The organism is Diaphorobacter nitroreducens, from assembly GCF_002214645.1.
Taxonomy (GTDB): Bacteria; Pseudomonadota; Gammaproteobacteria; order Burkholderiales; family Burkholderiaceae_C; genus Diaphorobacter; species Diaphorobacter nitroreducens.
On the sequence record NZ_CP016278.1, the window covers coordinates 899,349 to 1,352,154 of the forward strand.

A 452,806-nucleotide genomic window follows, 5' to 3' on the forward strand; every position below is an offset into this window, starting at 1 on the left:
CGCAAACAGCGTGGACTTGCCAGCGCCGTTACGCCCGACCAGGCCGACATGCTCCCCGGGGTTGATGGTGACGGAAACGCCGTCGAGCAATACCTTGGCGCTGCGGCGCAGCGTGACGTTCTTCAGGGTGATCATGGGTCAAACCAATGGACGGGGCGGGGGCCGGACGGGCCGGCACCGTCACTTTGCGGGAGCGAGTGGGAGCAGGGCCTGGCGCGTGAGCAGCAGCACCTGGTCGCTGCCGGCGCTGGTCTCCAGCCAGAACACGGGCAGGTCGGGAAAGGCGGCCTCGAAGTGTTCGCGTTCGTTGCCGATCTCCAGCACCAGCACGGCGTCTTCGCTCATGCGCGCCGGGGCGTCGGCCAACAGCTGGCGAATGAAGTCCATGCCGTCGCTGCCGCCCCGCATATTGCCGGACAGGGCCAGCTCGGGCTCGGCCCGGTATTCGGGCGGCAGCTGGGCCATGCTGGTGGCGTTGACGTAGGGCGGGTTGCACAGGATCAGGTCCCAGGGGCCGGGCAGGGCGGCCAGGCCGTCGGACTCGACCAGCGTGATGCGCTCCTGCAGCCCGTGCCGATCGACGTTGATGCGGGCCACGGCCAGCGCGTCGGGCGAGAGGTCGGCGCCCGTCACCTGCACGTCGGGATACGCCATGGCCGCGAGCACGGCCAGGCTGCCGTTGCCGGTGCACAGGTCGAGCACGTGGCGCGTCTGGTCGCTGAGCCAGTCGTCGATGCTGCCGTCGGCCAGCAGTTCGGCAATGAAGCTGCGCGGCACGATGGCGCGCTCGTCCACGTAGAACGGCACGCCCTGCAACCAGGCCTCGCGCGTGAGGTAGGCAGCCGGCTTGCGCGTGGCGATGCGTTCTTCAAAAAGCGTAGCTACCAGCGCTTGATGGGCGGGCGTTACGGGCCGATTTACCACTGAACCTTCGACCCCCTCGTCGAGCACGCTGTCCAGCGGCAGCCCCAGGCGCCACAGCACCAGCCAGGCGGCCTCGTCCTGTGCGTTGGCGGTGCCGTGGCCGAAGGCCACGCCGGCCTGTGAGAGGCGCGCGGCGCCGCTGGCGACCAGCGCCCCGACGGTGTCACCGTGCACTTTCGCGGTCATGCGCCCGCCAGTGCGTTGAGGTGCTCGAGCGTGCGGCGGTAGATGTTCTTGAGCGGCTCGATGTCGACCAAGCGCACGTTCTCGTCGATCTTGTGGATGCTGGCGTTGGGCGGGCCCAGCTCGATCACCTGGGGGCAAATCTGTGCAATGAAGCGCCCGTCGCTGGTGCCGCCGGTGGTGGACAGCTCGGTTTCCAGACCGGTCTCGGCGCGGATGGCTTGCTGCACCGCCTGCACCAGTTCGCCCGGCGTGGTCAGGAAGGGCTGGCCGCCCAGCGTCCAGGTCAGGTCGTATTCCAGTCCGTGGCGGTCCAGTACCGCATGCACGCGCTGCTGCAGCCCTTCGGCGGTCGATTCGGTGCTGAAGCGGAAGTTGAAGTCGATCACCACCTGGCCGGGGATCACGTTGGTCGCGCCGGTGCCGCCGTGGATGTTGCTCATCTGCCAACTGGTGGGCGGAAAGAAGGCGTTGCCCTCATCCCACACGGTGGCGGCGAGCTCGGTGAGCGCGGGCACGGCCTGGTGGATGGGGTTGCGCGCCAGCTGCGGGTAGGCGATGTGGCCCTGCACCCCCCGCACGGTGAGCCGCCCGGACAGCGTGCCGCGGCGGCCGTTCTTGATCATGTCGCCGGTCTGCTCGACCGAGGTAGGCTCGCCCACGATGCACCAGTCCAGCCGCTCCCCGCGCGCGCGCAACTGCTCAATGACCACCTTGGTGCCGTCCACCGAGGGGCCTTCCTCGTCGCTGGTCAGCAGCAGCGCGATGTCCAGGCGCGGGTCGGGCGTGGCGGCCAGGAACTCCTCGACCGCGACGACGAATGCGGCGATCGAGGCCTTCATGTCACTCGCGCCGCGGCCGTACAGGCGGCCGTCCCGGTGTGTGGGGGTGAACGGTGGGCTGCTCCACTGCTCCACGGGGCCCGTGGGTACCACGTCGGTGTGGCCGGCGAATACTACTGTTTTGGTAGCTGTTTGCGCTTGTCCAGAGCGCGTTGCAGCGCGTTTTGACCATAAATTGCTGACGCGGAAGTTCTCGGGCCCGCTGTCCAGTCGTTCGCAGGCAAAGCCCAAGGGAGCGAGGCGCCGGGCCAGCAGGTCCAGGCAGCCCGCGTCGTCGGGCGTGACGGAGGGGCGGGCGATGAGCTGTTCGGTCAGTAGCAGGGTGGAGGACATGGGGGTACAGGCGGCGCACTGCCGTGCAGCGGCCGCGAAACGGGCTCAGGCGGGCTTGACGTCCAGCACGATCTCGGTGAACGAGGGGGCATCGTCCTCGGACTGTTGGCCGGCGTCGTTGACGGCGCGCGCCGACTTCGCGGCAGCCGAGAAGTCGTTTTGCAGGCGCCACATGAGGTTGGTGGGGGAGTCGGCGTAGGCCAGGCCTTCCTTGCGGTCGATCTTGCCCTCCAGGATCAGGTGGGCCAGCGCTTCCTCGAAGGTCTGCGAGCCTTCGGCCATGGATTTTTCCATGGCCTCGCGGATCCCCGAGAAGTCGCCCTTTTCCACCAGCTCGGCCACCAGCTTGGTGTTGAGCATGACCTCCGCCGCGGGCACGCGATCGCCGGTCGTAGTGCGTACCAGGCGCTGCGAGATGATGGCCTTGAGGGCGGACGCCAGGTCGCCCAGCATTGTGGGGCGCACCTCCACGGGGTAGAACGACAGGATGCGGTTGAGGGCGTGGTAACTGTTGTTGCCGTGCAGCGTGGCCAGGCACAGGTGGCCCGACTGGGCGTAGGCGATGGCGGCGGACATGGTCTCGCGGTCGCGGATTTCGCCGATCAGGATCACGTCGGGCGCCTGTCGCAGCGCGTTCTTGAGCGCGGTCTGCAGCGACTGGGTATCGCTGCCGATCTCCCGCTGGTTGACGATGGACTTCTTGTTCTTGAACTGGTATTCGACCGGGTCCTCCACCGTGAGGATGTGCCCGGTCATGGACTCGTTGCGCGCGTCCAGCATCGCCGCCAGCGTCGTGCTCTTGCCCGAGCCCGTGGCGCCCACGAGCAGGATCAGGCCGCGCTTTTCCATGATCAGCTCGCTGAGCACGGGCGGCAGGTGCAGCGTGGACAACTGCGGGATGTTCTGCGTGATGAAGCGGATCACCACCGCATAGGTGCCGCGCTGGCGCATCGCGCTGACGCGAAAGCGGCCTACGCCGGTGAGCGGCACACCCATGTTGAGCTCACCGGTCTCTTCCAGCTCTTCGATGCGGTCGGGAGGGACGATCTCGGACAGCAGGTTCTTGGGCGCGTCGGGCGGCAGAATCTGGCTGTTGATCGGCACGCATTCGCCGTTGATCTTGATCAGCGCCGGTGCGTTGGCCGACAGGTAGACATCGGATGCCTTCTTGTCGGCCATCAGGCGCAGAATCCGCTCCATCGTGCTCATGCTGGTTCCCTCTCAGTGCTGGTTATGTATGCGTGCAGTGCCGGTGCGGCGTGGCTTCAGTCGCGCAGCAGGTCGTTCAGGCTGGTGGTGGAGCGGGTCTTGGCGTCCACCTTCTTGACGATGATGGCCGCGTACATGCTGTAGCGGCCGCCGTCCTTGGGCAGGTTGCCGCTGACCACCACCGAGCCAGCGGGCACGCGACCGTAGGTGATCTCGCCCGTGGTGCGGTCGTAGATCGGCGTGCTCTGACCGATGTACACGCCCATGCTGATGACCGAGTTCTCTTCGACGATCACGCCCTCGACGACTTCGGAGCGCGCGCCGATGAAGCAGTTGTCCTCGATGATGGTCGGGTTGGCCTGCAGGGGCTCGAGCACGCCGCCCAGCCCCACGCCGCCGGACAGGTGCACGTTCTTTCCGACCTGCGCGCACGAGCCCACGGTGGCCCAGGTGTCCACCATGGTGCCTTCGTCCACATAGGCGCCGATGTTCACGTAGCTGGGCATCAGGATCGCGCCCTTGGCGATGAAGCTGCCGCGGCGCGCCACGGCCGGCGGCACCACGCGCACTCCGGTGGCGGCCATCTCATCGGCGGACAGGTGGGCGAACTTGGTGGGCACCTTGTCGAAGAAGCCCAGGTCCCCGGCCTTCATGAGCTCGTTGTCCTTCAGGCGGAACGACAGCAGCACGGCCTTCTTGATCCACTGATGCACGGTCCACTGGCCCACGCCCTCGCGCGTGGCCACGCGCAGCCTGCCGTTGTTGAGCTCGGCGATCACATGCTCGACGGCGTCCACCACTTCCTTGGGCGCGGCGGAGGGCGAGAGGCTGGCGCGGTTGTCCCAGGCGTTGTCGATCAGGGTCTGCAATTGTTGGGTCATGGATGGAATCACGTACGGGATTGGATGAATTGCACGATGCGCGAGGCCGCTTCGGCGCATTCCGCGGTCTCGGCCACAAGGGCCATGCGCACGCGCTGGGCGCCGGGGTTGGCGCCACCGGAATCGCGGGCGAGATAGCTGCCCGGCAATACCGTGACATTGTATTGAGCCAGCAGGGCCTGGGCGAACTCCGCATCGCTCATGCCCAGGGCGTCAGGCACCTTGGCCCAGAGGTAGAAACCCGCGTCGGGCAGGCGCACGTCCATCACCTCGGCGAGCATGGGCGTGACCTGGGCGAACTTCTGGCGGTAGAGGGCGCGGTTTTCTTCCACGTGCACCTCATCGTTCCAGGCAGCCACGCTGGCGGCCTGCACCGCGGGCCCCATGGCACTGCCGTGGTAGGTGCGGTATAGCAAAAACGCCTTGATGAGTGCCGCGTCGCCCGCCACGAAGCCGCTGCGCAGGCCCGGCACGTTGCTGCGCTTGGACAGGCTGGTGAAGGCGATCAGGTTGCGGTAGTCGCTGCGTCCGAGCTTGGCTGCAGCCTCCAGGCCGCCCAGTGGTGGCTCGTCGCGGAAGTAGATTTCGCTGTAGCACTCATCCGAGGCGATCACGAAACCGTAACGGTCGCTCAGCGCGAAGAGCTTCTCCCACTCGGGCAGGGGCATCACGGCGCCCGTGGGGTTGCCGGGCGAGCACACGAAGAGCAGTTGCGTGCGCTGCCATACGTCCTCGGGCACGCTGTCCCAGTCCACGGCAAAGTTGCGGGCTGGATCGCTCGGGGCGTAGTACGGCGTGGCGCCGGCCAGCAGCGTGGCGCCTTCATAGATTTGGTAGAACGGGTTGGGGCACACCACGGTGGCGCCCGCGCGGGTGGGGTCCACCACGGTTTGCGCGAATGCGAACAACGCCTCGCGCGAACCGTTCACCGGCAGCACCTGCGTGGCGGGGTTGACGGGAATACGGTAGCGCCGCTGCATCCAGCCGGCACAGGCTTCTCGCAGGCTGGGGTCACCGGCGGTGGAGGGGTAGCTGGCCAGGCCTGCCAGGTTGGCGGCCAGGGCCTCCTGGATGAACGGCGGCGTTGCATGGCGTGGCTCGCCGATGCCCAGGCTGATGGCGCGGTGAGCGGCCGAGGGCGTCACCCCCGCAAAAAGCTGTCGCAGCCGCTCGAACGGGTAGGGCTGCAGTAGGGAGAGCAGGGGATTCATAGGGGGGCGATTATCAGGGATGCGGCCGGGCGCCATAGGGCGCGGCCCCGCCACCCGTTCCCAAAAACAACTACAGGGTTTGATCGCTCTACACAGCCGTCGAATTTGGTTACAAATGGCATCAATTCATCAGTGCGACGCGCCAGGGCGCGCATTTCAGCCAGCGAGGGGACAAAAGCGATGACGGTTTCATTCATTCTGCGGCCGGGCGTGGGACTCATGCGGCGCCTGCGTTTCTCGGCCAAGCTGGCCCTGTTGGGAGGCGTGGCCGTGTTGGCACTGCTGGCCGTCGCGGGGGTGCAGGGATGGGGGCCGCGCGCCACGTGGGGCGTGTGTGGCGTGGCGGTGCTGGCCACCGCCTATCTGGCCACGGCTTTCCAGGCCAGTGTGGCGGGCGACCTGCGGCGGCTGAGCGGCGTAATGGAACGTACGGCGCAGGGCGACCTGTGCAGCCGGGCCGAAGTGCGCGGCCGCGATGAACTGGCGCACATGGGCGAGCAACTCAACCGCATGGTGTACACGCTCTCGTCGATGGTGGCCGACATCCGCAGCAACGCGGCGCTGGTGGCGCACGCGGGTCAAAGCCTTGCGGCGGACAACCGCGAACTGGCCGACCGGACCGAGCAACAGGCCGCCAGCCTGGAGCAGACCGCGGCCAGCGTGGAGGAGCTGTCTTCCGCCGTGAACAACAACGCGCAGGCGGCAAGCGTGGCCGATCAGCGCGCCGGAGAGGTGCGCCAAGCCGCTGAGGCGGGCACCCAGGCGATGGCGCGGGCGGTGGAGGCGGTGCAGGGCATCCAGAACGATGCCCGTCGCATGGGCGAGATCATCCAGGTGATCGACGGCATTGCCTTCCAAACCAACATCCTGGCGCTGAATGCCGCCGTGGAAGCGGCACGCGCGGGCGAGCAGGGCCGGGGTTTTGCCGTGGTGGCGGCCGAGGTGCGCACGCTGGCGGGCCGCTCGGCCGAGGCGGCGCGCGAGATCCGCGACCTCATTGGCACGTCCGTGCGGCAGGTGGAGGGCAGCGCGGGGCTGATCCGCACCGCCGGTGAGGGCATTGCGGCCATGGCGCAAGGCATCCGTGGCGTGGCCGGGCATGTGAGCGAAATCTCCCACTCGGTCAATGAACAGGGCACGGGTCTGCGCGAGATCAGCACCGCGGTGCAGCAACTGGACCAGATCACGCAGCGCAATGCCCAGATGGTGAGCGATGCCCTGCGCGAGGCGCAGGCGCTGGAGAGCCGGGCGTCCACCCTGTCCCGGGCGGTGCTGGCGTTTCGCCTGCAGCAGGGTACGGCCGAGGAGGCCGTGGCCCTGGTGCAGCGCGCCGCCGCCGTGCAGCGCGGCCTGCCGCGCGAGTCCTTTCTGCGCACGTTGACCGACCCAGCACAGCCCTACCACGACCGCGACATGTACGTGTTCGCGCTCGATGCGGGCGGCACCTACCTGGCCTTTGGCGGCAATCCCGCCAAAGTGGGAACGCGGGTGCAGGACATTCCCGGTATTGCCGGGGATGCGCTGGTCAGCGCCATCGTGGCCCAGGCCGAACGCGCGCCGGGCTGGGTGGAATACGACATCACCAATCCGGCCACGGGCGCGGTGCAAACCAAGATGTCCTACGTGCAGCGCGCGGGAGATGTCTATCTGGGCTGCGGCGTCTACAAGTCGCTTGCGGCCTGATGCGGCAGGCCTGTCGCCGGTTCGCTCCGTATTGCCATAGCCCGCTGCGGTCGTGAGCGGTAGGGCTGCCGGCGCAGCGGCGTCAGCCCCGGTCGGCGCGCTGCGCGCGGGCGCGCGCCAGTGCCGCGGCAATGGCTGCGCGCTTGGGATCGGGCGCGTTGTCCGGCGCCGGAGGGGCGGGTTCGGGGGCGGTGGCCTGCGCCTCCTCGCGCTGCAGCCGCTCTTGCCGCGCCTGGTAGCGCACGCGCGCCTGCTCGGCCTGCGGGGCGGACCATGCGGCCCAGCCAGTGGCCTGGCCGCTGGCATTTTCCATGCGGATGCAATCCACCGGGCAGGCGGGCAGGCACAGTTCGCAGCCCGTGCAGTGCGGCGCGATCACGGTGTGCATGCGCTTGTTGATGCCCAGGATGGCGTCCGTGGGGCAGGCCTTGAGGCACAGCGTGCAGCCGATGCACCAGTTTTCGTCGATCACCGCCACGGCGCGCGGGACCTCCGTTCCATGGGCCGCGCTCAGCGGCAGCTCGGGCCGGCCAGTGATGGCGGCCAGGCGTGCAATGCCCTGGGCCCCGCCGGGCGGGCACTGGTTGATCTCGGCCTCGCCCCGTACGATGGCACGGGCATAGGACTGGCAGTCAGGGTAGCCGCAGCGCGTGCACTGGGTCTGGGGCAGGGCCGCGTCAATGCGCTCGACGAGCGCCTGCTGCGCTGCGGGGGAGGTCATGGCCGGCGTCAGGCGGCGCTGCGTGCGCGGCGGGGGCGTGACGTGGGCTGGGCGGACTGGTTGGCACGGATGAAGTCGCGCACCTGCGGGTAGACCAGCTCGCGCCAGCGGCGGCCGCTGAAAATGCCGTAGTGGCCCGCGCCCTTCACCTCGAGGTGGTTGCGCCGGTCCGCGGCGATGCCGGTGCACAGATCCTGCGCCGCCTCGGTCTGGCCGGAGCCGGAGATGTCGTCGAGCTCGCCTTCGATGGTCAGCAGCGCGGTCTGGGTGATGTCCTGGGGACGCACGCGCTCCACCGCGCCGTCCGGCGAGCGCACGTCCCAGGTGCCGTTGACCAGGCTGTAGTCCTGGAAGACTGTCTTGATGGTCTCCAGGTAATAGTCGGCATCCATGTCGAGCACGGCGTTGTATTCGTCGTAGAACTTGCGGTGGGCCTCGGCGCTGGCGTCATCGCCCTTGATGAGGTTCTTGAAGTAGTCGTAGTGGCTGCTGGCGTGCCGGTCCGGGTTCATGGCCACGAAGCCCGTGTGCTGCAGAAAGCCCGGGTACACGCGGCGGCCGGCGCCGGGGAAGTTGCTGGGTACGCGGTAGATGACGTTGTTCTCGAACCACTCGAAGCTGCGTTGGGTGGCCAGGTTGTTCACCGCCGTGGGTGAGCGGCGCGCATCGATGGGGCCGCCCATCATGGTCATGGACAGTGGCGTGGTCTCACCGCGGCTGGCCATCAGCGAGACGGCGGCCAGTACCGGCACGGTGGGCTGGCAGACGCTCATCACATGGCAGTTGCCGTATTGGCCCTGCAGGTAGCGGATGAACTCCTGCACGTAGTTCACATAGTCGTCCAGGTGGAACTCGCCCTCCTGCAGCGGCACCATGCGCGCGTTCTTCCAGTCGGTGATGTAGACCTTGTGGCTCTCCAGCATGGAGCGTACGGTGTCGCGCAGCAGCGTGGCGTAGTGGCCCGACAACGGCGCCACGATCAGCACCACGGGCTGGCCCTTGAGCTTGAGCAAGGTGGCCGGGTCGTCCGAAAACCGCTTGAAGCGGCGCAGTTCGCAGAAAGGCTTGTCGACGTCCACTCGCTCATGGATGGCCACGCTCACGCCGTCCACGTCCACGGTGCTGATGCCGAACTCGGGTTTCTCGTAGTCCTTGCCCAGGCGGTACAGCAGTTCATAGCCCGCCGAGATGCGATGGGCCAGTTGCGTCTCGCTGAACGGCGACAGCGGGTTGCTGTAGAACTTGGCGGCGGCCTGCGCCAGGTCGGCGAAGGGCTCCATGAGGGAGCGCTGAGTCTCGTAGAGGGTGTACAGCATGGGGCAGGACCAAGTTATGTTGCAGTGCAATATATCAGCAGTTGCATTTGCTTGCGTGTCGTGCAACTACGCATTCAGTGTCCCGCGCGCGACATTCACAGGCGGGCTTGATGCAATGCTTTTGATAGCTGCCAGCGCTTGATGGACAAGCGCTGGAGGTCGATTTGACTTATATCAGGGTGGGATTTTCCTGCAGCCACGCTTCGAAGGCTTCGCGCGAGCTGTTGCGCAGCGCGCGGCGAAACGCCTGCCGGTCGCCCAGGTACAGGCAGTGGCGGATCACGGTGAAGGGGTTGAAGCTGCCCTCGGGGTTCTGCACCTCGTAAAACTGCTTGTAGCGCTTGACGGTAGCAATCGTTTCGCGCATCAGCGTGTTGAAGCGGGCACGCGTGATGCCCGGTGACCATGCGCGCATGTCGTCCACGAAGAGGTCCACCTTCTGCGCGTCGAACTCCACGTCCTTGAAGAAATGGCGGGCAATCTTCAGGAACGTGAAGGCGTTGAGCTCGCTGCCGGGCGCCGGCGCTCGGCTGGCTTCGGTCTCGGCCTCGGCCTCGGTGGTCTCGTCGGGTGCGTAGAGCAGTTCGGCGTCGGTGGCATCGCGGATCTGGCGGAACTCGCGGTCCGCCAGTTCGAACAGGGCGGACAGCACGTTGATGCGGCGCTTGAGTTCGGCCGGAATCGACTTCTTGTACTTGATCTTGTGGTCCAGCACGCTCCACGCGTCCTGGATGATGGTGCGCACCTGCAGCTCGAACGGCTGCGCCGCGTAGGCGGCGTTCTCGGGCAGGGCGGCCTGCACGGCGTTGAGCCGCAGGTCCAGGTGCAGGCCCTTGTAGCCGAAAGAGGCCTCGGTGCCCTCCAGGGCGCTGACCTTGTCGGTCACGTCGATCACGTCGAAGTGCGACTGGACGATCTGCGCCACCTTTTCCAGCTCGTCCTCGTACAGGCAGACCACGCGCACGCCGATCAGGTCGGTGATGTAGGGGCGGATTTCATAGGGGGCCCCGCTTTCCTCCAGCGCCGCGCGGTACTTGCGCGAGAACTTGCGCAGGCATTCATCGCGGTCCTTCACGCGCCCTTCGATCTTGGCGATGTCGATGTGGCGCGCCTGCGACAGCAGCGACTGCAGCAGCGCCATGTAAAACGCGCAGGCGTGGTCCAGCGCCGGGCGCTCCTGCGCATAGAACGCGTGGAACGCGGACTCCTCAGGGGTGAGATGGGTCGTGGGTGAGGGGAGGGGCACGGCAGGCGCAGGGGTCAAGGGACAGCCACGGATGGTAGGGCAGGGAAGGGCCTGCGGTGGCCCTCGGCGGGGTAGGACAAGGCCGCGTCCCACAGACGGGCCGCGCGGTGCGCGGCAATCTGGCGCATCCCTATTGTGTTGCGGCGGTCGCTATGCGACGCTTGGAAACGCATGAATAAAAAGGTGGCTGCCCCGAGAGGGTTCGCACAGCACTGGGCCCCATGGCATCCGGGCATGATCGCAGCAGTGGTGCTCTCACTGCTGCTGCTCGCCGTCACCTATCTGGTCTGGCAGGGTGTGGAGCGCGCACGGGACGAGCGCCGGCTGCAGGCTTTCGCCTTGTCCGTGGACCGCGTGGTTTCCAACCTGTCGGACCGCATCGCCGCTTACGAAATGGTGTTGCGTGGCGCCAAGGGCTACTACGAAGGCTCCGACAGCATCGACCAGCAGGAATTCCAGGCCTATGTGGAGGCCTTGCACCTGCCGCAGACGCGCCCGGGCCTGCAGGGGGTGGCGTTGCTGTCGCGCGTGGCGGAATCCACGGGGGCGCGCACGGGGCAGGCGTTGATCACGCACATCGCACCCCAAACGCCGGAAAACCAGCAGGAACTGGGACAGGATGCCATGCTGCAGCCGGCGCGGCGCGAGGCGCTGCTGCGCGCGCGCGATTCCGGGACGCTGGCGCTGTCGGGCCCGCTGGGCAGCCGCGAAGGGGATGCCGGCAGCTCCCTGGTCATGTACCTGCCGCTGTATGCCAGACACGCTGCCGTGGACACTCTGGCCCAGCGCCGCCAGAACATTGCAGGCTGGGTGGCCGCGCCATTTCGCATGGACGACGTGATCCAGGGCCTGGCGCGCGAACTGGACAGCGACCTTGCGCTGGCCATCCATGACGGCCCCTCGGTGGCAGGGGGGGTGCTGGTGTTTGCGTCGCGCACGGACTATGCACCCCACGCGGTCAATGGCGGGCTGGAGGCCGTGCGCAGCTACGACGTAGGCGGCAGGCGCTGGACGCTGGTGCTGTACCCGCTGCCCTCATTCGAGCAGCGCTTCGAAGGATCCACACACCATCTGGTTGCCCTGCTGGGCGCCGCCTTCAGCCTGCTGGCGGGATGGTTCGTGGGGCAGCAGGTGAACGCGCGGCAGCGGGCCATGGCGCTGGCCCGCGAGATGACGCGCGAGTTGCGCCGCACGCGCGATGAGCTGGAAGGCACGCTCAATGCCGTGCCCGATCTGCTGTTCGAGGTGGACGCACAGGGAGGCATCCACCACTACCGGTCCGCCCGCGCGGACCTGATCGGCACGCGCGCCCAGGCGCTGGTGGGGCGCACGCTGGGGGATGTGTTGCCGCCCGCTGCCGCCGCCGAATGCATGGCTGCGCTGGACGAGGCGGCCGAGTACGGCTATTCCGAAGGGCGGCAGTACAGCCTGGACATCGGGGGCAGCCAGCATTGGTTCGAGCTGTCCGTGGCCTGCAAGCAGGGCGGTGCGCCGCAGACCGGGGCCGGCCCGGGCCAGCGGCACTTCATCGCGCTGTCGCGCGACGTCACGCGGCGCCACGAGGCCGAGGCCGCCATGTACCAGCTCGCGTATTTCGACTCGCTCACCGGCCTGCCCAACCGCCGCCTGCTGCTGCAGCGCCTGCAGGATGCACTGCTTACGGCCCAGCAGCAGGGGGGCATGGGCGCGCTGTTCTACATCGACCTGGACAACTTCAAGGAGATCAACGACGCGCGCGGCCACGGTGTGGGCGACGGGCTGCTGGTGCAGGTCGCCGCGCGCCTGCAGGACGTGGCCGGGCCGCAGGAGACCGTGGCACGGCTGGGGAGCGACGAATTCGTGATGCTGGTGCCGCGGCTGGGCGACGGCCCCTCTGTTGCGCGTGAGCAGGCCTGCCGGCGCGCCCAGCAGCTGCGCGAATGCCTGGATGCGCCCTATGACCTGGGCGGGGTGCACTACGGCAGTACCGGCAGCATCGGCGTGACGCTGTTTCCCAAGAACGGTGAGGCCGTGGAAGACCTGCTGCGCGAGGCCGACACGGCCATGTTCTGTGCCAAGGACCGGGGGCGCAACCAGGTGTGCTTCTTTGAGCAGGACATGCACGCCGCAGCGCAGGAGCGCCTGGCGCTGCTGCAGGACCTGAAGAGCGCGGTCGACAACGACGCGCTGCTGACCTATGCGCAGCCGCAGGTGGATGCCGCCGGCCAGCTCATCGGCGCGGAGCTGCTGCTGCGCTGGCCGCATCCGCAGCGCGGCTTCGTGCCGCCGGCGCAGTTCATCCCGGTGGCGGAACAGGCGGGGTTGATCGTGCGCATGGGTGCGCGTGTCATCCAGCAGGCCTGCGCCACGCTGGCCGAACTGCACCAGCAGGGCCGGGCGCTGTCGATCTCGGTCAATGTTAGCCCCCGCCAGTTCCGTCAGGCGGACTTCGTGGAGCAGGTGCGCGCGGCGCTGCACAGCACGGGCGCGCCCGCGGCGCTGCTCACGCTGGAGGTCACGGAAAGCCTGCTGGTGGAGAACTGGCAGGACACCGCCCGGCGCATGCACGAGCTGGTGGCGCTGGGCGTGCGCTTTTCCATCGATGACTTCGGCACCGGCTACTCCAGCCTGGCGTATCTGAAGCGCCTGCCGCTGTACGAACTCAAGATCGACCGCAGCTTCGTGCAGGACGCGCCCTCCGATGCGAACGACGCGGCGATCGTGCAGGCCATTCTTTCGGTCGCGCGCCACTTGCGCCTGCGCGTGGTGGCCGAGGGGGTAGAGACGCGGCAGCAGGCGGACTTCCTCATCGCCCACCACTGCCATGGCCTGCAGGGCTATCTGTTCGGGCTGCCGCAGCCACTGCGGGACTGGCTGGCGGGCCTCAAAGGCTGAGCGGCTCCGTTGGCAGGGCGCCGGCTTGCACGGCGCTTGCGCGCAGTGCATCGGGCGCGGTGGCGCCCGGCTTGGTGCGCGCCAGGGCCATCACTTCGCGCGCGGGCAGGTGTTTCAAGCGGTGGTCGCTCCACACTTGGCGCCAGCGTCGCGCGCCGGGCAGGCCGTTGCGCAGGCCCAACATGTGGCGCGCCACCGCATACCAGTGCGTGCCGTGCGCGGTGGCTTCGCGCTCCATGTAGGCCACCATGTCTTCCTCGACCTGCTCGCGCGTGGGCGCGGCGGGCGCGGCGCCAAAGAACTGCTCGTCCCAGCGCGCCAGCCACCAGGGGTTGTGGTAGGCCTCGCGGCCCACCATCACGCCATCCACCCGGGCCAGCTCCTCCAGCACCGCGGCGTCGGTCTGAAAGCCCCCGTTGATGGCGATGGTCAGTTGCGGGAAGTCGGCTTTCAGCCGGGCCGCGACGTCGTAGCGCAGCGGGGGAATCTCGCGGTTCTCCTTGGGCGACAGACCCTTCAGCCACGCATTGCGCGCATGCACGATGAACACGCGGCAGCCCGCGTCGGCCACCACGCCCACGAAGTCGCGCACGAAACCGTAGTCTTCGTTCTGGTCGATCCCGATGCGGTGCTTGACGGTGACCGGGACCTGAACCACGTCCACCATGGCTTTCACGCAGTCGGCGACCAGTTGCGGCTCGTTCATCAGGCAGGCGCCGAAAGCGCCGCGCTGCACACGCTCGCTGGGGCAGCCGCAGTTGAGGTTGATCTCGTCATAGCCCCACTGCTCGCCCAGACGGGCGCAGTGCGCCAGGTCGGCCGGCTCGCTGCCGCCCAACTGCAGCGCCACGGGGTGCTCGGCCGCGTCAAAGCGCAGATGGCGCTGCACGTCGCCGTGCACCAGCGCACCGGTGGTCACCATCTCGGTGTAGAGCAGCGTGTGGCGCGACAGCAGGCGGTGCAGGTAGCGGCAGTGCCTGTCGGTCCAGTCCATCATCGGCGCGACGGACATGCGCCAGGGACTGTGGGCGATGGAGGAGGGCGTAGCGTGCACGGTGAAGGACGGGGCGGTCTGACGAGATAAAGGAACTGGGCGGGGGCCGATATTGTCCCAGGTCCCGTTTTGCGCCGCGGTGGGAAGGGGTTTTGGGTATTTTTGGCCTCCAGCGCTTGTCCATCAAGCGCTGGCAGCTATTAATTCATGAGTGCAAGCGCGCCGCATCCCCAGGCCCTACACTTGCCGCCCGGCGCCGCGCCGGCACTTTGACCCTCTGCCCACCTTGCTGTCCTCGATCCTCGTTCCCCTGGTTCCCGTCATTCTGTGCATCGGCATCGGCTACCTCACCGCCCGCGTGGGCTGGGTGCGCGCCACGGCGGTGCCGGATCTGTCCAACATCGTGTTCCTGGTGCTCACGCCCGCGCTGCTGTTTCGCACCATGGGCAATGTGCGGCTCCAAGAGCTGGACTTTCAGCCTGTGCTGCTGTACTTCAGCGCGGCGGCGCTGCTGTTCGGGCTGACGCTGGCGTTCAGCCGGTTCTCCACGGCCGCGGCGGCGCGGGCGCTGGCGCACACCTTCAGCAACCTGGTGATGATCGGCGCGCCGCTCATGGGTCTGGTGTATGGGCCGCAGGGCCTGGTGACGCTGTTCACGCTGGTGTCCCTGCATTCGCTGGTGCTGCTGACGGCGGCCACCATGGTGTTCGAGCTGGCCGAGGCGCGCGAACAGCAGCGCACCGGCAGTGCAGCGCCGCGCCCCATGGCGCACACCGTGTGGCAGGCCGTGCGCAACAGCATCGTGCACCCGGTGCCGCTGCCCATCCTGGCGGGCCTGCTGTTCGCGCAGACGGGCTGGAAGCTGCCCGAGATGCTGGACCGCCCGCTGCAGGTGCTGGCGGCGGCGCTGGGGCCCGTGGCGCTGCTGCTGGTGGGTATTGCGCTGGCGCACACACGCATTGGCAACCACTGGCGCGGCGCGTTGCGGGTGGCGATGATCAAGAACCTGGCGCTGCCCGCCACGCTGGGGACGCTGGCGTGGGCGCTGGGGCTGTCAGGCCCGGCGATCGCGGTGATGTTCACCGCCGCGGCCATGCCGGTGGGCGCGAATGTGCTGCTTTTCACACAGCGCTATGGCGTGATGCAGGAGGAGGTGTCCTCGGCCATCGCGCTGTCCACCGCGCTGGCGCTGATCACGCTGCCGGTGGTGCTGGTGTTGGCGCAGTTCTTCATGCATTGAACATGCGTTGAAGACGCGCGTGGAGCAGGGCGTCTTCCGGGCGCTTACGGCGCCAGCCGCTCGCGCTCCCACGCGCCATCCTCCAGGCGGTAGCGCAACCGGTCGTGCAGGCGGCTCTTGCGGCCCTGCCAGAACTCCCACTGATCCGGCCGCAGGCGAAAGCCCCCCCAGTGCGGCGGGCGGGGCGGCTTGAGCAGGAACTGCGCGCCGTACTTGGCCGCGTTGGCCACCAGCACGCCGCGGCTGGGGATGACCTGGCTTTGCGGACTGGCCCAGGCGCCGATGCGCGAGTCCAGCGGGCGGCTGTGGAAGTAGGCGTCGCTCTCGGCCTCGCTCACCTTTTCCACCACGCCCTCGATGCGCACCACGCGCTCCAGTTCCACCCAATGGAACTGCAGCGCGGCATAGGGGTTGCCCGCGATCTGGCGGCCCTTGCGGCTGTCGTAGTTGGTGTACCAGACGATGCCCTGCGCGTCATAGCCCTTGATGAGCACCACCCGGGTGCTGGGACGCAGGTCGCTGCCCACGGTGGCCACGGTCATGGCGTTGGGCTCGGGCACCTGGGCAGCGATGGCTTCGCGCAGCCATTGGTCGAACTGCTGCAAGGGATCGGCGTGGGAGGCGTCCTCGCTGAGCTCGGCGCGCTCGTAGCTCTTGCGCAGGTCGGCGATGGAGGAGGAAAGAGGGCTGTGGCTCATGCGGGGATTGTGCCCGCAGGGCGCCGAGCCCTGCACGATCAGCGACCGGCGATCACCGCGCACGCCAGGCGCGCGCCCGCGTTGCCGGTGGGTTGGGTGACGTAGTCGTCGGGGTTGGCATGCACGATCAGGCCGCGACCCACGATGTCGGTGGCGCCGGAGCCCACGCGAATGCTGCGCGACTCGAAGTTGAAGGTGGCCACGCCGTTGCCGTCCGCGCGCAGGCTGGGCAGGTCGCCGGTGTGGTGCGGTCCCTTGCCGTGTTGGCCATGCGGTGTGCCCGTGGGATTGAAATGGCCGCCCGCGCTGTTGCCGTCCCCGCTGGAGCAGTCGCCTTTCTCATGAATGTGAAACCCGTGCTCCGCCCCCGGCTTGAGCCCGCTGACCGTGCCGCTGACGCGCACCGCATCACCGCTCTGCACGAAGCGCACCGTGCCCTGGGTGCTGTTGCCGCGCGTAGGCTCCAGCCGGGCGGTGGCCGAGGGCGCGCTGGACATGGATGCGCAGCCGGCGAGTGCGACAGCAGCCGCCAGGGCCGCGGCCGTGGGGAGGTAGCGAAGGGACATGCGATTTCTCCAAGAGGGTTGAAAACCGCCAAACTAACGCGGTTCGCGCGCCAACGCAATCAGACGCGAGAGCGCTCGGTCGTGGATGCCCATGCGTTGCAGCTCGGCGTGCGTGGCCTCGGCATAGTCGCGCGTGGTGCCGTAGATGCCGCTGGCCTGCGCGAAGATGCGGCGGTATTCCTCGTCCGCCAGCACGCCCGTATGGCTGGGGCTCTTGCGCGACAGCGTGAACGCCAGCGCGCGCACCGCACCCTGGGGCGTGCGGCAGTTGAGCCAGCGCGGGTCGTATACGCCCAGGACCATCTCGCGCTGCCATAGGTTGACCATGACCTGGCGCGCGTGGCTGTGGTCCACGCGGAACACCATGCCGCGGCAACTGCCGCCCGACAGCATGCCGAACACCAGACCCGGGCATTCGGGCGTGCCGCGATTCACGCGGCTCCACATCTTCAAAGCCCGGTGCCAGCCGTGCACCGTGGCCGCGCGCCGCTCGGCGTAGGCAAAGTCGGGCCGCCAGATCAGCGAGCCATAGCCAAAGATCCACAGGTCGTCGCGCCCGCCCCATTCATGCAGCGCGCGGTCGAGCATGGGGGCGGGGTCACGCAGGGGAGCGGCAAGCGGCGGCATGGCGAGACTCTACAATCGATGGGTTTTGTCCAACGCACCGATTATTCACGGGAGTTCTCAACATGTCCTTCAACAGCTCCGACGACGACAGCCAGCAACGCTTCGCACTCGGGTTCCTCTTCGCGCTGATCGCGCTGGTGGTCTCCACCGTCGTGGGCGTGGTGGTCTACAAGCGTGGCATTGCCCACGCCCCCAAGGCGCCGGCCGCCGCCGTGGCCCCTGCGGCTGAGGCAGCCGCGCCCGGCGTGGTGATCACCGAGGACGCCGCCAGCGTGGTGGTGGAGGGCGGTGTGGTGAAGTTCTTCTTCGCCACTGGCAAGGCCGAGCTGGCCCCGGGCGCCAACGAAGCGCTGGGCGACGTGGTCAAGGGCGTGGTGGACGGCGGCAAGACCGCGGTGGTGTCGGGCTTCCATGACGCCACGGGCGACGCGGCCGTGAACGCCGAGCTGGCCAAGCAGCGCGCGCTGGCCGTGCGCGACGCCCTGAAGGCCCTGGGTGTGGCCGAAGAGAAGGTGGAGCTGAAGAAGCCCGAAGCCACGCAGGGCAGCGGCAGCAATGCCGAGGCGCGCCGCGTGGAGGTGATTCTGGCTCCCTGAGCCTGGATGCGCCAAGCCTGCGAAAGCCCGGTAATGCCGGGCTTTTTTGTGACTGGCGTGCTACATATTCAATAGCTGGTCGCGCTTGTTTGAAGAAGGATTCAGGTACTTTTTTGCCTTGAGTGCTTGATTTGCAAGCGCGAACAGCTACCAAAGCTGTAGCGCACTGCGCTGCACTGCACCCTTGTTCACGTACTCTCGCGCACGATCAGCTCGTAGTCCAGCTGCACGCACTGTGGCTGCGCCAGCGTGCCGCGCATCAGGCCCAGCAGCATGTCGGCGCCGGCGCGGCCGACTTCGCTGCGCGGTGTGCGGATGGTGGTCAGCGGCGGCACCATCTGCGCGCTGCCGGCCAAGTCGTTGAATCCCGCGACGGCGATGCGCCCCGGCACGTCGATGCGCATGCGGTTGGCCGCCAGCAGCCCGCCCTGGGCAATGTCGTCGTTGCAAAAGAAGATGGCGTCCACGTCGGGCATGCGTTGCACCAGGTCCTCGAACAGCCGGGCGCCCAGGGCGATGGAAGAGCGCTCGGGGCTTAGCAACTCCAGGCGCGGATCGTACAGGCCCGCTTCGCGCAGGGTGCGCCGGTACCCTTCGGCGCGCTGCAGCACGCGCGGGTCCAGTTGCGCGGCGCAAAAGGCGATGCGCTTACGCCCGCGTTCCAGCAGGTGGCGCGTGATGGTGGCGCCCGCGTCCTGCTGCGAAAAGCCCACGCAGGCCACACCAGGCGCGGCGCTGGTCTCCATGAGGTGCACGCAGGGCACGCCGCTGTGCACAATGAGCTGGCGTGCGGCCTCGCTGCGATCGAACCCCGTCACCAGCAGGCCGGCGGGGCGGTGGGGCAGGTAGGTGCGCAGCAGCAACTCTTCCTCGGCGCTGTCGTAGTGGGTCACGCCGATGAGTGGCTGAAAGCCCTCGGGGAACAGCGTGCGGTGCACCGCCTCCAGCAAATCCACGAACAGCGCGTTGGACAGCAGCGGCACCAGCACCAGCACCTGCGTGCTGCGCTGCGACGCCAGCGCGCGCGCGGCCGGGTCGGGTACGTAGCCCAGCCGATCGGCCGCCTCGCGTACGCGTTCGGCCAACGCAGGGTCCACGGTGCGTTCGCCGCGCAGGGCACGCGACACGGTGATGGGACTCACGCCGGCGGCGCCTGCCACGTCGTTCAGGGTGATGCGGCCGCTGGAGCGGCGCGGTCGTCGGTTGGCGGTCAAGGGTTATTCCTAGGAATTCTGGCCAAAATTGTCCCTTAAGATAGCGCTATCTTTCATGGGGTTTTCGCGGGTTTGTGGGGAGGAGTAGCTTCTCCCCATGCGATGCAGCGAAATTTCCCCATGAGAAGCCGCGGCGTGAAGCCGTGAACTTCGGGTGAACGGCTTGCGTCCTGGGATGCAGCCGTTTTTTTGAATCTTTAGAGATAGCGCTATCTTGACCTGTGACATCGATGCCATCGTGGTGATGGGCGTTTCCGGCTGCGGCAAGTCCAGCGTGGGCGAGGCCTGCGCAAAAGCGCTGGGCTGGGTGCTGCATGAGGGCGATGCCCACCATGCTCCCGAGAGCATTGCCAAAATGCGCGCCGGCGTGCCCTTGACCGATGCCGACCGCGCGGGCTGGCTGGACCGGTTGGCCGCATTGCTGGCGGCGCCCTCCGGCTCGGCGGGCGTAGTGCTGACCTGCTCGGCGCTGCGCCGCAAATACCGCGATCGCCTGCGTGCGGGCAACCCGCGCGTGGGATTCGTGTTTCTGGCGCTGGACTATGAGCAGGCATTGCAGCGCGTGCAGACGCGCGCGGGGCATTTCTTTTCGCCCGCTCTGGTGGCCGATCAGTTCGCCACGCTGGAGTCGCCCGAGGGCGAGCCGCGCGTGTTGACGCTGGATGCCACACGCCCCGTGGACGAGCTGGCCCGGTCCGTCGTCCAATGGCTGCGCGGCAAAGCAGCTGCCTCCCTTTCGTCGTCTTCCGGAGACAGTGCATGAGCGCTTCTTCCCCTTCCCCGCAACAACGGCCGCGCAAGCCCCTGGTGCAGCGCCTGGCCGAGCATTTCATGGTGCTCGCACTGGCCGGCATGGTCGTGGCCGTGTTCGTCAACGTGGTATTGCGCTACGTGTTCTCCACGAGCATCGTCTCGTACGAGGAGATCTCGCGCCTGCTGTTCGTGTGGCTGGTGGCGGTGGGCACCATCGTCGCGGCCTTTGAGGGCAAGCATCTGGGCTTCGATATGCTCACTTCGCGCCTGAAGGGCCGCTCGCGCAAGCTGCTGTTCTGGGCCAGCCAGGCTCTGGTGGCGGGCGGCATGCTGCTGCTGCTCAAGGGTTCGTGGGAGCAGGTGATCGCCGGCATGGACAGCTACAGCACCGTGCTGGGTTATCCGCTGGCGCTGGGCGCCGCGGCGACGCTGGTACTGGCCGTGGGCCTGCTGGTGGGCGTGGTGGTGGATCTGCGCCGCGGCGAGCCGCTGCCGCATGGCAGCGACGCGGAAACGTCGGTGGAGTAGGGCGCACCATGATCGTTACCGCCATCTTTCTTCTGGTGCTCATCGGCGGCATGGTGATCGGCATGCCCATCGCCCACGCCCTGGTGCTGACGGGTGTCGCCCTGATGTGGCACCTGGACTTCTTCGATTCGCAGCTGCTGGCGCAAAACCTGCAGGCCGGCTTTGACAACTTTCCGCTGCTGGCCGTGCCGTTCTTCATCCTGGCGGGCGAGCTGATGAACGCGGGCGGCCTGTCGCGGCGCATCATCGACCTGGCGCGCGCCTTCGTGGGGCATATCCGCGGCGGGCTGGGCTTCGTGGTGATTGGCGCGGCCGTGCTGTTGGCGTCCATGAGCGGCTCGGCCATTGCCGACACGGCGGCGCTGGCCACCATCCTGCTGCCGATGATGCGCGAGCAGAAATACCCGATGAGCTACAGCGCGGGCCTGCTGGCGTCCGGCGGCATCATCGCGCCGATCATCCCGCCGTCCATGCCGTTCGTGATCTACGGGGTGACGACGAATACCTCGATCAGCAAGCTGTTCCTCTCGGGCGTGGCACCGGGCCTGATGATGGGCATCTTCCTGATTGGCGCCTGGGCCTGGATTGCGCGCCGCCACGACCTGCCCTCGATGGAGCGTGTGGCGTGGGGCCCGCGCATGAAGGCGCTGGCGAAGAGCTTCTGGGCCATGATGATGCCGGTCATCATCCTGGGCGGCCTGCGCGGCGGCATTTTCACGCCCACCGAGGCTGCCGTGGTGGCCGCCGTCTATGCGCTGCTGGTGTCCATGTTCGTGTACCGCGAACTGAACTGGTCGCAGCTGTACGACGTGTTCCTGGCCGCGGGCAAGACCACGGCTGTGGTCATGTTCCTGTGCGGCGCCGCCACCGTCACGGCCTACATGATCACCCTGGCCGACCTGCCCAACATGCTGGCCGACAGCTTCGCCGGCGTGATGGGCAACCCCGTGCTGTTCATGGCGCTGATGATGACCTTCCTGTTGGTGGTGGGCACGGCCATGGACCTCACGCCCACCATCCTGATCTTCGGCCCCGTCTGCGCGCCGCTGGCCGCCAAGGCGGGCATCGACCCCGTGTACTTCGGCTTCATGTTCATCTATGTGGGCTGCATCGGCCTGATCACGCCGCCCGTGGGCACGGTGCAGAACGTGGTGGCGGGCGTGGGCCGGCTGCGCATGGAGACCGTGATCCGCGGCACCACGCCGTTCCTGGCCGTGTATGTGCTGCTGGCGGTCCTGTTCACGCTGTTCCCGGCCCTCATCACCGCGCCGCTGCGCTGGATGCACTGAGCTTTTCATCCCTTTTCACCCTGACTGTCCAAAGGAGACTTCCCATGCGTATCCGCTTTGCTCTTGCCGGCCTCGTGGCCGCACTCGTTGCCACCGGCGCTGCACAGGCGCAGGACTTCAAGCCGCGCATCGTGCGTTTCGGCTATGGCCTGGTGGACAACTCCAACCAGGGCCGCGCGGCCCGCATGTTTGCGCAAGAAGTGGAAAAGGCCACCGGCGGCAAGATGAAGGTGCGCGCCATTGGCAACGCCTCGCTGGGTTCTGACACGCAGATGCAGCAGGCGCTGATCGGCGGCGCGCAGGAGATGATGGTGGGCTCCACCGCCACGCTGGTGGGCCTGGTGCCGGAGATGGCCGTGTGGGACACGCCGTTCCTCTTCAGCAACGCCAAGGAAGCCGATGTGGTGCTGGACGGCCCCGTGGGCGACAAGATCAAGGCCAAGCTGGAAGCCAAGGGCATGGTCGGCCTGGTGTACTGGGAGAACGGTTTCCGTAACCTCACCAACAGCAAGCGCCCCGTCGCCAAGCTGGAAGACCTGAACGACATCAAGCTGCGCGTGATGCAGAACAACGTGTTCCTCGACAGCTTCAAGGCCCTGGGCGCCAACGCCGTGCCGCTGCCGTTCTCCGAGTTGTTCACCGCGTTGGAAACGCGCGCCGTGGACGGCCAGGAGAACCCCTACAACACCATCGTCTCCAGCAAGTTTTACGAGGTGCAGAAGTACCTCACGGTGACCAACCACGTGTACAGCCCCTGGATCGTCACGGTGAGCAAGAAATGGTGGGACGGCCTGTCCGCCGCCGAGAAGAAGGTGCTGCAGGACGCCGCCATCAAGAGCCGCGATTTCGAGCGCAAGGACACGCGTGAAGAGGCCGCCAAGGCCCTGGCCGACCTGAAGGGCAAGGGCATGCAGGTCAACGAGCTGTCGGCCGCCGAGGCCAACCGCATGCGCGAAAAGCTGGTCAGCGTGAACGCGGGCATCGCCAAGTCGGTGGGCCAGCAGACCTGGGACGAGGTGAACGCCGCCGTCCAGCAGGCGCGCAACGCCAAGTAAGCGCAGGGTGGGGCAGGCGGCGGCGCCTGCCCTCGGTTCCCTGCCATGTGCCCTCGGCCTACACCTGTGTCGCCCACTGGCGCGTAGGATTCCGGGGGCAATGCTTGCCCGCAGTCGTTTTCTGCAACCTTCCCACAGCCGCCCTCGCGCCACCCAGCATGTCCCTGCACGACACCGTCCACACCGTCACCGAGCGCATCCGTCAGCGCAGCGCCCCTACGCGCGGCGCCTATCTGCAGCAGCTTGAGTTCCAGGCGCGCCGCGACCGCGGTGCAGACCGCCTGGGTTGCGCCAATGTGGCCCACGCCTTCGCCGGCATGCCTGGCAACGACAAGCTGCGTGTGGTGGTCCAGAAGGCACCCAACATCGGCATCGTCACGGCGTACAACGACATGTTGTCGGCCCATGCGCCGCTGCAGCATTACCCGGACCTGATCAAGGACGAGGTGCGCAAGCGCGGGGCCACGGCCCAGGTGGCCGGCGGCGTACCCGCCATGTGCGATGGCGTGACGCAGGGCACACCCGGCATGGAGTTGAGCCTGTTCAGCCGCGACGTGATCGCCATGGCCACGGCCGTGGCGCTGAGCCACGACGTGTTCGATGGCGCGCTCATGCTCGGTGTGTGCGACAAGATCGTGCCTGGTCTGCTGGTGGGTGCGCTGCAGTTCGGCCATCTGCCCACGGTGTTCGTGCCGGCGGGGCCGATGACTTCGGGCCTGTCCAACAGCGCCAAGGCCAAGGTGCGAGAGCAGGCCGCGCAAGGTCTGGTGGGCCGCGGTGAACTGCTGGAGGCCGAGATGGCCGCTTACCACTCGCCGGGCACCTGCACCTTCTACGGCACGGCCAACAGCAACCAGATGATGCTGGAGGCCATGGGCCTGCATGTGCCGGGCACGGCCTTCGTGAACCCGGGCCAGGCGCTGCGCCAGGAACTCACGCGCGAGGCCGCACGCACGGTGCTTGGCGACAAGGGGGCGTCATGCCCACCTATCGGGCGCGTGGTAGACGAGCGCGCTATCGTCAACGCCATGGTGACGCTGCTGGCCACGGGAGGATCCACCAACCACCTGATCCACTGGGTGGCTGTGGCGCGCGCGGCGGGCCTCGTGATCGACTGGGACGACTTTTCCGCCCTGTCCGCCGTCGTGCCGTTGCTGGCGCGCGTGTACCCCAACGGCAGCGCGGACGTGAACCAGTTCCAGGCCGCCGGCGGCCCCGGCTATGTGATCCGCGAGCTGCTCGATGCCGGGCTGATGCATGAGGACGTGCTCACCGTTCGCCCTGGAGGTATCCGCGAATACACGCGCGAGCCGCAGGGAACCGCCGATCAGCAGCTGCACTGGGCCGACATCGGCGCCTCGCGTGACGACAGCGTGCTGCGCCCTGCGGCCGACCCTTTCAGCGCCACGGGCGGCCTCAAGCTGCTGTCGGGCAACCTGGGGCGCAGCGTGATCAAGGTCTCCGCCGTGCCGCCCGACCGGCATGTGGTGCAGGCGCCTGCACGCGTGTTTGCCTCGCAGGGCGAACTGCAGCAGGCCTTCCAGGCCGGCGAACTGGACCGGGACGTGGTCTGCGTGGTGCGCTGGCAGGGTCCCCAGGCCAATGGCATGCCAGAACTGCACAAGCTCACCCCGCCGCTGGCCGTGCTGCAGGGCAAGGGCTACAAGGTGGCGCTGGTCACCGACGGCCGCATGAGCGGCGCCTCGGGCAAGGTGCCTGCGGCCATCCACGCATCGCCCGAGGCGCATGCCGGCGGCCCGCTGGCGCTGGTGCGCGACGGTGACGTCATCCGGCTGGATGCCGTGGCGGGCACGCTCGATGTGCTGGTCGATGCGGCCGAATGGCAGGCGCGCACGCCTGCCACCGTGCCGCCTGGCTTGCTGCAGGACAACGCACGCGGTTGGGGGCGCGAACTGTTCGCCGGCATGCGGCGCAATGCGCTCAGCGCGGAAGAGGGAGCCTGCACATGGCTGTGACGCAACCCACCCTCACGGCGCTCGATGTGATGCGCGATGCGCCCGTGATCCCGGTCATCGTTCTGCACGACGTGCGGCATGCCGTGCCGATGGCGCGCGCGCTGGTCGCCGGTGGTATCCGCATGCTGGAGGTGACGTTGCGCACGCCGCAAGCCCTCGAATGCATGCGGGCCATCGCCGCGGAAGTGCCCGATGCCGTGGTCGGCGCAGGCACCGTACGCACCAGTGCTGATGCAGCTGCTGCCGCGCGCGCCGGGGCGCGGTTTGCCGTCAGTCCGGGTTTTACGCCCGCCGTAGGCCGCGCCTGCCGCGATGCGGGCTTGCCGCTGCTGCCGGGCGTGGCCACGGGCAGCGAGATCATGACGGCGCAGGAAGAGGGCTTCTCTGCGCTCAAGTTCTTCCCTGCGGTGCAGGCGGGCGGTACGGCCATGCTGAAAGCGTGGCAGGGGCCGTTTGGCGACGTGGCGTTCTGTCCGACGGGTGGAATCCAGCCCGGCAATGCGGCGGAGTTTCTGGCGCTCAAGAACGTGGCCTGCGTGGGCGGGTCGTGGCTGGTGCCCGCGGATGCGCTGGAGCAGGGCGACTGGTCCCGCATCACCCGTCTAGCGCGCGAAGCCAGCGCGTTGCAGCGGGTTTGATGAATACAAGTAAAAATGGGCTGTAGCGCTTTGTGGATAAGCGCTAACAGCTATTAAAGAAAGAGCAAACTAGCGCAGACCGGTGCCTGCGCCGGCATCGCTCTTGCGCTCGATCAATTCAATCTTGTAGTCGATTGAGACAATCGCCATGATTTTAAAATACTTATAAATCAACAATTTATATAGATTACGGTGCCGCTGAAACGCCTCAAAATGCCCGAAAAATGACGGAAGACGCCACAAAATGGCGGCTGTAACTCAATCAGATCATGCGATGATTCATCTTATTCAGGTCATAAAGTCTAGAGGATCGCGTGGCAAAACCCCGACTGAAACCATCCGGGAAATGGGAAATAGGGCTGAGGCACCCATCGCTCCCGAACGGACGCAAGTACTTCACCTTTGACACCGAGGGTGAGGCCATTGCCTACGGGCAGCAGTGGAAGCTGATGAAGCACGCGGACATCCTCCCGCCGGCAGAGCTGACCACCCCGACATCTCCCGGCGAGGGCGTGCGCTTGTCCCGCATTCTTGGGGAGTGGTCGGACAGCGGCTTCGCAGCGCCTACGCAAATTCTCACCCTCAAGACGCTGACGCGCGAGGTGGGGGCGGTGCGGTTTTCAGAGGCTAGCTACAAGTGGTTGACCGGCTATCTCCGCACTCTGAAGGTGGAAAAAAATCTGTCGCCCACGTCCATCAAGCACCGAATTCAGGCGCTCAGCCGGGCCATCGATGAGTATCTGCGCCACAACCTGGACGTGAAGATCAGCAACCCGGTGAAGCTGCTGCCCAAGGGCTACTCGACCTATTCCGACGTCGATGCCCAGATGGTGAAAGCCAAGGGCGGCAAGGTGAAGGTGAGCGAGGTACGCGATAGGCGCCTGCTGCCTGGAGAGCACGAGAAGATTCTGACGGTGTTGTCGGGCTACGAGCGGCCGGATCGTGCGCGTGGTCTGGAACTCAAGGGCGGCGATGCATTGCTGACCCTGTACCTGTTGATCCTCAACACTGGACTGCGACTGAGGGAGGCCTACACGCTGACCAGGGTGCAGATTGACATGGAGAACAAGGTGATCCGCGTCAAGGAGACAAAGCAGTGGCGAGGGAAAATTTCCTTTCGGGATGTGCCGATGCGTCCCGAAGTGCATCAGGCGCTTTCCTCCTACTTTGCGAGCCGGCCGCCGTTTGAGCGTGGTGCGCTAGTTTTCCCGTTTCTCGAAGAGGAGGGCGTGGAGAAAGGCAAGAAGGGCTTGACGCGGGCCAGTTCGCGGCTGTCGTTCCGTTTCAGGATCGCTTTCGAGTACATGGACATTGTTGGACTCCACGAACACGACCTGAGGCACGAAGCGACATGCCGGTGGCTGGAGCTGAAAGACGCAGACGGACGCGACATGTTCCGTCTGGAGGAACTGAACAAGATCATGGGATGGAAGCCGGGGTCGGTGATGGCCCAGCGTTATGCCAGCTTTAGGGGCGTGGACCTTGCCCAACGGCTTTGGCCGGCACCGGAAGCGGCGGGGGCGTCTGCCGCCGCGGCCTGAAGGGCATATCCAGGCGCGGGACCGCCTTTCTTGCATTGAGGTCCTGGCGCCTTTCCTCTGCCTCCTTCCTGGCGCGGTCGGCAATGTAGGCCAGCAAGTCGGTCTTCACGTAAATCCAACCGCGCCCGAACTTCATCCCCGGCAGCTCGCCCGTCCGGGTCAGTTCTTCCACTCGCTGCTCGGTGCAGTGCAGGAGTTCGGCGCACTGTTCGGCATTGATCGTTTCGTCGGTCATGCCATACCGCCTTGCTGATCGGACTCGCGGATCTCACGCACATGGAGCGTGATGACGCTGTTGCTCATCCACGCGCCGTTCTTGGCCTTGCGACGCACCGCGTTTTCACTGTAGCCGGTGATCTCGGTCAAACGCTTGATCAGCACCCATTGACTGGCATTGCCCATGACGATGACCTCCGCTGAAGAAGGCCATCGATGCCGGGAAGGATCGAGGGCCTTGAGGAACAAATTGTCCGGTGCGACGCATGCAGACAAAACCCGCGTGGGCGTGCTTGGGCGCAGAAGGGCGCGCGCATCCTGGCATCAATGACGAATGTCCCCCGATCCCAATGCGAAATTTTCCGGAGCAAGGCCGACGGAATGCCAGAATGAAACAAATAGCGAACGTGTCTATCTAGGCGACAAGTCCAAGCGAGTTTGCCGGTACTGCGGCTTGGCCGAGCCACAGGTCAAGTTCAGAAAGGTGGCCCATGCCATTCCCGACCAGGTCGGTAACGACTGGCTCGTCGACCACGAGGAATGCGATGCCTTCAATGGGCACTTCGCCAAGTGGGTCGAAGACGACTTCGGCAAATGGACTTTGCCATGGAGAACCCTGGGGCGCGTCAAGGGTAAGGATGGTGTCCCTTCCATCAAGTCCAACGACAAGGAGTTCCGTATCGACGCCAGCGCGAAGCCTATGGATGGCGCCAAGGGAGCGGGCAGCGTGCGTCATGATTTCCAGATCTACATGGGCGTGAACGATGCCCGCCACGAACTTGACGAGGCGACCAACACCGTCAAGCTGACGCTCGACCGCCCATCCTACGCTCCCATGGGCGTCTTCAAATGCCTTGTGAAGAAGGCGATTGCGGTGATGCCGCCGGAAGAAGAGCAGCGGTGTGCCCATCTGAAGAAGTGGATTCTTCTACCTGCGCATACGTTTGAAAGCTACGGGACGGCAAACAAGTGGGGCAGCTTAACCGCGTCTGAGGATTGGGGAATAGCGTCAAAACTTGGATTTGTGCACCAGAGCCCTTTTGATTGGTTCAGGAATTCGAAGGGGCCGCAGCTCTTTTACCTGCTGCGCTTGTGCAAAGTGAAGGTTTTTTACTGATCCTTATCAGTCATCGGGAAGTAGATCAAAAGCGACTAGTCTCAGAAATGTATATTTGGCGCATTGCACTGATGCTGATGGCTATTCCAGCCACAGCTTTTTTTTCCTCTACCGCTATTCATATTTGGAATAGCGAAATGAACTCAAAAACACTCATCACTTTCCTGACATGACCAACGTGAGACTGCTCCTTAAACCACTCACATCCACGCTGGTGGCCTTAGGCTTGTGCGCTACGGCTGATCACGTAGCCGCTGCCGATGGCGTGTTCGAACTGGGAACTGTGACTGTGGTCGGCGAAACGGCATTTGGCGAGGCTTCCGCCGAGACACAGCTGACACAGGACGAGATAACGCGCAACAACGCCGACACCGTGGCCGATGCCGTGCGCCTGCTGCCTGGTGTGAGCCTGACGCGCAACAGCCGCAACGAGGAAATGCTCTATCTGCGCGGCTTCGATGCGCGCCAGGTGCCGGTCTATGTGGACGGCGTGCCGCTGTACGTGCCCTATGACGGTTATGTGGACTTCGGCCGCTTCACCACCTTCGACCTGGCCGAGATCCGTGTCGCCAAGGCAGGCGCGTCGCTGCTGTACGGCCCCAACACGCTGGGCGGGGCGATCAACCTCGTCACGCGCAAGCCGGTCAAGGCCTTCGAGGGCGATGCGCGCCTGGGGCTGGGTGCGGGCCAGACGCGCAAGGCGGCCGTCAACCTGGGCGGCAACCAGGGCCTCTGGTACTACCAACTGGGCGCCTCGTACCTGGACGCGGACGGCTTCCCGCTGCCCAAGGGGTTCAAGGACTACAAGCGCAATCCCACGGACACCGGCAGCCGCCGCGAGAACGCCTACCGCACCGACAAACGCCTGTCCTTCAAGCTGGGCCTCACTCCGAACGCCACCGATGAATACGCCCTGGGCTACGTGCGCCAGGAGGGCGAGAAGGGCAACCCGGTGTACACCGGCACCTCCGCGCAGAAGAATGCCGTACGCTACTGGCGCTGGCCGTACTGGGACAAGGACAGCGTCTACTTCCTGAGCACCACGCGCATCGGCAGCAACAACGTGCTCAAGACCCGCCTGTACCACGACACCTACAAAAACGGCCTGGACATGTACCGGGACGCGGGCTACACGCAGCACGACCCGACCAGCAGCTATAAGGACACGAGCAAGGGCGCCACCGTCGAGTGGGCCAACTACAGTCTCCAGGGGCATGAGCTGCGCTTTGCCGCGCACTACAAACGCGACGAGCATGACGACGAGGGCAAGTTCTACCGCGACGTGACCACCTCGCTGGTGGCCGAGGACACCATCACGCTGTCCGAGCGCTGGCAGCTGAGCCTGGGCATGAGCCACGAAAAACGCGATGCCAAGAAGGTCCACCAATGGCCCAAGGGCTCCGCCGACGCCACCAACGGCCTGGCCCGTTTGAGCTATGCGCTCACCCAGTCCGGCGACGAGGTGTATGCCATCGCCTCGCACAAGACGCGCTTTCCCACCATCAAGGACCGCTACTCGGCCCGCATGGGCCGGGCGCTGCCCAACCCCGACCTCCGGCCCGAGACGGCCAACCACCTGGAGCTGGGTGTGAGCGGCCAGCCCTGGCCGGGTGGCCGGGGGCAGGCGGCGGTGTTCTACAGTCGCATGAACGACCAGATCCAGACGGTGGTGGTGCCCTCCAGCGCCTGCGGCGGCAGCACCTGCAACCAGGCGCAGAACGTGGGCCGCACGCGCAACATGGGGCTGGAGCTGTCGCTGGCCCAGCAACTGTCGGCCCAGTGGAGCATGAACGCGAGCTACACCTATCTGGACCGCACCAACCTGAGCGACCGCCGCGTGACGCTGACCGAAACGCCGCGCCACCGCCTGTTCGCCGCGCTCAACTGGCTGCCCAGCGCGCAGTGGGAGCTGCGCGCCACGCTGGAGGCAGAGCAGGGCCGCCGCGTCAACTTCGACGGCGGCACCTACCGCCAACTGGGCGGCTTCGGCACCGCCGGGCTCAAGGCGGTCTACAAGCCCGTCAAGGACTTCGCGCTGGACTTCAGTGTGAACAACCTGGGCGACAAGTGGTACGAACTGGCCGACGGCTACCCCATGCCGGGCCGCTTCTGGTACATCAATGGCACCTATCGTTTCTGATCTGGCGGCCGTCGTCGTTCCCGGCGACATGGACCACGGCGACGCCGCCGACGCCCTGCTGGCCGACTTCTGCCAGGGCCTGCAGGGTCTGGGCTGGCGCGTGGGCGGCCTGGCGCAGCGGCGCCTGCCGGCCGAGGGCGGCGGCAAGCCGCGCATGCAGCTCGTGGACCTGCGCACGGGCCAGGTGTTCTCCATCTCGCAAGACCTCGGGCCGCTTTCGCGGGCCTGCAGCCTCGACCCTGGTGGGATGGCGCGGGCCAGCGGGGTGCTGCGCCAGGCGTTGGCCGACCGGGTGCAGCTGGTCGTCACCAACCGCTTCGGCGAACTGGAGTCCACCGGCGGGGGCTTTGCCGCCGAGATGGCGGCGCTGGCGGATGCGGGCATCCCTGTGCTCACCGTGGTGGCGCACCGGCACCTGGATGCCTGGCGCCGTTTCACGGGTGGCATGGGCGATGAACTGCCCGCGCGTCTGTCCGCGCTGCAGGCCTGGTTCACGCTGGCCGCGGGCCGCGCCGCGCATGCGGGGGGCGCCTGATGCGGCGGCGCTGGCTGCTGCAACTGCCGCTGGCCCTGGCGGCCGCGCGCGTGCAGGCGCGCGAGGAGACAACAGGGGAGCCGGGGAGTGCGGCGCGAGCCAGCGGCGGCGTGGTCGTGGCGCGCTTTGGTGCGCTGCCCGCGCCGCCGCAGGTGCGCAAGGTGTTCGCCGCGGGCCCGCCCGCGGGCATGCTGGTGGCGACGCTGGCGCCGGAGAAACTCTTGGGCTGGCCCACCCCGTTGGGCGACGCGGCGCGTGCGCTGCTAGGGCCCCGGCTGCGCGCGCTGCCGCACACGGGGCGTCTGTCGGGGCGTGGCAGCACGGTGCCGCTCGAGTCGCTGCTGCAGCTGGCGCCCGACCTGGTGATCGACGCGGGCACGGCCGATGCCACCTATGTCTCCGGCGTGCGCCGCGTGAGCGAGCAGACCGGCCTGCCCACGCTGCTGGTGCAGGGCCGCATCGCCGACCACGCCGCGCAGCTGCGCGAGGTGGGGCGCCTGCTGGGCGTGGCCGAGCGCGGCGAGCGGCTGGCCCGCGATGCCGAGGCGGCCCTCGCCCTGGCCGAGCGGGTGCGCGCCAGCGTGCCTCCCGCCGGGCGCCCGCGCGTCTACTACGGGCGCGGCGCGGACGGGCTGGAGACGGGGCTGGCCGGCTCCATCAACGTGGAGCTACTGGACTTCTGTGCGGGCCGCAACGTGGCGGCCGAGGCGGGCCAGGGCTCGCTCACGCGCGTGTCGCTGGAGCAGCTGCTGCGGTGGAACCCCGAGGTCATCGTCACGCAGGATGCCGCCTTCGCGCGCCGGGCGCTTACGGACCCGCTGTGGCGCGACCTTGCCGCCGTGCGCGCCGGCCGGGTGCACTGCGCGCCCGCGCTGCCCTTCGGCTGGCTGGACGGGCCGCCCGGCGTCAACCGGCTGATCGGCGTGCGCTGGCTGCTGGAGCGCCTGCACCCCGGACACCCGGCGCTGCGCGAGTTGGAGCCCCTGCCCGAGGCGGTGCGGCGCTTCTACCAGTCGTTCTACGGCGCCAGCCTGTCGGCGCAGGCCGTGCGGGGCTTGCTGGAGGGTGCGGGTGGGGTTTGAGTCAAATCGGGCTATAGCGCCCGTCCATAAAGCGCAAACTGCTGCTATTTTTATAGCATTGCCGATGCGCTGGTTGCTGGCCGTGGCGCTGCTCGCGGTTATGGTGCTGGTGGCCTTCGCCTTGGGCAAGTTTCCCGTTGCGCCGGGCGAGCTGTGGCGCGCCGTGGCCGCGCGCCTCACGGGGGGCGACTCGGGCCTGCCGCCGGCCGTGGAGACGGTGGTGTGGAACATCCGCCTGCCGCGCGTGGCCGCGGGGCTGCTGGTGGGCGCGGCGCTGGCGGCGGCCGGTGCGGCCTACCAGGGCATGTTCCGCAACCCGCTGGTCTCGCCCGACATCCTGGGCGTGTCGGCCGGTGCGGGGCTGGGCGCGGTCGTCGCCATCTACGCGGGCGTGCCCATCGTGGCGGTACAGGCGCTGGCCTTCGTGGGCGGGCTGCTGGCCGTCGGGGTGGTGTTGGCGGTGGCGGGCCTGGTGCGCCGGCACGACCCGGTGCTGGTGCTGGTGCTGGCCGGCGTGGCCGTGGGCGCGCTGCTGGGCGCGGGCATCTCGCTCATCAAGATCCTGGCCGATCCCACCACGCAACTGCCGTCCATCACCTTCTGGCTGCTGGGCGGGCTGAACGCCGTCACGCCAGCAGACCTGGCCGCCACCGCGCCCGCGCTGCTCGCCGGGCTGGTGCCGCTGGCGCTGCTGCGCTGGCGCATCAACCTGCTGTCCCTGCCCGACGAGGAGGCCCAGGCGCTGGGCGTGGCCGTGGGGCGCCTGCGCCTGGTGCTGGTGGCCGCGGCCACGCTGGCCACGGCGGCGGCCGTGTCGCTGGCGGGCATCGTGGGCTGGGTGGGGCTGGTGGTGCCGCATGTGGCGCGGCTGCTGGTGGGGCCGGAATTCTCGCGGCTGCTGCCCGCGTCGCTGCTGCTGGGCGGCGGCTTTCTGGTGGCGGCCGACACGCTGGCGCGCACCGCGGCGTCGATCGAGCTGCCGCTGGGCATCCTCACCGCGCTGGTGGGTGCGCCGTTCTTCCTGTTCTTGCTGGCCCGCTCCGGGGGGCGCGAATGAACGCCGTGCTGGAGGCGTGCGAACTGTCCGTGGGCCACGGCAGGCGCTGCGTGGCGCGGGGGCTTTCCTTCGCGCTGGCGCCTGGCGAGGTGCTGTGCCTGCTGGGCGCCAACGGCAGCGGCAAGACCACGCTCTTGCGCACGCTGCTGGGCATGCTGCCGCCGCTGGCGGGCGAGGTGCGTTGCAACGGGCAGAACGTGGCCGCCTGGCCGCGCGCCGCCTTTGCCCAGCATGTGGGCTATGTGCCGCAGGCGCACGCGGGGCTGTTCCCCTTCACCGTGGAAGACGTGGTGCTCATGGGCCGCGCCGCGCGCGTGGGGCGCTTTTCCGCGCCGGGCGCACATGACCGGCAGCTGGCGCGGCAGTGCCTGGAGATGCTGGGCATCGCCCGCCTGCGCACCAGCAGCTACACCGCCATCAGCGGCGGCGAGCGGCAGCTGGCGCTGATCGCCCGCGCGCTCGTGCAGCAGCCCGCGCTGCTGGTGATGGACGAGCCCACGGCCAGCCTGGACTTCGGCAACCAGATTCGCGTGCTGGAGCACATCGAGCGCCTGCGCGCAGGCGGCATGGCCGTGCTCATGACCACGCACCAGCCCGAACACGCACTGCGCATCGCCGACCGCATTGCGCTGCTGGGCGGCGGGCGCCTGGCGGCCATCGGCGCGCCGCACGCCACCGCCACCCCGGCGGCGCTGGCCGCGCTCTACGGCGTGAGCGAAAGCGCCGTTGCCACCACCTTGAACAGGATGACAGCATGACCATGGACACCATCGACTTCGGCCGCCTGTACCGCGACCATCTGGCCCTTGCCACAGGCGCGGCCCAGCGCACGCGCAAGACCGCCAGCGACTGGGACTCACGTGCCGCCGGCATGGCCGCCAGGGCGCAGCGCAGCGGCTACACGCAGGACTTCGTCGCGCGCATGGACCTGGCGGGCGCCGAATCGCTGCTCGACGTGGGCTGTGGCCCCGGCACCATCGCGCTGGCCGTGGCCCCAAGGCTGCGGCGCGTGGTGGGGCTGGACTACAGCGCCGCCATGCTGGAGGCCCTGCGCGCGCAGGCGGCCGCACAGGGCTTCACCCACGTCGAGACGCTGCACCGCGCCTGGGAAGATGACTGGAGCGACGTGCCCGTGTGCGACATCGCCGTCGCCTCGCGGGCCACGCTGGTGGACGACATCGCCGCGGCGCTGGCCCAGATCGACGCCAAGGCGCGGCGGCGCGTGTACCTCACGCACCCGGTGGGCGGGCATTTCATCGACCCGGCGATCCAGCGCGTGATCGGCCGCAGCCTCACCGCCATGCCGGACTACATCTACGTCGTGAACATCCTGCACCGCATCGGCATCCACCCCGGCCTGTCCTACATCACGCAGGAAAGCCGCCTGGCCGATGCGCCGGACTTCGACGAATACGCCCGCCGCGTGGCGTGGTCGCTGGGCCGGCTGGACGAGCAGGAAACCGCGCGCCTGCGCGCCTGGTACGGGCGCGCCACGCCCGCCGAGCGCGCGGGCCAGCCCATGCGCTGGGCCTTCATCTCCTGGGAGAAGGAGCCATGCTGAACGCCAGTCCCGACGGCCTGCTGGCCGAGTTGCATGCCGATGTGCGGGACGCGCTGGGCGTGCAGGCCCTGGAGCGTCTGCATATCGCGCGCGCCGTGCTGGGCATCTTCTTCACGGGCGTGCAGCTCGACAACGGGGTGGGCGGCCTGTGCGCCACCCCGGTCAAGAGCGTGCCCGACGCCGTGTGCTGCCCCAGCTCCGCCCAGGCCATGCCCGTGCCGGGCCGCATCGCAGGGCGCAGCGCGGCCGAGGTGCTGCAGGACCTGCACCGCCCGCAGGACCTGCGCCGGGCGCTGGCCATCGCAACGCTGAATGCGCTGGCCGAGACGCTGTGGCAGCGGGACGGCCCGCCGCCCGGCGTGCGCGTGGCGCAGGGCGATGCGTTCGACGCGTTGGCCATCGCGCCCGGCCAGCAAGTGGCCCTCGTTGGCGCTTTTCCGCCCTACCTGCGCGCCTTGCGGCGCGCCGGACAGCCCTTCCACGTGCTCGAACTCGACCCCGCGACCCTCAAGCCCGAGGAGCTGCCGTTCTACGTTCCCGCGCAGCGCGCGCCCGAGGTCGTGGCCCGGGCCGACGTGCTCATCACCACGGGCACGACCCTGGTCAACGGCACGCTGGACGGCCTGCTGCGCCACCTGTGCCCCGGCGCGCAGGCTGCGGTGGTGGGGCCCACGGCCACCCTGCGCGCGGCGCCGTTCGCGCGCCGGGGCGTCACCGTGGTGGGCGGCACGCGCGTGCGTGCGCCCGCCGAACTGCTCGACCTGCTGGCCGAAGGGGGCTCGGGCTACCACTTCTTCGGCAAGTCGGTGGAGCGCGTGTGCCTGTGTGTTTAGTGTTTTCAAAGGAGTCTTTTCTCATGCTGCAACGTTGTCTGCTGGCCTGCATGGCCTTCCTTCTGGCCGCCAATGCCTGGGCCGATACGCTGCTGGTCGCTGCCGGGGCGGGCTACCGCCGGCCAGTGATGCAGCTGCTGGAGGACTTCACGCAGTCCAGCGGCATCCGCGCCGAGGCAAGCTTCGGCAACATGAAGCAGGTGGAGACGCAGGCCAGGCAGAACCCGGGCATCGCGCTGCTGATCGGCGACCGCGCCTTCCTGGAGCCCATGGGGCTGGCCGAGCGCTTCCAGCACCTGGGCACGGGCCAGCTGGTACTGGTGGCGGCGCGCGGGCAGGCCATCGCTTCGCTGGGCGAGCTGCGCGAGCCGCGCTTCAAGCGCATCGCGCTGCCCGACCGCACGAAGGCCGTCTATGGCAAAGCGGCCGCCACCTGCCTGGAGCGCCTGGGCCTGGCGCAGCCGCTGCAGGGCCGCCTGCTGGAGGTCGCCACAGTGCCCCAGGTGGGCGCCTATGTCGCCACGGGCGAGGTGGACGCGGGCTTCGTCAACCGCACCGAGGCGCTGGCGCTGCAGGGCCGCGCGGGTGCCAGCATCGACGCGCCGCAGGACTGCTACGCGCCCATCGAGCTGAGCGTGGGCGTGCTCCAGGGCCGTGCCGACGGGGCCGCCGCGCGCGCCTTTCTCGACTATCTGGCTTCGCCCGCCGCGCGGCGCGTGCTCGAACGCCACGGCATGTGAGGCATGTGGGGAGCCTGCCCGGGAGCGCCGCTGCCGCTCACCTTCGCCGTGGTGGCTTGGAGCATGGGCCTGCAACTGGTGCTGGGCACGGCCCTGGCCTGGCTGCTGGCGCGCAGGCGCTTCGCGGGGCGCGGGCTGCTCGACGCGCTGGTCACGCTGCCGCTGGTGTTCCCGCCCATCGTGCTGGGCTATGGCTTGCTGCTGCTGCTCGGGCGGCAGGGTTGGCTCACGCAGTGGCTGCCGCCTCTGCTGCGGCCCGAGATAGTGTTCACGCAAACGGGGCTGGTGATAGCGGCCTTCGTCGCCGGGCTGCCGCTCATGGTCAAGCCCGCGCAGGCAGCGTTCGCGGGTGTACCGTCGCGCGTGCGCGAGGCGGCGGCGCTGCTCGGGCACCGGCCCTGGAGCGTGTTCTGGCGCATCGAGGTGCCGCTGGGCCGCCGGGGCGTGGCGGCCGGGCTCGTGCTGGCGGGCGGGCGCGGCCTGGGCGAGGTGGGGCTGTCGCTCATGTTGGGCGGCAACATCGCCGGGCGCACCGAGACGCTGTCGCTGGCCATCTACAACCATGTCATGGACGGCAACCTGGCCTGTGCCAACGCGTTGTCGCTGCTGCTGGCGGGCATGGCCCTGCTGGCCTTCTTCGTTTTGCGCCGATGGGGAGCGTTATGAATTCCGTATTTTTTGACCACGCCACGATAGACGCCTGGATTGCCGAGGACGCACCGCTCGTGGATCTGACCACCCACCTGCTCGCCGTGGGCGACGGGCAGGCGCGCATGCGCTTCACGGTGCGCGGTGAAGCCGTGGCCGCCTGCACCGAGGAGGCAGCGCGCATCGTGCACCATTGCGGCGGGCGGGTAGAGGCCCTGTTGCCGAGCGGCACGCATGTGGCTGCGGGCGATGTGCTGCTGGCCGCCACGGGCGATGCGGCCGGCCTGCTGCGCGCCTGGAAGGTGGCACAGAACCTGCTGGAATACGCCTGCGGCGTGGCCGGCGCCACCGCACGCATGGTGCGAGCGGTGCAGGCCGCCGCACCAGGCGTGGCCGTGCTCACCACGCGCAAACACGCGCCGGGGCTGCGCCGCATCGCGCTCAAGGCCACCCTGAGCGGCGGCGCGTTTCCGCACCGCCTGGGCGTAGGGGAGACGGTGCTGGTGTTTCCCCAGCACCGCGCGCTGCTGAGTGGCTGGGAAGCCCTGGCGGAACGCCTGGCGGCTGCGGCACCGGCGCTCACCGAGAAGAAATGCGTGGTGGAGGCCCATACGCTGGAGGAGGCGCTAAGCGCTGTGGCCGCGGGCGCAGACGCGGTGCAGTTCGACAAGGCCGCGCCCGAGGACCTGCGCGCCTGGTGCCCGCGCCTGCGGGCGCTGTACCCTCGGGTGCAGCTGCTGGCTGCGGGCGGCATCCATGCGGGCAATGCGGTCCAGTATGCGACCAGCGGCGTGCATGCGCTTGTCACGAGCAGCTTGCACTACGCCTCACCGGCCGACGTGGGTGTGGCTATGCAACCCTTGCAAAGGGAGGATCCGTCAAGCTATGCGGTTTTCGCTAAATGCAATCCGACGCTGAGCTGATATTGCCCCCGTATTCCCGGTGAGATATCCCCTTGACTTACAGGCCCCGTCCACCAGGCATCAGCGTGTCGCTGGCTGCTGGCCAGGAAGGCGTCTTGGCTGAACCGCTGTTCCAGTGGCGCGCCCTTGAGCGCCGGGGTGCTTTAACCACCGTCTCCGCAGGCGAGGCAGTCGTGCCGGCATCTGAGCAGGCGGCCGCCTGCGTGTCGATTTCCACGCGAATCTGCCCTTCCTGGGGATTTGTGGCTTCTGCGTGGAAATCAACAACCCTCCCGTTTGAAACAAGTAGAAGTGCTGCACCCCCTTCAGAACGCACCGAACGACGACAAGGAGCGCGCATCGGCTATAAATCGAGCTTTACTGCTCTACTAACCAAAGCACCATGAACCGCGCCGAACTCGTTGAAATCCTGGCTATCAAGAACGACCTGTCCAAAGCGGCTGCCAACGCCGTCCTCGAAACCCTGATCGAGACCGTCCAGACCGCCGTGAAAAAGGGCGATGCTGTGCAGCTGGTGGGCTTTGGCACGTTCAAGTCTGCCAAGCGGGCTGCTCGCACCGGCAAAAACCCCGCTACCGGAGCGGCACTGAAGATCCCTGCATCCACCGTGCCCAAGTTCATGCCAGGCTCCAAGTTCAAGGCCGTGGTTGATCCCAAGGCCGCCAAGCGCAAGGCGGAGAAGACTGGCAAGTAAGTCCGCCCTACCCATCCAGAAACCGCCCCGCGTGCTGCAGCCGCCGGGCGGTTTCTTGTTGGCGCCTGCTACGCTTGGCGCTACTGACAAAACCGAGTTGAATCAATGACAGCTTTCTCCGACGCATTCCGCTTCGAAGTCATGCGCATGGCGCGCAAAGAAATCAAAGGCGAACTGGGCACCTTGCGTAAAACGGTCACCGCACAGCGATCTGAAATTGCAGCGCTCAAGCGGGACCTTAAGGTGCTGACCTCGAAGGTACGCACGCTAACAAATGTCCAGGAGAAGACGGATGCCGCCGCGGAGCGTCCGCAGGCTGCGCAAAGACGATCCAAGACGCTCTCTGGCAGCCAGCCAACGCAAGTGGCGTCAGGGGGCCTGGAAGCCGCAGGAGGCAAAGCGCGGGGTGGACACAAATCCACCTTCAGCCATGAAGCGCTGATCGCCAAGCGGCATGCGCTGCACCTGACCCAAAAAGACATGGCCCGACTGCTCGGCGTTTCGGTGGTGAGTCTCTACAAGTGGGAAACGGGTGAGGTGATGCCTCGTGCGGCCCAACTGGAGCGGGTGCGCAAGGTGCTCAAGATGGGTGTGCGCGCTGCGCGCAAGCAGATTGCGGAGTAGGCGATCGTGCGATGTTAGGTCGCTATAGGCTGAACTGAGTCATTCGCGTTCGACGGCCTGAGCGACCGCTTCGGTCATGACCGGCCAATCGACGGGTAGCGGCAGTTGTGCGCGCTGGCCATTGACCGGTTCAATTTGGCGCTTTGTGTCAGCGAGGTTAGGGGGCAGTGGCTCATGGCACGAGCCTACCCACCTCATCAAGTCACGAGCTCTTGAAGGAAGTCTGTGAGCGCCTTTTTCGGATCGTCCTCTTCGGATACGATCATCTCGATGCCCCAGTGCCTAAGCACTTCTTCTGCCGCTGGGTTTGGGCGGTGCGTGAAGACGTAGGACTTTGGTCTGACGGATGCCAGCGGCGAACGCCCCCACATCTCCGTCAGTCGATAGAACAGAAGCCGGATGTTGAAGTCCGTCAGGCTGTAGCCGACAAAGAGGACGGAATTGCTCAGTACGTCGTTGCGCAGCTTGATGTCCAGTGGCGTATCGAAGTTCAGCCGTTGGTAGTAGCTGGTCTCGTCGAGGACGATCGACTCGTCGGCTGCGAAATCACCATGGAACTTGATGATCTGTCGGTGACCGTTCCTAACGGCGACCATGTCCGCCACACTGGCAATTCTGTCGTATTTCACGCCGAACTCAGAGTGCGCGATCTCAAGCCAACGGTCGTAGTTGGTGGTGTAGATCCGCGAGAAATTGCCCTGAGTGATCAACCGGTGAATATCGGAGGCCTTGATGTCTGTGGACGGCTTGTGCCACTCCCGGTCCATCCAGCTCCGCAACTCACCGAGTCCGCCTCTTTTCTTCTTGTAGAACTCAGCAAGAGTCTGGTAGTTTCCGTAGGTGGCAAACACTGCAGGGTCATAGCCCAACTCCTTTGCGATCTGCGCGATGAGCTGGCCCCAACTCGGCAAGCCAAGGTTCGCGGATACGCCGGCACCGACAAACAGCATCAGCTTGCCGCTGCGGTGCGCTTCAAGAAGCTCAACTCTCATTTCAAGCCTTTCGTGGCTGTGAGGTGGGCGGCGAACTTATCCAGCGCTTTGCGGCGCATGGAGATGTCGTCCTTGTCTGTGCCCATCTCGGCGAACGTCTTCGTGCTGCCGTTGGGGATGAAGACGCAGTCCCACTGGAAGTCCTCCGGGCCAGCAGGAACACGGGGAACAGTGCCTTCGATGGCACCCTCGAACAGGTGCATCTCCCGCCCGTCGCAGTACCCGAGAACCGTCTTTGCGGTGACCTTGTCATCACCCAGGCCGGCCACTAGGTCAACGAAGCGGTTGGCTTCCAGCCGGTCCCAAAAGATTTGGGTCAAGCCTGCTGGGAGCTCATTCAATCCGCCGAGGTATAGCCCAGTGTGCTCAACGAACAACGGGCGGCCGATCTCTTGGAACGCCTTGATCAGTTTGTCCCGCACGAGCGCGTGGACATCCTGCGTTTGCAGCTCCTCGATCTTTCTGGATACCGGCACGATGTCCACGCCGACCGGGGTGAGGATGCGTTGCACCTCCGCGATCTTGTGCTTGTTGCCGGACATAAATCGAATCTTCAAGTCAGCCCCTCCATGAATGAAAAGCGTTTGGCGACTTCGTACTGCTGCTGCATGTCGCAGATGGACAGGCCTTCGGCCATGGCTGCACCTTGGTCGTCAGCCAAGCCGCGTTGATGGATCGCGGGGTTGTCGGAGCAAATCACGAACGGTACGCCGTGACGCCGGAACTCCTGCAGAGGGTGGGCCTCATCGCGGGGAACCGCACCCGTGAGCCGGTTGCTGATCGGGCAGACCTCGACGCAAACCCCCTTGGCGGACAGCAGGTTCAGCAGATCCGGATCCTTGCCGGCGGCCGTACCGTGGCCGATCCGATCTGCCAGGAAGAGATCCACGGCCGCGCGCACGTTCTCCACGCGACCAGTCTCTCCGGCGTGGATCGTGATGCCGAAGCCGTACCGATCCTTGGCCTTACGGATCATCGCTGGCAGCTCAGCCGGATAGGGCATCTCTTCATCTCCGGCAAGGTCGAGCCCAACGACATCCTTCGGCCGTCCGAGGTCCTCGTAGGCCTGCAAGAGGGTAGCGAGATTGGAGGCGCCGTAGTCGCCCCGAGTCACGGTGAGGATCAAGCCACGCCGGATGCCGTGGTGCTGAGCCGCGCTGCCGGTCGATTCGATGAGGCGTTCCAATGCCTGTGCCGGCGTGCAGCTCTGAAGTCCGGTCAGGTACAGAACGCTGCTGCGAAGCTCGACGAAACGCACGGCGTTCTCTGCTAGGCTTGCAAGAACAGCATGTGCAAGGCGATCGAGGTTTGCGCGCTTCTTGGGAAAGAGACGCAGCACCTGCCAAGGCGTGAGGTATTCCGCCAGCGATTTGCACGCTGCTAGGCGGGTCATATCCCGCCCAAAATCAAAGCCAGCCGGAAGCGACGTTGCTTCGTCGGCCATGATCTCCCGAATGGTCGACACTGGGATGGCGCCGTTCATGTGCACGTGGAGCTCTCCCCGGTCATGCACGTGCGCTTGCGCTTCGCCGTCGTCTGCGTCGTTGGGCGCGGCCAAAAGCCCTGGCAGATCAAGTTGCCGCTGATTCAATATCCGTCCCTAGATCTTGTTGTGGGCTTCAGCCCGGTTTTTTTGATGCTACCGCTTTATCTGCTGGGCGTGAATTCTCATGGACCCGCTTTTGGCGCTAGCGGTCGGTTTGAAGCTCCGCCAGCCTGAACCGTTGCAAGCTTGCGGCGGGCGCGGCCATGCGCACCTCAGTCGAGGTCAGTTTCAAATTCGATGAGGCGATCCAGCACCCCATGCGCGGTACAGCAGTCTGGGTTGTTCGGGTAGCGTCCCGAACTAGCGAGCAGTTCTTCGGTCATGCTTCGGCTGGCACGCACCATGATTTGCCACTCAATCAGATAGCCTTTGTCTTCGACGTGTGTTCAGAACCCGCACCCCAGCTGATAAGACAGGCCTAATCGCGCCCACCCTCGATCACTTGCAGCACTGGCCGTCGCGGGCGGCTCTGCGCCTGCGCATCACCTACCAGCGCGGTCAGCGCTAAGCCGAAGACCAACTCGTCGAGTTCGTTGACGTGTACGGCAAGTTGATCGGCAATATCGGCGCGCGTCATGCCATCCTCCCGCAGTGCGGCGAACACCTTTTGGAAGACCTGTGACGTCTCCCGGGACGCACTATTTGGCTCTGACTTCTGGTAGCCACGTTGCGCCATCTCGATGCACAGCGATCTGTAGTGCCACTCGTTGACAAGCTTCAGATCTTTCAGCCTGTAGGCAAGCGCTGCGACAGAGACTGTCCAGAACACCTTGTGTGAGACCAGTTGGTCCACGGTGGCCATGACAGGCGCGTTGGCCAGAACGCTTCCTTCCGGCATGAGAAACGCCGATGCAAACTCGTTGGCCTGGCGCTCAGCGTCCTTGACCTTCGGGCCAGCATGACGATGAAGGACCAAGTGCCCGAGTTCATGGGCGGCATCGAAGCGGCTGCGTTCACAGGACTTTATCGTGTTGAGGAACACGAACGGCGTAGACGCATGCCACATGGAGTACGCGTCCACGTGGGCAGTGTCCAGCGACAGTGAGAACACCCGCACGCCACGCGCTTCCAGCAGATGCACCATGTTCTTGATCGGCAACTCGCCGAGACCCCAGATTCGGCGCAATGCGGCTGCAGCCGCAGCAGGGCTGGACTCGTGGCTGAGGTCAGGCAACTGCGCCGCCGGCAACTCGAAGCGCTGCTCGATCCACTCGTTCAGCATGAGCGCGACCGCGCCAGCGCCTAGCGCTGCATCCCGCTGGCCGGCGGTCATCTTCGACATGGACCGGAAGCTGACTACGTCGGGTGTCACCTCCTCTACGTCCGATCCAACAAAAAACTGCACCGGGAAGTGCAGTTGGTCAGCTAGAGCGAGGAGCCGTTCTCTTTCAGGCTTGTACTCTCCGCTCTCATACGCGGTAACCGCCCGCACATCTGCGCCGATGAGCTCAGCCAACTTCCTCTTTGTGAGCCCTCGACGTCGACGAGCAAGGCCTAGGCGGTTCGGGTTGAACTCTGCACCGTAGCTCATGCCTTCCGCCGAACCGCAACGTCGATGTCAGGCTGGACAGGGGGCGTGATCACCACCTGTTCGCCATCGAGCGGCTGAGCCCGCAAGATGATCCGTTCCTGCCATACGGAAACGCGGCCGTCGCTACCGACGTCCAGCGGCAACGACAGCTCCGCACGCAACTCGTTCTTCGCGTGGTGTGCCAGCAAGATCCAGGTGGTTACCTTCTCGTCTTCGTCTTGAAGCGGCACGGGCAGTTCCATGCCCGGCAGGTAGAGCTGCAAGCTCCGGTTGATCTCGATGGCGCCCGCGGTGTTCGGTCCCTTTGAAGAGGTCGTCGCAGGCTCAGCATGCGGAATGCCAGTTGCCTCATTGCCGGTGGAGACGATGATCGAGATCGAGCCGTCGGGGCTCACGGTCTTAGGCGAGTTCTGGTCGTTGAAGCGCGTCCAGCCCTCGGGCTTCAGCACGTCACGCAGCGTACGAACAGCTTCGCTCCACGCCGCAATGGGCGGGAACAGCGGGGGGTGGTTCTCGGTGCAGTTGGACTTGGCGATGTAGCCAGCCATAACCGCGCGCAACAACGCCGCTTCGCTTAAGCCGAGCTGCTGCAGGCGTGGGAGGACGGAGGTAGGTTCAGCGTGCAGGATCGCGGTCATCATTACTTCCGGAAGTTTAGCTGCCTGGAATCCTACCACGATTGAGTAAGAAAAACAGGAAGTTTGACTTCAGATTTTCCTGATATTTGCGAGGGGCTAAGCGACCGCTTGGTCCATGCTGAAGTACCGCTTTGAGTGGTGAGCTGCCACTCGCGCTGGAGCGCGGAGCGCCTGCAACCGCTGCAAAGCAGAAGTAGATGAGTGGAAGCCAGCTTTAGGCTGGTTGCTGCCGCTAAACCCGCGGTTGTTGAACGACTGCTGCGCGACCAAAGCAGACTCTGGACGAAACGGTGGTTCAGCGCCCAAAAGCAGCCGCTCACAACGGCGTACCGCCGAGTAGAGGCACATGCCGTCGCGCAACGTTTGTAAGACTCCATTACCGTTAGGATTGAGCCAATTCATTCGTGCTCAGTTGAGTTTCGTCCGCTCCGTCCGTCGCCGCGTTGAGGTGACGGCTTGGCGGTAGCTGGAATATCGTAGAGGTGACCTTGTCTCCATCGTCTGAACAAGCCTTTTCGCGCTCGCGCCCCAAGCTGATGGCCCTCGGCTATCGAATGCTTGGTTCCGTCGAAGAGGCTGAAGACTTGGTGCAGGATGTATGGCTGCGTTGGCATGATGAAGCCGAAAATCAGCGTGAAGTGGTGCTCGTTCCAGAGGCTTGGCTTGTCACGGTTACCACCCGCATGGCAATTGACCGCTTGCGTGCTGCCAAGCTTCGACGAGAAGCCTATCCTGGCCTCTGGCTTCCCGAGCCACTGATCAGCGAAGGTCCGGCCTCCCCGGAGCAAATCCACGAAGTTGCTGATGACGTTTCCATCGCATTCCTGGTGCTGCTCGATTGCCTGACGCCAGAGGCACGCGCGGCATTCTTGCTTCGGGAGGTCTTCGACGTCGACTACGAGCATATTGCCGCAGCCATAGACAAGAGTGAGGCGGCATCCCGTCAAATCGTGCACCGTGCGAAGCAACGGCTAACGGCAGCGCGCGGCTCAGAGCGACAGAGGTCGCGAACCCCGCCGAAGGAGCAGTACGCGCTTCTGCATCGTTTGATACAGGCCATCATGGACGGTGATTTCAGCGGGATTCGCGCCTTGCTGGCCGAAGAGGCAGCTCTGGTAGGCGACTTTGGCAATAAGGGGCCAAGCTTGCGCCATCCCTTGAGCGGCGCCCAGCGTATTGCCCAACTGTATTACGCGCACTACCTGCGGCATGGCAGAAACATGCGACTGGAACTGGCCTTCTTGAACGGTGAATGGGCTCTCTTGCGCTATCTACAAGACGAACTGGAGTCCATCCAGGCCTTTGAGTTCGAAGGTGGTCGCATCGCGCATGTGCGGATACAGCGCAATCCGGAGAAGTTAGCCAGCCTCAAACGCTACAGCGACTTGCTGACAGCGCCAAATCCTCACTGATCGAACCCGTCCGAGGAGCAAAACAACGCTCGCAGCGCGCGGTTGTTCGCCGCGATTTTCTTCAACAGGTGTCACAGAGCCCTCATGTCAAACGTCTTGTGAGCAGGAGGTCGCGGTCGGCCTCCGCCCCTCATTGACATTGAAGGAATCTGATCTATGAATCGCGCTGTATGGTTTCAAGCCTCCCCTGAAGGTGCCAAGGCTGTTGGAACGCTGCACCACTTCGTTACCAAGAGCACTGGCCTACCGAGTTTGCTGACTCACCTAGTCTTCCTGCGTGTGTCGCAGATCAATGGTTGCGCGCACTGCATCGACATTCATACGCGTGACCTACTTGCTGAAGGCATGTCGGTTGAAAAGATGGTACTCATCCCTGTCTGGCACGAGGCCCAATACCTATTCTCTGAACAGGAGCGCGCGGCGTTGGCGTGGAGCGAGGAAGTAACGCTGGTGAGCGAGACTCACGCTTCAGATGAGGCCTATTCGGCCGCATTGGCCGTGTTCGGAGAAAAGGATCTGGTGGATCTGACTCTCACGATTGCAGCCATGAATGCTATCAATCGCATGGGCATAAGCTTCCGTATGAAGCCTCGTGCCAAGTTGTAAGGCGGCGGACAGGCCGCGATTACGGGGCTGAGCGGCCCGCTCCAGGCGCGCGTTTTGGGTGCCAGCAAGCGACCGCTCCTGGCCCCAAAGCAACCGTCGCCGTCTCGTCCGGGATCGTCAGCAACCGCTGCAAACCGGCCTCTCCTAATCGACAGCTTCAGTCCAGCCGCCCCGGCAAAAAATCAATCTCCGTGCGTTCGACCAATTCTGCATAGCTGATCGGCCGCGACACGCGCTCCCCCTCGTGGTTGGCTTGCCAATGGGCCCAGGCGTGGCCCGTGACCGCGTCGTAGACCAGCTTGTAGAGGTAGGTAGGCACCCTCACGCCATGGGGGCCGATGCGCTCACTCTCGCGCGTAAAAACCGGCCCCGTGATGACGAATACATCGCCCTGGGCACGCAGCACATAACGCCGTGTGTCCTGCTCGATCTTGGCCCAGGCACCGCTGTTGTGCTGGATGTTCTGCGGCACCATGTTGGCCAGGGAGAAGCTTTGGGCCATGGCGGAAGGGGTGGGCATGTCGCCAGCTGGGGCCATGTGCCCGCGTGAGTACCCCGAGCCTTTGTAGTCTTCCAGTTCCGCGCGCTCATGTCGGGGCAGGCGCGCATCGGCGAAGAAGCGGTCGGCGCGCTTCTCGTCCGCGTCTTCAATCAGGCGTCGGTTGAGCCGCTGGGCCACATAGACCGGGGTGCGGGTGGCGCCACTGTGCAGAATCGCGAAAGCTTCGTAGCAAAGCTCGCGCAGCGCAGGCTGGCGCGGCACCTGGGGTGGCTGTCCATTCGCGAAGAACTGCGGGCATTGCGCGAAACGCGTGGGCAGTTCAACGCGCAGCGGTTCGCCCCGGCTGGAGCGGGCATCAGCGGTGGAAACCGCAAAAAGAGAAGCGGCAGCAGTGGAAAAGGCCAGTGCTGCGAAAGCGGGGCGCAGCATGTGCGCCCGAAAAGACATCCAACCCACGGCAAACAGGCAAAGCCGTGGATTGCATCACACCGCGCCAGTGTCTTGGTCCAAGCCCGGCAAAAACCTACTTGCGCCTACACGTGCAGTTGCTTTTGCTTCAGAACGGAGTATCTTGGTCCATGTCGTCAAAGACCGGCGAGGAGGACGGGTTGCTGCGTGGCCCGCGCCCGATGTCACCTGTGACAACCCTAATGAAAGCCACTAGACTGTCAAAGGTCTCTAAGTATTTAAAACCTTAAAGCCGCTGCACACATCGCCGTTGAAATGGTTCGGCCCCGCTTGCATTCACCCGTCCTGTGGATAGCTATTCTGGCTGTCCTCTGGGGTGTACTTGCGCCATCGCTGACCAATCTTCTGGTATTGTCTTCCGGCAAGACATGGGTCGAGGTGTGTACCTCTACCGGCACCAAGCTGGCTGCCATCGATGTTGGCGAGCCCGACGATCAGAAGAGCAGTATCCACACGAGCGGACATTGCCCGTACTGCCGTCTCCAGCAGGATCTGCCCGCCGTCGCCCATGCGCCCGGAGTGCTGGTGCTGGCCGATGGCTCCGTGCGCGGCGTGCCTATGCCGCCCGAACTCACGCCGCGGCTGCTGGCGGCCGTTTGGCCTGCGCACTACAGCCGCGCACCGCCTCGCTTCTCCTGACCTCTCGCTTCCACACGGCCCGCCACGCCTGAGTCTCTGCTGTTTTAGCGCGGAGTGATCGTGAACGCGTGCCGTTCCCCGCGATTCCTGTCTGGAGAGTCCTCATGTCCCGTTTCGAAGCGGCAGGCACACGTGCAGGCTTAACCCGCGATCGGCCAAAGACTGAGCCTCTTGGCGCGCCGCCCGGCAGCCGTGCGGGCGCGCTGATGGTTGCTGGTGCGTCGTTGCTATGGCTTGGTCAGGCCGCCGTGCTGGCTTGGGCCGTACAGCGTCTGGTCGAAGGCGGTGACTGGATCGATGTCATATGGCTGGCTACGGCGTACGCAGTATTGGGTTTTGTACGTGCAAGTGGCGAAGCGTGGGGAAACCGTCGGCTCTTCGTGGCAGCACGGCGCTACGTGAGCGAAGTGCGCGCACATGCCTGCACGGCGCTGGCATGCAGTTCGCCATTTAACCGGGAGCGACCAGCCTCAGGGGAAGCAGCAAGTGCCATTGGCGAGCAGGCCGATGCACTCCTGCCATGGCTGTTGCGCTACGAACCTGCACGATGGCGCGTTGCGCTCGTTCTGCCGGTGATTGTGCTTGCCATAGTCGGGTTGTCTTGGGCCGCCGCCTTAATCCTGATCGCTGCAGCTCCTCTGATTCCGCTGGCAATGATGCTCATTGGCTGGCGTGCGAAGGCGGCAAGCGAAGAACATCTGCGGGCGTTAGGCGGTATGAACGGCTTTCTACTGGACCGTTTGCGCGGGTTGAGTACGCTGCGCGCGCTGGGCGCCGTAGATGCCACCGCGCAGCGCCTGCGCGCCTGTGCCGAGGACCTGCGTCAGCGCACGATGCGCGTGCTGCGCATTGCTTTTCTTTCATCGGCAGCGTTGGAACTCTTCTCGGCACTCGCGGTTGCCTTCGTCGCGGTGTATGTCGGTTTCCATCTGTTGGGTCAGATCGACATCGGCGTTTGGGGGCGACGGCTCACTCTCGGCGAAGCGTTGTTCATTCTCTTGCTGGCTCCGGCCTTCTTCGAACCACTGCGTGACCTGTCAGCAGCCTGGCATGACAAGGCCGCAGGTCATGCCGCTCTGGAGGCGCTTGCCGAGCTGCACGGTGGTTCTAGGTCTCTGCCGGGCGCAATGGATGACCCTGTCGCACTACCGAGCACCCCAACGGCGGGCCCCCCGACGGTCGACATCAAAACACTGCGCTTTAAATATGACGGTGGGACACCAGTGTTCGAGGCAGCGGATCTGCACATAGAGGCAGGTGAGCATGTGGCGCTGGTTGGCGCCAGCGGAGCCGGAAAATCCACCTTGCTGTCCGTCATCGCTGGGTTGGCGCCCGTAATCAGCGGCACAGTGCGCATTGCCGGTGAACTGCTGGAGGAACGCAGTGCTGCGACCTTACGCAGCCGGATGGCCTGGGTCGGCCAGAAGCCGCATGTGTTCTCAGGTTCGGTGGGCGACAACGTCGCCCTGCATCGTCCGGGTGTCTCGCGCTGCGACGTGAGTGCGGCATTGCGGCTTGCAGGTCTCGGCACGGTCGCTCACCTGACCCCTGACGTTCCGTTGGGAGAAGGAGGCGTCGGCTTATCCGGTGGAGAAGCGGTGCGGTTGGCACTGGCCCGCATCGCAGCCATGCCGCATGCGGATCTGTGGCTGCTGGACGAGCCGACCGCACACTTGGACAGCGACACTGCGCGCGCTGTGATCGACTCGCTCCTGTGTATGGCTCGCGGCCGCACCCTTGTCGTTGCCACGCACGACAGAGCGCTCGCGGCACGAATCGGCCGCGTCATTGACGTCGGGCACATCAATGCCGCGCCAATGCAGCGGAGGGCCGCATGAGAGCACGTGCGAATTCACGCCGCCAATTGGCCAACATCCTGCGCCTATTCGTACGCACGAACGGACTGCGGATGTTGCTCGGGACGCTGCTGGCCACGCTCACCGTGCTTGCAGGCATGGCCCTGCTGGGCCTCTCGGGTTGGTTCATTACGGCAACGGCACTGGCAGGTCTGTCCGCCGGTGCAGGCCAGGCCTTCAACGTGTTCGTTCCCAGCGCAGGCATCCGCCTGCTGGCGTTGGGCCGCACGGCGGGCCGATACGCGGAGCGCGTCGTCACGCACGATGCCACTTTCGCCGTGCTGGCCGCTCTACGCGAGCGGTTGTTTCGCGGCTGGGCCCAGCCGCAGGCGGCACAAGCGCTGCTTCGACAGCCAGCGCGCTTGCTGTTCCGTCTCACGCAGGACATCGACGCTCTGGAGTCCGTCTACCTGCGCGTATTCGTCCCCAGCGTTACATCCATCTGCGCCTTGGTACTGACAGGTGCTGTGCTGGGAGTGCTGGATTGGCGGCTGGGCAGCGTTGTCTTTGGATGGCTGCTGCTCTGCGGCGGCGGTGTGACGATCATGGCCGCGCGCCGTGCGCGCGCAGCCTCGCTGCGCCGATCCTTGGAACTAGAGAGGCTACGCGCGCAATCCGTTGACCTCGTTGCCGGCCAAACCGAGTTGGCGATGAGTGGGCAGTTGCAGTGGCAATGCCGGGCTATTGCGCGAACCGACGCCTGGATGGCACAGGCCGACGACCGACTGCATCGCATCGAGACCGGCAGCAGCTGGCTCCTTGCAGTGTGCGGACATCTGGGGGTAAGCGCTGTCCTGCTGGCGGTGGGGGCGCTGGTCCGTGCCGAAGCGCTGAGCATGCCCCTCGCGGCGCTCGCCCTTCTGATGGTTTTGGCGGCTTTGGAGCCGTTCTCGTCTTTACGCCGGGGAGCGCTGGACGCCGGACGCAGTTGGCTCGCGGTCCGCCGCCTCGGTCCACGGCTTAACCAGGTCCAGCGCGCGCCGGAGTTCTCGACGTTGGCTCGACTCGGGGGACCTGGCGATGGTGCCGCTGTCGCGCGCCTGGTGGCGGCGGAGACGTACTACCGTAGATCTGATGGTCCCGCGTTGCGCGCTATCGACCTGCACATCAGTCCAGGTGAATGCGTGGCAGTAATCGGTCCGAGCGGTGCCGGTAAGTCCACGCTGCTGCAGTTGATCGCCGGCGAGATCTACGCGCATAGGGGCACAGTGCAAGCCCAGGGCTGTACCTGGCTCACACAGCGCACAGAACTGTTCCAAGACAGCCTGCGCGACAACTTGCGCTTGGCCGCGCCGGACGCAACCGACGATCAGCTCTGGGCTGCTCTACAGGCCAGCGGCTTGGTCGGCGACGTCCGGAAGTTCGCGCATGGACTCGATACACGGCTGGGCGAAGGGGGGCTTGGCTTGTCGGGCGGACAGTCGCGCCGACTCGCGCTGGCGCGGCTGCTGCTGCACCCGGCCGATTTCTGGCTGCTCGACGAGCCCAGCGAGAGTCTGGACGGCCCGACAGCCGAGGACGTACTCGCGCGGTTGGTCAGGAACGCTCGATCCAAGACCGTATTGATTGCCACCCACCTGCGCCGCGAGGCCCAGCTCGCCGACCGCCTCATCGTGATGAACCACGGACGTATGGTGGCCCAGCACCAGCGCGGCACTCCCGACTTTGAGGCGGCGCTGGCGGCGCTGCGTCAGCACTAATTTTCCGACCTTATCCATTCAAGAAAGGCTCTTCACCATGGATCTCGACGTCGTCGGCTTATCGCGGCTGCAGTTCGCGATGACCGCTCTCTACCATTTCCTGTTCGTGCCGCTCACGATCGGGCTTGCCGTGCTGCTGGCCATCATGGAAACCGTTTACGTCATGACCGGTCGCACCGTATGGCGTCAGATGACCAAATTCTGGGGCGTGCTGTTCGGTATCAACTTCGCGCTGGGCGTTTCCACAGGCATCGTGATGGAGTTTCAGTTCGGCATGAACTGGAGCTACTACAGCCACTACGTGGGGGATATCTTCGGCGCTCCGTTGGCCATTGAAGGCTTGATGGCTTTTTTCCTCGAAGCGACTTTCGTGGGCATGTTCTTCTTTGGCTGGGAGCGCATGTCCAAGGTGGCGCACTGCATCGTGACCTGGCTGGTAGCGCTGGGGACCAATTTTTCTGCGCTGTGGATCCTGATCGCCAACGGCTGGATGCAGAACCCGGTGGGCGCCAAGCTCAATCCGCAGACGATGCGAATGGAGGTGGACAGCTTCTACGACGTGCTGTTCAACCCGGTAGCTCAGGCCAAGTTCGTTCACACGGTATCAGCGGGCTACACCGTGGCGGCCATCTTTGTGCTGGGGGTGTCCGCTTGGTACCTGCTCAAAGGTCGCCATACTGAACTCGCAAAGCGTTCAATGACAGTTGCGGCCTCCTTCGGCCTGGCGGCTTCTCTGTCGGTCGTGGTCCTGGGTGATGAGAGCGGCTACGCGACAAGCGAGCATCAGAAGATGAAGTTGGCGGCGATCGAAGCCATGTGGGACACTGAACCAGCGCCAGCTTCGTTCACCGTCATCGGTTTTCCCGACCAGGAGACCCGCAAGACGCATTACGCGGTGCACATCCCCTGGGTGATGGGCCTGATCGGTACGCGTTCACTGAACACGGAAATCCCCGGCATCAACCAACTGGTGCAACAGGCTGAACGCCATATCCGTGAAGGCATCCAGGCCTATGACGCCTTGCAGAGAATCCGCGCCGCCCGCTCGGACGATGCTATCCCTGCCCAGGCGCGCTTGGCATTCGAGCTGCACGGGCACCGGTTGGGGTATGCGCTTTTGCTCAAAGCCTATGTAGACGATCCGCGTCAGGCCACAGAGGCACAAATTGCAAAGGCCGCTTGGGATACGGTGCCGCAGGTGGCACCGCTGTACTGGTCGTTCCGTGTGATGGTGGGCCTGGGACTTTTCTTCATTGCGCTTACGGCCACGTTCTTCTGGCTGTCGGCCCGGCGTCGGCTGGATGCTCACCCTCGGCTGCTGCTGCTCGCAGTGTGGTCCATTCCGTTGCCCTGGATTGCCGCCGAGTGCGGATGGATCGTGGCAGAAATGGGGCGCCAGCCCTGGGCCGTGGAAGGCGTACTGCCCACCGCTATGGCTGTGTCTGAACTCGGCGCTGGCACTGTGCTGTTTACGTTGCTAGGTTTCGCGGCCATCTACACGGCACTGATCGTCGTAGAGATGAAGCTGATGCTCAAGGCTATTCGCAAGGGACCAGAGGTGGAAACGCCGCAATCGAACGGAGCTGCGGCTCCACTGATCGGACCAGTCCGTGCGGGTCAATTCCAACCCGCCACTTTCGAAACATCCGGAGACGCAGCATGATCCTTCACACACTCCTCGACTACGACGTCCTGCGCGTCATCTGGTGGCTACTGCTGGGCGTGCTGCTCGTCGGCTTTGCCGTGACCGACGGCTTCGACCTGGGCGTGGGCAGCCTGCTGCCGTTCGTGGCCCGAAACGACGTGGAGCGCCGTGTCGTCATCAATACCGTGGGCCCTGTGTGGGAAGGCAACCAAGTCTGGCTGATCCTGGGAGGTGGCGCCATCTTTGCCGCTTGGCCGCATGTCTATGCGATGTCCTTTGCTGGCTTTTACCTGGCGATGTTCGCTACCCTGTTCGCACTCATCCTCAGACCTGTCGGCTTTAAATACCGCAGCAAACAGGAAAGCGCGAAATGGCGCAACACCTGGGACTGGGCGCTGTTCGTTGGCGGCTTTGTGCCCGCATTGATTTTCGGCGTGGCGCTGGGCAATGTGCTGCAGGGAGTGCCTTTCTACTACACCGGCGACATGCGCATGGTTTACCAGGGCAGCTTCCTCGGGCTGCTCAATCCCTTCGCGCTGCTCGCTGGCCTGGTGTCGGTCTCCATGCTGGTCATGCATGGTGGCGCCTGGCTTGCCTTGAAGACCGAAGGCACAGTGGCCGACCGGTCGCGCCGCTGCGCCAGCTTCGCCAGTGTCGCCACGGTCGTGCTCTACGCCTTGGCCGGGGTGTGGCTGTGGTCGTCCATGTCCGGCTACCAGTTGATCAGCCCCCATGTGCCCAATGGCCCTTCCAACCCTCTGCTCAAGAACGTGGCTTCGGGCGTGGCCGGTGCCTGGTTCGCCAACTACAGGAACCATTCCTGGACGATGCTGGCCCCGGCTCTGGGGTTCGCCGGCGCACTGCTGGCACTCGTTGGATTGCGCGCACGCTGGGAAGGCATCACGGTGATCTTCAGCGGCCTGTCGGTGGCCGGAATCGTACTGAGCGTGGGGGCTTCAATGTTCCCCTTCATCGTACCGTCGTCGATTGACCTGCGCTCGTCTCTGACCGTGTGGGACGCGTCTTCCAGCCATCTGACGCTGTTCGTCATGCTGGTGTGCAGCGTCGTCTTTGTTCCCCTGATCCTGGCCTACACCGCCTGGGTGTATCGCGTGATGTGGGGCAAGGTGCGTCCACGCGACGTCACCCATGGCGATCACGCCTACTGAAAAACTCTCCTTTGAAAGGAAACGACGATGTGGTATTTCGCCTGGATTCTCGGCCTGCCGCTCGCGGCTGCGTTCGCTGTGCTCAACGCGATGTGGTACGAGTTGATGGATGACGCAGCTGTGAAAAAGCAGATGCGGGAAGACGTATCTCACCGCAAGGGAGTGCCCCATGGTTCCATTTAATCCTGCGGTCATCGGCATGCCTGAAAGGGAACTCACGGCCGGCGAGCGATTATTTCGCGCAGGAGAAGCTGGACCCGTTTGGCAAGTGGCCAAAGGTATGGTGCGTTTGGAGCTTGATCCGCCTTCAGGTACCGGCCTGGTGCATTTGGCACTGCCTGGGGACTTACTTGGCGCTGAAGCGGTACTGTCTCTGCCCTATGCGTTCTGTGCAACCGCAGTAGTTCCCAGCCAAATAAAAACCGTTGAGCTGGATAACGAGGCCCATCGTGTACTGGTCTTGGCTGCTGCTTTCCGACAAGGACAAGCGCGTGCCGCCGGCATGATGCGCCTGCGTGAGGGTTCTATCGCGCAACGGCTGGACTATCTACTGGACTTGATGCAGAAAGCGACTGGTGAAGACATTTTTTCGACCCGCCAGCGAAAACTGCCGCAGCTACGAGAGATCGCAAATATCATCAATGCGGCCCCCGAAAGCGTGTGCCGCAACCTGACGCAACGGCTTGGCCGAAGAGCTGCGGCCGCGCCAGCCCCGTTGCGGCCGACCACCGTGTTTCCGCCAACGCTCGGTGAGCAACGATAGCTGTCCTTGTCGCCGTCGAACTGTACGAATGGTTCGGGAAAGAGACCTGAAGAAGCTTGCTTCCGGATGGGCCGTCTGCAAGGACGGCCTGGCCACAACAGCTGGGCGCGGAACCGTGCCTTTCGTGTCTCGTTCGTCTATCACGCGCCATGCATCATCGAAGGACAGATCCCCTGTATAAGTACGCGGCCGTGCGCTGCTGAATGGTGAGTGTGGATCTGTGCCTGCCCGACATCGACGGAACGGACATTCTGCGGAAATTCCGTCAATGCTCCCGTGCGCCGGTCATTGTTGTTACCGTCCGCAGCGGAGGGGAAGAGAAAGTTGCACTGTTGGATGCTGGCGCTGCTGTTGGGGCTCGCTGGAGCAGAAGTGCCTTCCTGAGCCGCCTGGACATCAAGCGCCCGCTCGGCTGACCACACCCGCCAGTCGGATAGCGTGTCAAACCGTTCCCCCAACATCTAGGCTTGTTGATTCAGAAATCCGAGGGATTGCATTGGCCAGACGAGATAGCTGCAGACACGGTGGTTCGGTTTAATGATTCAGGTGGTTTTGCGATTCAACGCACGCAAGACGCTCGACAACTTCTTTACTGCGACTTCCATCTCCCCTGGAGTGTGAGCGGCAAAACCCATCAGAAATCCAGCCTCATGTTTACAGGAGGCATACAAGGTTGTCAGCCCCAGCAGGTCGATGCCTGCTCTGCACGCGGACGCTACGGCCTCCGCTTCCGATATGTCTTTGGTGAGAAGACAGGGCATCTGCATGCCCCCGGTCGGCACCCGTGGCTCCAGGTAACCGGATAAGTATTTTTGAATCAGCCCTGCTAAGGCGTTTCGCCGCTGGGCATAGACAGTGCGCATGGTTCGCACATGAGCCCCGAAATGCCCTCCCTCAATGAAGCGAGCCAGCGTCAGTTGGGGAATCGGTGCGCTGTGTCCATCCAGCAGAGTGCGGGCCACCGTCATTGGCTGTACAAGGTGAGGCGGCAGAACCATGTAGCCGATGCGCAAGCCGGGAAACAGAGACTTTGTGAATGTGCCGATATATATCGTGCGCTCATGAGGGTCCAGCCCTTGCACACACGCCGTGGGTTTGCCCGCGTAGTGAAACTCGCTGTCGTAATCGTCTTCAATGATCCAGGCTTTCTCTCGCTGCGCCCACTCGATGACGGCTAAGCGTCGATCCAGCGCAAGCGTTGTACCCGTGGGAAACTGATGCGAGGGGGTCAGGAAAACAGCTCTGGCGGTCTGCTCTGCATGCAGCCGCTCGACCTGCATACCTTCGCCATCCACAGGTACGGGGACGCATGTGAGGCCGGCTGCATCGAACGCCTTGCGTGCGCCGTGGTAGACGGGGTCCTCGATAAAGATGCTCTCGCCAGCATCGAGCAGCACATTGGCGCACAAGGTCAGCGCCTGCTGAGAACTGGTAAGGACTAGCACGCGATCGGGAGTGGCGCGCGTGCCCCGCTCAAGACTGACGTAATCAGCAATGGCCCGGCGTAGCAGCTCCATGCCTTGAGGCGGGCTGTGTAGCAGTGCCTGAGTCCCGTACTCCTTGAACACCTGTCGTTGCAACCGCTCCCAGGTATGCAACGGGAAGTTGCGGGTCTCAGGTACCCCGGGTGCAAAGGCACGAGGTACCAGAAAGTCGTGTACTCCACCACCAGTCAGCATCGCATGTCCCCGCTGGCTCAGACGAAGCTGTGGTCTTCGTGTGGCAGTTCGGCGCACCAGGCCGCGACCGGGCAGGCGCTGCACTTGCGCAGACACGAAACTGCCGCTTCCTACGCGTCGATCGATGAATCCTTCGGCATGCAACTGGCTGTATGCCGCCTCTACTGTGTCGCGGGAGACACCCAGTGACTTGGCCAAGGTGCGCGATGGTGGCAGGGGACGGCCTACATCAAGTGCACCGTCGAGGATCAGTTGCCGCACTGCGCGTTGGATGCGTACCTGCAGCGACAAAGCGCCATGGGCAGGTTCTGCCATCCAGGCTTTGACGGTTTCGAGCTGGGCATGCTTGAACAATTGGTCGGTACACCTTATTGAAATTGGATGGGTGGATCAGTCCTTTCAAATCATATAAATCAGATGCCAACTCTGGTCAACCGCCTTTTTTCATGGGAGCTATACAAGAGTCATGTCATCCGATCATTCGCCGTCATCAGTTCATTGGGGAGACCTCACCCATCCCATCGTGGCAGGCCTTATTTCGGTCATCGTCAACTATGGTGGCACTTTCATCCTGGTGTTTCAAGCGGCCAAGGTGGCGGGGCTCAGCCCGGAGCTGACGGCGTCGTGGGTATGGTCGATTTCTATTGGCGTGGGGGTGACGGGACTGATACTGAGCTGGCTGACCCGGGAGCCGATCATCACGGCCTGGTCCACGCCGGCAGCAGCGTTCTTGGTGACGGCACTGGCGACTACGCCATACGCGGAGGCGGTCGGCGCCTACATTGTCTCAGCCGTGGCTTTCGTGGTGCTTGGGCTTTCGGGTTACTTCGAGCGCGTTATCCGTTTGATCCCTCCCGGTGTGGCTGCCGGGCTGCTCGCCGGCATCCTGTTGCACTTCGGTATCCAGGCCTTTGGCGGCATGAGCGTGGACCCCGTGCTGGCAGGGTTGCTGATCGTCACGTATGTGGTGCTCAAGCGGGTGATGGCGCGCTATGCCGTCGTTGGCATCCTTGTGGTCGGGCTGGTCTTCTTGCTGATCCAGCAACGCGTCGATATGACGGGGCTGGAGTTGAAGCTGGCTGCTCCCGTTTTCACCATGCCGGAGTTCTCGCTGAACGCCATGCTCAGTGTTGCACTGCCGTTGTTCCTGATCACGCTGACAGGGCAATACATGCCGGGCATGCTGGTGCTGCGCAACGATGGTTTCAAAACCAGCGCCAATCCCATCGTGACCGTTACAGGGCTGGGATCGTTGCTGATGGCACCGTTTGGTTCTCACGCCTTCAACATTGCTGCCATTACGGCAGCCATCGCTACTGGCAGGGAAGCGCACGAAGACCCGTCCAAGCGCTGGATCGCAGGCATCGCCGCAGGCGTTTGCTACATCCTGGTTGGCGTGTTCGGGGTAACGCTGGCCACTGTTTTCATGGCTTTCCCCGCCACGTTCATCACCACGCTGGCCGGCCTGGCGTTGCTGGGAACCATCGGCGGAAGCCTCGCCAGCGCCATGACTGACGCCAAGGCACGTGAAGCTTCATTGATCACATTTCTTGCCGCTGCATCCAACATCATGATGTTTGGCATCGGCGGTGCTTTCTGGGGATTGTTGATCGGCATGCTCTGCTATGCCGTACTCAACGGCGAGCTGCCCTGGCAACGTGCGCGCGGCAAGGCGATCGGCATCTCCGCTGTCGAACCCGCGATCAGGAAGGGGTAAGCCATGTCGGAGTCAATGGGCACCCCAACCAGACACGACCAGCATGGACGCTACCCACAGGCCATTTCTGTCGAAGACTTTCGTCACAACATAGCTGCCGTGCAGGCCCGCATCGCCGCCGCTTGCCAACGCTCCGGCCGCGATCCGGCCAGCGTTCGGCTGCTGCCCGTGAGCAAGACCAAGCCCGAATCCAGCCTGCGCCTGGCTTATGCGGCCGGCTGCCGCTTGCTCGGTGAAAACAAAGTGCAGGAGGCGCACTGCAAATGGGAGGCTATGCAGGATCTGAGCGATCTGAAATGGTCCGTCATCGGCCACCTGCAAACCAACAAGGCCAGGCTGGTGGCGCGCCTTGCCAGCGAGTTCCAGGCGCTGGACAGCCTGCGCGTGGCCGAGGTGCTGGACCGCCGCCTGCAGGCCGAGGGTCGCTCGCTGGACGTGTTCGTGCAGGTCAACACTTCCGGGGAGGTGAGCAAGTACGGCCTGGCCCCCGGGGGGTGCAGAGCTTCGTTGAACAACTACCCGCGTTTTCTGCACTGCGCGTGCGCGGGCTGATGACGCTGGCGCTGTTCTCTGCCGAAGCCGAGCGGGTGCGCCAGTGTTTCATCCTGCTGCGCGATCTGCGCGACAGGCTGCGGGAAAGCGCTCCTGCCGGCATCGAACTGGATGAGCTGTCCATGGGCATGTCAGGGGATTTCGAGATTGCCATCGAGGAAGGCGCCACCGTGGTGCGTGTAGGTCAGGCCATCTTCGGCGCCAGGCCCCATCCAGACCACTACTACTGGCCCACTGCTACCGATGCCGCAGCAGAGGAACCATCATGAAGACCGCCATCGCCATCCGTCACGTGCATTTCGAGGACCTGGGTACGCTGGAGCCCGTGTTGCAGGCACGCGGTTACACCGTGCGCTATGTCGATGCCGCGCATGACGACGTCGGCCGGCTGGACTGCCAGGGCGCCGATTTATTGGTGATGCTCGGAGGCCCCATCGGTGCATACGATGATGGGCAGTATCCCTGTGTCACCCAGGAGATGGCTTTGGTGTGTGCGCGGCTGCAATCGCGGCGTCCGCTGCTAGGCATCTGCCTCGGCGCGCAGCTGATCGCCCGCGCGCTGGGCGCCGAGGTCATACCCATGGGTGTGAAGGAGATTGGCTTTGCGCCGCTGGCGCTGACACCGGAAGGAGCGGCGTCGCCGCTCGCAGCGCTGGAGGGCGTGCCGGTGCTGCACTGGCACGGGGACCGTTTCGATATTCCACCTGGTGCGGCGCGCCTGGGGGGAACCGCGATCTGCGCCAATCAAGCGTTTGCCGTGGGCCGTTATGTGCTGGGGCTGCAATGTCACCTGGAGGCCGACCCGCGCCGGATTGAGTCCTGGCTGGTCGGCCATGCCTGCGAATTGGCCCAGGCGGGCGTGGACCCGCACGACCTGCGCGCCGAGGCACAGGCGCTGCAGGCGCGATTGTCCCAAGCGGCTTCGGAGGTGTTCAATCGCTGGCTTGATGGCTTTGAGGCTGATCCATGCGGAGAACAGCCGTGAATCCACTCTCCGTCGATGTGGTGTCCGTCCAATCTCAGGTGGTCTATGGCCGTGTGGGCAATAACGTCGCCGTTCCCACACTCGAAGGCCTCGGCCTGTCGGTGGCTGCAGTGCCTACCGTGGTGTTCAGCAATACCCCGCATTACCCGACGATGCACGGTGGCGTCGTGCCCGTCGAGTGGTTCGAAGGCTACTTGAAGGATCTGACGGCACGTGGGGCCACGCGTGCGCTGCGCGTCCTCCTGGTCGGCTATCTCGGCGATCCGGTACAAGCCGATGCCTTGGCGCGCTGGATAGGGCAGTTGTTGAAGGAGGACACCCATCTGCGCATCGTGATCGACCCGGTGTTGGGCGATCACGACCACGGCATCTATGTGGATGCCCGGCTGGTTGATGCCTATCGCAGGAGCTTGCTACCACTGGCCGATGGGCTGACACCGAACGGCTTCGAGCTGGCGCAACTGACCGGCCTGGCAGTCAATGACACGGAAAGCGTGGTCGCCGCTGCGCGTACCTTACTGACAGGACGTACCCGGTGGGTCGCTGTGACAAGCGCTGCTCCCGACACTTGGTCCCACGACGAAATGCAGGTGGTGTTTGTCACCCGCACGCAGGTCGAGGTCATCACGCATCCGCGCATCAATGTCGCGCCCAAGGGCACCGGCGATCTGTTCTGCGCCACCCTGGCTGGGCATTGGCTCAATGGCATTTCTCTGCCGGAAGCTACTGCCCTGGCATGCCGCCAGGTTGTCAGCGCGTTGCTCAGCACCCAACAGGCTAATTGCGCTGAATTGCTGCTCCCACCAACTGGCGGTCACGCCAATCAGCACGGTCTGTTAGCGCATCAGCGGACACGCCAGTTCACTTATCAAATCAAGCATTGAGGATATTGCCATGCACTCTGCACGCTCCCATTTGATGCGGGCCTACTCGCGCCAACCCATTTCTTTTGTGCGCGGCAGTGGTGCGCGTCTATGGGATGAACAAGGGGTGGAGTATCTGGATGCCATTGCCGGTGTCGCCGTCACCAGCCTGGGCCACGCCCATCCCGCGATCACGGCCGCCATCGCGGAACAGGCCGAGACACTGATGCATACCTCCAACGTCTTCCGCATTGACTGGCAGGAACGGCTGGGCGAGCGCCTCTGCAAACTGTGCAACATGGAGCGGGTCTTCTTCTGCAACTCGGGCGCTGAGGCCAATGAAACCGCCATCAAGCTCGCCCGGCTGCACGGCCACCGCAAACAGATCGCGCAGCCGCAGATTCTGGTAATGGAGAACGCCTTTCATGGCCGCACGCTCGCTACGCTCGCCGCTACCGACAGTGCAGCCGGCCAGCATGGCTTTGGGCCGCTGACGCCCGGCTTCGTGCGGGTTGCGTTCGATGACATTGAGGCGGTGCGGCATGCCGCGCAGGAGTTGCACGGCATCGTGGCCGTGCTGATTGAGCCAGTTCAGGGCGAAGGGGGTATCCGGGCCGCCAGCCCCGGGTACATGCAGGCATTGCGCTCGTTGTGCGATCAGCATGGATGGCTGTTGATGCTCGATGAGATTCAGGCGGGCCTTGGCCGCACGGGAGCCTGGTTTGGCCACCAGCACGCAGGCATCACACCTGACGTCATGACCCTGGCCAAAGCGCTGGGCAACGGATTCCCCATCGGCGCTTGCCTGGCGCGCGGCGCCGCAGCCGACCTGTTCTCGCCGGGGCAGCATGGCTCCACCTTCGGCGGCAACCCGTTAGCCTGCCGCGTGGCCTGCGCCGTCCTTGATGTCATGGAGAGGGAGCGCCTCCCTCATCGGGCCGCCGTGCTGGGAGATCGCCTACTGGCTGGCTTGCAAAATGCCTTGCACGGCCATCCGAACGTACGGGCTGTCCGAGGCGCGGGTCTGATGGCCGGGATCGAACTGGATAGGAACTGCCAGGAACTGGTTGGTCGGGCGCTGGCAGAGCAGCGCTTATTGATCACCGTGACCCGCGAGCGTACTGTCCGTCTGCTGCCGCCACTGGTGTGCAGCGAAAGCCAGATCGACGAGATCGTGACGCGCGTCAGCCGCCTGCTGTTCCGGGAAATGGCGGGCAGCGATGTGGCGGCGCATGGCGAGAGCCTCCCGGTGGAAGCGACGCCATGACGCAATCGCCAGAGAGGCAGAGCATCGGATCGGACGTTTTTTTAGGAGATTCGGCGGGAGCTGCTTCAGTGAGACTCTGGCTCGGGCGGCCGAGAAGCGGTGGCTAGCCTACGAACGCTATTGCGCCAGCCCCGCCTGTTATTCATCGCGTGGCCAAGAGTAGCTTGCTGCCGCTGACGTCTGCAGTCGCTTCCGCATGGGTTGCCATGTCGCACGTGGTGGTTCCCGGACTACCAGCGCATGCCCTGGTTGGTGCACACCTCCACCATCTCTGCGCCACTGGCACCGCGCCAGCACCAGCGTGGCGGTCAGGGCCGAGTGCGCAACTGGCCAGCGCCATGCAGGCGATCAGCCACCAGGTCAGTCGGCGCGCCAGCGGTTGGCAGGAGAGGTGGTTCATCAGAGCGCCAGAGAAGGCGGATCCGGCGTGCGGCACCAGTGCGCTCAGTTGCAGCAGGATCATGCGGCCCAGGCGGTGTGCGGGGCGCCCCGTGCTCCCGTGGGGTAGCCGCAGAATGACTGGTTCCCATGCTTAGCGTGGCCCTGGATGGGAGGGCGGTGCGATGAATGTACTGAGACTCGGTATGAATAGGGCATCAAAGGTTCGCTTTTATAGAAGAAAGATCACTTAAAGTGAGTTTTTTGCATTATTTCTGAACCTTTGGCATTGGCGAGCCGGATCGCGATACGGCCGTGGCACGGGCCGTCGCCCAGATGGTGCAGATTCTGCCGGGCACATCGCTGGTCCGGACGGATGCCGGGCTGCCCTGATGTGGGCTGCGCCGTGTCGCGGTCGTTCATCGGATCGGCCGGTACCGGCGCAGCCTGACATCGGGGGCGGCGGGCGCAGCGGACTTTGCAGCGCGCGAGGCCTGCTTGCGTTCCTCGATCCAGGCCTCGACCTCTTCCAGATCCCAGACGACGCAGCGGGCCGTGAGGCGGAAGCGCCTGGGAAATTCGCCGCGCTGTTCCATCTCATAGATTGTTGTCTCTGCCAGGGGGACGATCTGTCGCAGTTCGCCGCGGCGGATGGTACGCCGGAAGGGAAGGGGGCTACAGCTGAGTAACTGCGGAAGTGCCGCGTAAGCCTCCGTTCCTGGTTGAGGAAGTGATTGGCCTGTGTCGGTGCTGTCTGCGTTGGATGTTTGTCTTGACTGCTCCACCTCGGACTCCATGAACGTGCTGCATGGGAACATGGTGACGTTCACTGTCAATCGGGACAACTTGCTGCGGCGTAGGAGGGCGAACCCCATGCGCGCATCAACGCATCTGCACTGCGGACTGCCCCCGGCGTCTCGGCATGCCGCCGCCGAGCTGTCGTGCTTTCGCATCGCGCCGCCTGCGACGTCTCGCCCCTGTCGGGCTTCCATCCCTGACGCCTCCGGCCCATTCGGGCCTGCGCGCTGCGCTTGCCGCAGGAACCAAGTGTGTGGAGTGGGCGAGGTGTGGGCGGTCTTGCTGTTCCCTTCATGCTGCCACGGCGTGCTCGCCGTCAAGGGCTACGCGCCGATGGCGCTTGCGTCCTGGCGTCCGTCGTGGACCCCTGACTGCTTGTGCTGCGCCGTGCCCTGCAAGGGTCGGGCAATTCCGCCCGGCAACCTTTCAGGAGTTCACCATGAACAACGCACTCATCACCGACGAGCAACGCGTCGTGCTGCTGGCCAACGGCCGCGAATCCTTGGTGAACCCGGACTTCGATCCGGCGCCCGTGGTCAAGCTGTTCACGCCGGATGCCGGCGCAACCTGGCTGCTGACCGAGATCGACCCTGATGACCACGACCACGCCTTTGGGCTGTGCGATCTCGGCCTGGGGATACCCGAGCTGGGCTGGGTCAGTCTGCAGGAACTTGAAGCGGTTCGCGGGCGGCTGGGGTTGCCGGTCGAACGTGATCTGCACTTCCGTGCCGAGAAGCGGCTGAGCGCCTATGCGCAGGATGCGCGGCCGGCCGGGCGGATTGCTGTCTGACCTGATCATTGGGGCGCCGCAAGGCGCCTCAAGCTTGGCTGCTGGCTCAATGTGGATTTTCGCCGGGGCGCAACGTCAGAACGCTCACACCACTTTGGGTGACTGCCACGGTGTGCTCGAACTGCGCGGACAGTTGCCCATCGCGCGTGACGACGGTCCAGCCGTCGTCTTCGGTGCGCACGGCGTGCCGCCCCTGGTTCACCATCGGTTCAATGGTGAACACCATGCCCTCGCGCAGCACCAGCCCGGTGCGCGGGCGGCCCCAGTGCAGCACCTGGGGCTCCTCGTGCATCTCGCGGCCGATGCCGTGGCCGCAATACTCCCTGACCACCGAATAGCCATTGCGGCGGGCATGCCGCTCGATGGCATGGCCCACGTCGCCGAGCGTGGCGCCTGGCCGGACGGTCCGGATGCCTTTCCACATCGCCTCGTAGGCCGTCTGCACGAGCCGCCTGGCCGGTGGCGCTACCTCGCCCACGAGATAGGTCTTGCTGGAATCGGCGATGTACCCGTTCTTCTCCAGCGTGATATCGAAATTCACGATGTCTCCGTCCTGCAGGATTTCCGCCGTGGACGGGATGCCGTGGCAGACCACGTGGTTGCGCGAAGCGTTGAGTGCGTAGGCGTAGCCATATTGCCCCTTGCTGGCCGGGCGCGCGTTGAGCACGTGGACGATGAGGCCGTCGACCAGATCGTTGACCTGCATCGTGGACATGCCGATCAGGTTCAATCGATCAAGACGGTCGAACACCTGCGCCAATAGCCGGCCCGACTCTGCCAGCAGCGCGATTTCCTCGGGGCGCTTGGTCATGTCGCTCCTATCTTGACAGGCTGAGCGACTACGCCTGCCGCCCGCAGTTCGCGAGCAACGATCTCGTTGAAGCTTTGTGTCGGATGCATTTCGCACAGCATGCCGATCCTGATCCAGAACGCTGCCTGGGCGTTGATCGACCGGCACGACACTGCGCTTGCCTTGCGCAATTGGTCGTGCAGATCGTCGTCGATGTTCACGATACCCATGTGCTTTGATCTATATGAAACATATACAAATCATATGGTCTATCGAGCTAAGGCGCAAGTGAACTGCTGACGTGACCAAAGACGGAGCATGGATGTCCGGGCGTTGCCGGCCGAGAAACATGACCGGCCGCGCTGTCGTGCTGCGCATCGAGCCCCTGCGGCGTCTCTCCCCTGACGGGCTTCCATCGTTCCCTCGTTCCGCGCGGCTGACGCCTACGGCCCGGCTTCCAGCTTCGTGCCTGCGCGCTTGCGCTTGCCGTGCAGTCCGGCACACAGAGGCGGCCGTTGCCATGTCCAGCCGTCTTTCCTGACTCATCACCTTGTCCGCGACCGTAGCCCGCGGCCGGGTGCCGCCAAGGCGCGCAGGGCCGTGTCCTCGGCTGCGCCTGCGGGCCGCACCCACCCTGCGCTTGTTTCCTTGACGGCCCCCGGCCGCGCGCTCCTTTGGCCGCGGGCGATGAACTCAGGAAAGACGGTGGCAACAGGGCCAACCGGGTTCCTCGTGCCGACCGCACCGAACAGCCGAAAGGCTGGGCTCCGAATCTTGGAATCCGGTGTGCGGTTTTCTTCAACAGCCTTTTTGTTCAGGAGAAAGACCATGCAACTCGCATCCCGTTTCGCTTCCCGGTCCCCGTCGTTGCGCAGCGATTCCCCGCTGTCCGATGACCAAATCTTGCGCGTGGCGCCGTCCATCTTCGCGGATGCCCCGCATGCGAGCCGTTCCGAGCGGTACAGCTACATCCCCACGGCTGCCGTGTTGACCGAGCTTCGCAAGGAGGGGTTTCAACCCTTCATGGTGTGCCAGACCCGCGTGCGCGATGAAGGCAAGCGCGAGCACACGAAACACCTGCTGCGCCTGCGCCATGCCAGCCAGATCAACGGCGCGGAAGCTAACGAAATCGTGCTGCTGAACTCGCATGACGGCACCAGCAGCTATCAGATGCTGGCGGGGCAGTTCAGATTCGTTTGCAGCAATGGCCTTGTGTGTGGCGACACCGTGGCCGATGTGCGCGTGCCCCACAAAGGCGATGTGGCCGGGCTGGTGATCGAGGGCGCGTATCAGGTGCTGAGCGGCTTTGACCGCGTGCGCGACTCCCGCGATGCCATGCGCGCCGTTACCTTGGACGATGGCGAATCCGAAGTGTTCGCCCGCGCCGCGCTGTCCCTCAAGTACGACGACCCGGACAAGCCCGCACCCATCACGGAATCGCAAATCCTGATGCCGCGCCGGTTCGACGACCGCCGCCCCGACCTGTGGAGCGTGTTCAACCGCACGCAGGAGAACCTGACCAAGGGCGGATTGGCTGGCCGCGCCGCCAATGGCCGCAGGCAGCAGACCCGGCCCGTGCAGGGCATTGATTCGGACATTCGCCTGAACCGCGCCCTGTGGCTGCTGGCTGATGGTATGCGCGCCCTCAAGGCGTGACCCCCTCTGACGTTTTCCCCGCCGGAGGGGCGGTTCCCCTCCATTCCCTTGTTTCATTCGATTGGAGATTCACCATGAACGCCGTTACCACCACCGAACCCCAAGCCCTCGACACCCGAGCCAACGTGCTGCAAGCTGCCGACCCGAGCAAGCACATGATTTTGGTTCCGCTGTCGCGGTTGGTGCTGCGCCCCACGGGCCGCAACGTGCGCAAGACCGTCCCGCGCATGTCCATTCCCGAACTGGCCGCGAGCATTCAGCGCGTGGGCCTGCTGCAAAACCTGATCGTGATTCCCGCCGCCAATGGCGAGCATTACGAGGTGGTGGCCGGGGGCCGCAGGCTGGCTGCGTTGAAGTTGCTGGCGAAAAAGCACCGCATCGCCAAGGATTGGGACGTGCCTTGCCTGCAGGTGGCCGATGGCACGGCCCGCACGGCGAGCCTCACCGAGAACGTGCAGCGCGAAGCCATGCACCCGGCCGACCAGTTCGAGGCCTTCGCAGCATTGGTGGCTGAAGGCCGCCCCATTGAGGACATTGCGGCGGATTTCAGCGTCACGCCGCTGGTGGTGCAGCGGCGCTTGAAGCTGGCGAACGTGTCGCCGCGCCTGATGGGCGACTACCGGGCCGACGCCGTGAGCCTTGACCAGTTGATGGCGCTGTCCATCACCGACGACCACGCCGCGCAGGAAGCCGCGTTCTACGAAGCCCCGCAGTGGCAGCGCCAACCGTCCGCGCTCCGCGAACGCCTCACCGAGCGCGAGATTGACGCCTACCGGCACCCGCTGGTGCGCTTCGTCGGGCTGGATGCCTACGAGCAGGCAGGCGGCGGCATCCGCCACGACCTGTTCGCGGAAGGCGATGCGGGCGTGTACCTGACAGACGCCGCGCTGCTGGAACGGCTGGCGCAAGACAAGCTGGCAGGCATCGCCGCCGAAGTGAAGGCCGAAGGCTGGGCTTGGGCCGATGCCACGCCGGGCGTGACCCACGCCGACCTGCACGCCTTCCAGCGTGCTCCGAGAGAGCGGCGCGAACCCAACAAGCGCGAAGCGCAGCGCATCGAGAAGCTGCAAGCCAAGATGCAGGAGGTAGCCGAAGCCATTGATGCCGCGACGGACGCCGAGGACGAGGACAAGGCCGACGCGCTGCAAGAGGAAGGCGAACGGCTGAGCGAGCAGTTGCAGGCGCTGGAGGATGGCTTGCAGGGATATGCCGCGAACGTGAAGGCCGCAGCTGGGGCCATCGTCACCATTGACCGCAACGGCGAGGCCGTGATTCATCGCGGGCTGCTGCGCGAGGCCGAGGCCAAGGCGCTGCGCACGCTGGAGAAGCTGCGGCAAGGCTTCGGCAGTGTGGAGGGCGAAGCCGAGGACGGCGACGGCGAGAACGACGAAGCGCCCAAGGCCGCAGCGATCTCCGACCGGCTGGCCCAGCGCCTGAGCGCCCATCGCACCGCCGCGCTGCAAATCGAAGTGGCCCGGCATCCGCACGTCGCGCTGGCCGCACTGGTGCATGGCATGGTGCAGACCGCCTTGCAAGGCCGCTACTACGGCCATGATCTGCCGCTGGGCGTGCGCCTCACGGTGCAAGACCGGTTGGAAGGCATAGCCCCGGACTGGCCGGAATCGCCCGCCGGCGTGGCGCTGCGCGAACTCCAAGAAACCTGGGGCTGCAAGCTGCCCGAGGACAGCGCCGCACTGTTCGCCGAGCTGCTGGCGATGGAGCAAGGCGAACTGGTCAAGCTGCTGGCCGTCTGCGTGGCTTCCACGGTGGACGTGGTGACGTCTCGCGCCACGGTGCACCAGCCCGGCGCGGAACTGGCGCAGGCCGTGGGCCTCGACATGGCAGCATGGTGGCAACCCACAGCGGAAGGCTACTTCAAGCACGTTCCGAAGGCGGCGGTTTTGCAAGCCGTGGGCAAGTTCGCGCCCGAGAGCGTCCACCGGCTGGCGAAGCTCAAGAAGGCCTACATTGCCAGCGAGGCCGAGCGGCTGGTGAACCGCACGGGCTGGATGCCTGCCATCTTCAAGACGGCAGAGGCGCCCCAGGAATGCCCGCAGGATGCGGAGCAGGACGGTGTGGAAGAAGTCGCCACTGTGGCGGATGAACCCGCCGAGGCATTGGCCGCTTGACCCATGCCGAAGGCAAGCGCCCCGGCCGAGGCGCTTTGCCGCAGGGAGCCGAACCATGCCCACCATCAACACCACCAGCCGCCCGCGCATGGCGGCGATCTACGCCCCCGGCACGGTGCGCGCCCGCCGCTGGCATGGCGATGGCGACGTGCGCGGCTACCGTCCGCCTTGGGGCTGGACGGTCCGCGCCGACCTCACCGACATTCACCCCATCACGGGCCGCGCCTTGGCGCGCGCCGTGTGGTGGATCATCGAGACGAAGGAATAGCCATCGTCAGCACCGCGCCCAGGCCGTTCCGCCCTGGGCGCGGTGAACTTCAAAAAAATCCGGGCGCGGCGGTGGCCGCGCCCGGATTCAACGCCCTACAGCAAAGCGGCATCAAATACCGCTTGCTGCTGGCACCAGGGGTGGATTCAGTTGCGTCATCTTGAACGCAGGGTCGAGTACGTACTGGAACACAGCTGCAAGCGTGATGGTGTTGTCCAAGTTGTAGATCGGGCCATTGAGTACTGACGAGAAGCCCCAACGATTCGGGTGCACGTTACGACCACCTGGTGACGTCCAGTACTCCTGTGCTTGGTGGAGCAAACCATCGTCACCCGACTCCAGTTCTGACGAAAGCACTGCCCACCCGTTCTGACTCAGCAGCGCCGCGTATCGCTCTGCGGTGGCCATCACTGCCGATGGCATGACTTGGAAGCTGTTGCAAACCCTGATAAATGTCTCAAATTGCAGCGGACTTTTGCCCGATTCAACCTTCGTCCAGGCGCTCGGCGTTTTGCCGATCCAGTCGGCGACTTGCGCTTGGTGAATGCCACGTTCTGCGCGCAGTTCGCGGAGAACGATCATACAAATGCTGGTAATTGTCGTTATTTTTGCATCTCACTGATCATGGTGCGAATCCTAAAAATTTGCCACGAAAGCTAGATTATACCATTGATTAGAATATTCATGTTCCTGTTGGGAACATGAATATTCCAAATATTGACCATCTATCCTCGGCAGATGTATCAGCGCGCCGGTAGGCTGGTGGCGATCACGCTGGAGCTTGCTGCGACAGGTTGTGCGAATGCGTGCCGTCCTCAACGCTGACGGTTCTCGCCCATCACGTCACGAAGGACGGTTCACGGACATCCCGCCCGGCATCGCCATGGAGCTTCCACGCCACGCCTCAAGACTGGCGCCGCAAGGTGCGGTGGGGGCGTTCTCGCCTGTCGTCAGGTGGTTGACCTGGCCCGCGTCAGGGGGGGCGAGCCGGTGCAGCCTTCGTGCGGGGATGCCGAGCCGGCACTGTCTCCTTTCGGTGCGGTTCAGCCCAAGGCGTCCTTGTGTTGTTGTGAATCCTGGCGGTGGCGCGGCTGCGCCTCGGGCTTCCTGGCTGCAACCGTCCAGCGAAAACAATTTCCCCTCTGCTGCGCAGATTCCTCGCGGGACAAATTCTTTTCGCCTCCCGGCTCTCCACTGCGTTGCGACCGCAAGCGGTGCAGCCCGCCCGTCCCCCGCCGGCCGGATCACAACAAGGACGCGATGGGCGCGAACCTTGTTGCACCAAAAGGAGATCCATCATGGCCAACATCGGCACCTTCACCGCAGACAAAGACGGCTTTACCGGCACGCTTCGCACCCTGACGCTCAATGTCAAGGTCAAGCTGGTTCCCAACGACAAGGGCGACAACGAGAAGGCCCCCGACTACCGCCTGCAGGCCGCCAGCCACGACATCGGCGCGGCGTGGAAGAAGACCAGCGAGGCCGGGCGGGAGTACATCTCCGTGACCCTCGACGATCCTTCGTTTCCGGCCACGGTCTACGCCCGCCTGATCGAAGGCGAGGACGGCACGCACGATCTGATCTGGTCGCGCAGCAAGCCCCAGGCGGCCTGACGGCCGCCAGCGCCCCGCCCACAGCGGCGGGGCGCTGTACTGCTTGGATCGACAGACAGGAAGGCTTGGCTCTCCCAGCTTCGTGATGGTGGTGGTCGGGCAGCATCACAATGATCTCGGGTTGCCAGGGCGGATGCAGGGCGATTCGGCGCACTGCGCCGACCGGGCTTTGCGGGCTGCGCCCCATGCCGACTTCGCCGTCATGGCCATTCGGCTTCAATCCCTATCAAAGCTTCGCGCCGATGGCGCTGCGCGCTGCGCTTGCCTCCGGGGGAAAGCCCTGCGGCCTATCCCCGCCGCGCGATGCTTGGCGCCCCTGCAGTCACCGAACCGGCGGCGCCGGATCGGCCACGCCAGTGACGTCGCACGCTATGGCGTGTCACTCTTCTTCGCCACAGTCTCCAACTCCTGGCGCACCTGCAACAGCAGCTGATCAACCTGCTGCAGGTCGTCGCCGGCATAGGCCAGCGTCAGCAGCGTGAGCGGATGAATCTCCATGACCTCGCACAGCTCGGCCAGCTTGTTCAAGGTGGGGCTTTTGAGGTCGCGCTCCAGCGTGCTCATGTAGGTGCGGCTCGACACGTCCGAGAACGCTTCCTGGCTCAAACCACGTGCTTTCCTGATGGTCTTCAATGCCTCCGACAATGTATGTTTCGCTGCCAATCCTGGATCTTCCCAAAATCCAAGATGACAGCCGATTGCGCCCTATAGGACTACAATCTATAGTGTTCAACTATGCCCGCCTGCCGCTTTCGTGCTTTTACGGAAATCCGTATCTGTGGCTTCTCACAGAAGCGCAAAGCCGCATCCGTGCCTTTCCTCAAACCCGCCGATGCGGTTTTGCGCTTTCACGCTTCGGCGCTTTTGTGTGAATGAGGGGACGCCCATGAACCAGCTCATCACCGAGGACGAGCGCAGGCTGTTGCTGGAACACGGCCAGGCCCGCGCCGCTGGCCGGGCCATCGACCCGCTGCCCGTGGTGCGGCTGTTCACGCCGGACGCACACGCCACCTGGCTGCTGGTGTCGCTCGACCCGGCCGACGGCGACAAGGCCTATGGCCTGATCGACCTGGGGCTGGGGATGCCCGAGCTGGGCGAGATCAAGCTGTCCGATCTCGCTTCCATCGTCGGACCGCGCCAGCAGCCCGTGATGCGGGACCGGTATTTCCGGGCGGTGCGCCCGTTGTCGGAATACCTGCGGCTGGCCCAGGAAAACGGTTCCGTCCTTGATTGAGCCGTTCGCGCCGCGGCCAAGCCGGGCGCATTGAGATTATTTCGGTCTTGCTTCAGACCCGTCAGGTCTTAGTCGGCACTGTTGCACCAAACCGGTGCCATCCTGACGCAAACGGCAATGACGCCAGCCGTGTCATCGGGCACGGTGGATATCGCAGGAGGCCGCATTTCCTTGCGCGCCACCGTCGCATTCAGACGATCCGCGCAATCCATCGGATGCTTTTCGTCTTGACACGCAAGTTACTAATCTACCAGCTTATTCACGATTGGATGCTAGTTCGATGCGGTGACGTTGGCGTGTGAAACCGGTGACGGCGGTCCTGCTCTACGGGAGCTTGCGTTATGGCCGAACCGCACCACCTCGCGCACTGGTATCCGACTGCCGCCTACCTCTACGTCCTATGCCTGGACACGCTGGCACTGGCCTGGGAGTACCTGCGCCGCCATCCCGATTACCGGCTTGACTGGCTGCACCGCCATCGCCGAGTCCAAGCAGCGCATGAGGCTGCGCACCGCTGGGGCTTGCGTCTGCTGGAAGACCCGACCCTGGATGCGCGTGACGCGCATCCGGCCTGGCTCCCCGGCAATGGGGCCGTGGTGCAGCTCTACCCTGATGCCGACCCGCCACCGGATGTCGAGCCGTTCGCGTTTTGGCGCATCCCTGGCCACAAGCAACTGCTCCACGACGGCAAGGGCCTGGCGCTGGTCGCGCGCAGTCCCGGCCAGTGCCTGCGCTTCGCGCTGGCACCTGGCCTGGAGGACGGCATGGCCGTGGCCCATGCCTACCGCGGCCGTGGGGCCACGCATGTGCCTGACGCGCCTGCGCCGATGGCTCGCCCCCGGCCGCCCCCTGCAGCGCTGCTGGAACTGCACACCCTGCAGGCGCTCGACGCGACCCTGGCGGGCGCGTCCTTGCGCGACGTGGCCGAAGGCTTGTTCGGCGTGGACGCCGCGGCCGGGTGGTACAGCGATGGCGGCCTGCGCTCCAAGGTACGCCGCCTGGTGCGGCGCGGAGATGCGCTGATGCGCGGTGGCTATCGTCGCCTAGCACAACTGCCTCCGCTTGAGAAGGGTCGTTTTGAAGAGAGCGCAAAACGACCCTGAGCACGAGGGCTTCGTTTTCTGAGACTGCCTCCATCCGGTTGCGCTGTGTGGCCGGAGCCCTGCAACCGATGGAGGTTCTCACCATGCGTCCTGCTCCCTTGCGGCCTGCCGCCGCACCCGCAACCACCCCGGCCGCTGCCGCGCAACCGCAGCGTTATCTCACCAACGACGAGACTGCCGACTATCTGCGGCTGTCGCCACGCACGCTGGAAAAGCAGCGCGTGCTGGGAGGCGGTCCCAAGTTCCGCAAGTTCGGCCGCCGCGTCATGTACGCCGTGGCCGACCTCGACGCCTGGGCTGCGGATCGCAGCTTCGAGAGCACGTCCGATCCTGAGTACGCCGAGCACCATGCGGCGGACAGCCGTGCGCGCTGATCGCTGGCGCGCGGGTGGCCTTCGCTATGTCCAGCCCTGCGCTGCCGTCCCGGCAGCGGCCCGTGCCAGAGCGCGAACAGCTCGACCTGTTCCGCGCTCTGCCGGGCGACATGGCGCCGCGCGACAGCCAGGACTTGATGGCCTTTCCGTTCTTCTCGCTGGCGAAGTCGCGGCGCGTTGCGCCGATCGACTTCCAGGCCAGCGGCGTGACGATCCGGGTGGAGGGCACAGCCGAGCATGGCATCGCCACGATCTGGGATGCGGACATCCTGATCTGGGCGGCCAGCCAGATTGTGGAGGCGCGAGATGCGGGACTGCGCCCGTCGCGGCTGATGCAGGCCACGCCCTACGAGATCCTGCGCTTCATCGGGCGCGGTACGTCGCTGCGCGACTACCAGCGCCTCAAGGCCGCGCTGGATCGCCTGCAATCCACGACGGTGGCCACATCCATCCGGGAGACCACGGGAAGGCGGCTGCATCGCTTCTCGTGGATCAACGAGTGGAAGGAGCTGGCCGATGCCAAGGGCACGCCCTTGGGTATCGAATTGATCCTGCCGGACTGGTTCTATGCGGGCGTGCTCGATGCTGCGCTGGTGCTGACCATCGACCCGGCGTATTTTCAGCTCACGGGCGGGATCGAGCGCTGGCTGTACCGGCTGGTGCGCAAGCATGGCGGGCGCCAGCCGGGCGGCTGGCAATTCGACTTCCGGCACCTGCACCGCAAGTCGGGCAGCACGGCCAAGCCCTACGACTTCGCCTGCGACCTGCGCGCCCTGGTGGCGCGGCAGTCGCTACCGGGCTACGTCCTGGGCATCGAACGGCTGGATGGCGCCGAGCTGCTGACGTTTCGGCCAGGGCGTCCCGTGCCGCCCACGGCACGGGGATAAACGGTGCGTGTCCTGTGGACGGGCTCGTGCTATCAGACGTGCCAGGTATCGTGCTATCGGGCGTGGGACTATCGTGCTATCAGGCGTGTCCATCGGCCGCAAATCCAATGCTGGCGCGGGTTTCGGCCTTCCTTAACTTCCCTAACTTAAATACTCTAACTGGTAGTAGCAGCGCCGCGTTTCGGTGGACAACCACCCAACCAGCGAGCGAGAGCCACGAAAACCAGCGGCAACAGCCAGGTTCTCCGGCAGGGAGGTCCGGGCCATGATCGTCGCGCTGCTCAACCAGAAAGGCGGCGTGGGCAAGACCACGCTCGCTACCCACATCGCCGGCGAGCTGGCCATGCGCGGGCAGTCGGTCATCCTGCTGGATGCCGATCCGCAGGGCTCCGCGCTGGACTGGACGCAGCGTAGAAGCCAGCAAGGCTTGCCACGGCTGTTCAGCGCCGTGGGCCTAGCACGCGAAACCTTGCATCAGGAAGCGCCAGAACTCGCCAAGCGGGCCGATCACGTCGTCATCGACGGGCCGCCGCGTATCGCCGCCTTGGCGCGATCCGCGCTGCTGGCGGCCGAGCGTGTGCTGATTCCCGTGCAACCCAGTCCCTACGACCTGTGGGCCAGCGCCGAGATGGTGGCGCTGATCCGGGAGGCGCAGGTGTTTCGCCCCGCATTGCGCGCGGCCTTCGTCATCAACCGCCGCGTCAGTACCACGGTGATCGGACGCGAAGCACGCGGCGCCCTGGCTGAGCAGCCGCTGCCCGCGCTGCGTGCGGAAGTGCGTCAACGCATCGTGTTCGCCGACAGCGTGGCCGCTGGGCGGCTCGCACGCGAGACGGCGCCCGATAGCGCCGCCGCGCGCGAAATCACTGCACTGGTGGACGAACTGCTGCGGTGGCCGTCATGAGCAGTCCCGCCAGCAAACGCACGGGCAAGCGCGTGGGCATCGGCGCGCGTCCGCCCGCGAATCCGCACGCCGAGGCGTGGATTCGCCAGGGCAGCGCCGATGACCTCCAGAAGGGCGACCTCTACACAGCCCGCCTGACCCTCGACATCACGCCCGCCATGCGCTCGCGCATCAAGGTATCTGCCTTCACGCAAGGCGTGACGGTGGCCGACCTGTTGCGCGCGCTGCTGGAGCGGGAATTCCCGGAGAAGTCCTCATGAACACACCCGCCTCGACGGCTTCGACTGCATCGGCGCCGTCGTCCATCCCGCCTGTCGGCGTGGCCGATGGCGTGCCGCTGACGCGCGTTGCGCTCGCCTACATCGACCAGCGCTTCGACCTCTATCTGCGCTTCGGTGATCCCTCGCGCATCATCCGGTTCGACCGCTGGCGCCGCTGCGCGGTGTTCGCGCCGAACGCTGTTCTCTGCCGCATCCGCTGGCAGGCCAACGACTACGGCACGATCCGCTGGCAGCTCATGGTGATGCAGGCGTGCATGCCGATGGATGGCGCACAGCGCATCCCCGGCGTGCAACCGGGCGCGCGCATGTTGCTGCACGCCGAGGGTGAGCAATCGGTGCGTGCCGTGCTGGAACGCATCGACGGCATCGAAGCGCTGGGCATCGCGCCTGCTGGCGCCTCGCCCGCGTACTGGCGCACGCAGGGCAATCGGCTCGCGGCGCGCTTGCCGCTGCCTGAGTACAGCGCCGAGCGGCACGCCGCTTGGCTGGCCGGGAGGGCGTTGCCATGACGGCCCATCCTCGCTCCCGCCTGCGCGCTCGCCTCGTGCTGGCGGGCCTGTCCGCCTGCGGCCTCGCTGCGCTGGCCTGGGCCTCCTTCATGCATCCGCTGCCACGCCTGACCTACAACCCGTCGGACAGCGTAGCGGTCGGCTGGTATCGCGTCGATCCGCTCGACCATCGCACCAGTTCGCCACCACGTCCGCTACCGCCTTCATTGCGCGTGGACAGCATCGTGATGGTGCCGCTGCCTGCCGAGGCTGCCGCGCTCGCTGCGCAGCGCGGCTACCTACCGACGCGCATCCCGTTGCTCAAGCGCGTGGGAGCGGTCGCACCGCAGGAGGTGTGTATCGCCGACGGCAGCGTCCGCATCGACGGCGTGCCCTCGACCGCCGTGCTGCCTGCTGATCGCTGGGGCCGGCCGCTGCCATCCTGGCCGCAGTGCCGCCATCTTCGGCCTGGCGAGCTGTTCCTGCTCAGCGTCACTAATCCGGCGTCGTTCGACAGCCGGTATTTTGGGCCGGTCAGCGCCGCCTCTGTGATCGGCATAGCGCATCCGGTCTGGCTGGAGTCGCGCCCATGATGGCCGTCGATTCGCTGCACGTCGCCGTGCATCTCATCGTGCCATCGGGCGTGTCGTTCTGCTGTTGGTCGCCGTGTCGTCGCGCGTGCAGTGCAGGTGCCGATCCTGCGTATCCGGCACCGCATTTCGCGCTGCCTTCGGCGCAGCCGTCCCTCGTGCAGGCGTCTTGCCGCGAACGCGGCTGGCCTGCGGCCACCGCCGTGTTCGCCGGAGCGCTGGCTGCAGGTGCAGCAGCGCCGCCGGGCCGCAGTTACCGGGAGCGAGAACCTGGGGTGCCAGGGGAGGCAAATGCGGAAGGCAAGACAAAAGGGTGCGGCACCTGTCGGCCCGCAAAGCCAGTCTGCACGTGGGGGTGGCGCGGCACGGAGCGGCTTCGCCGCCGTGCCGCGTGGGGCGCGAGGCCCGCGCCAATGCAGGCATGTCCGCGTGCTTCGCACGACCGGACACGCCGCAGCTTTCGGAGAGCGCAACCATGACCGATCGCCGCGACGACGATTTCCGGGTGCGCCCGAGCGCCCCGAAAAACCGGGGCCAGGGCCAGAGCTTCGTTTCCAAGGTGCTCAAGCAGGCGGGCAAGGCCAGCGGCGGCAAGTCTTCGATGCGCCATTCCGCAGCCGGCGGCGGCGCACGCGCCGGCCTGCGCCCCGGTTCACGGCTTGGGCGCGGCCACACGGCGGCGCGTTTCGCGGGCGCGACGCTGACGCCCATGTCGCGGCGCGTGACCATCAAGACCCTGCTGGTCAACCAGCGCAACGCCAGCCCGCAGTCGCTCGCCAAGCACCTGCGCTACATCGAGCGCGACGGCGCCGGCCGCGATGGCGAACCTGGGCGGGCCTACGGGTCGCAGACCGACGAAGCCGACCTGGATGCCTTCAAGGAGCGGGCCGCCGATGACCGGCACCATTTCCGCTTCATCGTCTCCCCGGAAGACGGCGCCGAGCTGGACGACCTGCGCACCTATACCCGGCACCTGATGAACCGGATGGAAGCCGACCTGGGGACGCGGCTGGATTGGGTGGCGGTGGATCACTGGAACACCGACAACCCGCACACGCATCTGATCGTGCGCGGGCGCGACGACACCGGCAAGGACCTCATCATCGCGGGCGACTACATCGCCCACGGCTTCCGCCATCGCGCCGCCGAGCTGGCAACCGAATGGCTGGGGCCGCGTACCGAACTGGAGATCCAGCAGACCTTGCAGCGCGAGGTGGAACAGGAGCGGTGGACGAGCCTCGACCGCACGTTGCAGCGCGAGGCCGGCGAGGACGGCCGGGTGCAGATCGAGCGCTTCAACGAACCCCGGCTCCAACGCCAGCGCCTGCTGCTGATCGGCCGCCTGCAACGCTTGCAGCGCCTGGGCCTGGCCGACGAGACGCAGCCCGGCACCTGGGCCGTCCATGCGGACGCGGAGAAGACCTTGCGCGCCCTGGGCGAGCGTGGCGACATCATCCGCACCATGCTGCGCGCCATGAACGGCCAGCCGCGCGAGCTGGCGGTGTTCGAGCAGGGGGACGATGGCTGCACCATCGTCGGCCGCGTAGCGGCCAAGGGGCTGGCCGACGAGTTGCACGACCGCGGCTATCTGGTCATCGACGGCGTGGACGGCAAGGCCCACTACGTTGTGTTGAACGCACGCGACGAGCTGGCGAACTATCCCGCCGGCGCAGTGGTGGAGGTACGCGGTTCTACCGAGGTGCGGGCGGCCGACAAGAACATCGCCGCGCTGGCGAGCGATGGCCTGTACCGCGCCGATCATCACCTGGCAATCGAGCAAGGCCGGGCCAAGCCCGGCCGCGACCCGCAGGAAGTCGTCGCAGCCCACGTCCGCCGGCTGGAAGCCCTGCGCCGGGCCGGCATCGTGGAGCGTGTGGCCGAAGGGCTATGGAAGGTGCCGGACGACCTGGCCGAACGTGGCCGCCAGTACGACGCGCAGCGCCTCGGCGGTGTGGCCGTGGAGTTGAAATCGCACCTGCCCATCGAGCGGCAGGCCCGCGTGATCGGGGCCACTTGGCTCGACGAGCAACTGATCGGCGGTGGCCGAGGGCTGGGCGACCTGGGCTTTGGTGGCGACGCCAAGCAGGCCATGCAGCAGCGTGCCGACTTCCTGGCCGGACAGGGGCTGGCGGAGAAGCGCGGCCAGCGCGTGATCCTGGCCCGCAATCTGTTGGCGACGCTGCGCAATCGGGAACTGACGCAAGCCGCGAAGGACACTGCCGCCGAGACCGGCCTGGAGCATCGCCCGGTCACGGATGGGCGGCGTGTGGCCGGTATCTACCGGCGCTCGGTCATGCTCGCCAGCGGGCGCTATGCGATGCTCGATGACGGCAAAGGGTTCAGCCTCGTGCCGTGGAAGCCCATCATCGAACAGCGGCTTGGGCGGCAGCTCGCCGCGACGGTGCGCGGCGGCGGAGTGTCCTGGGAGATCGGACGGCAGCGTGGACCGACCCTGGGGTGAGCCGTACCCGCAACGCCACTTTGGACATCCCCGGCGCACGAGTCAGGCCGGCTGCTGTTCCTTCGAGACGAACCTCAACCCAACCCCAGGTTCGGTGACGATGTAGCGAGGAGCGGAGGCATCGTCCCCCAGCTTGTGGCGCAACTTGCCCACGAGAATGCGCAGGTAGTGGGTATCTTCCTCGTGCGTCGGCCCCCACATCTCCCGCAGTATCTGTGCCTGCGTCACCAGCCGTCCCGGTTGCCTGACCAGCAAGGCCAGCAGAGAGAACTCCTTGCGGCTCAGCGTGACGGCTTCTCCATGAACGGCCACTTCCCGTTGCGCCAGGTCGATTCGGAGAATCCCGTCGTCGTAGATCGGGCCATCTTCCGTCCCTGTCGCCACCGTGCGCAGGAATGCGCGAATGCGTGCTATCAGTTCCTCGACACCGAACGGCTTGGTCACGTAGTCATTGGCCCCTGCGTCCAGCAGGGCCACCTTTTCGTCCTCGCCGGAGCGTACCGTCAGCACGATGATGGGCACGCGCGACCATTGCCGCAGTTCCTTGAGCACGTCCTTCCCGTCCATATCCGGCAACCCCAGGTCCAGGACGACGAGGTCGGCCCCTTTGCTGGCCAGCAGCGTCAGGCCCTCTCGGCCTGTTCCCGCCAGCAGGGTTGCGTAGCCCTGCGACCGCAAGCTGATGTCGATGAACTTGCGGATCTGGGGTTCGTCATCGACGAGAAGAATCCGGGCGGCCGACGCACCCGGACTCGATTCATTGGGAAGTCCCATCATGCTCTTTCGTCTCCTGATTCGCGTATCCGCCCCAAGGCAGGGTCAGGCGGATGGTGGTTCCTTGGCCTTCCGGGCCAGGCAGCGCCTCGACGCTGCCCATGTGGGCACCTACGATACCTTGGACGATCGTCAACCCCAGGCCGGTTCCCTGCTTGCCTCGGTCGCCACGTTTGACGCTGTAGAACATATCGAAGATACGCCGTCGTTCTTCCTCTGGAATGCCCGGCCCGCGATCCGAGATGTCGATCTGCACTTGATCGTTCTCTGTCCGTCGAATCTGCACCTTGAGAGGCACCCCCGGAGGGGAGAACTTCGCCGCGTTCTCCATGACGTTGAACAAAGCCTGCTCGATGAGCGCGGGGTGGACATGGATCGGAGGCAGATCCGGTGGAATGTCGTGTTCGATCCGGACATCGGGCTCGTACCGTTGCAGGCGCCGCGACGCCGAGCCCACCAGTTCGTCGATGCCGATCCAGTCGCGTGTCAGCGTCAGTCCCTGCTGCCCGAGCCGGGTCATGTCGAGCAGGTTCTGGATGTACCGATCCAGGCGCTCGCCTTCCACATGGATGGTCTCCAGCAGGCTTTGCTGATCCTCCGGCCCCATATCCTTGCCGTAGCGAGCCAGGCTGTCCGCCGCTCCGATCATCGACGACAGGGGCGAACGCAGGTCGTGCGACACCGACGACAGCAGCGCAGACCGCAGGCGCTCCGTTTCTCCGGTGACGCGCGCTTCCTCCAGTTCCGATACCAGCCGCGTGCGCTGGGCGGCCTGGCCAATGTCCTCCACCATGCTTTCCGCCAGGCGGCGCTGCTCGAACGAAAGACGCCCCATGCCCGACGGGAACCTCAAGCCGGCCACGCCCAGCGTGTTTTTATCCGAGCGCACCGGCAGAAACAACCAGGACGAATGGGTCAGGGTGTCCGTGTAGCGCCCACTCGCCTGCCCGTGCTGCTGTGTCCAGTCTGCCGCGATCAGATCCTTTTCGGTCAGATGGCTTGCGGCCATAGACGGCCCGAACTCGCCGTTGATGCGTATCCACGCCTCGGCGTGCAAGGTCGATTGCAGAACCGATGAGCCTGCTGCGATGACCTGCCCGAGATCGGCTGCCTTGGCGAGATGGCGTCCCAGGTTCTGCATGGCCGTCGCGTGCGTGTTCGCCGCTCGCAACGCCACGACTTGCATGCGCAGTTGCGAAGCTAGTCGTCCGGCAATCAGAGCCGCCGCCAAGAACAGCAACACGGTGGCCACACCACGATGAGCACTGATCAGGAAGGTGTAGCGCGGTTCGATGAAGAAAAAGTTGTATGCCAAGAAACACAGCCCGGCAGTAATGACGGCCGAGAGCATGCGAGTCCGTGAGGCGACCAGCATGACCGCCACGAGAAAGATCAGGGACAGATCCTGCAAGCCCAGCGTGCGCTCGGCCAAGGCCGCCGCGCCGACGGCGCCGACGCTGGCCAGCAGGATCAGCAAGGCCTCCCGCTTCGTCAGGCCACCGCCAGCAAGACCTGGCAACTGCATCGCCCGCTGCCGGGCCTGCGGCGTGCTGACGATCGTCAGCTCGTAGCGTGCGCCGCGCTGCAACAGTTGCTGCGTCAGCGTGCGATTGAAGATGCGGGCGATGGGGCGCTCGCGCGAGCGGCCGATCACGATGGATCGTGCGCCGCGCGCCTCGGCGGCATCGAGCAAGGCTTGGGTGACGTCGGTGTTGTGTAGCACTTCCGTCTCGCCCCCCAGGTTGCGCGCCAGCGCGAATGCCTTGTCGATCTCGGTCAAGCGCTCCTGCTCCGCACGCGCAACCATGTTGAGCGTGGGGGCCGTCCGGTCAAGGTCGTCAGTGTGCAAGGCGGCATCGGCCGAGCGCCCGGTCTCCACCGTGACCACCGACCAGGGAGCGCCCCGGCGCTCGGCAATTCGGGCGCCCGCTCTCACGAGGTATTCCGACTGTCCCCGGCCGTCAATGGCGATCAGCACATGGCGCTGGATGGAAATGCCCTCCAGGCCGCGCGCCGCGCGTGTCTCGCGCAAGTCAGCATCGACGTGCTCGGCCACGGTCTGCATCGCCAGCTCGCGCAGCGCGGTGAGATTCGACGGAGAGAAGAACGCTTGCAGCGCCTGGGCGGCCTGCTCGGGCAGGTACACCTTGCCTTGGTTCAGGCGTTCGATCAGTTCGCGTGCAGGCAGATCGACCAGGCGGATGTCGCGCAGGCGCTCGAAGACGGCGTCTGGGACGGTCTCGCTCACCCGAACGCCGGTGATCTGATGCACCACGTCGTTCAGGCTTTCCAGATGCTGGATATTGACCGTGGTGTAAACGTCGATACCAGCGTTGAGCAATTCCTCCACGTCCTGCCAGCGTCGCTCATGGCGGCTTCCGGGGGCGTTGCGATGGGCCAGCTCATCGACCAGGGCAATGGCCGGCTTGCGTGCCAGCAGCCCATCCAGATCCATTTCCTCCAGTTGCCGCCCTTGGTAATCCACCTTCTTGCGAGGCAGCAACGGCAATCCCTCGACCATCGTCTGCGTCTCGCTGCGACCATGCGTCTCGACGATACCAATGACGACATCCACCCCCTGGCGGTGGAGTTCGCGTGCGCGTGCCAGCATGGCGTAGGTCTTGCCGACACCAGGGGCAGCGCCCAGGAACACCGTCAGGCGTCCCGCAGTCTGGCGCCGGAGTTCACCCAATAGGGCGTCGGCTTGTCCCGTATGTTCGGTTCCCATGACAGACCCAATCCTCTACGTGTTGTCATTGTCTGCATATCGTCTTCCCCTGCATTTCCGCTCCGCGATGGATCTCATCGCGCACGTGTCTCCGGCATCCATCCATCAAATAATGCTTCGATTTCAATAGGGTTCTGGCAGGCTTGCAAGGCCGCTCGAAATGTTCGATCCGAGAACAGTGAGGCCGTATGAGCCAAAAGCTCAAGATGCTCCTGATTTGCTGGACTGGGAACCAGCAGCACCAGGGCGTCAGATACGAGCCCCGCGTCCGGGGCATCGAAGTCAAGTCCTGGCACGAGACGCACGTACAGAGCGCGAACATGATTCAGGCCGCTCGCCCTTGCATGGGGAATGGCAACGCCTAGACCCAACGCCGTCGATCCCGCCATTTCTCTCCGCATCAGAGCGGAGGCGACGGCATCCGCAGGCAAATTGCCGATGCGCTCAGTATGCAGGCCGATGGCCTGGAACAACTGCCGCTTGTCAGCGACCTCCAAGCCGAGCAGCACATCTTCGGCCTGAACATAGCGACTCAGTGCAGTCATTGCTTGGCCGCAGGCGCCTTGGCAACCGCATCCAGCGCTAGGTTCAACTCCAGCACATTCACGCGAGGCTGGCCCAGCAAACCGAGTTGCTTGCCCTCCGTATGCTGGGCCACCAAGCCTTCGATGACATCGCGTGAGACACCGCGCGCATGTGCCACGCGATCAATCTGGATGGCGGCGGCTTGCGAACTGATGTGCGGGTCGATGCCGCTACCGGATTGAGTGACCAGATCGCTGGGTATAGCGGAAGGTTCGACACCATACCTTTGCGCCAGGGCAGCTCGCGTCTCATCGACACGCTTGCGCAAGTCTGGATTGGTACGGGCCTGGTTGCTCCCGGCCACCGCCATCACATCGTAGTTGGCCGCGGAGGGGCGCGACTGGAAGTAGCGATCGTCCGAGAACGGCTGCGCCACCAACGAGGAGCCGAGGACCTTGCCATCGCGCTCGATCAGGCTGCAATTGGCCGTGCTCGGGAACAGCGCCTGGCCGAGCCCGACGCCCGCCAGCGGATACAGCAGACCGAAACCGACCAGCGAAATGATCGCCAGGCCGATGGAGCCGCGGAGCAGGCCCTTGTCGGAGATGGTCGGGGACACATTGCCCGGCGTGCGGAGAGTCGTAATTGCGTTATGAGACATGATCGAATCCTCAGAGAGAGAACATGGCGGAGATCGCAACGTCGATCACCTTGATCGCGATGAAGGGCAGCAGGACGCCACCAACGCCATAGACCAGCATGTTGTTGCGCAGCAGTTGCGTCGCGCTCGCGGGCTTGAAGCGCACGCCACGCAGGGCCAGCGGAATCAGCAGCGGGATGATGATGGCGTTGAAGATCAGCGCCGACAGCACGGCGCTGTTCGGGCTCGACAGGTTCATGACATTGAGCGTCGCCATCTGCGGGATCGTTGCGGCGAACAGCGCCGGCAGGATGGCGAAATACTTGGACACGTCGTTGGCCAGCGAGAAGGTAGTCAGCGCGCCGCGCGTGATGAGCTGCTGCTTACCGATCTCCACCACGGCGAGCAACTTGGCCGGATCGGAGTCGAGATCGACCATGTTGCCGGCCTCTTTGGCCGCCTGCGTGCCCGAGTTCATCGCCAGACCCACGTCGGCTTGGGCCAGCGCCGGCGCATCGTTGGTGCCGTCGCCCACCATCGCCACCAGGCGACCGCCAGTCTGTTCAGCACGGATACGCGCGAGCTTGTCTTCCGGGCGTGCCTCGGCGATGTAGTCATCGACACCGGCCTCGGCCGCGATGTTCGCCGCCGTGAGCGGGTTGTCGCCCGTAATCATCACGGTCTTGACGCCCATCTCGCGCAGGCGGGCAAACCTCTCCTTGATGCCGTGCTTGATCACGTCGGACAGTTCGATGACGCCCAACACGTGCCGGCCATCGCTGACCACAAGCGGCGTGGCTCCCTTGCGGGCCACATCCGCGACACGCGCTTCGAGTTCTGCGGGGACGATGCCGCCCAGCATCTGCACATGCCGCGCGATCGCGTCCATCGCGCCCTTGCGGATGACGCGCTCGCCAGGCATGTCCACGCCCGACATGCGCGATTGCGCGGAGAACGGCACGAAATGCGCGCCTTCGGGTTCATCGAGCTTCTCGTTCTTGCCGCGTGCGAGCTTGACGATAGACTTGCCTTCCGGCGTCGGGTCCGCCAGCGAAGCCAGTAGCGCCGCCTGGCGCAGTTGCGCGGCATCCACTGCGGCCAGCGCGTGGAACGCGGTGGCCTGCCGATCGCCGTGGGTAATGGTGCCGGTCTTGTCCAGCAGCAGTACGTCCACGTCGCCCGCGACTTCTACGGCCTTGCCCGACTTGGCCAGCACGTTGGCCTGTAGCGCGCGGTTCATGCCGGCAATGCCGATGGCCGGCAGCAACCCCCCGATGGTGGTTGGAATCAGGCACACCAGCAGGGCGACCAGCAGCACGACATTGACGCTCACGCCAACGAAGCCACCGATGAAGGGGAGCGTCACGACGACGATCAGGAAGGTCAGCGTCATCACGCCGAGCAGGATGCCCAGGGCAATCTCATTGGGCGTCTTCTGCCGGTTGGAGCCTTCCACCAGCGCGATCATGCGGTCTAAGAAGCTGTTGCCCGGCTCGGCGGTGACGCGCACCACGATGCGGTCGGACAGCACCTTGGTGCCGCCGATCACGCCGGAACGGTCGGTGCCGGCCTCGCGCAGCACGGGCGCGGACTCGCCGGTCACGGCGGCCTCGTTGATCGTCGCCAGACCTTCGACGATCTCGCCGTCGGCAGGCACCAACTGGCCTTCTTCGATCACGACGAGATCGCCGGGGCACAGCTCGGCGGCCGGCACCGTCTTCTCGCCGCCGGCGGTGTCCAACCGCCGGGCCATCAAATCCTTGCGGGCTCTGCGCAGCGACGCCGCCTGTCCACGTCCGCGGGATTCGGCCACGGCTTCGGCGAAGTTGCCGAATAGCACGGTAATCAGCAGGATCGCGGTCACGGCCCAGCCGAAACCGGGTTGCGCCCAACCCGCGAGGGTGGCAACCGCCGTTACCAGCGTACCGAGCCAGACCACGGCCATCACGGGGTTCTTGATGATGTGCTGCGGCGCCAGCTTGATGAAGGAGTTGACCAGCGCAGGCGCAATGCCGCGTTCATCCAGACGCGAGCGGCGGCCCGCGTATTCTTTAGAGGTCGTATGGTTCATGGTGTTTTCCTCAACGCGCGACCAGGCTCAGGTGATCGGCCACGGGGCCTAGCACCAGCACGGGCATGAACTGAAGCAGTGTCAGGATGACGATCACCGCGATCAGCGTGAGCGCAAAAGTGGGGGTTTCGATGTGCAGGCTTCCCGTGCTTTCCGGGGCTTGGCGCTTGCGCGCGAGCATGGCCGCGATCACCAGCGGAATGATGAGGGCCGGATAGCGACCCGCGGCGAGCACGAAGCTGGCGGTGACGTTCCACCAGACGGTGGCGTCGCCCAACCCCTCGAAGCCCGAGCCGTTGTTGGCGAAGGACGACGTGTATTCGTAGAAGACCTGGCTGATGGCATGGAAGCCGGGGTTCGAGTTCCCCGTCAGACTTGGCACGGCCAGCGTGATGGCGGTCAGGCTCAGCAGGATCAGCGGTTGCAGCAACACGAGCACGGCGAGCAGGCGAACCTCGGGCGCTTCGATCTTGCGCCCGAACAGTTCCGGCGTGCGCCCCGTCATCAAGCCAGCCAGGAACACGCCCAGCAGGAGATAGGTCAGGAACTGCTGCAAGCCGCTACCGATACCGCCCCAGATGGCGTTGACCAGCATGTCGCTGATCGTGACCAGGCCTGTCAGCGGCGCCAGCGAGTCGTGCATGGCGTTGACCGAGCCGTTGGACGTCTGTGTCGTCAATGCGGCCCACAGCGCGGAAGGCTCGGCGCCGAAGCGGACTTCCTTGCCTTCCATCAACGCGATGTCCTGCGAGGTCGAGGAAAACCCTTCCGACCAGATGGCGAAGCCCGCCGATGCCACCGACATGGTCAACATCGTGCCGAACACCAGCCCGGCGAACTTGCGCCGGCCGGTCAGCCCCCCCACCATGAACACCACCGCAACTGGAACCAGAATAAGTGCCAAGGTTTCAAGCAGATTCGACAGTGGCGTGGGGTTCTCCAGCGGCACCGAGCTGTTGGGGCCGTACCATCCGCCGCCATTGGTGCCGAGCTGTTTGATGGCGACCATCGGCGACACCGGACCCAGCGGGATCTTCTGCTCCTTCATTTCCACCGTCGCATCGACGGGAGCGACCACGGGGCCGCCCTCCAGCGTGGCCGGCACGCCTTGGCTGGTCAGCAGCACTGACCACAGCAGGCACAGCGGCAACATGAAGCGCAGCGTGGGGCGGATCACGTCGGCCCAGTAGTTGCCGACGTCCACCGGGGCCTGCTCCTGCCCATCAGCTTTGCGCTCTTGCGCATTGCGTCCACCGAAGAACCCGCGCAACGTCGCCACGACCAGCGCCAGACCCATCATGGGCGTAATGACCTGCAAGGTCACAATGCCCGTCATGTGGGCCAGGTACGAGAGCTGGGCCTGCCCGGAGTAGTGCTGCTGGTTGGTGTTGGTCAGGAAGGAGACCATCGTGTGCAGCGCCAGGTCCCAACTCATGTTGGGCGCACCATTGGGGTTCAGCGGTAGCCACGCCTGGGTCATCAGGATCAGCCACACGATGACCGCCAGCATCAGGTTGCTCAGCAGGAAAGCGCCGGCGTACCCGCGCCAGCTCATGCCGCGCTCGGAATTGGTGCCGATCAGCGCATACAGGGGCCGCTCCAGCCACAGAAACAGCCTGTCGCCGCGCATCGGAGCGCCGCGCATCACCGCGGCCAGATAGCGACCGAGCGGCCATCCGAGACCGATCGCCAGGGCAAATACGAGAAGAAACTCAGTCATGATCGGACTCCATCAACGTGTTGCTTGGAGGGCTTGTGGTCATCAGGCCCCCGGTCAGAAAGACGCCTGGATGGCGAACTCGGCGCGCGAGCCGGCCATGCCGGGAAACAGTCGCTTGGCCGCCGAATCGGTGCCATGCAGCGTGAGCCGGGCCTCGAACGGCGCCCTGAAAGTCCAGACGACGCCGGCCGCGCCGTGCGTATAACTGTCGGCATAAGCGCTATCGAGGACGTAGCGGGCCACGCTGCCTTCGACGCGCCACTGGTCGTTGATCGGATAACGGGCACCGAGCAGCGCATACGTGCCGGTCGTGTCGGTGGCCATCGCGTTGTTCGAGTAACCCACCGCCAGCCAGTAGTTGTCGCGCCAGGTGATGCTCGCGTTGATCTCGTTCCAGTTCAGGTTGGTGTTGGCCGATGGGTACTGGTAGCGCAGGAGATAGACATCCAGCGCCCAATCCGCGGCGATCTCTCCGCTCCATCCCACGGCAAGGTCGAATTCGCTGCGTGCGCCGTTGTCCGGCTTGAACTTGACGTTCGAGCCCCAGACGGAGGCATACAGCCCCGACTCATGGACGTATTTGACCCCCGCCTGGATGGCGGGGTCTTCGCGCGTTTGAGAGGACCCGCGCCAGACGTAGTCCGACGTCAACGTGGCGCTGCCTGAAACCTGCGCTTGCGCGCTGCTCGCCATTCCCAGCAACAGCCCAGCGACGGCAACGACCTTGGCAGTCGGACGAATATTCTTGAGAGACATGTTTTGCTTCGCAAATCAATGGCGAAATAGCCAGACTCAAGTATTCGATAGAGGCCCGTAAATTCTCCATTCAGGGAAAGGGTTTGCGCATAAATTCTGCGTAAACTTTGAGCGTGGCTTTGAGCCTTCCAAGCACGATGAAGACACGCCGCAATGCAAGGGCGTGATGGGCCGATCCTCGAACGAGGAAGCCGGGCAGGAATTTACGGCGAATTTACGGCGAACCATCCGCCGCTCGGATATGGTTTCCCGATTTGCATGCTTGGAGATGTCGGTGCCCTCGGTATTGCAGGACATCATCTTCGTTGCTGTTGTCGTGATCGCCTTTATCGCACTCCTCCGCTTATCCGAAGGGGCCGGAAAGTGGTTCGAGGATCGCTTTAGAAAGCCATCGTCACACAGCAGGCGCCGAGAAGGCACACACGAAAAATAGTATTCCGTGAGGAGGCAACAGTCTCTCTGGCGGGGACGCGGTTTCGGCTGACAATGCAGCGTGATGAGATCAAGAGAATGGAGCTACGTCATCTTCGTTGTTTTCTTGCAGTCGCAGAAGAACTCCACTTCGCTCGCGCGGCCGAGCGGTTGCACATAGAGCAATCTCCGCTATCACGAACCATCAAAGAACTGGAAGACGAATTGGGCGCGCGACTGTTCGCGCGTACCACGCGCAGCACCCGACTGACCCGTGCGGGCAAGTTGTTTCTGGAGCATGTGCCGCGTGTCTTCGCCGCCTTGCAGCAGGCGCGGGACAGCGTGAAGGCGGCGGCCAACGGCTTTCACGCCCAAATACGCATCGCGCTGTCCGATGGCATTACACCGTCGCGCTTGCCAACCCTGCTGGCGTTGTGCCGCCAGGAGGAGCCCGAGATAGATATTCGCTTGTTCGAGGTTCCGCTGTCGCAGCAGATCAAGGGCTTGCAGGAGGACTTGTACGACGTAGGATTCGCTCAATCGGATGAAGTGGGTGAAGCGCTTGTCGCCGAGCCGGTGTGGAGCGATTCGCTGATGGTGGCCGTGCCGGCTCGGCATACGCTGCTCAAATACAAGCGCATCCCCTTGGACGAAGTCCTGCGTCATCCGCTGGTGCTGTGTGATCCGCAGGTGTGCGAGGGCCACGCAAAGCAGATCGAGCGGGTGTTGCGACGGGCGGAGACGGAGCCGTTGATTGCCGAACGAGTGGCATCCTGCGACCTGATGATGGCGCTGGTTTCGGCCGGCTTTGCCTTGGGCCTGACCGGGGCAGCACACATTGCGGCCAGCCGCGAGCCTGGCGTGGTCGCCCGTCCCCTCGAAGGCCGTTCGCCTGTGCTGACCACCTACCTGCTGCGCCCAGCCGGCGAGCCATCGAGAACCTTGGCGCGATTCATTGAGCGGGTGCATTCCATCGAATCGCCCGACGGCGCCAGGGCCAGGCCCCGGCCTCAATCTCATGTTTCGGAGGACAGTGAGCCATGAACAAGATCACACCGTTCCTGCTGACCGCAGTGCTGGCCGCTTGCGGTCAGTCCGAGACACCGACGTCGGCCGCTGTGCCGACGGTCGAGGAACTTGCAGCCAACCCCGAACGGCTCAAGGAGCTTCGCCAACAGTGCAAGCTCGATCGCGCCAAGCTGGGTGATGAGTTGTGCAACCACGTGGCCGAGGCCACGCGCAAGCGCTTCTATGGGGAAGGAACCGTGCCATACACGCCGCCCGAGAAGCCACCGAAGTTCTGATCGCAGCTTCCGCGCTACAAACTCAAAAGAGATTTCTCTACACGCCGCAATGCGCCCGCGCTTGCGGCGTTTTTTCTTCTTTCGCCACTGCGCGAACTCTTGTTTTTTGCTCGACCTTTCTCCCGATAAAGGTCTTTGACCGGCACCGAGCCTGGCTCTGATCCTCGCCTGTGCGGCACGAATGCGTGCCGTTTTCGAGCGAGGAATCAGCGCAGGAGAAATCGGGAGCCGGGCCATGCAAGGAACAAACGTGCTGCTCGGGCAGATCGCCGCCGTATTCGGCATCGTGATCGCCGGGGTGTGGAGCGCCACACAATGGACAGCAGCGGCCCTTGGCTATCAAGTACGCCTTGGCTCGCCCTGGTTCGACTTCCTTGGCACGTCGATCTACCACCCGTGGAAACTGTTTGAGTGGTGGTTCTTCTTCGGGGCCTATGCACCGGAGATCTTCGACACCGGCGGCGCCATTGCCGGCGCCAGCGGCATGGTCGCGGTGGTCGTCGCCATTGCCATGTCGGTATGGCGCTCGCGCCAAGCGCGCCTGGTTACGACCTACGGCTCTGCGCGCTGGGCGAACGCGCTGGACATTCGCAAGGCCGGCCTCACGCAACCTGCCGGTGTGTTCCTTGGCCAGCACGATCGCCAGTACCTGCGCCATGAAGGCCCGGAACACGTCCTGACCTTCGCGCCCACGCGCTCGGGTAAGGGCGTGGGTCTGGTAGTGCCCACCTTGTTGAGCTGGCCCGCGTCGGCTGTCATCCACGACATCAAAGGCGAGAACTGGCAGGTCACCGCCGGCTGGCGCTCGCGCCTCTCGCATTGCCTGCTGTTCAACCCCACCGATGCGAAGTCGGCTGCCTACAACCCATTGCTGGAGGTGCGGCGCGGCGCGCATGAAGTGCGCGACGTACAGAACATCGCTGACGTTTTGGTCGATCCCGAAGGCGCGTTGGAGCGCAGGAACCATTGGGAGAAGACCAGCCATGCGCTGTTGGTCGGCGCGATCCTGCATGTGCTCTACGCCGGCGAGGACAAGACGCTGCGGGGCGTTGCGAGCTTCCTCTCCGACCCGGCCAGTCCGTTCGAGCTGACCCTGCACAGGATGATGACCACGCCGCATCTCGGCGATGGACCACATCCCGTGGTGGCATCCGCCGCACGCGAAGTCCTCAACAAGAGCGACAACGAGCGTTCCGGCGTGTTGAGCACCGCCATGTCGTTCCTTGGCCTGTACCGCGATCCCACGGTGGCCGAAGTCACCTCGCGCTGCGACTGGCGCATCGCTGACCTGATCGCTGCCGAGCATCCGGTATCGCTGTACCTCGTGGTGCCGCCTTCGGACATTTCGCGGACGAAGCCGCTCATCCGTCTGATCCTCAACCAGATCGGCCGGCGCCTCACCGAATCGCTCGACGGCTCCGATGGCATCGAACGCCGCCACAAGCTGCTGCTGATGCTCGACGAGTTTCCAGCGCTCGGGCGGCTCGACTTCTTCGAGACGGCGCTCGCTTTCATGGCGGGCTACGACCTGCGGGCCTTCCTGATCGCTCAGAGTCTGAACCAGATAGACAAGGCTTACGGCCCGAACCACTCCATCCTCGACAACTGCCATGTGCGCGTGACGTTCGCCACGAACGACGAGCGCACCGCCAAACGGATCTCCGAGACGCTGGGCACGGCCACCGAGCTGCGCGCTCAGCGCAACTACGCGGGGCACCGGCTCGCGCCGTGGCTCGGGCACCTGATGGTGTCGCGCCAGGAAACCGCGCGCCCGCTGCTGACGCCGGGCGAAGTCATGCAGCTTCCGCCTGACGAGGCCGTGGTGATGGTGTCCAGCGTGGCGCCGATCAAGGCGAAGAAGCTGCGCTACTACGCGGACGGCAATTTCAAGCGTCGCGTGCTGTCGCCGCCCGTATTGGCGGGCGGGCAGTACGCAGACGCGCCGCCATCGCGGCCCGACGACTGGAGCGGGTTGGCGGTTCCCGACGTGCCCGCCGCACCGGCCACGGCATCCGCCGATGGCCTGGGTTCCACGGATGACGGCGGCCCGCGCCGCCAGCCCGAGCTTTCCGAAACCGTCGCTTTCGACCCCGAGCTGGCCGCGCCTGTGGCCGACCTGGCGCTGCTCGATGACGACGACGACCTGCCGCTTCCCCTTCCTCGCCAGCTTGATCCAGCCATGCAGCGCACGGCCCGGCTGGCTTCCCTCGACCCCACCGACGGAATCGAGCTATGAGCCACTACCGCCTCAATTTGTTCATCCAGCCGGAGCACGCCAAGCGGCTCGATGAGCTGGCCGCCAAGAAAGGCGTGTCCAAGTCGTCCATCGTCGCGGCGGCGCTCGCATCGTGGCTGTCGCCCGATGCCGCCGACCAGCGCGAGGCGGCCATCGCCAAGCGGCTGGATCGCCTGTCGCGCCAGGCCGAGCGCATGGAGCGCGACCAGAACATCGCCATCGAAACGCTGGCGCTGTTCATCCGCTACTACCTGACCGTGAGCACGCCGGTTCCCGAGGCGCACCAAGACGCGGCACGCGCGCAGGGCAAAGCGCGCTTCGAGCAGTTCACCGAGCAGCTTGGCCGCCACCTGCTGCGGGGCCGCAGCCTTGTGCGCGACGTGGTGGAGGAACTGCATCCCGACCCGATGCGGATGGAAGACGCCGCGGCAGCCGCGCAAGCGCAGGAGCGTGCGTCATGAGCGCCCGAATTCCCATTGAAGGGCAGTCCATGAGTGCCATGTCGCTCGACCGCCGCATCCAGATGTTGCGCACGGCGATGGGGCCGCTGATCGCCGCCGCGCTCGAAGACGCGGACGTGGTGGAAATCATGCTCAACCCCGATCGCACGCTTTGGGTGGATCGCCTGTCGTCGGGTCGCGCGCCAATGGGTGTGGAGATGCCCGAAGCCGATGGCGAGCGGATCATCCGCCTCGTCGCGGCCCATGTGGGTGCGGAAGTCCATCGCGGCCAGCCGCTGCTATCCGCCGAGCTGCCCGAAACCGGCGAACGCTTCGAGGGCATTCTGCCCCCGGCTGCGCCAGGGCCAGCCTTCGCGCTGCGCAAGCGCGCCATCGGTGTAATTCCGCTGGAGCGGTACGTCATCGACGGGATGATGACCAGCGCGCAAGCGGGCTTTCTCGTTCGCGCCGTGCGCGAGCGGCAGAACGTGCTGATCGCCGGCGCCACCAGCAGCGGCAAGACCACGCTCGCCAATGCTTTGCTCGCCGAAATCGCCGCCACCGGCGACCGCGTGCTGGTGCTCGAAGACACGGTGGAGCTGCAATGCGCGGCTCGCGACCATGTACCGCTGCGCACGCGCGCCGGCGTCGTGTCTATGACCGAGCTGGTGCGCTCGTCCATGCGCCTGCGCCCTGATCGCGTAGTGGTCGGCGAGGTGCGCGGCGCCGAGGCACTGGATCTCATCAAGGTGTGGGGCACAGGCCATCCGGGCGGCATCGCCACGATCCATGCCGGCTCCGCGCTGGGCGCGCTGCTGCGCCTGGAGCAACTGATTCTCGAAGTGGCGGTGAACCCACCGCGTGCGCTGATCGCCGAGGCGGTCAACGTAGTGATCCACATCGCCGGACGCGGGCGCAAGCGCCGCATCGAGAACATCGCCCGCGTCGTCGGCTTCGACGGCGTGGGCTACCAATTGGCGGACGCACTGGAAACGCCGTTTCCCGAGCTGCCGCCACGTCCCGATGCCGCCTCCGCTGCGGCGACTTCCCCATCCCCTCACTCACTTGGAGAACTGCCATGACGCAGATGACCATTCCTGCTTTCCGTTTTTCTGCAAATCCGGCTCTGCGTCTTGCGCGGCTGCGCTGCCTAGCCCGACCTGCGGGGCAAGGGTTGCTGCTGGCCGCGCTGCTGTTGTTCCTGGCCGGGGCCGCGCAGGCCGCCGGTTCCTCGATGCCGTGGGAAGGCCCACTGCAATCCATTCTCGAATCCATCCAGGGGCCGGTGGCGCGCATCGTCGCGGTCATCATCATCATCGCCACGGGCCTCGCACTCGCATTCGGCGACACGTCGGGCGGTTTTCGCAAGCTGATCCAGATCGTGTTCGGCCTGTCCATCGCCTTCGCGGCTTCGAGCTTCTTCCTGTCGTTCTTCAGCTTCTCCGGCGGGGCCGTCGTATGAGTGCCCCGGACACCTTCGCGGACGGCTTCGAGGTGCCGCTGCATCGCTCGCTGACCGAGCCGATTCTGCTTGGCGGTGCGCCGCGCACCGTGGCGATCGCCAACGGCACGCTGGCCGCCGCCGTCGGCCTGGGCCTGCAACTGTGGATTCCCGGTGTCGTGCTCTGGATCGCCGGCCATTCGCTGGCGGTATGGGGTGCGCGCGTCGATCCGCAGTTCATGCAGGTCTTCGCCCGGCACATCAAGCACCGTCCGCTGCTGGACGTTTGAAGGGAGGACGCCGCGATGCTGAACCTCGCCGAATACCGCCAGTGCCCGGCCTTGCTTGCCGACTGGCTGCCCTGGGCCGGGCTGGTCGCACCAGGCGTCGTTTTGAACAAGGACGGAAGTTTCCAGCGCACGGCCCGGTTTCGCGGGCCTGACCTCGACAGCGCGACGCAAGGCGAGCTGGTCGCCACGTCGGCGCGACTGAACAACGCGCTGCGCCGCATGGGATCGGGCTGGGCACTGTTTATCGAAGCCGAGCGCCGACCCGCCGCCGACTATCCGCACTCGGAGTTTCCCGAGCCGCTTTCGTGGCTCGTGGAGGAGGAACGACGAGCCACCTTCGAGGAATCGGGCAACGACTTCGAGAGCGGCTATCACCTGACGCTGGTGTACCTGCCGCCCGAGGAATCCCCCGCCCGTGCAGCCAAGATGCTCTACGAGAACACGCCGACGAATGGCGTGGACTGGCGCGAGCGGCTACAAGCCTTCGTCGCGGAAACGGATCGCGTCTTCGACCTGCTCGATGGTGTGATGCCCGAAATCGCTTGGCTCGATGACGGCCAGACGCTGACCTTTCTGCACGCGACCATCTCGACGCGACGCTATCGCGTCGACGTGCCCGAAGTGCCGTTCCACATCGACGCGCTGCTGACCGATTCCGCGCTTGTCGGCGGTCTGGCGCCGGCGCTGGGCGACCAGCACCTGCGCGTGGTGTCGGTGCGGGGCTTCCCGACCTCGACCTGGCCGGGGATTCTGGACGACCTCAACCGCCTCGGCTTTGCTTACCGCTGGAGTACGCGCTTTCTCTGCCTCGACAAAGCCGAGGCGGAAAAGGAACTTTCCCGCCTGCGCCGCCAGTGGTTCGCCAAACGCAAGAACGTCATCGCGCTGCTGCGCGAAACGATCTTCCAGCAGGAAAGCCCGCTGGTCGATACCGACGCCAACAACAAGGCTGCCGACGCCGACGCCGCCTTGCAGGAGCTGGGCAGCGATCAGGTCGCCTTCGGCTATCTCACCGCGACGGTGACGGTGCTCGATGCAGACCCGGCTGTGGCCGACGAGAAGCTGCGCATGGTAGAGCGCGTCATCCAGGGACGGGGCTTCGTGACCATCCCCGAAACGCTCAATGCCGTGGATGCGTGGCTGTCGTCTATTCCGGGAAACGCCTACGCCAACGTGCGCCAGCCCATCGTCTCGACGCTGAACTTGGCGCACATGATGCCGGTGTCGGCGGTATGGGCTGGCCCCGAGCGCAATGACCACCTCGACGGCCCACCGTTGATCGTCACGCGCACCGATGGCGCGACGCCGTTCCGGCTGGTGACACACATCGGCGACGTGGGCCACACGCTGGTAGCGGGGCCGACCGGCATGGGCAAGTCGGTTCTGCTCGCCACGCTGGCGATGCAATTTCGCCGCTATCGCGGCTCGCGCATCTTCGCGTTCGACATGGGCCGCTCGATGCGTGCCACGGTTCTCGGGTTGGGTGGTGAGCACTACGACCTCGGGACGGATGGCGAAATCGCCTTCCAGCCCTTGGCACGCATCGACCGCGAGGGCTACCGCACCTGGGCCGCCGAATGGATCGAAGGCCGCTTGCTGCACGAAGGCGTGGCGGTCGGCCCCGACGAGAAGGCGGCCATCTGGTCGGCGCTGGGAAGCCTCGCCGGTGCGCCGGTGGAGCAGCGCACGATGACGGGGCTTTCCGTGCTCCTGCAATCGAACACGCTGCGCCAGGCGCTGTCGCCTTATGTGCTCGGCGGTGCTCACGGCAAGCTGCTGGACGCCGACCACGACCGGCTGGGCATGGCCGACGTGCAGTGCTTCGAGATGGAGGAGCTGATGCACAGCAAGGCCGCCGTCATGGCCGTGCTGCATTACCTCTTTGCGCGTTTCGATGAACGCTTCGACGGGGCGCCCACGCTGCTGATCCTCGATGAAGCGTGGCTGTTCCTCGATGACCCAGTGTTTGCCGCGCGCATCCGCCAGTGGCTCAAGACGCTGCGCAAGAAGAACGTAGGCGTCATCTTCGCCACGCAGAGCCTCGCCGACATCAAGGATTCGAGTATCGCGCCCGCGATCATCGAGAGCTGCGCGAATCGGATTTTCTTGCCCAACCCGCAGGCTACCGAGCCGCAGATTCGCACGATCTACGAGGGCTTCGGCCTCAACAGGCGGCAGATAGAAATCGTCGCCACAGCGCAGCCCAAGCGCGACTACTACTACCAATCCCGCCTCGGCAACCGCCTGTTCGACCTCGACCTGGGGCCGGCGGCGCTGGCGTTTGCGGGCGCTTCCACGCCGCAAGACCAGCGCGACATGGATGCGGTGCTCGCTACATCCGGTTCCTCTCCCTTCGCGGCCGCCTGGCTGCGCCATCGCGGCCTGGACTGGGCCGCCGATCTGCTGCCTTCGTTTCCTTCTCCCCAACCACAGGAGATCTCGCCATGAAACCCCGCATCCTTTCCGCAGGCCTGGCCGCCATGCTGTCCGGCTCACTTATGTTCGCCCAGCCGGCCGCAGCCCTCATCGTGTTCGACCCGTCGAACTTCGTGCAGAACATGCTGACGGCCATCCAGACGCTGCGGCAGCTCTACAACCAGATCAAGCAGTTGCAGAACGAGGCCAAAATGCTGGAGAACCAGGCGCGCAACTTGGCGAGCCTGCCGTTCAATGTGACGAGCCGCCTGCGCGCCAATCTGGCGCTCACCCAGCGGCTGATCGACCAGGCCAGGGGCCTGGTCTACGACGTGGCCCGGATGGATCGGGACTTTGCCCGGCTGTACCCCGAGCAGTACGCGGCCGCCATCAGCGGCGACCAGATGTATCGGGACACGCAGGAGCGCTGGAAGAACACGCTCACCAGCTTGCAGACCGCGATGCAGGTGCAGGCCCAGGCCTCGCAGAACCTCAAGGACGACGAAGGCGTGCTGGCCGACCTGATGGATAAGAGCCAATCCGCCGTGGGCGCTTTGCAGGCGATGCAGTCCACCAACCAACTGCTGGCCTTGCAAGCCAAGCAGTCCATCCAGACGCAGCGCTTGCAGCTCACGCAGGACCGGGCGGCCTCGCTGGAGCTGGCACGGCAGGCGGCGGCTGCCGAGCGCGGAAGGGAGGTGCGCCGGCGCTTCTTGGGCAGCGGCACGCCCTACACGCCCTATCCGGTGAACTTCTACAACCAACAGTGAGGCGACCATGCGCAGCCATCTTGTTTTCATGGCCGGTGTCCTCGCACTGGCACAGGCGTTGTTGCTGACCGCCTGCGGCAAGTCCGCTCCGACGGAGTCTGCCGAGGCGCTGGCTGAGAACCCAGAGCGGCTGAAGGAACTGCAGGCCGAATGCCGCGTGGATCGCGCACGGGTCGGCGAGGCGCAGTGCATGGCGGTGGCTGATGCGATGCGCAAGCGCTTCATGCGTCCGACGCCTTCGCCGCATGGGAAGGATCCCGTCCAGCCGAGGAGCGCGCCATGAACGACGTTGCGGTTATCGACCGCTTCCTCGATACCTTCTCGCGCTACATCGACTCGGGCTTCGGGCTGCTGCACGGCGAGGTGGCATTCCTCACGGCCACGCTGATCGCCATCGACATGGCGCTCGCCGGGCTGTTTTGGGCGATGGGCCACGCCACCGGCCAGGGCGAGGACGTGATCGCCAAGCTGATCCGCAAGGTGCTGTATGTCGGTGCCTTCGCCTACATCATCGGCAACTTCAACAGCCTAGCGGGCATCCTGTTCCGCTCCTTTGCCGATCTGGGCTTGACCGCGTCCGGCTCGGGCCTGAGCCAGGCGCAACTGCTGCAGCCAGGACGGCTGGCGCAGGTGGGTATAGAGGCCGGGCGGCCGATCATGGAGCAGATCGGCCGGATGGCGGGCTTTCCCGAGGTGTTCGTCCACCTGGACACCATCGCGGTGCTGTTCCTGGCCTGGCTGGTGCTGATCCTGTGCTTCTTCGTGCTTGCCGTGCAGCTCTTCGTGACGCTGTTGGAGTTCAAGCTGACTACGCTGGCAGGCTTCGTGCTGGTGCCGTTCGCGCTGTGGAACAAGACGGCCTTCCTCGCGGAGAAGGTGCTGGGCAATGTGGTGTCCTCGGGCATCAAGGTGCTGGTGCTGGCGGTCATCGTCGGGATCGGGACGGGGCTGTTTGCCGAGTTCAAGGTACCGGCCGAGGCCGAGCCGTCCATTGACCATGCGCTGGTCATCATGCTGGCTTCGCTGGCCATGCTCGCTCTGGGGATCTTCGGACCGGGCATTGCGACCGGGCTGGTGTCCGGTGGGCCGCAGTTGGGCGCGGGTGCGATGGCCGGCGCGGCAGTGGGCGCGGCTGGCGCCGCCGTGGCTGTGGGAGCTGCGGCAGCGGGCGTGGGCAGTGCGGTGGCCGCTGGGGCGCGCATGGCCCCCGGTGCAGCCCGCTCCCTGACTGCAACCGCCAGCAGTGCCAAATCGGCATTTGACGCCGGCTCCGCCGCTGCGGGCGGCGGCCTCAAGGGTGCAGCCGCTGGCGTAGGCAACGTCACCAAGACCGGCGTGCGCTCGATGAAGGAGCGCGTGGCCGCCGCCTTCCGGCCCGATGGCGACGCGCAGGGCGCGAGCGGGGGCACTGCTTCGCCCGCATCCGCAGAGCAGCCCGCTTGGGCCAAGCGCCTGCACCGCAGGCAGCAACTCACCCATGCCGCGACCACTGCCGCCCACGCGCTGCGCGGCGGCGACGGCGGCAGCTCCAGCCAGGGGCCGAGCCTGCGCAGTCCGGACGACTGACGCGATTCCTGATCCTCAAGGAGAACTCCCATGCGTTTCAAAAGACCGCAGGTGCGCTACGCGGATACGCCGCAGCCTGCTACTCCGTACCAATCCGCCGCTCAGGTCTGGGACGAGCGCATCGGCTCGGCCCGCGTGCAGGCGAAGAACTGGCGTTTCATGGCCTTTGGCTGTCTGGCATTTGCCGTGCTGATGGCAGGCGGCCTGGTCTGGCGTTCGGCGCAGTCCATCGTGACGCCTTATGTCATCGAGGTGGACAACGCAGGCCAGGTGCGTGCCGTGGGCGAAGCGGCCACGCCGTACCAGCCCAGCGATGCCCAGGTGGCCTACCACCTGGGCCGCTTCATCGGCCTGGTGCGCTCACTGTCCATCGACCCCATCGTCGTGCGACAGAACTGGCTGGATGCCTATGACTACACGACCGACAAGGGGGCGGTGGTGCTCAACGAGTACGCACGGGTGGCCGATCCGTTCGCGCGCATCGGCAAGGAGTCGGTGACGGTGCAGATCACCAGCGTGACCCGCGCCAGCGACACGTCCTTCAACGTGCGCTGGACGGAGACGCGCTTCGTCAACGGCGCGCTGGATCGCACCGAGCGCTGGAACGCCGTGGTGTCCATCGTGCAGCAGACCCCGCGCACCGAGCAGCGACTGCGCAAGAACCCTTTGGGCATCTACGTCAACGGGCTGTCGTGGAGCCGTGAACTGGAAGGAAATGAAGGAGCAAACCATGAATGATCTTTTCCGTAATTCCGTCTTGCCGATCATGTTGCTTGCTCTCGCGGGCTGCGCCACGCAGGGTCAGCCGCCGCCGGCCATCTCGCTCGATGAGCCGGTGCAGGCCCAGCCGCTGCCCGAAGCGCCGAAGCCGGTGGAGGTCGTGACCGTCCCCGAGGCGTTGCCGATGCCGGCGCAGATGAAACCTGTACCGGATGCCAAGCCCGCGGCAGAACCCGCCGATGAAACCGTGCGCGTATCCCGCGCCAATGCCGAGGCGCGCATTGCGCCGACGCGCGAAGGCTACGTCAACGCCATCCAGGTTTGGCCCTTCACCGATGGCGCGTTGTACCAGGTCTATGCGGCCGTCGGCCGCGTGACCGTGATCGCGCTCCAGCCGGGCGAGGAACTGGTGACGGTGGCGGCGGGCGATACGGTGCGCTGGATCGTGGGCGACACGTCCAGCGGCAGCGGTGAGGCGCTGCGCGTCAATGTGATGGTCAAGCCGATTCGCTCGGGCTTGAAGACCAATCTGGTCATCACCACCAGCCGGCGCACCTATCTGCTGGAGCTGACCTCGACCGAGAAGACGTGGATGGCGTCGGTGTCCTGGGAATACCCGAAGGACAGGATGCTGGCCTTGCAGCGCCAGGCGCAGGCGGCCAGCGCCGCCGCGCCGATCGATACGGGCCTGTCTTTGGAGAAGATCCGTTTCCGCTACGCCGTCAGCGGCAGCAATCCGCCTTGGAAGCCGCTGCGCGCCTTCGATGACGGGGAAAAGGTCTACATCCAGTTCCCGCCGGGCATCGCGCAAGGCGAACTGCCGCCGCTGTTCGTGATCGGCGCGCAGGGGGACGGCCAACTCGTCAATTACCGCTTCCGCACGCCGTACTACATCGTCGATCGCCTGTTCGGCGTGGCCGAACTGCGTCTGGGCGGTGACAAGGTCGACGTGGTGCGGATCGAGCGCACGGACGGGGTCTCGGGCCGCACGCGGAGGAACTGAGCATGAGCCAGGACGATATCCCCGAGCATGCCCCCGATGCTTCACCTTTGGCCGGCAAGGTGGCGCCCGAGGCGATGGCCTTGCGCGCGCAGCCGCGTCCGGTGACTCGGCTGAACCGGCGCACGCTGGCCATCCTCACCGGCGGCTTGTCCGTCGTGGTGCTCGGGGCCACGATCTGGTCGCTGCAGCCTCACCGGCGTGGCGCTGGCGAGCAGACCGAGCTTTACAACGTGGATCGTGTGTCCAAGTCCGAAGGGCTGGATGGGCTGCCGTCGGACTATTCCAAGTTGCCGGCGAAGGTGCCGGAGCTGGGGCCACCGCTGCCCGGCGATCTTGGGCTGGCCATCGTGAAGTCCCAGCAGCCGGTGGCGCCGACCTATGCGTCACCTGGCCAAGATCCCGAGGATGCACGGCGCAAGGAAGCCGATGCCGCAGCGGCCTCGACGGTGTTCTTCCGCTCGGGCAACCAGGGCAGGGCAGCGGCGCCTGTCGCAGCCCAAGTCGCCGCGCCTTCGCCCGGCAGCGCCTTGGCGGGCTTCGATCCGCTGGCGGCCGGGCCGGCCTCGACGGCGGCCCAGCCGTCCGACCCCACCGCCGTGCAGAACCGGCAAGACCAGAAAGAGGCTTTCCTGAAAGGCGGTTCTACGGAAACCCGCAATTCCGGCCATCTGCAAATGCCGGCTTCGCCGTACCAGGTCATGGCGGGCACAGTGATCTCCGGCGCCTTGGTCACGGGTATCAAGTCCGACCTGCCGGGCGATGTGATCGGCACGGTGACGGAGCCGGTCTACGACACGGCCACGGGCAAGTTCCTGCTGATCCCACAGGGCTCGCGCATCCTGGGCAAGTACAACAGCCAAGTGAGCTATGGGCAGAGCAGGGTGCAGATGGTGTGGAACCGCATCATCCTGCCCGACACGTCTTCGCTGAAGCTCGACAACCTGGCGGGCACCGATCCGGCCGGCTATGCCGGCCTGGAGGATGGGGTCGATTGGCACTGGGATCGCGTGTTCGCCGGCGCGGCATTGACCACGCTGCTGGGCGTGGGCGCCGAACTGGCTGCACCGGAAAACCGTCAGGACGGCAACCGCATCGTGATTGCCGGGCGTGACAGCGCGCAGGACAGCATCAACCAGGTTGGCCAGGAGATGACCCGGCGCAACATGAACATTCAGCCGACGCTGACCGAGCGGCCCGGCCTGCCGGTGAGAATCATCGTCAACCGTGATTTGGTGCTTCGGCCGTATCAGCCGCTGTTCTTCAACCGGGGAGCGATGCGATGAGCACGACCAAAAAGCTACGGCTCGGGCCGCTACCCAAGACCGAGAGCACGAAGGTCACGTTCTCTTGTCCGACCAACCTGAAGGCTGATCTCGACCGCTACGCCGCGCTGCACGCACAGACCTATGGAGAGGCGGTCGATGCTGTGACACTGATCCCGCATATGCTGGAGGCGTTCATGGCGCGCGATCGGGTGTTTAAGAGCCCTCGCCGGCAATCCAGTAGTAGGTGTTAAAATGCATGAAATTTCAATGAGAAATCTGTCATGTCGACCGCTGTTCAGTCTTCTGCTGGCTCTTTGCGAGGAGGCGCTGCCCATCTCGCCGGCGAATTGCGGTCGGGGCGCGTATATCGGCGTGAAGACCTCGCGCGGCTGTCCACGGCGGTGGACCGGCATCTGCGTGAATTGGTGGCCAGCGGCAAGCTGAGAAAGCTCGCGCAAGGGCTCTACCACGCGCCCAAGCATTCCAGCTTCGGGCCGCTGCCTCCCGCCGACGAGCAGGTGGTGGGTGGGTTTCTTCGCGACAAGGATTTCCTAGTGTTCTCCCCCTCGGCATACAACGCCGTGGGCCTGGGTACGACCCAGCTCTACAACCGCACGCTGGTCTACAACCACAAGCGCCACGGCGTATTCAAGCTAGGAAACCGGCAGTTCGATTTTCGTGTGAAGCCACGCTTTCCAAGGAAGCTGACCCCTGAGTTCCTGTTCGTGGACCTGCTGAACAACCTGGATGAACTGGCAGAGGATCGCGATGCGGTGCTGAGCCAGGCGCGCAACAGGTTGTCGTCCTTCAATCCGAGCCGTCTGCAGCATGCAGCCGACAACTATGGCAGCGTGGCCACGCGCAAGCGTCTGCGGGAGTGGGTGGATGGTTGAGTTCCTGCACGAACGACGGGACTTCGATCAGTTGCTGGCAGTTGTCGCAGACGAGCGCGGCCTCGATCCCATGTTGGTCGAAAAGGACTACTGGATCATGCATTGCCTCTGGGGCCTGCAGGCTCAAGGCTATCAGTTCGAGCTGAAGGGCGGTACGTCCTTGTCAAAGGGGTTCGGTGTCATTCACCGCTTCTCCGAAGACATCGACCTCCGCATTGAACCGCCCGATGGCATGGACGTGAAGACGGGGCGCAACCAGGACAAGCCTGCGCATGTTGAATCGCGGCGTGCGTACTACGACGCGCTGGCTGCACGGATCCGTATTCCGGGCATCGACAGTGTGGAGCGCGACACGCAATTTGACGACGACAAGATGCGCAGCGCCGGCATCCGCTTGATCTACGCGTCGCGTGTCCCCGCGCTTGCCGGCGTCAAGGACGGCATCTTGCTGGAACTCGGATTCGACGACACCGCTCCAAATCGGCCGGTCACGATTTCGTCGTGGGCGCTGGATGTGGCCATGGAGCGCGGTGTGACGGGGGAAGACAACCGTGCGGTGGCCGTGCCGTGCTATGCGCCCACGCACACCTTCGTCGAGAAGTTGCAAACGATCTCCACCAAGTACCGCCGACTCGATGAAGCCCAGGCGTTTCCCGCCAACTTCCTGCGGCACTACTACGACGTGTATTGCCTTCTGGAGTTGGATGAGGTCCAGGCCTTCATGAGGACGCCGGCCTACCAGGAGCGCAAGGCGCAGCGGTTCCGGACCGGCGACGAGCAGGCCATTGCCCGCAATCCTGCCTTTTTGCTGGCCGACGCCGATCAGCGTCAGCGCTTTGCGCAGGAATATCGCAAGACAGCCGCGCTGTACTACCAGGGGCAGCCCGACTTCAAGGTACTGCTGGACAGGATCCATCAACACATCGACGTCATGTGAGGGGCGAGGACTTGACGCGGCAATTTCCGGCTTCGGTACTTTCCCATGACAGGGTGTTGATACTGTGTAAAAAACCAGTGCATTGTTACAATGCACCAAGAGAGTGAACAATGGGAAAAGACACCCGCATCGAGTGGACGCACCACACCTTCAATCCATGGTGGGGTTGCGTGCGCGTGTCCGATGCGTGTGACCATTGCTATGCCGAAACCTGGGCGAAGCGCCTCGGGGAAGACGTTTGGGGCGCGAAATCGGAGCGGCGCTTTTTTGGTGACGCCCATTGGAAGGAGCCCTTGAAGTGGGACCGGGAGGCAAAGGAGAGCAAGACCAGACGGCGCGTGTTTTGTGCGTCCATGGCGGATGTGTTCGAGAACCGCAAGGATCTGGATCCGCATCGGCTCCGCCTTCTGGACCTCATCGCGGCCACGCCCCATCTTGATTGGCTGCTCCTGACCAAGCGAATCCATCTCGTGCGCAAGCAACTGCCAAAGGGCTACGAATTGCCTTCCAACGTTTGGCTTGGTGCAACCGTCGAAAACCAGGATGCCGCAGGCAAGCGGCTGAAGTATCTTCTGGAGTTCGATACGCCGGCAGTCCGGTTCCTGTCGTGCGAGCCTCTGCTTGGGCCACTGGACTTGCGCCCCTGGTTGAAGGCGGGGGAGGGCGGCACGCGTGTGGATTGGGTCATCGCTGGCGGTGAGTCTGGACCGGGTGCGCGTCCGATGGATCCGCAATGGCCAGAAGATCTTCGCAAACAATGCAATGCGGCCGGCGTCGCGTTCCATTTCAAGCAATGGGGACACTGGGCTCCCATAGAGCAAGCTGCCGACGCCGTGACGGGCCGGACCCCGATCCACATCGTCAGGCGTGATGGCTCAGAGATCAAACTCGCCGCTGTCGGAAAAGGCAAGGCTGGCCGCTCTTTGGGCGGCCGGCATTGGGATCAGTTCCCGAGCCCGGGAAACACGGTGTAGCGTCGATCGACTTCAGTACCGCAGAAAGGCTTGCGCTTGGCACATAGTCACTACGATTGGAGGAACGGACCGGCAGAGATCGATCCGCATAGTGTGACGAAGCATGAGGTGCTGGTTGGCTACCTGATTCGGTACTTCGAGCGGCGAACGCTCAATGCCCGGGGGCGGGAGCGACTCCGAATCACGTTGGTTGACGGATTTTGCGGGGGCGGGCTCTACACGCTCAAAGGGCTGGGTACAGAGATCCTTGGCTCTCCGCTGCGCATGCTGGATGCGGTCCGGGAGGCCAGTGTCAGGGTCAACGCCCAGAGAACGAAACCCATCGATCTGGATGTGCGGTACATCTTCATCGACAAGGATGCTCGGGCGCTGTCGCACCTGAAGCAGGTTTTGCATGACAGAGGATACGGTGCACAAGTCGGCCAATCCATTCACGTCATTCATGACGACTTTGTCTCGGCATCGCCAACCGTGTTTCGGTTGATCGAGGCCCATACCCCCCGAGCGCACACGGCGCTTTTCTTTCTGGATCAGTATGGGTACAGCGACGTGCCGGCGCCGCTGATTCAAAAGATATTTGCTGAATCACCGAAGAGCGAGGTGGTCCTGACGTTCCATGTTTCGGCCTTTGCCACCTACACCAACGATGAGTTCACGGACAAGGTCTCTGGCAAGCTGGCCATCGACATCCGCTCGGCGTTGGGCGGTAGGACGATCGAGCAAATCAAGGAAGAGGACTCGGCGGATTGGCGGCGCTTCATTCAAGCAGCCCTGTACCAGGCCTTGGTGAAAGATTGCGGAGCTGAGTACTTCACGCCATTCTTCATTCGGGGAGAGGGGAGCGGTCAAGGCGAGTACTGGCTTGTCCATCTTTCGCGGCATCCGCGTGCGCAGGACGTGATGAAGCAGGTGCACTGGGAACACCAGAACGATTCCATCCACTACGGTGGTGCGGGCCTTGACATGCTTGCGACCCACATGATGGGCTTCCGTCAGCAGTTCAAAGGAGGATTCGTGTTCGACGACGTGGCACAGAACCTGTCCGCTGATGTGTTGCCCCAGCACTTGGCGGAGAATATTTTTGGGCGAGGACAGCCTGTGCAGATCGGTGAGCTTTATGCCTCGACCTGCAATACATCCCCGGGCACCTCGCTCATGTACAAGGACGCGCTTGAGCGGTTGTCCGGTGAGAAAGACATCGTCATTCGATCCGAGGATGGGACGGTTCGGCGGCTTGCGCGATACATGCGGGATACGGATTGGATCGAACGAAACCGGCAGGGCTCCCTGTTCTGCGTTCCGCAAAGGGGTGGGCAGTGAGTTTTTCCCTTGCTCACAACGATGACCCTTTGCCCCATCTGCCGGTGGAGTTCGGGCGGGCCGGCGAGGGTGTTGGCCGGTGGGTTCCAGAGATGAAGCACACCTTCCTGGCCAAGTATGTGGAAGGCACGAGGAGAGCGCGCGAGAAGTTTAAGCAGCGTGTCTATGTCGATCTGTTCTGTGGTCCTGGACGCATTCAGGTCAAGGGCGAAACGATGACCCGTCCTGGTGGCGCACAGGTCGCATGGCAGCACTCGCTACGGGACAACGTGGCCTTCACCTCGTGTTTCGTCGGTGATCTGGACGCGTCACGAGCATCGGCCTGCGCTGAGCGGCTGCAGGTAATGGGAGCGCCGGCCACAGCTTTGCCGGGGGCCGCCGAGTCCACGGTGGATCAAGTGCTTCGAATGATTCCGAAGGGCGCCCTGTGCCTTGCGTATCTCGATCCCTACAACCTTCAGTACCTGTCGTTTAGTGTGATCGAGAAGCTGGCGCGGCTGAAGTTTGTTGATTTTGCGGTCCATTTCAGCACCATGGATCTGCGGCGTAACGTGCTGATGGAATACAACCTGGAGCGGGCGCGCTTCGATGCAGCAGCACCTGGATGGCGGGACCATATTGATCCGATTGCATTTGTACGTGGTGATGCCGACGAGGCATTCTTTGATTACTGGTGTGGTCTGGTGCGTGGCCTTGGATTTTCGATCAGCCGGCGCATGCCGCTCGTGCGGGACGAAGGAAATCGACCGCTGTACCACTTGGTGTTCTTCAGCCGTCATGAACTGCCCAACAGGATCTGGGGCGACGTGGCTCAAGGTCCGAACCGCGAGTTCGATTTTTAGTTTAATGGCCACCTCGCATGCGTCGAGAAGCGTTCCCAGATCTGAGGCCTCTTTCTGATGAGGAGTGCCGACATTATCGTGATGAGCTTAGGGCAGGGCGATATGCGGCGCTGGCAGATGCCGAAGGTTTTGATCAAATATGTTTTGCTCTAGAGGCGCTGGGGCTGCGCCTGTTGGGCAAGCAAGGAGATCTGGGAAAGTATGAGGACGGGATTGGCTTCTATGCACGTCTGTCTCCCGTATTGAACGATCTTGCCAAGACGCATCCCTCGGGTTTCAAACCCTTCGAAGCGCTCTACGAAACAGTCCGCAAGGCCCGCAACGACAACATGCATCTGGGTGCCTATGCGCGCCATGCCACAGATGCTGCCATTGAGCTGTGCATAGGGTTGGAGGAGGCGTTGATGGTTGGAGTGAGGCCTCTTGTTGGGCATGTCATGGTCAAGTTGCCGATCACGGTGGAGCCTTGGCAGCCGATTGCTCATGCTCGGCAACTGATGCTCATGCACTCCTTTTCATTTCTTCCTATCCGGCATCAACAAGCGTGGTTCTTGCTATCTGAACTGGCGCTCGCACAGTTCCTCAACGGCACTCAGAAGGAGCGGGCGAAGCGACTCGGCCTGACGATCGAGGATGCCATGGGGCATACGCCAGATCTAGAGTTAATGCCAGTTGCACCGGATCGTCTGCTGACAGTGAAAACCGCAGTCGATGAAGTTCTCTGCGCCGCTCGGGTTGTCGATGGTCCGACCCTCTGGTTGGTTGTTGACGAGGTGCGAGAAGGGAATTTGGTGGGTGTGCTATCGCCCTTCGAACTGATGTAGAGGGGAGGAAGGCATGGATCGTTTTTCATCACGCCATGGTTACGAACGCCCAGATGCGGAAATCACGATTCGTCATGAGGCACCACCTGAACTTCGTGATGCCATCATCACGATCGCCTATCGGTGCCAGCTCAAACCTAGCAACCTGCGGGACATTTTGTGCTCCATCCTCTACCGCGCCCCGGACCGAAACAACTGGTCCGAGTTTCCCAACATTGACGGCGAGGTGCGTGAACTTGTCGAGGATCTGGAATGGTTCGAGGTCTATGATTTCGTGGAGGCGCTTGCGGCGGCCTGTCACCGGTCTGAGGTGTCCTTTGAAAACGAGGTGAATCGCGGCTTTCGGCGCATGGGTGTCGGCTGGCAACTGATTGATGGTCGGCTGGAGGTTCGCGGGGCCGAGACTTTCGAAGTCACTGTCCGGCAGGGCATAGAGCAGTTGCAGCAGCAAGGCAAGCGCACAGCATCCGGCGAATTGCGCGAGGCGTTGCGGGATCTGTCGCGGCGGCCTCAACCAGAGGTTACAGGCGCGATCCAGCATGCGCTGGCCGCGCTCGAATGCGTGGCCCGTGACGAGGGTTGCAGCAAGGACACGCTGGGCGACTTGGTGCGCCGCCATCCGGAACTCTTTCCCCGGCCCGTTGACGAGGTCGTCATCAAGGCCTGGGGCTATACCTCGAATTTCGGTCGCCATCTCCAGGAAGGGCAGCCGCCGCAATTTGAGGAGGCCGAGCTCATGGTGGGACTGAGCGGCGCATTGTGCCGCTACCTCTCCCGTCGTGGTACGCATGTGAACCGGTGACTTTGAAGCCGAGGGTTTCATAGACGAGGGAATGCCCGGCGAGAACTAGATGCCCGCCATCGCCGGCGGGCGCGTTGGCGGACAGGCTAGGTCGAAGTGCCCGGCGCTTCGGCGATCAGCGTTGCGTGGCGGCGGCTTCGTTGGAGTCAAAGGACGCGGCGCGACAATGGCAGTTTCGACTAAGAAGAGGTCTACGAAGGAGGGGGATGAGACATGGTTGTCGGAGACTCACTCTCCGCCGACGAATTCGTTGGTGGATCTGGCGGATACGCGTTTGCAGGCTATGACTACCAGATCGACGTATCGGTTTGGCTCGCCCTCGACTTGGTTCTCGCTAGCCGTCGAACCGGCGAGATCGTGCTTGAGCCTGCTTCCGAAGAAGATCTAGAGGCGGAACTTGAGCCTCATGAGCCAAGCCGACTCTCCAGCACAGTCCGAATCGATGGATATCGTCTGGTCGTACAGGTCAAGCGGCGCAGCGGTGATGCGTGGACCGTGCGCGATGTGAAGGCTCTTCTTGAACACGGTAAGGCACGTCCCTCTGCTAAACAACGTCTGGTCGATCCACAAGTTCGCTATCTACTCGTCACTAGTGCGGCACTCAATGGTGGTACACGCGGACTGCGAGTGAGAAAGCCGGGAGCATGGCCAGATGTGGCGAACATGCCTGCTTCGATCAGGAGCTCTCTTGTGCCAGGCGCCGCTGGGCGTGTGGCAATCATTGGAAACCTGGACGAGGAGCGCCTTGCAACGGAACTCAAGAGATTGTTGACGGACAGCTTTCGAGTGCCGAACGCACGTTGCGTCAAATGCATCGAGAAGTTGCGGCAAGAGGCCCGTGTGCGCATAAGAGGAGCCGGCGGGGGAAGGTGGTCCCGGGGGCAACTCGAGCAGGTCATCAAAGCCCATGATGGCTACGTCGCGAGTTCTCCTGAGCTTGAACACTACGTCCATCCGACCAACTGGCAGGAGCTGCGTTCCAAGATGCGCGGTCACTTCGCCGCGCTCATTATCGGCCAATCTGGCACCGGCAAGACCATGGCAACGCGCAAGCTCTTCGACGAGCTTTCCGCCGAGATCCCGGGGTTGTCTTGGGTATCGATCACAACTGGGCCCCAGCAACTGCAGGCCGACCGAACAGAGCTGCCTGTCATCTACGACATCGAGGATCCATGGGGACGATACGACTTTGATCCCCGAGGCAGGCCCTGGAACGATCAGCTTGCACAAATTTTTACCCATGCGAGGCATGACCGTATGGTCATTGCCACGACTCGCCTGGACGTGGCCCAGGAGGCCGGTGTGTTGGAGACGGTCAAACCATGGATAGTGAGCCTGGAGGCGGAGCACTATGGCCCGGATGAGCGCAGTCAGTTGTTTCGGCGTCGGATCGGCGCACTGCCTCGTGATATGCAGGTGATAGCGAAGGAAAGCGAGAGGACGGTTCTTGCGGAGTTAGGGACGCCACTGGAGATCCAGAAGTTCTTTGATGCGCTACCAACCATCGATGGTGACTTCAAGAAAAATCCATCGCACCTGATTGCCGAGGCGATCCGCCGCGCGCACCAGGATTCGATAGAGCGGACAGTCATCGATCAAATCGAGGGGCGTGATGATGTCCGGGCGGCAGCGGTGATGTGGGCGCTGCTGAAGGCGAACGATAAGCTTGCAACTGGAGTACTTCGACAGATTGAAGAGGCACTTGCGGACGTGGAGCCCAAACTTGAGAAGGGAGTATTACCTCTGGTCTCGTTCTTTGTAGCCGCCAGGAACTTTCGCCAAGTCGAAGAGATTGTCACGTACTACCACCCACGAGTCGAAGCGGGCATTGAAAAGGCACTTCGAAGGCAACCGCTGATCGTCCGACGCACTTTGCGGCATTTGCTCGAAGTTCTTGCTTCATTTGGTGGTCCGGGCGAAGTGTGGGGCACGGCCACCGCCGTGCGCATCCTTCGCGCAGTGCATGGGATTGCAGAGCTCAAGCCTACCGTGAGCACTGAGGTGCAATCCAAGATCGATGTCAGTTTGAGAGGCGAACTTGAGCTGCGAGGTAAAGCGCTTCAAGAGGGTCTCCAGTTGGCCGCCTCAGCGGGTTCTTCGGACAGCAATCTGGCTGAGGTGGCGCGCTTCCTGTTGCATCGGCCAGGCACCGGATTTCCAGGCTTCATGCAGTGGGGAGCGCCACCCCAAGAAGATTCTTGGTACGTGCGCATGCGGGCGGATCCAACAGTCAAATCCCTTGTCGAGCGCTTTGTCCGGGAGCTTCTGCCAGAGAGTCGAGACTACTTTGACAGCAACCTTGTGCCCGAACTTGAGCGTCTAGCCCCTGGCCTAACTCCCGCTTTTCTGGAAGCCGCCAGACGGGCAGTATCCTATGGATACATCAACACCAGCGACGTTATCGCACAAGGCGCACTCGCGGATATCGCTGGCTTCGAAGCGATTGTCGACGAAGCTGTCCAGATCCTAGCTCCGAGTGCGGACGACCTTCGGCGGGTTGCAGAGTCCCGTCTGGACCTCGATAACGAGGTGTACAGCGAAGACTACGCAGAGCACCTGGCAAACGACGACGATGGCCATACAGCCCATGTGTTCCTCGAGGCCTACGTGGACCATGTTCGCAGGAACCTCGGCTGGGAAGGCCTTCGGCCTCATCGACATGGAGCCAAACTGCTTTCCTACTGGCTGCGCTCCCTCGCAAAGGATGAGGCTCCCGATCCGGTTGAGGTGGCAGAGGCTATCGCCGCGGGTCTCGGAAGTGACGATGAGCACTTTCTCTGGCCCACGGTAACGAAGGCTGGGGCGTCGAGCTTTGAAGAGCCACTGATCCGTCGGGTGATCGACGGACATCCCGACTCGTCCGCACGGCTCGCGGCGTTGGAATGCTTGATGCGGTACAAGCCTATGGATGTCCCTCAGATTGTCGAAGGACTGGTGCAGCGAGGTCAGAGTTCCCGCATCGTTGAGATCACCAAGGAGATCGGCGAACTCAGGCGGCGACGGACGAAGCCTGAAAATACTGTGCTGAACGATGCGCTGCAGTTGGTCAGTGAGGCAATCCCGTCGAAGCTTCGGGAACTCTGTGATGCCGCTCAGGCGCTGGAGACGCGCGGGTCGCCTGCGCCTAGTTTGTCCCAGGAGGCAATCGACTTTCTAGTCTCGGTTCAGAGTCCGAGCGAAGAAGTGCGCTTGTTTCGCGTGCGGCTCGATCGTTACTTTGCCACTTTTGTTCCCGATGATGTCAACTGGCTGCTAGCTGAATCCAATGATGTAGACAGTTGCGTCGAAGCGATCGAATCGGCAATCCGACACGAAATGGCCGTTGAGATCGAGATGGCGTTGTCGCACAAGTTTGCCAAGGTCGTGGCCAAGGCGCTCCGACATGTCGCCATCCCGCTGGCGCCGCCGTTGCCAGAGTCGGTGCTTGCGTTGGTCACGGCCCGAGGCAGCCCGGTACGACTCACATTGGCTGATGTTCTTGGGGAAAAACCTCATGCTGCTCACATGTCGACCTTGTTGTTGCTGGCGGCAGATGAGTGGTCTCCACGCGCTTCCTACCATGGTGAGGCAGACGACTATCCCATTGCGCAGAGAGCGATCGTTGCTATAGCCAAGCTGGGCCACGTTGAGGGTGCAGCGGCCGAAGAGCTTTACCGTATTGCTGTGGACACGCGGGACCCGGACGTCCAGGTGGGAATATTCGAACTGCTCGTGTGCTCCGCGAGCGAGAGCTTTCAACGGCGCCTGTTTGACTTGGCCGTGAGCCCAGGGCGTCGAACCGTCAGGCTGGCGGCGGTTTCGGCGTTGCTTGGTGGCCATGAATCGGTGGTGGCCGAAATCGTTGCCATGATCACGCCTAGTCTTGTGCGAACGCGAATCGAGGGAGTGACATCGAGACTGCTGATGCTCTCCGCGGCCCAAGGGGATGTGGATCAGATCCTCGGAATCGCGGCGGATCTGGCGACTCATCCCAAGCGCAGGGTGCTCTTGCTTCTGGTGATCTGGGTACTGAGCGAGCGGGATGGGCCGACGGCTCAGCGAATCGCGGAAATGCTGCCCATGGATCACGTGGGCGTGAAGTGGGCCCTTGCAGGGGGACAGGGTGAGCTGATCGAGACGGCGCTCGACGATCTGGGCGACACCTTCAGTGTTGCCGAGGTGCGTCGCTTCTTGCGACCGCAGAAGTAGAGACGCAGCTGTTACGTCCGGCCGAAATCGCGGTCGTAGGACCTGCCGTCATTCGCGTCGCCGTGCCGGTGGGCCGTCACGCGCCAGCTCAACGTACTGTGAAAACATGCCGCTCGGCTTCGACGGACTGGTGACCCGTTGCGAAAAATTGCGGAAACACATCGGCTTCACGCTGGCGACTGTGCAGAGCCGTCGCTTTCGTTGTCGTCGAAATCGAGGTCCGTCATCGCTGGGTACAGTAGGCTGTTGCGGCGCGGGCTGTAGCGCGCGCCCTTGTGAACGCCGTTCTCCAGCGTTTCGCGCTCCCAGCCTCGCGCCACAAGGCGCTCGATCAGTTCGGGCGTCAGATCTTCCGCGCCTTCCTGACCGAAGATCATGTTGGCCCTCTTGTCGAACGACTGGGCTTTGTCGATGGCCTGTCGCAGCTCGCGGAGCGGATAGCCATAGATAACGCGGCTTCCGATTTCGGGGTGATTGGTGTCAACTGCGAAGGCATCGCCGTCGAGAGCGAAGCTGCCATCCCAATCGATTTCGATGTTCCGCCCGGCATCCTTGATGTTTCGCGGCAATGCCTTACCTTGCCAGATCAAGCACATGGCCATGTCCTCATTGGCGTCGAGCATCCACGCATCGCCTTGGCTGGTAAACAGCACCAGCGGCACCGTCAACATTTCCGGGCCGGTGATGATGATCTTCGTCTCGCTCGCGCGAGCGGCGCGGATGATGAGATCCAGCTCGGCGTTGAGCTTGCCGAAGCCGGCTCGCTCCTCGGTTTCCTTCAGGCAGAGCGTGACGTGGTGCCAATGGTCGTAGCCCGCGCTACGCGCGACGCGATTCAGCAGGTCGGCATGCTTTCCGCCGCCTTTGCGCTGGAGCTTCTTGGCTTGCTTCTTGAGATCGTCAACCGTCGCGGTGGACGTGGAGATATATCGCATGACAGATTCCTTATCTGTGACGCGAATCGACGGTGCCCACTGCCGGGATTCGCCACAGGGTTGGGAATCGGCCAAGGATAGGTTCAACGTTATCCCGTGAGGGTTCGCCATGGTGGACAGCGGGCGATAACGGTCGCCGGCACACATCTTACAGCAGCCTGGATTAGGTGCAAACCACGTGCCCTGTTTTGAGCTGCGGGGACTGTTCGGCTCTCCCACCTTGCGTTCGCGGGACACCTGGTGCTGTCCGGGAGCTTTGGACTTCTGTCGAGTGACTGACTGAGAAAATGCGAGCCTGGACATTCGATCAACTGGAGGAAATGTGCACCCGATTCAGATGCAGGAAAGGCGACCGAGGGTTCGGTATGGGCTACACCGCGTTCATCAATAGGTTCGAGGCGATCTGCCAAGAATATTTGCATGACGGACGGGCCAGGGCCTTTGCATTTGTCTTCTACGACATGACCAATGGCGTCGTACGCCGCGCCCTGACCGACGCTCACGGCTTTCGACTGCTGCATGAGAAGACCGGCAAGGACATCACGCTCTTCTATCTACATGATCGTGCGATCGAGGCCCACTGGTGCGATTTCAACAGGACGTTCATGCAGGCGCTCGGGGTTGAGGGTCAAGCGGCGCCGCCCTGCATGGTGTTCTTTCGCGTGCACGGCGAGGACATCGAGGACGTTTCGATCTACTGCATCGATGAGCAGACCACAGATCCAGTCCTTGTCGCTGCGGAGCTTGAGCGGTATGTGGACGATGCCATTAAGCGTTTGAACGACGAAGGCGACGTTTCCGCGTTGTCCGCTCTGGGCGGGCTGATCGCCCCGATCGGGGCTCTGGCAAAGGTGGGCGAATTCCTGCTCAAGCTCAAGGGGGCTGCCTAGATGCCGAATATTCGATCGCTGGACATGAAGTTTCTCGACGACTTGTTCGAGATGAACGGTGGCTACGTCCTCGACTTCTCCGACAACAGCATGGCACGGTTCTTCGCAGAAGAACTGAACGTCGACATTTACGATGACGCCTACCGCGAACATGGCACCTCGAAGGCCAAGCGACTTCGGTGCTACTTGAACAAGGTCGACCTGCTCACTTCGGTCAAGACGCTGCAGACCCTGTGGGACTACCGAGAGGGGATCCGGAGGCACCGTGAGCGTGAGGAGTGGGTCCCGAACGCAGAGGGCCGATTCTTCTCGCTCATGAATCGCATGCAAGGCAAGCCAGATTCGGTTCCGGCTGGTGAGCCGCCCAAGGCCGCCTTCGACCTGCCGAAGATTCTCGCGTTGAAGCAACGGCTGATTGATCTCTCCTCGATGGAGCCGCACCCGCGAGGCTATGCGTTCGAGATCTGGCTGCGCGACGCCTGTTGCCGCCGACTGAAATTTGACCCACCCGTGAGGGCCCTGCCGACCCAAATTTGACCCAGGTGTTCAACCTACCCTGCCCGAGATATCCACAGCTGGGCGGGGTTCGAGGAGTGATCACCATGGTGATGATTGGCAAGGTCTTGCGGATGCACCACCGCGAGAAGAAGTCGGTGCGGGAGATTGCCAAGGCGACGAGCCTGGCGAGGAACACGGTTCGCAAGTACCTGAGGCTGGGCAAGGCCGAGCCACCGCAGTACCGCCGGCCGGCGGTGCCGACCAAGCTGGCGCCCTACGTCGAGCAACTGGAGCAATGGCTGCGCGCCGATGCCCGTCGTCCGAAGAAGGAGCGGCGCAGCGCCAAGGCACTGCTGGAGCAGTTGAAGGCCGCGGGCTACTGCGGCGGCTACAGCCGGCTGACCGACTACATCCGCGCGTGGAGGTTGGCCCAGGGCAGTGCGGCGACGGGCGACGCCTACGTGCCGCTGAGCTTCGAACTCGGCGAGGCCTTCCAGTTCGACTGGAGCGAGGAGCCGCTGGTCATCGGCGGCGTCTACCAGCGGCTGCAGGTGGCGCACATGAAGCTGTGCGCCAGCCGGGCCTTCTGGCTGGTGGCCTACCCCAGCCAAGGCCACGAGATGCTGTTCGACGCCCACACGCGCAGCTTCGCGGCCCTGGGCGGCGTGGCGCGCCGGGGCATCTACGACAACATGAAGACCGCCGTGGACCGCGTCGGCCGCGGCAAGAGTCGCGACGTCAACAGCCGCTTCGCCGCGCTGTGCGCGCACTATCTCTTCGACCCGGACTTCTGCAACGTCGCCAGCGGCTGGGAGAAGGGTGTCGTCGAGAAGAACGTGCAGGACAGCCGGCGGCGCATCTGGCTGGCGGCACGCGAGCAGCGCTTCGGCAGCCTGGAGGAGCTCAACGCCTGGCTGGGCGAGCGCTGCAAGGCCCTGTGGGCCGAACTGCGCCACCCCGAGCACAAGGCCTTCAGCGTGGCGGAGATGCTGGAGCTGGAGCGCCGCCACCTGATGCCCAAGCCCGTGGACTTCGACGGCTATGTGCAGGACGTGGCGCGCGTGAGCAGCACCTGCCTGGTCACCGTGGCCCGCAACCGCTACTCGGTGCCGTGCGAACTGGCCCGGCAGACGGTCAGCACGCGGCTGTACCCCCAGCGCGTGGTGATCGTGGCCGACGAACGCGTGGTGGCCGAACACGCCCGGCTCAGCGGCAAGGGCCGCACGGCCTACGACTGGCAGCACTATGTGCCGCTGGTGCAGAGGAAGCCCGGCGCGCTGCGCAACGGCGCCCCCTTCGTGGACCTGCCGGAGCCGCTGGCCAAGCTGCGCCAGGCGCTGCTGCGTCATGCCGGCGGCGACCGGCTGATGGCGCAAGTGCTGGCGCTGAGCAGCACGGCCGGGCTGGACGAGGTGCTGGTGGCGGCCGAGCTGGCGTTGGAGCATGCTGGCCCCAGCGGTCGGATCAGCCCGGAGCACGTGGCCAACGTGCTGGCCCGGCTCACGGCACCGGAGCGACCGCCGAACGTCGCCACGCCACTGAGCACGACCACACCGGTGCAGGCTGCCCGGGCCGCTACGACCGTCTGCGCCGCCTGGCTGAGCAGGAGGTCGACCATGGCTGACGTCATCGCAGAACTGAAGGCCTTGCGCCTGCACGGCATGGCCGCCACCTGGGCTGAGCTTGGCGAGCAGCGCAACGCCGAGGTGGAGCGCTCGCGCTGGCTGCTGGAGCACATGCTGCAGGCCGAGGCCAGCGACCGCGCCACGCGCTCGGTGCAGCACCAGATGAGCAGTGCCAAGTTCCCGGTGCATCGCGACCTGGCCAGCTTCGACTTCGAGGTCTCGCCGGTGGACCGCAAGCTGGTCACGCAGTTGGCCACCTGCGAGTTCACGGCCGCGGCGCACAACGTGGTGCTGGTGGGCGGCCCGGGCACGGGCAAGACCCACCTGGCCACGGCCATCGGCGTGGCGGGCATCAGCGCGCACGGCAAACGGGTGCGGTTCTACAGCACGGTGGACCTGGTCAACGCGCTGGAGCGGGAGAAGGCCGAGGGCAAGGCCGGGCGCCTCGCGGCCAGCCTGCTGCGGCTGGACTTGGTGATCCTCGATGAGTTGGGCTACCTGCCGTTCAGCCAGGCCGGCGGCGCCTTGCTGTTCCATCTGATGTCCAAGCTCTACGAGCACACCAGCGTCGTCATCACGACCAACCTGGACTTCGCTGAATGGAGCACCGTGTTCGGCGACGCCAAGATGACCACGGCGCTGCTGGACCGGCTCACGCACCACTGCCACATCGTGGAGACCGGCAACGAGAGCTACCGCGTCACGCAGGCCACAGCGGCCACGCGCAAACGCATCAAGGCCAGGGAGCAGGAGCGGCGCAGCAAAGGCGACGAAGCGGGCTGAACAAGCTCCGCGCTACAGTTGTCCACAGCCGGCATCAGCTGATGCCGGCCCCAAGCCCTGGGTCAAAGTTCAATCGGCAGGGTGGGTCAGATTTAGATCGGCGCCAACAGCGTGACGTCACTCCTCGAAGTGCGTGAGCGGTCGCTAGGTGAGTGGCAGCGCGCGATCTTGGTCGGATTCGAGGTTTGGCGTCAAGTCCTGAGTGCTGGTGGCGGGAAGATATTGGTTGATCAGGACGCGAAGAGCCTGACCTTTCTTGGTCCACCGAAAAGCGCTCGGCGGAAGCCTGCTCACAAGCCTTGATGGCTATTCGATTGAGCTAGTGACAGGAGGCCCTGGAATGACCGACGAGACGCAGTTTTTGAACTTTCGGAACGTCGTTGCCCATGGCGTGGATGTTGTCGACACCGCAGATTTTGCTCGCCTCGTAAACAAACAGGCAAGCGACTTCTTGGATCGTTACTTCACGACTGCAGAATTGGCTACCGCGGATGAGGGGGGCGACAGAACAGAAAGACTTGCGTCGCGCTTTGCGGTCAAGGAGGCCGTACTGAAAGCACTGGGCACGGGTTGGGGCGATGGCATCGCTTTTACGGATGTCGAGGTTGTCTCTCAGCGGAGCGGCGCACCGGCTGTCGTGCTACACCGCCGACTGGTGAAAATTGCGAATGAGCGGGGGATCGCCCATTGGTTGGTGAGCGCCAGTCACACGAGCTCAATTGCGATAGCGAGTGTCATCGCTTTGACTGCTTGAGTTCTGCGGGTCATGTGCTGCACGGGCGCTTTCCGGCTGCGTAAATAGTCGAAAAATTCGCAGACGGGCTGGCATGGTTGAGCAGGTTATTACTGGGTCAACACAGCTACTCCCCCTTAGCAACAGGGGCGCGCTTGCTATCGTCGATCCAGGCATAGTGCACGTCTACGGTTCCCATCTACGTATCGGCGGGCGGCCAGTGCAGTTTTCCGCGGCCCACGCGCAGTGCTTCCACGAGCCTAGTATTGCCCAGCAGCCGCCCTGAGAAGAGGCTAGGTTTGGGATCGACCGCTGGCTTCTTAAACGCGGCGACCCGCTGGTAGTCGGGGGATGTCAGCCAAGTTCGTCCATCCCCCTCGTTGGTGACGATCCGATAGAGGCCGGCGGGTGGGGCGTCATCTATGTCGAGCAGACGCTTGTAGCGTTCAACGGACCACTTCTGAATGCCACTGCTCAGAGCTTCCGTTCGAAAGCGTGCCCATAGTGCAGCAGTGTCAGGCGTTGGCCAGTCGCCCGCGTCGGTGTTGGCTGTTACCTCGTCGGTTTCGAGCCAAGCCCGCATCTCTGCCGGGGTGACGAAGACGGGAAGGGCGTCTTCAATGGCCGCCATTGCGGCGCGTCGTGACGGCAGGCCCGCACGGATCAGCATTGCCATCATGAACTGCGGGACACCGGTCTCGACCGCTGCCGCTGCGCCGCCCGCCACCTTGTCCGGCGACCAGCCGAGGGACATGCGGCGGGTGCGAACGGCTTCCAGCGCCCAAACCAAGCGATAGGTGAAGGCCTCTTCGATCGCTCGCATGTTCTGCGGACCGATCTTGGAAACTTCTTCGCCGGACACCCAGCGTCGAAGGATGTCCTTCCAGTTCGCTGGTAGCGCGTTCGCCTTGTCAGGGATGAAGGGGCGCATGAAGAGCAGGCGCTCGCCTAGGCCGCCGAGAGCGCTAGCGAGCTCACTGAGATCGCCGCTCAGTGCTGCGTCGTCGGCTCGATCGAGCAGTTCGGCGAGTTCATCGGCCATGGCGTCGATGGCGAGGCCAGCTTCGAGCCCAACACCCATTGCAAAATGTCCGCGCCGAGCCTGTGTCGTTGTGGTCTTCCAGATGAGGTCGGCGCGTGCTTCGAACACCTTCTTGTGCACAGGCGCGACATCCTCTTCTTCGCGAGCGATCTGACGGGCCCAAAGCGAACCCTTAAGCGCTTCGTCCAGCAGCTTCGGGAGATCGGCGCGATCGGCATCCAGCGCTTCAACCAGGCCGAACACGGTCGCATCGAGGCGCTCTACAAGCTGCGACAGTGGCTCCTCGTCGATTGTTTCCTCTTCATCGTCTTCACCGCCTTCCTCTTCACTTTCATCACCGTTAGGGTCGTATTCCACGGCAGTGGCGAGGCGCTCGGCCACCTCGGCTTCTTCGCCGGGTGATCTCCAACCCTCTCGGGAGTTTGCGAGGTACTCCCATGCGTCGTCGCGATCAAGCACGCCCTCGCGCGACAAGCGCTCAAGGATCTCAGCAACGATCTGGATGAGTCCGCTCTTGAGGGTGCGTGCCTTAGCGGAGTCAACCAGCTTTCTCCATTCCCTCATTCGCCAGTTGGTCCTATCGAACATGACGTGGACGATTAGGCCCTCGACATCGACGAAGGCGCGCCCGGCGCGTCCGGCGACATTCGCGAATTCCTCGCCCTTGATCTTTTCTCCAGCCCGATAGAGCGCAGGCACGAGCAGAACAGCAGCGTTGAGATTGAGCCCCTGTGAGAGCGTCGGTGACGCGACGATGACCTTCAGTACGCCATCGGACAGGAGGATTTCAAGCTCACGTAGGAACGGACTCGGCAGGCGGCCATGGTGAATTGCGACACCGACCTTCAGGCTAGCGACGGCTGGATGATTCTCGCCCAGCCATTCTGTGCCGACCTCTAGCGCACGTGCGATTGGCGCCTCGTCCTCCAAAAGGGGTTCGAGATAGCCGCGCTTGCAGAGGTCAACGACCTGCTTGCCGTAGCTCTCCACCCAGTTGGCCTGGGTGGAGAAGATTAGGGTGCGTTTGCCCTGGCCGGCGAACTCCCATGCAGCAAAGAGCGCAAGGTGCGAGTTCTTGCGCGGATATGGATTCTTCTCCCTGCCCCGCGCGGGCCTCTCCTCGACGAACTTGTCAAGGAATGGACCGTCGTCGTCGAGGTCGAGTCGCAGCAGTGCATCCTTGCGGCGCCAGGTAAGCGCGCCGAAGCGCTGGCGCGTGGGACGCCAGTCTGAACGCACAGGTTCGCCAGGTTCGTCGGAGCGTATCCAGGCCGTGAGATCGTCAAGTTCGTCACCGCTCGGCAAGATCGCGGAGAGGCAGACGATCCGGCGTTCGGCCGCGTCTGCGCGTCGCAGCAGGCGTTGCACGAGCGTCTCATAGCGGATCTCGCGCTCGCTCGGCCCAATCATGTGGCCTTCATCGAGGACGATCAAGCCGACGTCATCGATCAAGGACGGGTCACTTCGCAGTGCGAAGTCGAGCTTTTCGGGCGTGGCGATGATGATCTCGCGGGAGCGGAGGGCGTCCTCATCGCCCGCTGACAGGCCGCTGGCCCCGTAGAGTGAGGAGACGCTGAACCCAAGTGGCGCGAAAGTCCTTCGGAAAGAACGCTCGGTCTGAGCCGACAACGCGCGCAGCGGCGTGACGATCAGGACCCGGCGTGCTGAGGACAGCGTCATCAGAGCTGCGATCTCGGCGACGCGTGTCTTGCCCGCGCTGGTTGGCAGGGCCACAACCAAGTCGTCCGTCATGTCCGTGGAACGTAGGGCGGCTTCGCGCTGCGAAGGCCATAGCTCCACTTCTGAGGTCTTCCGGGCGTAGAGCGATGAGATGAACAGCCGACGCAGATCGGGGTACTTTTCTTCCGTCCCCTCGGGTGGTTCGGTCGGCAGCCTTTGATGAAGCGAGTGCTGCCACAGGTCGTCGATGAGGTGGCTGCATAGCTTCGAAATCCACCACAAAGGGACGTTCTCGGCGTTGTCGGCCAGGCTGACAGCTGCTGCGAGCAGGTCCCGTGCACTTTCGATCGGCTCCTGTTCGCCCGTCTCAAGTGCAAAGTCGAAGAATGCCAACGCCCGGCAGATCGTCGTATTGAGGATGGTGGACAAAACCTCGTCAATGTCGGGATCGTCGCCGCCAAGGGCCTCGGCCATCTGCTTATCGCCGTGGGCCTCGTTGCCAAGCCAATCACGAACGAAACCGCGCAACTGGCCAAGGTCGCGCAAGATCAAGTGACGGATGGCCGTTTCGCCCGGCGTAGCGTTGAGCTCTTCTGCCGTCTCGTTGAAGAGGGAGTAGGCCACGGCCGAGAAGCCCGCTAAGTGATAGGCAGCGGCGGCGATGGTGCGGCGGAAACCTCGATCGGGCACCTCAGGATCACCATTTCGAACCAGAGCTTCGAAGGCGTTGGCGGCCCGCTCGAAAGCCTTGTTCGTCAGCTCAGACGCACCGGCCTGAGTGCGCAGAGCCATGGCGCCTCGAAGTAGAGCGAAGCCATGCTCAGCGAGATCGGTTTCGATGGTCGCGCCCAAGGCAGGCGCGTTTTGCGGTAGCACGCCTGCCTCCCGCATCAGCGACCATGCCGCGCCGCGATATAGGAGGCGACCGAGAACTCCGTCGACGGTCGCAGCGGAGAGGAAAGCGGTCAGTTCGTCAGGCGTCTCCAAGATCTTCCGCCTCCTGGTACATGGCCGCGATGAAGTCTTGGTGATCCTCGACGTGGATGTTCACAACGTAGTGGTCGCGGTTGGTACCAGCAGCGTCCAGATCGTCCTTCAAGGAAGCGTGAGGGCCGTTACCTGACACGGTGAAGATCATGTGGTCAATCCGATCGGCGTGAAGGGAATTGAGACCCACTTCGTCGCGGAGATCGCGACCCAGCGCGTTGTCGTCAGGGTCGTCGCTTTCCAGCAGGCGATTGGCAACGAACAGCAGAGAGTCCGGCGTGCAACGGCCACTGTCACGGTCGAGCACTTTGCGAGCACTGGCGACCGTGGATTTGCCAAGCTTCTTGTTGCTTTTGGCCTCACCCTTCAGGAGCCAGAGCTTCTCGCCGACGTAGCCGGCGCCGATGAAGTCATCGCCGCGCATGGCCATGTTGCGGCCGTCCTTGTAACGGAGCCGGCGCACAGGGACGCGAAGGCCGATCTCTTCCTCGACCAACTCCGTTGCAAGGATTTCGCCGAGATCGCCCGAACGGCCCTTGTCTGTCTGAGGCATTGCCGCGCTCAGAATCTTGGCGGCGACCTTGTATCCAAGTCGCTCTACGTCATCGGCAATGCGTTCGAGCCGGTCGTAGTGCGAGCGAATGGTCTCAGCGAGGTCATCGCGGATTTCGTCGCGGCCGCCATCTTTCTCGACATAGGTCCAGTAGTGCTTGCGCTTGTTCTTTTCTTTGGTGGACTCGCACCACCTCTCGTATAACCCCACGGTGTCCCTCCATTAGTGGCGCCTGATCCCTGATCGGCGGATACGGCTCGCCAACGGGATGGTCGTAACGATTTTGCTAAGTCAGTATGCGCGCCTTGCGCTGTTTCGAACATTATTGCAAGTTGAAGTGGCCGTATCCGGATAGTCCAACCTGGTGGAGGATAAGAAAAGGTTTGGCCGCTTCAAAGGGCGTGACGTCAAATCGAATGCCGCCGTCGGTCGGCCGATCAAGATCCCGAAATGAAAATGTCCTCCGTAGGGGAGGGCGTTGGAATTAGATCGGACCTCTCCACCAAACAGCTTCAAAGGTAATCACTCGCAGTGACCGCTTCTACATTGATCAGCCAGACGCGCTTCGTTGTCCTCGATACCTCGCACTTGGCGGGGCTGGCTTCCGACTGGGCTTATGCCGACCGCAGCCGGAGGCGCTCGGCCGAAGCGTTTGTGCCTGACCTTGTCGAGTGCGGATGGCTTCCACTGCTCTGCTGGCACCAAGTGGAGGAACTGCTGCAACATAAGGACGACGAATTGGTTGACCAGCGCCTGCGCTATCTCAGAAGCTGGCCGCTGGTGGCTTGGGTGCGCCCCTCAGACCCGGACTCTGGTCCTGGTTCGGTGCTGGAGGTGTTGAAGGCCGAGGTACGAGCAGCGTATGCGCACTCCGGCGCTGAATTGCTCCAGGTGCGCGACCTCGCGCGCAAGGGGCTGTTTTGGTTGGTCCAGGTTCCGAGGCCATTCCCGATGGTTTCCAGGATTGGCGGGTTCTTCGGGCGCCATTGATCAATCGGCAAGAGGGTTCGCGCAGAGTGGCTGCTATCGCGCGGTGGCGTGCGACGAACATCGACAACGTGCGCATCTCTGACTTGCTAGCGAAGCCCTTCCGAAAGGCCGAGGATGCGAATCGTGCGCTTCAGCACCTCCGCAACCAATTGGCCGACGAGATCGCCACGCGTGGAGACAAACGTATCGCTGATCCCGGCGCGATGGCAGACAATTTTTTTGCAGAGGTTGCCCGTGAAGGCCGTGCGATTGCTCCGGGCGGCGATCTGCCGCCTGTCATCCAACTCCTGCTGATGGCGGGCCTTGAACTGGACGACATCGACCTGTCTGCGACGGTCGGTCAGACTACCAATCTCTTGATCTTTCATGAGCGGTTGCGGATGGTGGCGGACGCGAGTGGGCTACCCTGGCAGGCACTCAAGCAAGTTGTGACGCAAGATCGTTTGCCTGTCACCGTCATCGAGGAATGCATGCGGGCTCATGCCCAAGACCAGCCCGAGCGCAAGGGCAGTGACCTGAACGACACCCATCTTCTTTGCTTGGCTCCCTATGCTGATGTCACGTACGTGGACAAGCGCACGCTGGAGAGCGTTCGTCGGGCAAGAGGGAAAGTGGCAGCTTTCGATCAACTCATTGGCGAGGTCCGTAAGGCAGGTGGTCATGGTGAGATATCCGCTGCACTGAGTCCCAGCGCGTGTTCCAGTCCTTGTGAACAGGATGTCCGGCGCTCTTGAACGCCCCGCCGTCCCTTGCCCGCGTATTCCGACAAGAGCACCTCAACTACTAGACGACGTCGGCCCTCGGTGTCTTCTCCCATCCGAGGGGCAGAGTTGACAGCGTTAGCTGCTTTTGCTTACGATTCGCGTGCGGTTCAAGCCGAATCGTGGGCAAGTTGGCGCCCGTCAGTGCACGCACCGGACCATGTCCGGCACGGCAAAGCCAGTTCGTTTGCGAGGCTTCTTTCCCCGGCTCAATGACCTCCACTTGGAGAGCCGGACAACGCGTGCCGTCCCTCGATGCTCTCTAGGAGTTCATCCATGGCAGCCGCTGCCGCGCCGCTGGCGCAACCCACTTCCCCTCAAGACCTGCAGGCCACGGCCGCAGCCCTTTGGACTTTCGTCCATCTCAAGATCCCACGCTTCACCTCAGCGGTCGCGCTCAAGGTGGTCGAAGACCTGCAGCCCAAGGTTGACGAAGACCCCAAGGCGCTGGCCAAGCGGCTCCGCAAGGCCTTGAGCAGCGTCGGCGTCTCGCTCAAGCACACGGCGGCGCTGGACGCCGCGTCCCGCATCCTTGGTCACTCGAGTTGGCATGCCTGCAATCGGGAACCCGCGGTGCCGAAGCTCAAACTCACCATGGTGGTCAAAGCGCCGGAGGAGCAGTTTTCGAGCTGGCACGAGCTCGCGCCGAGGCTGGCCGAATGGCTTGAGGCTTGGCACCAGGTCAAGCCCACCAAGGTGTTCGAAGTCCGCTTCGGGCACGACTTCATCTTGGTCTGCGTGCCGGAGCCGAAGAAGGACAGCCAGGCGGGCGAGACTGAGATGGTGCCCGCGCTGTCCATCAACCCTATCGGTGAGGTCAATGGCTGGCTGACCGAGGCACCGGCGACCTTCGAGATGGTCCGCCGGCGGCTGGAAGAAACCGAGAAGGCCATCTTGGACGGGGTGGCCACACTCCAGATTTGCGGGCGATACGGGCCTGAAGTTCTGGCGAAGCTGCCGGCCGTGCCCCAGCCGGTTACGCCGGACGACACCTGCAATTCCGAACTGGTTCTCCTTCGGGAGGACAACGAGCTGATGCCGGGCGATGGGTTTGAAATCGCCCGTGGAGATGAGATGACGTGCTGGGCCCAGCTCGAGCTGGCCGTCAAAGACGAGGCCAAGGGGCAGCCGCTGGAGATTTCGCTGGAGGAGGGGGCCTGGCGCGTGGGGAAGGGCCGCTATGTGTGGCAGATGACAACCCTGCATCCGGAGGACTATGTTCCCGGCCAAGTTCACACGACGCTCACCGAGGCAGAATCCGAGAAGCTTCTGCGGCGCTACCGCCTTGCCAAGCGCATCCTTGGCGGCAAGGTGAAGCACCACCACGTCACCAAGCAGCTGAAGTACCTGAGCGGCCCGGACGACACCTACCGCGTCGACCTGCATCGAGTCTTCCACGCCCTGAACGACGCCGGCCACGACTGGGACTCGTTCTGCGCGGAAACCGGCATCGAGCAGGACAAGGTGCCCGAGGTGAAGGTCGGCTTCGTCATGACGCTGGCCGAGCACCTCAAGCTCAAGGACCCCAACAGGCTCTTTGCCTCGCCGCCTCGGGCGAAGCTGGCCAAAGCTGCCGATGACACCCTCATTCGCTCGCTGATGCCGCGGGTGGACTTCGTGCGCTACCGGACGCCGCGGGACCTGGCGCCCGACCAGGTCGAAGGTATTCGCGATGCCATCGAGGACTTCAGCGCCTCCATCCGCGTCCAGAAGATGCAGCAGATGGGGCAGCTCATCGACCCCAACGACCCGCTGCCGTACCTCTGCTACGCGGGCGACGGCGAGGAGTTGCGGCTCAAGCTCGAGGAGCTGGGCCTGGAGATGTACGTCGGCGTGATGCCGCACCTCGTGTCGACCGAAGGTGTCATCGAGAAGCTACCCGGAATGTGGTCGTATGCCTTTGGACACGCCATCTATCTGGACATCGACCGCATCGAGGAGGGGGCATGAGCAAGAAGTCGAAGAAGAAGCCGCAGGCAACCTTCGGGGTCGCTGCTGCGGCCGACGCCGCTACCGTCGAGCTGGATGCCTTGCCACCACCACAGTTCCGCTTGGCCGAGATGCAGGCGTCCGCTCGAGCGCACTTCGAAAACAAGGCATGGGCCGAAATTCTTGCGTTGGGCCGGGTGCCGTTGACGGCCATCCACGAGGATGACCGGAAATCGGCAGAGGTGTGGCTGCTGCGGGCCAAGATTCTTGGCCTCTATCCGCCCAGCGTCCGGTCTCCCTACGAACTGGCAAGGGAGGTTCGCGAGGAGTACGAGGGCGCACTCGAGCAGTTGGCCGCCCGCGTCGACGCACTGCATACGCTGCAGCCCGAGTTCGACCTGTACCTCGACACTCTGGGCTGGTCGATTGACGATTGCGCACAAGCGCTTCGTCGCCTGTCGCGGGCCTGCATGGAGCTGACGAATGTCGAGTGGATACGGAAGCTTCGCGGGCGCGCCATGAGGCTGCTCAGGGCTCTCGATGGCCAGGACGAGGAGATTTCAGCCGCCGAGCAGCAGACGCTGGCCGCCCTTCCAGACCTCACCTTGGCGCTCAGCGAAGCCTATGCCGCGGCAGAGCAGGGCGGCGCACTCGATGAAGTGGGCCGCGCTCTCGTCAATGTGCTGCGGCTTGACCTCGACCTGATGATGGCGGACCCGTGGGACTACGCACGAGTTGGTGATGCGCTTCTCCGGCTTCCGAGCCCGAGCGAGAATGCCCTTGTCGCCTTGGCCAAGGACGAATCATCGGCAAGCGCCCAACTGCGGCTGACACCGCGAGCCTGGGCCTTCATGTGGATGCTCGAACACGACTCCGACGTGGGCTTCGCCGAACTGCTGCAGCGCTTCCCTGAGCCCTTCGCCTGCGACGCTTGTGAAGGGCTTCGCCGTGTGCTTTGTGCTCTGTCAGCCGCGCCCGCCGACGTGGACAAGCACTTGTCGCTTGCCGTGCATGCCTTGATGCGATTTGTTAACCAGGATGCGCATCGGTTCGGTGATCAACTGACGATGACACTGGGCGAGGAGGTGCGCGAAATTTACGTTGGGCCGGCAGGACTGCACATGGCGTCGGTCGGCGACCTGCTGCTGAGGCTGTACGAGCATTCGCCCGAGGACTTCCCCCGGCGAGCCGAGCTCAAAAGCCTTTATCGAATTTTCACCGCCAGTATTCAGTATTCCCCGTTGGAGGACGAGGACCACGGCGACCAGGACATGCCGGGCCTCGCCTGGTTGTGCGAGCAGAGCATCTCATTTCAGTTCGCGGTGGCATACGCCATCCAAGGCGTGGCGGGGCGGATGCGATTGCTGCTCGACGCCATGCGCCGCACGACAAGTGCTGGCATTCCACCGTCGCAGAACTACTACTCAGGCGACCTCGATGGCGAGGACCTCGATGAGCCGGAGGCCGGGCCGTTGCTCGATGCGCTGGAACAGCTGGCGGCGGTGCGCGGCCAGATGGATGAGAAGACCCAACGCATGTGGCGCGAGGTCGCGGGGGACATCTTCGACGCGTTGTCCAAGCTTGGCGACAAGGTGCGAGCCCATCTGCTGCCCCTTGCACGTGAGTTCAGCGATGACCTTCTTGAGAAGGGGCATGCGTTTCGGCTGGCCTACCTCGAGCAGGTCGTGGGCGACCCCGACGATGCACTGCACTACTACCTCATCGACCTCGACACTGCCGAGAACGTGCCCGAAGTCGGTGTGAAGAACGCCAAGCTGCTTTGGGCGCGATCCGACGATTTGGATCAAGTGCAGCAGTTCGTCGACAAGCTCCAAGACGTGAAGACCTCGAGCCGCGCCGACGTGGTTCAGCAGCTCCTGACGGATGCGAAGGCGCGACTTGCAAGCCTGAACAAGCGCGACCAGTTCGAGCGAACGGCGGTGAGTCGCTGGCCATCGCTGACCGCACCTGCACGCAAGCTGCTCAGCGTGTTCGCCAGCATCAAAAGCTATAACGGGCTGGCCGAGGTGGCCGAGTACGCCGGCATGGACCTGACATGGGCCGGACGACACTACGACAAGCTGGTCGAGCTCGGGATGCTCTTGGTCACGGACAAGACCTTCCGCATCAATCCGCACATCGCGCCACTGCTTGAACGCGAGTCTCAGCATGCGGTCATTGGCAGGATTGTTCGCGCGCAGGGCACCAGTGCGGTTAAGCAGGTGTTCAACAGCCAGCGCGAGTTCACCATCTACCAGCTGCTGGTGCAGCTGTGCCCCAACCACCTCGTGTTTCCGAACTGCTCGCTGCAGAGCGTCATGAGCTACGAGCGCATGAAGGAGCTAGTGAGCGAAGACGACTTCGGTTACTACCTGCGGGCGAGCGTCGATATCGTCGTCGTGTCATCGACGACCTACCTGCCCATGTTGGCCATCGAGGTCGACTCGGTCTGGCACGACACCGAACGCCAGCAGCGGAATGACGACAAGAAGGACCGGCTGTTCGCGTCGGCTGGCATTCCGTTCATGCGCCTTCGGCCAGTCGGCAGCCCATCCGAGAACACCATCCGAGCCCAGGTAGCTGAGCACGTTGACGAGTTGGTGCGGAGCTTGCGCGCCGACCTGCCAGGGTACGACCAGGCGCGCGGGCTGCTGGAAGGCCTGTCAGGTGTTCGAGCTTGAACCAGCTACAACAGAGGAGGAGGCTGAAGTCAGCCACGGCGCCCGTGATGCCCCTGTCGCTAGCGTTCCAATGGCTTTGGTCGGACGTGTTCGCACAGCTTCGTAGCCTTAGGTGTCAACCCTAGTCGCGTACCTGTCCAGGGCCTCCCGCCTCTCATCGCTGGTCATTGACTCCATCACCGGCCTCTTTACTCCGGCACGTGGAAAACCAGCACGGTCAGAATCAGCTCGCGGTTCTTGTCGCCGTTGCTGTGCAAGACGTACCGGAAGCCGCTTTCGTGTGACCAGTCGATGACGCGCTTGAAGTTTGTGTGCGCCTTGGCAACGCTGTCGATACCGCTCAGGAGTGCAAGCCAGGATAAAGCCAGTTTTAGCTCATAAGCCTTTTGGTTATTTGGAGTGGTTTTATATTCAGATTTGACACTCAATTGGTCGGCTGTAGTGTTTCCAGCGGTTCAATCAGCGTCACCCATCCCTGCAGCGTAGCTATCGTTTGTCGGATCTCAGAGGTTGCATCATAAGCAAGCTCGGGCAAACTCTCTTTTTTTGTGGATCCTGACAATCCGGCGCCGTTGACCACAACATGCGCCATCCCGTGAAGCCGCAGCAGGACATCTCGAAGGCCATCCGGGCCTCGCGCATGTCCAACAATGCTGTCCAGCTCGTCAACTACCCGCAACAATGCGGTAGTGTCGTAGCTGCCCTGTACGCGGGTTAGCGCGGCCCTGTCCAGCCGACCATAGGCAGTGAGGACCGTGGAGTCAAAATCGCTCATGTTCCTGCTCCCTTTTGGCCGACGCGCTGCGCCTCTGCCGCCACCGCGGCTGCCGCAGCGCGAGCGCGCTTGGCCGCCTCACGAAACTGTGATTCCTTGACCCAGGGCTCCGGTGGCCGCTTGAGGTCGAGGTGATAGTTGCCAAAGCGCTTGATACCCGAAGTCATATACGGACTCAAGAATTCGACATCTGCCGCAGAAACCGGCTCCCCATCTGCGTACATCTCCTGAAGCACCCGCATCATGTCCACTGTGTTCTGCAGGATCACCGACGAGGCGACCAGGTCGATGAAGCGCACCCGCTTTTGTTGCTCGTTCGGATCGTTCTCGTTGATCACGTCCCCGCCGAAGTCCAGCCATTTCGTGAAGGCATGGTATGACTCGATCTTGTTCGTCGTGGCACTCACCTCCTGACGCATCTCCTTGCTGGAAATCCAACGCAGCAAGTAGACCGTACGCAGCACGCGCCCGAGTTCGCGTGCTGCGGCAAAGAGCCGGTTGTGGCGCCCTTCCTGGCTAAGCTTGCGCAACAGCATCGGCGAGGCGATTTTTCCGGCCTGAATCGATATGGACACCTGCATCAGATCTCGCCAATGGTCGCGGATCAGCTTCCAGTCCACGACGTCGCTGAACAAACGGTCGATATGACGGAAACGCATGCCCTTCTCTGGGCGATAGAAGCGCAGGTCCTTCCAGTTTCGGATGCGCGGCATCAATTGAATGCCCGCCAGGTGCGTGAAGGCAAATACCGTTTCCGACTGGCCATGGGTATCCGAGTACACAGTGTCGGCCTGAACGCTCAAGCCCGCCTTCATCAGGCCCTCGATGACGTAGACTGCTTCCAGTACCCCTGGTGGTATGAAATGGCGAAACACCGCGATGTAGTTGTCGGCGACGTGCCGATACGCAACCGCTCCCATGCGCCGGTAGCGGAAATGCATGCCTACCAGCAGGTTTTGGTCGTAGAAATCATGCTGGGTGCCATCGGCCGCGACTTTCTTGCCCTCGCCCCACAGCTTGGGTAGCTCAAGCCGCAGGTACAGCTCGGTCAGATCCCGGCAGGCGTTGTCCAGCTGCTCCAGACTCATATGCCGCTGGTTGGCATAGGACAGTTGATGCGGTGTCACCCCGTTGGACAGATGGCGCGCTGCCTGGTTGGGCCCCAGGTTGCAGCCCATGGCAAACACGGTGAGCAAGTAGCGCTCGCGTGCGTTGCGAAGTTTGGGATCGTCGCCCGACTGCGGCCCAAAATTCCGGGTGAATCCTGTCCAGTGCTCGATGTTGGCGAGAACATCCAGCAGGTTGCGAGGGACTGTGCGGTTTTCAATGGCGGCGTGCAAGGCGATGGCGGATGCAGGCACTTCGCGCGCGGCGACACGCCGCAGCGTCGGTTCGCCAGTGCTGCCAATCACCACGTCGCCAGCATGCTGCGGAAACTCTTCGTCGATTTTTTTGACCGTCTCCGTGAGCAATTGCTTGAGGCCGTCCACAAATTCACTCGCCGTGGCCGGAATGCCGATTCGGTCGCAATAGGTTGGCAGCAACGCTTCGCACTCGTTCCAGGGCAAAAGCTGCAAACGATAGTCTGCAAAGGACTCCGAGCCTTCAATGCAGACATCGCCTGAACGTAGATCGCCACTCAAGTAGCTGAACACGCACACTTCGAGATAGCGACGGTTCGTGGGATGGCCCAGCCCATGCGAGCGGCGCACCAGCTTGCGCCAGCGCTCGGAGGCGAACGAAAGCGCCAGGTCGTCCTCGATCCACTCCACCTTGCGATGTTCGTTGGCGAGCACGACCTGGAGGGCATCCAGCAGACTGCGGTCCTGAGTGGCTGCCACGAAGCGCAACGCCTTGGCCATCCGGAACATCGCTGCGCGCCAACTGCTGAAGGCCTTCCAGACCAGCGGCAGATGGTTGCCACCACTCCACACACGGATTGCCTCACAGTCCGTCGTCAACTGATCAAGATTGCCGTGCGGAGCGAGTAGATCTCGAACGCGCTGACCGGTACTCGCGTCATCCAGGTTTTCGGCAAGGATCTCCAGCACCTGCTCAAGCGTGGCGACCAATTCTTCGCTCAGTTCGCGCTGGCGTGCCTGGATCACCTGCAGTTCTTCCCTGGCGCTTTTGTGGATGGCTCCGATGCGGCGAGTGAACATCTCGGCCACATCGTCGCGAGCTCTCACGCGCATTTGCCGAATCAATGCCAGGATCAGCGCGTAGCGCTTGGCCGGTAGCAAGTCCTTCATGTCACCCGCATCGAGCGCCGATGCCATGCCCGCCATATAGTTCAGCTTGGTTACAGGCACACCGTCGAGAAGCGCATCGCTGTCCGGCAATGACTCAAGCCAGGCCAACTGGTCGAGCAGCAAATCAAGATGCTTGCGTGAGGCTTTTTTTGCCGATTTCTTGATCTGGTTGTACAGGGTTCGCCGGGCGGGCAACTCGGACGCCAGCAGCCGATCAAGCCATGCGCGCTGGGCCGAACTAAGGCGCTCGATGATTCGATTGTGCAAGGCGGTCTCCGCCGCCGAATGGGCTTGCTCGGAGATTTCGTCGAGTGTGCGAAACGCCGGAAGCTCGAAACCCAATCGCACCAATTCCTCAATGGTGATGTTGATGATGTCAACACGGGTTTCCACGATATCTGCAGCCTGCTGGGCGATCTGGATAGCCTGCGTTCGTGTTTGCCCGTCGGTGTAGGGCCTCACACCGAGCAATTCCCGTATCGCCTTGTGGTGGCGGTACAGCGTGGCCAACGACGCAAACTCGATCTTGTCGGTCGATGCCATGCCCAGCGTGGCTGAAACATGCTCAACAACCGCGGCAGGAATGGTGTCGAGCGCCGGGAAGTGGCGTAGGAACTCAAAGCATTTGAGCAACACGAGGATCGCCAGGCGACGCTCGGCCGTGCGCGAGTGTTGTTGAGCCCACTCAATTTCCTCGGGCTTTGGCGTAAAAGACGTTTGTAGGTCCTTGAGCGTCAACGTTCGAGGAAATCGAGGATACGCAGTACGTTCGATGCTCGCCATGGCGCAAACTCCGACAAGGCAGGGTTAGTGTGAGCACACAGCGTAGCTGATGGCGTCGGGTGACCTCGACTGGATCGGGGTGATCTCAATTTCGGTGTTGAACACCGGGTTAGATGTCGAGGGTTAACCCTTAATCATCCATAAGCGGAACGGTACCGAGTTAGCTGCAAACAAGGCCGCGCTCGGCATGCAATGGGATGGGCGTCCCCAACCGCGGCCGGCGAGTCTGCCCAAGCGCGATTAGCCACGAGCCCGGGACCTGCATCTGCGGCTGCCAGATGATGCGCATCGTAGAGGACGTGGCCGAGAAGCTGCACTATCAGTGTCGTGCGCTAGACGTTCGCAGGACAAAACCGCTCGATGCTGCGCAAGATTTCTCATGGTCTGCAGGCTTTTTGATCTCATTTGCCGAACGGAGGATGAGTCGCAGCACAGAAACTAGACACACGGCTAGCCATTCAAAACATGTAGTTACCTTGTCCGGCGATCATCACCACTACTTGTTGGTTACATTCAATCTCAATAATCACAAAAGTGAGCGAGGGGGGTAGATGGCCGACGAACATGACGCCATGCACGCGATGGCGGGGGAACCGCTGCCATCGCTTGAGCAGGACGAATCAGGCTTACGGTGCCTGCTCATGATGGCGCAGTACCATGGTTTGCGCGCCGACCCCGCCAAGTTGCGCCACGAGTACGGCCAGGCTTCTTTCGACACCACCACGCTGCTGCACGCGGCCAAGACCCTGGGGTTCAGCGCCAAGCTCGTGCGACAGCCTGTCGAGAGGCTGCGCAAGGCGCCGCTGCCCTGCCTGGCCTTGGATACCGACGGGCGCTTCTTCATCCTGGCGAAGGTCGACTCCTCCTCCAATGAGGCCAGTCGGCAGCCCTCGACAAACACACCACCTTCGACCGCAGTCGAACCACCAACGCAGGCGAGCCGGCTTTTGATCCAGCGTCCGGGCGAGCCGCCGAGCGTGGTGACGGAGGCTGCCTTCACTGCGCTGTGGAGTGGTGAGTTGATCTTTCTCACCAGCAAGGCCAGCTTCGCCGGAGAGGTTTCGCGTTTCGACTTCAGCTGGTTCATTCCCGCGGTCGTCAAATACCGCAAGCTCTTGGGCGAAGTGCTGTTGGTGTCCTTCGTGCTGCAACTCGTAGGCCTCATCACGCCCCTGTTCTTCCAGGTCGTGATGGATAAGGTGCTGGTCAATCACGCCCTGCAGACGCTGAACGTCATCGCCATCGGCCTGCTTTGCGCCACCGTGTTCGAAGCCGTGCTGACCGGCATCCGGACCTATGTGTTCGCGCACACCAGCAGCAAGATCGACGCGGAACTCGGCGCCCGGCTCTTCCGCCACTTGCTGGCACTGCCCATGGCTTACTTCCAGTCGCGACGGGTTGGCGACTCGGTGGCCCGTATCCGGGAGCTGGAAAACATCCGTGCCTTTCTCACCGGCAACGCCATGACGCTGGTGCTGGATCTGGTGTTCTCGGTGGTGTTCATCGCCGTGATGCTGTGGTACAGCCGCCCGCTCACACTGATAGTCGTGGGATCGATTCCGGTGTATGTGATGCTCTCGCTGGTGTTCACGCCCATGCTGCGCGCACGGCTCGACGAAAAGTTCCATCGCGGCGCAGAGAACCAGGCCTTTCTGGTCGAGACCATCAGCGGTATCGACACCGTCAAGGCCATGGCCGTTGAGCCGCGCTGGCAGCAGCGCTGGGACAAGCAATTGGCCTCCTACGTGGCAGCCAGCCTGTCCACCACCAATATCGCCACCGTCGCGAGCAACGGCGTCATGCTGGTCAGCAAGCTGGTGACGCTGGGCATCATGTGGATGGGCGCCACGCTGGTCATCGATGGCCAGCTCACCGTGGGCGAACTGATCGCCTTCAACATGCTGGCCGGCCAGGTGTCCAGTCCCATCCTGCGCATGGCCCAGCTGTGGAACGATTTCCAGCAGGTGGGCATTTCCATGAGCCGCCTGGGCGACATCCTGAACGTACGCACCGAGATCGAAGGCAACAAGACGCGCATTCCCCGTCTGGCAGGTGCCATCGAATTCGACCAGGTGTCGTTCCGCTACCGGCCCGATGCGCCTGACGTCATTCGCGGTATACAGCTCAGGATTCGCCCGGGCGAGGTGATCGGAGTGGTGGGCCGCTCCGGCTCGGGCAAGAGCACCCTGGCCAAGTTGATCCAGCGCCTCTATGTGCCCGATCGCGGCCGTGTCTTGGTGGACGGGCAGGACATCTCCATCATCGATACCGCGTCGCTGCGGCACCAGATTGGCGTGGTGCTGCAGGAGAACGTGCTGTTCAACCGCTCCGTCCGTGACAACATCGCGCTGCTGAATCCCACCGCGCCGATCGAGAGAATCATCCAGGTGGCCAAGCTCGCCGGCGCGCACGATTTCATCTGCGAACTGCCCGAAGGCTACGACACGCTGGTCGGCGAGCACGGCAGCGGGCTGTCCGGCGGCCAGCGCCAGCGCATAGCCATCGCCAGAGCCCTAATCGATGATCCCCGCATCCTCATCTTCGACGAGGCCACCAGCGCGCTGGACTACGAATCCGAGAAGATCATCCAGGACAACATGCGCCTCATCTGCCGCGGGCGCACCGTCATCATCATTGCCCACCGCCTGTCGGCCGTGCGCGACGCGCACCGCATCGTCGTGCTGGAGCGCGGCCAGATCGCGGAAGTGGGGTCGCACGCTCAGCTGCTGGCCAACCTACGCGGCATCTACAGCCACCTGTATCGGTTGCAGCAGGGCAGCCACCAGCCAGCTCCCTGCGGCGTGCCGGAGTCAGCCAGCGTGGGAGCCGCCCAGCCATGAGCCTCAAGCATAGAATCCAGGCGCATGCCGAGCTGTGGAGCCGTTACAGCCGTACCTTTGGACATTTCTGGCGGCATCGCACCGAACTGGGCGGGGAGATGCTGCGCGAGGACGAGGCGGCGTTCCTGCCAGCCGCCCTGGCCGTGCAGGAAATGCCCCCTTCTCGCACTGCGCGCTGGATTGCACGGGTGCTCATCATGCTGGTGATCACCGCCTTCGCGTGGGCCGTGCTGGGGCGCATGGACATCATCGTCAATGCCGCCGGCAAGGTCATTCCCAGCGAACGCAGCAAGACCATCGCCGCCGTCGAGACGGGCAGCGTCGTCAGCCTGAGCGTCGCCGAGGGGCAGACCGTCAAGGCGGGCGACGTGCTGCTGCAACTCGACACAGCCGCCCTTGACGCCGAGCGCGACCGGGCGCTGGGAGAAAAGAGCGAAGCCGTGATGACCCTGACCCGCAACCAGGCCCTGTTGGAGGCCGTGCAGCGAGGCAGGCCGCCCGCCCTCGTACCGCGGGATCAACTCAATCATCAGTACGGCATTGATCTGGACGCCGGTCGTTGGCATGCCGCCAGCCATCACGTGCATGGGCAATGGCAAGACTACGCCGCCAAGCGCAAAAAAATCAGCGACGACGTCGCGCATTACGCCGAGGCCTTGCCCCTGGCCACGCAGCAGGCCGCCAGCTACAAGAAGCTCGCTGCCACCAACGATGTCTCCCGCGACGCGTGGCAGGACAAGGAGCAGGCCCGCCTTCAGTTGCAGGCGCAGCTGCAGGAGGCGCACAACCAGCGCGAGGCGCTGACCGCCGAAGTCTCCCGCCAGGCGCTGGACCAGATCGCCGAGGCGCGCCGCATCGCCTCGGCATCCACGCAGGAAGCCCGGCGCGCGGCCAGCACCAGCAGGCTGCTCACCCTCAGGGCGCCCGTCGATGGCACCGTTCAGCAGCTTGCCGTGCACACCCTGGGCGGCGTCGTGCAGGCCGCACAGCCCATCATGCAGATCGTGCCCAGCCAAGGTCCGCTGGAGGTGGAAGCTTTCATCGAAAACAAGGACAAGGGCTTCGTCCGTGCCGGGCAGTCTGCCGCCGTCAAGGTGGACACTTTCGAATACACCAAGTACGGCACCTTGCCGGGCAAGGTCACCCACGTTTCGCAGGACGCCATCCCCGACGAGAAGCGCGGCCTCATCTATGCCGTCAAGGTGCTGCTCGACGAGACCACGCTCGATGTCGAGGGCGAGCCGACCCCCATCACGCCGGGCATGGCCGTCAGCGTCGAAATCAAGACCGGTGACCGCCGTGTCATCGAATACGTGATGAGCCCCCTGATGCGCCACACCAGGGAGGCATTGCGTGAACGATAGATTCTGGTCTCCTTCGAGTGGCATCCTGCGCCGCGCTTGTGGCGCCCTGGCGCTATTGCCGGCACTGGCCCTCGGGCAGGGAGGCCATACCAGGCAAGGGCCAGAAGCGGCCCTGGCCACTGCCATGGCGAGCGACAAAGCCGACGTCAGCCGCCCTGGCACCTGGCGCGACCGCATCAACCCGTTTCAAGACCCGCTGCGCACGGAGCCCCGCCAACTGCGTCATCCGCTGGTCGTGCCACTGCCTCCTGACCTGCTGGCCGTCCCACCCGGCTCGGCCCGGCAGCAGCCGGCCGCCGGCGGCCTGCTGCCGACTGAGTGGCCCTGCGCAACGCGTGATGCGGCCGGCAGCGCGGGCAGCCCGCAGCAGGCCTTGCGTCTGCTACAGGACACACAGGCCGACTCTTCTGATCGGGCCGCACCATCGCCGCTACTGAACCTGCCCACCGCCATCCACCTAACGCTGTGCCACAACCCCCAGCTGCGCGCCAGCTGGAGCGCCGTGGCCCAGCAGGCGGCGCAGCTGGGGCAGGCCCGCAGTGCCTACCTGCCCCAGCTTTCTGCCGGCGTGGCGCGTCAGCGCAGCCGCGTCGGCTTTAGCGGGGTCTCCGTTCCGGCGCAGACCACCAGGGCCACCCGCCAACACGCCATCGTGAGCTGGCGTCTGTGGGACTTCGGCGCCCGCAGCGCGCGAGTCGATGCGGCACAGGCCCAGCTACAGGCGGCCCTGCGATCGCAAGACGCTACCGCGCGGCAGGTGCTGGGTGAGGTGTTGCAGGCCTACGGCGAGTTCCAGGCCGCCCATGCCCGCCTGGCCACGCAGCGCAGCTTGCTGCCCCTGGCCGAACGAGGCGTGCAGACCGCGGAGCGCCGTAAGGTCGGTGGCGCTGGCAGCGCCAACGACCTGCTCCAGGCCACAGCGGCATTGGCACGCACCGGTCTCGAACTCAGCCGCAGCCAGGGTGAACTCGACAAGGCCCAGGCCCGGCTCACCTACTTGATCGGCCTGCCGCCGGGCACCGCTTACCGCACCGAAGCGGCCGAACCCGTGCCTGGCGAGGAATCGCCAGCTGCCAGCGACGACCCGCACCAGCTTCTGGCCCGCTCGCTGGACGAGTGGCTGGCCCAGGCGTCGCAGAACCATCCCGCCATCCTGGTGGCCCGGGCGCAATGGCAGGCCGCCCAGGCCAGCCTCAGGGCCGTGCAATCCGAAGGGCTGCCAACCCTGGACTTCAATCTGGCGCACTACCGCAACGGCCGGCCCGAAGTGACCCTCACCGACAGCCGATCCCACGAAAACACGGTGGGACTGACCCTGAACATCCCGTTGTTCGACGGCTTTGCCCACAGCTACAAAGTGCGCGCCGCCCAGGCCCTGGTAGAACAAAAGGCAGTCGAGCTGCAGGCCACCGAGCAACAGGCGCTGCAAGACATCGTGCAATTGCATGCCGAGGCCCGCGCCGCGCTGAACAACCTGCAGGCCGCACGCAGCCTATTTGCCGTCTCCAGTGACGCGGCGGCCTCTTCCCAGCGGCAGTATGAAATGGGGGCCGCCGACATCGTCCAGCTCAACCAGAGCCTCGGCAACCTGCAGCAGGCCCAGATGGAACTGGCGCGCGGCCGCACCGACTGGAACAAGGCGCGGCTCAGGCTGTGGCTGCAGGAAACATCAGCGGAAGCGTTGGAATAAAGGGGCAAGCTCATGGCCGACCATTCTTTCTTTCGTAAAACCGCAGCGGCATGCCGGCAGTGTGGCAGGCCAAGACTAGGGCGAAGCCAACAATATCCCTGTATTAAATTTACCTCTCAAACATACGCAAGTGAGCTTTTCTAAATTTGAAAATCAAATCTGGCTTGAGATTCTGGTGCTTATTGTTTTTGCGATTTTCTATTTTATTTTAAGGTACTTAATAGTACGGAGGTCAATTACGTATGCAGAGTATGAAAAATGCTTCTTTACTTTTATTGCACTTGAAAGTTGTAGATGATTTTTTGCGTGAAACCTTACCGCTGAGCTGGCCATCAGTCATCTCCCCCACCATAGGCACCACCTCCGACCCCCTGGTCAAAAAGATCATCTACGTCGACCCCCTGATCCTGGACCTGGATGGCGACGGTCTGGAGATCACGCCGTACAGCGCGCTGGTGTTGCAGACGCGCTTGAAGCCGTATCTCGATACGGTGGAAGTGGCGATCGAATTGTCCGTTGATACCACTTCATCCAATGAGTCGAAATGGAGTATTTGCGCTTGACTGATCGCTTTCCCGAATTAGAGTGTCATGCAGGGAATTCCGCTGTGTGGCTTGAAGAGATTGCGCTGGCGCTCCATGGAATGCCATGGCTATTGACAAATTTGACGTCTGTAGGGTGGGAGAATTTATGAAACCAAGGGTATTCGAATCAAGGCTGGAGTTCTTGTCTATGTATACGGTCCTGGGAGTGTGGTGCATTGGGATTGGTGTTGCAGCTTTTGCACCTATCGATATCCTGGAGAAAGTGCCGGCACTCAAAATTTATGTTGAACAGATGCTTGGATTGATAAGCTCTGGGAGCAGATTGGGCTCACGGTCAAACTTTCCACAAGTCACGCAGCTTTACTACGCTCTATTAGCTTGGACTATTCCGTTTTTTGTCATCATTTCGCATTCGTGGATGATGACTCGTGTGGCAAAAGATAGAGATGGTCTTCTATTTAGGAGAAAGCTGAGCATTGCTAACAAAGTATGGTTCATTCTACTTATACCGATTTGGATCGCATTCATATATTTCGCGTCATTAAATCACGGAGGAGATACGCGACTAATCCCGTTCGGTGGATCAAGGTGGGCTCTCGGGATATTCGGCATCGCATTTCCGTTGGGAGTGGGGGCCATGATCGCGGTGATTAGCTTCAGTGTGCGTCGTGTGTTCTTTGAAAATGGAGGCAACTGTGAGTGATTCGATGACAAAAGAGCATTTTGCTCAAACCATGCAAGATGCGGTGACCAATCCTTGGCTTTATATCGGTGCCGAGACAAATTTGGCGACGGTGTTTGCGAACGACACCTTGAAGGTGTTTGACGACATTACGAAATTCGCTGATGAAATTCGAGATGGGCTGCTGTCCGAGGCGCAGAAATTCCAGAGGGCCGAGCTGTTCTGGCGACAGTTGTCCACCGAACTCAGTACCGAAATAGATGGCCTGAGGGGGCGACTCAGTACGACAGCACAGGTGTGGGCGGATAAGGCAACAGATGCTCTACAGAACACGCATGTTCTGGACGACATTCAACACACCAAATCGCCAACAACGCTGCTGACTGCCGTAAGCGAAATGTCCAGGATGCTGGGGGGGATGGTCGCAGCCGCGCAGTTGATCGCTGAGTTGAACAAGGAGACCACGCCAACTGGGCCTTCAGTGGAGGATGTCACCAAGGCCACATTGGGGATTGCTGCAGGGGTGTTGGTCACGCTGCTCGCGGGGACCACATTGCCAGCAATTGCGATCGGCGTAGTTGTCGGCATTTTTGTGGATGTTGCTTGGGACGCGTTCGCCGAAGATGGGCTTTCGACCGAATTCAGAACCGCCTCCTTCTGGGACGTGTTCTACGATTTCTATTCAGATCAGAATGTCAGCGGCGTTGCCAACACCTCCTTCTACAACGGCACGCGCTCGCGCCCAGTTGCGCGGGACCCGTTGGCTATTGATCTGGACGGCGACGGCGTCGAAACCGTGGGTATCGTTCAAGGTGGCAACCCGGTGTTGTTTGACCACGATGCGGATGGCACCCGCACGGGCACTGGCTGGCTGCAGGGCGACGATGCTTGGCTGGTGCTGGACCGCGATGGCAACGGCAGCATCGACAGTGGGCGCGAGCTTTTTGGCGTCGATACCCTGATCTCGGGCACGGCCGGCACAGCCAGCGCTGTATACGCGCGCAACGGCTTCGAAGCCCTGCGCACGCTGGACGCCAACGGCGACGGCGTGTTCAACGCAGCAGACGCCGCCTTCACGCAGGTGCGTCTGTGGCGCGACCTGAACCAGGACGGTGTGAGCCAGGCGGGCGAGCTCAGCACGCTGACCAGCCAGAACATCACCGGAATCGGCCTCACCCCGAGCAACACGGTGACCAATCTGGGCAACGGCAACAGCATAAACGGCACAGCCACCGTAACTCGCAGCAACGGCGCCACCACCACCGCTGCCGGCGTGGCTGTGAACACCACCGCGGCCAACCTCGATTTGGCCAACAACCCGTTCTACCGAGAGTTCAACACCCCTGTGACGCTCACCGAGGCTGCAGCAGCGCTGCCGCAGATGCAGGGCAGTGGGTGGGTGAGGGATCTGCGCGAGGCCATGAGCCAGGGCACGCCGGAGAGCGAAGCGCTGGTCGCCAAGATGCAGGAATTCGCCGCCGCTGCCACGCACAGCGCCCAGATGGCACTGCTCGATGGGGTGATCCGCGCCTGGGCTGCAAGCAACCAGACCCAGGCCCTCACCTCGGTAGACGACCCGGACCGGCGCTTCGTGCTCAACGGAGACGCGGCTACCTCGGCGCTGCTGCAAGCCTATGTTCCTGTGCTGGAAGCCTTCAATGGCGTGACCGTCGAGCAGGCCGGCATGCAGGCACCCACGGTTCAAGGCAGTGTGCGGACGTACAACATTTTCCCGTCCTCAACAGGCGCTCAACAGGTCGCGTTCTTTCTGAATGCCTACGCGGAACTGAGCGTTTCTGTCTACGAGGCGCTGGTGGTGCAGACGCGGCTGAAGCCCTACTTGGACTCGATCGAACTGGTGATTGATGAGTCAGGGGTGCGGTTTGAGACCATCGCGCTCGATGCGTTGCTGGAGTCAGCCTACACCGCCGACCGAAGCAAGGGCTTGGTTGATCTGGCGCAACTGATTCAGTTGAGCAAAGAAGCGCTGGCTGAAGTTGGCTTCGATGGCACAAGAAAGCTCAGCGACTGGATGGCTGCGCTACCCGCTGGCTCACCCCTAATCGCCGAGTTGCGTGCGGTCGGCGTGTTTCGTGGCGCCGAGCAAAGTGGAACGCTGGGGCACGATGTTTTTCTTGGCGATGCAAGCGCCAACAGTTTTTACGCTGGAACAGGCAACGACGCTCTCCGGGGCGATGCGGGCGCCGACATGCTCGATGGTGGCGCGGGCGCTGACATGCTCGACGGTGGAGACGGCAATGACACACTGTATGGCCAAGGCGGAGCCGACGTACTGATTGGAGGTGCGGGCAATGACAGCCTGTACGGAGCAGGCCAGTACGGAGGGGGTGGCCTGGGTGATGACGACACACTGGACGGAGGTACTGGCAACGACCGCTTGGTCGGTGGCATGGGCAGCGACGTTTACCTGTTTGGTCGAGGCGATGGCCAGGACTTGATCGACAACTGGGCTGATGCCTGGAGCGGCGCTGCCGATGTCAACCCGAACAAGCAGGATGTGCTGCGGTTCAAGGAAGGGGTGCTGAGCACGGACGTGACACTCAGCCGCAGCGGTGACAGCCTTATTGCGAAGATCAATGGCACGAGCGACCAGGTCACGGTGCAGAGCCACTTCGTCAATGATGGGGTGACCCCGCAGGGCTACGCCCTGCATGCCATCCGCTTTGCTGATGGCACGGAGTGGAGCTACGCGGATATCAAGGCCAAGGTGCTGGTGCCCACCGAGGGTGCAGACCAGATCACCGGCTACGCCGGTGATGATGTTCTGGGCGGATTGGGTGGGAACGACACGCTCAAAGGCGCTGGTGGCAACGACACGCTCGGCGGCGGTGATGGAGACGATTCGCTCCAGGGCGAAAACGGCAACGACACCCTCATGGGCGATGCGGGCGCCGACATGCTCGATGGTGGCGCGGGCGCTGACATGCTCGACGGTGGAGACGGCAATGACACACTGTATGGCCAAGGCGGAGCCGACGTACTGATTGGAGGTGCGGGCAATGACAGCCTGTACGGAGCAGGCCAGTACGGAGGGGGTGGCCTGGGTGATGACGACACACTGGACGGAGGTACTGGCAACGACCGCTTGGTCGGTGGCATGGGCAGCGACGTTTACCTGTTTGGTCGAGGCGATGGCCAGGACTTGATCGACAACTGGGCTGATGCCTGGAGCGGCGCTGCCGATGTCAACCCGAACAAGCAGGATGTGCTGCGGTTCAAGGAAGGGGTGCTGAGCACGGACGTGACACTCAGCCGCAGCGGTGACAGCCTTATTGCGAAGATCAATGGCACGAGCGACCAGGTCACGGTGCAGAGCCACTTCGTCAATGATGGGGTGACCCCGCAGGGCTACGCCCTGCATGCCATCCGCTTTGCTGATGGCACGGAGTGGAGCTACGCGGATATCAAGGCCAAGGTGCTGGTGCCCACCGAGGGTGCAGACCAGATCACCGGCTACGCCGGTGATGATGTTCTGGGCGGATTGGGTGGGAACGACACGCTCAAAGGCGCTGGTGGCAACGACACGCTCGGCGGCGGTGATGGAGACGATTCGCTCCAGGGCGAAAACGGCAACGACACCCTCATGGGCGATGCGGGCGCCGACATGCTCGATGGTGGCGCGGGCGCTGACATGCTCGACGGTGGAGACGGCAATGACACACTGTATGGCCAAGGCGGAGCCGACGTACTGATTGGAGGTGCGGGCAATGACAGCCTGTACGGAGCAGGCCAGTACGGAGGGGGTGGCCTGGGTGATGACGACACACTGGACGGAGGTACTGGCAACGACCGCTTGGTCGGTGGCATGGGCAGCGACGTTTACCTGTTTGGTCGAGGCGATGGCCAGGACTTGATCGACAACTGGGCTGATGCCTGGAGCGGCGCTGCCGATGTCAACCCGAACAAGCAGGATGTGCTGCGGTTCAAGGAAGGGGTGCTGAGCACGGACGTGACACTCAGCCGCAGCGGTGACAGCCTTATTGCGAAGATCAATGGCACGAGCGACCAGGTCACGGTGCAGAGCCACTTCGTCAATGATGGGGTGACCCCGCAGGGCTACGCCCTGCATGCCATCCGCTTTGCTGATGGCACGGAGTGGAGCTACGCGGATATCAAGGCCAAGGTGCTGGTGCCCACCGAGGGTGCAGACCAGATCACCGGCTACGCCGGTGATGATGTTCTGGGCGGATTGGGTGGGAACGACACGCTCAAAGGCGCTGGTGGCAACGACACGCTCGGCGGCGGTGATGGAGACGATTCGCTCCAGGGCGAAAACGGCAACGACACCCTCATGGGCGATGCGGGCGCCGACATGCTCGATGGTGGCGCGGGCGCTGACATGCTCGACGGTGGAGACGGCAATGACACACTGTATGGCCAAGGCGGAGCCGACGTACTGATTGGAGGTGCGGGCAATGACAGCCTGTACGGAGCAGGCCAGTACGGAGGGGGTGGCCTGGGTGATGACGACACACTGGACGGAGGTACTGGCAACGACCGCTTGGTCGGTGGCATGGGCAGCGACGTTTACCTGTTTGGTCGAGGCGATGGCCAGGACTTGATCGACAACTGGGCTGATGCCTGGAGCGGCGCTGCCGATGTCAACCCGAACAAGCAGGATGTGCTGCGGTTCAAGGAAGGGGTGCTGAGCACGGACGTGACACTCAGCCGCAGCGGTGACAGCCTTATTGCGAAGATCAATGGCACGAGCGACCAGGTCACGGTGCAGAGCCACTTCGTCAATGATGGGGTGACCCCGCAGGGCTACGCCCTGCATGCCATCCGCTTTGCTGATGGCACGGAGTGGAGCTACGCGGATATCAAGGCCAAGGTGTTGCAGGGAGGCGCTGGAAACGACGTTCTCAACGGCTATGCCTCGAACGATCTGCTGAGTGGGGGAGCAGGTGATGACGTGCTCAATGGACTGGCGGGCAATGACACCCTTGATGGAGGAGCCGGGTCCGACACTCTCGCTGGGGGCGCAGACAACGACACCTATGTGTTAGGCCTTGGGTACGGAGCTGAGACCGTGCAGGAGAACGACGCTACCAGCGGCAACACCGACTTGTTGCGCTTCCTCGAGGGCGTGACCACCGACCAGATCTGGTTCCGGCAGGTGTTCAACAACCTGGAGGTCAGCATCATCGGCACCAGCGACAAGGCCATCGTCAAGGACTGGTACCTGGGAGCCGGCCGCCACGTGGAGCAGATTTGGGCGGATGGCAAGGTGTTGACGGATAGCAAGGTACAGGCCTTGGTGGATGCCATGGCTGCGTTTGCTCCGCCGTCAGCGGGGCAGACAACCTTGCCAGCGGCCTATCAGGCGGCATTGACGCCGGTGATTGCTGCCAACTGGAGTTGACACCAGACTCCCGCACGTGCGTCCAGTCCAGGAGTCGCGGAAGAAAACTGAGCAAGCCCACACCGAGGTCATGGGCTTGCTTCACGATGGCCCCGGCCGCTACCTGCGCACGAACGGTCTTCAGTTCCAGGCCGAGGGCGTTGGCCACGGCCTGGTCTCAGGAGTCCGACCACCCAAGGCGATGGTTCCTGGAGGTCTGGTCGTGCCGAACGTCGTCCTCCGTATGCACATAGATGCTGGTGGTAGCAATGTTCGCGTGACCCAGGTTGTCACGGACCGCCTTGAGATCCATGCGGTCGCTTTGATGGGTACCGGCCGTATGGCGCAGCCAGTGCGCCGAAGCCTGCTCCACATGGGCGGCGGCGGCCTCATGCTCCGGCCCTCGGGCACGCAGGCGCGCTGCGGCCTCTCGAAAAACATCCTTGACCAACTCGTGCACGGCGCTGCGGGCCATGGGGCGTGCGGCGCCAATGACTGGAATTAACAGGGGAAGGTTTTCGTCCTCGCGCGGAAGCGGGGACAGATCATTGGCCTTTCGGTAGCGCATCAACTCCGACACCAGTTCGTCCGTTGCCGGGACTACCCGCGTTTTTTCTCCCTTGCCCCGGACCTCCAGCCACCAACGCTCGCGCCCATCGGCGCCCCGGCGCCAGTAGAAGTCGCCCATGGAGTTGTGGCAGACCTCGGAGATCCGAAGGCCTCCGATGTAGAGAAGGGAGAAGAGCCACCGGTATCGGGCCGCCTGCCGGGCAAGGCGTGGCGTATCGATTGGAAGGGACTCGATCGTCGCACGCACCTGCGCCCAGTGCTCATGGGGCAGGAATCGACTGGTTTTCGCCGGTCGCACTACGGCTTTGCGCCGGCGCAGGGCAAGGGGGTTGCCCGCCAGATAGCCTGCCTGGACCAGCCAGTTGAACAGACTGTTGAGGATGGACAGGGCCTGACGCTGGCTCTGCCGGTCTAACGGCTTGGCAAACGGTCGCCAGTGGGGTGAGCACCGGGGCGCTTTCTGCGCGACTTGCATGATCCACCGGTTGGCGGGTTGCGGGTCTGCGAGAAAGCGCTCGTACGCCAGGAAGTCCTCGTGGGTCAGATCGGACAGGGCCCGGCCGTGCTGATACACGCACCACAGCAGCAGCCTTTCCGCTTCCTTGCGGTAGCTGGCCAGTGTTGCAGGGGAGTCCTGGTAGCGCGCGAGCCAGGCAAGGACGGCCGAGCGGTCGTCAGCCGCTGCCACCTGGGGGAGAGCGGTGGCCCGGTTGCGGCCTCGCTCACCGGTCAAGTGCTCCGGCAGCTTCAACTCATCCAGCGGCATCAACTGCTCCGATTGCACCCCTGCGACGGCAATTTCACTCATAGTACAAATTTTATGGACATTAGAGTAATTATGTCCAAAGATTGAAAATAAATTCATTAAATCGTACGTTATACGTTGTACTATTTAATAATGAACCAAAAACTTGAGATCCAGGCCGAGGTTGAAGCCCTGCGGGAGCGATTCAGCGACACCAAAACGCTGTACCGCGAAGTCTGCGCACTGCTGTTTTTCCGGCATGGCATCACACCTACCGCAAGCAAGCTCTACCAGCATGTGCGCAAGGGCTCCATGAGCGCCCCGGCCGAGGCGTTGGCCAAGTTCTGGGAGGAGCTGCGCGACAAGGCGCGGGTGGAGATCGACCACCCGGATCTGCCCGATGCGCTGAAACAGGCCGCAGGTCAGGCCGTCAGCGTGCTGTGGGCCCAGGCTACGGAATTGGCGCGCGAGGAACTGAAAGTGCTGCGTGTAGAGGCCCGCACGGAAGTCCAGAGCGCCCAGGCAGTCGCGCAGGAGGCTCAGCAGCAAAACACCACACTGGAGGCCCAAATCCAGGCTACACAGGACAAAGTCATCGAACTGGAGAGCCGACTTCAGGGCTTAGCTGGTGAGTTGGACCAGGAGCGGCGCGCGCACGCTGCAAGCAATGCACGGGGGGACGCACTTTCGCGGCAGGTGGATGAGCTGAAGTTGGAGCAGTCCAAGAGCAGGCAGCATTTCAGTGCGGAACTGGAAAAAGGACGTGCGGCCATCGATGAAGCAGCCCAAAGGGCCACCGAGGCCGAACGCCGGGCTCTTCGCGAGATTGACCGAGAGCGCACCGCACGTGCGCAGGCGGACAAGCAGTTGGAGCAATTACGGGGCAAGCTCGCTGAGACTGAGCGGGATCATCACGCCAAATTCCTGGAAGCCAATGCTGCCCAGACCCGGTTGGCAGCAGAACTGGACAGCGCAAAGGCCTCAATGGGAGAAAGCGCTAGGGTGAACCAGGTGCAAGGCGTAAAGTTGCAGCAAGCCCTTCAGGCCGTGGCGCAGTACAAGGCTGAAGCCGACACTTTGCGCACATTGGTCGCGCAGTTCAAACCAGCACAGAAGTCCACGCGCAGAAAGCGTGAAAACGAGAGCCCAGACGGTCGGTGAGTGGCGCTTCTGGACCCTGACCCAAGCCAGCGGATCGGAATAAAAAATAGACTCCTAATAAAAAGAAGGCTTATGAGTCAAAACTGGCCGTATCCCGGCTTGCCCTCCTCAGGACTGTTGAGGTTTCGGTGCCCCGGTTGAAGACGAGGATCGCGGTCTTGCCATCGCGCCAGGTCGCGTATCCCAGGAGCTGGTCGATGGCCTCGCCGAACGCCTTCGGTCCCTTCCAGAACTTGCACTCGGCGATAAAGACATTGCGGTCGCCCTCACGTAGCAGGATGTCGGTTTTACCTCCCATGTTGAAGGTCTCGCCGGTCGCCTTGCCCTCGAACTGGCCGTTGAGCTGCACGAGGAAGTGCTGCCGGAGGGCTTCCTCGTTCATGGCCTTGAAGGCATCAGGGCTGCGCTCCATCACGAGCGCCATGTCCTGCACGATCTTGAGGACGTGCTCGTACAGGTCCGTGGCGAGCACCGGTTCTGGTTTGAACTGTGCCGTCGTTGCAGGCGGCAAAGTCGGGACAGCCTTGCGCTTCACGGTGGGGAGTGCATAGGTCTTGGGCGCATCGGCACGCCGCCGGATCGGGATGCCGAGCGATTCCGCGCGTTGCGATTGCGCCAGCAGCCGCTCGCGTCGCTGGCGGATCGCCTGTTCCGCAGCGCCAGGAAGGTTTCGATTGTGCGCGTCGATCATGTCGCGCTGCCACCCCAGATGCTGGTCGATGTCGCGCAGGGTCTGATCGACGAGGGCGCGGATATCGCGGGGCTGATCGGCGGGCGTGTAGTAGCGCAGGAGGATCTCGTTCTTCTCGATGACAGCGCGCGGCGGGTTCATGTTGAAGGTGTTGGCCTTCGTATAGAACAGCTCGGACTCGCCCTCGAAGGGGATGTGCACCTCGACGCGCTCGCCCGCCACCATGAAGGGGCGGCTTCTGTCTTCGATCCATCGCATGCTGTCGTGCCGTACATCAACCGGTGCGTCCTGATGGTCGGCGTACCACTGGTCCCGCAGCAGCGTGATCGGCGTGATGCAGTACTTTTCGACCAAATAGAATTTCAGGTCTTCGGGCGGCGTGTTGAGCAGCCGGTTCTCGTCCAGCCCCTCGACCTCCTTGTGCATATTCTGCATGGTCAGCCGAATGGAGTGGTCTAGATCGTGGGTGACGAACAGTAGGCCCTTGCTCTTGTCGATGCTGCCAAACATGGTTGCTCCTTTTGTTATTGTCGATGGTGTGTGCCAGTTCCACTCTAACTTAGCCCACAACGCAAACGCCGTGCCGATCGGCTTTGCGGCTTCGTGTTTTCCGCGCCGAAGCACATCGCATCCGCAGGGCGTCTGGTCTCGATACGAATGCGAGCCCGCTCGGAAGGCGTTGCCTCGGCGCGAGGAGGGTGGTGCAGCACTGGTCGAAGGTCTGGCGCAATTGGTTGCACGCCTCGAACCGTCAAGCGAGAGCAGTGACGTCACTAGAGGTGGGCGGCCAAAGTAGTGTCGATGCTAGACGCTCACTCCTTGGTCAGCGATCCGGAGTAGCACACCTCTTTGCACTCCATGATCTTGCCGTCATTGACCATTATCTCTAGCACATTCCTGCGCTTCTTCAGAGCTTCGACGTCGAAGAACATCTTCATGCCGAGAAGGTACCGCTCCTTGAAATCATCGAATGAGTACGTCAGAAGGTGGATGTTCTCTACGTAGGTACCTTCGTGGATGTTGAACGATCCAACAAGAATCTCCACACGGTCGGCGCTCATTCCACAGTAGAACTTCGCGTGAAAATCGGTCTTGAAGAAGGCCTTCTTTTCGTCGAGCGCCGCCACTGTGGGATTCAAGAGCCCCCAGCTCTTCAGGAATTCAACGTCTTGCTCGGTATCCTTGGAAGCATCTTTGAGCAGCTTGAAGGTGGCCTTGCGCGTGATGAGGGAGGTCTTGCCCGGGTCAGTGTACTTCAGCACCCAGTTCCAGAGTTCCGGTACTTTTTTGCGAGCGCCGGGGTAGTTGAAGCCGATGAATGGTGCAGCGAGCAAGACCGCGCTATGCAAGGCTCGCCAGCGTAAGAGGAGCTTCTCGAGAATGGTGATGCAGTCGTCTCGCGAGTAGATGCCGTCGATGTCTAAGGTCGGTCTGTCTCCCGCAACGTCCACCAGCCAGAATTCCGAAGCAGCCTGCGAAACATCTTCTGAGAACTCTCGATAAAAGCGGGCGCGATGCTCTGCGCTGCAGGCGCAACGCAAGTCTAGTTGCACGCAGATCCCCTCGGTTGCTCCACCGCTATGGGCGAGATACCAGTTCAGGTATCCCGCAAAGGAATGGTTCACTACGGCAAGGTGCGCCTCCAAGGCTGCATATGCGAGAACTTCCAAGCCCTTCTTGCAGGCGCCGCAACGATAGAGCGGCTTGGAGTGGAGGTCATAGAAGACCTCGGCCTCCCCGTGCTCCTGCAACATCAAGCGTTTGACCTGCTCTGAACCTTCAATGGCACCGTGCGCTGCAAGGATTTCGGCGCGATTCCCTATCTCGTTGTCCCAACTGTCGAGGATGGTCGCACCTGACTTCACGCTGGAAGCGTCGTCGGGGTTCTTCACGTTGAGCGGGAAGACTTGATCGCACTTGGCACACTTCAACACCCAGCCGCCGGAGTCATTCATTCCACCAGGCCAGCGCCCGACGGAAATATGGATGGGACTCTGACAAGTCGTCCTCGGACACTTCACGACTTCATTTTGATGCACTACGTCCATCTTGGCCTTCCCTCTAGTAGTTCTTGCCAATGCCCATACAGGTACCGTATGTCATGAGACTGAAAAATGCAGTCCAACTGAGGGCAAAGCCATGGCGGTTCTCCCGCTGGCGCGCTGACGACTGCAGCCGAATGCTCCAGCACAGCGTCGTAGTTCTTCCGTCACGGAGAAACAAAAGCCTGCTCTTGCAGGCTTTTTGTTGCTTATCTGCTACGCACTGCGCAGGGGATCGGTGCTTTTGGCGTCCGAATGGCGGCCATCACCATAAGTTGTTGATTTTGTTTGTATTAATTCGATCTTGTAACCGTCAGGGTCGGTCACAAAGGCGATCACCGTGGTGCCGCCCTTGACCGGCCCGGCCTCGCGCGTCACGGTGCCGCCGGCGGCCTTGATCTTCTCGCAGGCGGCGTAGGCGTCGGGCACGCCCAGGGCAATGTGGCCGTAGGCTGTGCCCATCTCATAGCTTTCCACCCCCCAGTTGTACGTCAGCTCGATCTCGGCCTGGCCGGGGTTGCCGCCCTCGAAGCCCAGGAAGGCCAGAGAGTATTTGTACTCAGGGTTTTCGGAGGTGCGCAGCAACTGCATGCCCAGCACCTGGGTGTAGAAATCGATGGAGCGCTGGAGATTGCCAACGCGCAGCATGGTGTGCAGAAGTCTCATGGCATGGATTGTGCCGTCAACCCAAAGACCCAGCGGCCTGTTGCGCTGAATGATGGGCTGGGCTAGACCGGCACGGTGTAGTTGAGCGTCATGCGGCCGCCGTCCACGGTGACGATCTCGCCGGTCACATAACTGGCGGCGTCGCTGGCGAGCCATGCCACCACATCAGCGACCTCCGAGGGCTCACCCAGGCGCTTCATCGGCGTGCGGCTCAGGATCTTGAGCCGGGCCTCGTCGCTCGTCAGCACGGCCTTCGCGGCGAGTTCCGTGGCGATGGTGCCGGGCGCCACCGCGTTCACGCGGATGCCACGGTCCGCCAGCGCCAGCGCCATCACGCGGGTGAGCTGATTGATGCCACCCTTGCTCACGTTGTAGCTGGCGATGTTCGGAATGGCCAAAACGCCGTTGACGGAACTCATGTTCACGATGCTGCCGCCGCCCGAGCGCACCATTTCGCGTGCCACAGCCTGGCCCATGAGAAAGGCACCCTTCAGGTTCACGCGCAGTACCGCGTCGAAGTCTTCCTCGGTCACCTCCAGAAAGTCCGCAGCGCGGAAGATGCCCGCGTTGTTGACCAATACATCGATGCGCCCGTGCAGCGCCATGGTGTGACCTACCAGGGCATCCACTTCGGACTTGTTGCCCACATCGCAATGAATGTAGGCGGCTTGCGGCACCGCATCGGCAAGCGCACGGCCGCGGGCATCATCCATGTCTGCGATCACCACCTTGGCACCGTCGCGCGCCAGCCTGCGCACGCAGGCCTCGCCAATGCCCTGGGCACCGCCCGTGACAATACACACGCGACCGTGATGGCCGAAGGAGATAGTTGACGTGGTGAGTGTTTGGGACTGGGACATGCCAGCCATCGTAGTCAATTGAAAAGGGCTGGTCACTGAACGTTTACGCGGAGGGTGGGATCGTTCCCTGAGCTGGGCGCGGGTTTCGGGATCGTGGTGCCTCAGGCCCAGCCGCTGGCGTACTAGATACGATGTATAGGTCATTTTCACCGCCCGCCTGAGTTAATAGTTTCACACAGGTTGTCCACATAATTCCGTCTTTGTTTTCCAGGGCGCGGAATGGCCATTGGAGTTAAGCCAGGCTGGGTGCCTCGCGGCGGGCCGTAGCCGGGCCATGGAGCGTCCGAGGCGGCAGGGGCAGGGGGGACTAGCTGGAGTAGGACTCGCAGGCGCGCTGGGGGCGTTGCGCCCTCAGTAGGAGGCACGCTGCGCTGCGGGATGAGGACATGGGGCGCTGCCCCATACCCCATAGTCATCAAATTTGATAGCGGCAGCGCCTGAGTTACCGCCGTTTTTTCCTTCCGTGTTCTAAAGTGTTTATGGGATAAATTTAGGGCCGGCGCTTCGCGCCGCCCCCCGGCTGGCGCCGTGGGGCCCGGCGCTGCGCCCCCGGCCGGGGAGACGCTACGCATCCCCCCAGCCGCTGTCGCACCGCCTCGCCCTCGCACCATCTCATCAAACATGGCTGCCCGGCGGACCAGAAGTGACCACCAGGACCCATCCTTGCCCGTCAGCGGGTAGCCCTCGGGCGTGTACAGCGTGCCCCCGGCGAAGTACCAACCAGCCCAGGACTCGCCGGGCAGCTCCATGCCATTGAGCAGCCGCAGCAGCCGGTAGGCCGTGTACGGGATGTCGTTCTTACCGGTTTCCCAGTTATGTAAAGTCCGCTCGGTGACGTGAAAGTTTTTCGCGCAGGTGGCCCGGTCCCATCCCAGGTTCAGGCGCATCGCCTTGAAGCGCTCCCCAAGCTGGGCGCGGGTTTCGGGATCGTGGTGCCTCAGGCCCAGCCGCTGGCGTACTAGATACGATGTATATGCTCATAATCGGCATGCCCTAGATAATAATCTTCATCTGATATTAAAAAAATAGGGGACGGGTCAATTTTTAGACTTGTCCACATAATCAGACTTTTGTTTATCAGGGCGCGCAAGAACGGTTGGCTGTGCCCTATCTGCCGCGCTACGCGGCGGCAGATAGGTGGAATGCACAGGTCCCGACAGGGCAGGGGATGGCGAGGCGCCCGCGCCTAACGGCTGCGGGCGCCCTGGTGGCGTTGCGCCCTTTGCCGTGGGGCACGTCGGGCGACAGAACATGGACATGGGGCTTCGCCCCATCGCATAGCCCTGCTGGCGCAACCACTGCCGATACAAGTCATCGGTGAAGCGCGTCATGACGAGGCATCCTCCCGCTCGGGCGCACGAGCATTGCCCTGTTGGCCCCACAGATTCAAGCGCTTCACCTCGGGCAAGAAGTCTCCAAAGCCATAACCGTAGGCCATGGCCTTGATGCGCATGGAGAAGCAATCGGCCAAGAGATCGGCAAAGGTTTCCCGGTTGCACCATGCGCACAGGTCGGCATCCAAGAACCGTTCGCCCTCGGGCGGGAAACACTCGCGGCGTGCCATTTCAAAGGCGGCGAGGGCATGGCGCGTGGCATCCTCGCGGGTGATCCAGTCCCAGCAATCGGACGGGATTTTTTCAGGGTGGAACTCATGGGGGGTATTCATCGGGCACCCCCAGCCATGGCATTTGCTGCCACGCAAAGCATAGAATTCGATACAGCCATTTCGATTACCTCAGCGGGTTTCAATTGGTCAGCACGGCCCGGGTGTTCCACCACCTGGGCTGTGCGCTTTATGGGTTTGCATCCCCGATGAAGGCGCGTCCTGCGCCCTAGCGTCCTCCGTCAATTTGTTGATACTGCGCGTCAGCCTCCACGCTTGCCTTTCGCCAGCTCGCGCCCTGGCTCTGCATAGGCGGGACGCTCCCGCGTGGCCCAGTACTCCCGCTCAAGCGCTTTCCGTGCGGTTTCGTGGGCGTCTCCATACTTGGCAAAAATCTCGTTTCTTCGCTTGTCCCATGCTGGGGCAGGGTCCTGCCAGGGCCACGTATCAGGGTCTGGATGCATGAGCTTCCAATCCCGCTGATAGCTTCCGTCGTCTTCAAAGGGTTGCCCGTTCTCGTCAAAGGCTTGTTCTGCAACGGCCTGGAACTCGCCTTCGTCACGCCTTGCGCGCCGCTGCTCGCTTTGGGTTGCGGCCCTGGGTGCTGGAGCATCGCTGGCGGGTTTGCTTGCGCCGTTGACGTAGGCATCGACACAGACACAGAGGAAGGCATTGAAGCTGATGCCGATGGCTGCGGCCCGCTCGCGGGCTGCTGCTTCAAGGTTGGGCGGGAGCCGTAGGGGGTAGGACATGATATCAATCTGTGATCAAACTGGTATGACGCAGAAATCATAGGCGCCGTCAAATCTGATGTCAACTTGATATCACGGCTGATATCAAATGGCTTCATATCACCGCTCTTGCAAGTTGTTGATACTGAGACAAGCCCAGGCGCTTCGCGCCCCTGGCCGTGGCGCTGCGCGTCCCGACCAGTGACGCACAGCGCCTGCCGAGCCCCAGCCATCAACTGACCGAACATCGCCGCTTGACGCACCAGCAGAGACCACCAAGAGCCGTCAGAACCCACGAATGAACGGCCCTCAGGAGACCACAGTTTCCCGCCATGAAAGCACCAGCCACGCCAGGACTCGCCGGGCAGCTCCATGCCGTTGAGCAGGCGCAGCAGCTTGAACGTGGCATAGGGAATGTCGTGCTTGCCGGACTCCCAGTTATGTAAAGTTCGCTCGGTCACATGAAGAAGCTTCGCGCAGCCGGACAGGTCCAGGCCCAGGTTACGGTACATGGCCCGGAACTTTTGCGCCTGTTGAAGGCGGGTGTCCCGATCATTGCGCCGCAGCCTCAGACCCAAGCCACTAGATACGATGTATATGCTCATAATCGGCATGCCCTAGATAATAATCTTCATCTGATATTAAAAAAATAGGGGACGGGTCAATTTTTAGACTTGTCCACATAATCAGACTTTTGTTTATCAGGGCGCGCAAGAACGGTTGGCTGTGCCCTATCTGCCGCGCTACGCGGCGGCAGATAGGTGGAATGCACAGGTCCCGACAGGGCAGGGGATGGCGAGGCGCCCGCGCCTAACGGCTGCGGGCGCCCTGGTGGCGTTGCGCCCTTTGCCGTGGGGCACGTCGGGCGACAGAACATGGACATGGGGCTTCGCCCCATCGCATAGCCCTGCTGGCGCAACCACTGCCGATACAAGTCATCGGTGAAGCGCGTCATGACGAGGCATCCTCCCGCTCGGGCGCACGAGCATTGCCCTGTTGGCCCCACAGATTCAAGCGCTTCACCTCGGGCAAGAAGTCTCCAAAGCCATAACCGTAGGCCATGGCCTTGATGCGCATGGAGAAGCAATCGGCCAAGAGATCGGCAAAGGTTTCCCGGTTGCACCATGCGCACAGGTCGGCATCCAAGAACCGTTCGCCCTCGGGCGGGAAACACTCGCGGCGTGCCATTTCAAAGGCGGCGAGGGCATGGCGCGTGGCATCCTCGCGGGTGATCCAGTCCCAGCAATCGGACGGGATTTTTTCAGGGTGGAACTCATGGGGGGTATTCATCGGGCACCCCCAGCCATGGCATTTGCTGCCACGCAAAGCATAGAATTCGATACAGCCATTTCGATTACCTCAGCGGGTTTCAATTGGTCAGCACGGCCCGGGTGTTCCACCACCTGGGCTGTGCGCTTTATGGGTTTGCATCCCCGATGAAGGCGCGTCCTGCGCCCTAGCGTCCTCCGTCAATTTGTTGATACTGCGCGTCAGCCTCCACGCTTGCCTTTCGCCAGCTCGCGCCCTGGCTCTGCATAGGCGGGACGCTCCCGCGTGGCCCAGTACTCCCGCTCAAGCGCTTTCCGTGCGGTTTCGTGGGCGTCTCCATACTTGGCAAAAATCTCGTTTCTTCGCTTGTCCCATGCTGGGGCAGGGTCCTGCCAGGGCCACGTATCAGGGTCTGGATGCATGAGCTTCCAATCCCGCTGATAGCTTCCGTCGTCTTCAAAGGGTTGCCCGTTCTCGTCAAAGGCTTGTTCTGCAACGGCCTGGAACTCGCCTTCGTCACGCCTTGCGCGCCGCTGCTCGCTTTGGGTTGCGGCCCTGGGTGCTGGAGCATCGCTGGCGGGTTTGCTTGCGCCGTTGACGTAGGCATCGACACAGACACAGAGGAAGGCATTGAAGCTGATGCCGATGGCTGCGGCCCGCTCGCGGGCTGCTGCTTCAAGGTTGGGCGGGAGCCGTAGGGGGTAGGACATGATATCAATCTGTGATCAAACTGGTATGACGCAGAAATCATAGGCGCCGTCAAATCTGATGTCAACTTGATATCACGGCTGATATCAAATGGCTTCATATCACCGCTCTTGCAAGTTGTTGATACTGAGACAAGCCCAGGCGCTTCGCGCCCCTGGCCGTGGCGCTGCGCGTCCCGACCAGTGACGCACAGCGCCTGCCGAGCCCCAGCCATCAACTGACCGAACATCGCCGCTTGACGCACCAGCAGAGACCACCAAGAGCCGTCAGAACCCACGAATGAACGGCCCTCAGGAGACCACAGTTTCCCGCCATGAAAGCACCAGCCACGCCAGGACTCGCCGGGCAGCTCCATGCCGTTGAGCAGGCGCAGCAGCTTGAACGTGGCATAGGGAATGTCGTGCTTGCCGGACTCCCAGTTATGTAAAGTTCGCTCGGTCACATGAAGAAGCTTCGCGCAGCCGGACAGGTCCAGGCCCAGGTTACGGTACATGGCCCGGAACTTTTGCGCCTGTTGAAGGCGGGTGTCCCGATCATTGCGCCGCAGCCTCAGACCCAAGCCACTAGATACGATGTATATTATGTTTAATCACACACCTGACTGAATGCGCTATCAAAGCTGTAGCACACCGAATAGCACGGAAGAAATTTCCCTTATTGACAGATCAAAGCAAATATGCATTGGTAGCGTGACGGCATGTTTCGCTCACCATCTCGCGCAGGACTGCCGCCACTGCGCCTCCTGATAGGCGACTTACCCGCGACACACCGCCAGATCGCCACGCACCTGGACATCGCACCGCGCACGCTGGAGCGATACATCACAGCCGATCAAGCGCCTAGGCCGGTGATGCTTTCACTGTTTTGGGAGACACGCTGGGGCCGATCCGCCGCCGACTGTGAAGCGGCAAACTACGGCGCAATGCAGGCAGGCCACGCGCATGCGCTGGCCCGAGAAAATGCGCAGCTACGCAAGCGCATCAATCAACTTGAACTAATGCTAGACACCCCGCACGCAGGCGCAGCAAACCGCCCGTTTTTTCAGGCTTGCTAACGCTATCGAAACAGCCTCAAGACAAGACCCACGGCAATAAAAACGAGCAGCGCAATGCAGAGCTTGAAAAGCCAGTGCAAGCGCGACCAGCTATTGCCCTGGCGATAAAAAAGAGCCACACAGAAGCCCAAAACCTCTGCCATTTATTAGGCCTCTTTCCACGATTGTTTCGGTCTTCCCAGTAGTAATTTCTATCTTGAATTCCCATAGCTGGCCCTCCTGGCGCGCAAGTCTAGCCGGGCAGCGCCCCATGGCATAGCGCAGGGATCGATTTACCGCAGTGCCGTCCATTTATCAAGCGGCAAGGGCTTCGCCGCCGTGCTCACCCGGTCCCTACGCTTCGCTTCGGGCTGCGGCTTCCGCGCGGCCCACTTGACAACTGGCCGTCCCCGCTGTCGAGGCGCTCTTCGCGAACATGGCCACCACGCGATGCGTGGCATCCATGTCCGACGAAGGAGATTAGCGTGATCGCCCAAAACTACCGCCGCCACCCCGAAGCCCTCGCGCTCCAGCTCGTGCTGCAATGGGGCCATCGCCTTGCGTGGGCACTGCCCCGCCCTACTACGCGCATCCTGCGCGCGATCCGGGCTGCACGCAGCGCGGCCTTCGCGGCTGCTGGGCGGATCGCGTACCCAGTGAAGCGCAGCACCCCGGCATGGGTGCGCGAGGCAACACAGCGGGCGCGGAAGCTGGGCAAGCTGGTACGCAAGGCTCAAAGGGCACTGGAGTTTGAAGCACCGCGCAAGCTCAACGGGTTTGCACAGCACCTGCGCGACATGCGGGAGACTTTCGACCGCTACGTGTTCACGGTGGCAGCATGACCAGGTCAGTGTTACAGCGGTCCAGGCCCGCAGTCTCCGTCCTGTTCGCCCGCGCGGATTCTTGTTACTTCGACCTGGTTGATGACGTATGGGACGCAGAGCGCGACGCACGCGGCTACACGGGCTCCAATCCTGTTGTGTGCCATCCGCCCTGCCGTGGGTGGGGCCGGCTGCGCCATCGGGCGAAGCCGCGTCCGGACGAAAAGGCCTTAGCCCTGTTCGCGGTTAAGCAGGTACGCCGCTGCGGAGGCGTGCTGGAGCATCCATGGGGCAGCACGCTGTGGCATGCAGCAGGGCTGCCGCACCCCGGCAAGGTCGATGCGTGGGGCGGCTGGACGCTACTCGTGGATCAGGGATGGTGGGGGCATGCCGCCCCGAAGCCAACGTATCTGTACATCGTCGGCATAACCCGCGACCAAATCGGAGAACTGCCAGTACAGTTACGCCGAGCTGCCGGCCGCACGCTGGACCTGTCACCGGCAGACCGAGAACGAACACCACCAAAATTCGCCCAGTTCCTAATTTCAATCGCGGCTCGGTGCACCAGCTCAGTGTTAAAGCCGCCGACCGCACACCAGGCAGAAGTAACAACGACCGCGGCCGCTGTAACAGCCGACGGCGCGCAGCTCGGAGTAACAGCGGCCCTGGACGGCTGTAACAACGAGCCGGCATCAGACAAACGCGCGCGGGCCGCCGCAAAGAGAGCCGCATTCAGGAAATGGGCAGAAAGCTAGCCAGGTGCATGTAACAGCGCCGACCAGACAAGAACGTTTCAACCAGCAGGCCCGGAATACAGCCGATTGCGCAGGCGCAACGCGGGCGTGATTTCAGCTTGCGTGATCTGCCCCGCTTGCGGCTCCGGAGCATGGGGCATCGGCACGGAGCGCACAGGGCCATGGCTTGAACCCGTAGGAGCGCCGCCGCCCTGCGGCACTTCATAGACAAGCGGCTTGTCCGCCGCACCGGTAGCGAGGGCCGGAGCATCGCAGGTGATCGCCTGGGCCTTTTTCCCCCACCGCAGGACGCCCGCACAATCAGTCAGCGGTTGCCACTTGTAGCCCATGGCGATCAAGTCTCGACTGTCCAGGGTAGCGATCCGCGCATTACTGGCCGACACGGCGAACGTGTAGACGATCTCAGAGCCGTAGGTGATGCGGCCCGTCAGATGAAGCCCTTTGCTTGCATAGGGCTCCGGCACTTCATCATCGGCAACCGGCTGCACGACCTGGGCGGGATCCTTCACCAGTTCGACGGGCTCAGCCTTCACCACCTTGACAGCACCACCCGATTGAGCCGACAAGGTGCCACCCGGGGGCAGCTGCTTCAATTCCTTGTACCACTCCATATCGGACGTTTTGACAACAGGCTTGGACTCAGGCCAAAAGGCCCAGGCAGTAACCCCAATTGCAAAAATCCACCAAATCCGCGTGAAGAGCTTGAGCTTCGGCAGCATGGGCTTCACGTCTGACGCGGACGATTCAGCAACGCTATTGCCCTGCGTGTGGCTGCGGTACAGACGGAAGTATTCAGGCTTGTATGCCCGTTCTTCAGTGCTGATGACTGCGCCGCGATAGCCAGCCTTGACCTTGCGGATATAGCTGCCCTCTTTGCCGAGGATGTCAGCCTTACGGCAGATGACGATCATCGCCATCAAGCGCGCGATGGCCTGGTTAATGTCCCGAAAACTTTGGGTTATCAGCAACACATCGGCATTGAAATGCCCGTGCAGCTTGAACCACTGAACCACCTGTTTATCGGTCCCCATGTCAGGGAGCGCTACGTGAGCCTCATCAATGATGAAGACAGGCCCACGCCCCGTTTTAGGATGCTTCCAGGTGCTGTAGTAATCCCACACGTGGCCGAACACCGCAACACCCTCAGCGGGATTTCGGGGTTCACCTTCACCCTCTTTGAACAGCTGGAATGCATTGCCGTTGCCCTTGTCGTCGATACGGTCAGGGTCCCAAGTACCAAGGACTTTTCCGGGCCTTGTGCGCAGTTCGATCAAGTCCCGGTAGCTGGGGTCTATGGCCGCGAACTGATCGACCAATAGGGGCAAATTTGTAATGACCTTGCGCCCTTGCTGGAGCATGGGCAGCACATGAAACGCCACTGCCTCGTAACTCTTGCCAGAACGAGGAATGCCCTCAAGACCGTTAATCATGATCCAAGCCGGGTAAAGGGAATCAACTGAAGGACCAGCCGAATACCGATAGCCATCACGATGATGGCGGACGCCTGCCCTATTCCGAGAAGGCCGAGGATATTGACCAGTTCAGCAGGCAGATCACCCCACACATGGGCGTACTGCGCAAAGCCCGACAGGTCCAGAGCCTGGACGGCAGAAACCACAACATCCATCAACTGTTCAAACGGCCAGCAGGCAGCATCGCGCACGAAGTCCCACAGCGCCTTGAAAACGGCAACGAGCAACTCGCCAAACCATGCAACGATGGCCGCAAGCTTCGCAAACAGGGATGTGAAAAGAGCGCCCATATCACCCCCCGAAGATCAATGATCGCGCAAGCATGAGCGCGCTAATGATGACCAACGTCTTTGCTACGCCCCACAGCCAGCAAGGCGGCTCAACGACGTGAACGCCCATATCGGCCCACTGCGCGATATTCAGATCAAAGGTCCAGCTGGGGCAAGTTCCTGCCACGAATCCCGTAGGCATGAGCGTGCTGACGAACGACGCGAGCTGGGTTTCTTTTAGCTGCTGACTCTTCGAATTCCAGATGCCGACAATGCCGTCTGGATATTTGCGCTCATAGAGCTTTGGAACAGAGGGAAGCGGAGTATCAACGGCAGCGTCATCTTGCTGCTGATCGTCCGGGGCGGCAGGGTCAGGAGCCGTAGTGCTGGTGACAGTGGAGCAAGCACCATCGCCGGTGCAAGTCTCAGTGTTAGTCACCGTTGACGTCTGAGTGACCCGATTACCGTCAGTGCTGAAATTCGTAGTGGTCTGACGCCGAGTCACTGAGCCGTCAGGATTGGTAGTCGTGGTCACAGGCCCCTTGATCTGTGACGGCCCAGTGATAGTCGGAGAACTGGGCAAAGGAATATCACCCCCACGATCCAAGATCTCAGGAATGATATTAGGTGAAGGGTCTTTCGTGAGATAGGGAGCAATATCATCAAGAGACTTCGGCAAAGGCTGCGTAGGGTCCAAGACCTGGCGCTTGATGAACGACATATAGTCAAAGAAAGAGCCACCCTTGGACCAACGAATGACACAGCGGTTATTCACCATGTCAACACCGTCAACAACCAAACTAGGGTGCATAACACCTTTGGCCTGTTCGGCAGATAGATACTCCTGGCAAGCAGAATCGGGGCGACTATGCCAAGACAAGCCACCCGATCGAAATTCATAACCCCAATACGGATCGTCCTGGATGAACTGACCCTGATCGTTCACGCGAATGCCATCGTGTGAATTGATCCACTGAACAAGGGCAGTAGCACCAAGAATCGCGGCACCGCCTACAGGACTGAACGCGGACGCAATACCGGCGAGAATCGCCAACTTGTCAACGGTGTACCCAGCCTGAAACGGATACTTCGTACCGGCGACAAACACATCGCCAGCATGCCCCATAAGCAGAGTCGCACCAGTACCGGAACCCGCAGGCGCGGTACCAACGTACCAACCCGAATTTCCAACCTGACTGCCAACATGGCCGGCAGGAATACTGCCGACTGGGGCAGCAGCACCAGCTACGCCAGCTTGATTGGGACCAATAGAGGCACTACGCGGAGAGCTGGCGACGCGGAAGCTACTCAGGTCAGGTTTCTTGATGGCATGAGCAGGTAGAGCCAAGGCGAGGCCAAGGCCAAGAACAGCAAAGATGGAGCGCATCACAGAGAAGCCCTCCATCCCGCGACGAAGGCAGCGCCGCCCAGGGCGCCAAGCATCACGAACAACGCAATGCAGAGACCGACCAGGGCAGCGGTTGCCATCGTCCCGCCCCTTAGATTTTGCGGATGATGCGCTTGGCGACGTCCGGACCCTTGAAGGCCAGGGCGACACCGACCACCAGCAGGCCCAGAGCGATGACCTTGGCAGACACGCCAGACAGGCCCACGGCGTCGAGCATGTCACCAATGGGGTCGCTGGCCGTCTGTGCCATGGCCATCGTGGACAGGCCCAGAGCCGTTGCACCAGCGCCGATCTTGGCACCGTACTTGCGGATGGTCTTGAAAGTTGCAGACATGATGTTTTCTCCTATGAAGGTTGATGAAAGGGTGCAATGCACCGGAAGACCCTGCGCGCAGGGCTATCCGCTGCACTCGCCTAAAGCTTGCGAATGACCCCCGTAGCCAGTGCAATGGCCCACCCGAGCAGGAAGGAGCCAAGCACGAAGGCAAAGCCCACGGCGATGGCCTTTGCGATGAAGTCATGCGTCAAGCCAACCAGGGCGGGGTTTGCGATTTCCGCGAGAGAAACCCAAACCTCAGACCCTGGCGGACAGGGGGTTTGATCGACGGAACAGGCGAGGACTTGCATCAATCGCCCATGTTTTCAAGGTAGGTTTCGTACGTGACAACGTCACTGCTACCGCACTCAGGACACTGCGCGGCCATGTCACCGTCTTGATCCTCTGCCCAGTCAGAACCGGCAGCAGGAAAAATCAGCCCGCAAGCGTGACAAACAAGTTCGTCTTCCACGATTACTCCCCTCACGTTTCAATAGGTTTATGAAGCTGGGTCAGATCAACCACGTAAGCCCGGTGGAAGGGCTCCGCGTGGTCCTCAATCAGCTGCGCGCAGCTTTCAAGGTCTTCGACCGGGCAGGCATCACGCAGCAACATCACCCACTCCGGCTGGCCGTCTTCCAGGCTGGGCGCGAGGAATGCGCCCGTTGTCGCGGACTGGATGACGTAGCGCATCACACGGCCCCGGCCTTGCTGGCGGGTTTCGCCATGTCCACCGGACGAATGTCGACAAGGACCATCTTTGTGCCGTCCTGCGCGGCTGCTGCCATCTCGAAAGTGGCGATGGCTTTCAGCGGCAGGGATTCGCCCAGGTGCGCCCACTTGTCGAACTCTTTCGCATCGCCGAGCTTGAATGGGCGCGTGGCGCGGCCAATACTGCGGCCCGCACTGTTTTCCGCGAGATCCACTTCGCAATGGAAAGTGGTGCTGGAGAAATCGCGGCCTTCAATAGAGCCCTTGGACTCTTTGACGCCGTGAACGATGACTTCGGACTTGAATTGCATGATGTTTCCTAGTGGCCTGGATTGAGGGTTTATGCAAAGGCGTGGCCAGCGCTTGCACCCTTGAGAACACGACCCGCAGCGGCGTTGAAGGCGCTTGCGATTTCGTGGTTGTTGAACTTGCGCAGACGCCCAGGCTTGCCCAGGCCATCAACGACTGCTGCGAACTGATCCAGCGTGGCGTACTTCACGAACAGGGCGAGGGATTGACCTGCGGTGGTGGCGACCCAGCGGATGACGCGCGTTACCTCGGCTTCGACGGTTTGAATGGCGAGCTTCTTTTCGCAAGGGACGGGCTGGGGGATGGCCAGGGCGTTTGCTTCAGCAAGCAATACGGCATGCCATTCGCTGGCACCTGCGAAGTGATCCGCAGGGCGGCGGAGCATGTCGGAGGGCAGCACGCGCAGCTTGTTGCCGTAGCGCAGCTCGGCGCGTATCCAGCCGCTGGAGTCTTTCTCCCCGAATAGCTGATAGTCTTTTTCGTAGAGGTTGGTTTGCTTGCCGGCTTCCTTGCTGCCGATGTAGAAGCTACGGCCCTTGCCTTGATCGCCATGAGTCCAATCGCCCACCATGTTGCATTTCGGGCGCTTGCCATTGACGTTGCACAGGCCGTTTTCATAGTCGGCTTTGACACGCTGCATGCCGCCGCGCAGGCCGTCGAAGAAGTCCAGGGCCAGATCGCAGCGGGTGATGACGCCGGCAACGTCATCAACGAGGTCCGCCATGTGATCGCGCCAGCCGTGGCGAGCGAAGGTGCAGGCACTGCCGTACAAGTTAACGTGCAGGGTTTTGGCTTGCGCTTGCTGGCGCGGGCTCTCGCCGCTGGCGAGGAAGCCGACCCATCCGACCTCTACGCCGTTGCGCTCAATGCTCCAGCGGTGTTTGTAGAAGTCATGACCCTTACGCAGTTCCACATCGACCACGAAGTCGTCACCGAGGATTTCGCATACGCGCTTGGCGAGCGTGAAGGCTTGTGCGCTGGGCGAATAGTCGGAGTCAGGCAGCTCTGTGAGCTTGCGCATGAGGCGCGCAAAACGCTGCTTTTCGTAGCTGCCGTTTTCCTCTTCGAAGCGGGAAAGCGGGTTTTCCAGCGTGCTTACGACGGGCTCAGGGAAAAGGACTTCGACGGGTGGCGTAGGAGCATTGCGCAGCAGGCAGGTGAAGCGGAGCCAGTCAACGTGGACAGGGGTTTTGGTTTCGATCCGTTCGGCAATCAAACGGGCCTTGACCTGGGAACCCTCAAGAACCAGGGAGCAGGTTTTGGAATGCTTGTTCAGCAAGCTACGTGCGGGACGGGTCATTACTTGTTCTCCCCGTGATTACCATCGGGGAGGGCTGACGCCCGGGCGCTGGGCGCGGACACCTCCCCCGCAAGCGGAGCCCCCTCCGCGCCCTGCGCCGTGCGGGCCGCAAGGACTGCGCGAAGGTTTTCAAGAGTCAGGAAGTCAGCGACGGAAAGCCATGCGGCTTTGTTGCGAGGTTCCGTTGCTTGGCGCTTTTCTGCTGCGCAGAAACCGGGCTCTATGGCTTCGCCACCAAGCCGCGATGCGTCTTGGCCCATACGGGTGACGATCCCTTGCGCGGGGGTAAACGAGTCAAGGCCACATTCAATACGGTACTCATTGCAATACGACGAAGGGCATGGATCAGGCTCGCCATCGACGGAACAACGATGGCAACGAGCAAGCACACTGGTGCCCGCCCCCTGCCCCACCTCAACAGGAGCCGCCAAGCCACAGCCGAGGTTTTCATGGGCAGGGGGCAGACGCTTTACGCTGGAGACGTGGACGACGCGAGCAAAGGAGCAGTCAGAGCCCTCCAACTCCAGCACGCGACCGTAAGCGGCGCGGACGCGGTAAACAACGCCCTGGTATTCGACGTCTGTTCCGGCTGGGATGGATTGGTAGTGCATGGCGGCTCCTATGTGTGGAGCCGAATGTAGTCAGATGACCTATTACCTAGTCAAATGCCCAATGACCGTTGAAGGTCATTGGACCTGCGACTACCATCCGCCGTAGCCGCCGAACAACGAAAAGGAACTAGAAATGAAAGCTTTTGAATGGATCGACCGCGTTAAAAATGCACGCGGAATCGAGAGCGACTACGCAGCAGCGAAGGCACTGGGAGTCACCAAACAGGCAATCAGCACCTATCGCGCCAAGGGATCGACCCTTGACGAAAATGCTGCGATTTCCGTAGCAAAGCTACTAGGAATCCCGCCAGCCGGAGTAGTTTTAGACCAAGCTGCGGAACGAACAAAATCGCCGGAGATACGCGCTACCCTGCTGGCGGAAGCAAACCGGCTCTGTATATTATGTTAAATACTAGTCTTGCCGCTTACTCGATGGCGTACCGAAAAACCGTACCCAGCTGTTGGCACCCTGATTCTTCAGGGCGCGCATCCTCTGTACAAAACAGCGCATGCAGATTAAACACCGCAAGCAGTTTCTGTGGTGGTTTGGTTGGGCGTACCCTTCAACCCCAGTTTGGCCAGCATTCGGGTGTCGGCCTCTACGTCCGGGTTGCCCGTCACGAGCAGCTTGTCGCCATAGAAGATGGAATTGGCACCCGCCAAGAAGCACAAAGCCTGCACCGCGTCGCCAAGCTGCTGGCGGCCGGCGGACAGGCGTACGCGAGCCTTGGGCATGGTGATGCGGGCCACCGCGATCACGCGCACGAAGTCCAGCGGGTCCACCGGCTCGCTGTCGGCCAACGGTGTTCCGGGAACGCGCACCAGGCTGTTGATGGGCACCGACTCCGGATACGGGTTTAGGTTGGCCAACTGCGCGATGAGACCCGCGCGGTGCACCGGCGCTTCGCCCATGCCAACGATGCCGCCGCAGCACACGTTGATGCCTGCGTCGCGCACATGGCGCAGCGTATCCAGCCGGTCCTGGTACTGGCGCGTGCTGACCACGTCGCTGTAGTACTCGGGGGCCGTGTCCAGGTTGTGGTTGTAGTAGTCCAGTCCGGCATCCTTCAGCGCCAGGGCCTGGTGCGACTGCAACATGCCCAGCGTGGCGCAGGTCTGCAGGCCTAGGTCCTTCACGGCGGTGATCAGCTCGCTCATCTTTTCGATGTCGCGGTCCTTCGGTGCTCGCCAGGCGGCGCCCATGCAAAAGCGCGTCGCGCCGGCGTCCTTGGCGGCTTGCGCTGCCTGGGTTACCTCCTGCACGCTCATGAGTTTTTCGGCCTTCACGCCGGTATCGAACTCCGCCGACTGGGGGCAGTAGCCGCAGTTTTCCGGACAGCCGCCTGTTTTCACGGACAGCAGCGTGGCCAATTCGATGTCGCCCTGGGGCCAATGTGCGCGGTGCGTGGCCTGCGCGCGCCAGAGCAGTTCCATGAATGGCAGATCGAGGAGCTCCTGTACCGCTTGAATGCTCCAGCCCTCCCCTCGCTGCGTCGCAACACTCTCGGCAACGCGAGGATGAAACTGCAGTGTCTGGGTTGTATGCGGGGCTGTCGTGGCTGAGGTCATCAAATTTCTCCGGTTCTGCGGTCGCCACTGCTGGGCGCTGCTCCTGATTGTGTAAAGGCTTGAGTGGTCTGTGAAGTCTTAGCGTTCAAAAATCAGGATGAAAAGAGATGCGTCCAAAAGTGGCCTATTTGCGTTATTTTTAATGTATCTTGAAAGCATATAAGTGAAAAATGGGGAATGAAGATGGAAGAAGTAAGTCGTGTTGTTCATCTGCCATCAAGTCTCCTGTAACTCCCCTTAATTGCCAGAAACATCCTGCTGTTTTTGCTGAAGATGCGGCATGGCCATAAAAAAAGCCCTGGTCGCATGGACCAGGGCTCTCTTGTTTTTCAGCAGTCAGGGGGTTGCGTCGAAGTTTGTCCTTTTCAACCCAACGCCGCGATCACCTCGGGCGGCGCCTGCACCAGTTCGATCAGGACACCCTCCCCGGCGATCGGGAACTCGTCATTGCTCTTGGGATGCAGGAAGGTGATGTCGTAGCCCGCCGCGCCTTTGCGGATACCCCCGGGCGCAAAGCGCACACCCTGTGCGGTCAGCCATTCCACCGCCTTGGGCAGGTCATCGATCCACAGGCCGATGTGGTTCAGCGGCGTGGCGTGCACGGCAGGCTTTTTCTCGATGTCCAGGGGCTGCATGATGTCCACCTCCACCTTGAAGGCGCCCTGCCCCATGGCAAGGATGTCCTCGTCCACGTTCTCTCGCTCGCTCTGGAAGGTACCCGTCTGCGTGAGGCCGAGCATGTCCACCCACAAGGTCTTCATGCGCTGCTTGTCGGTGCCGCCGATGGCCACCTGCTGGATGCCCAGCACTTTGAAGGGGCGCGTCATCCGTTTACTCCTTTATTGATAGCTGCTAGCGCTTGCAGGACAAGCGTTAGGTGCTGTTTTCACTGAAATTCCAGGATGACCTGATCCACCGCCAGCGATTCGCCCTTGCCCGCGACGATCTTGCCCACCACGCCGTCCTGCGCCGCGAAGAGGATGTTCTCCATCTTCATGGCCTCGATCACGGCCAGCTTCTCGCCTGCCTGTACCTTCTGGCCCGGCTGCACCGCGACGTCCACCAGCAGGCCCGGCATGGGCGACAGCAGGAACTTGGACAGGTCCGGTGGCGCCTTGAAGGGCATGAGCTGGTGCAACTTTGCGCCCAGCGGCGACAGCACCAGCGCGTCGATCTGCGTACCGTTGTGGCTGATGCGCAGCGCCAGCGGGTTCTTGGCCGTGCCGCGCTCCACCTGCGCCGTGAAGCCCTTGCCGTTGCACTGGCCCTGCACGCGGATGTCGCCCAGGCCGGCCGTACTGCTGATGCGGTAGGTGGTGTTGCCGATGGTCACGGCGCTGGAGCGGCTCTCTGGCTCATAGTCGGTGACCGTCACTTCATGGTGGATGTTGTTGCCCTGTGCGCCCAGCACCACCACGGTGAACTGCGCGCCCACCTGCACCTCATGACCCGTGAGCTGGCCGCTGATGCCCGATGCACGCGCGCGGTAGCGGCGGTTCATGTACGCCGCCAGCGCCACCAGGAACAGCGGGTCGTCGTGTGGCACGTCTTCGGCGGCGAAGCCCTTGCCGTAGTGCTCGGCAATGAAGCCGGTGTTGAATTGGCCGGCCACGAATTTCGGGTGCGCCAGCAGCGCCGCCTGGAAAGGGATGTTGCTGCTGATGCCGCGGATCACGAAGCCGTTGAGCGCGGCGCGCATCTTTTCGATGGCGTCGTTGCGGTCCTGGCCGTGCACGATGAGCTTGGCGATCATCGAGTCGTAGTACATCGGGATCTCACCGCCTTCGAACACACCCGTGTCCACGCGCACGCCATACTTCTTGGTCGTGTCGCCCTGGAACATGGACTCCTCCGGCGCCTGGAAACGCACCAGCCGTCCGGTGGAGGGCAGGAAGTTGCGGAACGGGTCCTCGGCGTTGATGCGGCACTCGATGGCCCAGCCGTCGCGCTTCACGTCTTCCTGGCGGATGGCGAGCTTTTCGCCGGCGGCCACGCGGATCATGAGTTCCACCAGATCCAGGCCGGTGATGCACTCGGTCACCGGGTGCTCCACCTGCAGGCGGGTGTTCATCTCCAGGAAGTAGAAGTCCTGGTCCTTGCCGACCACGAACTCCACCGTGCCGGCGCTTTGGTAGCCCACGGCCTTGGCCAGGGCCACGGCCTGCTCGCCCATGGCCTTGCGGGTGGCGTCGCTGATGAAGGGGGATGGCGCCTCCTCGATCACCTTCTGATGGCGGCGCTGGATGGAGCATTCGCGCTCGTTCAGGTAGATCACGTTGCCGTGGGCGTCGCCCAGCACCTGGATCTCGATGTGGCGCGGCTCCTGCACGAACTTCTCGATGAAGATGCGGTCGTCGCCAAAGCTGTTGCGCGCCTCGTTCTGGCAACTGGCAAAGCCTTCAAAGGCTTCCTTGTCATTGAACGCCACGCGCAGGCCCTTGCCGCCGCCACCGGCCGAGGCCTTGATCATCACCGGGTAGCCGATGCCCTTGGCGATCTCCACCGCGGCCTCGGGCCCGGCGATGGGGTCGTTGTATCCGGGGATGGTGTTCACGCCCGCCTGGTTGGCCAGCTTCTTGGAAGCGATCTTGTCGCCCATGGCGGCGATCGCCGCATGCTTGGGGCCAATGAAGACGATGCCCTCCTCCTCCACCCGCTTGGCGAAGGCTTCGTTCTCGGACAGGAAGCCGTAGCCTGGGTGCACGGCCTGCGCGCCGGTCTGCTTGCAGGCGGCAATGATCTTGTCGGCCAGCAGATACGACTCGCGGCTGGGCGCAGCGCCGATGTGCACGGCCTCGTCGGCCAGCTTGACATGGCGCGCGTCCTTGTCGGCGTCGGAGTAGACGGCCACGGTGGCAATGCCCATCTTCTTGGCCGTGGCTATCACGCGGCAGGCGATTTCGCCTCGGTTGGCAATCAGAATTTTGGTGAACATGACGAGTTCCTCAGGGGGGAATTCAAAAACCGGTAACTAAAACGTGGGGCACTGCTGACGCAACTGCTCCACAAACCGCTGCTTCTCGCGCGGCGATAGCAAAATGCTGCGCCCTCTTCCATAGCGGATGCGCAGGCGGTCCAGCGAAAGCGCGGGCGAAGACACCCAGCTGCGCGAGGGCGACACCTCGGTCACCTCGGCCAGTGCGATGCGCCAGCAAAATGGGCCGCACTGCACGCGCAGCGTGTCCGCCGTGAACGTGTAGTGGGTATCGAGCAGCAGCCAGATCGGCAGAATCAGCGTGGACGCGATTACGATCCCGAGCACGGCCACCTCGGCCGTAGCACCCGAGCGCAGGGCCGGCGGCAGCGCCATGCCGACCGCGGCAAGGCCGGTCACGGGGCCGATGGCCAGGATCCAGCCATCGACCCGGGAGAAAAATACGGGGCGGGTGTGCATCATTGCCGGCCTGGCCTGCTTACAGCGGAATGTTCCCGTGCTTGCGCCACGGGTTATCAAGCTGCTTGTTCTTGAGCATGGCCAGGCTGCGGCAGATGCGCTTGCGTGTCTCATGCGGCAGGATCACGTCGTCGATGAAGCCGCGTGCGCCGGCGACGAACGGGTTGGCAAAGCGCGCCTTGTACTCAGCCTCGCGGGCGGCCAGCTTGGCGGGGTCGTTCTTGTCCTCGCGGAAGATGATCTCCACCGCGCCCTTGGCGCCCATCACGGCGATCTCGGCGTTCGGCCAGGCCAGGTTCACGTCGCCGCGCAGGTGTTTGGAGCTCATCACGTCGTACGCGCCGCCGTAGGCCTTGCGCGTGATGACGGTGATCTTCGGCACCGTGCATTCGGCGTACGCGTAGAGCAGCTTGGCGCCGTGCTTGATGATGCCGCCGTATTCCTGGCTGGTGCCTGGCATGAAACCGGGCACGTCCACGAAGGTGATGACGGGGATGTTGAACGCATCGCAGAAGCGCACGAAGCGCGCGGCCTTAATGGAGCTCTTGATGTCCAGGCAACCCGCCAGCACCAGCGGCTGGTTGGCCACGATGCCCACGGTCTGCCCTTCCATGCGCGCGAAGCCAATGAGAATGTTCTTGGCGTAGTCGGGCTGCAGTTCGAAGAAATCACCGTCGTCCACCGTCTTGACGATCAGCTCCTTCATGTCATACGGCTTGTTGGGGTTGTCGGGCACCAGCGTGTCCAGCGACAGGTCGGCGCGGTCGGCCGGGTCGTTGCTCGGGCGCACGGGCGCCTTTTCCTTGTTGTTAAGCGGCAGGTAGTTGTACAGGCGGCGCAGCATCATCAGCGCCTCCACGTCGTTCTCGAAGGCCATGTCAGCCACGCCGCTCTTGGTGGTGTGCGTGATGGCGCCGCCCAATTCTTCGGCCGTGACCTCTTCGTGCGTGACGGTCTTCACGACCTCGGGGCCGGTCACGAACATGTACGAGCTGTCCTTGACCATGAAGATGAAGTCGGTCATGGCCGGGCTGTACACCGCACCGCCCGCGCAGGGGCCCATGATCATGCTGATCTGCGGGATCACGCCGGACGCCAGCACATTCTTCTGGAACACGTCGGCATAGCCACCCAGGGAAGCCACGCCCTCCTGGATGCGCGCGCCGCCCGAGTCGTTCAGGCCGATCACCGGCGCACCGACCTTCATGGCCTGGTCCATGACCTTGCAGATCTTCTCGGCGTGGGTCTCGGACAGCGCGCCGCCGAACACCGTGAAGTCCTGGCTGAACACGAACACCAGGCGGCCGTTGATCATGCCGTAGCCGGTGACCACGCCATCGCCGGGGATCTTGGTGTTCTCCATGCCGAAGTCCGTGCAGCGGTGCTCCACGAACATGTCCCATTCCTCGAAGGTGCCGTCGTCCAGCAGCAGCTCGATGCGCTCGCGCGCGGTGAGCTTGCCCTTCTTGTGCTGGGCGTCGATGCGCTTCTGGCCACCGCCCAGGCGGGCGAGTTCGCGCTTTTTCTCCAGTTGATCCAGGATGTCTTGCATGATCGCTCTTTCAGTGAAGTGCTATTTAAATAGTAGCTTGCAGCGCTTGTCCAGATTGCGCTGCAAGCAGATTTCGTGCTGCAGTGGAGGCCGCTACGCGTCCCGCGGCCACGTCCTGCTGCAGGCGGGGCAGCAACTCGCGCACCTGCGGGTGCTGGCGGAAGGCCTGCTTCAGGCCCGCGTCGATGCGCTCCCACATCCACGCCAGGGATTGCCGCTCGCGCCGCGCGGCCAGGCGGCCGTTGGCCGTCTGCAGGCGGCGGAACTCCTGCACCGCGGCCCAGAAGCCATCCACCCCCTCGCCTTTCAGCGCGCTGAGCGTGATGACCTTCGGCGTCCACAGGGATTCGTCGTGGTGCGCATGCTCGGGGTTGCCATGCATGGACAGCAGGCGCAGGCTGGAAGTGATCTGCGCCTGCGCGCGTGTGGCGGCGTGCGGGTCGATGTCGGCCTTGTTGATGACCACCAGGTCGGCCAGCTCCATCACCCCCTTCTTGATGGCCTGCAGGTCGTCGCCCGCGTTGGGCAACTGCAGCACGCAGAACATGTCGGTCATGCCCTGCACGGCGATCTCGCTCTGGCCCACGCCCACGGTCTCGATGATGACCACGTCATAGCCCGCAGCCTCGCACACCAGCATGGCCTCGCGCGTCTTCTCGGCCACGCCGCCCAGCGTGCCGCTGGACGGGCTGGGGCGGATGTAGGCATCGGGGTGGACCGACAGGTGCTCCATGCGCGTCTTGTCACCGAGGATGGAGCCGCCCGAGACGGTGGATGACGGGTCGATGGCCAGCACCGCCACCTTGAGGCCTTGTGCGATGAGGTGCAGGCCCAAGGCTTCGATGAAGGTGCTCTTGCCCACGCCAGGCACGCCGCTGATGCCGAGGCGAAACGCCCGGCCCGTGTGCGGCAGCAGCGCGGTGAGCAGTTCGTCGCCCTGCGTGCGATGGTCGGCCCGCGTGGATTCCAGCAGCGTGATGGCCTTGGCCATGGCGCGGCGCCGCACGGCGGGCGCGCCGTGCAGGATGCCTTCTTGCAGCTGCTGGGGGGTCACTGCGCCTGCGCCTTCTTGATTTGCTCCAGCACGTCCTTGGCGCTGGCCGGGATCGGCGTGCCGGGGCCATAGACGCCCTTGACGCCTGCACCGTAGAGGAAGTCGTAGTCCTGCGCGGGCACCACGCCGCCCACGAAGACGATGATGTCGTCGGCGCCCTGCTTTTTCAGTTCTTCGATGATGGCGGGCACCAGCGTCTTGTGGCCCGCGGCCAGGGTGGAGACGCCCACGGCGTGCACGTCGTTCTCGATGGCCTGGCGCGCGCACTCCTCGGGGGTCTGGAACAGCGGGCCCATGTCGACATCGAACCCCAGGTCGGCAAAGGCCGTGGCCACCACCTTGGCACCGCGGTCGTGGCCGTCCTGGCCCAGCTTTGCGATCATCACGCGCGGGCGGCGACCGAGCTGTTCGGCGGCCTGATCGATTTCACCCTTGAGCTTTTCCCAGCCTTCGGCCGAGTCGTAGGCAGCAGCGTACACACCGGTCACCTTTTGCGTATCGGCGCGGTGGCGCCCGAAGATTTTTTCCAGCGCGTCGGACACCTCGCCCACCGTGGCGCGTGCGCGAATCGCCTGGATCGACAGGTCGAGCAGGTTGCCCTGGCCGCTCTCTGCTGCAGAAGTAAGAGCATCCAGCGCTTGTTGGACCTGGGCTTGATCGCGTTTTGCCTTGATGGCGTTGAGGCGCGCGATCTGGTTCTCGCGCACCTTGACGTTGTCCACCTCAAGGATGTCCACCGGGTCTTCCTTGGCAAGCTTGTACTTGTTCACGCCGACGATGACTTCCTTGCCCGAGTCGATGCGCGCCTGCTTTTCCGCAGCCGCGGCCTCGATCTTGAGCTTGGCCCAGCCGGAGTCCACGGCGGCGGTCATGCCGCCCATCGCCTCGACCTCTTCGATGATCTTCCAGGCGGCGTCGGCCATGTCCTGGGTGAGCTTTTCCATCATGTAGGAGCCGGCCCAGGGGTCGATCACGTTGGTGATGTGGGTCTCTTCCTGGATGATGAGCTGCGTGTTGCGCGCGATGCGTGCGCTGAATTCGGTGGGCAGCGCGATGGCTTCGTCCAGCGCGTTGGTGTGCAGGCTTTGCGTGCCGCCGAACACGGCCGCCATGGCCTCGATGGTGGTGCGCACCACGTTGTTGTAGGGGTCCTGCTCGGTGAGCGACCACCCCGAAGTCTGGCAGTGGGTGCGCAGCATCAGGCTCTTGGGGTTTTTGGCGTTGAAACCCTTCATGATGCGGCACCACAGCAGGCGTGCGGCGCGCATCTTGGCGATCTCCAGGTAGAAGTTCATGCCGATCGCCCAGAAGAACGACAGGCGCCCGGCAAAATCGTCCACGTCCATGCCCTTGGCGATGGCCGTCTTCACGTATTCCTTGCCGTCGGCCAGGGTGAAGGCCAGTTCCAGCGCCTGGTTGGCGCCGGCTTCCTGCATGTGGTAGCCCGAGATCGAGATCGAGTTGAACTTGGGCATGTTCTTGCTCGTGTACTCGATGATGTCGCCGATGATGCGCATCGACGGCTTGGGCGGATAGATGTAGGTGTTGCGGACCATGAACTCCTTGAGGATGTCGTTCTGGATGGTCCCGGCCAGCTTGTCCTGGCTCACGCCCTGCTCCTCCGCGGCGACCACGTAGCCGGCCAGCACGGGCAGCACGGCGCCGTTCATGGTCATGGAGACAGACACCTTGTCCAGCGGGATGCCGTCGAACAGGATCTTCATGTCCTCCACGCTGTCGATGGCCACGCCGGCCTTGCCCACGTCGCCCGTGACGCGCGGGTGGTCGCTGTCGTAGCCGCGGTGCGTGGCCAGGTCAAAGGCCACCGACACGCCCTGCCCGCCCGCGGCCAGCGCTTTGCGGTAGAAGGCGTTGGATTCTTCGGCCGTGGAAAACCCCGCGTACTGGCGGATGGTCCAGGGGCGCACGGCGTACATGGTGGCCTGCGGGCCGCGCAGGTAGGGCTCGAAGCCCGGCAGCGTATTGGCGTAGGGCAGGTCCTGTGTATCTTGCGCCGTGTACAGGGGCTTCACGCTGATGCCGTCGGGCGTCACCCAGTTCAGGGCATTCACGTCGCCGCCGGGCGCGGACTTGGCCGCGGCCTTGGCCCAGGCGGCAAGGTCGGCGGACTGGAAGATGGGATCAGGATGGCTGCTCATGGCGGGGGCGCTTTCGCAAAGATGGCAAAGAGATGTGGTTATGCGTGCTGCGTTTTCGCAATTTTGCGGAGTTTACCTGATCTGTAATTATTAATTCTTAGTTTTTTTCAGGTACAGTCCGCCCATGTCAGCCGTCACCCTCACTCCCCGCGCACTCTATGAACAAGTGGCGGAGCAACTGCGCCAGCGCATCTTCCGGCGCGAGCTGGAGCCTGGCAGCTGGATCGACGAGCTGAAGATCGCCGAGGAGTTCGGCATCAGCCGCACGCCTTTGCGCGAAGCACTCAAAGTACTGGCGGCGGAAGGCCTGGTCACCATGAAGGTGCGCCGTGGCGCCTACGTGACCGAGATGTCCGACAAGGACCTGCACGATGTCTACCACCTGCTCAGCCTGCTGGAGAGCGACGCGGCAGGCGTGGTGGCCGCCCGTGCCACGCCGGAGCAACTGCGCGAACTGGAGCAGCTGCATGCCGACCTGGCCGCCGCCGTGCAGGACCGCGACCGCTTCTTCACCATCAATGAGCGCATCCACATGCGCCTGCTGGAGATGGCCGACAACCGCTGGCGCAGCCAGATGGTGGCCGACCTGCGCAAGGTCATGAAGCTCAACCGCCACAACTCGCTGCTCAAGCAGGGACGCATCGAGGATTCGCTGGCCGAGCACGAAACCATCCTGGCCGCGCTGCGCGCGCGCGACCCGCAGGCCACAGTGGCCGCCATGTCCGCGCATTTCGCGCATGGGCTGGAGGCAGCGGGCTGACCGGGCCCGCCCCCCATCCGCCTTTCTTTTTCCGTCGCGCGAGCGACAAGTTTGCGAACGATCGTGCGAAAACGCGCGTGCCCGGCCTATGATTCCGCTTTTTGCCCGGCGGCTTGGCTCCGCAATGGCGCCCCGCCCTGCCGGCACGCACTGCACGTATTGCACGCATGAAGTTCCCCACCCCCGACCTGCGCGGCGTGCAGACGCTGCCCGAACTGCTGGCGTTCCGCGCCGCCCTCACTCCCCACAGCGAGGCCTACCGTGCCTGCGACCCCGGCACCGGCCAGTGGATCAGCCTGACCTGGGCACAGACCCAGGAGCGCGTGCAGCAGTGGAGCCGCGCCATTGCCGCATCGGGCCTGCCGCAGGGGGCGCGCATCGCCATCCTGCTGCCCAACGGGCTGGAAGCCATGAGCATCGACCAGGCCGTGATGGCCACGGGCTGTGTGCCCGTGCCCCTGCATGCCATCGACAATCCGGGCAGCATTGCCTACATCCTGGCGGATGCCGAGGTGTCGCTGCTCGTCGTGGAAGAGCCAGAGCAATGGCGGCGCATCCGCGACGTGGGCATGCCGCTTCCGCACCTGATGGGCGTGGTGACGACCAACGCCAGCATCGGCCTGCCCACCGCCGCCGAGCAGGACGTACCGGTCGCACCGCTGGCTGCCTGGCTGCAGCATGCCGCGGCAGATACGCCGCTGCCCCCGCCGCCCGGCCCTGAGGATCTGGCGGCGATCGTCTACACCAGCGGCACCACCGGCAAGCCCAAGGGGGTGATGCTCAGCCATGCCAACGTGGTGGCCGACGTGAAGGCGGTGCTGGAGCGCATCGCCCCCACGCCACAGGATGTGTTCCTGTCCTTCCTGCCGCTGTCGCACACCTTCGAGCGCACGGGCGGCTACTACCTGCCCATGGCCTCGGGCAGTTGCGTGGTCTATGCGCGCTCGGTGGCGCAACTGGCGGAGGATTTGAAGAATGTGCGCCCCACGGTGCTGGTGTCGGTGCCGCGCATTTATGAACGCGTGCATGCAAAGCTCATCGAGACGCTGTCGCCCTCGCCCTTGAAGATGCAGCTGTTCCAGGCCGCGCAGGCCGTGGGCTGGAAGCGGTTTTGCGCCGCGCAGCGCCTGCCAGCACCCCAGGACGACGGCGCGGGCGGCTGGATGCGCGCCCTGCCCTGGCCGCTGTTGCGTGCCCTGGTGGCCAAGCCGCTGCTGGCGCAGTTCGGTGGCCGCGTGCGCGTGGCCGTGAGCGGGGGCGCGCCGCTGTCGCCCACCATCGCGCACTGCTTCCTGGGCCTGGGCCTGCAACTGGTGCAGGGCTACGGCATGACCGAAACCACGCCCGTGGTCAGCGTGAACACGCTGGAGGACAACGACCCATCCACCGTCGGCCGCGCCTTGCCGGGCGTGGAGGTGCGCATCGGCGAGAACCGCGAACTGCAGTTGCGCGGCCCTATCGTCATGAAGGGCTACTGGAAGCGCCCCGAGGACACGGCCCGCACCGTCTCCGCCGACGGCTGGCTGGGCACGGGCGACCAGGCCGAGATCGTCGGCGGCCGCATCCGCATCCTGGGGCGCATCAAGGAAATCATCGTCACCTCCACGGGCGAGAAGGTGCCGCCGGCCGACCTGGAGCTGGCCATCACCGCCGATGCGCTGTTCGAGCAGGCCTTTGTGGTGGGCGAGCAGCGCCCCTTCATCGCCTGCGTGGCCGTGGTGCATGCCGAAGAGTGGCGCCAACTGGCCGGGCAACTGGGGCTGGACGCCAACGACCCTGCCAGCCTTGCGCACCCCAGCGCCCAACGGGCGGCACTGGCGCGCATCGAGAAGCTGGCGGCCGGCTTCCCGCGTTATGCGGTGCCGCGCGCCGTGCATCTGGTGCGCGAGCCATGGACGATCGAGAACGCGTTCATGACACCCACGCTCAAGCTCAAGCGCACCAACCTCATGGCGCACTACGCGGCCGCCATCGAGGCCATGTACCAAAAGCGCTGATCAGGCCCCCACCGCTTGCAATGACCGCGCAAGCGGGGCCTGGGCCGACCCGGCGTCCCCCTCGCTTCCCGGCGCGCGGTAGATGCGCCCGAACCGATTGGCCAGGAAGTCCTCCAGCGCGATCTGCTCTTGCCCGATGAAACCGGCCTGCGGAAGCTGGCCCGCCATGACCAGGTCCAGCGCCGCGCAGATGCCCGCGGCCGTGGTGCGTTGGATGGCGCTGAGCATCTGCCCGCGCACCGATGCGCCCAGGATGTGGGCGGCATAGCTTTCCTGCACCAACCGGCCGTCCCGCTGGCCGCGCGCGCTGGCGAGGATCACGATCACGTCTTGCTGCGTGGTCGGGACGGCGCCGTCCAGCAGTTCCTTGAGCAGGTCGCGCCGGTCGCGCAGGCGCAGTTCGTGCAGCAGCAGCTGCAGGATGGCATGGTGGCCGGGGTAGCGCACCGACTTGTAGTCGAGCTGCTGCACGCGCCCCTCCCAGGTCTGGGGCAACGTGCCCAGGCCGCCCGAGGTATTGAAGGCCTCGTATTCCACGCCGTCGATCAGCAGCGTTTCCAACCCGTCGAGCGCAGGCACGCTGGTGCGCCGGCCCTGCACGATGGCGTCGCACGGGTTGCAGTATTCGTTGATCAGGCCCTCGGTGCTCCAGGTCATGGCGTAACGCAGGGCGCCCTGGGGGTAGCGCGGCAGCGCCCCCACGCGCAGTTGCAGCGCTTCCACGCGGTCCAGGCGCTGCGCCAGGGCGTTTCCCACCACGCCGATGAAGCCGGGCGCCAGCCCGCACTGCGGCATGAGCGCGCTGCGCGCGCCTTCAGCCAGCGCCTGGATGGCACGGGTGCTGGCCACGTCCTCCGTCAGGTCGAAGTAGTGCACGCCATGGCGCGCGCACAGCGTGGCCACCGGCATGGCCTGGTGGAACGGCAGCGCGTTGAGCACCGCATGGTGCCCGGAAATGGCAGCCTCCAGCATGGCGTCGTCCGTCACCTGCAAGGTGGCGGCGCTGTTGACTTGCAGGCGCTTCAGTGCGGCGGCGTCGCGGTCGGCCACGGTGAGCGTGTAGCTGCCCGCGTCCTCCAATAGCAGCGCAATGGCACGGCCGATATGGCCCGCGCCCAGGATCAGCACGCGGTGCGGGTGGGAAGCATTGACGGGATGCAGGCGGGTCATGGCGGTCTCCTTGCGTTGTCGTTCGGTAGAGACATGCTAGGCCGGATCGTTGTCAGTGTGTAGCATCACAACTGTCGATAAAAGCATCACCGACCGTCATATCGACGGCATTGCACGACGTATCGGCAGCATTGGAGATGCCCGTGGAACTGGACGCACTGGACCAACAACTGCTCAGCCTGCTGCAGGCCAACGCGCGCGAGGGCACGGCCGAGCTGGCGCGCCGCCTGGGCCTGGCGCGCACCACGGTGGTGGCGCGCATCGCGCGGCTGGAGCGTGAAGGGGTGGTCGCCGGCTACGGCGTGCGCCTGGGCCAGCGGCTGGCAGGCAGCGCCGTGCGCGCGTGGTGCGCACTGCGCGTGCTGCCCAAGGCCGGGCCGGCGGTGCTGCAAACGTTGCAGGCCCTGCCCCAGGTGGAAGAGGTTTCGGCGGTGAGCGGGCCGTTCGACTACCTGGTGTTCCTGCGCTGCACCAGCCACGAGCAGCTCGACGGCCTGCTGGACCGCATCGGCCAGCTGGACGGCGTGCAGAACACGCAGACCAGCATCGTGCTCAGCCGCAAGATCGACCGTCGCAGCGTGGGCGGTTGATGCTCTATTAATGAGAGCTGCTAGCGCTTGATGGATAAGCGCTGAGGCCGTTTTCCTTCTGTAATCAGCCCAGCAGCCAACCTGCTGCGCCGCACAACGGCACCACCAGCCACGGCGGCACGCGCGCCCATACCAGCGCGGCAAAGGCCGCCAGTGCCAACGCCAGGTCGGCTGGCGCATGGATGGCGCTGGTCCACACCGGGTGGTAGAGCGCCGCCAGCAGCAGGCCCACCACGGCGGCATTCACGCCCGCCAAGGCCGCCCGGGCACGTGCGTTGTGCCGCAGCCGATCCCAGAACGGTAGCGCGCCCGCCACCAGCAGGAATGCTGGCACGAAGATCGCCACCAGGCATACGGCCGCGTCCAGCCAGCCGCCCGCGCCGTGGCCTGCCGCCGCGCCCAGAAAGGCCGCAAAGGTGAACAGCGGCCCCGGCACCGCCTGCGCCAATCCATAGCCTGCCAGGAAATCGTCGGCCGCCACCCAGCCGGTGGCCACCACCTCGGCCTGCAGCAGCGGCAGCACGACGTGGCCGCCGCCGAACACCAGGGCGCCGGCGCGGTAGAACGCATCGGCCAGCACCAGCCATCCTTGAGGCCAGGCGCGCGCAGCCAGCGGCAGCAACACCAGCAGCGCCGCAAATGCGGCCAGCAGCAGCGCTCCGGTACGCGGTCGCAGCCCGGCCGCCAGCCCGCTCTGCGATGGTGGAGCCGGCATGGCGCTCGCGCGCCCCCACAGGGCCAAGCCGGCCAGCGCCGCCACCAGCATGGCGCCCACCTGCCCCACCACGCCCGGCCACAGCAGCGCAAGCGCACAGGCCAGCGCCATCAGCAGCAGCCGTGCGGGCCCGCGGCACAGGCTGCGCGCCATGCCCCAGACGGCTTGCGCCACCACGGCCACGGCCGCCACCTTCAGGCCGTGCAGCACGCCCGCGGGCATGAGGCCCTGCCCCGCCACCAAGCCCAGGCCCAGCAGCGCCATCACCAGCGCGGATGGCAGCGTGAAACCCAGCCAGGCCGCCAGTGCGCCGCCCCACCCCGCTTGGCGCAGGCCCAGCGCCAGGCCCACCTGGCTGCTGGCGGGGCCGGGCAGGAACTGGCACAGCGCCACCAGGTCGGCATAGGCGTCTTCCGTCAGCCAACCGCGGCGCGCGACGAATTCCTCGCGGAAGTAGCCCAGATGGGCCACCGGCCCGCCGAACGACGTCAGGCCCAGGCGCAAGAAGATGAGGAACACCCGCCAGGCGCTGGCGTGGTGGCGGGTGGCGGCGAAAGGAGAAATGGGTGGCATGCAGCGGGCGAGAAACCCCGAGTATCGCTATTGCGCGTGGCGCGCGGATGACTGGCGCCGCGTGCCAGCAGCGGAGCGCGACGCGTGCGCGCGCAAGCAGACCTCCTGATTTTGCAGCCGCAGCCGCTGTGGGGCATCAGATAGCGCAGGGCCCCATCCACACCCCGCTGCGCAGGCCGGCCGGCGGCTGCTGCGCCCAGACCTGGGCACACACCTCCCAGGCGGGCTCCTGCACGTTCAGGCCCGCGAAAATGCCGTAGCCTTCGCCCGCACGGATGTCCTCACCCGCGCTCAGGCTCTCGCCGGCCTTGATGGCGCCCTGCGTGTGGATGCACTCGCCCGCCTTGATGCCCCAGCCGGCCTCCAGATGCGTCAGGCCGCTGATGGCTCCGCCGACCACGATGCCCTGCCCTGCGCGCAGGCTGCCTTCGCCGCTCACATGCCCGCCCACGCGCAGGCTTTTGCCGCAGTCGATGCCGCCGTGCACCAGCAGGTCCTGCCCCACGAAGGCGCTGGCGCCCACGCTGAGCGCGCCGTGGCAGACCACGTCCCACGCCGCTCGCAGGTCGCCGCCGCAGTGCAGCGATTCCTGCACCTGCACGCCCCAGTCGGTGCGCAGGTGGCCGCCGCAGTGCAGCCGCCCATCGCTGTGGATGTGCGCGCCGGCGCGGATGTCCTCGCCCGCCACGATGGCGCTGCCGGCGCGGATGCCGCCCCCCGCATGGAGGGAGCGGCCGACGTGGATCACGCCGTCCACCTCGATGCCGCCGCGCACCTGCACGGTGCCCGCGAACACCAGGGCCTCGGCCTCCAGGCTGTCCAGGTGCAGCACTGCGTTCGAGGGGCCGAACTGGCCCAGCAGCCACAGCGCGTCGTCCACGCGGCCGGCGGCCACCAGCTGGTCCAGCGCCTGCTGGTAGCCCACACCGTCCTCGACATGGCGCACGAACCAGCGAAAGCCGTTGGCGCAGGGGCTCTTGGCCCGGAGAAACTGCTTGGTGAATTCCATGCGACGCTCCAATCCTTGCAAGGCGCCCGTGCGGTGCTGCTGCGGGGGCCCGGGGTGACCCGGCGAACGAAGGGCCCGCGCGAGCGGGCGTGGGAAGGCGTCGTCCACCGTTGCGCAGGGCGGGTGCCCGGCGATGGTGGTTCTGCGCGTTGGAAAGAGGAAGGGTGCTTTATCGCCGGGCGAAGGAATGTGCGACCGGCTGGTATGGCCAGAGCACACGCGCCACGACGCACACGCGGTTGCGCGCAAGGGTGCGGCGGACGGGTGTGGTCGGGAACATGGGTGCGCATGCTAGCAGTGCGCAGTCCGCGGGACAACCTTGTCGCACGGCGGCGCGCGGTCTTTGGTGCGCCGCCGTGCGTGCTGCGCGGCGGATGTGCATGCGCACCCGCCGCGGGCCGGGGATGGCGGTGTCAGAACGACACGCGCACGCCCACCGTCACGTTGCGCCCTGCCAGCGGGGCCGCGTCCTTGATGAACGAGGTGTGGGCGTAGGCCAGGCGGTCCGTGAGGTTGCGCGCCTTCAGGTACACCTGCCATGGCGTGCCACTGCCCGTGCGGCCGTTGTAGGCCAGGCCCAGGTTCAGCATGCCGTAGCCAGGCGTGGCGGTCTCGAACGCGGCCACGCGGTTCTGCCGCGCTACCTGCACCCATTCCACCGCGCCGTCCCAGTCGCGCCAGTTGGCATCCAGGCGCAGGCCCACGCGTGCGGGGGCGATGCGCGGCAGCCGCTCGCCACCGTCCAGGCGGGCACGCACGCTGTCCCCGAACAGGGTGACCCCCAGGCGCTGCGTGATGCGCTGGCGCACCCGGCCCTCCATGCCGGTAAAGGTGGCGCCCGCCTGGCTGTACTGCAGCAGCTGCAGGCCGTCCAGTTCGTCGAGCGTGCGGCCGTAGATGTAGTTGCGGATGCGGTTGTGGAACACGCTCACGTCAAACGTGGTGTCCCCGCTGGTCTTGCGCAGGCTCAGGTCAATGTTGCGCGAGGTTTCCGCACGCAGACTGGCGTCGCCACGCTCGTAGGTGGACGTGGCCATGTGCAGGCCGCGTGCGTACAGCTCCTCGGCGGTGGGCGCACGGTGGGCGCGGGTGATGCTCGCACCCGCGGCGTAGCCAGGCGCAAAGCGCCACACCGCGCCCAGCGATGCGGAGGTGCCGTGGTGGCGCCGCTCTACACCGCTGTCCTGCGCTTCGGCGCTTTGGCGGTCGTGACGCAGCGCGGTCTCGATGCGCCAGTCGCCATGCCAGTCGCCCAGGCGGTATTCCTCCAGCAGAAACACGCCCCACTGGCGCGTGAGGGTGGGTTGCACGTAGGCCTCTTCTCCCGCCGCGCTGAACTTGCGCTGCCCGGTCTGCAGGCCCAGCACGCCGCGCCAGCCGGCCACGGGCTCGTGCTGCAGTTCCACGCGCAGGTCGTGGGCCTTGTTCTTGAAGGTGGTGGCGACGGTGCCCTCCTCCACCTCGTCGTGTACGTAGTCGGTCACGCCCGCGCGCAGGCGCAGGGCGGAGAAGCCGGTGAACGGGTCGCGCAGCTCGCCGCGGATGTCCACGCGCTCGCTGCGCAGATCCACCACAGGAACGGCTTCGTGACCGTGGTCATGGTCGTGGTCATGCCCGTCGTCATCGTGGTCGTGCTCGTCATGGCTGCCGCAGTGCAGGTGGTTGCCATGGGTGTGGCAGCCTTCGAAACTGTGGCTGTGGCCCGGCAGGCCGTATTTGGCGTTCTGGCGTGTGAAGGCCAGGCCCAGGTAGCCGCGGCTGCCAACCCAGGACAGCCCCACGCTGCCGGTACCCGTGCGGTTGAAGCTGCCGGGCACGCGGCGCCCCTCGGCCCAGCCGCTGCCCACGCGGTAATCGTCGGCGTCCCGACCGGCGGCCTCCACGTGCACGGCCAGGTTGCCCGCGCCGCCGGTCAGCGCGACAGCGCCGGCCTTTTCGCGGGCCGCACTGCCGGCGCGCAGCTCGGCGCTGCCTTCGTAGCCCTTGTCAGGCACGGCCGTGGGCACCTTGCCGTCCAGCACGTTGACCACGCCGCCCACGGCGCCGCCGCCGTAGACCAGTGCCGACGGCCCGCGCAGCACTTCGACCTGCGTGGCCAGCAGCGGCTCGGCCGCCACGGCGTGGTCCGGGCTGACGGTGGAGGCGTCGTGCAGTTCGGACCCGTCAGAGAGCACGCGCACGCGCGGGCCGTCCATGCCGCGGATCACAGGGCGGCTGGCGCCCGCGCCGAAATGGCTGCCGGTGATGCCCGGCTCGCCGTCCAGGGTTTCGCCCAGCGTGGCTTCGCGCTGGCGCACAAGGGCGTCGCCCTCCAGCACAGACACGGGCTGCGTCATTTCGGACACGCCCAGCTGCAAACCGCTGGAGGACACGGTGACCTCGGGCAGGCGGGCATCCGCCTGCGCCCAGGCGGGTGCTGCGCTGGTCAGGCACAGCAGCGCGGCCCAGGCCAGCGGGTGCATTGCGCCCGGCATGCGGGCGAAAGGGGTGAAGGAGTTCATACAACGATTTCCGTCAAAAGGCGGCAGGCGCGCGCGAACGCTCGGGCCGCACGCGGCCGCGCTTGAAAATTTGATCCAAAACTGCCTCTAGCGCTTATGTATCAAGCGCGAGCAGCTATAAAAAGAGGAGTTTTTGCGACGCCGGCACGCAAAGGCGGCGGCGCGAGGCGGGGAGCCTCAGGCGCTCAGGGGCGGAGCGCGGGCATGGAAAGGCGCCGCCCGGCCCGCGCGCGGCACCGGCGCGGCGGACCTGACAGGGGGTAGCTGCGGCTGTGCCTGGACCTGCGCGGGGGCCTGGCCCAGCGCGGCGCCCACCAGCGTCTGCTCGTCCAGCACCTGGCAGTCCGCGGCGCCGTGCCCGGCAAACAGCGCATGCAGGGTGTCCAGGGCCTGTTGCCCGGCGCTTGCCGCATCCCGTGCATGCCCGTCGTCGTGCAAGGCATGCGCCAGCCCTTGCCCCGCGGGCAGGTGCAACACCTGGTGCATGCGCCCGAGCGCGGGCGCGAGCACCAGCGCGAGCAGCAGCCAGGCCAGGGCCAGGCGGCGGCGCAGGTGCAGCATGAGCGCGGGTGTCAGGGACATGCGGGCTGGGCGAAAGGTGCAGTCGTCAGTGGGCGTGCTTCATGCCGCAGTACTTGCCGATCGCCAGGTTCTTGCAGGCGGCCTGCAATTCCTTGCGGCAGGTTTCTTCGCCCTTGCCGGATTCCAAGCACTTGGCAGCGGCCTCGTGCGCCGCGGCCATGGCGCGGTGGCGCTCGATGTCGACCTTGGTCTGCTGCGCGGTGTGCTCCTGTGCGTGCGCGACGGCGGCGCAGCCCAGCAGCAGGGTGGCGAGCCAGGGTTTCATGGGTTGCTTCCTCCAAAGTAACACCGCGCCGCTGTTGCGGCGCGGGCCCGGGAGGATAGCGCAGGAACCCGCGGGGATTCACAAAAAGGCTGCGCGGATGCGCCGCTGTGGGAAGGCGGTGGACCCGCTGGCGGCGACCTGGGCCGCGCAGCGGTCAGGCGCCGGGCTTGAGGTGCCGTGCGAAGGTCTTGCGGAACTTCTCCACCTTCGGCCCCACGACGAAGGCGCAGTAGCCCTGGTTGGGGTGGTTGCGGTAGTAGTCCTGGTGGTAGTCCTCCGCGGGCCAGTAGTTCACCAGGGGTGCCACCTCGGTCACCACGGGCGCGCCAAAGAGCTTGTCCTGCCCCATCTGGCGCAACAGCTCTTCGGCCACGTCCTGGTGCGCGGGGTCGGTGAAGTAGATGGCGCTGCGGTACTGCGTGCCCACATCGTTGCCCTGGCGGTTGAGGGTGGTGGGGTCGTGCGTGGCGAAGAAGATCTCCAAGATCTCGCGCACGCCGATCTGCGCGGGGTCGAAGGTCACGCGCACCACTTCGGCGTGGCCGGTCGTGCCGCTGCACACCTGCTCGTAGGTGGGCTCGGCTACGTCGCCATTGGCATAGCCGCTTTGCACGTCGGTCACGCCGCGCACGCGGTCGAACACGGCTTCGGTGCACCAGAAGCACCCGCCGCCGAGGGTGATGGACTGCAGATCGGACATGGGATTGCGCCTCGTGAAGGGGATAAAAGCCTCATCATAGAAATGAAGCGAAGGCGCCGTCCCGCGTCTGCCCTTGCGTTGACGGGGGCAAGGCGGGTTGCTATATTACTAACCAGTCAGTCAGTAATTTATGGCCGCCCTCCCCCCAGTCCCCGAATCGTCCGAACCCCCGCGCCGTGGCCGCCGCAAGGAAGCCCGGCCCGGTGAATTGCTGGACGCTGCCCTGGACCTGTTCGTGGAAAAAGGGTTCGCCGCCACCCGGGTGGACGAGGTCGCCGCGCGCGCGGGCGTGTCCAAGGGCACGCTGTTCCTCTACTTCCCCAGCAAGGAAGACCTTTTCAAGGCCGTGGTGCGCAAGAACATCGCGGGCCGCTTCCCTGAATGGGACCTGGAGATGGAAACCTTCGAGGGCACGAGCAGCGAACTGGTGCAGTACTGCTTTCAGACGTGGTGGGAGCGCGTGGGCTCCACCAAGGCCTCGGGCCTGGGCAAGCTCATGCTGAGCGAGGCCAACAACTTCCCGGAGATCGCTGAGTTCTACCGCCGGGAGGTCGTGGAACCCGGCCACCGCCTGATCCGCCGCATCCTGCAGCGCGGCATGGACCGTGGCGAGTTCCGCCCGCTGGATCTGGACCATGCCGTCTACCTGGTGCTGGCGCCCTTGATGTTCCTGATGTTCTCGCAGCCTTCGCTGTCGCTGTGCATCCCGAACCCTGACACGTTCTCCGCGCAGGAGTACATCCGCCTGCAGGCCGAGAACGTCTTGCAGGGGCTGTGCGTGCGGCCGACCTAGAATCAGGGGTTTGTCTGAACCACAGTGACCCGCCTCCGGAGTACCCCATGAACATGCCTCTGAACACGTCCGCTGACATTTGCGATCCTACCGAGCAGGCCCGCTACAACATGGTCGAGCAGCAGATCCGCCCGTGGAACGTGCTGGACGAGGCGGTGCTGGAGCTGCTGGCCACCGTGCGCCGCGAGGAGTTCGTGCCTCCGGCCTATCAGGGTGCCGCCTTCATCGACACGCAGATCCCGCTGAACCCCTCGGTGGAAGAAGCCGAGCGCCTGGGCCAGGTGATGCTGGCGCCGCGCGTGGATGCGCGCATGCTGCAGGATCTGCAGGTGCAATCCACCGATCGCGTGCTGGAGATCGGCGCGGGCTCGGGCTACATGGCCGCGCTGCTGGCCGCGCGCGCCGAGCGCGTGGTGTCGCTGGAGATCGTCCCTGAGCTGGCCGAGTTCGCCCGCGAGAACCTGCGCAGTGCCGGTGTGGACAACGCCGAGGTGCGCCAGTCCGACGGCGCGCTGGACCCCATCCCCGATGGTCCGTTCGATGTGATCGTGCTCAGCGGCTCGGTGGCCGAGATTCCCCAGCGCCTGCTGGGCCTGCTGCGCGACGGCGGCCGCCTGGGCGCCTTCGTGGGCCACACGCCGATGATGCGCGCCACGTTCGTGCGCCGCCAAGGTGACCGGTACGAGACCACTCAACCCTGGGATGTGGTGGTGCCGCGACTGCGCCACTTCCCGGAGCCGACCCGCTTCAAGTTCTGACACCCCTTCAGCGTCCTTCAGGAACCTTTGCATGATCGACCACGTGCGCCCTGCCCAACTGGCCGACTGGCTGACCGCTAACGCTGGCAGCCGCCCGCTTGTGCTGGACGTGCGTGAGCCGTGGGAGCTGCAGACCGCCAGCGTGACGCCCCAGGGGTTTGAGCTCGTGGCCATCCCCATGGGGGAGCTGGCCGCGCGGCTGGATGAACTGGACCCCGCCCGCCCTGTGGCCTGCTTGTGCCACCACGGCATGCGCAGCCTGCGGGTGGCGGGCTTCCTGGCGCACCAGGGCTTCGACCAGGTGGCCAATATCACGGGCGGCATCGAGGCCTGGTCGCATGAGCGCGACCCGGCGGTGCCCCGGTATTGAGCCACCACGGACGTCGCCCGGCGTGCTGCAGCCTTCCCATTGATCACCGCAGACCTTCCTGAAGAACGCCATGACATCACTGCAACGGTTGCTCTCCGTTTCCCTGGCCGTGGGCGCCTGCGCGCTGGGCGCCCTGCCCGCGCAGGCGCAGAGCCTGTCCACGCTGGTGGAATGGGCGCGCAGCTATGACGCCCCGTGGCAGGCCGCGCAGGCACAGTTGCAGGCCGCCGACAGCCGCGCCGAGCAGGCGCGCGCAGGACTGTTGCCCAGCGCCGCGCTGAACGGGGGCGTGACCTACGCTCGCACCGACCTGACCCGTGGCCCCCTGCCCCCGCTGGACCTGCACGCCCCTACCCAGACCGTGGGCGTGGTCGCCTCGCAGCCGCTGTACCGGCCGGCCAACCGCATCGGCTTCGAGCAGGGGCAGCGCGGGATCGACATTGCCCGCGCGCAGCGTGACGGGGCCGAGCAGGACCTGCTGGTGCGCGTGAGCCAGGCGTATTTCGATGTGCTGGCCGCCCAGGACACCCTGACCTTCGTGCAGGCCCAAAAGGCTGCCGTGGCCGAACAACTGGCCGCGGCCAAGCGCAATTTCGAGGTCGGCACCGCCACGGTGACCGACGAGCGCGAGGCCCAGGCGCGGCACGACCTGGTGTCGGCCCAGGAGATTGCGGCCGAGAACGACCTGCACGTCAAGCGCCTGGCACTGGAGCAGACCGTGGGCCGCTCGGGCCTGACCCCGCTGCCCCTGGCCCAGCCGGTGCAGCTGCCCGCGGTGCAGCCGACCGATGTGAACAGCTGGGTGCACGTCGCGGAAGATCAGCAGCCCCAGGTGCGCCAGGCGGCCATTGCGCTGGACGTGGCGCGTCTGGAAACCGCCAAGGCCGAGACCGGCCACCTGCCCACGGTGGACCTGCAGGCGGGCTACAGCGTGCAGCGCACGCCCAACGGCACCGTCACCATGCCGGGCGTGCACTCCCGTGCCAACGTCGCCAGCGTGGGGGTGGCGCTCAACCTGCCGCTGTTCGCGGGCTTCGCGGTGCAAAACCGGGTGAAGGAAACCCTGTCGCTGGAAGACAAGGCGCGCGCCGACTTGGACAATGCGCGCCGCAACGTGGCCCAGGCCACGCGCGCCGCGTTCTTCGGCGTGCAGTCGGGCCAGAGCCAGGTGCGGGCGCTGCAGGCGGCCGAGGCGTCCACCCAGAGCGCGCTGGAAGCCAACCAGCTGGGCTACGAGGTGGGCGTGCGCATCAACATCGACGTGCTCAACGCCCAGAGCCAGCTCTACCAGACCAAGCGCGACCTGGCCGTGGCGCGCTACAACGTGCTCATGGGCACGCTGCGACTCAAGCAGGCCGCCGGCACCTTGTCCATGGACGACGTGGTGGCGGTGGACAGCCTGCTGAGTCGCTGACACCCTGCGATACCCACCGCTATTGCTATATAAACAATAGCTGCTTGCGCTTGACGGATAAGCGCTAGAGGCCTAAAAGACCATCATTCCCGGTCAAAGCCCGCCGCGTCACCCGTCCGGTTCACGGCATAACGTAGCTCCACCATGCCCGTCCCCAGGGGCTGTGCGTCAAGCAGGCGCAACGCGGTGCTGGGCAGCCGGCGCGGAAACAGCGGCTTGCCCCGTCCCAGCGTGATCGAGCCCACCTGCAGGATCAGCTCGTCCAGCAAGCCAGCGTCGTAGAACTGGCCGGCAAGGTCCCCGCCGCCTACTACCCAGAGGTTCTTCGTCCCCGCGGCCAAGCGCATGGCCGCGTGCACCGGCCGCACGTCGCCCTGCACGAAGCGGATGTCCGCCCCGTCGATGCCCGGCAGGCGGCGCGAGGAGAAAACCCAGGCAGGCTGCGTGTAGGGCCAGGCGGAGCCCGTTTCGGCGCGCACGGCGTCCGCGTTGCGCAGCATCCATTCGTAGGTGGATGACCCCATGGCCAGGGCACCCACCTGCGCGATGAAGGCGGGATAGCTGGATTCCTCCAGGCTGCCCAGGGTGAAAAGCCAATCCAGCGAGTCGTCTTCCGTGGCGAGGAAGCCGTCCAGGCTGGTGGCGGTGAAATACTGGGTCTTCATGGACGGTTTATAGCGCGTACTCTGCCCCGCAAAGCTCTGCAGGGTCAGGGCAGCAACTCGACGCCCAGCGGCCGCACGGCGAGCGCGAACAGGCCAAAGCAGACCACGGTGATGGCTGCGCTGGCCAGCAGGGTCAGGCCGAACCCGATGCGCGGCAGCAGCCAGGGGAAGGCCAGGAACATGGGCAGCGTGGGGACCACGTACCAGAACGTGTACCAGGCGTGGTTGGCGATCTTTTCCTGCGGCTGCTTTCCACGTACAGCCAGACCAGCGCGAGGAACGTCACCAGCGGCAGCGCCGCCAGCAATGCGCCCAGCTTGTCGCTGCGCTTGGCTGCTTCGGACACGGCGACCACCACCGCCGCGGTGATCAGGTATTTGGTGACGAGCCAACCCATCGGTTTTTACAGTTGGTGTACCACCAGGCGGAATTCTGGGTCGTCCTCGAAGGTGCGCACCTCGAAGCCCAGGCGCCGCATCAGCTTGAGCATGGTCGGGTTGTTGGCCAGCACCAGGCCCTGGATCTCGGCCAGGCCGCGATCGCGCGCCACGTCCATGATGCTGAGCATCAGGCGCGAGCCCAACCCTTTGCCGGCGAAGTCGTCGGCCACCAGCAACGCGAACTCGCAGCTCGTCTGGTCGGGGTTGGTCACGTAGCGCGACACGCCCACGATGCGTTCCTTGTGGCTCACCTCGCCCTCCTCGTCCACCACGCGCTCGCGGTGCACGGCCACCAGGGCCATTTCGCGGTCGTAGTCGATGAGGGTGAAGCGCGCCAGCATCGAAGGCGGCAGCTCGGCCAACTGCGACACGAAGCGGAAGTAGCGGCTCTCGGGCGACAGTTCCTTGACCAGGCGCTGCACCATCTGCGCATCGTCCGGACGGATCGGGCGCACCAGATACTCACCCCCGCCGCGCAGCGGCCAGACTGCTTCATAGCGCGCCGGGTACGGCAGGATGGAGAGGTGGCCGTAGTGCCCGTAGCCGGCCACCTCGCCGCGCGAGCCGCCCTGGGCGGTTTCATGGATGACGATGCGCGCGTCCACGGCCACGGCGCCCTGCTCGTCCACGATCAGGGGGTTGATGTCCATCTCGCGCAGCTGGGGCAGCGCGCAGACCATCTCGGACACGCGCAGCAGCACCTGCTCCAGCCCTTCCAGGTCCACGGCGGTGGCGCCGCGCCATTCGCCCAGCGTCTCGGCCACGCGCGAGCGGTCGATGAGCCGCCGCGCCAGGAACTGGTTGAGCGGCGGCAACTCCATCGCGCGGTCGTTGATGAGCTCGATCATCGTGCCACCGGCGCCAAAGGTGATCACCGGGCCGAAGGGCTCGTCGCTGACCAGGCCGATGCAGGTCTCGCGCCCGCGGCGCCCGCGCGCCATCTTCTGCACCGTTACGCCGTTGATGCGCGCGCCGGGCTGTACCCGCGCCACACGCTGCACCATGTCGGTGTAGGCATCGCGCGCGGCCGATCCGTTGTGCACATTCAGCGCCACGCCGCCTACGTCGGACTTGTGCGCGATGTCGGGCGAATCGATCTTGAGCGCCACGGGGAAGCCGAGCTGCGTGGCGATCATCATCGCCTCGTGGCTGCTGCGCGCCAGCAGCGTCTTGGTCACCGGGATGTGGAAGGCCGCCAGCAGCGTCTTGGACTCCATCTCGGTCAGCACGTTGCGCCGCTCGGCCAGCACGCTCTCGATCACCAGGCGCGCGCCCTCGATGTCGGGCTTGGACAGCGTCGTGAGCGGCGGCGGTGTCTGCTGCAAAAGCTGCTGGTTCTGGTAGAACGAGGCGATGTTGCCGAAGGCGCCCACCGCGGCCTCGGGCGTTCGGAAGGTGGGAATCTGCGCGGCCCGCAGGATGCGGCGCGCCGGCACCACCGAGGCGTCGCCCATCCAGCACGACAGCAAGGGCTTGGAGGCCAGGCGCTTGGCATCGGCCAGCACGGTGGCCACGGCTTCGGCGTCGGCGCCGGCCTTGGGCGAGAAGATGGCCAGCAGGCCATCGATCTGCTTGTCACGGAACGCCGCCTCCAGCGCCAGGCGATAGTGCTCCGGCCCCGCTTCTTCCGACAGATCGATCAGGTCGGCCAGCGAGGCCAGCGGCGGCAGCTTGGGTGCCAACGCAGCGCAGGTCTCGGACGAAAAGCGGCCCAGGTCCAGGCCGATCTCGTTCTCCCAGTCGGCCGCCAGCACGCCGGGGCCGCCACCGTTGGTGATGATGGCCAGGCGCTTGCCCACGGGCCGGTAGCGCGAGGCCAGGCACTTGGCCGCCGAAAACAGCTCCACGAACGAGCGCACGCGCACGGCGCCCGCGCGGCGCAGCGCGGCGTCGAACACATCGTCGCTGCCCACGATGGCGGCGCTGTGCGTCTGCGCCGCCTCGTTGCCTGCAGGCTTGCGCCCGGCCTTGAGCACCACCACCGGTTTGGCATAGGCCGCCGATCGCAGGGCGCTCATGAAGCGGCGCGCATTCTGGATGCCCTCCATGTAGACCACGATGCTCTGCGTGCGCGCATCGTTGGCCAGGAAGTCCAGCGCCTCGCTCAGCCCCACGTCGGTGTGCGGGCCCAGCGAAATCACGCTGGAAAAGCCCACCGCGTTGTTGCTGGCCCAATCCAGGATGGACGAGGTGAGCGCGCCCGACTGACACACCAGGGCCAGCGACCCCTCGCGCGCCAGTGGCCCCGCGGCGCTGGCATTCAATTGCAGCGACGGCCGCTGCATGCCCAGCGAATTGGGCCCCAGCAGGTGGATGCCCTCGCGACGCGCGATCTTGCGCAGCTGCTCGGCCAGTTGCGCATCCACGCCGTTGGACAGCACCAGTGCCGAGCGGCAGTTGATGCGCCCCGCCACCTCCAGCGCGGCGGGCAGGTCCTGCGGCGGCTGGGCGATGATGGCCAGGTCCGCACGCGTCTGCGCCAGGTCGGCCAGCGTGCCGCTGGTATGGATGTCCAGGTAGGTGAGCGTGCCCGTGAAGCGCTGGGCGGCCAGCGCCTCGCGCAGCACCTTGGCCTGGGGCGTGTGCGTGTCGGGCGCATCGGCGTTGCCGGCCAGCACGACGATGGAGCTGGGCGTGAACAGGGGCGTGAGGTAGTGCTTGTCCATCATGATGGAGCGATTCTCTGCCATCCCGGCATTGCTTGGCGAGACAGGCAACGCCAGCGGCTTGCGCTGTGTCAGCGCCCTCGCAGTCGCGGTTGCAGTCGTGATCGCAGGAAACGCGGGCGGACCGCTCAGTCGGGACGGTCGTCCACGGCCTCGCGCAGGCGCTGCAGGACGGCCAGGGCCGTGTCCAGGGCCGCGCCGCGGTGCTCCTCGGTGAACGCCACGCAGCGCTCGGACAGCGCCCTCCGCCGCTGCGGGTCCTGCGCCAGGGCGGCCGCGGCGGCCACGCCCTCGGCCATGTCGGCCACGCGCAGCGCGGCGCCGGCGTCGATGGCCAGGCGCGCGGCCTCGGCAAAGTTGAAGGTGTGCGGGCCCATGACCACGGGGCAGCCGCCCGCCGCGGCCTCGATGAGGTTCTGCCCGCCCAGCGGCGCAAAGCTGCCTCCCAGCAGCGCCACGTGGGCCAGGCCGTAATACAGCGCCATCTCGCCCAGCGAGTCGCCCAGCCACACATCGGCGCTGTCCGGCTGCGCGGTCCACTGGCTGCGCCGCGACACGCGCAGGCCGGCGGCCTCGCACAGGCGCTGCACCTCGTCAAAACGCTGGGGGTGGCGCGGGACCACCAACCACTGCACGGACTGATTTACTCCTGAATTAATAGCTGCTGGCGCTTGACTGGCGGGCGCTCTAGGCGTTTTTTGCTTCAAAACCTCCAGCCACATGGCCTCTTCGCCCTCGCGGCTGCTGGCCAGCAGCACCACCGGTCGGGCGCTGGCGGCCCGCCACGTGCGGCCCTGCGCCTGCAGGGCGGGTGACGGCACCACGTCGAACTTCAGGTTGCCGAAGACTCCTGCCACATGCGCGCCGACGTCGCGCAGGCGGGCGGCGTCGTCTTCGGTCTGCGCCCACACGGCCGACAGGCCGGCGTAGGCCGGGCGCGACAGCCAGCCCAGCCGGCGCGCGCCGGCGCGCGACTTTTCGTTGAGCCGCGCGTTGGCCAGCACCAGCGGGATGCGCCGCCTGCGGCAGGCCGCGACGAGGTTGGGCCAGATCTCCGTCTCCATGAGGATGCCGATGGACGGGCGGAACTGCCGCAGAAAGCGCCGCACGGCCCCGGGCGTGTCCCAGGGCTGCCACACCTGCACGTCGCCGGGCAGCAGCAGCTTTTCGCCCTCGGCCCGGCCCGTGGCCGTGCCGTGGGTGAGCAGCAGGCGCATGCCGGGCAGCAGCGGGCGCAGTTCCTTCAGCAGGATGGCCGCCGCGCGTGTCTCCCCCAGGGAGACGGCGTGGATCCAGATGAACTGCTCGTCGGCCTCGGTCTCCGATGACGGCGAGAGGCTGTCCATGGGCGGCGGGTAGTGGCCGAAGCGCTCGGGCACGGCCACGGCGTAGCCGGGCTCGGTGAGCGCGCGGCGGCGCAGCTTGCGCAGCAGCAGCGGCGTGGCCAGCCACACGGCCAGGCTGTAGAGCCACAGGATGAGCTGGTGCATGCCGCCCGCGCTGCCCTCAGTGCGCGGCGCCGCCCACCTGGGCGCCGGGCTTCACGCGTTCCAGCAGGGCCAGCATGGCGGCTTCGATGCGCTGCAGCGCGGCGTCGGTGTGGCCCTCGAAGCGCAGCACCAGCACCGGCGTGGTGTTGCTGGCGCGGATCAGGCCAAAGCCATCGGGCCAGTCCACGCGCAGGCCGTCGATGGTGCTGATGCGGGCCGGCGCCGCAAACGCGTCGGCCGCCAGCGCCTGCAACTCGGCCGTCAGGCGATGGGGCTCGCCCTCCTCGCAATGCACGTTGAGTTCGGGCGTGGAATGGCTCGTGGGCAGGGCGTTCAGCACGGCGCTGGGGTCGGCATGGTGGCTCAGGATCTCCAGCAGGCGGCAGCCTGCATACGTGCCGTCGTCAAAACCGAACCAGCGTTCCTTGAAGAAGATGTGGCCGCTCATCTCGCCGCCCAGGGGCGCGTCCAGCTCTTTCATGCGTGCCTTGATGAGCGAATGGCCGGTCTTGTACATCTGCGGCTGACCGCCCGCGGCCTCGATGGCGGGCGCCAGGCGCTGCGTGCACTTCACGTCGAACAGGATGGGTGCGCCCGGCACGCGCGAGAGCACATCCTGGGCGAACAGCATCATCTGCCGGTCGGGGAAGATGTTCTGGCCGTCCTTGGTCACGATGCCCAGGCGGTCGCCGTCGCCGTCGAAGGCCAGGCCCAGTTCGGCGTCGCTGCTCTTCAAGGCCTCGATCACGTCGCGCAGGTTGTCGGGCTTGCTGGGGTCGGGGTGGTGGTTGGGGAAGTTGCCGTCCACCTCGGAGAACAGCTCGATCACCTCGCAGCCCAATGCACGGAAGATGCCGGGTGCCGACGCGCCGGCGATGCCGTTGCCGCTGTCCACCACGATCTTCATGGGCCGCGCGAGCTTCACGTCGCCCACGATGCGTTGCACGTAGGCGGGCAGCACGTCCTCATGGCGCACGTGGCCGCCTTCGCGCAGCTGCCAGCTCTGCTGCTCCATGGTGCGGCGTAGCTGCTGGATTTCCTCGCCGTAGATCGCGCGGCCGGCCAGCACCATCTTGAAGCCGTTGTAGTCCTTGGGGTTGTGGCTGCCCGTGACCTGGATGCCGCTGGCGCACAGCGTGCAGGCCGCGAAGTACAGCAGGGGCGTGGTGCTCATGCCGATGTCGATGACCTCGATGCCCGCGTCCACCAGGCCCTGGATCAGCGCGGCCGAGAGCGCCGGGCCCGACAGGCGCCCGTCGCGTCCCACGGCCACCGTACGCTCGCCCTGCGCGAGTGCGGCGGTGCCAAAGGCCCGGCCGAGGGCACGGGCCACGTCGTCGTTGAGCGTGCTGGGCACGATGCCGCGGATGTCGTAGGCCTTGAAGATCGCGGGAGAAAGCTGCACAGGGGATTCCTTGGAGATAAGGGGCGGGACCGGGAGGTCCGCCGTCCAGGCAAGGCCGGCAGGAAGGCCGGCAGGAAGGCGGGAATTGTAGGCCCGGACCGGGCGCGCCCCTGTCAGCCGGGGACCCCCCTGAGGCAGGCCAGGCGCATGTCCGAAAACGGCCAGTAGAACGGCTGCGCGTGCCTATCATGGCCCCATGCCCGACGTTCTTCATTCCCCTGCTCCACCCGCCAGCGCCGCCTCTGCGGCCGACGACGACGAGGCCCGCTACCTGGCCCTGCGGGCCCGGGATGCGCGTTTTGACGGACGGTTCTTCACCGGCGTGACCTCCACCGGCATCTACTGCCGCCCCGTCTGTGCCGTACGCACGCCCCGGCGCGAAAACTGCCGTTTTTTTACGCTGGCGGCGCAGGCCGAGAGTGCCGGCTTTCGCCCCTGCCTGCGCTGCCGGCCCGAGCTGGCGCCGCAGGCGCTGGCCTGGTCGGTGCAGGACGCATCGGGCATCCTCGTGCGCCAGGCGCTGCGGATGCTGGATGCGCCGCAGTCCTGGGGCGCGTGCGAAGGCGGCGCCGTGGTCGCGCAGCTGGCTGCGCGCCTGGGCGTGAGCGACCGGCACCTGCGCCGCATCTTCGAGGCCGCGCTGGGCATCTCGCCGTTGCAGTACCTGCAGACGCGCCGGCTGCTGGCGGCCAAGCAGTTGCTGACCGATACCGATCTGCCCGTCACCCAGGTGGCGCTGGCCAGCGGCTTTGCCAGCGTGCGCCGCTTCAACGCGGCTTTCAATACCCACTACGGACTCAATCCCACCCAGTTGCGCCGGCAAGGCGCCGCACCCGATGGGGTACAGGCAGGCGCCCGTGCGGTGCGTCTGGGCCTGCGCCCGCCCTACGACACGGCCGCGCTGATGGGCTTTCTGGCGGCGCGGCAGATCCACGGCATGGAGAGCATCCGCACCGGGCCGGGGGCGCAGGTTCTGCGCAGAACGGTGCGGCTGGCGAGCGCGGGCACCGTTTTCACCGGCTGGCTGGAAGCCGGCTTCGATGACGGGCGCCCCCAGCTGTGGCTGCGCGTCAGCGACGGCCTGCAGCCCGTGCTGCCGCAGCTCATCGCGCGGGTGCGCGCATTGTTCGACCTGGACGCGGACCCGCAGGCCATCAACGCGGTGCTGCACCCCTCCTTCCCGGAGGGCGACGGCCTGCGTGTGCCGGGCGCGTTCGACGGCTTCGAGCTGGCGGTGCGCGCCGTGCTGGGCCAGCAGATCACGGTGGCCGCCGCGCGCACGCTGGCGCAGCGGCTGGTGGAACGCTTTGGCGAGCCCATCGCCACGCCGTGGCCGGACCTGCATCGGCTGTTTCCCACACCGGCCGCTCTTGCCGGGGCAGAAGGGGACGCACTGGGCAGCCTGGGCATCGTGCGCCAGCGGCAGGCCGCCATCGTGGCGCTTGGGCAGGCCGTGGACGCGGGAACGCTGCTGCTGGATGCCAGCGCCGACGTACCCGCCACGCTGGACGCGCTGCGTGCCCTGCCCGGTATTGGCGACTGGACGGCGCAGTACATCGCCATGCGTGCCCTGCGCTGGCCCGACGCCTTTCCGGCCGGGGACGTGGCGCTGCACAAGGCGCTGGGCGTGCAGGGCCAGCCGCAACCCGCGCGCGCCGCCACCGAAGCAGCGCGCGCCTGGCGCCCCTGGCGCAGCTATGGCGTGCTGCGCGCGTGGAGTGGTTTGGCTCTGGCGCTATCAGACCAATAGCTGCCGGCGCTGGGTGCGCCTGCGCAAAAGGCAAATTTCGCGTTTAATGAAGGATTCACCATGCAATACCCCCGCGACACCGCGCAAAGCCGCATCGCAACGGCCCTGGGCGACGTGCGCCTGGCCGCCAGCGCGAAAGGCCTGGTCGGGCTCTGGTTCGACGGCCAGCGCCACCAGCCCGCGCAACTGGATGCCGCGCCCGCGTGGCCCACAGACGATGCGCATCCCGTGCTGCGCGGGGCGGCCCAGCAACTGCAGCAGTTTCTGCGGGGCGAACGCACGCGGTTCGATCTGCCGCTGGACCTGTCGGGCGGCACACCCTTCCAGCAGGCCGTGTGGCAGGCGTTGCTGGCCATTCCGCACGGCGCCACCACCAGCTATGGCGCGCTGGCACGCCAGATCGGCCGGCCTACCGCGGTGCGTGCCGTAGGCGCGGCCGTGGGGCGCAACCCCCTCAGCGTCGTCGTGCCCTGCCACCGCGCCGTCGGCAGTGCGGGCGCCCTCACCGGCTACGCGGGGGGGCTGCCGCGCAAGAAGGCACTGCTGGCGCTGGAGTCGGGCCCGCAAGCCCGCGCCGTTCCCTTCACCCCTCTAGTGAATTTCGCATGACAGCACCACACACGAGCGCTGAAGCCCTCTCCCCCCACGCGCCCGCCTGGGTGGGCGAGTTCGTGCTGCTGTCCAGCTTGTGGGGGGCGTCGTTCCTCTTCATGCGCCTGGGCGCGGCCGAGTTCGGCCCGCTGCCCATGGCCGGGCTGCGCGTGCTGATGGCCGCCCTGTTCCTCTGGCCCTTCCTGCTGCACCGGGGCGAATGGCCCGCGCTGCGGCGCCACTGGCGGCCCGTGCTGTTCGCCGGGCTCATCAACTCGGCGATCCCGTTCGCGCTGTTCGCCTGGGCGGTGATGCACATCGCCACCGGGCTGACATCGATTCTCAATGCCACGGTGCCGCTGTTCGGCGCGCTGGTGGCCTGGCTGTGGCTGGGCGACCGCATCAGCCGGCTGCGCTGGGCGGGGCTGGCGCTGGGCTTCGTCGGCGTGGCGCTGCTGGCCTGGCGCGCACCGGCTGGCGTGGGCGCCAGCGGCAGTCAGGCGGGCTGGGCCATTGCGGCGTGCCTGCTGGCGTCCACCTGCTATGCGGTGGCCGCCAGTTACGCACGGCGCTACCTGGTGGGCATTCCGCCACTGGCCACGGCCACGGGCAGCCAGGTGGGCGCGGCGCTCGGGCTGGCCCTGCCCATGTGGTGGGCTTGGCCCGCGCAGACGCCGAGCCTGCGCGCCTGGGCGGCCATCGCCGCCATTGCCGTGCTGTGCACGGGCATTGCGTACATCCTCTACTTTCGCCTGATTGCCAATGCCGGCCCCAGCCGGGCGCTGGCCGTGACTTTCCTGGCGCCTGTGTTCGCAGTGTTCTACGGCGCGGTGTTTCTGGGCGAAGCGGTGACGCCGTGGATGCTGGGCTGCGGCGTGATCATTGCGTGCGGCACGGCGCTCTCCACGGGGTTGGTGGGCGGCGGGGTGCGGCCGGGTACAAAGGCGCCCTGACGCGCCGCGGCAGGGTTTCACCCGACGCCTGCGGGTCCGCTGCGCGACGCGCGGCACGCACATGGACCGCCGGGCGCAATACACTCTGAAACATGTCGCCTTGCGCCTTCGCCGTATTCCCTGCCGTTGCACGCATCCCCGGGCCGCGGCCCGCGGGCGCTGCGCCATTGCGCCAGGACGGCGGGGACCGCGGGGGCAACCAGCGCGCGGATGCACAGGAGGGATATGCCCACTGAGGTGTTCCTCTCCGGCATCGTGCACCTGCTGCTGATCGCCGGGGCGACCGCGCTGCCGCAACCCGTCCTGCTGCAACCCTCGCGCGGCGTGCGCATCGCGCTGGGCCTGGTGGCCGGGGCTGCGTCGACGCTGGTGGCCCTGCAGGGCATGCCGCTAGACGCGCCCGGGGTGGCGTACATCCACCCGCCCATCATCGTTTCCGCCGCGTTCCTGTTCGGGCCGTTGTGCGGTGGCGTGGCCGCAGTGGCTGCGCTGGCCAGCGGCTGGCTGGACGCGCCGGCCCACTGGGGCGCCATGATCAGCCTGTCCGCGGCCTGTTGGCTGATGGGCTGCCTGGCGTGGCAGCTGGGGCGCTCGACACGCTTGACGGCGATATCGCTGGTGGTCGCGCTCACCGTGCTGGTGCCGCCCGCGCTGCTGCCCTGGACCGAGACGGCCAGCGCCCTCGCCTCGCAGGGGGGATCGGCCCCGTGGCAGGGCATTCCCTGGCGCTACGCCTTCGGCGTGGTGGCGCTGTGCGGCGCCGTCGAGCTGTTGCGTGCGCGGGCCCGGTCGCTGCAGACGCTGGGACAGCACGAGGACGAGCTGCTGCGCGTGCTCAAGGCCTCGGGCGGCGGGCGCTGGGAATGGGATCTGCGCAACAGCCGCTTTACTTACCACGGGCGCTTTTACCGGGCTTTTGGCCTGGCCAACAGCCCCGACGACGAGGACTTCACACCGCTGCGCGCCTTCGATGTGCGCGAGTCATGGCAACGCTGGAACGCCCGGCGCCACCCCGACGACCGCGAGCGCCTGGGCGCGTACCTGCAGCGCGTGCAGGACGGACTGGAAGAGAGCTTCCATGCAGAGTCGCGCATGCGCGATGACGAGGGCCACTGGCGCTGGGTGGTCTCGCGCGGGCACGCGGTGGAGCGCGACTCCGCCGGACGCGTGCTGCGCATGGCCGGCATTGACCTGGACATCACCGAGCACCACGAGATGCGCGACGCGCTGCGCGTGTCCGAAGCCAAATACACCACCGTCTACCAGACGCTGCCCGACGCCGCGGGCATCACCCGCCTGTCCGACGGGTGCTACCTGGACGTGAACCCTGCGTTCGAGCGGTTGCTGGGCAAGCCGCGCGACCAGATTTTGGGACGTTCGTCCATGGAACTGGGCGTGTGGGGCGACACGCAGGAGCGCGCCCGCCTCACCGAGGCGCTGCGCAACCAGGGCGAGGTCCGCGGCCTGCCGATGACGGCGCTGCGCGACGGCGCCGAAGTGCCGGGCCTCATGTCGGGACGGGTGTCGCGCATTGAGGGCGAGGACTGCCTGGTCTTCGTGTTCCACGACATGACGCAGGAGCGCCGTGTGCGCGATGAATTACTCGCCGCCAACCGCCTGCTGCGCCAGGCGGGCTGGATGGCGCGGCTGGGCGTGTGGGAGGAAGAGCCGGGCAAGGGCATCACCTATTGGTCCGACGTGTGCTTCGACATCCACGGGCTGGACCCGGGCACGCCGCTGCCGCGCGACTATGTGCAGCAGTTCGTCGCACCCGTCTGGCGGGAAGCCATGCACGCAGCCCTGCGCGACTGCCTGCGCAAGCGCACTGTGTGGAGCCAGGAAATCGAGATCGTGCGCGCCGATGGGCGCCTGGTCTGGGTGCGCGTGCGCGGGGAACCCATCATCGAGGGCGACCGCGTGGTGCGCGTGCGCGGCATCCTGCAGGACATCGACGAGCCGCGCCGCGCGGCGCAGCGGCTGCGTTCTTCCGAAGAACGGCTGGCGCGCATCTTCCAGCTGCTGCCCTACCCGCTGGGGTTCTCGCGCCGCGAGGACGGCACCTACCTCGACGTGAATCCGGCGTGGGAGCAGGCCCTGGGCTACACCCGCCAGGAAGCCGTGGGGCGCACGGTGGTGGAACTGGGCATCTACTCCGCCCCCACCCGCGCGGCGCTGCTGGAGGCGGCGACGGCCGAAGGGCAGCTTGTGGGCTACGAGCTGGAACTGACCACGCGCGGCGGCGACAAGCGCACCGTGCTGCAGTCCATGAGCCCCATCGAAGTGAACGGCGAGGCCTGCTGGCTGTTCGGCCTGCACGACATCACCGAGCGCAAGCAGACCGAACAGCGCGTACGCGAACGCGAGGAACTGCTGTCGCTCACCATCGAGGCGGCGGCGCTGGGCCTGTGGGACTGGAACCTGCCCAGCGGCGAAGTCACGGGCGACGCGCGCTGGCGCGCCATGTACGGGCTGGCGCCCGTGGAGCCCGGGGCCAGCGCTGCCGTGCACTGGGCGTCGGGTATCACGCCGGAAGACATCGACGTGGTCACCCAGGAGCTGCAGCGCCACCTGCAGGAGCCGCACAAGCCGTTCGACGTGACCTGCGAGGTGCTTGCCCCCCAGGGCGACGGCCGCTGGATCCGCAGCGTGGGCAAGGTGGTGGCGTACGACGCCGCCGGGCAGCCCGCGCGCATGGTGGGCATGTCCATCGACGTGAGCAGCCAGCGCCAGCAGGAGCGGCAACTGGAGCGCATGGCCCATTACGACGCACTCACCGGCCTGCCCAACCGGGTGATGCTGGAGCGGCGGCTGCGCGCAGGCATGGAGCACAGCCGTGCGCGCGGCCAGCAATTGGGCGTGGCCTACCTGGACCTGGACGGCTTCAAGCCCGTCAACGACCGCCTGGGCCACGCGGCGGGCGACCGGCTGCTGGTGGTGGTGGCCGAGCGGCTCAAGCGCGCCCTGCGCCTGACCGACTCGGTGGCGCGGCTGGGCGGGGACGAGTTCGTGATCCTGCTGTCGGGCTTGGCCCATGCCGAGGAATGCGAGCGGCGCCTGCACACGGTGATGGAGAGCGTCGCGGCCCCGTACACGCTGGACGGCGAGCGCGTGCTGGTCACCGCCAGCATCGGCTACACCCTCTACCCCGACGATGAGGCCGACGCCGACACCCTGCTGCGCCATGCCGATCAGGCCATGTATGCGGCCAAGCAGGCGGGGCGCAACCGCTTCCATGGCTTTGACGCCGCCGAGGAGCGCGCCCGGCAACTGCGGCGCGAGCAGTGCGGCGAACTGCTGCGCGCGCTGCAGCGTGGCGAACTGACACTGTTCCTGCAGCCCAAAGTGGACATGCGGCTGGGCACCGTGGTGGGGGCCGAGGCCCTGGCCCGCTGGCAGCACCCCGAGCGCGGCCTGCTGTCGCCCGTGCATTTCCTGCACCTCATCGAAGGGCACACCGAGCTGCAGATGCGTTTTGGCGAATGGGTGGTGGACACCGCGCTGCAGCAGATCGCCCGCCTGATGGCACAGGGTCTGGAACTGCCCGTCAGCATCAACATCACGCCCGAGCACCTGCACCGCCGGGGCTTTGCGGACTGGATGGCATTGCGCCTGGCGCAGCACCCCGCAGTGCCGGCGCGGCTGCTGGCCATCGAGCTCACCGAAAGCGCCGCGCTCTACGACATCGACCACGTGGCGCGGGAGCTGACCAGACTGCGCGCGCTGGGGATGCAGATCTCGTTCGACGACTTCGGCACGGGCTACTCGTCGCTGGCGTACCTGCGCCGCCTGCCCATGGACCACCTCAAGCTGGACCGCAGCTTCGTCGCCGGCATGCTGGGCGATGCGGGCGACCGGGCCATCGTGCAGGGCGTGATCGGCCTGGCGCATTCCTTTGGCTGCGGCATCGTGGCCGAAGGGGTGGAAACGATGGAGCAAGGCCTGGCACTGCTGCAGATGGGCTGCCACCACGCGCAGGGCTACTGCATCGCCATGCCCATGCCCGTGGAGCAATTCATGGACTGGGCGAAGGCCTGGCAGGCCCCCGCACCATGGCGCGCCACAAGCCAGGCCGCCGCGCCCGTACCACCGGCGGCGGCGATAGCCGCCTGATGGCGTATCGAATCAAGCAATAAAAAAGCTTCCAGCGCCCGTCCATCAAGCGCTGGAAGCTATCAAATCAGGAGCAAATTGCCGCCCGTCAGCCCAGCAGTTCCTTGATCTGCTGCAGCGCGACGGGGTCTTCCATGGTGGTCAGGTCGCCCGTGTCGCGGCGCTCGGCCACGGCCTGCAGGGCGCGGCGCAGCAGCTTGCCGCTGCGGGTCTTGGGCAGCATCGTCACGAACAGCACGCGGGCCGGGCGGGCCACGGCGCCCAGTTGGGTATCGACCTGCTTCATCACCTCGCCTTCCAGCTTCAGGCGCGCGGCCTCGTCGGTGAGGCCCGAGGCATCGCGCGGCACCGCGAAGGCCATCGCGACCTGTCCTTTCAGCGCGTCGGCCACGCCCACCACGGCCACCTCGGCCACATTGGGGTGGCCGGCGATGCATTCCTCGATCTCGCGCGTGCCCAGGCGGTGGCCGGCCACGTTGATCACGTCGTCGGTGCGGCCCAGGATGAAGTAGTAGCCATCGGCATCGCGGATGCCCCAGTCAAACGTGCTGTAGACCAGCCGGCCGGGAATGCTCTTCCAGTAGGTGTTGACGAAGCGATCATCGTTGCGCCACACGGTCTGCAGGCAGCCAGGGGGCAGCGGCCCCTCGATGGCCACCACGCCCTTCTGGTTGGGCTGGGTCAGCTCCTCGCCCGTGGCCTCGTCGATCAGCTGGACGTTGTAGCCGTACACGGCCTTGCCCGGGCTGCCGAAGCGCGAGGTTTGCTTCTGCACGCCGTTGCACAGCGTGAGGATGGGCCAGCCGGTCTCGGTCTGCCAGTAGTTGTCGATGATGGGCACCTGCAGCGCGTCGCTGATCCACTGCGCCGTGGGCTCGTCCAGGGGCTCGCCCGCCAGCCACAGCGCCTTCAGGCTGCGGATGTCGTATTTCTTCAGGTAGGCCGGGTCCTGCTTCTTGAGCACGCGCACCGCCGTGGGGGCCGAGAACATGTGCGTGACCCGGTATTTCTCGACGATGCTCCACCAGATGCCCGCGTCGGGCCGCACCGGCAGGCCTTCGTACAGGATGGTGGTCATGCCGGCAATCAGCGGGCCGTAGATGATGTAGCTGTGGCCCACCACCCAGCCGATGTCGCTGGTACAGAAATAGGTGTCGCCCGGCTGTGCCTCGAAGATGTGGCGCATGCTGGACGCCAGCGCCACGGTGTAGCCGCCCGTGTCGCGCTGCACGCCCTTGGGCTTGCCGGTGGTGCCGCTGGTGTACAGGGTGTAGCTGGGCTGCGTGGCGTCCACCCAGATGCAGGGCACCTGTGCATCCATGTGCCGCGCGCGCAGTGCCGCCCAGTCGTGGTCGCGGCCCGCGCGCATGGCGGCGGGCGCGAGGCCCCGGTCCACCAGCAGCACGGCCGCGGGCTTGTGGGCCGACAGTTCGATGGCCTCGTCCAGCAGCGGCTTGTAGGGCACCACCTTGCCGCCGCGCGAGCCCGCATCGGCGCTCACGATCACCGTGGGCTCGGCGTCCTCGATGCGCGAAGCCAGCGACGACGACGCGAACCCACCGAACACCACCGAATGGATGGCCCCGATGCGCGCGCACGCCAGCATGGCGAACGCCGCCTCGGCAATCATGGGCATGTAGATCAGCACGCGGTCGCCCTGGCGCACGCCCAGCGTCTGCAGGCTGGCGGCCATGCGCTGCACTTCCTGGTGCAGCTCGGCGTAGGTGTAGGCGCGCTCGGTATTGGTTTCGGTGGAGATGGCCACCAGCGCGTTTTGCAGCGGGCGCTCGGCCAGGTGGCGGTCCACCGCGTTGTGGCACAGGTTGGTGGTGCCGCCCACGAACCACTTGGCGAACGGCGGGTTGCTCCAGTCGCAGATCTGTTGCGGCGGCTGCTGCCAGTCGATCAGGCGAGCCTGCTCGGCCCAGAAGGCGTCGCGCTCGTCGATGGAGCGGCGGTAGAAGTCGGCATAGTCGGCGGCCATGGTGCTGTCTCCTTGGAATCCTCCGCGCCGACGTGGCGCGGGTCGGTGGTTATCCAAAATTCATAATTATTCATGCCGCGCTTGCGGGAAGCTGACGCGGTCGCAGACGCGCTTGCTGACGCGGCGCTTGCCGCCCCTTCTACGCCCGGCCCACCTTCGTGCTCCACTATTAATAGCTGCTAGCGCTTGGTGGAGATGCCTGAGAGGCCTATTTGACCAAGGCCAGCATCTCCTTGAATGCCGGGTGCTCGCAGCTGCGCAGCCACTCGAAGGCCACCATCTCGGTGGTTACCAGCTCGGCGCCGGCGCCGGCCAGTCGGTCGAAGGCGGCGTCGCGGTTGCGCTCCGTGCGCGAGCTGCAGGCGTCCGTCACCACCCACACCTCGAATTCATCCTCCAGCAGATCGAGCGCCGTCTGCAGCAGGCAGACATGGGCCTCGCAGCCGGCCACCACGATGCTGGCGCGCTCCGGGGCCTGGGGCTCGCGGCCCTTTTGCAGGTGCTTGGGCAGGCTGCGCGCATTGCCGCCCTGGGGCTTGGCGGGCGGGCGCAGCCACTCGCCCAGGCCCTCCTCGGTGGCGCTGAAGTGCATCTTGGACAAGGTGCGCTGGCACAGCGCGCGCAACGCGGCGTCGTTGGGTCCCAGGCGCGAAGGGTTCTGCTCCGTGCCCCACACCGGCACGTCCATCAGCCTGGCAATCTGCGCCAGCCTGCGCGCGTTGGCCAGCACGGCTTCTGCCTCGAAGATGGCGGGCATCAGGCGTTCCTGGTAATCCACGAGAACGAGTTGGGATTCGGAGGCGTCAAGCAGCATGGCGGTCATCGTTGTTCAGTCGGGCAGTCATTGTCGCAGGCGCTACGGGTAGCAGCGGGGCTACAGCGCGCAAGTTCCCCGTGCGCCGCGTGTCCCGATTCGGGCAAGGGGATGCCCCTTGCTGCCGGTCCCGCACCGCGGCGCGTCCTCGCGCAGGCGTGTTCAACGTTGCCTCAGGCGCAGCAACTGCCCGTCCGGGCTGTCGGTGAGCAAGTACAACCAACCGTCCGGCCCCTGGCGCACGTCGCGGATGCGCGCGCCCAGGCCGTCCAGCAGGTACTCGTCGCGCACCACCTGCGCGCCCTGCAGCTCCAGCCGGTGCAGCCGTGCGAACTTGAGAGAACCCACGAACAGGCTCCCCTTCCAGGCCGTGCCGTACCGGTCGCTGGTGAGAAAGGCCATCCCCGACGGCGCGATCGACGGCACCCAGTAATGCAGCGGCTGCTCCATGCCGGCCTTGGCCGTGCCCTCGCCGATCTTGCCGCCGCCATAGTTTTCGCCATAGGTGATCACCGGCCAGCCGTAGTTGCGGCCTGCTTCGGGGCGGTTGATCTCGTCGCCCCCTTGCGCGCCGTGCTCATGGATCCACAGCCGGCCGTCCGGCCCCCAGGCCGCTCCCTGGGGGTTGCGGTGGCCCCAGCTCCAGATCTCCGGCAGCGCGCCCGCGCGGCCCGCCAGCGGGTTGCCGGGCGCCGCGCCGCCCGTGGGCGCTATGCGCACGACCTTGCCCAGGTGGTTGTCCAGGCGCTGGGCGTCCTCCTTACGGCTGTAGCGCTCGCCCAGCGTGAGAAACAGATGGCCGTCCGGCGCCTGCACGATGCGGCAGCCAAAGTGCAACTGGCTCGCCACCTTGGGACGCTGGCTGAAGAGCACTTTCACGTCCTGCAGCGCCGCCGCGTCCGGCGCCAGCGTAGCGCTGGCCAGGGCCGTGCTGTTGCCGCCGCCCTTCGGTGCGGGTTCGGAATAGCAAAAGAAGATGCGACGGTTGCGTGCGAAGTCCGCATCGGTGATCACATCCAGCAGGCCGCCCTGCCCGCCCGCCGCCACTTGTGGCAACCCGGCCAGCGGCGGCCCCAGGCGCCCGTCGGCCTCTACCACGCGCAGGCGGCCGGGCCGCTCGGTGACGAGGAAGCGCCCGCCCGGCAAGAAGGCCAGGCCCCACGGATGGCTCAGGCCCGAAGCCACTACCTCCGCCGACGCCTTACCGCGCGCGGGCACGGGGGGGACGGGTGCGACCTCCTGGGAAAGCGCCTCGCCGCCCGCCAGCATGGCGGCAGCGGTCAATGCTATGTTAATAATAGCTGCTAGCGCTCTTCCAGTGTGGCTTGCAGGCACTTTTGGCACAGAGTTCATGGGAAAGATTCCTGGGATCAACCGTGGGTGCTGCCATGGTGCTGCGCCAGCGGGCTCTGCATGCGGCACGCGGGGCTACGCGGAGGGCCATGGCGCCGCGTTGACACCATGGCACGTGCATTGTGCGCGGCCGGGCCGCACAGGCAACCCCATCCTTCAGCGAACCTTCACGCGGCCGCCCGCGCCGCCGGCGGCAAAGCGCCGGCCACTGTCCAGGCAAGAGCGGGGCCTTGGCCTACAGCCCGCTCGGCATGCTGCCTGACCACGCCATGCGCCGCCTGCCTAGCTGCGTGCGCCCCCAGCGCCCGCACGATGAGGCCACGCGATGCCCGCGTTGCCAACGAAAGGAAAAACCATGTCGATTTCCCTCCTGCTGCTCATCATCCTGGTGCTGATCCTGATCGGCGTGCTGCCGACCTGGGGGTACAGCCGTTCCTGGGGCTACGGTCCGGGCGGTGGTGTCGGGCTGGTGGTGGTGATCGTGCTCATCCTGCTGCTGATGGGGCGCATATAAAAAACGGGGCCTGCGCCCCGCTGTGGCGAGGGCCGCCGTGGGCGCGGCCGTTGTCACGAGGTCTGGCCGCCGCCTGCGGCGCCACTGGCGGCCGATTGGCTGCGCCGATCAGGCTCCGAAGGACTGGAGATGTCGCGGATCGCCGTGCCGGACTGCCGCTCGTCCACGTTGGTGGCCACGTCGCCCAGCGACACGATACCCACCAGCCGCTGATCACGGTCCACCACGGGCAGCCGCCGCACCTGCATGTCGCGCATGGACGCGATGGCTTCGTCCACGGGCTGGTCCTCGTAGCAGTAGTACACCTCGCGGGACATGACATCGTTCAGGCGCGAGTGGGTGCGCTCTTCGGCCAGGCCGCGCAGCACCATGTCGCGGTCCGTCACCATGCCCACCAGGCGCTCGCCATCGCACACCGGCAAGGCTCCCACATTCAATTCGCGCATGGCCTGCGCGGCGGTGGTCAGGGTGTCGTCGGGTGCCATGGTGCGGATCCCGCGGGTCATCACATCAGAAACGTTCTGCATAGCTCACTCCATTCATGAAAGACAAGGGTCAGGCGCGATCGCGCAAGACTTGGACACCCGTGGCCTCGGCGCAATGGTTGCAGCAGAAGATGCGCTCTCCCGCCTGCACGCCGTGGCCGATGATGGGCACCTCGCAGTGCCCGCACCGCGGCGCCAGGCGCGAAATAGCGCACTCAAAGCTGTCGAAGGTGTGCGGCTTGCCGTCCAGAATCACATCGAACGTGCGGTCGTAGGTATTGCCGCAGGTTTCGCACTGCTTGGCCATGGGAAGTCCTTTCTTGCAACGGATTGGCCTTCAGTGTGGAAAACGCGCAGGCGCCGGGCTGTAGGACCAGCCGCCGTACCGGGGAAGGCGCGCCTGCGCAATGCGTGGCTGGGCGGTACTGCCGACTTGGGCAGGATGCGACGCCCAAGCGATGAGGGGCCTGCCCTATTTCTGCCCTTGTCCTACAGCCGGGCATTTTTCCCAGGCGCAGAGTGGATCGATGCGGACCCTTCAAGGACGGCGCTCTACCGGACAGCCCTTGCTCCTGCTGAATACACCGCGGCGGCGCCGTCCACCGCGGATTCCGCGTGCCGGGGCGGGCCGTCCGCGCCCGCCGTCACACACCATGATCCCTGGATGAGGAGCCCCGTATGAGCAGTCCTCCCATCTTCGAACAACTACAAGCCAAAGCCTCGCAATGGTGCTCGGAATATGGGCGCTACAAGGAGGAATGCCGCGTGTTCGCGGAGCACATGCGCGTGGAGTACATCGAATACCTGGGCGCGCGGTCGGCGGACATTGAGTTCCACGTTCTGAATGAAAACCTGGAGCGCATGAAGGACGAGGGAACCACCCTCTCGCCCCGCTTGCAGCCGGGGGACGATGGCTTCATCTACTTCGGTCTCACGATCGTCTTCAAGATGAACCACGGATGTCTGGATGAGCATGTGCGCATCGGCGTGCAGCGCGTGCGCAACCAATGGCGTGTGCGCTGGAACCAGACGGAGATGGCGTATGGAGACCCGCCGCACCTCGCCTTCTTTCAGAAGGTGACCGCGCTCATCGAAGCCAAGTTCTCCACACCCTTTCACAAGCAGCGGGGTGCGCTGGGGTTCATTCCCGTGGTCAGCAACGACCACCTGGCGCTGCTGCCGCCCGCAGAGCTGCGCATTGCGGCGGAGGCCGACGCGCCCACCGCAGAAAGTGGCGGCCAGCCCGCCAAGGGGTAAGCGCCACCACGGCCCCAGCGCAACCGATTCCGACCTCTCCGTCGGAATCTTCTTACCTGTGCATGCAAATCCAGCGGCCTAGAGTGAATTGGCAGCGATTCACTGTCGCCGCTTGTTCATTTCCCCCTTCACGCAGGAGCTTACGCATGCCCAGCCATACCTCCCAACGTCCCGCCAGCCGAGATCAGCGCGCCGGCACCCCGCCCCAGGCCAGCAGCCAGGGCGGGCGGGGATTTGCCTGCATGGACCCCGAGCGCCAGCGCGAGACGGCCTCGCAAGGCGGGCGCGCGGCCCATGCCTCGGGCAATGCGCACGAATTCACCTCCGCCGAGGCACGCGCAGCAGGCGCCAAGAGCCACGGGGGCACCCACGCTTCCCGCGGCGCCGGCCAGAGCAGCCCTCGCCGCAGCAGCGACCGCTGACGCGCACTGGCCAGCAGGGCCGGGCCCGCCATGGCGCGTGCCCGGCCCTGTGGTTTTCAGCCCGTCATTTCAGCCACTTTTTATGCAGGAGCCAACGCCATGGAAACCGCCGCCCGTCATTGCCACATCGCGCCGCTTTGCCCCGATCCCGAACTTCCTCGCTGGAAATCCCTGGGCTGAGCAGCAGTCCTCTCTCTTTCTGAACCTTCCACGGAGCCTTCTCATGAATACACCGGCCAGCCAGACGCCCTCCTCGCCCACCGCCGACGAGACCCAGCAACAACAGCGGGACATACAGCAGCAGCAAGACCAAAAAGACGCCGCCAAGTCCTCAGGCGACACCCAGGAATCGCAGAAGGCGGCACCCGGCCCGGGCCGCGAGGAGCCCGCTCCGCCCATGCCGGACCAGCATCTGCAAAAGCCCGGGCACGAACATGCCATGGAGCTTCAGCCTCGTTTCGACGCGCCCCACTACAAGGGCAGCGGCAAACTGCAGGGCATGGCGGCCCTGATCACGGGGGGCGACTCCGGCATTGGCCGCGCGGTCGCGCTGCTGTTTGCCCGCGAGGGTGCCGACGTCGCCATCGTCTACCTGAGCGCCGACCAGGACGCACAGGAGACCGCCCGCCTGGTGCAGGCGGAGGGCCGTCAATGCTTGGTCATTCGGGGTGACGTGAAAGACGCGGCGTTTTGCCGCGACGCGGTGAAGCAGGCCGTGGCCCAGCTCGGCAAGCTGAACATCCTGGTGAACAACGCCGCATTCCAGGAACACGCGGAATCGCTGACGGACATCACCGAGGAACGGCTGGACGAAACCTTCCGCACGAATATCTACGGCTACTTCCACATGGCCACGGCCGCGCTGCCGCACTTGTCACGTGGCGACGCGATCATCAACACCGGCTCCGTCACCGGCCTGCGGGGCAGCAAGAAGCTGCTGGACTATTCGGCCACCAAGGGGGCCATCCATGCCTTCACCAAAGCCCTGGCACACAACCTGGCGGAAAAGGGCATCCGCGTGAATGCGGTGGCCCCGGGGCCGGTATGGACGCCGCTGAACCCGGCGGACCAATCGTCCAAGGACATCGTTCACTTCGGCGAGAAGACGCACCTGGGCCGGCCGGCACAGCCCGAGGAGATTTCTCCGGCCTACGTGTTCCTGGCAGCGCCATGCTGCTCCAGCTACATCACCGGGATCGTGCTGCCCATTACCGGCAATGCGGGAGACGGCGCCTGATGCGTCTGATGCGCATGCGCTGTGTTTCCAGTCAGCGCAGGGCACCTACCCGCCGATAGGACCGGTCCTACCGACCCGCGTGCACCGCAACCGAAGAATGAATCACGCACATCAGGTTTTGTGCGCCCTTCACACCACCACTTCAGGAGAAATCGATGCCCAACAACAACCCGCAAGGCCACAACCAGTACACGGAGAACTCGAACCAGCGCAAGAGCCAGAGCCGCCAGGGCGGCGCCACGGCCAGCGGCCAGAACTCCACGCGATCGCAAGGCGATTCGAATGCGAAAAGCGGTTCGTCCAACCGCAGTTCGAAGCAGCGCTGAGCGTTTTCAGCCCCCTCTTCCACCCCTTTTTTTTCAGGAGTACGCAATGGCATACCGAGACAACGACGAACGCAATTACCGCCAAGACCGCAGCCGTGACGATCATGACAATCGCATGGGCCGTGGCGGGCGCGAATCCCAGCAAGGCGGCGGCTACCGCAGCGGGGACGACCGGGAGCGCTATTCCTCCTATGACCGGGAAGGCGGCGGCTCCCAGCGCTCCCAGCGCGAGTGGGCCGGCGACTACCAGGGCATGCAACAGCAGCGCCCTTATGAGGAAAACTACCGCGACCGCTACGAGGCGGGTTATGACAGCGACTTCCGCGCAGGGTCGCGATCAGGCCAGGGCTATCAGGGCGGTGCCGGCTATGGCGGCGACTTTGGCGCAGGCGGGCAGCAGCAGGGTATGTATGGCGGCAACAACCCGATGCAGGGCTCGTACGGCCGCGGCTACCGCGGCGCTCAAGGCTATGGCGCCCAGGGGGGCATGGGTCAGAGCGGCTATGGGGGGTACGGTTCGCAGGGGTACGGCTCCCAAGGCCAAGGTTATGAAGGCCATCGCGACGCGGACTTTGGTTCGCAGTACTCCGGCACCGGCGGAGAGCAGCGCGGGCGCTTTCAGAACGACCCCGACTACCACCAGTGGCGCCAGGACCAATTGCGCCAATTGGATGACGACTACGACTCCTGGCGCAAGGAGCGCTATGAGAAGTTTGCCGATGACTTCAACACCTGGCGCACCTCGCGCGGCGGCACCGGGCAAAAGAGCAGCGGTAGCAATAGCGCTACCTCATCCAGCCAGGGCACGTCGGGCAAGAACAAAGAGCAGGGTTGATCCTCGCTGATCCCCTGGTCCGTAAGGCCCCCGCATGCGGGGGCCTTTTTCTGTATGCCGCAGCGTGCCCTAGCCTGCCGCTGGTTTACCTGGGACCAGCGATGCCACCTCGCGCTGGCCCACGTCTTTCAGGAAGGCCCACACTGCCTGCATGCGCGCCAGGTGCTTGGACTCGGCCGGCATGCTCATCCAGAAGGTGCGTGTGAACTCGGCCTCGTGGGGCAGCACGCGCGCAAGTACAGGGTCACGGTCGGCCAGGAACGCGGGCAGCACGGCCAGGCCCGCGCCGGCGCGCACGGCCTCGTACTGCGCGGTGATGCTGGTGCTGCGCAGCGCAAAACGCTCGGGCGGGTAGAGCTGGTCGATGAACTGCAGCTCTTTCGTGAACAGCAAGTCGTCCACGTAGCTGATGAAGGCGTGGTGGCGCAGGTCTTCACGCTTGGCCACCAGCGGTCTGCGCGCCAGGTACTCGCGCTGGCCGTAGAGACGCAGGGTGTAGTCGGCGAGTTTGGTGACGATCACCGAGCCGCGCTTGGGCCGCTCCAGGGAGATCACGATGTCCGCCTCGCGCCGGCTCAGGTGCAGCATGCGCGGCAGGGCCAGCAGGTCGATGGACAAGTGCGGGTGCTTCTGCGTGAGCCGCGCCAGATGCGGCGCCAGCACCACCGTGCCAAAACCCTCGGTGGCGCCCACGCGCACCAGTCCGGAGGGGCCCGCGCCCGGGGAGTTGGCGGGCGATGCGCGCTCCACCCCCAGCACGGCGGCCTCCATGGCCTCGACGGCGGGCAGCAGGTGGCGGCCGGTTTCCGTCAGCCGGTGTCCCGCTGCCTCGCGGGCGAACAGCGGCGCACCCATCTGTTTTTCCAGCGCCTGGATGCGCCGCGCCACTGTCGTGTGTTCCACGCCCGTGCGGCGCGCGGCCCCTGCCAGCGTGCCGGTGCGCGCCAGCTCCAGGAAGTAGCGCAAATTGTCCCAATCCATACGGCTCCTCTGCGGTGATGTGCAAATTTGCAAAGCCAAGGTGCGTGATTGTCTATTGCCTACGCAATTTCGCACAACTACGATGCAGCCCATGCCAAGTCGGCACTTGCCGTGCCGGCTTCATTGCAGACCACCCCAGGACCCCAGGAGACAACCATGGACGCATCCACCTCCCAGGCCGTGAAGGCCCCCACCGTCAAGCTGCTGATCGGCGGCCAGTTCGTCGAGTCCAAGACCACCCAGTGGCGTGACGTGGTCAATCCCGCCACGCAACAGGTGCTGGCGCGCGTGCCTTTCGCCACGCCCGACGAGATCAACGCCGCCGTGGCCTCTGCCAAGGACGCCTTCAAGACCTGGAAGAAGACCCCCATCGGCACGCGCGCGCGCATCTTCCTGAAGCTGCAGCAGCTCATCCGCGAGAACATGAAGGAACTGGCCGCCCTGCTGACGGCCGAGCAAGGCAAGACCTTGCCCGACGCCGAAGGCGACGTGTTCCGCGGCCTGGAAGTGGTGGAGCACGCGGCCAACATCGGCACGCTACAGCTGGGCGAGCTGGCCAACAACGTGGCCAACGGCGTGGACACCTATTCCATCATGCAGCCGCTGGGCGTGTGCGCCGGCATCACGCCGTTCAACTTCCCCGCGATGATCCCGCTGTGGATGTTCCCCATGGCCATCGCCACGGGCAACACCTTCGTGCTCAAGCCCTCCGAGCAGGACCCCATGGTCACCATGCGCCTGTGCGAACTGGCGCTGGAGGCCGGCATCCCCGCCGGCGTGCTGAACGTGGTGCATGGCGGCGAAGACGCCGTGAACGCCATCTGCGACCACCCCGACATCAAGGCCATCAGCTTCGTGGGCTCCACCAAGGTGGGCACCCATGTGTACAACCGCGCCAGCCTCAACGGCAAGCGCGTGCAATGCATGATGGGTGCGAAGAACCACGCCATCGTCATGCCTGACGCCAACAAGGAGCAGACGCTGAACGCCCTGGCCGGCGCCGCCTTCGGCGCAGCAGGACAGCGCTGCATGGCCCTGTCGGTCGCCGTGCTGGTGGGCGAGGCGCGCAACTGGATCCCCGAGCTGGTCGAGAAGGCCAAGACGCTGAAGGTGTCCGCCGGCACCGAGCCCGGCACCGACGTGGGCCCGCTGGTGAGCTGCGCCGCGCTGTCGCGCGTGGAGGGCCTGATCGAGCGCGGCATTGCCGACGGTGCCACGCTGGAACTGGACGGCCGCAAGCCCCAGGTGGCGGGCTACGACAAGGGCAACTTCGTCGGCCCCACGATCTTCAGCGGTGTGAAGCCCGGCATGAGCGTGTACGACCAGGAAATCTTCGGCCCCGTGCTGTGCCTGGCCGGCGCCGAGGACATCGACGAGGCCATCGAGTTCATCAACGCCAACCCCAACGGCAACGGCACGGCCATCTTCACGCAGTCCGGCGCGGCCGCGCGCAAGTTCCAGGAAGACATCGACGTGGGCCAGGTGGGCATCAACGTGCCGATCCCCGTGCCCGTGCCGCTGTTCTCGTTCACCGGCAGCCGCGCCTCCAAGCTGGGCGACCTGGGCCCCTACGGCAAGCAGGTGGTGCTGTTCTACACGCAGACCAAGACCGTCACGGCGCGCTGGTTTGACGACAGCACCACCAGCCACGGCGTGAACACCACCATCAGCCTGAAGTAAGCGGCGCCGCGCGGTGCGCGCATGGTGAAATCACAGGCATGACCCGATGCGTGAAACCCCATGCCGCCCGCCTGCGCACCTTGGCCGCTGCGTGCGCCCTGTTGGCTGCCACCCAGGTACAGGCGCAGGCCGGCGCTGCCTGCCGCCCCGGCGGCACGGTGGATGAGACCAACGCCTGCGCCGTGCAGCGCTACCAGGAGGCGGACACCGCCACTCAGATTCTGTATGGCGATGTGATGCGTGCCCTGTCGGCCCACGAGCGCCCTGCCCTGCGCCAGGACCACGCCGCCTGGCAGCGCACGCGCGCCGCGCAGTGCAAGCAGGCGCAGCGCGCGGCGGAGTCCCGCCCCGAATGGCCGCGGCTGTACCACGACTGCCTGACGGTCCATACCCAGGCGCGGCGCGACGCCCTGATGCACTGGCTGCACCATGGCGAGGCGCCGCAGCCCACGACGAACAAGCCATAAGACGCATAAGAGAAGGAGACACCCGCCATGGACTTTGAACTCAGCGAAGACCAGCGCGCTTTTGCCGACACCGCGCGCCAGTTCGCCCAGGCGGAGCTGGCGCCCCACGCCGCCGAGTGGGATGCGCAGGGCATCTTCCCCCGCGAGGCTATTTGCCGTGCGGGCGAACTGGGCTTTTGCGGCCTGTACGCGCCCGAGAGCGCCGGTGGCCTGGCCCTGCCGCGCCTGGACGCCACGCTGGTGTTCGAGGAACTGGCGGCCGTGGACCCCAGCACCACCGCCTTCATCACCATCCACAACATGGCCACCTGGATGCTGGGCACCTGGGCCACGGATGCCGTGCGCGCCGAATGGGGCGAGGCACTCACCAGCGGGCAAAAGCTCGCCAGCTACTGCCTGACCGAGCCCGGCGCGGGGTCCGACGCCGCCTCCATCAAGACGCGCGCGGAACTGGTCGGCAACGAGTACGTCATCAACGGCAGCAAGGCCTTCATCAGCGGTGCGGGCAGCACCGACGTGCTGGTGCTCATGGCACGCACCGGCGACGCGCAATCCGGCGCGGGCGGCATCAGCGCCTTTGCCGTGCCCGCGAACCTGCCCGGCATCCACTACGGCAAGAAGGAAGAAAAGATGGGCTGGAACAGCCAGCCCACGCGCCAGATCAGCTTTGACAACGTGCGCATCCCCGCCAACCACCTGCTGGGCCAGGAGGGCGAAGGCTTCAAGATCGCCATGAAGGGGCTGGACGGCGGGCGCATCAACATCGCCACCTGCTCGGTCGGCGCCGCGCAAGGCGCACTGCAGCACGCCCAGCGCTACATGCAAGACCGCAAGCAGTTCGGCAAGCCGATCGCCAGCTTCCAGGCGCTGCAGTTCAAGCTGGCCGACATGGCCACCGAGCTGGTGGCTGCGCGCCAGATGGTGCGGCTGGCCGCCAGCAAACTTGACGCAGGCGCGCGCGATGCCTCCACCTACTGCGCCATGGCCAAACGCTTTGCCACCGACGTGGGCTTCAACGTGGTGAACGAGGCGCTGCAGCTGCACGGCGGCTACGGCTACATCCGCGAATACCCGCTGGAGCGCCTGCTGCGCGACGCGCGCGTGCACCAGATCCTGGAAGGCACCAACGAGATCATGCGCGTCATCATCGGCCGGCGCATGCTGGACGGCGACGCGCCGGAGGTGATCCGTTGACATTCAAAAACCATAGCTGCTCGCGCTGGATGGACAAGCGCTAGAGGCCTATTTGACTCCAAACCCACCATGCCTGCCCGCCCCCTGTCCGACGAAGCGCTGCACCTGATCGCCGCCGTGCGCGACGCACTGGGCGAGCGGCTGAACGCGCAGGTGGAGGTAGAGGAGCGCACGCTCTTTGGCTGCCACGCCTTCATGGTGGACGGCAAACTTTGCCTGGGCGTGAAGGGCGAAGAGCTGTTGGTGCGCCTGCCGCCGCAGCAGCACGACGCAACCGCAGAAACCCCTGGCGTGCGTGAACTGGACCCGCGTGGCGGCATGGCCGGCTACTTCTGGCTGGAGCCTGCCGCCTACGCCACGCGCGCCCAGTGGGAGCACTGGATCGACACCGCCCTCGCCTTCAACCCGCTTGCCAAGGCCTCGCCCCGGCGGGCGAAGGCGGCCACAAACCGCAGCAAGGGCACGCGATCATGATTGAAGGCATTTTGGCCCGTAGAGCCCGTCCATCAAGCGCTAACAGCTATCAAAATAATAGTTCCCATCACACACCACAGGAGACAACCACCATGCAAATCGCATTCATTGGGCTGGGCAACATGGGCGCCCCCATGGCCATCAACCTGCACAAGGCCGGCCACAGCGTGAAGGCCTTCGACCTGAGCGCTGACGCGCTTGCCAAGGTCAAGGCCGAGGGCTTGCAGGTCGCCGCCAGCGCGCAGGACGCCGTGCAGGGCGCCGAGGCCGTCGTCACCATGCTGCCCGCCAGCCAGCACGTGGAAGGCCTGTTCCTGGGCAACGGCAACCTGCTGGCCAGCATCGCCAAGGGCACGCTGGTGATCGACAGCTCCACCATCGCCGCCGCCACCAGCCAGAAGGTGGCCAAGGCGGCCGAGGCCGCCGGCATCGACTTCATCGACGCCCCCGTCTCCGGTGGCACCGGCGGCGCCATCGCCGGCACCCTCACCTTCATGGTGGGCGGCACCGACGCGCAACTGCAGCGCGCACGTCCCCTGCTGGAAAAAATGGGCGCCAACATCTTCCACGCCGGCGCCGTGGGCGCGGGCCAGACGGCCAAGATCTGCAACAACATGCTGCTGGGCATCCTGATGGTGGGCACCAGCGAAGCCATCGCGCTGGGCGTCGCCAACGGCCTGGACCCCAAGGTGCTGAGCGAAATCATGCGCCGCAGCTCCGGCGGCAACTGGGCACTGGAAAAGTACAACCCCTTCCCCGGCGTGCACGAGAACGCCCCCGCCAGCAAGGGCTACGCGGGCGGCTTCGGCACCGATCTGATGTTGAAAGATTTGGGCCTGGCCCAGGAAAACGCCATCGCCACCAAGGCCAGCACCCCGCTGGGCGGCATGGCGCGCGCAATCTACGCGGCGCACAGCATTGCGGGGCACGGGGGGGATGATTTCTCCAGCGTGATCAAGATGGTGCAGAAGAAGGGCTGACGCAGGCTTTCCGGCATGCCTTCTGCAAACAGGCGCTGTGACTAGCGTTGCAGCGCCTTTTTTATTTTGAGCAGAGTGCCTTGCTGCGATCTCAAACTAGGCAGGTAGTAGGTAGGTGCTCATTCATCTATGGCCTCTTTCGACGCAACGCGGGCGAGTTGGACCGCTGACATCATCGACGGATCCTGAAAAATACCCGCTTCACCCGGAGCGGGCATCTTTCGATGCAGTTGGTCTTGGGTACGGTCTCGCGGGACCAGGGCGCGCGGCTTGGCGCGAGATCGTCGCAGCGTACCCCCGAAAACAGAGGTAGTGAGGAATTTCAGACACGACACAGCACCTCCTCCCGAAAAGCCCTGCCCGCTGGTCCAAGTACGCGATCGCGCCGATGCGCAACATAGGCCTGTTCACGGGCTTCCCCTGCGGGGCCGAGGTTGCTGGCAACGAGTCGCAGAAGTCGAGCGTCGCGCAGCGCGGTTTCGACTGTCCATAGGGGCAGGCGGCCCCAGCCCACGCCCGCCTCAATTAACGCCTGCTTCGCTTCCTGCGTACCGACGCGCCACGTCCGGGGAGACAGCACATTGAAGTCACGCCTCGCGGACAGCGGGGTGGGATCGATCAGGACGACCTGCAGGTGCTCGCCAATATCGTCCGCGCTCAGACGCTTGCGCGCGCGCAGCGACGCACCCAGCCGGTGGCTGGATGACACGACGGGCACGATCGGGACCGTCGTCAGCGGCTCCTTCTTGACCCGCGGATCGTGCAGATCGTTGCCGACCGTGATGGCCACGGAACAGCGGCCCTCGAGCAATGCGTCGAGTGGACCGCCAAGCGGGGCGACTTGCAGTTGGACACGGACGCTCGGATACCGCGCGTGCACGGCCTGCAATGCGGCACAGGCCAGGGGCAGCGGAAACAGCGTGTCGACGATGACGGATAACTCCAGCTCCAGCCCTTGGCTCACGCCCTGGGCGCGAGCGCGCATGGTGTCCACCTTTAGCAGCACCGCGCGTGCGTCCTCTAGCAGCGCGGTTCCGGCAGGCGTCAAAACCGGCCTGCGCCCGTCGCGGTCGAAGAGCGCAATACCCAACTCCTGCTCCAGGCTCGCCACCGCGTGGCTGACGGCCGACTGCGCTCGTCGCAAGCGGGCAGCGCCGGCGCGAAAGCCGCCCGCTTCGGCGATGGCCACAAAAGTTCGTAATTGACCCAGTGTGAGGGCGTCGATCATTGATCCACTCTTTAGATCACTTTGAGCGAAATTATGTGACTTTCATTGATCGGACGTTGGACCCATAGTCGCACAACCAACTCAAAAGAAAGGAATTCAGGATGCCTATCCGTCCACGTGTGCTGGTTCTGTACTACTCCTCGTACGGGCACGTCGAAACCCTGGCGCAGGCCGTGCGCGACGGTGCGCGCGAGGCGGGCGCGCAGGCCGACCTCAAACGCGTGCCGGAACTCGTGCCTCCATCGGTTGCGGAGCGGGCTGGCTATCGGCTCGAACAGGCCGCACCGGTCGCCCGGGTCGAAGAGCTGGCCGACTACGACGCGATCCTGTTCGGCACGCCGACGCGCTTTGGCACGATGGCCGCCCAGATGAAGAACTTCTTGGACCAGGCCGGTGGCCTCTGGGCACGCGACGCGCTCGTCGGCAAGGTAGGCAGCGTCTTCACATCCACGGGCTCGCAGCACGGCGGTCAGGAAGCCACGCTGCTCACGACGCACGTGGTGCTGCTGCACCTGGGCATGCTGCTGGTCGGCCTCCCCTATACCTTCAAGGGGCAGAACCGCATGGACGAAGTGACCGGAGGCAGCCCCTATGGCGCTTCGACGATCGCCGATGATGGCGAAGGTGGCAACCGCCTGCCGAGCCCGAACGAGCTGGAAGGCGCGCGCTTCCAGGGCGCGCACGTCGCTCGCGTCACCCATGATTTGTTGCTCGGCCGGCTCCACCGGGAAGCGGCATGACGCGTGCGCTCCCGACGTCGCCCTGGCCCGCTACTTTGTTGCTGGTCGGGGCTGGCATTGTCTCGGCCGTACAGGTGGGCAAGGCGCCCGCCGCGTTGCAGGCTGTGCAGACGGCGCTGGCCATGCCACTATCGCAAGCCGCGTGGCTGCTGTCCGCCTTCGGCATCGTCGGGGCGGTGTTCGGTATCACCATCGGTCTGGTGGCAGATCGGCTCGGCGCGCGCCGCGCACTGATCGCCGGCCTGCTCCTGCAAGGCGTCGCATCGGCGGCTGGCGCCATGGCCCAAGGCCCCGTGCTGCTGATCACAAGCCGCGTCGTGGAGGGCGTTGGCTTCCTGGGTGCGATCGTGGCGGCCCCCGCCCTCATTGCACACATCGCGCGGGGACGCGACGCCTCTGGCCCGCTGGGTGCCTGGAGCACCTTCATGCCGGTTGGCATGGCACTCATCCTCTTTGCGTCTCCCTGCTTGCTCTTGTACGGCTGGCGCGCGCTGTGGTGGGTGGGCAGCGCCGCCGCCCTGGTCTTCGCCTGCGCCGTGGCGTTGCACGCGCCCCACGTAGCGGCTTCGCGGGACAACGCAAGCACCGCGGCTTTGCTGCGCCAAACGCTGCTAGCGCGGGGGCCAATCTGCCTGCTGCTGCTGTTCATGCTCTATGCCGGGGCATGGTTTGCTCTGTTCGGGCTGCTGCCGGTCGTCCTGCAGGACGGGCTGGCGCCCTCGCCGGCTCGGGCGAACGCGCTCACTGCGCTTGCCATCGGCGCGGGTGCAGTGGGCAACCTGCTGGGCGGGGCGCTGGTTGCGCACGGGGCACGACCGTCTTCTGCCTTGGCCTGGGCATTCGGTGCCTGCGCAGTGCTTGCGTTGGTCGTGGCGACAGCACCGCTCGGCCCCGCATGGCGCTTCGGCCTGGTCGTAGTCTTTGCAGTGATTTCTGGAATCGTGCCTCCCGCGCTTTTCGCGGAGGCTCCGTCACAGGCACCGCATCCCACTGCAGTGGGTGCGACCCTGGGAATGATGATGCAGGGCAACAACCTGGGCCTGGTCGCGGGTCCACCCGCCGCAGCCGCCCTCACCGCAGCAGGCGGATGGCCCGCGTTGGGAGCTGGGGTCGCCGCCGCCGCCCTCGCGGCCGTCGCGGTGGCGTGGTGGTTGCTGCCGCGAACCGAACGCAGCTTGGAAGCACCTTGGAGTCGAATCTCGCATGACCACCGATAGACAAACCAGCCCCATCCTTCTTCGCAATACCCTGGCTTTTGACCGGCAACATGTGGCCGAATTCAAGCGCGCCATCGTCAACGCGGTCGAGTTTGCGAATCAGCACGCCCCCCAGTTGATGGTTCAGACTTACGTCGACGATGAGAACGGCCTCTGCTACAGCTTCCAGCTGTTTCAAGACTCCGAAGCGGTTCTCCGCCATTGGCAAGTGTCTGACCCCAGCATTGCCGAGGTGATGAAGTACTGCGTCATCCGCAGCTTGGAGGTTTATGGCGACGCCAGCAAAGCCGTGCGTGACGGGATTCTGAACGCAGTCGGTGACGCCAGCGTTTCCTTCACGCCGGCATTTGTCGGGTTCTCTCGCCTTGGTTGAAGCGGGCTAACAATGCCCTGGCTTTGCTCCTCTACCGAAACTCTTTATAAAACAATCGGTTAGATAGAAATTCAAGCCATCGCCATCCACTCTTGTACGCAATGGCGGGCCAGCGCCGTCACCCAGCAGGGCTCCTCCGGTACGAAGGCAATCCCGTACCGCGGGCTGACCAGAAACCCGGCGCGGTCGAATGCCCGGTCATCGCTCGATTGCACAAACACGGCCAGGTCACGGAACGGCACGGCCACGGTGCCCAGGTGCAGCGCTTCCGCGCGGGCGGTCACCTCTTCCAGGCGGCCACTGTCCTGAAAGCGGTAGACCACGTCGCCATAGTCCAGCGCGGTCAGGTCGACGTTGTTGCGCGACTCGCTGCGTGGCTGGCCGTGGGCGCGGATGATGTCGCCGCGCGTGGCGGTGAGGGGCACGCCGTTCACGCTTTCGTAGGGTTGCAGGTGCATGGTCGATTCTGTGGCGGCGCGGCGGCGCGCGGCAACCGGGGGCGTGTATCGAACCGTGAGGCGCAACACGCGCGTATATTGCCCCGTGTTGCCGTTGGCGGGCCGTAAGCACCCCGCAATGGTTCAGCATGAAAATGCCGCCCAGCACCCGTCTGAAAAGCGCGGGCAGCTATCAAAATCGAAGTTCTTTCAACCCCCCTCCTCCTTTGACTGCGATGACAGCCTCCACCGACTTCGCCCCCATGCCCGATGCCGCCGGCTTCTTTGGCCCCTACGGCGGGCAGCTTGTGCCGCCGCACCTGAAAGCCGCCATGGACGACATCGCCGCGGCCTATGCCGAGATCACGCAGCGCAAGGACTTCCAGGACGAGCTGGCACAGCTGTTTGCCGATTACGTGGGCCGGCCCAGCCCGATCTTTCATGCCAAGCGCCTGTCGGGCCTGCTGGGCGGCGCGCAGATCCACCTCAAGCGCGAGGACCTGAACCACACCGGCGCGCACAAGATCAACCACTGCCTGGGCGAGGCGCTGCTGGCCAAGTTCATGGGCAAGAAAAAGGTGATCGCCGAGACGGGCGCCGGCCAGCACGGCGTGGCGTTGGCCACGGCCTGTGCGCTGGTGGGCATCCCGTGCGAGATCCACATGGGCCAGGTGGACATCGAGAAGGAGCACCCCAACGTCACCAAGATGCGCATCCTGGGCTGCAAGCTGGTGGCGGTGACGCGCGGCGCGGCCACGCTGAAGGAGGCGGTGGACAGCGCCTTCGAGGAGTATTTGACCAACCCCACCGACTACCTGTACGCCATCGGCTCGGTGGTGGGGCCGCACCCGTTCCCGATGATGGTGCGCGACTTCCAGAGCATCATCGGCCGCGAGGCGCGCGAGCAGTTCCAGGCCAGGCACGGCCGCCTGCCCGACTACGTGACCGCCTGCGTGGGCGGCGGGAGCAATGCCATGGGCATGTTCACCGCCTTCCTGGGCGATACCGACGTGAAGCTGGTGGGCGTGGAACCCTCGGGCGAAGGCACCGACAAGCCCGGTCGGCACGCGGCCACGCTGAGCATGGGCCAGCCCGGTGAGATCCACGGCATGAAGTGCTATGTGCTGGAGGATGCGCCGGGCGTGCCCGCCGCCGTGCACAGCATTGCCTCGGGCCTGGACTACCCCGGCGTGGGCCCGCAGCACAGCTATCTGAAGGACATTGGCCGCGTGCAGTACGAAGCCGTGACCGACAAGGAATGTCTGGACGCGTTCATGCAGCTGTCGCGCGTGGAAGGGATCATCCCCGCGCTGGAGAGCGCCCATGCCGTGGCCTGGGCCATCCGCGTGGCGCCCACGCTGCCCCAGGACCAGCACATCCTGGTCAACCTGTCGGGCCGCGGCGACAAGGATGCGGATTACGTCGCCAAGGTGCTGGGGCTTTGACGGGCGGGCGCGGCGCGTGTTCTGCCATCATGCCGCCCTTGATTCACTGAACTGAGAGAACCTGACCATGGCACTGCCACCCAACAAGCAACGCAGCCGCCGCCTTCGCAAGAAGATGCGCGTGGCCGAGTTTCAGGAATTCGGCTTCGAGTACGAGCTGAAGGTCAAGCAGGAGCTGACGCCCGAGCAAGAGGAGGCGCTGATGGACCGCTTCGTGCGGGACCTGCTGGTGCCCCGCAATCTGGCGGCCGCCGGCTGGGTGCGCGAAGGCTTCGTGACGGCCTTCGTGCGCGGCTCCGCCACCGAGGACGACCGCCAAGCCACGCAGGCCTGGCTGGCTGCACAGCCCGAGGTGGCCGAGGCCACGGTGAGCGAGCTGAAGGACGCCTGGTACGTGCAAGACTGAGCCGCGCGCCACAGGGTAGCCGCGCAGCGCTGGGCTGGCTTCAGCCAGAAGGTTTTAAGCCTTTTTTGGCCTCTAGCCTTTGACCAACAAGCGCCAGCAGCTATCAGAACAGAAGCGAAACAGCCGCCAACCCCCACGGGGGTGGCGGCTGTTGCCGTTGATGCGGTGCGTTTGTGCGAACGGGGCGGTTGGCTCAGTACACCGTGATCCCTGCGGCCCTGATGACCTGGGCCTCATGGGGCGGCCCCTGCCCTGTGGCGGGCGCCCGCCACGGGGACCTTCGCACTCAGACAGCGCCGCGCGCCTCCACGTAAAGCGCGTAGATCGAATGGCTGCTGGCCATGAACAGGCGGTTGTTCTTGGAACCCCCAAAACACAGGTTGGCACAACGCTCAGGCAGCCGGATGTGGCCGATGGCTTTGCCTTCGGGGTTGAAGACCATCACGCCATCGAGGTCTGCCGGGTTGGCGCCCACGGCGCCGTTGCTGCCCCATCCGCACCAGAGGTTGCCGAACTCGTCGCACTTGATGCCGTCCAGGGCACCCGGGCCGCCCGCGTCGATGTGCAGACGCTTGCCGGACAGCCGCCCGCCCGGGCCCACGTCGTAGGCCCACACCACGCGATGCGGCTGGTGGCGGCCCTCGACGATGTAGAGCACCTTCTCATCGGGCGAAAAGCACAGGCCATTGGCACCCGCCAGGTCGCCCAGCACCTGGCTGACCTTTGCGCCGGCCGGGTCGATGCGGTAGACGCCGTGCGGCAGCTCTGGCGCGGCCTTTTCGCCCTCCCAATGACCGGCGATGCCGAACGGCGGGTCGGTGAACCACACCGCGCCGTCCTTGCTGCAAATGATGTCGTTGGGTGAGTTGAAGCGCTTGCCGTTGTAGCCATCGGCCAGCACGGTGATGCTTCCGTCGTACTCGGTGCGCGTGATACGGCGCGTCAGGTGCTCGCAGGTCAGCAGCCGGCCCTGGCGGTCGCGTGCGAGGCCGTTGGAAAAGTTGGAGGGCTGGCGGAATACGCCCCACGCACCGGTGGCCTCATCCCAGCGCATGATGCGGTTGTTCGGAATGTCGGATACCAGCAGGTAGCGCCCGTCCCCGAACCACACGGGCCCTTCGGCCCAACGCATGCCGGTGGCAATCTGCTCCACGCTGCTGCTGTAGATGCGGTACTTGGCGAACTGCGGGTCCAGCACCTGCACCGATGGGTCGGGGTAACGCTGCTGGGGCTTGAATTCAAAACTCTGCGCCGTAACAGCACCTGCGGCCGTGGCGGCCACCGCGCCGGCCAGGAAATGGCGCCGCGTGGCAGCGCCGGGCGCCGCATTCTTCTCGTGAGGCATTTCGGGATCTCCGTTGTGGGTTTTGCCGGGGGTGGGTCGAACAAGCAGGTCAAGTCACCGGCGCTGGGTTGAACAGCACGAGCTGGTTGGCCAGCTTCCAGTGCTCGGCCCAGGTCTTTTTGCGGCCGCTGGCCACGTCGAGCATGAGGTGGAACAACTCCCAGCCCACGTCTTCGATGGTGGCCTGCCCGTCTGCGATGCGGCCGGCGTTCACATCCATCAGGTCGTGCCAACGCCGAGCCAAATCGCTGCGCGTGGCTACCTTGATCACCGGCACCTGCGCAAGCCCATAAGGCGTGCCGCGCCCCGTGGTGAACACGTGCAGGTTCATGCCCGCCGCCAGTTGCAGCGTGCCGCAGATGAAGTCGCTGGCGGGGGTGGCCGCGTAGAGCAAACCTTTTTGCACCGCCTTTTCGCCCGGAGCCACTACGCCGGCGATGGGCGCGCTACCGCTCTTGACGATGGAGCCCATGGCCTTCTCGACGATGTTCGACAGCCCCCCTTCTTGTTGCCCGGCGTGGTGTTGGCACTGCGGTCCACGCGGCCGCGTGCCAGGTAGGCGTCGTACCAGGCCATCTGGTCGATCAGGGCCTGCGCCACCTCGGGCGTGGCCGCGCGCGCGGTGAGCTGGTCGATGCCGTCACGCACCTCGGTCACCTCGCTGAACATCACCGTGGCGCCGGCGCGCACCAGCAAATCGGTGCAAAAGCCCACGGCCGGGTTGGCGGTCACGCCGCTGAAGGCATCGCTGCCGCCGCATTGCACGCCCACCACCAGTTCGCTGGCAGGCACCGTCTCGCGCCGACGTGCGTTCAGGCGCTTCAGGTGCTCCTCGGCTTGGCGCAGGATGGAGTCGACCATGGACATAAAGCCCACATGGGCTTCGTCCTGCAGACACACCACGTCCAGCGGTGCCTCCTGCAGGGTACGCTGGTCCACCAGAGCAATGGCGCCGGGCGGCATGAGGCGCTCGGGCTGCAGCTTCTCGCAGCCCAGGCTGACCACCATCACCTCGCCGCCGAAGTTGGGGTTGAGGCTGATGTTACGCAGTGTGCGGATGGGTACCGCCGCGTCCGGCGCGTCGATGGCGACACCGCAGCCGTAGCCATGCTCCAGCGCCACCACGTCGTCCACGTTCGGGTACTTGGGCAGCAACTCGGCCTTGATGCGCTGCACGGCAAAGTCCGTCACCCCGGCCACGCACTGCACCGTCTGGGTGATTGCAAGGATGTTGCGCGTGCCCACGGAGCCATCGGCGTTGCGGTAGCCCTCGAAGGTGTAGCCCGCCAGCGGCTCCATCGGCGTCGGCCTGGCGGTGGCGATGGGCAGGCCGTCCAGCGCACGCGCATCGGGCATCTGCAACAGGCGCTCGTGCACCCAGCTACCAGCCGCTATGAACTTGAGGGCATAGCCGATGACCACGTTGTAGCGGCGCACGGCACCGCCCTCGGGGATGTCTTCCAGCGCCACCTTGTGCGCCTGCGGCACCTTGTCCACCAACACCTGGCCGCCGGGCAGCCGGGTGCCAGCAGGCAGGCCGCCATCGTTGGCCACGATGGCGACGTTGTCGGCCGGGTGCATGGCGATGCAAAGCGGGGCTTGTGTACTCATACCAATGTCTTTTCCAGTTTCCATGGCGCTACGGCCCGCCCGCGGGCTGCGGAGCTGACGCCTGCAACCGGGTTGCCGTGCAAGGGCTACCCGGCAACGGGGCGGCATCTCCGTTAGCGAAAGGCGTGTGGCCGCTCAGGGGTCATTCCGCCTTTATGCCTGCGGCCTTGATCACCTGCGCCCACTTGGCCACCTCGGCTTTCTGGAATGTGGCCAGTTCGGCGGGCGTCATGGTGGATGGCACCATGCCGAAGGCTTTGAGGCGCGCCTGGACTTCCGGGGTGGCGACGATCTTCATGATCTCGGCGTGCAGTCGGTCCACGATGGGCTTGGGTGTGCCGGCGGGCGCGAACACGGCCTGCCAGGAGCCCATGTCGAAGCCTTTTTCTCCGGCTTCGGCAATGGTGGGCACGTCGGGCAGCGACTCCACGCGTTTGGAGCTGGTCACGGCGATGGGGCGCAGCTTGCCCGACTGGATGTGTGGGCCTACGACCAGGGCGGTGTCGAACATCATGTCCACCTGGCCACCGATCACGTCCTGCACCGCCGGGCCGCTGCCCTTGTATGGCACATGCGTGAACTTCACGCCCGTCTGATAGGCCAGCAGCTCCAGCGCCATGTGGTTGGAGGTGCCGCTGCCGGGCGACGCCGAGGACAGGCCGCCCGCCGCGGCCTTGGCCTTGCTGGCGGCGAGCACTTCCGCAAGCGTCTTGTACGGGCTGGCGGCGGGCACCACCAGCACAAGAGGGCCTGAGCCCAACATGGCAATCGGTGTGAAGGACTTGACGGGGTCGTAGTCCAGCTTGGGGTACAGGCTCACGTTGATGGCGTGCGAGCTGATGGTGCCGCCAAGGATGGTGTAGCCGTCGGCGGGCGCGCGCGCGGCGATGGCCGATCCCACGCTGCCGCCCGCGCCGCCCTTGTTGTCGATGACCACGGGCGTGCCCAGGGCCTGGCCCAGAGGCTGGGCTACCACGCGAGCCAGCGTGTCGGTATTACCGCCGGGTGGAAAGGGCACCAGGTAGGTGATGGCCTTGCCCGCGGGCCAAGTGCCCTGCGCTGCCGCAGGCAAGGGGGTCAATGCGCTGCCCAGCAGCAAGGCGCTGGCGGCGGCGAGGGAGCTTTTGATCAAGGTGCGGCGTTGCATGGGGGATGTCTCCTGGTTGGATGGAAAGGACTCAGAAACGTGGCTGGCGGCCAGTGAAGTCGGGGTCGTACTTGCGCATCTGCCCGAGGTCGTCGCGGTTGCGGATGCCGCAGTGCAGGTAGTTGTCGTGCAGGCTGGCCAGCGCCTCGCGATCCAGCGTGACGCCCAGGCCCGCCGTCGTAGGCACGCGCAGGCTGCCCTGTTCGAATTGCAGGCGGCCGCCTTCGACGACCTCCTCGTCCTGCCACGGGTAGTGCGTGTCGCAGGCATAGGTGAGCTGCGGCACGCTGGCACACAGGTGCGTCATGGCGACGAGGCTGATGCCCAGGTGGGAGTTGCTGTGCATGGACAGACCCAGGTCGAAGGTCTTGCACAGCGTGGCCAGCCGTTGCGTGGCACGCAGACCGCCCCAGTAGTGGTGGTCGCTGAGCACGATCTTCACCGGGCAGCCGAGGTCGACGTTGCGGCGGAATTCGGCAAAGTCGGTGACCACCATGTTGGTGGCCAGCGGCACATCGCCTTCGCGCTCCATCGCGCGCGCCACGGCAGCCATGCCCTCCAGGCCAGGGGCCGGGTCTTCGTAATACTCCAGCACGCCACGCAGTTGCTGCACTACCTTCAGGCTGGTCTGTACCGTCCAGTTGGCGTTGGGGTCGATGCGCAACGGCATACCCGGAAAGGCCTGGGCCAGCGCCAGGATGCCGGCCGCCTCCTGGTCGGGCGGCAAGGCGCCGGCCTTGAGCTTGATGCTCTGGAAGCCGTACTGGGCGATCATGCGCCGCGCCTGGGCGACGAGTTGCGCGGGCGTGAGTGCCTCGCCCCAGGCATCCGGCGTATAGGGCTGGTCGATGTGTTCGGCGTATTTGTAGAACAGGTAGGCCGAGAAGGGAACGCTGTCGCGCGCCGCGCCGCCCAGCAGATCCACGACCGGGGCCTGGGCCAACTGGCCTTGCAGGTCCATCATCGCCACTTCAAACGCGCTGATGACCTTGGCCACGGTCTTGGATACATGCGTGCCCGGTGCCAGCGACACCTGCTGCCCCAGGAATTCCGAGGCCGTCTGTGCGGGCGGTGCGACCAGGGCCGCCACGCGCTGCTCCATTGCATTGAGCGCCCAGGGGGACAGACCCACCAGGGCGGGCGCCGCCTTGGCCAATGCGTCCAGCATGGGCTGGTCGCCATAGCTCTCGTTGATGCCCACCAGACCCGAGGCGGTCTCGATCTCGATGATGGAGCGCAGGGCCCAGGGCTCGTGGATGCCGGCCGCATTGAGCAGCGGCGGATCGCGGAAGGCAATGGGCGTGATGCGGATGTGGCGGATCGCGTGGGAGGTGCTCATCTTCGTGCGTTGAGAGGGGCATCCGTGCCGGCATTTCAGGGTGCGGCTCGAATAAGAGATATGTTGTCTGATAACGTGCAACGAATTATGATCACATCCATGAACACGCCCTCCACGGGATTACCCGAATCCATCGCGTCCGCAGCCCAGCACGCCTCTTCACTGCGCGGCAGAGCGGGCCGCAGCGCAGGGCGCAGCCTGGCAAAGGTGCTGTTCGATGAATTTGAAAGCAAGATTCGCCAAGGCCTGCTGCGCGAAGGCGACAAGCTGCCCACGGAATCGGAGCTGGTGCAGGGCTACGATGTGAGTCGCACGGTTGTGCGCGAGGCGCTGTCCAAGCTGCAGGCCGCCGGCATGGTGGAGACCCGACACGGCATCGGCACCTTCGTACTGCCACCCCGTAGCGGCGGCATGTTCTTCCTGGACCCCTCCGAGTTGGCCGAGTCCGTGGACGTGCTGGCCGTGCTGGAGCTGCGCATCAGCCTGGAGACCGAGTCGGCTGGGCTGGCCGCGCAACGCCGTACTGAGGGGCAATTGCAGGCCATGCGTGCCGCACTGGATGACTTTGCGCAGAGCACGCAACTGGGCGAAGACACGGTAGCCCACGACTTTCGCTTTCACCTGCAGATTGCCCAGGCCACCGGTAACCGCTATTTTGCGGACATCATGAACCACCTGGGCACCACGCTGATTCCGCGCACCCGCGTGGGCACCGCGCGCAGCTCCCCGCCGAATGACGGCTACCTGCAGCGCGTGAACCGAGAGCACGAAGAGATCTACATGGCGATTGCGCGCAAGGATGCTGAATCCGCCCGCGCGGCCATGCGCGTGCACCTGACCAACAGCCGCGAACGGCTGCGCCAGGCTCAGGAAGCGGCCGCCGCGGCGGCCGCCCTGCCCGCCTGAGCCCCTTTCACAAGCCATCCACTGAAAAATTTGCGCTGAAACGTTTGTTGTTCTTTTGTTGATGTTGTACGATGACGTATAACTTAACCCACACAACCACAGGAGACATCGCATGACTTTGACCCGCCGCCTTGCCCTCGCCTGCGCCGCGCTGGCCTGCAGCACCACCCTAGTTCACGCCGCAGACAACTGGCCCAGCCGTCCGCTCAAGATCGTCGTGCCCTACCCGCCGGGCGGCAGTTCGGACATCATTGCCCGCTCGATCAGCCAGCAGTTGTCCGAGTCGCTCAAGCAGCCGGTGATCGTCGAGAACAAGCCCGGTGCGAACGGCAATCTGGGCGCCGACATCGTGGCCAAGTCGTCGCCTGACGGCTACACGCTGCTGTTGTGCGATCTGGGCGCGCTGGCCATCAGTCCGTCAATCTATACCAAGCTGCCCTTCAATCCGTCCAAGGATCTGCGCGGCGCTGCCATGCTGGCGTATTCGCCCCACCTGTTGGTGGTGCACCCTTCCGTCAAGGCCAACAACCTGAAGGAACTGGTGGAGCTGTCCAAAACCAGCGACCTGAACTTCGCCGTCACGGCCACCGGCAGCGCACCGCACCTGGCGGGTGTGGAGTTGGCCCGCGCCACGGGCGCCAAGTGGGTCTACGTGCCCTACAAGGGCGGCGTGCAGTCGGTGCAGGACACGGTGGCCGGCCAGACGCAGGTGCTGATGAACGGCATGCTGGCCACCTATCCCCATGTGCAAAGCGGCAAGCTCAAGCTGCTGGGTGTGTCCAAGCGCGAGCGCATGCCGCTCATCGGCAGCTCTCCCACCATTGCCGAGCAGGGCGTGGCGGGCTTCGAAACCGGCTCGTGGCAAGGCGTGATGCTGCCCGCAGGAACACCGCCGGCCATCACCAAGCGCATTGGCGAGGCCCTGGTGGCCGCCATCCGTACGCCCGATGTGCGCTCACGCCTCACGGGCCAGGGCGCCGAAGTGGTGACCCTGTCCCCGTCGGAAGTGGACAGCTTCTTTGCCAGCGAACGCGCCCGTTGGGCCAAGGTCGTGCAGCAAGAGAAGCTGCAGCTGGACTGAATGCGCAGCGCTGACCGCGCCCCGATTTCCCTTCTTTAACCCCACGTCGCCAACCTGCCGCGCAGCGGCTTTGAAAGAAAGACTGAGATGACTCCCCAAGACCTGAAGAACGTGATGAGTTCCGGCCTGCTGTCGTTCCCCATCACCGACTTCCATGACAACGGCGACTTCAATGCCAAGGGCTATGCCGAGCGCCTGGAGTGGCTCGCTCCGTTCGGCGCCAGCGCATTGTTTGCTGCGGGCGGTACGGGCGAGTACTTCTCGCTCACGGCCAGCGAATATCCGCAGATCATCCAGACGGCGGTAAACACCTGCCGCGGCAAGGTGCCCATCATTGCCGGTGCGGGCGGCCCCACGCGCTTTGCCATCGAATGCGCGCAGGCCGCCGAGAAGGCCGGCGCGCACGGCATCCTGCTCATGCCCCACTACATGACAGAAGCCAGCCAGGAAGGCCTGGCAGCCCACGTGGAAGCCGTGTGCAAGAGCGTGAATTTCGGCGTGATCATCTACAACCGCGGCATCACCCGCTACACGCCGGAAACCGTTGCCCGCCTGTGCGAGCGCAACCCGAACCTGGTCGGCTTCAAGGATGGCGTGGGCGACATCGAGGGCATGGCCTCCATGTTCCTGGCCATGGGCGACCGCCTGGCCTACCTGGGCGGCCTGCCCACGGCCGAGGTCTATGCCGCCGCCTACAAGGCACTGGGCACGCCGGTGTATTCGTCCGCCGTGTTCAACTTCATCCCGAAGACGGCCATGCGTTTCTACGAAGCGGTGAAGAACGACGACCAGGCCACGCAACACCAGTTGCTCAAGGACTTCTTCATGCCTTACCTGAAGATCCGCAACCGCAGCGCCGGCTACGCGGTGAGCATCATCAAAGCCGGCGCCAAGATCGTCGGCCACCCCGCCGGCCCCGTGCGTGCGCCGCTGGCCGACTTGCAGGCTGAAGAGATCGAGATGCTGGCCGAACTGATCCGCAAGGTCGAGCCTGTCTGATGCCTTTTGGCCCCGCCCAGCGTTGGCGGGGCTGCTCATCCCGGCACATAAAGATCCAAGGAGCACCCCATGAAAAAAGTCCTCGTGGCCCTCGCGGCCAGCGTGGCCCTGTCTGCCGTGGCCGCCTGGCCGGAAAAGAGCGTGAACATCGTCGTACCGTTCCCGCCCGGCGGCTCCACCGACACGATTGCCCGCGCCATGGCCCAGCACATGGGCGAGAAACTGGGCCAGGCATTCGTGGTGGACAACCGCCCTGGCGCCACCGGCACCATTGGCGCCACGGCGGTCAAGCGCGCCGCGCCAGACGGCTACACGCTGCTCGTGGCCTCGCTCGGCCCCTACGTGATCGCGCCGCATCTGGTGAAGAACGTGCCCTATGACGCAGTCAAGGACTTCGACTACCTGTCCCTGCCCGTGCAAGCGCCCAATGTGCTCGTCGCATCGCCCGCGCAGAAGGCACGTACGCTGGCCGAGGTGGTGGCTGCGCTCAAGGCGCAACCAGGCAAGATCAGCTTTGCCAGCTCTGGCAATGGCTCGTCGGACCACCTCTCGGCCGAGCTGTTCTGGCAGCAAAGCGGCACCACGGGCGTGCACGTGCCCTACAAGGGTGGCGCACCGGCCATCAACGATCTGCTGGGTGGACAGGTGGATTTCTCGTTCCAGAACGTGAACGCGGTGCTGCCGCACATCCGTGCCGGTAAGTTGACGGCCATCGCCGTCACGGGCGACAAGCGCTCCCCCGTTCTGCCCGACGTGCCCACGCTGGCCGAGGCCGGTGTGAAGGGGGCCGAGATCTATTCCTGGCAAGGAATGGCCGCGCCCAAGGGCTTGCCCGCGGATGTGAAGAAGAAGCTGGCGGACGCCGCCATCCAGGCCATCAATGAGCCGACGCTGAAGAAGCGCCTAACGGACCAGGGCATGGAGATCGTTGCCAACACCCCCGAGGAGTTCACGGCCTTCCAGGCGCGCGAATATGCGCGCTGGAAGACGCTCATCGAAGCCCGCAAAATCAGCATCGACTGATTGCCACGCCCTCTCGACGTCCGCGCCGCAGTTGCCGGTGCGGGCGCCCTCTTGCCTCTGCCGCCCCCATGACACACCGCCCTCCCCGCATCCTCCAGTACGGCCGCATGCCATTGCCCGCACTGGACCACGAACTGGCCGCCCAGTTCGACGTGACCGTGCTCAGCGAGCAGCCAGACCGGGCCGGCTTCCTGGCCGCACACGGCGCAGATTTCGAATGCGTGGTGACTTCCGCCGCCATGGGGCTGCCGGGCGACGTGGTGCTCGCCCTGCCCCGCCTGCGGTTCGTCAGCAGCTTTGGCGTGGGCTTTGACGCACTGGACCAGGCTGCGCTGCTGGAGTGCGGCGCACGCGTGGGCTATACGCCCGGTGTGCTGGACGACTGCGTGGCCGACATGGCCTTCGCCCTGCTGCTGGACGCGGCGCGCAGCCTGTCCGCGGCCGACCGCTTCGTGCGCCGCGGTGACTGGAGCCGCCAGCGCTTTGGCGTGCACACGCGCGCCAGCGGCAAGCGCCTGGGCATCTTCGGCATGGGGCGCATCGGCGCTGCCGTGGCGCGCCGCGCCGCGGGCTTTGACATGCAGGTGGGTTACCACAACCGCCGGCCGGTGGAGGGCTCGCCCCATCAGTACCTGCCGTCGCTGATGGAGCTGGCGCGTTGGGCGGACTTCCTCGTCATCACCGCTGCGGGCGGAGACAGCACGCGCCACCTGGTGAATGCCGAGGTGCTGGACGCGTTGGGCCCGCAGGGGTTCCTGGTCAACGTAGCGCGCGGCAGCGTGGTGGATGAGGCCGCGCTGGCCGCCGCCCTGCAGCAGCGGCGGATTGCCGGCGCCGGTCTGGACGTGTTCGAGGACGAGCCCCACCCGCTGCCAGCACTGCTCACATTGGACAACGTTGTCCTGGCCCCCCACATCGCCAGCGGCACCCAGGAGACCCGCCGTGCCATGGCCGACCTGGTGCTGCAAAACCTGCACAGCTGCCTTGCCACGGGCGTGCCGGTGCAGGAAGTGCCCTGGTCGGCGGCTGCGGCCCGGCAGGCGCACTCCGCCTGACGTCCGGGCCGTTTTCATTTCCGTTTTTCTGCCCCCCTGAACCATGTCACAGACTCCCACCATCACCGAGATCGAAGTCATCCCCGTCGCCGGGCGCGACGGCATGTTGATGAACCTCAGCGGCGCGCACGCGCCCTTCTTCACACGCAACGTGGTGCTGATTCATGACAGCGCGGGTCGCACCGGCGTGGGGGAAGTCCCCGGTGGCGAAGGCATCCGCCGGGCGCTGGAGGACAGTCGTGGCGTGCTCATCGGCCGCTCCATTGGTGAGCGCCTGCAGTTGCTGCAGCAGGTGCAAAAGACGCTGGAAGGGCGTGACCCTGGTGGGCGCGGCCTGCAGACCTTCGACCTGCGCATTGGCGTGCACGCCGCGACGGCCATCGAATCCGCACTGCTGGACCTGCAGGGCCAGCACCTGGGCGTGCCCGTGGCGGCGCTCCTGGGTGAAGGCCAGCAGCGCGAGCGCGTGGAGATGCTGGGCTACCTGTTCTTCGTGGGGCCGTCGCACAAGACCGGTAAGCCCTACGTGCAGGCGGGAGAGGACCGTTCAGGCACCGACGATTGGCACCAGGTACGCCACATGGAGGCCATGACGCCGGACGCCATCGTGCGCCAGGCCGAAGCCGCGCACGCGCGCTACGGCTTCAACGACTTCAAGCTCAAGGGCGGCGTGCTGGCCGGCGAGCAGGAGATCGAAGCCGTCACTGCACTGGCTCAACGTTTTCCGCAGGCGCGCGTCACGCTGGACCCCAACGGCGGCTGGCTGCTCAAGGACGCCATCCGCCTGATGCGTGACATGCGCGGCGTGCTGGCCTATGCCGAAGACCCTTGCGGCGCCGAAGGGGGTTTCTCGGGCCGCGAGGTCATGGCCGAATTCCGCCGTGCCACCGGCCTGCCCACGGCCACCAACATGGTCGCCACCGACTGGCGACAGATGGTGCATGCCCTGTCGCTGCAGTCCGTGGACATCCCGCTGGCCGACCCGCACTTCTGGACCATGGCCGGCTCCGTGCGCGTGGGCCAGACCTGCCGCGACTGGGGCCTGACCTGGGGGTCGCACTCCAACAACCACTTCGACATCTCGCTGGCCATGTTCACCCACGTGGCGGCCGCCGTTCCGGGCAAGGTCACGGCCATCGACACGCACTGGATCTGGCAGGACGGGCAGTTCCTCACCCAGAACCCACTGCAGATCCGTGGCGGCTTCGTCGACGTGCCCAAGACCCCGGGCCTGGGCGTGACGGTGGACCGCGCCGCACTGCAGCGCGCGCATGCGCTGTACCAGGAACACGGCCTGGGCGCGCGCGACGACGCCATCGGCATGCAAAGCCTGATTCCGGGCTGGCAGTTCGACCCCAAGCGGCCCTGCATGGTGCGCTGAATGCCGTCATGCGCCCCTGCCTAGAATGGCCGGACGCACCGCGCGCTGGGTCGCGCGGTATTCCGCCACGACAGGAAAGGAGCGCCATGATGGAAGCACAGCAACTGCACCGCGGCCGCCTCATCGACCATATCCAGCTGGTGGTGCGCGACCTGCCCGCCAGCCTGCGGTTCTATGAGGCGGTGTTGGGCGCGCTGCAAATCCCCCTGGGGGGCCAGACCGACAGCTACTTCTGGGCCGACGAGCTGTTCGTATCCACGGCCAGCAGCCCCGCCGCCAATGGCCACCTCACGGGGCGGCACCACCTCGCCTTCCAGGCGAAAGACCGCGAGATGGTGGATGCCTTCCACCGCGCGGCGCTGGCGCATGGCGGGCGCGACAACGGCGCCCCGGGCGAGCGGTCCTACCACCCGGGCTACTACGCCGCCTTTGCGCTGGACCCGGACGGCAACAACATCGAGGCGGTATTCCATGGCGCACACCAGCGCAGCGCGTCCTCCGTCCTGATCACGTTCTGAGCACGCGGGCGGGCGACAATCGCGCTCCACGCGCGCCCTTGATTGCCTGCATGACCACATCGCTTCCCTGGCTGGAACCCGACGATCCTTTTCCACCCACCGACGGTGCCTGGGGCGCGGACTCTCCCGCGCCCGGCCTGCTGGCCGCGGGCGGCACGCTGGGGGTGCCCCGCCTGGTGCAGGCCTATGCCCAGGGTGTCTTTCCGTGGTTCAGCACCGGCCAGCCCATCCTGTGGTGGAGCCCGGACCCGCGCATGGTGCTGCATGTGCAGGAATTCCGTCTGCACCGCTCGCTGCGCCGCGTGCTGCAGCGCTTTCGCGCCACGCCCGGTCGCGAGGTGCGCATCGACAGCGACTTTTCCGCCGTGATCCACGCCTGCGCCAACAAGCCGCGGGCCGGGCAGTCCGGCACCTGGATCGTGCCCTCCATGGTTGCCGCGTATGAGGCGCTGCATGCTGCTGGCCATGCCCATAGCGTGGAAACCTGGGTGAATGGGCAACTGGTGGGGGGGCTTTATTGCGTGGCGCTAGGACGGGCCGTGTTTGGCGAATCGATGTTCGCGCACGCGACCGATGCTTCCAAGATCGCCCTGGCGGCGCTGGTATGCCTGTGCCGGCGCGAGGGGGTTCGGTTGATCGACTGCCAGCAGAACACGGGTCATCTGGCCTCGCTGGGCGCCCGGGAGATGGAACGTTCGCAGTTCCTGAATCACGTGGCGCGAGCGCGGCAAGACCCTGCCTGCACCTGGAAATTCGAGCCCGTATACTGGACCGAGCTTTTGCCCAACCCCTCAGCGGCGTGACCCAACTCAACGATCTTCCGCTGCAAAGCCTGCAGTTCTACGCCACGGCACCCTACCCGTGCAGCTACCTACCCGAGCGGCAGGCGCGCTCGCAGGTGGCGACGCCCAGTCACCTGATTCAGAACGATGTGTATTCGGGCCTCGTGGCGCGGGGCTTTCGGCGCAGCGGCATGTTCACCTACCGCCCCTACTGCGACGGCTGCCAGGCCTGCACGCCGCTGCGCGTGGTGGTTGATCCATTCAAGCCCGACCGCAGCCAGCGCCGTGCCTGGAAGCGCCACGCCGGCCTGCAGGCGCGGGTGCTGCGCCTGTGCTACCTGCCCGAGCATTACCAGCTCTACCTGCGCTACCAGAACGCACGCCACGCCGGGGGCGGCATGGACCAAGACAGCATCGACCAGTACACGCAGTTCCTGCTGCAAAGCCGGGTCAATTCGCGGCTGGTGGAGTTCCGTGAGACCGGGGCCGACGGCCAGCCGGGGACACTGAAGATGGTGTCCATCCTGGATGTGCTGGAGGACGGCCTCTCCGCCGTCTACACCTTTTACGAGCCCGAGCCGGGCGCAAGCTACGGCACCTACAACGTGCTGTGGCAGGTACAGCAGGCGCGCACGCTGGGCCTGCCGTATGTCTACCTGGGTTACTGGATCGAGCAGAGCCCGAAGATGAACTACAAGGCGCGCTTCATGCCGCATGAGCTGCGCATCGACGGCCGTTGGCAGCGTTCCAAAAGTTGATGGACCTTGCAGGTCATATCGACCTCCAAGGCCCATCCATCAAGCGCAAGCAGCTTCTTTTTTAATAGCGATCAGCGCCCGGACCGTGCGCCGTCCACGCTCCATGCCCCGGCACCGAAGGCGGCGAATGCCAGCAGGCCGCCCGTCACGGCAACGTTCTTGAAGAACAACAGCTGCTGCATCATCTGCTGGTCCGCCGGCAGAGCCCAGTAGGCGTGGAAGAAGAAACTGGCCGCCAGCGTGAACACGGCCAGCGCCAGCGCAGCGATGCGTGTTCCGAACCCGAAGAGCAGTGCCAGGCCGCCCAGTAGTTCAATCAACAGACCGACGGCAACGGCCACGGTGGGCATGGGCATGCCCACGGACGTGGCGTAGCCCACGGTGCCGGCAAAGCCGCTGATCTTGCCGAACCCCGCAGGGATGAACAACAGGGCGATGAGGATGCGGCCCACCAGGGCCAGAGGGTTTTGCAGGGTAGCAAACATGGCGGAACTCCTAGGGTTGAAGTGGATGGGCAGACTTCACGCGGCGAGATCAAAAACCAGAACTTCGGCATCGCTTCCCCCGGACAGGGTCACGCTGCTTTCGTTATCCAGCAGGGCCGCGTCGCCCCCGCTCAGATGCTGTCCGTTGACCTGCAGCGTACCGCGGATCAGGTGAACGTAGGCTTTGCGCCCTGCGGCAATGGGCAGCTCCGCCGCCTCAGCACCGTCGAACAGGCCCGCGTACAGCGTGGCGTCGGCATGGATCGTGACCGAGCCTTGCGCGCCGTCGGGCGAGGCCACGCGACGCAACTGGCCGCGCTTGTCGGCGTCGGGAAAGCGCTTTTGCTCATAGCTCGGCGCGATGCCGCGCACATTGGGCTCGATCCAGATCTGCAGAAAGTGCGTCTGCTGGCCCTCGGCGTGGTTGAACTCGCTGTGCATCACACCCGTGCCGGCGCTCATGCGCTGCACGTCGCCGGGCGGAATGCCCTTGACGTTGCCCATGCTGTCCTGGTGCGCCAGTTCGCCAGACAGCACGTAGCTGATGATCTCCATGTCGCGGTGGCCATGGGTGCCGAAGCCCGTGCCCGGCGCGATGCGGTCCTCGTTGATGACGCGCAGGTTGCCCCAGCCCATGTGGCGCGGGTCGTAGTAGCCCGCGAACGAGAAGCTGTGGTACGAATGGAGCCAGCCGTGGTCTGCGTGGCCGCGATCTTGCGATTTGCGAAGGGTCAGCATGGGGTCGCTCCTCGAAATGCGTTGCGTTGGAGAGAACTGTAGGTCGCGCAGCGCACTTGCAGGGACAGCGGGCTTGAAGGCATCATTCAAACTCATTGAACGAAGAGGCCGTCGATCATGCAAAACACCCGCGATGCCCTGACCCCTGAAAACTTGGCTATGCTGCAGAGCATTGCGGAGACGGGCAGCTTTGCCGCGGCGGCACGCCAGCTCGGCGTGGTGCCCAGCGCTCTGACCTACCGTGTGCGCCAGATCGAGGATGCGCTGGACGTGCTGCTGTTCGACCGCAGCGCCCGCCACGCACGGCCCACCGATGCCGGCATGGAGCTGCTGCGCGAAGGCAAGCGCTTGCTGGAGGACGTGGACGCCATCGCCAACCGCGTGCGCCGCGTGGCCACGGGCTGGGAGCCGCAGCTCACGCTGTCGGTGGACGGCGTCATCTCGCCCACCACCATGCTGGAGCTGGTGGAGGCGTTCTACGCCCTCGGTCCACCCACGCGCGTGAAGTGGCGCGACGGCATCCTCGGCGGCACGGCCGAAGCGCTGACGTCGGGCCAAGCAGACCTGGCCATCGGCGTGGCCGTGGGTGCCTCCAACGTCGCCGGGCTGCAATCCGCCCCGCTGGGCGAGGTGCGTTTCATCTTCGTCGTGGCGCCCCATCACCCACTGGCCAAGGTGACCGAGCCCATCAGCGACACCACGCTGCGCGAACACCGCGCGATCGCCGTGGCCGACTCGGCACGGCGCAGCAACGTGACCATGGGCATCCTCGCGGGGCAGGACGTCCTCACCGTGGACAACATGCGCGCCAAGATCCACGCACAGTTGCGCGGCCTGGGCGGGGGCTTTCTGCCCGAGCCCATGGTGCGTCCGTACCTCGAAGCCGGCCATCTGGTCGAGCGGCAGGTGGCGCGCCCCGCGCGCAACGTGCGCCTGAGCTACCAATGGGGTGGCCCCGGGCACGCTGCGCCAGGCCGCGCGCTGCAGTGGTGGCTGTCGCAACTGCAAAGTGACGCCACACGCCGTGCGCTGCTGGAAAACCACCACCAGTTCTGAATGCGTGGGCCGCGCGGCGCGTGTAGAGTCAACACTAGCGCTGCGCTAATTACCAGCACTGCACCAGCCCATTTCCGACGTCATCGAAGGCCTGCCATGACCCGCTTTTCCTCCCGCTCCAGCGATCGACTGAAACAAGGCCAGCAGGTCGCGCCCCTGGGCGCCGCGCGGCGCTTTGCCGTGGTGGGTGCCGGCATGGCCGGCGTGGCCTGCGCCCGCACCCTGGCCCAGGCGGGCCACATGGTCACCGTCTTCGAGAAGGCGCCGCAGCCCGGCGGGCGCACGGCGGCGCTGGCGTCGCCCTTTGGCAGTTTTGATTCGGGCGCGCAGTACTTCACGGTACGCGACGCACGCTTTCAGCGGGCGCTGGACACTGTTTCCGGCCTGTGCCGCGCCTGGAGCGCCACCACCATCCGCGTGCTGGACGCCGCCGGGCGCGTCGCCACCGCCGCGCCACCGCCCGGTGAAGCGCACTGGGTGGCGGCCCCCGCCATGGATGCGCTGGTCCAGGCCTGGGCGGCACCACTGGCGCGCGAAGGCCACCTGCACACGCGCACGGCCGTCACGCACATCGAGCGCGACGCGATGCGACCCACGGCCTGGCAGCTGCGCACCGAGACGCTGGATGGGGGATCGCAGGTGTATGCGGGTTTCGATGGCGTGGTACTGGCCCAGCCCGCACCGCTGTCGCGGGCGCTGCTGCAGCAGTCCGGCGTTTCCACGCCGTGGGACGATGCCCTGGCCGGCGTGGACATCGCGCCCTGCTGGACCTTGATGCTGGCCTTTGCGCAGGCCGTGCGCCCCGGGCTGACCACGCTTGGCCCGCAGTGGAACGCCGCACGCAGTACGCACCACCGCATTGCCTGGCTGGCCCGTGAGTCCAGCAAGCCCGGCCGGACACAGATCGAGCGCTGGACGGTGCAGGCCAGTCCCGCCTGGTCGCTGGAGCACCTGAACGACGAGGCCCCCCGCGTGCAGGCCAAGCTCATCAAGGCGTTTGCCGAAGTCACCGGCATACGCGCCACGCCCACGCATGCCGAGATGCGGCGCTGGCGCCACGCGCAGACGCAAAAGCCCTTGGGCCAGAGCTTTCTGTGGGACGCCTCCCTGGGCCTAGGCGTTTGCGGCGATTGGTGCCTGGGGCACCGGCTGGAAGACGCTTTCGTCTCGGGCCTGGAGCTCGCGCTCACCGCTGCATGACGGCGGCCGCGGGCTACGTCGGCCGCTTTGCCCCCTCCCCGACCGGCCCGCTGCACGCGGGCTCGCTCGTCGCCGCCCTGGCCAGCTGGCTGGACGCGCGCGCGGCCCTTGGAGGACGCGGCGGGCGCTGGTTGGTGCGCATCGAAGACGTGGACCCGCCGCGCTGCGTGCCCGGCGCCGACGAGCGCATTCTGGCGCAGCTGGCCCGCTGCGGCCTGCTGCCCGACGAGCAGCCGCTGCACCAATCCACCCGTGGCCCCCGCTACCAGCAGGCGCTGGATGGGCTGCTCCACGCCGGCCTGGCCTACCCATGCGCATGCACGCGCCGCGACATCGAAGCCGCCTTGCAGGCGCAAGGCCTAGTGCATGAACGCCATGTGGAACGCCCCTACCCTGGCACCTGCCGCGACGGCCTGGGTGGACGCACGCCGCGTGCCTGGCGCTTCCATACCCAGAGGTATCAATCAAAAATGCCTCCAGCGCCCATCCAGCAAGCGCAAACAGCTATTTATTCAATAGCAAGTTCCGGGGTCTCCTGGACCGATCGGCGCCTGGGCCCGCAGTTTCAGGATGTGGCGCGGCAAGTGGGCGACTTCGTGCTGCGGCGTGCAGATGGCCTGTGGGCCTACCAGCTTGCGGTCGTGGTCGACGACGCCGACCAGGGCGTCACCCATGTGGTACGCGGCGAAGACCTGGCCGACAACACGCCGCGCCAGATCCTGCTGCAGTCCGCATTGGGCGTGCCCACGCCGCAGTACCTGCATACGCCCCTGGTACGTGCGGCGGATGGCGAGAAGCTCTCCAAACAACATGGCGCTCCCCCCATCGACGACAGCCAGCCGCTGCAGGCTTTGACAAATGCAGCCCAGGTACTGGGACTGCCGTCACCTACAGGCATAGCAGGCATCGCCGATGCGCTCGCATTCTGGGTCAAGGCATGGCCTGGAACCTACAATTCGCCGCTGTGACTCAAACGCTTTCTTCGCAAGACCCGCAGGCCCCCGCGGCCTCCCCCATGCCCGGTGCCGCAGGCAGCGCCCCGGCGGACGTCGCCCATCCCAAGGGCATCAAAAGCTATGTGCGCCGCGCCGGCCGCACCACCACCGGCCAGGCCAAGGCGCTGGAAGAGCTGGGCCCGCGCTACGTGCTGGACTATGCGCCCGCCCTGCTGGACGCCACTGCGGCCTTCGGCCGCAGCGCGCCGCTGGTGCTGGAGATTGGCTTCGGCATGGGCGAGGCCACGGCTCACATCGCGCGCGTGCGCCCGCAAGACAACTTTCTGTGCTGCGAGGTGCATGAGCCCGGCGTGGGCGCGCTGCTCAAGCGCATCGGCGAGCAGGACATCCACAACATCCGCATCCTGCAGCACGACGCCGTCGAGGTGCTGGAGCACATGCTGGCGCCCGGATCGCTCGACGGCGTGCATATCTTCTTTCCCGACCCCTGGCACAAGAAGCGCCACAACAAGCGCCGCCTGATCCAGCCGCCGCTGGTGGCGCAGCTGGCGGCACGCCTGAAGCCGGGGGGCTACATCCACTGTGCGACCGACTGGCAGCCGTATGCGGAGCAGATGCTGGAGGTGTTGTCGGCCGAACCCTTGCTGTCCAACACCGCCGAGGGCTATGCTCCGCAGCCGGACTATCGCCCCCTGACCAAGTTCGAGAACCGCGGCATGCGGCTCGGCCATGGCGTGTGGGACCTGGTGTTCACGCGCCGCTGAGCGTCTATTCCCGTTTCCCGATGAAGCCCATCCTCCAGAACCTGGCCGAAATGACCGCCCACCGGGACCACCTGCGCCTGGAGGTCTCGGTGCTGTCCACGCTGCTCAAGCTGGGCCATATCGTGCAGGTGCGGGCGCTGGAGCTGTTCACGCAGGACGAAGTCCTGATGCTGCGCCCGCGCAGCTGGAGCCACGAAGGGCAGTTAGTCTCCAGTGAGTACGACGCTGCTTCGGATCCCCAGCGCATCCCGCTGGCGCAAGAGCCTGAACTGGCCCACTGCATCGCCACCCAGGGCGAGAGCGCCGCGCGTGCCTCCGAGCAGCGCCACACGCTCTGGCTGCCCATGTGGCTGGGCGGGCGCCCCACGGCGTGCCTGGAAATCACCCAGTCCCGCCGCTTCACGCGTCACCAGCGCGACGTGATCATGGGCGTGTTCCTGGTCTACCAAAACTACCAGAGCCTGCTGGATTACAGCGAGCGGGACGCGCTCACCGGGCTGCTGAACCGCAAGACCTTCGAGGAGCAGTTCTCACGACAGACCGGCGCACCCGCCAGCCCAGGCGAGGGCGAAGACACCGTGCGCCAATGGCTGGCGGTGATCGACATCGACCATTTCAAGTCGGTCAATGACCGCTTTGGACACCTCTATGGCGATGAGGTGCTGATCCTGGTGGCCAACCGCCTGCGCACGCAGTTCCAGAGCCAGGACAGCATCTTCCGCTTCGGCGGAGAGGAGTTCGTGGTGCTGCTGCGTTCCCTCACGCTGGCGCAGGCGCGCCAGGCGCTGGAGCGGTTGCGCGCGGCCGTGCAGACGCATGTGTTCCCGCAGATCGGACACATCACCGTGAGCATCGGCTTCGCGGCCACGCAACAGGGCTCGCCGGTGGAGATCCTGGGGCGCGCGGACCAGGCGCTCTACTATGCAAAAGAACATGGACGCAACCAGGTCTGCTTCTATGAAGATCTGGTCGACAGTGGCGCCTTGCAGATCAAGGTGGCGCACGACGAAGTGGAGCTGTTCTAGCTCATTTGCCGGCAGACGGCGCTGTGCCTGCCGTCTTTTGCCTAGCCCCCTGGGTCCGGTGTAACCGCGGCGCAGGCCACCACCGCCCACGCGGGTGCAACATGTCCGCACGTGCGCCCTGCCCCGTCTGGGGGCCCAGGCCGTCGTCAGATGCGCTCGCCCACCCAGCCCTGCACGGCTGCCAGCGCCTGCGGCAGCGCCGCCGCGTTTGTGCCGCCGGCCATGGCCATGTCGGGTTTGCCGCCCCCTTTGCCACCCACCTGGGCCGCCACGAAGTTCACCAGATCCCCGGCCTTGACACGGCCGATGCTGTCGGCCGTCACGCCAGCCGCCAGCTGCACCTTGTCGCCATCGACGGCCGCCAGCACGATGGCCGCCGTCTTGAGCTTGTCCTTGAGCTTGTCCATGGTCTCGCGCAGGGTCTTGGCGTCCGCGCCTTCCAGCCGGGCCGCCAGCACCTTGAGGCCCTTGACGTCCACGGCCTGGCCGGCCAGCTCGTCGCCCTGGCTGGAAGCCAGCTTGCCCTTGAGTGCAGCCAGTTCCTTCTCGAGCGTCTTGATTTGATCGAGCGCACCGCCAATGCGGGCGGTCAGCTCCGCGGGGGGCGCCTTCAGGGCGGCTGCAGCCTGGTCCACCGTGGACTCCAGCGACTGCAGGTAGGCCAGCGCGTTCTCGCCGGTCACCGCCTCGATGCGGCGCACGCCCGCGGCCACGCCGCCCTCAGCCACCACCTTGAACAGGCCGATGTCGCCCGTGCGGCGCACGTGCGTGCCGCCGCACAGCTCGCGGCTGGTGCCGATGTCCAGCACACGCACACTCTCGCCGTACTTCTCGCCGAACAACATCATGGCGCCCGTTTTCTGCGCGCTTTCGATGTCCATCAGGCGCGCGTTGGTGTCGGTATTGGCCAGCACTTCGGCATTCACCAGGCGTTCGATCTCGCGAATCTGCGCGGCCGTCAGCGGCGCGTTGTGCGCGAAGTCAAAGCGCGTGCGCTCGGCGTTCACCAGGCTGCCCTTTTGCTGCACGTGGTCCCCTAGCACCTCGCGCAGCGCCTTGTGCATGAGGTGGGTGACCGAGTGGTTGCGCATGGTGGCCGCGCGCAGTTGCAGGTCCACCTGCGCCTGCACCGTGTCGCCCACATTCAGCGTGCCGGCTTCCAGCGTGCCGTGGTGGCCGTAGACGTCGGCCTTGATTTTCTGCGTGTCGGCCACGGTGAAGCACGCCGAGCCAGCGCCGATGGTGCCTTGGTCGCCCACCTGGCCGCCGCTTTCGGCATAGAACGGCGTGCGGTCCAGCACCACCACGCCGCTCTGGCCCGCGTGCAGGGCTGCGGTGCTGGTGCCGTCCACGTACAGCGCGACGATCTTGGCACTTTCGGCCAGTTGCTCGTAACCCGTGAACTGGTTGGCCGCGCCGGTGTATTCCAGCGCGCGGTCCATCTTGAACTTGCCTGCGGCGCGGGCAGTGCTCTTCTGGTGTTCCATGGCGGTGGCAAAGCCCGCTTCGTCCACGTTGACGCCCCGTTCGCGGCACACGTCATTCGTCAGGTCCAGCGGGAAGCCATAGGTGTCGTGCAGCTTGAACGCCACGTCGCCCGGCAGCGTCTTGGCGCCGCCAGCCAAAGCGCTGTCCAGAATCTCCATGCCGTGCGCCAGGGTCTCGAAGAAGCGTTCCTCTTCTACCCGCAGCACATCCGTGATGCGCGCCTGTTGCTCGCGGATCTTGGGGTAGGCATCGCCCATCTGCTGCACCAGGTCTTGCACCAGCTTGTGGAAGAACGGCGTCTTGCGACCCAGCTTGTAGCCGTGGCGAATGGCGCGGCGCACGATGCGGCGCTGCACGTAGCCGCGGCCCTCGTTGCTGGGGATGACACCGTCGGCGACCAGGAAGGCGGTGGCGCGGATGTGGTCGGCGATGACCTTGAGCGACGGGTTGGTCAGGTCGCTTGTGCCTGTTTCGCGCGCCGCGGCCTTGATCAGCGCGTCGAACAGGTCGATCTCGTAGTTGCTGTGCACGTGCTGCAGGATGGCGGCCAGGCGCTCCAGGCCCATGCCGGTGTCCACGCAGGGTGCGGGCAGCGGCTTGACGTTGCCTTGCTCGTCCATGTCGAACTGCATGAACACGTTGTTCCAGATTTCGATGAAGCGGTCGCCGTCCTCATCCGGGCTGCCGGGGGGGCCGCCGGCAATGTGCTCGCCGTGGTCGTAGAAGATCTCCGAGCACGGGCCGCAGGGGCCGGTGTCGGCCATCATCCAGAAGTTGTCGCTCTTGTAGCGGCCGCCCTTGTTGTCGCCGATGCGGATCACACGCTCGGGCGGCAGGCCGATTTCTTTGGTCCAGATGTCGTAGGCCTCGTCGTCCTCGGCGTAGACCGTGGCCAGCAAGCGCTCGGGAGGCAGCTTGTAGACCTCGGTCAGCAGCTCCCAGGCCCACTTGAGCGACTCGCGCTTGAAGTAGTCGCCAAAGCTCCAGTTGCCCAGCATCTCGAAAAACGTGTGGTGGCGCGCGGTGTAGCCCACGTTCTCCAGGTCGTTGTGCTTGCCGCCGGCGCGCAGGCAGGTCTGCACCGATGTGGCGCGCACATAGGGGCGCTTGTCCGTACCCAGGAACACATCCTTGAACTGCACCATGCCCGAGTTGGTGAACATCAGCGTGGGGTCGTTGCCCGGCACCAGCGGACTGGACGCCACCACGGTATGCCCCTTGGCGGCGAAGAAGTCCAGGAAGGTCTTGCGAATGTCTGCAACGGAGAAAGTGGGTGTGCTCATGGTGTGTATGGGGTTCGTGGGCGGGTATGGCAGCGCAAGGCATCCCGTCGTGACCAACCTGCCATTATAGATTTCACCCTTGCGCACACACGGCGCTATCCTGCCCCTTTGCCCTGCCCGCCGCGGCCTTCCAGGAGCCACCCCATGGACATGAAGACATCACCCCTTTCCCTGCTCAAGGATCCGAGCCTGCTCAAGACCGACGCCCTGCTGGGAGGCCAGTGGTTCGCAGGCGGCGCACGCTTTGCCGTGCACGACCCGGCCACCGGCCTGAAGTTGGCCGATGTGGCCAACCTGGGGGCCAAGGAAGCCGAGCTGGCTATCGCCGCCGCCAACGAAGCATGGCCCGCATGGAAGGCCAAGACGGCCAAGGAGCGCAGCACCATCCTGCGCCAGTGGTTTGACCTGCTCATGCAGCACCAGGACGACCTGGGCCGGCTCATGACGGCGGAACAAGGCAAGCCCTTGCCCGAGGCCAAGGGCGAGGTGGCCTATGGCGCCAGCTTCGTCGAGTGGTTTGCCGAGGAGGCCAAGCGCGTGAACGGCGAGACCCTGCCGCAGTTCGACAACAACCGCCGCCTGTTGGTGCTCAAGCAGCCCATCGGCGTGTGCGCGGCGATCACGCCGTGGAACTTCCCCTTGGCGATGATCACGCGCAAGGTGGCGCCGGCGCTCGCGGCGGGCTGTCCGGTGGTCATCAAGCCGGCCGAGCTCACGCCCCTCACCGCCCTTGCCGCGGCCGAGCTGGCGTTGCGCGCGGGCATTCCCCCCGGCGTGCTGAGCGTGCTGACGGCCGATGCGGAGAACTCCATCGCCATCGGCAAGGTGCTGTGCGCAAGCGACGTCGTGCGCCACCTGTCGTTCACCGGCTCGACGGAGGTCGGGCGCATCCTCATGGCCCAGTGCGCGCCCACGGTGAAGAAGCTGAGCCTGGAGCTGGGCGGCAATGCGCCGTTCATCGTGTTCGACGATGCCGACCTCGATTCCGCCGTGGAAGGCGCCTTTGCCAGCAAATACCGCAATGCTGGGCAGACCTGCGTGTGCACCAACCGCTTCTATGTGCAGGCGGGGGTGTACGACGCCTTCGTCGCCAAGTTTGCCGCCCGCGTAAAAACCGCGAAGGTCGGCAATGGCTTCGAGGACGGCGTGAACCAGGGCCCGTTGATCGAACCCGCGGCGGTGGACAAGGTACAGCGCCACCTGAACGACGCCATCGCCAAGGGCGCCAGCGTCGTAACGGGCGGAAAGCACCTGGCGGAACTGGGCGCGGGCCAGTTCTTTGAGCCCACGGTGCTCGCCAACGCCACCGCTGGAATGCTGTGCGCGCGCGAGGAAACCTTCGGCCCGCTGGCGCCGGTCTTCAGGTTCGAGACCGAGCAGGAAGCCATCGCTGCCGCCAACACCACCGAGTTTGGCTTGGCCAGCTACTTCTACAGCCGCGACGTGGGCCGCATCTTCCGAGTGGGCGAGGCGCTGGAATATGGCATGGTGGGTGTGAACGTCGGCATTCTCGCGACCGAGCATGTGCCCTTCGGCGGCGTCAAGCAGTCGGGCCTGGGGCGCGAGGGCTCCCACTACGGCATGGACGACTATGTGGAGATCAAATACCTCTGCGTGGGCGATATCCAGAAGTAGAGAGCACCTTTGCTTCTTTTTTCGTAGCTGCCAGCGCTTGCTCCTATTGTCCGATGGCCAGAAATGCCCACGAACCTATGTACCGGCAGGACAGGCTGGTCGTCGGCCGGCGCAGATCGCACGGTTGCCCGGAAAGCACGCGGCAGTGCGCTAGAATCCACCGACTTTGCGGGCGTCGTTCAATGGTAGGACCTGAGCTTCCCAAGCTCAAGACGTGGGTTCGATTCCCATCGCCCGCTCCAGCATTCCGGCAAGGCGTGCTGCAACGCGGCCTTCCGGCTGCTCTCCCCTCCCCCCACTTTCCCACACGCTAATCCGTCAGCGGACGCAGTTTCAGCCGGCTGTCAAACCGCCGCGCCTCTCCGCTGAGGGGATCGGTAAAGGCAAGCGTGCGCGCCAGCAGTTGCAGCGGGTTGGAATAGTCCCCTTCCGGCGGGTCGTTCACCTCCGGGTAGAACGCATCGCCGCGCAGCGGCAGGCCCAGCGCGGCCATGTGCACGCGCAACTGGTGGCGCTTTCCAGTGATGGGCTCCAGCCGGTAGCGCGCCCAGGGTGCCGCAACCTCCAACATGTCGATGTGCGTGCGCGCGTTGGGCGTGCCGGGCACCTCGTGCATGCGAAAAAAATGGCCGCTTTCCTCCAGCCGGCTTTCATGGATGCACGGCAGCGGCAGGTCGGCACGCCACGGTGCGACGGCCTCATAGACCTTGTGCACCCGTCTGTCGCGAAAAAGGGCCTGGTAGGTGCCGCGCGTTGCCCGCTGCACGGAAAACAGCACCAGGCCTGCCGTGTCGCGGTCGATGCGGTGCACAGGGGACAACTCGCTCAGGCCCAGCCGGCGCTTCAAGCGCACCAGCAGGGTCTGCTGCAGATAGCGGCCCGCGGGCACCACGGGCAGGAAGTGGGGCTTGTCTGCCACGAGGATGTGCGCGTCCTGGTAGAGCACGGTTTCGTGGAACGGCAACTCGGGCTCGGGCGGTAGTTCGCGGTAGTAGTAGTAGCGTACGCCCGGCGTGAACGCGCTGCGCTCCGTGGCGGCCGCGCCGAACTCGTCCACCACTTCGCTCGCGCGCAGGCGGCGCAGCCAGTCCTCGCGCGACACGGCGGGCAGGCGCTGTGCGAGGAAGTCCACCAGAAGCCCCTGCCCCGCCGAGGGCAGAACCACGCAACTGGGGTTGACGCCGTCGCGCATGGGCAGGACCCGGGGATCGTGGCTGTTGTGCATGGGGCCGCGATTGTAGGGGCCCCAGGCTCCCGCTCCATGCAACAATACTATTGTTTTGATAGCTAATAGCGCTTGATGGTAAAGCGCTAGAGGCTATTTTGTCTTGGGTTGCAAACCGACGATCACGACGCGCGATCCACGCCATCCAACGCCTCGTCGATGGCTTGCTTGATCCGTGCGAGCGTGTGCAGATCGCCCTCCGATCCTTCCACGGGCGCCCACCGTATGGCGTCCATATGGGCTATCGCGTGTTGCGAGATAGCCGCCACGCTGACCTGGACCGGCGTGCCGGCAGCGGCAGGCGTGGCCTCAGGAATAGGAATGCGGATCAGGAAGCCGCGATAACCCTCTTCCAGGACCTGGGGCAGCGTAGGCGTTGCATCCATCGCGGGGGGCTCCGGTGTCATGCGACCGCGGGCTTGCTCTCGCCCGATGCGATGGCCGCCAGGCCGCGCACCGCGGCATCGCGCGAGGTCCAGTGGTCATGCGGCAGGGGCAGCGTGCGTCCATCCACCTGGGCATGGGCGTAAAAGTAGCGGCGGCCATCCGGCGCCAGGCACAGCATGCCGGAATAGGTCACGCTGTCGGCCACGCCGAAGATCGTTTCCTGGGTGAGTGCGTCGGTCGTTTGCATGAGGAGCGCCTTGGTGTAAGTGAATGCAATGGCGCCATTCTTGAAGCAACAGCTGTGGTTCAACGTAGGCCAAAGGCGCATGCACGCCCCGGCGGCGTCCTATGGGTGGACTGTAGGACAAGCCCGGCAATCGCCGTACGCACGGCCCAGCGCGAGGATGTTCGCACTAGCATGGCTTCAAACACCACTCCGCGCCCTGCGGCAAGGCACACCCGTTTGGCCAGCTTGCGGCGCCTTTGCCATGCCCCCTGAGAACACGCCCACCGCCGCCTCCCTCCCCCACCGTTCCACGCGCCAGCGCGTGCTGCGCTGGACGCTGGGCACGATAGGCGCAGTGGTGGCGGCCCTGGCGCTGTTCGCCGTGGTACTGGTGAATTGGGACTGGAACCGCGCCAAACCCTGGGTGAACGACAAGGTGAGCGAGGCCACGGGGCGCACCTTCTCCATCGATGGCGATCTGTCGGCGGAGTGGCACTGGCCCCAACCGCTGGAAGAAGGCTGGCGCCGTTGGGTACCCGGTGTGACCGTGCGTGCCCAGCAGCTCTCCCTGAGCAACCCGGAGGGCTTTGAGGTACCGGAAGCGCCGGGCAAAGGCACGGACCAACTGCCCGCCCTTCCCCCGCGCCCCGAGCCAGCCGCGCCCGCAGGTGATGCCGACGCGCCCACGGCGGCAGCAGCGCCTGCATCTGCGGGTTCGGCGGCGTCCGACGTCGCCCGCGCCGTCGCGCTGGAGGTGGGGGATACCCAAGCGAATGCTCCGGCACGCCCGCCCACGGGCATGGGCACCATCGCCAGCGCCAGCGCCACATTGCGCCTGCTGCCGCTGCTGTCCCGCACGCTGCTGCTGGACACAGTCGTACTGACGGCGCCCGACATCGTGCTGGCACGCAAACAGGACGGGCGCAACAACTGGACCTTCACGCGCTCCCATTCCCGAGAGAGCACTGCCGAGGACAACCCTTGGGATCTGCGCTTGAACCAGCTCGTCGTGCGCGGCGGCTGGTTGGGCTATGCCGATGGCCTGAAGGATTTGGCGCTGCGTGCCCGCATCGACACCCTGCCCACTGGTGCACCGCAGGCCGAAGGCAAGTACGGCATGAAGATCGCGCTGCAGGGCACCTACCGCAAGGCGCGCATCACCGGAGAAGGACTGGCAGGACCGGTGCTGTCGCTGCGCCAGCAGGCCGCGCGCTATCCGCTGCGCTTTTCCGCGCGCTCGGGCAGCGTGCAGACGCGGGTGGAAGGCGTGCTCAACAATCCCGCCAAGCTTTCGGGCATGGATCTGCAGGTGTTCGTGAAGGCGCCCAGCATGGCGGACCTGTATGAACTGACCGGCCTGGTGCTGCCCAACACGCCGCCGTTCCAGGTCGAGGGGCGCCTGCTCGGCAACCTGGCACCGGCCAAAGCGGTGTGGGAATACCGCGACTTCAACGGCACCGTTGGCAGCAGCGACCTGCACGGCAGCCTGACCTACACAGGCGGCGAGCCCCGTCCCAAGCTGCAGGGCCATATGACGTCCAAGCAACTGCGCCTGGCGGATCTGGGCCCGGTCCTGGGCGCGCCCAGCGGCGTGCGCGCGCAGGAGAAAGGCACCTCGCGCCGCCCCGGCAAGGTGCTGCCCGATGCCCGCTTCGCCACCGACCGCTGGGGCGCCATGGATCTGGACCTGGCATTTGCCGGGCAGAAGGTGGTGCGCCCCGACAGCCTGCCACTGGACAACCTGAGCGTGCGCGCGGTGCTGGAAGACCGCCAGCTGCGCCTGACACCGCTGCGCTTTGGCGTGGCCCACGGCCGCATCGACTCCAACGTGCTGCTGGACAGCCGCACCGATCCGCTGCAGGTGCAGTTGCAGGGTTCGGTCCAGGGCCTGCAGCTGTCGGCTCTCTTTCCCAAGGTGGAGCGCATGCAAAAGAGCCTGGGGCGGCTGGACGGCGCTCTGGCGCTGACCGGCCAGGGGCAGTCGGTGGCGCGCATGCTGAGTACCAGCGGGGGCGAAATGCGGCTGTACATCCGCGACGGCACGCTGAGCAAGGAATTGCTGGATCTGGCGGCGCTCAACCTGGGCAGCGTCATCGTCTCCAAACTGTTCGGCGACGACAAGGAGGTCAAGCTGCGCTGCGCCGTGGCCAACCTGGACGTACAAGGTGGCGTGGCCAGCACGCGCACCGTCAAGCTCAACACCGAGGAGGCCATCGTCGAAGCCAAGGGCACGGTGGACCTCGGCGACGAACTGCTCAACCTGCGCATCACGCCCGATTCGCTGAAGTGGAAATTCTTCTCACTGCGCACGCCGTTGTATGTGCGCGGCACCTTCGCAGATCCGCAGGTGGGGGTAGAACCCGGGCCGCTGCTGCTGCGCGCGGGGGCGGCGGTGGCTGCCGCCCTCACGGCGCCCGCGGCGCTGGCGCTGCTGCCGATTACCGTGCCCGCCGCGGAGGACGACGCGCACTGCGCTGCACTTTTGGCCAAGGCCGGCGCGTCACCGGCATCTGCGCCGGCCAAGCCCGCCTCGCGCGCTCAACGTTAAAGTAGCCACAAGGCTCGCCAATACAGCGTCAACAGCTATTGTTTTAATAGTTTTCTGGGTGTGCGGCCTGGGGCACGCACTGGTCGTGCTCACTGCACGGCCGGAACCGTGAGTTGCACACACAGACCGCGGCCTTCTTGCGGCAACAGCTCCAGCCAGCCCGCCACCGCCGCCGCACGCGAGCGCATGCTGTCAATGCCGCGTCCCAGACTGTGGCACGCGGGCTCGCCGCTCGGCAGCCCTGCGCCGTTGTCTGCCACCTGCAACTGCCATGCCCTGCCCTGCAGCGTTTGCACGGAGTGCAGGCGGATCACGAGCGCCGTGGCGTCCGCATGCTGCAGCACATTGCTCACGGCTTCCTGGACGATGGCGGCTATCTCCCGCGCCACCTTGCCTCCTGGCAGGGCCAGTTCATCGTGTGGCGCAATCTCCCAGTGCAGCGCGATGCCGCGCCGGTCCAGCGCAGGCTGGATGCGGTGGCGCAGCCGCGCGAGCCGGTCCGCCAGGGAATCGTCCTCGCCGTCCATCGAATCCACCAACAGACGCAGGTCCAGCAGGCACAACTCCAGCGACTGCATCAGCGTCCCGTGTTCGGGATCCCGCTCGTCCACCAGGGCGATGGCGTTGACAAGTTGGGACCCCACCTGGTCGTGGAGGTTGCGTGCAATGCGTTCGCGCTCGCGCTTCACGTCAGGGCTGGGCCGGATGCTGCGCCGTGGGCGCCACTGCAGTGCGCGCGGCAACTGCACGATCAGCAAGATGCCCAGCACTACCAGAGCCCCCAGGCCCAGCAGCTTCCAGCGCAACTGCGCCTGCAGACTCAGTTGCTCCGCAGAGGCCAGCAGCAGGGTATCGACGGACATGGCAAGCAACCAGACAGCAACGCAGGCGATGGCAAAGGCCGGCGGACGGGTGCGAAACATGGAAATCTCCCTCATCCCTGCAGCAGGTGCGACGGACGTTTTTGCGCCCAGGCGGCTCTTCTTTCAGAACAGCCCGCGCAGTGACGCGAAGCGCACGGCCTGCGCCCGCGTGCGCACCTGCAGCTTGCGGTAGATGTTCTTGATGTGCGTGTTCACGGTCAGGCTGCTGATGAACAGCCGGTTGCCGATCTCGGCGCTGGTGTAACCGCTGGCCACCATGCGCAGCACTTCTTTCTCGCGCTGGGACAGGCGCTCGGTTTCCTGCTCCACGCGCCGCTGGGCGTGCGGGGCGGCGGCGCCGCTCGGGTCAAACCGCTGCAGCAGGCGGCGCGCAAGGTTGGGGGTGATGGAAGCACCGCCGTTGGCTACCTGCAGTACCGCCTGCGGATAGCTGCCGAACCATGAGTTCTTGACGAGATAGCCCGTGGCACCCAACTCGAAGGCGTGCAGCACCTGCTCATCGTTCTGCATGATGGAGATGACGATGGCCTCGGCCGTGGGGCGCACCGACTTCATGTAGTCGATCAGCATGAAGCCCTCGCCATCGCCGAGGTTCAGGTCCACGAGCATCACATCGAACTCATGCTGCTTGATGGCCTTGCGGCCCTCGCGCACGCTGGTGGCCTGCGCCACCAGCAGCGTACGCTGGTCGCTCATCAACTCTTGCGCGATGACGCGCCGCATGTGCGCATCGTCATCCACCAGCAAAACGCGCACAGGCTTTTCTAGCTGCCCCGCCAGAAAGTCCGGCCAGATGGAGGGCGGATTCTGGTGCATGGCGAATTGGCCTGGGGTGACAGACGTCCCCCGCGGAGCGGCCATTGCACCAGGAGGATCGTTGACGGGCAGCATAAAGAAGTCTCCAGACGGGGGCGCCTGTTGGCGGCCCCTCAGCGTTTGCACACCGTAACCACGGAAAGATCATCCCAACGCTTTGGGTGCTTTCCTCACAGGAAAACAAATTACACCGAAACATCCGGAGATATTCGTAATTTCTTCGTGAGTTACCTGACTCACATTTTGAAACTAACGCAGATAAGGGATAAACCTCGCTCAAACGCATTAATGGGAAATTTTCCCTGCGAAAGAATATGCAGGCGTGCCAGCCGTTTTTTGCAGTCCCGCCCGATCCGGCCCTGACTGGTAATAAACACATCCCATCCGCAGCGATTCGGTTGTTACCGAATGACACTACCTGAGAAACACCCCTGCGCCGGTCCTTTTCAGCGCCCCTCTTGGCCCTCTTTCCTCTCCGACGCACGCATTTCCAGTGCTGTCAGAGCGCCCCCTTCTTTGGCTACCCGCGATGGGAGATGGATGCCGGAGGCCCCCCTGCGGAAACTGGAGCCAGACAAAAAGACGGGCGGCCTCCGGCATTCCTCCTCGGGTCGGGCGCGGTCTTTCTTCTTGTCGATGTAGCCGTGACACCGGTCATAACCCAAGCCACCGGAGGGCGCGGTCTTTTTGACACGTTATAGGAGAGACAGTCATGAAAGTTCTTGCATTTTTTGCGTTGAGTGCCGTCGCGACTGCTGCCATGGCAGTGCAACCGCCCAGCACCATCACCCTGAATGGGCCGTCCGTGCAAATGACCAACTCGGTCGGCACCGCCATCTCCAATACGTCCGGCGCACACAACGAGGCATTGCAAAACATTGCCTCCAACGCCGGCCCCGTGCAGGTCTTTGCTGGGGGCTCGTCTACACAGACCGCCAATTTGGGCCTGGGTGCCGTGACCAACGAAGCCAAGGGTGACGACGCCCTTGCCCGCCAGAACCTTGCCAGCAACAACGGCAAGGTGGAAATCCGCGCTGCTTCCAACCAGACGGTGAACAGCCTGGGTGCCGTGCTGAGCAACCTGGCTGACGGCAGCGATGCACACGCCACCCAGAACGTCGCCTCCAACTACGGGCATGTGGTGGTAGCGGCAGCTTCTACCCAGACGGCCAATTTCATCGGTGGCAGCGCAGTCAACCAGGCCAAGGGCTCGCACTCGTTCGCGGTGCAGAACATCTCCTCCAATGACGCTTGCGCCGAGGATCCCTGCCCCGGCGGCAACTGCTATCGCCCCAACTGGTGAGTCCGCGAGCGCCGGGCCTACTGAAGGCCTGGCGCTTTTTGTGCAGGTTGCTTGAGGAGATTTGCCATGCTCAGTCGCGCAACACGCTTCCTGGCGCCCGCCACGGCAGCCCTGGCCTTGTGCGCCGCGGCACCCGCCTGGGCCGCGCCGGGAGAAGACCCGGTGGTGCTGGACAAGAAGGTCAATGTGCAGATGCAGCCGTTGCCTTCTGCGCCGCGCTCCGGCTACATCAACCACGACACCGGCCTGCCCGCCTGGCAGCAGGCTCGCCTGACTCGTTACGTGGCCAAAGCGTTCTCTGGCGACACCACGGGCATCGTGACCGAAAAGGACGTCGTCAACGCGGTGAACACGCAAGGCTCCAAGGTCGTGTGCTCGCAATCCGTGGGCAGCAATTTCGGCACCGCGGCCTCGGGTGGCACCGGCAAGCCCGGCGCCGACCAGGTGGTGGTGCTGCGAGGGGATCTGGTCAATATCTGCTGGTGACGGCCACCAGCGTGCGGGCGCTCCGTGCATGCGCCACGCGCCTGCACTGATGCGCCAGAGGGTTGGATAACGCGAAGACGAGAGGGCTTTGCCATGAACACCGCAACCACACTTCCCCGCGGTCCCGGCCGCAACGGCGCCCCACGCCGTGGCGCTGCCTGGCTGATGATGGCGGGCGCTCTACTGCTCAGTGCCTGCACAACGCCGCTGGACCCCCGCAAGGACGCATCGCTGCAGCAGGCGGCTTATACGACGGACCGCCCCGTCGTGCGCCCGACGCGCTCGGTCTCCAGCTTCTCGGATTCGCTGATGTGCATGGACCACATGCTGCGCGCCGCGCAGGTGCCCACCACGCTCATCACCAGCAAGCAGGTCATCGACTATTCCAGCCGCGTGCCCGTTGCTGCCAAGGACATGATCATCACCTCTCTGTCGCAGATGTCGCGGCTGTCCAACGCCTTCCGCTACGTGGACTATGAGGTGGACATCGTGCGCCAGGATACGGTGCAGAACCTCACCACCATCTTGCTCAACAACAACCTCATGCAACTGCAGCGCCCCGCGCTGTACGTGTCGGGTGCCATTGCGTTCGTGGACCAGAACGTGGCCACCAACCGCTTCGACGCCGGCACCTCCGCCAGCCGCCTGGACACAGGCTACAGCCGCAACCGCTCGGCCACCGTGATCGGCCTGGAGATGCACCTGGGGGACTTTCGCACGCGCACGCTGATTCCCGGACTGGACTCGGCCAATGAGGTGGTCATCGGCAGCGGCAGCCAGGGCCTGGACGTGGCCGGGCGCATCGGCAGCTACGGCGTCAACTTCAACGTGGGGCGCGACTACGCGCTGGGCGCCGGCGGCGCCATGCGCACGCTGATTGACCTGGCCACCATCGAGCTGGTGGGCAAATGGGCACGCGTGCCCTACTGGCAGTGCCTGACGCTGGAACAAACGCATCCCGACTTTCAGCGCCAGATGCGCGACTGGTTCGACGAAAGCGGCGGCGTAGGCCAGGCCACGCTGGTGCAGAACTCGCTGATCGCCCAGGGCTACCTGCAGGCGGGCACCGACCTGCTGGCGCTGGACTCGCCCGCGCTGCGCACCGCGCTCACGCAGTTCCAGATCGACAGCCTGCTGGTGCCCACCGGCGTGCTGGACTTCTCCACCTACGAGCGCGCGATGCGCCACTTCGTGACGTTGGCACCTGACGGCTCCCTGCAACGGGTGGGCTGGGGCCCGTCGGGCCCCACCGGCAGCATGGCCGAGAACAAAGGGGATTCCACGCCCGTGCGCACCTCGGGCCTCGTGCTCACCTCCACCACGCCCCCGCCACGGCGCATCGACATGCAGATCGAGAATGCGCTGCCTCCGGGCATGGAGCCCACTTTCGAAGTCGGCGAGCAGGTGTTCGTGTCTGCCACCGTGTCGCGCACCTCATACATGTACTGCTACTTTGCCGACCCCTCGGGCAACGTCATGCGACTCACGCCCAACCAGGTCACGCCGCATTCGCTGGTGGCGGCGAACCAGGCGCTGCGACTGCCCGACTGGCTGGTGCCCAACCCCGCCTTCATCATGGACGCGAGCCGCCCTGGCACCGAGCGCGTGGCCTGCTTTGCCGCCGAAACCGACGTGCTGCCCCGACTGCCCGCGCCACTGCAAGGCGCAGGGCTGGTCAACATTCCCGGCTACCGCACCATCGAGGACATCGACAAGGCCTTCCAGCAGGGCGTGGGCACCAGTGGCTACGTGAAGTCCGAGGTGTACTGGAAGACCCAGCCCAAGAAAGCCCAGCCCGCGGCGGCCGCACCTGCCGCCCCGCAGCCCGCCAAGCGCTGAGGGCGCGGCCCGCCCCACCTCGCCAGGACGCCGCCATGACGCCCCTGCTCCGCCCTTTCGCGCCCCGGGCCGGTGCCGCCCTGCCGCCCGGCGGCAGGCGACTGGCCCTGCCGGCCGTGCTGCTCCTGGCGTGCATGCTGCTGGCTCCGGCCCAAGCGCGCATCGAAGCGCTGCCGCAGCCCGCCATCCAGCCCAGCCAGGGCGGCGGCGACTTCACGCCGCCGGCGGTGCAGCCCGCGGCCCCGCTGATCGAGCCATCCGGCTCCTCCAGCGTGCCGCGCATCCAGCCCTCCGGCCAACCCCAGGCCGAACCGCTGCGCCTGCCCCAGCCCGAGGACGAGGCCACCCTGGCGCAGTTGCGCCGGTTGCGCGCCACCGCGCTGGCGCCAGCGCGCAAGGGCAGCGCAGCGGAAAAGGCCGCCGCGCGCAGCGCCTGGGTCCTGGGCCTGCTGTACCTGCACGGCGAGCGCGTGCCCCTGGACCGCACGCAGGCGCGGTACTGGTTCGAGCGCGCCCGCGCGCTGGGTGAGCCCCACGCCAGCGCCGGCCTGGCCTGGTGCGAAATCGATGGCTGCGTGGGCCCGCCGCAACCTGCGGCCGCGCGCCCGTGGATCGCCCAGTTGCGTGCGGTGGACGCGCCGCTGGCGCTGCTGCTGGAATGGTGGGCGCAGGAGCGCCTGGCCCCGCTGCCGCCTTCCGCCGCAGCACCGCGTGCGCCAGATGCCCCCCCGCAGGAGAACGGACACGCAGCCCTGCTGCAGCGCGCCGCCCAGGCCGGCAGTGCCCAGGCGCTCAACGAACTGGGCCTGCGCCAGATCGCCGCGGCGCGCCTGCCCGATGCGCTGGCACAGTTCCGCGCGGCGGCGCCGCGCTCGCCCGCGGCAGCCTCCAATGCCCGGCTGCTGGCCAGCCGCATGGAGCAGACCATCAGCGCACAGCCCGCCCCGCACACGGCCGACGAATGGCTGGCGCAGGCGCGCCGCTACCACCGCGGCGACGGCGTGCCGTCCAATTACACCGAAGCCATCCGCCTGTACCAGATCGCCGCCGCCAGCGGCAGCCGCCCCGCCAAGCGCATGCTGGAGCTGATCTACTCGCGCCCCGCGCCCGACGGCACGATCGATGTGGCCTGGATGCGCCAGCTCTCCACCATGGAGCTGTCGCCCGAGGGTTCGGTGCTCACCCTGCAGCCGCCGCCCACACCGCAGCTGTTCGTGCGCGACCCCACGCCGCTGTACGCGCTGATTCCACAGGAATGGCGCTCGGGCCGGCCCGTGGGGCCACGCTGACTATCGTTTTGATAGCTGTCAGCGCTTGTCACATAAGCGCCAGAGCCTTATTTCTCTTGAAACTCAATGGAAGTCGCGGCTGCCGTCCAGCGCCTGCGCCAGGCGGCCCAGCAGCGGCGTGAGGTCCTTGAACCGCTCGCCCACCAGGTGGCGCACGGCCGTGTCCGCGCCCGGTGCGCGGGCACACTGCCACACGCCCTCCACCGCCAGCAGGCGCGAGCGCAGCAGCGCGCTGCGCCAGCGCTCCAGCCGCGCGGGCCACACGATCACATTGACCGAGCCGGTCTCGTCCTCCAGCGTGACGAACATCGTGCCGTTGGCCGAGCCCGGCCGCTGGCGCACGGTGACGATGCCGCAGGCACGCACGCGCCGCCCATGGGGCGCCGATTGCAACTGCTGCGCCGTGGCCAGCCGCCAGCGCTGCAGCTTCTCGCGCAGCAGCGCCAGGGGGTGGCGCCGCAGCGTCAGGCCCGTGGCGGCGTAGTCCCACAAGATGTCTTCGCCCTCTGGTGCGGCGGGCAACTGCGGGGCGGCCTCATGCACGGGCGCGTCCTGCAGCAGCGGCGGAGCGCGCAGCTGGGCCGCGGCGTCCCACATCTGCTGGCGCCGGTGGCCCGCCAGCGCGCGCAGCGCATCAGCCGCGGCCAGAGCCTGCAGATCCTGCCGGTCCAGCCGCGCGCGCAGGGCCAGGTCTTCGGTGCTGGCGAAGGGGCCGCTGCCGCGTGCCTGCACCAGCCGCTCGGCCGCCGCCGCGCCCAGCCCCGCCACCAGTCGCAGGCCCAGGCGCACGGCCGGCTGCGCCAAGGACACGCCGGCAACGGGCGCCAGGGGCTCCTCCAGTGTGCAGTCCACGTCGCTCGTCGCCACGTCGATGGGCAGCACGCACACGCCATGGCGGCGCGCGTCCTGCACCAGTTGCGCCGGTGTGTAAAAACCCAGCGGCTGCGCATTGAGCAGCGCGGCCAAGAAGCACGCAGGCTCGTGCCGCTTGAGCCAGCTGCTGGCGTAGGCCAGCAGCGCAAAGCTGTAGGCATGGCTTTCGGGAAAGCCGTATTCGCCAAAGCCCAGGATCTGCTGGAACAGCCGGTCGGCAAATTCCGGCGGGTAGCCGTTCGCCAACAGACCGTCCTTGAAGGGCTTCTCGAAGCGGTGCACCTCGCCCTTGCGCCGCCAGGCGGCCATGGAGCGGCGCAGCTCGTCGGCCTGGCCCGCGCTGAAGCCCGCGCCGTCGATGGCGATCTGCATCACCTGTTCCTGGAAGATGGGCACGCCCAGCGTGCGCCGCAGGGCGTTGTCGAGCTCCGGGTATTCAATGGGGAACGGCTCCTCGCGCTTCGTGCGCTGCCACTGGCGCCGGCGCTCGCGCGCCTGCAGGTAGGGGTGCACCATGCCGCCCTGGATGGGCCCGGGCCGCACGATCGCCACCTGCACCACCAGGTCGTAGAACTCGCGCGGCTGCAGGCGCGGCAGCATGCTCATCTGCGCGCGGCTCTCGATCTGGAACACGCCCACGGTGTCAGCGCGGCAGACCATGTCGTAGGTGGCCGGGTCTTCGGGCGGGATGTCGGCCAGGTCCCATGATTCGCCCCGCAGCGCGGCACGCATTTCCAGGCAGCGGCGCAGCGCACTGAGCATGCCCAGCGCCAGCACGTCCACTTTCAAGAGGCCCATGGCGTCCAGGTCGTCCTTGTCCCACTGGATGATGGAGCGCCCGTCCATGGCGGCCGGCTCCACGGGCACCAGGCGCGTGAGCTTGCCCTCGGTGAGCACGAAGCCGCCCACGTGCTGGCTCAGGTGGCGCGGAAAGCCGCGCAGCTGGCGCGCCAGTTGCAGCCACAGCGCGGCCGTGTGCGCGCCCAGCGGCTCGCCCAGGCGCTCGGCCAGCGCCAGCAGGTGCTCCGTGGCCAGCACGTCGTCGAACCAGTGGTGCTCCTTGGCGAACGCATCTACCAGCGCCGCCGCCACACCCAGGGCCTTGCCCACGTCGCGCAGGGCGCTGCGCGTGCGGTAGCTGATGACCACCGCGGTGATCGCGGAGCGATCGCGCCCGTACTTGTCGTAGATGTACTGGATGACGGTCTCGCGCCGGTCGTGCTCGAAGTCCACGTCGATGTCGGGCGGCTCGCTGCGTTCGCGGCTGATGAAACGCTCGAATAGCAGGCGCGTCTTCTGCGGGTCCACCGCCGTGATGCCCAGGCAATAACACACCGCCGAGTTGGCCGCCGAGCCCCGCCCCTGGCACAGGATGTCCTGGCTGCGCGCATAGCGCACGATGTCGTGCACCGTGAGGAAGTACATCTCGTACCCGCACTCGGCGATCAGCGCCAACTCCTTCTCGACCTGCGTCACCACCGCTTCTGGCACGCCATCGGGGTAACGGACACGCGCGCCCTCCCAGGTGAGGCAGGCCAGCGTCTGGCTTGCCGTCATGCCGGGCTGCACGGTCTCCAGCGGGTAGCGGTACTTGATCTCGTTCAGGCTGAAGGTGCAGCGCGCCGCCACCTGCAGCGTGGCCGCCAGCAGCGCGGGCGGGTACAGGCCCGCCAGCCGGCTGCGCGGGCGCAGGCGCTTTTCGGCATGCGGCTGCAGCGCGAAGCCGCACGCGGCCACGCTGCGGCCCAGGCGCACGGCGGTCAGTACGTCCTGCAGCGGCTTGGCCGCGCGCGAGTGCATGTGCACGTCACCCGCGGCCACCAACGGCAGGCCCAGCTGCGCGCCGGCCTGCGTGAGCGTGCGCAGCCACAGACCGTCGTCCGGTGCGGTGTGCAGCTCTACCGCCAGCCAGCAGTTGGAGCCAAATAGGCCTCTAACGCTTTCCAGACAAGCGCTGACAGCTATTAAATCAGAAGCATCCACAAACGCCTCACGACGGAGCGCCAGCAGCACCTCGCAGCCCTGCAGCAGCGCCCAGGGGGACTGGGCATCCACGCGGTAGCCGCCCTTGCCGGCACGCTGGCGCGCGGCGGTGATGAACTCGCACAGGTCGCCCCAGCCCTGCACGTCGCGCGCCAGCGCCACGATGCGCACGTCGCCCCAGCAGAACTCGCTGCCCACGATGAGCGGCAGTCCCAGCGCCTGCGCCGCGCCATGGGCGCGCACTACGCCGGCGACGGAGCATTCGTCGGTCAGCGCCAGGGCGCTGTAGCCCAATGCGTGCGCGCGCTGTACCAGTTCCTGTGGGTGCGAGGCGCCGCGCTGAAAGCTGAAGTTGCTCAGCGCGTGCAGCTCTGCGTAGGCGGGCAGCATCATCCGTACACCCCCTGCAAGAACCAGCCGCCCGTCGCCCGGTCGCGGAAGATCCAGACGGTGCCCGCCGCTGGGTTGTGGGCAACGAAATAGTCGCGCCGCACCAGGGCCGAGCCACCATCCTGCGCGCCATTGTGTGCATTGCCTTGCACATCGCTCTCGTCGTCGTTCAGGTCCGCTACGGCCTCCCACCAGCCGGTTTCCACGCGCTGCGGTCCGTCCAGCAAGCGCAGCGGCTGGCCGTGCAGGCAAGGCCGGCTGCCGCGCAGGGCCAGCGGCCGCGCAGGCCGCACGAGCCAGGGCGGAAGCAAGGGCGCGAGGGTGCAGTCCTGTGCGGGCGCCGGCGGCGCGGCGCGGGCCGCCAAGGCCGGTTGCCACTGTTGCATGCATTCGGGACGGTGGTCTGCCTGGGACCGCGGCACCCGCAGGCTGTCCGCGCCCAGGCGGGCCGAGAGGCGCTCGACGAACTGGTGCCAGGGCTCGCCCTGCCCCGCCCCTGCGTCGCCTGGCTGGGGCGGCAGCAGGTCCGCGCTGGCCTGTGGCATGGGCGCGGTTTGCAGGCTGCGCAGCGCCAGCCGGCTCACGGGCGCGGCCAGGCGCTGGTGCGCCAGGCGCTCGGCCAGCAAGCGGCGCAGGTGCGCCATGCCCTGCAGCGGTTCGGCCGTGCGCAGCGTGAGGCTCTGCCAGGGGGGCAGGTCCACGCCGTCGATGCGGCGCAGGTCATGGCGCCAGGCCAGCTCCAGCGCCTGCACGCCCTGGTGGCGCGCGCGCAGCCAGCCCTGCAGTGCATCCAGCAGGCGCTGGCCGGCCCACAGCAGCGCGGGGGCCGATTCGGCCAGCGCGGGCAGTTCCAGCTCCAGCGCGAACTGCTCGGGCAGCGTGATCCAGTCCAGGCCATGCGGTGCGTCGCCCCAGGCACGGTCCAGCGCCGCCAGGGGTTCGGCGCCGAAGCGCCGCGCCACCCCGGCGCGCGGCAGCGCACGCACGGCGCCCCAGGTGCGGCAGCCCAGCTGCTGCAGCGCCTGGGCATGCGGGCGCAGCGCCGAGAGGGTGGCAACCGGCAGATCGTGCGGCAGCCGCCGCGGCACGGGCCGGCCCTGGCGCTGCAGGCGCAGCAGGGCCAGGGCCTGCAGCGCCGTGGGCGCACTGGCCCAGAGAGGTCCGCCCTCCAGGGTTTCGGGCCCGGGGGGCGCTTGGTCACGCAGCAGGCTTTGCAGAGCGGCGCGCCCGCCCCACAGGCGTTCGGTACCGCTCACCTCCAGCAGCAGCGCTTCGTCCACAAGGGCCACGCGCGGCGTGAAGCGCAGCGCCCACCAGCCCTGCGCGGCAGGCGGCAGGCCCATAACGGGCCCGGTGGCGGGCCCGGTCGTGGCCTCAATGGGTGGCAAGTGCCAGGCAAGCCAATGCATCCTCCACCTCCTGCGGTGTGCGGCCCCCCATGCCCCAGGCGGCCGCCTGCACCTGGCGGCGCCATTGAGCCTGTGCCTGCAGCGCCGCGGCCAGTACCGGCGTGCGTGCGGGCAGTGCCACGGGCTGCGCCAGCGGCGGGCCGCGCCGCTTGACGACATGGACGTGCAGCTCCTCGCCCTGCGGTTGCAGCCACAGGCGCAGCGGCGCGGGCGATGCCTGCGCGCGCGAGCGCTCGGGACGCATCACCCACAGCAGCTGGCGGTGCTGCGCGGCCGCCAGCTGCAGCCGCCGCAGCACGGCGGCAGGCACCTGTGGCAGCCAGGCCAGCACGGCGCGCACGTCGCGGCAACGCAGCGCCTGCTCGCAGGCCCATGCCGCGGCCATGTCCGCACGCGGGCTGGGCGGGTGAATGCAGCACAGCCGGTCGGCGGCAAGCCCCAGGGGTTGCAGCGCCGGCAGGAAGGGCTCCAGCGGCGGCGTGACCAGTACCGCGTGTCCTGGGCCTTGCGCCAGGTGCGCGGCCAGGGCCGGCATCACCAGGGCCCACTCGGGATGGGCCTGGGGAGGCAGCAGCAACTCGCTCATGCACCCCAGCGGCCACCCCCCACCGGGCAGTTGCGCATCCAGCGGCGCATGGCCCGTGGCCACCGCCGGCTGCGGCGCTTGCGCCCAGGCATCGCCCTGCCAGACGCCGGGCAGTGCGTTCAGGGAAGAGGAAAGAAAAGCCGCCATGCGAACCGCCGATGAATACTGTTCAAATATACAGTAATCATCGGCGGTTGGCGGCTCCAACCCGGCCGGCATCAGGGCCTAGCGTCTGATCCGGCGGTGCGTCAGGGAGCGAATTTCAGCGCTGCGCCAAGCGCACTGCACAGGCATCGCGCCACTGCACGACCGCACGGTCGCCCGCCTCCGTGCTGTGCTCCAGCGTGAGCCAGCGGCTGTGGGTGGCGTCCACGATGCCCTGCAGCTGCCACAGGGCTTCCCGCCCCAGCAGGGCCAGTTCGGCCAGGCCTTGTTCATCGCCCTGCAGGTACTGCAGGGCCTCGGCCTGCTGCTGGGGATGGGAGCCGGCCTCGAACAGGGTTTTTTGCAGCGCGGAAAGCCGCTGCTCCACGAAAGCGCAGGCCTCGGATTCCGCCGCCTCTGGCGACAGCCCGGCGCGGCGGGTGTCCCAGTCGCCGAAGGCCGTGGACAGCTGTTCAATGAGCCGCTCCACATCTGCCGGCGTGACCTGCACATCGGTCTGCACGGCGCGTATCTGCAGCACGGGCAGCAGACAGGCGATGAGCGCTGCGGGGAACTTGCGGTGGTTCAGGCGCAGCGTGAGCGACAGGCGCTGGGCCGCGGCCTCGTTGGCGTATTTCTCGAAGAAGGCGGCCACCACCTCGGCCACCATCAGGATCTGCCCCATGAGCGAGATCTGGTCCCCCTGCAGGCCGCGCGGATAACCGCTGCCATCCATGCATTCATGGTGTTCCAGCACGGCCTGCTCCACCACGCGCGGGAACATGTTCTGCCCCCGGATGATCAACATGGCCGTGATGGGGTGCGCCATGAGCTGCTGGCGCCCGACGGCCGTCATCTTGTTGGCCGGGTCGTGCCAGACGGGGTCCATGTGCAGCACGCCGATGTCGTGCAGCAGCGCCGCCGTCGCCAGAGGCACGCATTCGCGGTCGCTCCAGCCGCTCTTGATGCCCAGGTACACGGCCGCCAGCATCATGCGCACGCTGTGCTCGAACAGCGCCGGATGCTGCTCGCGCATGACGGTGAGCTTGAAGGCCAGCGACGGCGGCAGCAGCAAGGCGCGCACGGGTGCAAGCAGCTTCTCGGCGGTCATGCCCTCCAGCGTGTGCACCAGCAGATAGGCCAGCGTGTCGTGCTCGCACTGCGACGCGGCCAGCTGCACGATGGACTGCACGCTGACCATGTCGTCCATGGCCAGATGCTCGTCGATGCTGCCGCGCAGCTTGTGCTTGACCAAGCGGTCGTAGAGCCGGCTGTCCACGCGCGCGCCCTTGTCCACCAGCTTGATGCCCCGATCGGTGTAGAGCGCTTCCTGCGTGACCACGGTGCGGCGATCGGCCATGTCGGTGATGGCACGCAGGTAATGGCTGTCTCCGTCGGCAAAAGCCGCGGGGCTGAGGTCGGGTGCGTTCATGCGCAGACGAAATGTTAAAAAATGTCACGCGCACTATACGGCGCTTTGCCTTGCGCAAAAAGACAAAAAAGCCGGGTGATCCCACCCGGCCCGTAGTTTTGGCCCCGCGCCCCCGCCGTGCATGCGCATGGCGGCCTGGCGGGTGCCTGCCCTCAGCGCAGCAGCGGCACGCCGGTCTTGGACTGGATGTCCTCGAAGCTCACGCCCGGCGCCAACTCCACCAGTTTCAGGCCTTCGGGGGTGACGTCCATCACGCCCAGGTCGGTGATGATGCGGTCCACCACGCCCACGCCCGTCAGCGGCAGCGTGCAGGCCGGCAGGATCTTCAGGTCGGTGGTGCCGTCCTTCTTGCGCGCCACATGCTCCATGAGCACGATCACGCGCTTGACACCGGCCACCAGGTCCATGGCGCCGCCCATGCCCTTGACCATCTTGCCGGGGATCATCCAGTTGGCCAGGTCGCCCTTCTCGCTGACCTGCATGGCGCCCAGGATGGACAGGTTGATCTTGCCGCCGCGGATCATCGCGAACGACTGGTCCGAACTGAAGATGGACGAACCGGGGATGGTGGTGACGGTCTGCTTGCCGGCGTTGATGAGGTCGGCATCCACCTTGTCCTCGGTGGGAAAGGCACCGATGCCCAGCATGCCGTTCTCCGACTGCAGCCACACCTCTTTGTCGCCGGTGAAATTGGCCACCAGCGTGGGAATGCCTATCCCTAAGTTGACGTAGAAGCCGTCTTCGAGTTCTTGCGCGGCGCGGGCCGCCATCTGGTCTTGGGTCCACGGCATGGTTCAGGCTCCTGCTTTCTCGGTGATGGTGCGCTTCTCGATGCGCTTCTCGGGGTTCGGGTTGTGCACGATGCGGTGCACGTAGATGCCGGGCAGGTGGATCTGGTCGGGGTCCAGCGCGCCGGTCTCTACCACCTCCTCCACCTCGACGATGCACAGCTTGCCCGCCATGGCGGCGGCCGGGTTGAAGTTGCGTGCCGTCAGGCGGAACTGCAGATTGCCCGACTTGTCGGCCCGCTGCGCCTTGACCAGCGAAACCTGCGGCACCAGCGAGCGTTCCATCACGTAGGTCTCGCCGTCGAACTCGCGCAGCTCCTTGCCCTCGGCCACGATGGTGCCCACGCCGGTTTTGGTGAAGAAGGCCGGGATGCCCGCGCCGCCGGCGCGCAGTTTCTCGGCCAGCGTGCCCTGCGGGGTGAACTCCAGCTCCAGCTCGCCCGCGAGGTACTGGCGCTCGAACTCCTTGTTCTCGCCCACGTAGGAGCTGATCATCTTTTTGATCTGGCGCGTCTCCAGCAGCTTGCCCAGGCCGAAGCCGTCAACGCCCGCGTTGTTGGAAATCACCGTGAGGTCCTTCACGCCGCTGGCCTGCAGCGCATCGATCAAGGCCTCTGGAATGCCGCACAGGCCGAAACCGCCAACGGCCATCAGCTGGCCATCGGCCACGACGCCCTTGAGCGCTTCGGCCGCCGAGGGGTAAAGCTTGTTCACTACAGTCTCCTGGTTTGCTGGGTGGATGCGCTACGATACTACGTAGTTTTCTAAGTAGTTTTCCCTAAAGACTTGCACCACTATGAATGTTGCCGACTACCGCTTGGCCTTCGAGATGGCACCCGTGGGCCTGGTGATTTCGCGCAACCGCACCATGGTGGATTGCAACCGTCATGTGTGCGAGATGTTCGGCGCCTCGCGCGAACTGCTCATCGGCCAGTCGTTCCAGATCCTCTACCCCAGCCCGGACGAATATGAGCGGCTGGGCGCACGCATGGCGCCCATCCTGAACGCACGCGGCCACTATGCCGACAACCGCATCATGAAGCGCGCCAACGGCGAAACCTTCTGGTGCCACGTGTCCGGTCGCGCGCTGGATCGCAACGATCCGCACGCCTCGGGCATCTGGAGCTTCGAGGACCTGAGCGCGCAGCGCCCTGTGCGCGCCGAGTTGACGGCGCGCGAACGCGAGGTGGCCGCGCGGCTGCTGGACGGCATGACCTCCAAGGAGATCGGCCGCGCGCTGGACATCAGCCACCGCACGGTGGAGATCTACCGCGCGCGGCTCATGCGCAAGTACGGCGCGTCCACGGCCGCGGACCTGGTGCAGAAGCTGCTGGCGGGATAAGTCATCAAAAAAGTGAGCTGCTGGCGCTTGCCATTCAAGCAATTCAAGGCATTTATTGCCTGAAATTCAATCGCAGCAAGCGCTGCCAGCTATGGTTTTTGAAGCCTCCGTCGCGCCGGTCAGTGCAGTTTGAGCCGCCCCGACACGCGTTGCTGCAGCAGCCGCGCCAGCGCCAGCACCGCCGTCTTGCCCAGGCCCAGGATGGCGCGGTGGTGCATCAGGTGCAGCGACATGTACATCCACTTGGCGATCAGCCCTTCCACGAAGAAGTTGCGCCCCGCCAGGCCGCCCATCAGGTTGCCCACGCCCTTGTTCTCACCCAGCGACACGAGTGAGCCGAAGTCGCGATAGACGAAGGGCTCCGCCACCTCGCGCTCGCGCAGCAGCGCCAGCAGCACGCGCGCCAGGTAGTCGGCCTGCTGGTGCGCGGCCTGCGCGCGTGCCGGCACCATGCGCCCGCCCTCCCACACGCAGGCCGCGCAGTCGCCCAGGGCCAGCACGTCAGGGGCCGAGGTGCGCAGCCGCTCGTCCACCACGAACTGGTTGAGCCGGTTCACTTCCAGGCCCAGCGCGGCGTTGGCGTCCGCGGCCTTGATGCCCGCGGCCCAGACCATCATCTCGGCCGCGATCTCTCCGCCCGAGGTGATCAGCACGCCCGGGCGCAGCTCCAGCACGCGCGTGCCCGTCATCACCCGCACCTGCTTGCGGCGCAGGGCCACGGCGGCCTGGGCGGAGATGCGCTCGGGCAGGCCGCCCAGAATGCGGTCGCCCGCCTCCACCAGCGTCACGTCCAGCCGAAAACGCTGGCTGCTGCCCAGGCTCTCCAACAGCTCTGCATGGGCTTCGAGCAACTCGGCGGACAGCTCCACACCCGTGGCGCCCGCGCCCACGATGGCGATGGACAGCGCGCGCTTGTCCGTGAACGATGCCCGCGCGCAGGCGCTCAGCCAGTCGGCATGAAAGCGCTGCGCATCGCGCACGTTTTCCAGCAGATAGGCGTGTTCGATGCCCGGCGTGCCAAAGGCGTTGGAGCCGCTGCCCAGCGCCAGCACCAGGCGCGTGAAGCTCAGCGTGCGCGCGGGCACCACCTCCTCGCCATGTGCATTGCGCTGAGGGGCCAGGGCGATGGTCTTGCGCGCGGCGTCCAGCCCGGCCAGTTCGCCCATGGTGAAGCTGAAATGGTTGCGCCGCGCGAGCACGGGGTACGACAGACCCTCCTGATGGGCGTCCAGCGTCCCGGCCGCGACTTCGTGCAGCGTGGGCTTCCAGATGTGGAACGCAAAGCGGTCCACCAGCAGCACCCGCTCACGCCCCTGTCGCGGCCCCAGCGCGCGCCCCAGGCGTGCAGCCAGTTCCAGGCCGCCGGCCCCACCCCCCACGATCACGATGTCGTAATGCATGTCAAACCTTCTTCCAGGTTACCGCTCTACAGTGTAGGCAAGCCTGCGTCTATTGCCGCGTTGCGGAAATTCAATGGGTTTGGGCTTGCCGTTTAAATAGATGGAAACAATAATTCTTCAAAACAAATAGTTCACATCTATTTAACCCGCAGCAGTCCAGAAAGGAGCTCTCCCATGACCCATCGCCTCACTACCGCCGCCGGCGCACCCGTGGCCAATAACCAGGATTCGCTGACCGCGGGCCCGCGCGGCCCCATGCTCCTGCAAGACCTGTGGCACCTGGAAAAGCTCGCCCACTTCCACCGCGAGGTGATCCCCGAGCGGCGCATGCACGCCAAGGGCTCGGGCGCCTTCGGCACTTTCACGGTGACCGGCGACATCACCCGCTACACCCGCGCCAAGGTGTTCTCGGCGATCGGCAAGCAGACCGAGTTGTTCGCGCGCTTTTCCACGGTGGCCGGCGAGCGCGGCGCGGCCGACGCCGAGCGCGACATCCGCGGCTTCGCCGTGAAGATGTACACCGAGGAAGGCAACTGGGACTTGGTGGGCAACAACACGCCAGTGTTCTTCTTCCGCGACCCTCTCAAGTTCCCCGACCTGAACAAGGCCGTGAAGCGCGACCCCTACACCAACATGCGCAGCGCCGAGAGCAACTGGGACTTCTGGACCGGCCTGCCCGAGGCGCTGCACCAGATCACCATCGTGATGAGCGACCGCGGCATTCCGCGCGGCTACCGCCACATGCACGGCTTCGGCTCGCACACCTACAGCCTCATCAACCAGGCCGGCGAGCGCCACTACGTGAAGTTCCACTGGGTCTGCCAGCAGGGCATCGAGAACCTGTCCGACCAGGAGGCCGCCGCCGTGGTCGCCCATGACCGCGAGAGCAGTCAGCGCGACCTGCTGCAAGCCATCGACCGCGGCGACTTTCCGAAGTGGAAGCTGTGCGTGCAGATCATGACGGAGGAGCAGGCGCAGACCTACCGCTTCCACCCCTTCGACCTGACCAAAGTGTGGAGCAAGAAGGACTTCCCGCTGATCGAGGTCGGCGTGATGGAGCTCAACCGCAACCCCGACAACTACTACGCCGACGTGGAGCAGGCCTCGTTCGCGCCCAGCAACCTGGTGCCCGGCATCGGCCCGTCGCCCGACCGCATGCTGCAGTCGCGCCTGTTCTCGTACGCCGACGCCGCGCGCTACCGCCTGGGTGTGAACCACCACCAGATCCCGGTGAACGCCGCGCGCTGCCCGGTCAATATCTACCACCGCGACGGCGCTATGCGTGTGGACGGCAATGCCGGACGCACCATTGCGTACGAACCCAACACCCAGGGTGCGTGGCAGGAGCAGCCCGCGTACGCCGAACCGGTGGAAAAGCTCTACGGCGACGCCAGCCGCTGGAACTACCGCGAGGACGACGATGACTACTTCACCCAGCCCGGCGACCTGTTCCGCCTGATGACGCCGGAGAAGCAGCGCCTGCTGTGCGAAAACACCGCGCGCAACATCAACGGGGTGTCGCAGCACATCATTGACCGCCACATCGCGCACTGCACCCAGGCCGACCCGGCCTACGGCGCCGGCGTGAAGGCTGCCCTCGAAGCCGTGCGCGCCGGCACGCTGTAATAAGCACCGCCGCCGCCCTGCCCTGGCCCGCACCCGGGCCAAGCATCAAAATACCGCCCAGCCCTTACCTGGCAAGCGCTGGGCGCTTCTGTTTTTGACAAGCCCGATGCCCTCCTGCACCCACCTGGCCCGCCGGCCCGTATGCCCCCGCTGCCAGCGCCCCGCCGCAGCCTGCATCTGCGCCGCCGTGCGGCCCGTGGCGCACCAAGTGCAGGTACTGATCCTCATGCACCCGCTGGAGCAGCACCAGGCCAAGGGCACGGCACGGCTGCTGCACCTGTGCCTGCCGGGCAGCCGCATCGTGGTGGGCGAGACGTTCGACCACGCTGCCTTGGTGCAGGAAATAAACGCCCCCTGGGTTGATGGCGACCGGCAGGCACCGCGCCGCGCAGTGCTGTTGTACCCGTCCACGCCGCCCGACCCGCAACACCCCATGGTGCCCGCGCCGCCGCTGCCGACCGACTGGCTGGCAGTGCCCGAACGGCTGCGCCTGGTGGTGCTGGACGGTACCTGGCGCAAGAGCCGCAGGATGCTGTGGGCCAACCCTGCGTTGCAGGCCCTGCCGCGCCTGGCCCTGCAGCAGGTACCGCCCACGCGTTACGCCGTGCGCAAGGCGCACGCGCCCCACCAGCTCAGCACGCTGGAGGCCGCGCAGTGCGCACTGCAGCAACTGGAACCCGCCAACCAGCACATCGCCGCGCTGAGCCAGGCCATGGACGCATTGATGGCGCTGCTGCGCTCGCGCGATGGCGCGGCACGCTCGGCTATGCTCGGACCAGACCTTTCATAAAAAATCAGGAGACACCCATGGCCGAGCGCTATCCCTTCCCCGACCTGAACACATTGCCCGAGGACATCCGCGCCCGCATCCTGGAGGTGCAGGAAAAGGCCGGGTTCATCCCCAACGTGTTCCTGGCGTTCGCCCGCCGCCCGGCCGAATGGCGCGCGTTCTTCGCCTACCACGATGCGCTGATGCTGAAGGAAGAAGGCAGCCTCACCAAGGGCGAGCGCGAGATGATCGTCACCACCACCAGCGCCGCCAACCAGTGCCTGTACTGCGTGGTGGCACACGGGGCCATCCTGCGCATCTACGAGAAGAAGCCGCTGGTGGCCGACCAGGTAGCGGTGAACCACCGCAAGGCCGACATTCCGCCGCGCCAGAAAGCCATGCTCGACTTCGCCATGAAGGTCTGCCAGCGCGCGCACGAGATCGAGGACGCCGACTTCGAGGCGCTGTACCCCCACGGCTTTGACGATGAAGACATCTGGGACATTGCGGCCATCACCGCGTTCTTCGGCCTGTCCAACCGCATGGCCAGCTTTGCCGGCATGCAGCCCAATCCCGAGTTCTACCTGATGGGCCGCCTGCCGCGCGAGAAGAAGGCCTGAGCGCCAAGACGCTCTTAAAACAATAGCTGCTCGCGCTTGATAGATAAGCGCTGGCGGCTGTTTTTATTTGGATGCCAACATGGCGATCCGGCAGCCGCTGAAGGCATCCAGCGGGCGCTGGTAGGAAGGCGACTGCACGTCCAGCAGGCCCAGCACGGTGTGGTAGAGGTTGTCGTGCGTCAACGGCGCATCGCCGCTGGCGCGCAGGCAGTCGGCCGCCAACCCGTCACGGCGCAGGAAGGAGGTGTCCATCCACGCCACCATGGGCACGTGCTTTTGCATGTCGGGCGCCACGCCGTAGGGCATACCGTGCAGGAACAACCCGTACTCGCCCAGCGACTCGCCATGGTCGCTCAGGTACAGCAGGGCCGTGTCGTACTTGGCGCTCTGGCCACGCAGCCAGTCGATGGTCTTGCCCAGGAAAGCATCCGTCGCGGCGATGGAGTTGTCGTAGGCGTTCACCAATTCGCCGTGGGCGCAGTCGGCCAGCACTTCCGTGCGGCATTCGGGCATGAAGCGCTTGCCTGCATCGGCCGAGCGCTTGTAGTAGGCCGGCCCATGGCTGCCCATCTGGTGCAGCACCAGCAGCACGCCGCGCTCGCGCTGCGCCGCAGGCAAGGCGGCCAGGCGCGCATCCAGGTTGTGCAGCATGGCCTCGTCGCGGCATTCGCCGCCATCGCACAACTGCTTGCGCGCATCGGCATCCAGGCCTTCGGCGGCCGATGCGTGCGGCACGCGGTCGCACACGCCCTTGCAGCCGGACTGGTTGTCCAGCCACAGCACGCCCATACCCGCGGCTTGCGCCACGTCCAGCAGGTTCTCGTAGTCGTTGTCACGCGACTCGAATGCACTCTTGCCCAGTGGCGAGAACATGCAAGGCAGCGACGCCAGCGTGCTGGTGCCGCACGAGCGCACTTCACGCCAGCTCATCACGTTGCGTTTGGTCAGTTCCGGCGTGGTGTCGCGGCCATAGCCGTTGATGCCGAAATGGTCCGCACGCGCCGTCTCGCCCACCACCAGCACGAACAGCGTGGGCCGCGCCCCGGCCGCATAGCTGGCGCCCAGCGCGGCGCCCTGGGTCATCGGCACCAGCGTGCGGTTGCGTGCGAACACCGGTCGCAGGGCCGACACGGAGGTGGAGTACAGACTGGCCAAGGGGTTCATCAGGTAGCGCAGGTGCGGGTGGTTGCGCATCAGCGGCGCCAGGTCCCGCGACATGGCCGCCACCGTGCCTGCGGCCAGGCCCAGCGCCAGCACCAGCAGCGCCAGGTTGCGGCCCACCTGGCGCAGCGGCCGCATGGCGGGAATACGCACACGCAGCAACCACCAGGAGGGAAGCGCCGCGACGGCCAGCACCGCAGCCAGCATGCGCAGGCTCAGCAGGTCGGCCACCTCGCGCGCATCCGTCTGCAGCACGTTGGCGGCCATGCTGGGGTCCATGACCACGCTGTAGGTCAGCATGTAGTACTGCGACAGCGCGGCCACCATGACCACCAGCCACCACAGCAGCTTCATGCCGCGCGTCCAGGCGGTGAATGCCAGAATGGCCACCGTGCCGCACGCCGTCAGCACGGCCAAGGCAGCCGCTGAACGCAGGTACAGGCTGGGCGCGCCGCCAATGCGCGTGATTTGCAGCCACAGCGGCCAGTTGGCCGCCAGTACCAGGTACAGCGACAGGCGCACCACCACCTGCTGCGCCGACAGCGGGGTGGCCATCCAGCCATCCAGCCGGCGCAGCGCACCACGCAAGAGGCCTTCGTCGGCAGGGCTGGAAGATGACACAAGCGGCACGGAGGCCGAGGAGGGAGAGGCAATGGAGGCGCGCGAAGACATGCCGCCATCGTGGAACCTGCCACTGAAGCCAAGCTGAAGACGCCGCTCAGGCTTCGTTCAGCTTTGTATCTGCCGCAACTCCCAGGCGCACGTGCAGCTGCGCCAGACTTTCCAACGCAAGGCCCACGGTCCAGCAGGACCAGGCGGACCACAGTGTGTGGCTCATGAAATGTGCACCGCGCATCTGCTGCGCCCAGCCCAGTGCCAGCCCGGCCATCAGAGCGCCGGGCAGCCAGAGGCGCGCTACGTTCGGCGCCGCGCGGCGCAGTACGAACCAGCCCGCTACAAAGCCAAACGCGGCCGAGGCATGCCCTGCAGGGAAGCAGTGCCCCGGCCCCAGGTCGCGCACGCCCCACACCCAGTGCGAGACGTACTGCGCCACCCCGCCGAACTCGGCCAGATCCCAGGGACAGCTGGTGGTGTTCAGGCGCTTGAACACCGAAACCGCCAGCATCCCCCCGATGACGGACAGCACCAGTTGCGCGCGCTGCGCCGGCGCCATGACGCGCAGGAATCCCCAGGGCCGCCACACCCCCACCGCCAGTGCGGCCAGCAGCGCACCGCTGGCATAGCGCGGACCCTCATGCGTCAGCAGGGCAAAGGTATGGTGGTCACGCCAGGCAAAGCCCTGCGCCCCCCCAAACAGGCGGGCCAATGGCAGATCCAGGCCCGAAGCGTCCCACAAGACGAGCAACAGGAAAAGCAACAACGTCACCGCATACAGGCGGCGCAAATTCCAGAAGGGCATGGCAAGGGATGGCGGCACAACACCGCCATGGGCAGAAAACGGCACCCCGTCAGGCTACGCCCGCGGCCTGAATGCACCATGAACACCAGACCGCCCGCAGCGCCCTACACTTTCGGCCTCACCCACCTTAGAGAAATCTGCATGCGCGTGCTGCTGGTAGAAGACGACGAAGCCCTGTCCGAGGCCGTGTGCGGCTATCTGCGCGCCAAGGCCTTCGTGGTCGATGCCGTTCCCAGCCTGGCGCAGGCCGGCGCCGCCCTGCGCGCGGCCCAGTACGCCGCGGTGCTGCTGGACCTGCACCTGGCCGACGGGGATGGCCTGAGCCTGCTGCCGCAGATCCGCGCCCTCAAGGACCGGCCCATCGTCATCGTGCTGACGGCGCGCGACCAGGTCAGCGACCGCATCGCCGGTCTGGACGCGGGAGCGGACGACTACCTCGTCAAGCCCTACGACCCCGGTGAACTGCTGGCCCGCCTGCGCGCGGTGGAACGCCGCCGCAACGCCGCCTATGTACCGGTATTGGCGCTGGGCGACCTGCAGATTGACCTGTCGCGCGAGCAGGTGCGCCGCGCCGGGGTGCCGATCGCGCTCACGCAGAAGGAATGGGCGCTGCTGCGCGTGATGGCAACCCGCCCCGAGCGCATCCACACGCGCGAAAGCCTGCAGGACGCGCTGTATGGCTTTGACGACGAGGCCGACAGCAACACGCTGGAGGTGTTCATCAGCCGGCTGCGGCGCAAGCTGGGGCGCGAACACATCGAGACCCTGCGCGGGTTGGGCTACCGCCTCGTGCACCGTCCTGACGAAGGCGCAACGGCATGAGGGCGCACCTGCGCGGGCCATTGAGCACGCAGACCCTTGCGGGGCGACTGACGCGCAGCCTGATCCTCTGGGTGGGCGGCGTGTGGCTGCTGTGCGTGCTGGGCGTGGTGTGGTACACGGACCGCGAGATCAGTTACAACTTCGACAACGAATTGGTCGAGGTCTCACACCGTTTCTTCGATATTGCCCTGGACCACCTGGACGCGGCCGGCCCGCGCGACGCGGCCGAGGGGCCGCTGGTCCTGCCCTCTCCGGGATCGTTTGCCGATGCCGACCTGCTCTACCAGATCGTCGCGCCCGACACGCGCGTGCTGGCGCGGTCGGCCGAGGCCCAGCCCGAGCAGTTCGACGTACCGCTGGCGCCGGGCTTCGAGAACACGCACGGATGGCGTGTCTACACCCTGTCGCACCCCACTCGCCCCCTCTTCATGCAGGTGGCCGACCCGCTGCACGAGCGGCGCGAGGCGGTGAACCGCACCCTGGTCGGCCTGGGCATCGTCATGGTGGCCATGCTGCCCCTGCTGGCGCTGCTGCTGCGGCGCATCGCGCGGCGCGAATTGCAGGTGCTGGACGCTCTCACGCACGAGATCAGCCTGCGCGACGGGCAGCAGCTCACCCCGATCGCCCTGCCCGGCCTGCCGCGTGAACTGCGCAGCGTGGAAGACCATGTAAACCGGTTGCTGGACCGCCTGTCCCGCGCGTTGGACGTGGAACGCGCCCTGGCCGCGAACGCTGCGCACGAACTGCGCACGCCGCTCACCGCGGCCCGCCTGCGGTTACAGACCGCGCTGGAACATGGCCTGCACCGTGACGACGTGCAGGCCGCCATCGCCGCGCTGCAAACGCTGAGCCGCCGCACCGAAAAGCTGCTGCAGCTGTCGCGCGCCGAGTCCAGTGCTCCCTATACCCGGGAGCCCGTGGACCTGGCCCATCTGGCCACCACGGTGGCGCAGGAGTTTTGGCAGGATGATCGCGCCGCCGACCGGCTGGACCTGGTGACCGCTTACGAAGGGCCCGCTCCCGTAGCGCGGGGCGATTTCGACGCGCTGGCCATTGCCCTGCGCAACCTGCTGGAGAACGCACTGAGCTATGCCGGCGACAGCGCGGTAGAACTCATTGTGGGCCCCGGCTGCGCCATCGCCGTGCGCGACCACGGCCCGGGTGTGAGCAGCGACCGCCTGCAGACCCTGCAGCAGCGCCATGTGCGCCAGAGCGCCGACCGTACGGGATATGGGCTGGGTCTGTCCATCGTCGCGACCATTGCGGCCAAGCACGATGCCCAACTACAACTCACGTCACCCCTGGCTGGCGAGACTGGCGGGTTCGAGGCGCGGCTGTTGCTGACGCCCAGGTAAGCCAACCGTTGCCCTTACGCCAGCGCCAGGCCCCGGGGGCCCGCCGGGGTGGCAAGTGCGGTGGTATCCCGGATCAGGCTTGCGGTGCCGGCAATGCGACTGCCGAGGAATCAACGCGGAAGACCCCTACGGCCTGGGCCACTTGCGCCGCCTGGCCCTGCAGCGATTGCGTCGCAGCGGTGGCCTCTTCGACGAGCGCGGCATTTTGCTGCGTCGCCTGGTCCATGTGCGCCACCGCGATATTCACCTGCTCGATGCCCGAGCTCTGTTCACGGCTTGCCGCGCTGATTTCACCCACCAGCGCGCTCACCTGGTCAACGCTGCGAATGATGTCCTGGATGGATGTGCCGGCCTTCGCCACGAGTTGGTTACCCGCCTCGACGGTATTGACCGAACGTCCGATCAAGTCCTTGATTTCCTTCGCCGCTTCGGACGAACGGCCGGCCAATGAGCGCACCTCGGAGGCCACCACGGCAAACCCCCGCCCCTGCTCGCCGGCCCGTGCCGCTTCGACCGCCGCGTTGAGCGCAAGGATGTTGGTCTGGAAGGCAATGGAGTCGATCACGCCAATGATGTCCACGATCTTGCGCGACGACGCGTCGATGGCGCGCATGGTCTGCATCACATCGTCCATCACCTGGCCGCCCTGCTGGGCCTGCTCTGCCGCCGTGCGCGCCAGCTGGTTGGCTTGATGGGCGTTGTCGGCGTTCTGACGCACCGTCGACGTCAGCTCTTCCAGGGAAGCTGCCGTTTCCTCCAGCGAACTGGCTTGCTGTTCCGTGCGCCGGGACAAGTCCAGGTTGCCTGCGGCAATCTCTGCCGACGCACCCGCGATACTGTCGGCGCCCTGGCGCACTTCGCTCACGATGGTACGCAAACGGTCGGTCATGGCTTGCAGCGCTTGCAACAGCTGGGCACCTTCGTCCCGGCCGCTGGAGTGCACGGCATGCGTGAGGTCTCCTGCGGCGACCACCTGCGTTGCTTGGACAGCGCGGGCCAACGGCGCAGTGATGCTGTGGGTAAGGATCCAGGCCACACCGATGCCCGCCACCAGGACCACCAGCCCGATGCCGCCCATCAGCCAGGAGCTTGCGGTAGCGCTGCTGTCGATGTCTTGCCCGTTGCGATCGATACTGGCCCGCTGGAAGTCGCGCAGCGCCGCCAGGCTTTCCAGATAGCCACGGGAGGCAGGAACGAACTGGCGCTCGAACAAGGTGGTCACCTGCTCTGCCTGCCCGCCCTTCTTGGCGGCGATGATGGCGTCACGGGCCTGGATGTATGCCTGACGGTGTCCGCTGAGAGTGTCAAAGAGGGCTTGCTCTTCGCTGCCGGAAATGAGCTTGACGAACTGGGCCTGCCGTTCGTTGGTTTCCTTGCTCGACGCGGCGTTCTCTGCGGCGAACAACTCCGTCAGCGAGTCGTCGCTGCTGCGCGCGACAGCAGTGGCACGTTGGATGCTGGCGCGAATCACTCCGTACCAGTCGGTCACCAGCCGTTCCTTCTGGAGCGGCACAGAAAGGATTTGCCGCGTGCTCCCGGCCACCTCCTGCAACTGCCACACCCCCACTGTGAGCATGAGCACCGCAAACAGGATGAGCAGGCCAAACCCAGCCGTCAGGCGGGTGCCGATACGAAAGTTTTCCATGTGTACCTCGGAACGTGAACGGCTGACTTACCGTCCGTGAAGCAAGCACGAGCAGGAAAAACCGCCAAATGTAAATAAATGTGACTTTATTCGGAAGTGGCTGGTAACAAGCATCTCCCGCGGAATGCCCCTGCTCTAGCTAAGTGTTTACCCTAGTGTCCCGTCCAATTCCCGCCAGGTTGCCACACCACAGCTGGCCGTCGCGGTGCCAGACTCGTGTTTGCCGTGGCCTTCACTTTCACATAACGAAAGCGCTGCCAAATTACGGAATGCGGGATTCGAAAAAGCGGGCATCGCTTGCCGTTTTTCAGTTCGCTCCCGCATAAAGCGAAGGTGCCCGAACGCCCCGTTTGCGCTTGTGCACTGCACAAAATGAAGTGTCTGGACGGCATTGCGAGAAGTGAACGACCGTGCGATTCCTGTGCGACGGCCTGAATACAATCGGTCACCACACAGGGCCATCGCTCCCCAGGCCGGCACCCTGCCTTTTTCCACTATCGAAGCAGAAGAGACACCCATGACGAACGACGAAATTCTGAGCACCTACGGTCCCCGGGAAGCCATGGAATATGACGTGGTGATCGTCGGCGGCGGCCCCGGCGGGCTTGCCACCGCCATCCGCCTGAAGCAACTGGCGGCCGAGAAGGGCCAGGACGTTTCCGTCGTCGTGCTCGAAAAGGGCTCCGAGCCGGGCGCGCACATCCTGTCCGGCGCCATCATGGACCCGAAGGCATTGACCGAACTGATCCCCGACTGGAAGGCCAAGGGCGCGCCGCTGAACCAGCCCGTGACCGACGACGCCATGGTGTTCCTGGGCGAGAAGTCCTCCCTGCGCACGCCCAATTTCCTGCTGCCGCAGTGCTTTCAGAACCACGGCAATTACATCGTCAGCCTGGGCAACGTGGTGCGCTGGCTGGCTGAACAGGCGGAAGGCCTGGGCGTGGAGATTTTCCCCGGCTTTGCCGCCGCTGAAGTGCTCTACAACGAAGACGGCTCTGTCAAGGGCGTGGCCACCGGCAACATGGGGGTGGGCAAGGACGGCGAGCCCACGAGCGAATTCCAGCTGGGCATGGAATTGCATGCCAAGTACACCATCTTTGCCGAGGGTGCGCGTGGTCACCTGGGCAAGCAGGTCATCGCCCGCTACAAGCTGGACGCGGAGAGCGACCCCCAGACCTACGGCATCGGCATCAAGGAGTTGTGGGAGATCGACCCCCAGCGCCACCAGCCCGGCTTCGTGCTGCACACCGCCGGTTGGCCCATGGACAACAGCACCTACGGTGGCGCCTTCCTCTACCACCTGGAGGACAACAAGGTCACGCTGGGCTTCATCACCGGCCTGGACTACAGCAACCCCTACCTGAGTCCGTTCGAGGAATTCCAGCGCTGGAAGACCCACCCCAACATCCGCTGGTACCTGGAGGGCGACGAGGCCAAGGGCATCAAGCCCGCCAAGCGCCTGGGCTACGGCGCACGCGCCATCACGGCCGGCGGCCTGATGAGCCTGCCCAAGTTCGTCTTCCCGGGCGGCGCGCTGGTGGGCTGCGAGGCGGGCTTCCTGAACGTGAGCCGCATCAAGGGCAGCCATGCCGCCATCAAGACCGGCATGCTGGCCGCCGAGGCGGCATATGACGCCATTCAAAATGGCCGCCAGCATGATGAGCTCTCGGCCTATCCCAAGGCCTTCGAGGGCAGCTGGCTCTACACCGAACTGAACAAGGCACGTAACTTCAAGGCCTGGTTCAAGAAGGGCCTGGTCACGGCCACGGTGATGAACGGCATCGAGCAGTTCGTGCTCAAGGGCCACATTCCATGGACGCTGCACCGCGACAAGCCTGACCACGCTTACCTGAAGCCCGCGGCCGAGTGCAAGCCCATCGTGTATCCCAAGCCGGACGGCAAGCTGACCTTCGACCGCCTGTCCAGCGTGTTCATCAGCAACACCAACCACGCCGAGGACCAGCCCGCGCATCTGACGCTCAAGGACGCCAGCGTGCCGGTGAATGTGAACCTGGCCAAGTACGCCGGCCCCGAGGCGCGCTACTGCCCGGCCGGCGTGTATGAGTTCGTGCCGGACGAAGCCAAGGGCGGCAGCGCACAACGCCTGCAGATCAACGCCCAGAACTGCGTGCACTGCAAGACCTGCGACATCAAGGACCCGACGCAGAACATCGTCTGGGTCACACCGGAAGGCGGCGGCGGTCCGAACTATTCGGGCATGTAACCAAGGGGTTGCTGCGCAATGCTATATTTTTAATAGCTGTTAGCGCTTGACTGAAAAGCCGTAGAGGCACTTTTGACCCCAAAGTGCCGCAGCGCCCGTTCCGTCCATGGACGGCAGGCAAACGGTAGACTCCCCACAAGGCCGCGCGTGGTTCCTGCGCCGGCCTGGTATTACAAACACAGGAAAACACCGCACGTTCAATTGGAGAGTGAACCGTTATGAAGAGTTTGTCTTGGGCGCCCCTGGGCGCTATCGCCCTGGCCGCAGCCGCCCTCGCGCCCGTGGCGCATGCGCAGCAAAAGTCCGTTGCCGTGACCGCCATCGTGGAGCACCCCGCCCTGGACTCGATCCGCGACGGCGTGAAGGCCCAGTTGCAGGCCGCCGGCTTTGAAGAGGGCAAAAACCTCAAGTGGCAATACCAGAGCGCCCAGGGCAACACGGGCACCGCCGCGCAGATCGCGCGCAAGTTCGTGGGTGACAAGCCCGACGCCATCGTCGCCATCGCCACGCCCTCTGCCCAGGCCGTAGTGGCTGCCACCAAGACCGTGCCTGTGGTGTTCTCTGCCGTGACGGATCCCGTGGCCGCCAAGCTGGTGAAGAACTGGGAACCCTCCAAGACCAACGTGACCGGCGTGTCCGACATGCTGGCGCTGGACAAGCAGATGGACCTGGTCAAGCAGGTCGTGCCCGGCGCCAAGCGCGTGGGCATGGTCTACAACCCGGGCGAGGCCAACTCCGTCGTCGTGGTCAAGGAACTCAAGCAACTGTTGCCCAAGATGGGCATGACGCTGGTGGAGGCTTCTGCCCCGCGCTCGGTGGATGTGAGCAGCGCCGCGCGCAGCCTGGTGGGCAAAGTGGACGTGATCTACACCAACACCGACAACAACGTCGTCTCGGCCTACGAGTCGCTGGTGAAGGTCGGCCAGGAGGCCAAGGTGCCGCTGGTGGCATCCGACACGGACAGCGTCAAGCGCGGCGCCATCGCCGCCCTGGGCATCAACTACCGCGACCTGGGCGAACAGACCGGCCGCATGGTGGTGCGCCTGCTCAAGGGCGAAAAGCCCGGCGACATCAAGCCCGAAGTCAGCACGAAGATGGAACTGTTCGTGAACCCCGGCGCCGCCGAGAAGCAGGGCGTGAAGCTCTCCGACGCGCTGGTGAAATCCGCCACGCAAGTGGTCCAATAAACCTTCGCGCCAAGGCCGGGCCGCCGCGGCAGCCCGGGCCACTGGCACCCCACGCAGGAGCCATGGCGCCATGGCTCCTGCTTTGTTTTCTATCCGCCACTGTCCATGTCACTCTTTTCCCTGCTGGGTGCCGTCGAGATCGGCCTGATCTTCAGCCTGGTCGCGCTGGGCGTCTTCATCTCGTTCCGGCTGCTGCGCTTTCCCGACCTGACGGTGGACGGCAGCTTCCCGCTGGGCGGCGCGGTCTGCGCCATCCTCATTTCCACCGGCCATAACCCCTACGTGGCCACGGTGGCCGCCACCGCGGCGGGGGCTGTTGCCGGCCTGGTCACGGGCTGGCTGAACGTGCGCCTGAAGATCATGGACCTGCTGGCGTCCATTCTGATGATGATCGCGCTGTATTCCATCAACCTGCGCATCATGGGCGGCCCCAACGTGCCGCTGATCAACGACGAGACGCTGTTCACCTTGCTCCAGCCGCCGGGCCTGGACGACTACTGGTCGCGCCCGATGATCCTGCTGGTGATCGTGATCGCGGCCAAGCTGTTCATGGACTGGTTCTTCGCCACCGAGCGCGGCCTGGCCATCCGAGCCACCGGCTCCAACGCGCGCATGGCCCGCGCGCAGGGCATCAACACCGGCGCCATGGTGCTGCTGGGCATGGCCGTATCCAACGCGCTGGTGGCACTGGCGGGCGCGCTGTTCGCGCAGACGCAGGGCGGCTCGGACATTTCCATGGGCATCGGCACCATCGTCATCGGCCTGGCCGCCGTGATCGTGGGCGAGAGCATCCTGCCCTCGCGCCGCCTGGTGCTGGCCACGCTGGCCGTGATCATCGGCGCCATCGTGTACCGCTTCTTCATCGCGCTGGCGCTCAACAGCGACTTCATCGGCCTGAAGGCGCAGGACCTCAACCTGGTGACTGCCGTGCTGGTCACCATCGCACTCGTGATTCCGCAGCTCAAGCGCAAGCTGGCCGCACGCGGCCGCTGAAAGGAAGGCTCTCTCCATGCTGAGCGCACAAGACCTCTTCATCACCTTCAACCCCGGCACGCCCATCGAAACGCGCGCGCTGCGCGGCATGTCGTTGGACATCCCGGCGGGTCAGTTCGTCACCGTCATCGGCTCCAACGGGGCAGGCAAATCCACCTTCCTGAATGCCATCTCGGGCGACCTGTCGGTGGACACCGGCCGCATCGCCATCGACAACCAGGACGTGACGCGCCAGCCCGTGTGGGAGCGCGCCCGCCGCGTGGCGCGCGTGTTCCAGGACCCTATGGCCGGCACCTGCGAAGATCTCACCATCGAGGAGAACATGGCCCTGGCCCAGCAGCGCGGCACGCGTCGCGGCCTGCGCGGCGCCGTCAAGCAGTCTGAACGCGCCATGTTTCGCGAACGTCTGGCCACGCTGGGCCTGGGCCTGGAGAATCGCCTCACCGACCGCATCGGTCTGCTGTCGGGCGGCCAGCGCCAGGCCGTGAGCCTGCTCATGGCGGCATTGCAGCCCTCGCGCATCCTGCTGCTGGACGAGCACACCGCCGCGCTGGACCCACGCACGGCCGATTTCGTGCTGCAGCTCACGGCCCGCATCGTGGCCGAGAACCAGCTCACCACCATGATGGTCACGCACAGCATGCGCCAGGCGCTGGACGTAGGCCAGCGCACCGTCATGCTGCATCAGGGGCAGGTAGTGCTGGACGTCTCGGGCGACGAGCGCGCGCGTATGGACGTGCCCGACCTGCTGCAGATGTTCGAGAAGGTGCGCGGCGAGAAGCTGGCCGACGACGCGCTGCTGCTCGACTGATGCTTCTCTATTAATAGCTACTGGCGCGTTTCAGGAAAGCGCTAGAGGGCAATTTCGCTTCAAATACGGGAAGCGTGCGCCGCGCGGTAGTCAGCGCTTCGCGCGGAGATTTTTGGGCGAAAAGCCGTAGAGCCGGCGAAAGGCGGTGGAGAAATTCGCAGGGCTGCGGTAGCCCGCCAAGTCCGCCGCCTGCGCCACGGTGATGCCCTGTGCCGTGATGGCATCGGCCGCCCTGCGCAAGCGGCCTTCGCGCAAGTGTTCGAAGATGGGCTTGCCGAATGCCTGGCGGAACTGCGTTTGCAGGGTGCTGGCGTTGCAGCCCATGTGCCGCGCGATTGCGCCCATGGTGAGGGAGTCAGCGGCGCCGCTGTCGAGCCAGTCGCGCAGATGGCATGCCCGCTGGTACGCGGTTGGCCGCAATCCGGCTGCCTCGCATGCGGCGGCGGAATTGGCGGGCGCGACCCACTGCGCCAGCGCCTCGATGACCAGTTCGAGCGTCAGGCACTCCTGCTGCAACCCGCTGAGCGGCCCGTCCTGCAACTGGCCCTCTGCCAACAACTGCTCGGCAACGTACACCGCCCTGGGCGAAGGCGCCCACGCCGTCATGGACAGGTGGGGCAGCGCGTTCAGGTGGCCCAGCCCCGCCTTGTCCAGCCATTGCGGCGTCAGCGTGAGAACCAGCATGCGCTCGCGCGACGGCGCGCGGCAGCGGTGCTCGTACGGCGCCGGCCCGCGCAGTGCCACCACGGCCGCCCGGGCCCCCCGCCTGGGGGCACCGCCACCGGCAGGGCCAGGGGGCCGATGCGCAGCCTGCCGCCGCCCTGCAGCTTGAACACGATCTTGATCCCGCTCTTGGTCAGCGGGAAGCGGCTGGTCAAGCCACGCAGGTACGCGATGTCCGTGCGGTGCAGGAAGAACCCGGCGCGCAGTTCGGCCAGGGACAGCGTGCCGTTGAACACGGAACCGCCGACGGCCTGCTCGGGCCCGCTCAGAGCCCCACCGTGCGCCAGCCGGTCCAGCAGCAGGGCCGTCATTTCCCCCGCCTGGGGCTCGGCCTGCCGGCGATTCACGATCGAGGCAAAGGTTTTTGTCGCGGCAAACATATTCCCTGTCAGCGCAAAAGAAGAAGAACGGAGCTGTCCCGATACTACACGCCAGTTGATAACCATTCTCAATCTCAGCGGTCTCGCCACACCTACCAGGCGCTCCCTCTTCCATGTTCGTGAAACACCCTTGCCCCTACCCCTTGCTTCTGGCCCTGCCCGGCCTGTTCTCGGCCTCACTCGCGCTGGCGCAGGAGCCCACACTCGCCACTGTCAGCGTGCAGGAAAAACTCGTGTCCGACGTGACCACCACCGTCACCAGCGAAGCTGTGCAGACCCACGCGGCGCGCAGCCTGGGTGAGATGCTGCGCGACGAGCCCGCCGTGTCGGTGGGTGGCGGTGCGGCCATCGCACAAAAACTCTACATCCGGGGCGTGGAGGATTCCATGCTCAACACCACGCTGGACGGCGCGGCGCAGAGCGGCCGGGCGTTCCACCACCAGTCCCGCCTGCTGATCGACCCGGAACTCATCCACAGCGTGGAGATTGACCGCGGAGCCACACCCGCGAGTGCCGGGCCGGGGGCGCTGGCAGGCTCCATCCGCATGACCACCAAGGATGGCCGGCAGCTTCTGCGCGACGGCCAGACCTTTGGCGCCAGCGTGCGCGGCGGCGTGGCATCCAACGACGGGCACCGCTGGGGCGCGGCGCTGTACGGCCTGGCGGGCGAGAGCGTGGACTTTCTGGTGTCCGCCAACCGTGACGACAACGATGATTACCAGGCGGGCGACGGCACCCGGCAGACGCACAGCGGCTCCAAGCAAAGCAGCGGGCTGGGCAAGCTCAACTGGCGCATCGCCCCCGGCCACCGCCTCACGCTGGGCTATCAGGCCGTGCAGGACGAGGGTTCGCGCTACCTGCGCCCCAACTTCTGGCAGGGCCAGGGAAATTCGCTCATGCCCCAGAAGACCACGCGTGACACGCTCACCGTCACCTACCGCTATGACGGCACGCGCACCCTTCCGGCCATGGAGTTAGGACTGTTCTCCGACACGATGAAGGTCACGCGCATCACGACGGCCGCGCAGCCGCAGTTCAACAAGCCGCTGGGTCATCAGTTCGGCGAAGAGATCGCCTCCAGCGGGCTGAACCTGAAAGCCGCCACCCGCGTGGCGGACGCCACCGTGCGCTACGGACTGAACATCCATCGCTTCGAGATGAACGCCGTCCATGCCCGCCCGCCCGCCGCATCCACCAGCAACGGGCGCGAAGAAAGCAGCGTGAAGGGACTGTTCGCCGAAGGCAGCATCCCACTGGGCGACCAGTTCCTCCTGGGGGCGGGCGCGCGCTACGACTGGTACGGCTACACCGACAACCACGCGCAGCGTATCTCCAGCCGCGGCTTGAGCCCCAACATGTCTCTGACCTGGATGGCGACCGACGCGCTGAGCGTGCGCGCGTCCGCAGGCACCGCCCTGCGCGGCGCGGGACTCAAGGAGGCGTTCTATGTGGACAACACCCGCTGGCGGAACGACCCCGGACTGCAGCCAGAAAAGGCCCGCAACGTCGAGCTGGGCGTGAACTACAACGAGGGCCCGTGGAGCGCTAAAGCCACCGTGTTCCGCCAGCAGATCCGCAACTTCATCTCCACCACCACCGGCGCAACCTGGGCCGTGGCCAACGTAGGTACGATGAAGTCCTCAGGCTACGAGGTCGGTGTGGCATGGAATCGCAGCGTGTGGCGCAGCGGTCTTGCTGTGGCCAGCGCCAAGCCCCAGCTCAACGGCTACGACCTGGGCGACGAGGCCTACGGGCTGGGCGTGTCCACCGGCCGCAGTTGGAACCTGAACCTGGGCTACCGCATCCCCACGTGGAACCTGGACCTGGAATGGTTTGGGCGCTTCGTGGAATCCAAGACCTCGACCGAATATCTGATTTCCGAAAGCCGCACCGCCACCAAGCACAAGCCCGGCTTTGGCGTGCACGACGTCTACGTCAACTGGCTGCCCTACGGCAACGACCGCTTGCGCGTGACCTTCGGCGCGCGCAACCTGCTCAACAAGTTCTACTACGACCAGGGTAGCTACGCCTACTACGTGAGTACCGCTGGCGCCATCAGTGGCCGGGGCTTCGCCGAGCCGGGCCGCAACGTACGCCTGGACGTGACGTGGAAGTTCTGACGGCCAATCGCCGCGAGAAGTGTTAACCCGGGAACAGGGGCAGGTCCGCCTTCTTGAGCGTGCGCAACACGAAGCTCGAGCGGCTGTGGCGTATACCCTTGATCCTGTAAAGCTTCTCGCGCAGCAGGCGCTCGTAGTCGCGCGTGTCTTTGACCACCACGCGCAGCAGGTAATCGTAGTCGCCAGAGACCAGGTGCGCCTCCACCACTTCCGGGATACTGGCAAGCATCTCGCCGAACTTTTCCAGCGTGTTGTCCGAATGGCTGTCCAGCGTCACCTGCACCAGCACCGTGTCGCCCAGGTCCAGCGCCAGCGGGTTCAGGCGCACGGTATAGCCTTCGATCACGCCGGCCTCCTCCATCTTCTTGATGCGGCCCCAGCACGGCGAGGGGCTCAGGCCGACGGCGGCGCCGATCTCTTGCAGGCTGGCGCGTGCATTGCCTTGCAGGACGGAGAGAATTTTTCTGTCTAGGCGATCCATGTGCTGCATTATTCGTGAAACCTAGATACTGCAGAAAATTTTTCTTCAATGTAGGTTTTTATAGAGAAATTCAGCAAATTCATCCACAACCCGCGGCGCATACTTCTTCTCCATCAAGGCGCTCTTACCGGGGCGCACGACATTGACGAGACCCCGCCCGGTTACCGCTGGGCGGGGACTTGGCAAGACGGGCCAGGACTGCCCTCCTCAAGTCCCCGCGCAAACCCCTATGACCTGCGTCATGTTGCATTGCCATAATTTTTCGGCAGCACCCGCAGATTCACAGGAGACAACATGCAGCTGACCAAACTTGCGCTGGGCCTGGGCTTGGCACTGGGCATGGCCGCAACGGCCTTGGCACAAACCACAATGCGCATCAGCATCTCGACGGCGCAGAACTCCCACCAGGGCGTCGCCATCGACACGTTTGCCAAGGAGGTCGAGAAGCGCACCGGCGGGCGCTACAAGGTGCAGACCTTCTACAACGGCGCGCTGGGCGGCGAGCGCGAATCCATCGAGGCGGTGCAGCTAGGCACACAGGAGTTGGCCTTCAGCTCCACCGGTCCGGTGCCCAACTTCGTGCCCGAGACCAAGATCCTGGACGTGCCCTTCCTGTTCCGTGACAAGGCCCACGCACGCGCCGTGCTCGACGGCCCGATCGGCCAGGACCTGCTGACCAAGTTCGATGCCAAGGGCTTCAAGGCGCTGGCCTGGGCGGAGAATGGCTTTCGCCACATGACCAACAGCAAGCGCGACGTGAAGACGCCTGAGGACTTGAAGGGCCTGAAGATGCGCACCATGGAGAACCCGGTGCACATCGCCGCGTACAAGGGCTTCGGCATCATCACCACGCCCATGGCCTTCCCCGAAGTGTTCACCGCCCTGCAACAAGGCACGGTGGACGGCCAGGAAAACCCCCTGCCCGTGATCATCTCGGCCAAGTTCGACCAGGTACAAAAACACCTCTCGCTCACCGGCCACGTGTACTCCCCCTGCATCTTCGTGATGAACAAGGCGGTGTTCGACAAGCTCTCCCCTGCGGACAAGCAGGCCTTCATCGACGCCGCCAAGGAAGGCACCAAGGCTAACCGCGCCCGCGTGGACGAGGACGACGCCAAGGGCGTGGCCGACCTGCGCGCCAAGGGCATGACGGTGATCGACGATCTGGACAAGTCCAAGTTTGTCGCCGCGCTCGCGCCCGTGAACGCGCAGTTCGAGAAAGAGTTCGGCAAGGCCAACCTCGACAAGATCCGCAACTACAAGTGACGCTCACTTTTCAGTAGCTGCTACCGCCCGTGGATCATGCGCCACGGGCGTTTTTATTCATATTTTCGTGAGTGCGCATGAAAACCTTCTTCCTCTCCTGCGAGCGCTGGAGCACCGCCGTCGCCATGTGGGGCGCCTGCGCCATGCTGGCGCTGGCCTCGGCGCTCGGCATGTTCCAGATCCTGATGCGTTTCGTTTTCGAAGAGCCGGCCGAGTGGACCGAGGTGCTGATCCGCTTCAGCCTGATCTGGATGGTGTTTCTGGCGATTCCCATGGCATTCCGGCAGGGCGCCATGGTCAGCGTCGACGTGCTCTACCGCTGGAGCCCGCGCCCGCTGCGCCGCGTGCTGGACTGGGTGGTGTGCCTGGCAGCGCTGGCGCTCATCGCCGTGATCATCTGGTGGGGGTGGGACTACGCGCGCCGCGGCGGCGTGCAGTCGATGGCAGGGCTGGAGTCGGTTTCCATGTTCTGGGCCTATCTGGCCATGCCCGTGGGTGGGCTGTTCAGCATCCTCGGCATCGTGGGCAATCTGATCGACCCGCAGCGCCATGAACTGGAGACTGCCCAATGAGCACCGCGCAGAGCCACCTCAAGCAAGCGAGCGACCCCCTCGGGGGACGACGAGTACATGAAATGACGCGCGTGGAGGCCCTATGACCACGGTCATGATCTCCACCATGGTGCTGTGCTTCGCGCTCACCATCTCCGTGGCCGTCTCCATCGGGCTGGCCTCCATCCTGGGCATCCAGGTGGCGAACGCCAACATGCTGATCTCCGTGAAGGAGATGTTCGCCTCCATCAACAAGTTTCCGCTCGCAGCCATTCCGTTCTTCATCCTGGCGGGCAACCTCATGGAGACCGGCGGTATTTCGCGCCGGCTCGTGGAGTTTGCCAAGAGCATCGTGGGCGGCGTGCAGGGCGGCCTGCCCATGACCTGCGTGCTCACCTGCATGATCTTCGCGGCCGTCTCAGGGTCATCGGTGGCGACCACGTTCGCCATCGGCGCCATCCTGATTCCTGCGCTCATCAAGCATGGCTACCCCACCAGCTACGCGGCCGCGCTGCAAGCCACCAGTGCCGAGCTGGGTGTGATCATCCCGCCGTCCATCCCCATGATCCTGTACGGTGTGGCGGCCGAGGTGTCGATTGGCGAGCTGTTCATCGCCGGCTTCGGCCCCGGCATCCTCATCAGCGGTGCGCTGATGTTGTTCGTCTGGGCGTATTGCAAGTACAAGGGCTGGGGCAAGCATGACGGCGACGGGCGCATGCCCTTCGGCCGCGCGCTGCTGCAGGCGGGCTGGGCACTGCTGATGCCAGTCATCATCCTGGGCGGCATCTACGGCGGCGTGTTCACGCCCACCGAGGCCTCTGCCGTGGCCGTGTTCTACGCGCTGGTGGTGGGCATGCTGATCTACCGCGAGATCCGCGTCGCGGACCTGTTCGCCATCCTGCGCAAGTCGGCCATCTCGTCGGCGGTGATCATGTTCATCATTGCCAATGCGGGCCTGTTTGCCTTCCTCATCACGCGCGCTGGCGTGCCGGACGCCATCGGCCGCTGGCTGCAGGAGGTGCTGCAGTCGCCCGCGCTGTTCCTGCTGGGCGTGAATGCCGCGCTGTTCGTGATCGGCATGTTCATCGAGACCAGCGCCGCCATCATCGTGCTGGCGCCGATCCTGGCGCCGGTGGCCCAGCACTTCGGCGTGGACCCGGTGCACTTCGGGCTGATCATGGTGGTGAACCTGGCGCTCGGCATGATCACGCCGCCCTTTGGCGTGAACCTGTTCGCGGCATGCACGGTGGCGCGCATCTCCCTGGATCGTATCGTCGCCCACCTGTTGCCGTTCGTGGGCGTGGTCCTGCTGTGCCTCCTGGTCATCACCTACGTGCCATCGCTTTCACTGGCCCTGCGTGATCTCGTGTACGCAAAATAGATAGAATCCGTCCCGTCAGGAGAGAGTCCGCGCCCCCCAGGGCCGGGCCGCCGAAGGCGCAGGCAGCAGCCGAACGCTCAGGCAAAAGGACTGGCGACACGCCCGCAGGGATGCGGGTGTTTCCCTTGCTGGAGAGAGGCCGCAGCAGCATGCGGCCCACCGAAGGAGCAAGCCCCGTGACATGCCATGCAGGCGGGGTGAATCTCTCAGGTAAAGCGGACAGCGGGGCAAATCGGCGATCGAGAGATCGCTCCACCATTTGCCTTCGCCCATTGCCCTGTCCGCCATGTCCGACCTGCTCACCACTCCCCTCAACGCCCTGCACATCGAACTGGGCGCCCGCATGGTGCCCTTCGCCGGCTACTCCATGCCCGTGCAATACCCCATGGGCCTGATGGCCGAGCACCACCACACGCGCACGGCGGCCGGCCTGTTTGACGTGTCGCACATGGGGCAGCTCAAGCTGGTCGGCCCTGACGCCGCTGCCGCGTTCGAGACGCTGATGCCCGTGGACGTGGTCGACCTGCCCGTGGGCAAGCAGCGCTACGGCCTGCTCCTCAATGACGAGGGCGGCATCATCGACGACCTCATGTTCTTCCGCATGGCGCAGGACGAGCTCTTCGTGATCGTCAACGGCGCCTGCAAGGTGGGCGACATTGCCCACATCCAGGCGCGCATCGGCCAACGCTGCCAGGTGATTCCCATGCCCGACCAGGCCCTGCTCGCGCTGCAGGGCCCACAGGCGGCAGCGGTGCTCGCGCGTCTGGCACCAGGCGTGGACAAACTGGTGTTCATGACCGGCGGGCATTTCGACATCGCCGGGGCGCAGTGCTTCGTGACGCGCAGCGGCTACACCGGAGAGGACGGCTTCGAGATCTCGGTGCCCGCCACGCAGGCCGAGGCCCTGGCGCGCACGCTGCTGGCCCAGCCCGAGGTCAAGCCCATCGGCCTGGGCGCACGCAATTCGCTGCGCCTGGAAGCCGGCTTGTGTCTGTATGGCAACGACATCGACACCACCACCACCCCACCCGAAGCCGGCCTGAACTGGGCCATTCAGAAGGTGCGCCGTACAGGCGGCGCGCGCGCTGGCGGTTTTCCAGGTGCCGACAAGGTGCTGGCCCAGATCGACAGCCCGGCCACTCTCACGCGCAAGCGCGTGGGCCTGGTGGCGCTGGAGCGCGTGCCCGTGCGTGAGCACACCGAGTTGCAAAACGAGTCGGGCGAGCGCATCGGCGAAGTCACCAGCGGCCTGCTGGCCCCCACTGCCGACAAGCCCATCGCCCTGGCCTACGTAATGCCCGCCCATGCCGCCCCCGGCACCCGTGTGAACGCCATGGTGCGCGGCAAGGCCGTGCCCATGGAAGTGGCTGCCACGCCCTTTGTTCCCACACGCTACTACCGCGGCTGAATTCACCGCGGCGAACTGCCACCGCGCCCAGGTCAGCCCGGCTACAGTGCGGGCTGACCACTCTCAAACCTTTTCCTTCCACCTCTTCTTCCCGGAGCCCCCCATGAGCATCCAGTTTTCCAAAGACCATGAATGGATCAACGCAGCCGACCCGGCCGCGGCCGTCGTTGGCATCACCGTCCACGCGCAGGATGCGTTGGGCGATGTGGTGTTCGTGGACCTGCCCGCGGTGGGCACCACTTTTGCCCAGGGCGACGTGGCCGGCGTGGTCGAGTCCGTCAAGGCCGCTGCCGATGTCTACATGCCCGTGTCCGGCGAAATCGTCGAAGTCAACGAGGCCCTGCGCGCCGACCCGTCCCTGGCCAACTCCGACCCGCTGGGCGCGGGCTGGTTCTTCAAGGTCAAGCTCAGCGACGCCGGCCAGCTCGCCGGCCTGATGGACGAAACGGCCTATACCGCCTTCGCCCAGAACGCCTGATGCACCCGCGGCGCCGTGCACACGGCGCCGCCGCACCGCCCCATCGCTCTTGAGACTGGTCCCTCGCCATGCAGATGCCCTCCCCCCTGCCCCTGGCGGCGCTTGAAAACGCCGCTGAATTCCTGCCCCGCCACATTGGCATCGACGCCGCCGACGAAGCACACATGCTGTCGGTGATCGGCGAGGCTTCGCGCCGAGCGCTCATTGATTCCATCGTGCCGCGCTCCATCGCGCGCCAGCGCCCCATGGACCTGCCCGCGCCGGCCACCGAGGCCGCGGCGCTGGCTGAGCTCCAGGCCATTGCGTCGAAGAACCGCATCCTCAAGAGCTTCATCGGCCAGGGCTACTACGGCACGCACACGCCGGGCGTCATCCTGCGCAACGTGCTGGAAAACCCTACCTGGTACACGGCCTACACGCCCTACCAGGCCGAGATCTCCCAGGGCCGCATGGAGGCGCTGCTCAACTTCCAGACCATGGTGTGCGACCTCACGGCCATGCCCATCGCCAACGCCTCCATGCTCGACGAGGCCACCGCTGCCGCCGAGGCCATGACGCTGGCCAAGCGCTCGGTCAAGTCCAAGAGCGACGTCTTCATCGTGGCCGGCGATGCGCACCCGCAGACCATCGAAGTCATCCAGACCCGCGCCGCCCCCATCGGCATCACCGTGGTGGTGGCCAATTCCCAGGAGGAATGGCAGGCGGCCCTGGCCGGCGACTTCTTCGCCGCCCTCATCCAGTACCCTGCCAGCAGCGGCTGGGTGCAGGACTGGCAGGCCGACGTGGACGCCATCCACGCCAAACAGGCCGCAGCCATCTTCGCTACCGACCTGCTGGCGCTCACGCTGCTCAAGGCCCCCGGCGAGTGGGACGCCGACATCGTGGTGGGCTCCACCCAGCGCTTTGGCATGCCCATGGGCGCCGGCGGACCGCACGCCGCCTTCATGGCCTGCCGCGACGAATTCAAGCGCAGTCTGCCCGGCCGCCTGGTGGGCGTGAGCGTGGACGTGCACGGCAAGCCCGCCTACCGCCTGGCGCTGCAAACGCGCGAGCAGCACATCCGCCGCGAGAAGGCCACGAGCAACATCTGCACGGCCCAGGTGCTGCCGGCCGTGATCGCCAGCATGTACGCCGTGTACCACGGCCCCGAGGGCCTCACGCGCATCGCCCGCCGCGTGGCGCGCTTCACCGCCATCCTGAGCCGCGGCCTGGCACAGCTGGGGTTCACCAGCCGCCACCATGGCTCGGCCTTCGACACACTCAGCCTGCACACCAAGGATGCTACGGATTCAATAGCTGCTCGCGCAGTCCAGATGGGCGCAAACCTGCGAAAAGCCTGGAATGAATACCTGTGCATCTCGCTGGACGAGACCACCACCCGCGCCGATATCCAGCTGCTGTGGAAGATCTTTGCGCGGGACGGCCAGCAACTGCCCACCATCGAGGCGATGGACGCGGCCGGCGCACCGGCGCTGTTCCCGGATGCTCTGGCGCGCACCAGCCGCTTCATGGCACACCCGGTGTTCAACACCCACCATTCCGAAACCGGCATGCTGCGCTACATCCGCCAGCTGTCCGACAAGGACCTGGCGCTGGACCGCACCATGATCCCGCTGGGCTCATGCACCATGAAGCTCAACGCCACGAGCGAGATGATCCCCATCACCTGGCCCGAGTTCGCCAACGTGCACCCGTTCGCCCCGGCCGACCAGCTCGAAGGCTACCGCCTGCTCGACGAGCAACTGCGCGCCTGGCTGTGCCAGGCCACGGGCTACGCCGGCATCAGCCTGCAGCCCAACGCAGGCAGCCAGGGCGAATACGCCGGCCTGCTGGCCATCAAGGCCTACCACGCGGCGCAGGGGCACGCCCACCGCAACATCTGCCTGATCCCCAGTAGCGCGCACGGCACCAACCCCGCCAGCGCCCAGATGGTGGGCATGCAGGTCGTGGTGACCAAGTGCGACGAGAACGGCAACGTGGACATGGCGGACCTGCAGGCCCAATGCGAGAAGCACAGTGCCAACCTCGCCTGCGTGATGATCACCTACCCCAGCACGCATGGCGTGTTCGAGACCCAGGTGAAGGCGTTGTGCGAGCTGGTGCACAGCCACGGCGGGCGCGTGTATGTGGACGGCGCCAACATGAACGCCCTGGTCGGCGTGGCCGCGCCGGGCGAGTTCGGCGGCGACGTGAGCCACCTGAACCTGCACAAGACCTTCTGCATCCCCCACGGCGGCGGCGGCCCCGGCGTGGGTCCGGTGTGCGTGGTGGAGGACCTCGTGCCCTACCTGCCCGGCCACGCCACGGGCGGCATTGCTTCCAAAACAGGAGCTATCAGCGCAGCTCCCTTGGGCAATGCAGCCGTTTTACCCATCAGCTGGATGTACATCCGCATGATGGGTGCCGACGGTCTGCAGGCCGCGACCGAGACAGCGATCTTGAGCGCCAACTACATCAGCGCGCGCCTGAAGGACCACTATCCCACGCTGTACGCTTCCGCCAACGGCCATGTGGCGCACGAGTGCATCCTGGACCTGCGCCAGTTGAAGGACACCAGCGGCGTGATGGCCGAGGACGTGGCCAAGCGCCTGATCGACTACGGCTTTCACGCCCCCACGCTGTCGTTCCCCGTGCCCAACACGCTGATGGTGGAGCCCACCGAGAGCGAGACGCTGTTCGAGCTGGACCGCTTCATCGACGCGATGATCGCCATCCGGCGCGAGATCCGCCAGATCGAGGCCGGCACCTGGCCGCAGGACGACAACCCTCTCAAGAACGCGCCCCACACGGCCGAGTGCCTGCTGGCAGCCGACTGGCAGCACCCCTACCCGCGCGATGCGGCAGCCTATCCCGTTGCCGCCCTGCGCCAGAACAAGTACTGGAGCCCCGTGGGCCGTGTGGACAACGTCTACGGCGACCGCAACCTGTTCTGCAGCTGTGTTCCGGTGAGCGAACTGGGCTGACGGCCTTCTCCGCACAGGCATTCACAAAGGCCCTACCATCGGGCCTTTGTTGCTTCTGAACATTTGACCCATGCGCCCCCTTCTCGCACTGCTCGCATCGCTTGCCCTCGTCTCCGCAGCCCAGGCGCAGGCCCCTGCCGTCACCACCGGCAGCGGCCTGGTCTATGAATCGCTCAAGGACGGCAGCGGTGAATCACCCAAGGCCACCGACACCGTCAAGGTGCACTACCGCGGCACCTTCCCCGACGGCAAGGAGTTCGACAGCTCCTACAAGCGCGGCGAGCCGACCGAGTTCCCGCTGAACCGCGTCATCCCCTGCTGGACCGAAGGCGTGCAGCGCATGAAGCCGGGCGGTAAGGCCAAGCTGACCTGCCCGCCGGCGATTGCGTATGGCGCGCGCGGCGCGGGCGGCGTGATTCCGCCCAACGCCACGCTGAATTTCGAGATCGAGCTGCTGTCGGTGCGCCGCTGAACGAGGCAGCGGCACCGGCCTGTAGGGCACCAGGCAGACGCGTACACTGGCAGGCCTGCGGATTGCCCGATTCCCATGAGCCGCCCCGACCTGTCCCTGCTGTTTCCCGCCGCGGAGCCTGCCTCGCCCCCCCTGAGCAGCCGGAGCGCCGCGGCCCTCAACGGGCCAGCGGCGACGTGGCCGAGCTGATTGCGCAGCTGCGCGCCTCACAGGCCGAGCTGGAGGCGCAGAACCAGGTGCTGCGCTACAGCCAGGCCGCGGCCGAAAGCGCTTCCGAGCGATTCGAGGCCCTGTTTTCCAGCGTGCCGCTGTCGCTCATGGTGGTGGACGAGCATGACATGGTGGTCCAGGCCAACTCCATGGCACAGCGCTCGTTCCAACCGCGCGAGACGGACCGCCCCCTGACGGCACTGATGCCCTTCGTGAGCGACAGCCACGCGCCGCGTGTACGCGAGGCTTTCGACCAGGCGCGGGCCACGGGCACGGCCGAGGCCACGGAGGTTGTGTTCCACATCAGCGAGGGCCGCCATATCACTGGCGACCTGCACATCGCGCGCATCGAGTCGCGCTCCGAGCAGGACGCGCCGCTCACGCAGTTTCTGTGCGCCGTGATCGACCAGGGGCCGCTGCTGGCCGAACGCCAGGCCCTGCAGCGCAGCGCACAGGAGCTGCAGGAGCGCAACGTGCAACTGCACACCAGCGAGCGCCGGCTGGAAGCGGTGATCAATTCCGCGCTCGACGCGATCATCTGCGTGGACCAGCACGAGCGCATCACCGTGTTCAACCCCACGGCGGCGATGCTGTTCCAGTGCGCCACCAGCGACGCGCTGGGCAGCCCGTTGAGCCGCTTTCTGCCCGAGGCCCAGCAGGTGCTGGCGTTCGCGCAACTGACCACGCAGGCGGCGCTGGGGGAGATGACGGCGCTCACGGCATCGGGCCGCGAGCTGGCGGTGGAGATCAGCGTGTCGTTCGAGCGCCATGCGGAAGGCGAGACCACCACCGTGTTTGCCCGCGACCTCACGGCCCGCAAACGCGAAGAAGCCCGCCGCAACGCGCTGGAGGGACAGCTGCGCGAGTCGCACAAGATGCAGGCCGTCGGCACCATGGCCGGTGGCATCGCGCACGACTTCAACAACATCCTGCATGCGATCCTGGGCAACGTGGAGCTGGCCAAAGCCGATTGCCCGCCCGGCACGCCGATGTACGAAAGCCTGCTGGAAATCGACAAGGCCGGCCGGCGCGCCCGCGACCTGGTGCGGCAGATCCTCACCTTCAGCCGCAACGAGCCGCCCAAGCGTGCGGCCGTCACCCTGGCAGAGGTGGTGCACGACACCGAACGGCTGCTGAGGGTCACGCTGCCGCCCGAGATCGAGCTGACCGTGCATGTCCCCCCCGACCTGCCCCCCGTATTGGCGGATGCCACGCAGGTGGAGCAAGCGGTGCTGAACCTGTGCACCAACGCCGTGCACGCCATCGGCAGCCGCCGTGGCCGCATTCGCGTGGATGCTGCGCTGATCCAGCCCGACCAGCGCATGCGCGAAAGCCTGGGCCTGAGCGCGGGCGACTACGTGGCCGTGCGCGTGCATGACAACGGCCCGGGCATGGACGCCGCCACCCAGTCGCGCATCTTCGAACCCTTCTTCACCACCAAGCCCGTGGGCCAGGGCACCGGCCTGGGACTGGCGGTGGTGCACGGCGTGATGCGCACCCACGGTGGTGGCGTGGACGTGCACAGTGCACCCGCCGAGGGCAGCCGCTTCACGCTGTACTTTCCCGTGGCATCGGACGCCATGATGGCCGCCCTGTCGGAGGTTCCCGCGCCGGCCGCGCCCGCCAGCCCGCCCGCGGTGGCGCCGGCAACAGACCGCCTGCTGCACGTGATGTACGTGGACGACGACCAGGCGCTGGTCTTTCTGGTGCAGCGCCTGCTGCGCCGCCGCGGCTACGAGGTCAGCGGTTTCACCGACCCGCACCAAGCCACAGACGCCCTGCAGGCCCACCCCGAGCGCTACGACCTGCTGGTGACGGACTACAACATGCCGGGCTACTCGGGCCTGGATCTCGTGCGCGCGGCCCGCACCATCCGCAGCGACCTGCCAGTGGCCCTGGCCTCCGGCTATGTGACGGCGGAAATCGAACAGGCCGCGCTGGCCGAAGGCGCACGCGCGCTGATCCACAAGCCCAATGACGTGGAAGAGCTGTGCGCGACCGTGGACCGGCTGGCCCATGGCGGTTGAGTTGACAGCACCGCAGGCCGTACAGACGGCGGGGGCGCATGCACCTTTGCAGGGTATGCCGGCCGGCCCATCAGAGGGCGTCCGCAGCGTGCACGTGGACGACACGCTGCTGGTGCTGGACAAGCCCTCGGGATTGCTATGCGTGCCCGGACGGGGCCCCGACAAGCAGGATGCCTTGAGTACGCGCGCCCAGGCGCTGTGGCCCGACGCGCTCATCGTGCACCGGCTGGACCAGCCCACGTCGGGACTGGTGCTCATGGCGCGGGGCGCCGCGATGCAGCGGGCCCTCAGCCACAGCTTCGCCCAGCGGCTGGTGCACAAGCGCTACCGCGCCGTGGTGGCGGGCCGCATGCCGCCGCCCGACCCTGCGCACGCGGACGGCTGGGGCGAGATCGCGCTGCCCATCGCGGCGGACTGGGAACGCCGTCCGCTGCGCGTAGTGGATGCCACGCACGGCCAGCCCAGCCTCACGCGTTGGCGCGTGCTGGCGCACGACGCCGCCCGCGACACCACCTCCGTGGAGCTGGAACCCGTCACCGGTCGCACGCACCAACTGCGCGTGCACCTGGCGGCACTGGGCCACCCCATCCTGGGCGACCAGCTCTATGCCGATGCGTCGGTACAAGCCCGCGCACCGCGCCTGTTGCTGCACGCCTGCGTGCTGGAGTTCGCGCACCCGCTGCAGGGTGGCTGGTGCACGTTTGCCTCGGCACCGCCGTTTTGATCGCCGCGTGCGTGGCCGTTACCATGCCCGCATGACGCAACACCTCTACATCCTCACCGGCGGCTCGCGCGGCATGGGCCTGGCCATGGCACACCAGTTGCTGAAACCCGGCAACACGCTGATCAGCCTGGCGCGCAGCACCTCTGCGCCGTTGTCCACGGCCGTGCCGCAGGGCGCGACGCTGGAGCAATGGAGCGTGGACCTGGCCCAGCCTGCGCAGGCCGCTCAGCGCCTGCGCGAATGGCTGGCCACGCAGCCTGCCAGCCGGTACGCCAGCGCCACGCTGATCAACAACGCCGGCGTGATCCCGCGCATCGCGCCGCTGTCGGCATGCACCAGCCCGCAGGACATGGCCGATCTGGCCAATGCGCTGCGCGTGGGTCTGGAGGCGCCGATGCTGCTGACGGCCGCCTTCCTGGGCGCGACCGAAGGCTGGGCTGCACCGCCCCACTCCGTGGCGCGCAAGGTCCTGAACATCTCTTCGGGGCTGGGGCGTCGCGCCATGGCGTCCCAGTCCGGCTACTGCGCGGCCAAGGCCGGCATGGACCATTTCACGCGGTGCCTGGCGCTGGACGAAGCCGCCAAGCCCCACGGCGCCAAGGTATGCTCGCTGGCTCCCGGTGTGATCGACACCGACATGCAGATCCAGCTGCGCGGCGCCAACCCGGCCGACTTTCCGGATGTGCAGAACTTCGCCGCCCTCAAGACGGGCGGCATGCTCACCTCGCCAGACGCCGCGGCTGCCCGCGTGCTCGCCTGGCTGCAGCGTACAGACTTCGGCGCCAACCCCGTGGCCGACGTGCGCGAGGCCTGATGCCGTGCCCCGGCGCAGTGCAACTATTACTATGCATTTTGTAGCTGCTAGCGCTTATCCAATAAGCGCTAGAGCCTGATTTGATTCAAAACCATTACAGGAGAAAACCATGTCCCGTGACGTCGTCGTAGTCAGTGCCGTGCGCACCGCCATTGGCACCTTTGGCGGTAGCCTGAAGGACGTTCCGCCCACCGAGCTGGGCGCGCTCGTGGTGCGCGCGTCGCTGGCTCGCGCGCAAGTGGACGGCAAGGACGTCGGCCATGTGGTGTTTGGCCACGTGGTGAACACCGAACCCAAGGACATGTACCTCTCGCGCGTGGCGGCCATCCAGGGCGGCTGCGCCGAGGGCACGCCCGCGTTCAACGTGAACCGCCTGTGCGGCTCGGGCTTGCAGGCCATCGTGTCGGCCGCACAGACCATCCAGCTGGGCGATGCCGACGTGGCCATCGGCGGCGGCGCGGAGGTGATGAGCCGCGCACCCTACGCGAGCCTCGCCAGCCGCTGGGGCGCGCGCATGGGCGACTTCAAGATGATCGACATGATGATCGGCGCCCTGCACGACCCCTTCCACAACATCCACATGGGCGTGACGGCCGAGAACATCGCCGCCAAGTGGGGCATCACGCGCGAAGACCAGGACCGCCTGGCCGTGGAGAGCCACAACCGTGCCGAGCGTGCCACGGCAGCGGGCTACTTCAAGGACCAGATCGTCCCGGTCACCCTCAAGAGCAAGAAGGGCGAGGTGCAATACGCCACCGACGAGCACTTCCGCGCCGGCGCGACACTGGACGACATGGCCAAGCTCAAGCCCGTGTTTGCGAAAGACAACGGCACGGTGACGGCGGGCAATGCCTCGGGCATCAACGATGCGGCTGCCGCTGTGGTGCTGATGGATGCCAAGGCAGCGCAGGCCCGTGGCGCAAAGCCTTTGGCGCGCTTGGTGGCCTACGCCCATGCGGGCGTGGACCCGAAGTACATGGGCATCGGCCCCGTGCCTGCGACGCAGTTGGCGCTCAAGAAGGCAGGCCTCACGGTCAACGACCTGGACGTGATCGAGGCCAACGAGGCCTTTGCCGCGCAGGCCTGCGCCGTCACGCGCGACCTGGGCCTGGACCCGGCCAAGGTCAACCCCAACGGGTCGGGCATTTCGCTGGGCCATCCCATCGGCGCCACCGGTGCGCTGATCACCGTGAAGGCACTGCACGAACTGCAGCGCATCCAGGGCCGGTACGCGCTGGTGACCATGTGCATCGGCGGTGGGCAAGGCATCGCTGCCATTTTCGAGCGCCTCTGACACGCCCCGCCCCGCCATCGCCGATGGCGATGGCATGCGCGCGCTTCGGCACGGTGCGGCCCACGATGGCTGGGCCATCATCCAGGCGGGCGCGCGCCAGATGCGCCATGTTCCATACCAGGTTCTCCAGGAGACTTTTTCCCCATGCTTCGTCGACACATCCTTTCTCTTGCCACCCTCGCCTGTGCCTTGGGCGCTATGCCTGCACATGCCCAGACCAGTGCACCCGCTGCCGGCGCCTATCCCGCCAAGCCCATCCGTTTGATCGTGCCCTTCCCGCCCGGCGGCGGCACCGACATCCTGGCCCGCCTGGTCGCCGCCAAGCTGACGGAAGCCAACAAATGGACCGTGGTGGCCGACAACAAGCCGGGGGCTGGCGGCACCATCGGTATTACCGAGGCGGTGAAGGCCGCTCCCACAGGCTATGACATCGTCATGGGCCAAAAGGACAATCTGGTCATCGGCCCCTGGCTGTACAAGAACCTGCCGTGGGACCCCACCAAGGACCTGACGGCCGTGGCCCACGTGGCGTACACGCCCGTGGTCATCGCCACGAGTGTCAACTCCAAGTACAAATCTCTGGCCGATGTGGTGGCGGCCGCCAAGGCCGCGCCGGGCACCGTCACCTATGGCTCGCCCGGCAACGGCACCTCCATTCACCTGGCGGGCGACCTGTTCGAGAAAGCTGCCGGCATCAAGCTGAGCCACGTGCCCTACAAAGGCTCCAACCCGGCACTCATGGATGCGTTGGCGGGCAATGTGGAACTGCTGGTTTCGTCGCTGCCCTCGGCCATGGGTCAGATCAAGGCGGGCAAGCTGCGCCCGTTGGCGGTCACCTCGGCCAAGCGCAGTTCGTCGCTGCCCGACGTGCCCACGGTGGCCGAGTCCGGCTTCAAGGGCTTTGACGTGAGCACCTGGTACGGCGTGCTGGCGCCGGCAGGCACGCCGCCAGCCGTGGTGAACACGCTCAACGCGGAAGTCAACAAGCTGCTCGCCACCGCGGACATGAAGGCTGCCATCCAAGCGCAAGGCGCAGAGCCGCAGGCCATGTCGCCGGAACAGTTCTCGACCCTGCTCAAGAACGAATACGTGCAGTGGAAGGGTATCGTGGAAGCCTCGGGTGCACGGATTGAATAACCCGTGCTCGCAGCGCCCCGTTCCGTGACCGAGGCGCGAAAAGACAACGGCTCGCGTTGCGAGCCGTTTTCATGTGTGGCGACGTACGCCCCGGGTCAATCCCGCACGACCAGCACCGGCACGTGGGCCACGCCCAGCACGCGCTGTGTGACGCTGCCCAACACCAATTTTTCCAGCCCGCGGCGACCGTGCGATCCCATCACGATGAGGTCCGCGCCCGTGCTCTCGACGGCGCGCTGGATGCCGTCGTGGATCGCATGCCCCTCGCCTACCATGGTGTTGACGCTGGCGACGCCTGCCTGGGTGACAGCGGCCTTGGCGGCGTCCAGGGCCGTGTTCGCCTCGGCCGTCGCGGCACTGAGGTATTGCGCCTGGCCGTAGGCGAAATCGGCGCCCACCCCCGTGAAGGGATAAGGGTCGATCACGTACAGCGCCGTCACGGCGCTGCCGAAGGTCTTGGCCAGCGCTGCCGCCTTGGCCACGGCCTTCATGGACGTCTCCGAGCCATCGACGGGAATCAGAATGTGCTTGAACATGGAACCTCCTTTTGGTTAGGGTGGCAGGCCTGGAAGGCCCGCAACAACAACGAGTGTGATGCGTACGCGGCCTCCAAGGCTTGATTCGCATCAATTATTGGGACGCATCCCCTTGAAAGCCACCGCCCCGGCAGGTAACCACCAGGGTATCGCGCCAGCCGCCATCTTCGGTGGGCTGGATGGGTGTGGTTTCATGGATCATGCGCGCATCGTCCAGCAGCATGACGGACCAGGGCTCGCTCAAGGTAAACCGCTGTCCATTCGGGCCCGTGGCTTCGAAAATGCGGGTCTCTCCACCCTTGATGCCCTGGCGGCTTACCAGGAACACCGCCACCAGGTCCACGCCGTCGCGGTGCGCGCCTTCGGGTGTCGGACGGCCGATGCCGCCCTCGGTGTCAATGCGGAACTGATGTGCTTCGATGTAGCAGGGTTGAGACGGCTGCCCGCACATCGCTTGCGAGAGGCCCGCAGCCGCCTGCATGAGTTGCCGCCACACTGGTCGAGCCACCGTTTCGTCACGCATGGGCGCAAACCAGCGCTGCAGCCCTCCGTGCAGCGCGTTGTACTCCACCGGCTGCCAGTGCGCGCGGTGCGGTGCCTGGTTCACGGCGGGGCCCTCGACAATGAAGCAGGAGTGGCGCCGCCTGCGGTACCGTCCTCCGTCCTTGAGGTAGTCATCCGGGGGCAGATCCGACCAGTCGGCCGCCAGGGCCTGCAAATCGTTCAAGGCACATCCCACCCATGTCGCTGTGTCCCGGGGTTGCAGCACCGCATAACCCCGGTCACGCAACTGCGCGACGACCTGTGAGGGCGGTGTATAGGGAGGGGAGAACGTCACATTTGCCATAGGCACACAAGCTTAAGGCAACACCGCCGAGCACACGCAGTGTTGGCTCGAAAACTTCGGGAGGGAAATGCCTCCCTCGAAAAGCCTGGACCCTCATCGTGCTGCGGCCATCAGATGCCAGGCTTCACGCCTGCCTCAGCGATCACCGCGCCCGTGGCCTCGGCCGTTGCCGTTGCCTTTTCCATTCCCACGGCCGCGATGGTCATCATCCCGGTCGCGGCCGTTCCAGTGGCCGCGGCCATCGTCAAACGAACGGCCATCGAACCGGTCGCGGTCATCGCGGAATTTGCCGGGCCGGCGCGGGGGCTCCTTCACGAAATACACGGGTTGACCGCAAGCAGAGTAGCGCGCGCAGTGCTTGGACCAGTTCTTGGCATGGCCCGGCGGCACATACATATAGATGGGCGAACGGGGAACATACACCGCGGGAGGTGCGATCACCACCGGCTGCGGGTACAGCAGCGCAGGCGCGCTGTTGCCGATATCCACGCGGCCGTAGACGCCGGGAGCGATTTGCCCGCCCACCGTGGCGTTGATGTAGGTCTGGGCTGCCACGCCACCGGCGGAGGCTGCCACGGCCAAGGCCATAGCCAAACCGCGGGCCAGTTGGAGGGTTGAGGAGAGGGCGTGAGGCTCGCGGTTTTTCATGGTGATTGCTGATGCCGAAAACAAACTGGTGGAATGCACGGCCATTTGTAACTGCACAAATGGGAAAAAGGCGCAGATACTCTCTGAAAAATGTAAGCAATAGCGTATTCGCCACGGTAATGCGCCTGGTGCCCATCGGTGGAACTACGCTGCACAGGTTTTCTTATCAGCGACAATGATCCATTGAGACCGGCAATGCGCTCCTTTGGAACCATTGCAGAGAAACAAAGCTGCGCCACTGTGTGCGCAGTAAGTGGACAAGATGAACATCGTAATACTCGACGATTACCAGGACGCCGTGCGCAAGCTGCATTGCGCGGCACGGTTGGACCCCTACTCCGCAAAGGTCTACACGAACACCGTCAAGGGGTTGGGGCAGCTATCGGTGCGCTTGCGGGACGCAGATGTCATCGTGCTGATCCGCGATCGCACGCAGATCACGCGCCAACTGGTGGACAAGCTGCCGCGCCTGAAGCTGATTGCCCAGACCGGCCGCGTGGGCGCGCACATTGACCTTGCTGCCTGCACCGAGCGGGGAATCGCCGTCGCTGAAGGCGTGAGTTCCCCCGTTGCGCCAGCGGAACTCACATGGGCTCTCATCATGGCCGCCATGCGCCGTCTTCCCCAGTACATCGCCAACCTCAAGCATGGCGCATGGCAACAGTCGGGCCTGCGCGCCGCATCCATGCCGCCTAACTTCGGGGTGGGCAATGTCCTGCGTGGCAAGACGCTGGGCATCTGGGGCTACGGCAGGATCGGGCAGATCGTGGCAGGTTATGGGCGCGCTTTTGGGATGAACGTGCGTGTGTGGGGGCGGGAAGCCTCACGGGTCCAGGCACTGAGCGACGGCCTGCAGGTAGCGGCCACACGGGCAGAGTTTTTCTCCCAATGCGATGTGGTTTCACTGCATGTGCGTTTGACCGAGGAAACGCAGGGCATGATCACACTAGAGGATCTGTCGTGTATGCGGCCGACGTCCCTTCTCGTCAATACGTCACGTGCCGAGCTCATCGAGCCCGACGCCTTGATCGCCGCATTGAACAGAGGCCGCCCGGGCATGGCTGCTGTGGATGTATTTGAAAGCGAGCCCATTTTGCAAGGCCACGCGCTGTTGCGGCTTGAGAACTGTATTTGTACACCACACATCGGCTACGTCGAACAAGACAGTTACGAGCTTTATTTCGGAGCCGCCTTTGACAATGTGGTGAACTACATCAAAGGCACGCCCTCGAATATCGTCAACCCCGGCGCGCTGCAGGTTCGACGCTGAACGGTTGCTGACATCAAGAGAAAGGGCTCCCCAAGGAGCCCTTTTTTACGAGATCCGCCTCAAGGAGAGGCGGACCAGATCGATCAGTTCAACGGCGTCTTCTTGCCTTCCTTGTACGTGTACAGCGTAATGGCCGGGTTCTTCATTTCGCCATTGGGTTCAAACGCAATGTTCGCGGTCACGCCCTTGTAGTTGGACTTGAGCAACTCGGGGATATACACCTTCGGGTCCCAGGAGCCGGCGCGCTTCATAGCGTCCACCAGCAGCATGGTCGCGTCATAGGTGTACGGGCTGTAGACCTGGAACTGGTTGGGGTACTTGGCGTCGTATTTGGCCTTCCAGGCCGTGCCGCCAGGCATCTTGGCCAGGGATGCGCCACCCTCTGCGCAAATCACGTTAGCCAGCGTCTTGGCGCCTGCCGCCAGCTTGGCAATTTCCGTGGTGCATACGCCATCCCCACCGAAATACTTCGTGTTGGCCAAACCCAGTTGCTCCATCTGGCGCAACATGGGACCTGCCTGAGGATCCATGCCGCCGAAGAAGATCGCATCGGGGTTCTTGGCCTTGATGGCCGTCAGAATGGCCATGAAGTCCGTCGCCTTGTCCGTGGTGAACTGTTCGTCCACAACCTTCATGCCTTTCTCGGCTGCCACGCGCTTAAACACGTTGGCAACGCCCTGGCCATAAGCGGTGCGGTCATCCACGATGGCCACGGTCTTCAGCTTCAGGGTTTCCGCCGCGTAAGCTGCCAGTCCAGCACCCAGAGCGTTGTCGTTCGCAATGATGCGGAAGGTGGTTTTGTAGCCGGGGCGCGTCAGGTTGGGGTTGGTTGCGGCGCCAGTGACGTGAGGGATCCCGCAGTCGTTGTAGACCTTGGAAGCAGGAATCGTGGTGCCCGAGTTCAGGTGCCCGACCACCCCCGCGACCTTCGCATCGCACAACTTCTGTGCGGCCGCCGTGCCTTGCTTGGGATCAGCGGCATCGTCCTCCGCCACCAATTCCAGCTTCACCTTCTTGCCACCGATCGTGACGCCCTGGGCGTTCAGCTCTTCAATGGCCATGCGGGCGCCATTTTCGTTGTCCTTGCCGTAGTGCGCCTGGGCGCCGGAGACCGGTGCCACGTGACCAATCTTCACCACCTCTTGAGCAGCGGCCACACCGGCAACCGCTGCGATCGCAGCAGCCACGGTCATTTTCAACTTCAGTTGCATATGGATCTCCAATTAAGAAAAGCGCTGGAAATATTGTTGTGAACCAACGCGGAGAAACATATCGCAATTTATGTTCCACATCACTAGGGAACACAAGGAGGTTCTGCGAAACGACACAGGGAAATACCCTGACGCAGCATCAATGGCCGCTGCGCTCGCCTGCCAGTTCCTCGGCCACGGCTTCGTAGACGGCCTGCCGCACTACCGATTCCACTTCCTCTCGCAGGCGAGGCACCATGGACCGTGTCTGCTCCTGTACCACCACTGCGATCGCCTCGCGCAAACGTTGGTCCAGCACGACGTCCACGCGCTGCATCACGCGATGCACCACGTACTCCTCAAACCCGTAGGGCAGCCCTGCAGGCAGCGGCGCAACCGGCGCGGGAGCTGCGAGGGACGGTGGTGAATGCGGAGCCGCTGGCAAAGGCACAGAGAGCGACGCAGCGGTGGTCGCAGGCCGTGTCACCGGAGGCGACGGACGCGCCGAGCTCCCTTCGGCTTCGGGCATCTGCACCACGTCGGTGAGCGTGGGCACGAATCTGGGAGGTTTCTTGGTGGGTGTTGTCATCCCGCGCTTTCCTTGAGTACCAGATCGTGGCGAACGATGTCATACCCCAGCGCGGCATAGCCGCGCCAGCGCTCCCGCGCGCGCTTCCGATCATCCTCATCCGCCTGGCTGACCACCTCCACGACCCGAGCGTACTGCGCAAATCCCTCGGGCAAGACATTTCCCAGGTTGACCAGCACGTCCCGATTCGGACTGGTACGAGGGTCTTGCACCAACACGGTGGGAGAGGCACGCAGAATTTCCTCGTCGGCGTCTCCCAGGCAATGGCCGACGAAATCCGAAGGCGCCAACGCCCAGAGCTGGCGATCCAGCCGCAGCAAGGTGTCTGCATCACCCGTGACCGTCACCCGCGCATCCTGCCGGGTGGCTTTTCGCACCAGGCGACAGACATACGCCAGTTTGTCGGGTGCATTGAAGTGGAATGCCACCTGTGTCATGCGGGCACCTTCAACGACATGGCCCTCAAGCCACCGACTTGCGGCTGCGCGTCTTTTGCTTGGGTTTCACGGTACTCACTGTCGCCTGGTCCAGTAGATAGTGCACCAGCAGTGCCACAGGCCGGCCCGTGGCGCCCTTGGCGGCCCCTCCCTTCCAAGCCGTTCCAGCGATGTCCAGGTGTGCCCACGGCGTGTCCCCGACGAAGCGCTGCAGGAACTTCGCGGCGGTGATCGAACCACCGGCCCGGCCTGCCACATTGGCCATGTCGGCAAAATTGCTCTTGAGCCCTTCTGCATACTCGTCATCCAAGGGCATACGCCAGCAGGGGTCGAGCGCGGCATCGCCTGCCGATAGGAGCTGTTCCGCCAACAGGTCATCAGAGGCAAACAGTCCGCTGCGCAGGCCACCAAGCGCCACCACACAAGCGCCTGTCAATGTGGCAATGTCCACCACGGCGGCTGGCTTGAAGCGTGCCGCGTAGGTCAGCGCGTCGCACAGGACCAAACGCCCTTCTGCGTCTGTGTTGAGGATTTCGATGGTCTGGCCGCTCATGCTCGTCACGACATCGCCGGGCTTGACCGCTTTGCCATCAGGCATGTTTTCGCACGCGGGAATGAGCCCCACCACGTTGATCGCCGGCCGGAGTTCCGCCAGCGCCCGGAACACGCCCAGGACGCTCGCCGCCCCGCCCATGTCGAACTTCATCTCGTCCATCTCCGCCGCGGGCTTCAGCGAGATCCCCCCGGTATCGAACGTGATGCCCTTGCCCACCAGCACCACGGGAGCCTGCGTGCGGGCCGCGCCGTTGTAGCGCAATTCCACCAGGCGAAGCGGCTGGTCGGACCCTTGAGCCACCGCCAGAAACGCCCCCATGCCCAGCTTGGCCACCTCGGTAGGGCCCAGCACCTGGCACTGGACGCCGGGGTATTTCGCAAGCGTCTTGGCGGCATTGGCCACCAGCGTAGGGGTCGCATGGTTGGCAGGGCGATTGGCCCACTCGCGCGCAAACTCTACACCGGCCGCCACGGCCGTGGCCGTGGCGAACTCCGGCTGCGCCGCACCCGCATCGGGCACGCCCAGGGTGACACGCAGCAAGGCACGCGGCTCAGCCTTGGTCTTGGTGGCCGTGTAGACATAGCTCCCATCGGACACCGCACGCACCGCAGCGCCGATGGCGCCCCGCTGGGCTGAGGTTCCAAACACCAGCGCCACGCGCTTGACCGACGGCAACTTGAACGAGGGGGCTAAGGCCTGCATGGCCTGGCGCACCGCATGTGCATCGGCCGCACCGCACCCCAGCAGCACAACCCGGCGCGCCGCAACACCGGCGGGGGCGTAGCACTGCAGGAGCTTGCCCGGTTTCGCCTCCAGATCGCCTTGCTTGAGCGCATGCGCCGTCAGGGTAGACAGCACGTCGCTGCCCGGCAGGAAGCCTTCAGGCACCAGCACCACCAGCAGGTCGCATTTGTGCGCAGCAGCGGCAGCCAGCGAAAGCGTCTTCAGTTCGAAGTTCATAATCAGCGTTTTCCTTCGAGCCAATGTTATTCGATTCATCCATTCGCAAGGAGCTGGCCCGCACCTTCGGCGCGACCCTGGTGGTTCTGGTCACCGTCGTGATGACCATGATGCTGATCCGTACGCTAGGCCAGGCATCCCGGGGCAGCGTGAACCCTTCCGACGTGATGCTAGTCATGGGTTTCACGGTGCTGGGACAACTGCCCACCATCCTCAGCCTGAGCCTGTTCGTCACCGTGGTGGGGGCGCTGTCGCGCATGTACCGCGACAGCGAGATGGTCATCTGGTTTTCGGCAGGGCGCGGACTGATGAGCCTGCTGGCACCGCTGTTCCGGTTTTCCTGGCCCGTCATGCTGACCATCGCCGCGCTGTCGCTCGTGGTCTGGCCCTGGGCCAACCGGCAGATCCAGGAGCTCAAGACGCAATACGAGCAGCGCAGCGACGTGGACCGTATCGCGCCCGGGGAATTCCAGGAATCCTCCAATGGCTCACGCGTGTTCTTCATTGACAAGGACGCACCGGATGCCAACTCGGCCAGCAACGTTTTCATTGCCACCAACGAACCCAACCGCGAAACCGTCACCTCCGCGCAAAGCGCTCGCCTGGAGATCCGCAACGGCGAACGCATGGCGCTGTTGAGCAACGGGCAGCGGCTGGAGACGCTGCGGGACAAGCCGGGCCTGCGCGTCAGTGAATTTGCCGAGTACGGCACGCTTGTGGGTGGCGGATCGCAGAACGACCCCGAGGCGGCCTCCATCAAGACCCGCGACACCTGGGAGCTGGTCATCGACCCGCAGCCGCGCCACCAGGCGGAACTGGGCTGGCGCATCGGCATGGCGCTGGCCGCGTTGAACTTCGTCGTCCTGGGCCTGGCGGTGGCCGTCGTCAACCCGCGGGCGGGGCGCAGCACCAGCCTGGTGTTCGCACTGTTCGCCTTTGTCGTGTACTACAACCTCATGACCGTTGGACAGACATGGATCGGCGTGGGCAGGCTGGGCTTGCTACCGTTCATGCTGATGCTGCACGGCGGTACCCTGGCCCTGGGCCTGCTGCTGCTGGCCGCGCGCCACAACCACTGGTCGCTGCGCAGCCTGCTGGGCAGGAGGACGGCATGAAAACCATCCGCCGCTTCATCTACCGCGAAGTCGTCGTGGGTGTGGCCTTCGTCACCCTCGCCTTCCTCGCGCTGTTCTTCTTCTTCGACATGGTGGACGAGCTACGCTGGGTGGGCCGCGCGGGCGCCAATGGCTACCAGCTCTCGCACGCGCTGCTGTTCGTGGCGCTGAGCTTGCCGCAGCACCTCTACGAACTGCTGCCCATCACCGTGCTGATCGGCACCATCTTCGTGATGGCACGGTTGGCGCAGAGTTCGGAGTTCACCATCATGCGCACCAGTGGGCTGGGACCCTGGCGGGCGCTGAGCACGCTGCTGATGCTCGGCTGCGCGTTCGTCATGGTCACAGTCATCGTCGGGGACTACATTGCCCCGGCGAGCGAAAAAGCGGCCTCTCTCGTGAAAGCCCGCCGGCTGGGCCAGATCAGCACTGGCGCCACGGGCGCATGGCTGAAGGAGCGCCAGGGCGACCATTCGATCGCTGTGAATGTGCGTGCCGTGGACCCCAATGGCGCCATGCGCGGCGTGCGGGTGTTCGAGTTCGATGCGCGCGGACGCGTCGCCGCCACCATCCAGGCGGAACAGGCCACCTTCGACGACGCCCGCGATGCGTGGAATCTGCAGCAGGTCCAGCGCACCCTTTTTGAGGCCGAGGCCGATGGCGGCATGCGCGTGTCGCGCCTGCAAGAGCCCACATTGCGTTGGCCCACGCGCATCAGCCCCGACATGGTGGCCGCGTCGCTGCTCAAGCCGGACAAGATGGCGACGATCGAACTGTTCCGCTTCGTACGCCACCTGGAGGCCAACGGCCAGTCGGCACAGCGCTACGAGATCGAGTTCTGGCGCAAGGTCTTCTACCCCTTGAGCTGCCTGGTGATGGTGGTGCTCTCCCTGCCCTTCGCCTACCTGCATTTCCGCTCGGGGGGCATTGCGGGCTATGTGTTCGGCGGGGTGATGGCGGGCATCAGCTTCTTCCTGCTGAACAATGTGTTCGGCTTCGCGGGCAATCTGCAGAACTGGTCGCCCTGGCTGACCGCGGCCGCGCCGGGCCTGATCTATTCCGTGCTTTCGCTGGCAGCGTTTGGATGGCTGGTATTGAGACGCTAGACCCCTTAGCAGTAGACCCATGACGAACCCTAGTACCAACGGCATCGTGCTGTTCGCACACGGCTCCCGCGACCCCCTGTGGCGCCTGCCCATGGAGGCGGTGCTCGCGCGCATGCGCGCCGAGCAACCCGCGCTGGAAGTGCGCTGCGCCTACCTGGAGCTGTGCGCGCCCGACCTGCCTTCAACGGTTGCCGCAATGGCGGCGCAGGGCATCACCCAGGTGGGCATCGTGCCCATGTTTCTCGGCACCGGGCGGCATGCGCGCGAAGATCTCCCCCGCATGGTCGAGGAACTGTCCCAGGCGTTTCCACAGATGCGCCTGCACCTCAGCCCTCCCATCGGCGAGGACGAACGCATGACGGCCCTGATGGCGCGCATTGCCGCCGAAGCATTGGTGCCGTAACGATATCTGCGCCTTTCGCGCCCGCCGTTTAGATTGATGCAGCATAATGATGCGACTTCTTAGCCGCATTTCAATATGAATCTGCACCAGTTTCGCTTCGTTCAAGAGGCGGCGCGCCGCAACCTCAACCTCACCGAGGCCGCCAAGGCACTGCACACCTCGCAGCCGGGGGTATCCAAGGCGATCATCGAGCTGGAGGACGAGTTGGGCGTGGACATCTTCGCGCGCCACGGCAAGCGGCTCAAGCGCGTGACCGAGCCCGGTCAGCACGTGCTCAAGAGCATCGAACTCATCATGCGCGAGGTGGGCAACCTCAAACGCATCGGCGAGCAGTACAGCGCCCAGGACAGCGGCACCCTCGCCATTGCCACCACCCACACCCAGGCGCGTTATGTGCTGCCCGTACCGGTGGCCAAGCTGCGCGAGGCGTATCCCAAGGTCAACATCAGCCTGCACCAGGCCACGCCGCACGAGGTGGCGCGCATGGTGATCGACGAAGTGGCCGAGATCGGCATGGCCACGGAGTCGCTGGCGGAGTATCCCGACCTCGTCACCTTGCCCTGCTACGAGTGGCAGCACGTCCTGGTGCTGCCACCCAGCCATCCGCTGGCGCAAAAGGAGCGCGTGGGGCTGGAGGACATCGCACACGAGTCGCTCATCACCTACCACCCCTCATTCACCGGGCGCGGCAAGATCGACCAGGCCTTCGCCACCCGCAAGCTGCAGCCGCGCATCGTGCTGGAGGCCATCGACTCCGACGTGATCAAGACCTACGTGCGCCTGGGGCTGGGCATCGGCATCGTGGCGGAGATGGCCATGCGCGACGACCCACTGGGCGACCTCGTCGTGCGCCCCGTCGGCCATCTGTTCGGTCAGAGCGTGGCGCGCGTGGCTTTCAAGCGCGGTGCTTACCTGCGCAACTTCGTCTACAAGTTCGCCGAGCTGCTGAGCGACCGCCTGAGCCGCGACCTGATCGCCCGCGCCATGACCGGGCACGTCAACGACTATGAGTTGTGATGCGCCCTGAGCCGCTTTAAGGCTTCCCGCATGGGGACGACGCCAGCGGCCTGGGCAAGCCCGCCCCAAGACCCGTGTTCGCAAACCATGCGGCCGTCGGAACGCCACGCGTTGCGCCAGTTTTGAATGAGTGACACCCAATGACCACGCCCCACTTTCCCAGCCGCCTGCCCAACGTGGGCACCACCATCTTCACCGTGATGTCCGCGCTGGCGGCCGAACACCAGGCCGTGAACCTCGGCCAGGGCTTTCCTGACTTCCACTGCGACCCGCAGCTGATCGACGCCGTCACGCGCGCCATGCAGGCCGGCCACAACCAGTACCCTCCCATGGCCGGCGTGCCCGCGCTGCGGCAGGCCGTTGCTTCAAAAATTGAAGCACTCCACGCTCGCCAGTATTGCCCCAACGCCGAGATCACCATCACGGCCGGGGCGACCCAAGCCATTCTCACCGCCATCCTCGCCTGCGTGCAGCCAGGCGACGAGGTGATCGTGCTGGAGCCCTGCTACGACAGTTACGTGCCCAACATCGCACTGGCCGGCGGCGTCGTGGTCCGGGTGCCGCTCACGCCGGGCAGCTTCCGCCCTGACTTTGCCAAGATCGCGGCGGCCATCACGCCGCGCACGCGTCTGTTGATCATCAACACGCCGCACAACCCCAGCGCCACCGTGTGGACGGCCGACGACATGCGCACGCTGGAGGAACTGCTGGCCCCCACGGACGTGCTCCTGATCAGCGACGAGGTGTACGAGCACATGGTCTTCGACGGCGCCGAGCACCAGAGCGCCGCGCGCTTCGCGGGCCTCGCGGAACGCGCCTTCATCGTCTCCAGCTTCGGCAAGACCTTCCACGTCACGGGTTGGAAGGTGGGCACCGTGGCTGCCCCCGCCGCCATGACGGCGGAGTTCCGCAAGGTGCACCAGTTCAATGTGTTCACCGTGAACACACCCATGCAGTACGGCCTCGCGGACTATCTGCAGAACCCCGCGCCTTACCTGCAGCTGCCGGCCTTCTACCAGGCCAAGCGCGACCTGTTCCGCCAGGGGCTGGAGGGCTCGCGACTCAAGCTGCTGCCCAGCACCGGCAGCTACTTCCAGTGCGTGGACATCTCGGCCGTGAGCGACCTGAACGAAGCGGACTTCTGCCAATGGCTCACGCGCGAGATCGGCGTGGCCGCCATTCCCCTGTCGGCTTTCTATGGCGACGGCTTCGACCAGCGCGTGGTGCGCTTTTGCTTCGCCAAGAAGGACGAAACGCTGCGTGCGGCCATCGAACGCCTGCGCAAGCTTTAAGCCAAAACAGGCCCCCGCGCTTATCCAGCAAGCGCTTGCAGCTCATCATTCAATAGCACCCAGGAGCGTTGCCTCCTGGCGCACGCAATCGACGGTGAGCGACGTGCCGCATGGCGCGGGCCTGCACCTGTGACACCCCATGTGGCACAGAGGTGCCGCGGAAAGTCGCGCCACTGCGACGCGCAGCCGAGCAAGCCGTGGAGCAGTACGGCGGATGGCACCATTGCCCGCCCGCCACCGCCGGGAGACCTGGGGAGCACGAGAGGGGCCCGCATTCACCTCGACCTTTCCGCCATCGACCGGCACGTGCGACAGACGCGGCGCGCCCTGGCTCACGACGTTGGTATGTTTTTGATAGCTGCCAGCGCCCGTCCCACAAGCGCTAGAGGCCAATTTGACCTCAACTCACAACAGCACGATGTCGTACTGCGCCTGGCCCATGGCGCTTTCGGCCTGCAGGGAGATCGGCTTGCCAATGAAGTCCGACAGGCCCGCCAGGTGCTGGCTCTCCTCGTCCAGGAACAGCTCCACCACGCGCGGGGACGCCACCACGCGAAACTCGCGTGGATTGAACTGGCGCGCCTCGCGCAGCACCTCGCGCAGGATGTCGTAACACACACTGCGCGCGGTCTTCACCTGGCCCGCGCCCTGGCACGTGGGGCACGGCTCGCACAGCATGTGCGCCAGCGATTCGCGCGTGCGCTTGCGCGTCATCTCCACCAGGCCCAGCTGCGAAAAACCGCCCACCATGGTCTTGACCCGGTCGCGCGCGAGCTGCTTGCGGAACTCCGCCAACACCGCGGCCTGGTGGTCCTCGCGCAGCATGTCAATGAAGTCGGCAATGACGATGCCGCCCAGGTTGCGCAGGCGCAGTTGCCGCGCGATGGCGCCCGCGGCCTCCAGGTTGGTCTTGAAGATGGTGTCGTCGAAGTTGCGCGCGCCCACGTAGCCGCCGGTGTTCACGTCGATGGTGGTCAGCGCCTCGGTCTGGTCCACGATGAGGTAGCCGCCCGACTTGAGCTGCACGCGCCGGCCCAGCGCCAGGGCGATCTCCTCGTCGATGGAATACAGATCGAAGATGGGGCGCTCGCCCTTGTACAGCTGCAGCTTGGCGGCGGCCGCAGGCATGAATTCATTGCCGAACGCCTTCAGTGCCACGAACTGCTCGCGCGAATCGATGCGGATGCTCTGCGTTTGCTCGCCCGCCAGGTCGCGCAGCACACGCTGCAGCAGGCTCAGGTCCTGGTACAGCAGTGAGGTGGGCGGATGCGTCAGCGCTGCCTGCCGGATGCCTGCCCAGGTCTTGCGCAGGTAGGCGATGTCTTCGGCCAGCTCTTCGTCGCTGGCGTCCTCACCATTGGTGCGCAAAATGAAGCCGCCGCCGTTGCCCGATGCCTGGTCATCCACCAGCTTCTGCAACCGCGTGCGCAAGGCGTCGCGCTCGGCCTGGGGAATCTTCTGCGACACGCCCACATGGTCGTCCTGCGGCAGGAAGACCAGCAGCCGCCCGGCGATGCTGATCTGCGTGGACAGGCGTGCGCCCTTGCTGCCGATGGGATCCTTGATGACCTGCACCATGAGCGCCTGGCCCTCGAAGACCTGCTTCTCGATGGGCACGGGCGGTTCGTTCTTGCGCGCGAACATCGGCGCCTCGCCGCCTTCCTGGCGGTGCCACACGTCCGCCACGTGCAGAAAGGCCGCACGCTCCAGCCCGATGTCGATGAAGGCCGATTGCATGCCCGGCAGCACGCGCGAGACCTTGCCCAGGTACACGTTGCCGACCAGGCCCCGCTCCAGCGTGCGCTCCACGTGCAGCTCCTGCACGGCGCCGTTTTCGACCACGGCCACGCGCGTTTCCTGCGGCGACCAGTTGATGAGGATGTCTTGTTGCATGGGCTTTTGCCAGATGAGGCGCCCATGATGCCTCAGAACCAGCGCTGCCCGCCGCCCTACCGGCGGCCGGCGCCCGTCACACCATCGTCGCCAGCATGCCCTGCATGAGTTGCGGCTGCAGCGCCACCACGTCGCCCACGATGATGAGCGCCGGCGGACGCACGCGGTGCTGCTGCGCCAGCGCGGGCAGGTCCTGCAGCGTGCCGGTGATGCAGCGCTGCCCGGGCAGCGAGGCTTGCTCCACCAGCGCTGCGGGCGTGCTGTCCGGCAGGCCGTGGCGCACCAGTTCGCGGCAGATGATCGGCAGCGTGCCCATTCCCATGTAGATCACCACGGTCTGGCGCGGGCGCGCCAGCGCCTCCCAGTCCAGCGCCACTTCGTTGTCGCCGCGCAGGTGGCCGGTGGCAAACACCAGGGTCGCAGAGTGGTCACGGTGCGTGAGCGGGATGCCGGCGCAGGCGCCCGCACCCTGCGCGGCCGTGATGCCCGGCACCACGTCGAACGCGATACCGGCCTCGGCCAGCGCCTGCACCTCTTCGCCGCCACGGCCGAAGATGAAGCCATCGCCGCCTTTCAGACGCACCAGGCTGCGCCCGCTGCGCGCCAGGCGCACCATGAGGTCGATGATCGATTCCTGCGGCAGCGTGTGGTGCGAGGACTGCTTGCCCACATAGATCAGGTCGGCATCGTCAGCCACATAGCGCAGCACCTCCTTGCCGACCAGGTGGTCGTAGAGCACCAGGCGCGCGCCGCGCAGGGCCTTGACGGCGCGCAGCGTGAGCAACTCAGGGTCGCCCGGGCCTGCGCCCACCAGCGTCACGTGTCCAGGCTTCGGGGGCTGTCCGGACTCTCCTGCTGCGGGTGCCACGGTGAACCAGCGCGCATCTTCAATGAAGCTCATATGGGCCTCTCCTTTGCGGATCATGGGGTGGCTCCATTGTTCAAAGGCTGCACCGTTTGCGTCCTTGAACCAGTTCAAGGACAGCGGCAACACCCGCTGCGACGATGCTCCCACTCGCATGAAGAGGGGATGGACAGCGACCTCGCGAGAGTGGCCGTGGCAGCCGCCAGGGCCCACCCAAGCGCTGATCCGTGACGCAGAGGACCCACAATGACAGCAAAGAGGATCGCCAGGCTGGTCGCATTAGCGGCCGCCACCCTGGTGTCTGCCACCGCTATGGCGCAGGACGCCAAGCCAGTCTCGGAGGCCGAGAAAAACTACCAGGCAGGCGGATCGCCGCTGGCGGAAGTGCCCATGTACCAGAGCACGAACCCCAAGGCACCCAAGATGACGCAGGCCGAGTTCGACCGCGCACGCCAGATTTACTTCGAGCGTTGCGCGGGCTGCCACGGCGTGCTGCGCAAGGGCGCCACGGGCAAGCCGCTCACACCGGACGTGACCCTGCCCAAGGGCACGGACTACCTCAAGGTCTTCATCGCCTACGGCTCGCCTGCCGGCATGCCCAACTGGCAGACGTCCGGCGAATTCGACGAGGCGACCGTGGACCTGATGGCCCGCTACATTCAGCAGGACCCTCCCACACCGCCCGAGTGGAGTCTGGCCGACGCCAAGAACACCTGGAAGGTCATCGTGCCGCCAGACCAGCGTCCCAAGAAGAAGATGAACAAGTACAACTTGGACAACATCTTCTCCACCACACTGCGCGACACGGGCGAAGTGGCGCTGATTGACGGCGACACCAAGCAGATCATCAACATCGTCAAGACCGGCTACGCAGTGCACATCTCGCGCATGTCGGCTTCGGGGCGTTATCTGTTCGTGATCGGCCGCGATGCCAAGATCAACATGATCGACCTGTGGATGGAAAAGCCTGACAACGTGGCTGAAATCCGCGTGGGCCTGGAAGCACGCTCGGTGGACACCTCCAAGTTCAAGGGCTATGAGGACAAGCTGGCGATCGCCGGTGCATACTGGCCTCCCCAGTACACCATCATGGACGGCAACACCCTGGAGCCCCTGAAGATCGTGTCCACCCGCGGCATGGTCGTCGGCACGCAGGAATACCACCCCGAACCGCGCGTGGCTTCCATCGTGGCATCGCACTACAAGCCCGAGTTCCTGGTGAACGTGAAGGAAACCGGCAAGACGATGATGGTGGACTACTCCAACCTGAATGCGCTGAAGACCACCGAGATCGGCTCGGCCCCCTTCCTGCATGACGGTGGCTGGGATGCATCCAAGCGCTACTTCATGGTGGCTGCCAACAACAGCAACAAGATTGCTGCGATCGACGCCAAGGACGGCAAGCTGGCCGGCCTGACCGAAGTGGGCAAGATCCCCCACCCCGGCCGCGGCGCCAACTTCACGCACCCCAAGTACGGTCCGGTGTGGGCCACGGGTCACCTGGGCGACGAGACCATCTCGCTGATCGGCACCGACCCGCAGAAGAACAAGCAATACGCCTTCAAGGAAGTGGCCAAGCTCAAGGGCCCGGGCGGCGGAGCGCTGTTCATCAAGACCCATCCCAAGTCCAAGCACCTGTGGTCCGACGCACCGCTGAATCCTGATCCCAAGGTTTCGCAAGCCGTGGTGGTGTTCGACATCAACAACCTGGACAAGGGCTACGTCACGCTGCCGATCGCCGAATGGGCAGGCTTGCCCGATGACGGTGGCGCCAAGCGCGTGACCCAGCCTGAGTACAACAAGGCAGGTGACGAAGTGTGGTTCGCCGTGTGGTCGGCCAAGGACAAGCAAAGTGCGCTGGTCGTCGTGGACGACAAGACGCTCAAGCTGAAGTCCGTGATCAAGGACCCGCGCCTGATCACGCCGACCGGCCACTTCAACGTGTACAACACCCAGCACGACGTCTATTGACGCACTTCGAAGGCCAGCCATGTCACGCACCGCGTTCCTGTCCCTGGCCCTGGCATTGGCCGCTTTTGCGGCCGGCGCACAGGGCACGCCCGACCCTGACCGAGCCGCCCAGCTCGTGCGCATGGTGCGGCAGGACTGCGGTTCGTGCCATGGCATGCGCCTGACGGGCGGCCTGGGTCCCGCGCTCACCCGCGAGGCCCTGGCCGGCAAGCCGCCCGAGTATTTGGCTGCCGTCATCACCCACGGCATCCCCGGTACACCCATGCCGCCCTGGAGCGCCATGCTGCAGGGAAGCGAGGCCCTGTGGATCGCCGAACAGCTGGCCAATGGGTTCCCCGAAGAAAACAGGAGGTCCGCCCCATGAAACGGCGTGCCCTGCTCTCCCTTACCGCCAGTGCACCCCTGATTGCCACGGGCTGTGCGGTTCCCTCTTCCACCACCTCCACCTCCGCCGCTCCTGCAGCCACGCTGCAGGGCACGGGCGATCTGGGCGTGGTCATCGAGCGCGCCAAGGGCGCACTCACCCTGATCAACACCAGCCGGCGCGAAGCCGTGGGCCGCGTTACCGGCCTGGGCGACCTGTCGCACGCCTCGGTGGTGTTCTCGCGTGACGAGCGCTTTGCCTACGTCTTCGGCCGCGACGGCGGCCTGACCCAGGTAGACCTGCTCACCCAGCACATCACGAACCGCGTGATGCAGGCTGGCAACTCCATCGGAGGCGCCATCAGCGCCGACGGCAGCCTGGTCGTGGCGCAGAACTACACGCCCGGCGGCGTCAAGGTCTTCGACGCCGCCACCCTTGAGTTGCTGGCCGACCTTCCCGCCCACACGGCCAGCGGCGAACGCTCGCGCGTCGTCGGCCTGGCCGACCTGCCGCAGCGCCGGTTCATCTACAGCCTGTTCGACGCGAACGCCATCTGCATCGCCGACTGCTCCAACCCCCGAAAGCCGCAGGTCACCACCATCCCCAACATCGGCCGCCAGCCCTACGACGCGCTGGTCTCGCCCAACGGACGCCACTACATCGCCGGCCTGTTCGGTGAAGACGGCCTGGCCATGGTGGACCTCTGGGACAACCCGCCGCGCGTGCGCCGCATCCTCGCAGGCTACGGCCGCGGCCAGCAACCGCTGCCGGTGTACAAAATGCCCCATCTGCGCGGCTGGGCCATCGCGGGAGGCCATGCCTATCTGCCGGCCATCGGCCGCCATGAGGTGCTGGTTGTCGACACCGCCACCTGGGCCGAGGTCGGCCGCATTCCGGTCGCGGGCCAGCCGGTGTTCGTGATGGCGCGGCCCGACGGACGTCAGGTGTGGGTCAACTTCTCTGTGCCAGACTACAACCGCGTGCAGGTCATCGACACTCCGAGCCAGCGCGTGGTGCAGACGCTGGAGCCCGGCAAGGCCGTGCTGCACATGGAATTCACGCCGCGCGGCGAATCGGTCTGGATCAGCTGCCGTGACGACAACCGCGTTCAGGTCTACGACACGCACACCTTGCAGTCCCAAGCCAGGCTGGACGTGGACGCCCCCAGCGGCATCTTCTTCACTGCCCGCGCACAGCGCATGGGGTTCTAAGCCATGCCGAGCAGCCAGAACGCAACCCACCTCGCGCTGCTCAACCACTGGCAGCGCGGCTTTCCCCTGTGCGCCGAACCCTTCGCGGCCATCGGCCACAGCCTGGGGATGGATGCCGAGGTCGTGCTCAGCGGCTACGCACGGTTGTGGCAGGCGGGCGCGCTCAGCCGCATCGGCGCGGTGTTCGCGCCGGGCGCGGGGGGCGCCTCCCTGCTGGCCGCCATGGCCGTGCCGCCCGAGCGGCTCGACGACGTGGCCGCCACGGTGTCGGCCCACCCGGGCGTCAACCACAACTACGAGCGCGAGCACACCACCAACCTCTGGTTCGTGGCCACCGGCCATGACGCGGACCAGGTGGAGCGCCTGCTCCAGTCCATCGAGCACACCACCGGCCTGCCCGTGCAGCGCCTGCCCATGCTGCGCCCCTACCGCATCGACACCGCCTTCGACCTGGAGAGGACGTCCGCAGGCGTGGGGGACGGCGTCGGCACCACGGGCCCCACGGGCCGCGCACGCACCCCCCTGGCTCCCGAAGACTGGCCCCTGGCCGCGCTGGCCGAGCAGGGCCTGCCGCTGACCGAGCGGCCCTATGACGTATGGGCCGACCAGCTCCACAGCAGCACGCCCGCCGTGCTGGCCACCATTGCCCGCTGGCAGGACGAAGGGCTGCTCAGCCGCTTCGGCGTGGTGGTGCGTCACCATGAACTGGGCTACACAGCGAATGCCATGGCGGTGTTCGACGTGCCGGACGACCACGTGGACACCCACGGCATGGCCCTGGCCCATGCGCACGGCGTAACGCTGGCGTACCGCCGTGCGCGCACGCCGGACTGGCGCTACAACCTGTACTGCATGGTGCATGGGCGCGACCGCGCAGCGGTGCATACCCAGCTGGCGCAGGCCGTGGCCCAGGCGGGCCTGGCCACTTGCCCCAGCGCCGTGCTGTTTTCGTTACGGCGCTTCAAACAGACGGGTGCGCGGCGGTTTGCCCACCATGCGCCCCATGCCATTCCCGAACCCATGCAGGAGGCCGTCGATGCTCTCCCCTGAAGACGCTCGGCTGATCGACCACCTGCACGGCGGCTTTCCGCTGGTGGACCACCCTTTCGCCGCCGTCGCCGCCGACATCGGCTGGACCGAAGAGCAGGTCATCGAACGCCTGCACCGCCTGCTCGCCCAGGGTGTGCTCACGCGCTTCGGCCCGCTGTTCCAGATCGAACGCGCAGGCGGCCAATTCGTCCTCGCGGCCATGGCTGTGCCCGAGGATCGTTTTGACGCCGTGTGCGCTGCCGTCAATGCCTTCACCGAGGTGGCGCACAACTACCGCCGCGAGCATGCGCTGAACATGTGGTTCGTGGTGGCGGCCGAGTCCCCCGCGCTGGCGCGCGAGACCCTGGCACGCATCGAAGCCGCGACTGGCCTGCCGGTCTACGCCTTTCCCAAGGAAGAAGAGTATTTCGTGGAGTTGCGCCTGCCGCCCCTGCCGGCGCAGTCCACCGGAGAACACCATGGCGCTTGATGCCTTCGACCGTGCGCTGATCGCCGCCACGCAGGGCGGGCTGCCGCTGGTGGCGCGCCCCTACGAAGCCGTGGGCGCCATGCTGGGCGTGCCTGGCGAGCAGGTGCGCGAGCGCCTGGCCCGGATGATCGACGAGGGCCTGGTGCGCCGCATCGGCGCGGTGCCCAACCATTACCGCCTGGGCTACACGGCCAACGGCATGAGCGTGTGGGACGTGGAGGATACCCAGGTCGCCGCGCTGGGCCGCCAAGTCGCCGCGCTGCCGGGCGTGAGCCACTGCTACCGCCGCCCGCGCCACCTGCCCCACTGGCCCTACAACCTGTTTGCCATGCTGCATGGCCCCAGCCGCGCGCATGTCGAGCAACAGGCCGAGCAGATTGCCGGCCTGCTGGGCGATGCCTGCCGCGCCCACGACATCCTGTACTCCACGGCCATCCTCAAGAAGACCGGCCTGCGCCTCAAGGAAGACTGACCATGTTTCGCATCAGCCAGTACCTGCGTGAACTCGCCCAGGCCCAAGCCACCGGAACCTACCCCACTTCGCGCGAACGGCACGCGCGCGGCCCCGTGGTCATCTGGAACCTGATCCGGCGCTGCAACCTCACCTGCAAGCACTGCTACGCGCTCTCGGCCGACCACGACTACGCTGGAGAGCTGTCGTTGCAAGAGGTATACACCGTCATGGACGACCTCAAGGCCTTCGGCGTGCCTGCGCTCATCCTCTCGGGCGGCGAGCCACTGCTGCGCCCCGACCTCTTCGAGATTGCTGCGCGCGCGCGTGACCTGGGCTTCTATACCGGCCTTTCGACCAACGGCACGCTGATCGACGCACCCATGGCCGCGCGCATCGCTGGCGCGGGCTTCGACTACGTGGGCATCAGCTTGGATGGCCTGAAGCCCACGCACGACAAGTTCCGCCGTCTGGACGGTGCGTTCGACCGCAGCCTGGCCGCCATCCGCTACCTGGCCACGCACAACGTCAAGGTGGGCCTGCGCTTCACCATGACAGCGCTGAATGCACACGATCTGCCCGCGCTGCTGCAGCTCATGAAGGATGAGGGCGCCAACAAGTTCTACTTCTCGCACCTGAACTACGCGGGGCGTGGCAACATCCACCGCGACAAGGACGCGCACCACCAGGCCACACGCCAGGCCATGGACCTGCTGTTCAACCACGCCTGGGCCGATGCCCAGGCCGGCAGCCTGGACGACTACGTGAGCGGCAACAACGATGCCGATGGTCCCTATTTGCTGCAATGGGCGCGCGAGCACCTGCCGCAATGGGAAGACGCCTTGCGCCAGCGCCTGGTGGCCTGGGGCGGCAATGCCAGCGGCCAGATGGTGGCCAATATCGACAACCTGGGCCATGTGCACCCCGACACCATGTGGTGGCACCACGACCTGGGCAGCGTGCGCGAACGCCCCTTCTCGCAGATCTGGAACGACACCAGCGACCCGCTCATGGCGGGGCTCAAGCAGCACCCGCGCCCTGTCCAAGGCCGCTGCGCCGGCTGCCAGTACCTCTCGATCTGCAATGGCAACACCCGCGTGCGCGCGCAGCAGCTCACGGGCAACCCCTGGTTCGAGGACCCCGGCTGCTACCTCAGCGATGCCGAAGTGGGCGCATCCAGCACCCCCTTCGAGCCCCCTGCCAAGCACGAGCGCCGCCGCACGATCGAGATTGCCCATGCTTAAGCTAGAAACCCATTCCCCTGAGCGGCTACGCCGCTTCCCCCTTCTCTGCGCTATCGCGAAAAAGGTGGACACCGCCGCGGCGAAGCGGCCCTTGCGCGGCGCACGCTGGTCTGGGCCGAGCCGGTATCTGGCGGCCTTGGGTCTGTTCTGGCTCACGGGCCTGCACGCCCAAACCACCGAAGCCCAGCCCAACGCCCCCGCCCTGTACCAGCAGCACTGCGCTGTATGCCACGGCGCGCAGCGCACCGGCATCATGGGCCCCGCGCTGCTGCCCGAGAGCCTGGAGCGCGTGCGCCCCGCCGAGGTGTTGCGCGTCATCCAGCAAGGGCGCCCCGCCACCCAGATGCCCGGGTTCTCCGAGCAGTTGGGCGACGCGGAGATTCGCGCCCTGGCCGCGTGGGTACGTACCCCCGTGGTGCCCGCGCCGCGCTGGGGCGAGGACGATATCCGGGCGTCGCGCACGTTCACGCCCGTGCCCGACGATGAGCCCGCCAAGCCGAAGTGGAATGCGGACCCGATGAACCTCTTCCTCGTCGTGGAAGGAGGCGACCACCATGTCTCGCTGCTCGATGGCGACCGCTTCGAGGTCATCACGCGCTTTGCCAGCCGCTATGCGCTGCATGGCGGCCCCAAATTCACGCCGGACGGGCGCTACGTGTTCTTCGGTTCGCGCGACGGCTGGATCACCAAATACGACCTGTGGCGCCTGCGCGTGGTGGCCGAGGTACGCGCGGGCCTGAACATGCGCAACGTGGCCGTGAGCGGCGACGGGCGCTGGGTGATGGCCGCCAACTACCTGCCCCACACGCTGGCGCTGTTCGATGCCGATCTGAACCTCGTGCAGACATACGCCGCAGCCACGCTCGACGGCAAGGCGAGTTCACGCGTTTCGGCCGTGTACGACGCCACGCCGCGCAAGAGCTTCGTGGTGGCGCTCAAGGACATCCCCGAGCTCTGGGAAATCTCGTACGACCGGAACGCGGCCCCCATCTACGATGGTCTGGTGCACGACTACAAGATGGGAGAGGCCATCGCCAAGCCCGGCTACCTGGGCGTGCGGCGCACCCCCCTGAGCGAGCCGCTGGACGACTTCTTCTTCGACCAGTCCTACCGCCACGTACTCGGCGCCACGCGCCCGCGCAGTGGCGCCGACGAACGCGCAAGCGCGCAGGTCGTAAACCTGGACATCCGGCGCAAGGTGGCCGATCTGCCCATCGCCGGCATGCCGCACCTGGGCTCGGGCATCACCTTCGCCTGGGGCGACACCACTGTGCTGGCCAGCCCCAACCTGGGCGGCGGGGCCGTGGACGTCATCGACATGCAGACCTGGAAGACGGTACGCACCATCGCCACGCCCGGCCCGGGTTTCTTCATGCGCAGCCATGAGGACACGCCCTACGCCTGGACCGACTCCATGATGAGCCCCACGGCCAAGGACACTCTGACCATCATCGACAAGCGCACGCTGCAGCCGGTGGCCCAGGTGCGCGAGCCCGGCAAGACGCTGGCGCACATCGAGTTCACCCGCGATGGCCGCTACGCCCTCGCCAGTGTCTGGGAAATGGACGGCGCACTGGTGGTCTACGACGCCGCCACCTTCAAGGAAGTCAAGCGCCTGCCCATGAAAAAGCCCGTGGGGAAATACAACGTCTGGAACAAGATCACCCGCAGTGAGGGCACATCGCACTGAACGATTTGAGATAGATCAAGTCAAAACCTAGGGGTCTCCCCTGTAATGCGCGCATGGACATCGCGCACTTCGACATACCGCGCTACCTTGCGGCGCTGCCCCTGTTCCAGGAAATGGCACCCCAGGAGCTGGAACGCCTGGGCACGGGTTGCCGGCTACGCCGCTATGCGCGCGGCGAGATGGTGTTCAGCGTTGGCATGCCCTGCGAGGAATTCCACGTCACCGTAATGGGGCAGGTGAAGCTGTTTGCACTGTCGCCAGCGGGGCAGGAGAAGGTGATCGAGCTTGCCGGCCCCGGCATCAGCTTCGCCGAGGCGCTGATGTTTACTGATCGTCCCTATATCGTGAACGCCCAGGCCCTGACCGATACCCTGCTGCTCTCCGTAGGCAAGGCGGCCGTGGTGCGCGAGATCGAGAGCGAGCCGCGCTTTGCCATGCGCATGCTCGCCGGCATCTCGCGCCGCCTGCACGGCCTGGTGCATGACGTGCAGACCTATACGCTGCACAACGGCGCGCAGCGCGTGATCGGCTACCTGCTGCACGCCCTGCCCGAGGACGCGCCCCATCCCCCTGCCGCGCCTGTGCCGCCACAATGCCCGGCCCGCGCGGCACTGCAGTCCGTTGCTCCCGCGCCGCCAGCCAGCGCGCGCAGCATCTCGCTGCCGGTGAGCAAGGCCACCATCGCTTCGCGGCTGTCGATCACGCCCGAGTATTTCTCTCGCGTACTGCACGACCTGGAGGCCGCCGGCCTGATCCACATCGACAAGCGCGACATCCACATCCCGGATACGGCGCGCCTGGCGAAATACCCGATGTAACCAGGCTCCGGGCCTGACAGGCTGCGCCTAGACGGCCAGCACTCCCGCCGCGCGCAACAGGCGCGCCGCCTCATACATGGGCAGGCCCATGATGCCGGAGTAACTGCCCGACAGGTGCTCCACATAGGCGGCGGCGCGCCCCTGGATCGCATAGGCGCCCGCCTTGCCCAGCGGCTCGCCCGTAGCCACGTAGTCCTCGATCTGCGCCCGCGACATGGGCGCAAAGCGCACGCGCGAGACTGACAGCGCCGTGAGGCGTCGGGGACCCACCTGCAGCGCCACGGCCGTCAATACGCGGTGTTCATGCCCCGCCAGCTCCCCCAGCATACGCACCGCGTCGTGCGCATCCTCGGGCTTGCCGTAGATGGTGCGGCCCAGGGCCACGGTGGTGTCGGAGCACAGAATGGGCCCTGGCGACAGCCCGCGCCGCGCATGGCGCACCACGGCAGCGTCCAGCTTGAGCCCCGTCACCCGCTCGACATAGGTCGTGGGCGTCTCACCAGGCAGCACGGCTTCGATGGCCTCGGCATCCTCGGCCTCGTCCCCCGCCGCGTTGGGCAGCAGCAGCTCATGGCGCACCCCCAACTGCTCCAGCAACTGGCGGCGCCGCGGGCTCTGGGAGGCCAGGTAGATGAAGCGGTGTTCTTGAGTCAAATGGGCCTCCAGCGCCCGACCAGCAAGCGCGAGCAGCTATCAAATCTGAAGTTATTCGCGATGGTACGGGTGCCCGGCATTCACCGACCAGGCGCGGTAGAGCTGCTCGATAAGCAACACGCGCACCATGGCATGCGGCAGCGTCAAGTCCGACAGGCGGATGCGCTCATGCGCGGCCTGCCGAAACGCAGGCTCCAGCCCATCGGGACCGCCGATCACCAGGGCCACATCATCCCCCCCGAGCTGCCAGTCCTTCAGCCGCTGGGCCAGGGCCTTGGTGGTGAGACTCGTGCCCCGCTCGTCCAGCACCACCACACGCGTGCCACGCGGGATGGCCGCTTCGATACGCTCGCGCTCGGCAGCATAGAGCGTCTCCAGCGTCTTGGAGCCGCGCGGCTCGGTCTTGACGGCCTTGAGCTCGACCTTCAGCTCGGGCGGGAATCGCTTGGCATAGTCGTCATAGGCCGTCTGCGCCCAGTCGGGAACCCGCTGGCCCACGGCCACGATCAGCAGCTTCATGGGTCAGCAAAGGCCTCAGGCCTTCTTGCGTGCGGGGGCCTTCTTCGCGGTGGCCTTGCCGGTAGATTTGGCGGCCGGCTTGCGTGCGGTGGTATTGGCTGCGGCCTTGACGGGCGCCTTCTTGGCCACGGGCTTGTTCACCACGACGGTTTTCACCGCGCTCTTGACGGCGGGCTTCTTCGCCGCCACGGGCTTTGCCGTGGTCTTCTTCGCTGCGGGCTTGGATGCGGCCTTGACCGGTGCCTTAGCGGGTGCCTTGCTGGCGAGCTTGGCAGCGGGCTTGGATGCGGTCTTCCCTGCGGCCTTCGCTGTCGGCTTGGCGGCCGAGGGGGTCGCTGCCTTGGCCGGCTTCTTGCCTGTGGCGGACTTCGTGGCTGGCTTGGCTGCTGCCTTCTTGGCAGCCGGCTTGCGCGCGGGCGCCTCGTCGTCGCCTTCCGAGGCCATGATCTTGCGCGGCTTGGCAGCGCCCAGCTTCAGGCGCACAGGCTTCTCGCCCCAGATCTCCTCCAGCCGGTAGTACTGGCGGATGGCGGGCTGCATGACATGCACCACGGCCTGGCCGCAGTCCACGATGATCCATTCGCCGTTGTCCTCGCCCTCGCTGCGCGGCTTGGGGAACCCGGCCTTGCGCACGGCGTCGCGCACGCTGGCCGCCAGCGCCTTGGTCTGGCGGTTGGAGCTGCCGGTGGCGACGACCACGCGCTCGAACAGCGGCGAGAGATGCTCGGTGTTGAAGACCTGGATGTCTTGCGCCTTGACGTCTTCCAGGCCATCGACGATGGCGCGCTGGAGCTTGGTGACGTCTTTCTTGGCGGCGGTTTCCGATTTGCTGGAAGTGGTCATCAGGTGGTCTTCAGTGAAGGAATGGAATCAATATAGCCTGCAAGCACCGCCACGGCCAAGGGGGGCGCGGAGCGGTTGTCAGGGCATGTTTCAGATATCAAAAACGGGTCTGGCGCTTGATGATCAAGCGCAGGCAGCTATTGAAATTATAGTTACCCGCGCTCACACACTCAGATCCAGTCGCGGCGCTGCAGAAAGCGCTCGGTCAACAGCGCCTCGGGCGAACCCGGCTGCGGCTCGCGCTGGTAGGACCAGGCCGCCAGCGGCGGCATGGACAGCAGGATGGATTCCGTGCGCCCGCCCGACTGCAGGCCGAAGTGCGTGCCGCGGTCCCACACCAGGTTGAACTCCACATAGCGGCCACGCCGGTAGAGCTGGAACTCGCGTTCGCGCTCGCCATGGCCCATGTGCATGCGCCGCTGCACGATGGGCAGGTAGGCGCCCAGGAAGGCATCGCCCACGCTCTGCGTCATGGCCAGGCTCTGCTCGAAGCCCAGCTCCGCGAAGTCGTCAAAGAAGATGCCGCCCACGCCGCGCTGCTCATTGCGGTGCTTAAGGTAGAAGTACTCGTCGCACCAGGTCTTGAAGCGCGGGTACAGGCCTTCGCCGAAGGGTGCGAGCGCATCGCGGCAGGCACGGTGAAAGTGCACCGCATCCTCGTCGAAACCGTAGTACGGCGTGAGGTCCATGCCGCCGCCGAACCAGCAGATGGGGCCCTGGCCTGCCTGACCCGTCGCACCTGTGCCGGCCGCACCTGTGCCGGCTGCGATCATGCGCACGTTCATGTGCACCGTGGGCACATAGGGGTTGCGCGGGTGAAACACCAGCGACACGCCCATGGCCTCGAACGGCGCACCCGCCAGCTCCGGCCGGTGCTGCGTGGCCGAGGGCGGCAGGCGCGGCCCGCTCACATGCGAGAAGCCGCAGCCCGCGCGCTCGAACACGCGCCCACCTTCCAGGATGCGCGTGATGCCGTCGCCCTGCAGTGCAGAGCCGCTTTCGCGCCGCCAGGCATCGGACCGAAAGCGCGCCCCGCCCTGGCTTTGCGGCCCCTCGATGTCCTCCAGCGCGCTGGTGATGCGCGCCTGCAGGCCCTCCAGATAGCCGCGCACGCGGGCCACGGTGTCCGCCGTGTTGAAGGTGGGTTTTTGTGTGGTCATCCGTTGGCCTTCACCGCGCGGTGGCCAATGTCGTGGCGGTACTGCGCGCCGTCGAAGTGAATGCCGCGCGCCACGTCATACACACGCTGCTGTGCCTGCTTGACGCTGTCGGCCAGCGCCGTCACGCACAGCACGCGCCCGCCACTGGTACGCACCACGCCATCCACGAGCTGTGTGCCGGCGTGGAAGACCATGGCGTCGTCCGCGTCCTGCGGCAGGCCGGTGATGGCATCGCCCTTGCGCGGGTTCTCGGGATAGCCCTGGGCAGCCATCACCACGCCCAGCGCCGTGCGGCGATCCCACTGCAGTTCCACCTGGTCGAGCTTGCCGTCCACGGCCGCCCCCAGCACCTCCACCAGGTCGCTTTTGAGGCGCATGAGGATGGGCTGTGTCTCGGGGTCACCCATGCGGCAGTTGAACTCCAGCGTTTTGGGATGGCCCGTCGCGTCGATCATCAGGCCGGCATACAGAAAGCCCGTGTAGGGGATGCCGTCTTTTTCCATGCCACGGATGGTGGGCAGGATCACCTCGCGCATGGCGCGCGCATGCACGTCGGCCGTGACCACCGGCGCAGGCGAATACGCGCCCATGCCACCGGTGTTGGGGCCTTGGTCGCCATCCTTCAGGCGCTTGTGGTCCTGGCTGGTGGCCAGCGCCAGGACGTTCTTGCCGTCGCACAGCACGATGAACGAGGCTTCCTCACCTTCGAGGAACTGCTCGATCACCACGCGGGCGCCGCCTTCGTTGTGGGCAACGCCGTACTTGTTGTCCACCAGCATGAAGTCCACGGCGTCGTGGGCCTCCTGCAGCGTCATGGCTACCACTACGCCCTTGCCCGCCGCCAGGCCGTCGGCCTTGATGACGATGGGTGCGCCCAGACGGTTCACGTAGGCATGCGCGGCCTGCGGGTCGGTGAAGGTCTCGTACTCGGCCGTGGGGATGCCGTGGCGCTTCATGAAAGCCTTGGAGAAGGCTTTGGAGCTTTCCAGTTGCGCGGCAGCCTGCGTGGGGCCGAAGATGCGCAGGCCGTGGGTACGGAACTCGTCCACCACGCCAGCGGCCAGAGGTGCCTCGGGGCCGACCACGGTGAGCGCGATCTTCTGCGCCTGCGCCCACTCGCGCAGGGCCGTCACGTCGCTGATGGGCACGTTCTCATACTTTGGCGACAGCGCCGTGCCGCCGTTGCCGGGCGCCACGTACACCTTGGAGGTCTTGGGGGACTGGCTCAGCTTCCAGGCCAGTGCGTGTTCCCGGCCGCCGCCGCCAATGACTAGGATTTTCATAGGGTGTCGGTGCTCAAGTTCCTAGAGCTCTGCGTTGTGGTAGACCTCTTGCACATCGTCGAGGTCTTCGATCATGTCCAGGAGCTTTTGCATGCGCGCGACATCGTCGCCCTCCAGGGCGATGGTGTTCTCGGGGCGCATGGTGACCTCGGCCACCTCCGGCTGAAGGCCCGCAGCCCCCAGCGCATCGCGCACCGCCTCGAAATCGCCGGGCGCGGTCAGCACCTCGATGGCACCCTCATCATCGGTGATCACGTCCTCGGCGCCCGCCTCCAGGGCCACTTCCATGACCTTGTCCTCGCTGGTGCCGGGGGCGAAGATGATCTGGCCCACGTTCTTGAACTGAAAGGCCACCGAGCCTTCCGTGCCCATGTTGCCGCCGTACTTGCTGAAGGCGTGGCGCACTTCGGCCACGGTGCGCACGCGGTTGTCGGTCATGGTGTCCACGATGATCGCGGCGCCGCCGATGCCGTAGCCCTCGTAGCGGATTTCCTCGTAGCTCACGCCTTCCAGCGTGCCCGAGGCCTTGTCGATGTTGTACTTGATGCGGTCGGCCGGCATGTTGGCGGCCTTGGCCTTGTCGATGGCCAGGCGCAGACGCGGGTTGGCCGAGGGGTCGCCGCCACCCGTGCGCGCCGCGACGGTGATTTCACGAATGATGCGGGTCCAGATCTTTCCGCGCTTTTCATCCTGGCGCCCCTTGCGGTGCTGGATGTTGGCCCATTTACTGTGTCCTGCCACTGCAGCGTCCTTTGATTGATTTAATCTTGCGGCCGCGATTTTACTTTTGACTCACCCCATCACTACCGCCATGTCCGAACCTCTCCTGATTGCACAGCATGATTCCACGCAATGCCACCTGCTGCCGGGCCTGGCCAACCGGCACGGCCTGATCACCGGCGCCACCGGCACCGGCAAGACCGTGACGCTGCAGACGCTGGCCGAGCAGTTCTCGCGCATCGGCGTGCCGGTGTTCATGGCCGACGTGAAGGGCGATCTCACCGGCATCAGCCAGAAGGGCAGCATTGGCGAGAAGCTGGGCAAGACGCTGGCCGACCGCGGCTTGGCCGCGCCCGAGCCCACGGCCTGCCCCACCACGCTGTGGGACGTGTTCGGCACGCAGGGCCACCCCGTGCGCGCCACCATCTCGGACATGGGGCCGCTCTTGCTGGGGCGCATGCTGAACCTGAACGAAACCCAGCTGGGCGTGCTGAACCTGGTGTTCAAGATCGCGGACGACAACGGCCTGCTGCTGCTGGACCTGAAGGACCTGCGCGCCATGCTCACCTACGTGGGCGACAACGCCAAGGACTTCACCACCGAGTACGGGAACATCTCCACGGCCAGCGTGGGCGCCATCCAGCGCGGGCTGCTGCAGATCGAGACGCAGGGCGGCGACCAGTTCTTTGGCGAGCCCATGCTCAACATCCAGGACTTCATGCAGACCGTGGACGGGCGCGGCGTGGTCAACATCCTGGCGGCCGACAAGCTGATGAATTCGCCGCGCCTGTACGCCACGTTCCTCCTGTGGATGCTGTCGGAGCTGTTCGAACAACTGCCCGAGATCGGCGACCCCGAAAAGCCCAAGCTGGTGTTCTTCTTCGACGAAGCCCACCTGCTGTTCAACGAGGCGCCCAAGGTGCTCGTGGAGCGTATCGAACTGGTGGTGCGCTTGGTGCGTTCCAAAGGGGTCGGCGTGTATTTCGTCACCCAGAACCCGCTGGACATCCCCGACAGCGTGCTGGCCCAGCTGGGCAACCGCGTGCAGCACGCGCTGCGCGCCTTCACCCCACGCGACCAGAAGGCCGTGAAGGCCACGGCCACCACCATGCGCCCCAAGGCGGGCCTGGACATCGAGGCCGCCATCACCGAGCTGGCCGTGGGCGAGGCGCTGGTGAGCTTTCTCGACGCCAAGGGCCGCCCCAGCGAGACCGAGCGCGTGTACGTGCTGCCGCCCGGCAGCCAGATCGGCCCCATCACCGACGTGCAACGCCGCGCACTCATCGGCGGATCGCTCGTCGCGGGCACCTACGAGCAGGCCGTGGACCGCGAATCTGCCTACGAGAAGCTGCGCGGCCGCGCCGAGCAGGCTGCCAGCAACGCCCCCAGCGCCCCCGGCAACGGCACGGCACAGGGCGACAGCGGCCTCATGGGCGGCCTGAACGACGTGCTGTTCGGCAGCACCGGGCCGCGCGGCGGCAAGCGCGACGGCCTGGTGCAGACCATGGCCAAGTCGGCCGTACGCACCATGGGCACCAGCCTGGGCAAGGAAATACTGCGCGGCGTGCTGGGCGGCATCTTCGGCGGTAGGAAGCGTTGAGGCATTCCAAGCCAAATTCAGCTCCAGCGCCCATCTATCAAGCGCTAACAGCTATTATTTAAGGAGCATCCGATGATCGACCTGTACTACTGGACCACGCCCAACGGCCACAAGATCACCCTCTTCCTGGAAGAAAGCGGCCTGCCCTACCGCGTGCACCCGGTGAACATCGGCCGGGGCGAGCAGTTCGCGCCGGACTTCCTGCGCATCGCGCCCAACAACCGCATCCCCGCCATCGTGGACCAGGCGCCCGCGGATGGCGGCGCGCCGCTGTCGGTGTTCGAGTCCGGCGCCATCCTGCTGTACCTGGCCGACAAGACCGGCCGGTTCATCCCGCAGGACCTGCGCGGGCGCAACGAGGCGCTGCAATGGCTGTTCTGGCAGATGGGCGGCCTGGGGCCCATGGCCGGGCAGAACCACCACTTCACGCAATACGCGCCCGAGCCAGTGCCCTACGCCATCGACCGCTACGTGAAGGAAACCGCGCGCCTGTACGGTGTGCTGGACAAGCACCTGGCCGACGGGCGCGACTACATCGCAGGGGACTATTCCATTGCCGACATGGCCTGCTACCCCTGGATCGTGCCGCATGAGAGGCAGCGCCAGGACCTGGCGGATTTCCCGCACCTGCGGGCCTGGTTCGAGCGCATCCAGGCACGACCCGCCACCGGCCGCGCCTACGCGCTGGCACAGACCATCAATACCGCGCCCACGGTGGACGAGGCGGCCAAGAAGATCCTCTTCGGCCAGGACGCCGGCACGGTGCGCCGCTAACCAAGCACCGAGGCGCCATGAAAAAAAGCCGCTGTTCAGCGGCTTTTTCGTGGGTGGACGGGGGCCTTGGCGGCACGGTACATGGCGTGCATCAGTCCACAAGCCCCACGAACACGTTCTGCACGTCGTCGTTGTTCTCGATGCCCGCCAGGAAAGCCTGCACTTCCTCCTGCGCCTCGGGCGAAAGGCTGGCCATGCTCACCGGGTTCTTGGCCTTGTAGCCCAGCTTGACCGACAGCACCTTGAAGCCGAAGCCCGGCAATGCCTTGGCCACCGCGTCCAGGTCCGAGGGGTCGGTCAGGAACAGGGTCTGACCTTCTTCCTCGCCGGGCTCGAAGTCCTGGGCACCGGCCTCAATGGCGGCCAACTCCGCGTCGGCGCCGGCTTGCTCGGGCTCGCCCTCGATCATGCCCACGTGGTCGAAGTCCCAGGCCACGGCGCTCATCTGCCCCTTGCGAAAGCACACGCGCATCTCGGGCGCCGTGCGGTTCACGTTGTCGGTCAGGCATTCCACCATCACCGGCACCTGGTGCGGGGCAAAGCCCTCGTAGATCACGCGCTCGTAGTTCACCGCGTCACCCCCCACGCCCGAACCCTTCTTGATGGCACGCTCCAGCGTGTCCTTGGGCATGGACGCCTTGCGCGCCGCCTCGATGGCCAGGCGCAGGCGCGAATTGCCGGCCGGGTCGGCCCCCGCGCGCGCGGCGACGATGATTTCCTTGACCAGCTTCCCAAAAAGCCTGCCCTTGGCATCGGCGACCAGCGCCTTGCCCTTTGCCTTCCATTGCGCGCCCATGGCTGCGATTCCTTTGCTTGGAGCCAACAAAAAATGCGGCCTGCGCCGCAGCGGCAAAGTGTATACCTCGCCGCCAGACCGGCTGGACCGCGACAGAGGGGCGCCTGCCGGTGGCGCCGCGCGAGATGGCGCTTCTTTGCTATGCATCAAATAGCTGCCTGCGCTTGCCCTACAAGCGCTGCAGGCCGATTTCGCTCTGTGCCCGATGACCGCCGCACCGTCGCGCAAGCGACGCCCCGGCCCGCCGGCCACTCCTACAGTCGTGCCATGAACACCCTCACCTGCTTCACCCTCACCGTCACCGACCACGTGGCCCACCTGGTGCTGAACCGCCCCGAGGCCATGAACACCATGCACCCGCAGTTCTGGCGCGAGCTGGACGCCGTGCTAGCCGACCTGCACCGCGGCGGCGATGCGCGCGCGCTGGTCATCAGCAGCACGGGCAAGCACTTCAGCGCGGGCATGGCGCTGGAGACCTTCGGCGGCGCGATCACGCTGGACGACCGCAGCCCCGAGGGGCGCGCCGCCGTGTTCGACCTGCTGACGGACATGCAGGCCACCTTCACGCGCATCGAAGAGCTGCGCATCCCCGTGATCGCGGCCATCCACGGCGGCTGCATCGGTGGCGCACTGGACATGGTGGCGGCCGCCTGCATCCGCTATGCCACGCGCGATGCCTTCTTCTGCATCCAGGAGATCAACATCGGCATGGTGGCCGACGTGGGCAGCCTGCAGCGCCTGCCCAAGCTCATGCCGCTGGGCCTGCTGAACGAGCTGGCCTACACCGGCCGCCGCCTGCCGGCCGAGCGCGCGCTGGAATGCGGACTGGTCACGCAGCTGTTCGACTCGCACGAAGCGCTGGTGGCCGGCGCCCTGGCCTGCGCGAACGAGATTGCCACCAAGCCGCCGGTGGCCGTCTGGGGCACCAAGCAGGCCGTGCGCTATGCGCGCGACCACGGCGTGCACGACAGCCTGCGCCAGATGGGCTGGCTGCAGGGCGCCATCTGGAGCAACCGCCACGTGGGCGAGGCCGTCTCCGCCATGCAGGCCAAGCGCGCGGGCGACTTCCCGGCGCTGGCGCCGCTCAAGCGCTTCAGCGAACTCGGCTGACGCACGCGCCGCGCGGCCCCGGTTTCAAAGTTGATAGCTGGGCGCGCTTGCTGCAAGGGCGTTGCAGGCCAATCGAGGCATATACCGCCGGGTGTCGGGCTATGATGCGGCAACCCGCCTGCGGCGCGGCACCGCGCCGCGTTTCCATTCACCAGCGTTCGCCCACAGCCATGCACCTGCCGCGCCCTCCGCTGCCCACCTACGACGACGTTGCCGAAGCGGCCCATCGCCTCAAGGGCATGGCACACCGCACGCCGGTGCTGAGTTCCAGCACGTTGGATGCGCTGCTCGGAGCGCAGGTGTTCTTCAAGTGCGAAAACCTGCAGCGCATGGGCGCGTTCAAGTTCCGCGGCGCGTTCAACGCACTGGTGCAGTTCAGCGACGCGCAGCGCCAGCGCGGAGTGATCGCGTTCTCGTCGGGCAACCATGCGCAGGCCATCGCGCTGTCGGCGCGGCTGCTGGAGATTCCCGCAGTCATCGTCATGCCGGAGGATGCGCCGCTTGCAAAGATAGCCGCCACGCGCGGCTACGGCGCCGAGGTGGTCACCTACAACCGCTTCACCGAAGACCGCGAGGCCATCAGCCGCCGCCTGGCCACCGAGCGCGGCATGACGCTGATTCCGCCCTTCGACCACGCCCACGTGATCGCCGGCCAGGGCACGGTGGCCAAGGAGCTGTTCGAGGACGTGCCGCACCTGGACTACCTGTTCGTGCCGCTGGGCGGCGGCGGCCTGCTGTCGGGCTGCCTGCTGGCAGCGCGCGAACTGGCGCCGCAGTGCAAGGTGGTCGGCGTGGAGCCCGAGACCGGCAACGACGGACAGCAGTCCCTCAACGCAGGCCACGTGGTGCGCATCGACACACCGCAGACGATTGCCGACGGTGCACAGACGCAGGCACTGGGCGCGCTCACCTTCCCCCTCATCCACGCCGGCGTTTCTGACATCGTGACCGCCACCGATGCGCAGCTCATGAGCGCGATGCACTTCTTTGCCGAACGCATGAAGATCGTGGTCGAGCCCACGGGCGCGCTGGGACTGGCGGGCGCGTGCCATGGCGGCGTGCGGCTGCGGGGCAAGCGCGTGGGCGTCGTCATCAGCGGCGGCAACGTGGACATGACCCGCTACGCACAGCTGCTGACCGCGGCGTCGGCAGATTGACCTGAGGCGGATGGGCCGCTGGCCGGCGGTGCGTCGGCGCTGCCCGCGCGCAGGGGCTTGGCGCCAGAGTGCAAAATTCCGGTCTCGATCTTTTTTTCTACCCCAATAAGAGGCACCAGCCCATGAGCAACGTCCACGTCATCGACCACCCCCTGGTACAGCACAAGCTGACCCTGATGCGCAAGAAGGACGCCAGCACCAACAGCTTCCGCCGCCTGCTGGGCGAGCTGTCCACCCTGATGGCTTACGAAGTCACGCGCGACATGCCGCTGCAGGACATCCAGATCGAAACCCCCCTGGAGACCATGACCGGCAAGGTCATCGACGGCAAGAAGCTCGTGCTCGTGTCCATCCTGCGCGCGGGCAACGGCTTCCTGGACGGCATGCTCAACGTGGTGCCGGGCGCGCGCATCGGCCACATCGGCCTGTACCGCGACCCGGACACGCTGCAGCCGGTCGAGTATTACTTCAAGATGCCCTCCGAGATGGCCGAGCGCGACATCATCGTCGTGGACCCGATGCTCGCCACCGGCAACTCCGCCGCCGCGGCCGTCGCGCGCCTCAAGCAACTGCAGCCGCGCTCGATCAAGTTCGTGTGCCTGCTGGCTGCACCCGAGGGCGTGGCCACGCTGCAAAAGGCCCACCCCGACGTGCCCATCTACACCGCCGCCATCGACCGCGAGCTCAACGACCACGGCTACATCCTGCCCGGCCTCGGCGATGCGGGTGACCGCATCTTCGGCACCAAGTAACGCGCTGGCGACAGGGCCTGCCCCGGCCCTGGCCGCGCCGGTCGCTCCTACTTCAGACCATTTCGGACGATTTCGGACGTCGGCTACTGAGGCACCACCTGACCCACCGTGGCCGATGGCGCGGCCTGGCCCGCGGGTAGCGCCGGGCCGCCCGCGGCCTGCGCGTCGCGCCAGCCGGCCATGAGGTCATTGGCCATGGCCTGCAGCAACCGCTTTTCCCGCTCATCGAATGCGCGCGGCGCGGTGTCCATCAGGCACAGCGTACCCAGCGCATGGCCCGCCGCGTCGCGCAGCGGAACGCCCGCGTAAAAGCGCAGACCCTGCTCGCGCAGCGCCGGATTGCCGGCAAAGCGCGCATCCCGCGCAATGTCGAGCACCACCAGCGACCGCTGCCGCGCCACCACATGCCCGCACAGCGACAGGCCGCGCGGCAGGCCCTGACCCGCCGAGCAGGCCTGCCCCCCGCCGGCCGCCAACGGGCCGTGCGCACACAGCGTGACCTGCCGCTCGCGATCCACCAGCGACACCATCGCCAACGGTACGTCGAAGATGTCGGCCGCGCGCTGGGCCGTGTGCTGGCACAGCTGCTGCAGCGCGGGGCTGTCCAGCACGCCGCTGGCCTGCAGGGCGCGCAGGCGCGCCTCGTCGTCCGCGGGAATGGGCGCGGGGGTGTAAGCGCCTTCTACGCTGGCGCCCTGCAGCGGCGCCACCTGGGCCAGGGTTTCCTCCAGCGACAGCGCCAGCGCGTCGGCGCCCAGTTGGGCACTCAGCTCGTCTTGCGGCTGGGACTGCACCCCACCCCACAGCGCCAGCACGATGTGCACATGCGGCCAGCGGCGCTTGAGCCTGCGGCACAGGTGCCGCGCGGCGGCGGTGGGCTCGGGCGCGAGCCACACCACGCAGACCACGCGCACGGCGTCCAGGTCCAGGCCATCCAGATGTTCGGCGCTCATGGCGCCCTCCACGCGCGCCAGCGCCGGGCAATGCTGCAGCGACAGCGCATGCGCCAGCATGCGCGCCGCGAACAGGTCTACCTCCCACTTGCCGCCCAGGCACACCACCGGCTCTTGCGCAGCGGCGTCGGGCACCGGGTACTGCTCCTCCAGCTCGTCCAGCAGCGCGTCCATGCCTTCGACCAGGCGCAGGCGGTGCTCGGGCGTGGCCACCTGCGCATGGTCGCCCACGGCCATGCGCAGCACGGGCACGCCCACCTGGCCGTAGAAAGCGGGCACGGCGCCCTTCAGGGCCTCGATGCGGGTGGTGCTCAACTCGATGGCCTCCGCCGCGTCGCCCGCCAGCAGTCGCTGGTAGATGCGCGTGGGCTCGTCCAGCACCGGCCGGCTGCCCAGCAGCACCTCCAGGAAGGCCAACTGCGGCAGGTAGCGGCCGATCACCAGCAGGCACACGGTGAGCGGCGTGGACATGATGAGCCCCACCGGCCCCCACAGCGCCGCCCAGAAGGTGGCCGCCACGATGAGCGACAGCGCCGACAGCCCGGTGCTGGACCCATACAGCCAGGGCTCGATGACGTTGTTGCTCACCAGTTCCAGCAGCACGATGAGGCCGAGCGTCCACAGCACCAGATCCCAGCCCGGGTCCACCGCGAAAGCGAGGGTGAGCGGAAACGCCGCAGCGATGAACGGCCCCAGGTAGGGCACGAAGCGCATCACCGCGGCCAGCGACCCCCACAGCACGGCACCGGGCACGCCGATGAGCCACAGGCCCGCCGCCATGGGAATGCCGTAGGTCACGTTGACCAGCAACTGCATGGTCAGGTAGCGCGTGATGCGGTCGCCCGCCTCGTCCATGGCATCGGTGGCGCGGTGCAGATTGCCCCCCCACAGGCGCAGCAGGCGGTCGCGCAGGTCTACACGGTCCAGCAGGATGAAGATCACGAACACCAGCACCAGGCCCGCCTGGGTGAGCGGCCCACTGACCGCCGAGAGCGCGGCCATAAGCTGGTTGGCGGGCGACAGCACGGGCGGCTGCACCTGCACCTTTTGCACGGCCGGCGCGCGCGTGGCACCCGACAAGGCGGGAGCGGCCGCCTCCACCTCGCGCTGCACGATGTCGAAGGTGCGCTTGGCGCCGTCGAACATGCCGGGCGCGCGCAACTCCTGGCGCAGGCTGCGCAGCTTCTTGCGGATGGTGCTCTGGTAGGAGGGCAGCTGCGCGCTCAGCTCGCGCGCCTCGTTACCCACGAACAGCGCCCCCACGCCCAGCACCATCAGCATGGCCATCACCACCGCGATGACCGAGGGCAGGCGCGGCAGGCCCATGCGCTTGAGCTGCGCCACCAGCGGCTCCAGCACGAAGCTCAGCAGGAACGCCAATGCCAGCGGCACCAGCAGCGTACGGCCGAAGTACAGGCCCGCGACCACCAGCGCCGCGATCACCAGGCCGATCATGAATCGCAGGCTGGGCACCGTGGCGTCCATGGCCGTGGCGGTGTGCACGGTGCGCTGCGGCGGATAGCCCGAAGCGGTGGCGCCGCGCGCCGCCCCCGCATCCCTGGCCGGCCTGGAATCGGTCGGCTCCTGCGGCCCGCTGTTGCCCATGGCGTTGTCCCCTTGCATCGCTTCTCGAAGTCGTGTCCGGCGCGTATTGTCCGCTGCGCGGCCCCGCGCCCCTGTAGGCGGCAGCCGCCACAGACTGCACGCGGGCGGGCGGGCGGTTGACAGCGCACGCCGTGCACCGCGCCGCCCGTAAGGCGCTCCACACTACCGATCAATGACCTAAAATAGCCCCAGAGCGCTTGCAGCAAGCGCGACCAGCTATCAAAATAAAAGCGCCTCTGCCGCACCGCCCCGTCGGCACGCACCTACCGGTCTACCCGAACAAAACCACCGCGCCGCCGCCTTGACCGCCACCGCCACTCCCCTGATTGCCGCCGGCACCCTGCTGGGCGGCATCGGCCTGTTCCTGCTGGGCATGACCATGCTGACCGACGGGCTCAAGCTGGCGGCCGGGCGCGCGCTGGAGCGCATCCTGGCCGCCTGGACGCGCACGCCGCTGCACGGGCTGGTGACCGGGGTGGCGCTCACGGCGCTGGTGCAATCGTCCACCGCCATGACGGTGGCGGCCATCGGTTTCGTCAATGCGGGGTTGCTGGGCTTCAGCTCCGCGCTGTGGGTGGTGTTCGGCTCCAATCTGGGTTCATCGGTCACCGGCTGGCTCGTCGCGTGGCTAGGCTTTGCGGTGAAGGCCGATGCCTTCGCCCTTCCGTTCATCGGCATCGGCATGGCGCTGCAAATCACCGGCAGCGGCACGCGGCGCGGTGCGCTGGGCCAGGCGGTGGCGGGGTTCGGCGTGCTGTTCCTGGGGATCGAACTGCTGCGCAACGGCTTCACCGGGCTGGGTCCGCAGGCGCTGCCACCGCTGTCCAGCGACCTGCCGGGCCTGGCGCTGGCAGTGCTCATCGGCCTGGGCATGACGGTGGTGTTGCAGGCCTCGTCGGCCACGCTGGCGGTGGTGCTGACGGCCGTGGCGGGCGGCTCGCTGGCGGTGGAAGTGGGCGCGGGCGTGGTCATCGGCGCCAACGTGGGCACCACGCTCACGGGCATCCTGGCCGCCATCCACGCCACGTCCAACGCGCGGCGCCTGGCGGCGGCACACGTGCTGTTCAACGTGGTGACGGCCGCGGCGGCCCTGGCGCTGCTGTCGCCCCTGCTCACGGCCATCCATCATCTGGGCGTATGGCTCACGGGTGAGGGAGACGCAGTGACGCAGCTCGTGATCTTCCACACCGCGTTCAACCTGCTGGGCGTGCTGCTCATGTGGCCGCTGTCGGGGCCGCTCGCGCGCTTTCTGCTGGCACGCTTTCGCTCGGCGGACGAAGACGTGGCCCGTGCGCAGTTCCTGGACCACAACGTGGCCGCCGTGCCCGCGCTGGCCCTGCAGGCGCTGCGCCGCGAGATGGCGCGCGTAGGCCACCTGGCACTGCAGCTGGCGTCGGATGCCACCCGCATGGCGCCCGTCGCCCTGCCCTGGCAACCGGCCGGCGCACAGGCCGCGAGCCAGCTCACGCGCCAGTTGCAGGCGCTGGAGCAGCTACAGCAGCAGGTGGGCGCGTTTGTGAGCGACGTGAGCCGCCAGCCGCTATCGCGCGACGTGGCCGACCAGATGCCCGAGCTGCTGCGCATTGCGGGCTACTACGACACGCTGGCGCGTGTCATGCACCAGGTGGGCCAGCAGGCGCTGCGCGTCACGCACCCCGCAACGGTGGCGCCCACCACGCCCGAAGGCCACCCCCTGGCCGCGCTGCCCCTGGCCTTCACCGCGGCGCTGGATTTCTTTGCCGCCGCTAATCCCAAGGCCCACGACCTGGACCAGGTGAACACCGCACAAGCCGTGTTCGACGCGGCGTATGAAGCCGCCAAGGCCGCCGTGCTGCGCGCGGGTGCCCAGGGCTTGCTGGAAGTGACGGCCGTGCACGAGTGGACGGGCCTGCTGGGCGACCTGCGCCGCGCCGTGGAACAGGCCCACAAGGCCGCGCAGCATCTGGCGGCACTGCCGCGTCTCAAACCCACCCCGCCCGCCAACGGCCCGGCAAGCGTTACGCCCGGTGCCGAGTGATCTGCGGAAGCAGATCAGGCAAAAAAGCGCCTAAAGCGCCCTCGCATACTGCGCTGGCAGCTATATAAAGCATAGCAATCTGAGCACATCCGTACGGCTGCACTCCCAACGGGTGTTCCGTCATGGGCCGGCGCACTGTTGCGTTATGGCACACGGCTGCGCCGCTGCGGCACAGCCGCGGCACGCCCCACCGCCCCCTTCCCTCTGTCGCCGTGCTGGCACGGCGCTTGCACTGAGGCACTGCCGCCGCCGCATCGGTGGCATTCCTTCACAAGCATTCAGGAGACACCACATGAACATGGCCGAAATCGCCAGCCTTGGCATCGCCAACCCCTACAAGCAGCAGTACGGCAACTACATCGGCGGGCACTGGGTGGCGCCCGTGGACGGGCAGTACTTCGAGAACATCTCGCCCATCAACGGCCAGAAGTTCACGGCCGTGCCACGCTCCAACAGCAAGGACATCGACGCCGCACTGGACGCCGCCCACAAAGCCAAGGCCGCGTGGGGCCGCACCTCGACCACCGAGCGCGCCAACATCCTGAACCGGATCGCCGACCGCATGGAGGCCAACCTGCTGCAGATCGCCGTGGCCGAGACCATCGACAACGGCAAGCCGCTGCGCGAGACCATGGCGGCCGACATTCCGCTGGCCATCGACCACTTCCGCTACTTCGCCGGCGCGGTGCGCGCGCAGGAGGGCGGCATCAGCGAGATCGACGCCGACACCATCGCCTACCACTTCCATGAGCCGCTGGGCGTGGTCGGGCAGATCATTCCGTGGAACTTCCCCATCCTGATGGCGGTGTGGAAACTCGCCCCCGCGCTGGCTGCGGGCAACTGCGTGGTGCTGAAACCCGCGGAGCAGACGCCCGCCTCCATCCTGGTGCTGATGGAGATCATTGGCGACCTGCTGCCGCCGGGCGTGGTCAATGTGGTCAACGGCTTTGGCCTGGAGGCCGGCAAGCCGCTGGCCTCCAGCAACCGCATCGCAAAAATAGCCTTCACCGGCGAGACCACCACGGGCCGGCTGATCATGCAGTACGCCAGCCAGAACATCATTCCCGTGACGCTGGAGCTGGGCGGCAAGAGCCCCAACATCTTCTTTGAGGACGTGATGTCCGCCGACGACGGCTTCTTCGACAAGGCGCTGGAAGGCTTTGCGATGTTCGCGCTGAACCAGGGCGAGGTCTGCACCTGCCCCAGCCGCGCGTTGATCCAGGAATCGATCTACGAGCGCTTCATGGAGCGCGCGCTCAAGCGCGTGGCCGCCATCCAGCAGGGCCACCCGCTGGACAAGAACACCATGATCGGCGCCCAGGCCTCGCAGGAGCAACTGGAAAAGATTCTTTCTTACCTGGACCTGGGCAAGCAGGAAGGCGCCCAGTGCCTCATCGGCGGCGCGCGCAACACCGCCCTGGGCGGCGACCTGGCCGGCGGCTACTACGTGCAGCCCACGGTGTTCAAGGGACACAACAAGATGCGCATCTTCCAGGAAGAAATCTTCGGGCCCGTGGTCTCGGTGACCACCTTCAAGACCGAAGAAGAGGCGCTGGAGATCGCCAACGACACGCTCTACGGCCTGGGCGCGGGCGTGTGGAGCCGTGATGGCGCGCGCGCCTTCCGCATGGGCAAGGGCATCCAGGCCGGGCGCGTGTGGACCAACTGCTATCACCACTACCCCGCGCACGCCGCGTTTGGCGGCTACAAGCAGTCGGGCATCGGTCGTGAGAACCACAAGATGATGCTGGACCACTACCAGCAGACCAAGAACCTGCTGGTGAGCTACACCCAGCAGCCGCTGGGCTTCTTCTAAGCCCATACAGCGCCCCCACTGGCCGTCCCAGCGGGGGCGGCTGGTGCACGGGGGCTCCCCTTGCGTTCATTTGCACAGAGAAGGAGGTTTATCCCATGCCAGCCAAGACAATGAAAGCCGCCGTGGTCCGTGAATTCGGCAAGCCGCTGACGATCGAAGAGGTGCCCGTGCCCGCCCCCACCGCCGACCAGATCCTGGTGAAGATCGAGGCCTCGGGCGTGTGCCACACCGACCTACACGCCGCCGAGGGCGACTGGCCCGTCAAGCCCAATCCGCCCTTCATCCCGGGGCATGAGGGCGTGGGCTTCGTCGCCGCCGTGGGCGCCAACGTCAAGCATGTGAAGGAAGGCGACCGCGTGGGCGTGCCCTGGCTGCACTCGGCCTGCGGCTGTTGCACGCACTGCCTGGGCGGTTGGGAGACGCTGTGCGAGTCGCAGAGCAACACGGGGTATTCGGTCAACGGCGGTTTTGCCGACTACGCGCTGGCCGACCCCAACTACGTGGGCCACCTGCCGAAAGACGTGGGCTTCGTGGACATCGCCCCCGTGCTGTGCGCCGGCGTGACCGTGTACAAAGGCCTGAAGGTGACCGACACCAAGCCCGGCGACTGGGTGGCGATTTCCGGCATTGGCGGCCTGGGCCACATGGCCGTGCAGTACGCCCGCGCCATGGGGCTGAACGTGGCTGCGGTGGACGTGGACGACGACAAGCTCGCGCTGGCCCGCCAGCTGGGCGCCAGCGTGACGGTGAACGCGCGCGACACCGACCCGGCCGCCTTCCTGCAAAAGGAGATCGGCGGCGCGCACGGTGCGCTGGTCACGGCCGTGTCGCCCAAGGCCTTCGAGCAGGCGCTGGGCATGGTGCGGCGTGGCGGCACGGTGTCGCTCAACGGGTTGCCGCCGGGCAACTTCCCTCTGCCCATCTTCGACATGGTGCTGCGCGGCGTGACCGTGCGCGGCTCCATCGTCGGCACGCGTCTGGACCTGCAGGAGTCGCTGGACTTCGCCGCGCGCGGCCAGGTGAAGGCCACGGTGCGCACCGAGAAGCTGGAGAACATCAACGACGTGTTCGCGCGCATGCACAAGGGCCAGATCCAGGGCCGCGTGGTGCTGGACATGGCGGCCTGACGCCGCGGCACAGGCAACGCCATGACCACGCCAGCGCCGCCCGCCACCCGCGTGTCGGCCACGCCCGAGGCCACGGCGCTCATCAAGCGCCTGGTGGCCCAGCACGGCCCGCTGATGTTCCACCAGTCGGGCGGCTGCTGCGACGGCAGCGCGCCCATGTGCTTTGCCCGCGGGGAGTTCCTGCTGGGCGGTGCCGACGTGCTGCTGGGCGAGATCGCCGGGCAGCCGTTCTACATGAGCCGCTCGCAGTTCGCGTACTGGGAGCACACGCACCTCCTCATCGATGCGGTACCGGGCGGCGGGGGCATGTTCTCGCTCGAAGGGCCCACGGGCATGCGCTTTCTCACGCGCTCACGGCTGTACACCGACGAGGAATGGGCCGCCATCGAAGCGCTGGGGCCGCCGCCAACGGGCGGCCAGTGACGCTCTTGTTGGGCCTGTTAGCACTATGGAAGGGGATCCCCTCCCATAGTGTTAGCAGGTCCTGGTGTTGCTCTTTATTTAATAGCTGCTCGCGCTGTATCGGCGGCGTTTTTCAGGTCAATTTCGGCTGAATCTCCCGCCCGACCAGCGCAAAGCGCTCCTTTTTCAGGAGCGACACGACTGCGCGCGCAGGTAGCGGTACACCGTGTTGCGCGACACGCCCAGCGCGCGCGCGGCGGCGGAGACATTGCCCGCGTGCGCATCCAGTGCCTGCTGCAGCGCATGGGCCGCCACATCGCCCAGCGGCCGCACGCTGGCCGGGGCCGGGGCCGGGGCCGGGGCCGGGACCGCGGCACGCGCGCCGTCCGCTGGCGGCACCGCTGGCTGAGAGAACGCCTGCGCCACCACGCGGCCCTGCTGCGCCAGCGCCTCGCATTCCTCCAGGAAGTCCTCCGGCAGGTGCGCGCACGTGATCGCGTCCGCGCCCTCGGCCAACAGCGCCGCCGTGCGCAGCACGTTGGACAGCTGGCGCAGGTTGCCCGGCCAGGCGTGGGCGGCGAACAGCGCCATCACCTCGGGCGCCACCGGTATGGGGCTGTCTGCGGCGGGAGAGTCATGCTGGGCGCGCAGCAACCGCTGCACGATCACCGCCAGGTCCGTGCGCTCGCGCAGCGCAGGCAGTCGCACCACCAGGCCGTTCAGCCGGTAGTACAGGTCGTCACGGAACTGGCCGTCGGCCATCATGGCGCGCAGGTTGCGGTGCGTGGCGCAGACCACGTTCACGTCCACCTCGATCTGCCGCGTGCTGCCCAGAGGCGCCACGCTGCGCTCCTGCAGCACGCGCAGCAGCCGCGCCTGCATGGCGAGCGGCATGTCGCCAATCTCGTCCAGGAACAGCGTGCCGCCGTGTGCCTGCACGATCTTGCCCACGCTGCCCTTGCGCCGCGCGCCGGTGAAGGCGCCCTCTTCGTAGCCGAACAGCTCGGCCTCGATCAGCGACTCGGGAATGGACGCGCAGTTCACCGCCACGAAGGGCCCTCGCGCGCGCGGGCCGTCGTTATGGATGGCACGCGCCAGCAGCTCCTTGCCGGTGCCCGTCTCACCCAGGATCATCGTGGGCACGCCACGCCCCAGCAGCCGCGTGACGCGCTCGATCACCTGCGCCAGCTGGGCATCGCCCGTGTCCAGGTAGCGCAGGCTGGACAGGCCGGGGGTCGCAGCAGGCCGCGCGCGCGGCGGCGGGGCCGCGGCCGGGCCGTCCGGGCACACCGGCAGCGTGACGCCGCCGCGTGGCGCAAACTCCACCTGTGCGTGCACCGACACGCCTGCCGGCAGTTGCAGCGCCAGCAGCGTGGGCACCGAGCGGCGCGCATGCTCCAGCAGCGCGCCCATCGACAGGCCGAACAGCGAGGTGAAGGTGTGTGCCGCCAGCGCCGGTCCCGACAACCCCAGCTGGAACTGCGCGCTGCGGTTGGCCGCCAGAAAGCGCCCCTGCGGGGTAAACGCCGCCAGCCCTTCCATGAGCGTGCCCAGGAACTCCGCGCGCGCATGAAAGCGCAGGCGCACGGCATCCTCGTACACCTTGCCGAAGAGGTGGTTCTCCACCATCGCGGCGGACATGCGCACCAGCGCCAGCGTGTGGGCGCTGTGGCCGCGGCGGTCGCCGCTCACGTCCAGCGCGCCGAGGATCTGCCCCTGCGGATCCAGGATGGGAGCGCATGAACAGGTGAGGAACTGGTTGGCTTCCAGGTAATGCTGGCGCCCGTTGATCTGCACCGCATCGCCCAGGGCCAGCGCCGTACCAATGGCGTTGGTGCCCTTGCTGCGCTCCGACCAGCCCGCACCGGGCTGCAGGGCCACGCGGCCGGCGCGGTCCAGGAAGGCATCATCGCCCTCGGCATGCAGGATCACCCCCTGCGCGTCGGTCAGCATCACCATGCTCTGCGTGCCGCGCAGCTGCTGCGCCAGGGTTTCCATGACGGGGCGCGCATGGGCGCACAGGGCCTCGTTGCGTGCCACGGTCCAGGCCAGGGTCTGGCGGTCCAGCAGGTGCAGGTCGGCCTGCTCATGGGGCTGCAGCCCGAACGACTGCGAGCGGGCGTGGGCCTGGGCGACGACGCCTGCCGTGGTCAGCGCCAGCGCGGCACCCGCGGAAGGATGCGCGCCGGGCGTTGCGGTGCGGTGCATGGTGTCTCCTATGCAAGCTATGCGCTGCACGGCACGCGGCCAGGCGGCGCTTTGGGACCGCACGATAGCATCAACGGCCGCTGACGAGCCCAGCAACCGCGGCGGGCACGCAGGCATGGGGCTGCGCCCACGCGTGGGCCAACGCCTGCAGGGCAGTGCCTGCGTCCTGCTCCAGCTTGAGCGCCAGCAGCCCGTCGGCCCGTGTACGCCCCTGGTTGACCGCTGCCACGGGGAGGCCGGCATCGACCGCCGCCTGCACGAACCGAAAGCCCGAATACACCATAAGCGACGAGCCCACGACGAGCACCGCGTGCGAGCGTGCCAGCGCCGCGCGCGCGGCCTCCACACGCTCGCGCGGCACGCTCTCGCCAAAGAACACCACGTCGGGCTTGAGCAGGCCGTTGCCGCAGTGCGCGCAGGAAGGCACATCGAAGCCGCCGAAATCCAGCCCCTCCAGATCGGCGTCCCCATCGGGCGCGGCGCCGGCCTGCAGCGCCACCCATTCGGGGTTGCGCCGCTCCAGTTCGTGTTGCAACGCGGCACGCGGCGCACGCATGCCGCAGTCCATGCACAGCACGGTGTCGATGCGCCCGTGCAGGTCCAGCGTGCGCTGGCTGCCCGCTGCGCTGTGCAGGCCGTCCACGTTCTGGGTCAACAGCAGTTCGATACGGCCCGCCGCTTCCAGCGCAGCCAGCGCACGGTGCGCAGAACCGGGCTGGGCGCGGCCCATCACCCGCCAGCCCAGCAGGCTGCGCGCCCAGTAGCGCCGGCGCGTGGCTTCATCGCCCATGAAGGCCTGGAAGGTGACGGGCTGGGGGCGCTTCCATTCACCGTTGTGGTCGCGGTAGTCGGGAATGCCCACCTCCGTACTGCAGCCCGCGCCCGTGATGACGAACAACCGCGGGTGGCGGCGCACGAAGTCATACAGCGCGTCAACGTTGGCGGCAGCTTGCATCACAGCCCCTCAGTCCATGCCGGGCGCGATGCTCTCGGCGTAGTCGTACACCGCGCCCAGAATAGCCTCGGTGCGTTCGTCATCAGCCTCGGCACCCAGCGTGTCCAGGCGCTCGAACAGCGCGTCGAACGTCAGCCCGCCGCCCTCGCCCTCCACCAGCATGGCGACGCGGTGCGACTCCCAGCGCTCCTGCTCCTCGGGCGAGAGCGTGTGCGGGAAGTTGCGCGCACGGTAGCGCCAGACCAGCTCGGCCAGGCGCGCGTCGTCAAAACCCAGGCGCTCGTGCGCCAGCTCTTCGCCGGGCAATGCGCGCAGACGGTTCAGGCGGCGGCGGTCCTCATTGCCCACGAAGCCCCCGTACAGGTCCTGGTCCACATCCAGCGGCCCCTCCGCAGGGCGCTGGAACACCTGGGCCCACACGGCTGTCAGGTCGGGCAACGCGCGCGCCGCGGCGGCATGCAGCGCGGCCTGTGGCAGGTCGATGCCCCAGCGCTGCGCCATGGCCGGCGTGAGCGTATTGAGGTTACCCACCACCATCGGCGACTTGTTCAGATGCACGCTCTTGAGCGGCAGGCGCGTCACGCCCTCGGGCAGGTCGGCTGCGCGCGTGAACAGGCGCGTGCGGATCTCGTCAGCGGACAGCCGTGCCAGCTCGGAAGGGTCTTGCGCCAGGTCCCAGGCCAGCAGCTCATTCTTGTTGGTCGGATGGCTGGCCAGCGGCCACATCACGGCCAGGCAGCCGCGTTCGGCGGGGAACATGCCCGAGACGTGCAGGAACGGCCGTGCCTCCTGCGCCGTGGTGGGCAGGCGCAGCTCAGCCGCCACGCGGTCCTTCTTGTGCAGGGACAGCGCGAAGTCGAACAGCCGGGGGTTGCGTGAACGGATGAGCCGCGCCAGTGCGATGGTCGCGCGCACATCCGACAGCGCGTCATGCGCGGCCTCGTGCGCCAGGCCGTTGGCCTTGGACAGATGCTCCAGGCGGAAGCTGGGCTTGCCGTCCACCTCGGGCCACTCGATGCCCTCGGGGCGCAGCGCGTAGGTCAGGCGCACCACATCCAGTAGGTCCCAGCGGCCGCACTGGTTCTGCCACTCGCGCGCATAGGGGTCCATGAGATTGCGCCAGAACATGAAGCGCGTGATCTCGTCGTCGAAACGGATGGTGTTGTAGCCCACGCCGATGGTGCCGGGCAGCGCCATCTCGGCCTCGATGCGGGCGGCGAATTCGCGCTCGGGCAAACCCTTTTCCAGGCACAGCTGGGGCGTGATGCCGGTGATCAGGCACGACTGCGGATCCGGCAGATAGTCGTTGGCCGGGCGGCAGTAGATCATCAGCGGCTCGCCGATCTCGTTGAGCTCGGCATCGGTGCGGACGGCGGCGAACTGTGCGGGGCGGTCGCGGCGCGTGTTGGCGCCAAAGGTTTCGTAGTCGTGCCAGAGAAAAGTGTGCATGAGGAAGAAGTTGCAGCCGGAAACAGTGCCAGGGCGAAGTATGCATGGCAGGCCGGCACAATGGCCGCATGCGTTTTCTCTTCATGCCCGACACCCTCGCCCGGCGCCGCGCCGCCGCCTCCGCACTGGGCCTGACAGCACTGGCGGGGTGCGCCTCCGCTCCACCAGCGCCCCCCGCCGTAGCGGCTCCATCCGCTGCACCCAGCGCCCCTGCGCCCGCGCCGGTTATCCCCCAACTGCCGTCGCCCGCAGCGCCCACCACCCCGGCGCCTGCCCCGGCAGCATCCACCATGGAACCGGCGAGCACGCCGGTCGCGCCGGCGGCGCCCGACACCACCGCAACCACGCTGGCCGGCTTCCACGCCTGGGTGAGCGCCTTTGCACGCGAGGCGCTGGCCGCCGGTATCCGCCCGCAGACCGTGGCCGCCACCCTGGGCCAGGCGCAGTGGCAACCGCGCGTAGTGGAGTTGGACCGTGCCCAGCCCGAATTCACCCGCCCGCCCTGGGCCTACCTGGACAGCGCAGTGTCACCCCAGCGTATTGCGCAGGGACGCGAGCAGCGCCGCCAGTACGCCGACGCGCTGGACGCGGCAGCGCAGCGCTACGGCGTGCCCGCCAGCGTGGTCACGGCCATCTGGGGCATGGAGAGCAACTATGGCCGCAACTTCGGCAGCTTCCGCACCGTGGATGCGCTGGCCACCCTCGCCTACGACGGGCGCCGCAGCGCCTGGGCCCAGCGCGAGCTGCTGGCCGCGTTGCGCATCGTGGACCAGGGCGACATCGCGGCCGACGCGCTCATCGGCTCCTGGGCCGGGGCCATGGGGCACACGCAGTTTCTGCCCTCGGTGTTCCTTGCCCACGCGGTGGATGCCGACGGGGACGGCCGGCGCGACATCTGGGGCAGCGTGCCCGACGTGGTGGCGTCCACCGCCAACTTCCTGGCCCATTCGGGCTGGAAGAACGGCGAGCCGTGGGGCGCCGAAGTGCTGCTGCCGCCCGGCTTCGACTACGCACGCGCCGAACTGAGCGTGCGCCAGGCCAGCAGTGACTGGGCCGCTGAAGGGGTGCGCGGCGTGGGTGGCGCGGAGCTGCCGCCGCTGCAGGACGCCTCCGTCCTTACCCCGGCAGGCGCGCGTGGTCCCGCCATCCTGGTCGGGCCCAACTTCCGCGCGCTGCTGCGCTACAACAACTCGGTGAACTACGCCCTGGCCGTCGGCCTGCTGGCACGGCAGATCGACGGCGGCGCGGGCCTGGCATCCGCCTGGCCGCGCGAACTGCAGCCTCTGTCGCGCAGCGAAGTACGCGCGCTGCAGGAGGCGCTGAACGCACGCGGCCTGGACACCGGCACGCCCGACGGCGTGGCAGGGCCTGCCACGCGCGCCGGGGTGCGCCGCTATCAGCAAAGTGTGGGCTTGCCCGCCGACGGCTATGCCACGCGCGAACTATTGCAGCGACTGCTGACGCCCTGAGCCGGCGTCCCCCGTTGTTTTTACTCCTTTTTGATAGCTACTAGCGCTTTCTGCATGGGCGCTAGAGCCTGATTTCATCAAGATCGCCGCTTCACTCGAAGCCACGACCCTCGCCCGCCTCCTCGTGGGTCACGCCGTCGCGTATGTGGTAGATGCGCTTGAAGGTGGGGATGATCTTCTCGTCGTGCGTGACGACGATGATGGCCGTCTCCAGGCGCCGCGCCATGTCGTTCAGGATGCGGATCACCGCCATGGCACGTTGCGAATCCAGCGGCGCCGTGGGCTCGTCGGCCAGGATCACCGGCGGGCGGTTGACCAAGCCTCGGGCGATGGCCACACGCTGCTGCTCGCCGCCCGACAGTTGCGATGGCATGGCCGTGGCGCGGTGCTGCACGTCCAGGGCCGTGAGCAACTCCAGTGCGCGGCGGCGCGCCTCGTCGTTGCGCACGCCGGCCAGCATGGGCAGCAGCGCCACGTTGTCGGTGGCATCCAGAAACTGGATCAGGTACGGCGCCTGGAACACGAAGCCGATCTGGTCGCGGCGCAGCGCGCGCAGGTCGGGTACTTGCCAGCCGTCGTCATAGATCACCGTATCGCCCAGCGTCATGCGGCCCGACGTGGGGTCGATCACCGCGCCCAGGCACTTGAGCAGCGTGCTCTTGCCCGAGCCGGACGGGCCGATCAGGCCCACCACCTCACCCGGTGCAACGTGCATGTTCACGTCCTTGAGGGCGAGGAACGCCGTGTCGCCGGAGCCGTAGCGCTTGGTCAGGCGCTCGATGTGGATCCCTTTCCTGCTCATTGCTGCGTCCTCACCCTATCGCCTCGGCCGGATCGACCCGCAGCGCCATGCGGATGGCCACCACGCTGGAGAGCACGCAGATCGCCAGCACCGCGATGAACCCCGCCACCGTATCGAACGGCACCAGCAGCACATATTTGGGAAACAGCGGCGCGGCAAAGGTGGCCGTGATCTTGCCGACGACGAAGCCGATCACGCCCAGCACCAGCGCCTGCTGCAGGATCATCCAGGCGATGGTGCGGTTGCGCGTGCCGATGAGCTTGAGCACGGCAATCTCGCGGATCTTGTCCATCGTCAGCGTGTAGATGAGAAAAGCCACGATGGCCGCACTGACCAGCGCCAGGATTACCAGGAACATGCCGATCTGCTTGGCCGATGTGGCGATGAGCTTGCCCACGAGGATGCCTTCCATCTGCGCCCGGTCATACACCGTGAGCCGTTTCCAGCGGCGGATGGGCTCGGCCACTTCCTGGGATGTGAAGCCCGGCTGCATGCGCACCAGCACGGCATTCACATAGCTGTTGCTGGTTTGCGAGGCCACCACCGCATCCAGCAGGTCGGGAACGCCGGGGCGGTTGAAGGCCGGGTTGGCCTCGGTGCGGCGGCGCTGCATGAGGATGGCGTCGTTGTCCTTGAGAAACTGCGCCTCCTGCGCATCTTTCAACGGTATGAACACCATCGGGTCGCCGCTGGACGAGACCATGCGCCGCGTGAGGCCCACCACCGTGTAGTGGTTGCGCCGGATCTTCAGCACATCGCCCAGACGCACGCCGGCCGCCACGTCGGCGACGGCCTCGTAATGGCCGCGCGTGATCTGGCGCCCCGCCACCAACTGCGGTGGCCAGCCGGGCGCGCCTGGGCCGCTCGCGGTGATGCCCACCACCATGGAGCGCACATCCTTGTCGCCGTGGCCCACCTGCATGGTCAGGTAGGTGATGTTGGCGGCCTGCGCCACGCCCGGCATGGCGCGGATGCCGCGCCACAGGTCGTCGGGCACGCTGGAGGATTCCGCGTAGGGGCCCAGCGTGTCTTTCTGCACCACCCACAGGTCGGCGCCGCTGTTGTCCAGCAGCACCTTACCGTCGTCCACCATGCCGCGGTAGACGCCCGCCATGGTCAGCGTCACGCCGATCAGCAGGCCCAGGCCAATGCCTGTGAAGACGAACTTCCCCCAGGCATGCAGAATGTCGCGCCCTGCCAGGCTGATCAAGGCGCCACCCCGGCAATGCGCTCGACCACGTGCACGCGGCTGCGCGCCGTGAGCGCCCTCTCGCTGTACACCACGATGGAGTCGCCCACGGCCAGCCCGTCCAGCACCTGCACATGGCCGTCGAGGTCCGCACGGCCCAGGCGTACCTGCGCAAACTGCGGCTTGCCACCGACCAGCTTCCACACGCCGCGCTGCCCGTCCACGAAGCGGATGGCCGCATTGGGAATGGTGGGCGCTTCGGGCAGTGCCGGCAGGCGCACGGTGACCTCGGCCAGTTCACCGACGGGGGGCAGCGGTGTAACCGGTGCATCGAAGACGATCTTGGCCAGCGTCTCCTCTGTCACCGCGTCCGCCAGGGGCTCGACGCGCAGCACGCTGCCGACCAGGTTGTCCCCGCGGCGCGAGCGCAGCACCACCTCGGCCGGCAGCCGGGCCGCCAATCCTTGGGCGGTGATCTGGTCAAAGCGCGTGTCGATCCACAGGCTGGCCGGGTCGATGAGCTTCACCACCGCCTGCCCCGCCACCACGGTCGTACCAGGGTCGGCATCGCGCGCAGCCACCATCCCGGCCACGGGCGCCACCAGCCGCAGGTTGCCACGCTGCGCGCGCAATGCCTGCAAGTCAGCGCGCAGACGGCTCGCATCCTCGCGGGCAGCGGCGAGCGCGGCGTCTGCCACGGCCAGTTCCTGCTGCTTGGTGGCGTAGCTTTCCTCGCTGGTGCCGCGCACCGCCACCAGTTTCCCGTAGCGCTGGTGCTGGGTCTGCGCATAGCTCTGCCTGGCCTCTGCCTGGCGCAGCGCGGCCTCGGCGCTCTTGATGGCCGCCTGCTGTGCGCGCAGGCGGTCGTCCAGGTCCACCGGGTCCATCTCGCCCAGCACCTGCCCGGCCTCAACCCTGTCGCCCACCTGCACGTCCAGGCGCTGCACGCGCCCCGCGAAGGTGGGGCCGATCTTGTACAGATACCGCGCCTGCACCGTGCCGATGCCCGAGAGTGCCGGGGCAATGGCGCGCGATTGCACGCTGCCCAGCGTGACCGCCACGGGCGCCAGCGGCCCCGAACGCAGAGCGACATAGACGAACAGCGCCACCAGCGGCGCAATGACGGCGATCAGCGCCAGCGTGCGGCGCTGCAGACGGGGAAACTTCATAGCGCTCTTCCGATGCCGCGGCGGTAAATGGCAAACACGCCCTGCGCATCGTGGCGCATGCGCTGCACGTCGCCCGCGAGCAGCGACTGCATCACCAGCCCCTGCACGGTGCCGATGAACAGCACGGCAGCGGCCTGCGCATCCAGTTGCGGGTCCAGCTCGCCCGCGGCCTTGCCGGCCTCCAGCAGCCCGCGCAGGCGCTCGCCGTAGGCCGCGATCAGGGTCTGCACCATCTGCTTGGGCAGGGTTTGGCCGGGCCGCTGGAGCTCCCCAAAGATGAGGCGTGGCACACCAGGGCGCTCGCACACGAAATGAATGTGCGCCATGAACACAGCCTCCAGCGCCGCCAGGGGAGAGGCTGCCCCATCCGCGGCCGCGTCCACGCGCGCCATGAGACGCTGCGCCACCCACGACATCACCGCCTGCAGGATGGCGTCCTTGGACGCGAAATGCCGAAACAGTGCCCCCTGCGTCACGCCCATATGCTGGGCAATGGCGGTGGTGGTGATGTCGCTGGGGTTCTGCTGGGCCGCCAGATCGACCACGGCCTCCACCGTGGCGGTGCGCCGTTCGTCGGCGGGCAGGTACTTGGACAGCTCATTCATGCAATCACCAAAAGAAAGTAATTTATTACTATCTTATCGATAAACACGTTCGGCACAAGGCACCTACGCTTCCGGAAGCAGTCAGCACCTCAAACCGCACGCCAGCGCCCTGGCAGGTTGCTCTCGTTTCAATAGCGGCAATAGAGTCACAGTCCTTGGTGCGGTTGCAGGTATGCGTGCTCATCGCCCGCGACCGTATGGGCCAGGCACTGGACTTCGTGACGGGAGTCGGCCCGGTGACCAAGGCCCAGTTGCGCGAAGGCCTGTAGTTGGAGCTCTCCGATGATGCGCTGCTGGTCAGTGACGCCAACGCTATGTGCTACCACTTTGCCGCCGAGGCCAGCATTACGCATGAAGCCATGATCTCTCTCAGGGTGCTCACGTTAACGGGGCCGTCCACGTACAGATCGTCAGTGCTATCACAGCCGCCTGCGCCAGTGGCTGTTGCGATTTCACGGCGTGGCCACACGCTGTTTACCCCACTACCTCGGCTGGCGGCACACCCTGGGCACCCATAGCCCGCCTACCCGCAGGCCTTGTTGCAGGCGGCTATCTGCCTTTTTTTACTCAATGGAGACATAGTCATAAAAAAAGGCCGCATGGGCGTCCCCTACGGCCTTCTGAGTCATGACAACGCCGGTGCTCTGCTTAACGCGCCAATGCCATGGACACGCCCATGCCTCCACCAATGCACAGCGCGGCCAGGCCCTTCCTGGCATCGCGGCGCTGCATTTCGTGCAGCAGGGTCACCAACACGCGGCAGCCCGAGGCACCGATGGGGTGACCGATGGCGATGGCGCCGCCATTCACGTTGACCTTGGCGGGATCGATGCCGAGCTCCTTGTTCACCGCGCACGCCTGGGCAGCGAAGGCCTCGTTGAGTTCGAACAGATCCACATCGCCCACGCTCCAGCCCGCGCGCTGCAATGTCTTGCGGGATGCCGGCACCGGGCCCATGCCCATGGTGGCGGGGTCCAGTCCGCTGGTGCCGTAGGCCGCAATGCGGGCCAGCGGTTGCAGGCCCAGGGCCGCAGCCTTGGTGGCACTCATCACCACCACGGCGGCCGCACCGTCATTGATGCCCGAGGCATTGCCCGCCGTGACCGAGCCGGCCTTGTCGAAGGCGGGGCGCAGGCCAGCCAGAGCTTCGGCACTGGTTTTGCGGTTGAGATATTCGTCTGCCGCGAATATGACGGGGTCGCCCTTCTTCTGCGCAAGTGTCACAGGCACGATCTCGTCCGTGAAGCGCCCTGCGTCCTGGGCGGCGGCGGCCTTTTGCTGGCTGGCCAGGGCCAGCGCATCCTGCATCTCGCGCGTGATGCCGTGCTGCCTGGCCACGTTCTCGGCCGTGATGCCCATGTGGTACTGGTTGTACACGTCCCACAGGCCGTCGACGATCATGGTGTCGACCAGCTTCCAGTCGCCCATGCGCTGGCCTTCGCGCGAGCCATTGAGCACGTGCGGTGCCAGGCTCATGTTCTCCTGGCCGCCAGCCACGACGATCTCGCTGTCGCCCGTCGCCACGGCCTGGGCGGCCAGCATCACAGCCTTGAGACCCGAGCCGCACACGGCGTTGATGGTGAGCGCGGGCGTCTCCTGGGCCAGCCCCGCCTTCATCATGGCCTGGCGGGCCGGGTTCTGGCCGCAGCCGGCCGCAAGCACCTGGCCCATGATGACCTCGCCCACCTGCTCGGGGGCGACGCGGGCGCGTGCCAGCGCCTCGCGGATGACGATGGCGCCCAGATCGGTCGCGGGGGTCTTGGCCAGTGCGCCGCCAAACTTGCCCACGGGCGTGCGCACGGCGGAAACGATGACGATGTCTTCCATGGTGTGTCCTTTCGGGAGTGGCACCTGCCGGCTGCACGGCCGCAGGCCAGCAGCCATTGTCTGTCGGCCCGGTGTCAGGACTATTGCGTAGTCACCCCGCAGCGCGCCGCAACGCCGCTCCGGGAGCGTGCGGCGCCGGCCTCAGGCCTTTTGCTGCACGTAGCGCCCTGGCGCGGGTTCGATGGCCTTGAACTTCGGCGCCTTTCCATAGGCCTTGGGTGCGGCGATCTGCCGACCGGCGTGGCCGTGCAGCCATGCGCACCAGTCGTCCCACCAACTGCCGGGCAGTTCGGTGGCCCCAGCCAGCCATGCATCCAGCGTGGCGGGCAGTTGCCCATCCTCGCGCAGCCAGTGGCTGCGCTTTTTCTTGGCGGGCGGGTTGATGACCCCCGCGATATGGCCCGACGCGCCCATCACGAAACGCTTGTCCCCCGGCAATACTTGCGTGGAGGCGTAGGCCGCGCCGATCGGCACGATGTGATCCTCGCGCGAGCCGTAGATGTACACAGGCAGCTGGACCTGGGTCAGGTCGAGTGGCTCGCCGCACACGGTGAGCCGCCCCGGCCGGATGAGGTTGTTCTCCAGGTAGAAGTTGCGCAGGTACCAGGCGTAGTACGGCCCAGGCAGGTTGGTACTGTCGCTGTTCCAGTACAGCAGGTCGAAGGGCGGCGGCGTCTCGCCCTTGAGGTAGTTGCCTACCACGTAGTTCCACACCAGGTCGTTCGGGCGCAGAAAGCTGAAGGTGGATGCCAGGTCCTGGCCCTTCATGAGCCCGCCCTGCCCCATCTGCAGTTCGCGCATGCGCACGAAGCCTTCGTCGATGAACACGTCGAGGATCCCGGTGTCGGCAAAATCGATCAGCGTGGTCAGGAAAGTGCAGCTGGCCACAGGCTCCTCGCCACGCGCCGCCAGCACCGCGAGCGCCGTGGCCAGCATGGTGCCGCCCACGCAAAAGCCCAGGGCGTTGATCTGCTTGGCGCCAGCGATCTGCTGCACGGTGGCGATGGCCGTGAGCACGGCCTCGTCGATGTAGTCGTCCCAGGTCTTGTGCGCCAGCGACGCATCGGGGTTGCGCCAGCTCACCACGAAGGTGCGGTGGCCCTGGGCCACGGCATGGCGGATCAGCGAGTTGTCGGGCTGCAGGTCCAGGATGTAGTACTTGTTGATGCACGGAGGCACCATGAGCAGGGGCCGCTCGTACACCTTGGGGGTGAGCGGCTTGTATTCCAGCAGCTGGAACAGCTCGTTCTCGAACACCACGGCACCCTCGGTGGTCGCCACGTTGCGACCCACTTCGAAGCGGCTCTCGTCGGTCATCGAGATATGCCCCTGGCCCAAGTCGTGCAGCAGGTTGGCCACGCCCTTGGCGATGCTCTCGCCGTGCGTTTCCAGGGCTTTTTGCTGCGCGTCCGCGTTGAATACCAGGAAGTTGCTGGGCGCCATGGCGGCCAGCCATTGCTCCACGCTGAAGCGGATGCGTGCGCGGGTCTTGTCGTCGGCCTGCACCGCGTCGGCCAGGCCCATGAGCGCGTGCGCCTGCAACTGGTAGGCCGCGACAGAGAACGCCGACAACGGGTTGTGGGCCCAATTCTCGCCCGCGAACCGGCGGTCATTGCTGAGGGGTGCATCGTCGTGATGCAGCGCATGGCTCCACAGCGCCTGCACCTCTTGCAGGTACCGCTGCTGCACCGCAGCCAGCTTGTCGGGTGCGAAGCCCACCGGGCCGGCAGCTGGCATGGACAGCGCGGCGCCCATTTCTTTGGGCTGCAGGACCTGCAGCATCTGACTCCAGCCCTCGCCCACCATTTGCTGAAACTGCCGGGCGCTGTCGGCCCAGCTGGCGTCGAAATTCGTGCTCATGCAGCCTCCATCGCGGCCCAGGCGCGGGCCCTATGTGTCATTGTTGCCCAGCAGGCAGTGCCGCAGAAAACTGCAGCGCATTCGCAGGGCTTTGGGTTTCCGCCGCCGTGGCAAGCCGGCCACAATCGCCGCTTTGCCCCTTCGGAATCGATCATGTACCTGGTGGTTATCGCATGGCTGTATGTCACCGTGTTGATGGCCTTGGCCGAGGCCACGTCCGCCAACGGTACGGTGCTGGGCGCCATCGTCACCTTCGTGCTGTACGGGCTGCTGCCCATGTCCATCGTGCTCTACATCCTGGGCACGCCCGGGCGCAAGCGCGCGCTGCGCGCCCGGCAGCGGGCCGAGGTGGAAGCCGTCTCAGGCGGCCAGCCAGATGCAGGCGGCCATGCGTCCGCTGCTGCCGAGCCGGGCGGTGTCCCGCCGGTGCGAAAAGAACCGTGACGGATTGGCCACGGTGCACCAGGCGCTGGTGCTGTCGTTGCCGTACAGCGCCGTAACGCCGCAGGCGCGCAGGCGGTGGCGTGCCAGCCCGGCCAGGTCCGCCAGCCACTTGCAATCGCTGGCATGCGGGCGAAAGTACGCGGCCGCCCGCGGGTCCTGCGCACAGAAGGCCTCGCGCACCTCCGCGCCCACCTCGAAGGCCTCGGGGCCGATGCAGGGTCCCAGCCAGGCCATTACGTCATCCGCATCCGCCGTCGCTCCGTTTTCAATAGCTGCTTGCGCTTGACCTGCCTGCGCTGCGGGCCTGAAACACTCCAAAGTCGATTCCAACACTCCTGCGGCCAGACCGCGCCAGCCCGCATGCGCCGCGGCCACGCGCGTACCCGCGCGGTTGGTGAACAGTACCGGCAGGCAATCCGCCGCCATCACGATGCAGGCCACGCCTGCGGCCCGCGTGGTGCAGCCATCGGCGTCCAGCCCGTCGGGCGTGTGCGCGTCCAGCGGCTGCACTGCCGTGCCATGCACCTGGCGCAGGTACACCGCCCGTACCGCGGAACCGCCAGCACCCAGCGCATCCTGCAGCGCAGCCCAGTTGGCCTGCACGGCGGCGGGGTCGTCGCCCACGAAGCGGCCCAGGTTGAAGCTGTCCCAGGGCGGCGCGCTCACGCCACCGTTGCGCGTGGTGCACAGCGCCCGTACCCGGGCGGACACGGGCCATTCCGGAACCAGCCAGTCGTGCAGAACTGCGGAGGGAGCGGTCTGTGCCACGGGCTTCAGGCCTCGTGGTCCGGGCAGGCAGACGGCTGCGCGCGCTGGAAGGCCGGCAGCGCCATGCATGCGTCGAACGCGGACATCGTGCGCGGCAGGCCGTCCATGTCCACATGGAAGCGCCGGCCGTTGAAGATCTGCGGCACCAGGCAGCAGTCGGCCAGCGTGGGCGTATCGCCCCAGCACAGGCGCGAGGCCGCCAGCCCGGCGGCCTGCCGTTCGCCGTCCAGCAGCACCAGCTGCCGCTCGAACGCCTCCAGGCCCTTGCGCACCCAGTGGCGGTACCAGGCGTCCTTGGCGGCGTCTTCCACCTGCAGCTGGTGCTTGAGGTACTTGAGCACGCGCAGGTTGTTCAGGGGGTGGATCTCGCAGGCCACCATCTGCGCCAGCGCCCGCACGCGCGCGCGCGCCAGCGCGTCGCCCGGCAGCAGCGCGGGCTCGCGGTGGGTCTCGTCCAGATATTCGATGATCGCCATCGACTGCGTGAGCAGGTGGCCGTCATCGGTCTGCAACGCCGGCACCAGAGTGTCACCCACGCGGTCGGCATAGCCGGGCGCCAAATGCTCTGCCTTGACCAGGTGGACCGGCAGGTAGTCATAGGGCAGGCCCTTGACTTCCAGCGCGATGCGCACGCGAAACGATGCCGAGGAGCGGAAGTAGTTGTAGAGCTTCATGCGGCCGCAGCATAAGCCAAGCCGGCGCCGGGCGTAATGCGGGCCACAGCCCCTGCGCGGCGCCGCGCCGTGGCACACTGCTTCATCCCTTCACACCGCCGCTACCACCGAGAGAACCATGAGCTATGTGATCCCTCCCGCACCGCAGGCCAGCGTGCCCGTCGTGGGCACAACCCAGCGCTTTCCCGTGCACCGCATCTACTGCGTGGGCCGCAACTATGCCGAGCATGCCAAGGAAATGGGCTTCACCGGCCGCGAGCCGCCGTTCTTCTTCATGAAGCCCGCCGACGCCGTGCTGCCCGTGAACCCGGGCGAGACCGGCCAGATGCCCTACCCCACGCTGACCAAGGACCTGCACCACGAGATCGAGCTGGTGGTGGCCATCGGCAAGGGCGGCAAGCACATCGCCGTGGCCGACGCGCTGTCGCACATCTGGGGTTACGCCGTGGGCCTGGACATGACGCGCCGCGACCTGCAGGGCGAGATGAAGAAGCAGGGCCGCCCCTGGTGCATCGGCAAGGGCTTCGAGGCCAGCGCGCCCATCGGCCCGATCACGCCCGCGGCGCAGGCGGGCGACGTGCAGCAAGCAGCCATCTGGCTGCAGGTCAACGGCACGGACCGCCAGCGCAGCAGCGTGGGCCAGCTGATCTGGAACATTGCCGAGACCATCGAACACCTGTCCGCCGCGTGGGAGCTGCAGCCCGGCGATCTGATCTTCACCGGCACCCCCGAGGGGGTGGGCGCGGTGGTGCGCGGCGACGTGCTGGAAGGCGGCATCGACGGCCTGGGCACGCTGCGCGTGGCCGTGGCCTGATTCACTATCATAAAAATAGCTGCTAGCGCTTTCCCCATAAGCGCTGCAGCCGTTTTTTATTCATATAACGATGAACTTCCGCCGCCCCATCAAGCATTGCCGCGCCTGCGGAACGGCCGTGGCCTACCGCGTGCCCGACGACGGTGACACGCGCGAGCGCGCCGTCTGCCCCAGTTGCAACGTAATCCACTACGAAAACCCGCTGATGGTGGTGGGAACGGTGCCGGTACTGGGGGACCACGTGCTGCTGTGCAAGCGCAACATCGAGCCGCGCCGAGGCAAGTGGACCCTGCCGGCCGGCTTCATGGAACTGGACGAGACCACCGTCGAGGGCGCCGCGCGCGAAACCGACGAGGAAGCGGGCGCGCAAATCCAGATGGGCCCGCTGTTTTCGCTGCTGAACGTGCCGCAGGCGGGTCAGGTGCACCTTTTTTACCTGGCCACGCTGCTCAGCGACCGCTTCGACCCCGGCCACGAGACCATCGAGGCACGCCTGTTCACCGAGGACGAGATCCCCTGGGACGAGATCGCGTTTCGCACCGTCAAGCACACGCTGGAGCAGTTCTTTGCCGACCGTCGCGCGGGGCGCTTCGGCATGCACTGCATCGACATCACCTGAGCAACCGGCCAGCCCCTGCGCTGCGCCAACCGAGACCCGCAAGGCACAGCGCCGCAAACGCACCGCCGGCCCAGAACGTGGCCGCCGGCCCCACGGCATCCCACAGCAACCCGGCGATCGCGCTGGCCACCAGCATGGCCAAACCGCTGGCCAGGTGGAACACGCCATAGGCCGTGCCGCGCAGGTCGGCCGGAGTCGCATCCGCCACCATGGCCGACAGCAGGCCCTGCGTCATGCCCATGTGAATGCCCCATACGGCCACGCCGGCAATCACCAGGGTCCAGTGCTGGGCCGTTGCGAGCAGCACGTCCGACAGGATCAGCACCACCAGGCCCCAGGCCAGCAGCCGCGTGTGGCTCACGCGGTCCGACAGCTTGCCAAATGGATAGGCCGCCGCCGCATACACCAGGTTCATGGCCACCATCACCAGGGGCACGAGTGCCATGGGTATGCCGATGTTCTGGGCGCGCAGCACCAGAAAGGCTTCGCTGAAACGTGCCAGCGTGAACACCGCACCCACGGCCACCACCCCCCAATAGGCGGGCCCCAGGCGGCGGATGTTCTCGCGCCGGATGGGGTTGGTGCGGCGTACGCCCCCTTGGGACGCAGGCTCGCGCACGCCCCAGGCCAGCACGGCCACCGACAGCACGCCCGGCACCACCGCCACCCAGAACACGGCGCGAAAGTCGTTGGCCCACAGCAGCATCAGGCCCACGGCCAGCAGCGGCCCGACGAAGGCGCCCACCGTGTCCAGTGACTGGCGCAGGCCGAACGCGGCACCGCGAATCTCCGGCGGGGTCACATCGGCCACCAGCGCATCGCGCGGTGCGCCGCGGATGCCTTTGCCCACCCGATCGATCAGGCGCGCCGTCACGATCAAGCCGACGCCCGAAGCCAGCGCGAAGAGCGGCTTGGTGACCGCCCCCAGCCCATAGCCCAGCAACGCCAGCCCCTTGCGCCTGCCAAGATAGTCGCTGAGCGTGCCCGAGAACACCTTGACGATCAGCGCCGTGGCTTCTGCCAGACCTTCGATGAGGCCCACCGCGAAGGCCGACATGCCCAGCGCGCCCACCATGAACATCGGCAACAGGCTGTGGATCATCTCGGACGAGATGTCCATCAGCATGCTCACCAGGCCCAGCGCCCATACAGCGGCGGGGATGCGCGCTGGCGAGGGTTGGCGCGGCGTCTGCATGCCAAGGGGCCGTGGTCAGCGGGTTTCGACGAAAAACGGCGCGTTGTCCTGCGGCCGGGGTACGACCACGCCACGCTGCACGGGATCGACCACCACGCCGGGAACCACCTGCGGCGCGGCGGGGCCGGCACCGGGTGACGCCGGGGGCGCCGCCGGAGCAGCGGCTGGCGGACCCGGCAACGGCGCATCCGGCTCGGTCACCCACACCGGCGGCTCGGCCGGCGCGGGGCGGGGCGTGACCTCCTGCAGCGGCACAAGGGGCGCATCCGTGATCTCGGGGCGCTCTTCCGGCGGCGGGGCGCTGGCGGCCGGCGCCGGCGTCTGCGGCAGTTCGGGCTGCGGCGCCGGAGCGCCCGCCGGGCCGGCCTGCTCACCCGTGGGTCGGCCGAATAGGTCATAGACCCAGTTGCGCAGCGTGCCCGCGGCCGAGCCGATCCAGGAGCTTTCCTCCTCATCCACGAAGCGCTCGCGCGCGTCGATGACCTTGGCGCGCAGGGCCTGGCGGAACACGTCGCCCACCATGGGCAGCGCACTGTGCGCGCCCTGCCCCCAGTAGTCGCTGCGCAGGGTGATGCGCCCGTCGTTGAAGCCCGCCCAGGCCCCCGCGACGAGCTGCGGATGCATCAGGATGAACCAGCCGTCGGTGTTGTCCTGCGTGGTGCCGGTCTTGCCCGCCACGTCCGCCGTGATGCCGTAGCGGCTGCGGATGGCCGCGCCCGTGCCTTTGTCCACCACGCCCCGCAGCGCGTCGCGCAGCTGCTGCGCGGCGGTGACGTCCAGCGCGCGCTCGGGCGATGCAGGTTTGAATTCCTCCAGCAGCTTGCCGTGCTTGTCCTCGATGCGCGTGATGACCCGGGGCGCCAGGTAACGCCCGCCGTTGGCGATGGTGCCGTAGGCGGCGACCATCTCCTTGAGCGTGACCGAGCTCGTGCCCAGCGCCAGCGCGGGCACGGCCTCCAGTTCGGACTCGCGCACACCCATGGCGCGGGCCAGTTGCACCACGCGCGCCGGCCCCACCTTCTGCATGAGCTGTGCGGTGATGGTGTTCTTGGAGTACGCCAGCCCGTCGCGCAGCGTCATGGGCTCCTCGCTGGGTGGCGTGCGGCCGTCCGTGGGGCGCCAGACCCGCTTGCCACCCAGGGGGATCTCCACCGCGGTGTCCAGCAGCGTGTCGGTCGGCTGCAGTCCCATCGCAAAGGCCGCGCCGTACACGAAGGGCTTGAAGGTGGAGCCCGGCTGGCGGCGCGCGGCCTGCACGTGGTCGAACGGATCGGTCGCGTAGTCGCGGCTGCCCACCCAGGCCAGCACCGCACCGCTGCGCGGGTCCATGGCCATGAAGCCGGCCTGCACGCGGGTCTTGGACTGGCGCAGCGTGCGCAGGAAGCTGCCGTCGTCCAGCAGTTCGCGCAGTGCCTCCTCGGGTGCGGCCCCCCCGGCCACCGCCTTTTCGTACTGGGGCGACTCGCGCACCAGCTGTTGCACCAACGGGCTCTTGGGGCCCCAGGCGCTGCGCGGCGCCCACGCACCGTCAGCCACGCCCTGCAGCGCCCGGCCCTGCTGCTGCACGGCCCGGTTGGCCATCTCCTGCAGCCGCCCGTCGATGGTGGTGCGGATCACCAGCCCATCGGAATACAGGCTGTAGCCGTTGCGGTCGGCCCAGTCGATGAGCTGGCGGCGCAGTTGCTGCGCCAGGTGCGGCGCTAAACCCGCCACCTCTGCCTGCCGCTCGAAGCGGATGCGCAGCGGGCGCTTGATCAGCCGCTCGTACTCCGTCTGCGAGAGCTTGCCCCGCTTGGCCATTTGCGCCAGCACGGTGTTGCGCCGGGCCTGCGCGCGCTCGGGGTTGAGCACCGGGTTGTAGTAGGCCGTGCCCTTGAGCATGCCGATCAGCGTGGCGCTTTCCAGCACGTTGAGCTTGTCGGCCGACTTGTCGAAGTACGTGCGCGCCGCCATCTCGATGCCGTAGGCGTTGTAGAGGAAGGGCACCGTGTTCAGGTAGGTCTCCAGGATCTCGTCCTTGGAGTACAGCCACTCGATCTTCAGCGCGGTGATCGCCTCCTTGATCTTGCGCGTGAGCGTGGGCGCGCGGCCGATGTCCTCGGGGTAGAGATTGCGCGCAAGCTGCTGGGTGATGGTGGAGCCGCCCTGCTTGTCGCCGCCCACGGTGCGCACGACGGCCGACAGCGTGCGCCGCCAGTCCAGGCCGAAGTGGTCGTAGAAACGGTGGTCCTCGGTGGCGATGAGCGCATCGACCACGGGCTTGGCGATGGTTTCCAGCGGCACCCATTCGCGGTTCACCCACCGGTACTCGGCGAGCAGCCGCCCGTCGGCGGACACCAGTTGCGCAGGCTGGTCGCTCTTGGCCTTGCGGATGTCGCTGATCCCCGGCGTGAACGGGATCAGCGCCAGCACATACAGCACGCCGGCCAGCGCCAGCGCCGCCAGCAGCCACACCAGGCCATGCGCGGACAGCCAGCGCTCGGGCCGATGCAACAGTTGCGCCAGCGCGGGCCGCAGGCGGGCCCAGCGGGCTCGCAGGGTCGTGGAAAGATCCATGTAATTTATGGGCAAAAATGGCCTGTAGCGCTTTATCAGCAAGCGCTAGCAGCTATGAATTCAGAAGCAATGCGTAGACAGGGGTGCCCGGCCATACGCGGCAGGCAGAACACGCGCCGCCGCGCCGGTCGCCGCACCAGCCGCGGCGCCTGGCGACGGGCCGGGCCTGCTTTATACCGCCAATCCCGCGCAAGGCTGGGCCGCTGTACAGATGCCACTGACCGCCCGGTGGCCCGCGCCACCACCTCAGCCCATGAACTGGCGCAACTGCGGCAGGCTGGCATGGGCGGCGCGCCGGCCCTCGGCAATGGCTTCGCTGGCACGGTGAAAGTCCAGCAGGCCCAAATGCGCCAGGCGCGGGGCGATCACCACCTCGGGCGGGTCACCCGCCATGCGGCTGCGGGTGATGCGCATCTGCATGATGTTCACGCTGGTCATGATCACGTCCAGCGCCGATGGCTTGGGGGGAGGCGCCTCGCCGCTGGCGGGCGCCCAGAACTTCAGGCGGCGCATCCAGTCGGCGCTGACCAGCGGTTCGGGCACCGGCTCCGGCCCAGAGACCGGCGCCGCATCCGTGGGCACGGAGGCATCCGGCTCGCGCACCACCGCCAGCGGATGCATGTGGCGGTGCAGGATGTCGGAATTCAGGTCCACGGCGATGACGATGTCCGCACCCATGGCACGGGCCAGCGATGCGGGCACGGGGTTGACGAGTCCGCCATCCACCAGCAGCCGCCCGTCGGTGTGGTTCACGGGGGTGAACAGGCCCGGTAGCGCGATGGAAGCGCGCACCGCGTCGGCGATGGAGCCGTGGCGCAGCCAGACTTCGGCACCCGAGTGCAGGTCGGTCGCCACCGCGCCGAAGGGCAGCGGCGACGCGTCGATGTCGAAATCGGCGAAGTTGCGGCGCCAGAAGGCGATAAGCTTTTCGCCCTTGAGCATGCCGCCCGACAGATTGAAGTCCATGAAGCCGAACACATCGCGCAGGCCCAGGCCCTGCACCCAGTCGGCAACGCGCTCCAGTTCGCCCCCCGCGTAGGCCGCGCCCACCAGCGCACCGATGGAGGAGCCGCAGATCACGTCCAGCCGCACGCCCTCCTCCCGCAGCGCCTGCAGCACGCCGATGTGCGCCCAGCCGCGCGCCGAGCCGCTGCCCAGCGCAAGGCCCAGCCGTGGGGCGCGGCGGGTCAGTGCCATCTAGCCCCCACCTGCGTTGGGCGTTGTGCCCCGCAGCAACGCATGCAACCCATCCTCGTCCAGCACGGGGATGCCCAGTTCCTGCGCCTTGGCGAGCTTGCTGCCCGCGTCGGCGCCGGCCACCACGTAGTGCGTCTTCTTGCTGACCAAGCCCGCCACCTTGGCACCGGCGGACTCCAGCAGGTCCTTGGCCGCGTCGCGGCCCAGGGTGGGCAGCGTGCCGGTCAGCACCACGGTCATGCCCGCCAGGGGCAGCGTGGCGGCGGCAGCGGGCTCGCCCTCGTCCCAGGTGACGCCGCAGGCCCGCAGCTGCTCCACCACCTCGCGGTTGTGCGGTTGCGCGAAGAAGGTATGGATGGCCTCGGCCACCACGGGCCCCACGTCGTTCACCTGCAGCAACTGCTCGACGCCCGCATCCATGATGGCGTCGAGCCGGCCGAAATGGCGTGCCAAGTCCTTGGCCGTGGCCTCGCCCACATGGCGGATGCCTAGGCCGAAGAGAAAGCGCGCCAGCGTGGTGCGCTTGGATTTGTCGAGCGCATCCAGCACGTTCTGCGCGGACTTCTCGGCCATGCGGTCGAGCTGCGCAAGGCTGGACAGCCCGAGCCGGTACAGGTCGGGCAGCGTGCGGATCACGTGGCCATCCACGAGCTGGTCCACCAGCTTCTCGCCCAGGCCCTCGATGTCCATGGCGCGGCGCTGTGCGAAGTGCAGCACCGCCTGTTTGCGCTGCGCGGGGCAGAACAGCCCGCCGGAGCAGCGGTGGTTGACCTCGCCCGGCTCGCGCACCACGGCGCTGCCGCAGATGGGGCACTGGCGCGGCATGCGGAAGTTAGGCACGTAGGGTTGGCGCGGCCCCGCCAGCGGCTGCGCGGGTGCGGTGCCGTCCGCGCTGCTGGCGGCGTCCACCAGCGCGTCGGAGCCCGCCAGCACTGCCAGGCCTGCGCCCGCCGGCACCACGCCCACCACCTCGGGAATCACGTCGCCCGCGCGGCGCACGATCACCTGGTCGCCCACGCGCACTTTCTTGCGGCGCAGCTCGAACAGGTTGTGCAGCGTGGCATTGGTCACCGTGACGCCGCCCACGAACACCGGCGCGAGTCGCGCCACGGGCGTCAGCTTGCCCGTGCGGCCCACCTGCACGTCGATGCCTTCCACGCGCGTGACCATCTCCTGGGCCGGGTATTTGTGAGCCACGGCCCAGCGCGGCTCGCGCGTCACAAAGCCCAGCTGGCGCTGCAGTGCCAGGCTGTTGACCTTGTAGACCACGCCGTCGATGTCGTAGGGCAGCGCGTCCCGTTCGGCCCCCACACGCTGATGGAACACTATGAGTTCAGAAGCGCCTTGCGCAATCTGCACCTGGGCTGCAACCGGAAAGCCCCATTCCTTGAGCTGCTGCAGCATGCCGAAGTGCGTGCCGAAGTCGGGCCCGCCCTCGGCGGCCGGCGTGACCTCGCCCAGGCCGTAGGCGAAGAAGGACAGCGGCCGCTGCGCGGTGATGCCTGAGTCCAACTGGCGCACCGCGCCGGCGGCGGCGTTGCGCGGGTTGACGAAGGTCTTGTCGCCCTTCTCGCGCTGGCGCTCGTTGAGTGCGTCGAAGTCCGCGCGGCGCATGTAGACCTCCCCGCGCACCTCCAGCACCGGCGGCACGCCGGCGGGCAGGCTCAGGGGGATCTGGCGGATGGTGCGCACGTTGTGGGTCACGTCCTCGCCCACCTCGCCGTCACCGCGCGTGGCGGCCTGCACCAGGCGCCCGCCCTCGTAGCGCAGGCTCATCGCCAGGCCGTCGAACTTGGGTTCGGCCACGTATTCCACCGGCGGCGCATCGGGCGGCAGCTTCAGTTCACGGCGCACGCGCGCGTCGAAGGCTTGGGCGCCGCTGGCCTCGGTGTCGGTTTCGGTGCGGATGCTGAGCATGGGCACGCGGTGGCGCACCGGTGTCAGCCCGTCCAGCACCGCGCCCAGCACGCGCTGCGTGGGCGAGTCGGGCGTCACCAGGTCGGGGTAAGCGCCCTCCAGCGCCTGCAACTGCTGGAACGCGCGGTCATACTCGGCATCGGGCACGCTCGGCGTGTCCTGGACGTAGTACTCGTGCGCCCAGCGGTTCAGTTGCTCGCGCAGCGCTTTGATTTTTGTAGCTACCAGCGCAGACCCCTTGGGCCCAGAAGCCGGAAAAAGGTCGGATTGTTCAGTCATGCCAGGAAGGGTCAGGCCCGGTCCCATTGGGCGAGGTGCAGCAGCACGCCCGACGGGTCCCAGACGTAGGTCACGCACGCGCCGTACGGTTCCTGCTTCGGCGCGGACACGCGGGCCCCAGGAAAGCGGCCCGTGCCGATGAGCTGCGAAACGTCTGCAAAACACTGGGCCGCGTCTTGCACGGAAATGTGCAGCATGCAGTTGTCCGCCCATTCCTTCACGTAGTAGCGCTGCAGATAGAACCGCGCCCCGCCCAGGTGGAACAGGGCCAAGTCTTCGTCCGACCATTCCAGGGTGCAGCCCAGGGCCGCGTAGAACGCCTTGGACAGCGCGAAGTCCTGGGCCGGGAGGAAACACCGGACATCATGGGCGCGCAGGTCGATCATGCCGGTTCCTAGCTGAACAGGCGCCGCGCCAGCGCGGAGCCGGCCGAGAGTTCGCGGCTGTCCAGCTTGTCGTACAGCTGCTCAAGATCGGCGGCGATGGGCTCCATGGTCATGGCAGGCAGCGGCGTACCGTTCTGGTCGCACAGCACGCCGTCCATGGCCTCGCCGAGCGCGGCCGCCACCTCGCGCAGGCGCGCAAAGGGCTGCTGCGAGCGGTGGACCTGGGCCACGTCCAGGCTCAGCACGATGTCGCGCACGGCGGACTGCTCGGGGTCGTCGGACATGGCGGCCTGCGCGTCGTAGGTCAGCGTGAGCACGGGCGGCAGGCCCGGCCCCTGGGCCGGCAGCACCAGCCGGCCCGGAATGGCGCCGGCGACGAGACCCAGGCGTGCGGCGTTCTGCTGCACGTAGCCGGGGCTCCAGGCCGCGTGGCGCGCCCGCAGCACGAAGGTGAGCTGCGCGTCGTGCTCGCTGGCGAACTGGTCCAGCTCGCGCGCGCGGGCCACCTCGTGCAGCATGTCGGGAAAGTCGGGCGCGGCATTGATCGCGTCGGCGAAGCCCTGGGCCTTCATGACGAATTCGGAGAACTCGATCTCATTGAGCGCACCCAGGCGGTTGGCCAGTTGCACGCCCGCCTGGAACTGCAGGTAGCGCTGGCCGGGCTGGGGGGTTTCCCACTGCTGCGCGGCGTCGTTGAAGCCCTCCACCGCGAACGGCTTGCTGCCCGCGCGGCGCGTGGGCGGCAACGCGGCCAGGGCCGCATCGCCCGAAACCTGCTGCTCGGCCACGATGGGGGCGATGGCGTCGATCAGCGGATCCAGCCCGCCGCGGCGCTCGGCCGTGGGCACGGGCAGGTCCAGCGCATCACGCAGATCCACGGCGTGGCCGTCAAAGCCGGGCTCGGCCTCGCCTTCGGCGCCGCTCCCGACAAGCCCCGCGCCGGTGAGCCCCGCGCCGGTAAGCACCGCGCCATCAAAGGCGGGCTCATGGCGCGCCACCGGCTCCTGCGCGGGATCGGCCTCGGCCGGCCGCGGGCGTTTGGGCGCGTTGCGGTGGGTTGTCCAGGCGTTGTAGGCGACGACGACGATCAGCACGAGCGCGCCGGCGATGATGAGACCAAGTTGGAAGTTGCTCATGGTGAATACGGGGTCAGGCCTCGGCCATGGACAGCGCGGACTCCATGTCCACGGCCACGATGCGCGACACGCCCTGCTCCTGCATGGTGACGCCGATCAGTTGCTCGGCCATCTCCATGGCGATCTTGTTGTGGCTGATGAAGAGGAACTGCGTTCCCTTGGACATGCTGGACACCAGCTTGGCATACCGCTCGGTGTTGGCATCATCCAGCGGTGCGTCCACTTCGTCCAGCAGGCAGAACGGAGCGGGGTTGAGCTGGAAGATGGCGAACACCAGCGCGATCGCGGTGAGTGCTTTCTCGCCGCCCGACAGCAGGTGGATGGTCTGGTTCTTCTTGCCCGGCGGCTGGGCCATGACCTGCACGCCGGAGTCGAGGATCTCGTCACCCGTCATGATGAGCTTGGCCTGGCCGCCGCCGAACAGCTCGGGGAACATGCGGCCGAAGTGCCCGTTGACGGTCTCGAAGGTGCCCGACAGCAGGGTACGCGTCTCGCCGTCGATCTTGCGGATGGCGTCCTCCAGCGTGGTCATGGCCAGCGTCAGGTCTTCGGTCTGCGCGTCCAGGAAGCCCTTGCGCTCGCGCGCGAGCTGCAGCTCCTCCAGCGCGGCTAGGTTCACCGCGCCCAGCGCCGTGATCTCGCGGTGCAGGCGGTCGATCTCGCCCTGCAACCCCGCCATGCGCACGCCACCGTCCTGGATGGAGCGCTCCACCGCCGCCAGGTCGGCCTGCGCGTCCGCCAGCAGCGTGCTGTACTGCTCCAGGCCCAGGCGCGCGGCCTGCTCCTTGAGCTGGAACTCCGTGATGCGTGCGCGCAGGGGCTCCAGCGTGCGCTCGTTCTGCATGCGCAGTTCGTCGCTGGCGCGCAGCCGCGCCGTCAGGTCATCGTACTGGCTGCGCTGGGCGGCCAGGTCTTTTTCGCGCTCGATCTTCAGGTCCAGCGCCTGCTGCAGGCCGCCCTGGGCGGCGGCATCGGACAGGCGCGAAAGCTCGTCCTGCGCGCGCTGGCGCTCATCGTGCAACGCGCGTGCCTGCGTGGCCGCGGTGTCGATGGTGCGCGCCAGCTCGGCACGCCGGGCCTGCAGGCTGCGCTGGGAGAACTGGGCCTCCTGTGCCTGGCGCTCCAGCGCGCGCTGCTGCTCACGGCATTCGGCCAGGCGGCGCTCGGCCTCGATCACACGGTCGCCCAGCTGCGCATGGCGCTCCTGGCTGTCGGCCAGTTGCATGTCCAGTTCTTCAAAACGCGCCTCCGCGGTGACGCGGCGCTCCTGCAGGTCGCCCAACTGCGCCTCGACCTCGGACAGATCGGCGCCAATCTGCTCGCTGCGCGCCCGGGTCTGCTCGGCCAGTTGCGACAGGCGCAGGGTCTCAACCTGCAGCTCGTGCGCGCGGCCTTGGGCCTCGCTGGCCTCGCGGCGCGCGGCCACCAGGCGCTGCGCCGCGTCGGCGTACAGGCTCTCGGCACGCACCAGCGCCGTGCGCGCCTCCTCAGCGATCAATGCCTGGGCACGCAGCTCCTTCTCCAGGTGTTCGATCTCCTGCGCCCGGGCCAGCAGGCCGGACTGCTCGGAGTCCTGCGCATAAAAACTCACGCTGTGCGCGCCCACGGCATGTCCGGCTGCCACATAGATGGCCTCGCCCGGCTGCAACTGCGCACGGCGGTTCAGCGCATCGTCCAGCGTCTGCGCGGTGTAGCAGCCCTGCAGCCAGTCCACGAGCACGGCGTGTAGCCCGGCGTCGTGCACGCGCAGCAGATCTGACAAGCGCGATGAACCAGCGGGGGCTTCGGGCGCGGGCGCGGATGGCGCGCTGTAGAAAGCCAGCCGCGCCGGAGGCGCATCCTGCCCGCCCGCGCCGAGGAAACCGCGCACCATGTCCAGCCGGCCCACGGGCAGCGCGGCCAGGCGCTCGCGCAGCGCGGCCTCCAGCGCGTTCTCCCAGCCGGGTTCGATGTGGATGCGGCTCCACAGTCCCTGCAGCCCTTCCAACCCGTGCTTGGCCAGCCAGGGCTGGAGCTTGCCGTCCACCTTGACCTTTTCCTGCAAGGCCTTGAGCGCTTCCAGCCGCGCGGACAGGTCGGCCTGCCGGGCCGTTTCCTGGTTCACGACCTGCTGGCGCGCACGGCGGTCCTCGTCGAGCTGGGGCACGCTGTCCTGCAGCTCGGCCAGGCGCGCCTCGGCCATCTCGGCGCCCTCCTCGGCCTGCTGCAACTGCTGGCGCAGGTTGGCCAGGCGCGCCTCGTCGGGCGCAGCCAGGGCATTGCGGTCGGTGCGCAGGCGCTCCAGGCGCGCCTCCAACTGGCGGCTTTGCTCGTCCAGGCTGCGCTGCTCGGCCGCCAGCACCTGGATCTGCTGCTGCACCTGCGCCACGGCGGCGCGCTGCTCGTCACTGCGCTGCTGGCTCTGGCGCAGGGCGTCTTCCAGCTCGGGCAGGCGTGTCGCCTGCTCCTCGACCTGTGCGGCCAGGATCTCGGCCTGCTCCTCGGCATTCATGCCGGCGCCTTCGATGCCCTCGACTTCGGCTTCAGCCTCTTCCTTGCGCGCGGACCACTGGGCGATCTGCTCGGCCAGTTGCACCAGGCGTTGCTCCACGCGCTGACGGCCCTCGACCACGTAGCGGATCTCGGCTTCCAGCTTGCCGACCTCGGCCGTGGCCTCATAGAGGCGCCCCTGTGCCTGATTGACCTTGTCGCCCGCCTCGTAGTGCGCCTGGCGGATGGTCTCCAGGTCGGCCTCCACATGGCGCAGGTCGGCCATGCGCGACTCCAGGTCGTTCACGGCGGCCAGGCCCTCGGTGCGCACGCGGGCCTGTTCGCTTTCCGCCTCGGCGCGCTTCAGGAACCACAGCTGGTGCTGCTTGAGGGTCACGTCCTGCTGCAGCGCGTTGTAGCGCGCGGCCACCTCGGCCTGCTTTTCCAGCTTGTCGAGGTTGGCATTGAGTTCGCGCAGGATGTCCTCCACCCGCGTGAGGTTCTCCCGCGTGTCGGACAGGCGGTTCTCGGTCTCGCGCCGGCGCTCCTTGTACTTGGACACGCCCGCGGCTTCCTCGAGGAACAGGCGCAGTTCCTCGGGGCGACTTTCGATGATGCGGCTGATCGTGCCCTGGCCGATGATGGCGTAGGCGCGCGGGCCCAGGCCGGTGCCCAGGAACACGTCCTGCACGTCGCGGCGACGCACCGGCTGGTTGTTGATGAAATAGCTGCTGGTGCCGTCGCGCGTGAGTACGCGCTTGACGGCAATCTCGGTGAACTGGTTCCACTGCCCCCCCGCGCGGTGGTCGCTGTTGTCGAACGTCAGCTCCACGCTGGAACGGCTGGCCGGCTTGCGGCTGGTGGTGCCGTTGAAGATCACGTCCTGCATGCTCTCGCCGCGCAGCTCGCTGGCCTTGCTCTCGCCCAGCACCCAGCGCACGGCGTCCATGATGTTGGACTTGCCGCAACCGTTGGGGCCCACCACGCCCACGAGTTGCCCCGGCAGCATGAAGTTGGTGGGCTCGGCAAACGACTTGAAGCCGGCGAGTTTGATCGAGTTAAGACGCACGGGTCAGGCGTTGGACAGGGCGGTTCGCAGGTGCAGGAAAGACCGGAATCATACCGTGGCGCTCGTGTCGGCCCCATGCCCAGCCGGGCATCCTTCGATTGCAAGCAAAAAAGGCCTCCAGCGCTTACCCAGCAAGCGCCAGCAGCTATTCTTACGAGAGCATCCTACGGCAGCTCAGCCCCCACGCGGGGCGAAGGCAATGATGGCCATGCCGCACAGCGTGACGGCCACGCCCAGCCAGTCCCATGGGCCGGGGCGCACGCCGTCCACCGCCCACAGCCAGACCAGCGCCACGGCCACATACACGCCGCCGTAGGCCGCGTACACACGCCCTGTAGCCGCCGGATGCAGCGTGAGCAGCCAGGCAAACAGCGCCAGGCTGGCGGCCGCCGGCACCAGCAGCCAGGCGCTGCGCCCCTGGCGCAACCACAACCAGGGCAGATAGCAACCGACGATTTCCGCCACGGCAGTGAGCAGGAACAGGGCCAGGGTCTTGAAGGGCAGCATGCGTGAATGCGTGATGGAAAAGAAGGCCGCAGCGATCAGACGCCGGCCCGCTTCAGCACCAAGGCCTCGAACGCCGCGGCCTGCAGCGGTGGGCTGAGCAGATAGCCCTGCCAGGCGTGGCAGCCGTTGCGCTCCAGAAAGGCGCGCTGCGCCTCGGTCTCAACGCCCTCGGCCACCACCCGCAGGCCCAGGCTGGTGCCCAGGGCGACGATCGTGCGTGCGATCACGGCATCGTTGGGGTCGGTGAGCACGTCGCGCACGAAGCTCTTGTCGATCTTCAGTTCGTGCAGGGGCAGGCGCTTGAGGTAGGCCAGCGACGAGTAGCCCGTGCCGAAGTCGTCCAGCGAGAAGCCCACGCCGTAGCCACGCAACTGCACCATCTTGGCGATGGTGTCCTCCACGTCCTGCAGCAGCATGCCCTCGGTCAGTTCCAGCCGCAGGCGGCGCGCGTCGGCGCCCGAAGCGGCCAGCGCCTCCAGCACCTGGGGCACGAAGCTACCCTCGTGGAACTGGCGCGGGCTCACGTTCACCGCGACGGTGAGCTCACCCAGCACCGGGTGCGCGCTCCACTGCGCCAGCTGTGCGCAGGCGCTGCGCATCACCCACTCGCCCACGCGCAGGATCAGTCCGCTTTCTTCCGCCAAGGGAATGAATTCCGCTGGCGAGATGAAGCCCCTGTCCGGGTGGCGCCAGCGTACCAGCGCCTCGGCGCCCGTGATGCGGCCTTGGTCCACCTTGGGCTGGTAGAACAGTTCTAACTGTCCCGCATCCAGTCCGGCGCGCAGGTCCGCCTCCAGCGCCGCGCGTTCGGACACGGCAGCCTGCATCTGTGGATCAAAAAAGCGCAGCGTATCGCGCCCGGCGGCCTTGGCCTCGTACATGGCAAGGTCGCTGCGCTTGAGCAGCTCGTCCGCCGATTCGCGCACCCCGCGGAAGATGGCGATGCCCACGCTGAGCGCCGTGTGGTGCTGCTGACCATCGATGTCGAAGGGCGCGCGAATGGCCGCCAGGATCGTCTGGCCCATTTCCTCGGCGCGGTTGGCGGCCTCCTGCGGGTCGGCGCCCAGGTCCTTGAGCACCACGACGAACTCGTCGCCGCCGTGGCGCGCCAGGGTTTCGTCCTCGGGCACGCAGTCGCGCAGCCGCCGGGCCACCTCGCGCAGCAGGCGGTCACCCATGTCCGGACCTTGTGTCTCGTTGATGGTCTTGAAGTTGTCAAGATCCAGCATCATCACCGCGCCGCACAGCTGGTGGCGGGCGCTCATGGCCAGCGCCTGCTCCAGGCGGTCCAGCAGCAGGCGGCGGTTGGGCAGGCCGGTGAGCGGATCGTTGTAGGCCAGGTAGCGCACCTCTTCCTCGGCCGCCTTGCGCTGGCTCTGGTCCACCATGGTGACGATGTGCGAGTCGCCCAGGATCATGCCGGACAGCTCGACCGCGCGGCGCACGCCCGACTTGGCGGTGATCACGCATTCCACGGTACGGATGGCACCGTCGGGGTTCTTCAGCGCCGCCGTGCATGCGGCGTGCCATGCCTCGCGCGCATGCTCGCGTTGGTGTGCGTCGGGCATTACCAGGCGCCACCAGGTGTCCACGTCGGGCGCCTCGCGTATGTCGTAGCCGCAGATCTGGACATGCCGGTCGTTGCGGAACACGATCTTGCCGTCCTGCACCTGGTTCACGCCCACGGGCATGTGGTTCAGGATGTTGCGCAGGTGCTCCTCGCTTTGGCGCAGCACCTGCTCCATGTGCTTGCGCTTGCCGATGTCCTGCACCACCGCAAGGTGGTGCTCGGGCTGGCCTTCCAGGCGCAGCGGCGAGACCATGAGGTCCACCCACACCTCGCTGCCGTCCTTGCGGCGGTAGCGCTTTTCCATGCGGTATTCGCTCAGCTCACCGGCCAGCATCCGCTGCAATTGCTCCAGGTCCGCGGCCAGGTCGCTGGGCTCGCTGAAGTCCTGAAAGCGCATCTGCTGCAGTTCCTGCGCGCTGTAGCCCAGCAGGTCGCAGAACTTCTGGTTCATGCGCACCAGGCGGCCGGTGCGCGAGTCGGTCTGGGCGATGCCCACCGCGGCCTGGTTGAACACGGCGCGCAGGCGCGCCTCGCTTTCGCGCAAGGCCGTATCGGTCTCCTTGGCATGGTCCAGTGCCTGCGACCGCCGCAGCACCAGCATCGATACCAGCGCGGTGAGCAGTGCGGTCACCACCAGACCACCCGAGCCCAGCAGCCAGGGCAGGCGCGACTCCTGCGGCGAGAGGAACGGCACGACGGGCTGGAACTGCAGGCTCCAGCGCCTTCCGCCCACGCGCACGCTTTGCTCATATTCCATGGCAGAGGTGCCGACGCGCGTCTCCGATTCAAAGAGGGATTGCGGCGGAGCAGGCTCCTCGCTGCTGAAGGGGCCCACGTCCGCCATGCGCAGCGCCAGGCCCTGCATGTTGCCCGCGGTGCGCACGGCATGCACGATGTCGTAGATGCGCAGGCTCACGCCCACCGCCCCCAGAAAGCGCGCCGGACCCGCCTGTCCGGCCGCCGGCTCGGCAAACACCGGCATGCGGATGATGACGCCCGTGCGGTGCTCGGTTTCCTGGTGCAGCTCGAACGGCGCGGAGGCGACCAGCCCGCCGGTGTCGCGCGCACGGCGCATGGCTTCGAGGTTGGCTGGCTGGGAATGGATCTCCAACCCTTGCACGCTGCTGTTGCCCCCCTGCGGCCAGAGGTAGTCCACCACGAAATAGTCGGGCAATACGGCCTGTGGATGGATGGCGAAATCCCGCGGCAGGTCGCCGTCCAGATGCGGGTCGGAGCGCGCCTGCTCTTCGAAGGCCGCCCGCCGGGGGCCGGGCACGTACCGCGTAAAGTTGATGTTCTTCACGCCGGGGTGGTAATGCTGCAGATCCAGCTCACGCGCCACGCGCTCGAAGTCGGCGCGCCGCAGCTGCGGATTCACCGTCAGCAGGCCGCGCATGCCCTGCAGCAAATCCGCGTGGGATTCCATGCGCCGCTGCAGCGTCTCGGCGAACAGCCGGGCCTCCTGCTCGAAACGCACCCGCGCGATGGCCTGCATGGAGGACTGCTGCTGGTGGTACAGCGCGTAGCTTGCCGCGCAACCGGCCAACGCCACGGCCGCTCCGGGGAGCCAGTGCCAGGGGAACGAGCGCTGTGCGTGGGATGTCGGCATGCGGGGCAGATGGACAAGGAGGACAACGGCTGATAGGCCGCCGCCGCGCCGCAGAGCATAGCGGCATTTACCCGTGCGGGGGCAACAGACACCGCCAACGTCTGCTGCGACCGCGCAGCCGCGGCACCGCGGCGCCTGCGCAATTCCCCACGCCGGCGTCGCCAGCCGCCGGCTCGTACCATGGCCGCATCAGGAGTGTCCGCCATCGTGTTGTTTCGGTTGTTCGAAAATCGTGTCCCCCCGTACCCTGCGGCCGAGCCGACCGTGCCGCCCGCCGGGTTCCTCGCCTTCGTGTGGGCCAGCACGCGCGGCCTGCGCGGCTATGTCGGGGCCATGGCCGCCCTGTCTGCCGTGGTGGCCATCTACGAGGCGCTGCTGTTTGCCGTGCTGGGACGGGTGGTGGACTGGATCGCCGCCACTGCGCCCGAGCGCTTCTGGGCCGAGCGCGGCACGCTGCTCGCCGGGGTGGCTGCGGTGCTGGTCGCCAGCATTGGCATAGTGGCGCTGCAGACCACCGTGCGCCACCAGGTCTTGGCCATCAACTTCCCGCTGCGCCTGCGCTGGAACTTCCACCGGCTGATGCTGGGCCAAAGCATGGCGTTCTATGCGGACGAGTTCGCGGGCCGCATCACCACCAAGATCATGCAGACCGCGCTGGCCGTGCGCGACATGATCTTTACCACCTGCGACGTGGTGATCGGCATGGGCGTCTACCTGGTCACCATCCTGGCACTGGCGGGCGGCTTTGAATGGCGGCTGCTGCTGCCCTTTCTCGCGTGGGCGCTGTGCTACGCGGCCGCGTGCTGGTACTTCGTGCCACGCCTGGGCCAGGTGAGCAAGGCCCAGGCCGACGCGCGCTCCGTCATGACCGGCCGCGTGACGGATGCTTACACCAACATCGCCACGGTGAAGCTGTTCTCGCACACGCGGCGCGAGGCCGAGTTTGCCCGCGCGGCGATGGACGCGTTCAAGACCACGGGCTACGCACAGATGCGGCTGGTCAGCCGCTTCGAGATCGTGAACCACGCCCTGGTGGTGGGCATGATCCTCGGTGCCTGCGGCACGGCGCTATGGCTGTGGTCACGGGGCGAGGTAGGCGCCGGCGCGGTGGCCGCGGTGACCGCCATGGCACTGCGCGTTTCGGGCCACGCCCACTGGGTGATGTGGGAGATGACCACGCTGTTCGAGAGCGTGGGCACCATCCAGGACGGCATCAACACCCTCACCCGCCCGCGCACGGTGGTGGATGCGCCCGATGCCCGCCCGCTGCAGGTCACGCGTGGCGAGGTGCAGTTTGAGAACGTGCGCTTCGGCTACCGCGACGGCGCGGCAGTGATCGACGGGCTGAACCTCACCATCCGCCCAGGCGAGCGCATCGGGCTGATCGGCCGCTCCGGCGCGGGCAAGTCCACGCTGGTCAACCTGCTGCTGCGCTTTCATGACGTGCAGGGCGGACGCATTCTGGTGGACGGGCAGGACATCGCCCACGTCACGCAGGACAGCCTGCGCCAAGCGATCGGCATGGTCACGCAGGACACTTCGCTGCTGCACCGATCGATGCGCGACAACATCCTGTACGGCCGCCCCGATGCCTCCGAGGAAGACATGCGCCTGGCTGCCGAACGCGCCGAGGCCGCGCAATTCATCGACGAGCTGACCGACCTGCAGGGCCGCCGCGGCTACGACGCCCAGGTGGGCGAGCGCGGCGTCAAGCTTTCGGGCGGGCAGCGCCAGCGCGTGGCGATCGCGCGCGTGATGCTCAAGGACGCCCCGATCCTGCTGCTGGACGAGGCCACCAGCGCGCTGGACTCCGAGGTGGAGGCGGCCATCCAGCAGAGCCTGGACGGACTGATGCGGGGCAAGACGGTGATCGCCATCGCGCACCGCCTGTCCACCATCGCCGCCATGGACCGGCTCATCGTGCTGGACGCCGGCCGCATCGTCGAGGAAGGCACGCACGCGCAGCTGCTGGCGCAAGGGGGTGTCTATGCGCGGCTGTGGACGCACCAGAGCGGCGGCTTCATGGGACAGGACCCGGACGAAGCCTGAGCAATACAGGATCGGCCGCGCACGATCATGGCAATCGAGACAGAAATAGGCCTCCAAGGCAATACTGACAAGCGCCAACAGCTCTTATAAAAATAGCACAAGAGACTGAAGAGCCCGGTTCAGCTCTGCTCCTCGGGGCCCAGGGGATGGGGGCGCGGCGGCTCGTGCGGCGGCAACTGCAAGAACAGCGCCGTGGCCGCCAGCGTCAGCACACCCATGCAGGCAAACGTGGCGCGAAACGCGTGGAGCGTGTCCTGCGCATCTACGGCGCCAAAGTAGCCCTGGAAGCTCGCCAGCACCGCCCCGGCAGCCGCCACCCCCATGCCCATGGCCAGCATCTGCACCATGGACAGCAGGCTGTTGCCGCTGCTGGCATGACCCGTGTCCAGATCCTTGAGCGTGACCGTGTTCATGGCCGAGAACTGCATGGAGTTCACGCCGCCAAACGCCGCCAGCTGCACCATCAGCAGCCACGGGGGCTGGCCGGGCGTGATCAGGCAGAAGCTGGCGATGAGCAACGCCAGCGCGCAGGTATTGACCACCAGCACCTCGCGATAGCCCCAGCGCCGCACCATGAAGGTGACCGCAGGTTTCACGGCCATGCTGCCCAGCACCGTGGGCAGCATCATCATGCCCGCCTGCATGGGTGCGTAGCCCAGGCTGACCTGCAGCACCAGCGGGATCATGAAGGGCATGCACGAGCTGCCCAGCCGCGAAAACAGGTTGCCCAGCAGCCCCACACGCAGCGTGCGCACCGCGAACAACCCCGGCACAAACAGCGGCGCATCGCTGCGCAGCGCATGCAGCCAGTAGGCCGCCAGACTGGCCAGGCCAAAGATCATCATCACCAGCGACGACGCGCTGCGCGCACCACCGCCGGCCATGCCCTCCACCGCCAGCGACACGGCCGCCATGCCAAAGGCCAGCAGGCCATAGCCCACCGCGTCGAATCCACGCACGGCCAGCACCTCTCCCGCCGCCATGAAGCGCCGCGCGGCCATCAAGCCCACCAGCCCCACGGGCACATTGACCCAGAAGATCCAATGCCAGGAGGCGTACTCCACCATCCAGCCGCCCAGGGTCGGACCGATCAGCGGCCCCACCAGCCCGGGAATCGCGACGAAGCTCATGGCGCGGATGAACTCGTCGCGCGGAAACGCCCGCAGCACCGCCAGCCGCCCCACGGGCAGCAGCGGCGCACCGCCCAGCCCCTGGACCACGCGTGCACCCACCAGCAGCGGCAGCGTGGACGACAGCGCGCACAACACCGAGCCGAGCACGAACAACGCGATCGCCGACATGAACACCCGCCGCGTGCCGAAACGGTCCGCCAGCCAGCCCGACGCCGGAATCAGCACTGCCATGGCTAGCGAATACGCCACGATCACCGAGTGCATCTGCAGCGGGCTCTCGCCCAGGTCGCGCGCCATGGCCGGCAAGGCCGTGTTGACGATGGTGGCGTCCAGCGTCTGCATGAAAAAGCCCAGGGCGACCAGCCACAGCAGCGGCTGGCGCGAAGTGGGGGAAACAGGTCCACGCGTCATGAAATCGCCCATGTCGGGCTCAGAAAAGAAGGCCAAAGTGTGCCATTGGGGCCCGTTTGCGGACTGATGCGCTGGTCATATCCGTCAAAACGATGTTGGGCCCTGTCCACCAAACATGAACCGCTATCAAAGTAGAAGCATTTTCCCGAGATGGTGAAAGGCCGGCATGCGAAAGGCACTTCACCCCATCACCGGGCAAAACCCAGCAAGACGTTGCCTATCACCGCGGGCACGTTCATGAAAATCCATGTAAATCAACTATTTACTATCACTTGTCGGCAGATTTCCCGTCATGCTGTGGTACCCTCGCGCCCCATGTTTCGTCGGTTGTGCCTGCTGCTGCTGCTTTGCTCGAATGCCTACGCCGCTCCCTCCCCCGAGGTGGAGCGGGCAGCCGCCACCCCTGCAGCCAGCATTGACCGCAGCCTGCTCGTCCAGTTGCAGGACGTTCAGCACAACGTGGCAGACCGCACCTCCTCCCTGATTTCCACCGCCATGGGCTTCATCGGTGTGCCATACCGCCGGGGTGGCAGCAGTGCCGAGACGGGTTTTGATTGCAGCGGCTTCGTGCGCGCCATCTACGAGCAGGCCAAGGGCATGGTGCTTCCACGCCGCGCCAACGAGCAGGCCGCCGCCACCGAAGTCATCGACAAAAAAGACCTGCAGCCCGGCGACCTGGTGTTCTTCAACACCATGCGCCGCGCGTTCAGCCACGTGGGCATCTACGTGGGCGACGGCAAGTTCATCCATGCCCCGCGCTCCGGTGCGCAGGTGCGCGTGGAAGACATGGGCGCTTCCTACTGGCAGCGGCGCTTCAACGGTGCACGGCGCGTGACCACGGACGAAGACGCCGCCGCCATGGCCATTTCGGCGCGCTCTCCGGCCGCCAACTGAGACCGAGGCCGGCACCCTGTCCGGCACTGCTGTAGTAATTGCGGTAAGTAGCTACGCACCGGGCCAGCGTTTTCAGTGCCTGCACATGGGGTGACGGTGTGCAAGCCACACAGGTGTCCTGAGTCCTTCCAGCCATGACCACACCCACTACGCGCTTTTGGCTCATGAAATCGGAGCCCGACGAATGCTCCATTGACGACGCATTGGGCGCCCCGGGCGCCACCGTGCCCTGGACCGGCGTGCGCAATTACCAGGCGCGCAACTTCATGCGCGACGAGATGCAGGTGGGGGATGGCGTGCTCTTCTACCACTCAAGCTGCCCTGCACCCGGTATCGCCGGCATTGCACGCATAGCCTCGGGCGTACGCCCCGACCCCACACAGTTCGACGCTGAATCCCCTTACTACGACCCCAAGTCACCCCCTGAGAAACCCCGGTGGCTGCTGCGGGACGTGCAAGCCGTGCGCAAGACACGGCTCATTGGCCTGGCGGAACTGCGCGCCCATCCCGAGTTGGCGTCGATGCGCGTACTGCAGCGGGGCAACCGGTTGTCGATCACGCCGCTGCAGCCCCAGGAGTGGACCTTCATCACGCAGGTGCTCGCGGCAGACTAGCGGGCCGCGCGGGTGTCCCCGCCACGCATCAACAGGCTGGAGGCGGGAGGACTGGAGGCGGGAAGGCGGGAATCCCCGCCAGAAATCCAACCTTCATCAACCCGTCCCCTTGGCGCGCAGCAGCGCTACCAGCTCCGGCACCAGCGCCTGCGGCCCACCCTCGGCAACGGCGGCGGCAAAGGTGTCGTGCACGGCCTGGGCAATGCCATCGGCCGCGCCGCCGTCGTGCGCCATGGCGGTGTAGTAGCCCATGTCCTTGAGCGCGTTGGACATGAAGAAGCGCAGCCCGGAGGGGTCCTGCTGCAGCAGGTAGGGCCGCAGGCGCTCCAGCGCCACGCCGCCGCCGCCGCCCTTGGCGAGAACATCCAGGAACACCTGCGGTGCCACGTCGGCCGCCAGCGCGCAGGCGGCAGCCTCCGCGATCAGCGCCACGCTGCCCAGCGACACATAGTTGTGCAGCAGCTTCATGCGGTGGCCACTGCCCACGGCACCGGTATGCGTGATGTTCTCGGCAAAGCACTGCAGCACCGGGCGCACTTCGTCGAGCAGCGCGGCCTCGCCGCCCACCAGCAGGTTCAGCCGGCCCTCGGCGGCCTCCTTGGGGGTGCGGGTCATCGGCGCATCCAGGAACCGCCCGCCGGCCGCCGCCACGGCGCGGGCGACGGATTCTGTGGACGAGGGAATGGCCGTGGAGCAGTCGATCACCACGGTGCCGGGCTGCAGGGCGGCCAGGGCGCCCTCCTCGCCCAGCAGCACCGCCTCTACCTGGGGCGATCCCGTCACGCACAGGATGAGCACCTGCACCTGTCGCATCAGTTCATGCACCGATGCGGCGCTGGCCACGCCCTGGGCGCGCAATGCATCCAGGGGCTGGTTGCCAGGGTGCTCCAGCACCGTCAGCGCATAGCCCTTGCGGGCGATATTCATGGCAATGCCGTGGCCCATCAGGCCTACGCCGATCAGTCCGATGCGAGGGGTGTTCATGTGCTGCGTTTCAACCGGTGGGTGGGAAGCGGTGTCCACCGCATTGTGGCGCGCGGAGCCCCTTCAACCCACCGCTGCCGTATCCCGGAAAACCAGTACCTTCAGCGACCGCTCCTCGTCCACATCGGCGAACACCGCCGGGTTGGGAACGCGTTCCACGAACGCCAGCGAAGGCGCCTGGGATCGCATCTGCTCGCGCAGAAACTCCATCCCCAGCTCCGGCGCGTTCAGGCACAGCAGGGCGTGGCCGCCCGGCATCAGCAGTTCCGGCAGGCGCCGCAAGAGCCGCGCATAGTCCTTGGTCGCGACGAAGCTGCCCTTCTGGTAGGACGGCGGATCCACGATCACCAGGTCATACGGCCCGCTGCGCGTGATCTTGCCCCACGAGCTGAAGATGTCATGCGCCAGAAAGCGGGCACCGGCGCCCAACCCGTTGAGCTGGTGGTTCTGCTGCCCGGTGGCTATGGCACCCCGGCTCATGTCCACATTCACCACGTCCGCCGCGCCCGCCTGCAGCGCGGCAACCGAAAACGCACAGGTATAGGCGAACAGGTTGAGCACCCGAGCGCCGCGCCCGGTGCGTGCGCGGTGGTTCGCCACATGCGCGCGCACCCAGCGACGCCCTTCGGCCATGTCCAGGAACAACCCGTGGTTCTGCCCGCGCAGCACCTGGACGCGCAGGCGTGCGCCATCCTCGGTGACCACATGCGGCTCGGGCACCTCGCCCGCCATCAGCCGCGTATCGCTGCGGCCCTCGATGCGCAGCGCCTCACCGCGGTGCTGGAACACCCAGTTCAGCGGCTGCCCTGGCGCCACCTGCTGCCAGCGCGCGCGCAGGGCGCCGTCGATGGTGGCGAGTGCGTCGTCCGTCACCGGGGCGAAGCTGGTGAGCACCAGCACGGGTGGATAGGCATCCAGCGTCCACTGCTCGCTGCCGGGAAACCGCCCGCCACGCCCATGGAAGATGCGGCAGGCCTCAACGGGCGGAGTGAGGGTGGCGATGGCGTCGAGCAGGGCTTGCATGAGGGGTCGGGCGCAAAGAAAAGCAGGCATCAAAATGCCCTCTAACGCAGATTGTGCCAGCGCTAACAGCTATGGTTTTTACGTTATCGTCACGGTTTCATCCGCTCCGTTCAAGGCTTTTGCATGACCTTCGCTGACAACCTGCGCCAATTGCCCTCCATCGCCCACCTGACCGCCCTGCAACTGCTGGACGACGCCGGCCAGGTGGTGGTCACCATTCCCAACCAGCCGGGCAAGACGGGCTCGCTGACCGTGTACGCCGCGCTGGCCGCCAAGCACGGCGGCATCACCGTCGCCGCGGCGCAGGAAGGCCTGGAACTGTTCGCCGAACACACCGCCGATGCCCGCCAGCATCCCGGCAGCCATCCCAACATCGACCGGCTGCTGCAGGTGATCGCCACGGGCCAGGGCTACCGCGTGGCACTGGTGCAGGCCTGAACTGCCACGCACACTCGCCAACCCAGCACCTCATACTCAAAAACGCCTCCAGCCCTTGCACAGCAAGCGCCAGGCGCTATCAAAAGCATAAAAAAAGCAGCCAGAGGCTGCTTTTTTGCTACGGCCGCGGCCTTTACCTGCGCTGCGGCGGCACGTCCGTGCAACTGCCGTGGGCAATCTCCGCCGCCATGCCGATGCTCTCGCCCAGCGTGGGGTGCGGGTGGATGGTCTTGCCAATGTCCACCGCGTCGGCGCCCATCTCGATGGCCAGGGCGATCTCGCCGATCATGTCACCGGCGTGCGTGCCGACGATGCCGCCGCCCAGGATGCGGCCGTGGCCGTGCGCCTCGGGGCTGTCGTCGAACAGCAGCTTGGTAAAGCCTTCGTCGCGGCCGTTGGCGATGGCGCGGCCGCTGGCCGCCCAGGGGAACAGGCCCTTCTTGACCTTGATGCCCTGCGCCTTGGCCTGGTCCTCGGTCAGGCCCACCCAGGCCACTTCGGGGTCGGTATAGGCCACGCTCGGGATCACGCGGGCGTTGAAGGCGGCGCTTGCCAGTTCCTTGTTGCCCTGCAGTTCGCCGGCGATGACCTCGGCCGCCACGTGCGCTTCATGCACCGCCTTGTGCGCCAGCATGGGCTGGCCCACGATGTCGCCGATGGCGAAGATGTGCGGCACGTTGGTGCGCATCTGGATGTCGACGTTGATGAAGCCGCGGTCCGTCACGGCGACGCCGGCCTTCTCGGCGGCGATCTTCTTGCCGTTGGGGGTGCGGCCCACGGCCTGCAGCACCAGGTCGTACACCTGGGGCTCGGGCACCGTGACGCCGTCCTTGGCGGGCGCGAAGCTTACCTTGATGCCCTCGGGCGTGGCCTCGGCGGCCACGGTCTTGGTATTCAGCATCACGTTGTCGAAACGGTGCTGGTTCATCTTCTGCCATACCTTGACCAGGTCGCGATCAGCGCCCTGCATCAGGCCGTCCAGCATCTCCACCACGTCCAGGCGCGCGCCCAGCGTGCTGTACACCGTGCCCATTTCCAGGCCGATGATGCCGCCGCCCAGGATCAGCATGCGTTTGGGCACGTCCTTGAGCGCCAGCGCACCGGTGGAATCCACCACGCGCGGATCGTCGGGCATGAACGGCAGGCGCACGGCCTGGCTGCCGGCGGCGATGATGGCACGCTTGAACGCCACCACCTTCTTGGCGCCGGTCTTGTCCTGGCTGGTGCCGGTGGTTTCCTCCACCTCCAGGTGGTTGGCGCCGACGAAGTGGCCGTAGCCGCGCAGCACGGTCACCTTGCGCATCTTGGCCATCTGCGCCAGCCCGCCGGTCAGCTTGCCGATGACCTTTTCCTTGTGGCCGCGCAGGGTGTCGATGTTGACCTGCGGCGCGCCGAAGTCGATGCCGGCGCTCTTCAGGTGGCTCACCTCGTCCATCACCGCGGCCACGTGCAGCAGCGCCTTGGAGGGAATGCAGCCCACGTTCAGGCACACGCCGCCCAGGGTGGCGTAGCGCTCGACCAGCACCACGTTCAGGCCCAGGTCAGCGGCGCGGAAGGCGGCGCTGTAACCGCCGGGGCCGCCACCCAGCACCAGCACATCGCACTCCACGTCGGCACTGCCGCCGAAGCTGGCCGCTTCGGTTTTAGGAGCTACTGGCGCTTGAGCAGCGGGCGCTGGAGCCGGTTTTGACTCAGATGGCGGCGCGCTGGGCGTGCTCGCCGCGGCAGGGGCCGCAGCCGGCGCCGCCGCACCCTGCGCCACTTCCAGCGTCAGCAGCACGGAGCCCTCGGCCACCTTGTCGCCCAGCTTGACCTTGAGCTCCTTGACCACGCCGGCGTGGCTGGAAGGAATCTCCATGGAGGCCTTGTCGGACTCCACGGTGACCAGGCTCTGCTCGGCTCGAATGGTGTCGCCCGGCTGCACCAGCACTTCGATCACGCCCACCTCGGCGAAGTCGCCGATGTCGGGCACCTTGATGTCGATGATTGCCATATGTTGTGCTCCGTCCTTACAGCAGGATGCGGCGGTAGTCCGCCAACACCTGGCCCAGGTAGGCGTTGAAGCGCGCGGCAGAGGCGCCGTCGATCACGCGGTGGTCGTACGACAGGCTCAGCGGCAGCGTGAGGCGCGGCACGAACTGCTGGCCGTCCCACACGGGCTTCATCTGGCTCTTGGACAGGCCGAGGATGGCCACCTCGGGCGCATTGATGATGGGGGTGAAATGCGTGCCGCCAATGCCGCCCAGCGAGCTGATCGACATGCTGCCGCCCTGCATGTCGGCCGCACCCAGCTTGCCGTCGCGGGCCTTCTTGGCCAGCTCGGCCATCTCGGCGCTGATCTGCAGGATGCCCTTCTTGTCGGCATCTTTCAGCACAGGCACCACCAGGCCGTTGGGCGTGTCGGCCGCAAAGCCGATGTGGAAGTACTGCTTGTAGACCAGGGCGTCGCCGTCCAGGCTGGCGTTGAACTCGGGGAACTTCTTCAGCGCCGCGACCACGGCCTTGATGACGAAGGCCAGCATGGTGACCTTGACGCCGCTCTTCTCGTTCTCCTTGTTGGTGGAGACGCGGAAGGCTTCCAGCTCGGTGATGTCGGCCTCGTCGTTGTTGGTGACATGGGGAATCATCACCCAGTTGCGCGACAGGTTGGCGCCGCTGATCTTCTTGATGCGCGACAGCTCCTTGCGCTCGACAGGGCCGAATTTGGCAAAGTCCACCTTGGGCCACGGCAGCAGGTCCAGGCCCACCCCAGAGCCACCCGCAGCGGGCGCCTTGCTGCCCTGTGCCTGGGTCTGCAGCGCACCGCTCATCACCTGGCGCGTGAAGGCCGCCACGTCATCCTGCGTGATGCGGCCCTTGATGCCCGTGCCCTTGACCTCCGCCAGCGGCACACCCAGTTCGCGGGCGAACTTGCGCACCGAGGGGCTGGCGTGCGGCAGGCCCGGCGTGGGCGTCGAGGGCTGGTGGGCCGGCACGGGCGCCGTTGCCGTTGCCGCAGCCGGTGCGGGCGCGGAGGCCTGAGCCGCCGCGGGTGCGGCAGCGTCCGGAGCGGAAGCGGAAGCGGCCGCTGGTGTAGAAGCCTGCGCCGGGGCGGCGGCCGGTGCAGCGGCGGCACCTTCAAGCACCGCCACGAGGTCGCCCACGTTGATCTTGTCGCCGATCTTGACCTTGAGCTCCTTGAGCACGCCGGCGGCGGGCGAAGGGATCTCCATCGAGGCCTTGTCGGACTCCACGGTGAACAGCGACTGCTCCACCTTGACCGCATCGCCGGGCTGGACCAGCAACTCGATCACGGCGACGTCCTTGAAGTCACCGATGTCGGGCACACGCACCTCAACCGCGCCACCACCCGCAGCAGGGGCGGCGGGTGCAGCAGGCGCGACCGGCGCTTTCGTTTCGATAGCTGCCGGCGCTTTCGCGGCGGGCGCTGGAGCCGGTTTTTCATCAGAAGCAGCGGCTTCGCCCGCAGCCTCCAGCACGGCGATCACGCTGCCCTGCTTGACCTTGTCGCCCAGCTGGACCTTGAGTTCCTTGACCACACCCGCGTGGCTCGACGGGATTTCCATCGAGGCCTTGTCGGACTCCACGGTGATCAGCGACTGCTCCGCCTTCACCGTGTCGCCCACCTTGACCAGCAGCTCGATCACGCCGACTTCGTCGAAGTCGCCGATGTCGGGAACCTGGATGTTTACCAATGCCATGTCGTGTCTCCCGGTCTTCAGGCGTGCAGGGGGTTGATCTTCTCGGTCTGGAGACCGTACTTGGCAATCGCCTCGGCCACCTTCTCCTTGGGCAGCTTGCCCTCGTCGGCCAAGGCGCTGAGCGCGGCCACGGTGATGTAGTGGCAGTTGACCTCGAAGTGCTCACGCAGGCGGTAGCGGAAGTCGCTGCGGCCAAAGCCGTCGGTACCCAGCACGGTGTAGGAGCGCCCTGCGGGGATGAAGGCGCGGATCTGTTCGGCGTAGTTCTTCATGTAGTCGGTGGACGCCACCACGGGGCCCGGGCGGCCGCCCAGCTGCTGCGCCACGAAGGACACGCGCGGTGTCTCCAGCGGGTGCAGCAGGTTCCAGCGCGCCACGTCCTGGCCCTCGCGGGTCAGCTCGTTGAAGCTGGTGCAGCTCCACACGTCGGCCTGCACGCCCCAGTCGGCGGCGAGCAGCTTCTGCGCCTCGATCGACTCGCGCAGGATCGAGCCCGAGCCCAGCAGCTGCACGCGCTTGTCGCCGTCCGCGCCGGCCTTGCACAGGTACATGCCCTTGATGATCTGCTCTTCCGTGCCCGGCTGCAGGCCCGGCATGGCGTAGTTCTCATTGAGCAGCGTGATGTAGTAGTAGACGTTTTCCTGCTTCTCCACCATGCGCTTCAGGCCGTCCTGCATGATGACCGCCACCTCGTGCGCGAAGGTCGGGTCGTAGCTCACGCAGTTGGGAATGGTGTTGGCCAGGATGTGGCTGTGGCCGTCCTCGTGCTGCAGGCCTTCGCCGTTGAGCGTGGTGCGGCCCGACGTGCCCCCCAGGATGAAGCCGCGCGCCTGCATGTCGCCCGCGGCCCAGGCGAAGTCGCCAAAGCGCTGGAAGCCGAACATCGAGTAGTAAACATAGAACGGGATCATGATGCGGTTGTTCGTCGAATACGACGTCGCCGCAGCGATCCACGAGCACATGCCGCCCGCCTCGTTGATGCCTTCCTGAAGAATCTGACCGGCCTTGTCTTCCTTGTAGTACATCACCTGGTCGCGGTCGACCGGGGTGTAGAGCTGGCCCTTGGGGTTGTAGATGCCAATCTGGCGGAACAACCCCTCCATGCCGAAGGTACGCGCCTCATCCACCAGGATGGGCACCACGCGCGGACCCAGGGCCTTGTCGCGCAGCAGCTGCGTGAGAAAGCGCACGTAGGCCTGGGTGGTGGAGATCTCGCGGCCCTCCGCGGTGGGCTCCAGCACGGCCTTGAACGTCTCTAGCGCCGGCACGGTGAAACTCTCGTCGGCGTGCGTGCGACGCTGCGGCAGGTAGCCGCCCAGGGCCTTGCGGCGCTCGTGCAGGTACTTCATTTCCGGCGTGTCGTCGGCCGGCTTGTAGTAGGGCAGCTTGTCCAGCTCGCTGTCGGGGATCGGGATGTTGAAACGGTCGCGGATGTACTTGATGTCCTCGTCCGACAGCTTCTTGGTCTGGTGCACGGTGTTCTTGCCCTCACCGGCCTTGCCCATGCCATAGCCCTTGACGGTCTTGACCAGCAACACCGTGGGCTGGCCCTGGTGTTCATTGGCCGCATGGAAGGCGGCATACACCTTCTCGGGCTCGTGGCCGCCGCGGCGCAGCTCCCAGATTTCATCGTCGGAAAGGTGCTCGACCAATTTTGCCGTCTCGGGGTACTTGCCGAAGAAATGCTTGCGGATGTAGGCGCCGTCCATGGCGCGGTAGGTCTGGTAGTCGCCGTCCAGCGTTTCCATCATGAGCTGCTTGAGCTTGCCGCTCTTGTCGCGGCGCAGCAGCTCGTCCCAGCCCTTGCCCCACAGCAGCTTGATCACATGCCAGCCCGCGCCGCGGAAGTCGCCTTCGAGCTCCTGGATGATCTTGCCGTTGCCGCGCACCGGGCCGTCCAGGCGCTGCAGGTTGCAGTTGATGACGAAGATCAGGTTGTCCAGGTTCTCGCGCGCCGCCAGGCTGATGGCGCCCTTGCTCTCGGGCTCGTCCATCTCGCCGTCGCCGAGGAACACCCAGACCTTGCGGTTGTCCGTCTTGGCGATGCCGCGGGCATGCAGGTACTTGAGGAAGCGCGCCTGGTAGATCGCCATCATGGGCCCCAGGCCCATGCTCACCGTGGGGAACTGCCAGAAGCCCGGCATCAGCTTGGGGTGCGGGTAGCTGGACAGGCCCTTGCCACCGACCTCCTGGCGGAAGCTCTCGAGCTGCTCCTCGCTGATGCGCCCCTCCAGGTAGGCGCGCGCATAGATGCCCGGGGCGCTGTGGCCCTGGAAGTAGATGCAGTCGCCGCCGTGGTTTTCGCTCTCGGCATGCCAGAAGTGGTTGAAGCCCGCGCCCCACATGGAGGCCAGCGAAGCGAAAGAGCCGATGTGGCCGCCCAGGTCGCCGCCGTCATGCGGATGCAGGCGGTTGGCGCGCACCACCATGGCCATGGCATTCCAGCGCATGTAGGCGCGCAGGCGCTTCTCGATGGCGATATTGCCGGGGCAGCGGGCCTCCTGGTCCGGCTCGATGGTGTTCACGTATCCCGTATTGGCGGAGAACGGCAGATCAATACTGCTCTGGCGGGCCTGCTCCAGCAATTGCTCCAGCAGGAAGTGGGCACGCTCCGGCCCCTCCTTGTCGATCACTGCCGACAGCGCGTCCAGCCATTCGCGGGTTTCCTGTTGGTCGATGTCGGTAGCGGTCAGGACTTTGGTCGGATCAGACATACCTGTCTCCTTGATTCAGTGGCAATAACGGTAATACGGGCGCGAGTTTCGCACAAATTTTCATCATTTCAAATGATGCTTTTTCATCTCTTAATATGAAAAATTGCTGCGATTGCACATTATTTCTTCAGATGAAATCGCCCCCGCGAAGCCTTTAAACTCCGCGCCCATGGAGTCCCCTGTCGCACCCTCTTCCACCGTGTCTGCCGTGAAAACCCCGGCGCGCTGGTGGCGTGCCTGGTGGCGCAGCCTCTCGCCCACGCGCCAGGACCGGTTCGCGGCGCTGGCGCCCGTGGCATCGGTGCTGATGTTCCTCGCTGCCATCGTGGCCTCGTTCTGGTATTTGCGCACGGAAGAGGTGGAACGCGAGAAGGAAGCCCTCAGGCGCGACGTGGAATACGCCCAGCAGCGCGTGCGTTTGCGCTTGCTGGAGCGGCAAGAGCAGATCATGCGCATCGCGCGCGATCTATCCAACCAGGATGTGGAGCGCGCGGACTTCGGCAGCCGCGCCGAGCCGCTCATCAGCCAATACCCCGAGCTGCAGGCCATCACCTGGATCGACGAGCGCCGGCGCATCCGCGCCAGCCACGCCGCGCCCGCCGTGACCAGCAGCCAGCTGCGCGTGGGCGGCGAGGTGCTCAAGCCCGGCGAGACCACCAACCTCTTCAACGCCGTCCGCGACCTGCAGCAGCCGCTGTATTCGCAACCCACGGCCACCGAGGGCGAGAGCGCGCCCCTGCTGCAACTGCAGGTGCCCCTGTCGCCCCAGGGCAAGTTCGGCGGCGTGGTGCTGGCGGAATACTCCATCGACAGCCTGCTGCGCTATGGCACTCCCACGGAGGTGCTGGCGCGCTACGCCGTCACGTTGCTGGATGGCAATGGCCGCACCTTGGCGGGCACGCCCCTGCCCCCGCGCACCAATGCGCTGCTGCCCTGGACCACCAAGGCCAACCAGTACGAGATCCAGGTCTCCCCGGTGGGCAACGGCCTCGTGATGCGGGCGCAGGCGTACCGTACGTCGCTGGGCGTGGTGGGCAGCGGGCTGTTCTGGCTCGTGGGCACGCTCAGCGTGATGACGGCATGGATGCTCATCGCCACCTGGCGGCACACGCGCAGGCGGCTGCAGGCCCAGGAAGCACTGGTGGCAGAAACCAACTTCCGCCGGGCGATGGAGAACTCCATCCTCACCGGCATGCGCGCGCTGGACCTGGAGGGCCGCATCACATATGTGAACGCCGCGTTCTGCCAGATGACAGGCTGGACCGAGGCCGAGCTGGTCGGGCAGACCCCGCCCTACAGCTACTGGCCCGAGGGCGAATATGAGTCGCTGCACGCCAATCTGCGCGACGAACTCTCGGGCAAGACCGTGCCCGGTGGATTCCAGGTACGCGTGCGGCGCAAGAGCGGCACGCTGTTCGATGCACGCCTGTACGTCTCGCCGCTGATCGACGCACGCGGTCACCAGACAGGCTGGATGACCTCGATGACCGATATCACCGAGCCCAACCGCGTGCGCGAGCAACTCACCGCCTCGCATGAGCGCTTCACCATCGTGCTGGAGGCGCTGGACGCCTCCGTCTCCGTGGCGCCGCTGGGGAGCGAGGAGCTGCTGTTTGCCAACCGCCTGTACCGCCAATGGTTCGGCTCGCAGACCAGCGGCCACCTGCAGCTGGTGGCGCAGGCGGGCGTGCTGCCCACCTCCTACAGTTCCGGCGGCATGGACGACGAAGATGGTCTGATGGGCCTGCCCACCGACTCGCTGACCAGCGCCCGTTCGGAGAACGCCGAGATCTATCTGCCCGATCTGGGCAAGTGGCTGGAGGTGCGCTCGCGCTACCTGAACTGGGTGGATGGCCGGTTGGCGCAAATGGTCATTGCCACCGACATCACGCCGCGCCGCCAGGCCGAGGAGCAGGCCGCGCGCCAGGCCGAACGCGCCCAGTCGGTCAGCCGCCTCATCACCATGGGCGAGATGGCCTCCAGCGTGGCCCACGAACTCAACCAGCCGCTCACCGCCATCAGCAACTATTGCAGCGGCATGGTCTCGCGCATCCAAGGCGGCCAGATCAGCGAGGAGGCACTGCTCACGGCGCTGCAAAAGACCGCCCACCAGGCGCAGCGCGCCGGCCAGATCATCCAGCGCATCCGCGCCTTCGTGAAAAAAAGCGAACCCAACCGCACGCTGGCCGACGTGCACGAGATGGTGAGCGAAGCGGTGGAACTGGCCGACATCGAACTGCGGCGCCACAACGTGCACCTGACGCACTACGTCGCCGCCCGGCTGCCCCAGGTGATGGCCGACACGATCCTGATCGAGCAGGTGCTCATCAACCTGATGAAGAACGGCGCCGAGTCCATCGCCCAGGCCCACCGCCCCCCCTCCGGGCGCAGCGTGGAGCTGCGCGTGGTGCCGCGCCATGTGGATGGCCGCGGGGTGATCGAGTTTTCGGTGCAGGACACGGGCAAGGGCCTGGCCCCGGAAGTGCTGGCGCACCTGTTCGAGGCATTCTTCTCCACCAAGAGCGAAGGCATGGGTATGGGCCTGAACCTGTGCCGCAGCATCGTCGAGTCGCACCAGGGCCGGATGCACGCGGAGAACCTCTACAATGGATCGGAGGTCACCGGCTGCCGGTTCTCCTTCTGGCTTCCGCTCGCCACTGCTGCGGATGCCACTATCAATTCCGCAGCAACGTCAACCCCAAGGACTATTGCATGAGTTTGATTCCGAAAAAAGGCACCGTCTATGTCGTCGACGACGACGAAGCCGTCCGCGACTCGCTCCAGTGGCTGCTGGAGGGCAAGGACTACCGTGTACGCTGCTTTGATTCGGCGGAATCGTTCCTCGCACGCTATGACCCGCGCGAAGTCGCCTGCCTGATCGTGGACATCCGCATGGGCGGCATGACGGGCCTGGAGCTGCAGGACCGCCTGGTCGAACGCAAGTCGCCCCTGCCCATCGTCTTCATCACCGGTCACGGCGACGTCCCTATGGCCGTGAACACCATGAAGAAAGGCGCGCTGGACTTCATCCAGAAACCTTTCAACGAAGAAGAGTTGCTGGGCCTGGTTGAGCGCATGCTGGACCATGCACGCGAAGCCTTTGCCGACTACCAACAGGCCGCCAGCCGCGACGCGCTGCTGTCCAAGCTCACCAGCCGCGAGGCGCAGGTGCTGGAGCGCATCGTTGCCGGCCGCCTGAACAAGCAGATCGCCGACGACCTGGGCATCAGCATCAAGACGGTGGAGGCGCACCGCGCCAACATCATGGAAAAGCTCAACGCCAACACCGTGGCCGACCTGCTCAAGATTGCCCTGGGGCCAGGTAGCGCCAAGGCCTAATTGCTCCGTTTTTAATAGCTGCCTGCGCATACCAGACAAGCGCCAGGCAGCTTTTTCATTTGTATCGTGGATTCATCAATGACAGCCCAACTGATCGACGGCAACGCCCTCTCCCGCCAACTGCGCACTGAAGTCGCCGCGCGCACGGCCGCGCTGAAAGACCGCGGCATCACCCCTGGCCTCGCAGTGGTGCTGGTGGGCGACAACCCTGCCAGCCAGGTCTACGTGCGCAACAAGGTCAAGGCTTGCGAGGACGTGGGCTTTCACTCGGTGCTGGAAAAGTACGACGCCAGCATGACCGAAGAACAGCTGCTGGCGCGCGTGCAGGCGCTGAACAACGACCCCAGCATCCACGGCATCCTGGTGCAACTGCCGCTGCCCAAGCACATCGACGACCACAAGGTCATCGAAGCGATCTCGCCCCTCAAGGACGTGGACGGCTTTCACGTCGCCAGCGCCGGGGCACTGATGGTGGGCGAGGTGGGCTTCAAGGCCTGCACGCCTTACGGCTGCATGAAGATGCTCGAATCCATCGGTATGAAGGACCTGCGCGGCAAGCACGCCGTGGTCATCGGTCGCTCCAACATCGTGGGCAAGCCCATGGCCATGATGCTGCTGGCAGCCAACGCCACCGTCACGGTCTGCCACAGCGGCACGGCGGATCTTGCCGCCATGACGCGCCAGGCCGATGTGGTGGTGGCTGCCGTGGGCAAGCGCAACGTGCTCACGGCCGATATGGTCAAACCCGGCGCCGTGGTGATCGACGTGGGCATGAACCGCAATGACGAAGGCAAGCTCTGCGGCGACGTGGACTTCGAGGGCGTCAAGCAGGTGGCGGGCTACATCACGCCAGTGCCCGGCGGCGTGGGCCCGATGACAATTACCATGCTCTTGGTGAACACCCTGGAAGCGGCTGAGCGCCTCTGACGCGAGGCACCCCTGACCCGAGTGCCGATGCGCGCGCGTTTGCGCCAACGGCTTGAACCCACTCACGGCAACGCCATCTAAGCCAGCATGAGCAATCCCCTCCTCGACTTCTCGGGCCACATTCCCTTCGATCGCATCACCCCCGCCGACGTAGCCCCTGCGGTGGATGTGCTGCTGCAACGCGCAGACGCCGCACTGGAAACCGTCACCCAGCCGGACTTCCCGGCCCGCTGGGATGCGATTGCGCAGGTACTGGATGTCGCCACCGAGGAACTGGGCCGCGCATGGGGCGCCGTCAGCCATCTCAACAGCGTGGCGGACACGCCCGAGCTGCGCGCCGCCTACAACGAGGCGCTGCCCAAGGTCACCGAGTTCTGGACCCGCCTGGGCGCCGACGAGCGCCTGTACGCCAAATACAAGGCGATCGACTCCGCCACGCTCAACCCCGAGCAGCGGCAAGCGCACAGCAATGCGATCCGCAACTTCGTGCTGTCGGGCGCCGAGCTGCAGGGCGCAGCCAAGGAGCGCTTTGCCGCCATCCAGGAACGCCAGGCCGAGTTGCAACAAAAGTTCAGCGAGAACGCGCTGGACGCCACCGACGCCTACGCCTACTACGCCACGGCCGAGGAACTGGACGGCGTGCCGGCCGACGTGCAGAACGCCGCCCGCGCCGCGGCCCAGGCCGAGGGCAAGGACGGTTACAAGCTCACGCTGAAGATGCCGTGCTACCTGCCGGTGATGCAGTTCGCCACCAGCAGTGCCCTGCGCGAGAAGCTCTACCACGCCTACGTCACACGCGCATCGGACCAGGCCAGCGGCGACGCCGCGCGTTTCGACAACACCTCCGTGATGGCCGAGATTCTCGCGCTGCGCAAGGAAGAGGCGCAGCTACTGGGCTATGGCAACTTCGGCCAGGTGTCGCTGGTGCCCAAGATGGCGCAATCGCCCGAACAAGTCATCCACTTCCTGCGGGACCTGGCGCACCGCGCCCGGCCCTTTGCGGAGAAGGACGTAGCCGATCTTCGCACCTTTGCCGCTGAGCATTTGGGCCTGGCCAACCCCCAGTCCTGGGACTGGCCCTACATCTCCGAGAAACTCAAGGAAGCGCGCTACGCCTTCAGTGAGCAGGAGGTCAAGCAGTACTTCACGGCGCCCAAGGTGCTGGCCGGGCTGTTCAAGATTGTCGAGACGCTGTTCGAGGTGGCCATCCGCCGCGACGTTGCGCCCGTATGGAACAGCGCCGTGGAGTTCTACCGCATCGAGCGCGGCGGCGAGCTGGTGGGTCAGTTCTACCTGGACCAGCCTGCCCGCCAGGGCAAGCGCGGCGGGGCCTGGATGGACGATGCGCGCGCCCGCTGGCTGCGCCCGGACACGGGCCTGCTGCAGACACCGGTGGCGCATCTGGTGTGCAACTTCGCCGACGGGGTGGACGGCCGCCCGCCCCTGCTCACGCACGACGACGTGATCACCCTGTTCCATGAATTCGGCCATGGCCTGCACCACATGCTCACCCAGGTGAACGAGCGCGACGTGTCAGGCATCAGCGGCGTGGAATGGGACGCCGTGGAACTGCCCAGCCAGTTCATGGAGAACTTCTGCTGGGAATGGGAAGTGCTGCGCCACATGACCGCCCATGTGGACACGGGCGAGCCGCTGCCGCGCCCGCTGTACGACAAGATGATCGCGGCCAAGAACTTCCAGGCCGGCATGGCCACGCTGCGCCAGATAGAGTTTGCGTTGTTCGACATGCTGCTGCACACCGAGCACGACCCCCAAGGCGACGTGCTGGCGCTGCTGGACCGCGTGCGCGACGAAGTGGCCGTGCTCAAGCCTCCCGCCTTCAGCCGCTCGGCCCACACGTTCAGCCATATCTTCGCGGGCGGCTACGCGGCGGGGTATTACAGCTACAAATGGGCCGAAGTACTCAGCGCCGACGCGTATGCCGCGTTCGAGGAAACTGCCGGCGCGGGCGGGGAACCCAGCGCGGAGACCGGCCGGCGCTACCGCCAGGCCATCCTGGAAGCGGGCGGCAGCCGCCCCGCCATGGACTCCTTCAAGGCCTTCCGCGGGCGCGAACCCACACTGGACGCGCTGCTGCGCCACCAGGGCATGGCAGCATAAAAGTGAGCGGTTCGCGCTTGTCTACCGGGCGTTTGCGCCTGCTTTCTACTGGAAAATGGCTTGCAGCAAGCGCGACCAGCTATTATTTTTAAGAAACCAAGAGGAGAGGAACCCATGTCCATCATTCGCAACGCTGCCGTGTTGGCCACCACATGCGCCACGGCCGCCCTGCTGTCCACGGCCGCGCTGGCCCAGCAGGTGTACCGCATCGTCGGGCCGGATGGCAAGGTGACCTTCTCCGACCGCGCTCCCGCCGCAAACGCCGAGGGCACAGCGGTCGGCGCCGGACCACGCAGCGGCGGCGCCGGCGCCGAGGCCCTGCCCTACGCTCTGCGCCAGGTGGCCACGCGCTTTCCCGTGACGCTGTACACCAGCAGCGACTGCGTGCCCTGCAACAGCGCGCGCAATCTGCTGATCAACCGTGGCATTCCTTTCACCGAGCGCACCGTCAGCACCAATGAGGACATCGACGCGCTCAAGCGCATGAGCGGTGAATCCAGCCTGCCCTTCGGCACCATTGGCGCACAGCAGCTGCGGGGCTTTTCCGACACCGAGTGGACGCAGTACCTGGACGCCGCCGGCTACCCGAAGCAGTCGCAATTGCCGCCGAACTACCGCCGCCCTGCGGCAGCCCCGCTCGTTGCGGTGCCTGCGCAGCCTGCAGCACCGGCTGCGGACAAGGCGTCCGCTGCTCCCGCACGGCGCCCCTCAGCGCCACCGGCAGCGCCCACGGGGCCGTCTCCCTCCAATCCGGCCGGCATCATTTTCTAAAAGCGAGGGATGCTTGGCGCGGCATTGCCGCGCCACTGCCATCCCACCGTCTTACAGGGACAGCGTACGCACGCCCTGTGCCGTGCCCAGCAGGCAGACGTTGGCCTTCTGGAGCGCAAACACGCCCACCGTCACCACCCCGGGCCACTGATTCACTTCGGTCTCGAACGCCAGCGGATCGCTGATGGTGAGGCCGCGCACATCCAGTATGTGTTGGCCGTTGTCGGTCACGAGCGGTTGGCCATCCCTGAGACGCAGCGTCGCCTGCCCCCCCAGCGACTCGAAGCGCCGCGCGATGTGCGCGGCGGCCATCGGAATGACCTCCACCGGCAGCGGGAACGCGCCCAGCACGTTCACCAGCTTGGACTCGTCCGCTATGCACACAAAGCGCCGTGCCAGCGCGGCGACGATCTTCTCGCGCGTGAGGGCCGCCCCTCCGCCCTTGACCATGTAGCCGTTGCCGTCGATCTCGTCGGCGCCATCGATGTACACCGACAGCGAGCGCACGTCGTTGGCGTCCAGCACGGGGATGCCCAGCGCCTTCAGCCGCGCCGTACTGGCTTCGGAGCTGGAAACCGCGCCGCGGATGGTGTCCTTGATAGATGCCAGCGCGTCAATGAACTTGTTGACGGTAGAGCCGGTCCCCACGCCCACCAGTTCGCCCGGCACCACATATTGCAGTGCAGCTTGGCCGACCAGGGTCTTGAGTTCGTCTTGGGAAAGGGATGTGGGTGCAGTCATGGGGGAAAATCCGGAAAGATCATTGAATTATCCCCATGTCTCTGCTGCCCTACGCCCTCGCCCGCTCCTTTCTCTTCGGCATGGACGCCGAAGCCGCCCACGAACTCACCATGGACATGCTGGCGCGCGGCCCGCGCACGCCGCTCCAATGGGCCTGGTGCAATGAAACCGTGAGCGACCCCATCGAACTGGCAGGCCTGCGCTTTCCCAACCGCGTGGGCCTCGCGGCGGGGCTCGACAAGAACGCCCGCTGTATCGACGCGCTGGCCGCCATGGGCTTCGGCTTCGTGGAGGTGGGCACCGTCACGCCCCGTGCGCAGCCCGGCAACCCCAAGCCGCGCATGTTCCGCCTGCCCGAGGCGCGTGCGCTCATCAATCGCCTGGGCTTCAACAATGAAGGGCTGGATGCCTTTGTGGCTAACGTGCAGCGCTCGCAGGTCCGCACACAGGGCCGCGGCCAGAGCAAACTGCTGCTGGGTCTGAACATCGGCAAGAACGCCACCACGCCCATCGAAGACGCCACGCGCGACTACCTCACCTGCCTGGAAGGCGTGTACCCGCATGCCGACTACGTTACGGTGAACATCAGTTCGCCCAACACGCAGAACCTGCGCGCTCTGCAGAGCGATGCAGCGCTTGACGGCCTGCTGGGCGCCATTGCCGAGCACCGCGAACAGCTCGCCGCCGCCCAGGGCCGCCGCGTGCCCATCTTCGTGAAAATTGCGCCGGATTTGGACGAGGCCCAAGTGGCCGTGATTGCCACCACACTTCAGCGCCACGGCATGGATGGCGTGGTTGCCACCAACACCACCATCCGCCGGGACGCCGTGCAGGGCCTGCGCCATGCCGGCGAGACTGGAGGCCTGAGCGGTGCACCCGTGCTGGAAGCCAGCAACGCCGTGATCCGCCAGTTGCGTGCCGCGCTGGGCCCGACTTTCCCGATCATCGGCGTGGGCGGCATTCTGAGCGCCGAAGATGCTGTGAGCAAAATCCGCGCAGGCGCCGATGTCGTGCAGATCTACACCGGCCTGATCTATGAAGGCCCTGCCCTCGTGGGCCGTGCGGCCAAGGCGATCCGCGATCTGCATTGAAAACGGGCCAAGAAAAAGGCCGCGATGCGGCCTGATAGAGACGGTGGAACAGGGCCTTAGCCGCGCCGCATGCGCATGACCAGCGGCATCACCAGGGTGGCCCAGCGCACCAGCCGTTGAGGCCCCGCCAGCACCGCAGCGCCCGCCACCGCTGCCACCGCAACGGGATGCAGGCGCGCAAACGCCACCAGCCGTGCCGCCAGCGGCGCATCGGGTTCCACCCGAACTTCCGCGCCTGCGGCCACGGCGCGCGCCTGGCGCAGGGCCGCGCGCCGAGCACGCAGCCGCTCACGCTGCACCAGAATGCGGTCCAGCACCTTCTGCTGCTGCGGGGTGGGCACGCGCGTCGGCTGCCCAGAGTCCAGGGAAGAGGGGCTCATAACTGCTCCTTGATGGTGCGCCAGTCCTGCTGCAGCTCCCGCCGGGTAAGGGCAAAGGCATTACCCGCCTGTCGTCCGATGGACACCAGGGCCGCCGCCACTGCCACCCAGGCCAGCAACCAGCCGCCAGCCAGCAACCATGCCACCAGCACGCGCTGCGGTGAATCCCAGAACTGGACCAGCACAGCCAGTGACAATAGCAGCAGGGCGATCACGGCCACGCATCCGAAGAGAACCAGCAGCACCACCAGCTGGGCCATGCGGCGCTTCTGGTCGGCCCATTCGAGCCGTGCGAGTTCGATACGGTCTTCCGCCGCGATCGCGCCTTCGATGATGGCGGCCCGCCAGCGTGCAACCCAGCCTTCCAGGCCGAGCAGGGACAACCAGTTCATGCAAGCCCCTCCCTGGCGCTGGAGCGCGCCGCAGCGTTGACGATTCGCCCTGCCATTGCGCTACCGGTCAGCGGCGGGCCAGCATGAAGCCCACCAGCGCCCCTACGGCCAGCGCAGCGCCGGCAACGCGCCAGGGCTCATCGTGGGCATAGCGGTCGGCGGCGCGCGCGGCATCTTTGGCCTGCAGGGCTGCCTCCTGAGCAGCACGAACGGCGGAATCGCGCACCGAATGAATGCCGTCATCCAGACGCTGGCGCAGTTGCTTGATCTCGGGAATACCGTCCAGATCCTTGCTGGCCAGCAGACCGCGCAGGTCGCCCACCAGCTTTTCGAGTTCTGCCTGGGTGGAGGAAATGGTTTCGGATACGGTGGTCATACGCGAGCCTTTCATAGCAGGAAACAACGGTAATACGCCGTGCATGGCAAACCATGTAGGCGGGTATCTCATCTTAGCCCAGTGCTCGCGCCGCAGGGCATGGCCGCTATCACAAAATGACCGCGTTGCATCAAGACACGGCGTCTTGGTGCAGCAGACCGGCCACGTGCGCACCGATTGCCAACGCGCTGGTCAGCCCAGGTGATTCGATGCCAAACAGGTTGACCAGCCCCGAGACTCCGTGATCGCGCGGCCCCTGGATCAGGAAGTCTGCCGCGGGCTCATGGGGGCCGTGGATCTTCGGGCGTATGCCGGCGTAGCCCGCCGCCAGTGCACCGTCGCGCAGGCCAGGCCAGTACTTGCGCACCTCGGCGTAAAAGGCCTCGGAGCGGCTCGCATCCACCATCAGGTCCTCGGGGCCTTCCACCCATTGCACGTCGGGGCCGAACTTGGCCTGCCCCCCCAGGTCGAGCGTCAGGTGCACGCCCAGCCCCGCCGCCTCCGGGACGGGATAGATGAGATGGCTGAAGGGTGCCCGGCCGGACAACGTGAAATAGTTGCCTTTGGCATAGGCCGCCTGCGGTACATGCACCGCGGACAACCCCTCGAACTGGCGCGCGAGGACTGGCGCATGCAAACCGGCCGCGTTGACCACGGTGCGCGCACTGATGCACGTGCCATCCATTGCTTCCAAATGGATAGCTTGTGGCGTGCAATGGGCCTTGGCCAGAGGCGAATTCAATGCCAGAACACCCCCCGCGTTCTCCAGGTCGCCCAGCAACGCCAGCATGAGGGCATGGCTGTCCACGATGCCGGTACTGGGCGAGAGCAGCGCTGCCACACATTCCAGTTCGGGCTCCAGCGCGCGCGCTTCCTCCCGCGAGAGCCATTGCAGGTCATCCACGCCATTGGCCTGCGCGCGCGCCCTGATGCCCGTCAGCGCGTTCTGCTGTTCGGTCGACGTGGCGACGATGAGCTTGCCGCAGCGACTGTGAGGCACGCCGCGCGCGCTGCAGTAGTCGTACAGCATGGCCTTGCCTTGTACGCACAAGCGCGCCTTGAGCGAACCCTGCGGGTAATAGATACCGGCGTGGATCACCTCGCTGTTGCGCGAACTCGTCTCGGTGCCAACGGCATTGGCCGCTTCCAGCAGCCAGACCTCGCGCCCTTGCAGCGCCAATGCGCGCGCCACCGCCAGCCCCACCACCCCCGCGCCCACCACGACGCAATCGACCATCTCACTCATCGCTCATGCCTCCGTTGTCATGCCTGCTCGAAACCCTCGAGCACATTCACCGCATTCGTTCCCAGCGCCGCCGCTGCGTAGCCGCCTTCCAGCACCAGCACGGTGGGCAGTCCCACACCACGCAGCCGCGCACCCAGACGCAGAAAATCCGTCGTCGCCAGCCGAAAGCGCGAGATCGGATCGCCCTCATAGGTATCCAGTCCCAGCGAGACCACCAGGGCATCCGCTCCAAAAGCGGCGATGCGCGCGCAGGCCTGCTCCAGGGCCGCAAACCAAGTGGCAGCATCGGTGCCGGCCGGCAGAGGCAGGTTCAGGTTGCAGCCCGCACCGAGGCCTGCGCCGGTTTCACCGGCATGTCCCAGATAGAAGGGGTATTCGGTGCGGGGATCGCCATGGATGCTGACGAAGAGCACGTCCGCACGGTCATAGAAGATGCTCTGCGTGCCATTGCCGTGGTGGTAATCCACGTCCAACACGGCCACACGGGCCGCGCCGTGGTCGCGCAGCCATTGGGCCGCCACGGCCGCGTTATTCAAGAAGCAGTACCCGCCCATGAAATCGGGACCTGCATGGTGCCCCGGCGGGCGTGTGCTGCAGAACGCGGCGCGCTCGCCAGCCGCCAGGCGCGCCGCGGCACTGGCCGCCGCGTCAGCGCCTGCTTTGGCTGCCGTCCAGGTGCCCGCTGCAAGCGGCGAGCCGTTGTCCATGGAGTACAGCCCCAGCTTGGCAATGAAATTGTCGGGCTCTACATCCGAGCGCAATGTGCGTACCGGCCATACCGACGGAAACGGCTGCACACGGTCCTGCCCTTCACCCAGCGACAGCCACTGCTGCCACGCCGAAGCCAGAAAAGCCAAGTAGCGCGGCGCATGGATCTTCGCCAGTACCTCCGTGCAATCCACATCCGGGGGGTGCAGTACATGGCCCCGCGCAGTCAAAGCGGCTTCCACATAGGCCGCGCGCGTCGGGTTCTCGAAACACGGTACACGCTCGCCGCGGAAAAATTCGTGCTCGGGAGCGTGGGTGTGCTGCAACGGGTTATGGAAGGTGATCATCGACGGCGGCCAAGTCAATCGCGACTGCCGGATTGTCATCGACGCCGGCAGTCCCTCACGACCTCAGCGCCAAGAAAAAACCCCTTGCGGCCATACCGGCTGCAAGGGGTTCGGATTGGTGGGTGATACATGGATCGAACATGTGACCCCTGCCGTGTGAAGGCAGTGCTCTACCGCTGAGCTAATCACCCAAAGGACTGTATTTTTGCGAGTACAGGCCCTGAAAAAACTGGTGGGTGATACATGGATCGAACATGTGACCCCTGCCGTGTGAAGGCAGTGCTCTACCGCTGAGCTAATCACCCGTGTCGTTGCTGCGACAGCCCGCAATTATGGCATAGCTTTCTTACGCCTCAGACAAAGTCCGCCAAATTGTTTTACCGCTGCTGGACTTGTCGATCTGCATGAGTACTTCCTCATGCTCGGCAAGCTCCTGCGCACTGGCGGTCAGCACCGTCAGTGCAATGCGGCTCAGATCTACCGCGGCCACGGTGGTGCCTCCTGCCCCGGCGGTGGCCTCATCCATGATCAGCAGGGCATCCTGCCCGCGGGTCATGTTGATGTAGACGTCCGCCAGCAACTCCGCGTCCAGCAAAGCGCCGTGCAGCGTACGGCTGGAATTGTCCACGCCCAGCCGGTCGCACAGCGAGTCCAGCGAGTTGCGCTTGCCCGGAAACATCTCCTTGGCCATGGCCAGGGTGTCGATCACGCCCCCGACATGCGCGGACAGCGGCGCCAGGCCGACCAGCTCCAGCTCCTTGTCCAGAAAGCCCACGTCGAAGCTCGCGTTGTGGATGATGAGTTCCGCGCCCTGCAGGTATTGCAAGATGTCTTGCACCCGCTCGGCAAACTTGGGCTTGTCGCGCAGGAATTCATTGCTGATGCCGTGCACCTTCAGCGCGTCCTCATGGCTGTCGCGCTCGGGGTTCAGGTACAGATGCAGATTGTTGCCGGTGAGCTTGCGGTTGACGAGCTCCACGCAGCCCAGCTCGATGATGCGGTCGCCCCCTTCCGCCGACAGGCCGGTGGTCTCCGTGTCCAGAACAATCTGCCGGGACATCAGTGGTTCTCCTTGGCGTGGTTGATCGAGTACTTGGGAATCTCCACCGTCACATCGCTCTGCGCCAGGATGGCCTGGCACGACAGGCGCGATTGCGGCTCCAGGCCCCACGCGCGGTCCAGCAGGTCTTCCTCCTCCTCTTCCGCATCATTGAGCGATTCGAATCCTTTGCGCACGACCACATGGCAGGTCGTGCAGGCGCAGCTCATATCGCAGGCGTGCTCGATCTTGATGCCGTTATCCAGCAATGCCTCGCAAATTGAGGTGCCGGCCGGCGCGGTGATTTCCGCGCCCTCGGGACAGTATTCGTGATGAGGCAGGATCTTGATGACGGGCATGGCTGTTTGAATCAATGGATGAGGTTTGTGCGCTCAGAGGGCGCTGACGTTCTTGCCTGCCAGGGCTTGGCGGATACCGCGGTTCATGCGCTGCGCAGCAAACGCCTCGGTGCCCTTGGCCAGGGCCTGCGCTGCGGCCTCGACAGCCGCCGCGTCGGTGCTGGTCTCCAGCGTGGCGCGCAGTGCATGCATCAGGTCGTCGATCGCCGTGCGCTCCGCGGCCGTTAGTACATCGCCGTCCACGTCCAGTGCGCTCTGCGTGGCGATCAGCAGGCGGTCGGCATCCACACGGGCTTCAACCAATGCGCGCGTCTGCATGTCCTGCTGCGCGGTCGCAAAGCCCTCTTGCAGCATGCGCGCGATCTGCTCGTCGGTGAGCCCGTAGGACGGCTTGACGTCAATACGCGCCTCCACACCGCTGGCCTGCTCGCGCGCAGCCACGCTGAGCAGACCATCCGCATCGACCGTGAACGTGACGCGGATGCGCGCCGCGCCCGCTGCCATGGGGGGAATGCCCCGCAGCTCAAAGCGCGCTAGGCTGCGGCAGTCCTGCACCAGGTCGCGCTCGCCCTGCACCACGTGAATGGCAAGAGCGGTTTGGCCATCCTTGTAGGTGGTGAAGTCCTGCGCCTTGGCCGTGGGAATGGTCTCGTTGCGGCCGATGATGCGTTCGACCAGCCCACCCATGGTTTCGATGCCCAAAGACAGCGGAATCACGTCCAGCAGCAGCAGATCGCCGGCCGCATCGTTGCCGGCCAGTTGATTGGCCTGGATGGCCGCGCCGATGGCCACCACTTCGTCCGGGTTGAGGTTGGTCAACGGTTCACGGCCGAAGAATTCGGCCACCGCGGCGCGCACGACCGGCATGCGCGTGGAGCCGCCGACCAGCACCACGCCCTTGACCTCGTCGCGCTCGATCTGCGCATCGCGCAGGGTGCGGCGCACCGCCGCCAGGGAGCGCTGGGTGAGCTCCGCCGTCACTGCCGCAAAATCTTCACGCTTGACATCAAATTGCACTGTAGCGCCCGCCACATCTGCGGTAAAAGCTACATTATCAATAGCAGTCAGCGCTTCCTTGCAGGCGCGCGCGGCCAAGCGCACCGCCGTCTTGTCCTCGGGCGTACTCGCCCGAACACCTGTCTGCTGCATCACCCACTCGGCCAGGGCCGCGTCGTAATCGTCACCACCCAGGGCCGAGTCCCCGCCGGTGGCAATGACTTCGAACACCCCTTGCGCCAGGCGCAACACGGAGATATCGAACGTGCCACCGCCCAGGTCGTACACGGCATAGACGCCTTCGGCTCCGTTGTCCAGCCCGTAGGCAATCGCGGCGGCCGTCGGCTCGTTGATCAGGCGCAGCAGATTCAGACCCGCGAGATGGGCGGCATCCTTGGTCGCCTGGCGCTGCGCGTCGTCGAAATATGCGGGCACCGTGATCACGGCGCCGTAAAGGTCACTGTCAAAGCTGTCTTCGGCGCGGTAGCGCAGCGTGGCGAGGATCTCGGCACTGACTTCCACCGGCGATTTCACGCCTGCCGCGGTGGACAACGAGAGCATTCCGCCACTGTCGGCCGCTGCAATGAAGTCGTAGGGCAGCTTCTCGCGCCCCGTGATGTCGCCCAGGCCCCGGCCCATGAATCGCTTGACGGACGACACCGTGTTGGCCGGGTCCTGCATCTGCGCTGCAGCGGCCTCGTAGCCGATCTGCCGCCCGCCCCCGCCCAGGTAGCGAACGACGGAAGGCAAAAGCACCCTGCCCTGCGCATCGGGCAAGCACTCGGCGACCCCGTTGCGCACCGCCGCCACCAGCGAATGCGTGGTGCCCAGATCAATGCCGATGGCAACGCGCCGCTGGTGAGGATCGGGCGATTGCCCTGGTTCGGAAATCTGCAGAAGCGCCATGAAGTGAGTTTGGAAAAGCCGGGGCCCGCAAGCGCACGCCCAGACAGGAGTGACCGAATAAAGCGCCTATTGTCCCAGTTGCTCTCGGCGCAAATCGATGTCGTGCGCAAATCGCGCAATGAACATGAGGGCTCTGACCTCGCGGGCTGCGCCGGCATAGTCCTGCTGCTGGTCCAGCAGTTCCGCACAACGGGCCAACGCCACTTGCCGCGCCTTATGGGTGGTGTCGTCCAGCGCGTCAAGCTCCGCAGCACTGCGGGCCTCATCCAGGGCTTCGCGCCACTCCATCTGCTGCATCAGGAAGGCCGCGGGCATGGCGGTGTTGTCCTCGGCGCGGATGGGCGAGCCGCCCAGTTCGCAAAGGTAAGCGGCCCGCTTCAAAGGATCCTTCAGGCGTTGGTACGCCTCGTTGATGCGCACCGACCATTGCATCGCCACACGCTGGGCTGCGGCGCCCTGCGCCGCAAACCGGTCGGGATGGGCTTCGCGCTGCAGGTCCTTCCACCGCGCGTCGAGGGCGTCGCGGTCCTGGGCAAAGCGGCGTGGCACGCCAAAAAGTTCGAAATCGTCGGATTGGAGATTCATGGCAATAAAAAAACCGCCAGCGCGGCGGGCGATGGCGGTCCTGTGCAATAAGCGGCCTACGGCGTGCTCACACGCGGAAGCTCTCTCCACAACCACAGCGGTCGCGCTCGTTCGGGTTATTGAAGCGAAAGCCTTCATTGAGTCCCTCGCGCACAAAATCCAGCTCGGTCCCGTCGATATAAGCAAGGCTCTTGGGATCGATCAGCACCTTGACGCCGTGATTTTCAAACACAACGTCTTCGGGTGCCTGCTCATCGACATATTCAAGCTTGTAAGCCAGGCCTGAGCATCCGGTGGTCTTGACACCCAGGCGCACGCCCACGCCCTTTCCCCGCCGGGCGAGGTAGCGCGTCACATGGCGCGCGGCAGCTTCGGTCAGCGTGATCGCCATGGTCTTCAGGCGGCCTCGACAGCCGCTCCGTGCTTGGCCTTGTAATCGTTGACGGCGGCCTTGATGGCGTCTTCCGCCAGGATGGAGCAGTGGATCTTCACCGGCGGCAGCGCCAGCTCTTCGGCGATCTGGCTGTTCTTGAGCGAGGCGGCCTCATCCAGCGTCTTGCCCTTGACCCACTCCGTCACCAGCGACGAGGACGCAATGGCGGAGCCGCAGCCGTAGGTCTTGAAGCGCGCATCCTCAATCACGCCCGTATCGGGGTTCACCTTGATCTGCAGCTTCATCACGTCGCCGCAAGCCGGCGCACCGACCATGCCGGTGCCCACCGAGTCGTCACCCTTGTCGAAGGAACCCACATTGCGGGGGTTCTCGTAATGGTCAATCACTTTGTCCGAGTAAGCCATGGTGTGTTTCTCCTGTATTCCGTCGTTCCGCGTGTGGTCAGTGAGCCGCCCATTGGATGGTGCTCAGGTCCACCCCATCCTGGTACATCTCCCAGAGGGGGCTCAACTCACGCAACTTGGCGACGTTGTGCCGGATGGTGCTGATCGCGTAGTCAATTTCTTCTTCCGTCGTGAAACGGCCAATGGTCATGCGCAGGCTGCTGTGGGCCAGCTCATCGCTGCGGCCCAGGGCGCGCAGCACATAGCTGGGTTCCAGGCTCGCCGAAGTGCAGGCCGACCCGGAAGACACCGCCAGTCCCTTGATGCCCATGATCAGGGATTCGCCTTCCACGAAGTTGAAGCTCATGTTCAGGTTGTGGGGTACGCGCCGCTCCAGGTCGCCGTTGATAAAGACCTGCTCCACATCCTTCAAACCGTCGAGCAGACGCTTTTGCAGCGCTTGGACCTTGCCCAAATCCTGGGCCATTTCCAGCTTAGCCAGGCGGAAGGCCTCGCCCATGCCCACAATCTGGTGGGTGGGCAACGTGCCCGAACGCATGCCGCGCTCGTGGCCGCCACCATGCATCTGCGCTTCCAGGCGCACGCGCGGCTTGCGGCGCACGTAGAGGGCTCCGATGCCCTTGGGTCCGTAAGTCTTGTGCGAAGCCAGGCTCATCAAATCCACGGGCAATTGGGTCAGGTCGATTTCGACCTTGCCGGTGGCCTGCGCGGCATCCACGTGAAAAATGATGCCCTTCTCGCGGCAAAGCGCACCCAGCTGGGGAATGTCCTGGATCACGCCGATTTCGTTGTTCACGAACATGACACTGGCCAGGATCGTGTCAGGGCGGATGGCGGCCTTGAACTTCTCGATGTCGAGCAGGCCGTTCTCCTGCACATCGAGGTAGGTCACTTCGAAGCCTTGGCGCTCCAGTTCACGCATCACGTCAAGGACGGCCTTGTGCTCCGTCTTCACGGTGATGAGATGCTTGCCCTTGCCTTGGTAGAAATGGGCAGCGCCCTTGATGGCGAGGTTGTTGGATTCAGTGGCGCCCGAGGTCCACACGATCTCGCGCGGGTCGGCGCCGATCAGATCGGCCACATGGCCGCGGGCTTGCTCCACAGCCTCTTCGGCCTCCCAGCCCCAGGCGTGGCTGCGCGACGCCGGGTTGCCGAAGTGTTCGCGCAACCAGGGAATCATCGCGTCGACGACCCGGCCGTCCACGGGGGTCGTGGCGCCGTAGTCAAGATAGATAGGGAAATGCGGAGTCATGTCCATGGCTGGCTCAGTGAAAGGTTCTGGCTGGCATCAAAAAGCAATAGGGTCGACGTGGCGAGCCCGCCCGGCGCGCAGCCAGTGGCCGGCGCGGGTCAGCCTGCAGCTCAAGATTTGGCGAAAGCGTTGCCGAGGGCAAACACCGAATTGGGTGCGTTCACACGGATCGGTTTGACCACCGGCGTGGTGGAGATCGCGCGGCGCGTGACCGGCTTGTCTTCGATTTGCACGCCCTTGGCGAGCTGGTCGTCCACCAGTTTCTGCAACGTGACGGAATCCAGGAATTCCACCATGCGCTGGTTCAAAGAGGCCCACAGCTCGTGCGTCATGCAACGGCCCGCCTCGCCCAGGCAGTTTTCCTTGCCACCGCACTGCGTGGCATCAATGGGCTCGTCCACGGAGACGATGATGTCTGCCACGGTAATATCGCCCGCCTTGCGGGCGAGCGTATAACCGCCGCCAGGGCCGCGCGTGGATTCCACCAGTTCGTGGCGGCGCAGCTTTCCGAACAATTGTTCCAGATAGGACAGCGAAATCTGTTGGCGCTGGCTGATGGCCGCCAAGGTGACGGGCCCATTGTTCTGACGCAGGGCCAAATCGATCATGGCGGTGACCGCAAAACGGCCTTTGGTTGTGAGACGCATCGCAAGCTCCTTGTCTAGGCTTGATCGTTATAGAAACGCCGCGGCATGCGTATAGCCAACCGGGCACCGTCTCCACCCTTTCCCTGAAGCGCTACGGTTGCAGCCTCCAAGGCCCTTGTTTGTTGTGGGGCTCTTTCTTGAGTATTTGAGACAAGTATAGCACAAATCCCTATTAATTTTGTCGGGTAACTAGACTAAACAGTCGCGTTTTCTCCTGCAGGGTCGCAAAGCCTGGTCATGCGGCAGGGATTTGATCGCCGCCATGCGCTCCAAACACCCGGTCCTTGAGACGGGTCAATTGATCGCGCACCCGAGCAGCCTGCTCAAACTCCAGGTTGCGGGCGTGTTCCAGCATGAGCTTTTCCAGCCGCTTGATTTCGCGGGCAATGTCCTTTTCGGACATCTCCTCCAGTTCGGCCTGCCGCGCCGCGTCTTCGCGGAGTCGCTGGGCTTCCTGGCCTGCCTTCTCGCTGTACACGCCGTCAATCAGGTCTCGCACCTGCTTGACGATGCTGCGCGGCGTAATACCCCGGGCCTCGTTGTATGCGATCTGTTTGGCGCGGCGGCGTTCCGTTTCGCTGATCGCCTTGCGCATTGAGTCGGTGATCCGGTCGGCATACAGAATGGCCTTGCCGTGCAGGTTGCGCGCCGCCCGGCCGATGGTCTGGATCAGGCTGCGTTCGGCGCGCAGGAAACCCTCCTTGTCGGCATCCAGGATGGCCACCAGGGAGACCTCAGGAATGTCCAGCCCCTCACGCAGCAGGTTGATTCCCACCAGGACATCGAAGGCTCCCAGGCGCAGGTCGCGAATGATTTCCACGCGCTCCACGGTGTCGATATCGGAGTGCAGATAGCGCACCTTGACCCCGTTGTCGCTCAGGTAATCGGTCAGTTGCTCCGCCATGCGCTTCGTCAGCGTCGTAATGAGTACGCGTTGATTCTTTTGCGTGCAAATGCGTATTTCCTGCAGCACGTCATCCACCTGATGGGTAGCGGGACGCACCTCCACCTCCGGGTCCACCAAGCCGGTGGGCCGCACCACCTGGTCCACCACCTGGCCCGAGTGCTCTTTCTCATAATCAGCCGGAGTGGCCGAAACAAACACCACCTGCCGCATGCGCTTCTCGAATTCCTCGAACTTGAGCGGCCGGTTGTCCAATGCCGACGGCAGGCGAAAGCCGTACTCGACCAGCGTGGTCTTGCGCGCGCGGTCGCCGTTGTACATGGCGTTGAGTTGCCCGATCATCTGGTGGCTCTCATCCAGGAACATCAGCGCATCGGGCGGGAGGTAGTCGGTCAGCGTGCTCGGCGGCTCGCCAGGCGCAGAACCCGACAGGTGGCGCGTGTAGTTCTCGATGCCCTTGCAGTGCCCCACTTCGCTGAGCATTTCCAGGTCGAAGCGCGTGCGCTGCTCCAGCCGTTGCGCCTCCACCAACTTGCCCTCGGCCACGAAGAACTTGAGCCGCTCGTCCAGTTCCTGCTTGATGGTCTCCACGGCGGCCAGCACCTTGTCGCGCGGCGTCACGTAATGGCTGCTGGGGTACACCGTGAAGCGCGGGATTTTTTGCTGGATACGCCCCGTGAGCGGGTCGAACAGTTGCAGGCTTTCCACCTCGTCGTCGAACAGTTCGATGCGCACCGCCAGCTCGGAATGCTCGGCAGGGAACACATCGATGGTGTCGCCACGCACGCGGAACTTGCCCCGGCTGAAGTCCTGCTCGTTGCGCTGGTACTGCATGCGGATCAGCTGCGCGATCGCATCACGCTGGCTCAGCTGGTCGCCCACGCGCAGCGTCATGATCATGCGGTGGTAGCTCTCGGGCTCGCCAATGCCGTAGATGGCCGACACCGTAGCCACGATGACCACATCGCGCCGCTCCAGCAAGCTCTTGGTGCACGACAGGCGCATCTGCTCGATGTGCTCGTTGATGGCGCTGTCCTTCTCGATGAACAGGTCGCGCTGAGGCACATAGGCCTCGGGCTGGTAGTAGTCGTAGTAGCTCACGAAGTACTCCACGGCGTTCTTGGGAAAGAACTCGCGGAACTCGCTGTACAACTGTGCGGCCAGCGTCTTGTTGGGCGCGAAGATGATGGCCGGCCGTCCCAGGCGGGCGATCACGTTCGCCATGGTGAAGGTCTTGCCTGAGCCCGTCACCCCCAGCAGGGTCTGGAACACCTCGCCGTCCTGCACGCCCTCCACCAGCTTGGCGATGGCTTCGGGCTGATCACCGGCGGGCGGGTATGGCTGGTACAACGAAAAGGGCGAACCTGGAAACTGGACGAACTGCCCGTCCGCCGCGCCAACGGCCGGCTCAGAGGTGACTTCATGCATGGCGGAGGTAAACGGCGCGCGGGGGCGGCCGTTAAAATCAAGAGTGGACCGAAAGCCTACCGTAGGTGAGGTCCCGTCGTCAGATTTCCATCCCCTCAAGGACTTTTCATGTCTCTGTTCACCGCCGTCGAAATGGCTCCCCGCGACCCGATCCTGGGTCTCAACGAACAATACGCCGCCGACCCCAATCCAGCCAAGGTCAACCTGGGCGTGGGCGTGTACTTCGACGACGACGGCAAGCTGCCCCTGCTGCAGTGCGTGCAGGCGGCCGAAAAGGCCATGATGGACAAGCCCGCTGCGCGCGGCTATCTGCCCATCGACGGCATCGCCGCCTATGACAACGCGGTCAAGGCCCTGGTGTTCGGCGCGGAGTCCGACGTCGTCAAGGCCGGCCGCGTGGCCACGGTGCAGGCCATTGGCGGCACGGGCGGCCTGAAGATCGGCGCAGACTTCCTCAAGAAGATCAGCCCGAACGCGAAGGTGCTGATCTCCGACCCGAGCTGGGAAAACCACCGCGCCATCTTCACCAATGCCGGCTTCGAGGTGGGCAGCTACCGCTACTACGACGCCGCCAACCGCAAGGTGGACTTCGACGGCATGCTGGCGGACTTGAACGCCGCCGCGCCCGGCACCATCGTGGTGCTGCATGCCTGCTGCCACAACCCCACGGGCTACGACATCACCGCCGCGCAGTGGGAGCAGGTGATCGCCGCCGTGAAGGCCAAGGGCCTGGTGGCCTTCCTCGACATGGCCTACCAGGGCTTCGGCCACGGTATTGCCGAGGACGGCGCCGTGATCGGCAAGTTCGTCGCGGCCGGCCTGAACATCTTCGTGTCCACCTCGTTCTCCAAGAGCTTCAGCCTGTACGGCGAGCGCGTGGGCGCGCTGTCCGTGGTGGCCAACGACAAGGACGAGGCCGCGCGCGTGCTCTCGCAGCTCAAGATCGTGATCCGCACCAACTACAGCAACCCGCCCACGCACGGCGGCGCCGTGGTGGCCGCGGTGCTGAACAACCCCGAGCTGCGCGCCCTGTGGGAAAAGGAGCTGGGCGAGATGCGCGTGCGCATCAAGGAAATGCGCCAGAAGCTGGTGGACGGCCTGAAGGCCGCCGGCGTGAAGCAGGACATGGGCTTCATCACCACGCAGATCGGCATGTTCAGCTACTCCGGCCTGTCCAAAGACCAGATGGTGCGCCTGCGCAACGAGTTCGGCGTGTACGGCACCGACACCGGCCGCATGTGCGTGGCCGCGCTCAACAGCAAGAACATCGACTACGTCTGCCAGGCCATCGCCAAGGTGATCTGAGCCGCAGCGACGCCCCAAAAAAGCAACCGCCTTCGGGCGGTTTTTTCATGTGTTTTCGGGCTCTAACACCCATCCAGCAAGCGCTAGCAGCTATCAATTTAGATAGCTCAACCCCAAAGCATGGAGCGCATGGAGATCGAGGCCGACTGAAAACCCGTGTTGAAAAAGCGCGGCATCTCCTTGGGCAGCGCGGCGCCTGCGGCATACAGCAGTGGCAGGTAATGCTCATGCGTGGGATGCGCCAGCGGCGCCATCGGACCCCACTGCTGGAAGGCCACCAGCGCGTCGAGGCGGCCCGCCTTCACCAGTTCCTGCACCTTGACGTCGAATTCGTTCGCCCACTCGTAGGCTGCATTGATACCTGTGCCGCGCCGCGCGGCGCGCAGGTTGTGCACCACATTACCGCTGCCCACGATCAGCACCCCACGCTCACGCAGCGCGCGCAGCTGCTGGCCCAGGGCGTAATGCTCGGCCGCCGGGCGCGCGTAGTCCATGCTGAGCTGCAGCACCGGAATGTCCGCTGCCGGGAACATGGGCTTGAGCACCGACCATGTGCCGTGGTCCAGGCCCCACTCCCCCGCGTCCACCTCCAGGGCGCGCGCCGTCGCGGGTGAGCGCAGCTCCTGCGCTAGGCTGCGCGCCACCTGCGGTGCGCCCGGCGCCGGGTACTGCTGCTCGAACAGCTCGCGCGGGAAACCGCCAAAGTCGTGGATGGTGCGGGGCGCGGCCATGCCCGTCAGCTGCCAGCCGCCGCGCGTGAGCCAATGGGCCGACACGCACAGGATGAGCTGCGGCCGCTGCCCGCGCGCCAGCAGTTCCGCCCCCATGTCCTGCCAGGTGCGGCGCCAGGCGTTGTCTTCGATGGCGTTCATGGGGCTGCCATGGCCCACGAACAGCACCGGCATGCGCGGCGAGGGGCGCAGCGCCTCCAGCAACGGGGCGGCTTCGGACAGGGGGCTCATGAAGACTCCGGGAAGGGTGGCGAGGCCCGCCAGCGCGGCCATGGTGCGGCGGCGCTGCGGCAAGAGGAAGGCGTGAGAGGGCACGATATGATTTTGGCGGTCAGCCGGGATCGGAGCGCGCACGGGCGCCGAAGTTCCAGCCGCGGCCCTCCGTTCACCGCCTCCGCTTTCCGCCCATGCCTCTCGCGCTCGATCCCCCTGCCCCGCTGGCATGCCGCCGGCTCAGTGTCCGCGCATGTCCTGGACCACAGGCCACCACCCTGCCCCCTGATGGCCAGCCCATGGCCACACTTCCGCCGTCCAGCGCGGCGGATGTTTGAACATGCGCACACACGGCATCGTCCGGCAATGGAACGCGGACAAAGGCTTTGGCTTCATCCAGGGCGCTGCCAGCACGCAGGTGTTCTTTCATGTACGGGACTTCCGGGGCACGGCGCCGCCCGCCCACGGGATGCCGGTGGAGTATGAAGAGATCCACGTGGGCGGCAAGGGACCACGCGCGATGGATGTGCGTCCACGCAGCCAACCGAGCGGCTCCCCTTCCGCCCACCGGTCTCCGGCCCGCGCAGCATCCGCCCCGCCATCCACGCGACCCACCGCGCGGCCCACCGCCCGCCCCACGCCGGCCACCGCCAGGCACACGCGCCCGCGCTCCGCGCCGCAGGCACCCGCAGGCGCGGGCATCGCCCTGGCGCTGATGCTGCTCTGGCTGGGCCTGTGGGGCTGGGGCGCCTGGGCGCAGCGGTTCCCGCTGTGGTGGCTGGGCGCGGCGGCGGCCCTGAACCTGCTGACCTTCTTCACCTACGCGCTGGACAAGAGCGCCGCCCAACGTGGCACGTGGCGCACCCGGGAGAGCCACCTGCACCTGCTCGCCCTGCTGGGCGGCTGGCCTGCCGCATGGTGGGCCCAGCAGTGGTTGCGGCACAAATCGCGCAAACAGGACTTCCGCGCGGTGTATTGGGGCACGGTGGTGTTGAACTGCGCCGCACTGGCGGTGTGGACGCTGCGGCCGCAGACGCTGCGCGAAGTGCTTTCTTTTTTATAGCTGCTAGCGCTTTCCAGCATTGCGGCGGGGCCGGTTTTTATCGGGATCTGCGGCATGCCTTGCGGCCACGTCCGACAGCGCGGCCTTCCATCGCCCGACAGCCAGGCGATGCTGCTGCGCCTCCAATGGGTCCAGTTTTTTGCCGCATTGGAGAACGACGCCATGAAGCCTTTCGCCCTCGACCCGAGCATGACCACGGCGACCGGGACTTTCTACCCCACGGGCCATGTGTTCGCGCTGTTTGCGAACGAGGAGGCGGCGCGCTCCGCAGGCCAGGCGCTGCAGGCCCAGGGTCGCGACGACGTGGCGCACGCCACGCCGCCGATGATCCTGGAACATGTGGTGCGCACGCTGGGCAATGCCGATGCACCTCTGCCCTCGGTCGGTGCGGAGGGCGTGATCGTGCGCCGCATCGCGCAACTGGCCAGCGACGGCGCCCACGGCCTGTTGCTGCGTGCCGCGGATTCCGACGCTCCGGAGACGCTGCGCGACCTGCTGCAGCCGCTGGGCCCGCTGGCGGCGTTCTACTACCGCCGCCTGGTCATTGAGGAGCTGGTGTCCGCCCCCGCCGGTCCCGCGCGCTGACAGCCGGGTGCCGCCCCGTCAGCGCCGCCGGCCCGTACCCTTGCCCGACGCCGGGGTGCCGGCCCCGCCCTGGCGGCGCCCCGCGGCGCCCGCAGCGTTGCCGCCGGCATTGCCACGGCTGCCAGTGCGGGCACCGGTGCCGGCACGTGGCGGCAGGCCGGTGTTCTGCGTGAGCATGCGGCCCGGCTGCGGCGCACTGCTACGAAAACGCACGTCGCCCTGCGGCTCCTCCAGCTCCTGCGGGCGGCGGCGCAGCGCCACGGCCTTGCCGTCCTTGTTGATGGTGTAGCCCACGCCCGCCCCGCCACCCTTGGGCCCGGTGCTGTTTTTCTTGCGGGCGCTCTGGTAGCTGCCGTCGACCAGCGGCTGGAAGGTGGGGATCAGGTGGTGCTTGCCGTTACCGATCAGGTCGGCCCGGCCCATGCTTTTCAGCGCCTCGCGCAGCAGCGGCCAGTTGTTGGGGTCGTGGTAGCGCAGGAAGGCCTTGTGCAGGCGGCGGCGCTTTTCGCCACGCACCACGTCCACCTGCTCCTCGGCCACGTCGCGCATCTGTCGGCGCACGCGCGTGAGCGGGTTGCGGCCCGAGTGGTACATGGCCGTGGCGCTGGCCATGGGGCTGGGGTAGAAGGCCTGCACCTGGTCGGCGCGAAAGCCGTTCTTCTTGAGCCAGATGGCCAGGTTCAGCATGTCCTCGTCGGTGGTGCCGGGGTGGGCGGCGATGAAGTACGGGATCAGGAACTGTTTCTTGCCCGCCTCTTCGGTGTACTGCTCGAACATCTGCTTGAAGCGGTCATAGTTGCCGATGCCTGGCTTCATCATCTTGGACAGCGGCCCCGCCTCGGTGTGCTCGGGCGCGATCTTGAGGTACCCGCCCACGTGGTGCTGTACCAGCTCCTTCACGTATTCGGGGGACTTCACCGCCAGGTCGTAGCGCAGGCCGGAGCCGATGAGGATCTTCTTGATGCCCGGCAGCTTGCGCGCGCGGCGGTAGATATTGACCAGCGGCGCATGGTCCGTGTGCAGGTTCTGGCAGATGCCGGGAAACACGCAGCTCGGCTTGCGGCAGGCGGCCTCGATCTCTGGGCTCTTGCAGCCCAGGCGGTACATGTTGGCCGTGGGGCCGCCCAGGTCGGAGATGGTGCCGGTGAAGCCCTTGACCTTGTCCCGGATGTCCTCCACCTCGGCAATGATGGAATCTTCCGAGCGGCTCTGGATGATGCGTCCCTCGTGCTCGGTGATGGAGCAGAAGGTGCAGCCGCCAAAGCAGCCGCGCATGATGTTGATCGACGCGCGGATCATCTCCCATGCGGGGATCTTGGTGGGCCCCTCGTAGCTGCCCTGCGCGTCCAGGTACTGCGGGTGCGGGTTGCGCGCATACGGCAGGCCGAACACCCAGTCCATCTCGGCCGTGGTGAGCGGGACGGGCGGCGGGTTCAGCCACACGTCGCGCGCCGTCGCGCCCTCGCCATGCGCCTGCACCAGCGCGCGAGCGTTGCCCGGGTTGGTCTCCAGGTGCAGCACGCGGTTGGCGTGGGCGTAGAGCACCGGGTCGGCCTTCACCTGCTCATAGCTGGGCAGGCGGATCACGGTGCGCTCGCGCGGCGGCAGCGCCCGACCGCTGCGCCCCTTGGAGGGCAGCGCCGGATTGGGCACGATCTGCACGGTCTGCAAGGGTTTTTGGCCTGTAGCGCTTTGTGGGTCAGCGCTGGCAGCTATTGAATTTGCAGCATCTTCCTGCGAACACGCCTGGCCCTGGGCCGCAGCCTGCTCGCTGGTGGTCATGTAGGGATTGATCAGCTCATCCACGCGGCCGGGCTCGTCCACCTCGGTGGAGTCGATCTCGAACCAGCCGGGCTCGGACGCGCGCCGCACGAAGGCCGTGCCGCGCACGTCGGTGATGGTCTCCACCGGGTCGCGCCGCGCAATGCGGTGGGCCACTTCGACCAGGGCACGCTCGGCGTTGCCGAACAGCAGGATGTCGCACTTGCTGTCCACCACGATGGAGCGGCGCACCTTGTCGCTCCAGTAGTCATAGTGGGCAATGCGGCGCAGGGAGCCTTCGATGCCGCCCAGCACGATGGGCACGTCCTTGTACGCCTCGCGGCAGCGCTGGCTGTAGACCACGGCGGCGCGGTCGGGCCGCTTGCCACCCACGTCGCCGGGCGTGTAGGCGTCGTCGCTGCGGATCTTGCGGTCCGCCGTGTAGCGGTTGATCATCGAATCCATGTTGCCCGCGGTCACGCCCCAGAACAGGTTGGGCTTGCCCAGCACCTTGAACGCGTCGGCGCTCTGCCAGTCCGGCTGCGCAATGATCCCCACGCGAAAGCCCTGCGCCTCCAGCACCCGCCCGATCACCGCCATGCCGAAGCTCGGGTGGTCCACATAGGCATCGCCCGTCACCAGCACCACGTCGCAGCTGTCCCAGCCCAACTGCTCCATCTCGGCACGGCTCATGGGCAGGTACGGCGCCACGCCAAAGCGCTTGGCCCAGTACGGGCGGTAGCTGGTCAACGGCTTGGCGTTGCGCGGGAAGAAGGAAACATCGATCGGGGCGTTCATGGGCGGGCCTGCAGGGGGGCCGGGCATTTTAGAAGCCATGCCCCCTTTGCGCCTAACCGCCCCCGCATGGCCCTTGCCGCCGTCGGCCCATGGGGTAAGCTCGGCCGCCCCCATGCCCTACACCCTCAGCGCCCCCGTTCACAGCGAACTCATCATCAAGAAAAGCCGCTTCATCGGCTGCGTGCAGCCCATGGCCGACCGCGCGAGCGCGCAGGCCGTGGTGGATGCGCTGTGGCGCGAACACCCGGGCGCGGCCCATGTGTGCTGGGCGCTGCTGGCGGGCGGCCAGTCCGCCGCGGTGGACGACGGCGAGCCCAGCGGCACCGCCGGCCGGCCCATGCTGGATGTGCTGCGCCACCAGGACCTGGAGGGTGTGCTGGCCACTGTGGTGCGCTATTTCGGCGGGGTGAAGCTGGGCGCGGGTGGCCTGGTGCGCGCCTATACCGATACCGTGGCCCAAGCGCTGCTGCAGGCAAACAAGGTGCCGCTGCAGCGCATGCGCACCCTGGAATGCAGCGTGCCCTACGCCCTGGAAGGACTGCTGCGCCGCATGATCGACGGTGCTGGCGCGCAGTTGCTGCAGGTGCAGCATGGCACGCTGGTCACGCTGCAACTGCGCCTGCCCGAGGCCGAGGCCGAGGCCTTCGTCCACCAGGTGAACGAAGCAGGCCAGGGCCGCGTGGCCTGGGGCGAATCCACGGATTGAAGGCCGGGACCGTGGCCGCGCCCGCGCAAGCCCAACAATGCCTGCGCGCCTACATGCCGCGCCGGCGCGCGCGGCGACACTGGCGGCCCGCATTGACAAGGAGCCCCCTCCATGAGCCAGCCGCTGGACGTGATCATCCTGGGCGCCGGGTCCGCCGGACTGGCGGCGCTGCGCGAGGTGCGCAAGCGCACCGACCACTGGCGCATCGTGAACGACGGCCCCTGGGGCACCACCTGCGCGCGCGTGGGCTGCATGCCGTCCAAGATGCTCATCGAGGCCGCCAACGCCTACCATGCGCGGCGCGCACTGCACACCTTCGGCATCGAGGGCGCGGATGCGCTGCGGGTGGACCTGCCCGCCGTGCTGCGCCGCGTGCGCGCGCTGCGCGATGACTTCGTGGCCGGCACGCTGGCCGCCACCGACGCGGGCGAGCGCGCCATCAGCGGCCACGCCCGGCTGCTGGACACGCAACGTGTGGAAGTGAACGGCCAGGTGCACACCGCGCGGCGCATCATCATCGCCACGGGCTCGCGCCCCATCGTGCCGGAGGACTGGCTGGCTTTTGGCGACCGCATCCTCACCACCGACACGCTGTTCGAGCAACCCACGCTCGGCCCGCGCGTGGCCGTCATCGGGCTGGGGCCGCTGGGGGTGGAAATCGCGCAGGCGCTCGCGCGGCTGGGGGTGGAGGTGATGGCCTTCGCGACGGGCAAGACCGTGGCCGGACTGAGCGACCCCGCCATCAACGACGCGCTGCTGGCGCGGCTGAAGGACGAATTCATCGTCAACGTGGGCGACAAGGCCGAGCTGCGCGAGGTGGCCGGCGGCATACAGGTCACCAACGGCAGCGCGACCGTGGTGGTGGACCAGGTGGTGGCCGCCATGGGCCGGCGCCCCAACCTGGAACACCTGGGGCTGGACACGCTGGGCGTGACGCTGGACGACAAGGGCCGCCCGCCCATCGATCCGTGCACCCTGCAGGTGGGCGATCTGCCCGTCTTCATCGCGGGCGATGCCGATGGCGACCGCCCTCTGCTGCATGAGGCTGCGGACGAGGGCCACATTGCGGGGTTGAACGCCCTGGCGCCCACGCCGCGCGGCTTCGCCCGGCGCACGCCGCTGGCCATCACCTTCAGCCAGCCCCATGCCGCCGTGGTGGGACAGCGCCATGCCGATCTGCCCCAGGGGCAATGGGTGGGGGGCACGGTGGACTTTGCACGCCAGGGCCGCGCGCGCGTGGCGCAGTGCAACCACGGGCGCCTGAACGTGTACGCCGAGCACGGCAGCGGCCGCCTGCTGGGCGCCGAGCTGTGCGCGCCTGCGGGCGAACACATGGCCCACCTGCTGGCGCTGGCCGTCGAGCAGCGGCTGACGGTGCACGACCTGCTGCGCATGCCCTTCTACCATCCGGTGCTGGAGGAAGGCCTGCGCACGGCACTGCGCGACGCGGCCTCGCGCCTGCCCAAGGCCAGCGATTCCGACCTCGCCGCCTGCGAGGCCTACGGCGCCAGTGCGCTGGACTGATACAAAAACAATAGCTGTTCGCGCTTGCCAAGAGGGACTTTTAACACCAAAACAGCTTGAAATGCTTACCCATCAAGCGCCAACAGCTATGTTTATAGAAGCACCCTTGAGTCCGCGGTGAACTGGCCGATAACAAGAGGTACACCGGAGATCGCCATGGACGTCGCCCTCACCCAATCCATCGTCAGCACCGCCAGCGCCCTCGCCAGCCGCGAGACGGCCGATGCCGTCCAGGTCACCGTGCTGAAGAAGGCCCTGGACACGCAGGAAACGGCCGCCGCCACCCTGCTCGCCGCCCTGCCCCAGCCACCGCTGGCGACCGAGGGCCCGCTGGGCACGCAGCTCAACACCTACGCCTGACGCGCACGGCGCGCTGGCTTTTTTTCGCCGGCTCAGGCCGGCTTCAGCTCTGGCCTTGCTCAGCGCAGCCGCGCAGGCGACAGGCCTGCCACGTCCACCCCCTCGCGCGCCAACTCGGGGGCCAGCGGCTCGCCCAGTGCCAACTGCCGCGTCAGCAGCGCCGCGCCCGCCGCGCTCTGGATGCCATAGCCGCCTTGCGCGGCCAGCCAGAAGAAGCCGGGCACATGGTTGTCCCAGCCAATGACCAGGTCGCCATCGGCCACGAACGAGCGCAGCCCCGCCCAGGTGTGCGAGGGGCGGCGGATCTGTAAGCACGTCACCTGCTCGATGCGGTGGATACCCAGCGCCACGTCCAGTTCCTCAGGCACCACGTCGTGCGGCGCCACGGCATCGGCATTGGCGGGGGAGCCCAGCATCTGCCCCGCGTCAGGCTTGAAGTAATAGTCCTCGGCAATGCCGATGACAGCGGGCCAGTGGGCCGCTTGCATGCCGGCCGGCACGGGGAAGGTAAAGGCCGTGCGCCGCCGCGGCTCCAGCCCGATGGGCGGCACGCCCGCCTGGGCTGCCACCACGTCGGCCCAGGCGCCTGCGGCATTGACCACGGCGCGCGCGTGCAGCACCTCGCCATCGCCCAGGGTGATGTGCCAGCCCTCCTCGCCCCGTTGCAGGGCCGTCACCTCGGCATGGGTGCGGATCTCGCCACCACGCTGGCGCAAGCCGCGCAGGTAGCCCTGGTGCAGCGCATGCACGTCGATGTCGGCGGCGCCGGGCTCGCTCATGCCCGCGGCCACGGCCTCGGGGCGCAGGCACGGGGCCTGCTCCAGCAGCTCCTCGCGCGTCAGGCGGCGCACCTGCGGGTTGCGCGGCAGCGCCTCGGCGTACGCGGCTTCCAGCAGGTCGAGCTGGTCGGCCCCCGCCAGGTACACCACGCCGCGCGGCGTGAGGATGGGGGTGCTGCCGAACTCGGGCGGTGGTGCGTCGTAGAACGCGCGGCTGGCCCGTGTGAGTGCGCAGATGTTGGGCGTGCCGTAGGTGGCCGAGTACAGCGCAGCCGACCGGCCGGTGGTGTGGTAGCCGGGCTGGGCCTCCCGCTCCAGCAGCAGCACGCGGCGGTGCGCGGCCAGTTCCCAGCCGGCGGAGGCGCCGGCAATGCCCGCGCCGATGATCACGAAGTCATAGGGTTGCATGGGTTCCCTCGCCAATCACTGTCAGACCGCCGACGCCTGCGCCGCGGCACCGCGCGCGCCCAGGCGCGGCACGCCGCGCGCGTCATCGGGGTCCGGCGCGTGGGTGACGATGGAGGTGAGCGCGGGCTGCACCGGCCCCAGCCGGGCCAGGTCGGGCCGCGGGCGCTGCAGGCCATCGATGCGGGCAAAGGCTTGCTCCAGCCCCAGGCCGATGGACAGCAGGCGATGGTCGTCGCGAAAGCGCCCCACCACCTGCAGGCCGAACGGCATGCCGGCCGTGTCGCGCCCGCAGGGCACGCTGAGCGCGGGGTGCGTGGTCAGCGTGGTCACGTAGGTCAGCGCCAGCCAGCGGTAATAGTTGGCCTGGGGTTCCCCGTTGATATGGCTGGCGTACAGCGCGGTCCACGGGAAGGGCGAGACCGGCGTGGTGGGTGCCAGGATCACGTCGAAGTTGGCAAACGCCTCCTGGAAGCGCGCCAGGATGCGCGTCTGCTCGGCCTGTGCCCAGGCGCTGTCCAGCAGCGACATGGCCGCACCCATCTCGTAGTTGGCGCGCGTGTTGGGCCCCAGGCTGGCGGGGTCGCGCTCGTAGGCCTCGCGCATGCCGGCCACGAAGCTTTCGGCCCGCAGCACGTCGAAGCAGCGGTGCACTTCGCCCAGGTCCAGCCGGATCTCCTCGCAAGAGCGGAACAGGTGGCGCATGGCGCCGATCTTGGCGCGGAACACCGCGCGGATGCCGTCGTCCACCGCGCAGGCGCCGAAGTCTTCGGTGTAGCCCACGCGCAGGCCGCCCAGGTCGGCCGGCTCCAGGTGCAGGAAGCTGTGGGGGTCCAGCGGGTAAGTGAGCGGGTCGCCCGCCGACAGGCCGGCCGATGCGGCGAGCTGCAGGCAGGCCTCGGCCATCGTGCGGCCCATGGGGCCGACCACGGAGATCGGCGTCCAGCCCAGCAGCTTGCGCGAGCTGGGCACCACGCCAGGCGACGGCCGAAAGCCCACCACGCCGCACTTGGCCGCGGGGATACGCAGCGAGCCGCCCGTGTCCGAGCCCGTGCACACGGGCAGCATGTCGCAGGCCAGCGCCGCGGCCGACCCGCCGGACGAGCCGCCCGCGTTCAGGCGCGGATCGAACGGGTTGCCCGTGGCGCCCCAGACCACGTTGCGCGAATTGGCGCCCGCGCCCATCTCGGGAATATTGGTCTTGCCCGTGACGATGGCGCCGGCCGCGCGCAGGCGCGCCACCAGCACGTTGTCCTGCGCGGGGATGTTCTCGCGGTAGATGGGCGAGCCGTAGGTGGTCAGCAGGCCGGCGGTGGCCTCCAGATCCTTCACGCCCATGGGCAGCCCGTGCAGCAGGCCGAGGGGCTCGCCGGCGCGCACCGCCCGCTCGGCGGCCTGCGCCTCGGCGCGGGCGCGGTCGTAGCAGGTGGCGGTGACGGCGTTCACATACGGATTCACCGCCTCGATGCGGTCGATGCAGGCTTGCAGCAGCTCGACGGGCGAGATTTCGCCCGTGCCGATGCGGTGGCGCAGTTCATTGGCGGACAGTTCCACCAGCGTGGGATCAGCAGTCATGGTCGTGAAGAAGGTCCAGGGGCCATTGTGGATGAGCCGCGCCTCAGTCGGCGGTGATGCCCGCGCGCTGGGCGATGGCACGCATCAGCGGCAGCTCCCGCTCGATCAGGGCAGCCAGCTCGGCCGACGAGGCGAATGCCGGCTCAAAGCCCAGCGCGAGCAGGCGCTCGCGCGTGTCGGGGTCGGCCACCACCTCGGCCAGCGTCTTCTCCAGCCGCGTCTTTACCGCGGCAGGCAGGCCTGCGGGCGCCACCAGGGCCAGCCAGGTGTCCATGTTCAGGCCGGGGTAACCGCTCTCGGCCAGCGAGGGTACCTGGGGCAGCAGGGTCGAGCGCTTCTCGGTGGTGACGGCAATCGCCTTGACCTTGCCCTCCTTGAGCTGGGGCAGCGCGGCCGACACCGTGTCCACGGTGAACGGAATCTGCCCGCCGATCAGGTCCACCATGGCCGGCGCGCTGCCTTTGTAGGGCACGTGCTGGATCTTGAGGCCCGCGGCATGAAAGAACATCTCGCCCGCGAACTGCGAGGTCGTGCCCGCACCGAAGGAGCCATAGGAATACTTGTCGGGCGCGGCCTTCACGGCACTGACGAACTGCTTCACATCGTTGACCGACACGCTTTTGCTGGCCAGCAGGATCAGCCCTGTGCGCCCGGTGATGCCGATGGGATCGAAGCTCTTGACGGGGTCATAAGGCAGCCGGGGCCGCACCGCCGGGTTCACCGTGAAGGTGGTGCCCGAGCTCAGCAGCAGCGTGTAGCCGTCCGGCGCGGCCTTGGCCACGTAGCTCGCACCAATCACCGTACCCGCGCCAGCGCGGTTGTCGATGACCACGCTTTGCCCCAGCTTGTCGCCCAGCTTCTTGCCGATCAAGCGGCCCAGCACGTCGGTGGCTCCACCCGCGGGAAACGGAATCACCAGCGCGATGGGCCGGGAGGGAAACGCCTCCTGCGCATGCGCGGGGGCGAAAGCGGCGGCGCCCAGGGCGCAGGCCAGCATGGACAACATCGTCTTGCGGTTCATGGCGTTCTCTCCAGTCAAGCCAGTCAAAAAAAAGATCCTTTCGCGGGCCCAGGACTCGGCGAAGGCGCGTCAACCCAGGGCCCGGCCACGTTCCTCGAAGCGCGCGTAGGCCTCGGGCGGCACGTACAGCCCGCCGGTGGTCCACACCAGGTGCGTGGCCTGCGCCAGGTGGGGCCACAGCCCTTGCGCGTGCAGCCAGGTGCGGCCCGTCTCGGTGCCCGTCAGGAAACCGGGGCCGCTCAGGCCCGCCGCTGCGGACGGCTCGATGCGCTCGCCCGTGGCATCCAGCACCTGTACCAATTGGCGAAACAGGGTGTCGTCGCACACGGTGAAGCAGCCCGCCAGCAACGGCTCCATCAGCTCGGCCGCGGGCAGGGACGCGCGTGGCACGGCCAGGCCGTCGGCTTCCGTCCGGTTGGTGAGGCCCCAGTCGTACACCGAGGGGTGTGCGCCCTGTCCGGCCATCATTTGCACCATGAAACACGGCGACTGCACGGGCTCCGCGAAAAAGCAGTGCACATGCGCCCCCAGCACGTGCCGCAGGCCGAAGGTGATGCCCGCCGGCGCCCCCCCCACCCCGCAGGGCAAGTAGACGAACAGCGGGTGCTGCGCATCCACGGCGATGCCGGCATCCCGCAACTGCTGGCGCAGGTGCAGCGCCGCGGCGCTGTAGCCCAGCAGCAGCGACAGCGAGCGTTCGTCGTCCACGAAATGGCTGAATGGGTCCTGAGCCGCCTGCGCGCGGCCCGCGGCCACGGCGCCCTCGTAGTCACCCGCGTGCTCCACCACCTGCACGCCGCGTTGGCGCAGGCGTTGTTTCTTCCATTCCTTGGCATCGGCCGACATGTGCACCACGGCACGAAAGCCCAGCGCCGATGCCGCCACACCGATGCTCAGGCCCAGGTTGCCCGTGGAGCCTACGGCCACGGTGTAGCGCGCAAACACGGCGCGCGCAGCGGGGTTTGCCAGGGCGCGGTAGTCGTCGGCACCGGACCGCGGCGTCAGCAGGCCGTGCTGCAGTGCCAGGCGCTCGGCCAGCTCCAGCACTTCATGGATGCCTCCGCGTGCCTTGATGGACCCGGCCACGGGCAACCGGTGGTCCGCCTTGATCCACAGCGCGCCCTGGCCCGCGGCCAGCCCCGCCGCGGCATGCAGGCTGGATGCGGGTAACAGGGGCGACTCGATCACGCCACCCGTCGCCTGCAACTCGGGGAACACGCCCTCTAGCAGCGGCGCAAAGCGCGCGAAGCGTGCCGCTGCCTTCTCCGTATCATCCAGACTAATGTGATCACCGGCCACGGCCTGCCGTGCGGCGGGTATGGGCTGCCTGTGCGGGTTGAGCCATAGGCAGGGCTCGGCGCGGCGCAGCTGTGCGGCCGGAGTGTCGTCCTGCAAGCGGTCCTGTGGGGAAACAACGGAGGGCATGGGCTGCGGTCGGTGGAAGGTGGATATAGACGGCATTCTTGGCACGCCCCGGCACCGATACAACTCATTTATATTGACGAGTGCATTAGTTTGAATAATGAATTCACGGCTTTTTCCTTCCCTGCTCGCGTGGCTGCGCTGCTTTGAAGCGGCCGCACGCCACGGCAGCTTCACGCGCGCGGCGGCGGAGCTGTGCATCACCCAGGGCGCGGTGAGCCAGCAGGTCAAGCAGCTGGAAACCTGGCTGGGGCGCCCCCTCTTCGTGCGCACGCCCCGCACCCTCATGCCCACGCCCGAGGGCAAGTGGCTGGCCGTGGTGCTGCGTGAGAGCTTCGGCGCCATCGAGGACGCCCTGTCGCAGATGCGTGTGACCGACGATACGCCGGTGGCCACGCTGAGCTGCTCCCCCTCGTTTGCCATGCAATGGCTCACGCCGCGGCTGGGGGATTTCTTTCGTGAGCACCCGGACGTGGGCCTGCGCGTGTTTGGCGAGTTCCACCGGCTGGACCGCACCCGCATGGTGCGCGACGGGGTCGAGGCGGCAGTGCGCTTCGACCTGGGCGGCTACACCGACCTGCGCGCCAGCGTGTTCCTGGATGAGTGGCTGATTCCCGTGGCCAGCCCCGCCTTCCTGGCCGCCCATCCTGACCTGCAGTCACCCTCGCAATTGCGCGGTGAATGGCTGCTGCACGACAGCAGTGCCTGGGAGGGTGCCGACCCATTCGAGGAATGGCAACACTGGTGCGCCTGCACGGACACAGCGCCGCCCGCCTGTGGCGCCGGGCAGCAGTTCAACCTGTCGCAATTGGCGCTGAGTGCCGCCCTGGCGGGCCAAGGCATTGCCATGGGGCGCGCGGCCCTCGTGCTGGAAGACGTACAGCACGGGCGGCTGGTGCCGCTGTTCGGGTGCAGCGTGCGCTCGCGGGCGTCGTACTCTTTCGTCACCACGGCGCATCCCAGCCCGCCGATGCTGCTGGTCAAGGAATGGCTGGCGCTGCAGGCACAGCGCTTTGCGGAGTTGCGCGGGGCTCTGCTGCCGTGTCCCGCTTGAAAAAAGAAACTTACAAAGCGCTTTTTAATAAAAAAGCGTATAAAGGATGGCATGACGCATTCGTTGATCACCACATTGGCAGAGGTGCGCAAAGCCCGGCGCATCACGCAGGCCGACCTGGCCGCACAAGCCGGCCTGTCGCGCATGGCCGTGCAACGCACCGAGACGGGGGACGTGGACCCGCGCTTTTCCACCCTGGCCGAGATGGCCCGCGTGCTCGGCATGGAACTGATCGCCGTGCCGGCCGAGTTGAGCCCCGCGCTGCAGGCCTTCATCCAGTCGGGGGGCAAATTCCTGGGTCAGCCCTCGGGAGCGGACGCGCCTCCCTCGGTGGTGGAGAGCCTGGGTCGCTGATCAAGACGCACGATGAGCACCGCTATCCGCTACCTGCGCCTGTACCTGCACCGCCCTGCAGCGCAGGGGGGCGGGCGGCGCGGCATCGGCTACCTGTCCCAGTACGGCGACATCCTGCGCGTGTCCTTCGATGAGGACTACATCGCCGACCCGCAGCGCCCCACCCTGTCGCTGAGCTACCGCGGCGCGAACGAGGCGGACACGCAGCAGATCCTGCGCTCGGCGCGTGACGCCCGCTTGGTGCGCACCGACGGACGTTGGCCGGCGTACTTCCAGAACCTGCTGCCCGAGGGCCACAACCGCGACCGCCTGGCGCGCGAACGCGGCTGCGCGCCCGACGACGAATTCGAGCTGCTGGCCGCCGCCGGCCACGACCTGATGGGCGCGCTGGAGGTCGAACCCGTGCCCGCCCAGGAGGGCGTGCCCGACGTGGTGCGCTACTGGCACACCACGCAGGGCCTGGACGTGCTGGAGCCCGGGTTTGTCGAATACCCGGTGGAAGACGCCGCCTCACTGCCCGGTGTGGTCACCAAGTTCAGTGCCGTGCAGGACGGGCGCCGCTACCTTGTCAAGCGCCGCGGCGCCGCCGGCAGTGTGATCCTCAAGCTACCCACCACCGCCCACCCGGACCTGGTGGCCAACGAGTTCACCTGCTACCAGCTGGCCGGTAGCCTGGGCCTGCATTGCGCCCAGGCGCGCATCATCACCCGCGCCGAGGCGGAGCTGCCCGAGGCCGTGCCGTTCGACGACATCCTGGCCGTGCAACGCTTCGACCATCTGGCCGACGGCACCCGCGTGCACATGGAGGAGTTCAACCAGGCCCTGGGCTACGCGCCGCGCCAGAAGTACGGCAAGGGCCTGTTGCAGGACTGGGCCACCATGCTGCGCGTGGTCGATCGCCTGAGCGACCAGCCGGTGCAAGACACCCGCGAGTTCCTGGCGCGCATGGTGGCGTTCATCCTCATGGGCAACACCGACGCGCACCTGAAGAACTGGGCCCTGGTCTACCCCGACGGGCACACGCCGCGCCTGGCGCCGCTGTACGACCCGGTGTGCGTGGCTGCGTTCTTCGAGGGAGCGACCGAACACCAGTACGCGGTGAATCGCGCCATCGACCGCAGCATGCGCGCACTGGACTGGGACGCACTGCAGGCTCTCATCAAGACCGCCGGCCTGTTGCGCATACCGCGCCACCTGGCACTGCTGCGGGACGTGGTACGCCGCGCGCAGGCCGACTGGCCCGCACTGCTCGCTGACGCCCCCTCCACGCTGCAGCGCACCGTGCAGGCGCGGCTGGCGGGTGGCATCGCACTCACGCACCCATAACAGTCGGGCCCGGTCCAGCCGGGTGCGGCACCCACCCCCGTCGGTGAAAAGCCTGTGAGGCCACGCCCCGCACGCGCAGGAGCCGGCGCAGCAGCCCGTTGCCCGACAGCCTTTGCCACAGGGTGCTGCCTAGATGGACGTGCAAACCGGTGCCTGCCCCGAGTCTGGCCATCGTCAGTCACAGCCATGAGGCGGCGGCGACCGCGCCTTCATTGGCCAAGGGATAAGCCAAGCCCCGCCGCGGTCCCTCAGCGGCTCTGCATCCATCCAGCAGCCTCATCCATCAAATGCCCGCGAAACACTTCGGCAATAGGCGACAGCCGCTTGCCCTTGGGCCAGACCAGGTGCCACTGCGATTGGATGGGAAAACCCTGCACGTTCAGAATGGCCAAGCCATCGAGGTGCGGACCCAGCGCGTGCCGCGAAACGATGGAAACGCCCAGCTGCCCTTGCACCGACTCCTTGATGGCCTCGTTGCTGCCCAGCTCCAGTACCGCAGCGGGCGCAAAGCCCAACTGGCGCAGATGGGCGTCCGTCGCCATTCGTGTGCCTGAGCCTTTCTCGCGCAGGATGAACCGCTCGCTCTGCAACTGCGGCAAGGCCACCCGTTTCTTGGCGGCCAGCCGGTGCCCCGCGGGAGCGATGACCACCAGCGGGTTGGGCATGAGCACGTGGTCCTCCAGCGGCAAATCGCCCGGCGGCATGGACATCACGTAAAGGTCGTCCTGGTTGGCACGCAGACGGGTGATGACATGGTCGCGGTTGAGAACTTCCAGCGAAATGTCGATCTGTGGGTGCAACTTGCAAAAGCTGCCCAGCAGACGGGGAACGAAGTACTTGGCGGTGCTCACCACCGCCACCTTGAGCCGGCCGCTGGTCAGGCCCTTGGCGCCCGAAATGCCCTGCTCAAACGCATCCCACTCGCTGGCGATGGCGCGGGCGGTGCGGGCCAGGGCCTGGCCCGCCTCGGTCAGGTACACGCGGCGCGACACCACCTCGTACAGCGGCACGCCCACCGCTTGCGCTACCTCGCGCAACTGCATCGAAGCCGTGGGCTGGGTCACGTGCATGAGCTTGGCGGCGGCGCTCACGCTGCCGGTCTCGGCCAGCGCAAGAAACAGGCGCAGTTGGCGAAAAGTGATATTCATAGATTTTTATCTATATATAACCGCATTCGAATCGATTTTACTTTGCCCCCTGCCCTCTCTAGCATCGCCTCCCATCACCCATGTGGAGTTGAAGAATGCAAAGTTTGCTGGACCCTGCGGTCCTTTTTTTTGCACTGGGCGCGTTTGCGGGCCTGGTGCGGTCCAACCTGGAGATGCCTGCGGCCATCTCGAAGTTCTTGTCGATTTACCTGCTCACGGCGCTGGGCCTGAAGGGCGGCTTTGCGCTGGCGGCCTCGGGCTTCACGGCCAGCGTGGCCAGCAGCCTAGGGCTGGCGGTGCTGCTGGCCGTGGTGGTGCCCCTGGTGGGTTACGCGCTGCTGCGGCGGGTGCTGTCGGGCTTCAACGCGGCGGCCGTGGCGGCCACGTACGGATCGGTCAGCGCAGTGACATTCGTGACCGCCACGCAGTACCTGGAATCGCAATCCATCTCCTACGGCGGCTACATGGCCGCGGCCATGGCGCTGATGGAGTCGCCCGCCATCCTCCTGGCCGTGATGCTGGCCAATGCGCTGCGCCAGCGCCAGGCGGTGCCCGCAGCCCATGCTGCGCCCGTGATGGCCGTTTCTCCTTCAGGCGCCGCGGCCCTGGCCGGCCCCGGCGGGCTGGGTGCCGCGGGCCCCACCCCAGCGGGCAAGGCCGGTCCGGCCTTGTCGGTGGGGACGATCCTGCGCGAATCGTTCACCGATGGCACCCAACTGCTGTTGCTGGGCGCCATGCTCATCGGCCTCGTCACGGGCGACGCAGGCAAGGCCGCCATGCAGCCGTTTTCGGGTGACCTGTTCAAGGGCATGCTCTGCCTGTTCCTGCTGGACATGGGCCTGTCTGCCGCGCGCAATCTGCCCGCCGTGCGCAAACAGTCGCCCTGGCTGTTGGCCTATGCTGTGTGGGGTCCGCTGGTGCATGCCAGCGTGGCGGTCGGCCTGGCGTGGCTTGCCCAGGTTCCCGCGGGCGACGCCGTGCTGCTGATGGTGCTGGCCGCCAGTGCGTCGTACATCGCCGTGCCCGCCGTGGTGCGCTATGCGATACCCGAGGCAGATCCTTCGCTGTACGTCAGCCTGTCGCTGGGTGTGACGTTTCCGCTCAACATCCTGCTGGGCATCCCGCTGTATACGCAGGTGGTGTTGCAGTTGTGGGGTGGTTAACGGCTTGGGCACCAAAGCGCATTGCCCCGGCGGTGGCATCCGCTGCCGGGCATACGCCACCCATCTTGCTATCAATAAATAGCTTCAACCGCTTATCCAACCCGCGCCAGCTCGTCTTTTTACTCAAAAAATTTCGGCACCTGCCGAGCGCAGCAGGGCGGCTGCCGCGTCGGCTTTCATCGCGCGGGCGCAGCCCAAGGCGGTGTTGCCTTGCAGGTCGGCCGCGCGCGGGTTGGCGCCGCGTGACAGCAGCAGTTCCACCACGGCCGGGTGGTTGAACAGGGCGGCGAACATCAGCGGCGTACGGCCATCGGGCGAAGGCCCGTCCACGGCCGCACCACCGTCCAGCAGCAGGCGCACCATGTCCACGTCGCCCTTGAAGGCGGCGCCGGCCAGCGGCGTCTGCCCGCGGCCGTTCACCAGCCCCGCATCGGCTCCGCGCGCCAGCAACAGCCGCGCGGCCTCAGCATGGCCGTGGTAGCTGGCCAGCATCAGCAGGCTGTCGCCCTGGGCATTGCGCAGGTCGGGCGGCAGGCCGTTGTCCAGCCACAGCGCCAGACGCGCGGCGTCGCCCTGGCGCGCGGCGTCGAACACCTTCTCGGCAAAGGCCAGGGTGGCTTCGTCCAGGGCGGGGCGTTCGGGCGTGGCGGTCATGGGGTTCTCCAGCGTCGAGGTGTGAGCCATTGTAGGAACGGGCACCCTGCCCCGCCGCGCATTTGCGCTATGGCTTCGATAGCTTGACAGGCCGCACGGGTCAATGCCCCGTGACCTTGGAGAGCAGCTGGATCACCAGCACGCCGCCCACGATCATGGCCATGCCGACGACGGCCGGCAGGTCCAGCTTCTGCCCATAGAGCAGCCAGCCGACCAGCGAGATCAGCACGATGCCCAGCCCCGACCACACGGCGTACACCACGCCCGTGGCCATGTGGTTCATCACCTTGGAGACGAGGTAGAACGCCACGCAGTAGCCCAGCACCGCCAGCGCGCTGGGCCCCAGCCGCGTGAGCCCCTGCGAGGACTTGAGCGCCGAGGTGGCCACCACCTCCGCCACGATGGAGATGCCGAGCAGAAGGTACGGATGCATGGGTAAGAAAATGCGGTGCGTGCGAGATTTATCAAAATGATAGCTGCTCGCGCTTGATGGGAAAGCGCTCCAGGCATATTTGGCTTGAAATTCCCACGCTACACCCTACCCGCCCGTGCAGACCAGCCGCTGCTCGCCCAGCCCCGTCGCGCCCAGCCGCATCACGTCGCCCGCGCGCAAGAAACGCGGCGTGGGCTTCTGTCCCAGGCCCACGCCGGCGGGCGTGCCGGTGAGCACCAGATCGCCCGGCTCCAGCGTCATGAACTGGCTGATGTAGGCCAGCACCCGGGGCACGCCGAAGATGAAATTGCGCGTGTGGCCGTCCTGCATGCGCTGGCCGTTCACCTCCAGCCACAGCCCGATGGCGTGCGGGTCGGGAATCTCGTCGGTGGTCACCAGCCAGGGGCCCACGGGCGCGAAGGTGTCGCAGCCTTTGCCCTTGTCCCACTGCCCGCCACGCTCCATCTGGTAGCTGCGCTCGGACACGTCGTTGGCCAGCACGTAGCCGGCCACATGGGCCAGCGCATCGGCCTCGGCCACCTGCTGCATGCGCGTGCCGATGACGATGCCCAGCTCCACCTCCCAGTCGGTCTTGAGCGCGCCGGGCGGGATGCGCACGGCGTCCGTGGGGCCGCTGAGCGCGCTGGTCGCCTTCATGAACAGCACGGGCTCTGCCGGCGCGGGCAAGCCGGCCTCGGCCGCATGGTCGGCGTAGTTCAGGCCCACGCAGACGATCTTGCCGACACCGCCCACGGGGCAGCCCAGGCGTGTGCCGGGCTCCACCGCGGGCAGGCGCGCGGCGTCGATGGCGGCCAGCGCGGCCAACGTGCGCGGCGCCAGCTGCGTGGGGCCGATGTCCGGCAGCAGCATGGACAGGTCGCGCAGCACGCCCTGGGCGTCGATCAGGCCGGCGCGCTCCGCGCCGGGTTGTCCGTGGCGGACGAGTTTCATGGGTGTCTCCGTGGGTTTGATCGGGACGATCTTATGCACGCCATCCCGTTCATCCATCGCATCGACTGATGGCCGCATCGCGTTTGACGATGGCGAGGCCGGCACGGCCGCCGCGCGCCACGCGTACGATGCGCAGCTTCGCCGCCCCGCCATGCACCCTCACATCCCCGAATCGCCCGCCAGAACCGCCGAGGACGACCACCCACGCCCGCACAGCCTGCGGGAGCTGTTCTGGGCCTTCACCTGGCTGGCGCTGCAGGGCTTTGGCGGCGTGCTGGCCGTGGTGCAGCGCGAGCTGGTCGAACGCCGCCGCTGGATGAGCAACGAGCAGTTCGTCGAGGACTGGGCCGCCGCGCAGATCCTGCCGGGCCCGAATGTGGTGAACCTGTCCATCATGGTGGGCGACCGCTACTTCGGCCTGCGCGGCGCGCTGGTGGCCGTGGCGGGCATGCTGTTGCTGCCCATGCTGCTGGTGGTGGTGCTGGCCGTGGTCTACGCCGGCTTTGCCGACCAGCCCATGGTGGCAGGCGCTCTGCGCGGCATGGGCGCCGTGGCCGCAGGCCTGGTGGCGGGCGTGGGCTGCCGCCTGGCCGCGTCGCTGCGCAAGCATCCGCTGGGGCCCTGGGCCTGCGGCGCGATCGCGGCCGCCACCTTCGTCGCCATGAGCGTGCTGCGCCTGCCGCTGGCCTGGGTGCTGCCCGTGGTGGGCGGCGCGGCCTGCGCCCTCACCTGGCGCAAGCTCGCTTCCGCGGGGCACTGACGCAGCCATGGCCGCACCGCTGACCTTGCACCTGCAGCCGCTGGACTGGCTGAACCTGTTCCTGTACTACCTGTCGCTGTCGCTGCTGGCCGTGGGCGGCGCCATCGCCACCGCACCGGACATGCACCGCTTCCTGGTGGAGCGCCAGGGTTGGCTGACCGAGGTGCAGTTCAACACCTCCATCGTCATCGCACAGTCGGCTCCCGGGCCCAACGTACTGTTCATCGCCCTGCTGGGCTGGAACGTGGGCCTGAACGCGGCCGGCACCGGCACGCATGCGGCCTGGGCCTTCGGCGCGGTGGGCGTGGCGGTCTGCATGCTGGGGGTGCTGCTGCCCAGCAGCCTGCTGACCTGGGCCGCCACGCGCTGGGCACACCGCAACCGCGAACGCCGCTCGGTGCGCGCCTTCAAGCAAGGCATGGCACCACTGGTGATCGGTCTGCTGCTGGCCACGGCCTGGGTGCTGGGCAGCGCCCATGGCGAGCCCGCGCAAGACTGGCCACTGTGGCTGCTGAGCGCGGCCACCACCCTGCTGGTGTGGCGCACGCGCATCCACCTGTTATGGCTGCTGGGCGCGGGGGCGTTGCTGGGCGCGTTCGGCTGGGTCTAGGGCGGTGTCAGGGCTGGCGCGCGCGACGGTAGTCCGCCAGCGCCCGCACCGTGGTGCACAGCAAGCCATGCGCACGGGCAAAGCGGGCCACCTGTGCGCCGCGCGCCATGCTGCCGTCGGGGTTCATGAGCTCGCACAGCACGCCCGCAGGCGGCAGGCCGGCCAACACGGCCAGGTCCACGGCCGACTCGGTATGGCCGTCACGCTCCAGCACCCCGCCCGCGCGTGCCACCAGTGGGAACACGTGGCCCGGGCTTACGACCTCGGGCGCGCACCCCGGCGCCGGAATGCGCAGGGCGCATCGCACGGTCTGTAGGCGGTCGGCCGCCGACACGCCGGTACTCACGCCATGCGCGGCCTCGATGGACTGGGTGAACGCGGTGGAGAACGCCGAGCGGTTCACCTCCACCATGGGCCGCAACCCCAGCGCCTTGGCATGCGCGGGCGTCAGGCACAGGCAAACGATGCCGCTGCCCTCACGGATCATGAGTGCCATGGTGGCCTCGGTCATGTTGGCGGCAGCGCAGACCAGGTCGGCCTCGTTTTCGCGGTCGGCGTCATCGAGCACCAGCACCGGGCGGCCGGCCGCGATCGCGGCGATCACCGCGGGCATGGGCGCGAGCGTGACCTCCTGTGGGAGATCGCCAGGGGCGGACAAGAAAGTGGCGGGAAAAGACATGAAACGCTCCTCGGTTGAAATGAAGAAACGCCTCAAGGCATGCAAGAAGCACCCACGCGCGCCATGGGCCCGGGGGCCGGCACGCGCGAAGCACACGGCCGCGCCCAGGGCGCTGGGTCCCGGTCGCGGCACGTCTTCTTTCATCCGGACTATGACCGTCGGCCCCGGACTGGGAGTGGCCTGCGCCGCCCCGCACCGGGTCTGCTGACCCCCGATTGCACTGATGGCAACCGGGGCGCTCGCGGGCTCGCGGTGCAAGAAAACCTCCATGCGCCGCCTACCGCCGGTGGGGAATTCCACCCCGCCCTGAAGACCTGCCGATTATGGCGCCTCAACCATCGGCGGCCCGTCCAGCAGCAATGGCAGCAAACGCGCCGCCGAACCACGCAGCACGGCGTGGGCGATACCGTCCAGCTCGCTGGCCGCGGTGTTGACCACCACCACGCGCGCACCGGCATGGCGCGCCTGGTGCGCCAGCCCTGCGGCCGGGTACACGGCGCCCGCGGTGCCCACCACCAGCATCAGCTCGCAGGACTGCGCCGCCTGCTGCGCCGCGGCCAGCACCGGCAGCGGCAAGGCCTCGCCGAACCAGACCACGCCAGGGCGTACCAGGTTGCCGCAGGTGGGACAGCGCGGCGGGTGGCCGGGCGCGGCGTGGGCCAGATCGCAGCAGGCACGCGGACGGTCGAGCCAGCGGTCGGCCGTCAGGTCACCATGCAGGCACAGCACATCCGGGCTGCCGGCGCGCTGGTGCAGGCCGTCCACGTTCTGGGTGATGAGCGTCAGCCGCCCGCGCCTGTGCTGCGCAAACGCCGCCAGCGCCCTGTGGCCCGCGTTGGGCTGCACGCCCGCGAGCAAGCCGCGGCGGTGGGCGTACCAGTCCCACACCCGCGCGGGCTGGGCCCTGAAGCCGGTCTCGCTGGCCATCTCCATGGGGTTGAACTGCGCCCAATAGCCCGTCTGCGCATCCCGGAACGTGGGGACGCCCGACTCGGCGCTGATGCCTGCGCCTGTCAGCACCGCGATGCGGCGCGCATCGCGCACCCACGCCCGCACCTCGTCCAGCGGGGTGCCGGGACCGGACGTTCCGGCATCGTCCGTCATGCCGCGGCCTCGGCCAGCAGGCCCTGCTCGACCATGGCGACCAGTCGCTCGGCCAGCGCCTGGCAGCCAGCCTCGTCCAGGCCGCGCAAAGGGCCGTCCAGCATCAGCATCGCCATGCCATGCACGGCGGACCAGGCCATGAACTCGGCGCCCGGGCGGCGTGCGGGTGGCAGCAGACCGGCCTGCACCATGCCGTCGAGTGTGTGCCCCAGCAGTTCGAACGGATCCATGCCGCTGGCCCCGCGCGCCGCACCATCGTCCGGCGCGCGCTCGTCCACATCAAAGGGCCGCGCCACGAAAGCGGTGCGGAACAGGCCCGGCTCGTGCCGCGCAAAGCGCAGATAGCCCAAGCCCACGCCGCGGAACGCGGCGCGTGCACGCTGGCGCGGATCGCGCAGCCGGCGCGTGGCATGGATCTCGGCCTCGATCGCGCGCGCCAGTTCCGACAGCGCCACCGCGCGCACGGCTTCCAGCAGCGCCTGGTGGTTCTGAAAATGCCGGTACGCCGCATTGGGCACCACACCGGCACGGCGCGTGGCTTCGCGCAGCACTACCGCGGCAGGGCCGCCTTCGCGCGCCAGCGCCACACCGGCGTCCAGCAGCGCGCGCTTCAAATCCCCATGGCGGTACGTGGCACGCGCGGGGCTCAGGTCTTCATTCGGCATTTACGAGTTTTTACAGATACACCGTCCACATTTATCGACGCAGCCCGAATACACTGCAAGTGTACATTGTCCACAAAGGAGTTGCGCCATGGAACCCGACAGCTACATCGACGGCTTCGTGCTTGCCGTCCCCACTGCCAACAAGGAGACCTTTCGCCAGCACGCCAGCGAGGCCGCGCAGATCTTCAAGAAGCACGGCGCCCTGGAGATCGTGGAATGCTGGGGCGACGACGTGCCCGAGGGCAAGCTCACCTCCATGCCCCTGGCCGTGCAGCGCAAGGACGACGAGACCGTGGTCTTTTCCTGGGTCGTGTGGCCCTCGCGCGCGGTACGCGATGCCGGCATGCAGGCCGTCATGGACGACCCGCTCTGCCCCAAGGACATGCCTTTCGATGGCCAGCGTGTGATTTATGGCGGGTTTCGCGTGCTGGTACACGCGTAAACGGCGCGCACCTCTTCCCCTTCTACTCCACTTAAACCACCCCAAGGAGACACCATGCAGTTCACGCCCTACCTCAACTTCGACGGCAACTGTGCCGAGGCATTTGCCTTCTACGCCAAGCTGTTCGGCGGCACCATCGTCCACCAGAGCACCTTTGGGGAGATACCTCCCTCCGAAAACATGCCCCCGCTGCCCGAGGCAGCCAAGAGCCGCATCATGCATGCGCAGCTGCAGATCAAGGACCAGTCGTTGATGGGATCGGACGCCATGCCGGCCATTCCCGGGCAGGACCCGAATGCCTGTGGTGGCGGCTACCAACTGCCGCAGGGCCTGTGGGTGTCGATCCAGGCCGCCGACGCGGCCGAGGGGCGCCGCCTGTTCGATGCGCTCAGCGCCGGCGGCGAGACCGTCATGCCATTTGCCGCGACCTTCTGGTCACCCGGCTTCGGCATGGCGCGCGACCGCTTCGGCACGCCGTGGATGGTCAACGTGGCGGCACAGGCCTGATGCCCCACACCCAAGGAGGCCATATGTCCGACCGCACCGTTCGTCTGCACCGGGTGCTGCGCACCACGCCGCACAAGCTGTATCGCGCCTTCCTGGAGAGCGACGCCATGGCCAAATGGCTGCCACCCCACGGCTTTACCTGCAGGGTGCAAGAACTCGACGCCCGCGTGGGAGGTACCTTCCGCATGTCGTTCCACAACTTCGGCTCGGGCCAGTCGCACGCCTTCAGCGGCGAATACCTGGAGCTGGTGCCGGGGGAGCTCATCCGCTACACCGACCGGTTCGACGACCCGAACCTGCCCGGCACGCTGGAGGTCACCGTCCGGCTCACGCCCGTGAGCTGCGGCACCGAGCTGAGCATCACCCAGGCCGGCATTCCGCAGGCCATTCCGCTGGAAATGTGCTACCTGGGCTGGCAGGAATCTCTCACCCAGCTGGCCGCGCTGGTGGAGCCCGACATCCCGGGTTAAAGGCCCAGCAGTCCCGACTCAGCAGGAGCACCCCATGACGCAACCCGCCAAAAACACCGTCTGCCTGTGGTTCGACGGCACTGCCGAAGAAGCCGCGCGGTTCTACGCGAAAACCTTTCCCGACTCATCCGTGAGCGCGCTGCACCGCGCGCCGGGGGACTTTCCGTCAGGCCAAGAGGGCGATGTGCTGATGGTCGAGTTCACGGTGCTGGGCATCCCCTGCCTGGGGCTCAACGGCGGCCCGGCCTTCAAGCACAGCGAGGCTTTCTCGTTCCAGGTGGCGACCGCCGACCAGGCAGAAACCGACCGCTACTGGAATGCCATCGTGAACAACGGCGGCCAGGAAAGCGACTGCGGCTGGTGCAAGGACCGATGGGGCCTGTCCTGGCAGATCACGCCCGTGGCCCTGACCCGCGCGGTGACCGACCCCGACCGCGCCGCCGCCAAGCGCGCTTTCGACGCGATGATGCAGATGCGCAAGATCGACATTGCCGCCATCGAGGCGGCGCGCCGCGGCTAGGGGCCGGGCGCCTTCCGCGTTCAGGCGCGCTGGCGCAGCGCCTCGTACAGGCACACCGCGCTGGCCACCGACACGTTCAGGCTCTCGACAGCGCCCTGCATGGGGATGCCCACCAGTTCGTCGCAGGTCTTGCGCGTGAGTTGGCGCATGCCCGGGCCCTCGGCGCCCAGCACCAGGGCGACCGGGCCTTTCAGGTCCACCTGGTACAGCGTCTTGTCGGCATCGCCACTGGTGCCGATGACCCAGATGTTGCGCTCCTTGAGCTCGTTCAGCGTGCGCGCCAGGTTCGTGACCATGAAGTACGGCACCGTCTCGGCCGCGCCGCTGGCCACCTTGGCCACGGTGGCGTTGATGCCCACCGCATGGTCCTTGGGGGCGATCACCGCATGCGCGCCCGCGCCATCGGCCACGCGCAAGCAGGCGCCCAGGTTGTGCGGGTCGGTCACGCCGTCCAGCACCAGCAGCAGCGGATTTTTCACGCCACGGGCCTCCAGCTCGTCCAGCAGCTCGTCCAGCGTGCGCACCTGCGCCACGGCCTCGACCCGCGCAGCCACGCCCTGGTGGCCATGGCTGCCGGCCAGCTTGGCCAGGCGCAGGCCGTCGGCTTCGATCAGGCGCGCCCCCGCCTCGCGTGCGCGCTCCAGGAACTGGCGCATGCGCGCGTCGCGGCGCGTGGGCTCGTAATAGATCTCGATGATGCTTTGCGGCGCGGTCTTCAGGCGCACGCCCACGGCGTGAAAGCCGAAGAGGACTTTGGGGGAGGACATGGGTGGCGATTATCCCGCCAGCGACCCCACTGGCACCGTGGCGCGGCGCAGGCCACCGCCGGGCAGCCGCTAAAATCCGCGTTTCTTCCCTTGACAAACGGGCCGCTGCCACAAGCGGCGCCGCTTGCCTGACCGCCTTCATGGCCGTCCCTGTGGCGGCCGCGCCTGCCACAAGGCGCCGCGCTGCGCGGCCTGCGCAGCGGCTCAGGCCCTCCTTCTGTTCAGATCATGATCCTCTCTCCCCTGTTGCGCTGGGTGCAGCGCACGAGCCTGGTCACCCAGATCGCCATCGCCGTGGTCATCGGCATTGTGCTGGCGGCTGTATGGCCCGCCGCAACGCCCCACTTGGCCATACTTGGCTCGTTGTTCATCTCGGCCCTGAAGGCGGTGGCGCCGGTGCTGGTGTTCGTGCTGGTGATGGCCGCCATCAGCAACCACACACCGGGCGAGACCACGCACATCCGCCCGGTGCTGGTGCTGTACGCGGTGGGCACGCTGGCCGCGGCCACCGTGGGTGTGGTGGCCAGCATGTGGTTTCCCAGCACGCTCACGCTGCAGGCGCCCGCACAGGCCGCCGCGGGGCCGGGGTCGGTGTCCGAGGTGCTGATGAACGTGCTCAAGAGCGTGGTCGAAAACCCGGTCAAGGCGCTGCTGGAGGCCAACTACATCGGCATCCTGGCCTGGGCCATTGCGCTGGGCCTGGCGCTGCGCCACGCCAGCGCGGGCACGCGCGCCATGCTGCAGGACGGCGCCGCGGCCGTGACGCAGGTGATCCAGTTGGTGATCCGCCTGGCGCCCCTGGGTATCCTGGGCCTGGTTGCCAGCACCTTTGCGGAAGCCGGCGCGCAGGCGCTGTGGGGTTATGCCCAACTGCTGGCCGTGCTGCTGGGCTGCATGCTGTTCGTGGCGCTGGTGGTCAACCCGCTGATCGTGTACGTGGCGATCCGCCGCAACCCCTATCCGCTGGTGCTGATGTGCCTGCGCGAGAGCGGCGTAACGGCGTTCTTCACGCGCAGCTCTGCCGCCAACATCCCGATCAACCTGGCCCTGGCCAAGCGCCTGCACCTGAACGAGGACACCTACAGCATCGCCATTCCGCTGGGCGCCACCATCAACATGGCCGGCGCGGCCATCACCATCAGCGTGCTGTCGCTGGCCGCGGCCAACACCCTGGGCGTCCAGGTAGACCTGCCGACCGCGCTGCTGCTGTGCGTGGTTGCGTCGCTGTGCGCCTGCGGCGCATCGGGCGTGGCCGGCGGCTCGCTGCTCTTGATTCCGCTGGCGTGCAGCCTGTTCGGCATCGGCAACGACGTGGCGATGCAGGTGGTGGCCATCGGCTTCATCATTGGCATCCTGCAGGATTCGGCCGAGACGGCGCTGAATTCCTCCACCGACGTGATCTTCACCGCCGCCGCCTGCCTGGCACAGGAGCGCAAGGCACAGGTCTGATTCACCACCAGCCCGCTATCGATACGAGAGCTGACAGCGCTTGCTGCGCATCGATTTCAAGATGGAATTCATTGAAAACCAGCTAGCATCAAGCGCTGGCAGCTATTCTTTCAGGAGTTATCGACCAGCCGTCCGGCCTCAATGGTGATGCGCCGGTCGCAGCGCGCGGCAATGCCGCGGTCGTGCGTGACCAGCACCAGCGTGGTGCCCTGCTCGCGGTTGAGGGCCAGCATCAGTTCCATGATGGTCTCTCCCGTGGCGAAGTCCAGGCTGCCCGTGGGCTCGTCGGCCAGCAGCACGGCGGGCTCCACCACGAAGGCGCGTGCCAGCGCCACGCGCTGCTGCTCGCCGCCCGACAGCACCTTGGGATAGTGCGTCAGGCGCTGGCCCAGGCCGACGCGCTCCAGCATGTCGGTCGCGCGGCGGCGTGCATCGCGAATGCCCGCCAACTCCAGCGGCAGCATCACGTTCTCCAGCGCCGTGAGGTTACCCATGAGCTGAAAGCTCTGGAACACGAAGCCCACCTGCCGCGCGCGCAGTGCGGCGCGGTCGTCCTCGTCCAGTGCGAACAGGTCCTGCCCACCCAGCCGCACCGTGCCGCGCGTGGGTGTGTCCAGCCCGGCGATGATGGACAGCAGCGTGCTCTTGCCGGAGCCCGAGGCGCCCACGATGGCCGCAGTCTCCCGCGGCGCCAGGCGGAAATCGATATCCCGCAAAATCTCCAGCGTACCCGTGGAGTCCGTGACGGACTTGGACACATGCTCCACCGCGATGATGGATTCGGGCGGCATGCGTTCGTTGGAGGCGGCAGGGGCCGCGGCGGCGGAGGTTTCGGACATGAAAGGTTCTCGGCAGTGAAGCATATGGTTCGGCGTGACTTTATCGTGGCGGGCGCACTGGCCCTGTGGGGCGCGGCGCCCGCCCTTGCGCAGTCCGGTGGCAAGAAGCCCACCCGCGCGCCCGTGATCCTGGTGGTGGGCGACTCGCTCAGCGCCGAATACGGCCTGCCGCGCGGCACCGGCTGGGTGGCGCTGCTGGACAAGCGGCTAGCGCAGGAGAAGATCCCCGCCACGGTGGTCAACGCCAGCGTGAGCGGCGACACCACCGCCGGCGGCCGTGCGCGGCTGGCCGCACTGCTCCAGCAGCACCGGCCCACGCATGTGGTGATCGAACTCGGCGGCAACGACGCCTTGCGCGGCCTGCCGCTGGCCAGCACCCAGGGCAACCTGGCGTGGATGACCGAACAGGCCCAGGCCGCGGGCGCGCGCGTGCTGCTGGTGGGTGTGCAGGTGCCGCCTAACTACGGCGCCAACTACACCCGGCAGTTCGCCGAGGTCTTCGAGAACGTGGCCCAGGAGCGCAAGGCAGCGCTCGTGCCCTTATTGCTCAAGGGCGTGGCCGATGGGCCCGATCCCACGGCGCTGTTCCAGCCCGACCGCATCCACCCCACGGCCCAGGCGCACCCGCGCATGCTGGACAACGTGTGGCCCGCGCTGCGCGCGTTGCTGTAAACCACCGTCAGAGAATCAGCCGGCGCTTTGCGGCGCCTGCGCGGGCGCAAGGGGCGCAGTGGGCGCCGCCACCGCCGCGCGGTAGGCATGCCAACTGGCATGCCCCAGCACCGGCCCCACCACCAGCAAGCCCGCGCCCCAGGCGAACAGCGACAACGCCACCAGCGCCGTGATGAGCAGGCCCCACATCAGCATCACGCCGGGGTTTTCCACCACCACCCGCATGCTCGCAATGCCGGCCGTGAGCGCATCGGTGTCGCGGTCCAAAATCATCGGAATGGACACCACCATGCTGGAGAACACCAGGGCCGCGAACACACTGCCTACCAGCAGGTACACGGCGACGAACTGCCAGTTGCCTGGGTTGAACACCGCCTGCACCACCCCCGTGGTGGACGGCATGCCGGTGTTGAAGAACACGGCAAACACCACGAGCGACGCGCGGCCCCACAGCAGCTCCAGCACCACAAGTACGAGTACCAGCATGCCCATGCTGCCCAGGTGGCGGTCCCAACAGGTCAGCGATTCGCCCAGATCGGGTGCCAATCCCTGTTCGCGCCGGCGGCTGGTGTCGTACAGCCCCATGGCCAGGAAGGGGCCCACCAGCAGGCAGCCGCTGGCAAACGACATGGTGTATTCCGGCCGCGCCTGGAACACCCAGCCCAGCAGGAGTGCCATGCCCCAGAACCACGTACCGTAGAACAGCGCCACGCCGGGTGCGGCCATCATGTCGCGCGCCCCCAGCACGAGCCAACGCAGCGGGTCCGGCCAACGCAAGGGGTTGAGAGTCACCGGTGCGGACACCGGCGTGGAGGTGACTGGCGCGGAAGAATCAGACATGGCGGTCGGCATCGCTGCGGCAGTGGCGTTGCTGCCACCTTAACCACCTGACTGCCTGACCACCATCAAGGAAACTACCACCCTCGCCGCGCCAGCCGCCAACGCGTCAGGCAGCTCCAAAAGCCTGGTGCATCGCCTGCGCCAGGTCGGCACGCAGGTCGTCCACGGCCTCCAGCCCCACGGAGAAGCGCACCACGGTGCCGGGCCGCAGATGCGCGGTGGCGCCCGTGCGCATGCTGGGCAGGTCGTAGGGCACCACGAGGCTCATCGGCCCGCCCCAGCTGTAGCCCAGCTTGAACAGGCGCAGGTCGTCGCAAAAGGCATCCACTTGCGCCTGGCTATGGCGTGCGTCAATGACCACGCTGAACAGGCCGGCGGCAGCGCCCTGCCCGCCATTGGCTGCGCCGCACAGCGCCTTCCACTGCGCATGGCCGGGCGATCCAGGCAGCGCCGGGTGCAGCACCTGGGCCACCGCGGGCTGCAAGCCCATCCATCGGGCCAGGTCGCGCGCGGCCGCATCGTGCGCGTGGTAGCGCAGCGCCATGCTGGGCAGCGCCCGCAGGACCGCTTCCACATCGTTCGCCCCCACCCCGAGCCCGAGCCGCATGTGCGTGAGCTTGATGCGCAGGTGCAGCCCCTCGTCGCGGGTGGTGATGCTGCCCATCAGCACATCGCCGCCGCCGCTGGGGTACTTGGTGAGCGCATGAAGGGATACGTCCACGCCCAGCGCGCCCTCGGCACCTGCGCCATGGCCCAGCAGGTCGAAGGGTGCGAAAGCCAGGCCCGCGCCCCAGGTGTTGTCCAGCACCGTAGCCACGCCGCGTGCGCGGCAGATGCGCACCTGCTCCACCAGGTCGGGGAACTCCAACGTGACGGAGCCCGGCGCCTCCAGCCACACCAGCCGCGTGGCGTCGGTGATCTTGGATGCGAGGTCCGCCGGGTCCAAGGGGTCATAGATACGGTGGCGGATGCCGTAGTGGCGCAGCTCTACCTCGGCCAGTGCCTTGTTGGGACCATAGGCGTTGTCCGGGATCAGCACCTCGTCGCCCTGGCGCAGCAGCGCCAGCGATACGGTGGAAATGGCCGCCAGGCCGCTGGGCACCAGCAGGCACTGCAGCCCGCCTTCCAGCGTGGCCAGGCGCTCTTCCAGCTGGTAGGTCGTGGGCGTGCCGTGCAGCCCGTAGGTGTAGCTGCTCTTGTCCTTCCACTCGCGCGCGCGCATCGCGGCGACGTTGGGGAAGATGACGGTGGACGCCTTGTGCACCGCTGGCTGCGGGGCATGGAAACCCTGCGGCGGTGTGTACTCGTGGTGAATGAGGCGGGTGGACAGGTCGGGTGTTGAGGGCTGCTTCATGCGCCGATGGTAGAGCCTGTCCCCCGCCCAGGCTCAGCCGCCGCTGGAGATGGTGAGGTTGTTGACCACCGAGGTCACGCCCGGTACGGCCTGCGCGATCTGGCTGGCGCGGTCACGGGCCTGCTCGCTTTTCACGGGGCCATTGAGCGTGACGACGCCCGCGCGGGTGTCCACGTCGATCTTGATGGCGCTGAGGTCCGGGTCTTGCGCCAGGCCCGCGTTCACCTTGGCGGTGATGCCGGCATCGTCCATTAGGGCAGCTGCGTCGGCCGTGGCGTTGCGTGAAGCCTGCCCGGCTTCCTGCGCCGCGGATTCCATTTTTTGCTTGGCATCCTGGGCCGCCTGTTCGGTCTTGTTGATGGCGGAATCCAGGCGTTGCCCGGCCGTGGGTTCCTCGGCCTTGTTGCAAGCACTCAGCCCGGCGGCCAGGGCAGCGGCAGCGGCGAAAACGGTCCAGCGCGACGCTCGAAAAAGAGGGGGTGTCATGGGCATATCTCCTTCCAGTGGGTACGCGGTCCACTGTAGAAAGCACTGGCTGCCGAGCCGGTCGGAGAGGACCGAAACCGCAGTAGGACAACAGCGGCTTTCAGGCACGTGCCGACGCAAGCCTGGACAATCGGCCCATGTCCTCATTCTTGCTGCATCGCTGGTTTCCCTTTCTCTCCTGGCCCCGCCCGACATCCGCGCTGCTGCAGGGCGAGTTCTGGGCCGGCATGACCGTCGGGCTGATGCTGGTGCCGCAGGGCGTGGCGTACGCCGCGCTGGCCGGCATGCCGCTAGTGACGGGGATCTACGCATCGCTGGTGCCGGCACTGGTAGCCGTGCTGTGGAGCTCATCCACCCGCCTGGGCGTCGGGCCCACGGCGCTCACCAGCCTGCTCATCGGCGCGTCGATCACCGGGCTGGCCGAGCCCGGCAGTGCCCATTGGGTCACGCTGGCGGTGTGGATGGCCCTGCTGTCGGGCCTGCTGCAGCTGCTGCTGGGCGTGGTGCGTTTCGGCTGGCTGCTCAACCTGGTAACTTCACCGGTGCTGGGCGGCTTCACGCAGGCTGCGGCGTTGCTGATCCTAGCCTCGCAACTGCCCGACCTGTTGGGCCTTCGCACCAGCTGGAGCGCACTGGCGGTCAGCCCGTCGCTGCACCACTTCGATCTGCGCGCGCTGGCGTTCGGCCTGGGCAGCCTGGGCTGCCTGGTGCTGGCGCGGCGCTGGCGCTCCAGCTTCCCGGCCGCCATCGTGGTGATCGCGCTGGCGGCGCTCATCAGCTGGGCCATGGGCTATGCCGATGCCGACGGCGCCGTGATCGGCCACTTGCCCTCTGGCCTGCCGACGCTGTACTGGCCGGGATGGCTCTCGTGGGAAGAAATGGGCGCGCTGGTGATGCCGGTGATGGTCGTCACGCTGGTCAGCTTCCTGGAGACCGCCTCCAGCGCCAAGGTAGAGCACCACCAGGGCGGCACCCGCTGGAACGAGAACCAGGACCTGATCGCCCATGGCATGGCCAAGATCAGTTCGGGCCTCTGCGGCAGCTTTGCCACCAGCGCGTCGTTCTCGCGCTCCGCCATCAACCTGTATGCGGGCGCCAAGAGCGGCTGGGCGACGCTGTTCGCGCTGGTGCTGGTGCTGGCAACGCTGCTGTGGCTCACGCCGGCCCTGTACCACGTACCACAGCCGGTGCTGGCCGCCGTGGTGGTGACGGCGGTCACCAGCCTCATCAAGCCCGTCGGCATGTTCCGCCTGTGGCGCGTCTCGCGCGTGGAGACGGCCATCGGCCTGGTTACCTTCGGCCTCACGCTGGCCACGGCACCGCGTATGTACTGGGGCGTGCTGGTGGGTCTGCTGATGAACCTGAGCCACTTTCTCTACCAGCGGCTGCACCCGCGCATCATCGAGGTGGGCCTGCACCCCGACGGCAGCCTGCGCGACCGCCACCTGTGGCAGCTGCCCCCGCTGGCGCCAGAGCTGCTGGCCCTGCGCATGGATGCCGAGCTGGACTTCGCCTCCGCCAATGCGCTGGAGCGCCGCGTGACCGACGAGCTGGCCCAGCGCCCGTCCATCCGCCACCTGTGCCTGTTCGCGCTGCCCATCAACCGCATCGACGTGACGGGGGTGGAGGCCTTCATCCGCCTGCGCGCGCTGCTGCAAAGCCACGGCGGCACGCTGCATGTGACCGGCATCAAGCTGCCGGTACAGCACACGCTGGACAATGCAGGCGCGCTGGCGCCGGGACCCAACTTCGCGCTGTACCGCACCGACGCCGAGGCCATCGCGGCACTGCAGAGGCTGGCTCCTCCCGACGCCGGGAACCCTGTCTCGACGCCGCAGTCCGACACAAGTGGCCCAGCTCAGTCGCTACCGAAGCTATAGCTGCTACACTGCCGATAGATATTTGTTTCTGGTTGTGACAAACACCGCGTCCCCCGCTTCCGTCTCTCTGCGCGACCTGCGTCTGGCCACGGCCCATGCCCTGGTGGCGCAGTCGTTGGGTTCCGAAGTGTCCCTGCAGGGCCAGACGCCGCTGCTGTACCTGCAGAACCTCATTGACGGCCTGTGCGAACTCTCGTTGAAGGACCCCCTCACCGGGCTGGCCAACCGCCGCCACGTGCGTGCGGTGCTGGAGCGCGAGATCGACCGGGTCGCGCGCTCGGGCGAAGCCGCGCTGCTGCTGATGCTGGACATCGACCATTTCAAGCAGGTCAACGACCGCCATGGCCACCTGGCCGGCGACATCGTGCTGCAGTCCGTCGCGCGCACGCTGGAGAGCTGCGTACGCCCCATGGACACCGTGGCCCGCTACGGCGGCGAGGAATTCGCCATCGTGCTGCCCGCCTGCCAGTTCGGCTTTGGCCGGGTGATCGCCGAACGCGTGCGCCGCGCGGTCGAAGCCACGCCCGTGCGCATCTCGCCATCGCTCACGTTGAACGTCACCGTGAGCATCGGCGGCGCCTTCGCGCTGCAATGGATCCGCAGCACCACCGCCCTGTGGGCCGACCGGGCCGATGCCGAGCTGTACAAGGCCAAGCTCGGCGGCCGCAACTGCATCAGCATCGAAGAACAACCCGACAGCACGGTCACTGCGGAAGAAAAGAGTTTGCTGTTCGGCCCGCTATACACTCCGTCGGGATGGGGCGACCTGCCCCCGCCTTTGGATCCATCCACAGGCAGCGCCTATTGAAAGCCCAGTGATGAACGACGCGCTGTCCCCCAACCCGACGACTCCACCGGCCGGCGCCGCTGCGCCGGCTTCTGCTTCCGTGCCCTCCGCCACACCCGCCAACGCACGCATCATCGCCATCACCAGCGGCAAGGGCGGCGTGGGCAAGACCTTCGTGTCCGCCAACCTGGCGGCCGCCCTCACCCGCCGCGGGCACCGCGTGCTGGTGCTGGACGCCGACCTGGGCCTGGCCAACCTGGACGTGGTGCTGAACCTGCACCCCAAGGTCACGCTGCACGACGTCTTTACCGGCAAGGCCCAATTGGAAGACGCCGTGATCAAGGCGCCCGGCGGCTTTTCGGTCCTGCTGGCCGGCTCCGGCATGGTCGAGTACTCGCGCCTCACGCCCGAGGTGCGCAACGAATTCCTCAACGTCATCCACACGCTGGCACCCCGCTTTGACGTGGTGCTGCTGGACACCGGCGCGGGCATCTCCGACGTGGTGCTGTTTTCCGTCTCGCTGGCGCACGAGGTGCTCATCGTCGCGACACCCGAGCCCACGTCGCTCACCGACGCCTACGCCGCCATCAAGGTGCTGGCCACCCAGCAAAAGCGCCAGCACGTGCGCCTGGTGGTGAACCAGGCCGCACGTCCGGGGGACGGACGCGCCATCACCGGGCAGTTGCAGCAGGTGCTGGACCGCTTCGTGACCACCGACACCGGCCGTCCCATGCGGCTGATCCACGTAGGGGACATTCCCGCCGACACCTCGGTGCGCGACGCGGTGATGCGCCGCCAGTTGCTGATGCTGCAGATGCCCGGCTGCCCGGCCGCGCTGGCCGTGGCCCAGTTGGCGAACAAGGTGGAGTCCACGATGCTCACGCCATCCCCCGAAGGACCGGGCGCAAATCGCTCCTGAAAAAATAGCTGCTAGCGCTTGCCCAACAAGCGTTACAGCCACTTTTGCCTTCAACAACTTACCCCAGGAACCTCCGCGGCGGCAGGGGAATGCGTTCGCTCTCGCCCGGGATGTGGCCCATGGCGTCGCGCTCCCAGTCATCGGCGGCCTGCACGATGCGCTCCTTGCGGCTGGAAACGAAGTTCCACCAGATATGGCGCGGGCCGTCCAGGGCGGCGCCGCCGATCACCACACACCGCGCCCCCGCCTTACCCGCGCGCACGCTGGTGGAGCGGCCGGGCTCCAGCAGCGCCAGCGTCTGCGCGGGCAACGCCTCGGCGTCCAGCCACAGCCCCTCGCTCACGGTGTAGAGCGCCATCTCGTCGGCCAGCGCGGGCAGGTCCAGCGCAGAACCCGGCTCCAGCTGCACATCCAGCAGCAGCGTGGGCGCAAACGTGGCCACGGGCGACTGGCAGCCGAAGGCCGCGCCAATCAGCACCCGCACCGCTGCGCCGCCATGGTGGTAGGCCGGGATCTGGTCCGCAGGGGTATGGGCGAAATGCGGCGCCGCTTCCTCATGCGCCTGCGGCAGCGCCGCCCAGAGCTGGATGCCGTGGTTCACATAAGTGCTGTGCGCCAGCGCGGGCGGGCGCCGCTCGGAATGCACGATGCCGCGCCCCGCCGTCATCCAGTTGATGGCGCCGGGCTCGATCTGCTGGAGCGAACCCAAACTGTCGCGGTGCAGGATCGCGCCCTCGAACAGGTAGGTGACCGTGGCCAGCCCGATGTGCGGGTGGGGCCGTACGTCATAGGCGGATGCAGGCGCCACCGTCGCGGGGCCGAAGTGGTCGAAGAACACGAAGGGCCCCACCGACCGGCGCTGCAGCGCCGGCAGCAGGCGGCGCACGGTGAAGCCGCCGCCCAGGTCCTTGAAGTGCCCGCTCAGGCGCAGAGGGCCCTGCGCAGGAATGGCGTCGGCGCTCATGCGCGCTCCACCACGGTGGTGATCTCGGTGGTCACCTGGGTCATGAGCTTGTGCACGGGGCACTTGCCGATCGCGGCCTGCAGCTCGGTGATCTGCGCATCGCTCAAGTCGCCCTGCACTTGCAGCCGTGTGGCCAGGCGATAGGTACCGCTACGCTCCTGCGAGGCATCACGCTCCACCACGGTGCGCACGTCCTGCACGTCCCAGCCCTTGCGCCGCGCGTACCACAGCAGCGTGAGCGCCTTGCAGCCGCCCAGCGCGGCGTCGTACAGGTCGTGCGGGTTGGGGCCGGTGTCGTCGCCGCCTTCGGCGGCCGTGCCGTCCACCACCCATTCGTGGCTGCGGATGGCGAGGCGCTGGGCCATGGGGGTGCCCTCGATGCGCTGCAACTGGATGGTCATGGACGGCTCTCCTTCAGGGTTGTCCGTGCCACTGTAATGCGACAGGCGTGACAAGCACTGCGGCGTGCGCCCGCCCGGTGTCTAGGGGCGCAGCTGCAACTGGTGCACGTAGCGGCGCGGCTGGCGCTGCAGGGGGCGGTAGCCGCCGCCGGCCCAGGCCTGGGCCATGTCGGCGTAGCGCGGCGAGAACACCAGCCCGCTCTGACCCGTCTGGTAAATGAACAGCGAACGCTCCGGGTCCTGCAGGTCGTACAGCGCGCGCAGCGAGGGCGCGTGCCGGCTGGCGAAGGGCTCCACGGGCTGCGCAGCGTTGTACTGGCCCACG

The 452,806-nt window shown here is 66.0% G+C and carries 410 protein-coding genes, 3 tRNA genes, 9 pseudogenes and 3 riboswitches (2 of these 425 only partly in view); of the genes and pseudogenes, 226 read left to right on the top strand and 196 right to left on the bottom strand.

Annotation, left to right across the window (positions count from 1 at the left end):
- The 6 genes in view from BA022_RS04205 to dapC are tightly spaced (at most 56 nt apart) and all read right to left on the bottom strand, a layout consistent with a single transcriptional unit that may run on beyond the window.
- Nucleotides 1-135, bottom strand: partial view of an ATP-binding cassette domain-containing protein gene (locus BA022_RS04205; protein ID WP_088886619.1) — the start only. It extends 1,836 nt beyond the left edge of the window; 135 of the gene's 1,971 nt are visible here — the first part of the coding sequence; it begins with the start codon at nt 133-135; its stop codon lies beyond the left edge, outside the window.
- Between the two features lie 45 nt (nt 136-180).
- Nucleotides 181-1,110 carry a 50S ribosomal protein L3 N(5)-glutamine methyltransferase gene (prmB, locus tag BA022_RS04210; protein ID WP_088886620.1) on the bottom strand — a complete coding sequence of 310 codons (930 nt, stop codon included), beginning with the start codon at nt 1,108-1,110 and terminating at the stop codon, nt 181-183.
- Nucleotides 1,107-2,282, bottom strand: coding sequence for a succinyl-diaminopimelate desuccinylase (gene dapE / locus BA022_RS04215; protein ID WP_088886621.1), 1,176 nt, complete (start codon nt 2,280-2,282; stop codon nt 1,107-1,109). The genes prmB and dapE overlap by 4 nt, the downstream gene beginning before the upstream one ends.
- A gap of 45 nt (nt 2,283-2,327) precedes the next feature.
- Entirely contained in the window at nt 2,328-3,491 is a 1,164-nt protein-coding gene (locus BA022_RS04220; RefSeq protein WP_088886622.1) for a PilT/PilU family type 4a pilus ATPase, read from the bottom strand.
- 56 nt (nt 3,492-3,547) lie between these two features.
- Entirely contained in the window at nt 3,548-4,372 is an 825-nt protein-coding gene (gene dapD, locus BA022_RS04225; RefSeq protein WP_011805310.1) for a 2,3,4,5-tetrahydropyridine-2,6-dicarboxylate N-succinyltransferase, read from the bottom strand.
- Nucleotides 4,373-4,380: 8 nt separating this feature from the next.
- Nucleotides 4,381-5,583 (bottom strand): succinyldiaminopimelate transaminase, encoded by a 1,203-nt coding sequence (dapC, locus tag BA022_RS04230; RefSeq protein WP_088886623.1) that lies wholly within the window; start codon nt 5,581-5,583, stop codon nt 4,381-4,383.
- A gap of 180 nt (nt 5,584-5,763) precedes the next feature.
- Between dapC and BA022_RS04235 the strand changes: the two genes are divergently transcribed.
- Nucleotides 5,764-7,266 carry a methyl-accepting chemotaxis protein gene (locus BA022_RS04235; protein WP_088886624.1) on the top strand — a complete coding sequence of 501 codons (1,503 nt, stop codon included), beginning with the start codon at nt 5,764-5,766 and terminating at the stop codon, nt 7,264-7,266.
- Nucleotides 7,267-7,348: 82 nt separating this feature from the next.
- Here the strand turns inward: BA022_RS04235 and BA022_RS04240 are convergent, their stop codons facing one another.
- The 3 genes from BA022_RS04240 to BA022_RS04250 all read right to left on the bottom strand — a co-directional run bounded on the left by BA022_RS04240 (nt 7,349) and on the right by BA022_RS04250 (nt 10,549).
- On the bottom strand, nt 7,349-7,987 hold the full coding sequence (locus BA022_RS04240; protein ID WP_088886625.1) for an RnfABCDGE type electron transport complex subunit B: 639 nt from the start codon (nt 7,985-7,987) through the stop codon (nt 7,349-7,351).
- Between the two features lie 8 nt (nt 7,988-7,995).
- The gene (locus BA022_RS04245) at nt 7,996-9,303 is read right to left on the bottom strand and encodes a polyhydroxyalkanoate depolymerase (RefSeq protein ID WP_088886626.1); all 1,308 of its coding nucleotides are present in this window, start codon (nt 9,301-9,303) and stop codon (nt 7,996-7,998) included.
- Nucleotides 9,304-9,472: 169 nt separating this feature from the next.
- The gene (locus BA022_RS04250) at nt 9,473-10,549 is read right to left on the bottom strand and encodes a GTP pyrophosphokinase (protein WP_088886627.1); all 1,077 of its coding nucleotides are present in this window, start codon (nt 10,547-10,549) and stop codon (nt 9,473-9,475) included.
- 234 nt (nt 10,550-10,783) lie between these two features.
- Between BA022_RS04250 and BA022_RS04255 the strand changes: the two genes are divergently transcribed.
- Nucleotides 10,784-13,423: a bifunctional diguanylate cyclase/phosphodiesterase gene (locus BA022_RS04255; protein ID WP_228403693.1), complete on the top strand. Its 2,640-nt coding sequence runs from the start codon at nt 10,784-10,786 to the stop codon at nt 13,421-13,423.
- On the opposite strand, the gene dusA is transcribed toward BA022_RS04255, so the two are convergent.
- A complete protein-coding gene (dusA, locus tag BA022_RS04260; RefSeq protein WP_236884916.1) occupies nt 13,413-14,435 on the bottom strand; it encodes a tRNA dihydrouridine(20/20a) synthase DusA in 1,023 nt (340 codons plus the stop codon). The two genes, BA022_RS04255 and dusA, sit on opposite strands and share 11 nt — an antisense overlap.
- Before the next feature lie 268 nt (nt 14,436-14,703).
- On the opposite strand from dusA, the gene BA022_RS04265 reads away from it, so the two are divergent.
- On the top strand, nt 14,704-15,657 hold the full coding sequence (locus BA022_RS04265; RefSeq protein ID WP_187306009.1) for an AEC family transporter: 954 nt from the start codon (nt 14,704-14,706) through the stop codon (nt 15,655-15,657).
- A 44-nt stretch (nt 15,658-15,701) separates the two neighbouring features.
- Here BA022_RS04265 and pdxH read toward each other — a convergent pair whose 3' ends face one another.
- Genes pdxH through BA022_RS04280 form a run of 3 tightly spaced genes read right to left on the bottom strand, consistent with a single transcriptional unit; the run spans nt 15,702 to nt 17,548 of the window.
- Nucleotides 15,702-16,355, bottom strand: coding sequence for a pyridoxamine 5'-phosphate oxidase (gene pdxH, locus BA022_RS04270; RefSeq protein ID WP_088886631.1), 654 nt, complete (start codon nt 16,353-16,355; stop codon nt 15,702-15,704).
- A 38-nt stretch (nt 16,356-16,393) separates the two neighbouring features.
- Entirely contained in the window at nt 16,394-16,921 is a 528-nt protein-coding gene (locus BA022_RS04275; protein WP_088886632.1) for a superoxide dismutase family protein, read from the bottom strand.
- A 33-nt stretch (nt 16,922-16,954) separates the two neighbouring features.
- Nucleotides 16,955-17,548 carry a gamma-glutamylcyclotransferase gene (locus BA022_RS04280; RefSeq protein ID WP_015913401.1) on the bottom strand — a complete coding sequence of 198 codons (594 nt, stop codon included), beginning with the start codon at nt 17,546-17,548 and terminating at the stop codon, nt 16,955-16,957.
- A gap of 62 nt (nt 17,549-17,610) precedes the next feature.
- Here BA022_RS04280 and BA022_RS04285 point away from each other — a divergent pair, with 62 nt between their 5' ends.
- Nucleotides 17,611-18,144, top strand: a complete 534-nt coding sequence (locus tag BA022_RS04285; protein WP_088886633.1) for an OmpA family protein — start codon at nt 17,611-17,613, stop codon at nt 18,142-18,144.
- Between the two features lie 188 nt (nt 18,145-18,332).
- Here BA022_RS04285 and gntR read toward each other — a convergent pair whose 3' ends face one another.
- The gene (gene gntR, locus BA022_RS04290; RefSeq protein ID WP_011805297.1) at nt 18,333-19,358 is read right to left on the bottom strand and encodes an HTH-type transcriptional regulator GntR; all 1,026 of its coding nucleotides are present in this window, start codon (nt 19,356-19,358) and stop codon (nt 18,333-18,335) included.
- 244 nt (nt 19,359-19,602) lie between these two features.
- Here gntR and BA022_RS04295 point away from each other — a divergent pair, with 244 nt between their 5' ends.
- From BA022_RS04295 to BA022_RS04325, 7 genes are all read left to right on the top strand, one after another.
- Nucleotides 19,603-20,121, top strand: a complete 519-nt coding sequence (locus BA022_RS04295) for a gluconokinase (protein WP_088888507.1) — start codon at nt 19,603-19,605, stop codon at nt 20,119-20,121.
- Complete coding sequence (locus BA022_RS04300) at nt 20,118-20,639, top strand: TRAP transporter small permease (RefSeq protein ID WP_088886634.1); 522 nt, start codon at nt 20,118-20,120, stop codon at nt 20,637-20,639. Before BA022_RS04295 ends, BA022_RS04300 begins: the two co-directional genes overlap by 4 nt.
- An 8-nt stretch (nt 20,640-20,647) precedes the next feature.
- Nucleotides 20,648-21,928 (top strand): TRAP transporter large permease, encoded by a 1,281-nt coding sequence (locus BA022_RS04305; protein WP_088886635.1) that lies wholly within the window; start codon nt 20,648-20,650, stop codon nt 21,926-21,928.
- A gap of 44 nt (nt 21,929-21,972) precedes the next feature.
- The gene (locus BA022_RS04310) at nt 21,973-22,983 is read left to right on the top strand and encodes a TRAP transporter substrate-binding protein (RefSeq protein ID WP_047351486.1); all 1,011 of its coding nucleotides are present in this window, start codon (nt 21,973-21,975) and stop codon (nt 22,981-22,983) included.
- 158 nt (nt 22,984-23,141) lie between these two features.
- The gene (gene edd / locus BA022_RS04315; RefSeq protein ID WP_088886636.1) at nt 23,142-24,959 is read left to right on the top strand and encodes a phosphogluconate dehydratase; all 1,818 of its coding nucleotides are present in this window, start codon (nt 23,142-23,144) and stop codon (nt 24,957-24,959) included.
- Nucleotides 24,950-25,597: a bifunctional 4-hydroxy-2-oxoglutarate aldolase/2-dehydro-3-deoxy-phosphogluconate aldolase gene (gene eda / locus BA022_RS04320; protein WP_011805291.1), complete on the top strand. Its 648-nt coding sequence runs from the start codon at nt 24,950-24,952 to the stop codon at nt 25,595-25,597. The genes edd and eda overlap by 10 nt, the downstream gene beginning before the upstream one ends.
- A gap of 314 nt (nt 25,598-25,911) precedes the next feature.
- The gene (locus tag BA022_RS04325) at nt 25,912-27,138 is read left to right on the top strand and encodes a tyrosine-type recombinase/integrase (RefSeq protein ID WP_088886637.1); all 1,227 of its coding nucleotides are present in this window, start codon (nt 25,912-25,914) and stop codon (nt 27,136-27,138) included.
- Here the strand turns inward: BA022_RS04325 and BA022_RS04330 are convergent.
- Both BA022_RS04330 and BA022_RS19280 read right to left on the bottom strand, forming a co-directional pair.
- On the bottom strand, nt 27,065-27,373 hold the full coding sequence (locus tag BA022_RS04330) for a helix-turn-helix domain-containing protein (protein ID WP_088886638.1): 309 nt from the start codon (nt 27,371-27,373) through the stop codon (nt 27,065-27,067). The genes BA022_RS04325 and BA022_RS04330 overlap by 74 nt on opposite strands.
- Nucleotides 27,370-27,540, bottom strand: a complete 171-nt coding sequence (locus BA022_RS19280) for a hypothetical protein (protein WP_187306010.1) — start codon at nt 27,538-27,540, stop codon at nt 27,370-27,372. The genes BA022_RS04330 and BA022_RS19280 overlap by 4 nt, the downstream gene beginning before the upstream one ends.
- A 148-nt stretch (nt 27,541-27,688) precedes the next feature.
- Here BA022_RS19280 and BA022_RS04340 point away from each other — a divergent pair, with 148 nt between their 5' ends.
- The 14 genes and pseudogenes from BA022_RS04340 to BA022_RS04405 all read left to right on the top strand — a co-directional run bounded on the left by BA022_RS04340 (nt 27,689) and on the right by BA022_RS04405 (nt 39,308).
- The gene (locus BA022_RS04340) at nt 27,689-28,471 is read left to right on the top strand and encodes a hypothetical protein (RefSeq protein WP_148665121.1); all 783 of its coding nucleotides are present in this window, start codon (nt 27,689-27,691) and stop codon (nt 28,469-28,471) included.
- A 169-nt stretch (nt 28,472-28,640) separates the two neighbouring features.
- Nucleotides 28,641-30,611 (top strand): TonB-dependent receptor plug domain-containing protein, encoded by a 1,971-nt coding sequence (locus tag BA022_RS04345; protein WP_088886640.1) that lies wholly within the window; start codon nt 28,641-28,643, stop codon nt 30,609-30,611.
- Nucleotides 30,592-31,146 carry a DUF2478 domain-containing protein gene (locus BA022_RS04350; RefSeq protein ID WP_228403695.1) on the top strand — a complete coding sequence of 185 codons (555 nt, stop codon included), beginning with the start codon at nt 30,592-30,594 and terminating at the stop codon, nt 31,144-31,146. The genes BA022_RS04345 and BA022_RS04350 overlap by 20 nt, the downstream gene beginning before the upstream one ends.
- On the top strand, nt 31,146-32,228 hold the full coding sequence (locus BA022_RS04355) for an ABC transporter substrate-binding protein (protein ID WP_187306011.1): 1,083 nt from the start codon (nt 31,146-31,148) through the stop codon (nt 32,226-32,228). Before BA022_RS04350 ends, BA022_RS04355 begins: the two co-directional genes overlap by 1 nt.
- Nucleotides 32,229-32,292: 64 nt before the next feature.
- Entirely contained in the window at nt 32,293-33,285 is a 993-nt protein-coding gene (locus BA022_RS04360; RefSeq protein ID WP_187306012.1) for a FecCD family ABC transporter permease, read from the top strand.
- Nucleotides 33,282-34,043 (top strand): ABC transporter ATP-binding protein, encoded by a 762-nt coding sequence (locus BA022_RS04365; protein WP_088886644.1) that lies wholly within the window; start codon nt 33,282-33,284, stop codon nt 34,041-34,043. Before BA022_RS04360 ends, BA022_RS04365 begins: the two co-directional genes overlap by 4 nt.
- On the top strand, nt 34,040-34,846 hold the full coding sequence (locus BA022_RS04370) for a class I SAM-dependent methyltransferase (protein WP_088886645.1): 807 nt from the start codon (nt 34,040-34,042) through the stop codon (nt 34,844-34,846). Before BA022_RS04365 ends, BA022_RS04370 begins: the two co-directional genes overlap by 4 nt.
- Nucleotides 34,840-35,679, top strand: coding sequence for a DUF364 domain-containing protein (locus BA022_RS04375; protein ID WP_088886646.1), 840 nt, complete (start codon nt 34,840-34,842; stop codon nt 35,677-35,679). Before BA022_RS04370 ends, BA022_RS04375 begins: the two co-directional genes overlap by 7 nt.
- 23 nt (nt 35,680-35,702) lie before the next feature.
- Nucleotides 35,703-36,419, top strand: a complete 717-nt coding sequence (modA, locus tag BA022_RS04380; protein ID WP_228403697.1) for a molybdate ABC transporter substrate-binding protein — start codon at nt 35,703-35,705, stop codon at nt 36,417-36,419.
- Between the two features lie 3 nt (nt 36,420-36,422).
- Nucleotides 36,423-37,085, top strand: coding sequence for a molybdate ABC transporter permease subunit (gene modB / locus BA022_RS04385; protein ID WP_088886647.1), 663 nt, complete (start codon nt 36,423-36,425; stop codon nt 37,083-37,085).
- Nucleotides 37,082-37,990 carry a ModD protein gene (modD, locus tag BA022_RS04390; RefSeq protein ID WP_088886648.1) on the top strand — a complete coding sequence of 303 codons (909 nt, stop codon included), beginning with the start codon at nt 37,082-37,084 and terminating at the stop codon, nt 37,988-37,990. Before modB ends, modD begins: the two co-directional genes overlap by 4 nt.
- Before the next feature lie 47 nt (nt 37,991-38,037).
- Nucleotides 38,038-38,205, top strand: a pseudogene (locus BA022_RS19040) (IS3 family transposase); the annotation flags it as partial.
- Nucleotides 38,206-38,372: 167 nt separating this feature from the next.
- Entirely contained in the window at nt 38,373-38,684 is a 312-nt protein-coding gene (locus BA022_RS04400; protein WP_088886650.1) for an HU family DNA-binding protein, read from the top strand.
- A gap of 105 nt (nt 38,685-38,789) precedes the next feature.
- Nucleotides 38,790-39,308 carry a helix-turn-helix domain-containing protein gene (locus BA022_RS04405; protein WP_088886651.1) on the top strand — a complete coding sequence of 173 codons (519 nt, stop codon included), beginning with the start codon at nt 38,790-38,792 and terminating at the stop codon, nt 39,306-39,308.
- Between the two features lie 197 nt (nt 39,309-39,505).
- On the opposite strand, the gene BA022_RS04410 is transcribed toward BA022_RS04405, so the two are convergent.
- The 5 genes from BA022_RS04410 to BA022_RS04430 all read right to left on the bottom strand — a co-directional run bounded on the left by BA022_RS04410 (nt 39,506) and on the right by BA022_RS04430 (nt 44,018).
- Nucleotides 39,506-40,300: an SIR2 family protein gene (locus tag BA022_RS04410; RefSeq protein WP_088886652.1), complete on the bottom strand. Its 795-nt coding sequence runs from the start codon at nt 40,298-40,300 to the stop codon at nt 39,506-39,508.
- Nucleotides 40,297-40,857 (bottom strand): non-canonical purine NTP pyrophosphatase, encoded by a 561-nt coding sequence (locus tag BA022_RS04415; RefSeq protein ID WP_054258002.1) that lies wholly within the window; start codon nt 40,855-40,857, stop codon nt 40,297-40,299. The genes BA022_RS04410 and BA022_RS04415 overlap by 4 nt, the downstream gene beginning before the upstream one ends.
- Nucleotides 40,854-41,783 (bottom strand): amidohydrolase family protein, encoded by a 930-nt coding sequence (locus tag BA022_RS04420; protein WP_088888509.1) that lies wholly within the window; start codon nt 41,781-41,783, stop codon nt 40,854-40,856. Before BA022_RS04420 ends, BA022_RS04415 begins: the two co-directional genes overlap by 4 nt.
- Before the next feature lie 481 nt (nt 41,784-42,264).
- Nucleotides 42,265-43,302, bottom strand: a complete 1,038-nt coding sequence (locus BA022_RS04425) for a helix-turn-helix domain-containing protein (protein WP_236884907.1) — start codon at nt 43,300-43,302, stop codon at nt 42,265-42,267.
- Between the two features lie 71 nt (nt 43,303-43,373).
- A complete protein-coding gene (locus BA022_RS04430; protein WP_054257999.1) occupies nt 43,374-44,018 on the bottom strand; it encodes a hypothetical protein in 645 nt (214 codons plus the stop codon).
- A 479-nt stretch (nt 44,019-44,497) separates the two neighbouring features.
- Between BA022_RS04430 and BA022_RS04435 the strand changes: the two genes are divergently transcribed.
- Nucleotides 44,498-45,427: a sigma-70 family RNA polymerase sigma factor gene (locus BA022_RS04435; protein WP_228403699.1), complete on the top strand. Its 930-nt coding sequence runs from the start codon at nt 44,498-44,500 to the stop codon at nt 45,425-45,427.
- A 156-nt stretch (nt 45,428-45,583) separates the two neighbouring features.
- Nucleotides 45,584-46,033 carry a carboxymuconolactone decarboxylase family protein gene (locus tag BA022_RS04440; RefSeq protein ID WP_088886655.1) on the top strand — a complete coding sequence of 150 codons (450 nt, stop codon included), beginning with the start codon at nt 45,584-45,586 and terminating at the stop codon, nt 46,031-46,033.
- Nucleotides 46,034-46,190: 157 nt separating this feature from the next.
- Here BA022_RS04440 and BA022_RS04445 read toward each other — a convergent pair whose 3' ends face one another.
- Nucleotides 46,191-46,961, bottom strand: a complete 771-nt coding sequence (locus BA022_RS04445; RefSeq protein ID WP_418236211.1) for a DNA/RNA non-specific endonuclease — start codon at nt 46,959-46,961, stop codon at nt 46,191-46,193.
- A 297-nt stretch (nt 46,962-47,258) separates the two neighbouring features.
- Here BA022_RS04445 and BA022_RS04450 point away from each other — a divergent pair, with 297 nt between their 5' ends.
- The 7 genes from BA022_RS04450 (at nt 47,259) to BA022_RS19045 (ending at nt 54,775) form a co-directional block, all read left to right on the top strand.
- Nucleotides 47,259-47,642 (top strand): DUF2946 domain-containing protein, encoded by a 384-nt coding sequence (locus tag BA022_RS04450; RefSeq protein ID WP_088886657.1) that lies wholly within the window; start codon nt 47,259-47,261, stop codon nt 47,640-47,642.
- A gap of 104 nt (nt 47,643-47,746) precedes the next feature.
- A complete protein-coding gene (gene cydD / locus BA022_RS04455; protein ID WP_088886658.1) occupies nt 47,747-49,480 on the top strand; it encodes a thiol reductant ABC exporter subunit CydD in 1,734 nt (577 codons plus the stop codon).
- Nucleotides 49,477-51,198 carry a thiol reductant ABC exporter subunit CydC gene (cydC, locus tag BA022_RS04460; RefSeq protein WP_088886659.1) on the top strand — a complete coding sequence of 574 codons (1,722 nt, stop codon included), beginning with the start codon at nt 49,477-49,479 and terminating at the stop codon, nt 51,196-51,198. The genes cydD and cydC overlap by 4 nt, the downstream gene beginning before the upstream one ends.
- Before the next feature lie 37 nt (nt 51,199-51,235).
- Complete coding sequence (locus tag BA022_RS04465) at nt 51,236-52,861, top strand: cytochrome ubiquinol oxidase subunit I (protein WP_088886660.1); 1,626 nt, start codon at nt 51,236-51,238, stop codon at nt 52,859-52,861.
- A complete protein-coding gene (cydB, locus tag BA022_RS04470; RefSeq protein WP_088886661.1) occupies nt 52,858-54,012 on the top strand; it encodes a cytochrome d ubiquinol oxidase subunit II in 1,155 nt (384 codons plus the stop codon). The genes BA022_RS04465 and cydB overlap by 4 nt, the downstream gene beginning before the upstream one ends.
- 27 nt (nt 54,013-54,039) lie before the next feature.
- Nucleotides 54,040-54,195 carry a cytochrome bd-I oxidase subunit CydX gene (cydX, locus tag BA022_RS04475; RefSeq protein ID WP_088886662.1) on the top strand — a complete coding sequence of 52 codons (156 nt, stop codon included), beginning with the start codon at nt 54,040-54,042 and terminating at the stop codon, nt 54,193-54,195.
- Nucleotides 54,182-54,775 (top strand): Crp/Fnr family transcriptional regulator, encoded by a 594-nt coding sequence (locus tag BA022_RS19045; protein ID WP_148665122.1) that lies wholly within the window; start codon nt 54,182-54,184, stop codon nt 54,773-54,775. The genes cydX and BA022_RS19045 overlap by 14 nt, the downstream gene beginning before the upstream one ends.
- 542 nt (nt 54,776-55,317) lie before the next feature.
- On the opposite strand, the gene pdxR is transcribed toward BA022_RS19045, so the two are convergent.
- The gene (pdxR, locus tag BA022_RS04490) at nt 55,318-56,808 is read right to left on the bottom strand and encodes a MocR-like pyridoxine biosynthesis transcription factor PdxR (RefSeq protein WP_088886665.1); all 1,491 of its coding nucleotides are present in this window, start codon (nt 56,806-56,808) and stop codon (nt 55,318-55,320) included.
- A gap of 112 nt (nt 56,809-56,920) precedes the next feature.
- Here pdxR and BA022_RS04495 point away from each other — a divergent pair, with 112 nt between their 5' ends.
- From BA022_RS04495 to BA022_RS04515, 5 genes and pseudogenes are all read left to right on the top strand, one after another.
- Nucleotides 56,921-58,171 (top strand): benzoate/H(+) symporter BenE family transporter, encoded by a 1,251-nt coding sequence (locus tag BA022_RS04495; protein ID WP_088886666.1) that lies wholly within the window; start codon nt 56,921-56,923, stop codon nt 58,169-58,171.
- Nucleotides 58,172-58,186: 15 nt separating this feature from the next.
- Nucleotides 58,187-58,992: pseudogene (locus BA022_RS04500) on the top strand (YggS family pyridoxal phosphate-dependent enzyme).
- Nucleotides 58,989-59,708, top strand: a complete 720-nt coding sequence (locus BA022_RS04505) for a glutamine amidotransferase (RefSeq protein ID WP_088886667.1) — start codon at nt 58,989-58,991, stop codon at nt 59,706-59,708. The pseudogene BA022_RS04500 and the gene BA022_RS04505 overlap by 4 nt, the downstream one beginning before the upstream one ends.
- A complete protein-coding gene (pdxK, locus tag BA022_RS04510; RefSeq protein WP_088886668.1) occupies nt 59,690-60,592 on the top strand; it encodes a pyridoxine/pyridoxal/pyridoxamine kinase in 903 nt (300 codons plus the stop codon). The genes BA022_RS04505 and pdxK overlap by 19 nt, the downstream gene beginning before the upstream one ends.
- 10 nt (nt 60,593-60,602) lie before the next feature.
- The gene (locus BA022_RS04515) at nt 60,603-61,838 is read left to right on the top strand and encodes an aspartate aminotransferase family protein (RefSeq protein ID WP_088886669.1); all 1,236 of its coding nucleotides are present in this window, start codon (nt 60,603-60,605) and stop codon (nt 61,836-61,838) included.
- 624 nt (nt 61,839-62,462) lie between these two features.
- Here the strand turns inward: BA022_RS04515 and BA022_RS19285 are convergent.
- The gene (locus tag BA022_RS19285) at nt 62,463-62,639 is read right to left on the bottom strand and encodes a hypothetical protein (protein WP_187306014.1); all 177 of its coding nucleotides are present in this window, start codon (nt 62,637-62,639) and stop codon (nt 62,463-62,465) included.
- Nucleotides 62,636-63,013, bottom strand: a complete 378-nt coding sequence (locus BA022_RS04520; RefSeq protein ID WP_088888510.1) for a helix-turn-helix transcriptional regulator — start codon at nt 63,011-63,013, stop codon at nt 62,636-62,638. Before BA022_RS04520 ends, BA022_RS19285 begins: the two co-directional genes overlap by 4 nt.
- Before the next feature lie 440 nt (nt 63,014-63,453).
- Between BA022_RS04520 and BA022_RS04525 the strand changes: the two genes are divergently transcribed.
- Nucleotides 63,454-63,804, top strand: coding sequence for a DUF2958 domain-containing protein (locus tag BA022_RS04525; protein ID WP_088886670.1), 351 nt, complete (start codon nt 63,454-63,456; stop codon nt 63,802-63,804).
- A gap of 46 nt (nt 63,805-63,850) precedes the next feature.
- On the opposite strand, the gene map is transcribed toward BA022_RS04525, so the two are convergent.
- Together map and BA022_RS04535 are read right to left on the bottom strand one after the other, a co-directional pair.
- Nucleotides 63,851-64,615 carry a type I methionyl aminopeptidase gene (gene map, locus BA022_RS04530; RefSeq protein WP_088886671.1) on the bottom strand — a complete coding sequence of 255 codons (765 nt, stop codon included), beginning with the start codon at nt 64,613-64,615 and terminating at the stop codon, nt 63,851-63,853.
- Nucleotides 64,612-64,824: a ParD-like family protein gene (locus tag BA022_RS04535; protein WP_088886672.1), complete on the bottom strand. Its 213-nt coding sequence runs from the start codon at nt 64,822-64,824 to the stop codon at nt 64,612-64,614. Before BA022_RS04535 ends, map begins: the two co-directional genes overlap by 4 nt.
- Before the next feature lie 598 nt (nt 64,825-65,422).
- Here BA022_RS04535 and BA022_RS04540 point away from each other — a divergent pair.
- The 3 genes from BA022_RS04540 (at nt 65,423) to BA022_RS04550 (ending at nt 68,647) form a co-directional block, all read left to right on the top strand.
- Nucleotides 65,423-66,250, top strand: a complete 828-nt coding sequence (locus BA022_RS04540; protein ID WP_088886673.1) for a DUF932 domain-containing protein — start codon at nt 65,423-65,425, stop codon at nt 66,248-66,250.
- A gap of 74 nt (nt 66,251-66,324) precedes the next feature.
- A complete protein-coding gene (locus BA022_RS04545; RefSeq protein ID WP_088886674.1) occupies nt 66,325-68,379 on the top strand; it encodes a ParB/RepB/Spo0J family partition protein in 2,055 nt (684 codons plus the stop codon).
- Between the two features lie 55 nt (nt 68,380-68,434).
- A complete protein-coding gene (locus BA022_RS04550; RefSeq protein WP_088886675.1) occupies nt 68,435-68,647 on the top strand; it encodes a hypothetical protein in 213 nt (70 codons plus the stop codon).
- A gap of 111 nt (nt 68,648-68,758) precedes the next feature.
- On the opposite strand, the gene BA022_RS04555 is transcribed toward BA022_RS04550, so the two are convergent.
- On the bottom strand, nt 68,759-69,229 hold the full coding sequence (locus BA022_RS04555) for a helix-turn-helix domain-containing protein (protein ID WP_088886676.1): 471 nt from the start codon (nt 69,227-69,229) through the stop codon (nt 68,759-68,761).
- Between the two features lie 716 nt (nt 69,230-69,945).
- Between BA022_RS04555 and BA022_RS04565 the strand changes: the two genes are divergently transcribed.
- A complete protein-coding gene (locus BA022_RS04565; protein ID WP_088886677.1) occupies nt 69,946-70,260 on the top strand; it encodes a DUF736 domain-containing protein in 315 nt (104 codons plus the stop codon).
- Nucleotides 70,261-70,629: 369 nt separating this feature from the next.
- Here the strand turns inward: BA022_RS04565 and BA022_RS04570 are convergent, their stop codons facing one another.
- The gene (locus tag BA022_RS04570) at nt 70,630-70,923 is read right to left on the bottom strand and encodes a helix-turn-helix domain-containing protein (protein WP_088886678.1); all 294 of its coding nucleotides are present in this window, start codon (nt 70,921-70,923) and stop codon (nt 70,630-70,632) included.
- Nucleotides 70,924-71,146: 223 nt separating this feature from the next.
- On the opposite strand from BA022_RS04570, the gene BA022_RS04575 reads away from it, so the two are divergent.
- The 9 genes from BA022_RS04575 (at nt 71,147) to BA022_RS04625 (ending at nt 78,582) form a co-directional block, all read left to right on the top strand.
- Nucleotides 71,147-71,494 (top strand): DUF2958 domain-containing protein, encoded by a 348-nt coding sequence (locus BA022_RS04575; protein ID WP_088886679.1) that lies wholly within the window; start codon nt 71,147-71,149, stop codon nt 71,492-71,494.
- Nucleotides 71,495-71,835: 341 nt separating this feature from the next.
- Entirely contained in the window at nt 71,836-72,597 is a 762-nt protein-coding gene (locus BA022_RS04580; protein ID WP_088886680.1) for a DUF2285 domain-containing protein, read from the top strand.
- 83 nt (nt 72,598-72,680) lie between these two features.
- Entirely contained in the window at nt 72,681-72,971 is a 291-nt protein-coding gene (locus BA022_RS04585; protein ID WP_088888511.1) for a helix-turn-helix transcriptional regulator, read from the top strand.
- A 26-nt stretch (nt 72,972-72,997) separates the two neighbouring features.
- Nucleotides 72,998-73,858 carry a replication initiator protein A gene (locus tag BA022_RS04590; RefSeq protein ID WP_088886681.1) on the top strand — a complete coding sequence of 287 codons (861 nt, stop codon included), beginning with the start codon at nt 72,998-73,000 and terminating at the stop codon, nt 73,856-73,858.
- Nucleotides 73,859-74,123: 265 nt separating this feature from the next.
- Nucleotides 74,124-74,762 carry a ParA family partition ATPase gene (gene parA / locus BA022_RS04600; RefSeq protein ID WP_088886682.1) on the top strand — a complete coding sequence of 213 codons (639 nt, stop codon included), beginning with the start codon at nt 74,124-74,126 and terminating at the stop codon, nt 74,760-74,762.
- Nucleotides 74,759-75,022 (top strand): chromosome partitioning protein ParB, encoded by a 264-nt coding sequence (locus tag BA022_RS04605; RefSeq protein WP_088886683.1) that lies wholly within the window; start codon nt 74,759-74,761, stop codon nt 75,020-75,022. The genes parA and BA022_RS04605 overlap by 4 nt, the downstream gene beginning before the upstream one ends.
- Nucleotides 75,019-75,552, top strand: coding sequence for a DUF2840 domain-containing protein (locus BA022_RS04610; RefSeq protein WP_088886684.1), 534 nt, complete (start codon nt 75,019-75,021; stop codon nt 75,550-75,552). The genes BA022_RS04605 and BA022_RS04610 overlap by 4 nt, the downstream gene beginning before the upstream one ends.
- Nucleotides 75,549-76,124: a S26 family signal peptidase gene (locus BA022_RS04615; RefSeq protein WP_088886685.1), complete on the top strand. Its 576-nt coding sequence runs from the start codon at nt 75,549-75,551 to the stop codon at nt 76,122-76,124. Before BA022_RS04610 ends, BA022_RS04615 begins: the two co-directional genes overlap by 4 nt.
- A 472-nt stretch (nt 76,125-76,596) precedes the next feature.
- The gene (locus BA022_RS04625; RefSeq protein WP_088886687.1) at nt 76,597-78,582 is read left to right on the top strand and encodes a relaxase/mobilization nuclease domain-containing protein; all 1,986 of its coding nucleotides are present in this window, start codon (nt 76,597-76,599) and stop codon (nt 78,580-78,582) included.
- A 42-nt stretch (nt 78,583-78,624) separates the two neighbouring features.
- On the opposite strand, the gene BA022_RS04630 is transcribed toward BA022_RS04625, so the two are convergent.
- From BA022_RS04630 to BA022_RS04660, 7 genes are all read right to left on the bottom strand, one after another.
- Nucleotides 78,625-79,359 carry a response regulator gene (locus tag BA022_RS04630; protein WP_088886688.1) on the bottom strand — a complete coding sequence of 245 codons (735 nt, stop codon included), beginning with the start codon at nt 79,357-79,359 and terminating at the stop codon, nt 78,625-78,627.
- Nucleotides 79,340-82,084 (bottom strand): sensor histidine kinase, encoded by a 2,745-nt coding sequence (locus BA022_RS04635; RefSeq protein WP_088886689.1) that lies wholly within the window; start codon nt 82,082-82,084, stop codon nt 79,340-79,342. Before BA022_RS04635 ends, BA022_RS04630 begins: the two co-directional genes overlap by 20 nt.
- A gap of 74 nt (nt 82,085-82,158) precedes the next feature.
- On the bottom strand, nt 82,159-82,629 hold the full coding sequence (locus BA022_RS04640) for a PTS sugar transporter subunit IIA (protein WP_088886690.1): 471 nt from the start codon (nt 82,627-82,629) through the stop codon (nt 82,159-82,161).
- The gene (gene kdpC / locus BA022_RS04645) at nt 82,626-83,270 is read right to left on the bottom strand and encodes a potassium-transporting ATPase subunit KdpC (RefSeq protein WP_088886691.1); all 645 of its coding nucleotides are present in this window, start codon (nt 83,268-83,270) and stop codon (nt 82,626-82,628) included. Before kdpC ends, BA022_RS04640 begins: the two co-directional genes overlap by 4 nt.
- Nucleotides 83,271-83,280: 10 nt before the next feature.
- On the bottom strand, nt 83,281-85,320 hold the full coding sequence (kdpB, locus tag BA022_RS04650) for a potassium-transporting ATPase subunit KdpB (protein ID WP_088886692.1): 2,040 nt from the start codon (nt 85,318-85,320) through the stop codon (nt 83,281-83,283).
- A gap of 10 nt (nt 85,321-85,330) precedes the next feature.
- Nucleotides 85,331-87,040, bottom strand: coding sequence for a potassium-transporting ATPase subunit KdpA (gene kdpA / locus BA022_RS04655; protein WP_088886693.1), 1,710 nt, complete (start codon nt 87,038-87,040; stop codon nt 85,331-85,333).
- Between the two features lie 54 nt (nt 87,041-87,094).
- Nucleotides 87,095-87,796 carry a TorF family putative porin gene (locus tag BA022_RS04660; RefSeq protein ID WP_088886694.1) on the bottom strand — a complete coding sequence of 234 codons (702 nt, stop codon included), beginning with the start codon at nt 87,794-87,796 and terminating at the stop codon, nt 87,095-87,097.
- A gap of 510 nt (nt 87,797-88,306) precedes the next feature.
- Here BA022_RS04660 and BA022_RS04665 point away from each other — a divergent pair.
- The 23 genes from BA022_RS04665 (at nt 88,307) to BA022_RS04785 (ending at nt 112,437) form a co-directional block, all read left to right on the top strand.
- Nucleotides 88,307-89,251 (top strand): LysR family transcriptional regulator, encoded by a 945-nt coding sequence (locus BA022_RS04665; protein ID WP_088888512.1) that lies wholly within the window; start codon nt 88,307-88,309, stop codon nt 89,249-89,251.
- Complete coding sequence (locus BA022_RS04670; RefSeq protein WP_088886695.1) at nt 89,248-89,511, top strand: EexN family lipoprotein; 264 nt, start codon at nt 89,248-89,250, stop codon at nt 89,509-89,511. The genes BA022_RS04665 and BA022_RS04670 overlap by 4 nt, the downstream gene beginning before the upstream one ends.
- 235 nt (nt 89,512-89,746) lie before the next feature.
- Nucleotides 89,747-91,747: a conjugal transfer protein TraG gene (locus BA022_RS04675; protein ID WP_088886696.1), complete on the top strand. Its 2,001-nt coding sequence runs from the start codon at nt 89,747-89,749 to the stop codon at nt 91,745-91,747.
- The gene (locus BA022_RS04680) at nt 91,744-92,208 is read left to right on the top strand and encodes a ribbon-helix-helix protein, CopG family (protein WP_003111089.1); all 465 of its coding nucleotides are present in this window, start codon (nt 91,744-91,746) and stop codon (nt 92,206-92,208) included. The genes BA022_RS04675 and BA022_RS04680 overlap by 4 nt, the downstream gene beginning before the upstream one ends.
- Complete coding sequence (gene trbB / locus BA022_RS04685; protein WP_088886697.1) at nt 92,205-93,269, top strand: P-type conjugative transfer ATPase TrbB; 1,065 nt, start codon at nt 92,205-92,207, stop codon at nt 93,267-93,269. The genes BA022_RS04680 and trbB overlap by 4 nt, the downstream gene beginning before the upstream one ends.
- Nucleotides 93,266-93,649 (top strand): TrbC/VirB2 family type IV secretion system protein, encoded by a 384-nt coding sequence (locus BA022_RS04690; RefSeq protein WP_012202373.1) that lies wholly within the window; start codon nt 93,266-93,268, stop codon nt 93,647-93,649. Before trbB ends, BA022_RS04690 begins: the two co-directional genes overlap by 4 nt.
- Nucleotides 93,646-93,918, top strand: coding sequence for a VirB3 family type IV secretion system protein (locus BA022_RS04695; RefSeq protein WP_088886698.1), 273 nt, complete (start codon nt 93,646-93,648; stop codon nt 93,916-93,918). The genes BA022_RS04690 and BA022_RS04695 overlap by 4 nt, the downstream gene beginning before the upstream one ends.
- 15 nt (nt 93,919-93,933) lie before the next feature.
- The gene (gene trbE / locus BA022_RS04700) at nt 93,934-96,366 is read left to right on the top strand and encodes a conjugal transfer protein TrbE (RefSeq protein ID WP_088886699.1); all 2,433 of its coding nucleotides are present in this window, start codon (nt 93,934-93,936) and stop codon (nt 96,364-96,366) included.
- On the top strand, nt 96,363-97,103 hold the full coding sequence (gene trbJ / locus BA022_RS04705) for a P-type conjugative transfer protein TrbJ (RefSeq protein ID WP_088886700.1): 741 nt from the start codon (nt 96,363-96,365) through the stop codon (nt 97,101-97,103). The genes trbE and trbJ overlap by 4 nt, the downstream gene beginning before the upstream one ends.
- 7 nt (nt 97,104-97,110) lie before the next feature.
- Entirely contained in the window at nt 97,111-97,386 is a 276-nt protein-coding gene (locus BA022_RS04710; RefSeq protein ID WP_228403702.1) for an EexN family lipoprotein, read from the top strand.
- Nucleotides 97,383-98,669 carry a P-type conjugative transfer protein TrbL gene (trbL, locus tag BA022_RS04715; protein ID WP_088886701.1) on the top strand — a complete coding sequence of 429 codons (1,287 nt, stop codon included), beginning with the start codon at nt 97,383-97,385 and terminating at the stop codon, nt 98,667-98,669. Before BA022_RS04710 ends, trbL begins: the two co-directional genes overlap by 4 nt.
- A 30-nt stretch (nt 98,670-98,699) precedes the next feature.
- Nucleotides 98,700-99,407 (top strand): conjugal transfer protein TrbF, encoded by a 708-nt coding sequence (trbF, locus tag BA022_RS04720; protein WP_088886702.1) that lies wholly within the window; start codon nt 98,700-98,702, stop codon nt 99,405-99,407.
- Nucleotides 99,400-100,392, top strand: a complete 993-nt coding sequence (trbG, locus tag BA022_RS04725) for a P-type conjugative transfer protein TrbG (RefSeq protein WP_088886703.1) — start codon at nt 99,400-99,402, stop codon at nt 100,390-100,392. The genes trbF and trbG overlap by 8 nt, the downstream gene beginning before the upstream one ends.
- A gap of 2 nt (nt 100,393-100,394) precedes the next feature.
- Entirely contained in the window at nt 100,395-101,675 is a 1,281-nt protein-coding gene (locus BA022_RS04730; RefSeq protein WP_088886704.1) for a TraB/TrbI/VirB10 family type IV secretion system protein, read from the top strand.
- Nucleotides 101,672-101,908, top strand: a complete 237-nt coding sequence (locus tag BA022_RS04735; RefSeq protein ID WP_088886705.1) for a DUF2274 domain-containing protein — start codon at nt 101,672-101,674, stop codon at nt 101,906-101,908. Before BA022_RS04730 ends, BA022_RS04735 begins: the two co-directional genes overlap by 4 nt.
- A gap of 30 nt (nt 101,909-101,938) precedes the next feature.
- On the top strand, nt 101,939-102,550 hold the full coding sequence (locus BA022_RS04740) for a hypothetical protein (protein ID WP_024537608.1): 612 nt from the start codon (nt 101,939-101,941) through the stop codon (nt 102,548-102,550).
- Complete coding sequence (locus BA022_RS04745) at nt 102,543-103,487, top strand: nucleotidyl transferase AbiEii/AbiGii toxin family protein (RefSeq protein WP_088886706.1); 945 nt, start codon at nt 102,543-102,545, stop codon at nt 103,485-103,487. Before BA022_RS04740 ends, BA022_RS04745 begins: the two co-directional genes overlap by 8 nt.
- A 110-nt stretch (nt 103,488-103,597) precedes the next feature.
- Complete coding sequence (locus BA022_RS04750; RefSeq protein ID WP_088886707.1) at nt 103,598-104,461, top strand: DUF5131 family protein; 864 nt, start codon at nt 103,598-103,600, stop codon at nt 104,459-104,461.
- Nucleotides 104,462-104,497: 36 nt separating this feature from the next.
- A complete protein-coding gene (locus BA022_RS04755; protein ID WP_088888514.1) occupies nt 104,498-105,781 on the top strand; it encodes a three-Cys-motif partner protein TcmP in 1,284 nt (427 codons plus the stop codon).
- Between the two features lie 92 nt (nt 105,782-105,873).
- Complete coding sequence (locus tag BA022_RS04760; protein WP_228403704.1) at nt 105,874-106,623, top strand: three-Cys-motif partner protein TcmP; 750 nt, start codon at nt 105,874-105,876, stop codon at nt 106,621-106,623.
- 17 nt (nt 106,624-106,640) lie between these two features.
- Nucleotides 106,641-107,447, top strand: a complete 807-nt coding sequence (locus tag BA022_RS19050) for a CBS domain-containing protein (RefSeq protein ID WP_148665123.1) — start codon at nt 106,641-106,643, stop codon at nt 107,445-107,447.
- Between the two features lie 13 nt (nt 107,448-107,460).
- Nucleotides 107,461-108,249, top strand: coding sequence for an AbiJ-NTD4 domain-containing protein (locus BA022_RS04775; RefSeq protein WP_088886711.1), 789 nt, complete (start codon nt 107,461-107,463; stop codon nt 108,247-108,249).
- Nucleotides 108,250-108,462: 213 nt separating this feature from the next.
- On the top strand, nt 108,463-112,437 hold the full coding sequence (locus tag BA022_RS04785) for an nSTAND3 domain-containing NTPase (protein ID WP_148665124.1): 3,975 nt from the start codon (nt 108,463-108,465) through the stop codon (nt 112,435-112,437).
- Nucleotides 112,438-112,604: 167 nt separating this feature from the next.
- Here BA022_RS04785 and BA022_RS04790 read toward each other — a convergent pair whose 3' ends face one another.
- Nucleotides 112,605-113,372 carry a hypothetical protein gene (locus BA022_RS04790; RefSeq protein ID WP_187306015.1) on the bottom strand — a complete coding sequence of 256 codons (768 nt, stop codon included), beginning with the start codon at nt 113,370-113,372 and terminating at the stop codon, nt 112,605-112,607.
- A gap of 365 nt (nt 113,373-113,737) precedes the next feature.
- On the opposite strand from BA022_RS04790, the gene BA022_RS04795 reads away from it, so the two are divergent.
- The 6 genes and pseudogenes from BA022_RS04795 to acpS all read left to right on the top strand — a co-directional run bounded on the left by BA022_RS04795 (nt 113,738) and on the right by acpS (nt 117,922).
- The gene (locus tag BA022_RS04795) at nt 113,738-114,262 is read left to right on the top strand and encodes a hypothetical protein (RefSeq protein WP_088886714.1); all 525 of its coding nucleotides are present in this window, start codon (nt 113,738-113,740) and stop codon (nt 114,260-114,262) included.
- A gap of 24 nt (nt 114,263-114,286) precedes the next feature.
- Nucleotides 114,287-114,799, top strand: coding sequence for a hypothetical protein (locus BA022_RS04800; RefSeq protein WP_228403706.1), 513 nt, complete (start codon nt 114,287-114,289; stop codon nt 114,797-114,799).
- A gap of 65 nt (nt 114,800-114,864) precedes the next feature.
- Nucleotides 114,865-116,384: pseudogene (istA, locus tag BA022_RS04805) on the top strand (IS21 family transposase).
- Nucleotides 116,377-117,168, top strand: a complete 792-nt coding sequence (gene istB / locus BA022_RS04810) for an IS21-like element helper ATPase IstB (RefSeq protein ID WP_088886716.1) — start codon at nt 116,377-116,379, stop codon at nt 117,166-117,168. The pseudogene istA and the gene istB overlap by 8 nt, the downstream one beginning before the upstream one ends.
- 129 nt (nt 117,169-117,297) lie before the next feature.
- Complete coding sequence (locus tag BA022_RS19290) at nt 117,298-117,471, top strand: hypothetical protein (RefSeq protein WP_236884917.1); 174 nt, start codon at nt 117,298-117,300, stop codon at nt 117,469-117,471.
- Between the two features lie 37 nt (nt 117,472-117,508).
- On the top strand, nt 117,509-117,922 hold the full coding sequence (acpS, locus tag BA022_RS04815; RefSeq protein ID WP_088886717.1) for a holo-ACP synthase: 414 nt from the start codon (nt 117,509-117,511) through the stop codon (nt 117,920-117,922).
- Between the two features lie 178 nt (nt 117,923-118,100).
- Here the strand turns inward: acpS and BA022_RS04820 are convergent, their stop codons facing one another.
- A complete protein-coding gene (locus tag BA022_RS04820) occupies nt 118,101-121,610 on the bottom strand; it encodes a DEAD/DEAH box helicase (protein ID WP_088886718.1) in 3,510 nt (1,169 codons plus the stop codon).
- Nucleotides 121,597-122,373 (bottom strand): HamA C-terminal domain-containing protein, encoded by a 777-nt coding sequence (locus BA022_RS04825; RefSeq protein ID WP_088886719.1) that lies wholly within the window; start codon nt 122,371-122,373, stop codon nt 121,597-121,599. The genes BA022_RS04820 and BA022_RS04825 overlap by 14 nt, the downstream gene beginning before the upstream one ends.
- A 321-nt stretch (nt 122,374-122,694) precedes the next feature.
- On the opposite strand from BA022_RS04825, the gene BA022_RS04830 reads away from it, so the two are divergent.
- The 4 genes from BA022_RS04830 (at nt 122,695) to BA022_RS04850 (ending at nt 128,524) form a co-directional block, all read left to right on the top strand.
- A complete protein-coding gene (locus BA022_RS04830; protein WP_148665125.1) occupies nt 122,695-123,153 on the top strand; it encodes a hypothetical protein in 459 nt (152 codons plus the stop codon).
- 68 nt (nt 123,154-123,221) lie between these two features.
- Entirely contained in the window at nt 123,222-123,887 is a 666-nt protein-coding gene (locus tag BA022_RS19055; protein WP_187306016.1) for a hypothetical protein, read from the top strand.
- Between the two features lie 303 nt (nt 123,888-124,190).
- Nucleotides 124,191-125,864 carry a hypothetical protein gene (locus BA022_RS04845; protein ID WP_088886723.1) on the top strand — a complete coding sequence of 558 codons (1,674 nt, stop codon included), beginning with the start codon at nt 124,191-124,193 and terminating at the stop codon, nt 125,862-125,864.
- Complete coding sequence (locus BA022_RS04850) at nt 125,861-128,524, top strand: DUF2726 domain-containing protein (RefSeq protein WP_088886724.1); 2,664 nt, start codon at nt 125,861-125,863, stop codon at nt 128,522-128,524. Before BA022_RS04845 ends, BA022_RS04850 begins: the two co-directional genes overlap by 4 nt.
- A gap of 188 nt (nt 128,525-128,712) precedes the next feature.
- Here the strand turns inward: BA022_RS04850 and BA022_RS04855 are convergent, their stop codons facing one another.
- The 3 genes from BA022_RS04855 to BA022_RS04865 are packed head-to-tail and all read right to left on the bottom strand — an operon-like array spanning nt 128,713 to nt 132,334.
- Nucleotides 128,713-128,952 (bottom strand): hypothetical protein, encoded by a 240-nt coding sequence (locus tag BA022_RS04855; RefSeq protein WP_088886725.1) that lies wholly within the window; start codon nt 128,950-128,952, stop codon nt 128,713-128,715.
- Nucleotides 128,949-129,299 carry a Tn3 family transposase post-transcriptional regulator TnpC gene (gene tnpC, locus BA022_RS04860; RefSeq protein ID WP_088886726.1) on the bottom strand — a complete coding sequence of 117 codons (351 nt, stop codon included), beginning with the start codon at nt 129,297-129,299 and terminating at the stop codon, nt 128,949-128,951. The genes BA022_RS04855 and tnpC overlap by 4 nt, the downstream gene beginning before the upstream one ends.
- Nucleotides 129,296-132,334: a Tn3 family transposase gene (locus BA022_RS04865; RefSeq protein WP_088886727.1), complete on the bottom strand. Its 3,039-nt coding sequence runs from the start codon at nt 132,332-132,334 to the stop codon at nt 129,296-129,298. The genes tnpC and BA022_RS04865 overlap by 4 nt, the downstream gene beginning before the upstream one ends.
- Before the next feature lie 572 nt (nt 132,335-132,906).
- On the opposite strand from BA022_RS04865, the gene BA022_RS04870 reads away from it, so the two are divergent.
- From BA022_RS04870 to BA022_RS19570, 6 genes are all read left to right on the top strand, one after another.
- Nucleotides 132,907-135,174 carry a type I secretion system permease/ATPase gene (locus BA022_RS04870; RefSeq protein WP_088888515.1) on the top strand — a complete coding sequence of 756 codons (2,268 nt, stop codon included), beginning with the start codon at nt 132,907-132,909 and terminating at the stop codon, nt 135,172-135,174.
- Complete coding sequence (locus BA022_RS04875) at nt 135,171-136,538, top strand: HlyD family type I secretion periplasmic adaptor subunit (protein WP_088886728.1); 1,368 nt, start codon at nt 135,171-135,173, stop codon at nt 136,536-136,538. Before BA022_RS04870 ends, BA022_RS04875 begins: the two co-directional genes overlap by 4 nt.
- A 124-nt stretch (nt 136,539-136,662) precedes the next feature.
- Nucleotides 136,663-138,228, top strand: coding sequence for a TolC family protein (locus BA022_RS04880; RefSeq protein ID WP_088886729.1), 1,566 nt, complete (start codon nt 136,663-136,665; stop codon nt 138,226-138,228).
- Between the two features lie 242 nt (nt 138,229-138,470).
- A complete protein-coding gene (locus tag BA022_RS04885) occupies nt 138,471-138,791 on the top strand; it encodes a hypothetical protein (RefSeq protein ID WP_088886730.1) in 321 nt (106 codons plus the stop codon).
- Nucleotides 138,792-138,960: 169 nt separating this feature from the next.
- Nucleotides 138,961-139,476 carry a hypothetical protein gene (locus BA022_RS19065; RefSeq protein WP_187306017.1) on the top strand — a complete coding sequence of 172 codons (516 nt, stop codon included), beginning with the start codon at nt 138,961-138,963 and terminating at the stop codon, nt 139,474-139,476.
- 4 nt (nt 139,477-139,480) lie between these two features.
- Nucleotides 139,481-144,838, top strand: a complete 5,358-nt coding sequence (locus BA022_RS19570; RefSeq protein ID WP_187306018.1) for a calcium-binding protein — start codon at nt 139,481-139,483, stop codon at nt 144,836-144,838.
- A 157-nt stretch (nt 144,839-144,995) separates the two neighbouring features.
- Here the strand turns inward: BA022_RS19570 and BA022_RS04895 are convergent, their stop codons facing one another.
- Nucleotides 144,996-146,195: a tyrosine-type recombinase/integrase gene (locus tag BA022_RS04895; RefSeq protein WP_228403710.1), complete on the bottom strand. Its 1,200-nt coding sequence runs from the start codon at nt 146,193-146,195 to the stop codon at nt 144,996-144,998.
- Between the two features lie 90 nt (nt 146,196-146,285).
- Here BA022_RS04895 and BA022_RS04900 point away from each other — a divergent pair, with 90 nt between their 5' ends.
- Nucleotides 146,286-147,293 (top strand): DNA-binding protein, encoded by a 1,008-nt coding sequence (locus BA022_RS04900; RefSeq protein ID WP_088886733.1) that lies wholly within the window; start codon nt 146,286-146,288, stop codon nt 147,291-147,293.
- A 70-nt stretch (nt 147,294-147,363) separates the two neighbouring features.
- Here BA022_RS04900 and BA022_RS04905 read toward each other — a convergent pair whose 3' ends face one another.
- The 11 genes and pseudogenes from BA022_RS04905 to BA022_RS19625 form a co-directional block, all read right to left on the bottom strand.
- On the bottom strand, nt 147,364-148,494 hold the full coding sequence (locus BA022_RS04905) for a hypothetical protein (RefSeq protein WP_088886734.1): 1,131 nt from the start codon (nt 148,492-148,494) through the stop codon (nt 147,364-147,366).
- A 302-nt stretch (nt 148,495-148,796) separates the two neighbouring features.
- Nucleotides 148,797-149,939: a hypothetical protein gene (locus BA022_RS04910; protein ID WP_088886735.1), complete on the bottom strand. Its 1,143-nt coding sequence runs from the start codon at nt 149,937-149,939 to the stop codon at nt 148,797-148,799.
- A 303-nt stretch (nt 149,940-150,242) separates the two neighbouring features.
- Entirely contained in the window at nt 150,243-150,692 is a 450-nt protein-coding gene (gene gloA / locus BA022_RS04915) for a lactoylglutathione lyase (RefSeq protein ID WP_088886736.1), read from the bottom strand.
- A 62-nt stretch (nt 150,693-150,754) separates the two neighbouring features.
- Complete coding sequence (locus tag BA022_RS04920; protein ID WP_088888516.1) at nt 150,755-151,552, bottom strand: SDR family NAD(P)-dependent oxidoreductase; 798 nt, start codon at nt 151,550-151,552, stop codon at nt 150,755-150,757.
- A gap of 146 nt (nt 151,553-151,698) precedes the next feature.
- Entirely contained in the window at nt 151,699-152,439 is a 741-nt protein-coding gene (locus BA022_RS19615; RefSeq protein ID WP_088886737.1) for a VC1465 family Xer recombination activation factor, read from the bottom strand.
- Nucleotides 152,440-152,879: 440 nt separating this feature from the next.
- Nucleotides 152,880-153,218, bottom strand: a complete 339-nt coding sequence (locus BA022_RS04930; protein ID WP_088886738.1) for a hypothetical protein — start codon at nt 153,216-153,218, stop codon at nt 152,880-152,882.
- 200 nt (nt 153,219-153,418) lie between these two features.
- On the bottom strand, nt 153,419-153,907 hold the full coding sequence (locus BA022_RS19435) for a hypothetical protein (protein WP_228403712.1): 489 nt from the start codon (nt 153,905-153,907) through the stop codon (nt 153,419-153,421).
- Between the two features lie 251 nt (nt 153,908-154,158).
- Nucleotides 154,159-154,500, bottom strand: a pseudogene (locus tag BA022_RS19620) (VC1465 family Xer recombination activation factor); the annotation flags it as partial.
- 337 nt (nt 154,501-154,837) lie between these two features.
- Nucleotides 154,838-155,176 carry a hypothetical protein gene (locus BA022_RS04940; RefSeq protein ID WP_088886738.1) on the bottom strand — a complete coding sequence of 113 codons (339 nt, stop codon included), beginning with the start codon at nt 155,174-155,176 and terminating at the stop codon, nt 154,838-154,840.
- Nucleotides 155,177-155,376: 200 nt separating this feature from the next.
- Complete coding sequence (locus BA022_RS19440; RefSeq protein ID WP_228403712.1) at nt 155,377-155,865, bottom strand: hypothetical protein; 489 nt, start codon at nt 155,863-155,865, stop codon at nt 155,377-155,379.
- 251 nt (nt 155,866-156,116) lie between these two features.
- Nucleotides 156,117-156,356: pseudogene (locus tag BA022_RS19625) on the bottom strand (VC1465 family Xer recombination activation factor); the annotation flags it as partial.
- A 1,025-nt stretch (nt 156,357-157,381) separates the two neighbouring features.
- Here BA022_RS19625 and BA022_RS04950 point away from each other — a divergent pair.
- On the top strand, nt 157,382-157,738 hold the full coding sequence (locus BA022_RS04950) for a hypothetical protein (RefSeq protein WP_088886741.1): 357 nt from the start codon (nt 157,382-157,384) through the stop codon (nt 157,736-157,738).
- A 772-nt stretch (nt 157,739-158,510) separates the two neighbouring features.
- Here BA022_RS04950 and BA022_RS04960 read toward each other — a convergent pair.
- The 9 genes from BA022_RS04960 to BA022_RS19075 all read right to left on the bottom strand — a co-directional run bounded on the left by BA022_RS04960 (nt 158,511) and on the right by BA022_RS19075 (nt 164,868).
- On the bottom strand, nt 158,511-159,902 hold the full coding sequence (locus BA022_RS04960) for a zonular occludens toxin domain-containing protein (RefSeq protein ID WP_088886742.1): 1,392 nt from the start codon (nt 159,900-159,902) through the stop codon (nt 158,511-158,513).
- Nucleotides 159,899-160,234 (bottom strand): DUF2523 family protein, encoded by a 336-nt coding sequence (locus BA022_RS04965; protein ID WP_088886743.1) that lies wholly within the window; start codon nt 160,232-160,234, stop codon nt 159,899-159,901. Before BA022_RS04965 ends, BA022_RS04960 begins: the two co-directional genes overlap by 4 nt.
- 1 nt (nt 160,235) lies before the next feature.
- The gene (locus BA022_RS19070) at nt 160,236-161,603 is read right to left on the bottom strand and encodes a hypothetical protein (RefSeq protein WP_148665130.1); all 1,368 of its coding nucleotides are present in this window, start codon (nt 161,601-161,603) and stop codon (nt 160,236-160,238) included.
- A gap of 109 nt (nt 161,604-161,712) precedes the next feature.
- Entirely contained in the window at nt 161,713-161,955 is a 243-nt protein-coding gene (locus tag BA022_RS04970) for a hypothetical protein (RefSeq protein WP_088886744.1), read from the bottom strand.
- A gap of 292 nt (nt 161,956-162,247) precedes the next feature.
- On the bottom strand, nt 162,248-162,409 hold the full coding sequence (locus tag BA022_RS19295; RefSeq protein WP_187306079.1) for a hypothetical protein: 162 nt from the start codon (nt 162,407-162,409) through the stop codon (nt 162,248-162,250).
- 11 nt (nt 162,410-162,420) lie between these two features.
- The gene (locus tag BA022_RS04975; protein ID WP_088886745.1) at nt 162,421-162,630 is read right to left on the bottom strand and encodes a hypothetical protein; all 210 of its coding nucleotides are present in this window, start codon (nt 162,628-162,630) and stop codon (nt 162,421-162,423) included.
- Complete coding sequence (locus BA022_RS04980; protein WP_088886746.1) at nt 162,630-162,959, bottom strand: hypothetical protein; 330 nt, start codon at nt 162,957-162,959, stop codon at nt 162,630-162,632. Before BA022_RS04980 ends, BA022_RS04975 begins: the two co-directional genes overlap by 1 nt.
- Nucleotides 162,960-162,988: 29 nt before the next feature.
- Nucleotides 162,989-164,257 (bottom strand): replication initiation factor domain-containing protein, encoded by a 1,269-nt coding sequence (locus BA022_RS04985; protein WP_088886747.1) that lies wholly within the window; start codon nt 164,255-164,257, stop codon nt 162,989-162,991.
- The gene (locus tag BA022_RS19075) at nt 164,257-164,868 is read right to left on the bottom strand and encodes a hypothetical protein (protein WP_148665131.1); all 612 of its coding nucleotides are present in this window, start codon (nt 164,866-164,868) and stop codon (nt 164,257-164,259) included. The genes BA022_RS04985 and BA022_RS19075 overlap by 1 nt, the downstream gene beginning before the upstream one ends.
- Before the next feature lie 133 nt (nt 164,869-165,001).
- Between BA022_RS19075 and BA022_RS19080 the strand changes: the two genes are divergently transcribed.
- A complete protein-coding gene (locus tag BA022_RS19080; RefSeq protein WP_148665132.1) occupies nt 165,002-165,277 on the top strand; it encodes a hypothetical protein in 276 nt (91 codons plus the stop codon).
- Nucleotides 165,278-165,384: 107 nt separating this feature from the next.
- Here the strand turns inward: BA022_RS19080 and bioB are convergent, their stop codons facing one another.
- The 7 genes from bioB to scpA form a co-directional block, all read right to left on the bottom strand.
- Nucleotides 165,385-166,437: a biotin synthase BioB gene (gene bioB / locus BA022_RS04995; protein WP_088886749.1), complete on the bottom strand. Its 1,053-nt coding sequence runs from the start codon at nt 166,435-166,437 to the stop codon at nt 165,385-165,387.
- Between the two features lie 365 nt (nt 166,438-166,802).
- Nucleotides 166,803-167,264 (bottom strand): VOC family protein, encoded by a 462-nt coding sequence (locus BA022_RS05000; protein WP_015913377.1) that lies wholly within the window; start codon nt 167,262-167,264, stop codon nt 166,803-166,805.
- 59 nt (nt 167,265-167,323) lie between these two features.
- Nucleotides 167,324-169,372, bottom strand: coding sequence for an acetyl-CoA carboxylase biotin carboxylase subunit (locus tag BA022_RS05005; protein WP_088886750.1), 2,049 nt, complete (start codon nt 169,370-169,372; stop codon nt 167,324-167,326).
- Nucleotides 169,373-169,408: 36 nt separating this feature from the next.
- The gene (locus BA022_RS05010; protein WP_088886751.1) at nt 169,409-169,834 is read right to left on the bottom strand and encodes a PH domain-containing protein; all 426 of its coding nucleotides are present in this window, start codon (nt 169,832-169,834) and stop codon (nt 169,409-169,411) included.
- Nucleotides 169,835-169,850: 16 nt separating this feature from the next.
- On the bottom strand, nt 169,851-171,383 hold the full coding sequence (locus BA022_RS05015; protein ID WP_015913374.1) for an acyl-CoA carboxylase subunit beta: 1,533 nt from the start codon (nt 171,381-171,383) through the stop codon (nt 169,851-169,853).
- Between the two features lie 25 nt (nt 171,384-171,408).
- Nucleotides 171,409-172,437 (bottom strand): methylmalonyl Co-A mutase-associated GTPase MeaB, encoded by a 1,029-nt coding sequence (gene meaB / locus BA022_RS05020; protein WP_015913373.1) that lies wholly within the window; start codon nt 172,435-172,437, stop codon nt 171,409-171,411.
- On the bottom strand, nt 172,434-174,596 hold the full coding sequence (gene scpA, locus BA022_RS05025; protein ID WP_088886752.1) for a methylmalonyl-CoA mutase: 2,163 nt from the start codon (nt 174,594-174,596) through the stop codon (nt 172,434-172,436). The genes meaB and scpA overlap by 4 nt, the downstream gene beginning before the upstream one ends.
- A gap of 124 nt (nt 174,597-174,720) precedes the next feature.
- Here scpA and BA022_RS05030 point away from each other — a divergent pair, with 124 nt between their 5' ends.
- Both BA022_RS05030 and BA022_RS05035 read left to right on the top strand, forming a co-directional pair.
- Nucleotides 174,721-175,356, top strand: a complete 636-nt coding sequence (locus BA022_RS05030) for a GntR family transcriptional regulator (protein ID WP_015913371.1) — start codon at nt 174,721-174,723, stop codon at nt 175,354-175,356.
- Nucleotides 175,357-175,523: 167 nt separating this feature from the next.
- A complete protein-coding gene (locus tag BA022_RS05035; RefSeq protein WP_088886753.1) occupies nt 175,524-177,353 on the top strand; it encodes an AMP-dependent synthetase/ligase in 1,830 nt (609 codons plus the stop codon).
- Here BA022_RS05035 and BA022_RS05040 read toward each other — a convergent pair whose 3' ends face one another.
- Nucleotides 177,354-178,523 carry a saccharopine dehydrogenase NADP-binding domain-containing protein gene (locus BA022_RS05040; RefSeq protein WP_088886754.1) on the bottom strand — a complete coding sequence of 390 codons (1,170 nt, stop codon included), beginning with the start codon at nt 178,521-178,523 and terminating at the stop codon, nt 177,354-177,356.
- A gap of 137 nt (nt 178,524-178,660) precedes the next feature.
- Here BA022_RS05040 and BA022_RS05045 point away from each other — a divergent pair, with 137 nt between their 5' ends.
- A complete protein-coding gene (locus BA022_RS05045; RefSeq protein WP_011805279.1) occupies nt 178,661-179,113 on the top strand; it encodes an Lrp/AsnC family transcriptional regulator in 453 nt (150 codons plus the stop codon).
- Nucleotides 179,114-179,177: 64 nt separating this feature from the next.
- Here BA022_RS05045 and chrA read toward each other — a convergent pair whose 3' ends face one another.
- From chrA to msrA, 6 genes are all read right to left on the bottom strand, one after another.
- Nucleotides 179,178-180,401, bottom strand: coding sequence for a chromate efflux transporter (gene chrA / locus BA022_RS05050; RefSeq protein WP_088886755.1), 1,224 nt, complete (start codon nt 180,399-180,401; stop codon nt 179,178-179,180).
- 136 nt (nt 180,402-180,537) lie between these two features.
- Nucleotides 180,538-181,410: a hypothetical protein gene (locus tag BA022_RS05055; RefSeq protein ID WP_088886756.1), complete on the bottom strand. Its 873-nt coding sequence runs from the start codon at nt 181,408-181,410 to the stop codon at nt 180,538-180,540.
- Nucleotides 181,411-181,823: 413 nt separating this feature from the next.
- Nucleotides 181,824-183,911, bottom strand: a complete 2,088-nt coding sequence (locus tag BA022_RS05060; protein ID WP_088886757.1) for a TonB-dependent receptor domain-containing protein — start codon at nt 183,909-183,911, stop codon at nt 181,824-181,826.
- 177 nt (nt 183,912-184,088) lie between these two features.
- Entirely contained in the window at nt 184,089-184,493 is a 405-nt protein-coding gene (locus tag BA022_RS05065; RefSeq protein ID WP_088886758.1) for a hypothetical protein, read from the bottom strand.
- Between the two features lie 25 nt (nt 184,494-184,518).
- Nucleotides 184,519-184,758: a hypothetical protein gene (locus BA022_RS05070; RefSeq protein WP_015913363.1), complete on the bottom strand. Its 240-nt coding sequence runs from the start codon at nt 184,756-184,758 to the stop codon at nt 184,519-184,521.
- Between the two features lie 154 nt (nt 184,759-184,912).
- Nucleotides 184,913-185,458, bottom strand: a complete 546-nt coding sequence (msrA, locus tag BA022_RS05075) for a peptide-methionine (S)-S-oxide reductase MsrA (RefSeq protein ID WP_011805273.1) — start codon at nt 185,456-185,458, stop codon at nt 184,913-184,915.
- Between the two features lie 130 nt (nt 185,459-185,588).
- Here msrA and BA022_RS05080 point away from each other — a divergent pair, with 130 nt between their 5' ends.
- The 4 genes from BA022_RS05080 to BA022_RS05095 all read left to right on the top strand — a co-directional run bounded on the left by BA022_RS05080 (nt 185,589) and on the right by BA022_RS05095 (nt 188,793).
- Nucleotides 185,589-186,251, top strand: coding sequence for a TetR/AcrR family transcriptional regulator (locus BA022_RS05080; protein WP_088886759.1), 663 nt, complete (start codon nt 185,589-185,591; stop codon nt 186,249-186,251).
- Between the two features lie 47 nt (nt 186,252-186,298).
- Entirely contained in the window at nt 186,299-187,009 is a 711-nt protein-coding gene (locus tag BA022_RS05085) for a protein-L-isoaspartate O-methyltransferase family protein (RefSeq protein ID WP_088886760.1), read from the top strand.
- A 31-nt stretch (nt 187,010-187,040) separates the two neighbouring features.
- Nucleotides 187,041-187,379, top strand: coding sequence for a rhodanese-like domain-containing protein (locus BA022_RS05090; protein ID WP_011805270.1), 339 nt, complete (start codon nt 187,041-187,043; stop codon nt 187,377-187,379).
- A 70-nt stretch (nt 187,380-187,449) separates the two neighbouring features.
- Complete coding sequence (locus tag BA022_RS05095; protein WP_088886761.1) at nt 187,450-188,793, top strand: TolC family outer membrane protein; 1,344 nt, start codon at nt 187,450-187,452, stop codon at nt 188,791-188,793.
- A gap of 83 nt (nt 188,794-188,876) precedes the next feature.
- Here BA022_RS05095 and BA022_RS05100 read toward each other — a convergent pair whose 3' ends face one another.
- The 5 genes and pseudogenes from BA022_RS05100 to BA022_RS05120 all read right to left on the bottom strand — a co-directional run bounded on the left by BA022_RS05100 (nt 188,877) and on the right by BA022_RS05120 (nt 195,459).
- On the bottom strand, nt 188,877-189,458 hold the full coding sequence (locus BA022_RS05100) for a dihydrofolate reductase family protein (protein WP_088886762.1): 582 nt from the start codon (nt 189,456-189,458) through the stop codon (nt 188,877-188,879).
- A gap of 44 nt (nt 189,459-189,502) precedes the next feature.
- Nucleotides 189,503-189,855 (bottom strand): annotated as a pseudogene (locus BA022_RS05105) (DUF3147 family protein).
- Between the two features lie 6 nt (nt 189,856-189,861).
- Complete coding sequence (locus BA022_RS05110) at nt 189,862-192,567, bottom strand: bifunctional acetate--CoA ligase family protein/GNAT family N-acetyltransferase (RefSeq protein WP_088888517.1); 2,706 nt, start codon at nt 192,565-192,567, stop codon at nt 189,862-189,864.
- Nucleotides 192,568-192,692: 125 nt separating this feature from the next.
- Entirely contained in the window at nt 192,693-194,054 is a 1,362-nt protein-coding gene (locus BA022_RS05115) for a 3-deoxy-D-manno-octulosonic acid transferase (RefSeq protein WP_088886763.1), read from the bottom strand.
- A 16-nt stretch (nt 194,055-194,070) separates the two neighbouring features.
- Nucleotides 194,071-195,459 (bottom strand): phosphomannomutase/phosphoglucomutase, encoded by a 1,389-nt coding sequence (locus BA022_RS05120; RefSeq protein ID WP_088886764.1) that lies wholly within the window; start codon nt 195,457-195,459, stop codon nt 194,071-194,073.
- Between the two features lie 196 nt (nt 195,460-195,655).
- On the opposite strand from BA022_RS05120, the gene BA022_RS05125 reads away from it, so the two are divergent.
- The 4 genes from BA022_RS05125 to BA022_RS05140 all read left to right on the top strand — a co-directional run bounded on the left by BA022_RS05125 (nt 195,656) and on the right by BA022_RS05140 (nt 202,863).
- Nucleotides 195,656-197,209 (top strand): DNA-3-methyladenine glycosylase 2 family protein, encoded by a 1,554-nt coding sequence (locus BA022_RS05125; protein ID WP_088886765.1) that lies wholly within the window; start codon nt 195,656-195,658, stop codon nt 197,207-197,209.
- 60 nt (nt 197,210-197,269) lie between these two features.
- Complete coding sequence (locus BA022_RS05130) at nt 197,270-197,818, top strand: methylated-DNA--[protein]-cysteine S-methyltransferase (RefSeq protein WP_088886766.1); 549 nt, start codon at nt 197,270-197,272, stop codon at nt 197,816-197,818.
- Nucleotides 197,815-198,753 carry a DMT family transporter gene (locus BA022_RS05135; protein WP_088886767.1) on the top strand — a complete coding sequence of 313 codons (939 nt, stop codon included), beginning with the start codon at nt 197,815-197,817 and terminating at the stop codon, nt 198,751-198,753. The genes BA022_RS05130 and BA022_RS05135 overlap by 4 nt, the downstream gene beginning before the upstream one ends.
- Nucleotides 198,754-198,978: 225 nt before the next feature.
- Entirely contained in the window at nt 198,979-202,863 is a 3,885-nt protein-coding gene (locus tag BA022_RS05140; protein ID WP_088886768.1) for a sensor domain-containing protein, read from the top strand.
- A gap of 88 nt (nt 202,864-202,951) precedes the next feature.
- On the opposite strand, the gene BA022_RS05145 is transcribed toward BA022_RS05140, so the two are convergent.
- The 3 genes from BA022_RS05145 to BA022_RS05155 all read right to left on the bottom strand — a co-directional run bounded on the left by BA022_RS05145 (nt 202,952) and on the right by BA022_RS05155 (nt 206,930).
- Complete coding sequence (locus tag BA022_RS05145) at nt 202,952-204,847, bottom strand: propionate--CoA ligase (RefSeq protein ID WP_011805259.1); 1,896 nt, start codon at nt 204,845-204,847, stop codon at nt 202,952-202,954.
- A 208-nt stretch (nt 204,848-205,055) separates the two neighbouring features.
- Nucleotides 205,056-205,661 carry an isochorismatase family protein gene (locus tag BA022_RS05150; RefSeq protein ID WP_041839017.1) on the bottom strand — a complete coding sequence of 202 codons (606 nt, stop codon included), beginning with the start codon at nt 205,659-205,661 and terminating at the stop codon, nt 205,056-205,058.
- A 162-nt stretch (nt 205,662-205,823) separates the two neighbouring features.
- Nucleotides 205,824-206,930: a PQQ-dependent sugar dehydrogenase gene (locus BA022_RS05155; protein WP_088886769.1), complete on the bottom strand. Its 1,107-nt coding sequence runs from the start codon at nt 206,928-206,930 to the stop codon at nt 205,824-205,826.
- A 439-nt stretch (nt 206,931-207,369) separates the two neighbouring features.
- Here BA022_RS05155 and BA022_RS05160 point away from each other — a divergent pair, with 439 nt between their 5' ends.
- Nucleotides 207,370-207,528: a DUF3309 family protein gene (locus BA022_RS05160; RefSeq protein WP_011805256.1), complete on the top strand. Its 159-nt coding sequence runs from the start codon at nt 207,370-207,372 to the stop codon at nt 207,526-207,528.
- Nucleotides 207,529-207,581: 53 nt separating this feature from the next.
- Here BA022_RS05160 and BA022_RS05165 read toward each other — a convergent pair whose 3' ends face one another.
- Nucleotides 207,582-208,055 carry a CBS domain-containing protein gene (locus tag BA022_RS05165; RefSeq protein WP_088886770.1) on the bottom strand — a complete coding sequence of 158 codons (474 nt, stop codon included), beginning with the start codon at nt 208,053-208,055 and terminating at the stop codon, nt 207,582-207,584.
- Between the two features lie 28 nt (nt 208,056-208,083).
- Nucleotides 208,084-208,320: a hypothetical protein gene (locus BA022_RS05170; RefSeq protein WP_015913347.1), complete on the bottom strand. Its 237-nt coding sequence runs from the start codon at nt 208,318-208,320 to the stop codon at nt 208,084-208,086.
- 371 nt (nt 208,321-208,691) lie between these two features.
- Between BA022_RS05170 and BA022_RS05175 the strand changes: the two genes are divergently transcribed.
- From BA022_RS05175 to BA022_RS05190, 5 genes are all read left to right on the top strand, one after another.
- A complete protein-coding gene (locus tag BA022_RS05175) occupies nt 208,692-209,270 on the top strand; it encodes a hypothetical protein (RefSeq protein ID WP_015913346.1) in 579 nt (192 codons plus the stop codon).
- A 146-nt stretch (nt 209,271-209,416) separates the two neighbouring features.
- Complete coding sequence (locus tag BA022_RS05180; protein ID WP_148665133.1) at nt 209,417-209,692, top strand: KGG domain-containing protein; 276 nt, start codon at nt 209,417-209,419, stop codon at nt 209,690-209,692.
- Nucleotides 209,693-209,915: 223 nt separating this feature from the next.
- Nucleotides 209,916-210,929 carry an SDR family oxidoreductase gene (locus tag BA022_RS05185; RefSeq protein WP_088886771.1) on the top strand — a complete coding sequence of 338 codons (1,014 nt, stop codon included), beginning with the start codon at nt 209,916-209,918 and terminating at the stop codon, nt 210,927-210,929.
- Between the two features lie 155 nt (nt 210,930-211,084).
- Entirely contained in the window at nt 211,085-211,255 is a 171-nt protein-coding gene (locus tag BA022_RS19300) for a hypothetical protein (RefSeq protein WP_187306019.1), read from the top strand.
- Nucleotides 211,256-211,301: 46 nt separating this feature from the next.
- Entirely contained in the window at nt 211,302-212,090 is a 789-nt protein-coding gene (locus BA022_RS05190) for a hypothetical protein (RefSeq protein ID WP_088886772.1), read from the top strand.
- Nucleotides 212,091-212,159: 69 nt separating this feature from the next.
- Here BA022_RS05190 and BA022_RS05195 read toward each other — a convergent pair whose 3' ends face one another.
- The gene (locus BA022_RS05195; RefSeq protein ID WP_088886773.1) at nt 212,160-213,071 is read right to left on the bottom strand and encodes a LysR family transcriptional regulator; all 912 of its coding nucleotides are present in this window, start codon (nt 213,069-213,071) and stop codon (nt 212,160-212,162) included.
- 156 nt (nt 213,072-213,227) lie between these two features.
- Between BA022_RS05195 and BA022_RS05200 the strand changes: the two genes are divergently transcribed.
- From BA022_RS05200 to mmsB, 5 genes are all read left to right on the top strand, one after another.
- Nucleotides 213,228-214,751 (top strand): CoA-acylating methylmalonate-semialdehyde dehydrogenase, encoded by a 1,524-nt coding sequence (locus BA022_RS05200; protein WP_088886774.1) that lies wholly within the window; start codon nt 213,228-213,230, stop codon nt 214,749-214,751.
- A gap of 38 nt (nt 214,752-214,789) precedes the next feature.
- Nucleotides 214,790-215,218: a lysozyme inhibitor LprI family protein gene (locus tag BA022_RS05205; RefSeq protein WP_088886775.1), complete on the top strand. Its 429-nt coding sequence runs from the start codon at nt 214,790-214,792 to the stop codon at nt 215,216-215,218.
- A 27-nt stretch (nt 215,219-215,245) separates the two neighbouring features.
- The gene (locus BA022_RS05210) at nt 215,246-216,412 is read left to right on the top strand and encodes an acyl-CoA dehydrogenase family protein (protein WP_088886776.1); all 1,167 of its coding nucleotides are present in this window, start codon (nt 215,246-215,248) and stop codon (nt 216,410-216,412) included.
- Between the two features lie 69 nt (nt 216,413-216,481).
- Nucleotides 216,482-216,886 carry a TfoX/Sxy family protein gene (locus BA022_RS05215; RefSeq protein WP_088886777.1) on the top strand — a complete coding sequence of 135 codons (405 nt, stop codon included), beginning with the start codon at nt 216,482-216,484 and terminating at the stop codon, nt 216,884-216,886.
- A 92-nt stretch (nt 216,887-216,978) separates the two neighbouring features.
- Nucleotides 216,979-217,866 carry a 3-hydroxyisobutyrate dehydrogenase gene (gene mmsB / locus BA022_RS05220; RefSeq protein WP_088886778.1) on the top strand — a complete coding sequence of 296 codons (888 nt, stop codon included), beginning with the start codon at nt 216,979-216,981 and terminating at the stop codon, nt 217,864-217,866.
- Nucleotides 217,867-218,188: 322 nt separating this feature from the next.
- Here mmsB and BA022_RS05225 read toward each other — a convergent pair whose 3' ends face one another.
- Nucleotides 218,189-219,094: a LysR family transcriptional regulator gene (locus tag BA022_RS05225; RefSeq protein ID WP_088886779.1), complete on the bottom strand. Its 906-nt coding sequence runs from the start codon at nt 219,092-219,094 to the stop codon at nt 218,189-218,191.
- A gap of 101 nt (nt 219,095-219,195) precedes the next feature.
- On the opposite strand from BA022_RS05225, the gene wrbA reads away from it, so the two are divergent.
- Genes wrbA through BA022_RS05240 form a run of 3 tightly spaced genes read left to right on the top strand, consistent with a single transcriptional unit; the run spans nt 219,196 to nt 221,424 of the window.
- A complete protein-coding gene (gene wrbA, locus BA022_RS05230; protein ID WP_088886780.1) occupies nt 219,196-219,834 on the top strand; it encodes an NAD(P)H:quinone oxidoreductase in 639 nt (212 codons plus the stop codon).
- Nucleotides 219,831-221,051, top strand: coding sequence for an MFS transporter (locus BA022_RS05235; protein ID WP_088886781.1), 1,221 nt, complete (start codon nt 219,831-219,833; stop codon nt 221,049-221,051). The genes wrbA and BA022_RS05235 overlap by 4 nt, the downstream gene beginning before the upstream one ends.
- Nucleotides 221,038-221,424, top strand: a complete 387-nt coding sequence (locus tag BA022_RS05240) for a hypothetical protein (protein WP_088886782.1) — start codon at nt 221,038-221,040, stop codon at nt 221,422-221,424. Before BA022_RS05235 ends, BA022_RS05240 begins: the two co-directional genes overlap by 14 nt.
- Before the next feature lie 71 nt (nt 221,425-221,495).
- On the opposite strand, the gene BA022_RS05245 is transcribed toward BA022_RS05240, so the two are convergent.
- Nucleotides 221,496-221,882, bottom strand: coding sequence for a hypothetical protein (locus BA022_RS05245; RefSeq protein ID WP_088886783.1), 387 nt, complete (start codon nt 221,880-221,882; stop codon nt 221,496-221,498).
- A gap of 215 nt (nt 221,883-222,097) precedes the next feature.
- On the opposite strand from BA022_RS05245, the gene trpB reads away from it, so the two are divergent.
- Nucleotides 222,098-223,306 carry a tryptophan synthase subunit beta gene (gene trpB / locus BA022_RS05250; RefSeq protein WP_015913327.1) on the top strand — a complete coding sequence of 403 codons (1,209 nt, stop codon included), beginning with the start codon at nt 222,098-222,100 and terminating at the stop codon, nt 223,304-223,306.
- Between the two features lie 67 nt (nt 223,307-223,373).
- Complete coding sequence (locus BA022_RS05255) at nt 223,374-223,712, top strand: YggL family protein (protein ID WP_011805244.1); 339 nt, start codon at nt 223,374-223,376, stop codon at nt 223,710-223,712.
- A gap of 286 nt (nt 223,713-223,998) precedes the next feature.
- Here the strand turns inward: BA022_RS05255 and BA022_RS05260 are convergent, their stop codons facing one another.
- The 4 genes and pseudogenes from BA022_RS05260 to BA022_RS05275 form a co-directional block, all read right to left on the bottom strand.
- Nucleotides 223,999-225,057 (bottom strand): SMP-30/gluconolactonase/LRE family protein, encoded by a 1,059-nt coding sequence (locus BA022_RS05260; RefSeq protein WP_088886784.1) that lies wholly within the window; start codon nt 225,055-225,057, stop codon nt 223,999-224,001.
- 49 nt (nt 225,058-225,106) lie between these two features.
- Nucleotides 225,107-226,668: pseudogene (gene garD / locus BA022_RS05265) on the bottom strand (galactarate dehydratase).
- A 142-nt stretch (nt 226,669-226,810) separates the two neighbouring features.
- Nucleotides 226,811-227,815 (bottom strand): Bug family tripartite tricarboxylate transporter substrate binding protein, encoded by a 1,005-nt coding sequence (locus tag BA022_RS05270; RefSeq protein ID WP_011805241.1) that lies wholly within the window; start codon nt 227,813-227,815, stop codon nt 226,811-226,813.
- Between the two features lie 31 nt (nt 227,816-227,846).
- Complete coding sequence (locus tag BA022_RS05275; protein WP_088886785.1) at nt 227,847-229,154, bottom strand: glucarate dehydratase family protein; 1,308 nt, start codon at nt 229,152-229,154, stop codon at nt 227,847-227,849.
- A 99-nt stretch (nt 229,155-229,253) separates the two neighbouring features.
- Between BA022_RS05275 and BA022_RS05280 the strand changes: the two genes are divergently transcribed.
- From BA022_RS05280 to BA022_RS05320, 9 genes are all read left to right on the top strand, one after another.
- Complete coding sequence (locus tag BA022_RS05280; protein ID WP_088888518.1) at nt 229,254-230,060, top strand: FadR/GntR family transcriptional regulator; 807 nt, start codon at nt 229,254-229,256, stop codon at nt 230,058-230,060.
- Nucleotides 230,061-230,172: 112 nt separating this feature from the next.
- The gene (locus BA022_RS05285) at nt 230,173-231,141 is read left to right on the top strand and encodes a Bug family tripartite tricarboxylate transporter substrate binding protein (RefSeq protein WP_088886786.1); all 969 of its coding nucleotides are present in this window, start codon (nt 230,173-230,175) and stop codon (nt 231,139-231,141) included.
- Nucleotides 231,142-231,228: 87 nt separating this feature from the next.
- Entirely contained in the window at nt 231,229-232,140 is a 912-nt protein-coding gene (gene kdgD, locus BA022_RS05290; protein ID WP_011805237.1) for a 5-dehydro-4-deoxyglucarate dehydratase, read from the top strand.
- 69 nt (nt 232,141-232,209) lie between these two features.
- Nucleotides 232,210-233,163 carry a Bug family tripartite tricarboxylate transporter substrate binding protein gene (locus BA022_RS05295; protein WP_011805236.1) on the top strand — a complete coding sequence of 318 codons (954 nt, stop codon included), beginning with the start codon at nt 232,210-232,212 and terminating at the stop codon, nt 233,161-233,163.
- Nucleotides 233,164-233,231: 68 nt separating this feature from the next.
- Nucleotides 233,232-234,218: a 2-hydroxyacid dehydrogenase gene (locus tag BA022_RS05300; protein WP_088886787.1), complete on the top strand. Its 987-nt coding sequence runs from the start codon at nt 233,232-233,234 to the stop codon at nt 234,216-234,218.
- A 43-nt stretch (nt 234,219-234,261) separates the two neighbouring features.
- Entirely contained in the window at nt 234,262-235,599 is a 1,338-nt protein-coding gene (locus BA022_RS05305) for an enolase C-terminal domain-like protein (RefSeq protein WP_088886788.1), read from the top strand.
- 89 nt (nt 235,600-235,688) lie between these two features.
- Nucleotides 235,689-236,117: a VOC family protein gene (locus BA022_RS05310; protein ID WP_041836282.1), complete on the top strand. Its 429-nt coding sequence runs from the start codon at nt 235,689-235,691 to the stop codon at nt 236,115-236,117.
- A 50-nt stretch (nt 236,118-236,167) separates the two neighbouring features.
- On the top strand, nt 236,168-236,920 hold the full coding sequence (gene aat / locus BA022_RS05315) for a leucyl/phenylalanyl-tRNA--protein transferase (RefSeq protein ID WP_088886789.1): 753 nt from the start codon (nt 236,168-236,170) through the stop codon (nt 236,918-236,920).
- Nucleotides 236,917-237,657: an arginyltransferase gene (locus BA022_RS05320; RefSeq protein ID WP_011805231.1), complete on the top strand. Its 741-nt coding sequence runs from the start codon at nt 236,917-236,919 to the stop codon at nt 237,655-237,657. Before aat ends, BA022_RS05320 begins: the two co-directional genes overlap by 4 nt.
- Nucleotides 237,658-237,728: 71 nt before the next feature.
- Here BA022_RS05320 and BA022_RS05325 read toward each other — a convergent pair whose 3' ends face one another.
- Both BA022_RS05325 and BA022_RS05330 read right to left on the bottom strand, forming a co-directional pair.
- The gene (locus BA022_RS05325; RefSeq protein ID WP_088886790.1) at nt 237,729-238,142 is read right to left on the bottom strand and encodes a DoxX family protein; all 414 of its coding nucleotides are present in this window, start codon (nt 238,140-238,142) and stop codon (nt 237,729-237,731) included.
- A 36-nt stretch (nt 238,143-238,178) separates the two neighbouring features.
- Nucleotides 238,179-238,880 carry a pirin family protein gene (locus BA022_RS05330; RefSeq protein WP_088886791.1) on the bottom strand — a complete coding sequence of 234 codons (702 nt, stop codon included), beginning with the start codon at nt 238,878-238,880 and terminating at the stop codon, nt 238,179-238,181.
- A 117-nt stretch (nt 238,881-238,997) separates the two neighbouring features.
- Here BA022_RS05330 and BA022_RS05335 point away from each other — a divergent pair, with 117 nt between their 5' ends.
- From BA022_RS05335 to BA022_RS05355, 5 genes are all read left to right on the top strand, one after another.
- On the top strand, nt 238,998-239,936 hold the full coding sequence (locus BA022_RS05335) for a LysR family transcriptional regulator (protein ID WP_088886792.1): 939 nt from the start codon (nt 238,998-239,000) through the stop codon (nt 239,934-239,936).
- A 96-nt stretch (nt 239,937-240,032) separates the two neighbouring features.
- Entirely contained in the window at nt 240,033-241,136 is a 1,104-nt protein-coding gene (locus tag BA022_RS05340; RefSeq protein WP_088886793.1) for an NAD(P)/FAD-dependent oxidoreductase, read from the top strand.
- Nucleotides 241,133-242,104 carry a tRNA glutamyl-Q(34) synthetase GluQRS gene (gene gluQRS / locus BA022_RS05345; RefSeq protein ID WP_088886794.1) on the top strand — a complete coding sequence of 324 codons (972 nt, stop codon included), beginning with the start codon at nt 241,133-241,135 and terminating at the stop codon, nt 242,102-242,104. The genes BA022_RS05340 and gluQRS overlap by 4 nt, the downstream gene beginning before the upstream one ends.
- The gene (gene trmB, locus BA022_RS05350; protein WP_187306020.1) at nt 242,074-242,856 is read left to right on the top strand and encodes a tRNA (guanosine(46)-N7)-methyltransferase TrmB; all 783 of its coding nucleotides are present in this window, start codon (nt 242,074-242,076) and stop codon (nt 242,854-242,856) included. Before gluQRS ends, trmB begins: the two co-directional genes overlap by 31 nt.
- 20 nt (nt 242,857-242,876) lie before the next feature.
- Nucleotides 242,877-243,881, top strand: a complete 1,005-nt coding sequence (locus BA022_RS05355) for a GGDEF domain-containing protein (protein WP_088886795.1) — start codon at nt 242,877-242,879, stop codon at nt 243,879-243,881.
- A gap of 146 nt (nt 243,882-244,027) precedes the next feature.
- Here BA022_RS05355 and alaS read toward each other — a convergent pair whose 3' ends face one another.
- Entirely contained in the window at nt 244,028-246,652 is a 2,625-nt protein-coding gene (alaS, locus tag BA022_RS05360; protein ID WP_088886796.1) for an alanine--tRNA ligase, read from the bottom strand.
- 144 nt (nt 246,653-246,796) lie between these two features.
- Between alaS and BA022_RS05365 the strand changes: the two genes are divergently transcribed.
- Together BA022_RS05365 and BA022_RS05370 are read left to right on the top strand one after the other, a co-directional pair.
- Complete coding sequence (locus tag BA022_RS05365) at nt 246,797-248,287, top strand: NAD-dependent succinate-semialdehyde dehydrogenase (RefSeq protein ID WP_088886797.1); 1,491 nt, start codon at nt 246,797-246,799, stop codon at nt 248,285-248,287.
- A 168-nt stretch (nt 248,288-248,455) separates the two neighbouring features.
- Nucleotides 248,456-248,529, top strand: a tRNA-Gly gene (locus BA022_RS05370).
- A gap of 68 nt (nt 248,530-248,597) precedes the next feature.
- Here BA022_RS05370 and BA022_RS05375 read toward each other — a convergent pair.
- From BA022_RS05375 to BA022_RS05385, 3 genes are all read right to left on the bottom strand, one after another.
- Entirely contained in the window at nt 248,598-249,512 is a 915-nt protein-coding gene (locus BA022_RS05375; protein ID WP_088886798.1) for a pseudouridine synthase, read from the bottom strand.
- A gap of 122 nt (nt 249,513-249,634) precedes the next feature.
- A complete protein-coding gene (locus BA022_RS05380; protein WP_088886799.1) occupies nt 249,635-249,898 on the bottom strand; it encodes a hypothetical protein in 264 nt (87 codons plus the stop codon).
- Between the two features lie 17 nt (nt 249,899-249,915).
- Complete coding sequence (locus tag BA022_RS05385) at nt 249,916-250,146, bottom strand: hypothetical protein (protein ID WP_041839010.1); 231 nt, start codon at nt 250,144-250,146, stop codon at nt 249,916-249,918.
- 241 nt (nt 250,147-250,387) lie between these two features.
- Between BA022_RS05385 and BA022_RS05390 the strand changes: the two genes are divergently transcribed.
- The gene (locus BA022_RS05390; protein ID WP_088886801.1) at nt 250,388-252,673 is read left to right on the top strand and encodes an AsmA family protein; all 2,286 of its coding nucleotides are present in this window, start codon (nt 250,388-250,390) and stop codon (nt 252,671-252,673) included.
- Nucleotides 252,674-252,762: 89 nt separating this feature from the next.
- On the opposite strand, the gene BA022_RS05395 is transcribed toward BA022_RS05390, so the two are convergent.
- The gene (locus BA022_RS05395) at nt 252,763-253,596 is read right to left on the bottom strand and encodes a sensor histidine kinase (RefSeq protein ID WP_088886802.1); all 834 of its coding nucleotides are present in this window, start codon (nt 253,594-253,596) and stop codon (nt 252,763-252,765) included.
- Nucleotides 253,597-253,659: 63 nt separating this feature from the next.
- Nucleotides 253,660-254,373, bottom strand: coding sequence for a response regulator transcription factor (locus BA022_RS05400; protein ID WP_162844542.1), 714 nt, complete (start codon nt 254,371-254,373; stop codon nt 253,660-253,662).
- A gap of 712 nt (nt 254,374-255,085) precedes the next feature.
- Between BA022_RS05400 and BA022_RS05405 the strand changes: the two genes are divergently transcribed.
- From BA022_RS05405 to BA022_RS05420, 4 genes are all read left to right on the top strand, one after another.
- Nucleotides 255,086-255,676, top strand: a complete 591-nt coding sequence (locus BA022_RS05405) for a hypothetical protein (RefSeq protein WP_011805219.1) — start codon at nt 255,086-255,088, stop codon at nt 255,674-255,676.
- A gap of 66 nt (nt 255,677-255,742) precedes the next feature.
- Nucleotides 255,743-256,162 carry a hypothetical protein gene (locus BA022_RS05410; protein ID WP_011805218.1) on the top strand — a complete coding sequence of 140 codons (420 nt, stop codon included), beginning with the start codon at nt 255,743-255,745 and terminating at the stop codon, nt 256,160-256,162.
- Between the two features lie 93 nt (nt 256,163-256,255).
- Nucleotides 256,256-258,001 (top strand): DUF4384 domain-containing protein, encoded by a 1,746-nt coding sequence (locus BA022_RS05415; protein ID WP_088886803.1) that lies wholly within the window; start codon nt 256,256-256,258, stop codon nt 257,999-258,001.
- 35 nt (nt 258,002-258,036) lie between these two features.
- Complete coding sequence (locus BA022_RS05420) at nt 258,037-259,290, top strand: SEL1-like repeat protein (RefSeq protein ID WP_088886804.1); 1,254 nt, start codon at nt 258,037-258,039, stop codon at nt 259,288-259,290.
- A 63-nt stretch (nt 259,291-259,353) separates the two neighbouring features.
- On the opposite strand, the gene BA022_RS05425 is transcribed toward BA022_RS05420, so the two are convergent.
- From BA022_RS05425 to BA022_RS05450, 6 genes are all read right to left on the bottom strand, one after another.
- Nucleotides 259,354-262,539, bottom strand: coding sequence for an error-prone DNA polymerase (locus BA022_RS05425; RefSeq protein WP_088886805.1), 3,186 nt, complete (start codon nt 262,537-262,539; stop codon nt 259,354-259,356).
- Entirely contained in the window at nt 262,536-263,945 is a 1,410-nt protein-coding gene (locus tag BA022_RS05430; protein WP_088886806.1) for a Y-family DNA polymerase, read from the bottom strand. The genes BA022_RS05425 and BA022_RS05430 overlap by 4 nt, the downstream gene beginning before the upstream one ends.
- Entirely contained in the window at nt 263,911-264,678 is a 768-nt protein-coding gene (gene imuA / locus BA022_RS05435) for a translesion DNA synthesis-associated protein ImuA (protein WP_088886807.1), read from the bottom strand. The genes BA022_RS05430 and imuA overlap by 35 nt, the downstream gene beginning before the upstream one ends.
- A 115-nt stretch (nt 264,679-264,793) precedes the next feature.
- Nucleotides 264,794-266,107, bottom strand: a complete 1,314-nt coding sequence (locus tag BA022_RS05440; RefSeq protein ID WP_088886808.1) for an HD-GYP domain-containing protein — start codon at nt 266,105-266,107, stop codon at nt 264,794-264,796.
- A 152-nt stretch (nt 266,108-266,259) separates the two neighbouring features.
- Entirely contained in the window at nt 266,260-266,898 is a 639-nt protein-coding gene (locus tag BA022_RS05445) for a 3-oxoacid CoA-transferase subunit B (protein WP_011805210.1), read from the bottom strand.
- Between the two features lie 3 nt (nt 266,899-266,901).
- Entirely contained in the window at nt 266,902-267,609 is a 708-nt protein-coding gene (locus tag BA022_RS05450) for a CoA transferase subunit A (RefSeq protein WP_011805209.1), read from the bottom strand.
- Nucleotides 267,610-267,691: 82 nt separating this feature from the next.
- Between BA022_RS05450 and BA022_RS05455 the strand changes: the two genes are divergently transcribed.
- Nucleotides 267,692-268,237, top strand: a complete 546-nt coding sequence (locus BA022_RS05455) for a PAS and helix-turn-helix domain-containing protein (protein WP_088886809.1) — start codon at nt 267,692-267,694, stop codon at nt 268,235-268,237.
- 119 nt (nt 268,238-268,356) lie between these two features.
- Here the strand turns inward: BA022_RS05455 and BA022_RS05460 are convergent, their stop codons facing one another.
- The gene (locus BA022_RS05460) at nt 268,357-269,637 is read right to left on the bottom strand and encodes an NAD(P)/FAD-dependent oxidoreductase (protein ID WP_088886810.1); all 1,281 of its coding nucleotides are present in this window, start codon (nt 269,635-269,637) and stop codon (nt 268,357-268,359) included.
- A 174-nt stretch (nt 269,638-269,811) separates the two neighbouring features.
- Here BA022_RS05460 and BA022_RS05465 point away from each other — a divergent pair, with 174 nt between their 5' ends.
- The 3 genes from BA022_RS05465 to BA022_RS05475 all read left to right on the top strand — a co-directional run bounded on the left by BA022_RS05465 (nt 269,812) and on the right by BA022_RS05475 (nt 272,652).
- Nucleotides 269,812-271,263: a catalase gene (locus BA022_RS05465; protein ID WP_088886811.1), complete on the top strand. Its 1,452-nt coding sequence runs from the start codon at nt 269,812-269,814 to the stop codon at nt 271,261-271,263.
- 106 nt (nt 271,264-271,369) lie between these two features.
- Entirely contained in the window at nt 271,370-272,053 is a 684-nt protein-coding gene (locus tag BA022_RS05470; RefSeq protein ID WP_088886812.1) for a tRNA-uridine aminocarboxypropyltransferase, read from the top strand.
- Between the two features lie 17 nt (nt 272,054-272,070).
- Nucleotides 272,071-272,652 (top strand): peroxidase-related enzyme, encoded by a 582-nt coding sequence (locus BA022_RS05475; RefSeq protein ID WP_015913292.1) that lies wholly within the window; start codon nt 272,071-272,073, stop codon nt 272,650-272,652.
- 63 nt (nt 272,653-272,715) lie between these two features.
- Here BA022_RS05475 and BA022_RS05480 read toward each other — a convergent pair whose 3' ends face one another.
- The gene (locus BA022_RS05480; RefSeq protein ID WP_418236111.1) at nt 272,716-274,485 is read right to left on the bottom strand and encodes a phosphoethanolamine transferase; all 1,770 of its coding nucleotides are present in this window, start codon (nt 274,483-274,485) and stop codon (nt 272,716-272,718) included.
- 46 nt (nt 274,486-274,531) lie between these two features.
- Nucleotides 274,532-275,233: a phosphatase PAP2 family protein gene (locus tag BA022_RS05485; RefSeq protein WP_088886813.1), complete on the bottom strand. Its 702-nt coding sequence runs from the start codon at nt 275,231-275,233 to the stop codon at nt 274,532-274,534.
- A gap of 141 nt (nt 275,234-275,374) precedes the next feature.
- On the opposite strand from BA022_RS05485, the gene BA022_RS05490 reads away from it, so the two are divergent.
- Both BA022_RS05490 and BA022_RS05495 read left to right on the top strand, forming a co-directional pair.
- Nucleotides 275,375-276,055 (top strand): response regulator, encoded by a 681-nt coding sequence (locus BA022_RS05490; RefSeq protein WP_011805201.1) that lies wholly within the window; start codon nt 275,375-275,377, stop codon nt 276,053-276,055.
- Nucleotides 276,052-277,410, top strand: a complete 1,359-nt coding sequence (locus BA022_RS05495) for a sensor histidine kinase (RefSeq protein WP_088886814.1) — start codon at nt 276,052-276,054, stop codon at nt 277,408-277,410. The genes BA022_RS05490 and BA022_RS05495 overlap by 4 nt, the downstream gene beginning before the upstream one ends.
- A 73-nt stretch (nt 277,411-277,483) precedes the next feature.
- Here the strand turns inward: BA022_RS05495 and BA022_RS19675 are convergent, their stop codons facing one another.
- Nucleotides 277,484-279,055: a methyl-accepting chemotaxis protein gene (locus tag BA022_RS19675; protein ID WP_088886815.1), complete on the bottom strand. Its 1,572-nt coding sequence runs from the start codon at nt 279,053-279,055 to the stop codon at nt 277,484-277,486.
- Between the two features lie 517 nt (nt 279,056-279,572).
- On the opposite strand from BA022_RS19675, the gene BA022_RS05505 reads away from it, so the two are divergent.
- The 4 genes from BA022_RS05505 to BA022_RS05520 all read left to right on the top strand — a co-directional run bounded on the left by BA022_RS05505 (nt 279,573) and on the right by BA022_RS05520 (nt 284,270).
- Nucleotides 279,573-281,279, top strand: a complete 1,707-nt coding sequence (locus tag BA022_RS05505) for an electron transfer flavoprotein-ubiquinone oxidoreductase (RefSeq protein ID WP_088886816.1) — start codon at nt 279,573-279,575, stop codon at nt 281,277-281,279.
- 218 nt (nt 281,280-281,497) lie between these two features.
- On the top strand, nt 281,498-282,466 hold the full coding sequence (locus BA022_RS05510; protein WP_088886817.1) for an ABC transporter substrate-binding protein: 969 nt from the start codon (nt 281,498-281,500) through the stop codon (nt 282,464-282,466).
- 105 nt (nt 282,467-282,571) lie between these two features.
- Nucleotides 282,572-283,459 carry an ABC transporter permease gene (locus BA022_RS05515; protein WP_015913285.1) on the top strand — a complete coding sequence of 296 codons (888 nt, stop codon included), beginning with the start codon at nt 282,572-282,574 and terminating at the stop codon, nt 283,457-283,459.
- Nucleotides 283,460-283,475: 16 nt separating this feature from the next.
- Complete coding sequence (locus BA022_RS05520; RefSeq protein ID WP_088886818.1) at nt 283,476-284,270, top strand: ABC transporter ATP-binding protein; 795 nt, start codon at nt 283,476-283,478, stop codon at nt 284,268-284,270.
- 90 nt (nt 284,271-284,360) lie between these two features.
- Here the strand turns inward: BA022_RS05520 and BA022_RS19445 are convergent, their stop codons facing one another.
- Together BA022_RS19445 and BA022_RS19450 are read right to left on the bottom strand one after the other, a co-directional pair.
- Complete coding sequence (locus tag BA022_RS19445; RefSeq protein ID WP_228403717.1) at nt 284,361-284,954, bottom strand: helix-turn-helix transcriptional regulator; 594 nt, start codon at nt 284,952-284,954, stop codon at nt 284,361-284,363.
- The gene (locus tag BA022_RS19450; protein WP_228403719.1) at nt 284,936-285,373 is read right to left on the bottom strand and encodes a hypothetical protein; all 438 of its coding nucleotides are present in this window, start codon (nt 285,371-285,373) and stop codon (nt 284,936-284,938) included. Before BA022_RS19450 ends, BA022_RS19445 begins: the two co-directional genes overlap by 19 nt.
- Before the next feature lie 113 nt (nt 285,374-285,486).
- Between BA022_RS19450 and BA022_RS05530 the strand changes: the two genes are divergently transcribed.
- Complete coding sequence (locus BA022_RS05530) at nt 285,487-287,493, top strand: TonB-dependent receptor domain-containing protein (protein WP_088886819.1); 2,007 nt, start codon at nt 285,487-285,489, stop codon at nt 287,491-287,493.
- 22 nt (nt 287,494-287,515) lie between these two features.
- On the opposite strand, the gene BA022_RS05535 is transcribed toward BA022_RS05530, so the two are convergent.
- Nucleotides 287,516-287,974, bottom strand: a complete 459-nt coding sequence (locus BA022_RS05535) for an Lrp/AsnC family transcriptional regulator (RefSeq protein ID WP_041836275.1) — start codon at nt 287,972-287,974, stop codon at nt 287,516-287,518.
- A gap of 294 nt (nt 287,975-288,268) precedes the next feature.
- Between BA022_RS05535 and BA022_RS05540 the strand changes: the two genes are divergently transcribed.
- The 12 genes and pseudogenes from BA022_RS05540 to BA022_RS05595 all read left to right on the top strand — a co-directional run bounded on the left by BA022_RS05540 (nt 288,269) and on the right by BA022_RS05595 (nt 302,699).
- Complete coding sequence (locus BA022_RS05540) at nt 288,269-289,240, top strand: TRAP transporter substrate-binding protein (protein WP_088886820.1); 972 nt, start codon at nt 288,269-288,271, stop codon at nt 289,238-289,240.
- A gap of 77 nt (nt 289,241-289,317) precedes the next feature.
- Nucleotides 289,318-289,812, top strand: a complete 495-nt coding sequence (locus BA022_RS05545) for a TRAP transporter small permease (protein ID WP_015913282.1) — start codon at nt 289,318-289,320, stop codon at nt 289,810-289,812.
- A gap of 82 nt (nt 289,813-289,894) precedes the next feature.
- On the top strand, nt 289,895-291,172 hold the full coding sequence (locus BA022_RS05550; RefSeq protein WP_015913281.1) for a TRAP transporter large permease: 1,278 nt from the start codon (nt 289,895-289,897) through the stop codon (nt 291,170-291,172).
- A 6-nt stretch (nt 291,173-291,178) separates the two neighbouring features.
- Nucleotides 291,179-291,271, top strand: a riboswitch (glycine riboswitch).
- Between the two features lie 19 nt (nt 291,272-291,290).
- Nucleotides 291,291-291,405, top strand: a riboswitch (glycine riboswitch).
- Between the two features lie 53 nt (nt 291,406-291,458).
- Nucleotides 291,459-292,580 (top strand): glycine cleavage system aminomethyltransferase GcvT, encoded by a 1,122-nt coding sequence (gcvT, locus tag BA022_RS05555; protein ID WP_187306021.1) that lies wholly within the window; start codon nt 291,459-291,461, stop codon nt 292,578-292,580.
- 103 nt (nt 292,581-292,683) lie between these two features.
- On the top strand, nt 292,684-293,058 hold the full coding sequence (gene gcvH, locus BA022_RS05560; protein ID WP_011805186.1) for a glycine cleavage system protein GcvH: 375 nt from the start codon (nt 292,684-292,686) through the stop codon (nt 293,056-293,058).
- A 68-nt stretch (nt 293,059-293,126) separates the two neighbouring features.
- Nucleotides 293,127-296,021, top strand: coding sequence for an aminomethyl-transferring glycine dehydrogenase (gcvP, locus tag BA022_RS05565; RefSeq protein ID WP_088886821.1), 2,895 nt, complete (start codon nt 293,127-293,129; stop codon nt 296,019-296,021).
- A gap of 70 nt (nt 296,022-296,091) precedes the next feature.
- Nucleotides 296,092-296,493, top strand: a complete 402-nt coding sequence (locus tag BA022_RS05570; protein WP_088886822.1) for an FKBP-type peptidyl-prolyl cis-trans isomerase — start codon at nt 296,092-296,094, stop codon at nt 296,491-296,493.
- Nucleotides 296,494-296,568: 75 nt separating this feature from the next.
- Nucleotides 296,569-298,730, top strand: a pseudogene (locus tag BA022_RS05575) (PAS domain-containing hybrid sensor histidine kinase/response regulator).
- A gap of 55 nt (nt 298,731-298,785) precedes the next feature.
- Nucleotides 298,786-299,454, top strand: a complete 669-nt coding sequence (locus BA022_RS05580; RefSeq protein ID WP_088886823.1) for an RluA family pseudouridine synthase — start codon at nt 298,786-298,788, stop codon at nt 299,452-299,454.
- A gap of 31 nt (nt 299,455-299,485) precedes the next feature.
- On the top strand, nt 299,486-300,268 hold the full coding sequence (locus BA022_RS05585; RefSeq protein WP_088886824.1) for an SDR family NAD(P)-dependent oxidoreductase: 783 nt from the start codon (nt 299,486-299,488) through the stop codon (nt 300,266-300,268).
- A gap of 109 nt (nt 300,269-300,377) precedes the next feature.
- Nucleotides 300,378-301,562 (top strand): beta-ketothiolase BktB, encoded by a 1,185-nt coding sequence (gene bktB, locus BA022_RS05590; RefSeq protein WP_011805180.1) that lies wholly within the window; start codon nt 300,378-300,380, stop codon nt 301,560-301,562.
- Nucleotides 301,563-301,706: 144 nt separating this feature from the next.
- A complete protein-coding gene (locus tag BA022_RS05595) occupies nt 301,707-302,699 on the top strand; it encodes a Bug family tripartite tricarboxylate transporter substrate binding protein (protein ID WP_088886825.1) in 993 nt (330 codons plus the stop codon).
- Between the two features lie 95 nt (nt 302,700-302,794).
- Here the strand turns inward: BA022_RS05595 and BA022_RS05600 are convergent, their stop codons facing one another.
- The 3 genes from BA022_RS05600 to BA022_RS05610 form a co-directional block, all read right to left on the bottom strand.
- Entirely contained in the window at nt 302,795-303,235 is a 441-nt protein-coding gene (locus BA022_RS05600; RefSeq protein ID WP_015913273.1) for a universal stress protein, read from the bottom strand.
- Nucleotides 303,236-303,329: 94 nt separating this feature from the next.
- Nucleotides 303,330-304,082 carry a 2OG-Fe dioxygenase family protein gene (locus BA022_RS05605; protein ID WP_088886826.1) on the bottom strand — a complete coding sequence of 251 codons (753 nt, stop codon included), beginning with the start codon at nt 304,080-304,082 and terminating at the stop codon, nt 303,330-303,332.
- 135 nt (nt 304,083-304,217) lie between these two features.
- Nucleotides 304,218-304,730 carry a hypothetical protein gene (locus tag BA022_RS05610; protein ID WP_047350659.1) on the bottom strand — a complete coding sequence of 171 codons (513 nt, stop codon included), beginning with the start codon at nt 304,728-304,730 and terminating at the stop codon, nt 304,218-304,220.
- 262 nt (nt 304,731-304,992) lie between these two features.
- Between BA022_RS05610 and BA022_RS05615 the strand changes: the two genes are divergently transcribed.
- A complete protein-coding gene (locus BA022_RS05615; RefSeq protein ID WP_015913270.1) occupies nt 304,993-306,000 on the top strand; it encodes a D-2-hydroxyacid dehydrogenase family protein in 1,008 nt (335 codons plus the stop codon).
- A gap of 83 nt (nt 306,001-306,083) precedes the next feature.
- On the opposite strand, the gene BA022_RS05620 is transcribed toward BA022_RS05615, so the two are convergent.
- The 4 genes from BA022_RS05620 to BA022_RS05635 form a co-directional block, all read right to left on the bottom strand.
- Nucleotides 306,084-307,211, bottom strand: a complete 1,128-nt coding sequence (locus tag BA022_RS05620; protein ID WP_015913269.1) for a branched-chain amino acid ABC transporter substrate-binding protein — start codon at nt 307,209-307,211, stop codon at nt 306,084-306,086.
- 139 nt (nt 307,212-307,350) lie between these two features.
- On the bottom strand, nt 307,351-307,779 hold the full coding sequence (locus tag BA022_RS05625) for a hypothetical protein (protein ID WP_088886827.1): 429 nt from the start codon (nt 307,777-307,779) through the stop codon (nt 307,351-307,353).
- A complete protein-coding gene (locus BA022_RS05630) occupies nt 307,776-308,216 on the bottom strand; it encodes a DNA polymerase III subunit chi (RefSeq protein WP_088886828.1) in 441 nt (146 codons plus the stop codon). Before BA022_RS05630 ends, BA022_RS05625 begins: the two co-directional genes overlap by 4 nt.
- A gap of 25 nt (nt 308,217-308,241) precedes the next feature.
- A complete protein-coding gene (locus BA022_RS05635; RefSeq protein WP_088886829.1) occupies nt 308,242-309,732 on the bottom strand; it encodes a leucyl aminopeptidase in 1,491 nt (496 codons plus the stop codon).
- A gap of 23 nt (nt 309,733-309,755) precedes the next feature.
- On the opposite strand from BA022_RS05635, the gene lptF reads away from it, so the two are divergent.
- The 5 genes from lptF to BA022_RS05660 all read left to right on the top strand — a co-directional run bounded on the left by lptF (nt 309,756) and on the right by BA022_RS05660 (nt 314,665).
- Nucleotides 309,756-310,847: an LPS export ABC transporter permease LptF gene (lptF, locus tag BA022_RS05640; protein WP_088886830.1), complete on the top strand. Its 1,092-nt coding sequence runs from the start codon at nt 309,756-309,758 to the stop codon at nt 310,845-310,847.
- Nucleotides 310,844-311,953 carry an LPS export ABC transporter permease LptG gene (lptG, locus tag BA022_RS05645; protein ID WP_047350657.1) on the top strand — a complete coding sequence of 370 codons (1,110 nt, stop codon included), beginning with the start codon at nt 310,844-310,846 and terminating at the stop codon, nt 311,951-311,953. The genes lptF and lptG overlap by 4 nt, the downstream gene beginning before the upstream one ends.
- 19 nt (nt 311,954-311,972) lie before the next feature.
- Nucleotides 311,973-312,356, top strand: coding sequence for a sirohydrochlorin chelatase (locus BA022_RS05650; protein ID WP_088886831.1), 384 nt, complete (start codon nt 311,973-311,975; stop codon nt 312,354-312,356).
- Nucleotides 312,357-312,431: 75 nt separating this feature from the next.
- The gene (locus BA022_RS05655; RefSeq protein WP_047351197.1) at nt 312,432-313,373 is read left to right on the top strand and encodes a CysB family HTH-type transcriptional regulator; all 942 of its coding nucleotides are present in this window, start codon (nt 312,432-312,434) and stop codon (nt 313,371-313,373) included.
- A 140-nt stretch (nt 313,374-313,513) separates the two neighbouring features.
- Nucleotides 313,514-314,665: a pyridoxal phosphate-dependent aminotransferase gene (locus BA022_RS05660; protein WP_088886832.1), complete on the top strand. Its 1,152-nt coding sequence runs from the start codon at nt 313,514-313,516 to the stop codon at nt 314,663-314,665.
- 405 nt (nt 314,666-315,070) lie between these two features.
- On the opposite strand, the gene rng is transcribed toward BA022_RS05660, so the two are convergent.
- Both rng and cobA read right to left on the bottom strand, forming a co-directional pair.
- Nucleotides 315,071-316,558, bottom strand: coding sequence for a ribonuclease G (gene rng / locus BA022_RS05665; protein ID WP_011805165.1), 1,488 nt, complete (start codon nt 316,556-316,558; stop codon nt 315,071-315,073).
- Nucleotides 316,559-316,634: 76 nt separating this feature from the next.
- On the bottom strand, nt 316,635-317,459 hold the full coding sequence (cobA, locus tag BA022_RS05670; protein WP_088888522.1) for a uroporphyrinogen-III C-methyltransferase: 825 nt from the start codon (nt 317,457-317,459) through the stop codon (nt 316,635-316,637).
- A 210-nt stretch (nt 317,460-317,669) separates the two neighbouring features.
- On the opposite strand from cobA, the gene BA022_RS05675 reads away from it, so the two are divergent.
- Genes BA022_RS05675 through BA022_RS05715 form a run of 9 tightly spaced genes read left to right on the top strand, consistent with a single transcriptional unit; the run spans nt 317,670 to nt 326,691 of the window.
- A complete protein-coding gene (locus tag BA022_RS05675; protein WP_011805163.1) occupies nt 317,670-319,394 on the top strand; it encodes a nitrite reductase in 1,725 nt (574 codons plus the stop codon).
- Between the two features lie 19 nt (nt 319,395-319,413).
- Nucleotides 319,414-319,758, top strand: a complete 345-nt coding sequence (locus BA022_RS05680; RefSeq protein WP_088886833.1) for a c-type cytochrome — start codon at nt 319,414-319,416, stop codon at nt 319,756-319,758.
- On the top strand, nt 319,755-320,969 hold the full coding sequence (locus BA022_RS05685) for a cytochrome D1 domain-containing protein (RefSeq protein WP_088886834.1): 1,215 nt from the start codon (nt 319,755-319,757) through the stop codon (nt 320,967-320,969). Before BA022_RS05680 ends, BA022_RS05685 begins: the two co-directional genes overlap by 4 nt.
- A gap of 3 nt (nt 320,970-320,972) precedes the next feature.
- Nucleotides 320,973-322,019, top strand: coding sequence for a siroheme decarboxylase subunit beta (gene ahbB, locus BA022_RS05690; RefSeq protein ID WP_088886835.1), 1,047 nt, complete (start codon nt 320,973-320,975; stop codon nt 322,017-322,019).
- A complete protein-coding gene (locus BA022_RS05695) occupies nt 322,006-322,488 on the top strand; it encodes an Lrp/AsnC family transcriptional regulator (RefSeq protein WP_015913256.1) in 483 nt (160 codons plus the stop codon). Before ahbB (BA022_RS05690) ends, BA022_RS05695 begins: the two co-directional genes overlap by 14 nt.
- Nucleotides 322,478-322,960 (top strand): siroheme decarboxylase subunit beta, encoded by a 483-nt coding sequence (gene ahbB / locus BA022_RS05700; RefSeq protein ID WP_088886836.1) that lies wholly within the window; start codon nt 322,478-322,480, stop codon nt 322,958-322,960. The genes BA022_RS05695 and ahbB (BA022_RS05700) overlap by 11 nt, the downstream gene beginning before the upstream one ends.
- Nucleotides 322,961-322,962: 2 nt before the next feature.
- Entirely contained in the window at nt 322,963-324,183 is a 1,221-nt protein-coding gene (nirJ, locus tag BA022_RS05705; protein WP_088886837.1) for a heme d1 biosynthesis radical SAM protein NirJ, read from the top strand.
- Nucleotides 324,176-325,873: a cytochrome D1 domain-containing protein gene (locus BA022_RS05710; protein ID WP_228403725.1), complete on the top strand. Its 1,698-nt coding sequence runs from the start codon at nt 324,176-324,178 to the stop codon at nt 325,871-325,873. Before nirJ ends, BA022_RS05710 begins: the two co-directional genes overlap by 8 nt.
- A gap of 53 nt (nt 325,874-325,926) precedes the next feature.
- Nucleotides 325,927-326,691: a Crp/Fnr family transcriptional regulator gene (locus BA022_RS05715; protein ID WP_088886839.1), complete on the top strand. Its 765-nt coding sequence runs from the start codon at nt 325,927-325,929 to the stop codon at nt 326,689-326,691.
- Nucleotides 326,692-326,718: 27 nt separating this feature from the next.
- On the opposite strand, the gene BA022_RS05720 is transcribed toward BA022_RS05715, so the two are convergent.
- From BA022_RS05720 to BA022_RS05745, 6 genes are all read right to left on the bottom strand, one after another.
- Nucleotides 326,719-327,345 carry a Maf family protein gene (locus BA022_RS05720; protein ID WP_088886840.1) on the bottom strand — a complete coding sequence of 209 codons (627 nt, stop codon included), beginning with the start codon at nt 327,343-327,345 and terminating at the stop codon, nt 326,719-326,721.
- Nucleotides 327,346-327,396: 51 nt separating this feature from the next.
- Nucleotides 327,397-327,864 carry a 23S rRNA (pseudouridine(1915)-N(3))-methyltransferase RlmH gene (gene rlmH, locus BA022_RS05725; RefSeq protein WP_015913251.1) on the bottom strand — a complete coding sequence of 156 codons (468 nt, stop codon included), beginning with the start codon at nt 327,862-327,864 and terminating at the stop codon, nt 327,397-327,399.
- A gap of 15 nt (nt 327,865-327,879) precedes the next feature.
- Nucleotides 327,880-328,707, bottom strand: coding sequence for a ribosome silencing factor (rsfS, locus tag BA022_RS05730; protein WP_088886841.1), 828 nt, complete (start codon nt 328,705-328,707; stop codon nt 327,880-327,882).
- A 170-nt stretch (nt 328,708-328,877) separates the two neighbouring features.
- Complete coding sequence (gene hemF / locus BA022_RS05735) at nt 328,878-329,867, bottom strand: oxygen-dependent coproporphyrinogen oxidase (RefSeq protein WP_088886842.1); 990 nt, start codon at nt 329,865-329,867, stop codon at nt 328,878-328,880.
- Entirely contained in the window at nt 329,864-331,150 is a 1,287-nt protein-coding gene (gene purD, locus BA022_RS05740) for a phosphoribosylamine--glycine ligase (protein ID WP_015913248.1), read from the bottom strand. Before purD ends, hemF begins: the two co-directional genes overlap by 4 nt.
- A gap of 21 nt (nt 331,151-331,171) precedes the next feature.
- Entirely contained in the window at nt 331,172-331,891 is a 720-nt protein-coding gene (locus BA022_RS05745; RefSeq protein ID WP_011805149.1) for a YebC/PmpR family DNA-binding transcriptional regulator, read from the bottom strand.
- Between the two features lie 70 nt (nt 331,892-331,961).
- Here BA022_RS05745 and BA022_RS05750 point away from each other — a divergent pair, with 70 nt between their 5' ends.
- Together BA022_RS05750 and BA022_RS05755 are read left to right on the top strand one after the other, a co-directional pair.
- On the top strand, nt 331,962-333,470 hold the full coding sequence (locus BA022_RS05750) for a helicase HerA-like C-terminal domain-containing protein (protein WP_088886843.1): 1,509 nt from the start codon (nt 331,962-331,964) through the stop codon (nt 333,468-333,470).
- 72 nt (nt 333,471-333,542) lie between these two features.
- A complete protein-coding gene (locus BA022_RS05755; RefSeq protein ID WP_088886844.1) occupies nt 333,543-334,244 on the top strand; it encodes a glutathione binding-like protein in 702 nt (233 codons plus the stop codon).
- A gap of 91 nt (nt 334,245-334,335) precedes the next feature.
- On the opposite strand, the gene BA022_RS05760 is transcribed toward BA022_RS05755, so the two are convergent.
- The gene (locus BA022_RS05760) at nt 334,336-335,040 is read right to left on the bottom strand and encodes a YebC/PmpR family DNA-binding transcriptional regulator (RefSeq protein WP_015913245.1); all 705 of its coding nucleotides are present in this window, start codon (nt 335,038-335,040) and stop codon (nt 334,336-334,338) included.
- Nucleotides 335,041-335,307: 267 nt separating this feature from the next.
- Between BA022_RS05760 and BA022_RS05765 the strand changes: the two genes are divergently transcribed.
- The 3 genes from BA022_RS05765 (at nt 335,308) to upp (ending at nt 338,059) form a co-directional block, all read left to right on the top strand.
- Nucleotides 335,308-336,150: an enoyl-CoA hydratase-related protein gene (locus BA022_RS05765; RefSeq protein ID WP_015913244.1), complete on the top strand. Its 843-nt coding sequence runs from the start codon at nt 335,308-335,310 to the stop codon at nt 336,148-336,150.
- A gap of 170 nt (nt 336,151-336,320) precedes the next feature.
- Entirely contained in the window at nt 336,321-337,307 is a 987-nt protein-coding gene (locus tag BA022_RS05770; RefSeq protein WP_088886845.1) for a threo-3-hydroxy-L-aspartate ammonia-lyase, read from the top strand.
- A 122-nt stretch (nt 337,308-337,429) separates the two neighbouring features.
- On the top strand, nt 337,430-338,059 hold the full coding sequence (gene upp, locus BA022_RS05775; protein ID WP_015913242.1) for a uracil phosphoribosyltransferase: 630 nt from the start codon (nt 337,430-337,432) through the stop codon (nt 338,057-338,059).
- A gap of 83 nt (nt 338,060-338,142) precedes the next feature.
- Here upp and BA022_RS05780 read toward each other — a convergent pair whose 3' ends face one another.
- On the bottom strand, nt 338,143-340,635 hold the full coding sequence (locus tag BA022_RS05780) for an AI-2E family transporter (protein WP_187306022.1): 2,493 nt from the start codon (nt 340,633-340,635) through the stop codon (nt 338,143-338,145).
- Between the two features lie 283 nt (nt 340,636-340,918).
- On the opposite strand from BA022_RS05780, the gene BA022_RS05785 reads away from it, so the two are divergent.
- The 4 genes from BA022_RS05785 to BA022_RS05800 all read left to right on the top strand — a co-directional run bounded on the left by BA022_RS05785 (nt 340,919) and on the right by BA022_RS05800 (nt 346,000).
- On the top strand, nt 340,919-342,634 hold the full coding sequence (locus BA022_RS05785; protein WP_088886846.1) for a Na/Pi cotransporter family protein: 1,716 nt from the start codon (nt 340,919-340,921) through the stop codon (nt 342,632-342,634).
- Between the two features lie 292 nt (nt 342,635-342,926).
- A complete protein-coding gene (adh, locus tag BA022_RS05790; protein ID WP_088886847.1) occupies nt 342,927-344,450 on the top strand; it encodes an aldehyde dehydrogenase in 1,524 nt (507 codons plus the stop codon).
- Nucleotides 344,451-344,545: 95 nt separating this feature from the next.
- Complete coding sequence (gene adhP, locus BA022_RS05795) at nt 344,546-345,577, top strand: alcohol dehydrogenase AdhP (protein ID WP_088886848.1); 1,032 nt, start codon at nt 344,546-344,548, stop codon at nt 345,575-345,577.
- Between the two features lie 21 nt (nt 345,578-345,598).
- A complete protein-coding gene (locus BA022_RS05800) occupies nt 345,599-346,000 on the top strand; it encodes a DUF779 domain-containing protein (protein WP_088886849.1) in 402 nt (133 codons plus the stop codon).
- A 165-nt stretch (nt 346,001-346,165) separates the two neighbouring features.
- On the opposite strand, the gene BA022_RS05805 is transcribed toward BA022_RS05800, so the two are convergent.
- The 3 genes from BA022_RS05805 to sbcB form a co-directional block, all read right to left on the bottom strand.
- On the bottom strand, nt 346,166-348,187 hold the full coding sequence (locus BA022_RS05805; protein ID WP_088886850.1) for a sigma-54-dependent Fis family transcriptional regulator: 2,022 nt from the start codon (nt 348,185-348,187) through the stop codon (nt 346,166-346,168).
- Between the two features lie 70 nt (nt 348,188-348,257).
- Nucleotides 348,258-349,142 carry an NAD-dependent protein deacetylase gene (locus tag BA022_RS05810; protein ID WP_088886851.1) on the bottom strand — a complete coding sequence of 295 codons (885 nt, stop codon included), beginning with the start codon at nt 349,140-349,142 and terminating at the stop codon, nt 348,258-348,260.
- Nucleotides 349,143-349,151: 9 nt separating this feature from the next.
- Nucleotides 349,152-350,591: an exodeoxyribonuclease I gene (gene sbcB / locus BA022_RS05815; RefSeq protein WP_088886852.1), complete on the bottom strand. Its 1,440-nt coding sequence runs from the start codon at nt 350,589-350,591 to the stop codon at nt 349,152-349,154.
- A 68-nt stretch (nt 350,592-350,659) separates the two neighbouring features.
- Between sbcB and BA022_RS05820 the strand changes: the two genes are divergently transcribed.
- A complete protein-coding gene (locus BA022_RS05820) occupies nt 350,660-352,060 on the top strand; it encodes a lytic murein transglycosylase (protein ID WP_187306023.1) in 1,401 nt (466 codons plus the stop codon).
- A 91-nt stretch (nt 352,061-352,151) separates the two neighbouring features.
- On the opposite strand, the gene BA022_RS05825 is transcribed toward BA022_RS05820, so the two are convergent.
- From BA022_RS05825 to BA022_RS05840, 4 genes are read right to left on the bottom strand one after another with little or no spacing between them, the layout of a single operon-like run.
- The gene (locus BA022_RS05825) at nt 352,152-352,862 is read right to left on the bottom strand and encodes an ABC transporter ATP-binding protein (RefSeq protein WP_088886853.1); all 711 of its coding nucleotides are present in this window, start codon (nt 352,860-352,862) and stop codon (nt 352,152-352,154) included.
- Between the two features lie 10 nt (nt 352,863-352,872).
- On the bottom strand, nt 352,873-354,072 hold the full coding sequence (locus BA022_RS05830; RefSeq protein WP_047351218.1) for an ABC transporter permease: 1,200 nt from the start codon (nt 354,070-354,072) through the stop codon (nt 352,873-352,875).
- Nucleotides 354,069-355,220: an efflux RND transporter periplasmic adaptor subunit gene (locus BA022_RS05835; protein ID WP_088886854.1), complete on the bottom strand. Its 1,152-nt coding sequence runs from the start codon at nt 355,218-355,220 to the stop codon at nt 354,069-354,071. Before BA022_RS05835 ends, BA022_RS05830 begins: the two co-directional genes overlap by 4 nt.
- Complete coding sequence (locus BA022_RS05840) at nt 355,217-355,825, bottom strand: TetR/AcrR family transcriptional regulator (protein ID WP_088886855.1); 609 nt, start codon at nt 355,823-355,825, stop codon at nt 355,217-355,219. The genes BA022_RS05835 and BA022_RS05840 overlap by 4 nt, the downstream gene beginning before the upstream one ends.
- Nucleotides 355,826-356,186: 361 nt before the next feature.
- Here BA022_RS05840 and BA022_RS19455 point away from each other — a divergent pair.
- Nucleotides 356,187-356,332, top strand: a pseudogene (locus BA022_RS19455) (IS1595 family transposase); the annotation flags it as partial.
- 141 nt (nt 356,333-356,473) lie between these two features.
- On the opposite strand, the gene BA022_RS05845 reads toward BA022_RS19455, so the two are convergent.
- Both BA022_RS05845 and BA022_RS05850 read right to left on the bottom strand, forming a co-directional pair.
- Entirely contained in the window at nt 356,474-357,652 is a 1,179-nt protein-coding gene (locus BA022_RS05845; RefSeq protein WP_088886856.1) for an acetyl-CoA C-acetyltransferase, read from the bottom strand.
- A gap of 141 nt (nt 357,653-357,793) precedes the next feature.
- Nucleotides 357,794-359,512, bottom strand: coding sequence for a PHA/PHB synthase family protein (locus tag BA022_RS05850; protein WP_088886857.1), 1,719 nt, complete (start codon nt 359,510-359,512; stop codon nt 357,794-357,796).
- Nucleotides 359,513-359,665: 153 nt separating this feature from the next.
- Between BA022_RS05850 and BA022_RS05855 the strand changes: the two genes are divergently transcribed.
- Nucleotides 359,666-359,956: a hypothetical protein gene (locus tag BA022_RS05855; RefSeq protein WP_088888525.1), complete on the top strand. Its 291-nt coding sequence runs from the start codon at nt 359,666-359,668 to the stop codon at nt 359,954-359,956.
- On the opposite strand, the gene pgeF is transcribed toward BA022_RS05855, so the two are convergent.
- Both pgeF and maiA read right to left on the bottom strand, forming a co-directional pair.
- Nucleotides 359,873-360,724 carry a peptidoglycan editing factor PgeF gene (gene pgeF / locus BA022_RS05860; protein WP_088886858.1) on the bottom strand — a complete coding sequence of 284 codons (852 nt, stop codon included), beginning with the start codon at nt 360,722-360,724 and terminating at the stop codon, nt 359,873-359,875. The two genes, BA022_RS05855 and pgeF, sit on opposite strands and share 84 nt — an antisense overlap.
- Before the next feature lie 5 nt (nt 360,725-360,729).
- Complete coding sequence (gene maiA, locus BA022_RS05865) at nt 360,730-361,398, bottom strand: maleylacetoacetate isomerase (protein WP_088886859.1); 669 nt, start codon at nt 361,396-361,398, stop codon at nt 360,730-360,732.
- A gap of 118 nt (nt 361,399-361,516) precedes the next feature.
- Here maiA and BA022_RS05870 point away from each other — a divergent pair, with 118 nt between their 5' ends.
- Both BA022_RS05870 and BA022_RS05875 read left to right on the top strand, forming a co-directional pair.
- Complete coding sequence (locus BA022_RS05870; RefSeq protein ID WP_088886860.1) at nt 361,517-362,212, top strand: fumarylacetoacetate hydrolase family protein; 696 nt, start codon at nt 361,517-361,519, stop codon at nt 362,210-362,212.
- 70 nt (nt 362,213-362,282) lie between these two features.
- On the top strand, nt 362,283-362,831 hold the full coding sequence (locus BA022_RS05875; protein ID WP_015913223.1) for an NUDIX hydrolase: 549 nt from the start codon (nt 362,283-362,285) through the stop codon (nt 362,829-362,831).
- Here the strand turns inward: BA022_RS05875 and BA022_RS05880 are convergent.
- The 9 genes from BA022_RS05880 to BA022_RS05920 all read right to left on the bottom strand — a co-directional run bounded on the left by BA022_RS05880 (nt 362,824) and on the right by BA022_RS05920 (nt 378,721).
- Nucleotides 362,824-364,026: an MFS transporter gene (locus BA022_RS05880; protein WP_088886861.1), complete on the bottom strand. Its 1,203-nt coding sequence runs from the start codon at nt 364,024-364,026 to the stop codon at nt 362,824-362,826. The genes BA022_RS05875 and BA022_RS05880 overlap by 8 nt on opposite strands.
- Before the next feature lie 15 nt (nt 364,027-364,041).
- Nucleotides 364,042-366,582 carry a penicillin-binding protein 1A gene (locus BA022_RS05885; RefSeq protein WP_088886862.1) on the bottom strand — a complete coding sequence of 847 codons (2,541 nt, stop codon included), beginning with the start codon at nt 366,580-366,582 and terminating at the stop codon, nt 364,042-364,044.
- A gap of 246 nt (nt 366,583-366,828) precedes the next feature.
- Complete coding sequence (locus BA022_RS05890; RefSeq protein ID WP_088886863.1) at nt 366,829-367,779, bottom strand: patatin-like phospholipase family protein; 951 nt, start codon at nt 367,777-367,779, stop codon at nt 366,829-366,831.
- Nucleotides 367,780-369,975, bottom strand: coding sequence for an NAD-dependent DNA ligase LigA (gene ligA, locus BA022_RS05895; RefSeq protein WP_088886864.1), 2,196 nt, complete (start codon nt 369,973-369,975; stop codon nt 367,780-367,782).
- A gap of 11 nt (nt 369,976-369,986) precedes the next feature.
- Complete coding sequence (locus BA022_RS05900) at nt 369,987-370,361, bottom strand: VOC family protein (protein ID WP_088886865.1); 375 nt, start codon at nt 370,359-370,361, stop codon at nt 369,987-369,989.
- Nucleotides 370,362-370,369: 8 nt separating this feature from the next.
- Nucleotides 370,370-371,497 carry a cell division protein FtsZ gene (locus BA022_RS05905; RefSeq protein WP_088886866.1) on the bottom strand — a complete coding sequence of 376 codons (1,128 nt, stop codon included), beginning with the start codon at nt 371,495-371,497 and terminating at the stop codon, nt 370,370-370,372.
- Nucleotides 371,498-371,510: 13 nt separating this feature from the next.
- Entirely contained in the window at nt 371,511-375,035 is a 3,525-nt protein-coding gene (smc, locus tag BA022_RS05910; RefSeq protein WP_088886867.1) for a chromosome segregation protein SMC, read from the bottom strand.
- Between the two features lie 174 nt (nt 375,036-375,209).
- A complete protein-coding gene (locus tag BA022_RS05915) occupies nt 375,210-375,542 on the bottom strand; it encodes a YnfA family protein (protein WP_088886868.1) in 333 nt (110 codons plus the stop codon).
- Between the two features lie 35 nt (nt 375,543-375,577).
- A complete protein-coding gene (locus BA022_RS05920) occupies nt 375,578-378,721 on the bottom strand; it encodes a bifunctional diguanylate cyclase/phosphodiesterase (RefSeq protein WP_088886869.1) in 3,144 nt (1,047 codons plus the stop codon).
- Nucleotides 378,722-378,901: 180 nt separating this feature from the next.
- Between BA022_RS05920 and BA022_RS05925 the strand changes: the two genes are divergently transcribed.
- Nucleotides 378,902-380,770: an ABC transporter ATP-binding protein gene (locus BA022_RS05925; protein WP_269466925.1), complete on the top strand. Its 1,869-nt coding sequence runs from the start codon at nt 378,902-378,904 to the stop codon at nt 380,768-380,770.
- A 119-nt stretch (nt 380,771-380,889) separates the two neighbouring features.
- Here BA022_RS05925 and mdtD read toward each other — a convergent pair whose 3' ends face one another.
- Complete coding sequence (mdtD, locus tag BA022_RS05930) at nt 380,890-382,326, bottom strand: multidrug transporter subunit MdtD (protein ID WP_088886870.1); 1,437 nt, start codon at nt 382,324-382,326, stop codon at nt 380,890-380,892.
- A 303-nt stretch (nt 382,327-382,629) separates the two neighbouring features.
- Here mdtD and BA022_RS05935 point away from each other — a divergent pair, with 303 nt between their 5' ends.
- A complete protein-coding gene (locus tag BA022_RS05935; RefSeq protein ID WP_088886871.1) occupies nt 382,630-383,208 on the top strand; it encodes a C40 family peptidase in 579 nt (192 codons plus the stop codon).
- A 134-nt stretch (nt 383,209-383,342) separates the two neighbouring features.
- A complete protein-coding gene (locus tag BA022_RS05940; protein ID WP_088886872.1) occupies nt 383,343-383,822 on the top strand; it encodes an EVE domain-containing protein in 480 nt (159 codons plus the stop codon).
- Between the two features lie 96 nt (nt 383,823-383,918).
- Here the strand turns inward: BA022_RS05940 and BA022_RS05945 are convergent, their stop codons facing one another.
- Together BA022_RS05945 and BA022_RS05950 are read right to left on the bottom strand one after the other, a co-directional pair.
- Nucleotides 383,919-384,806, bottom strand: coding sequence for an NAD(P)-dependent oxidoreductase (locus BA022_RS05945; protein ID WP_088886873.1), 888 nt, complete (start codon nt 384,804-384,806; stop codon nt 383,919-383,921).
- Nucleotides 384,807-384,869: 63 nt separating this feature from the next.
- Nucleotides 384,870-385,829 carry a class I SAM-dependent methyltransferase gene (locus BA022_RS05950; RefSeq protein ID WP_088886874.1) on the bottom strand — a complete coding sequence of 320 codons (960 nt, stop codon included), beginning with the start codon at nt 385,827-385,829 and terminating at the stop codon, nt 384,870-384,872.
- A gap of 123 nt (nt 385,830-385,952) precedes the next feature.
- On the opposite strand from BA022_RS05950, the gene BA022_RS05955 reads away from it, so the two are divergent.
- A complete protein-coding gene (locus tag BA022_RS05955; protein ID WP_088886875.1) occupies nt 385,953-386,267 on the top strand; it encodes a DUF2322 family protein in 315 nt (104 codons plus the stop codon).
- 133 nt (nt 386,268-386,400) lie between these two features.
- On the opposite strand, the gene lpdA is transcribed toward BA022_RS05955, so the two are convergent.
- The 3 genes from lpdA to aceE are packed head-to-tail and all read right to left on the bottom strand — an operon-like array spanning nt 386,401 to nt 392,682.
- Nucleotides 386,401-388,260 (bottom strand): dihydrolipoyl dehydrogenase, encoded by a 1,860-nt coding sequence (gene lpdA, locus BA022_RS05960; protein ID WP_088886876.1) that lies wholly within the window; start codon nt 388,258-388,260, stop codon nt 386,401-386,403.
- 16 nt (nt 388,261-388,276) lie between these two features.
- Entirely contained in the window at nt 388,277-389,968 is a 1,692-nt protein-coding gene (gene aceF, locus BA022_RS05965) for a dihydrolipoyllysine-residue acetyltransferase (protein ID WP_088886877.1), read from the bottom strand.
- 17 nt (nt 389,969-389,985) lie between these two features.
- A complete protein-coding gene (gene aceE, locus BA022_RS05970) occupies nt 389,986-392,682 on the bottom strand; it encodes a pyruvate dehydrogenase (acetyl-transferring), homodimeric type (RefSeq protein ID WP_088886878.1) in 2,697 nt (898 codons plus the stop codon).
- A 169-nt stretch (nt 392,683-392,851) separates the two neighbouring features.
- Here aceE and BA022_RS05975 point away from each other — a divergent pair, with 169 nt between their 5' ends.
- The 5 genes from BA022_RS05975 (at nt 392,852) to BA022_RS05995 (ending at nt 399,840) form a co-directional block, all read left to right on the top strand.
- A complete protein-coding gene (locus tag BA022_RS05975; RefSeq protein ID WP_088886879.1) occupies nt 392,852-395,398 on the top strand; it encodes a PAS domain S-box protein in 2,547 nt (848 codons plus the stop codon).
- Entirely contained in the window at nt 395,395-396,021 is a 627-nt protein-coding gene (locus BA022_RS05980; protein WP_011805358.1) for a response regulator transcription factor, read from the top strand. Before BA022_RS05975 ends, BA022_RS05980 begins: the two co-directional genes overlap by 4 nt.
- A gap of 78 nt (nt 396,022-396,099) precedes the next feature.
- On the top strand, nt 396,100-396,948 hold the full coding sequence (folD, locus tag BA022_RS05985) for a bifunctional methylenetetrahydrofolate dehydrogenase/methenyltetrahydrofolate cyclohydrolase FolD (RefSeq protein ID WP_047350348.1): 849 nt from the start codon (nt 396,100-396,102) through the stop codon (nt 396,946-396,948).
- 87 nt (nt 396,949-397,035) lie between these two features.
- Complete coding sequence (locus BA022_RS05990; RefSeq protein ID WP_088886880.1) at nt 397,036-399,069, top strand: M3 family metallopeptidase; 2,034 nt, start codon at nt 397,036-397,038, stop codon at nt 399,067-399,069.
- 114 nt (nt 399,070-399,183) lie between these two features.
- Nucleotides 399,184-399,840 (top strand): glutaredoxin family protein, encoded by a 657-nt coding sequence (locus tag BA022_RS05995; protein ID WP_088886881.1) that lies wholly within the window; start codon nt 399,184-399,186, stop codon nt 399,838-399,840.
- A 51-nt stretch (nt 399,841-399,891) separates the two neighbouring features.
- Here BA022_RS05995 and rpiA read toward each other — a convergent pair whose 3' ends face one another.
- Nucleotides 399,892-400,581 (bottom strand): ribose-5-phosphate isomerase RpiA, encoded by a 690-nt coding sequence (gene rpiA, locus BA022_RS06000; protein ID WP_088886882.1) that lies wholly within the window; start codon nt 400,579-400,581, stop codon nt 399,892-399,894.
- 35 nt (nt 400,582-400,616) lie between these two features.
- On the opposite strand from rpiA, the gene BA022_RS06005 reads away from it, so the two are divergent.
- Nucleotides 400,617-401,672: a quinone-dependent dihydroorotate dehydrogenase gene (locus BA022_RS06005; RefSeq protein ID WP_088886883.1), complete on the top strand. Its 1,056-nt coding sequence runs from the start codon at nt 400,617-400,619 to the stop codon at nt 401,670-401,672.
- A 56-nt stretch (nt 401,673-401,728) separates the two neighbouring features.
- Here BA022_RS06005 and BA022_RS06010 read toward each other — a convergent pair whose 3' ends face one another.
- The 16 genes from BA022_RS06010 to uvrB all read right to left on the bottom strand — a co-directional run bounded on the left by BA022_RS06010 (nt 401,729) and on the right by uvrB (nt 414,035).
- A complete protein-coding gene (locus BA022_RS06010; RefSeq protein ID WP_015913198.1) occupies nt 401,729-402,052 on the bottom strand; it encodes a hypothetical protein in 324 nt (107 codons plus the stop codon).
- Nucleotides 402,049-402,444: a phage holin family protein gene (locus BA022_RS06015; protein WP_088886884.1), complete on the bottom strand. Its 396-nt coding sequence runs from the start codon at nt 402,442-402,444 to the stop codon at nt 402,049-402,051. Before BA022_RS06015 ends, BA022_RS06010 begins: the two co-directional genes overlap by 4 nt.
- Nucleotides 402,445-402,511: 67 nt before the next feature.
- Nucleotides 402,512-402,820: a DUF883 domain-containing protein gene (locus BA022_RS06020; protein WP_015913196.1), complete on the bottom strand. Its 309-nt coding sequence runs from the start codon at nt 402,818-402,820 to the stop codon at nt 402,512-402,514.
- 130 nt (nt 402,821-402,950) lie between these two features.
- The gene (locus BA022_RS06025) at nt 402,951-404,066 is read right to left on the bottom strand and encodes an NAD(P)/FAD-dependent oxidoreductase (protein ID WP_088886885.1); all 1,116 of its coding nucleotides are present in this window, start codon (nt 404,064-404,066) and stop codon (nt 402,951-402,953) included.
- Nucleotides 404,067-404,083: 17 nt separating this feature from the next.
- The gene (locus tag BA022_RS06030) at nt 404,084-405,121 is read right to left on the bottom strand and encodes a histone deacetylase family protein (protein ID WP_088886886.1); all 1,038 of its coding nucleotides are present in this window, start codon (nt 405,119-405,121) and stop codon (nt 404,084-404,086) included.
- Between the two features lie 116 nt (nt 405,122-405,237).
- Nucleotides 405,238-405,312: transfer RNA gene (locus tag BA022_RS06035), tRNA-Val, on the bottom strand.
- A 39-nt stretch (nt 405,313-405,351) separates the two neighbouring features.
- A tRNA-Val gene (locus tag BA022_RS06040) sits at nt 405,352-405,426 on the bottom strand.
- A 41-nt stretch (nt 405,427-405,467) separates the two neighbouring features.
- Nucleotides 405,468-406,181, bottom strand: coding sequence for a DNA polymerase III subunit epsilon (dnaQ, locus tag BA022_RS06045; RefSeq protein ID WP_088886887.1), 714 nt, complete (start codon nt 406,179-406,181; stop codon nt 405,468-405,470).
- On the bottom strand, nt 406,181-406,519 hold the full coding sequence (gene fdx / locus BA022_RS06050; RefSeq protein WP_011805370.1) for an ISC system 2Fe-2S type ferredoxin: 339 nt from the start codon (nt 406,517-406,519) through the stop codon (nt 406,181-406,183). Before fdx ends, dnaQ begins: the two co-directional genes overlap by 1 nt.
- A gap of 33 nt (nt 406,520-406,552) precedes the next feature.
- Nucleotides 406,553-408,421, bottom strand: a complete 1,869-nt coding sequence (hscA, locus tag BA022_RS06055; RefSeq protein WP_088886888.1) for a Fe-S protein assembly chaperone HscA — start codon at nt 408,419-408,421, stop codon at nt 406,553-406,555.
- Between the two features lie 66 nt (nt 408,422-408,487).
- Nucleotides 408,488-409,006 (bottom strand): Fe-S protein assembly co-chaperone HscB, encoded by a 519-nt coding sequence (hscB, locus tag BA022_RS06060; protein ID WP_047350340.1) that lies wholly within the window; start codon nt 409,004-409,006, stop codon nt 408,488-408,490.
- Between the two features lie 67 nt (nt 409,007-409,073).
- Complete coding sequence (iscA, locus tag BA022_RS06065) at nt 409,074-409,397, bottom strand: iron-sulfur cluster assembly protein IscA (protein WP_011805373.1); 324 nt, start codon at nt 409,395-409,397, stop codon at nt 409,074-409,076.
- A 5-nt stretch (nt 409,398-409,402) separates the two neighbouring features.
- Nucleotides 409,403-409,804, bottom strand: a complete 402-nt coding sequence (iscU, locus tag BA022_RS06070; protein ID WP_011805374.1) for a Fe-S cluster assembly scaffold IscU — start codon at nt 409,802-409,804, stop codon at nt 409,403-409,405.
- A 37-nt stretch (nt 409,805-409,841) separates the two neighbouring features.
- Entirely contained in the window at nt 409,842-411,062 is a 1,221-nt protein-coding gene (locus BA022_RS06075; RefSeq protein ID WP_088886889.1) for an IscS subfamily cysteine desulfurase, read from the bottom strand.
- 104 nt (nt 411,063-411,166) lie between these two features.
- Nucleotides 411,167-411,703, bottom strand: coding sequence for a Fe-S cluster assembly transcriptional regulator IscR (gene iscR / locus BA022_RS06080; protein WP_011805376.1), 537 nt, complete (start codon nt 411,701-411,703; stop codon nt 411,167-411,169).
- A gap of 235 nt (nt 411,704-411,938) precedes the next feature.
- Nucleotides 411,939-414,035 carry an excinuclease ABC subunit UvrB gene (gene uvrB, locus BA022_RS06085; RefSeq protein WP_088886890.1) on the bottom strand — a complete coding sequence of 699 codons (2,097 nt, stop codon included), beginning with the start codon at nt 414,033-414,035 and terminating at the stop codon, nt 411,939-411,941.
- A gap of 108 nt (nt 414,036-414,143) precedes the next feature.
- On the opposite strand from uvrB, the gene BA022_RS06090 reads away from it, so the two are divergent.
- Nucleotides 414,144-415,340, top strand: a complete 1,197-nt coding sequence (locus BA022_RS06090) for an amino acid aminotransferase (protein WP_088886891.1) — start codon at nt 414,144-414,146, stop codon at nt 415,338-415,340.
- Between the two features lie 107 nt (nt 415,341-415,447).
- Here BA022_RS06090 and ygiD read toward each other — a convergent pair whose 3' ends face one another.
- Nucleotides 415,448-416,302 carry a 4,5-DOPA-extradiol-dioxygenase gene (ygiD, locus tag BA022_RS06095; protein ID WP_228403820.1) on the bottom strand — a complete coding sequence of 285 codons (855 nt, stop codon included), beginning with the start codon at nt 416,300-416,302 and terminating at the stop codon, nt 415,448-415,450.
- A gap of 322 nt (nt 416,303-416,624) precedes the next feature.
- Here ygiD and BA022_RS06100 point away from each other — a divergent pair, with 322 nt between their 5' ends.
- On the top strand, nt 416,625-417,347 hold the full coding sequence (locus tag BA022_RS06100; protein ID WP_088886892.1) for a cold shock and DUF1294 domain-containing protein: 723 nt from the start codon (nt 416,625-416,627) through the stop codon (nt 417,345-417,347).
- A 162-nt stretch (nt 417,348-417,509) separates the two neighbouring features.
- On the top strand, nt 417,510-417,932 hold the full coding sequence (locus BA022_RS06105) for a hypothetical protein (protein WP_088888527.1): 423 nt from the start codon (nt 417,510-417,512) through the stop codon (nt 417,930-417,932).
- An 18-nt stretch (nt 417,933-417,950) separates the two neighbouring features.
- Here the strand turns inward: BA022_RS06105 and BA022_RS06110 are convergent, their stop codons facing one another.
- Nucleotides 417,951-420,491: a YgiQ family radical SAM protein gene (locus BA022_RS06110; protein ID WP_088886893.1), complete on the bottom strand. Its 2,541-nt coding sequence runs from the start codon at nt 420,489-420,491 to the stop codon at nt 417,951-417,953.
- A gap of 112 nt (nt 420,492-420,603) precedes the next feature.
- On the opposite strand from BA022_RS06110, the gene BA022_RS06115 reads away from it, so the two are divergent.
- The 3 genes from BA022_RS06115 (at nt 420,604) to BA022_RS06125 (ending at nt 423,081) form a co-directional block, all read left to right on the top strand.
- Complete coding sequence (locus tag BA022_RS06115) at nt 420,604-421,197, top strand: IMPACT family protein (RefSeq protein WP_088886894.1); 594 nt, start codon at nt 420,604-420,606, stop codon at nt 421,195-421,197.
- A 111-nt stretch (nt 421,198-421,308) separates the two neighbouring features.
- Nucleotides 421,309-422,721 (top strand): dihydrolipoyl dehydrogenase, encoded by a 1,413-nt coding sequence (locus tag BA022_RS06120; RefSeq protein WP_088886895.1) that lies wholly within the window; start codon nt 421,309-421,311, stop codon nt 422,719-422,721.
- Between the two features lie 156 nt (nt 422,722-422,877).
- Nucleotides 422,878-423,081: a YjfB family protein gene (locus tag BA022_RS06125; RefSeq protein WP_047350331.1), complete on the top strand. Its 204-nt coding sequence runs from the start codon at nt 422,878-422,880 to the stop codon at nt 423,079-423,081.
- 59 nt (nt 423,082-423,140) lie between these two features.
- On the opposite strand, the gene BA022_RS06130 is transcribed toward BA022_RS06125, so the two are convergent.
- The 4 genes from BA022_RS06130 to BA022_RS06145 form a co-directional block, all read right to left on the bottom strand.
- Nucleotides 423,141-424,268, bottom strand: coding sequence for an NAD(P)/FAD-dependent oxidoreductase (locus BA022_RS06130; RefSeq protein ID WP_088886896.1), 1,128 nt, complete (start codon nt 424,266-424,268; stop codon nt 423,141-423,143).
- 21 nt (nt 424,269-424,289) lie between these two features.
- Nucleotides 424,290-425,840, bottom strand: coding sequence for an amidase (locus BA022_RS06135; RefSeq protein ID WP_088886897.1), 1,551 nt, complete (start codon nt 425,838-425,840; stop codon nt 424,290-424,292).
- A 43-nt stretch (nt 425,841-425,883) separates the two neighbouring features.
- Entirely contained in the window at nt 425,884-426,861 is a 978-nt protein-coding gene (locus tag BA022_RS06140) for a Bug family tripartite tricarboxylate transporter substrate binding protein (protein WP_088886898.1), read from the bottom strand.
- A gap of 69 nt (nt 426,862-426,930) precedes the next feature.
- Nucleotides 426,931-428,286 carry a D-serine ammonia-lyase gene (locus BA022_RS06145; protein WP_088886899.1) on the bottom strand — a complete coding sequence of 452 codons (1,356 nt, stop codon included), beginning with the start codon at nt 428,284-428,286 and terminating at the stop codon, nt 426,931-426,933.
- 97 nt (nt 428,287-428,383) lie between these two features.
- Between BA022_RS06145 and BA022_RS06150 the strand changes: the two genes are divergently transcribed.
- From BA022_RS06150 to BA022_RS06160, 3 genes are read left to right on the top strand one after another with little or no spacing between them, the layout of a single operon-like run.
- Nucleotides 428,384-429,337 carry a LysR family transcriptional regulator gene (locus BA022_RS06150; protein ID WP_088886900.1) on the top strand — a complete coding sequence of 318 codons (954 nt, stop codon included), beginning with the start codon at nt 428,384-428,386 and terminating at the stop codon, nt 429,335-429,337.
- A gap of 51 nt (nt 429,338-429,388) precedes the next feature.
- Entirely contained in the window at nt 429,389-429,691 is a 303-nt protein-coding gene (locus tag BA022_RS06155) for a helix-turn-helix transcriptional regulator (RefSeq protein ID WP_088886901.1), read from the top strand.
- A gap of 12 nt (nt 429,692-429,703) precedes the next feature.
- Nucleotides 429,704-431,017, top strand: a complete 1,314-nt coding sequence (locus BA022_RS06160; protein WP_088886902.1) for a type II toxin-antitoxin system HipA family toxin — start codon at nt 429,704-429,706, stop codon at nt 431,015-431,017.
- 248 nt (nt 431,018-431,265) lie between these two features.
- Here the strand turns inward: BA022_RS06160 and BA022_RS06165 are convergent, their stop codons facing one another.
- Nucleotides 431,266-432,165: a LysR family transcriptional regulator gene (locus BA022_RS06165; protein WP_015913175.1), complete on the bottom strand. Its 900-nt coding sequence runs from the start codon at nt 432,163-432,165 to the stop codon at nt 431,266-431,268.
- Nucleotides 432,166-432,260: 95 nt separating this feature from the next.
- Here BA022_RS06165 and BA022_RS06170 point away from each other — a divergent pair, with 95 nt between their 5' ends.
- Nucleotides 432,261-433,328, top strand: coding sequence for a sodium-dependent bicarbonate transport family permease (locus BA022_RS06170; protein ID WP_088886903.1), 1,068 nt, complete (start codon nt 432,261-432,263; stop codon nt 433,326-433,328).
- 123 nt (nt 433,329-433,451) lie between these two features.
- Here BA022_RS06170 and BA022_RS06175 read toward each other — a convergent pair whose 3' ends face one another.
- From BA022_RS06175 to BA022_RS06185, 3 genes are all read right to left on the bottom strand, one after another.
- Nucleotides 433,452-434,012 carry an ankyrin repeat domain-containing protein gene (locus tag BA022_RS06175; RefSeq protein ID WP_088886904.1) on the bottom strand — a complete coding sequence of 187 codons (561 nt, stop codon included), beginning with the start codon at nt 434,010-434,012 and terminating at the stop codon, nt 433,452-433,454.
- Nucleotides 434,013-434,082: 70 nt separating this feature from the next.
- A complete protein-coding gene (locus BA022_RS06180) occupies nt 434,083-434,415 on the bottom strand; it encodes an SMR family transporter (protein ID WP_088886905.1) in 333 nt (110 codons plus the stop codon).
- A gap of 105 nt (nt 434,416-434,520) precedes the next feature.
- A complete protein-coding gene (locus tag BA022_RS06185) occupies nt 434,521-435,366 on the bottom strand; it encodes a fumarylacetoacetate hydrolase family protein (RefSeq protein WP_088886906.1) in 846 nt (281 codons plus the stop codon).
- Nucleotides 435,367-435,517: 151 nt separating this feature from the next.
- On the opposite strand from BA022_RS06185, the gene BA022_RS06190 reads away from it, so the two are divergent.
- Nucleotides 435,518-436,126 (top strand): chromate transporter, encoded by a 609-nt coding sequence (locus BA022_RS06190; RefSeq protein WP_088888528.1) that lies wholly within the window; start codon nt 435,518-435,520, stop codon nt 436,124-436,126.
- Nucleotides 436,127-436,133: 7 nt separating this feature from the next.
- Complete coding sequence (locus BA022_RS06195; RefSeq protein ID WP_011805468.1) at nt 436,134-436,736, top strand: chromate transporter; 603 nt, start codon at nt 436,134-436,136, stop codon at nt 436,734-436,736.
- A 7-nt stretch (nt 436,737-436,743) separates the two neighbouring features.
- Here BA022_RS06195 and ribB read toward each other — a convergent pair whose 3' ends face one another.
- The 3 genes from ribB to BA022_RS06210 form a co-directional block, all read right to left on the bottom strand.
- The gene (ribB, locus tag BA022_RS06200) at nt 436,744-437,415 is read right to left on the bottom strand and encodes a 3,4-dihydroxy-2-butanone-4-phosphate synthase (RefSeq protein ID WP_088886907.1); all 672 of its coding nucleotides are present in this window, start codon (nt 437,413-437,415) and stop codon (nt 436,744-436,746) included.
- A 128-nt stretch (nt 437,416-437,543) separates the two neighbouring features.
- A riboswitch (FMN riboswitch) is annotated at nt 437,544-437,733 on the bottom strand.
- A gap of 3 nt (nt 437,734-437,736) precedes the next feature.
- Nucleotides 437,737-438,519 carry an SIR2 family NAD-dependent protein deacylase gene (locus BA022_RS06205; protein ID WP_088886908.1) on the bottom strand — a complete coding sequence of 261 codons (783 nt, stop codon included), beginning with the start codon at nt 438,517-438,519 and terminating at the stop codon, nt 437,737-437,739.
- Nucleotides 438,516-439,184, bottom strand: a complete 669-nt coding sequence (locus tag BA022_RS06210) for a TetR/AcrR family transcriptional regulator (RefSeq protein WP_088886909.1) — start codon at nt 439,182-439,184, stop codon at nt 438,516-438,518. Before BA022_RS06210 ends, BA022_RS06205 begins: the two co-directional genes overlap by 4 nt.
- 88 nt (nt 439,185-439,272) lie before the next feature.
- On the opposite strand from BA022_RS06210, the gene BA022_RS06215 reads away from it, so the two are divergent.
- Genes BA022_RS06215 through BA022_RS06230 form a run of 4 tightly spaced genes read left to right on the top strand, consistent with a single transcriptional unit; the run spans nt 439,273 to nt 441,123 of the window.
- Nucleotides 439,273-439,626: a DUF1428 domain-containing protein gene (locus BA022_RS06215; RefSeq protein WP_011805472.1), complete on the top strand. Its 354-nt coding sequence runs from the start codon at nt 439,273-439,275 to the stop codon at nt 439,624-439,626.
- Nucleotides 439,627-439,680: 54 nt separating this feature from the next.
- Nucleotides 439,681-440,133, top strand: coding sequence for a VOC family protein (locus BA022_RS06220; protein ID WP_088886910.1), 453 nt, complete (start codon nt 439,681-439,683; stop codon nt 440,131-440,133).
- A 23-nt stretch (nt 440,134-440,156) separates the two neighbouring features.
- Nucleotides 440,157-440,603: an SRPBCC family protein gene (locus BA022_RS06225; RefSeq protein ID WP_088886911.1), complete on the top strand. Its 447-nt coding sequence runs from the start codon at nt 440,157-440,159 to the stop codon at nt 440,601-440,603.
- Nucleotides 440,604-440,637: 34 nt separating this feature from the next.
- Nucleotides 440,638-441,123, top strand: a complete 486-nt coding sequence (locus BA022_RS06230; protein ID WP_088886912.1) for a VOC family protein — start codon at nt 440,638-440,640, stop codon at nt 441,121-441,123.
- 20 nt (nt 441,124-441,143) lie between these two features.
- On the opposite strand, the gene rlmB is transcribed toward BA022_RS06230, so the two are convergent.
- Nucleotides 441,144-441,890 (bottom strand): 23S rRNA (guanosine(2251)-2'-O)-methyltransferase RlmB, encoded by a 747-nt coding sequence (gene rlmB / locus BA022_RS06235; protein WP_015913162.1) that lies wholly within the window; start codon nt 441,888-441,890, stop codon nt 441,144-441,146.
- Between the two features lie 228 nt (nt 441,891-442,118).
- Between rlmB and sstT the strand changes: the two genes are divergently transcribed.
- Entirely contained in the window at nt 442,119-443,339 is a 1,221-nt protein-coding gene (gene sstT, locus BA022_RS06240; RefSeq protein ID WP_088886913.1) for a serine/threonine transporter SstT, read from the top strand.
- 110 nt (nt 443,340-443,449) lie between these two features.
- Here the strand turns inward: sstT and BA022_RS06245 are convergent, their stop codons facing one another.
- Nucleotides 443,450-444,178, bottom strand: coding sequence for an ABC transporter ATP-binding protein (locus tag BA022_RS06245; protein WP_088886914.1), 729 nt, complete (start codon nt 444,176-444,178; stop codon nt 443,450-443,452).
- 24 nt (nt 444,179-444,202) lie between these two features.
- Here BA022_RS06245 and BA022_RS06250 point away from each other — a divergent pair, with 24 nt between their 5' ends.
- Complete coding sequence (locus BA022_RS06250) at nt 444,203-444,850, top strand: arylesterase (protein ID WP_088886915.1); 648 nt, start codon at nt 444,203-444,205, stop codon at nt 444,848-444,850.
- Between the two features lie 15 nt (nt 444,851-444,865).
- On the opposite strand, the gene BA022_RS06255 is transcribed toward BA022_RS06250, so the two are convergent.
- The 3 genes from BA022_RS06255 to BA022_RS06265 form a co-directional block, all read right to left on the bottom strand.
- Complete coding sequence (locus tag BA022_RS06255) at nt 444,866-445,702, bottom strand: DUF2189 domain-containing protein (RefSeq protein WP_088886916.1); 837 nt, start codon at nt 445,700-445,702, stop codon at nt 444,866-444,868.
- A 94-nt stretch (nt 445,703-445,796) separates the two neighbouring features.
- Entirely contained in the window at nt 445,797-447,044 is a 1,248-nt protein-coding gene (locus tag BA022_RS06260) for a PLP-dependent transferase (protein ID WP_088886917.1), read from the bottom strand.
- A gap of 33 nt (nt 447,045-447,077) precedes the next feature.
- The gene (locus BA022_RS06265; protein ID WP_088888529.1) at nt 447,078-447,530 is read right to left on the bottom strand and encodes a BON domain-containing protein; all 453 of its coding nucleotides are present in this window, start codon (nt 447,528-447,530) and stop codon (nt 447,078-447,080) included.
- 137 nt (nt 447,531-447,667) lie between these two features.
- On the opposite strand from BA022_RS06265, the gene BA022_RS06270 reads away from it, so the two are divergent.
- From BA022_RS06270 to BA022_RS06280, 3 genes are read left to right on the top strand one after another with little or no spacing between them, the layout of a single operon-like run.
- On the top strand, nt 447,668-449,410 hold the full coding sequence (locus BA022_RS06270) for a SulP family inorganic anion transporter (RefSeq protein WP_088886918.1): 1,743 nt from the start codon (nt 447,668-447,670) through the stop codon (nt 449,408-449,410).
- A 34-nt stretch (nt 449,411-449,444) separates the two neighbouring features.
- Nucleotides 449,445-450,218 (top strand): GGDEF domain-containing protein, encoded by a 774-nt coding sequence (locus tag BA022_RS06275; RefSeq protein WP_088886919.1) that lies wholly within the window; start codon nt 449,445-449,447, stop codon nt 450,216-450,218.
- A 10-nt stretch (nt 450,219-450,228) separates the two neighbouring features.
- Nucleotides 450,229-451,116: a MinD/ParA family protein gene (locus tag BA022_RS06280; RefSeq protein ID WP_088886920.1), complete on the top strand. Its 888-nt coding sequence runs from the start codon at nt 450,229-450,231 to the stop codon at nt 451,114-451,116.
- Nucleotides 451,117-451,174: 58 nt separating this feature from the next.
- On the opposite strand, the gene BA022_RS06285 is transcribed toward BA022_RS06280, so the two are convergent.
- The 3 genes from BA022_RS06285 to BA022_RS06295 all read right to left on the bottom strand — a co-directional run.
- A complete protein-coding gene (locus BA022_RS06285; protein WP_088886921.1) occupies nt 451,175-452,080 on the bottom strand; it encodes a pirin family protein in 906 nt (301 codons plus the stop codon).
- Nucleotides 452,077-452,481 (bottom strand): OsmC family protein, encoded by a 405-nt coding sequence (locus BA022_RS06290; protein ID WP_088886922.1) that lies wholly within the window; start codon nt 452,479-452,481, stop codon nt 452,077-452,079. Before BA022_RS06290 ends, BA022_RS06285 begins: the two co-directional genes overlap by 4 nt.
- An 81-nt stretch (nt 452,482-452,562) precedes the next feature.
- Nucleotides 452,563-452,806 carry the end of a penicillin acylase family protein gene (locus BA022_RS06295; RefSeq protein WP_335583078.1) on the bottom strand. 575 nt of this gene lie beyond the right edge of the window, so only the last 244 of its 819 coding nucleotides appear in the window; its start codon lies off the right edge, out of view — the gene reads right to left on this strand; its stop codon occupies nt 452,563-452,565.

Bases quoted from the DNA above. Each gene is read 5' to 3' on its own strand.
- prmB (WP_088886620.1), bottom strand. From the start codon at position 1,110: ATGACCGCGAAAGTGCACGGTGACACCGTCGGGGCGCTGGTCGCCAGC.
- dapE (WP_088886621.1), bottom strand. From the start codon at position 2,282: ATGTCCTCCACCCTGCTACTGACCGAACAGCTCATCGCCCGCCCCTCC.
- BA022_RS04220 (WP_088886622.1), bottom strand. From the start codon at position 3,491: ATGAGCACGATGGAGCGGATTCTGCGCCTGATGGCCGACAAGAAGGCA.
- dapD (WP_011805310.1), bottom strand. From the start codon at position 4,372: ATGACCCAACAATTGCAGACCCTGATCGACAACGCCTGGGACAACCGC.
- dapC (WP_088886623.1), bottom strand. From the start codon at position 5,583: ATGAATCCCCTGCTCTCCCTACTGCAGCCCTACCCGTTCGAGCGGCTG.
- BA022_RS04235 (WP_088886624.1), top strand. From the start codon at position 5,764: ATGACGGTTTCATTCATTCTGCGGCCGGGCGTGGGACTCATGCGGCGC.
- BA022_RS04240 (WP_088886625.1), bottom strand. From the start codon at position 7,987: ATGACCTCCCCCGCAGCGCAGCAGGCGCTCGTCGAGCGCATTGACGCG.
- BA022_RS04245 (WP_088886626.1), bottom strand. From the start codon at position 9,303: ATGCTGTACACCCTCTACGAGACTCAGCGCTCCCTCATGGAGCCCTTC.
- BA022_RS04255 (WP_228403693.1), top strand. From the start codon at position 10,784: ATGATCGCAGCAGTGGTGCTCTCACTGCTGCTGCTCGCCGTCACCTAT.
- dusA (WP_236884916.1), bottom strand. From the start codon at position 14,435: ATGTCCGTCGCGCCGATGATGGACTGGACCGACAGGCACTGCCGCTAC.
- pdxH (WP_088886631.1), bottom strand. From the start codon at position 16,355: ATGAGCCACAGCCCTCTTTCCTCCTCCATCGCCGACCTGCGCAAGAGC.
- BA022_RS04275 (WP_088886632.1), bottom strand. From the start codon at position 16,921: ATGTCCCTTCGCTACCTCCCCACGGCCGCGGCCCTGGCGGCTGCTGTC.
- BA022_RS04280 (WP_015913401.1), bottom strand. From the start codon at position 17,548: ATGCCGCCGCTTGCCGCTCCCCTGCGTGACCCCGCCCCCATGCTCGAC.
- BA022_RS04285 (WP_088886633.1), top strand. From the start codon at position 17,611: ATGTCCTTCAACAGCTCCGACGACGACAGCCAGCAACGCTTCGCACTC.
- BA022_RS04295 (WP_088888507.1), top strand. From the start codon at position 19,603: ATGGGCGTTTCCGGCTGCGGCAAGTCCAGCGTGGGCGAGGCCTGCGCA.
- BA022_RS04300 (WP_088886634.1), top strand. From the start codon at position 20,118: ATGAGCGCTTCTTCCCCTTCCCCGCAACAACGGCCGCGCAAGCCCCTG.
- BA022_RS04305 (WP_088886635.1), top strand. From the start codon at position 20,648: ATGATCGTTACCGCCATCTTTCTTCTGGTGCTCATCGGCGGCATGGTG.
- BA022_RS04310 (WP_047351486.1), top strand. From the start codon at position 21,973: ATGCGTATCCGCTTTGCTCTTGCCGGCCTCGTGGCCGCACTCGTTGCC.
- edd (WP_088886636.1), top strand. From the start codon at position 23,142: ATGTCCCTGCACGACACCGTCCACACCGTCACCGAGCGCATCCGTCAG.
- eda (WP_011805291.1), top strand. From the start codon at position 24,950: ATGGCTGTGACGCAACCCACCCTCACGGCGCTCGATGTGATGCGCGAT.
- BA022_RS04330 (WP_088886638.1), bottom strand. From the start codon at position 27,373: ATGACCGACGAAACGATCAATGCCGAACAGTGCGCCGAACTCCTGCAC.
- BA022_RS19280 (WP_187306010.1), bottom strand. From the start codon at position 27,540: ATGGGCAATGCCAGTCAATGGGTGCTGATCAAGCGTTTGACCGAGATC.
- BA022_RS04340 (WP_148665121.1), top strand. From the start codon at position 27,689: ATGTCCCCCGATCCCAATGCGAAATTTTCCGGAGCAAGGCCGACGGAA.
- BA022_RS04345 (WP_088886640.1), top strand. From the start codon at position 28,641: ATGACCAACGTGAGACTGCTCCTTAAACCACTCACATCCACGCTGGTG.
- BA022_RS04350 (WP_228403695.1), top strand. From the start codon at position 30,592: ATGGCACCTATCGTTTCTGATCTGGCGGCCGTCGTCGTTCCCGGCGAC.
- BA022_RS04355 (WP_187306011.1), top strand. From the start codon at position 31,146: ATGCGGCGGCGCTGGCTGCTGCAACTGCCGCTGGCCCTGGCGGCCGCG.
- BA022_RS04360 (WP_187306012.1), top strand. From the start codon at position 32,293: ATGCGCTGGTTGCTGGCCGTGGCGCTGCTCGCGGTTATGGTGCTGGTG.
- BA022_RS04365 (WP_088886644.1), top strand. From the start codon at position 33,282: ATGAACGCCGTGCTGGAGGCGTGCGAACTGTCCGTGGGCCACGGCAGG.
- BA022_RS04370 (WP_088886645.1), top strand. From the start codon at position 34,040: ATGACCATGGACACCATCGACTTCGGCCGCCTGTACCGCGACCATCTG.
- BA022_RS04375 (WP_088886646.1), top strand. From the start codon at position 34,840: ATGCTGAACGCCAGTCCCGACGGCCTGCTGGCCGAGTTGCATGCCGAT.
- modA (WP_228403697.1), top strand. From the start codon at position 35,703: ATGCTGCAACGTTGTCTGCTGGCCTGCATGGCCTTCCTTCTGGCCGCC.
- modB (WP_088886647.1), top strand. From the start codon at position 36,423: ATGTGGGGAGCCTGCCCGGGAGCGCCGCTGCCGCTCACCTTCGCCGTG.
- modD (WP_088886648.1), top strand. From the start codon at position 37,082: ATGAATTCCGTATTTTTTGACCACGCCACGATAGACGCCTGGATTGCC.
- BA022_RS04400 (WP_088886650.1), top strand. From the start codon at position 38,373: ATGAACCGCGCCGAACTCGTTGAAATCCTGGCTATCAAGAACGACCTG.
- BA022_RS04405 (WP_088886651.1), top strand. From the start codon at position 38,790: ATGACAGCTTTCTCCGACGCATTCCGCTTCGAAGTCATGCGCATGGCG.
- BA022_RS04410 (WP_088886652.1), bottom strand. From the start codon at position 40,300: ATGAGAGTTGAGCTTCTTGAAGCGCACCGCAGCGGCAAGCTGATGCTG.
- BA022_RS04420 (WP_088888509.1), bottom strand. From the start codon at position 41,783: ATGAACGGCGCCATCCCAGTGTCGACCATTCGGGAGATCATGGCCGAC.
- BA022_RS04430 (WP_054257999.1), bottom strand. From the start codon at position 44,018: ATGATGACCGCGATCCTGCACGCTGAACCTACCTCCGTCCTCCCACGC.
- BA022_RS04440 (WP_088886655.1), top strand. From the start codon at position 45,584: ATGAATCGCGCTGTATGGTTTCAAGCCTCCCCTGAAGGTGCCAAGGCT.
- BA022_RS04450 (WP_088886657.1), top strand. From the start codon at position 47,259: ATGGTTCGGCCCCGCTTGCATTCACCCGTCCTGTGGATAGCTATTCTG.
- cydD (WP_088886658.1), top strand. From the start codon at position 47,747: ATGTCCCGTTTCGAAGCGGCAGGCACACGTGCAGGCTTAACCCGCGAT.
- cydC (WP_088886659.1), top strand. From the start codon at position 49,477: ATGAGAGCACGTGCGAATTCACGCCGCCAATTGGCCAACATCCTGCGC.
- BA022_RS04465 (WP_088886660.1), top strand. From the start codon at position 51,236: ATGGATCTCGACGTCGTCGGCTTATCGCGGCTGCAGTTCGCGATGACC.
- cydB (WP_088886661.1), top strand. From the start codon at position 52,858: ATGATCCTTCACACACTCCTCGACTACGACGTCCTGCGCGTCATCTGG.
- cydX (WP_088886662.1), top strand. From the start codon at position 54,040: ATGTGGTATTTCGCCTGGATTCTCGGCCTGCCGCTCGCGGCTGCGTTC.
- BA022_RS19045 (WP_148665122.1), top strand. From the start codon at position 54,182: ATGGTTCCATTTAATCCTGCGGTCATCGGCATGCCTGAAAGGGAACTC.
- BA022_RS04495 (WP_088886666.1), top strand. From the start codon at position 56,921: ATGTCATCCGATCATTCGCCGTCATCAGTTCATTGGGGAGACCTCACC.
- BA022_RS04505 (WP_088886667.1), top strand. From the start codon at position 58,989: ATGAAGACCGCCATCGCCATCCGTCACGTGCATTTCGAGGACCTGGGT.
- pdxK (WP_088886668.1), top strand. From the start codon at position 59,690: ATGCGGAGAACAGCCGTGAATCCACTCTCCGTCGATGTGGTGTCCGTC.
- BA022_RS04515 (WP_088886669.1), top strand. From the start codon at position 60,603: ATGCACTCTGCACGCTCCCATTTGATGCGGGCCTACTCGCGCCAACCC.
- BA022_RS19285 (WP_187306014.1), bottom strand. From the start codon at position 62,639: ATGAACGACCGCGACACGGCGCAGCCCACATCAGGGCAGCCCGGCATC.
- BA022_RS04520 (WP_088888510.1), bottom strand. From the start codon at position 63,013: ATGGAGTCCGAGGTGGAGCAGTCAAGACAAACATCCAACGCAGACAGC.
- BA022_RS04525 (WP_088886670.1), top strand. From the start codon at position 63,454: ATGAACAACGCACTCATCACCGACGAGCAACGCGTCGTGCTGCTGGCC.
- map (WP_088886671.1), bottom strand. From the start codon at position 64,615: ATGACCAAGCGCCCCGAGGAAATCGCGCTGCTGGCAGAGTCGGGCCGG.
- BA022_RS04535 (WP_088886672.1), bottom strand. From the start codon at position 64,824: ATGGGTATCGTGAACATCGACGACGATCTGCACGACCAATTGCGCAAG.
- BA022_RS04540 (WP_088886673.1), top strand. From the start codon at position 65,423: ATGCAACTCGCATCCCGTTTCGCTTCCCGGTCCCCGTCGTTGCGCAGC.
- BA022_RS04545 (WP_088886674.1), top strand. From the start codon at position 66,325: ATGAACGCCGTTACCACCACCGAACCCCAAGCCCTCGACACCCGAGCC.
- BA022_RS04550 (WP_088886675.1), top strand. From the start codon at position 68,435: ATGCCCACCATCAACACCACCAGCCGCCCGCGCATGGCGGCGATCTAC.
- BA022_RS04555 (WP_088886676.1), bottom strand. From the start codon at position 69,229: ATGATCGTTCTCCGCGAACTGCGCGCAGAACGTGGCATTCACCAAGCG.
- BA022_RS04565 (WP_088886677.1), top strand. From the start codon at position 69,946: ATGGCCAACATCGGCACCTTCACCGCAGACAAAGACGGCTTTACCGGC.
- BA022_RS04575 (WP_088886679.1), top strand. From the start codon at position 71,147: ATGAACCAGCTCATCACCGAGGACGAGCGCAGGCTGTTGCTGGAACAC.
- BA022_RS04580 (WP_088886680.1), top strand. From the start codon at position 71,836: ATGGCCGAACCGCACCACCTCGCGCACTGGTATCCGACTGCCGCCTAC.
- BA022_RS04585 (WP_088888511.1), top strand. From the start codon at position 72,681: ATGCGTCCTGCTCCCTTGCGGCCTGCCGCCGCACCCGCAACCACCCCG.
- BA022_RS04590 (WP_088886681.1), top strand. From the start codon at position 72,998: ATGTCCAGCCCTGCGCTGCCGTCCCGGCAGCGGCCCGTGCCAGAGCGC.
- parA (WP_088886682.1), top strand. From the start codon at position 74,124: ATGATCGTCGCGCTGCTCAACCAGAAAGGCGGCGTGGGCAAGACCACG.
- BA022_RS04605 (WP_088886683.1), top strand. From the start codon at position 74,759: ATGAGCAGTCCCGCCAGCAAACGCACGGGCAAGCGCGTGGGCATCGGC.
- BA022_RS04610 (WP_088886684.1), top strand. From the start codon at position 75,019: ATGAACACACCCGCCTCGACGGCTTCGACTGCATCGGCGCCGTCGTCC.
- BA022_RS04615 (WP_088886685.1), top strand. From the start codon at position 75,549: ATGACGGCCCATCCTCGCTCCCGCCTGCGCGCTCGCCTCGTGCTGGCG.
- BA022_RS04625 (WP_088886687.1), top strand. From the start codon at position 76,597: ATGACCGATCGCCGCGACGACGATTTCCGGGTGCGCCCGAGCGCCCCG.
- BA022_RS04630 (WP_088886688.1), bottom strand. From the start codon at position 79,359: ATGATGGGACTTCCCAATGAATCGAGTCCGGGTGCGTCGGCCGCCCGG.
- BA022_RS04635 (WP_088886689.1), bottom strand. From the start codon at position 82,084: ATGGGAACCGAACATACGGGACAAGCCGACGCCCTATTGGGTGAACTC.
- BA022_RS04640 (WP_088886690.1), bottom strand. From the start codon at position 82,629: ATGACTGCACTGAGTCGCTATGTTCAGGCCGAAGATGTGCTGCTCGGC.
- kdpC (WP_088886691.1), bottom strand. From the start codon at position 83,270: ATGTCTCATAACGCAATTACGACTCTCCGCACGCCGGGCAATGTGTCC.
- kdpB (WP_088886692.1), bottom strand. From the start codon at position 85,320: ATGAACCATACGACCTCTAAAGAATACGCGGGCCGCCGCTCGCGTCTG.
- kdpA (WP_088886693.1), bottom strand. From the start codon at position 87,040: ATGACTGAGTTTCTTCTCGTATTTGCCCTGGCGATCGGTCTCGGATGG.
- BA022_RS04660 (WP_088886694.1), bottom strand. From the start codon at position 87,796: ATGTCTCTCAAGAATATTCGTCCGACTGCCAAGGTCGTTGCCGTCGCT.
- BA022_RS04665 (WP_088888512.1), top strand. From the start codon at position 88,307: ATGGAGCTACGTCATCTTCGTTGTTTTCTTGCAGTCGCAGAAGAACTC.
- BA022_RS04670 (WP_088886695.1), top strand. From the start codon at position 89,248: ATGAACAAGATCACACCGTTCCTGCTGACCGCAGTGCTGGCCGCTTGC.
- BA022_RS04675 (WP_088886696.1), top strand. From the start codon at position 89,747: ATGCAAGGAACAAACGTGCTGCTCGGGCAGATCGCCGCCGTATTCGGC.
- BA022_RS04680 (WP_003111089.1), top strand. From the start codon at position 91,744: ATGAGCCACTACCGCCTCAATTTGTTCATCCAGCCGGAGCACGCCAAG.
- trbB (WP_088886697.1), top strand. From the start codon at position 92,205: ATGAGCGCCCGAATTCCCATTGAAGGGCAGTCCATGAGTGCCATGTCG.
- BA022_RS04690 (WP_012202373.1), top strand. From the start codon at position 93,266: ATGACGCAGATGACCATTCCTGCTTTCCGTTTTTCTGCAAATCCGGCT.
- BA022_RS04695 (WP_088886698.1), top strand. From the start codon at position 93,646: ATGAGTGCCCCGGACACCTTCGCGGACGGCTTCGAGGTGCCGCTGCAT.
- trbE (WP_088886699.1), top strand. From the start codon at position 93,934: ATGCTGAACCTCGCCGAATACCGCCAGTGCCCGGCCTTGCTTGCCGAC.
- trbJ (WP_088886700.1), top strand. From the start codon at position 96,363: ATGAAACCCCGCATCCTTTCCGCAGGCCTGGCCGCCATGCTGTCCGGC.
- BA022_RS04710 (WP_228403702.1), top strand. From the start codon at position 97,111: ATGCGCAGCCATCTTGTTTTCATGGCCGGTGTCCTCGCACTGGCACAG.
- trbL (WP_088886701.1), top strand. From the start codon at position 97,383: ATGAACGACGTTGCGGTTATCGACCGCTTCCTCGATACCTTCTCGCGC.
- trbF (WP_088886702.1), top strand. From the start codon at position 98,700: ATGCGTTTCAAAAGACCGCAGGTGCGCTACGCGGATACGCCGCAGCCT.
- trbG (WP_088886703.1), top strand. From the start codon at position 99,400: ATGAATGATCTTTTCCGTAATTCCGTCTTGCCGATCATGTTGCTTGCT.
- BA022_RS04730 (WP_088886704.1), top strand. From the start codon at position 100,395: ATGAGCCAGGACGATATCCCCGAGCATGCCCCCGATGCTTCACCTTTG.
- BA022_RS04735 (WP_088886705.1), top strand. From the start codon at position 101,672: ATGAGCACGACCAAAAAGCTACGGCTCGGGCCGCTACCCAAGACCGAG.
- BA022_RS04740 (WP_024537608.1), top strand. From the start codon at position 101,939: ATGTCGACCGCTGTTCAGTCTTCTGCTGGCTCTTTGCGAGGAGGCGCT.
- BA022_RS04745 (WP_088886706.1), top strand. From the start codon at position 102,543: ATGGTTGAGTTCCTGCACGAACGACGGGACTTCGATCAGTTGCTGGCA.
- BA022_RS04750 (WP_088886707.1), top strand. From the start codon at position 103,598: ATGGGAAAAGACACCCGCATCGAGTGGACGCACCACACCTTCAATCCA.
- BA022_RS04760 (WP_228403704.1), top strand. From the start codon at position 105,874: ATGAAGCACACCTTCCTGGCCAAGTATGTGGAAGGCACGAGGAGAGCG.
- BA022_RS19050 (WP_148665123.1), top strand. From the start codon at position 106,641: ATGCGTCGAGAAGCGTTCCCAGATCTGAGGCCTCTTTCTGATGAGGAG.
- BA022_RS04775 (WP_088886711.1), top strand. From the start codon at position 107,461: ATGGATCGTTTTTCATCACGCCATGGTTACGAACGCCCAGATGCGGAA.
- BA022_RS04785 (WP_148665124.1), top strand. From the start codon at position 108,463: ATGGTTGTCGGAGACTCACTCTCCGCCGACGAATTCGTTGGTGGATCT.
- BA022_RS04790 (WP_187306015.1), bottom strand. From the start codon at position 113,372: ATGCGATATATCTCCACGTCCACCGCGACGGTTGACGATCTCAAGAAG.
- BA022_RS04795 (WP_088886714.1), top strand. From the start codon at position 113,738: ATGGGCTACACCGCGTTCATCAATAGGTTCGAGGCGATCTGCCAAGAA.
- BA022_RS04800 (WP_228403706.1), top strand. From the start codon at position 114,287: ATGAAGTTTCTCGACGACTTGTTCGAGATGAACGGTGGCTACGTCCTC.
- istB (WP_088886716.1), top strand. From the start codon at position 116,377: ATGGCTGACGTCATCGCAGAACTGAAGGCCTTGCGCCTGCACGGCATG.
- acpS (WP_088886717.1), top strand. From the start codon at position 117,509: ATGACCGACGAGACGCAGTTTTTGAACTTTCGGAACGTCGTTGCCCAT.
- BA022_RS04845 (WP_088886723.1), top strand. From the start codon at position 124,191: ATGGCAGCCGCTGCCGCGCCGCTGGCGCAACCCACTTCCCCTCAAGAC.
- BA022_RS04850 (WP_088886724.1), top strand. From the start codon at position 125,861: ATGAGCAAGAAGTCGAAGAAGAAGCCGCAGGCAACCTTCGGGGTCGCT.
- tnpC (WP_088886726.1), bottom strand. From the start codon at position 129,299: ATGAGCGATTTTGACTCCACGGTCCTCACTGCCTATGGTCGGCTGGAC.
- BA022_RS04865 (WP_088886727.1), bottom strand. From the start codon at position 132,334: ATGGCGAGCATCGAACGTACTGCGTATCCTCGATTTCCTCGAACGTTG.
- BA022_RS04870 (WP_088888515.1), top strand. From the start codon at position 132,907: ATGCACGCGATGGCGGGGGAACCGCTGCCATCGCTTGAGCAGGACGAA.
- BA022_RS04875 (WP_088886728.1), top strand. From the start codon at position 135,171: ATGAGCCTCAAGCATAGAATCCAGGCGCATGCCGAGCTGTGGAGCCGT.
- BA022_RS04880 (WP_088886729.1), top strand. From the start codon at position 136,663: ATGGCGAGCGACAAAGCCGACGTCAGCCGCCCTGGCACCTGGCGCGAC.
- BA022_RS04885 (WP_088886730.1), top strand. From the start codon at position 138,471: ATGCAGAGTATGAAAAATGCTTCTTTACTTTTATTGCACTTGAAAGTT.
- BA022_RS19065 (WP_187306017.1), top strand. From the start codon at position 138,961: ATGTATACGGTCCTGGGAGTGTGGTGCATTGGGATTGGTGTTGCAGCT.
- BA022_RS19570 (WP_187306018.1), top strand. From the start codon at position 139,481: ATGACAAAAGAGCATTTTGCTCAAACCATGCAAGATGCGGTGACCAAT.
- BA022_RS04895 (WP_228403710.1), bottom strand. From the start codon at position 146,195: ATGAGTGAAATTGCCGTCGCAGGGGTGCAATCGGAGCAGTTGATGCCG.
- BA022_RS04900 (WP_088886733.1), top strand. From the start codon at position 146,286: ATGAACCAAAAACTTGAGATCCAGGCCGAGGTTGAAGCCCTGCGGGAG.
- BA022_RS04905 (WP_088886734.1), bottom strand. From the start codon at position 148,494: ATGTTTGGCAGCATCGACAAGAGCAAGGGCCTACTGTTCGTCACCCAC.
- BA022_RS04910 (WP_088886735.1), bottom strand. From the start codon at position 149,939: ATGAATGACTCCGGCGGCTGGGTGTTGAAGTGTGCCAAGTGCGATCAA.
- gloA (WP_088886736.1), bottom strand. From the start codon at position 150,692: ATGAGACTTCTGCACACCATGCTGCGCGTTGGCAATCTCCAGCGCTCC.
- BA022_RS04920 (WP_088888516.1), bottom strand. From the start codon at position 151,552: ATGTCCCAGTCCCAAACACTCACCACGTCAACTATCTCCTTCGGCCAT.
- BA022_RS19615 (WP_088886737.1), bottom strand. From the start codon at position 152,439: ATGCGCCTGAACCTGGGATGGGACCGGGCCACCTGCGCGAAAAACTTT.
- BA022_RS04930 (WP_088886738.1), bottom strand. From the start codon at position 153,218: ATGAATACCCCCCATGAGTTCCACCCTGAAAAAATCCCGTCCGATTGC.
- BA022_RS19435 (WP_228403712.1), bottom strand. From the start codon at position 153,907: ATGTCCTACCCCCTACGGCTCCCGCCCAACCTTGAAGCAGCAGCCCGC.
- BA022_RS04940 (WP_088886738.1), bottom strand. From the start codon at position 155,176: ATGAATACCCCCCATGAGTTCCACCCTGAAAAAATCCCGTCCGATTGC.
- BA022_RS19440 (WP_228403712.1), bottom strand. From the start codon at position 155,865: ATGTCCTACCCCCTACGGCTCCCGCCCAACCTTGAAGCAGCAGCCCGC.
- BA022_RS04960 (WP_088886742.1), bottom strand. From the start codon at position 159,902: ATGATTAACGGTCTTGAGGGCATTCCTCGTTCTGGCAAGAGTTACGAG.
- BA022_RS04965 (WP_088886743.1), bottom strand. From the start codon at position 160,234: ATGGGCGCTCTTTTCACATCCCTGTTTGCGAAGCTTGCGGCCATCGTT.
- BA022_RS04970 (WP_088886744.1), bottom strand. From the start codon at position 161,955: ATGTCTGCAACTTTCAAGACCATCCGCAAGTACGGTGCCAAGATCGGC.
- BA022_RS04975 (WP_088886745.1), bottom strand. From the start codon at position 162,630: ATGCGCTACGTCATCCAGTCCGCGACAACGGGCGCATTCCTCGCGCCC.
- BA022_RS04980 (WP_088886746.1), bottom strand. From the start codon at position 162,959: ATGCAATTCAAGTCCGAAGTCATCGTTCACGGCGTCAAAGAGTCCAAG.
- BA022_RS04985 (WP_088886747.1), bottom strand. From the start codon at position 164,257: ATGACCCGTCCCGCACGTAGCTTGCTGAACAAGCATTCCAAAACCTGC.
- BA022_RS19075 (WP_148665131.1), bottom strand. From the start codon at position 164,868: ATGCACTACCAATCCATCCCAGCCGGAACAGACGTCGAATACCAGGGC.
- BA022_RS19080 (WP_148665132.1), top strand. From the start codon at position 165,002: ATGAAAGCTTTTGAATGGATCGACCGCGTTAAAAATGCACGCGGAATC.
- bioB (WP_088886749.1), bottom strand. From the start codon at position 166,437: ATGACCTCAGCCACGACAGCCCCGCATACAACCCAGACACTGCAGTTT.
- BA022_RS05000 (WP_015913377.1), bottom strand. From the start codon at position 167,264: ATGACGCGCCCCTTCAAAGTGCTGGGCATCCAGCAGGTGGCCATCGGC.
- BA022_RS05005 (WP_088886750.1), bottom strand. From the start codon at position 169,372: ATGTTCACCAAAATTCTGATTGCCAACCGAGGCGAAATCGCCTGCCGC.
- BA022_RS05010 (WP_088886751.1), bottom strand. From the start codon at position 169,834: ATGATGCACACCCGCCCCGTATTTTTCTCCCGGGTCGATGGCTGGATC.
- BA022_RS05015 (WP_015913374.1), bottom strand. From the start codon at position 171,383: ATGCAAGACATCCTGGATCAACTGGAGAAAAAGCGCGAACTCGCCCGC.
- scpA (WP_088886752.1), bottom strand. From the start codon at position 174,596: ATGAGCAGCCATCCTGATCCCATCTTCCAGTCCGCCGACCTTGCCGCC.
- BA022_RS05030 (WP_015913371.1), top strand. From the start codon at position 174,721: ATGTCAGCCGTCACCCTCACTCCCCGCGCACTCTATGAACAAGTGGCG.
- BA022_RS05035 (WP_088886753.1), top strand. From the start codon at position 175,524: ATGAAGTTCCCCACCCCCGACCTGCGCGGCGTGCAGACGCTGCCCGAA.
- BA022_RS05040 (WP_088886754.1), bottom strand. From the start codon at position 178,523: ATGACCCGCCTGCATCCCGTCAATGCTTCCCACCCGCACCGCGTGCTG.
- BA022_RS05045 (WP_011805279.1), top strand. From the start codon at position 178,661: ATGCCCGTGGAACTGGACGCACTGGACCAACAACTGCTCAGCCTGCTG.
- chrA (WP_088886755.1), bottom strand. From the start codon at position 180,401: ATGCCACCCATTTCTCCTTTCGCCGCCACCCGCCACCACGCCAGCGCC.
- BA022_RS05055 (WP_088886756.1), bottom strand. From the start codon at position 181,410: ATGGAATTCACCAAGCAGTTTCTCCGGGCCAAGAGCCCCTGCGCCAAC.
- BA022_RS05060 (WP_088886757.1), bottom strand. From the start codon at position 183,911: ATGAACTCCTTCACCCCTTTCGCCCGCATGCCGGGCGCAATGCACCCG.
- BA022_RS05065 (WP_088886758.1), bottom strand. From the start codon at position 184,493: ATGTCCCTGACACCCGCGCTCATGCTGCACCTGCGCCGCCGCCTGGCC.
- BA022_RS05070 (WP_015913363.1), bottom strand. From the start codon at position 184,758: ATGAAACCCTGGCTCGCCACCCTGCTGCTGGGCTGCGCCGCCGTCGCG.
- msrA (WP_011805273.1), bottom strand. From the start codon at position 185,458: ATGTCCGATCTGCAGTCCATCACCCTCGGCGGCGGGTGCTTCTGGTGC.
- BA022_RS05080 (WP_088886759.1), top strand. From the start codon at position 185,589: ATGGCCGCCCTCCCCCCAGTCCCCGAATCGTCCGAACCCCCGCGCCGT.
- BA022_RS05085 (WP_088886760.1), top strand. From the start codon at position 186,299: ATGAACATGCCTCTGAACACGTCCGCTGACATTTGCGATCCTACCGAG.
- BA022_RS05090 (WP_011805270.1), top strand. From the start codon at position 187,041: ATGATCGACCACGTGCGCCCTGCCCAACTGGCCGACTGGCTGACCGCT.
- BA022_RS05095 (WP_088886761.1), top strand. From the start codon at position 187,450: ATGACATCACTGCAACGGTTGCTCTCCGTTTCCCTGGCCGTGGGCGCC.
- BA022_RS05100 (WP_088886762.1), bottom strand. From the start codon at position 189,458: ATGAAGACCCAGTATTTCACCGCCACCAGCCTGGACGGCTTCCTCGCC.
- BA022_RS05110 (WP_088888517.1), bottom strand. From the start codon at position 192,567: ATGATGGACAAGCACTACCTCACGCCCCTGTTCACGCCCAGCTCCATC.
- BA022_RS05115 (WP_088886763.1), bottom strand. From the start codon at position 194,054: ATGCACCAGCTCATCCTGTGGCTCTACAGCCTGGCCGTGTGGCTGGCC.
- BA022_RS05125 (WP_088886765.1), top strand. From the start codon at position 195,656: ATGCCCGACGTTCTTCATTCCCCTGCTCCACCCGCCAGCGCCGCCTCT.
- BA022_RS05130 (WP_088886766.1), top strand. From the start codon at position 197,270: ATGCAATACCCCCGCGACACCGCGCAAAGCCGCATCGCAACGGCCCTG.
- BA022_RS05135 (WP_088886767.1), top strand. From the start codon at position 197,815: ATGACAGCACCACACACGAGCGCTGAAGCCCTCTCCCCCCACGCGCCC.
- BA022_RS05140 (WP_088886768.1), top strand. From the start codon at position 198,979: ATGCCCACTGAGGTGTTCCTCTCCGGCATCGTGCACCTGCTGCTGATC.
- BA022_RS05145 (WP_011805259.1), bottom strand. From the start codon at position 204,847: ATGGCCGCCGACTATGCCGACTTCTACCGCCGCTCCATCGACGAGCGC.
- BA022_RS05150 (WP_041839017.1), bottom strand. From the start codon at position 205,661: ATGCTGCTTGACGCCTCCGAATCCCAACTCGTTCTCGTGGATTACCAG.
- BA022_RS05155 (WP_088886769.1), bottom strand. From the start codon at position 206,930: ATGCTGGCGGGCGGCGAGGCGCTTTCCCAGGAGGTCGCACCCGTCCCC.
- BA022_RS05160 (WP_011805256.1), top strand. From the start codon at position 207,370: ATGTCGATTTCCCTCCTGCTGCTCATCATCCTGGTGCTGATCCTGATC.
- BA022_RS05165 (WP_088886770.1), bottom strand. From the start codon at position 208,055: ATGCAGAACGTTTCTGATGTGATGACCCGCGGGATCCGCACCATGGCA.
- BA022_RS05170 (WP_015913347.1), bottom strand. From the start codon at position 208,320: ATGGCCAAGCAGTGCGAAACCTGCGGCAATACCTACGACCGCACGTTC.
- BA022_RS05175 (WP_015913346.1), top strand. From the start codon at position 208,692: ATGAGCAGTCCTCCCATCTTCGAACAACTACAAGCCAAAGCCTCGCAA.
- BA022_RS05180 (WP_148665133.1), top strand. From the start codon at position 209,417: ATGCCCAGCCATACCTCCCAACGTCCCGCCAGCCGAGATCAGCGCGCC.
- BA022_RS05185 (WP_088886771.1), top strand. From the start codon at position 209,916: ATGAATACACCGGCCAGCCAGACGCCCTCCTCGCCCACCGCCGACGAG.
- BA022_RS19300 (WP_187306019.1), top strand. From the start codon at position 211,085: ATGCCCAACAACAACCCGCAAGGCCACAACCAGTACACGGAGAACTCG.
- BA022_RS05190 (WP_088886772.1), top strand. From the start codon at position 211,302: ATGGCATACCGAGACAACGACGAACGCAATTACCGCCAAGACCGCAGC.
- BA022_RS05195 (WP_088886773.1), bottom strand. From the start codon at position 213,071: ATGGATTGGGACAATTTGCGCTACTTCCTGGAGCTGGCGCGCACCGGC.
- BA022_RS05200 (WP_088886774.1), top strand. From the start codon at position 213,228: ATGGACGCATCCACCTCCCAGGCCGTGAAGGCCCCCACCGTCAAGCTG.
- BA022_RS05205 (WP_088886775.1), top strand. From the start codon at position 214,790: ATGACCCGATGCGTGAAACCCCATGCCGCCCGCCTGCGCACCTTGGCC.
- BA022_RS05210 (WP_088886776.1), top strand. From the start codon at position 215,246: ATGGACTTTGAACTCAGCGAAGACCAGCGCGCTTTTGCCGACACCGCG.
- BA022_RS05215 (WP_088886777.1), top strand. From the start codon at position 216,482: ATGCCTGCCCGCCCCCTGTCCGACGAAGCGCTGCACCTGATCGCCGCC.
- mmsB (WP_088886778.1), top strand. From the start codon at position 216,979: ATGCAAATCGCATTCATTGGGCTGGGCAACATGGGCGCCCCCATGGCC.
- BA022_RS05225 (WP_088886779.1), bottom strand. From the start codon at position 219,094: ATGATCGACGCCCTCACACTGGGTCAATTACGAACTTTTGTGGCCATC.
- wrbA (WP_088886780.1), top strand. From the start codon at position 219,196: ATGCCTATCCGTCCACGTGTGCTGGTTCTGTACTACTCCTCGTACGGG.
- BA022_RS05235 (WP_088886781.1), top strand. From the start codon at position 219,831: ATGACGCGTGCGCTCCCGACGTCGCCCTGGCCCGCTACTTTGTTGCTG.
- BA022_RS05240 (WP_088886782.1), top strand. From the start codon at position 221,038: ATGACCACCGATAGACAAACCAGCCCCATCCTTCTTCGCAATACCCTG.
- BA022_RS05245 (WP_088886783.1), bottom strand. From the start codon at position 221,882: ATGCACCTGCAACCCTACGAAAGCGTGAACGGCGTGCCCCTCACCGCC.
- trpB (WP_015913327.1), top strand. From the start codon at position 222,098: ATGACAGCCTCCACCGACTTCGCCCCCATGCCCGATGCCGCCGGCTTC.
- BA022_RS05255 (WP_011805244.1), top strand. From the start codon at position 223,374: ATGGCACTGCCACCCAACAAGCAACGCAGCCGCCGCCTTCGCAAGAAG.
- BA022_RS05260 (WP_088886784.1), bottom strand. From the start codon at position 225,057: ATGCCTCACGAGAAGAATGCGGCGCCCGGCGCTGCCACGCGGCGCCAT.
- BA022_RS05270 (WP_011805241.1), bottom strand. From the start codon at position 227,815: ATGCAACGCCGCACCTTGATCAAAAGCTCCCTCGCCGCCGCCAGCGCC.
- BA022_RS05275 (WP_088886785.1), bottom strand. From the start codon at position 229,154: ATGAGCACCTCCCACGCGATCCGCCACATCCGCATCACGCCCATTGCC.
- BA022_RS05280 (WP_088888518.1), top strand. From the start codon at position 229,254: ATGAACACGCCCTCCACGGGATTACCCGAATCCATCGCGTCCGCAGCC.
- BA022_RS05285 (WP_088886786.1), top strand. From the start codon at position 230,173: ATGACTTTGACCCGCCGCCTTGCCCTCGCCTGCGCCGCGCTGGCCTGC.
- kdgD (WP_011805237.1), top strand. From the start codon at position 231,229: ATGACTCCCCAAGACCTGAAGAACGTGATGAGTTCCGGCCTGCTGTCG.
- BA022_RS05295 (WP_011805236.1), top strand. From the start codon at position 232,210: ATGAAAAAAGTCCTCGTGGCCCTCGCGGCCAGCGTGGCCCTGTCTGCC.
- BA022_RS05300 (WP_088886787.1), top strand. From the start codon at position 233,232: ATGACACACCGCCCTCCCCGCATCCTCCAGTACGGCCGCATGCCATTG.
- BA022_RS05305 (WP_088886788.1), top strand. From the start codon at position 234,262: ATGTCACAGACTCCCACCATCACCGAGATCGAAGTCATCCCCGTCGCC.
- BA022_RS05310 (WP_041836282.1), top strand. From the start codon at position 235,689: ATGGAAGCACAGCAACTGCACCGCGGCCGCCTCATCGACCATATCCAG.
- aat (WP_088886789.1), top strand. From the start codon at position 236,168: ATGACCACATCGCTTCCCTGGCTGGAACCCGACGATCCTTTTCCACCC.
- BA022_RS05325 (WP_088886790.1), bottom strand. From the start codon at position 238,142: ATGTTTGCTACCCTGCAAAACCCTCTGGCCCTGGTGGGCCGCATCCTC.
- BA022_RS05330 (WP_088886791.1), bottom strand. From the start codon at position 238,880: ATGCTGACCCTTCGCAAATCGCAAGATCGCGGCCACGCAGACCACGGC.
- BA022_RS05335 (WP_088886792.1), top strand. From the start codon at position 238,998: ATGCAAAACACCCGCGATGCCCTGACCCCTGAAAACTTGGCTATGCTG.
- BA022_RS05340 (WP_088886793.1), top strand. From the start codon at position 240,033: ATGACCCGCTTTTCCTCCCGCTCCAGCGATCGACTGAAACAAGGCCAG.
- gluQRS (WP_088886794.1), top strand. From the start codon at position 241,133: ATGACGGCGGCCGCGGGCTACGTCGGCCGCTTTGCCCCCTCCCCGACC.
- trmB (WP_187306020.1), top strand. From the start codon at position 242,074: ATGGCCTGGAACCTACAATTCGCCGCTGTGACTCAAACGCTTTCTTCG.
- BA022_RS05355 (WP_088886795.1), top strand. From the start codon at position 242,877: ATGAAGCCCATCCTCCAGAACCTGGCCGAAATGACCGCCCACCGGGAC.
- alaS (WP_088886796.1), bottom strand. From the start codon at position 246,652: ATGAGCACACCCACTTTCTCCGTTGCAGACATTCGCAAGACCTTCCTG.
- BA022_RS05365 (WP_088886797.1), top strand. From the start codon at position 246,797: ATGGACATGAAGACATCACCCCTTTCCCTGCTCAAGGATCCGAGCCTG.
- BA022_RS05375 (WP_088886798.1), bottom strand. From the start codon at position 249,512: ATGCACAACAGCCACGATCCCCGGGTCCTGCCCATGCGCGACGGCGTC.
- BA022_RS05380 (WP_088886799.1), bottom strand. From the start codon at position 249,898: ATGGATGCAACGCCTACGCTGCCCCAGGTCCTGGAAGAGGGTTATCGC.
- BA022_RS05385 (WP_041839010.1), bottom strand. From the start codon at position 250,146: ATGCAAACGACCGACGCACTCACCCAGGAAACGATCTTCGGCGTGGCC.
- BA022_RS05390 (WP_088886801.1), top strand. From the start codon at position 250,388: ATGCCCCCTGAGAACACGCCCACCGCCGCCTCCCTCCCCCACCGTTCC.
- BA022_RS05395 (WP_088886802.1), bottom strand. From the start codon at position 253,596: ATGTTTCGCACCCGTCCGCCGGCCTTTGCCATCGCCTGCGTTGCTGTC.
- BA022_RS05400 (WP_162844542.1), bottom strand. From the start codon at position 254,373: ATGCACCAGAATCCGCCCTCCATCTGGCCGGACTTTCTGGCGGGGCAG.
- BA022_RS05405 (WP_011805219.1), top strand. From the start codon at position 255,086: ATGAAAGTTCTTGCATTTTTTGCGTTGAGTGCCGTCGCGACTGCTGCC.
- BA022_RS05410 (WP_011805218.1), top strand. From the start codon at position 255,743: ATGCTCAGTCGCGCAACACGCTTCCTGGCGCCCGCCACGGCAGCCCTG.
- BA022_RS05415 (WP_088886803.1), top strand. From the start codon at position 256,256: ATGAACACCGCAACCACACTTCCCCGCGGTCCCGGCCGCAACGGCGCC.
- BA022_RS05420 (WP_088886804.1), top strand. From the start codon at position 258,037: ATGACGCCCCTGCTCCGCCCTTTCGCGCCCCGGGCCGGTGCCGCCCTG.
- BA022_RS05425 (WP_088886805.1), bottom strand. From the start codon at position 262,539: ATGATGCTGCCCGCCTACGCAGAGCTGCACGCGCTGAGCAACTTCAGC.
- BA022_RS05430 (WP_088886806.1), bottom strand. From the start codon at position 263,945: ATGCATTGGCTTGCCTGGCACTTGCCACCCATTGAGGCCACGACCGGG.
- imuA (WP_088886807.1), bottom strand. From the start codon at position 264,678: ATGGCGGCTTTTCTTTCCTCTTCCCTGAACGCACTGCCCGGCGTCTGG.
- BA022_RS05440 (WP_088886808.1), bottom strand. From the start codon at position 266,107: ATGAACGCACCCGACCTCAGCCCCGCGGCTTTTGCCGACGGAGACAGC.
- BA022_RS05445 (WP_011805210.1), bottom strand. From the start codon at position 266,898: ATGCCGTGGACCCAAGACCAGATGGCGGCCCGCGCCGCGCAAGAACTC.
- BA022_RS05455 (WP_088886809.1), top strand. From the start codon at position 267,692: ATGAATGTTGCCGACTACCGCTTGGCCTTCGAGATGGCACCCGTGGGC.
- BA022_RS05460 (WP_088886810.1), bottom strand. From the start codon at position 269,637: ATGCATTACGACATCGTGATCGTGGGGGGTGGGGCCGGCGGCCTGGAA.
- BA022_RS05465 (WP_088886811.1), top strand. From the start codon at position 269,812: ATGACCCATCGCCTCACTACCGCCGCCGGCGCACCCGTGGCCAATAAC.
- BA022_RS05470 (WP_088886812.1), top strand. From the start codon at position 271,370: ATGCCCTCCTGCACCCACCTGGCCCGCCGGCCCGTATGCCCCCGCTGC.
- BA022_RS05475 (WP_015913292.1), top strand. From the start codon at position 272,071: ATGGCCGAGCGCTATCCCTTCCCCGACCTGAACACATTGCCCGAGGAC.
- BA022_RS05480 (WP_418236111.1), bottom strand. From the start codon at position 274,485: ATGTCTTCGCGCGCCTCCATTGCCTCTCCCTCCTCGGCCTCCGTGCCG.
- BA022_RS05485 (WP_088886813.1), bottom strand. From the start codon at position 275,233: ATGCCCTTCTGGAATTTGCGCCGCCTGTATGCGGTGACGTTGTTGCTT.
- BA022_RS05490 (WP_011805201.1), top strand. From the start codon at position 275,375: ATGCGCGTGCTGCTGGTAGAAGACGACGAAGCCCTGTCCGAGGCCGTG.
- BA022_RS05495 (WP_088886814.1), top strand. From the start codon at position 276,052: ATGAGGGCGCACCTGCGCGGGCCATTGAGCACGCAGACCCTTGCGGGG.
- BA022_RS19675 (WP_088886815.1), bottom strand. From the start codon at position 279,055: ATGGAAAACTTTCGTATCGGCACCCGCCTGACGGCTGGGTTTGGCCTG.
- BA022_RS05505 (WP_088886816.1), top strand. From the start codon at position 279,573: ATGACGAACGACGAAATTCTGAGCACCTACGGTCCCCGGGAAGCCATG.
- BA022_RS05510 (WP_088886817.1), top strand. From the start codon at position 281,498: ATGAAGAGTTTGTCTTGGGCGCCCCTGGGCGCTATCGCCCTGGCCGCA.
- BA022_RS05515 (WP_015913285.1), top strand. From the start codon at position 282,572: ATGTCACTCTTTTCCCTGCTGGGTGCCGTCGAGATCGGCCTGATCTTC.
- BA022_RS05520 (WP_088886818.1), top strand. From the start codon at position 283,476: ATGCTGAGCGCACAAGACCTCTTCATCACCTTCAACCCCGGCACGCCC.
- BA022_RS19445 (WP_228403717.1), bottom strand. From the start codon at position 284,954: ATGCTGGTTCTCACGCTGACGCCGCAATGGCTGGACAAGGCGGGGCTG.
- BA022_RS19450 (WP_228403719.1), bottom strand. From the start codon at position 285,373: ATGTTTGCCGCGACAAAAACCTTTGCCTCGATCGTGAATCGCCGGCAG.
- BA022_RS05530 (WP_088886819.1), top strand. From the start codon at position 285,487: ATGTTCGTGAAACACCCTTGCCCCTACCCCTTGCTTCTGGCCCTGCCC.
- BA022_RS05535 (WP_041836275.1), bottom strand. From the start codon at position 287,974: ATGGATCGCCTAGACAGAAAAATTCTCTCCGTCCTGCAAGGCAATGCA.
- BA022_RS05540 (WP_088886820.1), top strand. From the start codon at position 288,269: ATGCAGCTGACCAAACTTGCGCTGGGCCTGGGCTTGGCACTGGGCATG.
- BA022_RS05545 (WP_015913282.1), top strand. From the start codon at position 289,318: ATGAAAACCTTCTTCCTCTCCTGCGAGCGCTGGAGCACCGCCGTCGCC.
- BA022_RS05550 (WP_015913281.1), top strand. From the start codon at position 289,895: ATGACCACGGTCATGATCTCCACCATGGTGCTGTGCTTCGCGCTCACC.
- gcvT (WP_187306021.1), top strand. From the start codon at position 291,459: ATGTCCGACCTGCTCACCACTCCCCTCAACGCCCTGCACATCGAACTG.
- gcvH (WP_011805186.1), top strand. From the start codon at position 292,684: ATGAGCATCCAGTTTTCCAAAGACCATGAATGGATCAACGCAGCCGAC.
- gcvP (WP_088886821.1), top strand. From the start codon at position 293,127: ATGCAGATGCCCTCCCCCCTGCCCCTGGCGGCGCTTGAAAACGCCGCT.
- BA022_RS05570 (WP_088886822.1), top strand. From the start codon at position 296,092: ATGCGCCCCCTTCTCGCACTGCTCGCATCGCTTGCCCTCGTCTCCGCA.
- BA022_RS05580 (WP_088886823.1), top strand. From the start codon at position 298,786: ATGCCGGCCGGCCCATCAGAGGGCGTCCGCAGCGTGCACGTGGACGAC.
- BA022_RS05585 (WP_088886824.1), top strand. From the start codon at position 299,486: ATGACGCAACACCTCTACATCCTCACCGGCGGCTCGCGCGGCATGGGC.
- bktB (WP_011805180.1), top strand. From the start codon at position 300,378: ATGTCCCGTGACGTCGTCGTAGTCAGTGCCGTGCGCACCGCCATTGGC.
- BA022_RS05595 (WP_088886825.1), top strand. From the start codon at position 301,707: ATGCTTCGTCGACACATCCTTTCTCTTGCCACCCTCGCCTGTGCCTTG.
- BA022_RS05600 (WP_015913273.1), bottom strand. From the start codon at position 303,235: ATGTTCAAGCACATTCTGATTCCCGTCGATGGCTCGGAGACGTCCATG.
- BA022_RS05605 (WP_088886826.1), bottom strand. From the start codon at position 304,082: ATGGCAAATGTGACGTTCTCCCCTCCCTATACACCGCCCTCACAGGTC.
- BA022_RS05610 (WP_047350659.1), bottom strand. From the start codon at position 304,730: ATGAAAAACCGCGAGCCTCACGCCCTCTCCTCAACCCTCCAACTGGCC.
- BA022_RS05615 (WP_015913270.1), top strand. From the start codon at position 304,993: ATGAACATCGTAATACTCGACGATTACCAGGACGCCGTGCGCAAGCTG.
- BA022_RS05620 (WP_015913269.1), bottom strand. From the start codon at position 307,211: ATGCAACTGAAGTTGAAAATGACCGTGGCTGCTGCGATCGCAGCGGTT.
- BA022_RS05625 (WP_088886827.1), bottom strand. From the start codon at position 307,779: ATGACAACACCCACCAAGAAACCTCCCAGATTCGTGCCCACGCTCACC.
- BA022_RS05630 (WP_088886828.1), bottom strand. From the start codon at position 308,216: ATGACACAGGTGGCATTCCACTTCAATGCACCCGACAAACTGGCGTAT.
- BA022_RS05635 (WP_088886829.1), bottom strand. From the start codon at position 309,732: ATGAACTTCGAACTGAAGACGCTTTCGCTGGCTGCCGCTGCTGCGCAC.
- lptF (WP_088886830.1), top strand. From the start codon at position 309,756: ATGTTATTCGATTCATCCATTCGCAAGGAGCTGGCCCGCACCTTCGGC.
- lptG (WP_047350657.1), top strand. From the start codon at position 310,844: ATGAAAACCATCCGCCGCTTCATCTACCGCGAAGTCGTCGTGGGTGTG.
- BA022_RS05650 (WP_088886831.1), top strand. From the start codon at position 311,973: ATGACGAACCCTAGTACCAACGGCATCGTGCTGTTCGCACACGGCTCC.
- BA022_RS05655 (WP_047351197.1), top strand. From the start codon at position 312,432: ATGAATCTGCACCAGTTTCGCTTCGTTCAAGAGGCGGCGCGCCGCAAC.
- BA022_RS05660 (WP_088886832.1), top strand. From the start codon at position 313,514: ATGACCACGCCCCACTTTCCCAGCCGCCTGCCCAACGTGGGCACCACC.
- rng (WP_011805165.1), bottom strand. From the start codon at position 316,558: ATGCAACAAGACATCCTCATCAACTGGTCGCCGCAGGAAACGCGCGTG.
- cobA (WP_088888522.1), bottom strand. From the start codon at position 317,459: ATGAGCTTCATTGAAGATGCGCGCTGGTTCACCGTGGCACCCGCAGCA.
- BA022_RS05675 (WP_011805163.1), top strand. From the start codon at position 317,670: ATGACAGCAAAGAGGATCGCCAGGCTGGTCGCATTAGCGGCCGCCACC.
- BA022_RS05680 (WP_088886833.1), top strand. From the start codon at position 319,414: ATGTCACGCACCGCGTTCCTGTCCCTGGCCCTGGCATTGGCCGCTTTT.
- BA022_RS05685 (WP_088886834.1), top strand. From the start codon at position 319,755: ATGAAACGGCGTGCCCTGCTCTCCCTTACCGCCAGTGCACCCCTGATT.
- ahbB (WP_088886835.1), top strand. From the start codon at position 320,973: ATGCCGAGCAGCCAGAACGCAACCCACCTCGCGCTGCTCAACCACTGG.
- BA022_RS05695 (WP_015913256.1), top strand. From the start codon at position 322,006: ATGCTCTCCCCTGAAGACGCTCGGCTGATCGACCACCTGCACGGCGGC.
- ahbB (WP_088886836.1), top strand. From the start codon at position 322,478: ATGGCGCTTGATGCCTTCGACCGTGCGCTGATCGCCGCCACGCAGGGC.
- nirJ (WP_088886837.1), top strand. From the start codon at position 322,963: ATGTTTCGCATCAGCCAGTACCTGCGTGAACTCGCCCAGGCCCAAGCC.
- BA022_RS05710 (WP_228403725.1), top strand. From the start codon at position 324,176: ATGCTTAAGCTAGAAACCCATTCCCCTGAGCGGCTACGCCGCTTCCCC.
- BA022_RS05715 (WP_088886839.1), top strand. From the start codon at position 325,927: ATGGACATCGCGCACTTCGACATACCGCGCTACCTTGCGGCGCTGCCC.
- rlmH (WP_015913251.1), bottom strand. From the start codon at position 327,864: ATGAAGCTGCTGATCGTGGCCGTGGGCCAGCGGGTTCCCGACTGGGCG.
- rsfS (WP_088886841.1), bottom strand. From the start codon at position 328,707: ATGACCACTTCCAGCAAATCGGAAACCGCCGCCAAGAAAGACGTCACC.
- hemF (WP_088886842.1), bottom strand. From the start codon at position 329,867: ATGACCACACAAAAACCCACCTTCAACACGGCGGACACCGTGGCCCGC.
- purD (WP_015913248.1), bottom strand. From the start codon at position 331,150: ATGAAAATCCTAGTCATTGGCGGCGGCGGCCGGGAACACGCACTGGCC.
- BA022_RS05750 (WP_088886843.1), top strand. From the start codon at position 331,962: ATGTCCGAACCTCTCCTGATTGCACAGCATGATTCCACGCAATGCCAC.
- BA022_RS05755 (WP_088886844.1), top strand. From the start codon at position 333,543: ATGATCGACCTGTACTACTGGACCACGCCCAACGGCCACAAGATCACC.
- BA022_RS05760 (WP_015913245.1), bottom strand. From the start codon at position 335,040: ATGGGCGCGCAATGGAAGGCAAAGGGCAAGGCGCTGGTCGCCGATGCC.
- BA022_RS05765 (WP_015913244.1), top strand. From the start codon at position 335,308: ATGAACACCCTCACCTGCTTCACCCTCACCGTCACCGACCACGTGGCC.
- BA022_RS05770 (WP_088886845.1), top strand. From the start codon at position 336,321: ATGCACCTGCCGCGCCCTCCGCTGCCCACCTACGACGACGTTGCCGAA.
- upp (WP_015913242.1), top strand. From the start codon at position 337,430: ATGAGCAACGTCCACGTCATCGACCACCCCCTGGTACAGCACAAGCTG.
- BA022_RS05780 (WP_187306022.1), bottom strand. From the start codon at position 340,635: ATGCAAGGGGACAACGCCATGGGCAACAGCGGGCCGCAGGAGCCGACC.
- adh (WP_088886847.1), top strand. From the start codon at position 342,927: ATGAACATGGCCGAAATCGCCAGCCTTGGCATCGCCAACCCCTACAAG.
- adhP (WP_088886848.1), top strand. From the start codon at position 344,546: ATGCCAGCCAAGACAATGAAAGCCGCCGTGGTCCGTGAATTCGGCAAG.
- BA022_RS05800 (WP_088886849.1), top strand. From the start codon at position 345,599: ATGACCACGCCAGCGCCGCCCGCCACCCGCGTGTCGGCCACGCCCGAG.
- BA022_RS05805 (WP_088886850.1), bottom strand. From the start codon at position 348,187: ATGCACCGCACCGCAACGCCCGGCGCGCATCCTTCCGCGGGTGCCGCG.
- BA022_RS05810 (WP_088886851.1), bottom strand. From the start codon at position 349,142: ATGCAAGCTGCCGCCAACGTTGACGCGCTGTATGACTTCGTGCGCCGC.
- sbcB (WP_088886852.1), bottom strand. From the start codon at position 350,591: ATGCACACTTTTCTCTGGCACGACTACGAAACCTTTGGCGCCAACACG.
- BA022_RS05820 (WP_187306023.1), top strand. From the start codon at position 350,660: ATGCGTTTTCTCTTCATGCCCGACACCCTCGCCCGGCGCCGCGCCGCC.
- BA022_RS05825 (WP_088886853.1), bottom strand. From the start codon at position 352,862: ATGAGCAGGAAAGGGATCCACATCGAGCGCCTGACCAAGCGCTACGGC.
- BA022_RS05835 (WP_088886854.1), bottom strand. From the start codon at position 355,220: ATGAAGTTTCCCCGTCTGCAGCGCCGCACGCTGGCGCTGATCGCCGTC.
- BA022_RS05840 (WP_088886855.1), bottom strand. From the start codon at position 355,825: ATGAATGAGCTGTCCAAGTACCTGCCCGCCGACGAACGGCGCACCGCC.
- BA022_RS05845 (WP_088886856.1), bottom strand. From the start codon at position 357,652: ATGGAAGACATCGTCATCGTTTCCGCCGTGCGCACGCCCGTGGGCAAG.
- BA022_RS05850 (WP_088886857.1), bottom strand. From the start codon at position 359,512: ATGAGCACGAATTTCGACGCCAGCTGGGCCGACAGCGCCCGGCAGTTT.
- BA022_RS05855 (WP_088888525.1), top strand. From the start codon at position 359,666: ATGTACCTGGTGGTTATCGCATGGCTGTATGTCACCGTGTTGATGGCC.
- maiA (WP_088886859.1), bottom strand. From the start codon at position 361,398: ATGAAGCTCTACAACTACTTCCGCTCCTCGGCATCGTTTCGCGTGCGC.
- BA022_RS05870 (WP_088886860.1), top strand. From the start codon at position 361,517: ATGAGCTATGTGATCCCTCCCGCACCGCAGGCCAGCGTGCCCGTCGTG.
- BA022_RS05875 (WP_015913223.1), top strand. From the start codon at position 362,283: ATGAACTTCCGCCGCCCCATCAAGCATTGCCGCGCCTGCGGAACGGCC.
- BA022_RS05880 (WP_088886861.1), bottom strand. From the start codon at position 364,026: ATGCAGACGCCGCGCCAACCCTCGCCAGCGCGCATCCCCGCCGCTGTA.
- BA022_RS05885 (WP_088886862.1), bottom strand. From the start codon at position 366,582: ATGGATCTTTCCACGACCCTGCGAGCCCGCTGGGCCCGCCTGCGGCCC.
- BA022_RS05890 (WP_088886863.1), bottom strand. From the start codon at position 367,779: ATGGCACTGACCCGCCGCGCCCCACGGCTGGGCCTTGCGCTGGGCAGC.
- ligA (WP_088886864.1), bottom strand. From the start codon at position 369,975: ATGACTGAACAATCCGACCTTTTTCCGGCTTCTGGGCCCAAGGGGTCT.
- BA022_RS05900 (WP_088886865.1), bottom strand. From the start codon at position 370,361: ATGATCGACCTGCGCGCCCATGATGTCCGGTGTTTCCTCCCGGCCCAG.
- BA022_RS05905 (WP_088886866.1), bottom strand. From the start codon at position 371,497: ATGAGCAACTTCCAACTTGGTCTCATCATCGCCGGCGCGCTCGTGCTG.
- BA022_RS05915 (WP_088886868.1), bottom strand. From the start codon at position 375,542: ATGCTGCCCTTCAAGACCCTGGCCCTGTTCCTGCTCACTGCCGTGGCG.
- BA022_RS05920 (WP_088886869.1), bottom strand. From the start codon at position 378,721: ATGCCGACATCCCACGCACAGCGCTCGTTCCCCTGGCACTGGCTCCCC.
- BA022_RS05925 (WP_269466925.1), top strand. From the start codon at position 378,902: ATGGCCGCATCAGGAGTGTCCGCCATCGTGTTGTTTCGGTTGTTCGAA.
- mdtD (WP_088886870.1), bottom strand. From the start codon at position 382,326: ATGGGCGATTTCATGACGCGTGGACCTGTTTCCCCCACTTCGCGCCAG.
- BA022_RS05935 (WP_088886871.1), top strand. From the start codon at position 382,630: ATGTTTCGTCGGTTGTGCCTGCTGCTGCTGCTTTGCTCGAATGCCTAC.
- BA022_RS05940 (WP_088886872.1), top strand. From the start codon at position 383,343: ATGACCACACCCACTACGCGCTTTTGGCTCATGAAATCGGAGCCCGAC.
- BA022_RS05945 (WP_088886873.1), bottom strand. From the start codon at position 384,806: ATGAACACCCCTCGCATCGGACTGATCGGCGTAGGCCTGATGGGCCAC.
- BA022_RS05950 (WP_088886874.1), bottom strand. From the start codon at position 385,829: ATGCAAGCCCTGCTCGACGCCATCGCCACCCTCACTCCGCCCGTTGAG.
- BA022_RS05955 (WP_088886875.1), top strand. From the start codon at position 385,953: ATGACCTTCGCTGACAACCTGCGCCAATTGCCCTCCATCGCCCACCTG.
- lpdA (WP_088886876.1), bottom strand. From the start codon at position 388,260: ATGGCAATCATCGACATCAAGGTGCCCGACATCGGCGACTTCGCCGAG.
- aceF (WP_088886877.1), bottom strand. From the start codon at position 389,968: ATGGCATTGGTAAACATCCAGGTTCCCGACATCGGCGACTTCGACGAA.
- aceE (WP_088886878.1), bottom strand. From the start codon at position 392,682: ATGTCTGATCCGACCAAAGTCCTGACCGCTACCGACATCGACCAACAG.
- BA022_RS05975 (WP_088886879.1), top strand. From the start codon at position 392,852: ATGGAGTCCCCTGTCGCACCCTCTTCCACCGTGTCTGCCGTGAAAACC.
- BA022_RS05980 (WP_011805358.1), top strand. From the start codon at position 395,395: ATGAGTTTGATTCCGAAAAAAGGCACCGTCTATGTCGTCGACGACGAC.
- folD (WP_047350348.1), top strand. From the start codon at position 396,100: ATGACAGCCCAACTGATCGACGGCAACGCCCTCTCCCGCCAACTGCGC.
- BA022_RS05990 (WP_088886880.1), top strand. From the start codon at position 397,036: ATGAGCAATCCCCTCCTCGACTTCTCGGGCCACATTCCCTTCGATCGC.
- BA022_RS05995 (WP_088886881.1), top strand. From the start codon at position 399,184: ATGTCCATCATTCGCAACGCTGCCGTGTTGGCCACCACATGCGCCACG.
- rpiA (WP_088886882.1), bottom strand. From the start codon at position 400,581: ATGACTGCACCCACATCCCTTTCCCAAGACGAACTCAAGACCCTGGTC.
- BA022_RS06005 (WP_088886883.1), top strand. From the start codon at position 400,617: ATGTCTCTGCTGCCCTACGCCCTCGCCCGCTCCTTTCTCTTCGGCATG.
- BA022_RS06010 (WP_015913198.1), bottom strand. From the start codon at position 402,052: ATGAGCCCCTCTTCCCTGGACTCTGGGCAGCCGACGCGCGTGCCCACC.
- BA022_RS06015 (WP_088886884.1), bottom strand. From the start codon at position 402,444: ATGAACTGGTTGTCCCTGCTCGGCCTGGAAGGCTGGGTTGCACGCTGG.
- BA022_RS06020 (WP_015913196.1), bottom strand. From the start codon at position 402,820: ATGACCACCGTATCCGAAACCATTTCCTCCACCCAGGCAGAACTCGAA.
- BA022_RS06025 (WP_088886885.1), bottom strand. From the start codon at position 404,066: ATGAGTGAGATGGTCGATTGCGTCGTGGTGGGCGCGGGGGTGGTGGGG.
- BA022_RS06030 (WP_088886886.1), bottom strand. From the start codon at position 405,121: ATGATCACCTTCCATAACCCGTTGCAGCACACCCACGCTCCCGAGCAC.
- dnaQ (WP_088886887.1), bottom strand. From the start codon at position 406,181: ATGTCCCGGCAGATTGTTCTGGACACGGAGACCACCGGCCTGTCGGCG.
- fdx (WP_011805370.1), bottom strand. From the start codon at position 406,519: ATGCCCGTCATCAAGATCCTGCCTCATCACGAATACTGTCCCGAGGGC.
- hscA (WP_088886888.1), bottom strand. From the start codon at position 408,421: ATGGCGCTTCTGCAGATTTCCGAACCAGGGCAATCGCCCGATCCTCAC.
- hscB (WP_047350340.1), bottom strand. From the start codon at position 409,006: ATGAATCTCCAATCCGACGATTTCGAACTTTTTGGCGTGCCACGCCGC.
- iscA (WP_011805373.1), bottom strand. From the start codon at position 409,397: ATGGCGATCACGCTGACCGAAGCTGCCGCGCGCCATGTGACGCGCTAC.
- iscU (WP_011805374.1), bottom strand. From the start codon at position 409,804: ATGGCTTACTCGGACAAAGTGATTGACCATTACGAGAACCCCCGCAAT.
- BA022_RS06075 (WP_088886889.1), bottom strand. From the start codon at position 411,062: ATGGACATGACTCCGCATTTCCCTATCTATCTTGACTACGGCGCCACG.
- iscR (WP_011805376.1), bottom strand. From the start codon at position 411,703: ATGCGTCTCACAACCAAAGGCCGTTTTGCGGTCACCGCCATGATCGAT.
- uvrB (WP_088886890.1), bottom strand. From the start codon at position 414,035: ATGCATGAAGTCACCTCTGAGCCGGCCGTTGGCGCGGCGGACGGGCAG.
- BA022_RS06090 (WP_088886891.1), top strand. From the start codon at position 414,144: ATGTCTCTGTTCACCGCCGTCGAAATGGCTCCCCGCGACCCGATCCTG.
- ygiD (WP_228403820.1), bottom strand. From the start codon at position 416,302: ATGAGCCCCCTGTCCGAAGCCGCCCCGTTGCTGGAGGCGCTGCGCCCC.
- BA022_RS06100 (WP_088886892.1), top strand. From the start codon at position 416,625: ATGCGCACACACGGCATCGTCCGGCAATGGAACGCGGACAAAGGCTTT.
- BA022_RS06105 (WP_088888527.1), top strand. From the start codon at position 417,510: ATGAAGCCTTTCGCCCTCGACCCGAGCATGACCACGGCGACCGGGACT.
- BA022_RS06110 (WP_088886893.1), bottom strand. From the start codon at position 420,491: ATGAACGCCCCGATCGATGTTTCCTTCTTCCCGCGCAACGCCAAGCCG.
- BA022_RS06115 (WP_088886894.1), top strand. From the start codon at position 420,604: ATGCCCTACACCCTCAGCGCCCCCGTTCACAGCGAACTCATCATCAAG.
- BA022_RS06120 (WP_088886895.1), top strand. From the start codon at position 421,309: ATGAGCCAGCCGCTGGACGTGATCATCCTGGGCGCCGGGTCCGCCGGA.
- BA022_RS06125 (WP_047350331.1), top strand. From the start codon at position 422,878: ATGGACGTCGCCCTCACCCAATCCATCGTCAGCACCGCCAGCGCCCTC.
- BA022_RS06130 (WP_088886896.1), bottom strand. From the start codon at position 424,268: ATGCAACCCTATGACTTCGTGATCATCGGCGCGGGCATTGCCGGCGCC.
- BA022_RS06135 (WP_088886897.1), bottom strand. From the start codon at position 425,840: ATGACTGCTGATCCCACGCTGGTGGAACTGTCCGCCAATGAACTGCGC.
- BA022_RS06140 (WP_088886898.1), bottom strand. From the start codon at position 426,861: ATGAACCGCAAGACGATGTTGTCCATGCTGGCCTGCGCCCTGGGCGCC.
- BA022_RS06145 (WP_088886899.1), bottom strand. From the start codon at position 428,286: ATGCCCTCCGTTGTTTCCCCACAGGACCGCTTGCAGGACGACACTCCG.
- BA022_RS06150 (WP_088886900.1), top strand. From the start codon at position 428,384: ATGAATTCACGGCTTTTTCCTTCCCTGCTCGCGTGGCTGCGCTGCTTT.
- BA022_RS06155 (WP_088886901.1), top strand. From the start codon at position 429,389: ATGACGCATTCGTTGATCACCACATTGGCAGAGGTGCGCAAAGCCCGG.
- BA022_RS06160 (WP_088886902.1), top strand. From the start codon at position 429,704: ATGAGCACCGCTATCCGCTACCTGCGCCTGTACCTGCACCGCCCTGCA.
- BA022_RS06165 (WP_015913175.1), bottom strand. From the start codon at position 432,165: ATGAATATCACTTTTCGCCAACTGCGCCTGTTTCTTGCGCTGGCCGAG.
- BA022_RS06170 (WP_088886903.1), top strand. From the start codon at position 432,261: ATGCAAAGTTTGCTGGACCCTGCGGTCCTTTTTTTTGCACTGGGCGCG.
- BA022_RS06175 (WP_088886904.1), bottom strand. From the start codon at position 434,012: ATGGCTCACACCTCGACGCTGGAGAACCCCATGACCGCCACGCCCGAA.
- BA022_RS06180 (WP_088886905.1), bottom strand. From the start codon at position 434,415: ATGCATCCGTACCTTCTGCTCGGCATCTCCATCGTGGCGGAGGTGGTG.
- BA022_RS06185 (WP_088886906.1), bottom strand. From the start codon at position 435,366: ATGAAACTCGTCCGCCACGGACAACCCGGCGCGGAGCGCGCCGGCCTG.
- BA022_RS06190 (WP_088888528.1), top strand. From the start codon at position 435,518: ATGCACCCTCACATCCCCGAATCGCCCGCCAGAACCGCCGAGGACGAC.
- BA022_RS06195 (WP_011805468.1), top strand. From the start codon at position 436,134: ATGGCCGCACCGCTGACCTTGCACCTGCAGCCGCTGGACTGGCTGAAC.
- ribB (WP_088886907.1), bottom strand. From the start codon at position 437,415: ATGTCTTTTCCCGCCACTTTCTTGTCCGCCCCTGGCGATCTCCCACAG.
- BA022_RS06205 (WP_088886908.1), bottom strand. From the start codon at position 438,519: ATGACGGACGATGCCGGAACGTCCGGTCCCGGCACCCCGCTGGACGAG.
- BA022_RS06210 (WP_088886909.1), bottom strand. From the start codon at position 439,184: ATGCCGAATGAAGACCTGAGCCCCGCGCGTGCCACGTACCGCCATGGG.
- BA022_RS06215 (WP_011805472.1), top strand. From the start codon at position 439,273: ATGGAACCCGACAGCTACATCGACGGCTTCGTGCTTGCCGTCCCCACT.
- BA022_RS06220 (WP_088886910.1), top strand. From the start codon at position 439,681: ATGCAGTTCACGCCCTACCTCAACTTCGACGGCAACTGTGCCGAGGCA.
- BA022_RS06225 (WP_088886911.1), top strand. From the start codon at position 440,157: ATGTCCGACCGCACCGTTCGTCTGCACCGGGTGCTGCGCACCACGCCG.
- BA022_RS06230 (WP_088886912.1), top strand. From the start codon at position 440,638: ATGACGCAACCCGCCAAAAACACCGTCTGCCTGTGGTTCGACGGCACT.
- rlmB (WP_015913162.1), bottom strand. From the start codon at position 441,890: ATGTCCTCCCCCAAAGTCCTCTTCGGCTTTCACGCCGTGGGCGTGCGC.
- sstT (WP_088886913.1), top strand. From the start codon at position 442,119: ATGATCCTCTCTCCCCTGTTGCGCTGGGTGCAGCGCACGAGCCTGGTC.
- BA022_RS06245 (WP_088886914.1), bottom strand. From the start codon at position 444,178: ATGTCCGAAACCTCCGCCGCCGCGGCCCCTGCCGCCTCCAACGAACGC.
- BA022_RS06250 (WP_088886915.1), top strand. From the start codon at position 444,203: ATGGTTCGGCGTGACTTTATCGTGGCGGGCGCACTGGCCCTGTGGGGC.
- BA022_RS06255 (WP_088886916.1), bottom strand. From the start codon at position 445,702: ATGCCGACCGCCATGTCTGATTCTTCCGCGCCAGTCACCTCCACGCCG.
- BA022_RS06260 (WP_088886917.1), bottom strand. From the start codon at position 447,044: ATGAAGCAGCCCTCAACACCCGACCTGTCCACCCGCCTCATTCACCAC.
- BA022_RS06265 (WP_088888529.1), bottom strand. From the start codon at position 447,530: ATGACACCCCCTCTTTTTCGAGCGTCGCGCTGGACCGTTTTCGCCGCT.
- BA022_RS06270 (WP_088886918.1), top strand. From the start codon at position 447,668: ATGTCCTCATTCTTGCTGCATCGCTGGTTTCCCTTTCTCTCCTGGCCC.
- BA022_RS06280 (WP_088886920.1), top strand. From the start codon at position 450,229: ATGAACGACGCGCTGTCCCCCAACCCGACGACTCCACCGGCCGGCGCC.
- BA022_RS06285 (WP_088886921.1), bottom strand. From the start codon at position 452,080: ATGAGCGCCGACGCCATTCCTGCGCAGGGCCCTCTGCGCCTGAGCGGG.
- BA022_RS06290 (WP_088886922.1), bottom strand. From the start codon at position 452,481: ATGACCATCCAGTTGCAGCGCATCGAGGGCACCCCCATGGCCCAGCGC.